Here is a 452,275-nt window from a genome sequence, read left to right on the forward strand (position 1 = left end):
GCGGGCGGCTGTGCCTGTTGCGGCCCGGCCGCAAGGGTCTCGGAATTCATTGCTGGAACATCGAAGGACGGGATTGAAGACCGAACAATGGTAGCACGCACGCCCCGGCCCGCCCGGGCCCGGAGCCTGCGCCCGGCCGGCCGCCGAGCGGGTCGCGGCGCCGATGCGCGGATGTGCCGCACGTAGCTGGTTGCTTGACCGCAGTTCCCGCAGTTTCGCAGTTCCTTTTGACTCGAGCTTTCCCAAGGAAACCCATCGTGAAGTCTTCCGGATCGGCGCGTACGGCGCGCCGCAATGCTGCCCTGTCCTCCTCCGACGCCCCGACGGACACCGTCGCCACCGCCGCGAACGGCCGTGCGAAAACGGCAACGAAACCGAAAGACCCGATACGTCAGACAAAACGCACGACGAAAGCCGCCGGCCCCGCTGCCCGCAAGGCCGGCGCGCCGAAGTCCGGCACGCGCACGCGCGAGGACAAGGACGGCCCGCTGTTCGAGGACATCCGCTTCCTCGGCCGCCTGCTCGGCGACGTCGTGCGCGAGCAGGAAGGCGACACCGTGTTCGACGTCGTCGAGACGATCCGCCAGACCGCGGTCAAGTTCCGCCGCGAGGACGACAGCGAAGCCGCGCAGACGCTCGAGAAGAAGCTGCGCAAGCTGACGCCGGAGCAGACGGTGAGCGTCGTGCGCGCGTTCAGCTATTTCTCGCATCTCGCGAACATCGCGGAAGACCGCCATCACAACCGCCGCCGCCGCATCCACGCGCTGGCCGGCTCCGCGCCGCAGCCCGGCACGGTCGCGTATGCGCTCGATCAGCTGAAGACGACCGGCAACGCGTCGAAGCGCCTGCTGCAGCGCTTCTTCGACGATGCGCTGATCGTGCCGGTGCTGACCGCGCACCCGACCGAGGTGCAGCGCAAGAGCATCCTCGACGCGCAGCACGACATCGCGCGCCTGCTCGCCGAGCGCGACCAGGAGCTGACCGCGCGCGAACGCCAGCACAACGAATCGATGCTGCGTGCGCGCGTGACCGCGCTGTGGCAGACGCGCATGCTGCGCGACGCGCGCCTGACGGTCGGCGACGAGATCGAGAACGCGCTGTCGTACTACCGCGCGACCTTCCTCGACGAGCTGCCCGCGCTGTACGGCGACATCGAGGCCGCGCTCGCCGAGCACGGCCTGTCCGCGCGCGTGCCCGCGTTCTTCCAGATGGGCAGCTGGATCGGCGGCGATCGCGACGGCAACCCGAACGTGACGGCGCCGACGCTCGACGAGGCGATCAACCGCCAGGCCGCGGTGATCCTCGAGCACTATCTGGAACAGGTGCACAAGCTCGGCGCCGAGCTGTCGGTGTCGAACCTGCTGGTCGGCGCGAGCGATGGCGTGAAGGCGCTCGCGGCCGCCTCGCCCGACCAGTCGCCGCACCGCGTCGACGAACCGTATCGCCGCGCGCTGATCGGCATCTACACGCGCCTTGCCGCGAGCGCACGCGTGCGCCTGGGCGAAGGCACGGTGCCCGTGCGCAGCGCGGGCCGCGGCGCGCCGCCCGTGCGCGCGATCCCGTATGAGGATTCCGAAGCGTTCGTCGCGGACCTGAAGGTGCTGACCGCGTCGCTCGACGAACACCACGGCACGTCGCTCGCCGCGCCGCGCCTCGCGCCGCTCGTGCGCGCGGCCGAAGTGTTCGGCTTCCATCTCGCGAGCATCGACCTGCGCCAGAGCTCCGACATCCATGAAGCGGTGGTCGCCGAGCTGTTCGCGCGCGCGGGCGTCGAGGCCGACTACGCGGCGCTCGCCGAGGAAGACAAACTCCGCGTGCTGCTCGCCGCGCTCGCCGATCCGCGCCCGCTGCGCTCGCCGTACTTCGAATACTCGGCGCTCGCGCAGAGCGAGCTCGGCGTGTTCGAGAAGGCGCGCGAGGTGCGCGCGCAATTCGGCGCGCGCGCGGTGCGCAACTACATCATTTCGCATACGGAAACCGTCAGCGACCTCGTCGAGGTGCTGCTGCTGCAGAAGGAGACGGGGCTGCTCGAAGGCGCGCTCGGCGTGCCCGGCGGCCATGCGAGGAACAGCCTGATGGTGATTCCGCTGTTCGAGACGATCCCCGACCTGCGCGACGCGTCGCGCATCATGCGCGAATACTTCGCACTGCCGGGCGTCGACGCGCTGATCGCGCACCAGGGCGCCGAGCAGGAAGTGATGCTCGGCTACTCGGACAGCAACAAGGACGGCGGCTTCCTCACGTCGAACTGGGAGCTGTATCGCGCGGAACTCGCGCTCGTCGACCTGTTCCGCGACCGCAAGATCACGCTGCGGCTGTTCCACGGCCGCGGCGGCACGGTCGGCCGCGGCGGCGGCCCGACCTACCAGGCGATCCTGTCGCAGCCGCCGGGCACCGTGAACGGCCAGATCCGCCTGACCGAACAGGGCGAGGTGATCGCGAGCAAGTTCGCGAACCCCGAGATCGGCCGGCGCAACCTCGAGACGGTCGTCGCCGCGACGCTCGAGGCGTCGCTGCTGCCGCAGTCGAACGCCCCTGCGCAACTGCCCGCGTTCGAGGCTGCGATGCAGACGCTGTCCGACTCGGCGATGGCCGCGTACCGCGCGCTCGTCTATGAAACGCCGGGCTTCACCGACTACTTCTTCTCGTCGACGCCGATCACCGAGATCGCCGAGCTGAACATCGGCAGCCGCCCGGCTTCGCGCAAGCTGCAGGATCCGAAGCAGCGCAAGATCGAGGATCTGCGCGCGATTCCGTGGGGCTTCTCGTGGGGCCAGTGCCGGCTGCTGCTGACGGGCTGGTACGGCTTCGGCAGCGCGGTGAGCGCGTATCTCGACGGCGCGCAGGATGAAGCCGAGCGCACGAAGCGCGTCGCGCTGCTGAAGAAGATGAACAAGACCTGGCCGTTCTTCTCGAACCTGATGTCGAACATGGACATGGTGCTGGCGAAGACCGACCTCGCGGTCGCGTCGCGCTACGCGCAGCTCGTCTCCGACCGCAAGCTGCGCAAGCACGTGTTCGAGCGGATCGTCGCGGAATGGGAACGCACGTCGAACGCGCTGGCGGAAATCACCGGGCAAGAAGGCCGCCTCGCGACCAACCCGCTGCTCGCGCGCTCGATCAAGAACCGCTTCCCGTATCTCGATCCGCTGAACCACCTGCAGGTCGAGCTGATCAAGCGCCACCGCGCGGGCGACACGAACGCGCGGCTGCGCCGCGGGATTCACCTGACGATCAACGGGATCGCGGCCGGCCTGCGCAACACGGGCTGATCCGCATGCGGCGCGGGCCCGTTCCGCGCCGGCCGATCGCAAAAGCCGCGCTACGCCACCGTACCCACGGTGCGTAGCGCGGCTTTTTTCATCGGAAGGCCGCACGGCACACCGGCGTGCCGCGCCGGCCGGCCCGGTCAATGCGCGTCGATCAGCAGCGCGTCGTGTTCGAACGAACCGTCGGGCCGCACCGCGTAATAGCCGCGCACCTCGTCGGGTGCGTGTGCCCACAGCGCGCGAATGCCGGCGACGCTGTCGGCCGGCGTGCGGATGCGCGCGACCCACGTGTCGAAATCGATCGGCAGCCGCCAGCGGCTATGCACGTGCGCGTCGAAACCGGCATCGCGGAACATCGCGAGCCATTCGTCCGCGCGGTAGTCGCGCACGTGCGACGCGTCGCGCAGCACTTCGGCGGCCTGCAGGTACGTGTCGAGCAGCGGATGGTCGTTGCCCGCAATGTCGATCATCAGCACGCGGCCGCCCGGTTTCAGCACGCGGCGCACCTCGGCGAGCGCCGCGCGCATGTCGTGCCAGTGGTGCGCGCTCATCCGGCTCACGACCCAGTCGAACGTCGCCGTGTCGAACGGCAGCCGTTCCGCCGGGCCCTGCTGCGTGCGGATGTTCGCGAGCCCGCGCTCGCGCGCGGCCGCATCGACGGTCGCGAGCATCGGTGCGGCGAGATCGTATGCGACCACGTCGCGCACGTGCGGCGCGACCGCGAAGCTCGCGTGGCCGGCACCGCAGCCGAGATCGAGCACGGCGGCATCGGGCGTCGCGCGCACCGCGTCGGCGAGCGTCTGCAGATCGGCGCCCGTCGCGTGGACCGTGCTGGTCAGATAGGCGGCGGCCGTCGTGCCGAATGCGTCGGCGACCTGGTCGTGGTGTTTCATCGTTCGCTCCTTTGTGCTGTCGACCGGAGTGGGCGCTTCGGCACTTGTGTCGGCTGGAGTAAGTGCTTCAGCACTTACTCCAGCCCCATGCTTCGCATCCGGCCCCTGCAACGCGTTTTGTGGGACGCCCGCTGCCTGCCAGCGCGCGAGCCGCTACAATAGGCTTGCGTTTGTACCAGTACAAGTTAAGCAGTTATTCTGGTATTCGATACACCTGTCTGATCGTTGCCGCATCCTCGCTTCCACTTCGCCGTTTCCGCATGAACCAGCCGTCCTCCGCCCCTGTCCCGCCGCTCGACGCCACGCCCGCCCGCGCGCTCGGCGAATTCATCCGCGCCCACCGCGAGCGGCTGTCGCCGCAGGCCGTCGGCCTGCCGCCCGGCCCGCGCCGCCGCACGCCGGGGCTGCGGCGCGAGGAAGTTGCGCAACTGTGCGGCGTCAGCCCGACCTGGTACACGTGGATCGAACAGGGTCGCCCGGTGTCGGCGTCGGCCGACGCGCTCGCACGAATCGCCGTCGCGCTGCAATTGTCGAAGGCCGAGCGCGCGTACCTGTTCGAACTGGCCGCGCAGCGCGATCCCGCCGAGCCCGACGTCGCGGGCGGCGACCTGCCGCCGACGCTCGCCGCGACCGTCGCGGCGATCGCGACACCCGCGTACGTGCTCGACCGGCAATGGAACGCGCTCGCGTGGAACGCGCCGGCCGCCTCGCTGTTTTCCGGCTGGCTCGACGGCGAGCACGACCGCAACCTGCTGCGCTTCACGTTCATGTCGCCGGCCGCGCGCACGCTGATCGTCGACTGGGAAACCCGCGCGCGGCGGCTCGCGGCCGAATTCCGCGCCGATTCGATCCGCCACCTGGCCGACGCGCCGACCCGCGCGCTGATCGACGCGCTGACTGCCGGCAGCGACGCGTTCGCGCAGTACTGGGCGTCGCAGGACGTGTTCGAGCGCGAAGGCGGCCTGCGCGAATTCGACCATCCGGCCGACGGCCGCCTCGTGTACCAGCAGATCACACTGAAGCCCGCGCACCGCGAGGACCTGAAGCTGGTCGTACTGGTGCGCGACTGAGCCGGCTCAAAAACTGATCGTCGCGGTGATCGTGTCGCTGTAGTTGCCCGGCGCGGGCGTCGCCTGCGCGGGCACGCGACCGTAGACGGTGAGCGCCTGCGCGAACCCGCTGCCGGTGCCGGTCGCCATCGAGGTGCCGCCGGTGCCGTCGCCCCATGGCGTCGTCAAGCCGCTGTCCTGGTAGAGCTGATAGCCTACCGAGCCGCCGCCGCCCGAGCGCTGCATCGTGCGGGCCGCGACGTTGCCGCTGCTGCCGCCGTTCAGCGCGATCTGGAACGCATCGCCGTTCGTGCATTGCGCGCTGATCGAGCCGCTCGCCGTCAGCGCCGACGCGAGCACGCCCGTTGCGGGAAACGCAACATTCGTCGCACTGATGAAGCAATTGTTCACGATGGTCGCGTTCGTCGAATACGCGAACGTGCCCGCCGACGCCTGCGACGTGCATGGCACCAGCTGGATGCCGAGCAGTGCGAAGTTGTAGCTGTACGACGCCTGGTTCCCGGCGAACGTCTGCGAGTAGAGCGTGCTGCTGTTGTTCACGCTCGGCACGGTCGGCTGGTTCGGCGCGATGCGGCCGTAAACGGTCAGGGTCGCGTTCGCGCTCGTGCCGATCCCCGGCTTCGCCAGCGTGACCGACATCGGCGTCGTGCCGCTGGCGACCGCGCCCCAGACCTGCGTATAGCCGTTGTCCTGATACAGGTCGTACTGCATCTGGTTGGCCCCGTTCGTCATCGCGCGCGGGCTCGTGGTGCCGAGATTCAGGCAGACCAGCACGGTCGTGTTGAGACTCAACGTATCCCACGTGCACGTCACGCCCACCGTGCTGGTCGTCGTGTACGCCGCCTGCGTGATCGGGCTGACCGAACCGAAGCTCGTCGTCTGCGCGCTCACCGTGCAGCTGTCCGCCTGCGCGGACAGCCACGGCCCGCACAGCAGCGCGGCCAGCAGCCAGCACGCCACCCGACGCAGATACCGGTACGCCCGCGCGACCCGCCGCTCCGCCATGGTTTCCCCCAATAGAAAAGCATTCGTTCCGGTCGCTGCCCGGCTGCCGCCCCAACCGTTGATCCAGATCAAACCGGCCGCCCGCACAATATTCAGACAATGCAAACTAGTCCGTATTTCTACCATTGCATGCAACCAAATGCGTAGAGTAATCTAGTCAGACGAATGTGCGGTTCGGTCGACACGGCGAATCACGCGGTTCGGGCACTGCAGGCCGGGGCGATACGCCCGGAACGGCTGGAGACCATCACAATGAACGCCATCACGCGTCACGCGCTGTCCACCGCCATCGCGGCGACCATCGCACTCACCCCGGCCTGGCGCCCTGCCGCCGCCGCCGTCTATTCCAACGGCACCGCCACCGCGCAATTCAACGTCACGCTGACCATCCAGGCGAACTGCTCGGTCAACGTGAACCCGCTCGCATTCGGCACCTCGGGCGTACTGACGTCCGCGATCAACCAGCAGACCACGCTCTCCATCACCTGCAGCAACACGACGCCGTACAACGTCGGGCTCGACGCGGGCGGCGTCTCCGGCTCGACGGTCAGCGCGCGGCTGATGGCCGGCACAACCAGCGGCAACACGGGCACGACGGTCGGTTTCCAGCTGTTCCAGGACAGCGGCCACACGACGATCTGGGGGAACACGCAGGGCACCGACACCGTCGGCGGCACCGGCAACGGCTCCGCCCAGACGCTCAACGTATACGGCCAGGTGCAGACGCAAGCCACCCCGAAACCGGACACCTACCAGGCCACCGTCACCGCGACCGTCTACTTCTGACCCGCCGTGGCGATCGGCCCCTGTTTTGTCGCCGCACTGTGCGCCGCGTCGGCTGCAACCGCGCCGGCCGCGACGCTGCAGATTTCGCCGGTAACGCTCGAGCTGTCGCCGTCGGTCACGGCGGCCGGCGTCACGCTCAGCAATTCGGGCGTGCAGCCGATCTACGGCCAGGTGCGCACGTTCCGCTGGACGCAGGAGAACGGCGAGGACGTGCTGACACCGACCGATTCGCTCGCCGCGTCGCCGCCGTTGCTGCAGATCAGCGCGAACGCCGAGCAGCTGATCCGCCTCGTGCGCACCACGCGCGCGAGCCCGGTCATGGAGGAAAGCTATCGCGTGCTGATCGACGAGCTGCCCGCGCCCGGCACACCGGCGCAGAACGGCATCACGATCCGCGTGCGCTACTCGGTGCCGGTGTTCGTCGAACCCGCCGCACCGCCCACCCCGCCGCAGCTTGACTGGCGCATCGAGGCCGATTCGCAGGGCCTGCGGCTGTCGGTCGCGAATCTCGGCGGCCGGCGCGCGCAGCTGTCCGCGGTGCAGCTCGTCGATGCGCACGGCAACGCGCATGAAGTCGCGCGCGGGCTGCTCGGCTACGCACTGGCCGGCAGCGTGCGGCACTGGCCGCTCAAGCTCGACGCGCGCCCGTCGCCGTTCGTGAAAGTCCGCGCGACGGTAAACACGCAACCCGTCGAGGCCCGGCTGACGCCGCGCTGAATCCGGCGCTGGCGCCCTCCCGCCCCGTTGCGCGTGCCGACGACGCGACATGCCCATCGAACGACGCCTGCCAGGCGCTACGCGTGGCTCGCCGCCCTCACGCTGGCGCTGCGCGCGGGCACCGCAGGCGCACAGCCGGCCCCCGAGCTGCCCCCTTCCGCGGCCCCGGAGCCCGGCGTGCTGTACCTCGACGTGTCGATCAACGGCGAGCCGACCCGCCGGATCGCGCGCTTCCGGCAGGCCGACGGCCACCTGTTCGCGGCGTCGGCCGACCTGAACGACCTCGGCATCGCCAGCGGCGACCGTGCGCAGCCGCTGTCGAACACGCCGGTCGCGCTCGACGCGCTCGCGGGCCTGCGCTACGACTACGATCCGGGCCGCCAGACGATCGACCTGCACGTGCCCGACGCGCTGCGCATTCCGCACACGTTCGACGCGCGCGGGCTCGCCGCCACGCCGCCGGCGACGTCCGGCCGGGGTATCGTGCTGAACTACGACGCATACGCGCAGACCGCCGCGCATGCGCCGCTCGCGGTGTGGACCGAGGCGCGCTACTTCGATCCGGCCGGCGTGTTCAGCAACACCGGCATCGGCTACTTCCGTCGCGACGGGCAGCGCTACATGCGCTACGACACGTCGTGGACGGTGTCCGACCCGCGCACGCTCACGACGACCCAATTCGGCGACACCATCTCGTCGTCGCTGTCGTGGACCCGCTCGCTGCGCATCGGCGGCGTGCAGTGGCGCAGCAACTTCGGCTTGCGCCCCGATCTCGTGACCTTCCCGGTGCCGGCGCTGTCGGGCAGCGCGGTCGTGCCGTCGGCGGTCGACCTGTACGTGAACAACGTGCGCCAGTTCAGCGGCAACGTGCCGGGCGGCCCGTTCGTGATCAACAGCGTGCCGGGCATCACCGGCGCCGGCAACGCAACGGTGATCACGCGCGACGCGCTCGGCCGCACGATCGCCACGTCGATCCCGCTCTACGTCGACACGCGCCTGCTCGCGCCCGGCCTCGCCAGCTATTCGGTGGAGGCGGGCTTCCTGCGCCGCGCATACGGCCAGGACGCGTTCGACTATGCGCGCACGCCGGCCGCGAGCGGATCGGTGCGCTACGGCGTCACCGAGCGGCTGACCGCCGAGGCACACGCCGAGGCGACGAGCGGCGTCTACAACGTCGGCGCGGGCGTGCTCGCGCGCATCGGCGGCGGGGCGTCGCGAACGCGTCGCTGGCCGTCGGCGCCGGGCGCTTCTCCGGCGCGCAGGCCGGCCTCGGCTACCAGTACGTGACGCCGCGCTTCTCGGTCGACGCGCAGACGCTGCGCGCGTTCGGCGGCTACGGCGACCTCGGCGCGCGCGAAGGCACGCCGGTCGCGACCGTCAGCGACCGCGTGACGGTGTCGTTCCCGTTCCTCCGTGCGCAGACGCTGTCGTTCAGCTATCTCGGCCTCAAATACCCGGGCGCGCCTGCATCGCGGATCGGCTCGGCGGCGTGGTCGGTCAACGTCGGGATGCTCGCGTCGATGACCGTCAGCGCATTCCAGGATTTCCGGCAGCACAACGCGCGCGGCTTCTTCGTCAGCCTGAGCGTCGGCCTCGGCGACAACACGTCGGTCGCGGCGAGCGTCGGCCGGCAGAACGGCGAGTCGACCCGCGCGGTCAGCGCGTCGCGCGCGCCCGACTACGACGGCGGCTTCGGCTGGAACGTGCAGGCCGGCGAGAACGGCCCGCTGCGCTACGGCCAGGGGCAGCTGCAATACCTGGGCCGCGCGGGCCAGGTCACGCTGCTCGGACAGTCGTTCGGCGGGCAGCACGACGCGTCGGTCGACGTGACCGGCGCGCTCGTGCTGATGAGCGGCCAGTTGCTGGCAGCGCGCCGCATCGACGACGGCTTCGCGCTCGTGTCGACCGATGCCGGGCGCGTGCCGGTGCTGCACCAGAACCGGCCGATCGGCGAGACCGACCGCACGGGCTACCTGCTGGTGCCCGACCTGAGCGCGTACCAGCACAATCGCGTCGCGATCGACGGCACGACGCTGCCGGCCGACGCGCGCCTCGCGGACACGACGCTCGACGTCGTGCCGCAGGCCCGCTCGGGCGTGCTCGCGCGCTTCCCGGTCACGCGCTACCGCGCGGCGTCGATCGCGCTGCGCACGCCGGACGGCGCGCCGCTGCCGCCCGGCCTCGACGTCGTGCACGTCGAAAGCGGCCAGCGCACGATCGTCGGCTACGACGGCCTCACGTTCGTCGACGGCCTCGTCGCGAACAACCGCCTGGAAATCTCCGGCGGCGGCCACGACTGCGTCGTCGTGTTCTCGTACCGGCGGCCGGACGACGGCACGCTGCCGCGGATCGGCCCGCTGACCTGCACGCCCCGCTAGCCCGCGCCGGCCGCCAGGCCCGCGAATGTTAGAATTGCGGGATTCCCTCGGCGGCGCACGCCGCCCAACTCCCCTTCGAAGAATCGCCATGACGTCCCAACTGCACAAAAAGGGCGAGGCCTGGTCGGCCCGCTTCTCGGAACCGATGTCGGAGCTGGTCAAGCGCTACACGTCGTCGGTGTTTTTCGACAAGCGCCTCGCGCTCGTCGACATCGCCGGCTCGCTCGCGCACGCGAACATGCTCGCCGCGCAGAAGATCATCAGCGCCGACGACCTGGCCGCGATCGAACGCGGGATGGCGCAGATCAAGGGCGAGATCGAGCGCGGCGAATTCGAATGGCAGCTCGACCTCGAGGACGTCCACCTGAACATCGAGGCGCGCCTGACCGCGCTGATCGGCGACGCCGGCAAGCGCCTGCACACGGGCCGCTCGCGCAACGACCAGGTCGCGACCGACATCCGCCTGTGGCTGCGCGGCGAGATCGACCGCATCGGCGGCCTGCTGAACGACCTGCGCGGCGCGCTGCTCGACCTCGCGGAACAGAACGCCGCCACGATCATGCCGGGCTTCACGCACCTGCAGGTCGCGCAACCCGTCACGTTCGGCCACCACCTGCTCGCGTACGTCGAGATGTTCTCGCGCGACGCGGAGCGCATGCGCGACTGCCGCACGCGCGTGAACCGCCTGCCGCTCGGCGCGGCCGCACTCGCGGGCACGAGCTACCCGATCGATCGCCACGCGGTCGCGAAGACGCTCGGCTTCGACGGCATCTGCGCGAACTCGCTCGACGCGGTGTCGGATCGCGACTTCGCGATCGAATTCACGGCCGCCTCCGCGCTCGTGATGACGCACGTGTCGCGCTTCTCCGAAGAACTCGTGCTGTGGATGAGCCCGCGCGTCGGCTTCATCGACATCGCCGACCGCTTCTGCACCGGCAGCTCGATCATGCCGCAGAAGAAGAACCCGGACGTGCCCGAGCTCGCGCGCGGCAAGACGGGCCGCGTGAACGGCCACCTGATGGCGCTGCTGACGTTGATGAAGGGCCAGCCGCTCGCGTACAACAAGGACAACCAGGAAGACAAGGAACCGCTGTTCGACACGGTCGACACCGTCGCCGACACGCTGCGGATCTTCGCCGAAATGGTCGCGGGCATCACCGTGAAGCCGGACGCGATGCGCGCTGCCGCGCTGCAGGGCTTCTCGACCGCCACCGACCTCGCCGACTACCTCGTGAAGCGCGGCCTGCCGTTCCGCGACGCGCACGAAGCCGTCGCGCACGCGGTGCGGATCTGCGACGACCGCGGCATCGATCTCGCCGACCTGACGCTCGACGAGATGAAGCAGGAACTGCCGAACGTCGCGCACCTGATCGGCGACGACGTGTTCGGCTACCTGACGCTCGAGGGTTCGGTCGCCAGCCGCAACCATCCGGGCGGCACCGCACCCGACCAGGTGCGTGCGGCGGTCAAGGCTGCCCGCGCCGCGCTCGGCCGGTAAGCCCGCTGTTCCGGACGGACGCCTTCGGCGTCCGTTTTTCATTCGGGCGGCCGTTGCGCCGCCCATTGCCTGCCCTGCTTCCCGGATGTCGCCGATGACCTTTTCCGCCGCACTCTTCGACATGGACGGCCTGCTCGTCGATTCCGAGCGGACCATCATGAACACGTGGATCGACGTGTCGAACGCACACGGTGTCGCGCTGACGGCCACCGACTACCTGCAGATCGTCGGCCGCTCGTTCGCCGAGGGCCAAGTCATCCTGGCGCGGCTGATCGGCAATCCCGATACGTTCGACGCCGTGCGCATCCGCGTACGCGAACAACTCGCGGCGCCCGAACCCCATCCGAAGTTCCCGTTGAAGCCCGGCGCGTTCGCGCTGCTCGACACGCTCGCACAGGCCGGCATCCCGTGCGCGGTCGCGTCGTCGTCCGCGTGCGACGTGATCCGCGCGCGGCTCGACGCGGTCGGCGTGCTGCCGTTCTTCCGCGCGATCGCGGGCGGCGACGAAGTCGCGCGCGGCAAGCCCGATCCGGCCGTCTACCGGCTCGCGGCCGAACGCCTCGGCGTGCCGGCACATACGTGCGTCGCGTTCGAGGACAGCGACTTCGGCGCGCAGTCGGCCGCCGGCGCGGGCGCGTCGGTCGTCACCGTGCCCGACCTGAAGGCGCCGACGCCCGAAATCGTCGCGCTGAGCCTGCACGTGCTCGCGTCGCTCGACGATGCGGTCGCACTCGTGCCGTCGTGGTTCGGCCGGTACGACACGCAGAAGCCGGCGTAGGACACGCGAGCGCGAAACACGGTGCGCTGCGCACCGCCAAATGCAAACGGGCACCCAAGGGTGCCCGTTTTGTTGTGCCGCCGAACGACCGGCGTCGCCACGGCGTCTACTTGTTGCCGGCCGTCTCCGACAGCCGCTTCATCGTCGCGATGCGCGCGCCGATCAGGTCGACGCGACCGTCCTCGCCGACGAGCGGCGCCGTCGCATCGCGGAACGCGACCCACGCGCGCTGCGCGCGCACCAGCGTCGCGGCCGAATGCGCAGGCATCTTGCGGCGCAGCTTCTGGTAATAGCGGTTCAGGTCGAACAGCGCGTGCTCGCACGCGGCATCCTGTTCGCACGGCCGCACGCGCCGCACGGCCGGATCGCGCGACGCGTTCGCCGCCGGCTTGCCGTTCGACGCGGCCGCGCCCTCGGCCACGCTCGTGCCGCTCGTAGCCGCGACCGGTACGGCAGCGGGCGGCGGCGCAAAACGATCGGCCGCGCCGCGCAGCGCCAGCGCGCGATCGCGCACGGGCTGCAGCTGCATGTCGGCGCTCGACATCGTGTACGCGGTGCCGCGCGTCGTGTCGTACACGGCCTTCAGCAGAAGGACTTCATCCTTGCGCCACGTAACCCAGCGGCGCTGGCTGTCCTGCCAGCCGCGCTTCGCGTCGGCCGGCGCATCCTTCAACAGGCGCTGGTACGCGCCGTCCATCACCGTCTGCCACTGCTGCTGCGCTTCGCCCATGCACTGGATCTGGCCGGCCGTCGACGACCGGTCGCGCCGCGCGAGGCATTGCCGCATCGCGACGTCGATCGGGTCAGCCGCCGCGACTTCCGCGTGCGCGACGCCCGACCCCGCCAGCCCCGCCGCCCCTGCCGCCCAGACGACGAGCGCGGCCACCGCCGCGCGCATCGCCCGGAATCGTCCGTGCGTCGCCATCAGTCGCGCACGCAGTCGACGTAGTACTCGACGCGGCCGTTCACCTCTTCCGCGACGAGGCCGTGGATGTCGGTGTGGAAGCCCGGGAAACGCTCGTTGAAGTCGCGCGCGAACCGCAGGTAGTTCACGATCGTCTTGTTGAAGCGCTCGCCCGGGATCAGCAGCGGAATGCCCGGCGGGTACGGCGTCAGCAGGATGCTCGTCACGCGGCCTTCGAGCTCGTCGAGCGGCACGCGGTCGATCTTGCGGTGCGCGAGCTTCGCGAACGCGTCCGACGGCTTCATCGCCGGTTCCATGTCCGACAGGTACATCTCGGTCGTCAGGCGTGCGATGTCGTTCGCGCGGTACACGTCGTGGATCTGCGTGCACAGGTCGCGCAGGCCGACGCGCTCGTAGCGCGGATGCTGCGCGACGAATTCCGGCAGCACGCGCCACAGCGGCTGATTGTTGTCGTAGTCGTCCTTGAACTGCTGCAGCTCGGTCACCATCGAGTTCCAGCGGCCCTTCGTGATGCCGATCGTGAACATGATGAAGAACGAGTACAGGCCGGTCTTCTCGACGATGATCCCGTGCTCGGCCAGGTACTTCGTGACGATCGCGGCCGGAATGCCCGTCTCGCCGAACTCGCCGTCGACGTCGAGCCCCGGCGTGATGATCGTCGCCTTGATCGGGTCGAGCATGTTGAAGCCTTCCGCGAGCGGGCCGAAGCCGTGCCAGTGGTCGTTCGGCTTCAGCATCCAGTCGTCGCGCGAACCGATGCCCTCTTCCGACAGGTTGTCCGGGCCCCACACGCTGAAGAACCAGTCGTCGCCGTATTCGGCGTCGACCTTGCGCATCGCGCGGCGGAAGTCGATCGCCTCGGCGATCGATTCCTCGACGAGCGCGGTGCCGCCCGGCGGCTCCATCATCGCGGCCGCGACGTCGCACGACGCGATGATCGCGTACTGCGGGCTCGTCGACGTATGCATCAGGTACGCCTCGTTGAAGCGGTGCTTGTCGAACGTGCGGTTCTCCGAATCCTGCACGACGATCTGCGACGCCTGCGAGATGCCGGCGAGCAGCTTGTGCGTCGAGTGCGTCGCGAATACCAGCGCGCCCGTGCGCGGGCGGCCGTCGCCGATCGCGTGCATGTCGCGGTAGAAATCGTGGAACGTCGCGTGCGGCAGCCACGCTTCATCGAAGTGCAGCGTGTCGAGCAGGTCGCCGAGCAGGTCCTTGATCATCTCGACGTTGTAGACGACACCGTCGTACGTGCTTTGCGTGATCGTCAGGATCCGCGGCTTCATGTCCGGGTTCTCGCGCAGCGCCTCGCGCGCGAACGGGTTCGCCTCGATCTTCTTGCGGATGTTCTCCGGCTTGAATTCGTCGCGCGGGATCGGCCCGATGATGCCGAAATGGTTGCGCGTCGGCGTCAGGAACACCGGAATCGCGCCCGTCATCGTGATCGCGTGCAGGATCGACTTGTGGCAGTTGCGGTCGACCAGCACGATGTCGCCCGGCGCCACCGTCGCGTGCCAGACGATCTTGTTCGACGTCGACGTGCCGTTGGTCACGAAGAACAGGTGATCGGCGCTGAAGATGCGCGCCGCATTGCGCTCGGACGCCGCGACCGGGCCTGTGTGATCGAGCAGCTGGCCGAGTTCGTCCACCGCGTTGCAGACGTCCGCGCGCAGCATGTTCTCGCCGAAGAACTGGTGGAACATCTGGCCGAGCGGGTTCTTCAGGAACGCGACGCCGCCCGAGTGGCCCGGGCAGTGCCACGAGTACGAGCCTTCGTCCGCGTACTTGACGAGTTCCTTGAAGAACGGCGGCGCGAGCGAGTCGAGATAGACCTTCGCCTCGCGGATGATGTGGCGCGCGACGAACTCCGGTGTGTCCTCGAACATGTGGATGAAGCCGTGCAGCTCGCGCAGGATGTCGTTCGGCAGATGCCGCGACGTGCGCGTCTCGCCGTACAGGAAGATCGGGATGTCCGCGTTGCGGCGGCGCACTTCGGTGACGAACGCGCGCAGCTCGATGATCGCGGTCGCGAGCTCGGGCAGCTCGCCGTCCGGGCCGGTTTCGCCGAGCATGAGTTCGTCGTCGTCGATCGACAGGATGAAGCACGACGCGCGGCTCGACTGCTGCGCGAACGACGTCAGATCGCCGTAGCTCGTGAGGCCGAGGACTTCGACGCCCTCTTTCTCGATCGCTTCGGCCAACGCCCGGATGCCGGAGCCCGAGATGTTCTCGGAGCGGAAATCTTCGTCGATGATGACGACGGGGAAACGAAACTTCATGGGCGATTCTCCAAAAAGAACGACCGCGGCGCGTCACGCGCAGCGGTCACCCGGAAACTGGTGAGACGATATGCAACCAGATCAGGTTTTCGGCAGCGTGACACCGCGCTGCCCCTGATACTTGCCGCCGCGATCGGCGTACGACACGTCGCACACTTCGTCGCTCTCGAAGAAGAGCACCTGCGCGACGCCTTCGTTCGCGTAGATCTTCGCGGGCAGCGGCGTGGTGTTCGAGAATTCCAGCGTGACGTAGCCTTCCCACTCGGGCTCGAACGGCGTCACGTTGACGATGATCCCGCAGCGCGCATAGGTCGACTTGCCGAGGCAGACCGTCAGCACGGTGCGCGGGATGCGGAAATATTCGACGGTGCGGGCCAGCGCGAACGAGTTCGGCGGGATGATGCACACGTCGCCCTTGAAATCGACAAACGAACCCTCGTCGAAGTTCTTCGGATCGACGATCGTCGAGTTGATGTTCGTGAAGATCTTGAATTCGTCTGCGCAGCGGATGTCGTAGCCGTAGCTCGACGTGCCGTAGCTGACGATCCGGCGGCCATCCTCGGACGCGCGAACCTGATCGGGCACGAACGGCTCGATCATCTTGTGCTCTTCGGCCATGCGCCGAATCCACTTGTCGGACTTGATGCTCATGTCAGCCTCCGCCGGGCCGTCCCAAGGAGGCTGACCGCCCCCTCGGGGGGCAGCGAACAAAGTGAGCGTGGGGGTCGTGTCATATCGGGGCGCCAGGAAACGCTGCGTGACGGAAAACGAAAGCCGCCGATACGAGGCGGCGGCGGGGAAAGGCGGACATTTTACGCGATCATCGGCCCGCGCACGCGGCAGCCGTCAGCGGATCACGCCGCAGGCGAGCGCAGGCCCCGCGCCATGCTGCGGAAACGCGGGATCGCTCGGCTCGCGGTGCACCAGCGCCGCGCGGCTCATCGCCGAGCGCACGCCATCGAGGGCCAGATCTGGAGCGACGATGAAGCCGGCTGCGACGCCGTTCGCATCCGCATGGATGTTGCCGAGATCGCCGGCGACGCGGGCGCCCGCGCGCAGGCGGTCGGCGGCCGGCGCGAACACCTGGCCGGCGCTCGAGCCGTCGCCTGCGTTGCAGTCGCCGCGCTCGTGCACCTGCAGCGCGTGATCGCTGTTCGGCGGCAGGCCGACCAGGTTGTAGGTGACCTGGACGCCGTCCGGACGCTCGACGAACGTCACCGCGCCGCGCGCCTGCGAGCCGACCGTCGGCTGCAGCTGTGCGTCGGCCCGTTTTTCGTGCGACGAGGAAAAGGAGGTGCAGCCGGCCAGCAGGCCCAGCGCGGCGACGGCCAGCAGCGCGTGCCGCGCGCGGCCGGCGCGCACCCCGTGATGTCGTTGTTTCATTCAATCCTCATGCCGGCTGACGGCCGTTTGACACGGCGGCCGTGCCGGGCGGGTAAAGGGACCCGGGAAAAGTCGCCATGATACCGCGCCTCGCGGCGCCGTAAACAGCGTGAGGCCCCGCCCCGCAAGGGTTTTACGTATTTTGAACAACGATGGTCGGGAACTTCGACGTCATGTCGCGCGCGCGCTCGGCAATCGCCAGCGCGACCCCGCGCGCGATGTCGCGGTAGCGCCGCGCCAGCGCACCGTCCGGATCGGCCGCGACCGTCGGCGTGCCGCTGTCGGCCCGCTCGCGGATCGCGATGTCGAGCGGCAGGCTGCCGAGCACGTTCACATCGTAGTCCTTCGCCATCCGCTCGGCCCCGCCGGCGCCAAAGATGTGCTCCTCATGGCCGCAGTTCGAGCAGATGTGGATGCTCATGTTCTCGACGATGCCGAGGATCGGAATCCCGACCTTCTCGAACATCTTCAGGCCCTTCTTCGCGTCGAGCAGCGCGATGTCCTGCGGCGTCGTGACGATCACCGCGCCCGTGACCGGCACGCGCTGCGCGAGCGTCAGCTGGATGTCGCCGGTGCCGGGCGGCATGTCGACGATCAGGTAGTCGAGCTCGCGCCAGTTGGTCTGGCGCAGCAACTGCTCGAGCGCGGAGGTCGCCATCGGGCCGCGCCACACCATCGGGTTGTCTTCCTCGATCAGGAAGCCGATCGAGTTCGCCTGCAGCCCGTGGCCGACGAGCGGGTTCATCGACTGGTTGTCGGGCGACTCGGGGCGCTGGCCGTGGATGCCGAGCATCGTCGGCAGCGACGGGCCATAGATGTCGGCATCGAGAATGCCGACCGATGCGCCTTCCGCGGCGAGCGCGAGCGCGAGGTTCACGGCCGTCGTGCTCTTGCCGACGCCGCCCTTGCCCGACGCCACCGCGACGATGTTCTTCACGTTCGGCAGCAGCTTCACGCCGCGCTGCACCGTGTGCGCGACGATCTCCTGCGACACGGCGACGCGCGCGTCGCGCACGCCCGGCACGGCCTGGAGCGCCGCCACGACGCGTGCGCGCACGTCGTCGTGCTGGCTGCGCGCGGGATAACCGAGCACCACGTCGAGCGCCACGACATCGCCGTCGATCGCGACGTTGCGCACGCCCTTGTTCGCCGCATACGGCCGGCCGGTATTGGGGTCGACGACAGCCGCCAGTGCGGCGTCGACTTGTGCCCGGTCAATGCTCATCGAAACTCCGTGAAAACGTTTTTCTCGCGCGCAAACGTCAAAAAATATCAAATTACGCTGCGAAAATCGGGAAAAGTGAAAGAATCTGTTGCATGCCATTGCGCGAACGCGCGACCCGGCGCACTCTTCGCGTGCGGCACGCTATGGGGCCAAATCGGCCACTAACCGCCTATATTGTAGAGGCTGACGCGTCGCGCTGTCCGAACAGCCATGTTGACGGACAGGGCATGCAACCGCCTCGGCGGCTGCCGCTAGCGCCAGGCCCGCCCTCCTTTTTCGGGCGGCCTGTGCGGGGAGCCGTAACTGTAGTTGTCGTTGTCGACTCGTTCAACCAAGAGAGGAATCCAAGATGAACATGAAAATCGCGACTCGCCTGTCCGTCTTCGCCCTGGCAGGTGCAGTGCTGGCCGGCTGCGCATCGCCGCAAGGCACCAACACGGCCGTCGGTACCGGCACGGGTGCGGCGCTGGGCGCAGGCATCGGCGCTCTGGCTGGCGGCGGCAAGGGCGCGGCGATCGGCGCGGGCGTCGGCGCGCTGGTCGGCGGCGTGACGGGTTACAACTGGCAGGCGATCAGGAACAAGCTCGCGCCGTCGGCAGCGAAGACGGGCACGCAGGTGACCGAGCAGCCGGACGGCTCGCTGAAGCTGAACGTACCGAGCTCGGTGACGTTCGCGACGAACCAGTACGCGATCACGCCGGCATTCACGCCGCTGCTGAACGACCTGGCGACGACGCTGAACCAGAACCCGCAAGTAACGGCATCGGTCGTCGGCTACACGGACAGCACGGGCTCGGCGCAGCTGAACCAGACGCTGTCGCAGAACCGCGCGCAAAGCGTCGTGAACGCGCTCGCGCAGCGCGGCGTCAACGCCGGCCGCCTGTCGGCGCAGGGCATGGGCCCGTCGAACCCGATCGCGGACAACGCGACCGAAGCCGGCCGCGCCCAGAACCGCCGCGTCGAAATCTACCTGCGCGCAGCGCAGGCGCAGTAAGCGCACGACGAGGAGAAGGCGCGGGCACGCCGCCCGCGCAGCCCCGCCGGACAAGGCGTCCGTCGGGGCTGGTAACAAATCGAAAAAATTTTCGAACTTCCGTCGCGGGCCGTGGTCAGTATTTACGGTACGCGGCTGGTAGTTGCCGGCGCGTCACCATTCTCCTCTTGTCGTTGTTGCTCCGGGGCCGTATCCGCCCCGGTTTTTTTTGCCCGCAGAATTCGTGCTGCAACGCAGCAGCACCGCCGGGCACGCCGTTTGCCCGACTCCGCCCGTTCCAGCGCCCGCCACGCGGCGCCGTGCCTCCCCGGCCCGCGCCCCTGCTAGAATCGCAGTTTCCCGTCGTATTTCCGCCGTTCCTCTACAGACCCTATGTCCGCAACCGACCTCACTTCCGTGCAGGCTGCGGCGCCGCAAGGCGCGCGCCAGATCCTCGTTACGTCCGCACTGCCCTACGCCAACGGGCAGATCCACATCGGCCACCTGGTCGAGTACATCCAGACCGACATCTGGGTGCGGACGCTGCGAATGCACGGTCACGAGGTCTACTACATCGGCGCCGACGACACGCACGGCACGCCGGTCATGCTGCGCGCGGAGAAGGAAGGCCTGAGCCCGAAGCAGCTGATCGACCGCGTCTGGACCGAGCACAAGCGCGACTTCGACAGCTTCGGCGTGTCGTTCGACAACTTCTACACGACCGATTCGGACGAGAACCGCGTGCTGAGCGAGCAGATCTACCTCGCGCTGCGGGAAGCCGGCCTGATCGCCGAGCGCGAGATCGAGCAGGCGTACGACCCCGTCAAGGAAATGTTCCTGCCGGACCGCTTCATCAAGGGCGAGTGCCCGAAGTGCCACGCGAAGGATCAGTACGGCGACAACTGCGAGGTGTGCGGCTCGACCTACCTGCCGACCGAACTGCTGAACCCGTATTCGGTCGTGTCGGGCGCGACGCCGGTGCGCAAGACGTCGAAGCACTACTTCTTCCGCCTGTCCGACCCGCGCTGCGAGACGTTCCTGCGCGAATGGGTGAGCGGCCTCGCGCAGCCCGAAGCGACCAACAAGATGCGCGAATGGCTCGGCGACGCCGGCGAGGCCAAGCTCGCCGACTGGGACATCTCGCGTGACGCGCCGTACTTCGGCTTCGAGATCCCGGGCGCGCCCGGCAAGTATTTCTACGTGTGGCTCGACGCGCCGGTCGGCTACTACGCGAGCTTCAAGAACCTGTGCGACCGCAACGGCATCGATTTCGACGCATGGATCCGCGCGGGCTCGAAGGCCGAGCAGTACCACTTCATCGGCAAGGACATCCTGTACTTCCACACGCTGTTCTGGCCCGCGATGCTCGAGTTCTCGGGCCACCGCACGCCGACCAACGTGTTCGCGCACGGCTTCCTGACGGTCGACGGCGCGAAGATGTCGAAGTCGCGCGGCACGTTCATCACCGCGCAGAGCTACATCGACACGGGCCTGAACCCGGAATGGCTGCGCTACTACTTCGCCGCGAAGCTGAACGCGACGATGGAAGACATCGACCTGAACCTCGACGACTTCCAGGCACGCGTGAACAGCGACCTCGTCGGCAAGTACGTGAACATCGCGAGCCGCGCGGCCGGCTTCCTGCTCAAGCGCTTCGACGGCCGCGTGCAGGACAGCGCGATGAACCATCCGCTCGTCGCGAAGCTGCGCGATGCGATTCCCGCGATCGCCGCGAACTACGAAGCACGCGAATACAGCCGCGCGCTGCGCCACACGATGGAGCTCGCGGACGACGTGAACGCGTACGTCGACGGCGCGAAGCCGTGGGAGCTCGCGAAGGATCCGGCCAACGCGGTCGCGCTGCACGAAACCTGCAGCGTGAGCCTCGAGGCGTTCCGCCTGCTGTCGCTCGCGCTGAAGCCGGTGATGCCGCGCGTCGCCGAATCCGTCGAGTCGTTCTTCGGAATCGCGCCGCTCACGTGGGCCGATGCCGCGAAGCCGCTGTCGTCGGAACAGCCGATCAAGGCGTACCAGCACCTGATGACCCGCGTCGATGCGAAGCAGATCGGCGCGCTGCTCGCCGCGAACCGCGATTCGCTGCAGGCCGACGCGGCCGCTGCAAGCGCGAACGCCGCGAAGGACTCGAAGGATGCGAAGAACGCCAAGGCGAACGCGAAGCCGGCCGTCGTAAACGGCGCCGACGACGCCCCCATCTCGATCGACGATTTCGCGAAGATCGACCTGCGCATCGCGAAGATCGTCGCGTGCCAGGCCGTCGAAGGCTCGGACAAGCTGCTGCAGCTCACGCTCGACATCGGCGAGGAAAAGACCCGCAACGTGTTCTCGGGCATCAAGTCCGCGTACCAGCCCGAGCAGCTCGTCGGCAAGCTGACGGTGATGGTCGCGAACCTCGCGCCGCGCAAGATGAAGTTCGGCCTGTCCGAAGGGATGGTGCTCGCGGCGTCGGCAACCGACGAGAAGGCCGAGCCGGGCCTCTACATCCTCGAGCCGCACAGCGGCGCGAAGCCCGGCATGCGCGTGAAGTAAGCCGCGCCGAGCGCGCCGTCGCTTGCACGAAAAAGGCCCCGCACGCATCGTGCGGGGCCTTTTTTACATGTGCGCGGTGCGACACGCGCCCGCCGTCACCGCTGCCCGAACCAGCGATCGAAGCGCCGCGTGTAGTTCAGGTCGACACCCTGGAACGTGCCGCCGTACGCGGACACCGACCAGAAGCGCGTCAGGTTGATCGTCGCCTTGAACGCGTTGCTGGCCGACTGCAGCCCCTGCTCGTAGCCGAGCACGAAGCGCTCGTTGATCGCCTTCGACACCTGCACGACTTGCGGATCGGTCAGGCCGACGTCGCTGCGGCCGATCGAGAATTCGTCGAGGCCGATGGTCTGCGCGACGCGCTTGCCGGTCGCGCTGCCGAGCAGCGCGAGCGCGGCCGTCATCGCGCCCTGCTGGCCGACGTTGTTGCCCTGGTCGGTGCCGTGCCCGAACAGCAGCCACGACAGCTTCTCGTTGTCGGTGACGTTCGGCTCCGACACGAGCTTGACCGTCGGCGACTGGATCGTGCCCGTCACCTGCACGCCGGCCTCGACCTCCTGGTTGCGCCGCATCGCGAGGATGTTGACGCCGGGGTTCGACACGGGCCCGTTGAACGTGAAGAAGCCGTTCTCGACCGCGAGCTTGCGGCCGAACGACGTGTACGTCGACCCTTCGGTCACGCGCACGTTGCCGACCGCGCGCAGCGGCACGCCCGGCGCGCTCATCACGGTGATCGTGCCGCGCAGCCCTAGATCCGCGCCGTGGCCCTTGAAGCGGAAGTTGTTGCCGAGGCCGATGTCGATGTTCGCGCGCGGCGCGAGCGACGGCGCCGGCTTGTCCGTGGCCGGCGGCGGCTTCGCGACCGCGGTGCCGGTCGGCGTCTCGCCGCGCACCGTGCCGTCCGGCCGCACGATCACGACGTCGTCGGACAGGTGCGGCGCCGATTCCTCGGGCAGGTCGAACAGCGCGCGGTCGACGACGAACTTGCCGTCGATCGACAGCGCGCCGCGCGGCCCGTCGTTCGCGACCGTCGCCTTGCCCGACAGCGACAGCTTGCGGTCCGGCGCCGCGAACAGTTCGAGCTTGTCCGCGACGATGCTCGCGGTCAGGTCGGGCGCCTCGCCGTCGAGGCGCACGCGGCCGAGCGCGCGCAGCGTGCCGTCGCCGCCGTGGAACTCGACCTGCTGGAATTCGACGAGGTTTTCCGAGAGCTTCACGCGCACGATGCCGTCCTTCAACTGCACGCCCTGGTCGACGAGCGTCGCGGACAGGTCGTCGCCCGTCAGCATCCCCGACAGGTTCGGCTTCACCGGCGTGCCGGCGACCGTCAGCTTCAGCGCCGCGCGCCCGCCGAGCAGGTAGCTCGGCCCGAACAGGTTGCCGGTCGCTTTCAGCGACGGGATGTCGGCGTCGATGCGGCCCGACAGCGGGCCGTCGTCGACGACCCCGAACATGCCGTCGCGCAGCGCGAACGGCACCGTGACGTTCGCATCGAGCGTGCCGATCCGGTTCGCCTTCGCGAGCGCCGTCACGTTGAGCCGGTTGCCGGGCGCGAAGCTCGCGCGCGCGGACAGGTCGGTCAGCCCGAGCGACGCGATGCCGCGCCCGCTCTCGATCGTCACGTCGCCGCCGCGGCGCTTCACCTGCACGTAGCCCGTCGCGTTCGCGCCGAGCGAGAAATCCCAGTCGGCATCGAGCACGACGTCGGTGCGCACCGGCGGCCGCTGGCCCGTCAGCTCCTGGCGGACCTCGAAGAAGCGTGCGACCGATGCGCCTCTCACCGAGCCCGCCGAGCGCATCTGGCCGTGATCGAACACGAACGACTTCAGGTCGATCGCCGCGCCTTCGAGCGTGAGCCGCGTCGCGCCGAGCGTCACGCGGCCGGCGCCGGCCGACACGGTGAGCGGCGCCTGCAGCGCGACGGCCGGCGTGCCGCGGTTCGCAAGGCGCGTGACGGTGCCGTCCCAGCGCATTCCGTCGCGGTTCTCGACCACGCCGCCATTCGCCGCGAGCGTCACGTCGATCACGCGGCCGCCGGTCGTCCCGACCGCCGATGCGTCGAGCGTGTGCTTCGCGCGCGTGCCGTTCAGATTCGCGCGCAGCGATTTCAGCTTCAGCGAGCCGAGCGCGATGTCGGTCGCATCGGCCGTGAACACGAGTGCGCCGTGCGCGCCGTCGCGGATGTCCGCGCGGCCCTGCGCGGCGCCGATCCGGTTCGATCCGACGACGACGCGCTCGGCCTTGTAAGTGGCCGTCACGTTCGGATGCGCGAAGCTGCCGGTCAGGTCGCCCTGCGCCTGCGCGAGCCCTTCCACGCCGAAGCCGAGCCGGTCGAGCTGCGGCGCGTCGACGACGAAGCGCAGCCGGTCGCCGGGCGCGCCGAAGCTGCCGCGCAAATCGACGTGGTTGCCCGCGATCGACAGGTTCGCATTGCTCGGCAGGATCCGCGAGCCGGCGAGCTGCACGACGCCGGCACCGGTCAGCGGCACGCCGTCGTACAGGCTGTCGCCGAGCTTGAAGGTCGCCTTCGTCGACACCTGCGGCGCAAACGCGCCCGACGCGGTCAGCGTGCCCGACACGCGCGTCTCGCCGCGCGTGGCCGGCGCCTTCGCCTTTGCCGTGGCGGCCGCCTTGCCGCCACCAGCCTTCGGCGCCCTCATCGCGGCGAGCAGCAGCGGATCGAACGCCGTCAGCGTCGCCTTCGCGTCGTAGCTCGAATGCGCGTCGTGGCGGAACACGCCCGTCAGGTCGATACGGCCCTTGGCCGCCGTCACGCGCGCGTCGGTCAGCACGGTCTGCTGCGGCGTCAGCGCGACCTTCGCGCGCGCGCCGAGCGCGAGCTTCGGGTCGGTCAGGTCGAAATCGACGGTCGTCACGTCGCCCGCGAGCGTCACGCCGACCGGGCCGCCCAGGCGCATCGGCCGCAACTCGGCGACGAATGCGTTCAGGTCGAGGTTCGCGACCTTCAGGTCGAAGCGGCCCTTGCCGCCCGTCAGCGTGCCGTTGCCCGTCACGCTGCCGTCGCGGATCAGTTTCAGCGCGAGATCGTCGATCCGCTGTGCGTGCGCGTCGAGATGCACGTTCGCGTGCGCATCGATCACCGGCAGCAGGTGGTCGCCGAGCGTACCGGGCTTCGCGTTGACGATCGACACGGGGCCCGTCACCGCGAAACCCTTCGCCGGCGCGGCGCCGGCCGGTGCGGTCACGGGCGCGAGTTCCGCGCGCACCGCGAGATCGGCGGCCGGCGCGCCGGGTGCGAGCGCCTGCGGGTTCACGTGATCGAACGCGAGCGACGCGCGCGTGAGCGGCACCGCACCGAACGGCGCGGCCTCGACGTGCGCGCGCCCGCTCAGCTTCATCCCGCTCGCGTCGACGTCGGCGACGAGCGCCTCGAGCGAACCGGACACGCGGGCCCGCGCGTCGACCGGCTCGTCGGATAGCTTGCCCGAGTAGGTAGCTTCGCCCGTCAGCGCGAACGGCTTCGCGCCGTCGAGCTTCGCGTGCGCGGTCAGCGCGCCGTACGGCGTATCGACGCCGCCGAGCACGAGTTCATGATGACGGCCGTCGCTGCGGCCGTTCAGCGCGAGATGGTCGAGCTGCGTCGTCGAACCGCCTTCGTGAATCGCGAGGTGATCGACGCGCAGATCGTCGATCCGCAACTGCAGCGGCAGGCTCAGATCCTGCGGCGTCGTGCTCGGCGTCGACGGCCCCGGCGCGATCCGCACGTCGATCGTGCCCGCGCGAAGATAGGCGATGGACAGCCGCCACGGCGCGCGGGTCAATTCCCAGCGGCCGTCGAGCCGGTCGATGCGGACCTCGGTGCCGGTGCCGTCGGGGCTGGTCCACGCGAAGCCTCGCAACCGCACGCCGGTCGCAAGCGAGCCGCCTTCGAGCGTGCCCGCGAGCCGTGCGTCGAGCACGCGCCCGGCCACCTGCCATGCGAGCCGCGTGCCGCGCTCGGTCGTCGCCGCGGCCAGCACGAGCCCGGCAGCCAGCACGACGAGCAGCACGGCCGTCGCGAGCGTCCACGCGACGACGCGCATCGCGCGGCCGCGGCGCGGCGCGCGCGGCGGTGCGTCGGGCGCGCCGTCGGGCGAGTCCGGATCGTGAGGCGGCGGCGTGTCGTTCGGGTCCTTCGTCATGCGGTTCGTCGTGGATGAAGCGGTACGTTCAGAAAGCGATGCCGAGCGTCAGGTACGGGCGCACGCTGTGGTTGCGCAACCCGTACGCGACGTCGACGTTGATCGGGCCGACGGGGCTGCGCCAGCGCGCGCCGATGCCGACGCCCGGATAAAACACCTTCTCGCCCCACGCATCGGTCGCGGTGCCGATGTCGAAGAACGTGGCGACGCCCCAGTCGCGGTTGAACCAGTGCTGGTATTCGGCGGTGCCCGTCATCAGGTACTTGGTCGGCAACACGGAGCCGGCGACGCTGTTGCCGATGCTCTGGTAACCGTAACCGCGCACCGAGTTCGAGCCACCCGCGCGGAACAGCAGCGACGCCGGCACGCCGGTCGAGCTGCCGCTCGTGAACACGCCGCCGAGCTCCGCGCGGAACACGAACAGGTCGCGCTTGCCGATCGGCAAATACTGCTGGCCGCGCGCGTAGCCGCGGATGAAAGTCTGGTCGGTCGCCACGCCCTTGATCGCGAAGCCGGCCTCCGCGTGGATCAGGTTGCCCGAGCGCGGAAACAGCGGATCGTCGACGTTGCGGCGCGTCCAGGCCCATTGCGGCACGAGCGCGCGGCTCGTGGTCGGCCCCGCGCCGTTCTGGTCGAGCCGGTCCTGGTAGAACATCAGCGAATACGCATAGTCGATGAACTGGCCCGTGCGCGTGCGCTGCACGCCGACCCGCGCGCTGTAGATGCGCGTGTCCGACACGTTGGTGTTCGTATACGACGCGAGCACGCTGTTGGTCCACCCTTTCTCGCCCGGCGGCATCGACAGCTGAACCTGCCCGTACTGCTGGATCTGGTCGAGCCGGCCCGACACGGTCAGCGGCCACGCGGCGCCGAACGTGTCGAGATACGTATAGGAGCCCTGCACGTGCGGCCCGGTATCGGTTGCGAAACCGACGCCGCCGCGGATGTTGTTGTACGGGAACTCGCTCACCTTCACGTGCACGGGCGTGCGCTCGGGCTTCGTCGTATCGTCGCCGACGTCGATCGCGACGCTCGCGTAGTACGGCGTGTTCTGCAACTGCCGCTGCAATTCGGTGATCCGCTGCGCGTCGTAGATCTCGCCTTCCGACAGCGGATTGACGTTCGTGACGATCTTCTCCGGATAGCGGCGCACGCCGTCGACATCGACCTTGCCGATCGTAAACGTCGGCCCGCTGTCGAACGTGACCGCGAGCGTCGCGCGCTGCGTGCGCGGATCGACGCGCGCCTCGGACGACGTGATCTTCGCGCCGAGATAGCGGCGCGACTGCAGTTGCTTGAGCGCCGCGCCCTTCGCGCCGTCCCAGTCGGACTGCGTGAACGGGTCGCCGGGCTTCAGCGAGAACGCGAAGCGGGTCGCGGCCTCCTGCTTCGGATCTTCGGTGTCGACGGGGCCCTTGAACGTCAGGTCGACCGTCGACACGACGGTCCGCGGCCCCGGATCGACCGCGATGCGCACGTCGCGCTTGCCGTCGCGCATACGCACGTCGGTGCGCACGACCGGCGAGAAATAACCGGCCGTCGCGGTCAGGTCGCGCACCTGCTGCGGCGTGGCGGTCACGAGGAAGTCGAACTGGTCGTCGCTGATGTCGTCGCGCTTCGCGAAGCGCGCAATATCGAGATGCGACTTGAGCAGCTTGCGGACCGAGCGCGGCGCGTCGATGTCGACGTCGTACTTCGCGTGGGCCGGCAACGCGAACAACGCGGCGACGCAACCCGCGAAGGCCGCCCGTGCGGCGCGGGCCGCGGCGCCGGCGCGATTGCGTGCCGCGCGCGGGCCCGGGTCATGCGCCATGTATGCTTGCTGGTTCGACTGCCCCGCCAAATATGACCTCGCCCTCGGTTGTCACGGTTTCGTGGAAACCCTGTATTTGACCACAGGGCAGCGGCCATGCCCGCACGCGCGAGGCTTTGACGCTTGCGCGCAACGACGCGCGCACGGGCCCGGGCCGCGTCGCCGCAGGTGCGGGCCCGCGGATTCGACGCGCGATTGGCGCCGGTCGTTCCCGCGATGCGGTAAAATCCCGCCAACGCGAATCCGGCGCATCGTGCGCCGCCCGAAACGGAAAATCCAGCCATGCCGTACCAGTCCGACGTCACGCAGTTCCTGAACCAGCTCAAGCAGCAGAAGCCGACGCTCGAGGAAGAGCAGCGCAAGGGCCGTTCGCTGCTGTGGGACAAGCAGCCGATCGACCTCGAAGAGCGCGCCGACCAGCAGGAATCGCGCGTGAAGCAAACGTCGTACGTCTACTACCAGAACTTCTGACGACGTGAGCGCCGCCGACGAGGCCAGCGCCGCCCGGCAGGACGACGCGATCGCCGCGCCCGCGGGCGCCGATTCGACGCCCGACACGGTCGACGGTGTCGCGGCGTTCGCTCGCCTGTACGGCGAGCCGCTCTTCAAGCTGCCGCAGGATCTCTACATCCCGCCCGACGCGCTCGAGATCTTCCTCGAGACGTTCGAAGGCCCGCTCGACCTGCTGCTGTACCTGATCCGCAAGCAGAACTTCAACGTGCTCGACATCCCGATGGCGCAGGTCACCGCGCAATATCTGGGTTATGTCGACCAGATCCGCACGTCGAACCTCGAGCTGGCCGCCGAATACCTGCTGATGGCCGCGATGCTGATCGAGATCAAGTCGCGGATGCTGCTGCCGGTCAAGAAGGCCGACACCGGCGACGAAGCGGAAGATCCGCGTGCCGAACTCGTGCGCCGCCTGCTCGAATACGAGCAGATGAAGCTCGCCGCGCAGCGCCTCGACCAATTGCCGCAGCTCGGCCGCGACTTCCTGCGCGCCGAGGTCTACATCGAGCAAAGCATCACGCCGCGCTTCCCCGACGTGAACTCCGACGACCTGCGCGCCGCGTGGGCCGACGTGCTCAAGCGCGCGAAGCTCGTCCAGCACCACAAGATCTCCCGCGAGGAGCTGTCGGTGCGCGAACACATGAGCCTGATCCTGCGCCGGCTGCAGAACGCGCGATTCATGGAATTCGCCGACCTGTTCGACACGTCGCGCGGCGTGCCGGTCGTCGTCGTGAACTTCATCGCGATGCTCGAACTCGCGCGCGAATCGCTCGTCGAGATCACGCAGCCCGAGCCTTTCGCGCCGATCTACGTGCGCCTCGCGTACCTGCCTGCTTAAGGCCCGCGCCCGCCCTTCCCGTTCTCCCGATTCACCCCGACGCTCGCCGCGTCGCCGCGGCGGGTGGCCGCAGCCCAAGCCGCGGCTCGTTTCCGGCACGCCCGATTAAAAAGTGAACGATCGTTCTCTTTTCGATGCGTTTGGCGGCCAAATCCTCTACAATCCGCCGACGCCCGATGCGCCGCCCGCGCGCCGGCGTTCTCCGCTTCGACCCCGACGCCGCTGCCGCGGCGCCAACGCGCGCATGCGCGAGGAACCCGCTACCCGATCATGAAAGTCATCAGCTCGATCCAGGAACTGCGCGACCAGCTGCGCGGACAGAACCGCACGGCGTTCGTGCCGACGATGGGCAACCTGCACGAAGGGCACCTGTCGTTGATGCGCCTCGCGCGCCAGCACGGCGACCCGGTCGTGGCGAGCATCTTCGTCAACCGCCTGCAGTTCGGCCCGAACGAGGATTTCGACAAATACCCGCGCACGCTGCAGGACGATATCGAGAAGCTGCAGAAGGAAAACGTCTACGTGCTGTTCGCGCCGACCGAGCGCGACATGTACCCGGAACCGCAGGAATACCGCGTGCTGCCGCCGGACGATCTCGGCGGGATCCTAGAAGGGGAATTCCGGCCCGGCTTCTTCACCGGCGTGTGCACGGTCGTGTCGAAGCTGATGGCCTGCGTGCAGCCGCGCGTCGCAGTGTTCGGCAAGAAGGACTACCAGCAGTTGATGATCGTGCGCCGCATGTGCCAGCAACTCGCGCTGCCGGTCGACATCATCGCGGCCGAAACCGTGCGCGACGAGGACGGCCTCGCGCTGTCGTCGCGCAACCGCTACCTGTCGGCCGACGAGCGCCGGGAAGCGCCCGAACTCGCGAAGACGCTGCAGCGCATGCGCGAAAGCGTGCTCGGCGGCGAGCGCGACCTCGGCAAGCTCGAGCAACACGCGCGCACGCACCTGGCCGAGCGCGGCTGGGCGCCCGACTACCTGTCGATCCGCCGCCGCGCGAACCTGATCGCGCCGAGCGCCGCCGAACTCGAAGCCGGCGAGCCGCTCGTCGTGCTCGCGGCCGCGAAGCTCGGCGCGACGCGCCTCATCGACAACCTGGAAATCTGACGGGCCGCCCGCCCGCGCCTCTCACGACGCATCACGGAGACACCATGCAGCGCCACATGCTCAAATCGAAGATCCACCGCGCGGCAGTCACGCACTGCGAGCTGCATTACGAAGGCTCGTGCGCGATCGACGAAGACCTGCTCGAAGCGTCGAACATCGTCGAAAACGAACGGATCGACATCTGGAACATCAACAACGGCGAGCGCTTCTCGACGTACGCGATCAAGGGCGAGCGCGGCAGCGGGATGATCTCGCTGAACGGCTCGGCCGCGCGCCGTGCGCAGCTCGGCGACCTCGTGATCATCGCGGCGTTCGCGATGGTCGACGAGGCCGAACTGCAGGCCGGCTGGAAGCCGAAGCTCGTGTTCATCGACGACGGCAACAAGATCAAGGGCCACCGCGATCACGTGCCGACGCAGAACTGGACGTAACCTGACTGACAGGCCGCCCGCGTGCCGTGGCGCGCGGGAGCGGCTGCGCCGCCTGCGGTCGAAGGGCCGGATCCCGTGCGACACGGAATCCGGCCCTTTCTCATTTCGGCCCGCGCCGGCCTCGTGGTCGCGCGATCGGATCAGGACGCCTTGGCGGCCTTCTCCGCCTTCGGCGCACTGCGCTCGGCCCATTCGACGATCGGCCGCCACTGTTCGAGATCCTTTTCGACCCGGCTCTTCGCGACGTCCCACAGCGTGAGGCCGTGCGCGGCGATCTGCACGTAGTTCTGCGTGTCGCGCACGTAGCCGAGCACCGGCAGGCCGAGCCCTTCGACGAAGCGGTGCAGCTGGTCCGACGAGCGCGTGCGCGCATCGACCCGCATCCCGACGATCCCGACCTCGACGCCGCCCTTGCGCACGGCCTTTTCGCCGGCGAGGCGCTCCAGAAACTGCTGGGTCGCGAGAATATCGAACATCGACGGCTGCAGCGGCACGATCACCTTGTCGGCCAGTTGCAGCGCGACGCCGAGCCGGTTGCCGTGCAGGCCGGCCGGCGTATCGATCACCGCGTATTCGAGGCCGCGCGGGGGCTTCGACGGTGCGTCCGGATCGAGATCCCACGACTCGATCGCCGGCAAGCCGGCCGGCCGGAGGTCGAGCCACGCATGCGCGGACTGCTGCCGGTCCAGGTCGGCGAGCGCGACCCACGCGCCCTGCGCCGCGAAATAGCCGGCAAGATTGGTGGACAACGTGCTCTTCCCCACGCCGCCCTTCGGATTCGCCACCACGATCACCGTCATGAATTCCCCCGAAAAAGCCACGCGGCGCCGGCCGCATGGCTGGCGCCGCTCGATTGCGGATACAGGGAGCGATGATATCGGCAAACGGGGGATCACCGGAACGGGTTGCGCCGAACCGCGCGCCCCTGATACTTCCTTACACGCGCTGAACCGCGGCCTCCCGGGCGCCGATCGCGAACGCGCCGCCGCCCAGCAGCGCCTGCACGGCAAGCGTGACGGCCCAGAACGCCGGATATTCCCAGCCGCCGTGCGGCGACGAGAAGCTCCAGCCGTTCGGCAGATGCGCGGCCGTCGCGCCGAGCATGAACGGCAGCAGCGCGAGCGCGGCGACCCGCACGCGGAAACCCGCGAGCAGCGCCAGGCCGCCCGCCAGTTCGACGAACGTCGTCAGGTATGCGAGCCAGCCCGGCAGGCCGATCGACGCAAAGAACTGCGCGGTGCCGGGCAGCGTGAAGACGAACACCTTCTGCGCGACGTGCGCGAGGTACAGCACGCCGAGCGCGACGCGCAGCAGCGTCGCGGCAAAATCGTTCAGGCGATTGGGGTTCATGGCGGATTCCTTCGTGAGTGGATCAGAATGGATCGCACTCTATTCGAATAGATTCAGCCGATAAACACGCCAATTCGCTTTAACCGATTCCCAACAGGAACGAATAAGGCCATAAAAAGGGGCATGATCGATCATGCCCCGATACCTGCGTCAGTACCCGCTTTTGCCTTGTGTGGCGTCGCCGGACCCGGACTGGCTGCCGCCCGGTGTGTACGAATCGCACGCGTGTGCAACCGCCGATGCGCCCAGCAGCGCCGCGAGCAGCACGCTCCACCACCATCGAACCTTCATCGTCGCACTCCTCCAGGCGGACCTCCGCCCTCCTTGTGTTGTACGCGATCCGGCGGAAAAAGCGAGGGCGGCCCGGCGCCGCTTCAGCGAAACTCGGCGTACAGCGCGTCGAGGTCGAGATGTTCGGCGAACGTATCGGCCAGCCGCTCCAGCGATGCTTCGCGCAGCGCCGGATAGTCGATGCGCTCCGCGCCGTCGAGCCCGGCCCACGCGAGCAGCGCCGCGCACGCGTCGGGCGCATCGAACAGCCCGTGCACGTAGGTCGCGAGGATCTGGTTGTCGGCCGAAACCGCGCCGTCCGGGCGCGCGCCGTCCTGCGCGGCGTCGGCTGCCAGCGCCAGCGCGGGCGCGGAGAGCGCGGGCCCGCGCGTGTCGCCCATGTGGATCTCGTAGCCGCGCACGGCGGCCCCGCCCGGCAGCGCGAGATGCCCGGTCACGTTCTTCAGCGTCTTGTCGGGCTGCAGCGTCGTGTCGAAATCGAGCAGCCCGAGCCCCGGCACGCTGCCGGGCGCGCCTTCGAGGCCGAGCGGATCGTCCAGCGTGCGGCCGAGCATCTGCATTCCGCCGCAGATGCCGATCACCTTGCCGCCGTAGCGCAGGTGACGACGGATCATCGCGTCCCAGCCCGCGTCGCGCAGCCATTCGAGATCGCGCTGCACGCTCTTCGAACCGGGCAGGATCAGCAGGTCGGCATCCGGCACCGGGCCGCTCTTCCAGTACGTGAACTCGACCTGCGGATGCGCGCGCAGCGGATCGAAATCGGTGTGGTTGCTGATGCGCGGCAGCGCGGGCACGACGACGCGCAGTACGCCGGCGTCGCCGCGTACGGCGGCGCTGCGCGCCTGCGCGGGCAGCATGTCCTCCGCATCGAGCAGCAGCCCGTGCAGGTACGGCAGCACGCCGAACACCGGCTTGCCGGTCTGCGCACGCAGCCAGTCGAGCCCCGGTTCGAGCAGCTTGACGTCGCCGCGGAAACGGTTGATCACGAAGCCGCGCACGCGCGCACGCTCGCTGTCCGACAGGCACGCGAGCGTGCCGACCAGGTGCGCGAACACGCCGCCGCGGTCGATGTCGGCGACGAGCACGACCGGGCAGTCGACCCGTTCGGCAAAGCCCATGTTCGCGATGTCGCCGTCGCGCAGGTTGATCTCGGCCGGGCTGCCGGCGCCCTCGACGATCACCGTGTCGTAACCGGCGCGCAAGCGCGCGTACGACTCGAGCACCGCGTCGAACGCGACCGGCTTGTAGTCGTGATATGCACGCGCGTCGAGGTTCAACCGCGCCTTGCCGTGAATGATCACCTGCGCGCCGCGATCGCTCGTCGGCTTCAGCAGCACGGGGTTGAAATCCGTATGCGGCGCGACGCCCGCGGCCAGCGCCTGCAGCGCCTGCGCGCGGCCGATCTCGCCGCCGTCGGCCGTCACCGCGCTGTTGAGCGCCATGTTCTGCGGCTTGAACGGCGCAACGCGCGCGCCGGCACGGCGCGCCAGGCGGCACAGGCCCGCGACGAGCGTGCTCTTGCCCGCGTCGGACGTCGTGCCCTGGATCATCAGCGTACCGCGCGGCCGCGGCTCGGGTGCATTCATCGTGTTAAAGGTCGTCGCGAAGCAAAGGCCGCATTATCGCCCGCGCCGGTACGCGTGCGCCGTTACAATCACGCGATGATTCCGCACGACCTCACCTTCGTCCTCGGCGGCGCGCGCTCGGGCAAGAGCGCGCATGCCGAGCGGCTCGCCGCCGACAGCGGCCGCCCCGTCACCTACATCGCGACCGCGACCGCCGCCGATGCCGAATTCGCGCAGCGCATCGCGCATCATCGCGCGCGCCGGCCGGCCGAATGGGGGTTCGCCGACGCGCCCGTCGACCTCGCCGGCACGCTCGCGCGGCTCGACGATCCGCACGCATGCCTGCTGGTCGACTGCCTGACGCTGTGGCTCACGAACCTGCTGTGCCCGGCCGACGGCGAACCGCTCGACGATGCGCAGTACGCGGCGCAGGTCGAGCGGCTCGAACATGCATTGCGCGGCGCGCGCGCGAAGGTGATCGTCGTCAGCAACGAGATCGGGCTCGGCGTCGTGCCGCTCGGGTCGGTCACGCGCCGCTACGTCGACGAACTCGGGCGCCTGAACCAGCGCGTCGCCGCGCTCGCGACGCGCGTGACGCTGCTCGTCGCCGGGCTGCCGCTCGACCTCAAGACGGGAGCGCCGTCATGCTGATGCTGTCGCTGCCCGTCGTCGCGATGCTCGCGGTCGCGGCCGCGATCGTCGACCGCGCGATCGGCGAACCCGCCGGCTGGCATCCGCTCGTCGCGTTCGGCCGGCTTGCCGCGCGCATCGAAGGCGCTCTGAATACGGGCCGACGCGGCCGCGTGGTCGGTGTCGCCGCGTGGGCCGCGGCCGTCGTGCCGCCGGTGGCCGTCGCCGCATGGCTCGTGGCCGTGCTGCCGTGGCCGCTCGCGGCCGCGCTGCACGTCACGCTGCTGTGGTTCGCGCTCGGAGCGAAAAGCCTCGCCGACCACGTCGCGCCGATCGCAGCGGCGCTGCTGCGGCGCGACCTCGACGCCGCGCGTAAGTTGACCGCGCGCATCGTGTCGCGCGACACGAGCGACGCCGACGAAGGCGCATTGTCGCGCGCGGCCGTCGAATCGGCGCTCGAGAACGGCAACGACGCGATCTTCGGCGCACTCTTCTGGTTCGTCGTCGCGGGCGGCCCCGGCGCGCTGCTGTTCCGGCTCGCGAACACGCTCGACGCGATGTGGGGCTACCGCACGCCGCGCTTCCTGACCTTCGGCTGGGCCGCCGCGCGCCTCGACGACGCGATGAACTGGATTCCCGCGCGCCTCACGGCCGCGAGCTACGCGCTGCTCGGCGACACGGCCGCCGCATGGCGCTGCTGGCGCACGCAGGCGCGCCACTGGGACAGCCCGAACGCGGGCCCGGTGATGGCCGCGGGCGCGGGCAGCCTGAACGTGCAGCTCGGCGGCCCGGCCGTCTATCACGGTGAAATCGAGGATCGTCCGACGCTCGGCACCGGTGCAACGGCGACCGCCGTCCACGTCGTCGCCGCGCTGTCGCTCGTCACACGCACGCTCGCACTGTGGCTCGCGCTGCTGGTCGCGAGCGGCGCTCTCGTCATGGCTACCCATCATGTCTGATACACGCATCGCGCACGGCGGCAACCTGCATGAAGCCGCACGCCGCCACGACATTCCGTACGACGCGTGGCTCGATCTGTCGACCGGCATCAATCCAGTCGGCTTTCCGGTGCCGCCCGTCCCGGCCGACGCGTGGCGCCGGCTGCCCGACGACGGCGACGGCCTCGCGGCCTGCGCCGCGCAGTACTACCGCGCGCCCGATCCCGCGCACGTGCTGCCGGTCGCCGGCAGCCAGGCCGCGATCCGCGCATTGCCTGCGTTGCTGCCAACCGGCGACGCCGGTGTCGCGTCGCTCGCGTACGGCGAATACGCGCCCGCGTTCGCGCGTCACGGCCATCGCGTCGTTCCGCTCGACATCGGCACGGATACGCTGCCGGCGACGCTGCGCCACGTCATCGTCGGGAATCCGAACAACCCGACCGCCGAATTCGTGCCGGCCGAACGCCTAATCGGCTGGCATGCGCAGTTGTCGGCGCGCGGCGGCACGCTGATCGTCGACGAGGCGTTCGCCGATACGGGCGCGACGCAATCGCTCGCGCCGCAGGTCGATCGCCCCGGGCTCGTCGTGCTGCGCTCGGTCGGCAAGTTCTTCGGTCTCGCCGGTATCCGCTCGGGCTTCGTGCTCGCATGCCCCGAACGGATCGTCGCGCTGCGCGACATGCTCGGCGCATGGACGGTCGGCGGCCCCGCGCGTCACGCAGTCGCCGTGGCGTTCGCGGATCGTGCATGGCAGGCCGCCGCCCGCGAACGGCTCGCGGCCGACGGCGAGCGGCTGGCCGCACTGCTGCGCGCGCACGGCTTCGCGGTTCGCGCGACACCGCTGTTCAGCTGGACCGACGACACGCGCGCCGCGGCGCTGCATGCGGCGCTCGCGGCACGCGGGATCTGGACGCGATACTTCGCGAAGCCGTCGAGCGTGCGCATCGGCCTGCCGGGCAACGAAGCGGAGTGGCAGCGCCTCGATGATGCGCTCGCGCACTGCGTGCCGACGCTGCAACAGGAATCCGCATGAGCCCACGCAGGTTCCGCCGGCTGACGCTGGTCGCGACACTGGCCGCGCTCGCTCATGCACCGCTCGTCCATGCCGATGTCACGACACGCGACGACGCCGGCAATACGGTTACGCTGCCCGCGCCCGCGCAGCGCGTGATCAGCCTCGCGCCGCACGCAACCGAGCTGGTCTACGCGGCCGGCGGCGGTAAGAAGCTCGTCGGCACCGTCACGTACAGCGACTATCCGCCCGCCGCGCGAGCGGTGCCGCTCGTCGGCGACAACAAGGCGCTCGACCTCGAACGAATCGCAGCGCTGAAGCCCGACCTGATCGTGGTCTGGCGGCACGGCAACGCCGAGCGGCAGACCGACGCGCTGCGCGCGCTGCATATCCCGCTGTTCTTCAGTGAACCGAAACATCTCGACGATGTGTCGTCGTCGCTGCGCCGGCTCGGCACGCTGCTCGGCACGCAGCCGGCAGCCGATGCGGCCGCGGCGTCCTTTGCGCACGACATCGCGACGCTGCGTGCACGCTACGCCGCGCGGCCGCCCGTCACGATGTTCTTCCAGGTCTGGGACCGCCCGCTGACGACGCTCAACGGCGAGCACCTGGTCAACGACGTGATCGCACTATGCGGCGGCCGCAACGTGTTCGCGTCGCTCAAGCCGCTCGCGCCGAGCGTCACCGACGAGGCCGTGCTCGCCGCGAATCCGGAAGCGATCGTGACGACGAGCGCCGGCGCGACGCGCTCGAACGAACCGCTGCCGAGCCTTGCACGCTGGCGCGCGTGGCCCGCGCTGACGGCCGTGGCGCGCAACAACCTGTTCGCGATCGACGGCGATCTGCTGACGCGGCCGTCGCCGCGGATCGCGCAGGGTGCGGCCGCGCTGTGCGAGGATCTCGATGCCGCGCGTGCGCGGCGGCCAGCGCGCTGATTTCCGCTGATTTCCGCTGACTTGTGCGTTTGCCGCGCACCTGTCCCGGACGCGTCCTGCGCTCGTGATGGTTCGACCGCGCGTCGTGTCGTTCACATGCAGACGCGAGCGAGCCTATTCATCCCAGTGCACGACTTCCCATGTTCGCGCCGCATCATCCGCACGCAGCCAGACGACACCGCCTGTCGGCACCGGCCGCGACAGCAGCGTATCGAGCGGCACACGCAACACATGCGATGCGAACGCGCGGATCACGCCCGCATGCGTGACCGCCCATTGCGGCCGATCGGCCTGCATCACCGCATCGGCCCGCCGTGCAACCCGCGCGGCGAACCGCGCGACGCTTTCGCCGCCATGCGCGCACGCATGCATCAGGTCGGCCGCCCACGCATCGAGCGCCGCACGGTCGATATCGTCCCAGCGCCGCATTTCCCACGCGCCGAAATCCATTTCCTGCCAGTCGGCATCGCGCTGCAGCGGCACATCGAATGCGTGCGCGAGCCGTTCGGCGATCGACGCGCATCGCGTCAGCGGGCTCGTCCAGAGCTGTTCGGGCGGCGGCGCGCCGAGAGCCGACAGATGCGCACGCACGGCATGCGCGCCGGCGTCGGCCGGCGCGGCGAGCGGCACGTCGCTGCGTCCGTAACACATGCCCGGCTCGACGGCGACGGCCGGATGACGGATCAGGACGACGTCCATCCGAGCACCACGAGATAGATCGCCAGTTCGCTCAGTTGCTGCGCGAAGCCGAGACAGTCGCCCGTATAACCGCCGATCCGTTTCACGAAGTAGCGGGCCGCCCACGCGCGCACGAGCACGAGCGCGGCGCTCGCGGCGACACCCATGCGCCAGTCCGGCCAGAACAGCCACGGCAACCCGAATACCGCCGCGACGCACGCCGCGCGTGCACCCATCCGTTGCGCGACCGGCTTCGCCTTGCCTTCGGGCCGCACATAGTCGAGCGACATCAGCAGGCTGACGGCCGCCGCGCGGCTCGCCGCATGCGCGGCGATCATCGTCCACGCGGCGCGCAGCGGCGGCATGGCCGCGAGCGCCTGCCATTTCAGGCCGAGCGCGATCACGAGCGCGACTGCGCCGAACGTGCCGATCCGCGAGTCGTGCATGATGCGCAGCACGTCGTCGCGCGTATAGCCGCCGCCGAACGCATCGCAGCTGTCGGCGAGGCCGTCCTCGTGGAAAGCGCCGGTCGCGAGCAGCGTCGCAGCCATCGACAGCCCGACCGCGATCGACGCGGGCAGCACGCGCAGCGCGGCGAGATAGACGAGCGCACCCCACGCGCCGACGCATGCGCCGACGAGCGGGAAATAGCGTGCGGCCTGATCGAGATCGCCGGCCGCGTAGCCGATCGCGCGCGGCACGGGCACGCGCGTGAAGTAGCCGAGCGCGACGAAGAAGTAGCGCAGTTCGGCACGCACGCCGGGCCCGCGATCAGGCGTCACGATCGTCGACGCCGGCAGACTCGAAGCTCGCCATCTCGCTGAGGAACGCGGCCGCCGCACGCACGAGCGGCAGCGCGAGCGCCGCGCCCGTGCCTTCGCCGAGCCGCAGGTCGAGCGCGAGCAGCGGCTTCGCGCCGAAATGCTCGAGCATGCGCCGGTGCCCGGCCTCGTGCGACGTATGCGAGAACACGCAGTAGTCGCGCACGCCGGGCGCGATGCGCTCGGCGACGAGCAGCGCGGCCGTCGCGATGAAGCCGTCGACGAGGATCGTCATCCGCTCGCTCGCGGCCGCGAGATACGCGCCCGTCATCATCGCGATCTCGAAGCCGCCGAACGTCGCGAGCACGTCGAGCGGCGCGATCGCGTGCGAGTGCTTGACGAGCGCGCGGCCGAGCACCGCGCGCTTGTGCGCGAGGCCCTGATCGTCGAGGCCCGTGCCGCGCCCGACGCACGCGTCGATCGGCACGTCGAGCAGGCGGCTCATCAGGCACGCGGCCGACGACGTGTTCGCGATCCCCATCTCGCCGAAGCCGATCACGTTCGTGCCGAGCGACGCGTGCAGGCGCACGCGCGCCGCGCCGGCCGCGAGCGCCGTCATCGCCTCGTCGCGCGTCATCGCCGGCTCCGCCGCGAAGTTGCGCGTGCCGCGCGCGACCGGCAGCGACACCAGCCGGTCGGACAGCGGCAGCGGCGACGCAACGCCCGCATCGACGATCTCGAGCGTGCTCTGCGCGACGCCCGAGAACGCGTTGATCGCCGCGCCGCCGGCCAGGAAGTTCGCAACCATCTGCGCGGTCACCGCTTGCGGGTAAGGACTCACGCCCTCGGCCGCGATCCCGTGATCGCCTGCGAACACGATCATCACGGGGCGCTGCACGGTCGGACGCTCGGTGCGCTGGATCAGGCCGATCTGCAGCGCGAGCGCTTCGAGCTGGCCGAGGCTGCCGGGCGGCTTGGTCTTGTGGTCGATCACATGCTGCAGGCGCTTGCGCAGCGCGTCGTCGAGCGGCGCGATCGCGGGCGGGAAGTGGGTCGGAGTCGTCATCGGGAAGCCGTGTCGTTGGCGCGGCCTGCGCCGCGCATCGGAAAGGAAAAGGTCATTGTCGCTCGGGCCACGCAGGCAGCAGCGCGTCGCGGCCATGCTCGCGGATCAGCACGAGCGGATAGCCGAACGCATCGCTCGCACGCTCGGGCGTCAGCACGTCGTGCACGGGGCCGGCCCATGCATGGCCGCGGCCGTCGAGCAACAGCGCATGCGTCGCGAAACGCCGCGCGAGATTCAGGTCGTGGCACGAGAACAGCACCGTGCGCGGGCCCGCGTCGAGCCATGCGGCCAGCGCGGTCAGGCAGTCGATCTGGTGATGCAGGTCGAGATGCGCGAGCGGCTCGTCGAGCAGCATCAGCGGCGCGTCCTGGCACAGCGTCGCGGCCAGCGCGACCCGCTGCCGCTCGCCGCCCGACAGCGACAGCACGTCGCGCGACGCCAGTGCGGTCAGGTCGAAGGTCGCGAGCGCATCGTGCGCGGCCGCGCGGTCGCCGTCGCGCTCCCAGCCCCAGCCGCCGAGATACGGAAAACGGTTGAGCAGCACCGTGTCGAACACGGTCGCGCTGAATGCATCGTGCAGTTGCTGCGGCATCAGCGCGCGGCGCTGCGCGAGCTGCGTGGGCGGCCATGCGGCGAGCGGCCGGCCGTCGATCTCGACCCGGCCGCCGGCCGGCGGGTGCAGCCCCGCGAGCGTCGCGAGCAGCGTCGTCTTGCCCGCGCCGTTCGGCCCCGCGACGCACCAGATTTCGCCGGGACGGAAGGCCTGCGTGAAGCCGTCGAGCAGCGTGCGCGCGCCGGCCCTCAGCGTCAGGTCCACGCACGTGCAGGCCATGTCGTTGCCGGAGGCGGCAGCGTGCTGTGCAGCGCCTGTCATCGCATCGGTCTCCTCAGCAACATCCACAGGAACACCGGCACACCGATCAACGCGGTCATCACGCCGACCGGCAGTTGCGCGGGCGCGATCGCGGTGCGCGCGAGCAGGTCCGCCGCCATCACGCCGCCGCCGCCCGCGAGCATCGCGGCCGGCAGCAGCATGCGCTGGTCGTTGCCGAACGCGAGCCGCAGCGCATGCGGCACGACGAGGCCGACGAAGCCGATCGTGCCGGCCGTCGTTACCGCAGCTGCCGCGGCCAGCGACGCGACGAGATAGATTCGCACGCGCAGGCGCGCGACGGGGACACCGAGCGCGAGCGCGGTCGCGTCGCCGCGCAGCAGCACGTTCAATTCCGGCGCGGCCGGCAGCGCGACACATGCGGCCAATAGCAGCGCGCCCCACGCGAACCACGGTGCGGTCACGCCGTTCAGGTCGCCCGTCAGCCAGAAGATGATCCCGCGCAACCGCGCATCGGGCGCGAGCGACAGCAGCAGCGTGACGAGCGCACCCCACCCTGCCGCGATCACGACACCGGTGAGCAGCAGCCGCGGCGACGCATCGCGCGAATCGCCGCGCCACAGCTCGCGGCGCGCGAGGCCGAGCACGAGCGCGACCGACACGAGCGCGCCGGCGAACGCCGACGCATCGACGAGCCACCACGCACCGCCCGCGATCATCGCGACGAGCGCGAACCCGGCCGCGCCGCCGGACACGCCGAGCACGTACGGTTCCGCGAGCGGGTTGCGCAGCAGCACCTGCAGCAGCGCACCGGCAAGCGCGAGCAGCGCACCGCACGCGAAACCCGCAAGCGCGCGCGGCAGGCGCAGCGTGCGGACGATGTCGGCGAACAGCGCGTCGCCGCCATGCGGCACGAGCGACGCGAGCGCCTGCCACGGCGACATCGGCACGCTGCCGATCGACAGCGATGCGACGAACAGCAACGCGGCCACGGCGGCCAGCGCGGCCCAGATCGCGGCGGCGCGCGCGGCGCTCATGCCGCGCACGGCCCTGCGCACGACGCGCAGCGCATCCGCTTACTGCTGCTGCCAGCCGAGCGAGACATAGGCGCCGCGCTTCGGCGTGTTGTAGGCATATGCAAGCTCGTAGTCCTTGTCGAGCAGGTTGTCGATGCGCGCGCTGACGTACCACGACTTCGTGATGTTGTAGCGCGCGGAAAGGTTGACGATCCCGTAGCCGCCGAGCCGCCCGCCGCCCGAATCGTTGCGCGCGCCGCTCACGAGCCATTCGCCGCCGACGCGCCACGCGCCGAATGCGCGGTTCACGGCCATCGACGCGAAACGCCGCGCGCGGCGGTCGAGATCCTGATTCTGCGTTTCGTCGACCGGGTTCTGCAACGTGGCGGCAACCCGTACGTCGGTCGCGCCGACATGCCCCTGCCACGACCCTTCGAGCCCCTGCACCTTCGCGCGGCCGACGTTCTGCGCAATATAGTAGAAACCGCTCCCGTCGGGCCGATAGTTGATCAGGTTCGCGTAGCGCGTCTGGAATGCGGTGAGCCGCATCACGCCCACCGCATCGGACGCATACTGCAGCGCGGCTTCGATCGAATGGCTACGCTCCGGCTGGATCGACGGATTGCCGGCCATCGGGTAATAGAGGTCGTTGAAGCTCGGCGCGCGGAACGCGTCCGAATAGCTCGCGGTCACCTTCCAGCGATCGGTCAGTTCGAGGCCGTAGCCGAGATAGTAGGAGTTGGCGCCGCCGAAGTCCGAGTACTGGTCGCGGCGCAGGTTCGCCTGGAACTGCTGGCGGCCGAAGCGCCCCGAATAACCGATCCAGCCGGAATTCACGTGACGCTGCGGCGCGGCATACGCATTCGACATGAACTGCTGGTCGAGCCGCTCGTAGCCGGCCTGGATCAGGTGATCCGGCGCGATGCGGAAATCGTTCTGCCACGTGTACTGGCGGTTGTCGGTATTGAAGTGATCGGTATAGACGCCGTTCAGCGCCGACTGGCTGCGATCGTTGCCGGTCGACACGCTCACGCGAGCGGTCCACCAGTCGGTCAGCTTGCCGTTCGCGAACGCACGCACCTGCTGCACGCGCGAATAGAGGTTGTTCAGGTCGGTCGGCACGCCCCACGCGTTGTCGTAGCTGTTGTTGCCGTTCGACTGGAAGTAGCTGACGCCCGCATCCCATCGATCGTTGAAGCGGTGGCGCAGCGCCGCGGTGATGCTCTCGTTCAGGTAGCCGTTCGCATTCGGGTTCGCGTTCGGCTTCTTCGCCGGGTCGAGCGCGGAAAAACCATTGTCCTTGTCGCGTGCGATCGACACGCTGAACGTCGTCTTCCCGTCGCCGTCGAGCCGGCCCGATACGCCCGCCTGCTGCGTCTGCGTGCCGTAGCTGCCGACGCCGACCGCGAAGTTGAAGCGCGGCGGATGATTGCCGCCGTCCTTCGTGAACACCTGCACGACGCCGCCGATCGCGCCCGAGCCATACAGCGACGACACATTGCCGTTCACGATCTCGACGCGCTCGATCTGGTCGAGCGGCAACTGGCTCAGTTGCGCGGCACCGAGACTCGCGGAATCGACCCGCACGCCGTCGATCAGCACGAGCGACTGCGTCGACTCCGCGCCGCGCAGGAACATCGTCGTGCTCGCGCCCGGGCCGCCGTTGCGCACGATCTGCGCGCCGGGCGCGAGCGCGAGCAGCGTCGGCAGGTCGGCGCCCGGATGCGCGGCGATATCCTGCGCGTCGAATACGGTGGTTTGCGGAATCGTGTCGGCCAGCGCCTGCGGCGCGCGCTGCGCGGTGACGACGACCGGTTCGAGCATGGTCGCAGCGGCAGGCCGGGCCGCGGGCACGGCGGACGTTGCCGCGGGTACGGCGGGTGCCGCGGCATCGGCATTCGCCGCGGTCTGCGCGGCGGCGGCAAGCGGCAATCCGCAGAGCGCGCCGAGCGCCGTGCGGACGATTGGGGTCAGCATGAAGATAAATCCCGTGAAGCACTGCGCACCCCGCCTCCCCGCAGGCCGCGCGTCACGAAGCCCGTACGGGCTCCCCGCCTCGGCCGGTATCCGGGCTGGCGGCGTACCGGCTCGCCTTCCCGCGCGATGACGCGCAGTGGCCCGCGCCCGCGTGCGAAACCTGCACGCGGAACGCGCCCGAGCCGGCCTGCGTCACCGGACGCGGCCGCTTACCGTTGCGGGGGCAGCGCAGGTTGGCGGCCTCCTGGCGGAGCCCGCTCCCTGCTTCCCGTTTAACCGCGCGTTCCACGCGCGAGCACCGAGGCGGCGCCAGTTTAGGAGCCGCTCGCGCGAGCGTCAAGGAAGCGTTCAGACACGCGCGGGACGCGCCTATTCGCGGCAAGAAGCGGGGGTGTTACGACTGGAAACGTTACAGATGTCGGATTGCGCGTTATTCCGCGCTAAAATGCTGGGTCTTTAGAGGACGCAGCAAATGCTCAACGAACTCGAAACCCTATCTCAAAATATTGGCCGTCTGATTTCGCTGAACAAGCGCTATCACTCGGAACGGCTCGCGCTCGAGGAGCAGGTCGCGCAATTGCGCGCGGAAGCGGACACGGTCCGCGCGGAACTCGCGCAGCTGCGCGATGAACGCAATGCGCTCGCGGCCGAGCGCGACACGCTGTCGGCAAAGATCGACGACGCACAGGTGAAACTGAACGCGATTCTCGAAAAGCTGCCGCGCTCGAAAAGCGCGGAGCAAGCCGACAACCAGCTCGACCTGCTGGATGCGCAGGCGCGTACGGATGGCGATGACGCGGCCAGCCACGGAGAACATGCATGAGCACCAAGCAGATCGAAGTCTCGATTCTCGGTCAGGCCTATCGTCTCGCCTGTTCGGCCGAGACCGAAGCGGCGCTGCTCGAGGCGGTCGCGCGTGTCGACGCCGAAATGTCGAAAATCCGCTCGAACAGCTCGGTACGCGGCACCGATCGGATCGCGGTGATGGCGGCACTGTCGCTCGCATCGGAATTGCTGCGGCTGCAAACGAGCGTGCGGCACGGTGAAGCATTTCCGGCGGAAGAAATCCGTCGTACAATGCACCAGATGAACGAACAGCTCGGCGCGGTGCTCGCACAGCACGAGACGCAGTAACGTTTCAATCGATGCGTCGATTCCCCTTGATCTCGGCGATCAACGGTGGTCAAATTGGCGCATCGAAACACAGTTCAGTCAGCTTCCCTGCCTGGTTCGCCAAGGTCATATATTCCTTGAACCAATGCCATGTGCACGGTTGCGGAAATTTGTAGCACGGGCGCGCGCGTCACTCTGTCTGATGTACCCGAAGTGCTGCTAACTGCGACCAATTCTGAACCTCAGGTTCAGGATGCCGGCCTAGCGGCCAAGGCGGGGGCCTATCCAACGGCATCGGGCGAGTCCCGGTGCCGTTTTCTTTTTCAGGGTCTGTTTGCACGCGGAACGCGCATGCAAACAGACCATCATGCCTTCAGCTGCGTCGATTACGATCCATGCAATACTGGCTGATGAAGTCCGAACCGGACGAAGCAAGCATCGACGATCTCGCCAACGCACCGCAGCGCTCGCTGCCGTGGACCGGCGTGCGTAACTACCAGGCGCGCAATTTCATGCGCGACACGATGAAGATCGGCGACGGTGTGCTGTTCTATCACTCGAGCTGCCCCGAGCCGGGCATCGCGGGCCTCGCCGAAGTATCGTCGACGCCCTACCCCGATCCCACGCAGTTCGATCCGAAAAGCCCCTATTACGACCCGAAGTCGACGCAGGAAGCGCCGCGCTGGCTGCTCGTCGACGTGCGCTATGTGAAAAAGTCGCCGCTCGTGCCGCTCGCCGCGCTGCGCGAACACGACGAACTCGCCGACATGCGCGTGCTCGCACGCGGCAACCGGCTGTCGATCACGCCGGTCACGCGCGCCGAATGGCGGTTCATCACCGAAAAGCTGATGAAGTAGGCGCGCGCAGCAGGAGCGCGCGCCAAACGTCAAATCTGGTCAGCACGCGCTGCCGCCACGGAACTCGCGGGTCTTTCGCGCAGCCTAAGCAACCGCTGTCGGTCAATCGGGCCGGCTGTTTTTTCGTTGCGCGGTACGCCCGCGTCGTGCACGCGTGATCCGCGTGCGCGCCCTCGCACAAGGAGTCCAACAATGACCAAGAAATCCGCACTCGCGCTGTCGCTCGCCCTCGCCGCCGCCGTTCCCGTCGCGCTGACGCTCGCGTCGCCCGCCGTGCACGCGCAGGCCGCGAACCCGCACTTCCCGGAACCGGCGGGCGTGCTGTCGCTTTCGTCGCAGGCCAGCGCCGACGTGCCGCAGGACATCATCCACATCACGCTGTTCTACGAACAGCAGGCCAAGGATCCGGGCAGCCTCACGTCCGCGCTGAACCAGCGTGCCGATGCCGCGCTGTCGCAGGCGAAGGGCGTATCGGGCGTCACCGCGCACACGGGCGCGTTCTCCGTGTATCCGAGCACCGATCGCGACGGGAAGATCTCCGCATGGCGCGGCCGCACCGAGGTCGCGCTCGAATCGCGCGATTTCGCCGCGGCGTCGAAGCTTGCAGGCCAGCTGTCGAACCTGATGCAGGTCGCGAACGTCGAGTTCTCGCTGTCGCCTGAAGCGCAGCGCACGGCCGAGCAGAAGCTCACGACCGAAGCGATCAAGTCGTTCCGCGCCCGCGCGGACGAAGCCGCGAAGGCGTTCGGCTACGGCAGCTATACGATCCGCGACGTCAACGTCGGCAGCGGCCGCAACGTGCAGCCGTACCCGCGCATGATGGCGATGGCCGCGGCGCCGATGGACAGCGCGAAGATGAGCGCGCCGATCGCGGTCGAAGGCGGCAAGGCCACCGTGTCGGTCACCGTCAACGGCTCGGTGCAGATGAAGTAACGCGCAACGCGCAGCTGTCAGAAACGAAAAACGCCGGCCCTCGGGCCGGCGTTTTTTTCATGCGAGTTGCCGATGCACGCGCCAGTTGCGCGCGCATCGATATCGCATCACGCAGCCGCATTCGCCGCGCGGCGACGATACGCCCAGACCATCAGCGCGATGCCCGCGAGGATCATCGGCAGCGACAGCCACTGCCCCATCGACAGGCCGAGCGCAAGCAGGCCGAGGAAGTCGTCGGGCTCGCGCGCGAACTCGACCGTGAAGCGCGCGAGACCGTAGCCGATCAGGAACAGCGCGGACACGGCGCCCATCGGCCGCGACTTGCGCGAGAAGAAGAACAGCGCGAAAAACAGCGCGATGCCTTCGAGCGCGATTTCATAGAGCTGCGAAGGATGGCGCGGCAGCATCTGGTACTGCATGAACACGTCGGCGAGATGCCACTTCTCGACGAGCGCCGGATGTGTCGGCAGCCAGGCCGCATCGTCGCGCATCGCGCCCGGGAACAGCATCGCCCACGGCGCCGTCGGGTCGGTCACGCGGCCCCACAGCTCGCCGTTGATGAAGTTGCCGAGCCGCCCGGCCGCGAGCCCCGTCGGCACCATCGGCGCGACGAAATCGGTGACCTGCAGCCAGTGGCGCTTGCGCTGCCACGCGAACAGCACCATCGCGAGCGTCACGCCGAGGAAGCCGCCGTGAAACGACATGCCGCCCTCCCACACCTTGAACACGTCGAGCGGATGCGAAAAGTAGAAATCGGCCTTGTAGAACAGCACGTAGCCGAGCCGGCCGCCGAGCACGGTGCCAAGCACGCCGTAGAACATCATGTCGTCGATGTCCTTCGCGGTCCAGCCTTGCGCCGCGACGTGCGGCAGCTTCAGGCGGACCCGGCCGACGACGATCGCCGCGATGAAGCCGACGAGATACATGAGGCCGTACCAGCGCACGGCCAGCGGCCCGAGATGGATCGCAACGGGGTCGAAATTCGGGTGAATGATCATGGGTTAGCGAAGAAGTTTTCGAATGCGGTACGGCCATCGCGAACGCGCAGCACCGCGCATTGGACGGCACCGGCGCTCCATCGTTCACGTCATGCCGCGAGGCCCTGCGCACGTACGACGTCGATGAAGCCGGCGAGCACGGGACTCACGTCGCCCGTGCGCCACACGAGGCCTGTCTCGACGACCGGTGCGTGACCGGCGAGCGGCCGGTAGACCACGCCGGTGCGCCGCAGGTTACGCATCGATTGCGGCACCAGTGCGACGCCCATGCCGGCCGACACGAGGCTGACGATCGTCTGCATCTGGATCGCCTCCTGGCCGATGCGCGGAGTTTCCCCCGCCGCGCCGTAGCAGCCCGTAATGATGTCATAAAAGCCGGGCGCCAAACGACGCGGAAAGATCACGAGCGGCAATGCGGCGACCTCGGCGAGATGCACGGGTTCGTCCTCTGGCGCGTCGGACGTTGCGGTCGGCATCGCGACCACCAGCGGCTCGCGCACGACGGGCAGGTAGGACAGCCCGGCCGCGTGACGCGGCGGCACGGGCGGAATGACGAGCCCCGCGTCGATGCGGCCGGCGACGAGTTCGTCGATCTGCACGTCGCTCGTCGCCTCCGCGAGCTGCAGGCGCACCTGCGGATAGCGCGCGCCGAACGCGCGCAGCAGCGACGGCAGCAGCCCGTAATCGGCGGTCGACACGAACGCGAGCGACAGCGAGCCGGCCTCGCCGCGCGCGAGCCGCCGCGCGAGCGGCGGCAGCGCATCGGCCGACGCAAGCAGCCGGCGCACGTCGGGCAACAGCGCCGCGCCGACCGCGGTCAACGCCACCGACCGCTTGGTGCGCACGAACAGCGCGACGCCGAGCGCATCCTCGAGCGCCCGGATCGCCTGCGACAGCGGCGGTTGCGTCATCGACAGGCGTTCGGCCGCGCGGCCGAAATGGCGCTCGTCGGCAACGGCCACGAAATAGCGCCACTGGCGCAGGTCGGGTGTCGGATCGGCCATACGTCACTCATTCGCAAAACGACTTAATAGGCGACAAATAATATATTGGACATCCCAATCCGGACACTCCATTCTTGTTTCATCCGAACCGGCGCGCCGCTCACGGGCGTCGCCCAGACAACGATGGAGTCCCCCATGCCATACAACCGTCGCTCGAAGCACATCACGCAAGGCGTGGCGCGTTCGCCGAATCGCTCGATGTATTACGCACTCGGCTACCAGAAGGACGACTTCGACAAGCCGATGGTCGGCATCGCGAACGGCCATTCGACGATCACGCCGTGCAATTCCGGCCTGCAGCGCCTGTCGGACGCGGCCGTCGCGGCCGTGAAGGCGTCCGGCGCGAACCCGCAGATCTTCGGCACACCGACGATTTCGGACGGCATGTCGATGGGCACCGAGGGCATGAAGTACTCGCTCGTGTCGCGCGAGGTGATCGCCGACTGCATCGAGACCTGCGTGCAGGGGCAATGGATGGACGGCGTGGTCGTCGTCGGCGGCTGCGACAAGAACATGCCGGGTGGCATGATCGCGCTCGCGCGCCTGAACGTGCCCGGCATCTACGTGTACGGCGGCACGATCCGCCCCGGCCACTGGAAGGGCCGCGACCTGACGATCGTGTCGTCGTTCGAGGCCGTCGGCGAATTCACCGCGGGCCGGATGTCGCAGGAGGATTTCGAAGGCGTCGAGCAGAACGCGTGCCCGACGTCGGGTTCGTGCGGCGGCATGTACACCGCGAACACGATGAGTTCGTCGTTCGAGGCGCTCGGGATGTCGCTGCTGTACTCGTCGACGATGGCGAACCCCGACCAGGAGAAAGTCGATTCGGCGGCCGAATCGGCGCGCGTGCTCGTCGAAGCCGTGAAGCGCGACCTGAAGCCGCGCGACATCATCACGAAGGCGTCGATCGAGAACGCGGTGTCGGTAATCATGGCGACCGGCGGCTCGACCAATGCGGTGCTGCACTATCTCGCGATCGCGCATGCGGCCGAGGTCGACTGGACGATCGACGACTTCGAGCGCATCCGCAAGCGCGTGCCCGTGATCTGCGACCTGAAGCCGTCGGGCCGGTACGTCGCGACCGACCTGCACCGAGCCGGCGGGATTCCGCAGGTGCTGAAGATCCTGCTCGATGCAGGGCTGCTGCACGGCGACTGCATGACGATCACCGGCCGCACGATCGCCGACGAACTGAAGGACGTGCCGAGCGTGCCGCGCGCGGACCAGGACGTGATCTTCCCGATCGACCGCGCGCTGTACAAGGAAGGCCACCTGGCGATCCTGAAGGGCAATCTCGCGGAAGACGGCGCGGTCGCGAAAATCACCGGCCTGAAGAACCCGGTGATCACGGGCCCGGCACGCGTGTTCGACGACGAGCAGAGCGCGATGGATGCGATCCTCGGCGACCGGATCCGCGCCGGCGACATACTCGTGCTGCGCTACCTTGGCCCGCAGGGCGGCCCAGGCATGCCGGAAATGCTCGCGCCGACGTCCGCGATCATCGGCAAGGGGCTCGGCGAATCGGTCGGCTTCATCACGGACGGCCGCTTCTCGGGCGGCACGTGGGGCATGGTGGTCGGCCACGTCGCGCCCGAGGCGTTCGTCGGCGGCACGATCGCGCTCGTGCAGGAAGGCGACTCGATCACGATCGACGCGCACCGGCTGCTGCTGGAGCTGAACGTCGACGAAACCGAACTCGCGCGCCGTCGCGCCACGTGGAAGCAGCCGGCGCCGCGCTACACGCGCGGCGTGCTCGCGAAATTCGCGGCCCTCGCCCGGCCGGCGAACCAGGGCGCCGTCACGGGTTGACGCGAAATCGCCACACCATGCGACCCCAATGGAAACGGCCGCCGGGGGAACGCGCAAAACGTGCGTTCCCTTTGCTTTTATAATGCGCGGACCATGAAGCCGGCCGTCCCCGCCGGTGGAGAACCGCATGAAACAGACGATATTGCGCGCGCTGCTCGTGACGCTGCTGACCGGCAGCGCAGCGGTGGCGCGCGCCGAACAGGCCGACGGGTTCGCGCTCGCGCAGCGCAAGAACTGCATGGCCTGCCACGCGGTCAGCAAACCGCTGATGGGCCCGTCGTTCCACGACATCGCCGGCAAGTATGCGGCGCGCGGCGACGCCGTCGATTACCTTGCCCAATCGATCGTGAAAGGCAGCGTCGGCGTATGGAGCAGCGTGCCGATGCCCGCCAATACGCAACTGACGAGCGGCGAAGCCCACGCACTCGCGCAATGGGTGCTGTCGCTGCATTGAACCGGATGCCCCGGACGGGGCACAACCGTTGTGCCGGGTGCCGCCGACAGGCGGGTTTGCCCGTCGCCGGCAGCTTCGCCGGCACTTACTGGAACCGCACCCTCTTTTCCGTAGCCGGAACGGCCGGGCGTTCAGCCCGTATGACCGGCGCGGCGGCGCGCGATCTCTTCGTCGACCGCGTCGCGGACCCAGTCCATGACCTCGGTTTCCAGCGTCAGCGCCACCTCGCGCGTGACCTGGCCGACCAGCCAGGCCGAATGCTCGTGCAGCGCGTCGCGACAGCGAGCCTCGATGGCCTCGCGCCCTGCTCCGGTCAGATAGCTCGTCAGCCGATTGCGCAGGCGCTCGGCGACATGTTGCGCATCTTCAGGCGTCAGCCCGACGGCTGCCTGCACATCCGGCTGCGGCGCCGCGGCCGGTACGAGCGCCTCCGGCATGACCGCTTCTGATTCGTGCCCGACCGCATCACGCGCCACCGCGGCGAACGCATGCTGCGACGCATCGTCGTCGGCCAGTGACGACTGGAGCGGCGCATTCATGGCCACTGCGTGCTCGGCGACCACGTGCTCCGCGGCGCCCGGTTCGGCCGGCGCATCGGTCTCGCCCATCGCCGCCGCGGCAGCCGTCGCGACGTCGCCCGGCAGTTCGACCGCCGGCACGTGCAGCGTCGGCACGGGTTCGATCACGACGAATTCGGGGTCGCCCTCGGCTTTCGTGGAATCGGCCGGCGCGATCACGTCGGTCAGCACCGGAATCGCCGCGCCGGCGTGCGGCTGCAGCGCGTCGGGCGCGGGCGAGCGCGCCGGCACCGGCTTGCCCGGCACCAGCACGTCGGTCAGCGTCGGGATCGAGGATGAATCGGCTTGTGTCACGGCAACACTCCGTCGACGGTTGCGGCTAGCTGCCCTGCTTGTAGTTGTTCAGCGCGTAGCCGCGATCGCGGTAGAAGCGATAGCGGTCGCGGCCCGCGGCCAGTTCGTCCGGCGCGTTGCCGACCACTTCGAGCAGGCGCTCGAAGCGGGCGAACTGCGCGGGCACGGTCGCGCCGAGGTTCAGCAGCACGTGATGATGCGGCGCCTTGTCGAGATCGGCGGCCAGCACGATCGGCGTGCCGGCCGCGTGCTCGCTGTCGACGCCGCAATGCGGAATGAAATCGAGCGGCGAGAACGTCCAGAGCCGCTCGTCGAGCGCGCGCAGGCGCGCGGGCTCGGCGAGCACGACAACCGGCTGCCCGGCCTGGTAGGCCTTGCGCAGCAGCCGGCACGCATACGCGAGCGAATCGCCGACGTTCGAGTGGAAATCGATCCGCGTCATTGCCCGCGTACCCGCATCGTCGTCAGCACCGCCATCACTGGCCGGCGCGGTCGATCAGGAACTGCGCGAGCAGCGGCACCGGGCGGCCCGTCGCACCCTTCGCGGCGCCACTCTTCCACGCGGTGCCCGCGATGTCGAGGTGGGCCCACGGGTAGTTCTCGGTGAAGCGCGACAGGAAGCACGCGGCCGTCACGCTGCCGGCCGGACGTCCGCCGATGTTCGCGAGATCCGCGAAGTTCGACTTCAGCTGATCCTGGTACTCGTCGTCGAGCGGCAGGCGCCATGCCGGGTCGCCCGCTTCGCGAGACGCGTCGAGCAGTTCGCCCGCGAGCGCGTCGTCCTTCGAGAACAGGCCGCTGTTGTGATGGCCGAGCGCAATGATGCACGCGCCCGTCAGCGTCGCGACGTCGATCACCGCGGCCGGCTTGAAGCGCTCCGCATACGTGAGCGCGTCGCACAGGATCAGGCGGCCTTCGGCGTCGGTGTTCAGCACCTCGATCGTCAGGCCCTTCATGCTCGTGACGATGTCGCCCGGCTTCGTCGCGTTGCCGCCCGGCATGTTCTCGCAGGTCGGCACGATCGCGACGACGTTGATCTTCAGGCCCATCTCGGCAACCGCGCGCATCGTGCCGAGCACGGAACCGGCACCGCACATGTCGTACTTCATCTCGTCCATGCCCTCGCCCGGCTTCAGCGAGATGCCGCCCGTGTCGAACGTGATGCCCTTGCCGACCAGCACGACCGGCGCGGCCTTCGCGGCGGCGCCCTGGTAGTGCAGCACGATGAACTGCGGCGGCTCGACCGACGCGCGCGCGACCGACAGGAACGAGCCCATCTTCAGCGCCTGGATCTGCTTGAGCCCGAGCACTTCGGCCTTCAGGCCCCAATCCTTCGCGAGCTTCTTCGCGGTGTTGCCGAGATAGGTCGGCGTGCAGACGTTGCCGGGCAGGTTGCCGAGGTCGCGAGTGAGATCCATCCCGTTCGCGAGCGCAACGGCCTGCTTGACCGCGACCTTCGCGGCCTTTTCATCCGACGGATCGACGCTGAACACGACGCGCTTGAGCGTGTGCGACGCCGGTTCCGGCTTGCTCTTCATCTGCGTGAAGCGGTAGGTCTCGTTGCGCAGCGCGAGAATCGCCGCGCGCACGCCCCAGTCGGAGCTGCGCTCGTCGACCGGCAGTTGCGCGAGCGTGAACGTGACCTGGACGACCTTGGTCGCCAGCAGCGCGCGCCAGGCGGCCGTGGCTGCATCGTTATAGGCTTTCTGATTGAAAGCATCCTGCTTGCCGAGACCGACGAGCAGCACGCGCGACGCGCCGATGCCCGACACTTCGTGCAGGAACAGCGTCTTGCCGCGCTTGCCGTCCATGTCGCCGGCCTTCACCACGCGCGAAATCAGTCCCTTGGTGGCCGTGTCGATGTCGAGCGCCGCGCCGGAAAGCGTCTGCGCCTCGAAGATGCCGAGCACGATGCAGTCGGACTTCCCGGTCAGGAACCCCTTGGCCTCGCCTTTGCTCCAATCACAGCCTTTTATGCTAAAGTCCATCGCGCTTGTCCTCGGATAAAATCTGGGCTAAGGATGAAAGCCGCAATTATCCGCTATTTTTCCCGTGGCGGCGCGAGCGCTCCACCACGCGTGCGCAGCCTCCCGCCCTCTTCTCATCAAGAATGATCTTCGAACGCTCCCTCCAGCGCGAGCTTGCGTATACGGCTGGCGCCGTGTTCATGGTGCTGCTCACGATCATGCTCACGACGATGATGATCCGCATCGTCGGTTACGCCGCGTCCGGTGAAATCGACCCGCGGGACGTGCTCGTGCTGATCGGCCTGACCGTGATCGGCTATCTCGCCGTGATGCTCGTCGTCACGCTGTTCGTGTCGATCCTGTTCGTGCTGACCCGGTGGTACCGGGATTCCGAAATGGTGGTGTGGCTCGCGTCGGGCGTGAGCCTCACGCGCCTCATCAAGCCGATCGGCGTGTTTGCCACGCCGCTCATCCTGCTGATCGCGTTCTTCGCGTTCGTCGGCTGGCCGTGGTCGAACCAGCAGAGCAAGATGATCAAGGCACGCTTCCAGCAGCGCGACGAGATCTCGCTGCTCGCGCCGGGCCAGTTCCGCGAGTCGGCGTCGAACCATCGCGTGTTCTTCATCGAGAAGATGACGCCCGACCAGAGCAAGGTGCAGAACGTGTTCGTGACGTCGACCGAGAACGGCAAGGTCAACGTCGTCGTGTCGCAGACGGGCCATACGGAAACCTCGAAGGACGGCGACCGTTTCGTCGTGCTGGAAGACGGCCGCCGCTATGACGGCACGCCGGGCCAGCCGAACTTCAAGATCATGGAGTTCGAGCGCTACGGCGTGAAGATCACCAGCAAGCCGGTCGTGAACGTGCAGACCACCAACAGCACGCCGACACCCGAGCTGCTGCGCAACCCGACGCGCGACAATCTCGCGGAGTTCGCGTGGCGCGCGGGGCTGCCGCTGATCGCGCTCAACCTGATGGTGCTCGGCATCCCGCTCGCGTACCAGAACCCGCGCCGCAGCCGCACGATCAACCTCGTGATGGCGGTGCTGATCTACCTCACCTACTCGAACCTGCTAAACGTCGTGCAGGCGCAGATCGAGCAGGGCAAGATGTCGTTCGGCGTCGGCCTCGTCGGCCTGCACGCGCTCGTCGCGGCGATCGTCGCCGTCATCTTCTGGTTGCGCGTGCGCAATCGTCCGCTGTTTACACGCGCGCTGTTCGGCCGCTCGGGAGCATGATCGATGCGGCTCTATGAAAAGTACTTCGCGCGACAGATCTACGTCACGTTCGTCTTCATCCTGTTCGCGTTCTCGGGTCTGTTCTTCTTCTTCGACCTGATCAGCGAACTGAACTCGGTCGGGCACGGCAACTACAAGTTCGGCTACGCGGTGATGCGCGTCGCGCTGCAGACGCCGTCGCGCTTCTACGAGATCATCCCGGTCGCCGCGCTGATCAGCGCGATCTACGTGTTCGCGCAAATGGCCGCGAATTCGGAATTCACGATCTTCCGCGTGTCGGGCCTCGCGACCAACCAGGCGCTGCGCTCGCTGCTGAAGATCGGCGTGCCGCTCGTGATCATCACCTACCTGATCGGCGAATTCGTCGGCCCGTACGCCGACCAGTTGTCCGAACGCGTGCGGCTGCAGGCGCTCGGCGCGTCGGTTTCGTCGAATTTCCAGTCGGGCGTGTGGGTGAAGGACACGCTCGCGGCCCGCGAAAACGGCGAACAGGTCACGCGCTTCGTCAACGTCGGCAGCCTGTCGCCCGATTCGACGATCAGCAACGTGCGCATCTACGAGTTCGACTCGAAATTCCAGCTGCAGAACGTGCGGATCGCGCAGACGGGCCGCTACGAGCCGCCCGGCCACTGGCTGCTGACGGGTGTCACCGAAACCGAGCTCACGCCGATCAAGCCGATCAGCGGCCAGCCGGCCGACGCGCTGAACCCCGTCTACCGGTCGCAGCAGGTGTCGCTGCCCGAATACCGGCTGCGTTCGGACCTGACGCCGCAGATCCTGTCGGTGCTGCTCGTGTCGCCGGAGCGCATGTCGATCATCAACCTGTTCCGCTACATCCAGCACTTGCGCGAAAACCAGCAGGACACGCAGCGCTACGACATCGCGCTGTGGCGCAAGCTGCTGTATCCGTTCGCGGTGTTCGTGATGCTCGTGCTGTCGCTGCCGTTCGCGTACCTGCACACGCGCGCCGGCGTGGTCGGCGTGAAGGTGTTCGGCGGCATCATGCTCGGCATGAGCTTCCAGCTGCTCAATACGCTGTTCTCGCACATCGGCACGCTGAACACGTGGCCCGCACCGCTCACCGCCGCGACGCCGGGCCTGATCTATCTCGCGCTCGGCCTGTTCGCGCTAAAGTGGGTCGACCGGCACTGAGCGCCGCATCACGACGGAGACTTCGACATGAGCTCGCACGGCATCGTCCTGTTCGGCCACGGCGCCCGCGATCCGCGCTGGGCCGAGCCGTTCGAGCGGCTCGCCGCGCGGCTGCGCGGCGCCGGCTCCCCTGCGTCGCACGTGTCGCTCGCGTTCCTCGAGCTGATGACGCCGTCGCTCGGTGAGGCCGTGGCCGCGCAAGTCGCCGCCGGCTGCACGCGCATCACCGTGGTACCCGTGTTCTTCGGCCAGGGCGGCCATATCCGCCGCGACCTGCCGCAGCTCGTCGATGCGTGCCGCGCCGCGCATCCGGGCGTCGAGATCCGCTGCGCGACGGCTGTCGGCGAAGACGACGGCGTGCTCGACGCGATCGCACGCTATTGCATCGACCGGATCGGCGACGACGCGTAAGCGCAACGGCGGCTCCAAATACAAAAGCGCTGGCTTCCGCCAGCGCTTTTTTGTTTCGGACTGCGGCCGGATTCCGCTCAGGCGGCAGTCCGCAACGAATCGCCCTCTTTCGCGTGCCGTGCGCGCTCGGCGAACGCATCGCCGATCATCAGCAGGCTCGGTTCCGCGGGATCGAGCCACGCCTGCGCGTCGCCAGCCGCCATCTGCGCGAGCGTCAGCGTCAGCGAGCGCTCGCGCGCGGTACTGCATGCCTCGACGATCGCCACGGGCGTCGCCGGCGCACGGCCGGCATCGATCAACTCCTGCGCGATGCCGGGGGCACTGTCGCGGCCCATGTAGTAGACGATCGAATCGGCGCGCGCGGCTTCGCGGATCTCGTCGCTGCCCGGCGCACGGCTGTGCGTCGCGAACGCGACGCTGCGCGACACGCCGCGCAGCGTCAGCGAACGCTTCAGCGTCGCCGCGCCGGCCAGCGCTGCGGTGATGCCCGGCACGACCTCGTAGTCGATGCCGGCCTCGTCGAGCGCGCGCATTTCCTCTTCGGCGCGACCGAACAGCATCGGGTCGCCGCCCTTCAGCCGCACGACGCACGCATGCTCGCGCGCCGCATCGACGATCTGCTTGTTGATGAAATGCTGCGCGGTCGAGCGCTGCCCGCAGCGCTTGCCGACCGCGATCCTGCGCGCGTTCGGCGCGTAGTCGAGCATCGCGGGCTCGACCAGCGCATCGTGCAGCACGACGTCGGCCTGCGCCAGCAGCCGCGCGCCGCGCACCGTGATGAGGTCCGCTGCGCCCGGCCCCGCTCCGATCAGATATACCTTGCCCATGTTTGTCGCTTCGCTTGTCCTGCGGACGGCGGCGTCCGGTCCGCGCCGCCGCATGGCGGCGCGGTTCGCCGGTTGTTACGCCGAGAACGCCCGGATCATGCCTGCGGCGACCGTGTGGTGCGTCGCCTCGTCGATCAGCACGAACGCGCCCGTGCCCGGATGCGCATCGTACGTGTCGCAGACGATCGGCTTCTGCAGCGTCAGCGCGACGCGGCCGATGTCGTTCATCTTCAGTTCGTGACGGTCGATCGCGTGCGACAGCGTATGCACGTCGAGCACCTGCTTGACCGCGCCGATCTTCGCGAACACCGTGCTCGTGGTCTGCTTCAGCAGGTACTTGCGCTGCTGCGACAGCGGCGCTTCGTCGAACCAGCACAGGTCGGCCTCGAGCTTCTTGGCCGGCTCGACCGGCTCGGCGGTCGTGACGAACATGTCGCCGCGCGACACGTCGACATCCTGTTCGAGACGAATCGTCACCGTCTGGCCCGCGAACGCCTGCGCGACGGACGCGGTGCCGCCGGGCACCGGCGCGACGATCTCGGCGACCGTCGCGGTGCGGTTCGACGGCAGCACGACGATCTCGTCGCCGACCTTCACCTCGCCCGACTCGATACGGCCCATGTAGCCGCGGAAATCGTCGGCCGAGCTGCCGTCCTGGCGCGCGACCCACTGCACCGGGAAGCGCAGTGCGTCATGCGCCTGCGTCTCCACCGGCAGCGCCTCGAGCACGTCGAGGAGCGGCTCGCCCGCATACCACGGCATGCGCTCGCTCGCGCCGACGATGTTGTCGCCCTTCAGCGCCGACACCGGCACGAAGCGCACATCGTCGAGGCCGAGCTGCTTCGCGAGCGCGACGTACGCGTCGCGGATCTCGTTGAAGCGCGCCTCGCTGTAGTCGACGAGGTCCATCTTGTTGATCGCGACGATCACGTGCTGCAGCGCGAGCAGCTTGACGATCGCGCTGTGGCGTTTCGTTTGCGGCAGCAGTTCGGCAACGCCGTTCTCGACCGTCACGCGCGTCGCGTCGATCAGGATGATCGCCGCGTGTGCGGTCGACGCGCCCGTCACCATGTTGCGCGTGTACTGCTCGTGACCCGGCGTATCGGCGATGATGAACTTGCGCTTCGCGGTCGCGAAGTAGCGGTACGCGACGTCGATCGTGATGCCCTGCTCGCGCTCGGCTTCCAGGCCGTCGGTCAGCAGCGCAAGGTCGAGCTCGTCGCCCACCGTGCGCTTGTTCTTCGCGCGCGACAGCGCGGACAGCTGGTCGGACAGCACGGCCTTGCTGTCGTACAGCAGGCGGCCGATCAGCGTGCTCTTGCCGTCGTCGACGCTGCCTGCGGTGATGAAGCGCAGCACGCCGAGGTCTTCGTGATTTTCGATGATGCTCATGATGTGAATGTCCTCGTGTGCTTCAGAAATAACCTTGCTTCTTGCGCTGTTCCATCGCGGCTTCGGAGGTCTGGTCGTCCATCCGCGTCGCGCCGCGCTCGGTGATCTCGGTCACCGCCGTCTCGGCGATGATCTTCTCGACGTCGTCCGCGTCGCTCTCGACCGGGCACGTGCAGCTGATGTCGCCGACCGTGCGGAAGCGCACCTGGGCGACTTCGCTCGTCTCGCCGTCGCGCATCGGCGTCAGCGGCGTGACGGGCACGAGCAGGCCGTTGCGGCGCACGATCTCGCGCTGGTGCGCGTAATAGATCGACGGCAGCTCGAGATTCTCGCGCGCGATGTACTGCCACACGTCGAGCTCGGTCCAGTTCGAGATCGGGAACACGCGCAGGTGCTCGCCTTTATGCAGCCGTGCGTTGAAGAGGCTCCACAGCTCCGGGCGCTGCGCCTTCGGATCCCACTGGCCGAATTCGTCGCGGAACGAGAAGATGCGCTCCTTCGCCCGCGCCTTCTCTTCGTCGCGGCGCGCGCCGCCGATCAGCGCGGTGTAGCCGTGCTGCTCGATCGTCTCGAGCAGCGTGACGGCCTGCGCGGCGTTGCGCGAATCGGTTTCGCGGCGCAGCACGACCGTACCGCGCTTGATCGAATCCTCGACGTGACCGACCACCAGCTCGGCGCCGAGCTCCTGCGCGCGGCGGTCGCGGAAATCGATCACTTCGTCGTAGTTGTGGCCCGTGTCGATGTGCACGAGCGGGAACGGCAGCGTCGTCTTGCGGTTCGCGCCGAGGCCGAACGCCTTCAGTGCCAGATGCAGCACGACGACCGAATCCTTGCCGCCCGAGAACAACAGCGCCGGCTTGCTGCATTCGGCGACCAGTTCGCGCAGGATGTGGATCGACTCGGCTTCGAGCCAGTCGAGGTGGCCCATGCGGCTGTCGCCGCCGGTGGCCGGGGCAAAGGCGGATTGCTCGAGCGTCGTGCTCATGGTTTCAGTCCTTCTCTTCTGGGTTCGTGTCGCCCGCTGTCGCAGGCGGCGCAATATTCAGTTTCTTGTCAGGCTTTCAGTGCGCGGTGCCTGCTTCGGCACTCGCGGGAATCGGCGTGATCGTGATGTGCAGCCCGCATTCCTTCGTGTCGCGCGATTCCCACCACCAGCGGCCCGCGCGGCTGTCCTCGCCGGGGCGGATCGCGCGCGTGCAGGGCTCGCAGCCGATGCTCGGGTAGCCGCGCGCATGCAGCGGGTTGACCGGCACGTCGAACGCGCCAAGGTACGCCCACACATCGGCTTCCGTCCAGTCGGCGAGCGGGTTGTACTTCGCGATCCCGCGCGCTTCGTCCTGTTCTTCCTCGTGCAGCTCCGCGCGCGTGACCGACTGCTCGCGGCGCTGGCCCGTGACCCACGCGCCGACATCGGCCAGCGCGCGGTTCAGCGGCTCGACCTTGCGGATGTGGCAGCACGACTTGCGCAGCTCGACACTCTCGTAGAACGCGTTCAGGCCGTGCTCGGCGACGTACTGGTCGACCGCGTCCTGCTGCGGATGGAACTGCTCGATCTCGTAGCCGTAGCGCTCGCGCACGCGGTCGATCATGCCGAGCGTCTCCGCATGCAGGCGGCCCGTGTTCAGCGAGAAGATGCCGATCGACACGCCCTTCGACAGGATCGCGTGCGTGAGCAGCATGTCTTCCGCGGCGAGGCTGCTCGCGAACTTCACCTTCTCGTGACGTGCGCCGATCTGCGCGAGCAGCGCGTCGAGGCGCTCGACCTTCGCGGCGAGTTCCGGCGTCAGCGCGGTAGCGGTACTCATGCGCCCACCTTGGCGTCGGCCGCGGCGGCGCGGCGGCGGAACAGCGGCGCCGGCTCGTCGAACGCGCCCTGATAGCGCTGCGTGAATTCCGTGAACGCATTCAGCGCGTCGTGGATGTCCCGGTCGGCGCGCACCGCGAATGCGTCGAAGCCGCAACGCGACATGTACAGCAACTGGTCGCGCAGCACGTCGCCGATCGCGCGCAGCTCGCCCGTCCAGCCGTAACGCTCGCGCAGCAGGCGCGCGATGCTGTAGCCGCGGCCGTCCGCGAAGCGCGGGAAGTCGACGGCAATCAGCGAAATCGCGCCGAAATCGGCCGCGAGATCGGCCGGCTCGCTGTCCGGCGCGAGCCACACGCCGAGTTCGTCCTTCGTCTTCGCGGCGACGAGCGCCGCGCGCTCGGCCTGCCACAACGCGAACGGCACCAGCACCTTGCCGGCCGGCAACGCGTCGACCGCGGGCAGCGCACCGTCTTCCGCCGCGCGCACGACCTGCCATGCATCGTCGATCACTGCGCGGTTCTTGATAATCGAAGCCATCTGCAAATTCCTTGTACCCGGTTGGTTACGCGTTCACTGCCTGGCGCGCCGCATACACGCGCTCCTTGAACGGCGCGATGCCGATGCGGTCGTACGTGTCGACGAAGCGCTCGCCGTCGATGCGTGCTTCGACGAACGTGTCGATCAGCTTCGCGATCACGCCCGGCACTTCTTCCGCCGAGAACGACGGCCCGATCACGCGGCCGAGGCGCGCGCCGTTGTGGCCCGTGCCCTGCTCGCCGCCGAGCGACACCTGGTACCACTCGGCGCCGTCCTTGTCGACGCCGAGGATGCCGATGTTGCCGACGTGGTGATGGCCGCACGAGTTCATGCAACCGGAAATGTTCAGCGACAGGTCGCCGAGGTCGTACACGTAGTCGAGATCGTCGAAACGCTGCTGGATCGCCAGCGCGATCGGGATCGACTTCGCGTTCGCGAGCGAGCAGAAATCGCCGCCCGGGCACGCGATGATGTCGGTCAGCAAGCCGATGTTCGGCGTCGCGAAACCGGCCGCCTTCGCCTTTTCCCACACCGCGAACAGGTCGCGCTTCTTCACGTTCGCGAGGATCAGGTTCTGCTCGTGCGACACGCGCAGTTCGCCGAACGAGTATGCGTCGGCCCAGTCGGCGACCAGCTCCATCTGCTGGTCGGTCGCGTCGCCCGGCGCCACGCGGTGATCCTTCAGCGACAGCGTGACGGCCGCGTAGCCGGACACCTTGTGCGGCGCGACGTTGCGCTCGACCCAGCGCGCGAACGCCTTGTTCTCGAGCAGGTGCTGTTCGAACGATGCGTCGGTGTCGGCCAGCTTCTCGTAGACGGGCGGCTTGAAATACTGCGACACGCGGTCGACTTCCGCCTGCGTGAGCGTCGACGGGCCGTCCTTCAGGTGCTGCCACTCTTCCTCGACCTGCTGCGCGAACTTCGCGGGCGACAGCGCCTTCACGAGAATCTTGATGCGCGCCTTGTACAGGTTGTCGCGGCGGCCGAAGCGGTTATACACGCGCAGCACGGCTTCGCAGTAGGTGAGCAGGTGCTGCCACGGCAGGTCTTCCTTGATCACCGCGCCGATGATCGGCGTACGGCCGAGGCCGCCGCCCGCGAGGATGCTCGCGACCACCTCGCCCTGCGCGTTCTTCTTCAGGTACACGCCGAGATCGTGGATCTGCACGGCCGCGCGGTCGTGCTTCGAACCCGACACCGCGATCTTGAACTTGCGCGGCAGCCACGCGAATTCGGGATGGAACGTCGACCACTGGCGCAGGATTTCCGACCACGGACGCGGATCGATCTCCTCGTCCTGCGCGACGCCCGCGAACTGGTCCGCCGTGATGTTGCGGATGCAGTTGCCCGAGGTCTGGATGCCGTGCATCTGCACCGACGCGAGCTTCGCGAGGATCTCGGGCGTGTCTTCGAGCTGGATCCAGTTGAACTGGATGTTCGAGCGGGTCGAGAAGTGGCCGTAGCCGCGATCGTGTTCGCGGGCGATGCGCGCCAGCATCCGGAGCTGGTCGCTGCGCAGGTTGCCGTATGGAATCGCGATGCGGTGCATGTATGCGTGGCGCTGCATGTACAGGCCGTTCTGCAGACGCAGCGGACGGAATTCGTCTTCGCTCAACTCGCCCGACAAGCGGCGGCGCACCTGATCGCGGTACTGCGCGACACGCTCGTCAACGATCGTCTGGTCGTATTGGTCGTACTGATACATTCGGGGACCCCAGGGGTTTTCGTGGTGACCGCGCGACGTCCTAGCCACGTCGCGCCCGAATCTCCGTTCCACCGTCACTGCCACCGGCCATCCGCTGCCCGGTGGATTGCTAATGACGAAAACAGATATCCATATTTGAAAAACTCCGGTGAATCGTAATAAACTCGCCTTATATTTCAAACGACTAAAAAATTCTGTTGATATGCGGAAGGGTTATAAATGAACCTGCACCAATTTCGCTTCGTGCGCGAGGCCGTCCGGCAGAATTTCAACCTCACCGAGGCCGCCAAGGCGCTCTACACGTCGCAGCCGGGGGTGTCGAAGGCGATCATCGAGCTCGAGGACGAGCTCGGCGTGGAGATCTTCACGCGGCACGGCAAGCGCGTGCGCTCGCTCACCGAGCCGGGCAGGATCATCCTCGCGTCGGTCGAGCGGATCCTGCAGGAGGTTGAAAGCCTAAAAAGGGTCGGGAAGGATTACGCCGCGCAGGACCAGGGCAACCTGACCATTGCGGCCACCCACACGCAGGCCCGCTACTCGCTGCCGGCCGCGATCGCCGAATTCAAGAAGCGCTTCCCGAAGGTGCACCTGTCGATCCTGCAGGGCAGCCCGACGCAGGTGGCCGAGATGGTGATCCACGACCAGGCCGATCTCGCGATCGCGACCGAGGCAATCTCCGACTACAAGGAACTCGTGTCGCTGCCCTGCTTCCAGTGGCACCACGCGGCCGTCGTGCCGGCCGATCACCCGCTGCTCGAACGCAAGCCGCCGTCGCTCGACGATCTCGCGCAATATCCGCTGATCACGTACGACGACGCGTTCGCCGGCCGCAAGAAGATCAACCAGGCGTTCGCGCTGCGCGGGCTGTCGCCGGACATCGTGCTCGAGGCGATCGACGCCGACGTGATCAAGACCTACGTCGAGCTCGGCCTCGGCGTCGGGATCATGGCCGACATCGCGTTCAACCCCGAGCGCGATCGCAACCTGCGCCTGATCCCGGTCGGCCACCTGTTCGGCAGCAACGTGACGCGCGTCGCGCTCAAGCAGGGTGCCTACCTGCGCAGCTATGTGTATACGCTCGTCGAACTGCTGTCGCCGACGCTGAACCGCAAGCTGATCGAGCAGGCGCTCAAGGGCGAATCCGAATCGTACGAACTGTAAGCGCCCTCGGACCTGTCGCTTCGCGCCAAGCCTCCCCAAAGGGGTCAAGAAAACCTGGGGCGGCCCGGCGTTTTCCTGAAATCGGCGTGTATAAATACAGGGGTGCATATCGCGCCCCTTTTTGCTGCCCGACGGAGATTCCCGCATGACGCTTTCCGCCCTGCTGCGCCGCGCCGCCGGCGCCGCCCTCATGCTGGCCTGCGCGGCCGCGCAGGCCGACCTGAAGGTCGGCGTCGACCTGTCGTCGACCGGCCCTGCCGCCGCGATCGGCATCACGAGCAAGAACGCGATCCTGATGTGGCCGAAGACGATCGCCGGGCAGCCGGTGCAGGTAACGGTGCTCGACGACGCGTCCGACCCGGGCACCGCGGTGCGCAACATCCGCAAGCTGGTCGACGAGGATCACGTCGACGTGGTGGTCGGGCCGAACATCACGCCGGCCGCACTCGCGGCGCTCGACGCGGTGGCCGCCGGGCAGACGCCGATGGTCACGCTGGTCGGCTCCGGCGCGATCGTCGAGCCGCAGGAAGGCGCGCGGACCTGGGCGTTCAAGATGGCGCAGAGCGACCGCGCGATGGCCGACGTGATGACACGCGCCATGTCGAACCGCGGCGTGAAGACGGTCGGCTTCATCGGCTTCGCGGACAGCTACGGCGACAGCTGGCTGAACGAGTTCACGCGCTTCGCCGACCTGCGCAAGATCCGCGTCGTCGCGACCGAGCGCTTCAACCGCACCGATGCGAGCGTCACGGGCCAGGCGCTGAAGCTGATCGCGGCGAAACCCGATGCGATCCTGATCGCGGGCTCGGGCACGCCGGCCGTGCTGCCGCAGCGCACGCTGATCGAGCGCGGCTACAAGGGCGCGATCTATCAGACCCACGGGATCGCGACGCCGGAATTCATCAAGCTCGGCGGCAAGGACGTCGACGGGACGCTGTTCCCGACCCAGCCGGTCGTCGTCGCGCGCACGCTGCCGGCCGACCATCCGGCGCGCAAGGCCGCGCTCGCGTTCGTCGACGCGTACGAGGCGAAGTACGGCGCAGGCACGGTCACGCAGTTCGCGGGCGACGCGGCTGGCGTCTACCCGCGCCTCGCCGACGCGGTCGGCCGCGCACTGAAGAGCGCGCAGCCCGGCACGCCGGCGTTCCGCGCGGCGCTGCGCCGCGAACTCGAACGCGCGCATGAGCTCATCGTGCCGAACGGGGTCGTCAACACCAGCGACAAGGATCATGTCGGGCTCGACCAGCGCGCGAGCGTGATGGGGATCATCAAACATGGCCAGTTCGTGTACCTGAGCCAGTAGTACTCGGCCGGTCGCCGGGCTGCTTGCCCGGTGCCCGGTTTTCCGCCATAATTCGCGTTTCGCCGCGCACAATCGCATGCGCGGCCAGGAACAAGCCCAGGTGGTGAAATTGGTAGACGCAGGGGACTCAAAATCCCCCGCCGCAAGGCGTGCCGGTTCGATTCCGGCCCTGGGCACCAGCATTTCGCAGCGTCATGCGCTGCACCTGTCGAAACCCGCGCAAGCTCACAGCTTCGCGGGTTTTTTGTTTTTCGCCGCGCGCAACCTGCACCGCAACGCGTGACCTCGCCCGGCAGTCCAAGCATCAGGGAATGCAGCACGGAGGCCGGCCATGTGCACGCGCGCCATTTCAAGCCCGATTTGCCGCGGCGTGCTCGCCGCGGTTCTGTCGCTCATGCTGGGCGGATGCGACGTGTTGAGCGCGCCGCCCGTGCCCGACTGGCCGGGACCGCATGCGCCCTATCCGTTCCCGGACAACATCCCTCATCGCACCGAATGACCCGACGGCCGCCCGGCCGCCTTTCGTCGCCGCGCAACCTCAGGCCATCAGCTCGCGGACGAAGTCGAGAAACACCCGCACCTTCGCGGAGACGAGGTTCGACGCGTGGTGATACGCATAAAGCGGGAACGTCTCGTCCGCCCATTCCGGCAGCAGCAGGACCAGCCGCCCGTCGGCGAGGATGTCCCGCGCGTAGAGTTCCAGCAGCTGCGCGACGCCCGCGCCGCCGAGGCAGGCGCCGAGCAGCGCGCCCGTGTCGTTGACCATCAGCCGGCCGCCCGCATCGAACGGCACCACCTCGTTGCCGCGATGGAAGACCCATTCGAACGGCCGCCCCGTTACCGGATCGCGGATCAGCACGCACCGGTGACCGTCGGCGAGATCCCGAGGGTGCCGCGGTTCGCCATGATGCGCGACGTACGCGGCCGACGCGCAGGTGAGCACGCGCGTCTCGAGCAGCAGCCGCGCGCGGTATGACGACGGCTCCGGAATGCCGAAGCGCACCGCCACGTCGAAGCCGTCGGCGACGAGATCGCCCATCCGGTCGCGCACGCTGATCTCGACGGACAGTTCAGGGAAGCGGTCGAGGAATTCCGCTATCCGCGGCGCCAGCACATAGTGGCCGAACGTACCGTCCACGTTGACCCGCAGCCGCCCCCTGACGCGCGCCCTGGAACGGCCGGCGTCGACCGCCGCCTCCTCGATGCCGGCCAGCAGCGGCGCGACCGCCTCGTAAAAGCGCCGCCCTTCGTCGGTCAGCGTGATCGCGCGCGCCGTCCGGTTGAAGATCCGGATGCCGACGCGTTCTTCCAGCCGCGCGACGGCGCGGCTCACGGCCGGTTGCGTCAGCCCCATCGCCTCGCCCGCGCGCGCGAAGGTGCCGGCCTCGATCACCGCCGAGAGCACACCGATACCGCTCAGGAGCCTGCTGTCGAATGCCATGAGACATACTTTTAGTCATTCTTGATCTGATCATTATTCATTATTTTTATTGATCGAGGAAGCCTACATTAGTCCTGTCGCCGGCTCGTACGGCACTCACGAACCAAGGAGCAGGACATGAGCACATCGGAAAAGGTCGCCCTCGTCACGGGTTCATCGCGCGGCATCGGCGCGGAAATCGCCCGCCGTCTCGCCCGGGACGGTTTCAGGGTCGTCGTGAACTATGCCGGCAGCGCCGGCCCCGCGCAGGAAGTGGTCGACGCGATCGTCGCCGACGGCGGCGAAGCCGTCGCGGTGCAGGCGGACGTCGCCGACCCGGCGGCGACCGCCGCGCTGTTCGACACGGCCGAGCGCGCGTTCGGCCGCGTCGACGTGGTCGTCAACAGCGCGGGCGTGATGAAGCTCGCCGCGATCGCCGACGTCGACGACGCAGACTTCGACCAGATCGTCGCGATCAACCTGAAGGGCGCGTTCAACGTCAGCCGCGAGGCGGCGAAGCGCCTGCGCGACGGCGGCCGCATCGTCAACCTGTCGTCGAGCGTGATCGGCATGCGCTTGCCGACCTATGGCGTGTACATCGCGACCAAGGCGGCCGTCGAGGGCCTGACGCAGGTTCTCGCCCAGGAGATGCGCGGCCGCGGTATCAGCGTGAACGCAGTCGCGCCGGGACCGGTCGCGACCGAGCTGTTCCTGCAGGGCAAGAGCCCCGAACTCGTCGACCGGATGGCGAAGATGAACCCGCTGGAGCGGCTCGGCCAGCCCGCGGACATCGCCGGCGTCGTCGCGTTCCTCGCCGGCCCCGACGGCGCGTGGGTCAACGGCCAGGTCCTGCGTGCCAACGGCGGCATGTGCTGACGCACCGCACGCCGCGCCCGCTCCGTCACACTTGCAGGAGATCGATCATGAAGGAAGTCATTCTCGTCACCGGTGCGTCCAGCGGCTTCGGCCTGCTGACCGCCCAGGCACTCGCCCGTGCCGGCCATACGGTCTACGCGTCGATGCGCGAAAGCGCCGGCCGCAACGCGCCGCGCGTCGCAACCATCGCCGCCTATGCGCGGGAACACGATGTCGACCTGCGCACCGTCGAACTCGACGTCGGCGACGACGCGTCCGTCGACGCCGCAATCGACCGCGTGATCGCCGACAACGGCCGCCTCGACATCGTCGTCCACAACGCCGGCCACATGGTGTTCGGCCCCGCCGAGGCGTTCACGCCCGAACAGCTGGCGCAGCTCTACGACATCAACGTCGTGTCGACCCAGCGCGTGAACCGGGCGGCGCTGCCGCACCTGCGCCGCCAGGGGCGCGGCCTGCTGGTGTGGGTGTCGTCCTCGTCGGCGCGCGGCGGCACGCCGCCGTTCCTCGCGCCCTACTTCGCCGCGAAGGCCGCGATGGATTCGCTCGCGGTGTCGTATGCGGCCGAGCTCGCCCGCTGGGGCATCGAAACGTCGATCGTCGTGCCGGGCGCGTTCACCCGGGGCACGAATCACTTCGTCCACGCGGGCAAGCCGGCCGATGCCGTCGTGCAGGCGGCCTACGACTGCGGGCCGTACGCGGGCGTCGCCGAGCAGGCGCTGCAGGGCCTCGCCGCGCTCGAACCCGCGGACGCCGATGCCGGTGCCGTCGCGACGGCGATCGCCGACCTCGTCGCCGCGCCGGCCGGCAAGCGCCCGTATCGCGTGTTCGTCGATCCGTCGCAGGACGGCGCAGAGGAAGTGTTCCGCGTCGGCGATCGCATCCGCCGCGAGATGTTCCGGAACATCGGCCTCGCCGACCTGCTCGCGCCCCGCGTCGGCGGTTGATTCCCTGCGCGTCGGGCCGGCCGACGCGCGTCAGTCGCGCTCGCAGAACCCGAGGATCGCGTCGGCGACTGCCGCCGGCGCCTCGCGCTGCGGAAAATGCCCCACGCCGTCCAGCACCTGCCGCGCGTAGCGCCCGGTGAAGAACCGTTCGCGCCCAGCCGAGCTGTCCGGATGATTGCAGGTATCCGCGCCGCCGTGCAGCACGAGCGTCGGCACCGACAGCACGGGTGCCGGATTCAGCCGCGCGTTGTCGTCGGCATAGGCCGGCGCGCCCGGCGCGAACCCCCAGCGATGCCGGTACGAATGCAGCACGACGTCGATCCAGTCGGGCCCGTCGAACGCGGCGGCGGCCGCATCGAAATCGCCGTCGCGATACCAGCCGGGCGGCGACCACGTGTCCCACATCACGCGAGCAAACGCACGGCGATCGTCGCGCAGCGCCTGCTCGCCGCGCGGCGTCGCCATGAACCAGTGATACCAGTAGTTGCGCGCCTGCTGCAGCGACAGCGGCTGACCGGGATCGTTGGTGCCGTACCCGACCGACAGCATCACCAGATGCGATGAGACGCCGTCGCACAGCCCGCACGCGTTCGCGACCGCGCGGGCGCCCCAGTCGTGCCCGACCAGCACGGGCCGCTCGACGCCGAGCACATCGACGAATTCGAGCAGGTCACGCCCGAGCGCCGCGAGCTCGCCGCTGCGCGGCACGGATGCGTCGCGAAAGCGCGTCGGCGCAAAGCCGCGCAGCGCGGGCGCGAGTACGCGGTAGCCGCGCGCGGCAAGCGCCACCGCCACGGGCTCCCACCCGACCGGGCTGTCCGGCCAGCCGTGCAGCAGCACGGCCACGCGCTCGCCGCGAGGGTTCCATTCGAGATAGGCGATATCGAGCGACGCGGTCGTCGCATGCGCATAGGCAGTCATCGTGTTCTCCGTCGGGTCAACTTGAGCAGACGATGGTAGGCCGGCCTTTCATCACGATTCACGGAGTATCATGATTCATTCATCGAATATCGCGTTGAATTGCCCCATGGAACCGCTGACCGATCCCGCGTCGACCTCGCTCGACATCGCGCTGCTGCGCACCTTCCTCGAAGTCGTCGACAGCCGCGGGTTCGCGCCGGCAGCAGAACGCCTCGCGCTGACGCCGTCGGCCGTCAGCGGCCATATCAAGCGGCTCGAGCAGGCGGCCGGCACCGTGCTGCTCGCGCGCACGACGCGCCGCATCGCGCTCACGCCGGCGGGCGACACGCTGTACGCATACGCGCGCAACATCGTCGACATGGAGCGCGAAGTGCGCGCGAGGCTACGCGGCGCGCCGGCGCACGGGCGGCTGCGCGTCGGTGCATCGGAGGATTTCGCGGGTGCGTGGCTGCCTCACGTGCTGCGCACGTTCCGCGACCGCCATCCGCGTACGGCGATCGAGCTGAAGGTCGGGATCACCGCGTCGCTGCTGCGCGAGCAGGCGCTCGGCCGGCTCGATGTCGTGTTCGGCAAGCAGTGCCGACAGGTCGACGCGTCGGGCGAACTGCTGTGGGAAGAACCGCTCGTATGGGCATTCGCGTCTGACCGCACGCTCGACGCCGGCGGCGAAGTGCCGCTCGCGCTGTTTCCGGAACCGTGCGTCTATCGTGAAGCCGTCGTATCGGCGCTCGCCGCCGCGCTGCGGCCGTTTCGCGTGCTGTTCGAGAGCAGCAGCATGGCCGGCTGCGTGTCGGCCGCGCTCGCGGGCTTCGCGGTCACCGCACTGGCGCGCAGCCAGCTGCGCGACGGGCTGCGCGCGTGCGGGCCGCAGGACGGCCTGCCCGCGCTGCCGGCCGCGCGTTTTTATGCGTTCGCGTCGAAGCCGGACGGCGCCGGCGCGGCACTGATCGAAGCGGTGCGGGAAGTCGGGCGCAACCGGCGGTTCACAGCGCCGGCCGACTGAAACACGCGCGACGGCGCACGACGCCAACCGGCCGCCCCGGTCAATCGCCTTCCGCGCCCTTCCCGGCCGCCGCCCCCGTCAACGCATCCGCCATCAGCTCCCCAAACCAATCCACGAACGCGTTGAGCCGGCGCGACCGGTGCCGCCGGTGCGGATACACGGCCGACACGTCCATCGGCTCGGCGCGGTGGCCGGGCATCACGTCGACGAGCGCGCCGCTGTCGAGCAGATGCTCGACGTCGAACCGCGGAATCTGGATCAGCCCCATCCCGGCGATGCAGCCGGCGATATAGGTTTCGGCGTTGTTGACGATCACGCGGCTCGGCAGCGTCAGCGTGTGCCGCTCGCCGTCCACGCAGTATTCCCAGCCGAGCTCGCGCCCCGTCGTCGGCGACGCATAGCCGATCGCCCAGTGCCCGTGCGCGAGCGCATCCGGATGCTCGGGCACGCCGCATTCGCGCAGATAGTCGGGGCTCGCGCAGTTGATCAGCGTGAACTGCCCGAGCGGCCGCACGACGAGGCTGCTGTCGGCAAGCCGCCCGACGCGGATCGCGCAGTCGACGCCCTCCTGTACGAGGTCGATCGAGCGGTCCGTCGAGCCGAGCGACAGTTGCAGCTTCGGGTAGCGGCGAAACAGCGACGGCAGCGCGGGCGCGACCACGCGGCGCGCGATCCGGCTAGGCACGTCGACGTTCAGCCGCCCGACCACGTCGCGGTCGCGGCGGCGGAACAGTCGGTCGAGTTCGTCGGCCTCGGCGAGCAGGCGCCGGCCGCGTTCGAGCAGCAGCGCGCCGTCGGCGGTCAGCTGCACCTGACGCGTCGTGCGGTGCAAGAGGCGCGTGCCGAGCCCCGCCTCGAGCTGCTGGACGGCCGCCGACACGGTCGCGCGCGGCACGTCGAGCGCATGCGCGGCCTTGATGAAGCTGCCCATCTCGGCAACCTGCAGGAAGATTCTGACCTGATCCAGCTTGTCCATTGGCGGGGAACATGGGTTCGGACGGCCGTCGCCGGCAGTCGTCGCGCATCGCGGCAGGGTCCGGCGGCACAGAGAAAACGGGCGCGCGGCCTCGCGGCTGCGCGCCCGTCCATTGTCCACGCAATCGGCACATTGCGGTGCACGGTGCGCCGCGCGCCGGAAGCGGCCGGCGCGGCCCGGTATGTGACCGGCTGTCTGGTTGGTTACTTGGTCGTATAGCCGCCGTTGATCAGGATCGTCTGGCCCGTGATCCACCAGCCGTCGGTCACCAGATGGCGGATGAACGGCACGACGTCCTCGATGTCGGTCAGGCCCGTCTTGCTGAACGGCGACAGCGCGGCCGCCGTCTTGTGATACGCGACCGCATCGGCGCCCTCGGCCGGATAGAAGAACGGCGTGTCCATCGGGCCGGGCCCGACGGCCGTCACCGAGATCCCGCGTGCGCCGTACTCCTTCGACGCCGCGCGCGTGAAGTGCTCGACCGGCGCCTTCGACCCTTCGTACGCCGCATAGAACGGCGTGAACGCGCCGAGCAGCGACGTCACGAGCGTGACGAGCTTGCCGTGATCCTCGAGGTGCCGCCCCGCTTCCTTGATGAAGAAGAACGCCGACTTGCTGTTGACCGCGAACATCTCGTCGTACTCGGCTTCGCTGATCTCGGTGAACGGCTTCTTCAGCACCTTGCCGACCGTATTGATCGCGATGTCGATCTTGCCGAAGCGCTGCTTCGCGTCGTCGAACAGCTTCTCGACCGCGGCGGCCGTCGTCAGGTCGGCCTGGAACGTCGCGGCTTCGGCGCCGGCCGCGCGCACCGCGGCGGCCGTCTCCTCGGCCTGCGCCTGCGACGCCGCACTGTTGTAGTGAATCGCCACCGCCTTCGCGCCGTGGCCCGCCAGGTCCCGCGCGATCAGGCCGCCGAGATTCTTTGCGCCGCCTGCGATCAGGACGACCTTGTCTGCGAGCGTGTGAGTAGCCACGGTTGACTCCTTTTTCCGTTGAACGAAGCTAGGAGTGTAGGCACGCGGGACGCGCAGGTCAGCCGGCCGCGGCTGGATGAATTATCCAGAAAATCGATCCAATCGGAACGTCGCAGTGTGCTCTGCCGCACCGACGGCGGCGCCGGAATCCGCTCGCGGCGGCGCGAGCGCCGGCCGGTTCAGCGTGCGTACAGCGCCGCGTCGATCTTGCCGAGCAGCCACTGCATGCCGGCCAGATGCTGCTGGTCGTGGCTGCACAGGTAATGGACGAGCCCACGCACGGTCAGCGACCCGTAGCCGTCGAACTCGCCGATACGCTCGAACTGTTCGGGCGTGAGGCGCGACACGAGGTCCAGCGTCTCGCGTCGCGCTTCGCGGATCGCCGCGAGCACGTCGGACGCATAGGCATCGTTGTAGCGGCGCTCGATCGCGAGCGCATCACCGTCGATCGACACGAGCAGCGGCCGATCTTCGTCGAGCATCCGCCGCAGCCGCACGTGATAACCGTCGATCTCGATGTCGCGCACATGGCAGAGCTGCCCGAGCGGCGAGAAGTGCTCGCTCGGGATCCCGGCCCAGTCGTCGGGCGTCCAGCGCGCGTAGCCGTCGGGCACGGCCGCGAAATGGGCTTCGAGCAGACGGGGGAAATCGGCGAGTGCATCGAGCGTCGTCGGATTCATGCGGGAAACTCCCTGTCGGATAAGAGCGGCGGCAACCCCGGCACGGGCCTGCCTCCGCTGTTGCGTCACTTCACGCCGAAGCCGTACGCACCTTGCGTGCGGTGCCCGTCGGTCGCGACGGCCACCCATTTCACCGTATAGGCGCCCGTGCCGATCGCCGTGAGCGGCACCGTCATCCGCTTGCGGTTCGACGCATCGATGCGCGCGCTGCCGTTCGACACCGTCTTGCCGTCGCCGTCGACGACGACGATCGAGCTGAACGCCGGCTCCAGCGGCTCGGTGAAATCGATCGTGACGGCGGCCGGTGCGGCGGCCAGCGCCGCGCCCGCCGCCGGATCGCTCTTCGCGAGATGCGCATGCGCGAACGCGGCCGACGAAACGGTCGCAGCAACGATGACGGCGGCAGCCTTGCGGCCGAACGGGAACGAATCGAAGTGCATGGTCCTTCCGTGAAAAATGAACGAGCGCGGCGCGGCGCGTTTCGGCAGCTTACCAGCGCAGCGTATTCATGCCGACCGCGCGCCGCTTGATAGAATGCGCGCGCTATGGATCTCGAAAGCATTCTCTACACCCAGGGCTTCGGCTCGCGCCGCCAGTGCCGCGGCCTGATCGAAGCGGGCCGCGTCGCCGTCGCGGGCGCCAGCGCGACCGACCCCGACGCCACGTTCGACACCGACGGCCTCGTGTTCTCGGTCGACGATACGGCCTGGCCGTTCCACGCGCGCGCGTATCTCGCGCTCAACAAGCCGGCCGGCTACGAGTGCTCGCGCGATCCGCAACATCATGCAAGCGTGTTCAGCCTGCTGCCCGCGCCGCTCGTCGCGCGCGGCGTGCAGTGCGTCGGCCGTCTCGACCAGGACACGACGGGCCTGCTGCTGCTGTCCGACGACGGCCAGTTCGTGCACGCGTACACGTCGCCGAAGCGCAAGGTGCCGAAGACTTACGTCGCGACCGTGCGCCACCCGCTCGACGATGCGCAGTTGCACGCGCTGCGCACCGGCGTGCAGCTCCACGGCGAGCCGAAGCCGATCGCGGCGATCGCCGCCGACGCGCGCGACACGCACGCGCTCGCGCTGACCGTCCTCGAAGGCAAGTATCACCAGGTGAAACGCATGGTCGCGGCGGCGAGCAACCGCGTCGAGTTGCTGCATCGCGAAAGCATCGGCGGCTTCGCACTGCCGGACGACCTCGAACCCGGCGCGTGGCGCTGGCTCGATGACGACGACCTTTCAGCGTTGCGCAATCCGGTCAAAACCCTGTAAGGGAAAATCCGCACGACCGTTCGGTGTCCGGCCGCGTCTCGGCCGTACGATCCCCCGCTATACTCGAATCACAAGCTGTACGAGCAGCGATGCAGGGGGAGACATCATGAACATCAACCATTCTTTCGAACTGTCGTACGTGATGATCGCGTTCGCGGTCGTCGGTGTCATCGTGATCGGCGGGCTGCTGGCCGCGATGCACATGAAGCACAAATATCATCCGAACCTGATCGGCGCGCTGATCGGTGCGCTGCTGTGCTTCCTGCTGATCGAGGCGTTACCGGCGCTGACCTGACGCGCTGCCCGGCGCGAGCGTTTGAAGGAAATCGTCTACGGTCGGATAACGCAACGTCACGCACAATTCGGCCTTGAGCCGTGCGTTGGACAGGCGCCGCGACTCGCGCATGAACGACAGCAGCGTCGGTTCGAGCTGACGCTCGGCGTCCGCGCGGCTGACGCGCGGCGGCAGCGGCAGGCCGAGCGCCTGCGCGACCCGGTCGAAATACTCCCCCATCCGCAGTTCGCTGTCGTCCGACGCGTGCACGGCGCGCGCCGGCCTGCCGCGCTCGGCCGCCCGGCGCAGGATCGCCGCGAGATCGTCCGCGTGGATATGGTTCGTGTAGACGTCGTCGGCCGGCTCGAGCGCCGGCGTGCCGCGCTCGAGCCGCGCGACCGGCAGACGGTTCGCCGCGTAGATGCCGGGAATGCGCACGATGCGCGCGGACAGCACGCCGCGCACCGTCGCCGCGCGCAGTTGCCGCTCGGCCGACACGCGCCGGAACGCGCGCGGATTCGCGGGACGCAGCGGGTGCGTTTCGTCGATGCGCGCGCCGCCGCAATCGCCGTATACGCCCGTCGTGCTCGCATAGACGAGCCTCGGCGCGCGAAGACCGTCGGGTACAATACGCGCTGCCCGAACGGGCGCGCCGGCCTGCCGGGCAGCGGCGCGCAGCGTTCGGAGCCGACCGACCGCAGGTGCCGGCGGTGCCGCCGGGCGTCGCGCGGGCACGGTCGTTGCGGCGATCAGCGCACGCGTGCGCCGGTCGTCGCGGCCGTCGGACTGCGGCGGCGCGAGATGCAGGATCGTGCGGGCAAGGCCCGCGAGGCGGCCGAGCGTCGCGCGGCGATCGAGGTCGCCGACGATCGGCGTCGCGCCCGCGGCACGCAGCTCGTCGCGGCGGGCCGGGTGGCTCGTCAGCGCGAAGATCCGCAGGTTGCGGCGCGTGTCGCGCCATTGCGCGACGCAGCGCATGCCGACGTCGCCGCAGCCGACGATCAGTGCGCGCGGCCGGCGCAGGATTCGTGTCGCGATCATGTTGGTTGCGAAATCAGTAGCCACCGCTGCGCGACGCGCAACGGGTTTGCATTGTAGCTGCCGTGCTCGACATGCACGGTCCCCACATTTTGTTCTAGTTTGGTTCTATGGCATTCAACGTCACTCTCAAGCAAAGCGGCCGGCAATTCCAGGTCGAGTCGGACGAAACCGTGCTGGCGGCGGCGCTGCGCCAGAACGTCCATCTGCCGTACGGCTGCAAGAACGGCGCGTGCGGCTCCTGCAAGGGCCAGATCGTGTCGGGCCAGATCGAACAGGGCCCGCATGCCGCGTCGGCACTGTCCAATGACGAGCGCACGCGCGGTCTCGCGCTGCTGTGCTGCTCGAAGGCGCAGTGCGATCTCGAGATCGACGTGCGCGAAATCGCCGGCGTCGACGGCGTGCAGGTCAAGAAGCTGCCGTGCCGGATCGCCGCGCTCGAGCGCAAGGCCGACGACGTGATGGTCGTGAAGCTGCAGTTGCCCGCCAACGAGCGCCTGCAATACCTCGCGGGCCAGTACGTCGAGTTCATCCTGAAGGACGGCTCGCGCCGCAGCTACTCGATGGCGAACGCGCCGCACGAGGAAGGCCCGATCGAGCTGCACATCCGCCACATGCCGGGCGGCAAGTTCACCGACCACGTGTTCGGCGCGATGAAGGAGCGCGACATCCTGCGCTTCGAAGGCCCGCTCGGCACGTTCTTCCTGCGCGAGGATTCCGACAAGCCGATCGTACTGCTTGCATCGGGCACGGGCTTCGCGCCGATCAAGGCGATCATCGAGCACGTGAAGCACCGGGGCATCACGCGCCCGATGACGCTCTACTGGGGCGCACGCCGCAAGAAGGACATCTATCTCGGCGAGCTCGCCGAGCAGTGGGCCAGCGAAATCCCGAACTTCAAGTACGTGCCGGTGCTCTCCGAGCCCGACGACGGCGACCAGTGGACGGGCCGCACGGGCTTCGTCCATCGCGCGGTGATCGAGGACCTGCCCGATCTGTCGGGTCATCAGGTGTACGCGTGCGGCGCGCCGGTGATGGTCGAATCCGCGCAGCGCGACTTCACGCAGCACCACGCGCTGCCGGCCGACGAGTTCTACGCGGACTCGTTCACGAGCGCCGCCGATCTCGCGCATCCGGTCTGAGTAAGGCACACCCGCGCTCCGCGTCGCGATGTCACATCCATGGCATCGCGGCGGTTTACAGTGGGGCGCGGGATGCCTTATGCTTGCGCACATGAACCGCTTCCTGTCCGCCCTTCGACGTCGCCGCTCGCCGCTCCGCCCGGATGCCGCAGGCTCGTCACGGACTCGCGCGTAACCCCCACACTGCTTCACCGGTTACGCACAAGCTGTTCGAACCCACCAGCCACGGCCTTCCGTGGCTTTTTTATTGCCCCGTTTCCCTTTCAACGTCCGCTGGAGTCTGCTGCCATGCCCTTGAACGATTACCCGATCGACTCGCTGATGTACATCACGAACCGCCCCGACATCGTGTTTACGCACGGCAAGGGTTCGTGGCTCTACGATCACACGGGCAAGCGCTATCTGGACTTCATCCAGGGCTGGGCCGTCAATAGCCTCGGCCACTGCAACGACGGTGTCGTCGAAGCGCTGAAGACGCAGGCCGAAAAGCTGCTGAACCCGTCGCCGGCGTTCTACAACGAGCCGATGGCGAAGCTTGCGGGCCTGCTCACGCAACACAGCGTGTTCGACAAGGTGTTCTTCACGAACAGCGGCGCCGAGGCGAACGAAGGTGCGATCAAGCTCGCGCGGAAGTGGGGCCGCAAGTTCCGCAACGGCGCGTACGAGATCATCACGTTCGATCACAGCTTCCACGGCCGCACGCTCGCGACGATGTCGGCCAGCGGCAAGCCGGGCTGGGACACGATCTACGCGCCGCAGGTGCCGGGCTTCCCGAAGGCCGAACTGAACAACATCAACTCGGTCGAGAAGCTGATCACCGACAAGACCGTCGCCGTGATGCTCGAACCGATCCAGGGCGAAGGCGGCGTGATCCCGGCAACGCGCGAGTTCATGCGCGAACTGCGCGCGCTGACGAAGCAGCACAACCTGCTGCTGATCGTCGACGAAGTGCAGAGCGGCTGCGGCCGTGCGGGTACGCTGTTCGCGTACGAGCTCGCCGACATCGAGCCGGATGTCATGACGCTCGGCAAGGGCATCGGCAGCGGCGTGCCGCTCGCTGCGCTGCTGTCGAAGGCCGACGTCGCGGTGTTCGAGGCCGGCGACCAGGGCGGCACGTACAACGGTAACCCGCTGATGACGGCGGCCGGCTATTCGGTGATCTCGCAGCTCGTCGCGCCCGGCTTCCTCGAAGGCGTGCGCGCACGCGGCGAATACCTGAAGCGCAAGCTGCTCGAGCTGTCGGAGGAGCGCGGCTTCGAGGGCGAACGCGGCGAAGGCCTGCTGCGCGCGCTGCTGCTCGGCAAGGACATCGGCCCGCAGATCGTCGAGAAGGCGCGCGACATGCAGCCCGACGGCCTGCTGCTGAACGCCGCGCGGCCGAACCTGCTGCGCTTCATGCCCGCGCTGAACGTGACGACCGACGAGATCGACCAGATGATGGCGATGCTGCGGTCGATCCTCGACACGCTCTAAGGAGACCGCCGCGATGGATGCCGCCGCCGATGCTGTCGCGATCCGCCCGTTCGAACGCGCCGACACCGATGCCGTGCTCGCGGTATGGCGCGACGCGTTCCCGCAATACGACGAAGCCGGCGCGCCGCCGCACCGCGATCCGCTGCGATCGATCGAGCTGAAGCTCGCGACGCAGCCCGAGCTGTTCTTCGTCGCGACCAGCGGCGCGCGCGTCGTCGGCACGTTGATGGCGGGTTTCGACGGACATCGCGGCTGGCTCTACTCGTTCGGCGTCGCGAACGACGCGCGGCGGCTCGGCGTCGGCCGTGCGCTGATCGCGCACGCGGAAAGCACGCTCGCCGCGCGCGGCTGCATGAAGATCAACCTGCAGGTGCTGCCCGGCAACGACGATGCGTGCCGCTTTTATGCGGCGCTCGGCTATCGCGTCGAGGAGCGCATCTCGTTCGGCAAGACGCTGCCGGCCGCGTGATGCCGCCGGCCGCGACAGCGGCCGGCCTCAGCGCGTGATCGGCCCCGCGTCCGGCAGCGGATTGCCGAGCGCATCGGTCGGCACGGCCTGCTGTTCGAACGCCGCGAAATACGCGGCCCACTGCGTATCGCTCACGCGCACGATCAGCGCGCCGTCCTGCCAGACGTCGTTGTGGTCGTTATGGTCGTCGCCTGCGCGATGCAGGTAGTTCGGGCCCGTCGAACCCTGGTTCATGTGCGTGTCGTGAATGCCGTTGCCTTCCGCATAGGTGCGGCCGAACACGACGACGTCGAGGCCCTGCGACTGCGCGGCGCTCACGAGCCGCAGCAGCGACGGGATCGGCTCCGGGTTCTCGGTGCCGTCCATCACCGCGCTCGCGCGCCACGCGCCCGTCTCGTTCAGGATGTCGCTGCGCAGGTAGTCGAGCGCGGGCAGCGCGGCCTGCCCCGTGAGGTCGGTGTAGCCTTCCGCCGCGGCCGCAAGCGTCTGCGTGACGGGATGGTGGAAATCGTAGACGAGCTTGTAGTTCAGCAAGTCGTCCGCATCGCTGGTGCCGACGTTGATCGCGACATCCCAGTCGCCGGCCGGCAGCGCCAGCGTCAGGTGGATGTGATACTGGATCTCGCTGCCGTGCGGCGAGCCCTTCAGCTTCGCCACCGATGTCACCTTCGCCTTCACGAAACCGTAGTCCAGACTCATGCACGTTCTCCGTGTGCCGATGGGCTGTCGATGCCACGCGGCCCGTGTGTCGGTTTGCGGGCGACCGGCTGCGGGCGACCGGCTGCGGGCGACCGGCGTCGCGTGGCCTGCCCTGTCGTTTCCCGTGTCGCGTGCGTGGTGCAACAGTCGAATGGAGTCGCCTCCGCACGCACAGTTCAGTTCAGTTCAGTTCAGTTCGACACGAATCGCACGACACGAAAAAAAGGCTGTCACGGCATCCCGTGACAGCCTTTCGAAAGCCCTTGCATGACGCACGCGGCATCTGCCGCCGCGCGTCACCGGGCCCGCTCATTCATCCACTTACTCGCCGAGATACGCTGCTCGCACCTTCGGATCGTCGAGCATCTGCTTCGCGTCGCCTTCCATCGTGACCATGCCCGAGTCCATCACGTAACCGCGGTCGGCCGCCTGCAGCGCAAGGCGCGCGTTCTGCTCGACGAGCAGCACCGTGATGCCCTCCTTCGAGATCTCGCGCACCACTTCGAAGATCTTCTCGACCATGATCGGCGACAGCCCCATCGACGGCTCGTCGAGCAGCAGCAGCTTCGGCTTGGACAGAATCGCGCGCGACATCGCCAGCATCTGCTGCTCGCCGCCCGACAGCGTGCCCGCGAGCTGCGAGGCACGCTCCTTCAGCCGCGGGAAGAAGCCGAACATCCGGTCGACGTCCTTCTTGATCTGCTCGGTGTCGTTGCGCAGGTAAGCGCCCATCTGCATGTTCTCGACGATCGACATCCGCGCGAAGATCCCGCGGCCTTCCGGCACCATCGCGAGGCCGCGCTTGAGCAGTTCGTGCGCCGGGATGCCCTTGATCGACTTGCCGTCGTACTCGATGTCGCCCGCCGAATACGGCTTCAGACCCGTGATCGCCTTCATCGTCGTGGTCTTGCCTGCGCCGTTCGCGCCGATCAGCGTCACGAGCTCGCCCTGACGGACTTCCATGTCAACGCCCTTGACGGCCTGAATGCCGCCGTAGTTGACCTGCAAGCCCTTGATTTTCAACATTGCCGCTGCCATCAGTGCACCCCTGCGCCGAGATATGCCTCAATCACCTTCGGATTCTTCTGCACGTCCTGCGGCAGACCCTCGGCGATCACCTTGCCGTAATCGAGCACCGTCATCCGGTTGCACAGCCCCATCACGAGCTTCACGTCGTGCTCGATCAGCAGAATCGTGCGGCCGTCCGAGCGGATCTTGTCGAGCAGGCGCGTGAGTTCGACCTTCTCGGTCGCGTTCATCCCGGCCGCCGGCTCGTCGAGCGCGAGCAGCTTCGGGTCGGTCGCAAGGGCCCGCGCGATCTCGAGACGGCGCTGGTGGCCGTACGACAGGTTGCGCGACGTGTAGTCGGCGTACTGCAGCACGCCCACGTATTCGAGCAGCTCGATCGCGCGTTCCTTGATCTCGCGCTCTTCCTGGCGTTCGGCCGGCGTCTGGAACACCGCGCCGAGCAGGCCGTGCTTGGTGCGCACGTGGCGGCCCACCATCACGTTCTCGAGGGCCGTCATCCCGCCGAACAGGCGGATGTTCTGGAACGTGCGCGCGATGCCCGCCTTCGCCACCTGGTGCACGGCCGTCGGCGTGTAGTTCTGGCCGTCCAGCTTGAAGTCGCCGGAGTCCGGCGTATAGAGGCCCGTGATCACGTTGAAGAACGTCGTCTTGCCTGCGCCGTTCGGGCCGATCAGGCCGTAGATCTCGCCTTCCTTGATCTGCAGGCCGACGTCGGACAGTGCCTGCAGGCCGCCGAAGCGTTTGTTCACGCCCTGCACGGACAGTCGGATTTGCTTGTCGCTCATGTGTGTATCCCCTTGTCCGTTCGTTACGCGCGCACCGGCTTCTTGCTGGCGCGCTTCGCCAGTTTCGCGATCTTGTCCTCATGCTTCGGCGCGGGCCACAGGCCTTCCGAGCGGTACAGCATGATGATCACCATCGCGAGGCCGTACAGCGCCTGACGGATCACTTCCGTATCGACGATGTCATGACCGAACAGCGCATGCTGCAGCGGGCTCATCGTCGAGCGCAGGAATTCCGGGAAGATCGCGAGCAGCACCGCGCCCAGGATCACGCCCGGGATATGGCCCATGCCGCCGAGCACCACGCAGGCGAGCACGACGATCGATTCCCAGAACGTGAACGATTCCGGCGACACGAAGCCCTGGAACGCGCCGAACATCGAGCCCGACAGGCCGCCGAACGACGCGCCCATCGCGAACGCGAGCAGCTTCACGTTACGGGTGTTGATGCCCATCGCCTTCGCCGCGATCTCGTCCTCGCGGATTGCCGCCCATGCGCGGCCGATACGCGAGTGCTGCAGGCGCGTACACACCCAGATCACCAGCAGCGAGCACAGCACGAACAGGTAGTAGTACATGTAGACCGACGGCAGCTGGAAGCCGAACAGCGAGTGCGTCTGCGACAGGTTGAAGCCGCCGACGTGCACCGGATCGATCCCCGTGATCCCCTTCGGGCCGTTGGTGATGTTCACCGGACGGTCGAGGTTGTTCATGAAGATCCGGACGATTTCACCGAAGCCGAGCGTCACGATCGCCAGATAGTCGCCGCGCAGGCGCAGCGTCGGCGCACCGAGCAGGATCCCGAAGGTGGCCGCCAGCGCCATCGCGATCGGCACGATGATCAGGAACGGGATGTGCAGCCCGCCGGGCGCGATGGCCGCGATCCACTCGAACTGCGAGGTCAGGTGCGGCGAGCTCAGCAGCGCCGCCGTGTACGCGCCCACCGCGTAGAACGCGATGTAGCCGAGGTCGAGCAGGCCGGCGAAGCCGACCACCACGTTCAGGCCGAGCGCGAGCATCACGTACAGCATCGCGAAGTCGAGCACGCGGACCCAGTAGTTGCCGCCGGCCGAGCCGATGATGATCGGTGCGGCGATCACGAATACAGCGGTCAGGATGCCGATGACGACGGTCTTGGCGGTGTTGCGCTCTTCGACGAGCGACGTCGAGGATTCGATCGGTTGAATGGATGTCATGTTGTTTGCTCCCTTCCGTTACGCGCGATCCGCGACCCGTTCGCCCAGCAGGCCCGACGGACGGAACACCAGCACGATGATCAGCACGATGAAGGCGAACACGTCCTGGTAGTTACTGCCGAATACGCCGCCCGTGAGGTTGCCGATGTAGCCGGCACCGAGCTGCTCGATCAGGCCGAGCAGCACGCCGCCGACCATCGCACCGCCGAGGTTGCCGATCCCGCCGAGCACCGCCGCCGTGAACGCCTTCATGCCGGGGATGAAGCCCATGTAGAAGTGCACGTTGCCGTATTCGGACGCGATCATCACGCCGGCCAGCGCGGCAAGCGCGGAGCCGATCATGAACGTCGCGGAAATCACGAAGTTCGGGTTCACGCCCATCAGGCTTGCCGTGTTCGGGCTTTCGGCGATCGCGCGCATCGCGCGGCCGAGCTTGGTCTTGTGCACGAGCAGCAGCAGGCCGCCCATCACGATGAACGCCACCGCGATGATCACGATTTCAGTCACCGAGATCACGGCGCCGGGCGTCGTGTCGGTCGCCTTGATCACGTTGATCGGATCGGTCGGCAGCAATTGCGGGAACGGCAGCGGGTTGCGCGACCAGATGATCATCGCGGCCGTCTGCAGCAGGATCGACACGCCGATCGCGGTGATCAGCGGCGCGAGACGCGGCGCGCGGCGCAGCGGCCGGTACGCGACACGCTCGATCGTGAAGCCCACGAATGCACAAACGACCGCGGCAATGCCCAGGCCGATCGTCAGCGTGGCGATGTTGCCGAGTCCGGGGAAGTGGTTCTGCAGCACGGTGATGGCCGACAACGCGACCATCGCGCCGATCATCAGCACGTCGCCGTGCGCGAAGTTGATGATGCCGAGAATGCCGTACACCATCGTGTAACCCAACGCGATGATGGCGTACACACTGCCGAGCACCAGCCCGTTGAGAACCTGCTGGACGAAAATATCCATTTAAAGCTCCTTGGCCCGTGCTGCCGGAGGACGTTGCGCCCCGCGGGTAAGCGAGGAATCGCGCCTTCTCGGCGACACTGCGGGTACTAGTCGATACCGGTAAGGGTGTGGATCGTCCCGGCGCGCGCCGCCCGGCCTGTACGGCCGGACCTGCCGCCGGAGCGGATACAAAAACGGCACCGCACTGTTCCGGTGCCGTCATGAGTCCCGTCGCTAAATCGTCACGACGTCGAGGACGGTGTTCGTAGCCTCCTTGAAGTCGTAGGGCAGCATGCCGGGACGGCCATCGTCCGGTTGCCCGGCATCCGTGCCTTTTACCGTCCGGTGCGAGGCAAGCCCCGCATCCAGGCGGATCGGATTCCGTGCCGCGTCGCCTGGCAAGGCATCGCGAAAGCCGCGCCCGACATGCGTCGGGGCTGCGTGGGAATCCATCGTACGAACCAAGCCGCGCACCACGACACCACCGCTCGCGGCGACACGCTGTTTCGTCGAATCGAAATGAAAGGGGGCCGGTGACATCCCCGCGCTGCCCGCATCGCCGGGCGCCATAGCCGGCATCCGTCGATCGGCGCGCACGGTCGTTGTCACACCGCGACCGGCGGCTTGTTGCAATGCAACCTGCATGCCCGCTGCCCGACCGTTCGCCAGGCCAAGCGCGTTGATTTCCTCGATCGCCAAACGTGCCCCGTTTTCCTTGTCCTTGCCCAATTGCTGCGCAATGCGGCACACCGATGGTGCCGCACGACCGGTTCCGGCGACGCGCACGCCGCTGGCCGGCGATGCCGCGAACACCGCAGCCTCCCTGCCCGCCCCGTCGTCGCTCTTTTTGCTGCAACCGGCACGCATTGCAACCGGTGCGGCGACGGACACGGCGTAAGCCAACTTCACATGCATTGAATGGTCTCCCGCGCCTTGCCAAAATCCGATTTCAAAGCCATTCAGGCTTGAAAACGGGCGCATTGTAACTCCATTTATAGGACGCCAATAATCCTGATTCGATGGGGTTTTCCTGCATTGCAACCAATTTTGAGAGACGGTTACGAACATCCGGAGCAACCGGGTTGCACCATGATCGCGAATAATGGTTGCGATCTCGATTTCGACGTACAAAAAAAAGCGCGCCGGGAGGCGCGCTTCGGTGTTCCGCGGGTGCGATGCGGCAATCAGGCAGCGGGCGGCAGGTTCAACCCGCGTGGCAGCGGAAACGACACGTTTTCCTCGATGCCGTCGAGCGCGCGAACGTTGCGCACGCCGAGTTCGCGCAGTCGCGCGATTACGGCCTGGGCGAGCACTTCGGGTGCCGACGCGCCGGCCGTCACGCCGATGCGGCGCTTGCCTGCGACCCATGCCGGATCGATCTGGTCGGGCGCATCGACCATGTACGCGTCCACACCGCGCTTCTCGGCCACTTCGCGAAGCCGGCTCGAGTTCGAGCTGTTCGGGCTGCCGACGACGATCACGACGTCGCACTGCGGCGCCATGAACTTCACCGCATCCTGGCGGTTCTGCGTCGCGTAGCAGATGTCCTGCTTCTTCGGCTCGCGGATCTTCGGATACTTCGCCTTCAGCGCGGCGATGATCTCGGCCGCGTCGTCGACGGACAGCGTCGTCTGCGTGACGAGCGCGATGCGCTCGGGATCGGCGAGCTCGAGCTTCTGCACGTCCTCGACGCTCTCGACGAGATGCATGCCGCGCTCGACCTGCCCCATCGTGCCTTCGACTTCCGGGTGGCCCTTGTGCCCGATCATCACGATATCGACGCCGTCCTGGCGCATTTTCGCCACCTCGACGTGCACCTTCGTGACCAGCGGGCAGGTTGCGTCGTAAATGCGCAACCCGCGCACGTCGGCCTCGTCGCGCACGGCCTTCGACACGCCGTGCGCGCTGAAGATCACGGTATTGCCGGCCGGCACTTCCTCGAGTTCCTCGACGAAGATCGCGCCTTTCTTCTTCAGATCCTCGACCACGTACTTGTTGTGGACGATTTCGTGACGGACATAGATCGGCGCACCGTGCATCGCGATCGCGCGCTCGACGATCTCGATCGCACGGTCGACGCCCGCGCAGAAGCCGCGCGGCTGGGCCAGCAGGATTTCGGCGTCGGCGGCGACGGTCTGCCCGGACAGCGTATCGGTGGTGCTCATGATTACAGGATTCCGATGATTTTCACTTCGAACGTGAGCGCCTGGCCCGCGAGCGGATGGTTGAAGTCGAACAGCGCCGAGGTTTCACCGACTTCCTTCAGCACCCCCGCATACCGGCCGCCGTCCGGCGCATTGAACTCGATCAGCTCGCCCGGCGTGAAATCGTCGCCGACCATCCCGTTCTCGCGCAGCGTCGACAGCGTCACGCGCTGGAGCATGTCGGGATTCCGGGGACCGAACCCCTGTTCGGGCGTTAGCTGAAAAGTCGAGTGGTCTCCAACCCTGAGCCCGAGCAGAATCTGTTCCAGCGACGGCGCCAGTTGTCCCGCGCCGAGCAGCAGCGTGGCCGGCTTGTCGGTGAAGGTGTTGACGATGTCGGCGCCGTCGGCCAGTGCGAGCCGGTAATGCAACGTGACGTGGGAACCGGGCTTCACTTCGGATAGATCGATGAGGCTCATGAATTACTCGTTCAGTCGGCGCCCGATACGGCCGAAAAGGCCCGGCGCAAAACCAATATTGTAAGTCACCTGAGCGCGCAAGGCGGAAAGTGCGACGACGTCGCGCAGACCGCCCGCCGCCAATGGAGTTTCGAGCATGCTGTCACCCTGTCTCGCCCTGCCGCCGGTCGAATGCCGCGACGGCGCCGATGCGCCGACCGATCCGCCCCGCCGCGTCCTCCCGATCCGCCGGCGCAAGCACCGCCCGGTGGACTGGCGGCCCGAGCGGCCGCGCGAGCGAATGCTGGAGCGCGGACCGGCCGCGCTGACCGACGACGAACTGATCGCGCTGCTGCTCGGTACCGGCAAGCCCGGGCACGACGTATTCGTCAGCGCCCGCGCATTGGTCAAGCAGTTCGGAACGTTGCGCGGGCTGCTCGAGGCGACGACCGACGATTTCGAAGCGCACCCGGGCATCGGCCCTGCGCGCTCCACGCGGCTGGCCGCGGTCACCGAGATCGCGCGGCGAATGCTGAAGGAGAAAGCATCCGAACGTACGCCGATCGATTCGCCCGGCGCGGTCGAGGATTATCTGCGGCTGAAGATCGGCTCGCACCCGCACGAAGTGTTCGTCGCGGTGTACCTCGACGCCCGCCACGGCCTGATCGAGACGGAGGAAATCACGCGCGGCTCGCTGACGCGCATGGCCGTCTACCCGCGCGAGATCGTGCGCCGCGCGATGACGCATAACGCCGCGGCGCTGATCGTCGCGCACAACCATCCGTCGGGCGCGGTGCAGCCGAGCGCGGAGGACCGCCGCCTGACCCGCGTGCTGCGCGACGCACTCGAACTCGTCGACGTGCGGCTGCTCGATCACGTCGTCGTCGGCACCAGCGACACTTTCTCGTTCGCACGTGCCGGTTGGCTGTAGACTGTGGCGCGGCGGCCCGCCTCGGGGCGCCACAACGGCGAAGCGAAATTAGGTTTGATTTTCCTGAACTTTTTCTGCTAGAATCGCCGTCTGTCTTTTTTCCAACCAGTTCTAGCCATCGAAGGGCCTTGTCTGCAAGGGCTACGGCGTTCTGAGAGTGCGGCCATGGATCACGTGGCGGTGCGATGAGAACCTTCATCGGCGATCGAACCCCGAATTTAGCGTATTAGGAGTGCTCTCATGGCACGCGTATGCCAAGTAACTGGGAAAGCGCCGATGAGCGGCAACAACGTTTCCCACGCCAACAACAAGACCAAGCGTCGCTTCCTGCCGAACCTGCAAAACCGCCGGTTCTGGGTAGAGAGCGAAAACCGCTGGGTGCGCCTGCGCGTTTCGAACGCCGGCCTGCGCCTGATCGACAAGAACGGCATCGATTCCGTGCTCGCTGACCTGCGCGCACGCGGCGAAGCCTAAGCCCAAGGAGCACAATCATGGCAAAAGGCGCACGCGACAAGATCAAGCTCGAGTCGACCGCTGGTACGGGTCACTTCTACACGACCACGAAGAACAAGCGCAACATGCCGGAAAAGATGGCGATCAAGAAGTTCGATCCCGTCGTCCGCAAGCATGTGGAATACAAAGAAACCAAGATCAAGTAATCTCCGGTTTCTGCCAGCCTGACGGCGACCGAAAAGCCCCGCGCATGCGGGGCTTTTTGTTTTGCGCGCACGCTCGGGCCCGACGCGGTATGCTCTCCCCTTTCCGCGGCCATGGCCGCCGGAACGCACAAGATCAAAAGCGTAACGATGGAGATGCAGCATGAAATTCGACGTGGCGATCGTCGGCAGCGGCCTGGCAGGGCTGTCGGTCGCACTCAATCTGGCCAGCACGCGACGTGTCGCGCTGATCGCGAAACGTTCGATGATGGAGGGCGCAAGCGATAACGCGCAGGGCGGCATCGCGGCGGTCCTCGATTCGGCGGACAGCATCGAGAACCACGTCGACGACACGCTGGTCGCCGGTGGCGGCCTGTGCGACGAAGGCGCGACGCGCTATATCGTCGAGCACGGCCGCGAAGCGATCGAATGGCTGATCTCGCAAGGCGTGCCGTTCACGAAGGACGACGCAGCCGAACTCGGCTTCCACCTGACGCGCGAAGGCGGCCACAGCCACCGCCGGATCATTCACGCGGCCGACGCGACCGGCCATGCGGTGCTTGCGACGCTGTCGGAGCGCGCGCGCCAGCATCCGAACATCACGTTCTTCGAAAATCACCATGCGATCGACCTGATCACGTCGGACCGGCTCGGCCTGCCCGGCCGCCGCTGTCACGGCCTGTATGCGCTCGACGTCGACAACGACCGCACGATCACGATCGAGGCACCGCACACGGTGCTCGCAACGGGCGGCGCCGGCAAGGTCTATCTGTACACGACGAACCCCGACACGGCGACCGGCGACGGCATCGCGATGGCATGGCGCGCGGGCTGCCGCGTGTCGAACATGGAATTCATCCAGTTCCACCCGACCTGCCTGTTCCATCCGTATGCGAAATCGTTCCTGATTTCGGAGGCCGTGCGCGGCGAAGGCGGCCTGCTGAAGCTGCCCGACGGCACGCGTTTCATGCCCGCGCACGATCCGCGCGCCGAGCTCGCGCCGCGCGACATCGTCGCGCGCGCGATCGACTTCGAGATCAAGAAGCGCGGGATCGACTGCGTGTATCTCGACATCAGCCACCAGCCGGAAGCGTTCCTGCGCGAGCACTTCCCGACGATCCATGCGCGCTGCCTCGAATTCGGCATCGACATCGCGAAACAGCCGATCCCCGTCGTGCCGGCCGCGCACTATACATGCGGCGGCGTCGTGACCGATCTCGCCGGGCGCACCGATCTCGCAGGCCTGTACGCGGTCGGCGAAACGTCGTACACGGGGCTGCACGGCGCGAACCGGCTCGCGAGCAACTCGCTGCTCGAATGTCTCGTGATCGGCCGCGCGGCGGCCGAAGCGATCGAGGCGGCCGGCTTCGATTCGGAAACGCCGGCCACGCTGCCCGCATGGGACGAAAGCCGCGTGTCGGATGCGGACGAGGAAGTCGTCGTCGCGCACAACTGGGACGAGCTGCGCCGCCTGATGTGGAACTACGTCGGCATCGTGCGCACCGACAAGCGCCTCGAACGCGCGAAGCACCGGCTGTCGCTGCTGCGCGACGAGATCCACGAGTACTACGCGAACTTCCGCGTGACGCGCGACCTGCTCGAACTGCGCAACCTCGTCGACGTGGCGACGCTGATCGTGAAGAGCGCGCAGTCGCGCCGCGAAAGCCGCGGGCTGCACTACAGCCGCGACTGGCCGCACACGCTGCCGAAGGCGCTGCCGAGCGTGCTCACGCCGCGCGCGCGTCGCTGAGCGGCGCCCTTCCCGGTTGCGGCCGCACAGGAAAAAAGCCGTTGGCGTTTGCATGCCAACGGCTTTTTTGTCTGATCGTATGACACTCGATCAGTCGACGATCCGCATCGAATAATCCGTCGCGCGCACGTCCTTCGTCAGCGCGCCGATCGAGATGCGATCGACGCCCGTCTCCGCGAACGCGCGCACCGTGTCGAAATTGACGCCGCCCGACACTTCGAGCACGGCCTTGCCGGCCGCCACGCGCACCGCTTCACGCATCATGTCGAGCGTGAAGTTGTCGAGCAGCACCGACTGCGCGCGATGCGCGAGCGCCGTGTCGAGCTGCGCGAGCGTCTCGACCTCGACCTGCACGGGCACGCCCGAATCGAGTGCGAACGCCGCGTCGAGCGCCTCGCCGACACCGCCCGCCGCTGCGATGTGGTTCTCCTTGATCAGGATGCCGTCATACAGCGCGAGACGCTGGTTCTCGCCGCCGCCGACGCGTACCGCGTACTTCTGCGCGAGCCGCAGGCCCGGCAGCGTCTTGCGCGTATCGAGGATCTTCGCGCGCGTGCCTTCGACGCGGTCGACGTAACGGCGCGTCGCGGTCGCGACACCCGACAGCAGTTGCAGGAAGTTCAGCCCGTTACGCTCGGCCGTCAACAGCGCGCGCGCCGGCCCTTCGAGTTCGCAGACGGTCGAATCGGGCGTCATCCGGTCGCCTTCGCGATAGCGCCATTGCACGGTGATCGCCGGATCGATCCGGCCGATCACGGCCTCGAACCACGGCACGCCGCACAGCACGGCTTCCTCGCGCACGATGATGCGCGCGCGACGACGCCCGCCGGCCGGCACGAGCCGCCCGGTCTGGTCACCGGTGCCGACGTCTTCCGCGATCGCATCGGCAACGTTGCGCGCGATCGCGTCGTCGAATGCCGCGCCGTATTGCTCGCGAACGATGTCGTAAAGCGGGGAGACTGCACCGGTCATGCCGCCCCCACGTTCGCAAACAGTTGCTGGTCGCGCTGCAGGTCGCCGCTCGCCTGCACGCGCTTCTTGTGCGCGGCCGCGAAATCGAGCATCCGGTCGATCGGCAGGCGCGCACGTTCGCCGATCGCCGGATCGACGAAGATCTCGTTGTGACCGCGTTCGAGCACGTCGGCGAGGTTCGCGAGGCCGTTCATCGCCATCCACGGGCAGTGCGCGCAGCTCTTGCAGGTCGCACTGTTGCCGGCCGTCGGCGCCGCGATGAAGGTCTTGCCGGGCGCCGCGAGCTGCATCTTGTGCAGGATGCCGAGATCGGTCGCGACGATGAAGCGCGTCGCGTCCAGCTTCACGGCCGCATCGATCAGCTGCGTGGTCGAGCCGACCACATCGGCCTGCGCAACGACGCTTTCCGGCGATTCCGGATGGACGAGCACCTTCGCGTCCGGATATTCGGCGCGCAGCAGGTCGAGCTCGATGCCCTTGAACTCGTCGTGGACGAGGCACGAGCCCTGCCACAGCAGCATGTCCGCGCCGGTTTTCTTCTGGATATAACTGCCGAGATGGCGATCGGGCGCCCAGATGATCTTCTCGCCGCGCGCGTGCAGGTCGGCCACGATCTCGAGGCCGATCGACGACGTGACCATCCAATCCGCGCGGGCCTTCACGGCCGCGCTGGTGTTCGCATAGACGACGACGGTGCGATCGGGATACGCATCGCAGAACGCCGAGAATTCATCGACCGGGCAGCCGAGATCGAGCGAACAGGTCGCATCGAGATCGGGCATCAGGATCCGCTTGTTCGGGCTCAGGATCTTCGCGGTTTCACCCATGAAGCGCACGCCGGCGACGACCAGCGTCTGCGCGTCGTGATCGCGGCCGAAGCGGGCCATTTCGAGCGAATCGGCAACGCAGCCGCCGGTTTCGTCGGCGAGTTCCTGCAGTTCGGCATCCACGTAGTAGTGCGCGACCAGCACGGCCTTTTCACGCACGAGCAGCGCCTTGATGCGCGCCTTCAGCGCAGCGCGTTCCTCGGGGGACGGTGCATCGGGCACCTTGGCCCATGCCTGCCCCACGCCGCACACGGTCCCTGCTGCGACGGGCCGGTCGTACTCGACGGGTTTGATCGTCGATTGCATCTCCATATCTCCTGTCGGTCCGAGTGAGCGCTTTAGCGCTTACTCGGACCCCATGCTTCGCGGTCGACCGGAGTTATCGCTTTAGCGCCTACCCCGATCCCATGCTTCGCGGTCAACCAGAATCAGCGCTTCAACACTACTCCGATCCCATCCTCTACGCTCGCCCCGGGGCACCATTGCGCCGCTGCCCCAAGCCTCATACAAATTCGGGCCGATCGCTTCCGTCAAAAAACGGTGGCCCAAATGAAAAAACCCCGCCAACGCGGGGTTTTTGACGTCCTGAGATTCTAATCGATTTCGAATCAGGCGTAGCGACGCAGGCGTGTCGCGAATTCCTGCAGCGCCTTGATGCCGCTTTGTTCCGCGCGATGGCACCAATCCTGCAATTGCGCGAGAAGCTGTTCGCGCGACGCGGTCGAACGATCCCAGATCGCGGCGAGATCCTGGCGCAACTGAAAGTACGTGTGCAGCTTCTGGCTGTTCGCGAAGATTTCCGGCAGCAGCTTCTTCTGCGGCTCGTCGAGGCCGTCGGCGTCCTTGTGGAACCACTTGCGCGCGCCGCGCATCAACTGGTACTTCTCGCTCGAACCGAGCTCCTTCAGGTGCGCGAGCTCCTGGCGGTACGCACGCTTCACGGCCTTGCCGTAGCGCGCCATCACTTCGTATCGGTTCGACAGCACGGCCTGCAGCGTTTCCTGGTCCAGCACCGTCTTCGGCTTGTTCAGGCGCGGCGTCGGCGCGACCTTCTTCACCTTCGCGAGACCGAACGCCGACATGATGCGGATGTACATCCAGCCGATGTCGAACTCGTACCACTTGTTCGACAGCTTCGCCGACGTCGCGAACGTGTGGTGGTTGTTGTGCAGTTCTTCGCCGCCGATCACGATGCCCCACGGGAACAGGTTCGTGCTCGCGTCGGCCGAGTTGAAGTTGCGGTAGCCCCAGAAGTGGCCGAAGCCGTTGACGACGCCTGCCGCCCAGAACGGAATCCAGACCATCTGCACGGCCCACACGGTCAGGCCGAGCACGCCGAACAGCGCGACGTCGATCACCATCATCAGGCTGATGCCGAGGATCGGGTACTTCGAGTAGAGATTGCGCTCGATCCAGTCGTTCGGCGTGCCGTGGCTGAACTTGCGCATCGTCTCTTCATTCTTCGCTTCCGCGCGATACAGCTCGGCGCCCTCGAGGAACACCTTCCAGATGCCGCGCGTCTGCGGGCTGTGCGGATCTTCCTCGGTCTCGCACTTCGCATGGTGCTTGCGGTGAATCGCGGCCCACTGGCCGGTCAGCATGCCGGTCGTCATCCACAGCCAGACGCGGAAGAAATGGCTCGCGATCGGATGCAGTTCCAGCGCGCGGTGCGCCTGGCAACGGTGCAGGTAGACCGTCACGCCGATGATCGTGACGTGCGTGACGGCGAGCGCGAACAGCGCGACCTGCCACCACGAAAAATGCAGGAGCCCGTGGGAAAGAAAATCGAGCAGGGAATTCAACAAGGCAGTTACCTGTGATGAGATGAGAGCGATGCCGGCTCGCGCAGGCGTCAGAAAAATGAAAGCATACCGCGAATAGACTTGGATTTTACTTCAACCGTTCCAAGTCTTTGTAAAAAATGAATATTTTCTTGCCCTGGCACAACTGGAACAGTCCACGGGCGGACTTGGAAAGGCCCGCGATCCGGTTCCGGCCGCGGGATCGATACGATCGACGACCGACGCACGCTATGCAGCCGACGCGCGCCCGTCCGCCGCACCGTTGCCGGCCGCCGGATCGCCAGCCGCCGGATCATGCCCCGCCACCGCGCCCGCGGCGGCAAAACCGTCCGGCAGCCCGACGACGCGCACTTCGCGCTGCGGAAACGGAATCGAAATCCCGTGCTCGTTGAACAGCCGCCAGATGTTGCGGTTCACGGCCGAGCGCACGCCCGACGTGCCTTTCGCCGAATCCTCGATCCAGAAACCGAGCTCCAGGTCGATCCCGTCCGCGCCGAAGCTCACCAGATAAGGGGTCGGCGCGGGCTCCGCCAGCACGCGCGGCACGTCCTTCGCGGCGTCGGCGAGCAGCACGAGCGCGTGCTCGACATCGCTCGTGTACGCGACCTGCACCGCGACCTTCGCATAACCGCGCGTCAGGTACGACGACTGGTTCTGCACGACGTCGGTGATCAGCTTCTCGTTCGGGATCAGCGTCTCGTTGCCGTCGAGGCCGCGCACGACCGTGTAGCGTGTGCGGATCTGCGTGACGACGCCCTGCAGCCCGCCGACGCTGATCGCGTCGCCGAGCCGCAGCGAGCGGTCGAGCAGGATGATGAAGCCCGACACGTAGTTGCTCGCGATCTTCTGCAGCCCGAAGCCGAGGCCGACACCGACCGCGCCGCCGAACACGCCGAGCACCGTCACGTCGATGCCGACCAGCGACAGCCCGATCAGGATCGCCGCGAACACGAGCAGCGCGCGGCCGACCCGCGACAGCACGACCTTCAGGTTCGCATCGAGCGTGCTCGCGCGCGTGAGGCGATCCTCGAGCACCGAGCCGAGCCACATCGCGACCATCAGCGTCACGCACACCCACAGCGCGCCGGAGATCAACGACAGCAGCGTGAGGTGCGCATTGGCGACGCGGAACTGCACGCTGTCGAGCCAGCCGAGCACGTCGTGCTGGATGCCGAGCACGGTCAGCACCATCGCGGCCCACACGACGGTCGACACGATCTTCTCGACGATCGACAGCCACGCATGCGTGTGGCCGTCGCGCGCGAACACGCGCCGCGCGAAGAAGAACAGCACGTAGATCAGCCCGATGCCGAACAACGGCACGAGCGCGAGCGACAGCAGCGCCGTCGACATGAACGGGTCGAACGCAAGCTGCGCGACGCCCACGAAGATGCCGCCGAACAACGGAAACAACGCGCGCTTCAGGCTATGCGCACCCGCGCCGGGCGCGCGTCCGGCCGTCCGCCGGCGCGCATCGATCCGGCCGTGCACGAAGCGTGCGGCCACCCACGCGAAACACAGCGCGCCGACGAGGATCGCCGCCTGCCAGATCATCACCGGCTGGTGAAAGTCGCGAATTACCGATGCCAGCCGGTGCGACAGCAGGCGGCTCTGCAGATTCTCCATCGTCCGTCCGTGCCGCCGTTACTGCGCGCGCCGCTCGAGCACCGCGGCGAAGAAGCCGTCGGTCGCGTGACGGTGCGGCCACAACGACAGGTAGTCGCCCGTCTCGAGTTCGATGCGCTGGTCGGCCAGCACCTTCTGCGCAGGCACCAGCACGAACTCGGGATGGTCGGCCAGGAACTGCTCGACGATGCGCTCGTTCTCGGCGTCGAGCACGCTGCAGGTCGCGTAGACGAGCCGGCCGCCCTTCTTCACGAGGCGCGCGGCGCTCGCGAGGATCGACGCCTGCTTCGGTGTCAATTCGTCGATCGACGTGCGCGACTGGCGCCACTTCAGGTCCGGATTGCGGCGCAGCGTGCCGAGGCCGCTGCACGGCGCGTCGACCAGTACGCGGTCGATCTTGCCGGCGAGCCGCTTGATCTTCGCGTCGTGCTCGCTGTCGATCAGCACGGGGTTCACGTTCGACAGCCCGCTGCGCGCGAGGCGCGGCTTCAGCTTCGCGAGGCGCTTTTCCGACACGTCGAACGCATAGAGGCGCCCGGTCGAGCGCATCATCGCGCCCAGCGCGAGCGTCTTGCCGCCCGCACCCGCGCAGAAATCGACGACCATCTCGCCGCGGCGCGGCGCGACCAGCGAGCACAGCAACTGGCTGCCTTCGTCCTGCACCTCGATCTCGCCTTCCTCGAACAGCTTCAGGCGCGTCAGCGCCGGCTTGCCGACCACGCGCACGCCGAACGGCGCGAACGGCGTCGCACCCGCATCGATGCCGTTTGCGCGCAGCGCGTCGATCACCTGGTCGCGGGTCGCCTTCTGCGCGTTGGCGCGCAGGTCGAGCGGCGCCGGGTAGTTCAGCGCGGCGGCGAGCTGCGCGAGCTCATCGGCGTCGAATCGGGCCGACAGCGCCTGGTGGATCCAGTCCGGCAGGTTCGTGCGCACGCGCACCGGCAGGCTCGCGGGATCGATCTTCGACACGTGCTCGAGCCATGCGGACTCGGTGTCGGACAAAAACGGCTTCAGCGCATTGCGGCCGGCCGTCTGCATCAGGCCGAGCAGCGTGAGGCGCCGCGCGGGCGTGCCCGTGCCGCTCTCGGCGAGATGCGAAAACTCCATCTTCCGGCGCAGCACCGCGAACACGGCCTCGGCGATCACGCCGCGCTCGGCATGCCCGAGCTTCGGGTGCGCGCGGAAGAACCGGCTCGTCGTCGCGTCGGCGGGGCCGGCGAACTTCAGCACCTCGGCCAGCAAAGTCTCGGTCTGGCCGATCAGGAATCCGTGCAGCTTCATACGCCCTCACTCGTTTCGGTATGCGGTTGATCCGCGAAAATCCAGCGCGCCTCTTCCGGCGCCACCACTGCCCGGCCGTTCTCGAGGCGCAAACGCCCGTCGACGAACCAGCGCACCGCGCGCGGATACAGCACATGCTCGACCGTCAGCACGCGCCGCGCGAGCGCGGCCGCGTCGTCGCCCGCGCGCACCGGCACCGCGCCCTGCGCGACGATCGCGCCGCTGTCGAGCTCGGGAATCACGAAGTGCACGCTCGCGCCGTGCAGCGCGACACCCGCGTCGAGCGCCTGCTGGTGCGTGTGAATGCCCTTGAAGCTCGGCAGCAGCGACGGGTGGATGTTCAGCAGCCGGCCTTCGTATCGTCTGACGAATGCCGGCGTGAGGATGCGCATGAAGCCCGCGAGGATCACGAGATCGGGGGCAAAGCGGTCGATCTCGGCGGCGAGCGCCGCGTCGAAGCTGTCGCGGCCGTCGAACGACCGATGGTCGACCACCGCGGTCGCCACTCCGTGCGACGCGGCAAAAGCCAGGCCGGCCGCATCGGGCCGGTTGGCGATCACGGCAGCAACCTCGGCCGGCCAGCGTTCCTGCGCGCACGCGCGAACGATGGCCTCCATGTTGCTGCCGCGACCGGAAATCAGGATCACGAGTTTTTTCATCCGCGAATTTTACCATTCGCCCCCGCGTTTCCCGCCTTCTCGGCCGCCGGCCCGCCCGAACGTTTATAATCTTCTGCTTTGCGGCATCCCACCGCCCATCCCCCGACGCTGCATCCGCTATCGTGAAAGTCTTCCGCGGCCTGCCCAACGCCGAGAGCCGCGCCCCGTGCGCGCTGACGATCGGCAACTTCGACGGTGTCCATCGCGGCCACCAGGCCCTGCTCGCGCGCGTGCGCGCGGCAGCGGACGCGCGCGGCCTGCCCGTGTGCGTGATGACTTTCGAGCCGCACCCGCGCGAATTCTTCAACCCGGCCGGCGCGCCGCCGCGCATCGCGATGCTGCGCGACAAGCTCGAGGCGCTGCGCGAGCACGGCGTCGACCGCGTGGTCGTCGAGCACTTCAACCACACGTTCGCGAGCCAGTCGCCGCAGGCGTTCGTCGAGCGCACGCTGGTGAACGGGCTGCACACGCGCTGGATGATGGTCGGCGACGATTTCTGCTACGGCGCGAAACGCGCGGGCACCTTCGACACGCTGAAGGCGGCCGGCGAGCAATACGGTTTCGAAGTCGAGCAGATGGGCACGGTGGCCGGCAGCGACGGCACGCGCATCTCGAGCTCGGGCGTGCGCGCCGCGCTCGCGGCCGGCGATCTCGACGCAGCCGCGCAGGCGCTCGGCCACGGTTATGCGATCAGCGGCCACGTCGCGCACGGGCTGAAGCTCGGCCGCGACCTCGGCTTCCCGACGCTGAACCTGCCGATCGCGCACAAGCGGCCGGCGCTCGCGGGCATCTTCGTCGTGCAGGTGCACGGCCTCGGCCCCGACCCGCTGCCGGGTGTCGCGAGCCTCGGCCTGCGCCCGACCGTCGACGATTCGGGCCGCGTGCTGCTCGAAGTCCACCTGCTCGACTGGCACGGCGATGCGTACGGCAAGCTCATCCGCGTCGAATTCCTGAAGAAGCTGCGCGACGAAGCGAAATTCGACGATCTCGAGGCGCTGTCGCGCGCGATCGCATTGGACGTCGCGAATGCGCGCGCGTATTTCATCGAGCGCGATCGTGCGCCGGGCAGCCGCGCAACGGGCTTCTCGACGTCGGCAACCGACCGAATTAGCTGATCCGGACGGCGGCGCCCCGCGCCGCACCCACGCGCCGCCCAGTCGCGCGCATACCCGATTCACGACGCACGAGCGTCCCCCGATTTGATAGCGATCCCATCATGAGCAACAAGAAAGCCGATTCGAAACCGCAGGCCAAGTATCCGGTCAACCTGCTCGACACGCCGTTCCCGATGCGCGGCGACCTGCCCAAGCGCGAGCCGCAATGGGTCAAGGAATGGGAAGAGCGCGGCATCTACGACAAGATCCGCGCGGCCAGCAAGGGCCGGCCGAAGTTCATCCTGCACGACGGCCCGCCGTATGCGAACGGCGACATCCACCTCGGCCACGCCGTCAACAAGATCCTGAAGGACATCGTCGTCAAGTCGCGCAACATGGCCGGCTTCGACGCGCCGTACGTGCCGGGCTGGGATTGCCACGGGATGCCGATCGAGATCCAGATCGAGAAGCAGTTCGGCAAGTCGCTGCCGGCGGCCGAAGTGATGAGCAAGGCGCGCGCGTACGCGACCGAGCAGATCGAGAAGCAGAAGGTCGGCTTCAAGCGCCTCGGCGTGCTCGGCGACTGGGCCAACCCGTACAAGACGATGAACTTCGTCAACGAGGCGGAAGAGATCCGCGCGCTCGGCAAGATCATCGAGAAGGGTTATGTGTATCGCGGGCTGAAGCCGGTGAACTGGTGCTTCGACTGCGGCTCGGCGCTCGCCGAAGCGGAAGTCGAGTACAAGGACCGCACCGATCCGACGATCGACGTGATGTTCGCGTTCGCGGAACCGGAAAAGACCGCACAGGCGTTCGGCCTGCCGGCACTGCCGCGCGCCGAAGGCGGCATCGTGATCTGGACCACCACGCCGTGGACGATTCCCGCGAACCAGGCGCTGAACCTCCATCCGGAAATCGTCTACGCGCTGGTCGACACCGAGCGCGGGCTGCTGATCATCGCGGAAGAGCGCGTCGCCGCGTGCATGGAAGAGTTCAAGCTGACGGGCCGCGTCGTCGCGACCACGCCGGGCGTGAAGCTCGCGAACCTGCGCTTCCACCACCCGCTCGCACCGGCCCACCCCGGCTACAAGCGCACCGCGCCCGTCTACCTCGGCGACTACGTGACGACCGACACGGGTACCGGCGTCGTGCACTCGTCGCCCGCGTACGGCATCGAGGACTTCATGTCCTGCAAGGCGCACGGGATGACCGATTCGGACTTCATCAACCCGGTGATGGGCGACGGCCGCTACATCGAATCGCTGCCGCTGTTCGGCGGCCTGTCGATCTGGGATGCGAACCCGAAGATCGTCGAAGCGCTGAACGCGGCCGGCTCGCTGCTGCGCAGCGAGAAGTACACGCACAGCTACATGCACTGCTGGCGCCACAAGACGCCGATCATCTATCGCGCGACGTCGCAATGGTTCGCCGGCATGGACGTCACGCCGCGTGCCGGCGGCAAGACGCTGCGCGAAACGGCGCTCGAAGGCGTCGACGCGACCGCGTTCTACCCGTCGTGGGGCAAGCAGCGCCTGTTCAGCATGATCGCGAACCGTCCCGACTGGACGCTGTCGCGCCAGCGCCAGTGGGGCGTGCCGATGGCGTTCTTCGTGCACAAGGAAACCGGCGATCTGCACCCGCGCACGCTCGAACTGCTCGAGGAAGTCGCGAAACGCGTCGAGCAGTCGGGCATCGAGGCGTGGCAGACGCTCGATCCGCGCGAGCTGATCGGCGACGACGCGAACCTGTACGAAAAGAACCGCGACACGCTCGACGTGTGGTTCGACTCGGGCACGACGCACTGGCACGTGCTGCGCGGCTCGCACAAGGATCAACTTCAGTTCCCGGCCGACCTGTACCTCGAGGGCTCGGACCAGCATCGCGGCTGGTTCCACTCGTCGCTGCTGACCGCGTCGATGATCGACGGCCGCGCACCGTACAAGGGCCTGCTCACGCACGGCTTCACGGTCGACGGCGAAGGCCGCAAGATGAGCAAGTCGCTCGGCAACGGCGTCGACCCGCATGAAGTCGCGAACCGCCTCGGCGCGGAAATCATCCGCCTGTGGATCGCGTCGACCGACTATTCGGGCGAGCTCGCGATCTCCGAGGAAATCCTGAAGCGCGTGACCGAAGGCTATCGCCGCATCCGCAACACGCTGCGCTTCCTGCTCGCGAACCTGTCGGACTTCGACTACGCGCAACACGCGGTGCCGGTCGGCGAATGGCTCGAGATCGACCGTTATGCGGTCGCGTTCTCGGCGCAACTGCAGACGGAACTGCTCGGCCACTACGAGAAGTACGAATTCCACCCGGTTGTCGCGAAGCTTCAGACGTACTGCTCGGAAGATCTCGGCGGCTTCTACCTCGACGTGCTGAAGGATCGCCTGTACACGAGCGCGGCCGATTCGCGCGCACGCCGCTCCGCGCAGACGGCGCTGTACCACCTGACGCACGGCCTGCTGCGTGTGCTCGCGCCGTTCCTGTCGTTCACGGCGGAAGAGGCATGGAAGGTGTTCCAGCCGGCCAGCGACACGATCTTCACGGAAACCTACTACGCGTATCCGGAAGTCGCCGGCTCGGCCGCGCTGATCGACAAGTGGGCGCTGCTGCGCGACGTGCGCAGCAACGTGACGAAGGCGCTCGAGGAAGCGCGCACCGCGAACCGCATCGGTTCGTCGCTGCAGGCCGAAGTGACCGTGCACGCGAGCGGCGCGCGCTACGACGCGCTCACGAGCCTCGGCGAAGACCTGAAGTTCGTGCTGATCACGTCGGCCGCGACGGTCGTCAAGGTCGACGACGAAGCGCAGGAAAGCGTCGACGTGGCCGCGTCGAAGTACCAGAAGTGCGAACGCTGCTGGCACTACCGCGAAGATGTCGGCGCGCACGCCGATCATCCGACGCTGTGCGGCCGCTGCTTCTCGAACCTCTTTGAAAACGGCGAAATCCGGAGCGCTGCTTAACTATGGCGAAAACCCTGTCGAAACCGGCCAGCGGCGCGCTTGCGCCCTGGCTCGGCATTTCGCTGATCGTGATCCTGTTCGATCAACTGTCGAAGATCGCGATCCTGAAAACGTTCGCGTACGGCGCGCAGCATGCGCTGACGTCGTTCTTCAACCTCGTGCTGGTGTACAACCGCGGCGCCGCGTTCGGCTTCCTGTCGACCGCGGGCGGCTGGCAGCGCTGGGCGTTCACAGCGCTCGGGATCGGTGCGACGCTCGTGATCTGCTTCCTGCTGAAACGCCACGGCCACCAGCGGCTGTTCAGCCTGTCGCTCGCGCTGATCCTCGGCGGCGCACTCGGCAACGTGATCGACCGGCTCGTCTACGGTCACGTGATCGACTTCCTCGATTTCCACCTCGGCGCCTGGCACTTCCCGGCGTTCAACCTCGCCGATTCCGCGATCACGGTCGGCGCGGTGCTGCTGATCTACGACGAACTGCGTCGCGTGCGCGGCTCGCGCTAAGCGCGCATACTCGGCGTCGACGGCCGGCCTCGCGCCGGCCGTCCCGTTTGACCCTTGGAGGCCTGAGTTGGCACACGCAGAACTCGCAGGAAAACACCTCGTTCTCGGCCTGACGGGCGGTATCGCCTGCTACAAGATCGCCGAGCTCACGCGGCTGCTCACCAAGGCCGGCGCGACCGTGCAGGTCGCGATGACCGAAGCCGCCACGCAGTTCATCACGCCCGTCACGATGCAGGCGCTGTCGGGCCGGCCCGTCTATACGAGCCAGTGGGACGCGCGCATCGACAACAACATGGCGCACATCGACCTGTCGCGCGAAGCCGACGCGATCGTGATCGCGCCCGCGTCGACGGATTTCCTCGCGAAGCTCGCGCACGGGTTCGCGGACGACCTGCTGTCGACGCTGTGCGTCGCGCGCGATTGTCCGCTGCTCGTCGTTCCCGCGATGAACCGCCAGATGTGGCAAAACCCGGCCACGCAGCGCAACGTCGCGCAACTGCGCGCGGACGGCGTGTCGGTGCTCGGCCCGGATTCGGGTGCGCAGGCGTGCGGCGAAGTCGGCGACGGCCGCATGCTCGAACCCGACGCGATCTATGAAGCGATCGTCGCGCACTTCGCGCCGAAGGTGCTCGCGCACCGGCGCGTGCTGATCACGGCCGGGCCGACGTTCGAACCGCTCGACCCCGTGCGCGGCCTCACGAACCGCTCGAGCGGCAAGATGGGCTTCGCGCTCGCGCGCGCCGCGCAGCAAGCCGGCGCCGACGTGCATCTCGTCGCGGGGCCGGTCGCGCTCGACACGCCGTGGGGCGTGACCCGCCAGGACGTGCAGACCGCGCAGCAGATGTACGACGCGGTGATGCAAGCGGTTGCCGATGCCGACATCTTCATCGCGGTGGCCGCGGTCGCCGACTGGCGCGTCGATCAGCCGGCCCAGCACAAGATGAAGAAGACGGCCGACCGCAAGATGCCGGCGCTCGCATTCGTCGAGAACCCCGACATCCTCGCGTCGGTCGCGGCGCTGCCCGATCCGCCGTTCTGCGTCGGGTTCGCGGCCGAAAGCGGCGACCTCGACGTGCACGGCGACGAGAAACGCAAGCGCAAGAACGTGCCGCTGCTGGTCGGCAACCTCGGCCCGCTGACGTTCGGCCGCGACGACAACGAAGTCGTGCTGTTCGAAGCCGCCGGCCTCACGCGCCTGCCGCGCGCGCCGAAGGACGAACTCGCGCATGCGCTCGTCGCGGAAATCGCGAAGCGCCTGCCCGACAACCGCCTGATCTGATCTCCCGCGCGGCGGCCCGCGCCGCCGCGCCCTTCCCGACCGATTCGACGACCGCATGAAACTCGACCTGAAAATTCTCGACGCGCGCATGCGCGACTACCTGCCCGCCTATGCGACCGCCGGCAGCGCGGGCCTCGACCTGCGCGCGTGCCTCGACGCGCCGGTCACGCTGCAGCCGGGCGAAACCACGCTCGTGCCGACCGGCCTCGCGATCCACCTCGCCGACCCAGGCTATGCGGCGCTGATCCTGCCGCGCTCGGGCCTCGGCCACAAGCACGGGATCGTGCTCGGCAACCTCGTCGGCCTGATCGACTCCGACTACCAGGGCCAGTTGATGGTCTCGACGTGGAATCGCGGCCAGACCGAGTTCGTGCTGAACCCGTTCGAACGGCTCGCGCAGCTCGTGATCGTGCCGGTCGTGCAGGCGCAGTTCAACATCGTCGACGATTTCGCGGAAAGCGATCGCGGCGCAGGCGGCTTCGGCAGCACCGGCCGTCACTGAACGACGCGACACACAAAAAAGGGCCGCGAGGCCCTTTTTTTCGTTCGCCGTCATTCGCCGGCCGGCTGCGCGATCCGCGCGGGTACCGGTTCGCGCCGCCGCGCCTGCGCGACGCCCGCATAGATCACCATCGCGACCAGCACGCCGAGCAGCACGGCCGACGAACCGACCGTACCGAGCGCGAGGCCGCCCTTCGCGACCGGCTTCGTCAGCAGGTCGCCGACCGTCGCGCCGAACGGGCGCGTGAGCACGAACGCGGCCCAGAACAGCAGCACGCCGGAAATCCGCGTGAAATAGTGCGCGAGCACGATCACTGCAAGCAGCCCGCCGATCAGCAGCGCGCCGCCGCCGAAACCGAGGCCCGAGCTGTCCGCGAGGAAATCGCCGAGCGCGGTGCCGAGCGTGTTCGAGAACAGGATCGCGATCCAGTACAGCAGTTCGACCTTGCGCGTGCGGATCAGGTCGACCGACAGCGATTCGCCGCTGAGCCGCCAGACTGCGAAGATCGCCAGCAGGATCGCGACGAGGATCGACGAGCCGGCCGCATAACCGAGGCCGAGCGTGCGGTCCATGAAGTCGGACATCGTCGTGCCGGCCGTGCTCGTCGCGACGATCACGGCCCAGTAGACCGCCGGGCGATAGCGCGTCGTCTTGAGCTGCGCGCCCAGCGTCACGAGGAAGAAGCCGAACAGCAGGACCGAGCTCACCGCGTAGCCGACGTTCAGCGTCATCGACAGCAAATCGCCGCCGGTTTCGCCGAGCGTCGTCGCGCAGATCTTCATGATCCAGAACGCAAGCGTGATTTCGGGAAGTTTGTTCATTCGAACCCCTTTTGCAGGAACGCGGCGGGCCGGCGCGTGCCGGCCCGCGTTGCAGACAGGATCGAATGTAGTCGCCGTCGGCTTAACGGAACCTTAGCGAATGTGAAGAACGGGATGGTCGGCGGGCGCGGTCGTCGTGACCGCGTCGGCGCCGTCAGCGTGCGTGCTGGTGCCGGTAGTGCAGCGCATACGCGAGCGTCAGCAGCACGACGAACACGACGCCGACCACCATCGTCATCCGGAATTCGCGCGTGAACGCGGTCGTGAACAGGATCGCCGCGACGAGCCCCGCGCCGAGCAGGCTGCCGAACGGGTGACCCCACATCCGGAACGCGAGCGCGGGGCCGCGATACCGCAAACGGAAGCGCAGATGCGTGACGAAGATCATCAGCCACGTGAACAGCGCGCCGAACATCGCGATCGCCATCATCACGGTGAACGCCGTGTCGGGCGCCAGCGCGACCAGCACGGCCGCCACCGCGACGCCGCTCGTCGAGATCCACAGCGCCGCACGCGGCACGCCGTTCGTGCCTAGCCGGCCGAATACCGCGGGCGCGAGCCGCGCACGCGACAGGCTGAACATCATCCGCGTCGTCACGTAGAGCTGGCTGTTCATCGCCGACAGCGCCGCGATCAGCAGCACGAAGTTGATCACGCCCGCCGCGTACGGTACGTGCGTCGCGGCCATCACCTTCACGAACGGGCTTTCGTCGGTGCCGGCCTGCGTCCACGGCACGATCGCGAGCATCAGAGACAGCGTCAGCAGGTAGAACAGCACGAGCCGGAACACCGTCGAGCGGAACGCGCGCGTGACCGCGTGCTGCGGATCGCGCGCTTCGCCGGCCGCGATCGCGACGGCCTCGATGCTCATGTAGCTGAAGATCGCGACGATCACGGCGACCCAGGTACCCCACGGCCCCTTCGGCATGAAGCCGTCGTGCGCGGTGTAGTTCGCGAACCCGATGCCCGATGCGGCCGGCGCCGACCACACGAAATACGCGCCGAGCACGATGAACACGACGATCGCCGCGATCTTCAGCAGCGAGAACGCATACTCGACCGAGCCGTACAGCGTGACGCTCGCGAGGTTCACGGCGATCAGCAGCGCGGAGAAGCCGATCACCCAGTACCAGCCGGGCACGGCCGGAAACCAGTACTTCATGAACACGGCGATCGCGCTGATTTCGGTGCCGATCGCGAACACGACCGCGAACCAGTACGCATAGCGCACCAGAAAGCCCGCGAGCGGGCCGACGTAGTGTTCGGCATACGCACCGAACGAGCCGGCCGTCGGATGCGCGACGGTCATTTCCGCGAGCGCGCCCATCAGCAGCAGCGCGATCAGCGCGCCGATCGCATACGAAACCAGCACGCTCGGGCCGGCGAGCCCGATCGCGAACCCGCTGCCGAGGAACAGCCCCGTGCCGATCGCGCCGCCGATCGCGATCATCGCCATTTGCCCCGACGTCAGCGCGTGGCGCAACCCTTGTTCGCGCGCGACGATGTTGTCGAACGATCGTTGTCGTTGTGTCACTGCGTTACCACTCCCCTGCACCACCATTGCGCCGCCGGCGCCGGATAAAACGAAACGGCGCGGAGAACTTCCCGCGCCGTTCGCATGAACAACGAATTATCGCTTACTCGACTTCGACCGTCTCTTCGTTCGGCTTGTGCGGCGGATTCGCCAGCTTGTCGAACGACAACTGCACCTTGTCGTTTTCGTCGACGTCGACGGTCACGTGGCCGCCGTTGACGAGCTTGCCGAACAGCAACTCGTCGGCCAGCGCGCGACGGATCGTGTCCTGGATCAGCCGCTGCATCGGCCGCGCGCCCATCAGCGGGTCGAAGCCGTGCTTCGCGAGATGCTTGCGCAACGCGTCGGTGAAGAGCGCGTCGACCTTCTTCTCGTGCAGCTGTTCCTCGAGCTGGATCAGGAACTTGTCGACCACGCGCATGATGATTTCCTCATCGAGCGAGCGGAAGCTGATGATCGAATCCAGGCGGTTGCGGAACTCCGGCGTGAACAGGCGCTTGATGTCGGTCATCTCGTCGCCCGTTTCGCGGCGCGTCGTGAAGCCGATCGTCGCCTTCTGCATCGATTCGGCGCCCGCGTTCGTCGTCATGATGATGATGACGTTGCGGAAATCCGCCTTGCGGCCGTTGTTGTCCGTCAGCGTGCCGTGGTCCATCACTTGCAGCAACACGTTGTAGATGTCCGGATGCGCCTTCTCGATTTCGTCGAGCAGCAGCACGCAATGCGGCTTCTTCGTGACGGCTTCGGTCAGCAGCCCGCCCTGGTCGAACCCGACATAGCCCGGCGGCGCGCCGATCAGGCGGCTCACCGCATGACGCTCCATATACTCCGACATGTCGAAGCGGATCAGCTCGATGCCGAGCGTGAACGCGAGCTGGCGCGCCACTTCGGTCTTGCCGACGCCCGTCGGGCCGGAGAACAGGAACGCGCCGATCGGCTTGTCCATCTTGCCGAGGCCCGCGCGCGCCATCTTGATCGATGCCGCCAGCGCGTCGATCGCCGGATCTGGCCGAACACGACGCTCTTCAGGTCGCGATCGAGCGTCTGCAGCTTGCTGCGATCGTCCTGCGACACGCTCTGCGGCGGCACGCGCGCGATCTTCGAGATGATTTCCTCGATCTCGCTCTTGCCGATCGTCTTCTTCTGCTTCGACTTCGGCAGGATGCGCTGCGCGGCGCCCGCTTCGTCGATCACGTCGATCGCCTTGTCCGGCAGGTGACGGTCGGTGATGAAGCGCGCCGACAGTTCGGCCGCGGCCGACAGCGCACCCGACGAATACTTGACGCCGTGATGCTCCTCGAAGCGCGACTTCAGCCCGCGCAGGATCGCGACCGTCTGCTCGACGGTCGGCTCGCTCACGTCGACCTTCTGGAAGCGCCGCGACAGCGCCGCATCCTTCTCGAAGATGCCGCGATACTCGGTGAACGTGGTCGCGCCGATGCACTTGAGCGTGCCCGACGACAGCGCCGGCTTCAGCAGGTTCGACGCATCGAGCGTGCCGCCCGACGCGGCGCCTGCGCCGATCAGCGTATGGATCTCGTCGATGAACAGGATCGCGTGCGGGCGCTCCTTCAGTTCCTTCAGCACCGTCTTCAGGCGCTGCTCGAAATCGCCGCGATACTTGGTGCCCGCGAGCAACGCGCCCATGTCGAGCGAATAGACCTGCGCATTCGCGAGGATGTCGGGCACTTCGCCGCGCGTGATGCGATAGGCGAGCCCTTCCGCGATCGCGGTCTTGCCGACGCCGGCCTCGCCGACGAGCAGCGGATTGTTCTTGCGGCGGCGGCACAGCACCTGCACGACGCGCTCGACCTCGGGCTCGCGCCCGATCAGCGGATCGATGCGGCCGTCCTTCGCCATCTGGTTCAGGTTCTGCGTGAACTGCGCGAGCGGCGTTTCCTTCTGCGCATTCGCGTCTTCGCTTTCCGCGTTCGCATCGGTCGACTTCGCGGCCTCGCCGCTGTTCGTCTTCGCGATGCCGTGCGAAATGAAGTTCACGACGTCGAGGCGCGTGACGCCCTGCTGCTGCAGGTAGTACACGGCGTGCGAATCCTTCTCGCCGAAGATCGCGACCAGCACGTTCGCGCCGGTCACTTCCTTCTTGCCGTTCGACGTCGACTGCACGTGCATGATCGCGCGCTGGATCACGCGCTGGAAACCGAGCGTCGGTTGCGTATCGACGTCGTCGGTGCCCGGGACGGTAGGCGTGTTGTCGTGGATGAAATTGCGCAGGTTCTGACGCAGGTCCTCGATGTTTGCCGCGCACGCGCGCAACACCTCGGCTGCCGTCGGATTATCCAGCAGGGCCAGCAGCAGATGCTCGACCGTAATGAACTCATGGCGCGCCTGGCGTGCTTCCATGAACGCCATGTGCAGGCTGACTTCCAATTCCTGGGCAATCATGCTTCCTCCATCACGCACTGCAGCGGATGCCCGGCCTGCCGCGCATGGGTAACGACTTGCTCAACCTTGGTCGACGCGATGTCCCGCGTATAGACCCCACATACCCCTCGCCCTTCGCGATGGACCTTCAGCATGATCTGCGTGGCCGTCTCGCGATCCTTCTTGAAATACTCCTGGACCACCATCACGACGAATTCCATCGGCGTGAAGTCGTCGTTCAGCAGCACCACCTTGTACATCGAAGGCGGCTTGAGCTTCTGCTGCTTGCGTTCCAGGACGGTACTGTCCTGCTTGTCCGGGATAATCGCCATACACCCATTCTAAACAACTCGGACAGGCCCGCAATCCTGCCATTACCCGACCGACCGGCCGGCGCCCTCCCCGGTATCCCGGAACACGCGATCTTCTTCGTGCCATACGAAAGCCGGCTGCGGTGCCGGCTTTCACGCGTGGCGCGGAACACGAACCGTCAGGGGGAACCGCACCGGAACGTCGTATCCGCATCCAGTATCCCACAAGCCGGGACGACTCGAACGCGTGTCACTCGAGCCTGGTATATGAGCCGATTATGCGGCTTTTCAAGTCTCCGCGCTTGGCCGCATGCTGCGAAGCAAAGCCGGAAAAACCCTGAAAATGGGTTCTTTACAACGGCCCTCCAACCGTCTAAAAATTCCACTTGACACTCCAATAAAGAGCGCCAACAATCAAGCTGGCACTTTTTTCATATCGCCGGTTGGTGAAATGAAAGAGGCCGAGGTGAGCTTGTGAGGGGGGAACGGCTGCATTTTCCGGTCGTTTAGCTTTTCGAGCGTGCTCGTGGTAAGTAGCAGCGACTGTGTGACAGGGGAAGTAGGTATGGCAACTGGTATCGTTAAGTGGTTCAACGACGCGAAGGGCTTCGGTTTCATCACTCCCGACGAGGGCGGTGAAGATCTGTTTGCGCACTTCTCGGCTATCACCATGAATGGCTTCAAGACGCTGAAGGAAGGCCAGAAGGTGAGCTTTGACGTCGTTCAAGGACCGAAGGGCAAGCAAGCGTCGAACATCCAGGCCGCATAAAGGCATCGGATATCGGACGAAGAAACCCGGCGCATTGCGCCGGGTTTCTTTTTTTCAGGCCGGCCAATCGATAATCGATTGGCCGGCCTTTTCGTTCAATCCCGGTAATTGAACATTCATTGTCTTGTCACGCATGCAGATCGAATACCGATCCGGCATGTGAAACACATTCACCGTTTCGTTACACGACCTTCAGCGTGCCCATCATGCCGAGATCCTCGTGTTCGAGAATGTGGCAATGAAACATGCGCTCGCCGGGAATGTCTTGCGTGACGAGAATCGTCACGGTTTCGCCGCTGCGCACATTCACGGTATCGCGCCATGCGCGGAACGGTTCGCTCGTGCGCGAGCCGCCCGGCGCGCGCTCGATCACCTGGAACTGCGTGCCGTGCAGGTGGAACGGGTGATCCATGTCGGTGGTATTGCGAATCTCCCACCGCTCGACGTCGCCGCGGCGGCTCGTCAGCGTCGCGCGGTGCGGCGCGTAGGTGTCGCCGTTGATCGTGAAGCGCATGCCCGCCGGGCGGCCGTGCGCCGCGCCCTTCATCATCGCGTCCATGTCCATTTCCTCGCCGAACGCGACCGTCTTGTGCGCAACCGGTTCGCCCAGCGGCGGCACCGCGCGCAGCACGGCGGGCAGCGCGCGCGCCGCGGCGGGCGCAAACGCGACATCGGCCAGCGCCAGCGCCGGATCGGGCGGCAGGCTGCCGTGGCCGTCGTCGTGCGACATCGCCATCTTGCGCCGGTCGTATTCGGCCGCCTGCAGCACCGCGCGCGACGCACGATCGCCGGCGCGCACCAGCAACTCCGCGCGCTCGCCCGGCGCAATCAGCAGCGACGTCACGCGGCGCGGCGCGTCGAACAGCCCGCCGTCGGTGCCCGCATGCTCGAACGCACGGCCGTCGTCGAACGCGACGCGCAGGTAGCGCGCGCTGCACGCATTCCATACCCGCCAGCGCTCGTCGCCGGCGACGTCGATCCGCGGCCGGCGTGCGCCGTTGACCAGCACGAACTGACCTTCACGGCCGTTCATCCAGTCCATCATGTCGTTCGGTGCAATCGTGCCGTCACGCGCAAGCTTCAGGTCCGACACGAACAGGTTGCGCTCGGGCCAGCCGGCGAGCGGATCGTCCGCGGCGCGCACGACGAACGGGCCGGCCAGCCCGCGAAACACCTGCTCGGCCGTCATCATGTGCGGATGCGGGTGGTACCAGTAGGTGCCGGCGCTACCCTTCGGCAACGTGAAGCGGTACACGCGCGACGCGCCGGGCGCGACCGGATCGGACGGATTGCCGTCCTGGTCGGGCGGCACGGGCAGCCCGTGCCAGTGGATCGTCGACGGCTGCGGCAGTTTGTTCACGAACTTGATCTCGACCGTATCGCCCTCGCGCACGTCGATCAGCGGGCCGACGACGGGGCCCTGCGTGCCCGCGCCGAACTGCCAGAAGGCGGTCGGCCGCGCACCGTGCAGCATCGGCCGCGCAACGGGCTGCGCCACCAGCGTGGCCCGGAACGTGCCGGGCTCGCGGCTTTCGTTCGCGAGCGTGCGCAACGCCGCGAGCGGCGCGCCGGCCGGCAGCGCGTCGGCGGCCGCGAGCGCGGCCGGCGCGGGCTTGCCGTGCTGCGCGTGACCCGACATCCCTGACATGCCGGGCATGTCGTCCATCGAATCCATGCCGGCCATGCCCTCATGACCGGCATGCTGCGCCCACGCGGTGCGCGCGAACAGCGACGCGGCCGCGACACCGATGGCGCGCGACAGGAAAGTTCTCCGTATCATCAATCGTTCCTCGTTATCCATGCTGCGTCGCGCGGCAGCCGCGACGCCCGCGCCGGCCGGCTCGAATGCCGATGCGCGACGCGAAACCTGATGCCCGCGTCATCATAACCGCGAGCCCCATCGAAACGCGCCGCCGCCGGTCGGGCGGCAATACGCCGCAGCGCGCGATGGTGCCGCACCGAATTCGATACGCATCGACCGGCATCATCGAGCAGCGCTGTACACCGGTTCACCGGCAACCGCCGCCGCCACTCATCCGCTCCGATTACGGACTCCCGGCCACCGCTTGGCGCCTGCCGTTCCTCACTGCTTTGGCGCTCGTCGCGTCATCCCCCGCGAAACCGTAAATATTTCACGATGCGGAACAAGTCTCTGCGTTGTAAAAATTCGTGGTGCAGGGCACAAATTTCCTGTTTCGCGATGCCAAAAAACGTTCCGCAATACAAAACGACAAAAATAACACACTGTTTTTAAAAGGAATTTTTTGTTTCGAGAAGCCGCTCTACACGCACCATCCGATCGGGTCGCGGACGTAGACTTTGTTCCATGCACTGACGCTTCGCCACGACGTTCGATACGGAACCCGGCGCAAGCAGCCAGTCGAGCCATAGCCGGCCGAGCCGGCAGGCGGCACAACAGAATCGCTTGTGATCAGAAAGGGAGAACGGAAATGAAGGGATTTCGCTTTGGTTCAGCGCTCGGGTCGTTCTACATCCTGCCGGGTAACGGCGGCTGGGAAGCGACGTTCGGCAACGCCCTGCTCGGCGCGTTCTCGTGCCCCGAAGTGGCAGCCGACCACATCTCCCGCGGCGACTGCCCGCAACTGTCCGACATGGACACGGCGACGCTCGAAGTGCCGCACGAAATCGCCGAGTGGGAAATCGTTCACGTCTGAATGGCTAGCCTGCAACGAAAAACGCCCCGGGCGGCCGGGGCGTTTTTCTTTTGCGTGGAGCGGCGGACGGTAAAACCCGCCGCTCCGACTCCCGCATTGGCCCGCGCGATTGCGCGGCCGGCGTCAGGCGACCGCGTCGACGATGCCGTTCAGCGTTGCGCTCGGGCGCATCGCCTGGCTCGTCAGGTCGACGTTCGGACGGTAGTAGCCGCCGATGGCCTGCGGCTTGCCCTGCGCAGCCGCCAGTTCTTCCAGGATGCGCGCTTCGCTGTCGGACAGCGCCTTCGCCACGCCTTCGAACTGTGCCTTCAGCGCGGCGTCCTCGGTCTGCTCGGCGAGCGCCTGCGCCCAGTACAGGCACAGATAGAAGTGGCTGCCGCGGTTGTCGAGGCCGCCGACCTTGCGCGCCGGCGACTTGTTCTCGTCCAGGAACTTGCCGGTCGCCTGGTCGAGCGTCTTCGCGAGCACGACCGCCTTCGGATTCTGGTACGCGTGGCCGAGGTGTTCGAGCGATGCAGCCAGCGCGAGGAATTCGCCGAGCGAATCCCAGCGCAGGAAGCCTTCCTCGACGAACTGCTGCACGTGCTTCGGCGCGGAACCGCCCGCACCCGTCTCGAACATCCCGCCACCGGCCATCAGCGGCACGATCGACAGCATCTTCGCGCTGGTGCCGAGCTCCATGATCGGGAACAGGTCGGTCAGGTAGTCGCGCAGCACGTTGCCGGTGACCGAGATCGTGTCCTTGCCCGCGCGGATGCGCTCGAGCGAGAAGCGGGTCGCGTCCTCCGGCGTCATGATGCGGATGTCGAGGCCGTTCGTGTCGTGATCCTTCAGGTAGCGTTCGACCTTCGCGATGATCTGCGCATCGTGCGCGCGCGCCGGATCGAGCCAGAACACGGCCGGTACGCCGGTTGCCCGCGCGCGGTTCACCGCGAGCTTGACCCAGTCCTGCACCGGCGCGTCCTTCGTCTGGCACATGCGCCAGATGTCGCCCGCCTCGACCGCGTGCTCGAGCAGCACGTTGCCGGCTTCATCGGTGACGCGCACGACGCCGTCCGACGGGATCTGGAACGTCTTGTCGTGCGAACCGTATTCTTCGGCCGCCTGCGCCATCAGGCCGACGTTCGGCACGCTGCCCATCGTGACCGGATCGAATGCGCCGTGCTGCTTGCAGTCCTCGATCACGGCCTGGTAGACGCCCGCGTAGCAGCGGTCCGGAATCACGGCCTTCGCATCGTACAGCTCGCCGTCCGGGCCCCACATGCAGCCCGACTCGCGGATCATCGCCGGCATCGACGCGTCGACGATCACGTCGCTCGGCACGTGCAGGTTCGTGATGCCCTTGTCCGAGTTGACCATCGCGAGGCGCGGGCGCACCGCGTATTCGGCCTTGATGTCGGCTTCGATCGCTTCGCGCGTGTCGGCCGGCAGGTCCTTCAGGCGCGCGTACAGATCGCCGATCCCGTTGTTCTGGTTGAAACCGATCTGCGCCAGCACGTCCGCGTGCTTCGCGAGCGCGTCGCGGTAGAACACCGACACGAAATGGCCGAACAGGATCGGATCGGAGACCTTCATCATGGTCGCCTTCAGGTGCACCGAGAACAGCACGCCCTGCGCCTTCGCATCGGCGATCTGCGCTTCGATGAAGCTGCGCAGCGCGTTGCTGCTCATCACCGATGCGTCGATGACTTCACCTGCCTTCACGGCGGTCTTTTCCTTCAGCACCTTCTTCGCGCCGTCGGTCGTCGTGAATTCGATCTTCACGCTGCCGGCATCGGCGATCAGCGCCGACTTCTCGCTGCCGTAGAAGTCGCCTTCGCTCATGTGCGCGACGTGCGCCTTCGACGTGGCCTGCCACGCACCCATCTTGTGCGGATGCTTGCGTGCGTAGTTCTTGACCGACAGCGGCGCGCGGCGGTCGGAGTTGCCTTCGCGCAGCACCGGGTTCACCGCGCTGCCCTTGATCTTGTCGTAGCGGGCCTTGACGGCCTTTTCCTCGTCGGTCGACGGGTCTTCCGGATAGGCAGGCAGCTTGTAGCCCTGCGCCTGCAGTTCGGCGATCGCGGCCTTGAGCTGCGGCACCGACGCGCTGATGTTCGGCAGCTTGATGATGTTCGCTTCCGGCTTCAGCGTGAGCTGGCCCAGCTCGGCCAGATCGTCGGAACCCTTCTGCTCCGGCGGCAGGATGTCTGCGAATGCCGCGATGATGCGGCCGGCGAGCGAGATGTCGCGCGTTTCGACGGCGACGCCGGACGAACGCGTGAAGGCCTTGACGATCGGCAGCAGCGAATAGGTCGCGAGCGCGGGCGCTTCGTCGGTGAGGGTGTAGATGATCTTGGGCGAAGTGGACATGGTCGATGCGTTGCTACGTGAATATTGGAACTGAAGAACGCCGGCGGTAACCGGCGGAGGGGCGACCGGATCGGTCGCGAATGGGGCCGCGCCGGCTCAGCCGGGCGGTGATATTGCGAGGGCCGTCATGTTCTACCTTGCAGGGCATCCGGGCCGCATCGCGGCGCCGCGGCCCGCATGCCGGACCGCCCTGCCAACAAACCTGCCATCCACGAAACGCCCCGGCGCCGGCAGTAGGCGCCGGGGCGGCCGGAAACGCTCCGGCCCACCCCGGAAGGGGACTTACATGTTCTCGATCAGCACTTCGCCGAAGCCCGAGCACGACACCTGCGTCGCGCCTTCCATCAGGCGCGCGAAGTCGTACGTGACGCGCTTCTGCAGGATCGACTTCTCCATCGACGCGATGATCGTGTCGGCCGCTTCCGTCCAGCCGAGATGGCGCAGCATCATTTCCGCCGACAGGATCTCGGAACCCGGGTTCACGTAATCCTTGCCCGCGTACTTCGGCGCGGTACCGTGCGTCGCCTCGAACATCGCGACCGAATCCGACAGGTTCGCGCCCGGCGCGATCCCGATGCCGCCGACCTGCGCGGCCAGCGCGTCGGAGATATAGTCGCCGTTCAGGTTCAGCGTCGCGATCACGTCGTATTCGGCCGGACGCAGCAGGATCTGCTGCAGGAACGCGTCGGCGATCGAATCCTTGATCACGATCTCGTTGCCCGTCTTCGGGTTCTTCACGCGCATCCACGGGCCGCCGTCGATCAGCTCGCCGCCGAATTCCTTCTGTGCGAGCGCATAGCCGGCGTCACGGAACAGGCCTTCCGTGAACTTCATGATGTTGCCCTTGTGCACCAGCGTGACCGACTTGCGATCGTTGTCGATCGCATACTGGATCGCCTTGCGCACGAGGCGCTCGGTGCCTTCGGTCGACACGGGCTTGACGCCGATCCCCGAGGTTTCAGGGAAGCGGATCTTCTTCACGCCCATCTCGTCCTGCAGGAACTTGATCACCTTCTTCGCCTGCTCGGAGCCCGCGGCCCATTCGATGCCCGCGTAGATGTCTTCCGAGTTCTCGCGGAAGATCACCATGTCGATCTTTTGCGGCTCGCGCACCGGCGACGGCACGCCCTTGAAATACTGGACCGGACGCAGGCACACGTACAGGTCGAGTTCCTGGCGCAGCGCGACGTTCAGCGAACGGATGCCGCCGCCGACCGGGGTCGTGAGCGGCCCCTTGATCGACACCACGTATTCCTTCAGCACCTGCAGCGTTTCGTCCGGGAGCCACACGTCCGGCCCGTACACCTTCGTCGCCTTCTCGCCCGCGAAAATCTCCATCCAGTGGATCTTGCGCTTGCCCTTGTAGGCATGCGCGACCGCCGCATCGACGACCTTGATCATGACCGGCGTGATATCGAAGCCCGTACCGTCGCCTTCGATATAGGGAATGATCGGCTGATCGGAAACGTTGAGCGAGAAGTCCTTGTTGACGGTGATCTTGTCACCGCCTTCCGGAACCTTGATGTGCTGATACGGCATGATCGACTCCAGTGACGTGGCTGAGCAGGTGATGCTGGTCGAAGCTGCGCGCGCGGCGGGGGCGCGGCATGGCCACCCCGTGACGGCAACAGCGAGCCGCTATTCTAGCGCCCCAACCGGGCACTTCGGCATGAAGCGCGGCACTGCGTATCAAGACCTCACTTATGTCTTATATAAGACAGAGGACTTGCCGTTCCGTATTATGCATTAAGATTCCGCCATTTGCCATAGACCGCCCTGCCCGCTTCCCGCGGCCCGCCGGGCGGGCGCCCCGCCATGAACCTGATCGCCCTCAACAAGCCGTTCGGCACGATTTGCCAGTTTTCCGCGCACGAGACGCGGCCGTCGCTCGGCGACTGGGTAAAAACGCCCGGTGTCTATGCGGCCGGCCGGCTCGACGCGGACAGCGAGGGTTTGCTGCTGCTCACCGACGACGGCGCACTGCAGGCGCGCATCGCGGAGCCGCGCCACAAGCTCGTCAAGCGCTACTGGGCGCAGGTCGAAGGTGCGCCCGGCCCCGCCGACCTGAAGGCGCTCGCGCGCGGCGTCGATCTTGGCGACTACGTGACGCGCCCGTGCCGCGCCGAATTCATCGAGCCGCCCGACACGCTGTGGCCGCGCAACCCGCCGATCCGCTACCGCGCCGCGATCCCGACCACGTGGATCGAGCTCGCGATCACCGAAGGCAAGAATCGACAGGTGCGCCGGATGACGGCGGCCGTCGGCTTCCCGACGTTGCGTCTGGTGCGCGTCGGCATCGGCGCGCTGGATATATTCGCGCTCGGCATTGCACCAGGCGAAACAATCGCACTGCCGCCGCGCGCGCCGTGGGACGGTTTCGCGCCCGCCGGATGACGGATTCGGGGCGCACGATTTTTTTCGTCGTCTTTTTCGTCAACCACCTGCAAAGATCGCGCGTTAAACCACGCAGATGCCACTCTGAGCTATCCGGTATCGGCAGCCGAACGTGTTTGCGTCACGAAAGCGACGTCTTTTTCGAATACGATTCGGCGCCCGCAGCGCAATGAGAAATTTCTCGAAGCGTCTGTCAACCGAAAGGTGGATGGCACCGTTAGACGTCATGACTCCTATGCCGGGTCATTTGGTTAATTAACTAAAGCTGAGGAACACAACATGAACAAACTGATCGCCGCTCTGGTCGCTGGTCTCTTCGCAACGGCTGCTTTCGCACAAGCTTCGGCTCCGGCCGCTCCGGCTGCTGCTGCTCCGGCAGAAGCTGCTTCGGCACCGGCTAAGAAGGCAACGCACAAGAAGCACCACGCAGCGAAGAAGCACCACGCTGCGAAGAAGGCAGCTAGCGAAGCCGAAGCCCCGGCAGCTGCTTCGAACTAAGCAAGCAAGTTGTAATAACGCAGTCAAGAACACGCAGTCTTGCCGTTCTTACGGCGTTGAAAGGCAGATCACCGCAAGGCGATCTGCCTTTTTCTTTTTGTGCCCGCCGGCGCGCATCGCGTACCATGCGGGTCTCGTTTTCCAGATAGGAGCCTTGCTGTGCAATTCTCCCTGCGCTCGTCGCTCGGCCGCCTTGCGCGCGCCGCCGTGTTTCCCGCCGCGCTCGCCGTCCTCGCGCTCGGCATGCAGGCCGCCAGCGCGCAGATGCCGCCCGGCGCCAAGCAGCCGAGCGAGTTCCCGCACGTGAAGCTGCGCGCCGGCATGTACGTGATCGACGCGGCCGTCGCCGCGAACGACGCCGACCGCGAACAGGGGCTGATGTACCGTTCGCAGCTCGCGCCGAACGAAGGCATGCTGTTCGTGTTCAACGAGAATGCCGTGCACTGCTTCTGGATGAAGAACACGCTGATCCCGCTGTCGATCGCGTTCATCCGCGCGGACGGCACGATCACCGACATCGACGAAATGAAGGCAGAGACGACCGACAACCACTGCCCGCGCAACAACGGCGTCTATGCGCTCGAAATGAGCAAGGGCTGGTTCGCCGCGAAGGGCATCAAGCCCGGCATGAAGCTCGAAGGCCTGCCGAAGGCCCAGTAACGGCGGTCCGCGGCCTCGCGCCGCGCCCCGACCGAAGCCGGCTGCCCGTTGCGCGCCGGCTTTTTTTTCGCCAGCCGGCGCCGCCGCCCGGCTTGACTCCGCCGGCGCCGGCCCCATCTGCAAAAGCCACGCGCAAGCGCTATGCTTTAAGTCTCGCTTGTTCCAAACCCGGGCCGGCCCAGCCTGCCCGCTTACGATCCGAACCACCAGGAGGTTCACGTGCCCCGCAAAACCCCCATCGAGCGCTATCGCAATATCGGGATCAGCGCTCACATCGATGCCGGCAAGACCACGACGACCGAGCGCATCCTGTTTTATACCGGCGTGAGCCACAAGATCGGCGAAGTGCACGACGGCGCGGCCACGATGGACTGGATGGAGCAGGAGCAGGAACGCGGCATCACGATCACGTCGGCGGCGACCACCGCCTTCTGGAAAGGCATGGCCGGCAACTATCCGGAACACCGGATCAACATCATCGATACCCCGGGCCACGTCGACTTCACGATCGAGGTCGAGCGCTCGATGCGCGTGCTCGACGGCGCGTGCATGGTCTACGACTCGGTCGGCGGCGTGCAGCCGCAGTCCGAAACCGTGTGGCGCCAGGCGAACAAGTACAAGGTGCCGCGCATCGCGTTCGTCAACAAGATGGACCGCGTCGGCGCCGATTTCTTCCGCGTGCAGCGGCAGATCGGCGAGCGCCTGAAGGGCGTCGCCGTGCCGATCCAGATTCCGGTCGGCGCGGAAGATCATTTCCAGGGCGTCGTCGATCTCGTGAAGATGAAGGCGATCGTCTGGGACGACGAAAGCCAGGGCGTGAAGTTCTCGTACGAGGAGATCCCTGCGAATCTCGTCGAGCTCGCGCACGAATGGCGCGAGAAGATGGTCGAGGCCGCGGCGGAAGCGAGCGAGGAACTGCTCGAGAAGTACCTGCACGACCACGAATCGCTGACCGAGGACGAGATCAAGGCCGCGCTGCGCAAGCGCACGATCGCGAACGAGATCGTGCCGATGCTGTGCGGCAGCGCGTTCAAGAACAAGGGCGTGCAGGCAATGCTCGACGCGGTGATCGACTACCTGCCGTCGCCGGTCGACGTGCCGGCGATCCTCGGCCACGACTTCGCCGATCCGGAAAAGCCGGCGGAACGTCATCCGAGCGACGACGAGCCGTTCTCGTCGCTCGCGTTCAAGATCATGACCGACCCGTTCGTCGGCCAGCTGATCTTCTTCCGCGTGTATTCGGGCGTCGTCGAATCCGGCGACACGGTGCTGAACGCGACGAAGGACAAGAAGGAACGGCTCGGCCGGATCCTGCAGATGCACGCGAACGAACGCAAGGAGATCAAGGAAGTGCGCGCGGGCGACATCGCGGCGGCCGTCGGTCTGAAGGAAGCGACGACGGGCGACACGCTGTGCGATCCGACCAAGCCGATCATCCTCGAGAAGATGGAATTCCCGGAGCCGGTGATCTCGCAGGCCGTCGAGCCGAAGACGAAGGCCGACCAGGAAAAGATGGGCCTCGCGCTGAACCGCCTCGCGCAGGAAGACCCGTCGTTCCGCGTGCAGACCGACGAGGAGTCCGGCCAGACGATCATTTCGGGGATGGGCGAGCTGCACCTCGAAATCCTGGTCGACCGGATGAAGCGCGAGTTCGGCGTCGAAGCGACGGTCGGCAAGCCGCAGGTCGCGTATCGCGAGACGGTGCGCACGACGGCGTCCGATGTCGAGGGCAAGTTCGTCAAGCAGTCGGGCGGCCGCGGCCAGTACGGCCATGCGGTGATCACGCTCGAGCCGAACCCGGGCAAGGGCTACGAGTTCCTCGACGAGATCAAGGGCGGCGTGATTCCACGCGAATTCATCCCGGCCGTCGACAAGGGCATCACCGAAACGCTGAAGAGCGGCGTGCTCGCGGGCTACCCGGTCGTCGACGTGAAGGTGCACCTGACGTTCGGCTCGTACCACGACGTCGACTCGAACGAAAACGCGTTCCGGATGGCCGGCTCGATGGCGTTCAAGGAAGCGATGCGCCGCGCGAAACCCGTGCTGCTCGAGCCGATGATGGCCGTCGAGGTCGAGACGCCCGAGGACTTCATGGGCAACGTGATGGGCGACCTGTCGAGCCGGCGCGGCATCGTGCAGGGGATGGAGGACATCGCGGGCGGCGGCGGCAAGCTCGTGCGCGCCGAAGTGCCGCTCGCGGAGATGTTCGGCTATTCGACGTCGCTGCGTTCGGCCACGCAGGGCCGCGCGACGTACTCGATGGAGTTCAAGCACTACGCGGAAACGCCGGCCAACGTATCGGAAGGCGTGATCAACGCGAAGACGAAGTAAGGCGCCGGGCGCTTGCGCCCTGCCGCATCATGCAAAGCCCGTCCGGTTCCGCCGGACGGGCTTTTTTTGTCCGATGCGCACCCGTTCGCGGCTTTTTGACCGGCCCGCCACGCGTTTTTTTCGCATGCCACAATGCCATGCGATTCGTCTGATGGAACCGTCCCGATGCCGCCGCCTACCCCTGCCCTGCGCCGTCTGCTGATGCTCTACGCCGGCCTGATCGCCGCCAACGTCGCCGTCTGGCTGTGGGCGCTCGCGGTGCTGCGCGACCATCCGCTGCTGCTCGGCACCGCGGCGATCGCGTACGGGCTCGGGCTGCGTCATGCGGTCGACGCCGATCACATCGCCGCGATCGACGTCGCGACGCGCAAGCTGATGCAGGACGGCCAGCGTCCGGTGAGCGTCGGGCTGTTCTTCTCGCTCGGCCATTCGACGATCGTGATCGCCGCGACGCTCGGCATCGCGCTGACCGCGTTCGCGCTGCGCGACCGGTTCGATGCGTTTCGCGAGATCGGCGGCACGATCGGCACGGCGGTGTCGGCCACCTTCCTGCTCGTGCTCGCGTGCGTGAACCTGATGATCCTGCGCGACGTGTGGCGGCGTTATCGCGGCGCGCCGGAGCACGCGCACGGCGCGCCGCACGTGCACCGCCCGGCCGGACTCGTGTCGCGGCTGCTGCGCCCGCTGTTCCGGTTCGTGTCGAAAAGCTGGCACATGTATCCGGTCGGCGTGTTGTTCGGGTTAGGTTTCGATACTGCAACCGAAATCGGCCTGCTCGCGATTGCCGCCGCACAGGCGAGCCAGGGCCTGCCGGTCTATACGGTCATGCTGTTTCCCGCCTTGTTCACCGCCGGCATGACGCTGATCGACTCGACCGACAACGTGCTGATGATTCATGCGTACGGCTGGGCGATGGACGATCCGCAGCGCAAGCTGCTCTACAACGCGAGCATCACGTTCGTGTCGGCGGCCGTCGCGCTTGCGATCGGCGGGATCGAGGCGGCCGGACTGCTCGCCGACAAGCTGTCGCTGACGGGCCCCGTGCGCGACGCGCTCGATGCGCTCGGCGAACGCTTCGGCTCGATCGGCTACGGCATCGTCGCGCTGTTCCTCGTCTGCTGGATCGCATCGATCCTGTTCCACCGCTGGCAGCGCGCGGCCGACGCGCCGGCGCGCTGAGCATCGTTCAGACGTTTCATTTCGGAAACAAAACCCCCGCAACGACGTTTCATGCGCCGTCGCACGCATGCGTGCGCCTTGCGCCACGGGCATAAGCGGCCGATGGCACGAATCTCGCAGATAGGGCCTCGCACGGCGGGCCCGCGTGCCGATCCGCGTTCGCGGCTGGCTTCAAGCGCCAGCCCGAAGGCAATCGGCAACCGAAAGGACAACGAATCATTGCTGGCCCCCTGCACCACACGTAGATAGCCGCGCGGCTACGAGGCTTCGCGCGCATTGGGAGGCCATAATGCTGAAGACAAAACAGCCGTTCCGCGCGGCGGGACGGTGCTATCGCGCGACCTTGATCGCCGCAGCCGCGTTTGCGTGCTGCTGCTCGTATGCAGTCGCGCAGAACGCGGTGCCTGACTCCGCGCCCGACGCGATCGCCAACGCCGACACCGTCATGATGCTGGTCGACGACGCTTCGTCGTGCGCAGCCAATCCGGCTGCGTGCGCGGCGCAGGTCTATGCCGGCGGTGGCATCGGCGGTCACGGCGCCGGCGCGAGCGGCAGTGGCGGTAACCCCGGCAGCGGCAGCGGGAGCGGTGGAAATAACGGAAACGGCGCTGTCGGACCAGCTGGTGTCGGCGGAGCGACAGGCGCAACGTCCGGCGGAGCGACAGGCGCAACGTCCGGCGGCGCGGGCGGCACGGGCGGCACGGGCCGCGGGGGCAATGCGTCCGGCACCGGCGGTTCGGGTGGCGGCACTTCAGGTGGCGGCACGTCGGGTGGCGGTACTTCGGGTGGCGGCACTTCGGGCGGCGGTACTTCGGGCGGCGGCACTTCGGGCGGCGGCACTTCGGGCGGCGGCACTTCGGGTGGCGGCACTTCGGGTGGCGGTACTTCGGGTGGCGGTACTTCGGGCGGCGGCACTTCGGGCGGCGGTACCTCCGGTAGCGGAGGCCATGGTGGCCATGGCGGCGGTGACGGAGGCGGCCAAGGCAATGGCGGTGGCCAAGGCAATGGCGGTGGCCACGGCAACGGTGGTGGCCATGGCGACGGTGGCGGCAACGGTGGCCACGGTAATGGCGGTGGCAACGGAGGCGGCGCGGGTAACGGCGGTGGTGCCGGCGGCAACGGCGGCCACGGCAATGGCGGTGGCAACGGAGGCGGCGCGGGTAACGGCGGTGGCGCCGGCGGCAACGGCGGCCACGGCAATGGCGGTGGCAACGGAGGCGGCGCGGGTAACGGCGGTGGCGCCGGCGGCAACGGCGGCCACGGCAATGGTGGTAACGGCAGTGGCGGCGCTGGTAACGGCGGCGGTAACGGCAGCGGCGCCGGCAACGGCGGCCACGGCAATGGCGGTGGTAACGGCAGTGGCGGCGCGGGTAACGGCGGCGGTAACGGCAGCGGCGCCGGCGGCAATGGCGGCCACGGCAATGGCGGTGGTAACGGCAGTGGCGGCACGGGTAACGGCGGCGGTAACGGCAGCGGCGCCGGCGGCAATGGCGGCCACGGCAATGGCGGTGGTAACGGCAGTGGCGGCACGGGTAACGGCAGTGGCGCCGGCGGCAACGGCGGCAACGGCGGCAACGGCGGCAACGGCGGCAACGGCGGCCATGGTAATGGCGGTGGCAATGGCAACGGCAACGGCAGTGGTGGCGCCGGCAATGGCGGTGCCAACGGTGTCGGCAACGGCGGCGGTCACGGCGGCGGCGGATCGTCCGGAGGCAACCACTGACCGGAAGCGTTGCCCGGCCGGGTGACGTCAGAGCATCTCGAGCGCGCGCTTGCTGCGCGGCGCACGGAAGTACGCGTCAAGCTGCGCGCGCTCGTCATCGCTCAACACGAAATCGAGCGCGGCACGGTTGTCGCGCACATGTTCGATCCGCGACGCCTTCGGAATCGCGAATACGCCCGGCTGCGCGAGCACCCATGCCAGCGCGACGCGCATCACCGACACGCCGCGCTGCCGCGCGATCTCGTCGAGCGGCGAGCGCTTCGGCAGCCGTCCGTGATCGACCGGGCTGTACGCCATCGCCGGCATCCGGTGTTCGGCAAGCCACGGCAGCAGGTCGAATTCCGCGCCGCGCCGCGCGATGTTGTAGAGGATCTGGTTGGTCGCGCACGCGTCGCCGCCCGCGTCGTCGACGAGCTCGGCCATGTCGGCGGTATCGAAATTGCTCACGCCCCAGTGACGGATCTTGCCCGCGCGTCGCAGCGCCTCGAAGCCCTCGACCGTCTCCTCGACCGGCACCGAGCCACGCCAGTGCAGCAGGTACAGGTCGAGGCGATCGGTACGCAGGCGCTTGAGGCTCGCATCGCACGCGGCGACGACGCCGCGCCGGCTCGCATGGTGCGGGTAGACCTTGCTGACGAGGAACACGTCGTCGCGCAGGCCGGCGAGCGCCTCGCCGACGAGCGCCTCGGTCGCGCCTTCGCCGTACATCTCGGCGGTGTCGACCAGCGTCATCCCGAGTTCGACGCCTTCGCGCAGCGCAGCGATCTCGTCCGCGCGGCGGGCCGGCCGCTCGCCCATTTCCCAGGTGCCCTGGCCGAGCTTCGGAATCGTCTCGCCATCCGGCAGGACGACCGTGGCGATCGTGTCTGTCATGCGCTCCTCGCTGCGGATTCGTGGCCGCGCACCGCGGCCGAAGCATGGAATACGACGCATCAGTGTAGTCAATCGGCGCGGCACCGGCCTATTGCAAGGCAAAAACCGGCTATAACGGCGCCGCATGATGACTTAGAATGGCCGCAACCTGATCGATACCCATTCCATGAAGTCACCCACGGACGACCGCTGGCAGGACCTGCGCCCCGACCCCGACAACGACACGCCGCTCTACCTGCAGCTCGCCCGCAAGCTCGGCGACGCGATCCACGAGAACCGCTGGACGGCCGGCGAGGCGCTGCCGTCCGAGCGCGTGCTGTCCGATGCGCTCGGCGTGTCGCGCATCACCGCACGCAAGGCGATCGCGCTGCTCGTCGAGCAGGGCCTGATCCGCCGCACGCAAGGCGCCGGCAACTTCATCCAGCCGCGCTACGAGGATCCGCTGTCGCGGCTGTCGAGCTTCAGCGAAATGCTCGAGCGCCGCGGCTTCAAGCCGAGTTCGCAATGGATCGCGCGCGAGATCCAGCCCGCGAACCGCGACGAGGTGATCCAGCTCGGACTGTCGCCGGCCGCGTCGGTTACGCGCCTGAAACGCCTGCGCCTCGCCGACGGCATCGTGATGGCCGTCGAGAACTCGACGTTCCCCGCGACGCTGATTCCCGATCCGCAGGCAATCGGCGGTTCGCTGTACAGCTATCTCGAAGCGCGCGGCACGCCGATCGTGCGCGCGCTGCAGCATTTCCGCGCGGTCAACGCGACCGACGAGATCGCCGAACAGATGGGCATCGCGCCACACGACGCGCTGCTGCTGATCACGCGGATCGGCTATACGTCGGACCAGCGCGCGATCGAGCTGACCGATACCTACTGCCGCAACGACTACTACGACTTCGTCGTCGAGCTGCGCAAGTAACGCAAGCCGCGCCGCCGGCGCTCACAGCCAGCTCGCATCGTCGGTGCCGAGCGGCACGGGCGGCCGCGCGAACGACGGCGGCGTCGCCGACAACCGCTCGGCCGGCCGCACGGCATCGATCGTGCCGAACGGCGATGCGATGCGATCGATCCGGTCGCGCACGTCGGCAGCCGCGAGATCGGGCGCCTGCAGGCCGTCCGGCACGGCGCCGAACGACTGCAGCCAGCGCCCCGTCTGCGCGAGCGACAGCCGCACGTGCCAGCTTCCCCCTTCGCGCGCCCGGCGCGCAAGCGCAATCATCGCGCCGAACGCCGCGAGATAACCCGTCGCATGATCGAGCGCCTGGCATGGCAGATGGCGCGGTTGGTTCGCGTGCGCGGCCTGCTGCTCCTGCCATGCGATCCCGCTCGCCGACTGCACGAGGCTGTCGAAGCCGCGCCGCTTCGCCCATGGCCCCGCGTGCCCGTATGCGGACACCGACACGCACACGATGCCCGGCCGCAACTCCGCCAGCGCCTGCGGTGCGAAACCGCGCGCCGCGAGCGCGCCGGGCCGGTACGACTGCAGGAACACATCCGCGCCGCGCGCGAGTGCGTGCAGCGCATCGACGCCAGCCGCATCGCGCAGGTCGATCCACGTCGAACGCTTGCCGCGCCCGTTGTCGATCACGAGCGGCGCGATGTTCGGCAGGTGCGGGCCATTGACGAGCAGCGTCTGCGCGCCGTGCGACGCCAGCGTGCGGCCCGCGACCGGCCCCGCGATGATGCGCGTGAGATCGAGCACGCGCACGCCGGCGAGCGGCTGGCCGGCTTCGCCGCGGCCGATCGGCTCGACCGGCGCGTCACCGATCCGCTCGATCTCGAACAGCGGCAGCGACGCAATCGCGCGCGCCTGCTCGTGCGCCGCCCATTCATCAGGTGTTCTGATCAATGCCGCGCACAGGCCGGCCTCGGCCAGCGCGGTATCGAGCGCCGCGCCATCCCACGTACGGATCGCCGCGGCGACGTCGGCCGGATGCGCATCGCAACCGAGCACGTCGAGGATCCCGCGCAGGTGATGCGGAAAATTCGCGTGCAACTGGATCCAGCGCCCGTCGCGCGTCTCGAAGAAGCCCGTCACCGGGTGACGCAACTCCGGCGGCGGGCCATCGTCCACGCGCAGGTAGCGTTCGCTGCGGAACGCGACGAGCGCGTCGCGCACCGACACGTCGACGGATTGCGCGACGCCCGTGCGAAGCAGGTGGCATTCGGCCGCCGCGAGCCCGGCGGCCGCGATCGTCGCCGCGGCGAGCGTGCCGACATGGAACGTCGACGGCAGCGTCGGGTCCCGGCCCGTCACGGTCGCGCGGGCCAGCGCGTCGCGGTCGCCGTGCGCGAGTTGCCACAGATGTGTCAATGCGAGTTCGGGTGTCATGGTGAAGTGAGCGCCTCAGCGTCGTGGAGGAGACGGAATCGAGTCTAGAATTCGCGACAGGCGCGATCAATCTTGATTGCGAGAATCAATACATAACGAATAGTTGTAGCGGGGCCGCGCTTCATGCGCCCCGACAGGAGCGACCGGCATGACATCCCTCAGCGCGCAGGAAGCCGCCGGCACCCTCGGTGTCAGCGTGAGCACGCTCTATGCGTATGTGAGCCGCGGCCTGCTGCGCTCGCTGCCCGACGGCGCGACCAAGCGCCGCCGCTACGACGCGGACGAGGTGCGCCTGCTCGCGCGCCGCCGCGCCGACGCGAAACGCGCGGGCGGCGTCGCGGAGCGGTCGCTCGACTGGGGCGTGCCGGTGCTCGAATCGCGGATCACGCAGATCGCCGACGGCCGCCTGCGCTACCGCGGCGCCGATGCCGTCGCGCTTGCCGACGAGGCGACGCTGGAACAGACGGCCGCCAGGCTCTGGGAGTGTTCGCCCGCGCGGCTTGCCGCAGCATCGCTCGCGTCGACCGGTTTCGACGCCCCGCAGTGGGACGACTGGGCGCGCCGCTGGGCGCATCTCGCGCCACTCGAACGCACGCTGGTGCTGCTGCCCGCCGCGGCCGCGGCGCTGCCGCGCCTGTGGGCGCAGGGGCGCGACGCGCAGCTCGACTCGGCCGCGCTGCTGCTGCGCGTCGCGACGGCCGCGCTCGCCGGCATCGCGCCGGGCGACGCGCCCGTGCACCGGCAGCTCGCTGCCGCATGGCACCTGCGACGGCGCGACGAAGCCGACCTGCTGCGCCGCGCGCTCGTGCTGTGCGCCGATCACGAACTGAATCCATCGACCTTTGCGGTGCGCTGCATCGCGTCGACCGGCACTCACCTGTTCGGCGCGATCGCGGGCGGGCTGGCTGCACTGTCCGGGCCGCGCCACGGCGGCGAGACGTTCCGCGCGGGCACGTTGCTCGACGAAGCGGCCCGCGCCGCCGACCTCGATCGCTATCTCGCGCTGCGGCTGGCGCATGACGAACGCGCGGACGGCGGCCGCACGGCACTGTCCGGTTTCGCGCACCCGCTCTATCCCGATGGCGATCCGCGCGCGCTGGCGCTGCTCGACGCACTGCACGCGGCGGTGCCCGACCGCCCGGCGCTGCACCTGGCGCGCGCGCTCGCCGCGCGCGTCGAAGCGGCAACGGGCCTGCGGCCGGCGATCGATTTCGCGCTCGCGGTGCTGGAGCGCACGCTCGCGCTGCCGGACGGCGCGGCATTCACGCTGTTCGCGGCCGGCCGCACGGCCGGCTGGATCGCGCATGCGCTCGAGCAATACGCGGACGGCAAGCTGATCCGGCCCCGGGCGCGCTACGTCGGCAGCGACGCGGCCGCGTGACGACGGCCGTCGCGCCACGCGACGAGCGGCCGCCACCACGCCTGCGCGGCGCGCACGGCCGGCACCGCGAGCGGGCCGAACGCGAACGTCGCGCCGTGCGGCCCCGCGCTGACCCATACGCGCATGCCTGACAGCAACGTCAGCGAATCGCCGGCAGCGAGCCAGTGGTCGTCGGGACGGCCCTCGACGGTCACCCAGACGTCGCCTTCGGCCACCTCGAGTACGGTGCGATCGACGATCCGCCACCGTCCTGCCGGCTCGTCACCGTCCATCACGTAGAGTCGCAGTTCGCGCATGGCAGCCTCCTGGTCGCACGGGTTCGATGCCTCCAGTATTTCGGACAGTGGCAGCACACGGACAGATACGGCTACAGACACTTTTGGCTGAACTGTACTGGTCAACCGACGGGGACGGGCATCCGCCGGCCGGACTTCGCGCTGCACCCTGCACCGAACCTGCACGGCACGGCGGCTTTCCCTACAATGTCGGCTGTCCCGCGCCACCGCCACGCCTTCATGTTCCAAAGCCCGCCCGCCGCCGCTCCCGGCGAAAAGAACCTCACCGTGATGCTCTGGCTCGTTGCGACGGGCTTCTTCATGCAGACGCTCGATGCGACGATCGTCAACACGGCGCTGCCGTCGATGGCCGCGAGCCTCGGCGAATCGCCGCTGCGGATGCAGTCGGTCGTGATCGCGTACTCGCTGACGATGGCGGTGATGATCCCCGTGTCGGGCTGGCTCGCCGATACGTTCGGCACGCGGCGCGTGTTCTTCAGCGCGATCCTGGTGTTCTCGCTCGGCTCGCTGCTGTGCGCGAACGCGCATACGCTGACGCAACTCGTCGCGTTCCGCGTCGTGCAGGGGGTCGGCGGCGCGATGCTGCTGCCGGTCGGGCGGCTCGCGGTGCTGCGCACCTTCCCGGCCGAACGCTACCTGTCCGCGCTGTCGTTCGTTGCGATTCCCGGCCTGATCGGCCCGCTGATCGGGCCGACGCTCGGCGGCTGGCTCGTGAAGATCGCGTCGTGGCACTGGATCTTCCTGATCAACGTGCCGGTCGGCGTCGCGGGCTGCATCGCGACCTTCTATTCGATGCCCGATTCGCGCAACCCGGCCGTCGGCCGCTTCGACCTGAAGGGCTATCTGCTGCTGACGATCGGCATGGTCGCGATCTCGCTGTCGCTCGACGGGCTCGCCGATCTCGGCATGCAGCACGCAGCCGTGCTCGTGCTGCTGATCCTGAGCCTCGCGTGCTTCGTCGCGTACGGGCTGTACGCGGTGCGCGCGCCGCAACCGATCTTCTCGCTCGAACTGTTCAGGATCCACACGTTCAGCGTCGGGCTGCTCGGCAACCTGTTCGCGCGGATCGGCAGCGGCGCGATGCCGTACCTGATCCCGCTGCTGCTGCAGGTGAGCCTCGGCTACTCGGCGTTCGAGGCCGGGCTGATGATGCTGCCGGTCGCGGCGGCCGGGATGTTCTCGAAGCGGATCATCACGCGGCTGATCACGCAGCACGGCTACCGCAAGGTGCTGCTTGCGAACACGATCATGGTCGGCGTGATGATGGCGAGCTTCGCGCTGATGCGCGACACGGTGCCCGTCTGGGTGAAGGTCGTGCATCTCGCGCTGTTCGGCGGCTTCAACTCGATGCAGTTCACCGCGATGAACACGCTGACGCTGAAGGATCTCGGCACGGGCGGCGCGAGCAGCGGCAACAGCCTGTTCTCGCTCGTGCAGATGCTGTCGATGAGCCTCGGCGTCACGGTCGCCGGCGCGTTGCTCGCAACGTTCACCGGCATGCTGCGCACCGTGACGCCGAGCAACACGCTGCCGGCGTTCCACGCGACGTTCATCTGCGTCGGGATCATCACCGCCGCGTCCGCTTGGATCTTCGCGCAGCTCGCGCCCGAAATTCGCAGCACCGCGCGCAAGACCGACCCGTCCGAGCGCGCATAACGCGCGCGTTTCGGGCACCGCACCGCCACCGCGCGCACCATCGCGGTGCAGCCCGCCCCTGCGATGCGCGCTGCGATATCCCGTCCACCGGCCGCGACGGGCCGCCGCATGAGGCACGATGTCGTGCACGCTTCTTGCTCGCCTATTCTCTAGGTAAACTGGCAGTCTTCCTTCGGCCGACATCATGAGCATGATCGAAATCGATCCCCCCGGCTTTCAGCCGCCCCGCCCCGTCGCCGGCGACGACGGGAACCGGCGCACCGTGCTGTACGGCGGCTACACCGTGTTCAGCGTGTTCCAGCCCGTTTTCTCGGTGTCGCACCGCCGCGCGATCGGCTATCACGCATCGCTGCGCGCGCACGACGAGGAAAGCCGTCAGGTGGCGTCGCACGAGGTGTTCACGCAGGCGGCACGGCGCGGCGACCTGCTCGAACTCGGCCGGCTCGCCGAATCGCTGCATCTCGGCAATTTCCACGCGTTCGACAGTCACGACGAATGGCTCTTCCTGAGCCTGCATCCGGCCGCGCTGATGGACACCGTCTACGGCGACGCGCTGCTCGCGAACCTGAAGGCGCTCGGGCTGCCGCCGCACCGCGTGGTGCTCGAGGTGCCCGAGCAGGCGGGCGGCGAGACGCCGCGCTATGCGGCGATCGTCGACGGGCTGCGCAAGGCCGGCTTCCTGATCGCGCTCGGCGGGTTCGGCGCGAAGCATTCGAACATCGACCGCGTGTGGCACCTGCATCCCGACATCGTCACGCTCGACCGCGGCATCCTCGCGCAGGCGAGCGAGCACTCGCACCTCGAACGCGTGCTGCCGGGGCTCGTGTCGCTGCTGCACGAATCCGGCCAGCTCGTGCTGATGGGCGGCCTGTCGACCGAGCGCGATGCGCTGATCGCACTCGAGTGCAACGTCGATTTCGTGCAGGGCCAGTATTTCGCGGGGCCGAGCGTCGACCCCGTGCAACCGCAGGCTGCGGCGGGCTGCATGGATACGCTGTCGGCCGCGCTGCGGCTGCGCGTCGCGCAACGCGAGCGCACGCAGGCGCAACGGCTCGCACCGTATGTCGCCGCGCTCGAGGAAGCGAGCCGGAAGCTCGCTGCGGGCGAATCGCTCACCGATGCGGCCGCCGCCGTGCTCGGGCTGCCCGAGACCGCGCGCTGCTTCCTGCTCGACGCATCGGGGCGCCAGATCGGCGACAACGTGCTCGCACGCGGCAGCGTGTCGCAGCGCGCCAAGCGCTTCCGGCCGCTGCTGCATTCCGAAGGTGCGAGCTGGGAGCGCCGCCCGTACTTCATCGACGCGATGCGCGCGCCGGGCCGCGTGCATCTGACGCCGCCCTACCTGTCGATCAACGAGGCGCACCTGTGCGTGACCGCATCGGTCGCCGCGCCCGCCGCGGCCGGCATGCAGGTGCTCTGCGTCGACATCAACTGGGAAGCGGCGCTCAACCGCGAGTGAACGCGACGGCGTGGCGCCTTCACGCGGCGGCGGCCGCCTTGCGCACGATCAGCCGATGCACGCGCTTGCCGGACGACGCGCTGACGACCTCGTGCTCGTCGATCACGTGCATGCCGGCGCCGAGCGCCGCATGCATCCGCGCGGAGTCGAGCGGCGTATAGAGGCGGCCGCGCTCGTCGCGCAGCGCACCGTTTCCGGCCACCCGCCAGCTCAGGTACAACGTGCCGCCCGGCATCAGGAGATCGGCCAGCCGCGCGGCGGCCGCCGCGTCCGCCTGTTCGAGGTGCATGACGACCGTCTCGCACAGCACGTTGCGAAACGCGCCCGATGGCACGCCGGCCAGCGCCGGCAGTGCGGCCAATTCAAAGATCAGGTCGGGGTGGCGCCGTCGCGCCTCGTCGAGCAGCGCGGCGCTCGCGTCGTAGCCGCGCGCGTCGAAGCCACGCGAAGCGAGCCAGGCGGTGTCGCGCCCTGCTCCGCAACCGACGTCGGCGGTCGGCCCCGGCGAGAAATGCTGTTCGAGCAGCGCGTACATGTCGTCGGGCGCGGCCTGGTCGAGCCAGTCCTGCGCATATTGCGCGGCATGGGCATCGTAGGCGTCGAGAGTCGGGCGATCCACCATGGCGATTGCTCCGCATAGGCGTCGTATGACGCATCCCGCATCTTAGCCGTTGCGCCCCGCCTGTGGCATCGCGCGCGGCCCACGCAACGCTGGCGCAAAGCCGGCCCTACGCGGCCCGCACTTCGGCCGCGCGCGGATCGCGTCAGACATGCGAGTGTGCGCCGCCGTGCACGGGCCCGGCCCGCCGCTCGACTTCGCGACGCACGTCGCCGCGCAGCCCCGCGAAGAACGCGACTTCGGCGACGACGAACAGCGGCCCGACCATCAGGCCGACCAGATCGTCGACGAATGCGGGCTTGCGCCCTTCGAACCAGTGCCCGACGAACTGCACGATCCAGCCGACGACGAACGCACCGATGCCGATGCCGAGCCATTGCGCGGTCGGCAGCAGCGCGAGCGCCTGCGCGGCCCACAGGCCGAGCGCGAACAGCGCGGTCATCACGATCCCGAACCGCAGGTCGAGACGCAGGTAGAACACCGCGAACGCGACGGCGAGCAGCAGCGCCGGCGACAGTGCTATGCCGGCCAGCATGCCGATTGCCGGCCGCGACAGCAGCACCTCGACCGCGAACACGATCATCGGAATGCCGACCAGATGCGTCGCGATGTTGCGCGCGTCGCGATGGTAGGCCGCATACTGGGAAAGATGGTCTTCGAGCGTCTTCATCGCGTCTCCTGGTCGGTCGTCGAGCGCTATGATGCGCGTCACGCCCGAGAACCTCTGTCAGCTACCCGACATCGCGTACCCATGCCCTCGTCGCTCGCCCCCTACCTGCCGCAGATCGAGGCGAACCCGTGGTTCGCCGCGCTGCCGCCCGCGTTGCGCGCGGACCTGCTCGACCGTGCGGCGCTGCGCCGCCTGCCGGCCGGCCAGCCGCTGTTCCGGCGCGGCGACCCGCCGTGCGGGCTGTACGCGGTACTGGCCGGTTCACTCACGATAGGTGCGGTCGATCCGCAGGGCAAGGAAGCGCTGCTGACGGTCGCCGAGCCCGTCACGTGGTTCGGCGAAATCGCGCTGTTCGACGGCCAGCCGCGCACGCACGACGCGATCGCGCTCGACGACGCGCTGCTGCTGCACGTGCCGCAGGCCGCGCTGCTCGCGCTGCTCGACGCGACGCCGCAATACTGGCGGCAGTTCGCGCTGCTGATGGCGCAGAAGCTGCGCCTGAGCTTCCTGACCGTCGAATCGATGAGCGTAATGCCGGCCGCGCAACGGCTCGCCGCGCGCCTGCTGATGATCGCCGAAGGCTACGGCGGCATCAGCGCCGGGCGCACGCGCGTGCGGCTGTCGCAGGAAACGCTCGCGTCGATGCTGTCGCTGACGCGGCAGACCACCAACCAGTTGCTGAAGGCGCTGCAGGCCGACGGCGTCGTGCGACTGCATGTCGGCGAGATCGAACTCGTCGACATCGACGCACTGCGCCGCGCGAGCGGGCTGGCCGGCGATACGCCCTGAACGTCGCGCAATGCCCGCCACGCGACACCCCGCCGTCGCCGCGTTGCGCTATCGTGTCGGCTCGCTCCGCCCATCGCGTGCCCCGTCTTGAACACATCGACCGTCCCCGTCCCTTCCCGTCATCCGTGGCCCGTGTTCGTCGCATTCCTGCGGCTCGGCCTTACGTCGTTCGGCGGCCCGGTCGCGCATCTTGGCTACTTCCGCGCCGAATTCGTCACGCGGCGCGGCTGGCTCACCGAGCGCACGTATGCGGATCTGGTCGGGCTGTGCCAGTTCCTGCCGGGGCCCGCGAGCAGCCAGGTCGGGATGGCGATCGGCCTCGCGCGCGCCGGCTATGCGGGAATGTTCGCCGCGTGGCTCGGCTTCACGCTGCCGTCGGCGCTGCTGATGATGCTGTTTGCGCTCGGCGTTCACGCGACGGGCGCGCCGATCGAAGCCGGCGCGCTGCACGGGCTGCGCATCGTGTCGGTCGCGGTGATCGCGCAAGCCGTCTGGGGCATGGCGCGCACGCTGTGCCCGGATGCGCGCCGCGTCACGCTGATGGCCGCGGCCGCGTGCGTCGCGCTGCTCGCGCCGGCCGCGTGGACGCAGATTGCGGTGATCGTCGCGGCCGGTGCGGCCGGTCTCGTCCTGCTGCCGCAGCCGGCGCGCGACGCCCACGAGCCGTTGCCGCTGCACGTATCGCACCGCGCGGGCGTGCTGTGGCTCGCGCTGTTCGCGGCGCTGCTCGTCGCGCTGCCGTTCGCGGCACGCGTGCTCCGCTCCGATACGCTTGCCGTCGTCGATGCGTTCTTCCGCACCGGCGCGCTCGTGTTCGGCGGCGGGCACGTGGTGCTGCCGCTGCTGCAGGCGGCCGTGGTCGCGCCCGGCTGGGTCGGCGATTCGGCGTTCCTCGCTGGCTACGGGCTCGCGCAGGCCGTGCCGGGGCCGCTGTTCACGTTTGCGGCATTCCTCGGCGCTTCGCTGCGCGATGCGCCGAACGGCTGGCTCGGCGGCACGATCGCGCTCGTCTCGATCTTCGCGCCGTCGTTCCTGCTCGTTGCCGGCACCGCGCCGTTCTGGGAGCGCCTGCGCCGCAGCACGCGCATGCAGGCCGCGCTCGCGGGCGTGAACGCGGCCGTCGTCGGGCTGCTGCTCGCCGCGCTCTATCACCCGGTCTGGACCGACACGATCGTGGCGCCGCGCGACCTGGCCGCCGCGCTCGTCGCGTTCGTTGCGCTGGTGTTCTGGCGCGTGCCACCGTGGGCCGTCGTGATCGCGAGCGCGGCGCTCGGTTGGGTGCTCGGCATGGTCGGCTGAGCCGGCAAGCGCGGCACGATCCTGCCGGACCAAAACAAAAAAAGCCCTCGTTACGAGGGCTTTTTCGTGGGTGCCGCGCGCCGCAGCGGCGCGCAGGCGCCGGACCTTACGCGAAGTTCTTCGCTGCGAAGTCCCAGTTCACGATGTTCCAGAACGCTTCGACGAACTTCGGACGTGCGTTGCGGTAGTCGATGTAGTACGCGTGTTCCCACACGTCGATCGTCAGCAGTGCCTTGTCGGCGGTCGTCAGCGGCGTGGCTGCGTTGCTCGTCGACACGATGTCGAGCGAACCGTCGGCCTTCTTCACCAGCCATGCCCAGCCCGAACCGAACGTGCCGACTGCAGCCTTCGTGAACGCTTCCTTGAATGCGTCGTACGAACCCCACTTCGCGTTGATCGCATCGCCCAGCGCGCCCGTCGGTGCGCCGCCGCCGTTCGGCGACAGGCTGTTCCAGAAGAACGTGTGGTTCCAGATTTGCGCGGCGTTGTTGAAGATGCCGCCCGACGACTTCTTCACGATCTCTTCCAGCGACAGGTTTTCGAATTCCGTGCCCGGGATCAGATTGTTCAGGTTCGTCACATAAGCCTGATGGTGCTTGCCGTAGTGGTACTGGATCGTCTCGAGCGAGATGGTCGGCGCGAGTGCGTCTTCAGCGTACGGGAGCGGCGGGAGCGTATGAGCCATGGCGATTCCTTCGTTGAGTATGTAGGGGGGCTTGTGTTGAATGCTGCCGAGCGTCCGATTGTAGGCGAGGACGAATAACCCCGCAAACTCACGGGCAATTTATCCGCGGTATGCGGAAAAGCGCTGTTTGCGCAACGTCCGGCAGGACCAACCGGCGATGCGCAGTATCCGTTCCCGCATGGGACGCGTCCGTTGCGGGACCTTCGTTTCGCTTGCGCCGGTTACGTCAGATCGTATCGGTCAACCTCGGCTGCACGTCGGCGAGCGACACGTCGGCCGAGCCTTCGGCGAGATGCACGGTCAGGCGCCGCTGCGGCTTCAGCGCGCTCGGCGCGCGCACCGCGCGGCCCGTCTGCGCATCGACGAGCGCCGCATAGCCGCGCTCGAGCGTGCGCTTCGGGCTCAGCACCTCGAGCCGCGCCGCACAGGCTGACACACGCGCCGTGTCGCGTTCGTGACGGCGCTGCAATGCGAGCGCGAGACGTTGCGACAGCCCCGCGAGCGCCTGGCGCGCCTGTGACGGATCGGGCCGCGCGCGCTGCCAGCGCAATTGCGCGAGCGCGAAGCGCGCGCGTGCGTCGCGCACCGGCCGCGACGCCGCCGACGCGAGCCGCGCCGCGAGCTGCTCGACGTGCGTGCGCTGCCGCTGCAGCCGCTCGGCCGGGCTCACGAGCCGGCGCGCGAGCCAGTCGAGTTGCTGCGCACGCTGTTCGAGCCGGCGTTCCATGCCGCGCGCGAGCGCACGCTGGCAGTCGCCGACCTCGCGCAGCAGCAGCGCGCGCTGCGGGCTCGCGAGTTCGGCCGCGCCGGTCGGCGTCGGCGCGCGCACGTCGGCCGCGAAGTCCGCGATCGTGAAATCGGTTTCGTGCCCGACGCCGCTGACGACCGGCAGCTCGCTCGCCGCGATCGCACGCGCCAGCGCCTCGTCGTTGAACGACCACAGATCCTCGATCGAGCCGCCGCCGCGGCAGACCAGCAGCACGTCGACCTCGCGCCGCGCATTCGCGGCCTCGACGGCCGCGACGAGCTTTTCGGCGGAACCGGCACCCTGCACGGGCGCCGGATAGACGATCACCGGAATGTGCGGCGCACGGCGTGCGAGCGTGGTCAGCACGTCGCGCAGCGCGGCGGCCTGCAGCGACGTGACGATGCCGATCGCGCGCGGGTGGGCCGGCAGCGGCCGCTTGCGCTCGGGCGCGAAGAGCCCTTCGCCTTCGAGCTGCGCCTTCAGCCGCAGGAACGCCTCGTACAGGCGCCCCTGCCCGGTGCGCCGCACGGCCTCGACGTTGAGCTGCACTTCGCCGCGCGGCTCGTACATCGTGACGACCGCGCGGACCTCGATCCGGTCGCCTTCGCGCGGCGTGAATTCCGCGTATTGGGCGCGGCCGCGGAACATCACGCAGCGCATCTGCGCCTGCTGGTCCTTGATCGAGAAATACCAGTGGCCGCTCGCGGCGCGCGTGAAATTCGATACTTCGCCCGAAATCCACAGCAGCGGAAACGAGCGCTCGAGCATCGTCGAAATCGCGCGATTGAGCGCCGAAACGGGAATCACTTCGTCGCCGCCGCGGGTCGCGCCGGGTGCAGCAAAAGGGGAGTCGGAAGGCATGGACGGTCGGATGAATGCTGGCGGCGACACGATAGTCCGACACACGCGCGGCGTCCAGCACCGAGCGCATGCGTCGCGGCGCTCGAAAGGTGTCCACATTCTGGCAATCGTCCGCCTAAAACGCTTGGAAACCGCGAAAAAAACCAGACAATTCCCGATAACACATTGATTTTTATATATTTTTAAACCTTTCGGAATGATTCTCATCCGATTCGATGCCCACCGGGCGGGCGTTTGAGGCCATCGACCGGGGAGTTCTTCACAGAGTTATCCACAGCCCGCCGCGATCCGGCCCCGCGGGCTGCGTCGGCCGGTCGCGCTTGCCGCGTCCGCATGCGGCGCGCTAGAGTGCCGCCTTCCGCAGACCCCGCGGCATGCGCCGCCCAACGGAGAATCCGCCTTGACGAATCCGTCCCACGCCGCGGCGCACGACGCGCCGCGCCCGGTCCGATGAGCACGCCCGGCGGCCCGCTCGCCCGGCTCGAAGCGCGCCTGACACGCGAATGGCAGCGGCGCGGCGCGCTCGCGTGGGCGCTCACGCCGTTCGCATGCGTGTTCGGCCTGTGCGCGGCGCTGCGGCGCACCGCTTACGCACAGGGCTGGAAGAAACCGGTCGACGTCGGCGTGCCCGTCGTCGTGGTCGGCAACGTGACCGTCGGCGGTACCGGCAAGACGCCGACCGTGATCGCGCTCGTCGACGCGTTGCGCGCGGCCGGCTTCACGCCCGGCGTCGTGTCGCGCGGCTACGGCGCGAACGTGAAAGCGCCGACCGCCGTCACGCCCGCGTCGCGCGCGAGCGTGGGCGGCGACGAGCCGCTGCTGATCGCGCGCCGCACCACCGCGCCCGTCTGGGTGTGCCCCGACCGCGTGGCGGCCGCGCAGGCGCTGCGCGCCGCGCATCCGGACGTCGACGTGATCGTCAGCGACGACGGCCTGCAGCACTACCGCCTCGCGCGCACGGTCGAGCTCGTCGTGTTCGACCACCGGCTCGGCGGCAACGGCTTCCTGCTGCCGGCCGGCCGCTGCGCGAGCCGCTGTCGCGGCACCGCGACGCCACGCTCGTCAACGACCCATACAGCGGCGCGCTGCCGCCGTGGCCCGACACCTACGCGCTCGCGCTCACGCCGGGCGCCGCATGGCACCTCGACCAGCCCGCAATGCGCCGCCCGCTGTCGCAGTTCGCGCACGAGCGCGTGCTCGCCGCAGCCGGCATCGGTGCGCCGGAACGCTTCTTCGCGACGCTGCGCGCGGCCGGTCTCGCGCCGGCGACGCGCGCGCTGCCCGACCACTACGCGTTCGCCGACAATCCGTTCGTCGACGACGCCGTCGATGCGATCCTGATCACCGAGAAGGATGCAGTAAAATTGGGCGCTTCCTGGCGCGACGCTCGACTCTGGGTCGTCCCTGTCGAAGCCGCGCTCGACCCTCGCCTCATTGCCCTCGTTGTGGAGAAACTCCGTGGACGCTCGCCTGCTTGAAATCCTTGTGTGCCCTATCTGCAAAGGCCCGCTCCACTATGACCGCGCCGCGCAGGAGCTGATCTGCAACGCGGACAAGCTCGCCTACCCGATCCGCGACGGCATCCCCGTGATGCTCGTCGACGAAGCGCGCCAGACCGTCGAAGGCACGCCGGTCGACCCGGCCGGCCGATAAACCGCCAGGCCGCTCGACCGGCGCAATCGCTTGAAGGCGACCCGGCCCCGGCCGGTCGCCGAACGCCGCCGGGAGACCGGCGCCGGACGCGCCACCCGCCCCGTCCCTCTCACCGTTCCCTCCGATGACTCACCCGCAACCCTTCATCGCCGTCATTCCCGCCCGGCTCGCGTCGACGCGCCTCCCGAACAAGCCGCTCGCCGATCTCGGCGGCAAGCCGATGGTCGTGCGCGTCGCCGAGCGCGCGCGCGAAGCGGGCGCGCAGCAGGTGCTCGTCGCATCCGACGCGCAAAGCGTGCTCGATGCGGCGCGCGATCACGGCTTCGAGGCGGTGCTGACGCGTGCCGACCATCCGTCCGGCACCGACCGGCTCGCGGAAGTCGCGGCGACGTTCGGGTGGAGCGACGACACCGTCGTCGTCAACGTGCAGGGCGACGAGCCGCTGATCGACCCGGTGCTCGTGCGCGACGTAGCGTCGCACCTGGCCGCGCATCCGGCCTGCGCGATCGCGACCGCGGCCCACCCGATCCACGATGCAGCCGACGTGTTCAACCCGAACGTCGTGAAGGTCGCGCTCGACGCGCAGAGCGTCGCGCTGTACTTCTCGCGCGCGCCGATTCCGTGGAGCCGCGACGCATACCAGCCGCACTGGCCGGACGTCGCGGCGATGCCGGCCCCTGGATTTCCGGTCTATCGGCACATCGGTCTCTATGCGTATCGCGCGCGTTTCCTGCGCACGTATCCGACGCTCGCGCAGGCACCGATCGAACAAGCCGAGCAGCTCGAACAGCTGCGCGCGCTGTGGCACGGCGAGCGCATCGCAGTGCTGATCACCGAGTCCGCACCCGAAGCCGGCATCGACACGCCGGCCGATCTCGCGCGCGTGCAGGCCCTTTTTCGGCCGGGTTCAAAATAACCCGTGGCATAATCAGGCGATTGTGCGAGCCGTCCGCGACCAGCGCGTCCTCGCTTGACCCCGCCCGCGGCCCTGCCGGCAGCCGCGCGTCGCCGAAGCCGACGCGCCGCATCAGACCGGTCCGCCGCGCGCCAGGCAAGCCCCGCGCACGCAGTCGCCGGCGCCTTTGCGTCTCGCCACACGAATCTACATACTGGAGATATCACCATGCGTTTGATCCTGTTGGGCGCGCCCGGCGCGGGAAAGGGCACCCAGGCAAACTTCATCAAGGAAAAATTCGGCATCCCGCAAATCTCGACGGGCGACATGCTGCGCGCGGCCGTGAAGGCCGGCACGCCGCTCGGCGTCGAGGCGAAGCGCTTCATGGATGAAGGCAAGCTCGTGACGGACGACCTGATCATCGGCCTCGTCAAGGAGCGCCTGAAGGAATCCGATTGCGCGAACGGCTATCTGTTCGACGGCTTCCCGCGCACGATCGCGCAGGCCGATGCGATGAAGGACGCCGGTGTCGCGATCGACTACGTGCTCGAGATCGACGTGCCGTTCTCGGAAATCATCGAGCGCATGAGCGGCCGCCGCACGCACCCGGCATCGGGCCGCACGTATCACGTCAAGTTCAACCCGCCGAAGGTCGAAGGCCACGACGACGTGACGGGCGAACCGCTGATCCAGCGCGACGACGACAAGGAAGAAACCGTCAAGAAACGTCTCGAAGTGTACGAAGCGCAGACCAAGCCGCTGATCAAGTACTACGGCGACTGGGCGCAGCGCGGCGAGGAAAACGGCCTGAAGGCGCCGCAGTATCGCAAGATCTCGGGCCTCGGCAGCGTCGAGGAAATCCGCGAGCGCGCGTTCGACGCACTGAAGTAAGCACCGCATCGCGCACCGCAAGCCGCCCTTTCCGGGCGGTTTTTTTTCGCCCGGCCGAGATTCGCACGACCGTGCCTGTCTCGCCGCCGCGCGATGGCGCCCCGTACAATCGGTCGGATACGTGCGCGCTGCCAACCGGCGCACGGTTTTTCAACCGATCGCTTGGCATCGGACAGTACAACCGCCTTGCATGGGACCTTCCCAAGCGCCAAAGCGCCAAGGGCGGTCGACCGCTTTGCATGGGACCTCCCCAAGCGCTAAAGCGCCAAGGGCGGTCGACCGCCTTGCATGGGACCTCCCTAAGCGCTAAAGCGCTAAGGGCGGTCGACCGCCTTGCATGGGACCTCCCTAAGCGCTAAAGCGCTAAGGGCGGTCGACAAAGGAGACAGTCATGGAGATTCGCGGCAACGTCTTTCTGATCACAGGCGGCGCGTCGGGCCTCGGCGCCGGAACGGCGCGGATGCTCGCGCAGGCCGGCGGCAAGGTCGTGCTCGCCGACCTGAACGAGGCGGCCGGCGTCGCGCTCGCGACCGAGCTGGGCGGCGAATTCGTGCGCTGCGACGTGTCGAGCGAAGCCGACGCGCAGGCAGCCGTCGACGCGGCGACGCACGCGGGCACACTGCGCGGCCTCGTCAACTGCGCGGGCATCGCGCCCGCCGCGAAGACCGTCGGCAAGGACGGCGCGCATCCGCTCGACGTGTTCGCGAAGACGATCAACGTGAACCTCGTCGGCACGTTCAACATGATCCGGCTCGCAGCGGCCGCGATGGCCGCAACCGCGCCGACCGCGGACGGCGAGCGCGGCGTGATCGTCAGTACCGCATCGGTCGCCGCATTCGACGGGCAGATCGGCCAGGCCGCGTACGCGGCCTCGAAGGCCGGCGTCGCCGGCATGACGCTGCCGATCGCGCGCGACCTGTCGCGCAGCGGCATCCGCGTGATGACGATCGCGCCCGGCCTGTTCGAGACGCCGATGCTGCTCGGCATGCCGCAGGACGTGCAGGACGCGCTCGGCGCGATGGTGCCGTTCCCGCCGCGGCTCGGCAAACCGGCCGAATACGCGATGCTGGTGCGCCAGATCGTCGAGAATCCGATGCTCAACGGCGAAGTGATCCGCCTCGACGGCGCGATCCGGATGCAGCCGAAGTAAGCGCGCATGCAAAACGCCCGCGATGCGGGCGTTCTTCATTCCGGGTTCCGGCCGTCGCGCGACCGGCTCAGTCCTCGTCGTCGCGCTGCATCCGCTGCCGCAATTCGGTCACCTGCGACTCGACGACGGTCGCATCGTCCGCCTCCGGCCGCTCGCCGAGATACTGCTCGAGATCCTCGAGCGCGGGGCGCAGGTAGTCGAGCCGCGCATACGCGAAACCGCGATCGCGCACCTCGTCGAGCTGCTCGGGCAACAGGATCACGAGCCGCTGCTGCACCGCGAGCAGCCGCTGCCAGCGTTCCGTCTGCAGATAGATCGTCTTCAGGTTGCGCAGCATCCGCGCGATGATCTCGCGGCTCGTCGCGGGCTGCAGCAGCGCGCGCAACGCGCTGTCGACCGCGCCGGCCGCGCGCGCGACATACGGCTCGAGCATCTCGACCATCTCGGCTTCGGACAGCGAATGGCCGTTGGTCGGATCGATGATCAGGTCGCCGTCCGGCAGCGTGACGCGCAGCAGGAAATGGCCGGGGAACGATACGCCGCGCGCCGGCACGCCGACCTGCTCGGCGAGCTCCAGATACAGCACCGACAGCGAGATCGGAATCCCGCGCCGCCGTTTCAGCACGGCGTTCAGGTGGCTGTTATCGGGGTCGTAGTAATCGTTGTGATTGCACGCGAAGCCGAGTTCGCGGAAGAAGAAGTCGTTCAGCGCGGCGACGCGGCCTTTCAGGTCCGCATCGTCGGCGAGCCGCCGGCGCAGCCGCGCCGCCAGCATGTCGAGTTCGGCCAGCGTGCCCTGCAGGTCGAGGTCGGGATACGCGTCCTGCGCCAGCGACAGCGCGGTCTCCGTGACGGGCAGGCTGTCGTCGTCCGCCACGAGCGTGCTGAAGTAGTCGAGGACGCGGGTCATAGCGGTCGTCACTTGGCGCGCCTTCTGAAGTAAGCGTATTTGAAGCCCATCACCCACAACATACCGAAATATAGTGCAGCGAACAGCACCAGGCACGCGGCCATCAACGCGATGCGATCGAGCGGCTGCGTGCGCATCCCGGTCCAGTCGAAGCTGATCGAGAACCAGTGCATCACACCCGCGAGCACGAGCGTCGCGCCGACCAGCTGCATGAAGAAGCGCGGCCAGCCCGACGACGGCTGGTAGATGCCGCGCTTGCGCAGCCCGAGGAACAGCAGCAGCGAGTTCAGGCACGCGCCGACGCCGATGCTCAGCGTGAGGCCCGCATGGCCGATCAGCGGCACGAACACGTAGTTCGAGATCTGCGTGACGATCAGCACGCCGATCGCGATCTTCACGGGCGTCTTGATGTCCTGCTTCGCATAGAAGCCCGGCGCGAGGATCTTGATCAGGATGATGCCGACGAGGCCGATCCCGTAGGTCGCGAGCGCACGCGCGACCATCGTGACGGTATGCGCGTCGAACTTGCCGTAGTTGAAGAGCGTCGCGGTGAGCGGCGTCGCGAAGAAGAACAGCGCGAGCGCGCTCGGCGCCGCGAGCAGGAACGTGACGCGCAGCCCCCAGTCGAGCAGCGCCGAATACTCGGTCGAATCGGCGTCGACGTGCGCCTTCGACAGGCTCGGCAGCAGGATCGTGCCAAGCGCGACGCCGAGCAGCGCCGTCGGGAATTCCATCAGACGATCGGCGTAGTTGATCCACGACACGGCGCCCTGCCCGAGCCGCGACGCGATGTTGGTGTTGATGATCAGCGACAGCTGCGCGACCGACACCGCGAACGTCGCGGGCACCATCTTCGCGAGCACGCGCTTCACGCCGGGGTGCCGCAGCGCGCGCAGCGGGTTGAGGCCGATCAGCGGCACCATGTCGATCTTCTTCAGGCCCGGCAGCTGCACGAGGAACTGCAGCACGCCGCCCACGATGACGGCCCACGCGAGCGCGAACACCGGCACCTTCAGGTGCGGCGCGACGAACACGGCCGCGGCGATGAATGCGACGTTGAGCAGCACCGGCGCGAACGCGGGCAGCGAGAAGCTCTTGTACGTGTTCAGCACGCCGGACGCGAGCGTCGTCAGCGAGATGAACACAATGTACGGGAACATGATCTGCGTCATCGTGACCGCGAGCGGGAACGCCTGGCCGTCGGTGTGCAGGCCGGACGCGACCGCGAACACGACCCACGACGCGCCGGCGATCCCGAGGACCGACAGCACGGCAAGCGCCCACGCAAGCACGGTCGACATCGCGTCGACGAGCGCCTTCGTCGCATCGTGCCCCTGCTGGTTCTTGAACTCGGCGAGGATCGGCACGAACGCCTGCGAGAACGCACCTTCCGCGGAAAGGCGGCGCAGCAGGTTCGGAATGCGGAAGGCGACGTAGAACGCGTCGGTGTATTGACTGGCGCCGAACGCACGGGCGATCAGCGTCTCGCGGGCCAGTCCGGTCACGCGCGACAGCAGCGTGAAGCCGCTGACCGTCAGCAGGGCTCGGAATAGATTCATGGGGCGCTTATTATACGGACGTTGCGTGACCCGGCCACCGCCCGATGCCGAAAAGCGCGCCCGCTGCCGGCGCCCCGCCCGGCGGGTGTCACATCGATCTTGCCACTCGCTTGATTTTGTTGCTATAATCGCCCGTTTCTAGGCCTGTACATGTACGGCAACTGCCGTTTCCATGTTCCGGCCTCGGTTAAAATCACCGTTTTTTTATGCGCCCCTGGGCAATCGTTCTCAGGGGACGGATCGAAAAGCAGCGCTTGGCCGTCAGGCTCCAAGCTCTGGAAACAGGACAGGATAAGGAACCGTCATGGCTAACTCCGCACAAGCACGCAAGCGCGCCCGCCAGGCCGCGAAGGCAAACTCGCACAACTCGGCGCTGCGCTCGAAATTCCGTACCGCGATCAAGTCGGTTCGCAAGGCTGTTGAAGCCGGCGACCAGGCAAAGGCTGCCGAGCTGTTCAAGGCTGCCGTGAAGACGATCGACACGATCGCCGACAAGAAGATCGTTCACAAGAACAAGGCCGCTCGCAGCAAGAGCCGCCTCGCCGCAGCCGTCAAGGGCCTGCAGGCAGCAGCGTAAATCCGGTGTGACCGGCAAGGGCGCCCGCTCACGCGGGCGTTCCTGTTTCCTGCGATCGCAAAAAAACCCGCCTAGGCGGGTTTTTTTGTTGCCTGTCGTACGGCGATCGCGCCGACCGACGACAGCCAGGGCGGGCGCACCAGGCGCCCTCGCCCTTCGGCATCACCGCATCACTTCTTCGCGCCGTAGTCCGGCAGCTCGCACGCCTCGGTGACGACGAGGTTGTTGTCCTTCGCGAAATTCAGCACGAAATCGAAAGCCATCGGCTCGATGTCTCGCAGCCGCGAATCGAGGATCACGCATTTCAGGTCGCCGAGCATCGTCGGACGCACGTACAGCGAATACTTGAGACGTGCATTCGGCCCGCTCGCCCCCGGCCCGAAGCAGGCCATCACACCGGCCAGACGTTCCGACCAGTCGCTCGGGCGAAACTTTTTCCCGTCTTTCGTAATGCCCTGGATAAAGAATTCGGTCGGAGGGGTTTCAGCCATGTGGTTACCCAAGTGACGGCCCGGCGATGCCCAGGCGACGGCGCCTGGATACGCGAACACAAAGCTGGAATGGACGGCGGCACAAGCATTCCGATATCCCGAAAACAGGACGCCAACGCGTGCTGCCGGTGTGCCGCACCGGATTTGTGCAGCGCACAGCTTGTGTCCGGCAGAGCGCGAAGAGGCTTGCCTGCCGGGCTGGAGAAAACTTTTGGATTATACCGCAGCGCGCCATCGCGCGTCGTCCCGACGCCCCCTTCCCGTACCGCCGGCCGCGCGCGGAGATCGCGCCCCGCTTCTCTTCGCGGCTCGTCAAAGCACAGAAAATCCTTTATGCTGCTTTGAGTTATCCACACCCGACGGCGGCGCCGTCCGGCCTCGCTGCCGGGTGAAACCCGCCGTATTTCGCTTCATGACCGCCAAAACCATTCGTCACTACCTGCAGTTCAAGGATTTCTCGCTGGAAGACTACGAGTACGTGCTCGAACGCACGGGTATCCTGAAGCGCAAGTTCAAGAACTACGAGACCTATCACCCGCTGCACGACCGCACGCTCGCGATGATCTTCGAGAAGAGCTCGACGCGCACGCGCCTGTCGTTCGAGGCCGGGATCTTCCAGCTCGGCGGCCACGCCGTCTTCATGAGCACGCGCGACACGCAGCTCGGCCGCGGCGAGCCCGTCGAGGATTCCGCGCAGGTCATCTCGCGGATGGTCGACATCATCATGATCCGCACGTTCGAGCAGGAGGTCATCCAGCGCTTCGCGGAAAACTCCCGCGTGCCGGTGATCAACGGCCTGACCAACGAATACCACCCGTGCCAGGTGCTCGCCGACATCTTCACGTACTACGAGCACCGCGGCCCGATCGCCGGCAAGACCGTCGCATGGGTCGGCGATGCGAACAACATGCTCTACACGTGGATCGAAGCCGCGCAGATCCTCGGCTTCAAGCTGCGCCTGTCGACGCCGCCCGGCTATGCGCTCGACATGAAGCTCGTGTCGCCCGACAGCGCACCGTTCTACGAGGTGTTCGACGATCCGAACGAAGCATGCAAGGGCGCCGATCTCGTGACGACCGACGTATGGACGAGCATGGGTTTCGAAGCCGAGAACGAAGCGCGGATGAAGGCGTTCGCCGACTGGTGCGTCGACGAGGAAATGATGGGGCACGCGAACCCGGACGCGCTGTTCATGCACTGCCTGCCCGCGCACCGCGGCGAGGAAGTGACGGCCGGCGTGATCGACGGCCCGCAGAGCGTCGTGTGGGACGAGGCGGAAAACCGCCTGCACGTGCAGAAGGCGCTGATGGAGTTCCTGCTGCTCGGCCGCCTCAAACACTGACGCGCCGGCGGAATCCGGCAGCAGACGCAAAAAGCGCCGATCGACGATCGGCGCTTTTTGTTTGGGTACGTGAAAACCGGCGCGGACCCGCGCTACAGGCAGACCGGCTCGGCCTCGAGCTCGACGCCGAATTGCTCGCGCACGTCGGCCTGGATCGCCCGTGCCAGCGCGAGCACGTCGGCGCCCGTCGCGCCGCCGCGATTGACGAGCACGAGCGCCTGGCGGTCGTGCACGGCCGCCGCGCCCAGCGCGCGCCCCTTCCAGCCACAGCGGTCGATCAGCCAGCCGGCCGCGAGCTTCACCTGCCCGTCCGGCTGCGGATACGACACGACATCGGGCGCGCGGGCGCGCAGCGCAGCGAACTGCGCGGCGTCGATCACCGGATTCTTGAAGAAACTGCCCGCGTTGCCGAGAACGAGCGGATCGGGCAGCTTCGCGCGGCGGATCGCGACGACCGCGTCGAACACGTCGCGCGGCGTCGCCGCATCGGGCGCGATGCCGCGCGCGTCGAGCTCGCGCGTGACGTCCGCGTAGCCGAGCCGCGGCGCCCATCGCCTGGGCAGCCGGAACGTCACCGACACGATCGCGAACCGGCCGCGCCCTTCCCGCTTGAAGAAGCTGTCGCGATAGCCGAACGCGCAGCGCGCGGCGTCGAAGCGCTCGCTGCGCCCCGTAGATAGCTCGACGGCGACCAGCGAATCGAAATACACCTTCATCTCGAGGCCGTACGCGCCGATGTTCTGGATCGGCGCGGCGCCGACCGTGCCCGGGATCAGCGCGAGATTCTCGAGGCCCGGCATCCCGTGCTCGAGCGTCCACGCGACGAAGTCGTGCCAGTTCTCGCCGCCGCCGGCCTCGACGTACCACGCGTCGTCGTCCTCGCGCACGACGCGGCGGCCCGCGATTTCGTCGAGCAGCACGACGCCGTCGAAATCGCGTGTGAACACGACATTGCTGCCGCCGCCGAGCACGAGCTGCGGCAGGTTCGCGACGCGCGGGTCGCGATGCAGCGCCTCGAACTGCGACGCGTGCGTGATGCGCGCGGCGAAGCGCGCGTTCGCGTCGATGCCGAACGTGTTGTGCGCGGCGAGCGGATGGTCGGGAAGCAGCGACAGGGCGGAATCGTCAGGAGGCATCGGCATTCGCGGTCACGTCGGCCCGGGCCGGCGGAAGGCCGGTCTTGGGCAAACGGAGGGGCATCGGTAAAATGGCAAACAGTCCGCAATTATAGCGAGTGCCCGCGCGCGAGCCGGGTGCCCGCATCTCAAGGGAGAATGCCATGCCATCGTTCGACGTCGTTTCCGAAGCGAACATGATCGAAGTGAAGAACGCCATCGAGCAGTCGAACAAGGAAATTTCGACGCGCTTCGACTTCAAGGGCTCCGACGCGCGCGTCGAGCAGAAGGAACGTGAGCTGACGCTGTTCGCCGACGACGATTTCAAGCTCGGCCAGGTCAAGGACGTGTTGATCGGCAAGCTGGCCAAGCGCAACGTCGACGTGCGCTTCCTCGACTACGGCAAGGTCGAGAAGATCGGCGGCGACAAGGTCAAGCAGATCGTCACCGTGAAGAAAGGCGTGACGGGCGATCTCGCGAAGAAGATCGTGCGGCTCGTGAAGGACAGCAAGATCAAGGTGCAGGCGAGCATCCAGGGCGACGCGGTGCGCGTGGCGGGCACGAAGCGCGACGACCTGCAGAGCGTGATCGCGATGCTGCGCAAGGACGTGACCGACACGCCGCTCGACTTCAACAACTTCCGCGACTGATCGCCGGCCGATCCGTCCCGTCATCCCGCCGGGCCCCGCACACGCGGCGCGCCCGGCGCGCGGCAAGCGCCGCGTCGTCAGGCTTTCCCGCCGTCCTGCGCGCCGCCGTCCGCGGCCGCCTTCTTCTTGTCGCCGATCCGGCTCTCCTGCCCCGCGAGCAGCTTCGAAATGTTGCCGCGGTGACGCCACACGAGCAGCACGCTCATCGCGAGCACGGCCCATGCGACCGGGTTGTGGCTCGTGCCGAACAGGAATACGTCGAACACCGGCGCGAACACCGCCGCCACCAGCGCCGCGAGCGACGAATAGCGGAAGAAGAATGCGACGATCAGCCAGGTCAGCGCGGTCGCGAGCCCGAGCACCGGGTGTACGGCGAGCAGCACGCCGGCCGCGGTCGCGACGCCCTTGCCGCCCTGGAAGCGGAAGAACACCGGATACAGGTGGCCGATGAACACGGCAATCGCGACCCATGCGACCGCGACGTCGGGCAGGCCGAAGCGCCGCGCGAGCCAGACGGCAATCCAGCCCTTGAATGCGTCGCCGACGAGCGTCAGGATCGCGGCTTTCTTGTTGCCGCTGCGCAGCACGTTGGTCGCGCCGGGATTCTTCGACCCGTATGAACGCGGGTCGGCCAGGCCCATCGCGGCGCTGACGACGACGGCGAACGACACCGAACCGATCAGGTAGGCAACGAGGGCGGCGAGCAGGATCTGCATGCGGAGGACTCTTCTTTCAACGTATCGGTAAAGGGACGGCTCGGTGCGCGGCAAGCCGAAACGGCGCCCATTCTACCGAACGAGCGCGGCCTGCCACGAAGGTGAAACCCTCAGTCGACGCTCGCGCACTGCACGGGCTGCGCGCCGAGCAGCGACGTGAGCACCGCCGGCGCGAGGCTGACGAGGTAGCCGCGACGGCCGCCGTTCAGGTAGATCGTCGGCAATTCGAGGATCGTCGCCTCGACGTAGACGGGCATCGTCTTGCGCGTACCGAACGGCGACGTGCCGCCGACGAGATAACCCGAATGGCGGTTCGCGACCTCGGGCTTGCACGGCTCGACGCGCTTCGCGCCGATCTGCCGCGCGAGGTTCTTCGTCGACACGGTGCGGTCGCCGTGCATCAACACGATCAGCGGCTTCGCGTGCTCGTCTTCCATCACGAGCGTCTTCACGACGCTGTGCTCGTCGACGCCGAGCTGGCGCGCCGATTCGCCGGTGCCGCCGTGTTCGACGTATTCGTACGGATGCTCGCCGAACGCGACGCCGTGGCGGCGCAACAGCTGGGTCGCAGGGGTTTCGGACACGTGTCTGGATTTACTCATGGCGGCATTCTAATGGCGAACGACCGGCGCGCGCGATGGCGCGCCCGCGCCGGCGGTATACTCGCGGCCCGTTTTCCGCCGGGCGGCCCGCGGCGTCGCCGTGGCGATTCCGCCCATCATCATTGCAGACATCGCGAAACGCTATTGCCCGTTTGGCCGATTGTGGCGCGTGCATCGTCATGGCACGATCGTTCGCAAACATCGTCACGCCGCCGCCCGCCCCTTTTCTGGAGACGCCATGCCCTCGCCCATCCGCTCTTCCGAGTCGCTCGACGTCGATGCGCTGCTCGCCGCGCTGCCTAACCGCATCGCCGACGTGCCCGCGCGCTGGGCCACGCGGGCGCCCGCGCATCCGGCGCTGATCGAGGACGCGCGCCGCCTGTCGTACGGCGACTTGTCGCAGGCCGTCGATGCGGCCGCCGCACGGCTCGCGAGCCTCGGCGTGCAAGGCGGCGACCGCGTGATGATCGTCGCGGAAAACTGCGTCGCGCAGATCGTGCTGCTGTTCGCGGTCGCCCGCGTCGATGCGTGGGCGCTCGTGTCGAACGCGCGGCTGTCTGCCGGCGAACTCGATGCGATCGCCGCGCACGCGCGTCCGAAGCTGATCGCGTTCGCGACGGACGCATCGCCCGACGCACGTGCCCACGCGGCGCGGCTCGGCGCGACACCCGCCGGCGCGCTGCCGATCGACATCGGCGCGTGGTCGTATCGCGTCGATGCGAGCGCGCCTGCCGAACCGGTGGCCGCCGACGGTGCCGCGCAATGCGCGGCGCTGATCTACACGACCGGCACGACCGGCACGCCGAAAGGCGTGATGCTGTCGCACCGCAACCTGCTGTTCATCGCGGCGACGTCGAGCACGCTGCGCCGCGTGTCGCCGGACGACGTCGTCTATACGGTGCTGCCCGTGTCGCACGTGTACGGGCTCGCGTCGGTCTGCCTCGGCAGCCTGTACGCAGGCGCGACGCTGCGGCTCGCACCGCGCTTTGCGCCGGAGGCCGTGCGCATCGCGCTCGCCGACGAAGGCGTCACGATCTTCCAGGGTGTGCCCGCAATGCACGCGAAGCTGCTCGAACACCTGCACACGCACGGCCACGCGTGGCACGCGCCGCGCCTGCGCTTCGCGTATTCGGGCGGCTCGCCGCTCGATGCGAACCTGAAGGCGCGCGTCGAGCGCGTGTACGGCGTGCCGCTGCACAACGGCTACGGGATGACTGAAAGCAGCCCGACCATCACGCAGACGCCGCTCGACGCGCCGCGCGCCGACAGCTCGGTCGGCGTGCCGATTCCGGGCGTCGACATGCGGATCGTCGCGCCGGACGGCACCAACGTGCCGCAAGGCGAAGTCGGCGAGATCCGCGTGCGCGGGCCGAACGTGATGCTCGGCTACTACCGCAACGCGGACGCCACGCGCGCGGCCGTGTCGCCGGACGGCTGGCTGAGCACCGGCGATCTCGCGCGGCAGGACGCGGACGGCGCGGTGACGATCGCGGGCCGCAGCAAGGAACTGATCATCCGGTCCGGCTTCAACGTGTATCCGGTCGAAGTCGAACAGGTGCTGAACGCGCATCCGGACGTCGTGCAGGCGGCCGTCATCGGCCGCGCGGTCGAAGGCAACGAGGAAGTGCTCGCATTCGTCGAGCTGGTGCCGGGCGCGGCGGCGGACGAACCGGCGTTGCATGCATGGTGCGCGGAGCGATTGGCGCCTTACAAACGCCCTGCCCACATCCGCGTGCTCGACGCGTTGCCGGCCGCATCGACCGGCAAGGTGCTGAAGCACAAGCTGCGCGACCTGGCCTGACGCCAGCCGGCCGGCAGGCGCACGCAGCGAAGAACGCGCCGTGCCGGAATCGCGCCCCCCGTGCGCTAGCCGCGCGGGTGGTGTTGCGCGTGCAGCGTCCTCAGCCGCTCGCGCGCGACGTGCGTATAGATCTGCGTGGTCGAGATGTCGCTGTGGCCGAGCAGCAACTGCACGACGCGCAGGTCGGCGCCGTGGTTCAGCAGGTGCGTCGCGAACGCATGCCGCAGCGTGTGCGGCGACAGGTGCGCGCGCACGTCGGCCTGCTGCGCGTGGCGCTTGATGATGTTCCAGAACTGCTGGCGCGTCATTCCGTCGCCGCGCGCGGTCACGAACAGCGCGTCGGCCGCGCGTGCGCCGAGCAGCGCCGGCCGCGCATTGCGCAGGTAGCGCTCGATCCAGCCGTGCGCGACTTCGCCGAACGGCACGAGCCGCTCCTTCGAACCCTTGCCCATCACGCGCACGACGCCCTCGTTGAGGCCGACCTCGACGGTCTTCAGCGTCACGAGCTCGCTCACGCGCAGCCCGCTCGCGTACATCAGCTCGAGCATCGTGCGATCGCGCAGGCCAAGCGGCGTGTCGATGTCGGGCGCACCGAGCAGCGCCTCGACCTGCGCCTCGGACAACGTCGACGGGAACCGGGCCGCCTGTTTCGCGGACGTGATCCGCAGCGTCGGGTCCGCGCTCGCGCGATGCTCGCGCACGGCCCAGCCGTAATAGCGACGGAACACCGACAACCGCCGGTTCGACGACGTCGCCTTGCCGTCGCTGCGCGCGGCAATGTAGCCCGTCACCATCGCCTCGTCGGCCGAATCGAGCGGCGCGTCGTGCGTCGCGGCCAGCCATCGGGAAAACAGCACCAGATCGCGCCGGTACGCGTCGAGCGTGTTGCGCGACAGCCCGTGCTCGAGCCACAGCGCATCGCAGAACACGTCGATCGACGCGCGGCTCGCAAGCAGCGCGGGCGATGCCGCAGCGGCATCGTCGTCGGCTTCGGGGGAAATCAGCGGTTCGCTCATCAGTACGGCACGCCTTCGTGCGCCAGCAGCCAGCGCTTCACTTTCTGGTAATAACCGTTGTCGTCGTGGTTCGCGAAGCCGCCGAGGCCGCCTGCCGCGACGACGCGATGGCACGGGATCACGAGCGGGAAGTAGTTCGCGCCGCACGCCTGGCCGACCGCGCGCGGCGCACTGCCGATCCGCTTCGCGACCTGCCCGTAGGTCAGCACCGTGCCGGGCGGGATATCGCTGATCACGTCCCACACGCGGTGCTGGAACGCGCTGCCGACGTCGGCGAGCGGCAGGTCGAAGCGCGCCGACGCACGCTCGAAATAACGTTCGATCTGCTTGACCGCGCGCTTCGCGAGCGGCGAATCCGGCTCGACCGACTTCACCGATTCGGGCAGATAGACGATCTCGCGCACCACCGCGGCGTCCGTGCGGATGCCGACCTTGCCGAACGGTGCGTCGATGACTGCATTGAACATTGCCCTCTCCTGAGCGATGGATGGCGCGGCACCGCCGCGCGCCGACGACACTTTACGCCGCCTTCACGCGGCGCGCAGCGCCCATTCGACATGCTCGCGCACGACCGGCGACGGATCGTCGGCCCGCGCGCGCAACGCGGCGACGATCGCGTCGCGCGCCTGCGGCGAAATCCGGTCGGCGCTCGCGCGCAGCGCATTGCCGAGCCCGACCGCGAGATTGCGCAGCCAGCTTTCGTAGCCGATGCGTCGGATCGCGCTGCCCTGCATCCGCGTATCGAACGCTTCCGCATCCCACCCGAACAGCTCGACGAGCGTCGCGCGGTCGAGGCCGTGCCGCACGTCGAAATCGGCCACCGGCGCGGCCTGCGCGAATTTGTTCCACGGGCACACGAGCTGGCAGTCGTCGCAGCCGTACACACGATTGCCGATCATCGGCCGCAGCGGCTCGGGAATGCTGCCTTTCAGCTCGATCGTCAGGTACGAGATGCAGCGGCGCGCATCGACGCGGTACGGCTCGACGATCGCGCCGGTCGGGCACGCGTCGATGCAGCGCGTGCAACTGCCGCAATGCGAGCCCGGGGTCTCGGGTGCGGTATCGGGCGACGTGTGCGCGTCGGTCGGCAGCGGAATATCGACGTAGATCTCGCCGAGGAAGAACAGCGAACCCGCATCGCGCTGCAGCAGCAGCGTGTGCTTGCCGCGCCAGCCGACGCCGGCCTTCTGCGCGAGCTCGACCTCGAGCACGGGCGCCGAGTCGGTGAACACGCGGTAGCCGAACGCGCCGATCTCGTGCTCGATGCGCTCCGCGAGCGTCTGCAGCCGGTTGCGCAGCACCTTGTGATAGTCGCGGCCGCGCGCATAGATCGACACGACGGCCGCTTGCGGATCGTCGAGCCGCGCCCGTTCGCGTGCGCGCCAGTCGTGCGGCGCGAGCGCACCGGGCACATCGCCGGGCGCGCCAGGGGCGAGCGTTTCGGCCGGCAGGTAGGCGAGTCGCACGGAAATCACGCGTCGCGTACCGGCCACAAGTTCGGCCGGCCGCGCGCGTTTCATCCCATGTTTCGCCATATAATCCATTTCGCCGTGGTATCCGGCTTCCAGCCAGGCGGCGAGGCCTGCTTCGGCATCCGAGAGATCGGTATCGCTGATGCCGATCGCCCCGAAACCCAATTCGCGCCCCCACGCCCTGATGCGCGCGGCGAGCGCAGTCAAGGCCGCATCGTCGAGCGCGCACGGCGCCGCGCCTTCGGCATGAGTCGAAGGCCTGTCGGATGCGGCGAGTTCCGGTAATCGGTTCATCGCACTATTTTACGAGAATGCCAGCCACGTCCCATACGCCTCATGCCGCCACGCTGCCCGCCCCGCTCGCGGAGCGCGTGATCGCGCTCGCCGACGAAGCGGCGACCGAGGCCTTCGGCACCCGCTTCGCGCATGCGCTCGACGCGGCGCGCCTCGATCTCGCCCGCGCGCATGCGTTCGACGGGCTGCAGATCCAGCTGGTCGGCGATCTCGGCGCGGGCAAGACGACCCTCGTGCGCGCGATCCTGCGCGGCCTCGGCCACCAGGGCCGCGTGCGCAGCCCGACCTATACGCTCGTCGAGCCGTACGCGCTCGAACGCAGCGATGGGGAACTTGAGGTCTATCACTTCGATCTGTATCGATTCAACGATCCGGCCGAATGGTCCGACGCAGGCTTTCGCGAATATTTCAATTCCAGCGCGATCTGCCTCGTCGAATGGCCGCAACAGGCGGGCGTGCTGCTCGGCGTGCCCGACCTGGTTTTCTCGCTCGACGTGGATGGCGACGGCCGCGCCCTCACCGTCCGGGCGTACAGCGCTTCAGGAAAGGCATGTCTCGAAAGATGTTGATCAAACCGTTCCGCTCGATCGAATCGGCGGCCACCGCGACGCATAACTGGCGGCGCCGCCAGATCCTGCGCGCGGGCGCGTCGACGCTGGTGCTCGGCCTCGTCGCGCCGCGGCTCGCGCACGCGTCATCGGTGCTCGGCGTGCGCGTATGGCCCGCGCGCGATTACACGCGCGTCACGATCGAATCCGACCAGCCGCTGCAGAATAGCCAACAACTGCTGCAGGGTCCCGACCGTCTCGTCGTCGACCTGAACGGCCTCGATCTCGACCAGGCGCTGCGCGACCTCGTGTCGAAGATCGCGCCGAACGATCCGCAGATCCAGTCGGTGCGCGTCGGCCAGTATCAGCCGCACGTCGTGCGGATGGTGTTCGACCTGAAAGGCTCGGTGAAGCCGCAGGTGTTCACGCTGCCGCCGGTCGGCACCTACAAGTACCGGCTCGTGTTCGACCTGTATCCGGCCGTCGCGCCCGATCCGCTGACCGACCTGATCGCGCAGACGGAACGCAAGGAACAGGCGCTCAACGACACGGCGCGCGCTCAGCAGATGCAGCCGCCGAGCGCGCTGAACGGGCCGGCCACGCCGCCCGTCGCGGGCAACGACAACAGCGACGCGTTCTTCCAGCGCTTCGCGCAGAACACGCCGGGCACACCGCACACGCCGCCGGCTGCCGGCACGCCCGCGACGCCCGCGAAGCCGGCCGTCAAGCCGCCGCCCGTCATCGCGCGCCGCGACGACAGCGACGACGACGGCGACACCTACAAGTTCACCGCACCGAAATCCGGCAAGGGCGGCACCGTGCGCCTGCTGACGGTCGCGATCGATCCGGGCCACGGCGGCGAGGATCCGGGCGCGATCGGCGGCGGCGGCACGTACGAGAAGCACATCGCGCTCGACATCGCGAAGAAGCTGCGCGCGAAGATCGACGGCGCGCCGAACATGCGCGCGATGATGACGCGCGACGCCGACTTCTTCGTGCCGCTGAACGTGCGCGTGCAGAAGGCGCGCCGCGTCGGCGCCGATCTCTTCGTGTCGATCCACGCGGACGCGTTCACGACGCCGTCCGCGCGCGGCTCGTCGGTGTTCGCGCTATCCGATCACGGCGCGTCGAGCGCCGCGGCGCGCTGGCTCGCGAACAAGGAGAATTCGTCGGACCTGATCGGCGGCATCAACATCAAGACGCAGGACGCGGCCGTGAGCCGCGCGCTGTTCGACATGTCGACGACCGCTCAGATCCGCGATTCGATGCGCTACGGCAACTACGTGCTGAAGGAAGTCGGCGGCATCAACAAGCTGCACAAGGGCTCGGTCGAGCAGGCCGGGTTCGCGGTGCTGAAGGCGCCCGACATTCCGTCGATCCTCGTCGAGACCGCGTTCATCAGCAACCCGGACGAAGAGCGCAGGCTCAACGACGACAGCTATCGCGACGAGATGGCCGACGCGATCTTCCGCGGCATCAAGCGTTATTTCGCCGCGAATCCGCCGCTCGCGAAGAACCGGATGGCCTGACGGCCGTACCCGGCCACCCCGCCCCGCCGCCGGCACGCAGCGCGTGCCGGCGCGTCACGACGCCGCGAAGCGGCGCATCAGTTTCCCGCCGAACACGTTCACCGCGAGCCCGCCCATCACGAGCGCCGCGCCGATCAGTTGCGCGCGCGTCAGGTGCTCGTCGAGCAGCAGCGCCGACGACGCGAGCCCGACGATCGGCACCAGCAGCGAAAATTGCGCGACCTGCGCGGCCGGGTAGCGCGACATCAGGCGGCTCCACAGCCCGTAGCCGAGCAGCGTCGCGACGAACGCGAGATAGACGACCGCGAAGATCGACGCACCGTCGAGCCCGGCGAGCGCGGTCGCGATCCGCTGCGGCCCTTCGAACCACAGCGACAGCAGGAAGAACGGCACGGGCGGCACGAGGCTCGCCCATACGACGAGCGACACGAGGTTCGCTTTCCCGACCTTCTTCGTGACGATGTTGCCGAACGCCCACATCGCGGCCGAGCAGATCGTCAGCAGGAAGCCCGCGAGCGTCATCGCGCGGCCGCCCTGCGCCGCGATCACGACGAGCCCGCCCGCGGCGATCGCGAGCCCGACCAGGTTCTGCACGCGCAGCCGCTCGCCGAGGAACAGCATCGCGAACACCAGCGTGAAGAACGCCTGCGACTGCAGCACGAGCGACGCGAGGCCGGCCGGCATGCCGACGTACATGCCGGTGAACAGGAACACGAACTGGCCGAGCTGGATCGTCGCGCCGTACAGCAGCAGCAGGCGCCACGGAATCTGCGGCCGGCGCACGAAGAACACCGCGGGCACGGCCGCGAGCGTGAAGCGCAGCGCACCGAGCAGCATCGGCGGCATGCCGTGCAGGCCGACCTTGATCACGACGAAGTTCACGCCCCACGCCAGGATCACGACCAGCGCGAGCAGCAAGTCCTTCGGGGCCATCATCGGCGTCTCCTCGATTGTCGAATCGTTGTGCAAAGTACCCCAACCCTGTCGCTTCGCGCCAGCCCCCGAGGGGGTCAGGAAAACTTGGGGCGGCCCGGCGTTTTCTTGAGAAGCGCGTCAGTCTACCGGGTTTCGCCGCCCGGCCCGATACCCGCGCGGCGCGCATGGAATCGTCGGCGGGCGGCTATTACAATGACCTGCATCCCCATCGCATCACCGGACCCGCCATGACCGACTCGATCAAAGCCCTGCTGAAGCCGCACGTGCGCGACATCGGCAATCTGCAGGTGCGCCGCACGCTGCCCGCGCTCGCCGCGCGCCTCGTCGGCCCGTTCATCTTCTTCGATCACATGGGGCCCGCCACGCTGCCGGCCGGCACCGGGCTCGACGTGCGCCCGCATCCGCATATCGGGCTCGCGACCGTCACCTACCTGTTCGACGGCGCGATCCTGCACCGCGACAGCCTCGGCTCGCGGCAGGAAATCGTGCCGGGCGACGTGAACTGGATGACGGCCGGCCGCGGGATCGTCCACTCCGAACGCACGCCCGATGCGCAGCGCGCAAACGGCCACACGGTGCACGGGATCCAGACCTGGGTCGCGCTGCCGCGCGCGCACGAAACCACCGAGCCGTCGTTCGAGCACCATGCGGCCGACACGCTGCCGAAGCGCGACGAAGACGGCGTGTCGCTGACGGTGATCGCCGGCGATGCGTTCGGGCTGCGCTCGCCGGTCACGACGTTCTCGCGCACGCTGTACGTCGCGGCCGAATTCGCGGCCGGCGGCCGCATCGAACTCGACGCGTCGCACGAGGAGCGCGCGGTCTACGTGGTCGACGGCGATCTCGCGATCGACGGCACGCCGGTTCCGGCCGAGCAGATGGCCGTGCTCGCGCCGGGCGCGGCGGTCGCGCTGACGAGCGCCGGCGGCGCGCGCGCGATGCTGCTCGGCGGCGACAGGATCGACGGCGAGCGCTTCATCGAATGGAATTTCGTCGCGAGCAGCCGCGACGCGATCGCGCGCGCGAAGGAAGCCTGGACGCGCCAGGAAATGGGCAAGGTGCCGGGCGAGACCGAGTGGATTCCGCTGCCCGAGTCGAAGCCGCGTTGAAAAACGGGCGCGCCGCCCCCATCCTGACGATATTCGAACGGAAGAGAACGACATGGACACCACGCTTGCCACATTCGAGAAAGACGTCATCGAGGCGTCGCTGGACACGCCCGTGCTGGTCGACTTCTGGGCGCCGTGGTGCGGCCCCTGCAAGACGCTCGGCCCGCTGCTCGAAAAACTCGAAGCCGATTACGACGGCCGCTGGAAGCTCGTGAAGGTCAACGTCGACGAGAACCAGGAACTCGCCGCGCACTTCCAGACGCGCAGCATCCCGCACGTGATCGCGTTCGCGGACGGGCGCCCGGTCGACCAGTTCGTCGGCGTGCTGCCCGAAGGCCAGTTGCGCGCGTTCCTCGACCGGCTGCTGCCGGCGCCCGAGGAAGCCGAACGCCGCGCCGCGCAGTACGCGATGGCAGAATCGCGCTACGACGACGCGCTCACGCACCTCGAAGCGGCGCTCGCGCTGAACCCCGGTTTCGACGACGCGCGCCTCGACCTGATCGAACTGCTGCTCGCGAACAACCAGGTCGAAGTCGCGCGCGCCGAGGCCGAGCGCCTGTCGCCGCAGATCGTGCAGGACGGCGATCCGCGCTACCAGGCGATCAAGACCCGTTTCGACGCGCTCGACGCAACGGCCGACCTGCCGCCGACCGACGCGCTCGAAGCGCGCATTGCGGCGAACCCCGGCGATCTCGACGCGCGCTTCGACCTCGCGCAGAGCCTGATCGCGCGGCGCGAGTATGAAGGCGCGCTGGAGCAGTTGCTGGAAATCGTGCTGCGCGACCGCGCGTACGGCGACGATCTCGGCCGCAAGACGATGATTTCGGTGTTCGAGCTGGCGGGCGACCGCCCCGATATCGTCGCCGGATGGCGGCGCAAGCTGAGCATGGCGCTCAACTGACGAACGACCGGCCGGGCCGCAATGGCCCGGCTAGGGCACCGTATCGCCGGCAGCGCGTGTCCCGCGCCGCAGCATGAAGCAACGCCCGCGCGTCGCCGATCAGCAGCTCAGCCGGCGGCCTGCGCCGCGATCGCGCGCAGCGCATGCGCGGCGGCCGCGAAGCCGAAGCTCGCGGTCACGCACACGCTCGAACCGAATCCCGCACAGTTGAGCCCCGCGACGTGCGCGGCCGTGGACGGCTCCGCGCCGTCCTCGATGTCGCATGCAGCCGCTTCCGGGTAGATCAGCGGCTCGTCCGAATACACGGCGCTGACCTTGAAGCGCGCCTTCGGCCCGCGCGGAAAGCCGTGCTGCTTGCGCAACTGCGCGCGCACCTTCGACAGCAATGGATCCTGGATCGTCAGCGCGAGATCGTCGATCCGGATGCGCGTCGGGTCGAGCTGCCCGCCCGCGCCGCCGACCGTGACGAGCGGCTGCCGCTTCGCGACGCACCACGCGATCAGCGCGACCTTCGTGCGCACGCTGTCGATCGCGTCGATCACGTAGTCGAAGCCGCCGCCGAGCAGCGCGTCGAAATTGTCGGGTTCCGCGAAATCCTCGATCCGGTTCACGCGACACGCGGGATCGATCAGCGCGATCCGCTCGGCCATCGCGTCGACCTTCGGCTTGCCGTAATTGCCGTCGAGCGCATGGATCTGCCGGTTCGTATTGCTTTCCGCGACGTTGTCGAGATCGATCAGCGTCAGCGTGCCGACCGCGCTGCGCGCGAGCGCCTCGGCCGTCCACGACCCGACGCCGCCGATCCCGATCACCGCGACGTGCGCACGCTCGAAAGCGGCGGCGACCGGCGCGCCATACAGCCGCGCGACGCCGCCGAAACGCCGTTCGCGATCCACGTCAAGCTGGATTGTCGGGGTCGGGGTAAGATCAGAAGAACTGGGCGGGGCAGTGTCGGCAGCGGACATGGCAGCAAGGAAAACGTAAGTCGAGCAGCCCTCTATTTTGCCTGAACTCCCCGCTCCCACGTCCCACTGTGCACGCACGATTCTTGCGCGTTCGCTATACTGGCCCCAGATTGAAGCGTTTGCATAACATGACGACTCTCGCCGATCTCCGCATCAACTATTCGCGTGCTTCGCTCGACGAAGCCGATGCCGCCCCCGACCCCTTCGTCCAGTTCGACCGCTGGTTCAAGGAGGCGCTCGCCGCCAAACTGCCCGAGCCGAACACGATGACGCTCGCGACCGTCGGCGCCGACGGACGGCCGTCGGCCCGGATCGTGCTCATCAAGGGCGTCGACGAACGCGGGTTCGTCTTTTTCACCAATTACGAAAGCCGCAAGGGGCACGACCTCGCCGCGCATCCGCAAGCGGCGCTGCTGTTCTACTGGATCGAGCTCGAGCGCCAGGTGCGCATCGAAGGCCGGATCGAGAAAACCAGCGCCGAAGAAAGCGACCGCTATTTCGCGTCGCGCCCGCTCGGCTCGCGCATCGGCGCATGGGCGTCCGACCAGAGCGCGGTGATCGATAGCCGCGCGACGCTCGAAGCGCGCGAGAAGGCCGTCAGCGAACGCTACGGCGACGCCCCGCCGCGCCCGCCGCACTGGGGCGGCTACCGCCTCGTGCCCGACGCGATCGAGTTCTGGCAGGGGCGCCCGTCGCGGCTGCACGACCGTCTGCTCTATACGCGCGACGCCGACACGTCGCCGGGCTGGACGATTTCGCGCCTGTCGCCGTAAGCGCGGCGCCGGCGCACGCCGGTCGTGTCTCGTATTGCATCCGGGCGCCCGCGCCGCAAGCGGCGGGCGCCGTCAAGATACTTGGCTGTATTCGATTCAACGAACAAACGGAGAATCCAAATGTTCTGGGAAAAGAAGCTGGCACAGTGGGCGGACGAAGTACGGGCGAAAGCGAACATACCGGCGCGCCTCGTGCTGTGGAACGGCGAGCAACTCGATTTCGGCACCTTCAGCGCGCCGCAGGTCACGCTGAAGGTGAACAGCGCGTCGGCGTTGCCGCTGTTGCTCGAACCAAGCCTCGACAATCTCGGCGAGGCGTACGTGAAGGGCAAGATCGACATCGAGGGCAAGCTGTCGGACATCATCAACATCGGCTACTCGCTCGCGCGCAACACGGTGACGAGCGCGAGCAAGCTCGCGCGCGTGAAGCGCTACTTCAATCACACGAAGAACACCGACAAGAAGGCGATCCAGTATCACTACGACGTCTCGAACGAGTTCTACAGGCTGTGGCTCGACGAGAACATGGTGTACTCGTGCGCGTACTTCGAGAACGGCGACGAGGATCTCGCGACCGCGCAGATCAAGAAGATCGACCACATCCTCACGAAAATCCAGTTGCAGCCGGGCCAGCGCCTGCTCGACATCGGCTGCGGCTGGGGCGCGCTCGTGCTGCGCGCCGCGCAGAAGTTCGGCGCGACGTGTCTCGGCGTGACGCTGTCGCAGAACCAGTTCGACCTCGCGACCGCGCGCGTGAAGGCCGCGGGACTGGAAGACAAGATCGAGATCCGCCTGCAGGACTACCGCGAAATCGACGGCCAGTTCGACCGCATCACGAGCGTCGGGATGTTCGAGCACGTCGGCCGCAAGAACCTGCCGCTGTACTTCTCGCGGGTGCGCGAACTGCTCGCCGACGACGGCATCGCGATGAACCACGGCATCACGTCGACCGACGCGGAAAGCGGCGAAACGGCGCTCGGCGGCGGCGAGTTCATCGACCGCTACGTGTTCCCGGACGGCGAGCTGCCGCACATCAGCCTCGCGCTCGAAGCGGCGCAGCGCGGCGGGCTGGAAGCGGTTGACGTCGAAAGCCTGCGGCGGCACTATGCGCGCACGCTCGACATCTGGACGGAAAACTTCGAGGCGAAGGCCGAGGAAGCGCGAAAACTCGTCGACGACGAAAAATTCCGCATCTGGCGCGTGTATCTCGCCGGCTGCGCGTACGCGTTCGAACACGACGACGTGTCGATCTTCCAGATCGTGTGCCGCAAGGCCGGACGCAGCGCGAAAACGCTGCCGTGGTCGCGGCGCTATATGTACGAACACGCGCTGCCGCGCTAGGCGGCGCTTCACGCTGGGCATGCATGGGTGACGGCAGGACGCGGCGCAAGGCGCCGCCGGAACGACAGCAGCGCGACGACACGGACGAGTCGCACGCCGACGGACAATTCGACCTGTTCGGCGTGCCGGCGGACGCTGCACGCGCGTCGCCTCCCGCAGACGACCCGCCCGCTGCAAACGCCAATGACCGCGTGACGTCGAACCCGCATGACGATGCGCTGCAGGCGCCGCCCGCCCGCGCACCCGCCCGCGCAGCCTCCCGCCGTTCCGACTCCGACGAACCGCCGCCCGCCTCCGGCCTGCTGTGGGACGAACCGTCGCCACCGGCCGCGCCGACGAAAAAAGGCCGGCGCCAGCGCGGCGTGCCGCCCGCGCCGATCGCAGCGGACGTCGCCGATGCAGCGGCCGGCCTGCCGCCTAACGTCCGGCTCGGCACGTCGTCGTGGTACTTCCCCGGCTGGAACGGCATCGTCTACGACGGCGATTTCGCGCAGACGAAGCTGTCGCGCGAAGGGCTCGAAGCATACGGCGCGCATCCGCTATTGAAGAGCGTGAGCCTCGACCGGTCGTTCTACGGCCCGCTGTCGGTGGCCGACTACCTGCGCTACGCGCAGCAGGTGCCCGACGATTTCCGTTTCGTCGTGAAGGCGCCGGCCGCCGTGACCGACGCGGTCGTGCGCGGCCGGCGCGGCGAGCCGTCGGGACCGAACCCGACCTTCCTCGACGCGCAACTCGCCACCCGGGAATTCGTGCAGCCTTGCGTCGAAGGGCTCGGCCGGAAGGCCGGCGTGCTCGTGTTCCAGTTCTCGCCGCTGCCCGATCATCTGCTCGCCGAACCGGCCGCGCTGATCGACCGGCTCGCCGCGTTCTTCGCGGCGCTGCCGCCGCTGCCGCCGGAAGCCGACGGCCCGCGCTACGCGATCGAGATCCGCGACGCGAGCCTGCTCACGCCGCGCTTCATCCGCGCGCTCGCCGCGCTCGGCGTGCGCTACTGCGTCGGCCTGCACGCGCGGATGCCCGACCCGCTGCGCCAGGCCGCCGCCCTCGCGCTGCTCGACGGCGACGCGCCGGGCCCGCTGATCGTGCGCTGGAGCCTGCACGGCGGCTTCAAGTACGAACAGGCGAAAGCGAAGTACGAGCCGTTCGACAAGCTCGTCGACGAGGATCCGGCCACGCGCTCGGCGCTCGCCGAACTGGCCGCGCGCTACGCGCTGGCCGGGCAGCCGGTGATCATCACGATCAACAACAAGGCGGAAGGCTCCGCGCCGCTGTCGTGCATCGCGCTCGCGCGCGAAATCGCCGCCGCGTGCGCGCAGTGGCGCAACGAGGCGGCTTGACGTCGGGTTCGCCGGTTTCCGCCGGTCGCGCGCTTACGCGCCGCGCAGCGACTTCAGCCGGTGCGAGAACTTCTGCCGGAATTTCGCGAGCTTCGGCCCGATCACGACCGAGCAGTAGCCCTGCCCCGGGTTACGCGCGTAATAGTTCTGGTGATAGTCCTCGGCCGGCCAGTAGTTGCCGTCGAGCGGCACGACCTGCGTGACGATCGGCTGCCCGAACACCTGCTCGCGCTCCAGCTCGCTGATCACGTCCAGCGCGGTGTCGCGCTGCGCATCGGAATGCGTGAACACGACCGACCGGTACTGCGTGCCGACGTCGTTGCCCTGCCGGTTCAACTGGGTCGGATCGTGCGTCGCGAAGAAGATCTCGAGAATCTCGCGATAGCCGATGCGCGCCGGATCGAACGTCACGTTGACGACTTCCGCGTGGCCCGTGTCGCCTTCGCAGATGTCGCGATAACCGGGATTGCGCGTATGGCCGCCCGCATAGCCCGACTGGACGGCCGTCACGCCGTCGACATCGAGAAACACGGCCTCCGTGCACCAGAAACACCCGCCTCCCAACGTCGCGGTTTCAAGCATTTCGTTCCCCATGAAATCAGACCCTCGTTGATGACAGCAGCCGGCACGCAGGTGCCGGCGCCACCGTTGCATCTCGCCGCTGCGCGTCCGTGGTACGGGACGCAGCGGCACTTCGGCAAGTATCTCACTCGCGCGCGAACCTGGCAGATCGCACAGGTGCCGCGCGCGACCGGCCACACGTTTCTCGACTACACTTAGGCACGCGTAACCGCGGCGCAAACCGTCCGGCCACGCAAAGCGTCCGATGCACGCCCGACCCTGATGCACCCATCATCTGCCGGAACATCGATATGCACGTCTTGACAGACATCGCCCGCGCCGCGGGCCCGGTCGCCGCCACGTCGCGAGCCGACGCTTCAACTTCACCTTCGCGATATCGTGCGCGCGTGTCACTCAGGGCGTCGCGATCCGGTTCATCGTCTTCACCCGCTTTCACGATCTGATGCACGGCGCCGCGCGTGTCGCCGACGCGTGCAGCCGCCTGCCGATCGCGCCCGCCGGCGAGATGCGCGCCGCGCGGCCACCTCGACCCGCACGCCCGCAGCGCACGGCCGTGCGTCAGTAGTCCGATACCACCGAGAGGGCATCACCATGAGCATGCGGCCTGACCCGACGTTTCACGCTTCGCCCGAGCTTGCGATGCAGGCGCCGGCGGAAGAGTTTGCCTATACGTTGTTGCTGAGCCCCGATTTTTCCAGACCCGACGCGCTCGCCGTGATCGACGTGAAGCCCGGCTCGCCGACCTACGGAAAGATCGTGCACACGGTGACGATGCCGAACACCGGCGACGAGTTTCACCACTTCGGCTGGAATGCGTGCTCGTCGGCGCTGTCGCCGCTGACCGGCCATGCGTTCCTCGAACGCCGCTTCCTGATCATCCCCGGCCTGCGCTCGTCGCGCATCTACGTGATCGACACGAAGCCGCATCCGACGCAGGCACGGATCCACAAGATCATCGAGCCCGAGGAGATCTTCGCGAAGACCGGTTATTCGCGGCCGCACACCGTTCACTGCGGCCCCGAGGGCATCTACGTGAGCACGCTCGGCGGCGCGGGCAAGGACGGCACCGACGGCGCGCCCGGCATCTTCATCATGGATTGCGAAACCTTCGACGTGCTCGGCCGCTGGGAGATCGATCGCGGCCCGCAGGACAAGCACTACGATTTCTGGTGGAACCTGCCGCGCGACTACATGGTGTCGAGCGAATGGGCGCTGCCGCCGCAATTCGAGAACGGCATCGTGCCCGAGGACCTGCTCGCGAACAAATACGGGCACCGGCTGCATTTCTGGGACCTGCGCGCGCGGCGCAACGTGCAGACGATCGATCTCGGCGCGCAGCACCAGATGGCGCTCGAAGTGCGGCCCGCGCACGACCCGGTGCGCGAATACGGATTCGTCGGCGTGGTGGTCGATACGACGAACCTCGAAGGCTCGATCTGGACCTGGTGGCGCGAGGACGGCAAGTTCCATGTGAAGAAGACCGCGACGATCCCGGCCGAGCCGGCCGCGGCCGACGAGTTGCCGCCGCTGCTGAAAGCGTTCGGCGCGGTGCCGCCGCTCGTGACCGACATCGACCTGTCGCTCGACGACCGCTTCCTCTACGTGTCGTGCTGGGGCACCGGCGAGATGCGCCAGTACGACGTGTCGGATCCGCATAACCCGGTGCTCGCGGGGTCGGTGCGGATCGGCGGCATCGTGCGCCGCGCGCCGCACACGAACGGCCGCGCGTTCGCGGGCGGCCCGCAGATGGTCGAGATCAGCCGCGACGGCCGGCGCGTGTACTGGACCAACTCGCTTTATTCGACATGGGACGACCAGTTCTATCCGGACGGCGTGCCGGCCGCGCAGGTGCTCGCGCATGCGGGGCCGGACGGCGGGCTGACGCTCGCCGACGATTACTGGGTCGAGTTCCCCGACGGCTATCGCGCGCACCAGATCCGGCTCGAAGGCGGCGACTGCTCGACCGACTCGTTCTGCTACCCGTCGGTCAAGCGTTGAACGCCGGACTTCACGCGCAGTTCGCGCTGTGGGCGGCCGTGCTCGCGAGCGGCATGTATCACGGGCTCAATCCCGCGATGGGCTGGCCGCTCGCGGTGTCGAACGCATTGATGACGCGCCGCGGCGGCGCGCTCGTCGCGGCGCTCGGCTATCTCGCGCTCGGCCATGCGCTCGCGGTATTCGCGGTGATGCTGCCGTTCGGGCTGCTCGCGGCGCTGCTCGCGTGGCAGTCGGCGATCCGGATCGGCGCGAGCGCGCTCGTGATCGGCTTCGGCGCCGTGCTGCTGATCCGGCGCCGGCATCCGCGTGCGCTCGCGCGAATCCCGCCGGCGCGGCTCGGCCTGTGGTCGTTCGCGGTCGCGATCGCGCACGGCGCGGGGCTGATGCTGGTGCCGATCTACCTCGGGCTTTGCGGTCTCGACATGGATGCCGGCCACCGCGCGGCGGCCACGCTCGTCGATGCGCATCTCGGGATGGCGCTCGTCGTCGCGGCCGTGCATGCGGCCGCGATGATCGCCGCCGGCGGCGGGCTCGCGTGGCTCGTGTACCGCTATCTCGGGCTGAAGTTCGTGTCGCGGAGCTGGTTCAATCTCGATGCGGTGTGGGCATCGAGCCTGATCGTGACGGGTGCGCTGTCGCTCGGGCTGGCGGCGACGCAATAGCGCGGGCGTCGATGGCGCGCGTGGCGGATCGGCAGGTGGACAGGCCGGCGGCACCGCACAAAAAACGCGACAGAACGGCCATGCCGACCGCGCGCCATCGTGAACCCGGCATCGCGTTGCAGTGTTCGTTACGTCACGCTATCCCCGCGATGTGCCGTCCGGCCGGGTCCGGCGGCCCCGATTCCGCTAAAATCGGGCCATGCGCACCACTTCCCAATCGACCGCCTTGTCGCCTTTCGTCCGCCGCGCCCGCGTCGCGCCGCGCCCGCCCGTTTCGTTCCGGATGGCCGCCCGATGAGCCGCGCCAACCCGCCGGATTTCGATGCGGCCGCCTTCCGCCAGGCGCTCGGCCAGTTCGCGACGGGCGTGACGGTGATCACGACGCGCGCACCGTCCGGGCAACTGATCGGCATCACCGCCAGCTCGTTCAACTCGGTATCGCTCGATCCGCCGCTCGTGCTGTGGAGCCTCGCGCACAAATCGGCGTCGACGCCCGTGTTTCGCGGCAACAGTCATTACGTGGTGAACGTGCTTGCGGCGTCGCAGCTCGACCTGTGCAAGCGCTTCTCGACCTACAAGGGCGACCGCTTCGAAGGAATCGCGCATGTGGCCGGCAACTCGGGGATGCCCGTGCTCGACGGCGCGCTCGCGTGGTTCGAATGCCATAACCGCAGCCGCTACGACGAAGGCGACCACGTGATCTTCGTCGGCGAAGTGGAACGCTGCGGCGTGCGCGCCGCTTCGGACGAGACGCCACCGCTCGTGTTCCACGGCGGCGGCTTCCACGGCCTTACACCGCTTTGATCGCGCCCGTGCGCGCCAGCCCGACCGGCGCGCCGGCTTCGTCCTTCAACGTCTGCAGCACGATGTTCGAACGGATGTCCATCACGCCGGGCGCCTTGTAGAGCCGGTTCAGCACGAAATCCGAATAGTGCTTGAGGTTGTGCGCGAGCACGCGCAGCAGATAGTGGCTCTCGCCCGTCACGACGAACGCGCCGACCACCTCGGGCCATTCGCGCAGCGCTTCCGCGAAGCGCTCGTGCCATTGATTCTCTTCGTTGCGCATCGATACCTGCACGAACGCCTCGAGCTCGAAGCCGAGCTTCTCGCGGCTCAGGCACGCGCGATAGTGCTCGATCACGCCCTGCTCCTCGAGCAGGCGCATGCGGCGCAGGCAGGCGGACGGCGAAAGCGAAATCCGCTCCGCCAGGTCGAGATTGCTGATTCTGCCCTCCTCCTGCAATACCGCCAGAATCCGGCAGTCGGTGGCATCGAGCGTGATCGCGTGCATTTTTGGTCCCCGTTTTCCCTCTCAGTCGAATTATCTGCCAATCCGGCGGATTGTCCATGTTTATTTCGCAAGCACTTTCTGCGAGCGTCCACCTATCATTCGAAGCATCGACTCACCGCTTCGTCATGCCATGGACACACTCTGGGACATCTCGCCGCCTGTCAGCCCCGCCACTCCCGTATGGCCGGGTGATACGCCGGTTTCCGTCGAACGCGTGTGGCGGATGGAGGCCGGCTCGCCGGTCAACGTCGCGCGCCTGACGCTGTCGCCGCATACGGGCGCGCACTGCGACGCGCCGCTGCACTACGACGCCGACGGCGCACCGATCGGCGCCGTGCCGCTCGACACCTATCTCGGCCCGTGCCGCGTGATCCATTGCATCGGCGCATCGCCCGTCGTGCAGCCGGCCGATATCGCGGCCGCGCTCGACGGCGTGCCGCCGCGCGTGCTGCTGCGCACCTGTGCGCAAGCGCCGGTCGCGCAATGGGACCCCGGCTTCTGCGCAGTCGCGCCCGAAGCGATCGACCTGCTCGCCGCGCATGGCGTGAAGCTGATCGGTATCGACACGCCGTCGCTCGACCCGCAGGAATCGAAGACGATGGACGCGCATCACCGCGTGCGTGCGCACCGGATGGCGATCCTCGAAGGCATCGTGCTCGACGACGTGCCGCCCGGCGACTACGAACTGATCGCACTGCCGCTGAAGTTCGCGACGCTCGATGCGAGCCCCGTGCGCGCGGTGCTGCGCGCGCTGCCCGCGCGTGCTTCCTGATTACCCCGACCTACGACCCCACATCATGATCAAGACCCGTGAAGACGCGCTCGCCCTCGACCGCGACGACCCGCTCGCCCCGCTGCGCGACCAGTTCGCGCTGCCCGACGGCGTGATCTACCTCGACGGCAACTCGCTCGGCGCGCAGCCGCGTGCGTCGGCCGCCCGCGCGCAGCAGGTGATTAGCGCCGAATGGGGCGAAGGGTTGATCCGCAGCTGGAACACGGCCGGCTGGTTCGCGCTGCCGCGCCGTCTCGGCGACAAGCTCGCGACGCTGATCGGCGGTGCATCCGGTGAAACGGTCGTGACCGACACGATCTCGATCAACCTGTTCAAGCTGCTGTCGGCGATGCTGCGCCACCAGGCCGAGCGCGCGCCCGAGCGCCGCGTGATCGTGTCGGAGCGTTCGAACTTCCCGACCGACCTGTATATCGCGCAGGGGCTGATCGAGCAGCTCGGCGACGGCTACGAGCTGCGCCTGATCGACGATCCGGCCGACCTGCCCGACGCGCTCGGCGCGGACACGGCCGTCGCGATGATCACGCACGTGAACTACCGCACCGGCTACATGCACGACATGCCGGCCGTCACGCAGCTCGTGCACGACGCGGGCGCGCTGATGCTGTGGGATCTCGCGCACTCGGCCGGCGCGGTGCCGGTCGACCTGAACGGCGCGCGCGCGGACGGCGCGGTCGGCTGCACGTACAAGTACCTGAACGGCGGCCCCGGTTCGCCCGCGTTCGTGTGGGTGCCGCAGCGCCATCACGCGCATTTCTCGCAGCCGCTGTCCGGCTGGTGGGGCCACCGCGCGCCGTTCGCGATGCAGCCGGGCTTCGCGCCCGATCCGGGCATCGCGCGCTTCCTGTGCGGCACGCAGCCGATCGTGTCGATGTCGATGGTCGAATGCGGGCTCGACGTGTTCCTGCAGACCGACATGCAGGCGATCCGCCGCAAGTCGCTCGCGCTGACCGACGCGTTCATCGCGCTCGTCGAAGCGCGCTGCGCGGGCCTGTCGCTGAAGCTCGTCACGCCACGCTCGCATCACCAGCGCGGTTCGCAGGCGAGCTTCGAGCATCCGCACGGCTACGAAGTGATGCAGGCGCTGATCGCGCGCGGCGTGATCGGCGACTACCGTGAGCCGTACGTGCTGCGCTTCGGCTTCACGCCGCTCTATGTGCGCTTCGTCGACGTGTGGGATGCCGTCGAGACGCTGCGCGACATCCTGGCCACCGACGCGTGGAAGGCGCCCGAGTTCGCCGAACGCGGCGCGGTGACCTGACCGGTCTTGCCCGGCGCGCGCCGCAGTGACGTGTGGAACGCGCGCCGCGCCCCCGTCATTCAATCCTGGAGAAAGTCGTGAATTCTGGTCATATGCAGCCACCCGGCGACGAAGCGCCGGCGGGCTGCCCGTTCTCGGGCGCACGCGCCGCGCAACCGGTACATTCGGCACATTCCGCGCAAGCGGCACACGAAGCGCCGCACGTGCCGGGCGATGCCGCCGGTGAAGCCGGCTGGCACAACGCGCAGCTCGATTTCTCGAAGTCGATGAGCTACGGCGACTACCTGTCGCTGAATTCGATCCTCGACGCGCAGCATCCGCTGTCGCCCGATCACAACGAGATGCTGTTCATCATCCAGCATCAGACGAGCGAGCTGTGGATGAAGCTCGCGCTGTTCGAGCTGCGCGGCGCGCTCGACGCGGTGCGCTCCGACGCGTTGCCGCCCGCATTCAAGATGCTCGCGCGCGTGTCGCGCATCCTCGAGCAGCTCGTGCAGGCGTGGAACGTGCTGTCGACGATGACGCCGTCCGAATATTCGGCGATGCGGCCGTATCTCGGGCAGTCGTCGGGCTTCCAGTCCTACCAGTATCGCCAGCTCGAATTCCTGCTCGGCAACAAGAACGTGCAGATGCTGCAGCCGCATGCGCACCGGCCCGACATCCTCGAACAGGTGCGCGCGACGCTCGACGCGCCGTCGTTCTACGACGAGGTCGTGCGCCTGCTCGCGCGGCGCGGGTTCCCGATCGCAGCGGAGCGGCTCGAGCGCGACTGGACGCAGCCGACGCGGCACGACGAGACGGTCGAAGCCGCGTGGCTCGAGGTGTACCGACACCCGCAGCAGCACTGGGAGCTGTACGAGATGGCCGAGGAACTGGTCGATCTCGAGGACGCGTTCCGCCAGTGGCGCTTCCGTCACGTGACGACCGTCGAGCGCATCATCGGCTTCAAGCAGGGCACGGGCGGCACCAGCGGCGCGCCGTATCTGCGCAAGATGCTCGACGTCGTGCTGTTCCCCGAGCTCTGGCACGTGCGCACCACGCTGTAACGCACACGATGCACGCGATGCGCCCGCACGTCACGACGACGTGCGGGCCAGCTCCTCCCCTTCGCGCGGCAGCGACTGCGCGCGCGACAGTCGCGGAATGTGCCGCCGCACCGCGAGCAGCGCGATGCACACGACGCCCATCGCCGCGGCCAGCATCGTCAGGTACGCACCCGCACCACCCGCCGTGATCACGATCGCGCCCGCGAACGCGCTGAGGATCGCGCCGAGCCGGCCGAACGCGAGCGCGCTCGCGGTGCCCGTCGCACGCACCGCCGTCGGGTAGATGTACGCACAGAGCGCATACATCGTCGACTGCACCGCGTTGACGAACAGCCCGTGCAGACCGAGCCCGACGATCAGCCAGTTCGTGTGGCGGCTCGCATCGACACCCATCAGCCACACCGCGCTCGCCGCGCCGCCGATGCTGCACAGCGCGAGCGGCCAGCGCGACCCGGCATGCGCGATCGCCCATGCGCACAGCAGCGCGCCGATCACGCCGCCGAGGTTGTACGCGGTAAGGCCCGCGCCCGCGACCGATACGCTGAGCCCGCTCGCGGCCAGCATCGTCGGCAGCCAGCTGAACGCCGCGTAGACAGCAAGCAGACACATGAAGAACGCGCACCACAGTGCGATCGTGTCGCGCGCCTGGCCGCTCGCGAACAGCGCGCCGAAGCCGCTGCGGCTGCCGGGTGCGCGTGCATCTTTCGTATCGGTGAACACGGTGCCCGGCGCCACCGGCCGCTGCATCCGCGCGAGCAGCGCGCCGAGTTCCGGCCAGCGCGCGGGGCGCCGCGCGAGATAACGCGGCGATTCGGGCAGCGCACGCACGAGCACGAAGCCGAGCACGAGCGGCAGCGCGCCGCCTGCAAAGAACAGCCCGCGCCAGCCGTAGCGCGGCAGCACCTCGTGCGCGAACAGGCCGGCCAGCATCCCGCCGAGCGGCACGCAGACGATCGTCGCGGTCACCATCATCGTGCGGCGCCGCGCTGGCGTGTATTCGGCCGTCATCGTCGTGGCCGTCGGCAGTGCGCCGCCGATCCCGAGCCCCGCGCAGAAGCGCAGCATCGCGATCGCCGCGACGTCGGGTGCGAAGCCGATCGCGCAGGTCGCGACGCCGAACAGGAACACGCTGCCGATCACGGCCTGTCGGCGGCCGAAGCGGTCCGCGACGATCCCCGCGCACGCGCTGCCGATGCCCATCCCGATCAGCCCGGCCGCGACGGCCGGCGCGAACGCGCCGCGCGTGATGCCCCATTCGCGGATCAGCACGGGAATCGCGAAACCGATCAACTGGCCGTCGAAGCCGTCGAGCACGATCGCGAGCGCGGCGAGCAGCACCACGCAGCGCTGCATCGTCGTGAACGGCCCGTCGTCGAGCGTCGTGCCGATATCGACCGACGGCGGCGGCAATCCGTCGCGCGTGCTCATGCGACCTCCCGTGCGCCGCGCGTCGGCGGCAACGCGCGCGAACGGCGCGCGGCAAGACAACGGCATTCGATGGCTTTCATGGCGTCTCCAGTTGCCCGGGCTGGCGCGTCGGCGCGTGCCCGGATCTCGTACTGCGCGGTCGGCCGGCGTCAACGCGTCGGCGCCGGCTCCGGTGTCTTGTCCAACCCGTCTCGATCCGGCGCCATCGTCTGCGTGCGACGCGCTCGTATCGTTGGGCGGCGCACGCAGCGCCGCCAGTCTGATGCTCAGTTCACCCGTGCGTCGATCAGCCGGACGAGCGCAAGCAGCGTCTCGGTATGCGGCACCGCGACGCCCGCTTCGCGCGCGGCCGCGACGACCTTGCCGCTGATCGCGTCGATTTCCGTGCGGCGGCCCGCGAGCACGTCCTGCAGCATCGACGGGCGATGGCCGCGATGCTCGGTGATTGCATGTTCGACGTTGCGTGCGACGCGTTCGCCGTCGACCGCGATCCCCTTCGCGCGGGCGACGGCGGCCGTCTCGGCCGCGATCGCGAGCGCGAGCCGCGGCCCGTCGTGATGGTTGCCGAGCTGGTCGACCGTGCAGCCGGTCACCGCGCACAGCGTGTTGAGCGCCGCGTTGAACGCGACCTTCTCCCAGATCGCGGCCCACACGTCGGCATCGAGCGTGCATGCGAGCCCCGCGCGCGACAGCGCATCGGCCACGGCGGTCGCGAACGGGTGTGCGTGGCCGTCGGCCGTCATCATGCGGATCGTGCCCGCGCCGTGCGAGCGAACGTGTGCGGGCCCCGCGAAATCGGCCGGCCACGTCGTCACGCCGACCAGGATGCGTTCGAGCGGCACGAACGCATTCAGCGTCTCGACGTTGCCGAGCCCGTTCTGCAATGTCAGCACGTGCGTGCGCGGCGTCAGCAGCGCGCGCACGCCGTCGAGCGCAGCGCGCGTATGCAGCGATTTCGTGAAAACGATCAGCAGGTCGAACGATGCATCGGGCGATGCGGCCGCGTCCGCATTCGCGGCTTCCGGCCGCACGGCCCGCAAAACGCGGATGCGGCGTTCGCCGCGATCGTCGTCGATGCGCAGCCCGTCGCGGCGGATCGCATCGAGATGTGCGTCGTTCACGTCGATCAGCGTGACGGCCTCGTCGCTTTCGGCCAGCAGCCCGCCGAACAGCGAGCCCATCGCGCCCGCGCCCAGAATTGCGATTCTCATCGTCGGTGGCCTCGTCAGAACGGATAGTGGCGCGGCGCGGTCTGCACGGTGATCCAGCGCAGATCCGTGAACGCCGCGATGCCGGCCTTGCCGCCAAAGTGGCCGAAGCCGCTGTCCTTCACGCCGCCGAACGGCATCTGCGCCTCGTCGTGCACGGTCGGGCCGTTCACATGACAGATGCCCGATTCGATGCGTGCCGCAACGCGCATCGCGCGCGCGACGTCGCGGCTGAACACGGCCGACGACAGCCCGAACGCGTTGTCGTTCGCGCAGCGGATCGCCGCCGCCTCGCCGTCGACGCGCACGATGCCCTTCACCGGGCCGAACGATTCCTCGGCATAGATGCGCATCGCCGGCGTCACGCGATCGAGCAGCGTCGCCGGGAACAGCGTGCTGTCGGCCTTGCCGCCGCACAGCAGTGTCGCGCCGTGCGCGAGCGCATCGTCGATCAGTGCGTTGCAGCGCTCGACGGCCTTCATGTCGATCAGCGAGCCGAGCACGACGGGGCCGTTGCGCGGATCGCCGAGCGGCAGCGACGCGGCCTTGTCGGCGAGCTTCGCGACGAACGCATCGGCGATCGACGCGTCGACGATGATCCGCTCGGTCGACATGCAGATCTGCCCGGAATTCGCGAACGCGCCGAACGCGGCCGCCGCGACCGCCGCGTCGAGATCGGCATCGTCGAGCACGACGAACGGCGCCTTGCCGCCAAGCTCCAGCACCGACGGCTTCAGGTGGCGCGCGCACGCTTCGGCGACGATCCTGCCGACGCGCGTCGAGCCGGTGAAATTCACGCGGCGCACGGCCGGATGCGCGATCAATGCGTCGACGACGGCGCCCGCATCGTCGGGCGCATTCGTCACGAAGTTGACGACGCCCGGCGGCAATCCAGCCTCCTGCAGCGCCTCGACGATCAGCCCGTGCGTGACGGGACACAGCTCCGAGCCCTTCAGCACGACCGTGTTGCCGCATGCGAGCGGCAGCGCGAGCGCGCGCGTCGCGAGGATCACCGGCGCGTTCCACGGCGCGATGCCGAGCACCACGCCGGCCGGCTGCCGCACGCCCATCGCGAGCGAGCCGGGCACGTCGGACGGAATCAGTTCGCCGCCGACCTGCGTGGTCAGCGACGCGGCCTCGACGAGCCCGCTCGCGGCAAGGTGCACGTTGAAGCCGGCCCACAGCGCGGATGCGCCCGTCTCCGCCGCCATCGCAGTGACGAACTGCTCATGCATCGCTTCGAGCGCGGCGGCCGCCTTCAGCAGCAGCGCGCGGCGCGCACCGGGGCCGAGCGCGGCCCATTCGGGAAAGGCGCGCGCGGCCGCGTCGGCCGCCGCACGCGCATCGTCGACGGTGCACGCGGGCGCCTCGGACGCGATTTCGCCGTCGAGCGGGTTGCGGCGCACGAAGGTCGCGCCGCTGGATGAATGGCGGCGTTCGCCGCCGATCAGCATCGATACGGTTTGCATGGAGTCTCCGGAAAGACGCGCGTTGCGCGTCAGGCAATCTCGACTTCGACGACGACCGGCGTCGCGGCCTGCAGCGCGTCGGTCAGCGTGTCGCGCAGGCGCGCTGCATCGGCGACGCGCACGCCGCGGCAGCCCATCCCTTCGGCGAGCGCGACGAAATCCAGGTCGGGCAGATCGGTGCCCTGCACGGGATCGCCGGGGCCGAAGCCGAACACCGGCGCGAAATCCTGCAGCGCCGCGTAGCGCCGGTTGTTCAGGATCACGAACGTGATCGGCAGCTTCAGCTGCGCGGCACTCCACAGTGCCTGAATCGAATACAGGCTCGACCCGTCGCCGATCAGCGCGATCACGCGCCGGCCCGGCTGCGCGAGCGCGACGCCGACGGCCGCCGGCATCCCGTAGCCGAGCCCGCCGCTGTCCATCGTGTAGAACGTGCCGCTGCGCGTGAACGGCAGGTGTTCCTGCATCACGGGCCGCGCGCTCGGCGCTTCCTCGACGACGATGTCCTGCGCGTCACGCACGTCGGCGAGCGTCTGCAGCGCGAACGCGGCCGACATGCGCTCGCCGGCGGCCGGTGCGTCGACGCGTGCGCGCGGCGGCCGCGGCGCGGGCATCGGCCGCTCGGGCGGCGCCGGTCGCGCCAGCAGGTCGCGCGCCGCGAGCCGCAGGTTGCCGACGACCGCATCGCCCTCCGGCGTCCACGCGGCGACGCCCGGATCGTCGACGAGCTGCACGAGTGCCGCACCCGGCGGCACGTGCGGGCCGAAGCCTTCGATGTGGTAGGTAAATGCAGGCGCGCCGAACGCGAACACGAGATCGTGCCCGTCGAGCCGCGCGACGATCTTCTCGCGGATCGCGGGCAGGAAGCCGGCGAACAGCGGATGGTCCTCGGGGAAGCTGCAGCGCCCCGACATCGGCGCGACGTACACGCGCGCACGGTGCCGCTCCGCGAGCCGCACGACGTCGTCCCACGCACCGGCGCGATCGACGGCCGCGCCGACCACGAACGCGGGGCGCCGCGCGGCGTCGAGCGCGTCGCCGAGCCGCGCGAGCGCATCGGGATCGGGCCGCACGACGCTGCTGACGTCGCGCCGCGGCAGCAGCTCGGCCGGCTGGTCCCAGTCGTCGACCGGGATCGACACGAACACGGGCCCGCGCGGCTCCTGCATCGCGATGCGGTACGCACGCGCGATCGCGGCCGGCACGTCCTGCGCGCGTGCGGGTTCGATGCTCCATTTCACGTACGGCTTCGGCAGCTCGGCGGCCTGTGTCGAACCGAGGAACGGATCGAACGGCAAGATCGCGCGCGCCTGCTGGCCCGCGGTGACGACCAGCGGCGTGCGGTTCCTGAACGCGGTAAAGAGATTGCCCATCGCATTGCCGACGCCCGCCGCCGAATGCAGGTTGACGACCGCCGCATTACCGGTGGCCTGCGCATGGCCGTCGGCCATCCCGACCACGACGGCCTCGTGCAGGCCGAGCACATAGCGGAAATCGGCGGGGAAGTCGCGGAACATCGGCAGCTCGGTCGAGCCGGGATTGCCGAACACACGGTCGATGCCGAACTGGCGAAGCAGGTCGATGACCGCATCGCGAACGGTGATCGATGCGGCGGATGGGGGCTGATGGCCGGACATGCTCGGGCGTCTCCTCGATGGCTTGGCGGTTTCCACAGTATCGAAGCGCAAGCCATTCTCGGATACTGTATTTTCTGCAAAAAGCCATTACGTTCCAACATGACTTTCGATCTCCGACAATTGCGCGCCTTCACGACGATCGTCGCGTGCGGCAGCCTCGGCCGCGCGGCCGACGCGCTGCATGTGACGCAGCCGGCACTGAGCCGGATCCTGAAGCGGCTCGAGGAACAGGTCGGCGCGCCGCTGTTCGAGCGCCATTCGAAGGGCGTGCAGCTCACCGCGTTCGGCGACGCGCTGCTGCCGCACGCGACGCTGCTGCAGCACGAGGCCGAGCACGCACGCGAGGAACTCGACGCGATGCGCGGATTCGCGAAGGGGACGATCAAGGTCGGCACGGTGGGCAGCATCGCGAGCCTCGTGCTGCCGGTCGCGGTCGGCCGCGTGCTCGACCGCTGGCCGAACCTGCGCGTCGAGATCCTCGAAGGCGTGTGGGACCGGCTCGCCGACGGATTGAACAAGCACGAGATCGATCTCGCGCTGTCCGCGCACGGGCCCGACACCGACGAGATCGTCGCGATTCCCGAGTGCCGCTGGGAAGATCGCAGCCATATCGTTGCGGCGCCGCACCATCCGCTGCGCGCGCTCGGCCGCGCGCCGACGCTCGCCGATACGCTGCACGCACGCTGGGCGATTCCGCCGCGCGGCACCGCACCGTTCGACCACATGCGCGCGACCTTCGACGCACACGGGCTCGCACTGCCCGACATCGCGGTCGAGACGCGCTCGGTCACGACGCTGAAGAGCCTCGTCGCGCATGCCGGTTTCCTGAGCTGGATGGCCGAGCCGATGTACGGCGCCGAGCAGGCGGCCGGCACGATCGACACGCTGCCGGTGCGCGAGGTCGTCGCGGTGCGCACGCTCACCGCGTTCCGACGCCGCCACGGGATCCTGCCGGGGCCGGCCGGCAAGCTGCTCGACGAACTCGTCGCGCTCACGCGCGAAGGGCGCTGACGCCCGTTCCCGGCTGGCCGCCTGTTCGCGCCCCTTCCCGCACGCCCGCACGCCCGCACGCCGCCGCAGCGCACCATCGAAATGCCGTCTCCCCGCCTTGACTTTCGCTCGCCCGAATACGATCATTCGCTCACAGGAAGAGCAAATGATCTAGTCGACAGGAAAGACTGGCACGAACAGGAGACACCGGATGAGCGAATCGCCCTCCGCCCGCGCGCCCGTGCTGCTGCACATCGGCGCAGGCTCGTTTCACCGCGCGCACCAGGCGTGGTATCTGCATCGCGTGAACGCGGCCGTGCCGGCCGACGAACGCTGGTCGCTGACCGTCGGCAACATCCGCGACGACATGCGCGCGACGATGGACGCGCTTGCCGCGCAGCACGGCGAATACACGCTCGAAACCGTCACGCCGCAAGGCGAGCGCGCGTACGAGACGATCCGCGCGATCACGCGCGTGCTGCCCTGGTCGATCGACCTCGCCGCGCTGATCGACGCCGGCGCCGATCCGGCCTGCCGGATCGTGTCGTTTACCGTCACCGAAGGCGGCTACTACCTCGACGAACACAACCGGCTCGACGTCGCGAACGCCGATCTCGCGGCCGACCTGCAGGGCGCGCGCACGACGCTGTACGGCGCGCTCGCGGCGCTGCTCGCCGAACGCATGCAGCGCGGTGCGGGCCCGCTCACGCTGCAAAGTTGCGACAACCTGCGCAACAACGGCGCGCGCTTTCGCGCCGGCATGCGCGAATTTCTCGAACGGCGCGGCGCAGCCGACCTGCTCGCGTGGTTCGACGCGAACGTCGCGACGCCGAGCGCGATGGTCGACCGCATCACGCCGCGCCCGACCGCCGACGTGCGCGAACGCGTGCTGGCGGCGACCGGCATCGACGACGCTTGCCCGGTGATGGGCGAATCGTTCATCCAGTGGGTGATCGAGGACCGCTTCGCGGCCGGCCGGCCGCGCTGGGAGCTGGCCGGCGCGGAGCTCGTCGACGACGTGCACCCGTACGAGGAAGCGAAGATCCGCATCCTCAACGCGACGCACAGCTGCATCGCGTGGGCCGGCACGCTCGCGGGCTACACGTATATCCACGAAGGCACGCACGACGCGGCGATCCGCCGCTTCGCGCACGACTACGTGACGCAGGACGTAATCCCTTGCCTGACCCCGAGCCCGCTCGATCTCGCGCGCTATCGCGACGTCGTGCTCGAACGCTTCGGCAACCCGTACGTGCTCGACACGAACCAGCGCGTCGCGGCCGACGGCTTCTCGAAGATCCCCGGCTTCATCGCGCCGACGCTCGTCGAATCGTTCGCGCGCGGCGCGGCGCCGGTCGCCACCGCCGTGCTGCCCGCGCTGTTCCTGCGCTTTCTCGAACGCTGGGCGCGCGGCACGCTGCCGTACGCGTACCAGGACGGCGTGATGGACGAAGCCGCTGCCCGCGCGATCGTCGGGGCCGGCCATCCGGAAGCCGACGATCCCGTCGTCGCGCTGTGCGCGAACCGCCCGCTGTGGGGCTCGCTCGCCGGCAATGCGGCGCTGTTCGAGGCGCTGCGCGCCGCGCTCGCCCGCGTCGACGCATGGCTCGCGCAGCGCTGACGCGCGACAGCCGGCGCCCGGCCGCGCGGCCGGGCAAACCCGCTTGGCACATGCCGTGCGGCACGGCTAAAGTAGCGGCTCCTCTCTGACGGAACGGATCGCTCATGTATCTCGGCATCGACCTCGGCACCTCGGAAGTGAAGGTGCTGCTGCTCGCCCCGGACGGTGCGGTCGTCGGCACCGCCGGCTCGCCGTTCACCGTGTCGCGGCCGCATCCGCGCTGGGCCGAACAGCATCCGGACGACTGGTGGCAAGGCACGCTCGCCGCGCTCGCGGCGCTGCGCGAACGGCATCCGCAAGCGTTCGCGCAGGTGCGCGGCATCGGCCTGTCGGGCCAGATGCACGGCGCCGTGCTGCTCGGCCGCGACGACCGCGTGCTGCGCCCCGCGATCCTGTGGAACGACATGCGCAGCGCCGACGAATGCGCGCTGCTCACCGAACGCGCGCCCGATCTCCACGCCCTCGCCGGCAATCTCGCGATGCCGGGTTTCACCGCGCCGAAACTGCTTTGGGTAGCGAAGCACGAACCCGACGTGTTCGCGGCGACCGCGTGCGTGCTGATGCCGAAGGACTACCTGCGGTTCCGGCTCACCGGCGCGAAGGTGTCCGATCCGTCGGACGCGGCCGGCACGCTGTGGCTCGATGTCGCGCGGCGCGACTGGTCCGACGCGCTGCTCGCCGCATGCGGGATGACGCGCGACCAGATGCCGCGCATCGTCGAAGGCAACGCGCCGTCCGGCACGCTGCGCGCCGATGTCGCGCGCGAGCTCGGGCTGTCGGAGGCCGTCGTGGTGGCCGGCGGCGGCGGCGACAACGCGACGAGCGCGCTCGGCATCGGCGCGATCCACGCGGGCGACGGCTTCGTGTCGCTCGGCACGTCGGGCGTGCTGAGCGTGGTCGGCGACCGCTTCATGCCGAATCCCGCGTCGGCCGTGCATGCGTTCTGCCATGCGATTCCCGATCGCTGGCAATTGATGAGCGTCGTGCTGTCGGCCGCGAGCTGCCTGCGCTGGGTCTGCAAGCTGACGGGCACCGACGAGCCCGCGCTGCTCGCCGAAGTCGAGGCGCTCGACGCCGACGCGCTTGCGACGGCGCCGCTGTTCCTGCCCTACCTGTCCGGCGAACGGACGCCGCACAACGATCCGTATGCGCAAGGCGTGTTCTTCGGGATGACGCATGCAACCGAACGCGCGCATCTCGGCTACGCGGTGCTCGAAGGCGTGACGCTCGGCCTCGCCGACGGCCTCGACGCGCTGCATGCGGCCGGCGTCGAAACCGACCAGCTGTCGCTGATCGGCGGTGGCGCGCGCAGCGCGTTCTGGGCGCAACTGATCGCCGATGCGCTGAACGTGCGCACGCGCCAGATCGGCGGCGGCGAAACGGGCGCGGCGCTCGGCGCGGCGCGGCTCGGCTGGCTGGCCGTCGGCGGCGATCCGCAGACGGTGCTGACCAAGCCGCCGGTGCGCGCCGAATTCGCGCCGGACGCGGCCCGCCATGCGTTGCTGCGCGAACGCCTCGACGCGTTCCGCGCGCTGTACCGCCACGTGCGGCCGCTGTACGAACCGTCGCGCACGCGGCTCGCGTAAGCGCCGCCGCGGCGTGCTTGCGGCCGTCGGCCGCGCGCACGACATGCGGTACAGTGGATGCCGTCGCGCGGTCCGCCGGCCGGTCCGCGGGCGGCCCCCCAGCTCCGAATCGAATCGCTATCGTGTCCAAGTCCTCAGAAAAACTCGATCTCGCCACGCGTGCCGCGTGGCTCTATTACGTCGCGGGCGACACGCAGAACGAAATCGCCGAAAAGCTGCAGGTGTCGCGCCCGGTCGCGCAGCGCCTCGTCGCGTTCGCGGTCGAGAAGAACCTGATCCGCGTGCGCGTCGACCACCAGCTCGCCGACTGCCTCGATCTCGGCGCGCAGTTGTCGAAACGCTACGGCCTTGCGATGTGCGAAGTCGTGCCCGTCGATGCCGATGCGCCCGAAGCGATCGACCGCAAGCTCGCGGTCGCCGGCGCGCAGGTGATGGAGCGCTACCTGGGCGAGACGCGGCCGATGGTGATCGCCGTCAGCAGCGGCCGGACGCTGAAGGCCGCGGTCGCGCAGATCGCGCAGATCGACCGCCCGCAGCATCGGCTCGTGTCGATGGTCGGCGCGATCGCGGCCGACGGCTCGTCGAACCGCTACGACGTCGCGCAGTACATCTCCGAGAAAACCGGCAGCAAGCACTTCCTGCTGCCCGCGCCGCTGTTCGCCGACAGCGCGGCCGAGCGCGCGCAGTGGTGCAACCACCGGCTGTACCGGATCGTCGAAGCACTGTCGGGCAAGGCCGACGTCGCGTTCGTCGGGATCGGCAACACCGGCCCGCACTGCCCGCTGTACGAAGACGGCTTCATCACCGAACAGGAGCGCGACGAGATGACCTCGCTCGGCGCGGTGGCGGAACTGCTCGGCATGCCGATCGACGCGCACGGCAAGATGATCGACGTGTCGACCAGCGCGCGCGTGACGAGCGTGTCGCTCGCCGCGCCGCCGAAACGCCCGACGATCGCGTTCGCGGGCGGCCCGAAGAAACGCGACGCGGTAATCGCCGCGCTGCGCGGCGGCTGGGTGTCGGGGCTCGTCACCGACGAGACGTGCGCGCGGGCGGCGCTCGACGCGAACGCAGACTGATGCCGCAGCCGGGCGCTCACGCGGCCCGCGGCGCCGGAAACGCATGCCGGCGCGCGCGCCACGCGCCGATCCACGCGGCCGCCAGCAACGCCACGAGCACCCACGGAATCGCGCCGGCGCCGGTTGCGCCGAGCAGCATCCCGCCCGCGATGCCGCCACCGGCGATCGCGAGATTCCACACCGTCACGAGCATCGACTGCGCGACGTCGGCCGACTCCCCCGCCGCGTTCGCGGCAGCCGTCTGGAACAGCGTCGGCGCGCCGCCGAACGCGAGCCCCACAGCGCGACGCCGGCATAGACGATCGCCATCCCCGAGCCGGCGCCGAGCATCGCCGCCGCGAGCGCGAACAGCGCGATACTGGCGAGCGTCAGGCGCCGTTGCGCGGCACCGATCCACGCGCCCGTCAGCGCGATGCCGACCAGCGACGCGATGCCGAACACCAGCAGCACCACATCGACCTGCGCCCCCATCCGCACGCCCGCGAGAAACGGCGCGACGTACGTGTACAGCATGTTGTGCGCAAGCACGTACGCGAACATCACGGTCAGCACCGGCCGCACGCCGGGCAGCGTCATCACGCCGAGCACCGGTTCGCGCGCGCCGGCCTGCTGCCCCGGGTAATCGGGCACGCGCCAGCGGATCCAGCCGATCAGCCCGAGCGCCGCGAGCGTGATCAACGCGAACGCGACGCGCCAGCCGAGCGACGCGCCCAGCGCGGTGCCGGCCGGAATGCCGATCGACATCGCGACCGGCGCGCCGAGCATCGCGACCGCGATCGCGCGGCCGCGCAGCGACGCGTCGACCATCCGGCTCGCATAACCGGCCAGCAGCGCCCACAGCAGCCCGGCCGACATGCCCGCGACGAAGCGCGCAGCGAGCGTGAGCGCGTAGTACGGCGATGCGGCGGTCAGCGCATTCGACACGACGAAGCCGGCCAGCGCCGCAAGCAGCAGGCGGCGCCGGCGCATCGCGCGAGTCGCGGCGACGAGCGGTATCGCCGCGACGATCGAGCCGAGCGCATACACGGTCACGAGCTGGCCGATCAGCGCGTCGGGCACGCGCAGGTCGGCGCTCATCAGCGGCAACAGGCCGGCCGGCAATGCCTCGGTGAGGATCGTGATGAAGGCGGCCGTCGCGAGCGCCAGCAGGTTCGCGACCGGCAGGCGCTCGCGCGCCTGCACCGGCCCGACGGAAACCTCGTCGTCGATCGACGTGCAGTCGCTCATGCCGCGCTCCCGATATCGACACCGTAGACCGCATCGCGCACGTCGGTCACGATCCGCCCGTGCATGCCCTCGTACAGCGTATTGGTCAGTGCGACGACCGTCAGCCCGGCCGTTCGGTCGACGAACCACGCATGCCCGTACGCGCCGCCCCAGCGCCACGTGCCGACCGACTCCGGCGACTGCGCGGCCACCGGATCGTGCAGCACCGAAAAGCCGAGCCCGAAGCCGAAACCGGGCGCATCCTGCAGTTCGTGCGCGCCCGGCTGGATGCGCGCCATCTCGTCGATCCATGCGCGCTCGAGCCAGCCGTCGCGGCCGGTGCGCAGCGCGTCGAGCAGCGACACGCAATCGCGCGCGGTGCCGACCATCCCCGCGCCGCCCGACGGCCACGCATCGCGATCGAACACGCGCGCCGGTTCGAAGCGGATGCCGATCGTGCCGTCGTACACAGGCACGAGATCGGTGTCCGCCATCCGGCGCGGCGCGCCCGTCGTGCTCACGTATGGCGTCGCGACGCGCGCGGCGTCGTGCGCGACGAACGCGGTGTCGGTCATCCCGAGCGGCGTCGTGACGAGCGCGGCTACCGCCTCGGCGAGCGGCCGGCCGTCGACCGCCTCGATCAGCGCGCCGACCACGTCGGTCGCGAGCGAATAGTCCCACGACGTGCCGGGCGCGAACCGCAGCGGCACGCCCGCGATGCGCCGCACGTTCTCCGCGAGCGAAATGCCCGCGCGGTCCATCCCGTCGGACACGCCGGCACGCGCATACGGGCCGTCGCCGTCGGCTTCGAGGAAGCGGTAGCCGAGGCCGGCCGTATGCGACAGCAGATGACGCAACGTGATCGCGGCGGGTGCGCCGTCGGGCAGCGCCGGGCGGAATTCGGGCAACCAGCGCGCGACGGGTTCGTCGAGCGCGATGCGCCCCGCCGCGACCAGCCGCATCGCGGCGGCCGTCACGACCGGCTTCGTGACCGATGCGAGCCGGAACAGCGCGTCTTCCCGCATCGGCGTACCGGCTTCGCGATCGGCGAGCCCGGCGGCGCGCGCATAGCGCAGCTCGCCGTCGCACGCGACCAGCACGACCGCGCCGACGATGCGCTCGTCGGCGAGCGCGCGATCGAGCGCGTCGTCGAGCCGGCGGCGCAGCGCGGCGTCCGGTTCGGCACGGGATGCGGTGACAGGCAGGGATGACATGGCGTGACCTCTCAACAGTGAACGAACGTTCATCGTAGGGAGCCGACGCAAGAAGAAAAACCGGGTTAGAGTTCCGGACAATCCGGACGCTGGTGTCCGCAATCAGGAACTTGCATGGAAAATCTCGGCGGTTTCGTCGTGTTCGTTCAGGTCGCGGAAACGCGCAGTTTCGTCGCGGCCGGCCGCGCGCTCGGCCTGTCGGCGTCGGCGATCGGCAAGCGCATCGCGCGGCTCGAGGCGCGCCTGAACGTACGGCTGTTTCACCGCAGCACGCGCAGCATCACGCTGACGGCCGAAGGCACGCGGTTTCTCGAACGGTGCCGGCGCGTGATCGCCGAGATCGAAGCTGCCGAGCAGGAACTGACGCACAGTGCCGAAGCGCCGCGCGGACGCCTGCGCGTGAGCCTGCCGACGATCGGCACGCTGCTGCTGCCGGTGCTCGCCGACTTCATGGCCGAGTACCCGGAGATCGAACTCGATATCGATTTCAGCGACCGGCTCGTCGACGTCGTCGAGGAAGGGTTCGACGCGGTGCTGCGCACCGGCCAGCCGTCGGATTCACGGCTGTCGTCGCGGCTGCTCCGCCATTTCCGCCAGCACCTCGTCGCGTCGCCCGACTACCTCGCCCGGCACGGCACGCCGCGCACACCGGCCGATCTCGCGCTGCACCGCTGCCTGCACTACCGCTTTCCGAGCAGCGGCAAGCTCGAAACCTGGCCGCTGCGCGTGCCGCGCTCGGGCACGCCGCCCGACGTGCCCGTCTCGATGGTCAGCAACAGCGCGGAAGCGCGCCTGTGCTTCACGCTGCGCGGGCTCGGCATCGCGTGCCTGCCCGAGTTCTTCGTGCGCGGCGCGCTCGACGACGGCACGCTGTGCGCGGTGCTCGACGAACACGTCTCCAGTTGCACGCCGATCTACGTGCTGTGGCCGTCGGGCCGCCATCCGACGCCGAAGCTGCGCGCGTTCGTCGACTTCATGGCCGCAAACCTGCGCTTCTGACCGATCCCGGCCGTCACGCGGCCTTCGCATGCATGCCGAGCCGGCGGAACGCCTGCCCGTGCTCGTCGAACAGATGGCAGTGCTCGGCCTGCGCGTGTACGTGCAGCGCCTCGCCGGTGCGATACGTATCGAGCGGCGGAATCCGCGCGATCAGCCCGTCCGGCGCGACCGCCGACTCCGCGTACAGATACGCGGCATCGCCGAGCGACTCGACGGCCATCGTCCGCGCGGCGACGCCCGTGGCCGCCGTGCCCACCAGCAGGTGCTCGGGCCGCACGCCGACCGTCACCGCGGCACCGCGCTGCAGCCCGGCCGCTTCGACCGCGACGTACTGAGTCTCGCCGCTGTCGAAACGCACGAGCACGCCGCCCGCGTCGACCGATTCGACCGTGCCTTTCAGGAAGTTCATCTTCGGCGAACCGATGAAGCCCGCGACGAACTGGTTCGCCGGCGCGTGATACAGCTCGTTCGGCGTGCCGACCTGCTGCACCGCGCCGCCCGACAGCACGACGATCTTGTCGGCGAGCGTCATCGCCTCGACCTGGTCGTGCGTCACGTAGATCATCGTCGTCTTCAGCTCGTCGTGCAGCCGCGCGAACTCCAGCCGCATCTTCACGCGCAGCGCGGCGTCGAGGTTCGACAGCGGCTCGTCGAACAGGAACACCTTCGGCTTGCGCGTGATCGCGCGGCCGATCGCGACGCGCTGCCGCTGGCCGCCCGACAGCTGCTTCGGCTTGCGGTCGAGCAGGTGATCGATGTGCAGGATCTTCGCGGCCTGCTTTACGGCCTGGTCGATCTCGGGCTTCTTCGCACCCGCGAGCTTGAGGCCGAACGCCATGTTGTCGTACAGCGTCATGTGCGGGTACAGCGCATACGACTGGAACACCATCGCGATGCCGCGCTTCGCGCTCGGCACGTCGTTGACCTTCGCGCCGTCGATCAGCAGGTCGCCGCTCGAAATATCCTCGAGGCCCGCGATCATCCGCATCAGCGTGGATTTGCCGCAGCCGCTCGGGCCGACGAACACGACGAATTCGCCGTCGGCGATGTCGAGGTTCACGTTGCGCAGCACTTCGGTTTCGTCGTAGCGCTTCGCGATATTGCGCAGGAGCACGCTTGCCATGATCTGTCTCCGTTCGTTCGTGATGCGCCGCATTCACGCATGCGGCGCGTAATCGTTGCTAGTTCGGCAGCACCGCGCCCGTCGCCTGCCAGCGCGCGACGTAGCCGGGCAGCTCGTGCATGTCGTCGAATACGTGACGCGCGCCGATCCCGCGCAGCGCGTCGATCTGCGCGGCCGACGCATGCCCGCCGCCGACGAAGCCGAGCACGGTCATGCCGGCCGCGGCCGCCGCGGTGATGCCGGTCGCGCTGTCCTCGACGACGAGGCACTGCGCGGGCGCGACGCCGAGCGTGCGCGCGGCTGCGAGATACACGTCCGGCGCCGGCTTCGGCCGCGCGACGGAATCCGCGCAGAACAGCCGTTCGCCGAAGAAGCGCGCGAGGCCCGTGCGCGCGAGCGCCGCTTCGACGTATGCACGGTAGCTGTTGCTCGCGCAGGCCGTCGTCAACTGAATCGCGCCGAGCGCCGCGTCGATGCCGTCGACCATCGGCGCATTGACGGCCGCCGCCTCGACCGCACGGCGGATCGCGTCGACGTCGCCGGCCGACAGCGTGCGTCCGACGGCGTCGCCCGCACCCGCCAGCACGCGCTCGATGCGCAGACCGAGCAGCGGCATCACGGCCGGACGCGCATCGACGCCCGGCCAGCGCATGTCGAGCTCGCGCACGATCACGTCGGCGGCGACGGCCTCGCTGTCGATCAGCACGCCGTCGCAATCGCAGATCAGCACGTTCGCACCTTGGCCGGCCGCGCTCACTTGACCGCTCCGAACGTGAGCCCGCGCACGAGCTGCTTCTGCGACAGCCAGCCGACGATCAGGATCGGCGCGACCGCGAGCAGCGACGCCGCGGACAGCTTCGCCCAGAACAGCCCCTCGGGGCTCGAGTACGACGCGATGAACACGGTCAGCGGCGCCGCGTTCGAGCTCGACAGGTTGATGCTCCAGAACGCCTCGTTCCACGACAGGATCACGAGCAGCAGCGCGGTCGAAGCAAGCCCCGGCAGCGCCATCGGCATCAGCAGGTAGACGATCTCCTGCCACGTCGACGCGCCGTCGATGCGCCCGGCTTCCAGGATGTCCTTCGGGATCTCGTTGAAGTAGGTAAAGGTCATCCACACCGCGATCGGCAGGTTGATCAGCGTGTAGACGATCACGAGGCCCGACACCGTGTCGAGCAGCCCAGCGTTCTTCCACAGCAGGTAGATCGGCACGAGCACGCCGACCGACGGCATCATCTTCGTCGACAGCATCCACAGCAGCACCTTCTGCGTGCGGCGGTTCGGGAAGAACGCCATCGCATACGCGGCCGGCACCGCGAACAGCAGCGAGATCACCGTGACGCCCGCCGAGATCAGCACCGAATTCCACGCGAACGAGAAGTAGTTGCTGCGCGCGAACACCTCGCGGAAGCTGTCGAGCGTCGGCATGAAGAACAGCGCCGATGCGTATGCCTGCTGCTCGGTCTTGAACGCGGTGATCGCCATCCAGAAGATCGGGAAGAACAGCAGCAGCGCGATCAGCCACGCGAGCGCGCCGGGCAGCGCGCGCCGCACGAGGTCGAACACGGCCGGCACGCGCCGGCCTTCGAAGGTCAGGTCGCTCATTTTTCGTATTCCCCCTTCAGGTTGCGCGCGAGCATCCGCACGAGGAAGAACGACACGACGTTCGCGACCACGACGGCGATGATGCCGCCCGCGGACGCGAGGCCGACGTCGAACTGCTGCAGGCCGAGCGCGTAGATCAGGTACGACAGGTTGGTCGTCGCGTCGCCGGGGCCGCCGCCGGTCGTCGTGTAGATCTCCGCGAAGATCGACAGCAGGAAGATCGTCTCCATCATCACGACCACGGCGATCGCGCGCTTCAGGTGCGGCAGCGTGATGTAGAAGAACATCGCGATCGGGCCCGCGCCGTCGATGCGCGCGGCTTCCTTCTGTTCCTGGTCGAGCGACTGGATCGCGGTGAACAGGATCAGGAACGCGAACGGCAGCCACTGCCATGCGACGATGATGATCACCGCGGTGAGCGGGTAATCGGCGAACCAGTCGATCGGCGTCATCCCGAACGCGCGCATCGCGTTCGCGACGAGCCCGTACACCGGGTGCAGGATCATGTTCTTCCAGATCAGCGCGGATACCGTCGGCATCACGAAGAACGGCGCGATCGCGAGCAGGCGTGCCACGCCCTGCCCGTAGAACTTGCGGTCGAACAGCACGGCCATCAGCACGCCGCCGATCACCGTGATCGCGAGCACCGCGCCGATCAGCACGAGCGTGTGCCAGATCGCGGGCAGGAACGACGGATCGGTCGCGAGGAAGCGGTAGTTGTCGAGCCCCGCGAAACCCTTCACGTCCGGGTTCAGCAGGTTGTAGCGCGAGAACGAATACCAGATCGTCATCGCGAGCGGAATCGACATCCACAGCAGCAGCACCGCGACGGACGGCGAGACGAGCCAGCTCGCGCCGCCGCGCGCGCGGCGCGGCGCGCCCGGCGGCAACGACGCGTCGCCGACCGACGGCGCGTGGCTCAGGGGAAGACGCAGGTGACGCATGATCGGGGTCCCTCCGGTTGATGCGCGGGCGCGAACGGCCTGCCCGCCTTTCGGCTTCGCCGGCCCGCACCGCGCGCGACGGCGCACGGCGCGGGCCACGCGACTGCTTGCGCGTTACTTCTTGTAGCCGGCCTGCCGTACCGCGCGGTCGGCGGCGGCCTGCCCGGCGGCGAGCGCCTGGTCGACCGTCATCTGCCCTGCAACCGCGCCCGCGATCGACTGGCCGACCACCGTGCCGAACGACTGGAATTCAGGAATCCCGACGTACTGCACGCCCGTGTACGGCACCTTCTTCAGCGACGGATCGTTCGGGTCGGCGGTCTCGATCGCCTTCAGCACGAAGTCCGAGAACGGCGCGGCGGCCTTGTACTCGGGGCGCTGATAGGTCGACGCGCGCGTGCCCGGCGGCACCGACGCCCAGCCCTCGTCCTTGCCGACCATCTCGATGTACTGCTTCGACGTCGCCCACGCGATGAACTTGCGCGCGGCGTCCTGCTGCTTCGACGTCTTCGGCACGGCCAGCGCCCACGCCCACAGCCAGTGCGAGCCCTTCGGCGTGGCGGCGACCGGCGCGGCCGCGAAGCCGATCTTGTCGGCGACCTGCGACTGCTGCTTGTTATAGAGCATCCCGGCCGCGACCGTCGCGTCGATCCACATCGCGCACTTGCCCGATGCGGTCAGCGTCAGGTTCTCGTTGAAGCCGTTCGAGCTCGCTCCCGGCGGGCCGTCCTTCTTCAGCAGGTTCACGTAGAACGTGATCGCCTTCTTCCATTCGGGCGACGTGAGCTGCGCGTTCCAGTTCTCGTCGAACCAGCGCCCGCCGAACGTGTTCACGACCGTCGACACGAACGCCATGTTCTCGCCCCAGCCGGCCTTGCCGCGCAGGCAGATCCCGTAGGTGCCCTTCGACTTGTCGGTGAGCTTGTCCGCGAATTCGGCGATCTGGTCGTAGGTCGGCTGGTCGGGCATCTTCAGCCCCTTCGCCGCGAACAGGTCCTTGCGGTAGAACGTCATCGAGCTTTCGACGTAGAACGGCAGCGCATACAGCTGGCCGTTGTACGACAGGCTGTCGCGCGCGGTCTTCACGATGTCGTTCAGGTCGTAGTCGGCGGGCAGGCCCGTGATCGGCGCGAGCCAGCCGCGCTTGCCCCACTGCGGCGTCTCGTAGGTGCCGATCGCCATCACGTCGAACTGGCCGCTGCCGGTCGTGATGTCGGTCGTCGCGCGCTGGCGCAGCACGTTTTCCTCGAGGATCACCCAGTTCAGCTTGATGTCGGGGTTCGCCTTCTCGAACGCCGGCGACAGCTTCTTCAGCTCGATCATGTCGGGGTTGTTCAGCGTCGCGATCGTCAGCGTGCCGGCGGACGCGGCGCAGGCGGCCGTCGCGAGCGCGGCTCCGGCGAAGCAGCGTGCGGCGGCGTCGAGCATCTTTCGTTGCATGGCATGTCTCCTGTGTTTGTTCGAAGTGTCGTCGGTCTTGCGTCGTTTCCTTCGCGGCCCGTCACGCCGGCCGCTGCATTCCGCACGCGCGCGCATAGTGCGCGATCACGTCGCGTATCCGGTGGCGCACCCACGCGCGCGGCTCCTTCGCGAGCCCGCCCGCGCGGCACGCCGCGTAGACATCCGGCAGCCACTGCGCGACGAGCGTCTCGGGCACCGGCTGCCGCGCGAGGTTGCCGAACAGCTGCTCGACCGCAGCCGCGACGGCCGGCTGCAGCCAGTAGTAGCGAATCCGGTCGCTGTAGCTGAACTGGCGCGCGAGCCGCTGCTCGGTTTCGTCGCCGCGGTAGTACGGCGCCCAGTGCTCGGGCTGCGCGCGCATCGCGGCATCGACCACGTCGCGCAGCCGCGAGCGCTGCGCGACGTCGTCGATCAGCGCATCCTCGATGAACGTCAATGCGAACAGCGCCTCGCGCAGCGCGAACGTCAGCGCGGGGCCGACCTTCAGCACCGCGAAGTGGTCGCGCACGAGCGCGGCGAGCGCGCCCTCGGTCTGGTAATCGGTCGAATGCGCCTCGAACACGAGGCGCGGTGTATGCAGGATACTCGCGCCGAGTGACGCTGCCTTGGCGCTGTCGTAGTCGAGCACGTGGCGATCGTCGAAGTCGACGCCCGGCTGCGCGACGATCGCGACGACGCGCGTCCACGCGTCGTCGAGCCCGGCCGCCGCGAACGCGCGGCGGTGCGCGTCGAGCGTCGCCGCGATGCTGTCGCTGCGCGTAACCGCGATCCGAGCGATCGCCGCGCCGTTCGCATCGCCCGGATTGCCGCTGACTTCGCCGCCCGGCGTCGGCACCTCGGTGCCGATCACGTAGACGGGCGCGACACCGGCGCGCGACGCCGCGTCTTCCGCCACGCGGCACAGCTCGGCCGCGCGGGCGGCGATCGTGCGGTCGTCGAGCCGCGCCGGATCGTCCGCGCACGCCATGCTCGCGTCGAGGTGGATCTTTTCGAAACCGGCTTCGACATACGCGGCGACCATCGCACTGGCCTCGCGCATCGCGTCGGCCGCGCGGCGGTGCCGCCACGGGTTCGGACCGAGATGGTCGCCGCCGAGCACGAGCGCCGACGGAGCGAGCCCGCAGCGCGCGGCGATCGCATCGACGTCGCGGCGGAAATCGGCGGGCGTCATGCCCGTATAGCCGCCGAGATGGTTCACCTGGTTGCAGGTCGCCTCGATCAACAGCGGCGAGCCGTCCGCGCGCGCGGCTTCGCACGCGGCCTCCAGCACCAGCCGGTGCGCGCTGCAGATCGAATAGATGCCGCGCTGCGCGTCCGCACGGTTCGCGTCGAAGATCATCCGCAGCACGGCATCCGCGTGCGCGGTGCGCGGGCGTTCGGCGATGGTCGTCAGGCCGGACATGCCACACCTCGTTCGGTCAGGAAACGGTCGATCTCGGCCGCGCTGCTGTTGCCTTCCATCGGGCCGCGCCGCGTGACCGCGATCGCGCCTGCCGCGTTCGCGCGGCGCAGCGCGACCTCGATCGGCACGCCCGCGACGAGGCTCGCGACCAGCGTGCCGCCGAAGCAGTCGCCGGCGCCGGTCGGGTCGATTTCATCGACCGGAAACGCCGGCGCTTCGGCACGGCTCGCGCGGTCGAACGCGACGCTGCCAGCGGCGCCGCGCTTCAGCACGACGCGCTCGAGCAGCGGATGCGTCGCGAGCAGTCCCGCGATCGCGCGCTCGGCCGGCTGCGGCCCGCAGAAGAACGGCAGGTCGGCCTCGCTCGGCAGGAACAGGTGGCAGGCGGCGAGCATCTCGTCGAGCGCCGCGCGCATCGGGCGGAAGCTCAGCATCTCGGGGCGCACGTTCGGATCGAACGACACCTTCGCGCCGGCGCGCGCGGCCTCGATCACGCCGCGCTGGACCGCCGCGATCGCCGATTCGCTCGTCAGCGACGAGCCCATCACGTGGAAGTAGCGGCAGCCGTCGAACATCGCCGTATCGACGTCGGATGCATCGACACACGCGGCCGCGCTGGTGGAAAGACTGAAGACGAAGCTGCGCGAACCGTCGTCGCGATACGCGACGAACGCGGTGCCGGTCGGGCGCGCGACGCGGCGGATGCGCGCGACATCGACGCCGTCGCGTTCGAGCCGCGCGACGATCGCGTCGCCGAACGCGTCGCGACCGACACAGCCCGCATACGCGACGCGCGCGCCGAGCCGTGCTGCCTGATCGGCAAAGATCGCGGGCGCGCCGCTCGGGAACGGTCCGGCGAACAGGCCCGGCGTATCGAAGCCCTGGCCGCGCTCGGCGGCAACGAATTCGGCGAGCAGCTCGCCGGCGACGACGATCTCGGCCATCAGGCGTGCCCTCCCGAGACCGGCGTGCAAAGGGCCGCAGCCTGTGGCAGCGGCCATCCAAGCGAGCATGAATGCCACTTCATCCGTTGCTCCGACAAACCATTATCGGCGGCGAGAAGGAACGGTATGCGCTTGACAGGCCGCTTCGTCCAGGGGGTAGGATCATTGGCATGATCCTTGTCTACCGCTACCGGGTGAAGTCGCTCAACGGGCTGCTTAACAAGCAGAGTCGTGCGGTGAACTACGTCTGGAACTTCTGCAATGACACACAGAAACACGCGCTCATGTGGAGCAAGAAGTGGCCAACAGGTTTCGACCTGAATGGACTGACGAGCGGCAGCAGCAAGGAGCTTGGCATTCACTCCGGCACGATCAACGCAACTTGCTTGCAGTCCGCACAATCCCGTAGCCAGCACCGACGCCCTTACCTGCGCTATCGCGGCAAGAGAACGCTCGGATGGGTACCGTTGAAAGGGCGCGACCTGAAGCGTGAAGGCGACGCGTTCCGTTTCGCCGGCAACACCTTCCGCGTGTTCAACAGTCGGCCGCTTCCCGAAGGCAAGATCAAGGATGGAACCAACTTCGCGCAGGATGCGCGGGGCAACTGGTTTCTCAACATCGTGATCGAAATGCCCGATGTTCAAGCGCGCCCGATTCGTTCCGGCGTCGGTATCGGTCTCGGCCTGAAAGACTTCGCCACACTTTCGACCGGCGAGAAACTGCCTAACGACCGGTTCGGCCGGCGCGCGGCCGAGAAGCTCGCGAAAGCGCAACGGGCGCGAAAGCACAAACGACATATCGCGAAGCTGCACGCCAAGGTTGCGAATGCCCGCGCCGATTCCCAGCACAAGCTCGCACTCGATCTGGTGCGGCGGTTCGATTACATCGCGGTCGGCAATGTCTCTGCCGTCAAACTCGCCAGAACCAGGATGGCGAAGAGCGTCTACGACGCATCCTGGTCGTCTTTCAGAAACATGCTCCGTTATAAAGCGATCGCGCACGGAGCCACGTTCGAAGAAGTGGACGAAAGCGGTTCTACCCAGTCCTGTTCGGCGTGCGGGTCGAAAGACAGCACGACGCGGCCGAAAGGTATCGCGGGACTGCGAGTAAGAGAGTGGGCCTGCAGTGACTGTGGTGTCGAGCATGATCGTGATACCAACGCTGCGCTGAACATTCTCCGATGCGGACGTGCATCGCCAAGTGTGGGAATCCACCGCCTTTAGGCGGCGGAGGACGTCAAGTCAGCTCATCCAGTTGCCGCCGTCGACGTTCAGCGTCTGGGCGGTGATGTAATCGGCGTCGGCCGACGCGAGGAACAGCGCGGCGCCCGTCAGGTCGCCCGGCACGCCCATGCGGCCGAGCGGCACGGCTTCGCCGACCAGCCGCTTCTTCTCGCCGAGCGGCCGGTTCTCGTAGCGCGCGAACAGCGCGTCGACCTGCTCCCACATCGGCGTGTCGACGACGCCCGGCGCGATCCCGTTCACGTTGATCCGGTGCGGCGCGAGCGCGAGCGCGGCCGACTGCGTATAGCTGATCACCGCCGCCTTGGTCGCGCAGTAGTGCGAAACGAGCGCCTCGCCGCGACGGCCGGCCTGCGACGACATGTTGACGATCTTGCCGCCGCGCCCCTGCTCGACCATCCGCTGCGCGACGGCCTGCATCAGGAAGAACAGCCCTTTCACGTTGACCGCGAACAGCCGGTCGAACACGTCCCACGATTCGTCGAGGATCGGGCGCATGTCGAACAGCGCCGCGTTGTTGAACAGGATGTCGACACCGCCGAAGCGCTCGACGGCGGTGGCGACGATCCGCTCGATGTCGTCGCGGCGCGTGACGTCCGCGGTGACGGCCACCGCGCGGCCGGGGTTCGCTTCGATGAGCCGCGCAAGCGAGCCGCCTGCCGGCTTCACGTCGACGAGCACGCAGCGCGCGCCTTCGTCCAGATAGCGTTGCGCGACCGCCTCGCCGATGCCGCTTGCGGCGCCCGTCAGGATCGCGACCTTGTCTTCCAGTCTCACTGGTTGTCTCCGGTTCGTTCTGCTGTACGACGGTCGCGAGGTGAGCGAACGCTCGCCGACCGATCAATTGCTCTGTTGTTGATCGAATGATCGGATACGCGATTCGCGCTGTCAAGGCAACGCGACGGCTTTCTATGACGCGCTGCGGCACAACGGCGCATCGCACCGGCCCGCAGCGCACGCCCGGCAAGGCGCGGCGCGCGCGGTGCGGTGCGGCCGGATCGGCGATGAAGGGGACGGAGCGTGGACGGAACGGGGAATTCGCGCTGCACGGCGCGGCGATACGTTATATCATCGCCGTACTCTGTTTCCCCTGCCTGCTTCACGCCATGGCTACCTCATCGCCCATTGACGCCCGGCTGTCCCGGGCCGACGCATTCGCCGCCGAGCACGGGCTCGCGTGGACGCCGCTGCGCCGCCAGGTCTACGAACGCGTGCTGGCCGCGCAGCGCCCGATCGGCGCGTACGACCTGCTCGCCGAGCTCGAACCGCAGCGCGGCCGCGTGCCGCCCACGACCGTCTATCGCGCGCTGGATTTCCTCGTCGAGCACGGTTTCATCCACCGGATCGAATCGAAGAACGCGTTCTTCGCGTGCTGCGAGATCGGCGTGCCGCACGAAGGCCAGTTCCTGATCTGCGATTCGTGCGGCGACACCGTCGAGATTCCCGGCGGCGACCTCGCGAAGCAGTTGTCCGCGAGCGAGCCCGCGCACGGTTTCGAAGTCCACCACCAGGTCGTCGAGCTGAGCGGCCTGTGCGGGCACTGCAAGCGCAAGCCCGCACAACGCTGACGCCGCATCGCGCGGCGCATGTGCCGCCTTTCCAACGAGGAGTTTCATGTCCATTGCCTTGAAGCGCGCGCCGCGGCGCGCCCTGTCGCCTGTCCGCTGGCTTTCCGCCGCTGCCGCCGCGCTGTCGCTCGCGGCGCCCGCGTTCGCGCAGGCCGCGACCGTCAACGTCGTCGCCGCCGAGAATTTCTACGGCGATGTCGCGGCGCAGATCGGCGGCCGCCACGTCGCGGTCACGAGCATCCTCAGCAATCCCGACCAGGATCCGCACCTGTTCGAAGCCAGCCCGAAGACCGCCCGCGCGCTCCAGCACGCGCAGGTCGTGATCTACAACGGCGCCGACTACGATCCGTGGATGGGCAAGCTGCTCGGCGCATCGAAGCAGGCGAAGCGCGCGACGATCGTCGTCGCCGATCTCGTCGGCAAGAAGGCCGGCGACAACCCGCACCTGTGGTACGACCCGGCGACGATGCCGGCCGCCGCGCGCGCGATCGCGGCCGAGTTCGGCCGCGCCGACCCGGCGAACAAGGCCGACTACGACGCGAACCTGCAGAAGTTCGTCGCGTCGCTGAAGCCCGTCGACGACAAGGTCGCCGCGCTGCGCGCGCAGTACAAGGGCGTGCCGGTGACGGCCACCGAGCCCGTGTTCGGCTACATGTCCGACGCGATCGGGCTCGACATGCGCAACCAGCGCTTCCAGCTCGCGACGATGAACGACACCGAGGCGAGCGCGCAGGACGTCGCGGCGTTCGAGAACGACCTGCGCAAGAAGCAGGTGCGCGTACTGATCTACAACAGCCAGGCCGAAGCGCCGATGACCAAGCGCATGCTGAAGATCGCGCGCGACGGCGGCGTGCCGGCCGTCAGCGTCACCGAGACGCAGCCTGCCGGCAAGACCTTCCAGCAATGGATGGCCGGCCAGCTCGATGCGCTCTCCAGCGCGCTTTCGGCCGGCAAGAAATAAGCGACTGCAACGACATGACCGCCACTCCCCACGCACTCGCAGTCGATCGCGTCACGCTCGAACTGGGCGGACGCACGATCCTGCGCGACGTCAGCTTCTCGATCGAACCCGGCGAATTCGTCGGCGTGCTCGGGCCGAACGGCGCGGGCAAGACGACGCTGATGCGCGCGGTGCTCGGCCTCGTGCCCGTCTCGGCCGGCACGCTGTCGGTCGGCGGCGTGCCGGTCGTGCGCGGCAACGCGTCGATCGGCTACATGCCGCAGATCAGGAGCGGCCTCGCGAACCGCCGGATGCGCGGCTACGACTTCGTCGCGATGGCCGCCGACGGCCATCGCTGGGGGCTGCCGCACACCAACGCGGCGACGCGCCGCGACGTCGACCGCGTGCTCGACCTCGTCGGCGGCCCGACGCTCGCGCGCCGGCCGCTGTCGGAGTTGTCGGGCGGCGAGCGGCAGCGCCTGCTGCTCGCGCAGTGCCTGCTCGGCAGCCCGAAGCTGCTGCTGCTCGACGAGCCGCTGATCAGCCTCGACCCGAACCACCAGCGCGGCGTGGTCGAACTCGTGCGCAACGTGCAGCGCGAGCTCGGCATCACCGTGCTGTTCTCCGCGCACGAACTGAATCCGCTGCTGAACGCGCTCGACCGCGTGCTGTATCTCGGCAATGGCGTCGCGGCGCTCGGCACCGTCGACGAGGTGATCACGAAGCCCGTGCTGTCGCGCCTCTACGGATCGCCGATCGACGTGATGCGCGTGAACGGCAAGATCTTCGTGATGTCGGGCGACGTCGAGATCGAGAAGCACGACCACGAACACGAGGACGACGACGGCCACTCGCACGGCGGCGGCCACGGCCATCACCACCACGGACACGCTCATCCCGGGCATTCGCACGATGTTTGAATACGACTTCATGATCAATGCCTTCGCGGCGTCGGGCATCGTCGCGGTGCTCGCGGGCATCGTCGGCTACTTCCTGGTGCTGCGCGGGCAGACCTTCGCCGGCCATGCGCTGTCGCACGTCGGCTTCACCGGCGCGACGGGCGCGGTGCTGCTCGGCATCTCGCCGATCTGGGGGATGGTCGGCTTCACGCTCGCGGCCGGGATCGGGATGGGCGCGCTCGGCGAACGGCTTGCGGGCCGCGACGTCGCGATCGGCGTGATCCTGTCGGGCGCGCTCGGCTTCGGCCTGCTGTTCCTGCATTTCTATACGTCGTTCGCGACGCAGGTGACCGCGCTGCTGTTCGGCAACGTGCTCGCGGTCAACCACGACACGCTCGCGGTACTGGCCGGCATCGGCGCGGTGAGCCTGATCGCGCTCGCGCTGATCGCGCGGCCGCTGCTGTTCGCGTCGCTGCAGCCCGAACTGGCCGAAGCCAAGGGCGTGTCGCTGCGCACGGTGTCGATGCTGTTCCTCGCGGTGTGCGCGCTCGCGGTGGCCGCCGCGACGCAGATCGTCGGCGTGCTGCTCGTGTTCACGCTGCTGGTCGGGCCGGCCGCGGCCGCGCAGAACGTGTCGACGCGGCTGTCGACGGGCGTGCTGCTCGCCGCGCTGTTCGCGCTGTTCGAGGCGTGGGCCGGCATCACGCTTGCATATCACACCGACTGGCCGACGAGCTTCTGGATCACCGCGCTGTCGGCGCTCGTGTACGGCGCGAGCCTGTTGCGACGCCACTGATCGCCGCCCGATGCCAATGAAAACGCCGGCGTGCCCGAGGGCAGCGCCGGCGTTTTTTATGCGCCTGCAATCGCGTGCGGCGATGCGTGCGTTACCTGACTCCGCTCATCGGGCGAGCACGCGCGCGTGATGCGCAATGTGATCGGCGATGAACGTCGAGATGAAGTAGTACCCGTGGTCGTAGCCCGGATGGCGGCGCAGCGTCAGCGGCTGGCCGGCCTTCGCGCACGCGGCTTCGAACACGTCGGGGTTCAGCTGGTTCGCGAGGAATTGATCGGCGAGGCCCTGGTCGACCAGGATGCCGTCCGCGAACTTCGGCGCATCGGCGCGCGCGACGAGCTCGCTCGCGTCGTGCGCGTTCCACGCGTCGCGATCGTCGCCGAGATAACCCGAGAATGCCTTCTCGCCCCACGGGCAGCGTGTCGGCGCGGCGATCGGCGCGAACGCCGACACCGACCGGTACAGGCCGGGATGACGCAGCGCGAGCGTCAGCGCGCCGTGCCCGCCCATCGAGTGGCCGAAGATCCCGAGCCGCGCGCCGTCGATCGGCAGCTCGGCCGCGACGAGCTCGCGCAGCTCGCCCGCCACGTACGACTCCATCCGGTAATGCGTGGACCACGGCGCCTCGGTCGCATCGACGTAGAAGCCCGCGCCGACGCCGAAGTCCCACGCATCGGTCTCGCCCGGCACGCCCGCGCCGCGCGGGCTCGTGTCGGGCATCACGAGCGCGATGCCATGCTGTGCCGCGTATTGCTGCGCGCCGGCCTTGATCGCGAACGTCTCGTCGGTGCAGGTCAGCCCCGCGAGGTAGAACAGCGCCGGCACGCGGCCGTGCGCGGCCTGCGGCGGCAGGTACACCGAGAACTTCATCGGCAGGCCGATCGCCGTCGAATCGTGGCGGTAGAAGCGCTGCTCGCCGCCGTGGCACGCATGCGAGGAAACGAGTTCGAGCATGACGGTGCGCTCCCGGTCAGTACAGCACGACCGAGCGGATCGACTCGCCCTGCTTCATCAGGTCGAAGCCTTCGTTGATCCGCTCGAGCGGCAGCGTGTGCGTGATCAGGTCGTCGATGTTGATCTTGCCTTCCATGTACCAGTCGACGATCTTCGGCACGTCGGTGCGGCCGCGCGCGCCGCCGAACGCCGAGCCCTTCCACTCGCGGCCCGTCACGAGCTGGAACGGACGCGTGCTGATTTCCTCGCCCGCCGCGGCCACGCCGATGATGAACGACTGGCCCCAGCCCTTGTGCGTGCACTCGAGCGCCTGGCGCATCAGCTTCACGTTGCCGACGCATTCGAACGAGTAGTCGGCGCCGCCGTCGGTCAGCTGCACGATGTGGTCGACGACGTTCTCGACTTCGTTCGGGTTGATGAAGTGCGTCATCCCGAACTTCTTCGCGAGCTCGACGCGCTTCGGGTTGATGTCGACGCCGATGATCTTGTCCGCGCCGACCATCTTCGCGCCCTGGATCACGTTCAGGCCGATCCCGCCGAGGCCGAACACGACGACGTTCGCACCGGCCTCGACCTTCGCCGAGTAGACGACCGCGCCGACGCCCGTCGTCACGCCGCAGCCGATGTAGCAGATCTTGTCGAACGGCGCGTCCTCGCGCACCTTCGCGACCGCGATCTCCGGCACGACGATGTAGTTCGAGAACGTCGACGTGCCCATGTAGTGGAACAGCGGCTTGCCGTCGAGCGAGAAGCGCGACGTCGCGTCGGGCATCAGGCCCTTGCCCTGCGTCGCGCGGATCTTCTGGCACAGGTTGGTCTTGCGCGACAGGCAGAACTTGCACTCGCGGCATTCCGGCGTGTAGAGCGGAATCACGTGGTCGCCCTTCCTGACGGTGCCGACGCCGGGGCCGACGTCGACCACCACGCCCGCGCCTTCATGGCCGAGGATCGCCGGGAAGATCCCTTCCGGATCGGCACCCGACAGCGTGTAGTAGTCGGTGTGGCAGATGCCCGTCGCCTTCACTTCGATCAGCACTTCGCCTGCGCGCGGCCCTTCGAGATCGACTTCCTCGATCGTCAGCGGTGCACCCGCCTTCCATGCAATCGCGGCTTTCGTTTTCATCGTGTCACTCCTGTCTGTCAATTAGGTTGCCCCGGGGCGGCGCTTCGGCGCTTACGCAGGTCCCATTCGCACCGGGCCCCGTTCAAAGCTGTCGAAACCATGCCGCGCGACCTCGCGCGCGACACGGCAAAAGCATCTCGTGCTCGCCATGATGGCCGCTCCCGCCGCACACCGCGAGCCGGAAACGGTCGCCGGCTTGCCACGATGCGTCATCGCTGACGCAAAAGAACAAGTGTTCGAGTTTAAACGCCCGTCGTGAACCATGCATCCGTGCGCGCATACAGATCGATGAAGCGGGCGTGGCGCGCGGCCAGCAGGCGGTCGTCGCGCGGCGCGGCGACCGGCGACGCGGCCGGCGCCAGCGCGCGCAACGCATCTTCGCGCCAGTGTCCGATCGCGACGCCCGCGAGCAGCGCGGCGCCGCGCGTCGCGGCGTTCGGGCAATCGATCGCGTGCAGCGACGCGCCGAGCGCGTCGGCGAGCAACTGGCGCCAGCGCGGATCGACCGAGCCGCCGCCCGCGAGACGCAGCGTCGTCACCGGGTCGCGACGATCGGCATCGCGGATCGCATCGAGCCCCGCGCGCAGCGCGAACGCGACGCCTTCGAACGCGGCGCGCATCATCGCGCCGCGCGTGTCGCCGAGCCCGAGGCCGAGCCAGCCGCCGCGCGCATCGGGGTTCATCCACGGCGAACGCTCCCCGGTCAGGTAGGGCAGGAAGCACAGCCGTTCCGACGCCGGTTGCGCGAACGCGTCGTCATACGCATCCGCCCATCCCGAATAACCGAGCCAGCCGCGCACGGCTTCGAGCGCGAGCCCGACGTTCTGTATCGCGGCCATCGTGTAATAACCGCCGCCGGCTGCCGCGCGATAGCGATGCAGCCCGCGCCGCGCGGGCGGCAGCGCATCCGCGAGCACGACGATCTGGCCGCCGCTGCCCGTCGTCAGCAGCGCGTCGCCGGCCGCGGCGAGCCCGCTGCCGAGCGCCGCGCATGCGGTGTCGGCCGCGCCCGTCGCCAGCGGCACGCCGGCCGGCAGGCCGAGCGCCGCGGCCGCCTGCGCACCGAGCACGCCGCAGCGCGCAGTCGACGCAAGGACCGGCGCGAACCGGTCGGCCGGCAGGCCGAGCGCTGCGATCAATGCCGTATCCCATGCACCGTCGGGCGTCGCGAGCGCGGTCGCGCACGCATCGCTCGGATCGGCCGCGACGTCGCCGCCGAGCGCGATGCGCAGCCAGTCCTTCGGCTGCACGGCCCAGCGCGCGGCGCGCAGCGCATCGGGCTCGTGCTCGGCCAGCCAGCGCAACAGCGGGCCTGCCATGCCCGGCGCAACGGGGTTCGGGGCGACGGGCAATCCGGCGGCGGGCGATCCGGCGACGGACCAATCGGACGCGTCCGCTTCGCGCACCGCGCGCGTGTCGGGCCACAGCAGCGCGGGCCGCACCGGCTGCCCGGCCGCGTCGATCAGCACGACGCCATGCATTTGCCCCGAGAAGCCGATCGCCGCGACCTGCGCGCGCTCGCCGGCAGGCAGGTGCGCGGCCGCGCGCACGAGCGCCTGCCACCACGCGTCGGGCGCGATCTCGGCCCAGCCGGGCCGCGGCGACGACAACGCATAAGGTTCGCTCGCGACCGCGCGCTCGACGCCATCGGCATCGAGCGTGACGAGTTTGACGGAGCCGGTGCCGAGGTCGATTCCGAGCAGGCGCATGACGTGACGGTGAATTCGAATGAACGGATGTCGATGATAACGGGATCGCGATACTCGCCCCGGCTTTTGCGGTCACCGCAGCGCAATGCGATGCACGGAAGCCGCAGTCGGCAGCCGGGTTTCGCCGGGCTGCACCTTGCGTGCAAAAGCGGCCGTTCGCGGGTTAACCCGGCGCGGTTTTCCGACACCCCTTTTTGCCACTATGCGGCCGCGCCGATACACACCATAAAGCGGCCGATATTTGACATGGGGGCCGGCGCTATTTTGAAGGGCTATAAAACCGGGGAACCTCACTCCTGCGGCAGTTTCCCGATGATCGACACCCTGTTTCATGCCGAAATGGCATATCGAACCAGCAAAGCACGGAATAGAACCCAGCGCTCTTGTTGCGTGGATTCATTCCGCATAACTTCGTATCACCCCGAAAACAAGATCATGGAGTGAGACAGATGCAATCGAACACGGTCCATCCGTGCGATGAGGTGCTGCCGACCGGCAAGCTGGTAACGCTTGGCCTGCAACACGTCCTCGTCATGTACGCCGGCGCCGTCGCCGTGCCGCTTATCGTCGGCGGCGCGCTCAAGCTGCCGAAAGACCAGATCGCGTTCCTGATCAGCGCCGATCTGTTTTCGTGCGGCATCGCCACGCTGATCCAGACGCTGGGCCTGTGGATCTTCGGGATCCGCCTGCCCGTCATCATGGGCTGCACGTTCGCGGCCGTCGGCCCGATGATCGCGATCGGCACGAACCCCGGCCTCGGCATTCTCGACATCTTCGGCTCGACCATCGCGGCCGGCATCATCGGCATCGTGCTGGCGCCGACGATCGGCAAGCTGTTGCGGTTCTTCCCGCCGGTGGTCGTCGGCACCGTGATTGCCGTGATCGGGCTGTCGCTGATGGAGGTCGGCATCAACTGGGCCGCCGGCGGCGTCGGCAACCCCGAATACGGCAGCCCGGTCTATCTCGGCCTGTCGCTGCTCGTGCTCACGCTGATCCTGCTGATCAACAAGTTCGGCCGCGGCTTCATCGCGAACATCTCGGTGCTGCTCGGCATCGTCGCCGGCTTCGTGATCGCGTTCATCCTCGGCCGCGTGAACACCGAAGGCGTGTCGCTCGCGCCGTGGGTCGGCTTCGTGATGCCGTTCCACTTCGGCTGGCCGCACTTCGACCCGCTGTCGATCGCGACGATGGTCACGGTGATGTTCGTCACGTTCATCGAATCGACCGGCATGTTCCTCGCGGTCGGCGACATGGTCGATCGTCCGGTCGACCAGGATCGCCTGGTGCGCGGCCTGCGCGTCGACGGCCTCGGCACGCTGATCGGCGGCATCTTCAACTCGTTCCCGCATACGTCGTTCTCGCAGAACGTCGGCCTGATCGGCGTGACGGGCGTGAAGAGCCGGTTCGTGTGCGCGACGGGCGGCGTGATCCTCGTGATGCTCGGCCTGTTCCCGAAGATGGCGCAGGTCGTCGCGTCGGTGCCGCCGTTCGTGCTCGGCGGCGCGGGCATCGTGATGTTCGGGATGGTGGCCGCGAACGGCATCAAGGTGCTGTCGAAGGTCGATTTCGTGAACAACAGCCACAACCTGTTCATCGTCGCCGTGAGCGTCGGCATGGGCCTCGTGCCGGTCGTGTCGCCGCACTTCTTCTCGAAGCTGCCGCCCGCGCTCGCACCGATCCTGCACAGCGGCATCCTGCTGGCATCGGCCACGGCCGTGATCCTGAACATCGTGTTCAACGGCGTGAAAGGCGAAAAGGATGCGCGCTGCGACATCCGCCGCGCCGGACACGACTTCGACGGGCGCCCCGCCGACGTGCACCACTGATCGCGCCGCGCCGGACGACGGCGCAACGCGGTAATGAAAAAACGCCACGGACTTTCGTCCGTGGCGTTGTCGTTTCCACATACCGCCGGTTCGACGGACAGGAGCGGTTGCCCGCTCCCGCGCTGCTTCGCGCTTACCCGTTGGTTGCCGCCGACGACGCAGGCGCCGGGGCGGCCGCCTTGTCGTAGTCGACCGGCTCATCCGGCGCGCGCGGCGTCTCGCCGGCCCGCTGGGTCCAGCCGCCGCCCAGTGCGCGGTACAGGTCGACCAGGTTCGTCCAGCGCGCCAGGCGCGCGCTGATGAGCGTCTGCTGCGCCGAGTACAGGTCCGTCTGCGCGGTCAGCACCGACAGGTAGCTGTCGACGCCGTTCTTGTAGCGCAGGTCCGACAGGTCGAAACGACGCTGCTGCGCGTGCTCGTTGCGCTCCAGCGCGGCGATCTGCTGGTCGTACGTGCCGCGTGCGGCCAGCCCGTCCGACACTTCGCGGAATGCCGACTGGATCGCCTTCTCGTAGTTCGCGATCTCGATGCGCTTCTGCACGTGCGCGAGATCGAGATTGGCGATGTTCGAACCGCCCTCGAAGATCGGCAGCGCAATACTCGGCGCAAACGACCACGCCGCCGTACCGGCCTTGAACAGGCCGCCGAGCGTCGGGCTCGCGGTGCCGAATGCCGCGGTCAGCGAGATCTTCGGGAAGAACGCCGCGCGTGCCGCACCGATGTTCGCGTTCGCGGCCAGCAGCGTCTGCTCGGCCTGCATCACGTCCGGACGGCGCGTCAGCAGGTCCGACGGCAACCCGGCCGGCACGTCCGTCAGCAGGTTCTGCGCGTCGAGCGGCATGCCCGGCGGCAGGTCGTCCGGCAGCGGCTCGCCGATCAGCAGCACCAGCGCGTTCAGCGCCTGCGCACGCGCACGCGCCTGCGCCTGCTGGTTCGCGAGCGCCGTCTCGACCACCGTCTGCGACTGACGCAGCTCGAGCTCGGAGCCCGTGCCGTTGTCGAACTGCAGCTTCGTCAGGTCGTACGACGCCTGAGCGGACTTCAGCGTGTTCTCCGTGACCTTCAGCAGATCGTCGGTCGACAGCAGCGTCAGGTACTGGTCAGCCACCTGCGACACCAGCGAGATTTCCGACGCCTGCCGCGCGTATGCGGTCGACAGGTACTGCGCGAGCGCCTGATCCTTCAGGCTCTGCACGCGGCCGAACAGGTCGAGCTCCCACGACGCGGAAAGCCCGACGTTGTAGGTGCGCGAGATCAGCGGCTGCCCCGTCGACGACACGCCGGCCGGGAACCGCTGGATGCTGCCCGTACCGGTGCCGTCGAGCGTCGGGAACAGGCCCGCGCGCGTGATCTGGTACTGCGCGCGCGCCGCCTCGATGTTCAGCACCGACACGCGCAGGTCGCGGTTGTTCTTCAGCGCGATCTCGATCAGCCGCTGCAGGCGCGGATCGACGAAGAATTCGCGCCAGCCGATGGCGGTCGCCGCCTGGCCGTTCGCGCTGCGCGCGCCGGCAGCGCCCGGCTGCGTCGCGTAGACGCCGCCGGCCGGGTACGCCTGCGCGACGGGTGCGTCGGGCCGCTTGTAATGCGGCGCCATCGTGCAGCCCGTGGCAAAGAGCGCGACCGCGATTGCAGTCAAAGCGTGTTTTTGCATCATCACTGTCCCTTGTTGCCTTCGTCGCCGTTGCCCGGCTTCTCTTCGTGCTTCGCGTGCTCCTGAGCCAGGCGCAATGCCTCGTCGGCATCTTCCCGTTCGCCGCTGAAGATCGCGCGGACCTTCACGAAGAACATCGGGATCAGGAAGATCGCGAGGAACGTCGCCGTGATCATCCCGCCGATCACGCCCGTGCCGATCGCGTGCTGGCTCCCCGAGCCCGCGCCGTTGCTGATCGCGAGCGGCATCACGCCGAGAATGAACGCCATCGACGTCATCAGGATCGGGCGCAGCCGCTGGCGCGCCGCTTCCAGTGCGGCCTCGACCGGCCCCATCTTCTCCGTCACCTGCAACTCGCGCGCGAACTCGACGATCAGGATCGCGTTCTTCGCCGACAAGCCCACGGTGGTCAACAGGCCGACCTGGAAGTACACATCGTTCTCGAGGCCGCGCATCGTCGCCGCGAGCAGTGCACCGATCACGCCGAGCGGCACCACCATGATCACCGAGAACGGGATCGACCAGCTTTCATACAGCGCCGCGAGACACAGGAACACGACGAGGATCGAAATCGCGTACAGGATCGGCGCCTGCGAACCGGACTGGATTTCCTGGAACGACAGGCCGGTCCACGAATAGCCGATACCGACCGGCAGCTTCTTCGCGAGCCCTTCCATCGCGGTCATCGCCTGACCGGTCGACTTGCCCGGTGCGGCCTGACCCTGGATTTCCATCGCCGAGATGCCGTTATAACGCTCGAGCTTCGGTGAACCGTACGTCCAGTGACCGGTCGCGAACGCGCTGAACGGCACCATCCCGCCCGACCCGTTGCGCACGTACCAGATGTTCATGTCCTCCGGCGTCATCCGGAACGGCGCATCGGCCTGCACGTAGACCTTCTTGATCCGGCCATCGGTGTCGAGGAAGTTGTTCACGTACTTCGACGCCCACGCGATCGAGAACGTCTGGTCGATCGCATCCGCCGTCACGCCGAGCGCATTCGCCTTCTCGCGGTCGATGTCGACCTTGTACTGCGGCGTGTCGTTCAGGCCGTTCGGGCGCACGCCCTGCAGCGTCGGATCCTTCGAGGCCATCCCGAGCAACTGGTTGCGCGCGGCCATCAGCGCATCGTGGCCGAGACCGGCATTGTCCGTCAGCTCGAAGTCGAAGCCGGCGGCCGTACCGAGTTCAGGAATCGACGGCGGGTTGAACGGGATCACGATCGCGTCCTTGTAGCCCGCATAGCGCCCGAACATCCGGCCGATCAGTGCCTGCACCTTCTGGTTCGCATGCTGACGCTGCGAGTAGTCCTTCAGGCGCACGAACACGAGACCGGAGTTCTGGCCGCGACCCGCGAAGCTGAAGCCGTTCACCGTGAACGCCGATTCGACGATTTCCTTCTCGTCCTTCAGCAGGTAGTCGGAAATGTTCGCCAGCGTCTTCGCGGTCGTTTCCTGCGTCGAACCCGACGGCGTCTGCACGATCACGAACATCAGGCCCTGGTCTTCATCGGGCAGGAACGACTTCGGCAAGCGCACGAACAGCAGGCCGACCCCGACGATCACGGCCAGGTAGATGATGAGCCAGCGGCCCGAGCGCTTGATCACGTGGTGCACGCCGACGTGGTACTTGTCGCGGCTGTTGTTGAACGTGCGGTTGAACCAGCCGAAGAAACCCTTCTTCTCTTCGTGATGCCCTTGCGGGATCGGCTTCAGGATCGTCGCGCACAGTGCCGGCGTCAGAATCAACGCGACGAGCACCGACAGCACCATCGCCGTCACGATCGTCAGCGAGAACTGACGATAGATCGCGCCGACCGAACCGCCGGAGAACGCGACCGGCACGAACACGGCCGACAGCACGAGCGCGATGCCGACGAGTGCGCCGGTGATCTGGCCCATCGCCTTGCGGGTTGCCTCCTTCGGTGACAGGCCCTCTTCCGCCATCACGCGCTCGACGTTCTCGACCACCACGATCGCATCGTCGACCAGCAGGCCGATCGCGAGCACGAGGCCGAACATCGACAGCGTGTTGATCGAGAAGCCCACCAGCGACATGACTGCGAACGTACCGAGCAGCACGACCGGCACCGCGATCGTCGGGATGATCGTCGCCCGCAGGTTCTGCAGGAACAGATACATCACGAGGAACACCAGCACGATACCTTCGAGCAGCGTCTTGACCACTTCCTCGATCGACAGCTTCACGAACGGCGTCGTGTCGTACGGATACTTCACGACGAGGCCGTGCGGGAAGAACGGTGCCAGCTCGTCGATCTTCGCGCGCACGGCCTTCGCGGTCGCGAGCGCGTTCGCGTTGGTCGCGAGCTGGATACCGAGTGCCGCGGTCGGCTGACCGTTGTACTTCGTGTCGAAGTTGTAGTTCTCGCCGCCGAGCTCAAGCTTCGCGACGTCCTTCAGGCGCACCTGCGAGCCGTCCTGGTTGACCTTCAGCAGGATGTTGCCGAACTGCTCGGGCGTCTGCAGCAGCGTCGATTCGGTGATCGTCGCCTGCAGCACGGTGCCCGGCTTCGCCGGCGTGCCGCCGATCTGGCCACCCGCGATCTGCACGTTCTGCGCGGTGATCGCCGAGCTCACGTCGACCGGCGTGAGGCCGTAGTTCGTCAGGCGGTTCGGGTCGAGCCAGATCCGCATCGCGTACTGCGAGCCGAACAGCGTGACGGTACCGACGCCGTTCAACCGGCTGATCGGATCCTTCACGTGCGACGCCACGAAGTTCGCGAGGTCGTACTTGTTCATGCTGCCGTCTTCGGAGTTGAAGGCGAGCACCAGCAGGAAGCTGCTGCTCGACTTCGTCACCGACAGGCCGAGCTGCTGCACGACCTGCGGCAGAACCGGCGTCGCGAGCGACAGCTTGTTCTGCACCTGGACCTGCGCGATGTCGGCGTTGGTGCCCGGCGCGAAGGTCAGCGTGATCGTCGCGTTGCCCGAGTCGTCACTCGTCGACGACATGTACAGGAAGTTGTCGAGACCGCTCATCTGCTGCTCGATCACCTGCGTCACCGTGTCTTCCACCGTCTTCGCGGAAGCGCCCGGGTAGTTCGCGGTGATCTGGATCGATGGCGGCGCGATCGTCGGATACTGCGAGATCGGCAGCGTGAAGATCGCCGCGACCCCGGCCAGCATCAGGATGATGGCGATCACCCACGCGAAGATCGGGCGATCGATAAAAAACTTTGCCATGAAACAGGCTCCCTGTTATTGCGCGCTCGAAGCAGCGGCAGCACTCGCCGGCGCGGCGCCCGATGCGGCGGCACCGGAAGCGGCGGCGGCGCCGGAACCGGCGCCAGCCGGTGCGGCGGTTGCGGCGGCGGCGCCCGATGCGGCATCGGCCGCCGGTGCGAGCTGCGCCGGTACCGACTTCACGGTCGCACCCGGGCGTACCTTCTCGCCGCCCTGCACGATCACGTGATCGCCCGCTTGCAGACCGCCTTCGACGATCCAGTTCTGGCCCTGCATGCCCGTCGTCTTCAGCGGACGCGGCTCGACCTTGTTGCCGGCGTTCACCACCATCGCGATCGCCTGGCCCTTCTGGTCATGCGTGACGCCGATCTGCGGCACCAGGAACGCGTTCTCGTTCACGCCCTGCTCGATCCGGGCGCGCACGAACATCCCCGGCAGCAGCACCTTGCCCGGGTTCGGGAAGACCGCACGGATCGTCACCGAGCCGGTGGCCTGGTCGACCGTCACGTCCGAGAACTGCAGCTTGCCCGGCTCCGCATAGGTCTTGCCGTCCTCGAGGATCAGCGACACCTTCGCCGCGCCCGGGCCGCTCGTCTTCAGGCGGCCGCTCTGCACGTCCTGGCGCAGCTTCAGGCCTTCGAGGCTCGACTGCGTGAGGTCGACATACACCGGGTCGAGCTGCTGCACCGTCGACATCAGCGTCGCCTGGCTCGCCTGCACGTACGCGCCCGGCGTCACTTGCGAAATGCCGACGCGGCCGGTGATCGGCGAGACCACGTCGGTGTAGCCGAGGTTGATCTGCGCGGTGTCGACCGCCGCCTTGCCGGACGCGACGTCCGCCGCGGCCTGCCCTTGCGTGGCCACCGCGTTGTCGTAGTCCTGCTTGCTGACCGCGTTCGCGGCCACCAGCACCTTGTAGCGCGCGACCAGCGCGTTCTGCGTGGCGAGGTTCGCCTGCGCCTTCGCGAGCGTCGCCTTCGCGCTGTTCAGCGCGGCGATATACGGCGCCGGATCGATCTTGTACAGACGCTGGCCGGCCTTGACGTCGGTGCCTTCGGTGAATTCACGGCGCAGCACGATGCCGTCGACCCGCGCGCGGACCTGCGCGACGAGGAACGCGCTGGTGCGGCCGGGCAGCTCGCTGAAGACCGGTACGGCTTGGGGCTGGACGGTGACGACGCCGACTTCCGGCGTTTGCGGCGGCGGTGCCGATTCTTTTTTTCCGCAGGCAGCCAGGAAAACCGCGGCTGCCGCGACAGTGATCAAGCGGTATGGAACCCGTTCGACGCGCATGGAGCGACCTCTGTGTGTAACCAATGGAATAAGTGCAGCACCCGGCGGGAGCGCAACACGGATGCGCCTCGCGGCGCAGATCGAACACCTGAATTACTGGACTGCTGGATACAGCACGTCGGCACAAAACCTCCATGCCGACGGGATGCCGCGAACTGCGGATGGTACTTGGGGCGGGAATCAGCAGAGTGGGATATTAACTGATTGCCACTTGGGTCATTCGATCGTAGGGTGGTATTGTATATACATTCACGAATGTATGTAAAAAGCCCGTTTGTATCGCGCCGACTGTCCAGTCTTACGAATTATTACCAGTCGCAAGCATAGCCAATCCGCATGACGGCAACGAGGGTTGCGGACCCTATATTCACCTACGATCGATCCAATCAGGCCTGCACATGGTCAGACGTACCAAGGAGGAGGCGCTCGAGACGCGCAATCGCATTCTCGATGCCGCCGAACACGTGTTCTTCGAGAAGGGCGTGTCGCACACGTCGCTCGCGGACATCGCCCAGCACGCCGGCGTCACGCGCGGCGCGATCTACTGGCATTTCGCGAACAAGAGCGAGCTGTTCGACGCGATGTTCGACCGCGTGTTCCTGCCGATCGACGAGCTGAAGCGGATGCCGCTCGATGCACCGGGCGGCAATCCGCTCGAGAAGATCCGCAAGATCCTGATCTGGTGCCTGCTCGGCGTGCAGCGCGACTCGCAGTTGCGGCGCGTGTTCAGCATCCTGTTCATGAAGTGCGAATACGTCGCGGACATGGAGCCGCTGCTGCAGCGCAACCGCGCGGGGATGAGCGAGGCGCTGCACACGATCGACGCCGATCTCGCGGGCGCCGTGCGGCTCAAGCTGCTGCCCGAGCGGCTCGATACGTGGCGCGCGACGCTGATGCTGCACACGCTCGTCAGCGGCTTCGTGCGCGACATGCTGATGCTGCCCGACGAGATCGACGCCGAACAGCATGCGGAAAAGCTCGTCGACGGCTGCTTCGACATGCTGCGCTACAGCCCGGCGATGCTGAAGGAAAAAGACTGACGGCACGGCGGCCGCCCGCGCGCCGTTTCATTTTCATCGATCGGCGAGCCGGGCCGCGCAACAGTCGCGGCAATGCGCTTGCCCGCCTCCGTCTCCCCGCCCGGCTCAGGCCGCCTTCGCGCGATGCGCGCGTGCCCGCCGGTTCGACGCGGCTACCGAATCGCGCTTCGGCATCGGCGCGCCGGCCAGCCCGGCGATCCACGCGTCGGTCGACATCACGGCCGCGAAATTCGACTGGAACACCACCGTGTACGCGCGGTGAATCTCTTCGGCGCTCGCCGCGCCCGCTTCGTTCTCGTACGGCAACGCACCCGTCGCATCCTCGAGATACTCGACGTTCAGTCCCGCGTGCGCCGCGTGATAGACCGTCGACGCATTGCAGTTGTGCGTCATGTAGCCGGCCACCGCGAGCGTGTCGATCCCGTGCGCGTCGAGCCATGCGGCAAGATCGGTCCCGGCGAACGAGCTCGCCTGCGCCTTCTCGATCAGGTGCGCGTACGGCCGGCCGGCGACGACTGCGTGCAGCGCGACACCGTCGGTGCCGGGCGCGAAGATCGGCGCGCCGGCCGGCGCGACGTGCTGGACGACGATCACCGGCACGCCGGCCGCATGCGCGGCGTCGATCGCGCGGCCGATGTTCGCGAGCGACACGTCGAGCGGCGGATACTCGATCGGCAGGTTGCCCGTCACGTATTCGTTCTGGACGTCGATCACGATCAGCGCGCGGCGGGAGGTGGTATGCGAGGCGGTGTTCGACATGAATGGCTCCTGGTCCTGACGCGCGGCCCCGCCCCGGAACGAGGCGGCCAGCGGCGCGATGCGATGCATTGTCGGACCGCATCGCCCGCGCGGACAGTGGCCCGATAGCCATTCTTCGATAAAATCGGGCCATCGCCATTCCGGAGCCCGTCATGACCGCCGTCGCGTCACCCACCTCGCCCGCCCCGACCGTCGTCGCCGTGATCGCATACGACGGCATCAGCCCGTTCCACCTGTCGGTGCCGTCCGTCGTGTTCGGCAAGGAGCGCGACGCGGTCGCATCGCCGGCGTTCGAGTTTCGCGTCTGCTCGGCCGAGCGCGGCCCGCTCGCGACGACGGGCGGCTTCACGATCACCGCGCCGTACGGGCTCGACGCACTCGACGACGCGGACATCGTCATCGTGCCGGCGTGGCGCGACCCGGACGAAGCGCCGCCCGACGAGCTGCTCGACGCGGTGCGCGCGGTCGCCGCACGCGGCGCGCAGCTCGTCGGGCTGTGCCTCGGCGCGTACGTGCTCGCCGCGGCCGGCCTGCTCGACGGCCGCCCGGCCACCACGCACTGGGCGTGGGCCGACGACTTCGCGCAACGCTTTCCGTGCGTGAAGCTCGATCCCGACGTGCTGTACGTGGACGACGGCAACCTGATGACGTCGGCCGGCACGGCCGCCGGGCTCGACTGCTGCCTGCACGTCGTGCGGCGGCGCTTCGGCTCGGATGCCGCGAACCGGATCGCGCGCCGCCTCGTGATCCCGCCGCACCGCCAGGGCGGGCAGGCCCAGTACGTGCCGCAGCCGGTCGCCGCGCACCCGCGCGATGCGCGGCTCGCGGGCCTGCTCGACTGGGTGCGCGCGCACCTCGACGCCGCGCACAGCGTCGATTCGCTCGCCGAACGCGTGCTGATGAGCCGGCGCACGTTCACGCGCCACTTCCGCCAGGCGACCGGCACGACCGTCACCGCGTGGCTGCAGGCCGAGCGGCTCGCGCGCGCGCAGCATCTGCTGGAAACCACCGGGCAATCGATCGACGCGATCGCGCAGGCGGCCGGCTACGGGTCGAGCGTGTCGCTGCGCCAGCATTTCGCGGGCGCGCTCGGCACGTCGCCGTCTGCGTATCGAAGGGAATTCCGCGGCGCCGGAGCCGGTGCCGATGCCGGTGCGGAGCAGTAATGCCCGCCGCGCGCGGAGGCGGGCGGGCCGTGAAGCGAAACCGGCGGGGTTCAGCGGCTCGGCCGCTCAGCCGCCGTTGATCCAGCGCGCCGCATAAAGCAGCAGCGCGACGAACACGATCATCGCCGCCCATGCCCAGACGGGCACCGTGCCCGCACCGCGATGATGAAGCACGCTGGCGGCACGCCCGGTCGGCGCGCCGCCAGCGTGCGGCGGCAGCGGACGCTTCGTCGCGGCCATCAGCGACGCCGGCCGCAGGAACACATGCTGGCGCCGCTGTGCGGCCGGGTTCGCGCGATTCGGCGCGAGGCCGTGCTTCGCCTGCACGACCGCGCAGAACTCGCGGAAGAAATCGTCGGTCCACTCGCGCAGCGCATTCTCGATCTGCCGCGCCGGCAACTCGACGAGCGGCCCGCTCGCCGTCGCCCAGACCACGTACTCGATGCTTGTGGCGTTCGCCTCGTCATCGGGCAGCAGCACCAGTTCGACCTGGCCGCGCAGCGCGCCGAGGCCGTCGGCCCGCGCCTTGAAATTGATCACGCGGCGCGGCCGCCCTTCCGCATCGCCCTGCTCGCCGGCCGCATGCGCACGCACGTCGTAGCGTGCGCGCAGCGGGCCGAGCGGCACCGTGATCGTCAGCGCGAACTCGCCGTGCGCGAGCTTCACGAACGATTCGCAATGGTCGAAGCTCGCCCGCAGCAATGCGGGATCCTCGAAGGCCTCCCGCACGACAGGCGGCGCGAGCGGGACGCGTAACGTGTCGTTCAGTTCCATGATGTCTCCCCGATGAACGCGCGCCGCATCAGGACGTCTCGACGAGACTGTCGATCCGTGCGACATCGAAGGCGACGTAGTGCGCAAGCGCGGCAGCGGCCGCCTTCGGTTCCTCGTAACTCCATGCGGCGTTCTCGATCACGCCGTCTTCCGTCTGCAAGTCGAAATGCACGGCTTCGCCCCTGAACGGGCAGGCGCTCGTCACGCCCGACTTCACGAGCCTGCGCATGTTGACGTCGCCGCGCGGCAGGTAATGGACGTCCGGCAGCCCCGCTTCCCGCACGGTCAGCACGCCGTGCGAATCGGCATACGTGATGCCGCGGTGGATCACGCGCACGCGATGGCGGTTGGGCACGATTTCAACGTGAGGGGCGGCGGCGTCTGACATCGTTTCTCCTTCGGGCGGCCCGGCAGGCAGGCCGGTGACAGGAAACGAAAAAAGCCACGGCACGAGTGCCGTGGCTTTCATTATGGGCGAAACTTCGTCCGATTGCGCAACCCGGGCGGGGGCCGCGTGCGGCGGGCTACTGCGCGCTCCACTGGAACGCGGCTTTCGCGCCGCCCTTCGCGCCGACCGTGACGGTACGGGATTCGTCGCTACCCTGGTACGACGCCTGCACCGTATAGCGCCCCGGCGGCACCTGCACGAGCATGTACGGCCCGCGCGTGTCGGTTTTCAGCACTTCGGCACCCTTGCCGTCGACGATCCGCACATGGACGTCGGCCAGGAATTCGCCGCCCTTGCCGGTGAAGCGCAGCGCCAGCGGCCACTTCGCCTCGTTGCGCTGGAACGCCGTCGATTCGTCCAGCCCGATGCCGCCGGACACGAAGGTGACGTCGCCCTGCTGGCGCGCGGCGGGCAAGCCGTCCGACTGCGCGTACGCGCCGGTCGCGCCGGCTGCGAGGCCGGCGGCCAACGCCGCGGCGACGGCAAATCGGGACACGTTGCGTAGATATTGCATGGCTCTCTCCTTTGGGTCGGAACACATACGGGGCGCCACGCCACGGGGTCGGACGACGGCGCCCGCCGCGGCCGGCCTGGCCGGCCGTCGGCCGTCGCCGGTCAGCTCAGGTCGACCGGCACGAAGATCTGTGCATTATCGCGCTGGATCAGCAGAGCAAGACTGTTGCCCGCGCCCTTCACCGCGTCGCGCAACTGCTCGGGGCTCGTGACCGGGCGGCCGTTGACCGCGAGGATCACGTCGCCGGGCTGGATGCCCGCGTTGGCGGCCGGCCCGCCGGCCTGCTGCACGATCAGCCCGTGCGACAGGTTGCTGGCGCTGCGCTCCTGCGGCGACAGCGGACGCACAGCGACGCCCAGGCGGCCCTGCTCGACCGGCCCGCCGTCGTTCGACGCGAGTTTCGCATCGGCCATCGCGCCGAGCGTCACGCTGATCGACTTCTTCGACTTGTCGCGCCAGATCTGCAGGTCGGCCTTCGTACCCGGCTTCAGGTTCGCGATCTGCGCGGGCAGCGACGTCGAATCGGCGACCGGCGAACCGTTGACCGACAGGATCACGTCGCCCGGCTGCAGGCCCGCCTTCGCGGCCGGGCCGTTCGAATCGACGGAGCTGACGAGCGCGCCGTCCGGCTTCTGCAGCCCGAACGAACTCGCGAGCGTCTGGTTCAGCCCCTGCACGGCGACGCCGAGGCGGCCGCGGCTCACGTGACCCGTCTTCACGAGTTCGTCCTTCACCTTGATCGCCTCGTTGATCGGGATCGCGAACGACAGGCCCTGGAAGCCGCCCGTCTGCGAGTAGATCATCGAGTTGATGCCGATCACCTCGCCCTGCAGGTTGAACAGCGGGCCGCCCGAGTTGCCGGGGTTCACCGGCACGTCGGTCTGGATGAACGGCGTGTAGTTCTCGTCCGGCAGCGCGCGCGACTTCGCGCTGATGATGCCCGACGTGACCGTGTTGTCGAAGCCGTACGGCGAACCGATCGCGACGACCCACTGGCCGACCTTGCTCTGCGCCGGATCGCCGATCTTCACGGTCGGCAGCCCGCTCGCGTCGATCTTCAGCACCGCGACGTCGGACTGCTTGTCCGAGCCGACGACCTTCGCCTTGTATTCGCGCTTGTCGGTCAGCCTGACCGTGACGACGTTCGCGCCGTCGATCACGTGCGCATTGGTGAGGATGTACCCGTCGGAGCTGATGACGAACCCGGAACCGAGGCTCGCGCTCGGCTGGTCGTCCGGCTGCGCGTCGCCGCCCATGCCCGGCACCTGGCCGTAGAAGTGCTTGAAGAACTGGTAGAACGGGTCGCTCGGATCGATCGGCAGCTGCGGCTGCGGCACGCGCCGCGCCACCTGCTTCACGACGTGCTTCGCGCTGATGTTCACGACCGCCGGGCCGTAGGTCTCGACGAGCCCGGAGAAATCGGGGATGCCGGTCTTCGCGGCCGCCTCGGCCGGCATCAGCGCGGCCGCCTGCGCGGGCGTGATGATCTGCGGATCGGCGCGGCGGGTGCCGGCAACGTAACCGGCCGACAGGGCGGCCGCCACGGCGACTGCGACGGCGCCGCGCGCAAGGAATCGGGTGTTCATCGTAGGACCTCCTCTTTGTTAGGACGCAGCGTAACGACCCTGACTTAAAGGAGGCTTAATCAGCCTTAAGCGGCGCTTAAGCGGGCCGGCAAGGCCCGTCCGACCGCGTTCTTCACACGGATTCGGACTGCGGCGGCGCCTCGGCCGGCATCTCGGCGTCGCGGAACACGACGCTGACGAGCAGGCCGCCTGCGGCCGCGTCGCCGAGCGACACCGTCGCGCCCTGCTGCGCCGCCACGCGCTTGACGATCGCGAGCCCGAGCCCGCTGCCCGACAAGTCGGCACGCGCCCGCGCGGAGCTGTCGCGGTAGAAGCGGTCGAACACCCGCTCGCGCTCGTCGGCCGGGATGCCGGGCCCGCTGTCGCCGATCTGCACGCATGCGCGGCCGGCCGCGTCGGAGGTCAGCGACACGTCGATGCGGCCGCCGTCCGGCGTGTACTTCACCGCGTTGTCGAGCAGGTTGCCGAACATCACGCGCAGCGCGCCGACATCCGCGACGACGCTCGCCGCGCGCGTCTCCTCGAAGCCGAGATCGATGTCGCGCCGCTGCGCGAGCGGCGCATGCGCGGCCACGCATTCGGCCAGCAGCGCCTGCAGGTCGACCGGCTCGCGCATCGTCGCACCGTCCGGCTCGGCGCGGGCAAGCGCGAGCAACTGCTCCGCGAGGCGCGTCGCGCGCGTGACGCCGTCCTGGAGATCCGCGACCGCCTCGCGGCGCGACGCGTCGTCCTTCGCGCGGGCGACGAGCTGCGCCTGGATCTGCACGGCCGCGAGCGGCGTGCGCAGTTCGTGCGCGGCGTCGGCCACGAACGCCTTCTGCGTGTCGAGCGCGGCCGACAGCCGCGCGAGCAGCCCGTTCAGCGCGCGCACGAGCGGCTGCACCTCGAGCGGCAGGCGCTCGTCGGGCAGCGGATCGAGCGCTTCCGGCCGGCGCGCCTCGACCGCGCGCGTCACGCGGCCGAGCGGCGCCAGCCCGCGCCCGACGATCACCCACACGGCCGCGCCGAGGAACGGCAGCAGCACGATCAGCGGCCACAGCGTGCGCAGCGCGACGTTCGCCGCGAGCCGGTTGCGCACCGACAGCGGCTGCGCGAGCTGCACGACGTTGTCGCCGACGATCGCGCCGTACACGCGCCATTCGCCGCGATCGGTGCGCTCGGTCGAGAAGCCGAGCTCCGCGCGCGGCGCGATCGGCGCGCGCGGATGCGAGAAGTACATCAGCACGCCGTTGCGGTTCCAGATCTGGATCACGATGCCTTCGTCGCCGTTGGTCCGCGAGCCGAACACCTGCGAGAACGGCTCGGACGGCAGCGCCGCGGCGATTTCCTGCAGCTGGTAGTCGAACAGCTCGTTCGCCTCGGCGAGCGCCTGCCGGTAGATCAGCCAGCCTGCGAGGCCGACGCCGGCGACGACGATCGCGAGCAGCCAGATCAGCAATTGATGACGAATCGACCTCACGCGTCAGCTTTCCTTGACGACCATGTAGCCGAGCCCGCGCACGTTGCGGATCAGGTCCGAGCCGAGCTTCTTGCGCAGTGCGTGGATGTAGACCTCGACCGTGTTGCTGCCGATCTCCTCGCCCCAGCCGTACATCTTTTCCTCGAGCTGGCTCTTCGACAGCACCGCGCCGGGCCGCGCGAGCAGCGCCTCGAGCAACGCGAACTCGCGCGCGGACAGTGCGACGGGCGCGCCGTCGAGCGTGACCTGGTGCGAAGCGGGATCGAGCGTCAGCGCGCCGTGGCGGATCAGCGACTCGCTGCGCCCGGCCTGGCGGCGGATCAGCGCGCGCATCCGCGCACCGAGTTCGTCGAGGTCGAACGGCTTGACGAGGTAATCGTCGGCGCCCGCGTCGAGCCCCTTCACGCGATCGGCGATGGCGTCGCGCGCGGTGACGATCAGCACGGGCAGCGACAACCCGCGTGCGCGCAGCGTGCGCAGCACGTCGGTGCCGTCGCGCTTCGGCAGGCCGAGGTCGAGCAGCAGCAGGTCGTACGTCTCGCCGCCGAGCGCCGTGAGCGCCGCGTCGCCGTCCTGCACCCAGTCGACCGCAAAGCCGTCCGAGCGCAGCGCCTTGCGCACGCCCTCGGCAATCATTCGGTCGTCTTCGACAAGCAGAATCCGCATCGGGACAGGCATCCATGGGTCGGGTGAAACACGCCGATCATTGTAGCGCCGCGAATCGCGTGCGCGGCATGCGCGCCGCAAAGTGATGCCTCAATGCGGCACGACACGCGATTTCGGCGGGCATTTGCCCACTTGTCTCTACAATGTGCGCTTGCGCGCGACGCACGCGCCGCCCGAGCCCCTGCTTACCCGTATTCGTCCATGCCGATTTCCGCCCTTTCCGCCCGGTTCGCCCCCCGCGCTCAAGCCTGCCTGCGCGCAGCCGCCGTCATCGCCACCTGCACCGCGCTGGCCTTCGCGCCGCCCGCGCAAGCCCGCAAGAAATTCCACAAGGAAGCGCGCAAGACCGCCGTCGTGTCGCCCGCCGCGCGTGCGGCCGGCCTGCCGGCATCCGTGCTCGTCGCGCTGCAGCGCGCGAAGGTGCCGGCGTCGGCGATGAGCGTAGTCGTCGAACGCGTCGGCGACCCGGAACCGCTGATCGCGTGGAATGCGAGCCGGCCGATGCTGCCGGCGTCGACGATGAAGCTCGTCACGACCTTCTCGGGCCTGTCGATCCTCGGCCCCGACTTCCGCTGGCGCACGACCGCCTATACGGACGGCACGGTCGACCCCGACGGCACGCTGCAGGGCAACCTGTACATCAAGGGCACCGGCGATCCGAAGCTCGTGCCCGAAGAACTGATCGACCTCGTCGACAAGATCCGCAAGGCCGGCATCAAGCGCGTGGCCGGCGGCCTCGTGCTCGACAAGAGCTATTTCGCGGCATCGACGCGCGACCTGCCGTCGTTCGACGACGACGTGAGCGCGCCGTACAACGTCGGCCCCGATCCGCTGCTGTACGCGTTCAAGGCCGTGTCGTTCACGGTCACGCCGGGCGACGACGGCAAGGTGGCCGTCGACGTGCTGCCGCCGCTCGCGGACCTGTCGATCGACAACCAGCTGGTCGAAGGCACGGGCTCGTGCAGCGCGGCCGCCGCGGCCGCGCGCCCGACGCTGACGGCCGGCGCCGGGATGATGACGGCGTCGTTCGCCGGCGACTATCCGCTGCGCTGCGGCGCGCGCACCACCAACCTCGCGATCCTCGATCACACGACGTTCTTCGCGCGCGGCTTCCTCGCGCTGTGGCGGCAGGACGGCGGCACGATCGCGGGGCCCGTGAGCGAAGGCAAGGTGCCGACCACCGCGCGGCCGGTCGCCGTGCATCACAGCCCGGTGCTCGGCAGCATCGTCTACGACATCAACAAGTTCAGCAACAACGTGATGGCGCGCAACCTGTTCCTGACGATCGGCGCGGTCAGCGGCAAGCCGCCCGCGACGCCCGAGCAGTCGAGCCGCGCGATCCAGGCGTTCCTGCAGAAGAACGGCATCGCGATGCCGGACCTCGCGCTCGAAAACGGCTCGGGGCTGTCGCGCGAAGAGCACGTGAGCGCGCTGTCGCTCGCCGCGCTGCTGCAGGCAGCGAACGCGAGCCCGGTCGCGCAGGCGTTCGTCGATTCGCTGCCGATCGCCGGCATCGACGGCACGATGAAGAACCGCCTCACCAACGCCGGCGTGCTCGGCAACGCGCACATCAAGACCGGCACGCTGCGCGACGTGCGCGCGATCGCCGGCTACGTCGCCGGCGCCGACGGCCAGAGCTACGTCGTCGTCAGCTTCATCAACAACGACCAGGCGGAAGGCGCGCGCGCCGCGCACGACACGCTGCTCGAATGGATCTACGCGGGCGCGCACTGACGGCTCGCGCGCCGCGACGCGGCGCATCCCCGCCCCTCGGTCGACGCACGACGGCCACGAGGCGGCACCGCGCATCGGGCAGCCTTGGCGGGCAGCCCGTGCGGCCCGCCGCCGCCTCGCATACGGAGTCCCGCCGTTCGCGGTTTGAAACGGCCACCGCCACCGATGCGCGACGCATCGCACGCCAGCCGTGCCCGTAAAACGGGGCCGCACCGCCCGGCCTCGCGCCGCGCGGTTTCCGTAGAAACCCTGTCCTCAGAGGGAACCCTCTACGCTGCCCCCTCGCCTAGCGCGTGGCGATTGCGTAGGCTGTTGGCCTGACCGATATCTACAACGGGCCACGCGCCCGGCCTCACGGCTTGCAGGGGAAAGGAGGAGACACGCCCATGCGATTCGACGTCGAATTGCTTCTGCTCGCGCTGGCGCCCGTCTTCCTGCTCTGCATCGCGTGGGAAGCCTGGCACCTCGCCCGCACACGTGCGCAGGACCATGTCTATGCGTGGCGCGACACGCTGTGCAATGCGGCGCTCGCGCTGATGCACCAGGGCGCGGACAAGATCGCGTGGCTCTTCGTGATCCCCGTCTATGCGTACTGCTACCGGCACTATCGCCTGTTCACGTGGCACGACGGCTGGCTGTCGTTCGCGGTGCTGTTCGTCGCGCAGGACTTCCTCTACTACGTGTTCCATCGCGCGAGCCATCGCGTGCGCTGGCTGTGGGCCGCGCACGTCGTGCACCACTCGTCCGAGCGGATGAATTTCTCGACCGCGTTCCGCCAGAGCCTGATGTACCCCGTCGCGGGCATGTGGGTGTTCTGGCTGCCGCTCGCGTTCGCCGGCTTTCCGCCGCAACAGGTCGTCGGCATCGTGCTGATCAACCTCGCGTTCCAGTTCTTCGTGCACACGCAGGCGATCGGCAAGCTCGGCTGGCTCGAGTACGTGTTCAACACGCCGTCGATCCACCGTGCGCACCATGCGCGCAACCCGCGCTACATCGACCGCAATTACGCAGGCGTCCTGGTGATCTGGGATCGACTGTTCGGCAGCTATGTCGAGGAAACGCCGGACGACCCGCCGCAGTATGGGATCGTCGAGCGGCTCGGCTCGAACAACCCGCTCGTCGCGACGTTTCACGAGTGGGTGTCGATGGCGGCCGACGCGTTGCGCGTCGACGGATGGCGCAACAAGCTGCGCGCGATTTTCGGCCCGCCCGAATGGGCGAGCGCTTATCATGCGCAGGTTGTCGAGGCCGCGAACCAGGACCCGCGCACCGTGCCGCTTGCGGCTGCGCGCGACCAATAACCGTTTCAGCCAACGGCCGCCGCGCAGCCCGGTTCCGAGCAGGCACGCGGCAGATGAGAAACACATCAGGCCATATCTACGAGGAGATCGAACGATGCAGTCACAACAACAATTCCCGTCGCATATCCGGCAACGCCTGCTGCGCACCGCGCAGGTCGCGATCGCGGGCGCCGCGCTCGCGCTGCTCGCCGCGTGCGGCGGCGGTGACGACAACAACAGCAGCAGCGCGTCGAACACGCCGCCTTCCGGCGTGAAGATGCAGATCGTGTCGTTCGGCGACAGCCTGTCCGACGCCGGCACCTATTCGCAGATCAAGCTCGGCTTCGGCGGCGGCCGCTTCACGACCAACCCCGGCCAGGTGTGGACGCAGAACGTCGCGCAGTACTACGGCGACACGCTGCAGCCCGCGAACCAGGGCGGCTTCGGCATTCCGCTGCAGGCCACCGGCGGCCTCGGCTACGCGCAGGGCGGCTCGCGCGTGACGCTGCAGCCGGGCATCGGCCATGCTGACGCGAGCGTGCCGAACGCCGACTTCGCGCAAGCGACCACGACGCCGATCGCCGACCAGGTCAAGCAGTACCTGACGCAGCACGGCAGCTTCAACGCAGGCCAGATCGTGCTGGTCAACGGCGGCGCGAACGACATCTTCTACCAGGCGCAGGTCGCGCAGGCGCAAGGCAACACGCCGGCCGCGCAACTCGCAGCAGCGCAGGCGATCGGCCTGGCCGCGCAGCAGCTCGGCGGGATCGTCCAGCAGATCGTCGCGGCAGGCGCAACGCACGTGTTCGTGTCGAACGTGCCGGACATCGGCGGCACGCCGCTCGCGCTGCAGGGCGGCACGCAGGCCGCGTTCACGCAACTGTCGGGGCTGTTCAACAAGACGCTCGCCGGCACGCTGGCCGCGCTGAAGGTCGACACGACGAAGGTCGCGCTGCTCGACACGTTCACGTGGCAGGACGGCATCGCGGCCAACTACCAGGCGAACGGCTTCAACGTGTCGAACACCGACACCGCGTGCAACCTGAAGGCGATGGTCCAGGCCGCGACGCAGTTCGGCGTCGCGAACGCGACCGCATTCGGCTCGTCGCTGTTCTGCTCGCCGCAGACCTACACGGTCCCGAACGCGGACCAGACCTACATGTTCGCCGACACGGTCCACCCGACGACGCGCCTGCACGCGCTGTTCGCGCAGTTCGTGGAAAAGCAGATCGCGGCTTCGGGCGTCGGCAAGTAAGCGGCATATAAACGGACCGCCGCCGGCCGGCACGCGCAACGCGCGGCCGGCGCGATCTCCCCAAAAAAAACGCCCGACCGGTTCGCCGGTCGGGCGTTTGTCATTCATGGGCCGAGGCTTGCGCCGGTCGTCAGTCGCGCGCTTCGAACGCGGCCGCGGCACGGCCGAGACGATCGTTGACGGCAATCCATTCGACGGTGTCGGGCAGCTTCTCGACGAGAATGCGCGCGACCTGCGCGCGGTCGAGCGCACGCAACATCCCGTACAGGTCGCGCGCGTAGGCCTGCGGATCTTCCGGCGCGGCGATGAAATGCACGCCGTCGGCCTGCGCCCAGCGCCCCGCGCGCGACGCGCGCGCGACGAGCGCGACGCGCTCGCCGTCGGTTTGCGCGGCCGCGAGCAGCGGCTCGAGCGCATCGAACGGCAGCAGCGCGAGCGGCGTGCGCGGCGCGTAATGGGCCTTCAGCGTGCCCGACGCGCGCGGCGCGGTCGCGTCGCTGCCGTCCGGCAGCCGCGGCGCGCGGCCGAGCACGTCGGCGATCTGCTGCGGCGTCACGTGGCCCGGGCGCAGCAGCGCCGGGAAGCCGCGCGACAGATCGAGGATCGTCGATTCGATGCCGACTTCGGACGCGCCGCCGTCGAGCACATGCACGGTGTCGCCGAATTCGTCGCGTACGTGCTGCGCGGTCGTCGGGCTCACATGGCCGAACCGGTTCGCGGACGGCGCGGCCACGCCGCCGTGGCCGCCGCGCCGCGCGCTGAACGCGGCCAGCAGCGCCTGCGCGACCGGATGCGACGGGCAGCGCAGCCCGACCGAATCCTGGCCGCCGCTCACGGCGTCCGGAATGCGCGCATGGCGCTTCAGGATCAGCGTCAGCGGGCCGGGCCAGAACGCATCGATCAGCTTCCGCGCATCGGCCGGCAGGTCGTCGGCCCAGTAACCCGGATCGCCGCCGGGCGGCAGGTGCACGATCACCGGATGGTTCGCCGGCCGCCCTTTCGCCGCATAGATGCGCGCGACGGCTTCGGGATTCGCCGCGTCGCCGCCGAGCCCGTAGACGGTTTCGGTCGGGAACGCGACGAGTTGCCCCGCGTCGAGCAGCGCGGCGGCCGCGTCGATCTGCGCGGGCGTCACGGAGTTCGGGAGATCGATGGACATCGGCTGGCGCCTCAGTCGAGCGGCACGCGCAGCAGCTGCGCGCACGCGGTAGCCGCGGCAACGGCTTCGTCGCGCGTCGGGGCCGTGAAGTTCACGTGCCCCATCTTGCGACCAACGCGCGCGTCTTCCTTGCCGTACAGGTGCAGGTGCGCAGCCGGCATCGCCGCGACCGTGTCCCACGGCGGCGTGACGGCATCGGCCGCGGCACCGTTCGGGAACCACACGTCGCCAAGGATGTTCAGCATCGCGGCCGGCGAATGCTGGCGCGGGTTGCCGAGCGGCATGCGCGTCATCGCGCGCACCTGCTGCTCGAACTGGCTCGTTGCACACGCATCGACCGTGTAGTGGCCGGAGTTGTGCGGGCGCGGCGCCATCTCGTTCGCGACGAACGAACCGTCTTCCAGCACGAAGAACTCGACGCACAGCACGCCGACGTAGCCGAGCGTATCGGCGATCCGCACGGCCGCCTGCTGCGCCTCTTCGACGCGCGCGGCATCGGCGGCCGGCGCGGGCACCACCGTCAGCGCGAGGATGCCGTTGTGGTGCGCGTTCTGCGCGAGCGGGAACGCGGCCGAGCGGCCGTCCGCGCCGCGCGCGATCAGCGCCGACACTTCGTATTTCAGCGGCAGGCGCTTCTCGAGCACGCACGGCACGCCGCCGAGCGCCGCATGGGCGTCGCGCGCTTCCTGCGCGGTACGCACGCGCACCTGGCCCTTGCCGTCGTAGCCGAGGCGTGCCGTCTTCAGGATGCCCGGCAGCACCGCGTCGAGCACGGCATCGTCGAGCGCGGCGAGCGCCGCCGACGATTCGATCACGACGTGCGGCGCGACCGGTACGCCAGACGCCTCGATGAAGCGCTTCTCCGCGATCCGGTCCTGCGCGACCGCGACGCAGCGGCCGGCCGGCGCGACAAAGGTCGTGCGCGCGAGGAAATCGAGGCTCGCGGCCGGCACGTTCTCGAACTCCGTCGACACCGCGTCGCACAGGTCGGCCAGCTCGGCGAGCGCGGCTTCGTCGTCGTAGGCCGCGCGCAGGTGGCGGTCGGCGACCGCGCCGGCGGGGCTCGTCGGATCGGGATCGAGCACGGCGACGCGATAGCCCATCGCCTGGGCGGCAAAGCAGAACATGCGGCCGAGCTGGCCACCGCCGACCATGCCCAGCCACGCGCCGGGCAGGATCGGGGAAACGGAATCAGGAGTTGCGGTCATGTCAGTGGTCGGTCGCGGCGGGCGCTGCCCGCCGCAGTGGGGAGAGTCAGGCAACCGCGACGCGCGGCCGCCGGCGCGCCGTCATTCCAGCGGCGGCAGCACCATCGCGTGCGCGGCTTCGTTCTGGCGCACGCGGAACGCGGCGAGCCGGTTCGCGTAGTCGACCGACGTGCCGGACAGGATCGACACCGCGAACAGCGCGGCATTCGCGGCGCCGGCCTCGCCGATCGCGAACGTCGCGACGGGCACGCCCTTCGGCATCTGCACGATCGAGTGCAGCGAATCGACACCCTTCAGATACTTGCTCGCGACCGGCACGCCGAGCACCGGCACCGTGGTTTTCGCGGCCAGCATGCCGGGCAGGTGCGCGGCGCCGCCGGCGCCCGCGATGATCGCGCGCAGCCCGCGCTCGCGCGCCTTCTCCGCATAGTCGAACATCTCGTCGGGCATCCGGTGCGCGGACACCACCTTCGCTTCGTACGGCACGCCGAATTCCTGCAGGATCGCTACCGCGTGCTTCATCACGTCCCAGTCGGAACTCGAACCCATCAGCACGCCGACGAGCGGCGCGCTGTGCGTGTGGGCAGTCTGGACTTCGCTCATTTCGTCATTTCCTTGCTGCTCAGGCGAGCGACTGGCCGGTGATGCGCTCGAGCGCTTCCTGGTACTTCGCGGCCGTTTTCTCGACGACGTCGGCCGGCAGCGCCGGCGCCGGCGCCGTCTTGCCCCACGGCTGCGCCTCGAGCCAGTCGCGCACGAACTGCTTGTCGAACGACGGCGGGTTCGTGCCGACCTGGTACTGGTCGGCCGGCCAGAAGCGCGACGAATCTGCCGTCAGCACTTCGTCCATCAGGTACAGCTTGCCGTGGTTGTCGAGGCCGAATTCGAACTTCGTATCGGCGATGATGATGCCGCGCGTCGCCGCGTAGTCGGCCGCTTCCTTGTACAGGCGGATCGAGATGTCGCGGATCGTCGCGGCCAGCTCGGTGCCGATGCGGCGCTCGGTTTCCTCGAACGTGATGTTCTCGTCGTGCTCGCCCATCTCGGCCTTCGCGGCCGGCGTGAAGATCGGCTCGGGCAGCTTCTGCGCGTTCTGCAGGCCTTCCGGCAGCTGCACGCCGCACACGGCGCCCGACGCCTGGTATTCCTTCCAGCCGCTGCCGGCCAGGTAGCCGCGCACGACCGCTTCGATCATGATCGGCTCGAGGCGCTTGACGACCACGCCGCGGCCCGTCACCTGCTCGACCTCGTCGGCCGCGACGACCGCTTCCGGCGCGTCGCCCGTCAGGTGGTTCGGCACGATGTGCGCGAGCTTGTCGAACCAGAAGTTCGCCATCTGGTTCAGCACGCGGCCCTTGTTCGGAATCGGCTCGCCCATCACCACGTCGAATGCCGACAGGCGGTCGGTCGTGACGATCAGGAGCTTGTCGTTGCCGACCGCGTAGTTATCGCGGACCTTGCCGCGACCGAGGAGCGGCAGCGAGCGGAGCGTGGATTCGTAAAGGGTAGACATCGTCTTTTCGCAGATAAGGAGCCAAACAAAAAGGGAAACGCCGTTCCCCGCGGCAGGCGGGAACGGCGGTCTTGCAATACGTCGGCGAACCGGCCGGGCGGTGCCCGGGCGGTTGCCGGCCGGCCCTCGTTCGGCCGGACGGAACGGCTGCCTGGGGCCGGATCACATCCGGCCTGGCTGCCCGCCCCTGCCTTGCGGAAGAATCGGGCGGGGCAATCGTACTACAGTCTCAGCGCACGACCTGCGCAAGCGCGCCGGACTTGTACTGCTCGGCGATCTTGTCGAGCGACACCGGCTTGATCTTCGCGGCCTGGCCTTCGCAGCCGAATGCGAGGTAGCGGTCGACGCAGACCTGCTTCGCCGCTTCGCGCGCGGGCTTCAGGTAGTCGCGCGGATCGAACTTGCCCGGGTTCTCGAACAGGTAGCGGCGGATCGCGCCGGTGATCGCGAGACGCAGGTCGGTGTCGATGTTGATCTTGCGCACGCCGTGCTTGATGCCTTCCTGGATTTCCTCGACCGGCACGCCGTAGGTTTCCTTCATGTCGCCGCCGAACTGGCGGATTTCTTCCAGCAGCTCTTGCGGCACCGACGACGAACCATGCATCACGAGGTGCGTGTTCGGGATGCGCGCGTGGATTTCCTTGATGCGCTGGATCGACAGGATGTCGCCCGTCGGCTTCTTCGAGAACTTGTAGGCGCCGTGCGACGTACCGATCGCGATCGCGAGCGCATCGCACTGCGTGAGCTTCACGAAATCGGCCGCCTGCTCCGGATCGGTCAGCAGCTGCTCGCGGGTCATCGTGCCTTCCGCGCCGTGGCCGTCTTCCTTGTCGCCCTTCATCGTCTCGAGCGAGCCGAGCACGCCGAGTTCGGCTTCGACCGTCACGCCGATCGAGTGCGCCATCTCGACGACCTTGCGCGACACGTCGACGTTGTACTCGTACGACGCGACCGTCTTGCCGTCGGCTTCGAGCGAACCGTCCATCATCACGCTCGTGAAGCCGCTGCGGATCGCGCCCATGCAGACCGCCGGCGACTGGCCGTGATCCTGGTGCATCACGACCGGGATGTGTGGATACGACTCGACCGCCGCTTCGATCAGGTGGCGCAGGAACGGCTCGCCCGCGTACTTACGCGCGCCGGCCGATGCCTGCATGATCACGGGCGCGCCGACCTGGTCCGCTGCCGCCATGATCGCCTGGACCTGCTCCAGGTTGTTCACGTTGAAGGCCGGCAGGCCGTAACCGTGCTCTGCCGCGTGATCCAGCAATTGACGCATTGATACGAGAGGCATTGTGGAACTCCTTGAATGAAAACCGGTGCGCCCTGACGCCGGCGCGGCACCCGCCCTCGTTCGAACCGGGGCGGCGCGGCGCGGCTGAGCGTCGAATAGCCGCATTTTATCGCGAAGCGCCTCCGATTCCGACCGCCCGTTGGCGCCCGCTCGCAATTTGTTACGTTCGCACGGCACAATGCGGGCAAAAAAGAGAAAAAAAGCCGCGCGGGGCTTCGGACCCCGCGCGGCTTTCGCGTGAAAAACGGTGCCGGATCGAATTCGATCGACCCGGGTCGCCGGCCAGGTGCCCGGCGAACGCTCGACTCAATAGTGCTCGCCGACGCGCACGATCTTCAGCGTGTTGGTGCCGCCCGCCTGCCCCATCGGTTCGCCGACGGTCAGCACGACCATGTCGCCGTGCTGCACGTAGCCCTGCTTGACGACGAGCTCGAGCGCCGCCTGCAGCGCCGAGTCGCGGTCGCTGTTGAAGTCGACGTGCAGCGGCGTCACGTTGCGGTACAGCGCCATCGTGCGCTCGCTGCCGACGCGCGGCGTCAGCGCGAAGATCGGCACGTGCGTGTAGTGACGCGACATCCACAGCGCGGTCGCGCCCGATTCGGTCAGCGCGATGATCGCCTTCGCGCCCAGGTGGTACGCGGTGAACAGCGCGCCCATCGCGATCGACTGATCGATCCGCGTGAACGTGCGGTCGAGGAAATCCTTGTCCAGCTCGACGTGTTCCGACTTTTCCGCCTCGACGCACACGGCCGCCATCGTCTCGATCGTGACGACCGGGTACTTGCCGGCGGCCGTCTCGGCCGACAGCATCACCGCGTCGGTACCGTCGAGCACCGCGTTCGCGACGTCCGACACTTCCGCGCGGGTCGGCACCGGCGCGTAGATCATCGATTCCATCATCTGCGTCGCGGTGATCACGAGCTTGTTCGACTCGCGCGCCATCCGGATCATCCGCTTCTGCAGCGCCGGCACGGCCGCGTTGCCCACTTCCACCGCGAGGTCGCCGCGCGCGACCATGATGCCGTCGGACGCGTCGAGAATGCTCTGCAGCGCCGGAATCGCTTCCGCGCGCTCGATCTTCGCAATCATCTTCGGCTTGATGCCGTACGGCGCGCCCGCGATGTTCGCGAGCTGGCGCGCCATTTCCATGTCGGTCGCGTTCTTCGGGAACGACACCGCCACCAGGTCCGCGCCGAGCGACATCGCGGTGCGGATGTCTTCCATGTCCTTCGCGGTCAGCGCGGGCGCCGACAGGCCGCCGCCCTGGCGGTTGATCCCCTTGTTGTTCGACAGCTCGCCGCCCACCTTGACGATCGTGTGGATCTCGTCGCCGAGCACGCGCTCGACGGTCAGCACGATCAGGCCGTCGTTCAGCAGCAGCAGGTCGCCCGGCTTCAGGTCGCGCGGCAGTTCCTTGTAGTCGAGGCCGACCCGCTCGTCGTTGCCGAGCTCGCAGGCCGCGTCGAGGATGAACGGCTGACCGGGCGCGAGCGTCGTCTTGCCGTTCTCAAACTTGCCGACGCGGATCTTCGGACCCTGGAGATCGGCCATGATCGCAATCTCGCGGCCGACCTTGCGGGCGGCCTCGCGCACCATCTCGGCGCGCTGGCGGTGATCGTCGGCCGTGCCGTGCGAAAAATTGAGCCGCACGACGTCGAGGCCCGCCTGCATCATCTGCAGCAGAATCTCCGGCGAACTGGAAGCCGGGCCGATCGTGGCGACTATCTTGGTGGCGCGCTGCATGAAACTCCTCATCTGGATCAAGGTGGATGCGCTGGGTGAAACGCTGCGAGAGCCGGACACGGCGGGCCCAGCGGCGGCCGTTCCGGAGGGCGTGCCGGTGCTTGCGCCCGGCATCGCTTTGTTCTGAATCTCGTGGTGCTGCATGGCCGCGTCGCCAGCGGCCGCCGGTGCGCGCGGGGTGGAGTTCGCCCGCGCGGGCGCGCGTTTGCGCTTGCCCGCGCCGGCCGGCTGCTCCGCTTTCGCGGAGCGCGCGGCCTTCGTCACCCCTGCGCGCGCCGCCACGCTCAGGCCGCCCGCGTTTCGAGCACTTCCACCGCCGGCAGCTTCTTCCCCTCGAGGAACTCGAGGAAGGCGCCGCCGCCCGTCGAGATGTAGCTGACCTGGTCGTGGATGCCGTACTTCGCGATGGCCGCGAGCGTGTCGCCGCCGCCCGCGATCGAGAACGCGGACGATTTGGCGATCGCTTCGGCGAGTGTCTTGGTGCCGTTGCCGAACTGGTCGAACTCGAACACGCCGACCGGGCCGTTCCACACGATCGTGCCTGCCTTCTCGAGCTGGCTCGCGAGCGCCTTGGCCGTATCGGGGCCGATGTCGAGGATCATGTCGTCCGCTTCGATGTCGGCGACCTGCTTCACCGTGGCCGCGGCCGTCGGCGAGAATTCCTTGGCCGTCACGACGTCGGTCGGGATCGGCACCGACGCGCCGCGCTCGCGCGCTTCGTCGATGATCGCCTTCGCCTCGTTGACGAGGTCGGCTTCCGCGAGCGACTTGCCGATCGGCAGACCGGCCGCGAGCATGAACGTGTTCGCGATGCCGCCGCCGACGATCAGTTGGTCGACCTTGCCGGCCAGCGACTTCAGGATCGTCAGCTTGGTCGACACCTTCGAGCCGGCGACGATCGCCACCAGCGGGCGCGCCGGGTTGCCGAGCGCCTTGCCGAGCGCGTCGAGTTCGGCGGCCAGCAGCGGGCCCGCGCACGCGACCGGCGCATACTTCGCGATCCCGTGCGTGGTCGCTTCCGCGCGGTGCGCGGTGCCGAACGCGTCGTTCACGTACACGTCGCAGAGCTTCGCCATCTTTTGCGCGAGCTCGTCCGAATTCTTCTTCTCGCCCTTGTTCACGCGGCAGTTCTCGAGCAGCACGACCTGGCCCGGTGCGACGTTCACGCCGTTCTCGACCCAGTTCGACACGAGCGGCACGTCGCGGCCGAGCAGCTCGGCGAGGCGCTTCGCGACCGGCGCGAGCGAATCTTCCGGCTTGAATTCGCCTTCGGTCGGACGGCCGAGGTGCGACGTGACCATCACGGCCGCGCCGGCGTCGAGCGCGGCCTGGATGGCCGGCACGGACGCGCGCACGCGCGTGTCTTCGGTGATGTTGCCGTGATCGTCCTGCGGGACGTTCAGGTCGGCGCGGATGAACACCCGCTTGCCGGCGAGCTGGCCGGCGGCGATCAGGTCGGTAAGACGCTTGACTTGGCTCATGTTGGACAGATTGAAGTAGTGGATGGGGAAAGGGGGTTCACGCTGGACGTGCGCGGGCTGCCGCGAAAGGGCGCCGGATGCGGCCGTGGCTGGCGGTTCGCATGACGCGCACGGGTAAAAAATCTCGAACGGGCATTCTAGCCGATCCACCCGGCAGACTGACCCGTGCGGCGGCGAATTCCGCCTATTTGGGATCGCGCGCGGCAACGGCTCCATTGCCGCAGCGCAGCAATCCACGCGCACGAGCGGCCGACGCCCCGCGGGCCGGAACGGCGGCCCATCAGAAAATCATGCGCAGCGCGGTGAATACGAGCATCCCGACGACGATCGTGCCGAGCATGCTGCGCCGCCACAAGAACCAGCCGAGGCCGGCGAGCGCCGCGTAGAACGGATGGTTGGACAGCGCGAACGACAGCCCGGCCGGCGTTTCGAGCACGTCGGGCAGCACGACGGCGACCAGCGCGGCCGCCGGTGCGTAGCGCAGCGCGCGCTGCGCGCGTTCGGGCAGCACGGTGCGCTCGCCGCCGATCAGGAACAGCGCGCGCGTGACGGCCGTGACGATCGTCATTCCGATGATGACGATCCATATCTCGGTCGCGCTCATTCGATCTCCTTCTCGTGCACGGTTTCGGTGCGGATGCGCCGCCAGTCGGCCCGTTCGACGAAGAAATCGGCCGTGCTGCCGGCCGCGAGCGCGGCGAGCACCGCGAGCGGCAGCGCGAGCCGGTACGGCAGGTCGAACGCGACCAGCGACACGATCCCCGCGACCGCGACGGCCGCGAGCGTCGAGCGGTTCGCGACCGCCGACACCATGATCGGGATCAGCGCGAGCGTGCCGGCCAGTTCCAGCCCCCAGCTCGCGGGAAAGAAGCTCGCGAGCAGGATGCCGGCGAGCGACGACACCTGCCACGACGCCCAGCTCGCGAGCGCCATCCCCCAGAAATACGCTTCCTTGCCCGGCACGTGGCCGTTTGCGAAGCCCTGTTTCTGGAACAGCAGGTAGATCACGTCGCCGTTGAAATAGCCGATCGCGAGGCGCCGCCACAGCGGCAGGTAGGAAAAATGGGGAGCAAGCCCGGCGCTGAAGATCACGAAGCGCGTGTTGACCATTGCGGCCGTGAGCAGCACGGTCCAGATCGGCAGCTTCGCGGCGAGGAGCGGCAGCACCGCGAGCTGCGACGAGCCTGCATAGACGAGCAGCGACATCGCGCTCGCCTGCCCGAGCGTCATCACCGACTTGCTCATCGCGATGCCGGTGACGAGCCCCCAGGACAGGATCGCCATCAGTGTCGGGGAATAGTCGCGCGCGCCCTGGATCAGCGCGAAACGGTCGGTGGCGGACAATCGAGCGAGCATGGGAAAGCGGGCCGCAGCGGGCGGTTCGTCGGGACGCCGGCGCCTCCTGCCGGCACGACCCGTCGTTATTGGAATCGGTACCGGGCGATTATAGCGCCGGCCCCGCGCCGACCGACCGGATCGTCGCCAAATGACGCTAAAATAAGCGTCTTTCCGGCTCAACGCTGCATACAACCGCATCCCAGGAGAATCCTATGTCAATGGCCGACCGCGACGGCAAGATCTGGATGGACGGCAAGCTGATCGACTGGCGCGACGCCAAGATCCACGTCCTGACCCATACGCTGCACTACGGCATGGGCGTCTTCGAGGGCGTGCGCGCGTACAAGACGGCCGACGGCAGCACCGCGATCTTCCGCCTGCGCGAGCACACGAAACGTCTGCTGAATTCGGCGAAGATCTTCCAGATGGACGTGCCGTTCGACCGGGAAACGCTCGAAGCCGCGCAACTCGAAGTCGTGCGCGAGAACAAGCTCGAATCGTGCTACCTGCGCCCGATCATCTGGGTCGGCTCGGAAAAGCTCGGCGTGTCGGCGAAGGGCAACACGATCCACGTCGCGATCGCCGCGTGGCCGTGGGGCGCGTACCTCGGCGAGGAAGGCCTCGCGAAGGGTATCCGCGTGAAGACGTCGTCGTTCACGCGCCACCACGTGAACGTGTCGATGGTGCGCGCGAAGGCGTCGGGCTGGTACGTGAACTCGATCCTGGCAAACCAGGAAGCGACGGCCGACGGCTACGACGAAGCGCTGCTGCTCGACGTCGACGGCTACGTGTCGGAAGGCTCCGGCGAGAACTTCTTCCTCGTGAACAACGGCAAGCTGTATACGCCCGACCTGTCGTCGTGCCTCGACGGCATCACGCGCGACACGGTCATCACGCTCGCGAAGGACGCCGGCATCGAGGTGATCGAGAAGCGCATCACGCGCGACGAGGTCTATACGGCCGACGAGGCGTTCTTCACCGGCACGGCCGCCGAAGTCACGCCGATCCGCGAGCTCGACAACCGCACGATCGGCAGCGGCGCGCGCGGCCCCGTCACGGAAAAGCTCCAGTCGGCGTTTTTCGATATCGTGTCGGGCAAGAACGCGAAGTACGCGCACTGGCTGACGAAGGTCTGAGCGCGCCGCGCCACCGACCGCCCCCACAAAAGAGTGATAAGAGAAAGTCTCATGAGTGAAATCAAGGAAATGCCGCTGGTCGAGCTGACGGCCAAGGATCTTCCCGCCTACTGCCCGAACCCGGCCATGGCGCGCTGGAGCGCGCACCCGCGCGTGTTCATCGACGTCTCGCACGGCGAGGCGCGCTGCCCGTACTGCGGCACGCGCTACAAGCTGCGCGACGGCGAGGTCGTCAAGGGCCACTGAGCCCGGGCGGCCGGGCCCGCGGGCCCGCCGCTCGCGAGGCGGCGCAGCCGGATGCCCGGCGCGCCGCCGTTCTCCATTCTGGCAACCCGAACGCGGCGCCCGCGCGCCGTGCTTCATTACGACATCGGAAGTCCACCTGATGCGTCGAGCGCTGGTTATCGCACCGAACTGGATCGGTGACGCATTGATGGCGCAGCCGCTTTTTGCGCTGCTGAAGAAGCTCCATCCCCGCATCGCGATTGATGCGGTCGCGCCCTCGTGGGTCGCGCCCGTGCTCGAGCGGATGCCCGAGATCCACGATGTCTACGCGACCGATCTCGCGCACGGCAAGCTGCAGCTGCTGCGCCGCTGGCAGCTCGCGAGCGACCTGCGCGACGTCGGCTACGACGCGGCGTACGTGCTGCCGAATTCGCTGAAGTCCGCGGTGATCCCGTGGCTCGCGAACATCCCGCTGCGGATCGGCTACACGGGCGAGCACCGCTACGGGCTGTTGAACGTGCGGCACGCGAATCCGACCAAGTCGGGCGAGCGGCCGCCGATGACGACCCACTACGCGGCGCTCGCGTACGCGCCGGGCGCGAAGCTGCCCGAATCGATGAAGACGCTGCCCGCGCCGCGCCTCGACGCCGACCTGAACGAGACGGCGCGGGTTTCCGCGCGTTTCAATCTCGATACACGCAAGCCGCTCGTCGTGTTCTGCCCGGGCGCCGAATACGGCCCGGCCAAGCGCTGGCCGCCCGAGCACTTCGCGTCGCTCGCGACGATCGTGCACCAGTCGTTCCCGTACACGCAGATCGTCGCGCTCGGCTCGCAGAAGGACGCCGCGGCCGCGCAGGCGATCGCCGACCATGCGCCGAACGTGCGCAACCTGTGCGGGCAGACGTCGCTGTCCGAGGCATGCGCGCTGATCGCGCGCGCGAACGCGGTCGTCACCAACGATTCGGGGCTGATGCACGTCGCCGCCGCGCTGCGCCGGCCGCTCGTCGCGCTGTACGGATCGACCGATCCGCGCCACACCCCTCCGCTGTCGGACCTGGCGAAGGTACAATGGCTGCATCTCGAATGCAGTCCCTGCTTCGAACGCGAGTGCCCGCTCGGCCACCTGAAGTGCCTGCGCGAACTCGGTCCCGAGCAGGTATTCGGCGATTTGCGCGGCATGCTCGTCGGGCAGCGCTGACCCTGGCCGGCAGCGTCGCACGACGCGCCGGGCAATCCGATTCACCGGTGTGCGGCGGCCCCATCCGGGCCGCCGTGCTGAATACGGCGCGCGACGCGCGCGAGAGACAACCCCGATGCCACGTTTTGCCCGCCTCTTCGAAGCCGCTGCCGATACGCTGAACGCCTACTACCAGGCCGTCGCCGATGCCAATCTCGACGCGCTGCTGGCGTTGTGGATCGACGAGGATTTCGCCAGCTGCGTGTGGGCGGACGGCGAGCATCTGCACGGCCTCGACCAGATCCGCAGCGGGCTCGCCAACCGGCTCGCGACGCGCCCGGTGACGATCGAACCGCTCGACATCCGCGTCTACGACAGCCTCGGCACGGTCGTCTACACGATCGCCGAAGCGCATCAGCAGGCCGACCTGACGGCCGAACCCGACATGGTTTTCGCCACGTACGTGATGATCCACGAACGCGGCGAGTGGCGCATCGCGCACATCCACGCGAGCCCGATTCCCGAACAAGCGGCCGGGCAGTTCGCCGCGAAGATCCGTCATGGGCAGGGCCCGCTGCACTGACGAAAAGACGAAGCAACGCATACGCGGGGCGATCATGAGTACGGCTTCTCCGCCCACCTCGCCGCTCGCCGGGGCTCCGGCCCCGGACGACGACACACTGCGCTATCGCGCACCACGCTGGCTGCCGAACAGCCATGCGCAAACCATCGTGCCCGCGCTGTTCGCGCGACGACCGGCCGTCGCCTACCGACGAGAGCGATGGGAAACCCCCGATCACGACTTCATCGATCTCGACTGGGTCGCCCATCTCGACAGTGCGGCGCCGCCGCCCGATGCGCCGCTGTTCGTGCTGTTCCACGGCCTCGAAGGCAGTTCCGGCTCGCACTACGCGCTCGAGATGATGGCCGCCGCACGCGCGAAGGGCTGGCACGCCGTCGTGCCGCACTTTCGCAGCTGCAGCGGCGAGATCAACCGCCAGCCGCGCTTCTACCATCTCGCCGATAGCGCCGAGGTCGACTGGATCCTGCGCCGGCTCGCCGCGCAGCATCGCGGGCCGCTGATCGCGGCCGGCGTGTCGCTCGGCGGCAACGTGCTGCTGCACTGGCTCGGCGAGCATCGCAGCGACACGTCGATCCTGCGGGCGGCCGCCGCGATCTCGACGCCGATCGACGTGCATGCGGGCGGCCGCGCGCTGTCGCAGGGGTTCGCGATGGTCTATACGCGCAGCTTCCTGAAGACGCTCAAGCGCAAGGCGCTCGCGAAGCTCGACCAGTACCCGGGGCTGTTCGACCGCGACGCGATGCTGCAGGCCGTGACGATGCGCGACTTCGACGAGGCCGTGACCGCGCCGCTGCACGGTTTCGCGAACGCCGACGACTACTGGACGAAGGCGACAACGCGGCCGCTGCTGCCCGCGATCGACGTGCCGACGCTGATCCTCAACGCCCGCAACGACCCGTTCCTGCCCGAATCGGCACTGCCGGGCCCGGCCGACGTATCGCCGGCCGTCGAGCTCGACCAGCCCGAGACCGGCGGGCACGCGGGATTCATGACCGGGCCGTTCCCCGGCCGCCTCGACTGGCTGTCGGCGCGGGTGTTCGGCTATTGCTCGAAATTCGTCGACCATGGATGACATCGTCAGGCAGGCGCTCGCAAAATGGCCGAACGTGCCGCACTGCACCGGCTGGCTGCTGCTCGACCGGCGCGGCGAATGGCGGCTGCGCGACGACGCGGCGCAGGCGGCCGGCGAGCTCGGCTCGCCGATCCGGCATGCGGCGCTGAACGCGTTCATCGGCCGCAACTACGAATGCGACGCGCGGGGCCGGTGGTTCTTCCAGAACGGGCCGCAGCGCGTGTACGTCGAGCTCGCCTATACGCCGTGGGTCGTGCGGCTCGCCGAGCGCGACGGACAGCTCACGCTCACCGACCAGACGGGCGCCGCGTTCGAACCGGACGAAGCATGGCTCGACGATGGGGGCGGCGTGCTGTTTCGCGATGCAGGCGCGCCGCCGCGCATCGCGGCGCTGCACGACCACGATCTCGGGCTGTTCGCCGATCACGCGGATTTCGACGCCGCGCCGCCCGTGCTGCGCTGGCGTGACGGCCGCGCGCTGCCGCTCGGCGCAATCGTCTGCGCGGACGTGCCCGCGCGGTTCGGCTACGTCGCGAGTCCGGCGCGACAGGCACGCGACGCGGCCGACAACGGCAACTGACCCGCACCCGCCCTTCCCGCGTTCGCCGCGCGCCGGCCGCTACCCGCGGCCGTTCTTCTCGTCGTCGCGCTCTTCCTTGTAGCGCGCCTCGAATTCCAGCAGCCGCGCGCCGATGATCGACTGCTCGTAGAACGACACGTCCTTCGCATCGCGCGCTTCCTTCAACTGGCGGATCGCCGACGGCCATGCGCCATCGAGTGCAAGTTTCTCCGCGAGCGCGCGGCGCCGCGCGAGCACGTCGCCCTTGCCGTCGCTCGCCTTCGCGAGGTAGTCCCACCAGTCCGGCTGCTCGGGATCGGCCTGCGCCTGCGCGCGTGCAAGCGCCTGCGCTTCGGCAAAGCGGCGGGCGGCGATCAGCGCCTGCAGGTGCGCGACGATCGCCGCGTGCGACGCCGGCCAGCGCCGCTGCGCGAGCGCCGCGAGCCGCACCGCGTCGTCGGTCCGGCCCGCACGGCGCGCGATGTCGGCGGCCAGCACGTCGAGGCTCGGCGAACTCGTTGCCGGGTCGTCCTCGCGCCGCTCACGCGCATCGAACGCGCCGCGCGCCGAAGCGAGCGCCTTGTCCGCCGCGTCGTACTGGCCGAGCAGCGTGTTCGCGAGCGCGATACCGTACCAGTTCGCCGCGACGTTCGGCGCCGTGCGATCGTCGATCTCGAGCTGCATCCGGTGCGCCTCGGCCGAGATGTCGGTCGGCGCGCGGTTCTGCAGGACGCGCAGCCGCGCGCGCACGAATCCGTACTCGGTCGACTGACGCGGCTGCCGGTACGGCGCGCGACGCGCGCGATCCTCCATGTCGGCGATCCGCTCGCCGGTCAGCGGGTGCGTGCGCGCATAGGCCGGCACGCCCGCATCGCCCATCGACGCGCGTTCGAGCCGCTCGAAGAAACCCGGCATCCCGTACGGGTCGTAGCCCGCGCCCGCGAGCAGCTGGAAGCCGACGCGATCGGCCTCGCGCTCGGCCGAACGCGAGAAGCGCAGCTGGTTGTCCACCGCATACGCCTGCCCGCCCATCGCGATCGCGCTGCCGAGATCGCCGCTTCTCGCGAGCACGCCGGCCAGCACGCCGAGCAGCATCGTCGCGAGCGCCGTGTAGCCACTCTTCTCGCTCGCGCCGATCATCCGCGCGATGTGCCGCTGCAGCACGTGGCCCATCTCGTGGCCGACCACCGACGCAAGCTCCGATTCCGTCTGCGTCGTGACCACGAGCCCGCTGTTGATCCCGATGAAGCCGCCCGGCATCGAGAACGCGTTGATCTGCGGATCGCGCACCGGGAACAGGTCGAAGTCCGGCGTGTAGCCGCCGATGTAGCGCGCGGCCGCCGCGGCTGCGAGGCGCGCCGCCATCGCGTTCAGGTAGTCGCGCACGAGCCAGTCGTCGAGATAATCGGGATCGCGCCGCACTTCGCGCATCACGCGCTCGCCGAGCCGGCGCTCGGCCCGCGGCGTCAGCGAACCGCCGGAGCCGTCGCCGAGGTCGGGCAGCTCGAGTGCGCGCAGCGGCGCGCGCAGGCTCGCGGCCGGCGCCGACGCGCCACCCGCGCCCGAAAACCGGCTCTCCGCACCGCCGTACGTGCCGAACACGCCGGTCGCGATGCCGGGCGGCACGGTGGAAATCGACGAGGAGCCGCCGGCCGCCGGCTCGAGCGGCGGCGCGGATGCGCTCTGCGCATGGCCGCTCGGCGGCAGCGCGAGCGCTGCCGACAGCGACACGGCAAGCAACTGTTTGACACGCATGGCAGGATGAAAACGACGCCGTCCCGCGCGCCGGGCGCGCATCGCGGCGTTTGGTCTGAATATTCGGGTCATTGTACCGGCGCATGCGCGACTGTCTCGTGCCGCGCATGCGTCATCTGCGCCCCCGGCGACGCGAATGCCGCTGCTATGATAAGCGCCCGTTGAGACGGAGCAAGACATGTCAGGACTCACCCATTTCGATGCCGCCGGCCATGCGCACATGGTCGACGTCGGCGGCAAGCAGGAAACCCGGCGCATCGCGATCGCGCGCGGCACGATCCGGATGCTGCCGGCCACGTTCGCGCTGATCCGCGACGGCAAGGCGAAAAAAGGCGACGTGCTCGGCGTCGCGCGCATCGCGGCCATCCAGGGCGCAAAGCGCACGGCCGACCTCATTCCGCTGTGCCACCCGCTCGCGCTGACGCGCGTGGCCGTCGACTTCGAGCTCGACGATGCGCTGCCCGGCGTCCACTGCGGCGTGCAGGTCGAGACGTTCGGCCGGACCGGCGTCGAGATGGAAGCGCTGACCGCCGTGCAGGTCGGGCTGCTGACCGTCTACGACATGTGCAAGGCAGTCGATCGCGGGATGGTGATCACCGATGTGAGCGTGCGGGAGAAGCGCGGCGGGAAGTCTGGGGACTGGAAGGCGGAAGACGCGGCGGGTTGAAGCCAGCGCACCGCCCGCCTGCAAATTCGAGATAAAACCGGTTTTCTCATACAATTACCGGACTCCGCACGGGAGAGCGTGCGAACCCACACAAAAAAGCGAGCACTGGTGATGAATTCGCAAGCGTCAAGAAGCGCCTTGCTGGCCGGACCGGTTCAGCACGAGCGGCTTGTCAAACTGGATACGCCGCTCGGCCCCGACGTCCTGCTGCCGCATCGCGTCAACGGACGATCGCGGCTCGGGCGCCATTTCGAGTTCACCGTCGATACCGTCTCGGTGTCCGACAGCCTCGAACTCAAGAAACTGATCGCGCAGCCGGTGACGCTGTGGATCCAGCAGGCCGACCGATCGTACGCGCCTCACCATGGTTACGTGCATGCCGCCCGCCGGCTCGGATCGGACAGCGGCGTCACGCACTATCAGATCGTGTTTGCGTCGTTCCTGCACTTCCTGAAGTTCCGCCGCGATCAGCGCATCTGGCAGGACCGGTCCGCGGACGACATCATCGCCGACGTGCTGAACCAGCATCCGCAGGCCAAGGGGCGCTTCACCTTCAGGCTCTACCAGCCGCTGCCGTCCCGCTCGTTCTGCATGCAATACGAAGACGACTGGAATTTCGTGCATCGCCTGATGGAATCGGAAGGCCTGTACGGCTTCTGGGAACAGGACAAGGACGGCAAAGCGCATCGGCTCGTCATCGTCGACCGCATCGACGCGTTGCCCGCGCTGTCGCCGCGAACCGTGCGCTTTCATCACGCAGGCACGGGCGACGAAGCCGACACGCTCGTCCAGTTCTCCGGTACGCGTACGCTGCGAAGCGTCGAGCGCACCACGCGCACGTTCGACTACAAGCAGCCGCCCACCGCGTCGAATCCGAAAGCGACCCATACGCCGACGATCGCGAACCAGGGCGACCTGCCGCAGCAGCTCGAAGTCTACGAATACACGGGCGCCTACACGTATCCCGAGCAGTCCCGCGGCGACCATCTGTCGAAGATCTGGATGGAGGAGCAGGAGTCGCACGCGAAGCGCTTTCACGGCGTCGGCGGCGTGCGGCGCATGGACGCGGGACGCACGTTCGAGTTCGCGGATCACCCCGAACACGACAAGGACGATGCCGGCCAGCGCGAATTCGCCGTGATCGAAACCGCATGGATCATCGTCAACAACCTGCCCGTCGGCGACGGGCAGGCCGCCTTCCCGCACAGCCTGCAGGCCGAGGTCGGCAGCATCGTGCAGGCCGGTGGCGCCGACTCGTCGCGCGTTCGCCATCCTGACGGCAGCGAGGGCTTTTTCCGGATCAGCATCGAAGCGCAGCGCACGACCGTGCCGTTCCGCAGCCCGCTCGAACACGCGAAACCGCCGATGCACCTGCAATCGGCGATCGTCGTCGCACCGCAAGGCGAGGAAGTCCATACCGACGAACTCAACCGGGTCAAGGTCCGCTTCCATTGGGACCGCCTCAACGACGGCGACGAGAAAGCATCGTGCTGGCTGCGTGCCGCGACGTCGGATTCGGGCAACGGCTACGGCGCCGTGCACCCGCACCGCAGCGGCGAGGAGGTGCTGGTCGATTTCCTCGGCGGCGACTGCGATCGCCCGATCATCGTCGGCAAGCTGTACAACGGCGCAACGAGCCCGCAGTGGCACACCAACGGGATCCTGTCCGGATACCGGTCCAAGGAATACGCGGGCGCCGGCTACAACCAGTTGGTGCTCGACGACGCGACCTCGCAGAACCGCGTGCACCTGTACAGCAGCCAGACCAACGCGCACCTGCATCTCGGCTACCTGATCGACCATTCGGGCAACAACCGCGGCAGCTATCTCGGCAGCGGCTTCGACCTGCGGTCCGACGCATACGGCGCCGTGCGCGCGAACCGCGGCCTGTACGTCACGACGCATCCGAAACGGCCGGCAAGCCAACCGCTCGACGTCGAGGAAACGCAACAGCAACTCGTTCGCGCGGAAGGCCTGATGGAGGCGATGTCGGATGTCAGCGCACAGCATCAGGGCGAGTCGCTCGACCCCGGCCACGCGGCGCTGAAGCAGTTCACCGACGCGACGCAGAACAGCGTGAGCGGCAGTGCATCGGGCGGCCGAACCGCCGGCGGCGGAACCGGCAGCGCCAATGCGTTCAAGGAGCCCGTGATGCTGTTCGGCAGCCCGGCCGGCATCGGGATGTCCACGCAGCAGTCCACGCAGCTTGCCGCGGACCGTCACATCAATCTCGTCAGCGGGCAAAGCACGCACGTCGCCGCCGGAAAGTCGCTGATCGCGAGCGTCCTCGACCGGATCAGCCTGTTCGCGCAGAACGCGGGGATGAAACTGTTCGCCGGCAAGGGCAAGGTCGAAGTCCAGGCGCACGCGGACAACATCGAGCTGACCGCGCAGAAGGCGCTGAAGCTGATGGCGGTCACCGAGTCGATCGAAGGCGCCGCGGCGAAGGAAATCCTGCTGACGTCCGGCGGCGCCTACATCCGCATCGCGAACGGCAACATCGAAGTGCATGCGCCCGGCAAGATCGACATCAAGGGTGCGCAGCATGCGTTCAGCGGCCCCACGCACCTGTCGCAAACCATGCCGACGCTGCCTAACTCGACCGGCAACTACGATCAGGCGTTCATCGCGCACTGGGCCGGCACCGACATTCCGGTCGCAAACACGCGGTACCAGATGTTCTCGAACGGCAAGCTGCTTTCGGAAGGCGTCACCAACGCGGCGGGAGAGACGGGGCTCACACAGAGCCACGTGCCGCATGACGTCGTCGTCAAGTTTCTAGGGAAATCGAATGGCTGACGGACAACAGGAAAAGGTGCTCGGCACCGGCTCGGGGATGCTGACGCCGACGGGGTACAAGGATCGGCCGAAGGTGGAGATCAATATCTGCGACAAGCATGTAACGCCGGCGCCGAAATGGATCGTCGGCACCTGTCCGTTCTACTATCGACCGCTTCACGGCGCCTATCTGGAAACGGTTGAAAAGGTCAGCATGTCGAGCATTTGGTCGACCATCAAGGGCTTCGCCCTCTCGTGGGATCCGTGGACCGACTCCGATGTAGCGCACCGCCTCCTGCATCGGCGCGAGCAACTGATCGAGCCCGGCAGTTCGGATTCCGACTGGTCGCGGCATGGAAACTTCATGATGCGTCATATCGGATGCGGACATAAACCGCCCGATTACTACATCAGCTACGGCTACTACTATTGCTCCGACTACGGCGCCAACCTCCTCCCGCGACTGTCCGCCCAGGGGAAAGCGTGGTTGAACAAGGCGCGCAAGCTGCTCCAGGCCAACATGGAAGACGGCCTGAACCAGAACATGATGGGCAATACGATCCAGATGGCCAGCCCGACACCGGGAAACGGCGGGGTCGATATGACCTGGCCGCAATTCGAACTGGAAATGAACAACGAAAAATTCAAGGAGTTCGCGTTCAAGACGCACCCGATGGCGTACCTCGACGGAGGATTGGCGGACCTGCCGGTCACGGATCTCGTCAAGATCGGGATGCGTCCGAACATCCAGGAATGGAGCGAAGGAAAGACGTGGGGGCAGGCTTTCGATTCGGGCATCCCCGTTCTCCGGAAAAAGGCCGAGGAATGGGATGTCGACGATCCGGTCGGCAAGGCGCTCGGAAGACTGCTGGTGAAGTGACATGCGAAAAGGCAAACGATGGCTTTTGATCGCGGGATGCGTTCTTGTTCTGCCGATCGCTATTTACGGATATACGGAAATGACTTCAGGGTGGGAAACGGTATCGACCGAATTCATGCGCAACGACAAGCCGTACGGCGCAGGCGCATTTCGCGTGCAACGCAACGACTTCATGTCGTTGAAGGTTGCGAGACCGGAACTCACGTTCAAGCCGGAAAGCGAGCAGAAGAACCCTGACGTCGCGGAGTTCGCCGAACCGTGGATGGACGACTCGAACGAGCGCCTGAACCGGTCCACCGTCAGTTTCCTGCGCGGCACCCTGGGCGGCAGCGTCGCGCGTCACTTCCAGCAACCGGGTCAGACCGCGTCATGGTGGTACTCGCCAGACTGGCGCGTCCTGTACGTCAGTACCGGCTGGATGGATTACAAGGCGCCTCGCCCCGACGACGGCGCGGTCCCTCAGACCACCAAGCTCTGGAAATCGAGCGATGGCGGCCAACACTGGTCCCAGCTCCAATGGCCGGCGGACCACAACATCAGCCGGTTGCTGTTCATCGATGCTCAACGTGGCTACGCGATCGGCTGGGGGCCACACGTCTGGCGAACGGCAGACGGTGGCCAATCGTGGCAGGAAATCAAGGAGCCTCCGGGCGCGATCGTCCAGGGGAAGTCCCACAGGACTTTCGACGGTACCAACCTCGGCCCGGACGGCGCATTGCGCGTCGCCTATCAGGCGGACGACACCGAGCATCCGCAACCGGCAGGCATCGTCAGTCGCCTCGACTGGGATCAGCAGGACTTCACCCAGGAAGCGGTGCTGCCCGGACAAGTCGTCGTCGGCCTCGAATCATCGCCGACGCCCTCTCGGGACTACACCCTGTATGCGCTGTCGCGCGCGAGTAGTGAATCCGGCGGCAGCCACGGTGCAGGTGTCATTTCAGCCTGGACCAGCGAGCACCCCGATCAGATCCGGCAGTTGCACACATTCGAAGACCGCTTGACGCTCAACGGGCTGAGCGCGGGGCGCAACGGCGTCGTGCTTGTCCACGCGACCGATCCAAACACCGCCAACGGCGGTGGCTCGCCCATCGACCTGACCATCAGCAGCACCGACGGCGGCAAGACGTGGCATCAGACCACCGACAAGGCTTCGCAGGGCGGCTACTTTGACCCGGAATCGAACACGCTCTACTCGGTGTTCGCCTACACGCTGAGGAAGCGGCAATTCTGATTGCCGCCCGACGTGCTTGGCGCGGGCTGCGTCCGCAGAACTCGACAAAGCCCGCGACATGCCCCGTCGCACGAGCAAACACAACGGCGTAGCGTAGTTCAGTGACCAGGCAAAACCGTCGCGCGCGAGGCCGGTCAAGCGCCAACCCGAATTCGTCCGTCGACTTCCGTCGGTCCCCATGCGAAATCGATCCAAATTGAAGCGACTGGCTGCCATCGCGCTCGGAAGCGCCGCGCTGGCTTTTCTGTACGAAAGCACGGGCCCTCGATGGGAAACCGTTTCGTCGGAGGTCACGTGGCCGGACCCGCCGGTGGGTGGTGGGGATTTCTACCTTGATGGCAGCGCGATCATGTCGCTCGGACAACATCGAGCTGACCGCGCAGAAGGCGCTGAAGCTGATGGCGGTCACCGAGTCGATCGAAGGCGCCGCGGCGAAGGAAATCCTGCTGACGTCCGGCGGCGCCTACATCCGCATCGCGAACGGCAACATCGAAGTGCACGCGCCCGGCAAGATCGACATCAAGGGTGCGCAGCATGCGTTCAGCGGCCCCACGCACCTGTCGCAAACCATGCCGACGCTGCCTAACTCGACCGGCAACTACGATCAGGCGTTCATCGCGCACTGGGCCGGCACCGACATTCCGGTCGCAAACACGCGGTACCAGATGTTCTCGAACGGCAAGCTGCTCTCGGAAGGCGTCACCAACGCGGCGGGAGAGACGGGGCTCACACAGAGCCACGTGCCGCATGACGTCGTCGTCAAGTTTCTAGGGAAATCGCATGGCTGACGGACAACAGGAAAAGGTGCTCGGCACCGGCTCGGGGATGCTGACGCCGACGGGGTACAAGGATCGGCCGAAGGTCGATATCAACATTTGCGACAAGCATGTAACGCCGGCTGCGGATTCCATCGTCGGCACCTGCCCGTTCTACTACCAGCCGCTGCACGGCGAGTACTGGCAAACGGTCGAGAAGGTCAGCAAGTCAAGTGCATGGGAGACCGTCAAGAAATTCGCCACCTCATGGGATCCGTGGAAAGACAAGGAAGTCGCCCGCCGCCTGCTGCATCGGCGAGAGAAGCTGATCGAAGTGCGCAGCAAGGATTCCGACTGGTCGCGCCACGGCAATTTCATGATGCGGCATATCGGGTGCGGCCACAAACCGCCCGACTACTATGTGAGTTACGGCTACTACTATTGCTCGGTTACGGCGCCAATCTCTATCCCACCCTCACGCCAAAAGGAAAGAAATGGCTTGAAAACGCCCGGTGGTGGCTTCAGAGATACATCGAGATCGGGCTGCAGCGGAACATGCAGGGAGACCTGATCGCATTCCAGAGTGCGAAGCCGGGCAACGGCGATCTCTCGATGCAGGTGGAACAATACGAGCTGGAAGTGGACCAGGGCGGGGAAACATTCAAGACCTTCGCCTTCGTCACGCACCCATTGGCTTATCTGGACGGCGGGCTGGCCGGCCTGCCGGTCGAGGATCTGGTGAAGATTGGCATGCGGCCCAACATGCAGGAATGGGGTGATGGGCGCACGCTCAAGCAGGCATGGGACGCCGGGATCCCCGTCGCCAAACAGAAGGCACGCGATTGGAGCTCCGATGCGGTCGACAAGGCACGCGAATGGGGCAACGACGCGGTCGACAAGGCGCGCGAGTGGGGCTCTGACACATCCGAAGAAGTCAGCCGCGCGCTGGATCGTTTGCTGAAAAAGTAACATGCAAAAACACAAGCGCTGGAAATGGATCGCCGGGGGCCTCGTTGCCCTGGCCATTGCAACATACGGGTACGTGAATATGACGACGGGCTGGGAGACGATTTCGACAAGCTTCATGCGGGACGACACGCCGTACGGCGGCGGCAACTTCCGCATCAAGGACAATGACGTCATGAGCGTCAAGCTCGCCAATCCCGAGGTGACGTTCAAGCCCACCGCCGAATCGAACGAACCGCAGCGGGCCGAGCCGACCGAGGCGTGGATGAACGACACCGGCGAATTGCTGAACCGCATGACGATAAGCTTCTTCCGGGGAACCGTCGACGGCGGGATGCAACGCCATTTCCAGCAGGTCGGCCAAAGCGCCGCTTGGTGGTACTCGCCGGACTGGTCGGTTCAGTTCATCAGCACGTCGTGGATGAACTACAAAGCCCCCGAGGCGCAAGGCGGCGATGCGCCGCAAACCACGAAACTGTGGAAGTCGACCAATGGCGGCCAGACATGGTCGCAGCTTCAATGGCCCGAAAGCCAGAACATCGGTCGCCTGCTCTTCCTCGACCCGCAGCGCGGCTACGCGACCGGCTGGGGCCCCGCGTATGGCGGACTTCGGACGGCGGAAACACGTGGCAGGCGATCGACGTGCCGGCGGGCGCGCATATCGCCGGCAAGACGCGCAAGAATTTCAACGCAATCAGTCTTGGTCCTGACGGCGTGCTGCGCATTGCGTACTACGTCGCTCAGACTGCCGACGCGCCGGCGCACAGCGTGATTGACCGGCTCGACTGGGAGCAGCACGCATTCGCGACGGATACCGTGCTGCCTGGCCAGGTCGTCACCGCGCTCGACACCACGCCGGGACCGGCATCACGCTATTCGCTGTACACGCTGTCGCGCCTCGACAAGCCGCAGAACGGCGAGGTTCGCGACAATGGCCGCCGCACGGGCGCCATTTCCACGTGGACGAGCGATCATCCCGAGTCGGTGCAGCAACTGCGCACGTTCGACGAAAAGCTCAGGCTCGACAGCCTGAGCGTCGGTCGCGACGGTCTTCTGCTCGTCTATGCAACCGACCCGAACACGGGGAGCGATGGCCGCGGCGGCGGCGCACCGATCGACCTGACGTTCAGCAGCACCGACGCCGGCAAGTCGTGGGATCAAACGACCGACAAGACCGCACAAGGCGGCTACTTCGACGCGCAGACCAACACGTTGTACTGGCTGCACGCATTCACGCTGAAGAAGCGGACCTTCTGACCACGCGCCGGGAGCCTCGGCAACCGGCCCTCGCTGCGGCAGCGCGATCATGGCGATCCGCAACCGCGGCGAGATATCGCGCTGCGCACGACAACGCACGCGCCGGCCGGCGGAGCGGCCCGGGTCGAATGCTTCGTTCATCGCGTCCGGCCGGATTGCTCGGGATTCATGCAATACCGCGCCGGGCCTCGATTCCGGTTCGGTATCCGGCCAGCCGCTTTCCGTCCTGAACGAAAAAAACGAAGAAAAACGTCGATGAAAAAAATGCTGACCCGCGCGACACTCGCGCTCTCCATCGTCTGCGCCGCACCGGCCGCCACCTTCGCCGCCGGCACCTGCCCCACCGCCGACACCACCGCGCGCGCGGCAATCGACGCGCAGCACCGCGTCCAGCAGGTCCGCAATCCGCAAGGCGACGGTGGCGGCAACGTCGATATCTCGCCGCCGCTGCGCGACGCGCTTCGCGCGTACAAGCAGGCGCTCGTCGGCGCGATCGACGCACGGCTCGCGTGCAGCGACGAACACGTCGAACCGGCTGCACTGAAACGGACGCTCGCGGCCGCGCTCGGCGTGCCGGCTCAATCGGCCCAGTCGGCCGCGCTGAAAAACGGCGAATCGGCGTTCGGCCGCAATCCGGACGTCGACGTCGAACGCGGCGGCACGTCCCGTCCGCTCCTCTTCGTGCGCGCCGGCTTCGACATCGCGTGCGGCGACGACAACCTGCTCACCGCGTACGCATGGGAAAACGGCGGCTGGCGGCGCGTGCTGCGCTGGCAGGCCGACGATTACAAGGACATCGGCGGCGCCTACGGCGGCGGCTTCTGGTTCTCGGCGCTGCCCGGCGGGCAGGTCGCGGTCGTGCACGGCACGCCGTGGTGCTCGTCGCGCTGGAGCCGGTTCGGCGCGGACGTGGTCGCACCGGCAAACGGCTCGACCGCGCAACGCACGCTGTTCCATACCGAACACGGCTACGTGATCGACGACGACGCGATCCGCTTCAAGATGCGCCCCGACGGCTTCGAGCTGCGCACGACGGTCGGCTCGCTCGACAGCGAAGTCATGACTCGGCCAGGCATCTTCCGCTACCGCGTCGACGGCGATACCGTGCAACGCGTGCAGCCCGCGGCGCTCAACGGCCGGGATTTCGTCGACGAATGGCTGAAGGTGGACGATGCGCTTGCGCGCGAATGGAGCGAGCCCGCCGCCGCAGCCGCCGCGCTGAAAACCCGGCAGGCGTTCAACGCGGCAAGCAAGGCGCCCGATACCGGCTTCGCATACGGCCCGGTGCGCGGCTGCTCGGACAGCAAGGACCGCTTTCAGGTCGAACTGGATCTGACAGGCAAGAGCGGGGAAACCGTCGCGCGACGCTATGCGCTGATTCGCCAGGAGCGCAACGGGTTCACGATGCTCGGGCTGCGCAATTCGGCCGAACCGGCCTGCCGCGGCGCGAACCTGATGCCGCAGCACTGAACATCGGGCACGCGCGGCGCAACGGCCGCGCGCAACGGTGCGGCCGGAGGATAGCGGCAAAACCGGACGGAAAGCTGCGCGCAGCGCGCGCCGTCCGACATCACTCGCCGCGTCGCGGCTCGAACACGAACGGCTGGGTCAGCAGGAACGGATTCGCGGTCGCGCCCGTCTGCGCGCAGGTCGCATGCGTCATCGCGTCGACGGCCGCACGATCGGCGGCCGCATTGCGGCTGCTCGTCGTCACGGTGACGTTCTGCGCTTCGCCTGACGTCGTCATCAGCGCGCGCACGAGCACGGTCGCCGGACGCGTGAGCGGCTTCGCGGTGTCCGGATAGACGGCACGCGGAATGTGGCAGGTCAGCTTGCTTTCCTGCGACGACGACAGCATCGCGCAGCCGGAAAACAGCATCGCGACGGCGGGCAGGATCAGGTAGGTCGAGCGAATGGCCATGGTCGAATATCGTTCTTCATCACTGTTCTGGACGAACGCCGCGCACCGGAAGACATCGCTCCCGCATCACGTGCATCGCACTGCGCCGCGGCCATCGGACCGGCGCGCCGTTACGGCCGCACGGCCGATCGATGCTCGGCCGCGATCCTGCCTGGCGGGGTGCCCGGATAGCCGGGGTGGCCCGCGCTCACGCCGGGCCCGTGCCACATGCGGACCGGCTCGCGAGCGCTTGCGCGCATTGTGCACGCGCCACGCGGCCAGCGGCGCCGATTTGACAATGGTTGACGCGAATCGACGCGCTTCGGCCGGAATCCGCGCCATTCGCGAGGTAATCGAATACCTGGCCGAATTCACGCGGTTCATGCAGGGCCGATCTGCCCGACCGCTGCCCATGTCGGGCGCCACGACGCGGCAAACGCCGGAATTCCCCGTTCCGGCGGCCGCTGCGCGTGTTAATCCGAGTCGTCGTCGTCCGAGTCGTCGGCCGCATCGGCCGGCACTTCCCCGTACTTCGCGACAACGGCCGCCTTGAACGTCTTCAGCGCCGGCTGCTGGTCGCACAGCTTGTACAGCAGGGCCAGTTGCTGCGGCCAGTCCTTCAGTTCCTTCGCAAACACATGCAGGCGCGCGACAGTATCGAGCGCGTCGGCCTCGCGGCCTGCCAGCGCCTGCAGCGCCGCATAGCGGCGCAGCACCGTCTCGCCCGGCAGCAGCGCAATCGCGCGCTCATGGGCGGCGAGCTTGGCCGGCAGGTCTTCCGGCGAAATAGTCAGCAGCGTCGCCGCGCCGTAATCGCCCCACGCGCCGAACAGCAGCGACGGCGCATCGCGATACTGCGCGGCCGGGTCGCTGCCGTAATACAGCACTTCCGCGCGCTGGTAGTCGCGCAGCACGGGCACCGCCGCCAGCACGCCGCCGAACGACAGCACCGCGAACATCCCGAACGCCGCGCGGCCCGGCAGGATGCGCAGGGGCTTCACGTCGAGCAGCCCGATCACGAACATCGCCGGCAGCAGGAAGAACATGTACTGCTGCGGATACTCGACGAGCGCATGCATCAGCAGGATGCCGATCAGCGCGAAGCCGAACACGCGCGTGCTCGATTGCGGCGCGCGCAGCGCACGCACGAACCACATCACGAGCGTGACGGCGAGCACGCCAAGGCCGGCGAGACCCGACTTCGCGAGCAGGTCGATGAAGATGTCGTGCGAGTTGTTCGCGATCTCGACGCCGCCGAGCGTGCGCACGAGCGCAAACTGGTGCGACGGGAATTCGCCCCAGCCGACACCGAGCAGCGGATGCTCGCGGAACATCGCGAGCCCGTACTTCCACAGTGCGAGGCGCGGCGCGATCTGCCCCGCATCGCGCATCCGGTCGGCCGCCGATTCCGCGAGATTCAGGTGATAGTGCACGTTGGCCCAGCGCACCGCGACATTCACCGCGATGAACGCACCCGCGAGCACGACCGGTATCAGCCACGCACGCGTATTGCCCGGCGCACGGCGCGATTCGAGCCACGCCATCCAGAAACCCGCGACGACCATCACCGCGACCTGCAGCCAGGGCCCGCGCGACACCGTCAGCGCGAGACCGACCGACAGCACGATCGACAGCACGAACCACGCCCATACCGCGAGCCGGCGCGTCTGCACGAGATACAGCGCGCCCGCGAGCGCGAACGCGATGTAAGTGGCCAGATGGTTCGCCTGCGCCATGTTGCCGTACGGGCGGCGATCGACCGCGATGTTGTACATCACGACGAACGGCGATACGGCCGACTCGAGGTGAAACAACTGCACGATCTGCGTTCCGACCGCGAACACGCCGCCGACGAGCAGCGCACCGGCCATCATCCGCGAGACGACTTCGGCCAACCCGTCGCGCGCGAGCGCGTAGCCGGCCTGCATCGCGACCAGCGCGGCGGCGAGATAGCCGAGCGCCAGCCAGTTCATCGACGGCACCTTGAGCGACATCAGCGCGACCTGCGCAGTCAGCACCGCGGCGAACCCGAGCGGCACGACGAACGCGGCCGGCGCGGCAAATGGCTCGGCCGCACGGTTCGTCCGTACGAGCAGGACGACCGACAGCCCCACCAGCAGATACAGCACCAGCGCGGAAAATTCGGAATAGAAGGTCGGAATCGGATACGTGTGATTCGTGATCGCGTACGGCACGATCAGGGCGACAGCCAGCGCAACGAGCGACAACGAACGGGAAAAAGTAGAAGGCATGAGCGAACCGGATGTCAGCAACCGGCGCACTATACAAAACTTTCCCCCCTCTGTGCGGGGCCGTCGCGCGGCCACCCGACTCGGCACGACCGTCCCGGCCGGCCGAAGCGACGGCCGGCGTGCCGCGCGCGCCGCCGCCCTCCTCCTCCGCAGGCGCTACGCGCGGCACTCCGCGGGCGCATATTTCGCAGGCAGCGTCGCGGCCGTGCCCGGCAGCGGCCCGGCCCCAGGCGCCGGCAGCGACGACGCATCCTTGCCGGCGGCGAAGCACTCCCACGCAATCGCACCGGCCTGCATCGCGCCCTTTTTGAGCGCCACGCGCGCGGTGGGCGCATCGGCCTTGTCGGGCGCGGACGGCACGAGTACCAGCGTATTCGTGCCGGCCGCGGCGACGCGGGTCGTGAACGCGACCGTGATCTGGCCGGTCTCGCCGTCGATGGCAACCGATTCGACGTTGCGGGTCCCGGCCGGCGGGCTGTAGCCGCCGTCGAGGCTCGCACCGCTCGCCGCGTTGTCGGCAACCGCAAGCCGCGCGGACGACGCGAGCGCGAGCCCCTCGCCGACGCGCGAACGCGCGAGGTAATCCTGGTACGCGGGAATCGCATAGGCGGCGACGACGCCGACGATCGCCAGCACGATCATCAACTCGATCAGCGTGAAGCCGGCCGGCCGCCAGCGCGGCGACGGCCGGTTCGCGCGCCGCAGATCGGCGGCAACGCGACGGAACAGTGAAACGGAAAAGGCTTCGAACATGGCAGGCTCCGGAAACGAAAAACGCCTGCCGGTAAAGGCAGGCGTCTCGATCGTAGCCAGCGGGCTGCGAACCCGGCAGTCGGCCGGACGGCCAACGTCAGTGCGCGCCTGGTGCGCCGCGGCGGCGCCTGAGCGCGTAACCGGCCGCCACGACGAGCAGTGCGCCGGCCATGCTTGCGCCGTAGATCGCGGGTGGCGTATCGAGCACCGGCCAGCGGTCGCCAACCGGGTCGTTCACGATCAGCCCGCCCGCGATCCAGCCGAGCAGCGCGGCGCCGAGCGTGACGATGACGGGGAAGCGGTCGAGCATTTTCAGCACCAGCGTGCTGCCCCACACGATGATCGGCACGCTGACGACGAGCCCGAAGATCACGAGCGCGATCCGGTGCGACGGGTCGGCCTGCTCGGCCGCGCCGGCGATCGCGATCACATTGTCGAGGCTCATCACCGCATCGGCGATGACGATCGTCTTCACGGCGTCCCACAGCCGGTCGGCCGGCTTGATGTGGTCGTGTGCATCGGCGGCCGGCGCCATCAGCTTGACGCCGATCCACAGCAGCAGCAGCCCGCCGCCGATCTTCAGGAACGGCACGTCGAGCAGCGCGACCGCGAACGTGATCAGCGCGACGCGCAGCAGGATCGCCCCTGCGGTGCCCCAGACGACGCCGCGCAGCCGCTGGTTCGCCGGCAGGTTGCGGCACGCGAGCGCGATCACGACCGCGTTGTCGCCGCCGAGCAGGATGTCGATGATGACGATCTGGAGAACGGCGCCCCAGTGCAGCGACGTCAGGAATTCGAGCATGGGGGGATGTGCAGAATATGGCCACCCGGCGGGCGGCCCGGTTCATCGCCGGCACATGCGCGATGCATGCCCGGTGCTTACGAATTCATTGCGCGAGCATAACAAAAAACGCCGGCAAAGCCGGCGTTTTCTGCAGGACGAACCCAGGCGGAAATATTACAGCGCTGCCTTCAGCAGGCGGCCCATTTCCGACGGGTTGCGCGTGACGGTGATGCCGCACGCTTCCATGATTTCCAGCTTCGCTTCGGCCGTATCCGCACCGCCCGAGATCAGCGCGCCGGCGTGGCCCATGCGCTTGCCCGGAGGCGCCGTGACACCCGCGATGAAGCCGACGACCGGCTTCTTCATGTTGGCCTTGATCCACTCGGCCGCATTGGCTTCGTCCGGACCGCCGATTTCGCCGATCATCACGACCGCGTCCGTATCCGGATCGTCGTTGAACATCTTCATCACGTCGATGTGCTTCAGACCGTTGATCGGGTCGCCGCCGATGCCGACTGCCGACGACTGGCCGAGGCCGAGTGCCGTCAGCTGCGCCACGGCTTCATACGTCAGCGTGCCCGAACGCGACACGACGCCGATGCGGCCCTTGCGGTGGATGTGACCCGGCATGATGCCGATCTTCAGTTCGTCCGGCGTGATCGTGCCCGGGCAGTTCGGTCCGAGCAGCAGCGTCTTGCGGCCTTCGCGGCGCATGCGGTCCTTCACTTCGATCATGTCGCGCACAGGGATGCCTTCCGTGATGCAGATCGCGAGATCCAGATCGGCTTCGACCGCTTCCCAGATCGCAGCGGCCAGCCTGCCGGCGGAACGTAGATGACCGACACGGTCGCGCCGGTTTCTTCCTTCGCTTCCTTGACGCTTGCGTAGATCGGAATGCCTTCGAAATCTTCGCCGGCCTTCTTCGGGTTCACGCCCGCGACGAATGCTTCGCGGCCGTTTGCATATTCACGGCAGGCGCGCGTATGGAACTGACCGGTTTTGCCGGTGATGCCCTGCGTGATGACCTTCGTGTCCTTGTTGATCAGAATCGACATGTATTTTGACCTCTGTTCGATTGGCGTCGCGTATCTGCCGCGCCGCCATGCGTATTCGATAGCGTTACTTGCCTTCGGCAGCCGTGACGACCTTCTGCGCGGCTTCTTCCATGCTGTCCGCCGAGATGATCGGCAGGCCCGAGTCGGCCAGCATCTTCTTGCCGAGGTCCTCGTTCGTGCCCTTCATGCGCACGACGAGCGGCACCTTCAGGTTCACGGCCTTCGAACCGGCGATCACGCCTTCCGCGATCACGTCGCAGCGCATGATGCCGCCGAAGATGTTCACGAGGATCGCCTTCAGGTCCGGGTTCTTCAGCATCAGCTTGAACGCTTCCGTGACCTTCTCGGTCGTCGCGCCACCGCCGACGTCCAGGAAGTTCGCCGGCTCGCCGCCGAACAGCTTGATGGTGTCCATCGTCGCCATTGCCAGGCCTGCGCCGTTCACGAGACAGCCGATGTTGCCGTCGAGGGAGATGTACGCGAGGTCGAACTTCGACGCTTCGATTTCAGCCGGATCTTCTTCGTCCAGATCGCGGTACGCGACGATTTCCGGGTGGCGGAACAGCGCGTTCGAGTCGAAGTTGAACTTCGCGTCGAGTGCGATGACCTTGCCGTCGCCGGAGACGTTCAGCGGGTTGATTTCAGCCAGCGACGCGTCGGTTTCCCAGAATGCCTTGTACAGGCCTTGCAGGATCGCACGCGCTTGCGGAATCGAAGCAGCCGGCACGCCGATCTTCGCGGCGAGGTCGTCGGCTTGAGCATCGAGCAGGCCCGTCGACGGCTCGACGATGACCTTGTGGATCAGTTCCGGGTGCTTTTCGGCAACTTCTTCGATGTCCATGCCGCCTTCGCTCGAACCCATCAGAACGATCTTTTGCGACACGCGATCGACGACGAGGCTGACATACAGTTCCTGCTTGATGTCGGCGCCTTCTTCGATCATCAGACGGTTGACCTTCTGGCCTTCCGGACCGGTCTGGTGCGTGACGAGCTGCATGCCGAGGATCTGGTTCGCGTATTCGCGCACCTGCTCGATCGACTTCGCCACCTTCACGCCGCCGCCCTTGCCGCGACCACCCGCGTGGATCTGAGCCTTGACGACCCACACCGGGCCGCCGAGTTCTTCCGCCACCTTGACGGCCTCGTCAACCGAGAACGCCGGCTTGCCGCGCGGTACCGCGACTCCGAATTTCCGCAGGATTTCCTTACCCTGGTACTCGTGAATCTTCATGCGTGATTCCCTTCAGTCTGAGAGTTGGATGAAAAGTCGCTTAAGACGCTTCTTCGAATGATTTCCGTTCATTCCTTCGTGCTGCCGTCAACGGGCACATCCGGCCGACTCGCGCCATACCAGCGCGGGTAGTACTGCCGCACGACCTCGCCGTCGAACCGCAGCGCACGGCAGCGGCCGAGCTGGAAAGGCGGTTCGTCGCGCACGCCGTCGTGATCCGGCCCTTCGCCACCCTCCTCGCGCACGTTCCACACGTCACCGGCGAACGCCTGGATCGCTGCCGTCGGCAGCACGGCGCACAGTTCGGTGAGATGGGAGCAGCCTGCGACACCGGACAGCAGTCGGTTCGCATCGCGGCGGAAGTGGCGGAAGAGATTGAGCCCGATGAGGGCCCGATAGGCGGGAGGGGCGGATTGACACTGACCGGGATAGGGCACCCATTCCGAAGACGCTTCGGCGTCGACGACATTGAGTTCACGATCGATAGTCACGCGCAGCCAGAGTTCGTGGATCGGCAGGCCCTGGGGCCGGATGCCCGACGCAAGCGCGACATCGCGCGGCTTGTGGTCGGTCAGGCAGGCTTCGATGTCCCACAAGCCGTCGCCGCGCTCGTAAGCTTCCGCTCGGATTGCGCGTCGATGTCGCAACTGACGGGGCACGGGCTCGGATAGCGGCATGCTGGAGGTTGAGGCCGAAGAGGAAAACCCACGGATTTTAGCATATTGGGTATTTGAGACAGTTTGACGCGACGGCGGGTATTCCCGCCTGTCCGGGAGCGGTTGCGTTGCAGCAAAATCGCGCGCCACGCGCGCGACCGGAGCGCTCAATCGTCGATCGGGAAATCGTCGCCGACCTTCAGCAACTTCACGATGGTCGCGCTCGAGAAGCCGCGCGCAGCGAGAAAGCGCGCCTGCTTCGCACGCTCGGCCGGCGTTTGCGGCAATGCACCGAACTTCTTGCGCCAGACCGCCTGCGCGCGGGCCCATTCGGTCTCGCGCAGCTGCGCGTTCACTTCCTCAACGAGCGTGTCGCCGACCGCATGGCGCTTCAACTCGCTGACGATGCGCGCGACCCCGACGCGCGACGCACGACGATGCACGAGGCTCTCGGCGAAACGCGCGTCGGACAGCCAGCCTTCCTTCTCCAGCGCATCGAGCACCGGTTCGACGGACTCGTCTTCGCCGACATACGGCGCGAGCTTGCGCGCGAGTTCCGTGCGGCTGTATTCGCGCCTGGACAGATAGCCGAGCGCGCGGCCCTTCAACGAACGTTGCGGCTTCGACGACTTGCGTTTGCCGGCATCCGGATCGTCGCCGGAAGCAGCGCTTGAAGCAGCGCCGGACGCACGGCGCGTGCGGCGCGGATGCTGGCTGCTGCGCGTATAGACATCTTCCCTGGCAGGTGCCGACGCATCGGATGCGCGATTGCCCGGGAAGCTGACGCCGGACACGCGACGGCGGGACCGGTCGTGCGCGTCGAACGATTCATCGTCATCGAACGGATCGTCCGGTGCGGCAATCTCAAACGAAACGAGGGCATCGTCAGATGCCCTCGTCGCGGTGCGGTTCGCGGCGTTGCTGCCAGCGACCCGCCGGTCGGCGCCCGAGGATCCGGCTCGCCGGCCGGAGCGACCCGCCGTTTCGGGCGCGTCGCTCTCCTCCGGCTCGCCAGCCTGACCTCGGCGCCCGACCATCACTCTTCTTCGTCCATCGCCTCGGCTTCGTTGTCTACGCCATCGGGCATTGCGACGACGCCGAGCGATTCGCGGATGCGGTTCTCGATCTCGCGGGCGATTTCCGGATTCTCGCGCAGGAACTCACGCGCGTTGTCCTTGCCCTGGCCGATCTTCTCGCCGTTGTAGCTGTACCAGGCGCCTGCCTTGTCGACGATCTTCGCCTGCACGCCGAGGTCGATGATCTCGCCCTGGCGCGAGATGCCCTCGCCGTACAGGATGTCGAAGATCGCTTCGCGGAACGGCGGCGATACCTTGTTCTTGACGACCTTCACGCGGGTTTCGTTGCCGATCACCTCGTCGTTCTTCTTGATCGAGCCGATCCGGCGGATGTCGAGACGCACCGACGCATAGAACTTCAGCGCGTTGCCGCCCGTCGTGGTTTCCGGGTTGCCGAACATCACGCCGATCTTCATACGAATCTGGTTGATGAAGATCACGAGGCAGTTCGTGCGCTTGATCGTGCCGGTCAGCTTGCGCAGCGCCTGCGACATCAGGCGGGCCTGCAGGCCCGGCAGCGAATCGCCCATCTCGCCTTCGATTTCGGCCTTCGGCACGAGCGCCGCGACCGAGTCGATGACGATCATGTCGATCGAGCCCGAGCGCACCAGCGCATCGGTGATTTCCAGCGCCTGCTCGCCGGTGTCCGGCTGCGAGATCAGCAGTTCCGGCACGTTCACGCCGAGCTTCGCCGCGTACTGGACGTCGAGCGCGTGCTCGGCGTCGATGAACGCGGCCGTGCCGCCGATCTTCTGCAGTTCGGCGATCACCTGCAGCGTGAGCGTGGTTTTACCGGACGATTCCGGACCGTAGATCTCGACCACCCGGCCGCGCGGCAGGCCGCCGACGCCGAGCGCGATGTCGAGCCCCAGCGAACCCGTGGAGACGACCTGGATATCCTCGGCCACCTCGCCGTCGCCCATCCGCATGATCGACCCTTTGCCGAACTGCTTTTCGATCTGCGCGAGTGCGGCCGCCAGCGCCTTGCTCTTCTCGGCGGTCATCCCGGAGCCCTTCTTGCTTTCTTCCATGAATCGTCCTTTGCTATGATGAGCAGCGTCTGTTAAAGGCGCGCCCGCTTTCAAGCGCCGCCCACGAATGCAGACACTGTATAAAAAAACAGTGTTTTATGCAAGCCCGCAATGCGGGCTGCGTTGTACACGAATAACTTCGGAGACAGCCGCGCCGGCGCGAACACCCTGCCGGCCATCGGTCAGCAACATGCGAATTCTCATCGCCGAAGACGACAGCATACTCGCGGACGGCCTCACCCGGTCACTCCGCCAATCGGGCTATGCGGTCGACCACGTGAAGAACGGCGTCGATGCCGATACGGCGCTGTCGATGCAGACATTCGACCTGCTGATCCTCGATCTCGGGCTGCCGAAAATGTCCGGGCTCGACGTGCTCAAGCGCCTGCGCGCCCGCAATTCCAACCTCCCCGTGCTGATCCTGACCGCCGCCGACAGCGTCGACGAGCGCGTGAAGGGCCTCGATCTCGGCGCGGACGATTACATGGCCAAGCCGTTCGCACTCAACGAACTCGAGGCACGCGTGCGCGCACTGACCCGGCGCGGCGCGGGCGGCGGCCCGACCGTCGTGCGGCACGGCTCGCTCGCATTCGACCAGGTCGGCCGCATCGCGTACGCGAACGATCACGTGCTCGATCTGTCCGCGCGCGAACTCGGCCTGCTCGAGGTGCTGCTGCAGCGGATCGGCCGGCTCGTATCGAAGGAGCAGCTCGTCGACCATCTGTGCGAATGGGGCGAGGAAGTCAGCAACAACGCGATCGAAGTCTACGTGCACCGGCTGCGCAAGAAGATCGAACCGAGCGGCGTCCGGATCTCGACCGTGCGCGGCCTCGGCTATTGCCTCGAAAAGGTCGCGCCCGCCGCGCCGGCCGACACCACAGCGCCCCAGCCCGCGACGGCCGGCACGCCGCTGCGCTGAAGCCGGGCGTCGCCGCGATGGCCACGCCGGCCCATTCCCGCCACCCGACCGGCGCGCCGTCGTCGGCCGCCGACGATGCGCGCGACGCGCGCTACGAGAACCCGTTCGCGCCGCCCGACGAAACCGATGCGCCCGAGGCGCCGCGCCCGCGCTCGCTGTTCGGCGAAATCCTCGACTGGATGCTCGCGCCGCTGCTGCTACTGTGGCCGATGAGCATCGCCGTCACCTATCTCGTCGCGAAGACGATCGCGAACGGCCCGTTCGACCGCGCGCTCGAGACCAACGCATACGTGCTCGCGCGCCAGATCCACCCGGTGAACGGCGTCGCCGAGCTGACGCTGCCGGAGCAGACGCGCGACTTCCTGCGCGCGGACAACGTCGACAGCGTCTACTTCCAGGTGCTCGGCGCGCGCGGCGAGCTGGTCGCGGGCGAAGCCGACATGCCGCTGCCGCGCGACGAGGACCGCCCGCCGCCGGGCGTCGTCGTGTTTCGCGACGACCTGCTGCGCGGCAACGACGTGCGCGTCGCATATACGACGGTCGCGCTGCCGCAGGCGAGCGGCACGCAGCCGGTGCTCGTGCAGGTCGGCGAGACGCTCGACAAGCGCAACGCGCTCGCGAACGACATCATCAAGGGCGTGATCCTGCCGCAGTTCGTGATCCTGCCGCTCGCGATCCTGCTCGTCTGGTTCGGGCTGTCGCGCGGGCTCGCGCCGCTCAATGCGCTGCAGGCGCACATCCGCGCGCGGCGGCCCGACGACCTGTCGCCCGTCGAGGCGCAGCGCGCACCGCCCGAGATCGAACCGCTCGTCACGTCGTTCAACGACCTGCTCGCGCGTCTCGAACAGAACATGGCGCTGCAAAAGCGCTTCATCGCCGACGCCGCGCACCAGATGAAGACGCCGCTCGCGGGCCTGCGCACGCAGGCCGAGTTCGCGCTGCGCCACCCCGTGCCGCCCGACGTGCAGCGCTCGCTCGAGCAGATCGCGACGAGCTCCGAGCAGGCCGCGCGGCTCGTCACGCAACTGCTTGCGCTCGCGCGCGCCGAGAACCGCGCGAGCGGGCTCACGTTCGAGCCGGTCGAGATCGCCGCGCTCGCACGGCGCGCGGTGCGCGACTGGGTGCAGGCCGCGCTCGCGAAGCGGATGGATCTCGGCTACGAAGGCCCGCCGGACGACGCGCCGCTCGACGTCGACGGCAACCCGGTGATGCTGCGCGAGATGCTCGGCAACCTGATCGACAACGCGATCCGCTACACGCCGGAAGGCGGCCGCATCACGGTGCGCGTGCGCGCCGATCGCGCGGCGCGGCTCGCGCATCTCGAAGTCGAGGACACGGGGCCCGGCATCCCGGCCGCCGAACGCGAGCGCGTCGTCGAGCGCTTCTACCGGATCCTCGGCCGCGAAGGCGACGGCAGCGGCCTCGGGCTCGCGATCGTGCGCGAGATCGCCACGCAGCACGGCGGCACGCTGACGCTCGACGATCACGTCTACCAGCAGGCGCCCCGCCTCGCCGGCACGCTCGTGCGCGTCAGCCTGCCGCTGGCGGAAACCGCTCCGGATTAACCCTGACGCGCACTGCAGCAATGCGACGCGATCGCGCCGAAACCGGCGGTTTGCCGGACGTTCGCACCATGATCGGCGCGCGAAGCATCCGGTTCGGCACGGGTTAACGCGCAGTCGTTTTGTGCGCGCGAGTCAGTGCGCCGTAAGTTTCCGTGCCAATAATCGTCGACAGGCCCGCCCACCCAAGGCGGCCGCATATCTATATCAAGGGACTTGGAGACGATTCATGGCAACGTTAGGCGGGCAAATTTCGCACGCGCCGATGACGGGCGAAGAGAAAAAGGTGATCTTCGCGTCGTCGCTCGGGACCGTGTTCGAGTGGTACGACTTTTATCTGGCCGGCTCACTCGCGGCCTACATCAGCAAGAGCTTCTTCTCCGGCGTCAATCCGACCGCCGCGTTCATCTTCACGCTGCTCGGCTTCGCGGCCGGCTTCGCGGTGCGGCCGTTCGGCGCGATCGTGTTCGGCCGGCTCGGCGACATGGTCGGACGCAAGCACACGTTCCTCGTGACGATCGTGATCATGGGCCTCTCGACGTTCGTGGTCGGCTTCCTGCCCGGCTACTCGTCGATCGGCATCGCCGCGCCGGTGATCTTCATCGCGATGCGGCTGCTGCAGGGCCTCGCGCTCGGCGGCGAGTACGGCGGTGCGGCGACCTACGTCGCCGAGCATGCGCCGTCGAACCGGCGCGGCTTCTACACCGCGTGGATCCAGACGACCGCGACGCTCGGCCTGTTCCTGTCGCTGCTCGTGATCCTCGGCGTGCGCACGTTCATCGGCGAGGAAGCGTTCGGCAACTGGGGCTGGCGCGTGCCGTTCGTCGCATCGATCGCGCTGCTCGCGGTGTCGGTGTGGATCCGGCTGCAGCTGAACGAATCGCCGGTGTTCCTGCGCATCAAGTCGGAAGGCAAGACGTCGAAGGCGCCGCTGACCGAAGCGTTCGGCCAGTGGAAGAACCTGAAGATCGTGATCCTCGCGCTCGTCGGCCTGACCGCCGGCCAGGCCGTCGTGTGGTACACGGGCCAGTTCTACGCGCTGTTCTTCCTCACGCAGACGCTGAAGGTCGACGGCGCGAGCGCGAACATCCTGATCGCGATCGCGCTCCTGATCGGCACGCCGTTCTTCCTGTTCTTCGGGTCGCTGTCGGACAAGATCGGCCGCAAGCCGATCATCCTCGCGGGCTGCCTGATCGCGGCGCTGACCTACTTCCCGCTGTTCAAGGCGCTCACGCACTACGCGAACCCGCAGCTCGAGATCGCCACGCAGAAGGCACCGATCACCGTCGTCGCCGATCCGGCCACCTGCTCGTTCCAGTTCAACCCGGTCGGCACGTCGAAGTTCACGAACTCGTGCGACATCGCGAAGAGCGCGCTCGCGAAGGCCGGCCTGAACTACGAGAACGTCGCGGCACCGGCCGGCACGATGGCCGAAATCAAGGTCGGCGATACGGTGATCCCGGCGTACGACGGCAAGGCGGCCGACGCGAAGGCGCAGGGCGCGGCGTTCGACAAGACGCTCGCATCGACGCTGAAGGGAGCCGGCTACCCGGCGAAGGCCGACCCGGCGCAGCTCAACTGGCCGATGACGATCGTGATCCTGACGATCCTCGTGATCTACGTGACGATGGTCTACGGGCCGATCGCCGCGATGCTGGTCGAGATGTTCCCGACGCGGATCCGCTATACGTCGATGTCGCTGCCCTACCACATCGGCAACGGCTGGTTCGGCGGCTTCCTGCCGGCAACCGCGTTCGCGATCGTCGCGGCGAAGGGCAACATCTACTCGGGGCTCTGGTATCCGATCATTATCGCGCTGGGCACGTTCGTGATCGGCCTGCTGTTCGTCAAGGAGACGAAGGACTCGAACATCTACGCGCAGGATTGATGTCGAAGCGCGGGCTGGCGGCGGTTGCCGGGTTTGCTCCGGTGACCGGCAACCGGCTCCGCGCCGACGCCGGCTCGGGCCGCCGGCAACTTTTTTCACCTAAGACGAAAAAAGGTGTTGACAGCCCGACGGTCGATCTCCATAATTCATTTCTTCGGCGAATTAGCTCAGTCGGTTAGAGCGACGGAATCATAATCCGCAGGTCCGGGGTTCGAGTCCCTGATTCGCCACCAAATGCAAAAGGGCCCAGCGCAAGCTGGGCCCTTTTTCTTTGCTTGGAAAAAACGCTCCGGTCGCGGTCGGCATCAACGTCATCGGCTTTGCAGCCACGACGATGCCGTAAGGCAAACCAACCGACAGCGCATTAACGATGCCGATGAAACCGGCGCAGCCGACGACCAGGCCGCACCGCTTCCATCACGCCGCCACCGATCCCCTCTCCAGCTTCGCCGCGTGCGCAAGCACCTTCCCGCGCCAGTTCTCCCCACCCTCCAGCGCCGGCGTCGACTCGAACACCTCCGCGATCCAGTCGGCGAACACACGCACCTTCTGCGACAAATGCCGGTTGTGCGGATAAACGATCGAAATCGGCTTCGGCTTCGGATTGCAGTCCGGCAGCACCTCGACCAGCGATCCGTCGAGCAGGTTCGGCAGCACCATGAACAGCGTCGGCTGGATCATCCCGAATCCTTCGAGCCCGCACGTCACGTAGGCATCCGAATCGTTGACCGTGACCTCCCCGCTCATCCGCACCTCGACCGGCTTGCCGTCGATCATGAACACCCACGGAATCGCACGCGCGCCGTGGCTCGAACGGAAATTCACCGCATGATGTTCGGCAAGATCGGCAATCTCGTGCGGCTCGCCGTGACGCGCGATGTAATCGGGCGACGCACAGGTCACGCGTTTCAGCATCCCGATGCGCCGCGCGACCATCGACGAATCCTCGAGCGGCCCGACCCGGATCATGCAGTCGATCCCCTCCTCGACCGGATCCACGTAGCGGTCGGAAAGCCCCAGCTCGAGCGTGATGTCCGGATAACGCTGCCGGAAAATCGACAGCGACGGCAGCACGATGCGCCGCCCGAGCGAACTCGGCATATGGACGCGCAGCACGCCGCTCGGCTTGCGGTTGCCGGTCTGGAAGCTCGCGTCGGCTTCCGCGATCTCCGCGATGATCTTCATGCAATGCTCGTAGTACGCGGCACCTTCCGGCGTCAGCGACAGCCGGCGCGTCGTCCGGTGCATCAGGCGCACGCCGAGCAGCGCCTCGAGATTCTGGATGATGGTCGTCACCGACGCGCGCGGCATCGCGAGCGTCTCGGCCGCGCGCGTAAAGCTGTTCGCGTCGACCACACGGGTAAAAACTTCCATTGCCTGGATGCGGTCCATGCTGCCCCCTTCGAATCGCCAACAGGACAGAATAGAGCGCGCGGCGGGCGCGACACAAGCCCCCGCCTATTGTTCTCCAACCCGGAATAGTCTTGGTGCTTCGCACTGGAAAATGATCGGTTTTCGTTCAGTTCCAGACGACAACCGCTCCGGCCCCGATCGCGCGCCGCGCGTTACCGCACGAACCGCTCCCGATACGCCTGCGGCGACACGCCCAGCACACGCACGAAGCTGCGCCGCAACGTCTCCTCCGAGCCGAATCCGCACCGCGCGGCGATCCGCTTGACGGGCCAGGTCGTTTCACCGAGCAGGCGCTGCGCGGCCTCGACGCGGATCTGCTCGACCGCGCGCGCGGGCGTGCGGCCGGTTCCCGCGCGATAGTGGCGCACGAAGCTGCGCTCGCTCATGCGCACGCGCTCGGCCAGCGCGGGCACCGACAGGTCGGCCGTCAGGTGCTCGGCCATCCACGCATGCAGTTCGCCGAACCGGTCGTCGGTGCGCTGCATCGACAGCATCGCGCTGAACTGCGCCTGTCCGCCCGGACGCTTCAGGAACACGACGAGTTCGCGTGCGGCGTCGAGCGCGGTCGCGCGGCCGAGATCCTCCTCGACCAGCGCGAGCGCGAGATCGATGCCGGCCGTCACGCCGGCCGACGTCCACAGCGCGCCTTCGCGGATGAAGATCGGATCGGCTTCGACGCGCACGTTCGGGTAGCGCGCCGCGAATTCGTCGCAGCGCGACCAGTGCGTGACCGCGCGCCGCCCTTCGAGCAGGCCGGCCTCGGCCAGCAGGAACGCGCCGGTGCAGACCGACGCAACGCGCCGCGCGCGCTCCGTCTGCTGCCGCACCCAGCGCACCAGCCGGACATCCTGCGATGCCGCGTGCACGCCCTTGCCGCCGGCGACGATCACCGTATCGGGACGGCGCGCGGCCGAGCGCAGCGACTCGGCCATCACGACGAGGCCCGACGACGTCTCGACGGGCCCGGCGTCCGCCGCGACGACACGCGGCGCATACGGCGCCGGCTGCCCGCGCTCCAGCGCGAGTTCGTTGACGGACGCGAACACCTGCAGCGGCCCCGACACATCGAGCAATTGCGCGCGGGGGAACGCGAGGATCAGGATCGAACGCGGGGCGGCAGGCATGGCGATTGGCTTAAAACGTGGGCGATATGGCAATTTCGCCAAACACTACGCGCCTAGAATCGATCTGTCCATCGTGTGCCGGCAACGGCGCGCTCCTCTTTCACCCGGAGTCTTCGCATGACCCTGCATATCGGCCTTCTCGTGTTTCCCGGCGTCCAGCAACTCGATCTCACCGGCCCGCACGACGTGCTCGCGTCGCTGCCCGACGCAGCCGTCCACCTGGTCTGGAAGTCGCGCGATGCCGTCGCGTCGAGCAGCGGCCTCGCGCTCGCGCCGACCTGCACGTTCGACGACTGCCCGCCGCTCGACGTGATCTGCGTCCCGGGCGGCATCGGGATCAACGACCTGCTGCTCGATGCCGAAACGATCGCGTTCGTGCAGCAGCGCGCGGCCACCGCGCGCTACGTGACGTCGGTCTGCACGGGCGCGCTGCTGCTCGGCGTGGCCGGCCTGCTGCGCGGGCGGCGTGCGACGACCCACTGGGCGTTCCACGCGCTGCTCGAACCGCTGGGTGCGGTGCCCGTGCGCGAGCGTGTCGTGCGCGACGGCAACCTGATCACGGGCGGCGGCGTGACGGCCGGCATCGACTTCGCGCTGACGATCGCCGCGGAACTGGCCGGCGATGAAGAGGCGCAGGCGATCCAGCTTCAGCTCGAATACGCGCCGGCGCCGCCGTTCGACGCCGGCTCGCCCGACACCGCGCCGGCATCGGTCGTGAAGCGCGTCACCGAGCGTTCGGCGGCCGGTTTCGCGAAACGCAAGCAGATAATCGAGCAGGCGCTGCGCGCGATGTCGCGTTGAATTCGGGTGCGGAGGAATTGACTGGAAGACGACGCGCACTCGCGCCGGAGAACACATCGATGAACATCATCCGCAGCGCGGCATTCACCGCGAACCGCCCGTGGGGCGCGCTCGACGTCGCGAACCTGAACGGCATCACGGTCCGGCTGCACTGGACCGACCAGCCGTATCGATGGCATGTAAACGACGGCGACGAAGTGTTCGCGGTGCTCGACGGTCGCGTCGAGATGCGCTACCGCGTAGCGGGCAACGAGCACGCAACGGTGCTCGAAACCGGCGACGTCTTCCACGCGACGGCCGGCACCGAGCACGTCGCGCATCCGCTCGGCGAAGCGCGCATCCTCGTGATCGAGACGGAAGGCAGCGTCTGAAGTCGGGCCGCCGTGCGCCGTGCCGCGCGGCGGGTTTTACCCCGAGATCGTCCCCGTGCCCTGCGACGGGATCAGTTTCGGCTGCGGCGTGCACACGCACTGGCACAGGTCGTGTTCGAGCGCGACGACCTTGCCCATCACGGTCATCGTCCGCTCGCCGCCGTCCGACACGATCACGCCCGTCGTCTTGCACGCGGCGCAGAACACGGGCGCGCCGAGATAGGCGAGTTCGCGTCCGTCGAACGACGAATTGGCGATCCCTTCGAGCACCACGCCGCCGTGGTCGGTCGTGTCGCCCTTCAGAATGAATTTGCGGCTCATGATATCGGTTCTTCCCTCGGAAACGCCGCGCCGCGCGGCAGCGAGGCCGCGCACGGGCAATCGGACACCGCCCGTCGATTGCGGGCGTCCCGCGAGGATATCACCGCCACGCGCCGCCGCACGCCGCCATCTGGTGCCGGGACGCCGCCGCGACGAAAACGACGCATCCGACTCGTATTGCACCGCACTGCGAATATGACGCCGCCTTTTTAGGACAATAAGCCAGATTTTTAGTACTTTTACAAAAAACAAAATCATCAACCAATATTTTTCAATCCCCAGGCAAAGCGATGGAATCGCAGGCCGCCTCGACCCAACCCTACATACTCCAACGCCATCCGCATCGGATTGATGCACGATTTCATAAAACTTTATCTCACATCAAAATCGCTCAAAGTCCAGCCGCCGACAGATAGAATTCAGTTAACAAATTAAGTTTTCCGAAAAAAATGGATGAATTTCTATCGATACGATTATTCGTCAAGGTGGCCGAACTACAGAGCTTCGCGCGTGCAGCCGCCGAACTGAACATCTCCAATTCATCGGCCACCCGCCTGGTCATGGACATCGAGGAGCGGCTCGGCGTACGCCTGCTGAATCGCACGACCCGCAGCCTGTCGCTGACCGACGCCGGCCACCTGTATCTGGCGCAGATGCGCCACGTCGTCGACGAAATCGACCGCGTCGAGGAAGCGATCGCGTCGACGCACCACGAGCCGGTCGGCTCGCTGAAAATCGTCGCGCCGGTCATGTTCGGCATGCATGTGCTCGGGCCCGCGATCGATTCCTTCAAGGCATGCCATCCGAACATCGTGCCGGAAGTCACGCTCGTCGACCGTCACGTCGATCTCGTCTCGGAGGGCTTCGATGTCGGCCTGCTGCTGTCGCAGCACATCAGCAACAGCACGCTGGTGAAACGCCTGCTCACGCGGCTGAAACTCGTCGTATGCGCATCTGCTCAGTATCTCGAACGACATGGCGCGCCGGCTCATCCGCATGACCTGGCCGCCCATGCGTGCCTGGCATTCCACTCCGACTTCGCGGGCGAATACCTGTCGTTCGATCACGGTCATGCGCATCTCACCGTGCACCCCAATAAATCCGCGTCGTCGAACAATCTCGGGCTGATCCGAAGCTGGGCGCTCGCGGGCGTGGGCGTCGCGGTGCTGCCGGACTTCCTGGTCGAAGCGGAACTCGGCGACGGCCGGCTGCTGGCGCTGCTGCCCGACTATCGGCTCGAGGAACTTCAGATGAACATCGCGTACCCGAGCCGCCGGCACTTTCCGCGCAAGGCGCGCCTGTTCGTCGATCACCTGGTCGAGCATTTCGTCGGTTGAATGAAGTCATCGCGCACTATTTCCCCCTTCCGGCGCTGCCCCAAATCGGGGCGGCGGCCGGGCGCTCCGCCCGGTTCAGGCACGTGCGTTGCGTCGGCGCATCTCGGTAGTGAACCGCCTTGGCAGCACGCGGTTGAGGACTACACTAATCCTTAATGGGGTGCGGCCGGAGCCCGCGCCTTCAGGGAGACGCCGCCATGAATCGGCCGCTGAATCGTATCCTGCCGCGCGTGACCGGTCTCGCATCGGTCTGGACGTGGGTCAAATGGTCTTTGCTGGCCGCGCTGCTGATCGCGCTCGCGATCGTTGCGCGACTCGTGCAGACCGAGATCGAAACGTCCCGGCTGCAGGCGCGCTACCTGTCCGAGCTCACCCGCGATGTCGGCTACACGGTCGAAACGGGCCCGAGCGATCACATCCGCTTCCCCGCGAACGGCCCCTACGACCAGCGCCTCGGCTACGCGATGATTCCGTCGTTCCAGGAGCGGCTGCTCGCGCGCGGCTTCGTCGTCGGCAAGCAGGCGCGCGATTCGCAACGGATGCTGTCGCTCGGCGAGCGCGGATTGTTCCTCCCTTACGAAGAAAAGGACCAGACGGGCCTGATGCTGTTCGATTCGACCGGCGCGCCGCTGTTCGCGACCGTGTTCCCGCAGCGCGTCTATGCCGACTTCGACACGGTGCCGCGCGTGGTCGTCGATTCGCTGCTGTTCATCGAGGATCGCTACCTGCTCGACGCGAACGAACCGAACCGCAACCCGGCGATCGACTGGGGGCGCTTCAGCCGCGCGCTCGCCGACCAGGCGCTGCACGTCGTCAACCGTCACCAGGCACGCCCGGGCGGCAGCACGCTCGCGACCCAGATCGAGAAGTTCCGCCATTCGCCCGAAGGCCGCACCGCGACGCCGCCCGAGAAGCTGCGGCAGATCGCGTCGGCGTCGATCCGCGCGTATCTGAACGGCCCTCAGACGATGCTCGCGCGCCGCACGATCGTCGTGCGCTACCTGAACTCGGTGCCGCTCGCCGCGCGGCCGCATATCGGCGAAATCACCGGCATCGGCGACGGTCTCGCCGCCTGGTACGGCCGCGACTTCAACGAAGTGAACCGGATCCTGTCCGCGCCGACGACCGGCGACAACGTCGACGAACAGGGCAAGACGTTCCGCGAGGTGCTGTCGCTGATCATCGCGCAGCGCGCGCCGTCGTACTTCCTCAACCGCGGCTATCCGGCGCTGCAGCGGCTGACCGACAGCTACCTGCGGCTGCTGTCGAACGGCGGCGTGATCTCGCCTGCATTGCGCGATGCCGCGCTGTCCGCGCAGATCGAACGCAGTGCGCCGCCTGCCGCCGCGCTGGTGCAGTCGTTCGTGTCGCGCAAGGCCGTGACGTCCGCGCGCGCGTCGCTGCTGTCGGCCCTCGGCATCAGCGACGTGTACCAGCTCGACCTGCTCGACCTGGAGGCGACCAGCACGCTCGACAACGGCGTGCAGCAGGCCGTCGCCGAGCGGCTCGCGAAGGCATCGACGCGCGACGGCGCGCAGGCCGCCGGCCTCTACGGCTACGAGATGCTCGCGCCGAAGGACGACCCGTCGCATCTCACGTACAGCTTCACGCTGTACGAACGCCGCAACGGCGCGAACATGCTGCGCGTGCAGACCGACAGCGTGAACGAGCCGTTCGACGTGAATCGCGGCGGCCGCATCAACCTCGGCTCGACCGCGAAACTGCGCACGCTGATCACGTACCTGCAGATCGTCTCCGACCTGCACGCGCGCTATGCGAACCTGTCGAACGCGCAGCTTGCGCGCGTGAAACCCGACCCGGTCGACGGGCTGTCGCGCTGGGCGCTCGACTATCTGTCGCATACGCGCGACCGCTCGCTGCAGGCGATGCTCGACGCGGCCGTCGAACGCAAGTACTCGGCAAGTCCCGACGTGTTCTACACGGGCGGCGGCGCGCAGGTGTTCTCGAACTTCGAGAAGTCGGACAACGGCCGCATCCTGACGCTGCACACCGCGTTCGAGCATTCGGTCAACCTCGTGTTCGTGCGGCTGATGCGCGACATCGTCCACTACGAGACGCTGCAGGCGGCCGGCCCGTCGTCGTCGTGGCTCGGCGATCCCGAACAGCGCCGGCATTACCTGCAGCAGTTCGTCGACGGCGAAAGCCAGGTCTACGTGAAGCGCTACTACACGCGCTATGCGGGCAAGGCACCCGATGATGCGCTGGCGCTGATGCTGAAGGACGTGCGCAAGTCGCCGCCGAAGATCGCGACGGTGCTGCGCAGCGTCGCGCCGAACGAATCGCTCGCGTGGTTCGATGCGCAGATGCGCGCGCAACTGAAGGGCACGCCGGCCGCGACGTTGTCCGACGACGATCTCGCCGCGCTCTACGCGAAATACGCGATCGACCGCTTCAACCTCAACGATCGCGGCTATATCGCGAGCGTGCACCCGCTCGCGCTGTGGACGCTCAACTACCTGCGCGCGCACCCGAGCGCGTCGCTCGGCGAGGTCCAGCGCGAGAGCCGCGATGCGCGTTTCTACACGTATTCGTGGCTGTACAAGACGCGCTACCACGCGACCCAGGACCGTCGCATCCGCCGCATGGTCGAGCTGCGCGCGTACGCGGAGATCACGAAGTCGTGGCGCGCGCTCGGCTACCCGTTCGCGGAAGTCACGCCGTCCTACGCGGCCGCGATCGGCGCATCGGGCGACCAGCCCGACGCGCTCGCGAAACTGATCGGCCTGATCGCGAACGGCGGCCAGAAAGCGCCGACCGAGACGATCACGCGGCTCGACTTCGCGAAGGGCACGCCGTACGAGACGCGCTTCGTGCGCGCGGCCGCGCAGCCGCAGCCGATGCTGTCGCCGGAAATCGTCAACGTGGCGCACACGCTGCTGCGCGACGTCGTGCTCAGCGGCACCGCGCGCCGCCTCGCGGGCGGCTTCACGCTGCCCGACGGCAAGACGCTCGAGGTATACGGCAAGACGGGGACCGGCGACCAGCGCTTCAACGTCTACGCGCGCGGCGCGCGGCTGATCGAGTCGCGCAAGGTGAACCGCAGCGGCACGTTCGTGTTCGTACTCGGCGACCGGTTCTTCGGGGTGCTGACGGCAACCGCGCACGAACCGTACGCGGCGCGCTACGACTTCACGAGCGCAATGGCCGTGCAGTTGCTGAAGTCGATGGCGCCGGCGCTCGCGCCGCTGATCGAACGTCCGGCCGCCACCGGCACGCACGCCGCGGACCCCGCGCCGCAGGCGGAAATGCCCGCGCCAAGCACCGCCGCGGGGCGGCCGTCCTGACCGCCGCGCGTATGTTCAATCGATGGCACGCCGCTCAGTGCGAGCGGCCGTCGTAGTGCGTGACGGGCAGCGTGTCGAGGTCGACATCCTCGAGGCAGCGCACGTTGATCGCGGCCATCGCAGTGCCGTTCGGATGAACGCCCTCGGCGAACGGATGCATGCCGCAGCGCTTGCAGAAGCGATGGCTGATCACGTGCTTGTTGAACAGGTAGGTCGCGAGATTCTCGTCGGGCGTGAGGAGCTTCATGTGGTCGCGCGGCACGAACCACATCAGCGCGCCCTTGCGCTGGCAGATCGAGCAGTTGCACGCCATCACGCCCTGCAGGTCGCCTTCCACTTCGAACTTCACGTCGCCACAGTGACAGCTTCCGCGATAAAGCATGGTCGTCTCCCGGTGCGGCCCGTGCGCGTCGGCGGCGCCCGGACGGGACACCGTTGGCCAGGCCGATTCAAGCGGGTACAGTAGCGCGCACATGCGCCGCGCGCAATGTCCGGCGGCGCCCGTCCTGACCCTCCCCAACCAAGGAAAACCATCATGCTCGAACTGCGCCCCGGCTGCGAATGCTGCGACAAGGACCTGCCGCCCGATTCGGCAGATGCGCGCATCTGCACGTTTGAGTGCACGTTCTGTGCGACCTGCGCCGACGACGCGCTGAAAGGCCGCTGCCCGAACTGCGGCGGCGACCTGGTCGTGCGCCCGCGGCGTCCGGCAAGCCTGCTCGCGAAGTATCCTGCGTCGACGGAGCGCATCCACAAGCCGGGCGGCTGCGCAAACGCCGCCTGAAGGCGCCGCCCCGCCCCGTCACGACATCTCGATCCGCGCGCGTGTCACCGCGAGCAGCGCCGCCATCGCGCGGCGCGCGCCGTCCTCGTCGCGCACGCGGATCGCGTCGCTGACGGCCGTGTGCTCGGCAAGCGATGCGTTGTACACGTCCGCGCGGCGCGCATTCAGACGCAGTTGTGCCTCGAGCGTGCGATCGATCAGCGCGCCGAGCGGCACCAGCAACTCGTTGCCGCCCGCCGCGAGCACGCTCAGGTGAAAGCGCAGGTCGGCGCGCACCCATTCGTCTACGTTGCGTGCATCGGCCATCGCGCGCGCCGCGTCGTCGATCGCGTCGAAGGCTTCCGGCGTATGCGCGCGCGCGGCGAGCGCGGCCGCGTACGGCTCGATCATCTCGCGCATCTCCTGCAGCTTCAGCGCGAACGCGAGCGGCGGCGCGACGCGCGCGTACCAGTCGAGCAGGTCGGCGTCGAGCAGGTTCCACGCATGGCGCGGCCGCACGCGCGTGCCGACCTTCGGCCGCGATTCGACCAGCCCCTTCGACGTCAGCGTGCGCAGCGCCTCGCGCATCACCGTGCGGCTCACGCCGTACAGCTCCATCAGGTCGGGCTCCCTCGGCAGCAGCGATTCGGGCGGATAGTCGCCGCGCAGGATCGCCGTCGCAAGCCGGAAAGCCGTCTGTCCATGCAGGTCGTGTTGAATGATCGTTCTCCGTTGGGCCGGCGTGCAGGCTGCCCACTATCTGCACAATAATGCTATTAATACTATTTTTTATCCGGCTACGCTAGGATAATCGCGAAAGCACGCGACCGTGCGCCGCGCCCGAGCGCCCGCGCCGGCCAACCATGGAGACTCGTATCGTGAAAATCACCCGCCTCGAAACTTTCGTCGTCCCGCCGCGCTGGCTGTTCCTCAAGATCGAAACCGACGAAGGCATCGTCGGCTGGGGCGAGCCGGTCGTCGAAGGCCGCGCGCACACGGTCGAGGCCGCGGTGCAGGAACTGGCCGACTACCTCGTCGGCCGCGACCCGCTGCTGATCGAGGATCACTGGCAGGTGATGTACCGCGCGGGCTTCTACCGCGGCGGCCCGATCATGATGAGCGCGATCGCGGGCGTCGACCAGGCGCTGTGGGACATCAAGGGCAAGCATCACGGCGTGCCGGTGCACGCGCTGCTGGGCGGCCAGGTGCGCGACCGCATCAAGGTGTATTCGTGGATCGGCGGCGACCGGCCGAGCGACGTCGCGAACAATGCGCGCGCAGTCGTCGAGCGCGGCTTCAAGGCCGTGAAGATGAACGGCTCCGAGGAGCTGCAGATCGTCGACACCTACGACAAGGTCGAGCAGGTGATCGCGAACGTCGCGGCCGTGCGCGACGCGGTCGGCCCGCACGTCGGGATCGGCGTCGACTTCCACGGCCGCGTGCACAAGCCGATGGCGAAGGTGCTCGCGAAGGAGCTCGACCCGTACAAGCTGATGTTCATCGAGGAACCCGTGCTGTCGGAGAACGCCGAGGCGCTGCGCGACATCGTCAACCAGACCAACACGCCGATCGCGCTCGGCGAACGGCTGTACTCGCGCTGGGACTTCAAGCACATCCTCGCGGGCGGCTACGTGGACATCATCCAGCCCGACGCGTCGCACGCGGGCGGCATCACCGAGTGCCGCAAGATCGCGACGCTCGCGGAAAGCTACGACGTCGCGCTCGCACTGCACTGCCCGCTCGGCCCGATCGCGCTCGCCGCGTGCCTGCAGCTCGATGCGGTCAGCTACAACGCGTTCATCCAGGAACAAAGCCTCGGCATCCACTACAACCAGGGCAACGACCTGCTCGACTACCTGCGCAACCCCGAGGTGTTCCGCTACGAGGACGGCTTCGTCGCGATCCCGCAGGGCCCGGGGCTCGGCATCGACGTCAACGAGGAAAAGGTGCGCGAGATGGCCAAGACGGGCCACCGCTGGCGCAACCCGGTGTGGCGCCACGCGGACGGCAGCGTCGCCGAGTGGTGAGCACGCTGCGTATCGCGCGATACGCATCGACTTCGAAGCGGCCACCCGACTGAATTGACCCCCAAGAGTTGGACATCACTCCAACCCTTGGGGGTTTTTTCATGACGAAGTATGACCCGTCGTTCAAGCAACAATTGGTCAAGGCATATCTGAGCGGCGAAGGCAGTTGCGAGTCGCTCGGCCGGAAGTACGGAGTTGGGTATTCAACACTGCGGCGTTGGGTGAGCGCTTTCCGGGTACATGGCAAAGCAGGGCTGCGCAAGAAGCACGAGACGTATAGCACTGACTTCAAGATGTCGGTGCTGCAACACATGTGGCGCCATGAGCTGTCATACCAGCGCACATGCGCGGTATTCGATTTGCGCGAAGCCAACTGCGTGAGTCGCTGGGAGCGCCAGTATCATGAGGGTGGTTTCGAAGCTCTCATGCCGCGCCGCAAAGGCCGGCCACCCAAGATGTCAAAGCCCAAACAGCCTGCCCAGCCTACTGCCGTGCCCGCAGACGAGCGCTCACGCGAAGACCTTCTTAAAGAGAATGAGTATCTGCGCGCGGAGGTGGCGTACCTAAAAGTTGGACGAACTGCTCCGAGCCAAGGAGCAAGCAAAGCCAAAGAAACCGCGCAAATCGTGAACGCCTTGCGTGAGCATCATTCGTTAAGCGTCTTGCTCAAGGTTTCAGGCCTGGCTCGTAGTACGTTCTATTACCAAGTGGCAGCGACCAAGGCGGGAGATCGTCACGCCGAGCTCAAGGCGAAGATCGCCGATGTCTTCGCCCAGCATAAGGGCGTTACGGCTATCGCCGGATCACGCTTGCATTGCGTCGAGCGGGCACTTGGGTCAACCGCAAGACGGTGCAGCGACTGATGTCAGTGCTGCGTCTGAAGTCGCTCGTTCGGCCCAAGAAATATCGGTCCTATCGGGAGAGCGTGGGCGCATAGCGCCGAATCTACTCAACCGCCAATTCGAAGCCAATAGGCCCAACGAGAAGTGGGTGACGGATGTGACCGAATTCAATGTCGGCGGCAAGAAGCTATATCTGTCGCCGGTTCTGGATTTGTACAACGGCGAGATCATTGCCTGGCAAATGAGCGAGCGCCCTGACTTCGCCATGATCAAAGCCATGCTGGACAAGGCATTCAAGCGGCTGGCACCTGATGAGGCACCGATGCTGCATTCGGATCAAGGCTGGGCTTATCAAATGCGAGAATACTGCGAACAGCTTGCTGAGCGAGGCATGCCGCAGAGCATGTCACGCAAGGGCAACTGCTTGGATAATGCCGCGATGGAAAGCTTCTTCGGCACACTCAAATCCGAGTGCTTCCGGTTGACACACTTCGCAGACGTCCAGCAATTGCGTCGCGCCATTGCCGACTACATCCGCTATTACAATCACGACCGCATCAAGCTCAAGCTAAAAGGGCTGAGTCCCGTGCAGTACAGAACTCAGCCCTTGGCGGCCTAATTTACCCGTCCAACTTTACGGGGTCAGCTCAGACAGGCGGCCGTTTTTACGTGAGCGGCGCGACGAGCTGCACGTGCCGGGCACGCGCCGGCGGCCTTGCGTCGCGCCGCGAGGAACCTGCCGTCAACCGAGCGCCGCGAACCCCGGCACGCTGAACGACAGCACGGCGGCCGCGACGAACACGCCGATCATCGTCATCCCTTCGAGATGCAGGATGTTGCGGAACGTGTGCGCATCCTCGGTCGACGCGGTGCGGCGCAGCCGCGGCAGCGCCGAGAAGCGATTCAGGCCGCCGAGCACGAGCGCGAGTGCGACGAGCAGCAGCTTCAGCAGCAACACGCGCCCCCACGTGCTGCCGTCGAGCGGCGCGAGCGAGCCGCCGAGCCCGCGCAGCGCATTGAGCACGCCCGTCCCGAGCAGGAATACGACCGCGATGATCGACGTACGCGACAGGTGCTGGCCGATGCGGATCAGCGCGCCGCGTGCGACCGACGAACCGAGCGCCGGCAGCACCGCGAGCCCGCCCGCGAGCACGAGGCCGCCCCACACGGCCGTCGCGAGCAGGTGCAGCGTCTGCACGCCGACCGCCGCGGACAGCGCGCCCGGATCGGCCGCATGGCCGAGCGATGCCTTGCCGGCCGCGACCACGATCACCGCGAGCCACAGCACCGCGTGCGCGCCCGGGCCCTCCGGCTTCGCCAGCGCGACGATCGCGAGCACCACCGCGCCGGCGAACGCGACGCTCCATGCGAAGCCCGCGTGCGTTTGCATCAGCACGACGGGAATCGCGGCGAACGCGCCGCCGAGCCCCGCGCCGCTCATCGTCGCGGCCTCGTAGACCAGCCAGCCGAGATCCGCGAGCACGAGCGCCAGCGCCGCCGCGACCAGCGAATGTTGTGCGCGCAACCACGCGGGATGCGAAGGCGAGATGACCGGCCGCGCGCCGTCCTTGCCGAGCCACGCCTTGAGCAGCGCCGAGCCGACCGCCATCGCGAACGCGGCGTCCATCAGCGCCGCGAGCGCGACCTGCCCGATCCACAAGCTGTCGAACTTCATTGCGCGCACCCTCCCGGAAACGGCCGGCCGGCGGCGCGGCGGCAACGGGACAGACAGCGGGAACGAGGCAACGGCACGGTATAAAACGTCATTGATGAATCCGGAAACGGGAGAAATGACTGGACCTGCGGCGGAGGCGGCGCCGCGCGACCCGCGAGTGTACGGTCTTCGATGGTGAAAGCGCACGCCGGTTCACTTCGCCGCCGCGCAATACGCGTCAAATTGTCGCAAGTCGTAAACAGACAGGAACCGCTGTCCTTTTGCCAAATAGCCGTCATTACCCATCGATGATAGAATGCCGCGTCGCAGCAGCCCGGCTGTCCTGCCGTCCATGCGCCGAGCCGATCGTAGCCCGGACAAGGTCCCCGACGAATAATCATGGAGTCTCGTGTGTCTTCAAGACGCCTCTTCCGTCCGCTGCTCGCCGTTCTGTTGATCGGCGGAGCGGGCCTTATGAGCGCTGCCCAAGCGCAGACCAAGCCCACGGAGCAAGCGCACGCCCAGCAGGCGCCGCTCAAGGCACCCGATACGATGGCCGAGCGCGTGCGCGGCTGTACCGCATGCCACGGCGTCCACGGCCAGGGCACGGACAACGACTACTTCCCGCGTCTTGCCGGCAAGCCGGCCGAGTACCTGTACAACCAGCTCGTCAACTTCCGTGACGGCCGGCGCAAGTACCCGCCGATGAACTATCTGCTGACGTACCTGAACGACGATTACCTGCGCGAAATCGCCGAGCACTTCTCGGCCGAGCGTCCGCCGTACCCGACGCCGGCAAAGCCGACGCTGCCGGCCGCGACGCTCGCACGCGGCAAGCAGCTCGTCACGCAGGGCGACCCGTCCCGCAAGCTGCCGGCCTGCGTGGCCTGCCACGGCGCAGGGCTGACCGGCATGCAGCCGGCGATCCCGGGCCTCGTCGGCCTGCACGCCGATTACCTGAGCGCACAGCTCGGCGCATGGCGCTCGGGCAACCGCCACGCGAAGGCACCGGATTGCATGCACGACATCGCAGCAAAGCTTTCCGACGAAGACGTGACGGCCGTGACCGCGTGGCTCGCCGCGCAACCGGCGCCCGCCAACCCCGTGCCGGCACCGGCGCGTTCGATGAAGACTCCGCTCGCCTGCGGCAGCGAACCGCAATAAGGCAAGGGAGACAGACACAATGAAACGCAAGTCCCTGTTTGCACTCTCGGCTGTCGCGATCGTCGCGGCTGCCGCCCTCGTGCCGGTCCTGTGGCCGGGCAACGACACGCTGCACGGCGCTGCCGCCGTCGCGGCCACGCCGGCCGACCAGGCCGCGCTGATCAAGAAGGGCGAATACCTCGCGCGCGTCGGCGACTGTATCGCGTGCCACACCGTGCGCGGCGGCAAGTCGTTCGCGGGCGGCCTGCCGATGGCGACGCCGTTCGGCACGATGTACACGCCGAACATCACGCCGGACGACAAGGATGGCATCGGCAAGTGGACGTCGGACGACTTCTACCGCGCGATGCACACGGGTCGCTCGAAGGACGGCAGCCTGCTCTACCCGGGCTTCCCGTTCGCGAGCTACACGAAGGTCACGCGCTCGGATTCGGACGCGATCTACGCGTACCTGCGTTCGGTCCCGCCGGTGTCGGTGCCGAGCCGTCCGCACGAACTGAAGTTCCCGTTCAACAACCGCAACCTGCTGATCGGCTGGCGCACGCTGTTCTTCAAGGAAGGCGAATACAAGCCGGATCCGACGAAGTCGGTCGAATGGAACCGCGGCGCCTACCTCGTCGAAGGCCTCGGCCACTGCTCGATGTGCCACACGTCGATCAACATGATGGGCGGCCCGGTGAGCTCGTCGGCGTTCGCAGGCGGCCTGATCCCGCTGCAGAACTGGTATGCGCCGTCGCTGACGAACGACAAGGAACTCGGCCTCGGCGACTGGCACGTGCAGGAGCTGTCCGACCTGCTGCAGGCCGGCGTGTCGCAGAAGGGCGCGGTGTTCGGCCCGATGGCGGACGTGGTCCACAACAGCCTGCAGTACATGACCGACGAAGATACGCGCGCGATGTCGACGTACCTGAAGTCGATCCCGCAGAAGGCTGAAGCGCCGAAGAACATGCAGTACGAGCCGTCGAAGCAGTTCGGCAATGCGCTGTTCGATCAGGGCAAGAAGATCTACGCCGACAACTGCGCGACCTGCCACGCCGAAACCGGCGCGGGCAAGCCGCCGGCATATCCGCCGCTCGCGGGCAACCACTCGATCATGATGGAATCGGCGGTCAACCCGATCCGCATGGTGCTGAATGGTGGCTATCCGCCGAGCACGTTCAAGAATCCGCGTCCGTACGGCATGCCGCCGTTCGCGCAGTCGCTGTCGAACCAGGAAGTCGCAGCCGTTGTAACGTATATCCGGATGTCGTGGGGCAACAACGGTACGCCGATCTCGCCGCAGCAGGTGAGCGACCTGCGTTCCGCGCCGCTTGACTAAATAACGCGTGACGCAAACGGGGCGCGGCTGCGGGAAACCGCAGCCGCGCCCCTTTGCTTTTTGCGACGCCAGTCCCCGCGCGGGCCGCGCGAGGTGTCGCCGATCATAAAACTCAAGAGTGGTATCTATGTCTTTCGAATCTCTCGGCCTGGCCGAACCGCTTGTCAAGGCGGTCAACGAGCTCGGCTACACGTCGCCGACTCCGATCCAGCAGCAGGCGATCCCCGCCGTGCTCGGCGGCGGCGACCTGCTTGCCGGCGCACAAACAGGCACCGGCAAGACCGCCGGCTTCACGCTGCCGATCCTGCAGCGCCTGCACACGTTCTACGCCGAACATCGCGGCGCGAAGCGCGCGGTGCGCGCGCTGATCCTCACGCCGACGCGCGAACTCGCCGCACAGGTCGAGGAAAGCGTCCGTGCCTACAGCAAGTACCTGAAGCTGCGCTCGACCGTGATGTTCGGCGGCGTCAGCATCAATCCGCAGATCGATGCACTCAAGCGCGGTGTCGACATCGTCGTCGCGACGCCGGGGCGCCTGCTCGACCACATGCAGCAGAAGACCATCGACCTGTCGGATCTCGACATCCTCGTGCTCGACGAAGCCGACCGGATGCTCGACATGGGCTTCATCCACGACATCAAGCGCGTGCTCGCGAAGCTGCCGCCGCAGCGCCAGAACCTGCTGTTCTCGGCGACCTTCTCCGACGAGATCAAGGCGCTCGCCGACAGCCTGCTCGACTCGCCCGCGCTGATCGAGGTCGCACGCCGCAACACGACCGCCGAGAGCATCGCGCAGAAGATCCACCCGGTCGACCGCGACCGCAAGCGCGAGCTGCTCACGCACCTGATCCGCGAACACAACTGGTTCCAGGTGCTCGTGTTCACGCGCACCAAGCACGGCGCGAACCGGCTCGCCGAACAGTTGACGAAGGACGGCATCAGCGCGATGGCGATCCACGGCAACAAGAGCCAGTCGGCCCGCACGCGCGCGCTTGCCGAATTCAAGAACAGCACGCTGCAGGTGCTCGTCGCGACCGATATCGCCGCGCGCGGGATCGACATCGACCAGTTGCCGCACGTCGTCAACTTCGACCTGCCGAACGTGCCCGAGGATTACGTGCACCGGATCGGCCGCACGGGCCGCGCGGGCGCGACCGGCGAAGCCGTGTCGCTCGTGTGCGTCGACGAGAAGCAGCTGCTGCGCGACATCGAGCGGCTGATCAAGCGCGAGATTCCGCAGGAAGTGATCGCGGGCTTCGAACCCGATCCGAATGCGAAGCCGGAGCCGATCCAGCAGCGCCGCGGGCAGCAGCAACCTCGCGGCGGTGGCGGCGGCGGCAACCGCCAGCCGCGCGCAGGCGGCTCAGGCCAGCCGGCCGCGAAGCGCGACGGCAACGCGCAACCGAAGGCATCGCAGCAGAAGGCCGCGAAGCCGCGCACGCAAGGCGGCGCCGGCGGCAGCGGCGCACGCCCGGCGGGCGGCGGCAACAGCGCGCGCCCCGCGAGCGGCAACGCCGCGCACCCGAACCGCAACCGTTCGTCGCGCAGCGGCCAGCGCGGTCACTGAAGCCGCGCGGCCGCGCGCCGCAGGTGCTCGAGCTGGCGTTGCCAGCGCGCGAGCACCGCGGCGCGCTCCCCTTCCAGCGTGAACGTGACGCCTGTCGCGAGACGCGCATAACCGACCCGCTGCGCATCGCCGTGCGCGATCGTCGCAGCGAATCCGGCCAGTCCCCCGAAGTCGCCTTCGAGCGGCTCGATCCTCAATTGCGCCTGAAAGAATGCGCCGTCCGCGACGAGCGTCAACGCGGCCGCGCGCCGTTGCGCGAGCGCGCGCGCCGCACGCGATTGCGGCCATAGCGCCAGCAGCAGCGTGCGCGCATCGTGCGCATAGATCTCGCCGACGCCGAGCAGCGTCGTGCGCAACTGGCCGTCGTCGGTCGCGACGATCAGCGATGCGGCGATATCGGCATGACGCTCGAGCGCGGTGCCGTCGAACAGCGATACGACAGCCGGCGGCCACGCGTCGAACGTCCATTGTTCGAGCGCGTGGCGATGGGTATCGGTCATGGTGGCGTGGCCCTGGTGCAGATCGGAGACGATGCGGCAAGCATACGCTCGACCGGCCGCGCAGCGGCGCTCAGCGCAGGAATACGTGCCGCGTGATCTTCGTGAGCGGATAGTGGACGCCCGGCTGGATCCTCGCGGGCAGGTCGAGCGGCTTGAGCAGCATCTTCACGCACATGTCGGCCGACAGGTTGCGCCGCACGAGCGTACTGATGCGCGCGGCGCGCTCGCGGTTGTACTGGCTGTCGCCGACGCGATCAGGATAACGAACCGCGAACACGTGGCGCAGCGCGATCTCGGAATCCTCGTTCTTGATTTCCATCACGCGGCGCGCCAGCGCGCCGAGCACCGCGAGCCGGCCATTGCCTTCGAGCTTGTTGTACTTCTTGAAGAATTTGAAGAAGTGCTTGTAGTGACGCACTTCGTCCGTGCGGATGTTGTCGGTGATTTCCTTCAGCACGGGTTCGTCCGAGCATTCGTTGATCGCACGATAGAGCGTGGCCGTGCCCGTCTCGACGACGCAGCGCGCGACCATCTCGAGCGCGCGGGTCTTCTCGAATGCCTCGACCTTGCAGGTCTTCGAATACTCGGCGAAGAAATTCGCGAACGCGGTATCCCAGTCGAACTCGGGCCACACGTGCGCGATGTACGCCTTCAGCGCGCGGCCGTGCTGCAATTCTTCGTGCTCCCATGCATTGTTGAGCCACTCGGATACTTCAGGATCGTCGTTGAAGAATTCGCTCAGATTGCTCGTGTAGAGATCCGAGCCGCTTTCGATGAACGACGACGCGCACAGCAGCAGCAGCAGATCCTCGTTCGCGGCGGCACGCTGACGATCGATCCGGGTCAGGTCGATGTCCTCGATTCGCCACGGCATGACATGCGTCGTTTTAGTGTCCATGGTGGTGCGCTCCCAGTCGTCGCGCGGGGGCCGGCCCATGCCTTCGGCACAGGCGCCGACCATCCCGCAGGCGGCGTATTACTTGCGTTTCTAGTGAATTTGGTCCGGCCGAACCATCCTGGCATCTTAGCCGGACTTTGACGTTCGTGCTCCAGAGCACTGACCATACCGGACAGGCGCAGTTCCACGGCGTCTGTTGCCGTTCGTTAGACGAGTCCTTCGAACTGCTTGCAGCCGTTCGGTAGTACGGCCGCATCAAACGAAACGGGCGGCCGTTCGGCCGCCCGTCGAGCGCATGAAATTGACGCGAACCGTCAGAAGCCGGCCGCCAGACCGTCGCGCCGGCTGTCGCTCGCGGCCACGTAGCCGCGCTCGCGATCGTCGCGATCGAGACGCCAGATGAACTGCCCCGAACCGAAATCCATGTAAGGATCGTCGATCGACTTGATCGTATGGCCGCGCGCCGCCAGCGCGTCGACCGTCGCGCGATTCATCGTCGCCTCGACGTCGAGCGTGAAGTCGCGGTTGACCTTCCAGCGCGGCGCATCGCATGCGGCCTGCGGCTGCTGCCCATGGCCCAGCATCCGCACGATGGTCTGCAGATGGCCTTGCGGCTGCATGTCGCCGCCCATCACGCCGAAGCTCATCACGGCCTCGGTGCGGCCGTCGACCTGCTCGGTCACGAACGCCGGGATGATCGTGTGGAACGGCCGCTTGCCGCCCGCGACGACGTTCGGCGAAGCCGGATCCATCGAGAAGCCGTACCCGCGATTCTGCAGCGCAATGCCGGTGCCCGGCACCACGAGCCCCGAGCCGAAGCCCATGTAGTTCGACTGGATGAAGCTCACCATCATCCCGCGCTCGTCGGCCGCCGACAGGTAGATCGTGCCGCCTGAATGCGGCCGGCCGGCGCCGAAGTGCGTCGCCCGCGCGGGATCGATCTGCTTCGCGCGTTCGGCGAGATACGCATCGTCGAGCATCTGCTCGGGTGTGACTTCCATCGCGCGCGGATCGGCGACGTAACGATAGACGTCCGCGAATGCGAGCTTCATCGCCTCGATCTGCAGGTGCTGCGAATCGACCGAATCGAGCGGCCAATCGGTCAGGCCCGCATGCTCGGCGATCCCGAGCGCGATCAGCGCGGCGATGCCCTGCCCGTTCGGCGGGATCTCGTGAATCGTGTGACGGCCGAAGCGCTTGCCGATCGGCTCGACCCATTCCGGCCGGTATGCGCGCAGGTCGGCTTCGGTCAGCGCGCCGCCGCCTTCGCGGGCGAACGCGGCGATGCGCTCGGCGAGCGCGCCTTCGTAGAATGCACGGGCGCCGTCCTTCGCGAGCGTGCGCAGCGTCTGCGCATGGCCCGGCAGGCACACGCGCTCGCCGACGAGCGGCGCACGACCGCGCGGCATGAAGGTCTCCGCGAAGCCCGGCAGGCCCTGCAGCGCGGGCACCGCCGCCGCCCACTTGTGCGCGACGATCGGCGGCACCGCATAACCGCGCTCCGCGATCTCGATCGCCGGCTCGAGCAGGTCCGCGAACGGCAGCGAGCCGAACTTCGCGTGCAGCGCCTCCCAGCCCGCGATCACGCCCGGCACGGTGACGGCATCCCAGCCGCGCATCGGCTTGTTCGCGATGCCGTACGCATCCTCGCCGTGGCGCTTGCGGAAATAGTCGACGTTCCACGCGGCCGGTGCGACGCCCGATGCGTTGAGCCCGGACAGCCGCTCGCCGTCCCATACGAGCGCGAACGCGTCGCCGCCGAGCCCACAGGACACGGGCTCGACGACGGTAATCGCGGCCGCGGCGGCCAGCGCCGCGTCGACCGCGTTGCCGCCTTTCCACAGCATCCGCAGCCCGGCCTGCGCGGCGAGCGGATGCGACGTCGACACGACGTTGCGCGCGAATACCGGGATGCGGGTCGTCGGATACGGGTTGTGCCAGTTGAAGCCAGTCATCGGTGCCACCTCGTCGAAAGCTGAATGAACGCGCCGAACGCGTGCCCGCATGCGCGGGCAGTCCGCCATTGCAGCGCGATCAGCGCAATCGCACAAATTCATTTGTCACATGAATCCATGCAATTTCCACATGAATTTCACGCGACCGGGCCGGCCAGGCCGGCCGAACGGCGTTGCCGCCCTTACAATACCCGCTCCGTCTCACGACACGACCATCGAGCCATGACCCGAGATCCCCGCCTCACCCTCAACGCGCGCCAGCAGGAACTGCTCGAATGGGTGCAGCGCGACGGCTTCGTGACCGTCGACGATCTCGCCGCGCACTTCGCGGTGACGCCGCAGACGATCCGCCGCGACGTGAACTGGCTCGCCGACCTGAACCTGCTGCGCCGCTACCACGGCGGCGCGAGCCTGCCGACCAGCTCGGAGAACGTGTCGTACACGGCGCGCCAGCGGATGTTCCACGACGAGAAGCGGCGCATCGCGGCGCTCGCGGCATCACACATCCCCGACCAGGCGTCGCTGTTCATCAACCTCGGCACGACGACCGAGGAAGTCGCGCGCGCGCTGAACCGCCACCACGGGCTGCACGTGATCACGAACAACCTGAACGTCGCGTCGATGATGAGCGGCTACCCCGACTGCGAGGTGCTGATCACGGGCGGCATCGTGCGGCCGTGGGACAAGGGCATCGTCGGCGAACTCGCGATCGACTTCATCCGCCAGTTCAAGGTCGACTACGCGATCATCGGCACGTCGGCGATCGAGGCCGACGGCACGCTGCGCGACTTCGACACGCGCGAGGTGCGCGTCGCCGAGGCGATCATGCAGCATGCGCGCACGGTCTACCTCGTGACCGACCATTCGAAGGTCGGCCGCCCGGCTTTGGTGCGCCAGGGCCACCTGAGCCAGGTGCACGCGCTTTTTACCGACAAGCCGCTGCCGCCCGAGATGGCCGATACCGTGGCCGCCGCCGGCACCCAGGTGTACGTCGCGGAATGACGCTTGCGCAGGCGCCGGCGATGCTGCACCGCACCCGAAACTTCAAGTGAAATCAAGAAGTTGGCGCCGCGAGCGGACCGCTTGCGGCGCATTCTCCTGTCAAACGGAAAATTAACGGGGCACGATTTGTCGTTGCCCGCGCGCTCGACTAGACTCCAGTTCCCCGGCTCGTTCGCCCGATCCGCCTGTGCCAGGGCGTGAGCGAACTTCAGGGCCGGCGAATACAGCTTTCCCCCCAAGCCATACCCCGCGGGGTATCGTGCGTCGGCGTTTGCGCCGGCCGCGCGGGCAGACCGGTTGCCATGGAGAGAACGATGCTGAGTCCGCATGAATTCGCCACGCTATTGCTTGTAAAGGACGCGCCTGATCAGCGCGACATGGATCGGGATGAACTGGACACACTGCTCGAACAGCAGCTCGTCCGCCTGGAAGGACTCGGCTCGGGGCGCAAATACTGCGTGACCGAGACCGGCGACGCTGCGCTGCGATCGATCAAGTACCGCTATTCGTGAAACCCCGCTGTTCCTGACCTGACCGTGCGGCCGAATTTTCGGCCGCACGGTCGTTTCCGCTTCCCCGCCGGTTCGCCTCACCCGGCCGCAGCCGGCTTCAGCCGCCGCGCAGCGTCGGATCGACCGCCGCCCGCCAGCTGATGGCCTGCGCGCGCGCACCGTTGAAATACGCGATCCAGCCGGCGCGCGCCGCCGCGTCGGGCGCCGCATAGTGCGTCGAAAGTTCGTTTACGAACGCACAATAGTTCGCTTCGGTCAGCCCGCGATACCGTTTCGCCACGTACGCGTCGTACAGCGTCGAGTAGACCGGCTGCGCGTCCGCGCCCCAGTCGCGCGCGGTGCCGCCGCACGACGTCTGCAGGTCGGCGAACGACGGCGCCCGCCAGTTGCCGGCAAGCGGCGGCGTGCCGGTGCTGCACCCCGCCAGAAGGACGGCGCACACGCCGGCCCACATCCCAATACGCATGATTCACCTCGCGAAACGGTCGATTGCGCCAGTATCGTCCGGGATCGCGCCGCGCGCTACTGGCCCCGCTTTTCCGAACTTTACTTTTTCGATTTCGTTCGTTAAATTTCGAATTCGAACATTTCGTGTTCGCCCATTTCCATCAGACGATAAGGACAGCAGGTGACCCAACCGAATCGCTACGATCTGCTCGTCGTCGGCGGCGGCATCAACGGCGCGGGGATCGCGCGCGATGCGGCCGGCCGCGGCCTGTCGGTCATGCTCTGCGAGCAGGACGATCTCGCGTCGCACACGTCGTCGTCCAGCACGAAGCTGATTCACGGCGGCCTGCGCTATCTCGAGTACAACGAGTTCGGGCTCGTGCGCAAGGCGCTGCAGGAGCGCGAGACGCTGCTGCGCGCGGCGCCGCACATCATGTGGCCGCTGCGCTTCGTGATGCCGCACATGCCGAACCTGCGTCCGGCCTGGCTGATCCGCATCGGCCTGTTCCTCTACGATCACCTCGCGAAACGCGAACTGCTGCCCGGCTCGCGCGGCATCGACATGCGCCGCCATTCGGCCGGCGCACCGCTGATCGACTCGATCAAGCGCGGTTTCGTGTATTCGGACGGCTGGGTCGACGACGCACGCCTCGTCGTGCTGAACGCGATGGATGCGAAGGAGCGCGGCGCCGAGATCCTGACGCGCACGAAGCTGGTATCCGCCGAACGCCGCGGCGACGAATGGGAAGCGCGGCTGCAGCACGCCGACGGTTCGATCCGCGTCGTGCATGCTCGCGCGATCGCGAACGCGGCCGGCCCGTGGGTCGGCGACGTGCTGCACGGCGCGCTCGGCCGCGGCGCGCAGCACAGCGTGCGGCTCGTGAAGGGCAGCCACATCATCACGCGCCGCCTGTTCGATCACGATCACGCGTACATCTTCCAGAACCCGGACAAGCGGATCATCTTCGCGATTCCGTACGAACACGACTTCACGCTGATCGGCACGACCGACGTCGAGTACACGAACGATCCCGCGAAGGTCGCGATCGATCGCGACGAGACGCAGTACCTGTGCGATTCGATCAACCGCTACTTCAAGCGCAAGATATCGCCGGCCGACGTGCACTGGACCTATTCGGGCGTACGCCCGCTGCTGGAAGACGAGAACGCGGCGAATGCATCGGCCGTCACGCGCGACTACCGCCTCGAGCTGGACGACGGCGCGGGCGCGCCGCTGCTGTCGGTGTTCGGCGGCAAGATCACGACGTTCCGCAAGCTCGCGGAAGAAGCCGGCGACATGCTGTGCCGCGCGCTCGGCCGCGACGCGAAAACCTGGACGGCCGGCGTCGTGCTGCCGGGCGGCGACATCGCGAACGCGAAGTTCGACGTGTTCGCCGACACGTTCGCGAAACGTCATCCGTGGCTGCCGGCCGCACTCGCCCGTCGTTATGCGCGCGCCTACGGCACGCGTGCGGAACGCGTGGTCGACGACGCGAAGTCGCTCGCCGATCTCGGCACCGAAATCGCGCCGGGCATCTATGACGCCGAACTGCGCTACCTGCGCGACGCCGAATGGGCGACCTGCGCGCAGGACGTGCTGTGGCGCCGCTCGAAGCTCGGCCTGCACGTCGCGCCGGGCACGCTCGACGCCGTGACGGCCGCGGTCGACGCGTGGTTCGCCGCCGCGCATGCGCCGCACGCGTGATCCGAAAGCAGTTGCAGTTGTCTGACCGAAGTTGACTCACCGACGCGCCGCCCACCATGCGGCGCGCATCACAACTAAGCCAATCCACGGATGGAGATGAGAGACATGCAGGACCAGTACATCCTCGCGCTTGACCAGGGCACCACGAGTTCCCGCGCGATGCTGTTCGATCGCCAGGGCAATATCGTGTCGATCGCCCAGAAGGAATTCGAACAGATCTACCCGCAACCCGGCTGGGTCGAGCACGACCCTCAGGAAATCTGGTCGACGCAAGCCGGCGTCGCCGCGGAAGCCGTCACGCGCACGGGCCTGAACGGCACGTCGATCGCGGCGATCGGCATCACCAACCAGCGCGAGACGACGATCGTCTGGGATCGCGAGACTGGCCAGCCCGTCTACAACGCGATCGTCTGGCAGGATCGCCGCACGGCCGATTTCTGCGACTCGCTGAAGCAGCAGGGTCTCGAAGCGAAGGTGCGCGCGAAGACCGGCCTGCCGATCGACTCGTACTTCTCCGCGACGAAGATCCGCTGGATCCTCGACAACGTGCCGGGCGCGCGCGACAAGGCACGCCAGGGCAAGCTCGCATTCGGCACCGTCGACAGCTGGCTCGTGTGGAACTTCACGAAGCACGAACTGCACGTGACCGACGTGACGAACGCGTCGCGCACGATGCTGTTCAACATCCATACGCGCGAGTGGGACAGCGAGCTGCTCGAACTGCTCGACATCCCGCGCAGCATGCTGCCGGAAGTGAAGGCGTCGTCGGAAATCTACGGCCATACGAAAACCACCGTATTCGCGTCGAAGATCCCGCTCGCGGGCATCGCCGGCGACCAGCACGCGGCGCTGTTCGGCCAGATGTGCACGACGTCGGGCATGGTGAAGAACACCTACGGCACCGGCTGCTTCCTGATGATGAACACCGGCGACAAGCCGATCGAGTCGAAGAACAACCTCGTCACGACGATCGCATGGCAGATCGGCGACGACGTGCAGTACGCGCTCGAAGGCAGCATCTTCATCGCGGGCGCGGTCGTGCAGTGGCTGCGCGACGGCGTCGGCATCATCAAGACGGCCGCTGAAATCGAAGCGCTCGCCGCGAGCGTGCCGCACACCGACGGCGTCTATCTCGTGCCCGCGTTCGCCGGCCTCGGCGCGCCGCACTGGAACGCGCGGGCGCGCGGCTCGGTGTTCGGCGTCACGCGCGGCACGACGGCCGCGCACCTCGCGCGTGCGGCGCTCGATTCGATCGCGTACCAGTCGCTCGACGTGCTCGCCGCGATGGAAGCCGATTCGGGCATCAGCATCGGCGAGCTGCGCGTCGACGGCGGCGCGAGCGCGAACGACCTGCTGATGCAGTTCCAGGCCGACCTGCTCGGCGTCGACGCGGTGCGTCCTCAGATCACCGAAACGACCGCGCTCGGCGCGGCCTATCTCGCGGGCCTCGCGATCGGCTACTGGAAGAACCTCGACGAAGTGCGCGACCAGTGGCAACTCGATCGCCGCTTCTCGCCGTCGATGCCGAAGGAGCAGGTCGAACGCTGCATGGCCGGCTGGCAGCGTGCGGTGCGCGCCGCGAAGGCGTGGGCCGACGACACCCAGTAATCGTCAGCCATCCGTACGAAATACAACAACACCGGCGGACCGCGCAGCGCGCGAGTCCGCCGCGACATACGAGAGACAAGCATGTCACCTTATATTGCAGAATTCATCGGCACCGCGATCCTCGTGCTGCTCGGCAACGGCGCGGTCGCGAACGTGCTGCTTGCGAAGACCAAGGGCAAGGGCGCGGACCTGATCGTGATCGTGTGGGGCTGGGCGATGGCCGTATTCGTCGCCGTCTACGTGACCGCGTCGTTCAGCGGCGCGCACCTGAACCCGATCGTGACGATCAGCCTCGCGCTCGCGGGCAAGTTCGCGTGGTCGAAAGTCGGCGGCTACATCGTCGCGCAGATGCTCGGCGGGATGGCGGGCGCACTGCTCGTGTGGCTCGCATATCGCCAGCACTTCGCGAAGGAAGCCGATGCGGACCTGAAGCTCGCGGTGTTCTGCACGGCGCCCGCGATCCGCAGCGTCCGGCACAACGTGCTGACCGAGGCGATCTGCACGTTCGTGCTGATCCTCGGCGTGCTGTATCTCGCATCGCCGCAGGTCGGCCTCGGCGCGCTCGACGCGCTGCCCGTCGGCCTGCTCGTACTCGGCATCGGCATCTCCCTCGGCGGCCCGACCGGCTATGCGATGAGCCCCGCGCGCGACCTCGCGCCGCGCCTGATGCATGCGCTGCTGCCGATTCCCGGCAAGCGCGACAGCGACTGGCGCTATGCGTGGATTCCGGTGGTCGGCCCGCTGATCGGCGGCTCGCTCGCAGCCGTGCTCTATCTGCAACTGCACGTGCCGCACTGACGTAGCCCGTCGCATCGACGAAGCAACACAGCCCGCGTGCCGGAAGGCCGCGGGCTGTTTTTCATCGGGCGTTGCGCCTACCGCCTACGCGCCGTCTGTCGGCAACAGCGACTTCAGCTTCACGTTCGCATCGGCGACCATCGCGGGCGCCACCGCGGCGCCGCGTTCGACCAGCGTCCTCGCCAGCTTCATCTCCTTGACGAATCCGGACGCGCGGCCGAAGCCGCTCGCCGCGACGAGCCGTCCGCCCGCGTCGAAATGAAAGTGGATTTCCGCATCGTCGCCGAGCACGCGCGCAACCGACCGTTCACCGAGCGCCGGCTCCCCGGCCACCTGCAATTGCGCGTCGTACTGATCCGACCAGAACCACGGCATCTCTCGATACGGTTCGTCGGCGCCGAGCATGTTGCGCGCGGCGGCGCGCGCCTGGGTCTCGGCACCGTGCCATGTCTCCTGCCGGACCGGTCGCCCCGACAACGTACTCGGAAACACCGCGACGTCGCCGGCCGCATGGATGCCGCGCGCCGACGTCTCGAGCCGAGCGTTCACGACGATGCCGCGATCGACCGCGAGGCCCGCGTCGCGCGCCAGCTCGTCGGCCGGTTCGATGCCGATGCCGGCCACGACCGTATCGGCGATCAGCGTGTCGCCGTCGTCGAGCGCGACGGCCAGCGCGCCGCCCGAGGTCCGCTCGATCGCAACGGGTTTCCGGTTCACGCGGATCGCCACGCCCTGCTCCTCGTGAAGCGCGTGCACGCGCGCCGCGATCGTCTCCGGCACCGCGAGCCCGAGCAGGCGCGGTGCGGCGTCGAGCACGGTCACGCGGCAGCCGCGCCGCCGCGCCGACGCCGCGACTTCGAGACCGATGAAGCCGCCGCCGATCAGCACGATCCGCGCGTCGGGCACGAGCCGCGCGCCGAGTGCCGCCGCGTCGTCGAGCGTGCGCAATGCAAACACGCCGTCGAGCGCCGCGCCCGGAATCGCGAGGCGGCGCGCGCGAGCGCCGGTCGCGAGCAGCAGCGCGTCGTAGCCGAACACCCGGCCGCCGGACACGCACACTTCGCGTGCGTGCGGATCGATGCGCTCGACCGTCGCGACGACCGGCTCGATGCCGTCGGCCGCCCATGCGTCCGGATCGCGCAACCGGCACTGCGCCGCGCTGCGCTCGCCCGTCAGCACGCCCTTCGACAACGGCGGCCGCTCGTACGGCAGGTGCGACTCCGCGCCGATCAGCACGATGCGCCCGTGCCAGCCGGACTCGCGCAGCACCTGCGCCGCGCGGCCGCCCGCATGGCCCGCACCGACGATCGCCATCACACGGTGGTTCGTCATCGCATCACACCTCGATCAGGACGCGGCCGCCCTCGATCTTCGCGCGGTACGTGCGCAGCTTCTCGCATGCGGGCGCGGACAGCGGCCGGCCGTCGCGCACGTCGAAGCGGCCGTTGTGCTTCGGGCATTCGATCACATGGCCCATCACGAGCCCGTCCGCGAGATGCACGCGCTCGTGCGTGCACAGGCCGTCGCTCGCATAGACCTGGCCGTCGATCCGGTAGATCGCGTACGTGCGGCCTGCGTGATCGAAGCGCGCGACGTCTTCATCGTCGATGTCGTCGAGCGCGCCGGTGTCGATCCATTGCGTCATGATGCGTGTCTCCTTGCTTGGGTTGTTCGATGTCGATCACGCGCGCGCCGTGTCCGGCACCGGCCGCACGACGTAATGGGACGGGTCGCGCGTCTGCCGGACCAGCGCCGGCACGATCTCCGCATACGCGGCGAGCGTGCTGCGGTACGGCGGCGGCATGTCGGCCTTCACGGCCTCGTGCAGCTTCGGCAGCGCGTGGAACGGCACCATCGGGAACATGTGGTGCTCGACGTGGTAGTTCATGTTCCAGTACAGGAAGCGGAACACCGGATTCATCATCACGGTGCGGCAATTGCGCCGATGATCGAGCACGTTCTCGGGCATGCCCGCGTGCTGCGTGAGGCCGAAGTACAGGTATAGCCACGCGCCGTAGAGGCTCGGCAAGCCGATGTAGAGCAGCGGCAGGAGCGTGTGCCGGTACAGCGAAGCACCGACCACGAGCGCATAGACCGCCAGATGGATACGCGACTCGCGCACGACCTTCGGCCATTCCGATTCGGGCACGTAGGTGCGCTCCTCGTCGTCGAGCCGGCCGGTGAACGCGGCCGCAATCATCTTGCGCAGTTCGCCGGCCACATGCTTCAGCGCGACGACGTTCAGCGCGAGCGCGAGCCAGTCGGTCGGCTTCGGCGCGGCGATTTCCGGATCGCGTCCGACGACCAGCGTGTCGGTGTGATGGCGCGCATGGCTCCAGCGCCATGCCGTCGCGCGGCGGAACACCTGGAACGACGCGACCTGGTACAGCGCGTCGTTCATCCAGCGCGTGCGAAACGCGGTGCCGTGCCCGCATTCGTGCCAGCGCGAATCGGCCGGGCTGCAGTAGAGCGTGCCGTACACGAAGAACGCGGGGATCGCCCACGCCGAATGCGCGCGCCAGGCCAGCCACGCGAGCACGCCGCTGGCCGCGATCGCCGCGTACCAGATCAGCGTGTCGCGGATCGCACGCGCGTCGCCGCGCTGCATCAACTGCTTCATCAGCGGCCGCGGCACCGCGCACCGGTACCACTCGGCGTTGACGAGCCCCGCCGCGTGCGCGCGCTCGCCTGCGCCGCCGATCATTCTGTATTCCTGACGGCGCGCCGCCGTGCGATCGCGCGCCTGGTCGTCGGTATGGGCCACTCGTGTCTCCTGGTTTGCTTGTGTGCGGGAAGCGCGGCAAGCGCTTCCCCCATGGAACCAAAATTAGGCGACTGGCCGCCCCCGCTCAATCGAAACGTTGACGAAATTTCGCCATCGTTTTAGCGTTCCTGACAGCGCCACGCACCCGATGATGGCGACCACGACGATGGAGACGACCATGGCAGGTGAATCCGGGCCGCGCTGGCGCAAGCGCACCGCGCGCTTCGACGAGATCGCGGCGCTCGCCGGCGTCAGCACGACCACCGTCGACCGCGTGCTGAACGAGCGCGGCAGCGTGTCGGCGCAGGCGCGCGAGCGCGTGGTCGCAGCGGCGCGGCAGCTCGGCGTGCCGCGGCAGCTGCCCGACACGCGGCACGGGCTGATCCACGTCGACGTGCTGCTGCCGGACACCGACGCGCCGTTCTTCCGGCGGCTGCAGCAGGCGCTGCAGCGCTCGCTGCAGATGCTCGACCGGCGCGTGGTCGTGCACCGGACGATCCTGCCCGCCGCGGACGACGAACGCGCCGCCGCGCTGATCGAACGGCCCGCATACCGGCGCGCGGCGCTGATCGTCACGGCACGCGACACCGCCCGCGTGCGCGATGCGCTGGCCGGCGCGATCGCGCGCGGCGAAACCGTCGTCACGATGGTCACCGACATCGGCGGCATCGATCGCGTGCACTACGCGGGCATCGACAACTACCGCGCCGGGCGCACGGCCGGCTACTACGTCGGCCGTCTGGCGGCACGCCCGGGCCGCGTGCTGCTGCTCGGCGGCCGCATGGGCTACCGCGCGCACGCCGACCGGATGGCCGGCTGCCGCGACCAGCTCGCCGACGCGTTCGCCGCGCTGCGCTGCGACGGCGAGCCGGTCGAGACGCTCGACCAGGACGACCGCTGCTACCGCGCGGTGACGAAGGCACTGCAGGCACACGACGACGTGGTCGCGATCTACAACAGCGGCGCCGGCTCGGCCGGCATCGAAGCGGCGCTGCGCAAGGCCGGCGCGACCGGCCGCGTGGTCTGGATCGGGCACGAGATGCTCGACGAGCACCGCACCTTCATCGACGCCGGTGCGATGGACCTCGCGATCGACCAGGATCCGGACGGACAGGTGATTTCCGCGCTGCAGCACGTACTGCATGCGTGCGGGATCGTCGAACAGCCGCCGCCCGGCGACCCGGTCGAATTCCGCGTGTTCTGTGCGGCGAACGTGAGGACGAGCGCCTACCTGCAGCCCTGAATGTCGCCGCGCATCGCGGCGCATGCGCGCGGCGAAAAAAATCGACCGGCGCATTGGCGATTTTTCGTCAACGTTTGTCATGCAGCCCGCGCCGCGCATCCGTACATTGGACAGCCATCCCCAGCACAACAACGGACAGGAGACGATGGCTGAATCGATCCTCATCGGCGTAAACCTCGACGGCGTGCTCGAACACGACGGCCTGCCGTTGCCCACGCCTGCCGAACGCTTCCGTATGATCGCCGGCGCCGGCGTGTTCGACTACGTCGAAAAGAACCCGTCGCGCGGCGAAGATCTGTCGCCGTATTTCGCGCTGGTCGAACGCCACGCGCTGCCGATTCGCGTGATCGGCGGCATCTGGTGCGCCGGCCGCGACGAAACGCATGTCGCCGAAATCGTCGATGCCGGCGCGCGGTTCGGCAGCACGGTGCTCAACTGCCAGCTGTACGCGCATCACGCGGACGGCCATCCGCTGTCGGACCGCGAAGTCGCCGATTTCTACCTGCGCACGTATGAACGCGGCGAGCCGGTCGGCTGCCTGCCGAGCCTCGAAGTGCACGTCGACATGTGGAGCGAGGATTTCACGCGCGTCGCGCGGGTCGCGCAGCATGTCGAGCAGGCCGGTGCGCCGTTCCGGATCACGCTCGATCATTCGCACCTGCTGTTCAAGATCGGCAATCGCGCCGAACTCGATGCGTCGGGCATTCGCGAACGGGTCGACAGCGGCAGTCTCGTGCTCGACCCCGCATCGCCGGCCGCCATCTACGCCGACTGGATCGCGCGCGGCTGGGTCCGGCATGCGCATGCGCGCAGCGTGATTCCGAACAACCCGGAGAACCGCTGGATGCGCCGCGCGGACGGCCGGCCCGGCCGCGGCATCCAGTATCCGTTCGTCGCGCCGGCACCGGGCGCCTGGCACGGCGAATGGCACGCGGCGGCGCTCGACACGTGGAAGGCCGCGCTGCGCCAGTTGCTGCAATCGCAGGCTCACGCTCGGTCGGCGCGGCTCGAGCAGATCAGTTGCGAGTTCATCCCGTTTCCCGACTACGGCGGCGGCGCACGCTATTCGATCTTCGACAACAACGTCGCATGCGCGCACTGGCTGCGCGATACATGGCACGCACTCGCCGCGCCGCCGACGGATGCGCCGGCCGACACCACCGCGCGCGACCTCACCTGATTCAGCCCCCGCCCCTACTCGACACACAAGGACAGAACGATGACGCAAGCATTCCACTTTTCGCTGAACCGGATGAGCGCGCCGCGCCTGCCGCTCGACCGCTATGTCGCACTGTGCCGGCGCCTCGGCATCGACACGATCGAAATCCGCAACGATCTCGACGGCGTCGAGATCGCCGACGGCACGCCGGCCGCCGCCGTGCGCGCGACGGCCGAAGCCGGCGGCGTGACGATCCTGACGATCAACGCGCTGCAGCGCTTCGAGCAATGGAGCGCCGAGCGCGCGGACGAAGCGACCGCGCTGGCCGACTACGCGGCGCAGTGCGGCGCGCGTGCGCTGGTGCTGTGCCCGACCAACAGCCGCGGCGACACGCGCGGCGCGGACGTGCGCCATGCGGATCTCGTGAAGGCGCTGAAGGCGCTCAAGCCGATCCTCGAAGCGCGCGGCCTGCTCGGCTTCATCGAGCCGCTCGGCTTCGACGAGTGCGCGCTGCGCCGCAAGTCCGACGCGGTGAAAGGCATTTACGACGCGGCCGGCGAACAGGTCTTCCGGCTCGTGCACGACACGTTCCACCATCACCTGTCGGGCGAGGACATCTTCTTCCCGAACCTGACGGGCCTCGTGCACATCTCTGGCGTCGACGAAGCCGACCTGCCGGTCGACCGGATGCGCGACGGCCATCGCGTGCTGGTCGGCGGCGCCGACCGGCTCGGCAACATCCGGCAGTTGCGCGAACTGCTCGCGCGCGGCTACCGCGGCGCGTTCTCGTTCGAGCCGTTCGCGAACGAAATCGCGGAAGCCGACGACATCGAAGACCGGCTGCGGGCAAGCATCGACTATGTGCGGCGCGAACTGGCGGATTGCTGAGCGTCGCCGCGGTGCGCGGCCGGCGTGACGACCCGTACACGTGACGACGCGTGCGGCCATGCACTCGATGTGCGCGCCAGGCACGGGCCCGACAGGAAGAAGACAACGGACTTAAAGAAAGAGGAGAACAGAATGATCGAATTCGCTTTGTTCGGCGCAGGAAGAATCGGCAAGATCCATGCGGCGAATCTCGCGCGCCATCCGGGCGCGAAACTGAAATACGTGATCGACCGTCACGCGCCGTCGGCCGAAGCGCTCGCACACGCACACGGCGCGCAGGTCGCCGACATCGAACGCGCACTCGGCGATGCGGCCGTGCAGGCGGTCGTGATCGCGTCGAGCACCGACACGCATGCGGACCTGATCGTCGCGGCGGCGAACGCGGGCAAGGCCGTGTTCTGCGAGAAGCCGGTCGACCTGACCGTCGAGCGCTCGCGCGCATGCGCGGACGTCGTGCGGCGCACCGGCGTGACCTGCATGATCGGCTTCCAGCGCCGTTTCGACCCGACCTTCGCCGCGCTGAAGGCGCGCGTCGAACGCGGCGAGATCGGCACGCCGGAGATGCTGGTCGTCACGAGCCGCGACCCGGGCGCGCCGCCCGTCGACTACATCCGCAGCTCGGGCGGCATCTTCAAGGACATGCTGATCCACGATTTCGACGTGTTCCGCTGGATCCTCGGCGACGAGGCGCAGACGCTGCACGCGACCGGCAGTTGCCTGACCGACCCGGCCGTGCTCGATGCCGGCGACATCGATTCGACCGCCGTGACGATCCGCACGCGGCGCGGGCTGCTGTGCCAGATCAACACGTCGCGGCGCGCGGCCTACGGCTACGACCAGCGCTTCGAGCTGCTCGGCAGCAACGGGATGCTGCAGGCCGGCAACGTGCGGCCGACCGAGGTGAGCGCGTGGCTGGCCGGCGGCATCGCGACGGACGTGCCGGAGCCGTTCTTCCTCGAGCGCTACCGGCATGCGTACGCGGCCGAGATCGCGCACTTCGTCGACGCGCTGCGCGACGGCACGCCGGTCAGGACGACGATCGACGACGGGCTCGCCGCGCTCGAGCTGGCCGAGGCCGCGATGACGTCGTGGAAAACGGGGCGCGTGATCGAGATGTGACGCGAACGATGGCGGCCCGTGCAAGCGGACCGCCGCCGTCGCACGATCGGCAGCACACCTGTACGAAATGCTGCGACGGCACGGCCGCATCGGGCAGATTTGCCGAAACGTCGCGCGGCATGCGCGTGAAAGCACGTATCATGGCGAATCGATCGGCGTCGCCGATATCCCGCTTGTTCACCATCATGCTCGATCACCTCATCTGCGACTGCGACGGCGTGCTCGTCGACAGCGAAGTCATCGCCGACCGCGTGCTGCTCGACACGCTGACCGCCACCTTCCCGCATATCGATTTCGAAGCCGCCGCGAAGTCGGCGTTCGGCCAGCAGACGTCGCGTTTCCTCGCGGGGCTCGAATCCCGCTTCGGCGTCGAGATGCCGGCCGACTTCATCGAGACCATCGAGCACAACATCGAGATCGCGCTGGCGCAATCGCTCGCGCCGATCACCGGCGTGCGCGACGCGCTGCTGAAGGTCAGCCTGCCGGCCGCCGTCGTGTCGAACAGCCGGCTCGTGCGCGTGCGCAACTCGCTGAAGCGCGCGTCGCTCACCGAGATCTTCGGCGAACGCGTGTTCAGTTCCGAGCAGGTGTCGCGGCCGAAACCCTACCCCGACGTCTACCTGCATGCGGCGCAGACGCTCGGCGTGGCGCCGGCGCGCTGCATCGTCGTCGAGGACAGCGTATCGGGATTGAATGCCGCGCGCGCGGCGGGGATGAAGACGATCGCGTTCGTCGGCGCAAGCCACATCCCCGACAACTACGCGGACGCGCTGCGCGCGATGGGCATCACGCGGATCATGCGCAAGATGGACGAACTACCGGCGCTCGTCGAAGCCGGCATGCGCGGCGAATTCGGCGACGTGCAGTCGTGAACGTGTCGCGACGGCAGCGCTGGACGATATGCCGTCGCGAACGGAACGCGCCGTTCAGCGCAGCAGGTGCAGCGGAATTCTGCAGGGGCGCTAGCCGACCAGCCAATTGCCGCGCTTGATCAGCCAGGACATGTTGTCAGTGCGATGCCCGGCGTGAAGCCGGGCCCGCTGTACTGGCGGCCCGCCTTCACGCCGGGCCGTCGGCGCTTAACGCAGCCACTCTCGCGGGATCATCGGCGGGGTACAGCCGTGCGGGAACTTGTAGATGAGATAGCGCCCACGTGAGCCGCCAACCGCTGCTCCCGGCAAAACGGGACGCGCCGTCATAATCTCGTGGGCCGCAAACCCCGCATCGACGGTGCCCTCCGGCAATTGAATCGCGTTCTGGCCGCCTGCCCCGCCACCGACGCATGCGCGTTCCGTCATGTTGATTGTTCGCATGATTTCCCTACCTCTGTTGGTTCGTGATCGACACCCGTGCGTGACCGCCGCGGGCTCCTTGTGCAAGCACGACACCACGAACCGGACTATCGGTTCGCCATGCCGACGAGCCCGGTCGAGTATAGGTAGCGCTCCGGAAGCCGAATATCGCCGAATCGCCAAATTTCGGGACTACGCGTGCAGCCCTCTACGCGTCGCTCAAGCAGCCCTCGCGCGCAGCGGCCAGCGCCTCGCGGAATTCGACGAGTTCCGCGATCGTCAGCATCGGCAGCCCGTGCTGTCGCGCGAAACGCTCGACGTCGTCGCCGCGCGTCATCGTGCCGTCCGGATTCATCAGCTCGCACAGCACGCCAGCCGGCTTCAGGCCCGCAAGGATCGACAGGTCGACCGTGCCTTCGGTGTGACCGCGGCGCGCGAGCACGCCGCCCGGTTGCGCACGCAGCGGAAACACGTGGCCGGGACGCACGATGTCGTGCGGCTTCGCTCCGTCGGCGATCGCCGCGCGGATCGTCGTCACGCGGTCGGCCGCCGATACGCCCGTATGCACGCCTTCGCGTGCCTCGATCGAGACGGTGAACGCGGTGCCGTTGCGGCTCTCGTTGGTCTGCACCATCGGCGGCAGTTCGAGCGCGCGCACCGTGTCGTCGGTCAGGCACAGGCACACGATGCCGCTGCACTCGCGAATCAGCAGCGCCATCGTCTCGGGCGTGATGCGCTCGGCGGCGACGATCAGGTCGGCCTCGTTCTCGCGGTCGTGGTCGTCCTGCAGCACGACCGCGCGGCCCGCGCGCATCGCTTCGAGCGCAGCGGCGATGCGCGGCGGCACCGGTTCGGAATCCAGCAACGGGAGATCGGCAAAGGCGTCGGCGGGTGCCGACGAAACGGACATCAAGGACATGTGAAACGCTCCTCGCAAATACGATTTGGGCGAAAAACGTTTCAGGGCATTGCAAACAGACAGAACGACAACCCGCTTCGCACGCATCGCGAAGCGGCCCTGGCGGACATGACTATCTGCACATCTTCTCTCATCCGGACTGTGACCGTCGGCTCTGGCATTCGACCAGATCTGCTGACCCCGCGCGGTGGCGCGGGCGCTCGCGGGCTCGCCGGCTTACGCCAGCCTACCGCCGGTGGGGAATTTCGCCCCGCCCTGAAGACGCACTGATTGCCGGATGGGGGCTGCCCATCGTCGGCGGGCCAAGCATACAACAGCCGCGCGCATGGCGCAGCCAACAGCACCTAAAACCTTACTGACGACTCCGTCTAACGGCATCGTCCAGACGGCCGACGGCCGCGCTGCGGTCCCGCCCGATATGGGGACGGCAACCGCTCCGTGCGACCCGCACGATCAACCGGCCGCGTGCGCCGCGTCGGGCACGAGCCAGCGCGGCGGCACCTCGGGGCTCACCGTCACGCGAAACGCGCGCGCTTCGCTGTCGCCCGGGTTGCGCAGGCTGTACGGCTGGTCGGCATCGAACACGATCGCGTCGCCGGTCGCGAGCAACTGGCGGCGGTCATGCACGCTGACTTCAAGCGTGCCCTCGCTGACGACGAGGTTGACCGTCGTGCCGGGCGCTCGGCGCGTGCCGGGCTCCGTATGCAGCGGCGCGATCCGCAGCTCGTGGAATTCGGCCGCGGCCGGTTCGCCTTCCGGGTACAGTGCGCGCGCCGAGAAACGGCCGTTCGAGCTGACGACGCGCGACGCGCGCTCGGCCGCCAGGTGTTCGAAGCCGTTCACCGCATGGCGGCGCAGGAACGCGGCGACCGACACCTTCAGCGCCGCGGCAATCTTGCAGAGCACCTTGATCGACGGCACGCTGCGCGCCGACTCGATCTGCGCGAGCATCGCGCGCGACACGCCGGACAGCCGCGCGAGCGCATCGAGCGACAGTTGCCGCTCGGCGCGCAAGCGCGCGAGATTCACGCCGACGACCTGTTCGAGGACATCGAGCGACGCGGATGCCCGCACGTCGGCGGCGTTGCCGGACTCGAAGGAAGACACGTCGCGCACCAGCGCCAGGGATGAAGACATAGCATTGCCTCCGGGCCGCCGCGCGGCCCTGCGTATGGGGTAAGCCGGGATCGGAATCGGGTTGCGCCTGCAACGGCGCGTATCGAGACGCTATCACCCGGCCTTGCGCGGGCAAACGAAGTTATCTTCACACCGTTATCAGCATCGCGGAGGAATGCGTTTCTCGCGAACCTTTTCCTGCCGCTATGGCGTCGCCGTCACGCCACCATCGCGCCGCTCATTGTGCCGCCGGCGCCGCGCCGCGCGCCGGACCGCGCGCATCGAGCCGCATCGCGAGCCACGTGACGACGAGCGCCGCGAACGTCACCGCGACGGCAACCCACGGCAACGCATCGAGCGCGAAGCCGTGTTCCAGCGCGAGGCCGCCGAGCCACGCGCCGCCCGCATTGCCGACGTTGAACGCGCCGATATTGAGCGTCGACGCGAGATTCGGCGCGCTCGCGGCCTTCTCGACCACGCGCGCCTGCAGCGGCGGCACCGTCGCGAACGCGGCGATCCCCCACACGAATACGGTGACGGCGGCCGCGACCGGCAGGTGGCTCGTTTTGGCGAACGCGGCCATCACGGCCATCAGCGCGACGAGGATCGCGACCAGCGACGGCATCAGCGCGCGGTCGGCGAGCTTGCCGCCGATCGTATTGCCGATCGTCAGCCCCGCGCCGAACAGCACGAGGATCAGCGCGACCGAGCGCGGCGAGTAGCCCGACACCGTCTCGAGAATCGGCGCGATATACGTGAACACGACGAACACGCCGCCGAAGCCGAGCACGGTCATCAGCAGTGCGAGCCACACCTGCGGCTCCTTCAGCACGCGCACCTCGTGGCCGAGGCCGACCGGCCCGCTGTCGTGGCGGTTCGGCACGAGCGCGGCCACGCCGCCGAGCGCCAGCACGCCGAGCGCGGCGACGATCCAGAACGACGCGCGCCAGCCGAGCAGCTGGCCGACGAACGTGCCGAACGGCACGCCGAGCACGTTCGACAGCGTGAGCCCCGTGAACATCAGCGCGATCGCGCTCGCCCGCTTGTCGGCCGGCACGAGCGACGCGGCGACCACCGCGCCGATCCCGAAGAACGACCCGTGCGCGAACGACGTAACCACGCGCGCGACCATCAGCATCGCGTAGCCGGACGCGGTGGCGCACAGCACGTTGCCGACGATGAAGATCGCCATCAGCAACTGCAGCGCAGCCTTGCGCGGCATGCGGCTCGTCAGCACCGCGAGGAGCGGCGCGCCGACCGCGACGCCGAGCGCGTAACCCGTGACGAGCAGGCCGGCCGACGGCAGCGAAACGGCGAGATCGTGCGCGACTTCGGGCAGCAGGCCCATGATGATGAATTCGGTGGTGCCGATGGCGAAGGCGCTGATCGCGAGCGCCAGTAACGGGATGGGCATGACGTTCTCCGGAGGGCGGCGGAAGCGGCGCCCGGTCGGTGCCGCACCGCACAAGAAGCGGGATGTGCGCGCATTGTCCCGAAGATGCCTATATTTGATAATTGGCGTGGCATTTGAACCATTTTCAAAAAACTCTGGAAAATCGAATGGATCGACTGGGCGATATCCGGCTATTCGTCGAGGCGGCGGAACTGGGCAGCCTGTCCGCTGCCGGCCGCAAGCTGAACCTCACGCCGGCCGCCGCGAGCGCGCGCCTCGCGAAACTCGAGGCGAAGACCGCGACACGGCTGTTCGAACGTTCGACGCGGCAATTGCGGCTCACCGACGAAGGCCGGCTGTACCTGAACTGCTGCCGCCAGGCGCTGCAGGCGCTCGACGACGCGGACGCGATGCTGCAGGAAGGCCGCAACGTCGTCGGCGGCAAGGTGCGGCTGTCGTCGACGTCCGATTTCGGCCGCAACCAGTTGCTCGACTGGCTCGACGAATTCACGACGCGCCATCCCGACGTCACGTTCGCGCTGACGGCGTCCGATTCGTCGTCGAACCTGTGGCAGGACGAAATCGACCTCGCGATCCGCTTCGCCGCGCCGCCCGACGGTGCGCTGATCGCCCGCCGGCTCGCGACGAACCGGCGCGTGCTGTGCGCGGCGCCGTCGTTCGTCGAGCGCCACGGCGTGCCGGCCGACCCGCACGATCTGGCCCGCTTTCCGTGCAACGTGATCACGATCGCGTCCGGGCCGATGAACATCTGGCACTTCACGCGCGGCGACGAGGTGCAGATCCACAGGGTGCCGGTCGCGACCGCATTCGAGACCAACGACGGCGGCCTCACGCGCGAATGGACGCTGCGCGGCCATGGCATTGCGCTGAAATCGCTGTGGGACATCGCCGACGACGTCCGCGCGGGCCGGCTGCGCGTGCTGCTGCCCGACTGGCGGCACCAGGACGCGCCGCTGCACGCGATCTATCACAGCAAGCGCTACATGGCGCCGCGCGTGCGCGTGCTGCTCGACTTTCTCGCCGAACGCTTCGCGCGCGAGGAAGCCGCGCTCGACGACCTGCTGAACGCGTGCCGCTGACGGCCGATGCATGGCCGCTCAAGGGTCGGAACCTGACGATCGACGTCGCGCGGCCGCAACCCGCCGGCCGTCCGGCGCAGCGCGAAAAGCTATAATGGAAAGCTTTCCCGACGGCCTTTCATGCTTGACGCGCGCAACCTGCGTGCAGCGTACGGCCGTCCCGATTCACCCTTGACGACGCCCCCAGGTCAACCACTGCGAACGGCGAATCCCCATGACCAAGAAAGTTTACGTAAAGACCTTCGGCTGCCAGATGAACGAGTACGACTCGGACAAGATGGTGGACGTGCTCAATGCGGCCGAAGGCCTCGAAAAGACCGACAACCCCGAAGACGCGGACGTCATCCTGTTCAACACGTGCTCGGTGCGTGAAAAGGCGCAGGAGAAGGTGTTCTCCGATCTCGGCCGCGTGCGCGAGCTGAAGGAAGCGAAGCCCGGCCTGCTGATCGGCGTCGGCGGCTGCGTCGCGAGCCAGGAAGGCGCGTCGATCGTGTCGCGCGCACCGTACGTCGACCTCGTGTTCGGCCCGCAGACGCTGCACCGCCTGCCGCAGATGATCAACGCGCGCCGCGCGAGCGGCCGCGCGCAGGTCGACATCACGTTCCCCGAAATCGAAAAGTTCGACCACCTGCCGCCCGCGCGCGTCGAGGGGCCGAGCGCGTTCGTGTCGATCATGGAAGGCTGCTCGAAGTACTGCAGCTACTGTGTGGTGCCGTACACGCGCGGCGACGAAGTGTCGCGCCCGCTCGACGACGTGCTGACCGAAGTGGCCGGCCTCGCCGACCAGGGCGTGCGCGAAGTCACGCTGCTCGGCCAGAACGTGAACGCGTATCGCGGCGCGCTGACGGCCGGCGCATCCGAGATCGCCGATTTCGCGACGCTGATCGAATACGTCGCCGACATCCCCGGCATCGAGCGGATCCGCTACACGACGTCGCACCCGAAGGAATTCACGCAGCGGCTGATCGACACCTACGCGAAGGTGCCGAAGCTCGTGAGCCACCTGCACCTGCCCGTGCAGCACGGTTCCGACCGCATCCTGATGGCGATGAAGCGCGGCTACACGGTGCTCGAATACAAGTCGGTGATCCGCAAGCTGCGCGCGATCCGCCCCGACCTGTCGTTGTCGACCGACATGATCGTCGGCTTCCCCGGCGAGACCGAGGAGGATTTCGACAAGATGATGGCGCTCGTGCACGACATGAGCTACGACACGAGCTTCTCGTTCATCTACAGCCCACGCCCCGGCACGCCGGCCGCGAACCTGCACGACGACACGCCGCGCGAAGTGAAGCTCAAACGCCTGCAACATCTGCAGGCGACCATCGAGGAGAACGTCGCGCGCATCAGCCAGTCGATGGTCGGGAAGGTCGAGCGGATCCTCGTCGAGGGCCCGTCGCGCAAGGACCCGAACGAACTCGCGGGCCGCACCGAGAACAACCGGGTCGTGAATTTCCCGGCGCCGCTCGCGTCGCACCCGCGCCTGATCGGCCAGATGATCGACGTGAAGATCAACCATGCGTACCCGCATTCGCTGCGCGGCGAGCTCGTGCTCGTCAGCGACGACGCGAGCGCGGCCACCCACTGACCGACGCATCACCGGAGCCCGACGCCACTTTGAAGCCCGCCCACCCCCTGGAATTCATCGCGCCGCGCGACGACAACGCGCGCCTCGCCAATCTCTGCGGCCCGCTCGACGAAAACCTGCGGCAGATCGAACAGGCGCTCGACGTGACGCTCGCGCGGCGCGGCCACCGGATCACGATCCGCGGGCGCGGCGCCAAGCTCGCGCTCGCGGCGCTCGACAACTTCTACAACCGCGCGCGCGATCCGCTGTCGGTCGACGACATCCAGCTCGCGCTGGTCGAAGTGCGCCACACCGCCGGCAACGGCCGCGAGAACACGCTCGACGTGCGCTTTCGCGGCGACCCCGACCATCCGTTCGACGAGCCTGTCGTGCAGCTCGACGACGAGGCGCTCGAAGAGCAGGGGCCGAAGCTCTACACGCGGCGCGCCGACCTGCGCGGCCGCACGCCCGCGCAGCGCGAATACCTGAAGCAGATCCTGTCGCACGACGTCACGCTCGGCATCGGGCCGGCCGGCACCGGCAAGACCTACCTCGCGGTCGCGTGCGCGGTCGACGCGCTCGAGCGCGACCAGGTCAAGCGGATCGTGCTGACGCGCCCGGCCGTCGAGGCCGGCGAGCGGCTCGGCTTCCTGCCTGGCGATCTCGCGCAGAAGGTCGACCCGTACCTGCGTCCGCTGTACGACGCGCTGTACGACCTGCTCGGCTTCGACAAGACCGCGAAGATGTTCGAGCGCCAGATGATCGAGATCGCGCCGCTCGCGTACATGCGCGGCCGCACGCTGAACCACGCGTTCATCATCCTCGACGAGGCGCAGAACACCACGCCCGAGCAGATGAAGATGTTCCTCACGCGGATCGGCTTCGGCTCGAAGGCGGTCGTGACCGGCGACACGAGCCAGGTCGACCTGCCGCGCGGCCACAAGAGCGGCCTCGTCGAGGCGCAGCAGGTGCTGAGCGGCGTGCGCGGCATCGCGCTCACGCGTTTCACGAGCGCGGACGTCGTGCGCCATCCGCTCGTCGCGCGCATCGTCGAGGCGTACGACGAGTTCCACGCGCAGCACCAGGATAGCTGACCGGCCGGCAGCGCCCGCGCGCTGCCCCGGCCTGCCGGCCCGGCCCGCCAGACGGCGCGCCGGGCCTTTTTTCGCCCGCGCGAATTCGGGCGCGATCGGCCGTTTGGTGTATCCTCAACGCGTTCCAATCGCCGCACGTGTCATGAAATCCTCCCGTTCTCGCAAGTCCGGGCGCGCCCAGTCCGCCGCGCCCGAATCCCCCCGTCTTTCGCTGTTCGATGCGAAGGGCAAGGCCCGGACCGTCAACGCACAGGGGCTGCGAATCGACTTCCCGGACGGCCGCAGCCTGATGTTCGACCTGTCGGGCAGCTCGGGGGATGCGGCCGTCGCGATCGTCGCGCAGCACAACGATCCGGCGATGCGCGCGAAGCTGGCGCTGCAGCCCGAGCACTACGACAGCGTGACGCTGCACGTGGGCGCCGAACTCGCACCGCGCGAAGACGAAATCGAAGACGCGCTGCACGAGCCGGAACTCGACCTGTCCGTGCAATACGGCGACGAAATCACGAGCGCGGTGCGCAAGACGCTGCCCAAGCGCAAGCTGATCGCCGAATGGATCGAGCCGGCGCTGTTCGCCGGCGCGCAGCTCACCGTGCGCTTCGTCGGCGAAAACGAAGGCCGCACGCTGAACGCCGGCTACCGCCACAAGGACTACCCGACCAACGTGCTGACCTTCGCGTACGACGCGGCGCCCGACGGCACCGTGATCGGCGACCTCGTGCTGTGCTGCCCGGTCGTCGAGCAGGAAGCGCACGACCAGGGCAAGCCGCTCACGGCCCACTACGCGCACCTGCTGGTGCACGGCGCGCTGCACGCGCAGGGCTACGACCACGAGACGAGCGACGAGGACGCGGCCGAAATGGAAGCGCTCGAAGTCGACATCCTCGCGAAGCTGGGCTTCCCGAACCCGTACCAGTAAGCCGGCCGCACGATGCGCAACGCCGCGATGCTCCCGCCCGCCTACCCGCCGTCGATCGGCGACGGGCGGCTGCTGACGGAAGACGAGCTCGCGGCGTCGCTCGCGCACACGATGCGCGACTGGGACGGCCGGCAGGACCTCTGGCTGTTCGGCTATGGCTCGCTGATCTGGAACCCGGGGTTGCCGACCGTCGCCGCCGTGCGCGGCAAGGTGCACGGCTACCATCGCGGGCTCTACCTGTGGTCGCGCGTGAACCGCGGCACGCCCGAACGTCCGGGCCTCGTGCTGGCGCTCGATCGCGGCGGCTCGTGCTCGGGCATCGCGTTCCGGCTCTCGGGCCCGACCGCGCAGCCGCACCTCGAGACGCTGTGGAAGCGCGAGATGCCGATGGGTTCGTACCGGCCCGCGTGGCTGCCGTGCTCGCTCGAGAACGGCGAACGCGTGAACGCGCTCGCGTTCGTGATGCGCCGCGACGCGCCGACCTATACGGGCAAGCTGTCCGACTCCGTCGTGAAGGAGGTGTTCGGCTGCGCGGCCGGCCGCTACGGCACGACGCTCGACTACGTGAGCCGCACGGTCGACGCGCTGCGCGCGAGCGGCATCCCCGATCGCGCGCTGGAAGGGCTGCTCGCGCGATGCCGGTGACGCAACGCGACGCCCGGCTTGCCGCTGCGCGAAACCGCGCTCCCTGCGCATTCGAACGAGGTTCCTGCCGATGAAACCGTCACGCTGGTCCCGCTGCAAGGTCGCCGCGCTGATCGTCGCCGCGAGCGTCGCGCTGTCCGGCTGCGGAATACTCGGCTGCGGCGGCGCCGCGACCAACGGCGCGGCCGCCGGCGGCTGCTCGACCGGCATGCGGTTCTGAGCGCCCCCGGACCTGTCGCTTCTCGCCAGGCCCCCCGAGAGGGTCAAGAAAACCTGGGGCGGCCCGGCGTTTTCTTGAGAGCCGCGCGCCGGGAGCGATCGCGTGCGGCAGAATGCCGCCCCGGTACCGACCGGCCGGCCGGTCGCCTTTCCACGCCGCCCCCGTCCTGCCCACACCCGATTTTTGCCGCGGCTGCGCCGCCGCCCTTTTCTGGGATAGGATGGACACGAGGACGATGCCGCGCCCGGCGCGGCCGTCCGCGAGCAGGCCCGCGCGGGCTGCGCACCCTGGCCGCACGGCCGGGGTGACACGGTCGCGTCGTGCCCTTGGTGTATCCTTGCCTACTCCGTGACAGCGCGCCCCGGCACGACCCGGGCGCACCACCATGAACGATTCGTATCCCAGTCGTAAGCCAACCGACAAACCGCAAGAAAAGCGCTCGCTCCTCGAGCGCCTGACCGACTTCATCTCGCCCGAGCCCGAATCCCGCGGCGAGCTGCTGGAAATCCTCCAGGACGCCCACGAACGCAACCTGATCGACGCCGATTCGCTGTCGATGATCGAAGGCGTGTTCCAGGTATCCGACCTGTGCGCGCGCGACATCATGGTGCCGCGTGCGCAGATGGACGCGATCAACATCGCCGACAAACCCGAAGATTTCATCCCGTTCGTCCTCGAAAAGGCGCACTCGCGCTACCCCGTGTTCGAGGAGAACCGCGACAACGTGATCGGCGTGCTGCTCGCGAAGGATCTGCTGCGCTTCTACGCCGAAGAAGAGTTCGACGTGCGCGGGATGCTGCGCCCGGCCGTGTTCATTCCCGAATCGAAGCGCCTGAACGTGCTGCTGCACGACTTCCGCGTGAACCGCAACCACCTCGCGATCGTCGTCGACGAATACGGCGGCGTCGCGGGCCTGATCACGATCGAGGACGTGCTCGAGCAGATCGTCGGCGACATCGAGGACGAATACGACTTCGACGAGGAAGCCGGCAACATCATCGCAGGGCCGGACGGCCGCTACCGCGTGCGCGCGCTAACCGAGATCGAACAGTTCAACGAGGCGTTCGGCACCGATTTCCCCGACGACGAAGTCGATACGATCGGCGGCCTGATCACCCATCATTTCGGACGCGTGCCGCACCGCGGCGAGAAGCTGCAGCTCGGCAACCTCGTATTCGAGATCCAGCGCGGCGATGCGCGCCAGGTTCATGTGCTGCTGGTGCGCCGCAACCCGCTCGCCAGCCGTCGCGCCGAAACCTCGCACGAGGACTGACCGTCCCGCGCCAGCCGCGTCTCCTTCAACCGCTCGCCCACTTCCGCTTCACATGGACGATCCGATCCCGTCCCGCCCGGCTGGCGGCCTTCTCGCGCCGGCACCCGGCCGCGCGCTGCCACGCTGGCACTACCCGGCCGCGCTGCTCGCCGGCGCGGCCAATACGCTCAGCTTCGCACCGACGCCGCACGGCGGCTGGCTGCAGCTCGCCGTATTCGTCTGGTTTTTCGCGCAACTGACGCGCACGTCGAGCTGGCGCGGCGCCGCGCTCACGGGCGGCGCGTTCGGCTTCGGCAACTTCATCAGCGGCATCTGGTGGCTCTACATCAGCATGCACGTATACGGCGAGATGGCCGCGCCGCTCGCGGGCGGCGCGCTCGTGCTGTTCGCGCTGTACCTGTCGCTGTACCCGGCGTTCTCGGCCGGGCTGTGGTCGTTCTGCGCGGGCCATGCGTGGCATCGCCGCGCGCCCGACCCGCGGCCGTTCTCGCCGACCTGGCACGGCGCGTTCGCGTTCGCGAGCGCGTGGGCCTTCGGCGAATGGCTGCGCGGCACGCTGCTCACCGGTTTTCCGTGGCTCGCGAGCGGCTACCCGCAGGTCGACGGCCCGTTCGCGGGCTTCGCGCCGATCGTCGGCGTGTACGGGATCGCGTGGGTGCTCGCACTGTTCGCCGCGCTGGTCGTGCAGGCGCTCGCCGTCGCGCGCCCGTCGCCCTTGCGTGAAGGCAGCACCGGCGGCAACGCGCGCGTGCGTATCGCCGCGCCGGCCGGCGTCGCCGTCGCGCTCGTCGCGGCCGGCCTCGGGCTGTCGCAGGTCACGTGGACCGTGCCCGCGAACGCGCCGCTCACCGTGCGGCTGCTGCAGGGCAACGTGAAGCAGGACATCAAGTTCGAGCAGGAAGGCATCGACGCGGCGATCAAGATGTACCAGCAGATGATCGTCGAGAAGCCGGCCGACCTGATCGTCACGCCCGAGACCGCGATCGCGGTGATGATCCAGGAACTGCCCGAGCCGTTCGCCGTCGCGATCCGCAAGTTCAGCGACACGACCGGTTCGGCCGTGCTGTTCGGCGCGGTCGGCGCGTCGGTGACCGAGGAAGGCCGCTACGTCGACTATACGAACAGCCTGTACGGCGTAACGCCGAACTCGCGCGACATCTATCACTACGACAAGCACCACCTCGTGCCCTTCGGCGAATTCATTCCGTGGGGCTTCCGGTGGTTCGTCGACCTGATGAAGATGCCGCTCGGCGATTTCGCACGCGGCGCGCCGGTGCAGAAACCGTTCCTCGTGCACAACCAGCCCGTGATGGCCGACATCTGCTACGAGGATCTGTTCGGCGAGGAAATCGCCGCAACGATCCGCGACAATCCGCAGCCGCCCGGCGTGCTCGTCAACGTGACGAACCTCGCATGGTTCGGCGACACGATCGCGCTCGACCAGCACCTGCAGATCGCGCGGATGCGCTCGCTCGAAACGGGCCGGCCGATGCTGCGCTCGACCAATACCGGGATGACGGCCGCGATCGACGCGCACGGGCGCGTGCTCGGCCAGTTGAAGCCGTTCACGATCGGCTCGCTCGACGTGCGGATCGAAGGCACGAGCGGCTTCACGCCGTACGTGACGAGCGGCAACAACATCGTGCTCGCGGTGTCGTTCGTGCTGCTTGCGTTCGGCTTCACGTTCGGGCCGGGGCTGCGCCGGCGCAACGGCGCGAAGCCCGACGACGACCGGCGCGCATGACGCGGCCCGTGACCGCAATGCGGTCGGCCGCTCAGGCCTGCCGGGCCGATCGGTCCGATTGAGCCGGCTGCGCGGCCAGGCTCCGCAAATCACCTGCCACCTCCTCCATCACCGGTTCCCACGCGCCGAACGTCCGCTGCCGATACAGCGTCGCGGTCGGATACCACGGGCTGTCCTTGCGTTTGAGCAGCCACGGCCAGTGCGGATTCACGTCGAGCAGCACCCAGGTGCGCGCACCGAGCGCGCCGGACAGGTGCGCAACCGACGTGCACACGGTGATCACGAGATCCAGCGCGCCGATGAACGCGGCCGTATCGTCGAAGCTCTTCAGTTCCGCCGTGAAGTCCTCGATCGCGAAGCCGGCTGCACGCGCCGCCGCGACATCCGCATCCGCGCCCGGCTGCAGCGAATAAAACGCGACCCCGTCGATCCCGCGGAACGCATCGGCATAACGCTCGAGCCCGACGCGCCGGAATGGATTGCGCTGGTGGCCCGCACTGCCCGTCCACACGAGCCCGACCTTCAGCCGGCGGTCGCCCGCGAGCCGCGCGCGCCACGCATCGCGCGCATCCGGATCGGCCCGCAAGTACGGCACCGACGACGCCAGCGTCGACGCTTCCATGCCGAGCATCAGCGGCAGGCCGATCAGCGGCACTTCGTAATCGAATGCAGGCAGCGCGTCGACGCCGCCGCCCGCGCCGAACGCGTCCGCCTGCGCGCCCAGGCTGCGCTGCATCAGCGTGCCCACCTGCGGGAACGTGTTCCACGCGAGCCGGCCGCCCTCGCGATGCACGCGCTCGGCGAGCGGCGTGACGAAGCGGCAGAACTGCAGCACGTCGCCGAGCCCCTGCTCGCCCCATACGAGCAGCGTCTTGCCCGCGAGCGGCTCGCCCTGCCAGCGCGGGCCCGGCAGCGCCGGCCGGCGGCCGCGCAGTTCGCCGGCGCCGTCCCAGCGCGCCTCGTGGCCGCGCCAGCCGGCCGCGTGATTGCCGCGCACGAGCTGGATGATCGCGAGATTGAAACGGAACGACGCGTCGTCGGGCGCCAGCTCGCACGCGCGCGCTGCGTAGCGCTCGGCGTCGTCCCAGCGCTGCGCCTCCTTCATCGCCATCGCGACGTTGTTCATCGCGAGCGCGTTGTCGGGCGCGAGGTCGGCGAGCCGCGCGGCGCACGCGAGCGCGCCGTCGAGGTCGTGCGTCGCGAGCCGCGCGACGACGAGGTTGATCCACGCCTGCACGTCGCGCGGATCGGCGTTCACGGCCGCGTCGAGCAGCGCGATTTCCTCCGTGCGGTCGCCGCCCGACAGCCGCAGCGCGATCGCGAGGTTGTTGCGCAGCGACGGCCAGCCGGCATCGGCCGCCAGCGCCGCACGGTACGGCGCGACCGCGTCCGCGTGACGGCCGGCCATCTGCAGCGTATAGCCGTGATTGAAGTGCGCGGCCGCGCCCGGCCGCACGCGCGCCGCGCATTCGGCGAGCGCGAGCGCGTCGGCCGTGCGCTGCCGCGCGACGAGCGTCGATGTGAGCTGCGCGAGCGCATCGGCGTCGACCGCATGCAGATGGGCGGCTGCGGCGAGCCACAGATCGTGCGCGGCGCGCTCGCCGCGCGCCTGCGCATCGGCGGCGTGCCGGAGCAGCGCAAGGAACGGCGGAAGCAGCGGAATGAGGATGTCGGTCGGGTCGTCCATGCGATCGGAGCCTGCAAGCGGTGGCGCGGCACGCGTCGCGCGAGCCGCAATACGCGCATCTTAACGCCCGCGCGAAGCGTCGCGGCACGCGTGTCGCGACGGGCCGTATGCGCCTGCGCGGAGCGCACGGGGTCACGCTGGCGAGGCCGCAGGAAGCGGGCCGGCAGCGGCCTCGCCAGCGTTCCGGCCGCATCCGGTCGCCGATCCGGTAAAATTACACGTTTCAGCACACTAACAAGCCGCGCCGCCGCGCGAGCCGACCCTCGGGGCCCTGCCCGGAGCGCGGCCCGCAACGGAGCGCCAGCGCCTCGAAGGCTCTTCATGCTTACGTTTCAGCAAATCATCCTGACGCTGCAGTCCTACTGGGACAAGCAGGGTTGCGCCCTGCTCCAGCCCATCGACATGGAAGTCGGCGCGGGCACGTCGCACGTCCACACGTTCCTGCGTGCGGTCGGCCCCGAGCCGTGGCGCGCCGCATACGTGCAGCCGTCGCGCCGCCCGAAGGACGGCCGCTACGGCGAGAACCCGAACCGCCTGCAGCACTACTACCAGTACCAGGTCGTGCTCAAGCCGGCGCCGGAGAACATCCTCGACCTGTACCTCGGCTCGCTCGAAGCGCTCGGCTTCGACCTGAAGCAGAACGACGTGCGCTTCGTCGAGGACGACTGGGAAAACCCGACGCTCGGCGCGTGGGGCCTCGGTTGGGAAGTGTGGCTGAACGGGATGGAAGTCACGCAGTTCACGTATTTCCAGCAGGTCGGCGGCCTCGACTGCAAACCCGTGCTCGGCGAGATCACGTACGGCCTCGAACGCCTCGCGATGTACCTGCAGAAGGTCGAGAACGTGTACGACCTCGTGTGGACCGAGTGGGAAGAGCACGGCCCGAACGGCCCCGAGCTGCGCCGCCTGTCGTATGGCGACGTCTACCACCAGAACGAGGTCGAGCAGTCGACCTACAACTTCGAGCACGCGAACGTCGACCTGCTGTTCACGTTCTTCAACAGCTACGAAGCGGAAGCGAAGCGGATGATCGACGCGCAGCTCGCGCTGCCCGCGTACGAACTCGTGCTGAAGGCCGGCCACACGTTCAACCTGCTCGATGCGCGCGGTGCGATCTCGGTGACCGAGCGCGCGGCGTACATCGGCCGCATCCGCGCGCTGTCGCGTCTCGTCGCGCAGGCTTATTACGACTCGCGCGAGAAGCTCGGCTTCCCGATGCTCGGCAACCCGCCGGGCGTGCCGGGCCTCACCACCGACGCCCAGGACGCCGCGCAGCCGGCATGGGCGCCGCCGCTCAAGGTCGAACGCAAGATCGACCAAGACTGACGAGACGAGATTTCCTCCAAACATGACGCACAATCATCCCGCTCCCCTGCTCGTCGAACTGCTGACCGAAGAGCTGCCGCCGAAGGCCCTCGCGCGCCTCGGCGACGCATTCGCCGAAGGTCTCGCGCAACGCCTCGCGGCGCGCGACCTCGTCGAAGGCGAACTCGTGTTCGAACGCTACGCCACGCCGCGCCGCCTCGCCGTCGTCGTGCAGAACGTGCGCGCCGTCGCACCTGAAAAACAGGTCCGCGAAAAGGTCCTGCCCGTGTCGGTCGCGCTCGACGCCGAAGGCAAGCCGACGGCCCCGCTCGCGAAGAAGCTCGCGGCGCTCGGCCACCCGAACCTGTCGATCGCCGATCTCGAGCGCGCGCAGGACGGCAAGGCCGAAGCGTTCTTCATCAACTATTCGGCAGCCGGCGCGACGCTCGCCGACGGCCTGCAGGCCGCGCTCGACGAAACGCTCGCGAAGCTGCCGATCCCGAAGGTGATGACGTATCAACGCCCGGACGGCTCCGACGTGCAGTTCGTGCGCCCCGTGCATCGCCTGACGGTGCTGCACGACGATCGCATCGTGCCCGTCACCGCGTTCGGCATCGACGCCGGCGACACCACGCTCGGCCACCGCTTCCTGTCCGACGGCCTCGTCGCGATCCAGCATGCGCGCGCCTACGCCGACACGCTGCGCGACAAGGGCCGCGTGATCGCGCACTTCGCCGATCGCCGCGAAACGATCCGCACGCAACTGAACGAGCACGCGAGCGGCGACACGGTCGTGATGCCCGAATCGCTGCTCGACGAAGTGACGTCGCTGGTCGAATGGCCGGTCGTCTACCCGTGCCGCTTCGAGGACGAATTCCTGCAGGTGCCGCAGGAATGCCTGATCCTCACGATGCAGACGAACCAGAAGTATTTCGCGCTGACCGATATCGGCGGCAAGCTGCGCTCGCGCTTCCTGATCGTGTCGAACATCGAGACGAAGACGCCGGACGAGATCGTCGAAGGCAACGAGCGCGTCGTGCGCCCGCGCCTCGCCGATGCGAAGTTCTTCTTCGAGCAGGACAAGAAGAAGCCGCTCGCCGACCGCGTGCCGCTGCTCGCGAACGTCGTCTATCACAACAAGCTCGGCTCGGCGCTCGCGCGCGTCGAGCGCCTCGAGGCGCTGGCCGGCGAGATCGCACCCTCGATCGGCGCCGACGCCGTGCACGCGAAGCGCGCCGCACGCCTCGCGAAGGCCGACCTGCTGACCGACATGGTCGGCGAATTCCCGGAACTGCAGGGCACGATGGGCACGTACTACGCGCGCCACGACGGCGAAGCCGACGACGTCGCGCTCGCGTGCGCCGAGCACTACCAGCCGCGCTTCTCCGGCGACGCGCTGCCGACCACGCCCGTATCGACCGCCGTCGCGCTCGCCGACAAGCTCGAGACGATCGTCGGCATCTGGGGCATCGGCCTCGCGCCGACCGGCGAGAAGGATCCGTTCGCGCTGCGCCGCCATGCGCTCGGCGTGCTGCGCCTGCTGCTCGAGAAGCAGTTGCCGCTCGATCTCGTGTCGCTGCTGCGCACGGCCCACGCGCGCTTCGAAGGCGTGCCGGGCGTCGCCGAATCGACCGATGCGATCTTCGCGTTCTTCATGGATCGCCTGCGCGGCCTGCTGCGCGAGCGCGGCTATTCGGCCGGCGAAGTCGACGCCGTGCTGAGCCTGAACCCGACGCGCGTCGACGATCTCGTCGCACGCCTCGACGCGGTGCGCGAATTCACGCTTCTCGTGGAAGCCGAAGCGCTCGCGGCCGCGAACAAGCGGATCTCGAACATCCTGAAGAAGTCGGAAGGCGGCGTGAACGGCGCGGTACAGCCGGCGCTGCTCGTCGAAGCCGCCGAGAAGGCGCTGCACGAACAGCTCGCGGCCGTGACGCCGCACGTGCAGTCGCAGCTCGAGGCGCGTGCGTACACGGGCGCGCTGTCGGCGCTCGCCGCGTTGCGCGCACCGGTCGACACGTTCTTCAACGACGTGATGGTCAACGCGGAAGATCCCGCGCTGCGAGCGAACCGTCTCGCGCTGCTGTCGGCACTGCACCAGCAGATGAACTGCGTCGCCGACATCTCGAAGCTCGCCGCATAAGGGCCGCACGATGCCGACCAGCCCCACCCGAAAGCTCGTCGTCCTCGACCGGGACGGCGTGATCAACGTCGATTCGGATGCGTTCATCAAGACGCCCGACGAATGGATCGCGCTGCCCGGCAGCCTCGAGGCGATCGCCCGGCTCAACCACGCGGGCTATCGCGTGGTCGTCGCGACCAACCAGTCCGGCATCGGTCGCGGGCTGTTCGACATGGCCGCGCTCAACGAGATGCACCTGAAGATGCATCGCGCGGCGGCCGCGGTCGGCGCGCGCATCGACGCGGTGTTCTTCTGCCCGCATACGGCCGAGGATCACTGCGACTGCCGCAAGCCGAAGCCCGGCATGATGCAGATGATCGCCGAGCGCTTCGAGATCGATCCCGGTCACACGCCGGCCGTCGGCGATTCGCTGCGCGACCTGCAGGCCGGTGTCGCGGTCGGCTTCCAGCCGCACCTCGTGCTGACCGGCAAGGGCAAGAAAACGCTCGCCGCCGGCAATCTGCCGCCCGGCACGAAGGTCCACGACGACCTGCGCGCATTTGCGCTCGATTTCCTTTCACACGAACACGAGTGATGCGGCTGCCGCGCGCATCCTCCCCAACGCCAGACTCACGCCGATGCGCTTCGTCCGCTCCCTGCTGCTGCTGATCTACTTCATCCTGTACACGGTGCCGTATGCCACCGCGTGCTTCATCGCGTTCCCGTTCATGCGCCCCGACGCGCGCTACTGGATGGCGGCCGGCTGGTGCAAGTCGACGCTGTGGGTCGTGCGCTGGCTGAACGGCATCCGCTACCGGATCGAAGGGATGGACAACCTGCCCGACGGCCCGGCCGTGCTGCTGTCGAAGCACCAGTCCGCGTGGGAGACGCTCGCGTTTCCGGCGCTGATGCCGAAGCCGCTCTGCTACGTGTTCAAGCGCGAGCTGCTGTACGTGCCGTTCTTCGGCTGGGCGCTCGGGATGCTGCACATGGTCAACATCAACCGCAAGGAAGGCAAGAACGCGTTCAACTCGGTGATCCGCCAGGGCAAGAAGCGCCTGTCGGAAGGCGCATGGATGATCATGTTCCCCGAGGGCACGCGCACGCCGGTCGGCAAGCAGGGCAAGTACAAGACGGGCGGCGCGCGCTTCGCGATCGAAACCGGCACGCCCGTCGTGCCGATCGCGCACAATGCAGGACGGGTGTGGCCGCGCAACTCGTTCATGAAATTCCCGGGCGTCGTCACCGTGTCGATCGGCAAGCCGATCGATTCGACCGGCCTCACGCCCGATGCATTGAACTCGCAGGTCGAAGCATGGATCGAAGCGGAAATGCGCCGTATCGATCCCGATGCGTATCGTCAAGCGGGCAATGCCGGCACGCGCGATGCCGCGCGAGTCTGAATCCCGCGGGTTGCAGCCGTTGCGTACGTCAAAAAGAAGCGAACTGATGAAACAGCGTCCGCGGCCACGGCCAGCCGTCGTGGCTCTCGATCATCGCCAGATGGATCTGCCGCTCTTCGACGGGCCGGCCGCCGCACCGTCGGCGCCCGCTACGCCGCCGGCGCCGCCTGAAGCGGCGCCCGCCGCACCGCTCGATCCGGGCCCGGCCCCCGACCGCTCGCGCGTGCGCACGTTCGCACTCGACAGCCGCGTGCTCGAATACCGCCTGAAGCGCTCGGCGCGCCGCACGATCGGCTTCACGATCGACGGCAGCGGGTTGTCGATCACCGCGCCGCGCTGGGTCACGCTCGCCGACATCGAAGCCGCGATCTCCGAGAAACAACGCTGGATCTTCGCGAAGCTCGCGGAGTGGAAAACGCGCACCGAGCAGCGCGCGCTGCCGCAGATCGACTGGCGCGACGGCGCGCAGCTTCCGTATCTCGGCAAGACGGTGACGATCGCGCTCGGCGCGGGCGCCGTCGGGTTCGACGCCGATGCGCTGCGGCTGTCGTTGCCGCTGCCCGCGCAGGCCGACATGCAGCAGATCAAGGATCGCGTGCAGGGCTGGCTGCAGGGCGAGGCGAAGCGGATCTTCGGCGAACGCCTCGCGGTCTATGCGGAAAAGCTGGGCGTCACGTATTCGATGTACGCGCTGTCGTCGGCCGCGACGCGCTGGGGCAGCTGCTCGAGCGACGGCAAGATCCGCCTGAACTGGCGGCTGATCCATTTCCCTATGTCGATCGTCGACTACGTGGTCGCGCACGAACTGTCGCACCTGCGCGAGATGAACCACAGCCCCGCCTTCTGGCAGACCGTCGAATCGATCTTCCCCGAGTTCCGCGAAGCGCGGCACACGCTCAAGCATCACCCGCCCGAGCTGCTGCCGTCGCTGTAACGCGCGCAGTCTTTCCTCGCGCGCAAATGCAAACGGGCGCTGCGGGTCACCCCGCACCGCCCGTTCGTTCGACCGGCCGCCACATGCATCGCGCGCCGCGGCCTGCTCATCCCGCGCTCAGTGCGCCTTCTTCTGGTTGACGTCCTCCACCGCCAAACGGCAGTGGATTCCCACTACTGGCGATGCACGCCCGCATCGGAGAATGTTCAGCGCAGCGTTGGTATCACGATCATGCTCGACGCCACAGTCACCGCAGGTCCACTCTCTTACTCGCAGTCCCGCGATACCTTTCGGCCGCGTCGTGCTGTCTCTCGACCCTCACGCCGAACAGGACTGGGTAGAACCGCTTTCGTCCACTTCCTCGAACGTGACTCCGTGCGCCATCGCTTTGTGACGAAGCTTGTTTCGGAAGGACGACCAGGATGCGTCGTAGATGCTCTTCGCCATCCTGGTTCTGGCGAGTTTGGTGGCCGACACATTGCCGACCGCGATGTAGTCGAAGCGTCGCACCAGATCGAGTGCGAGCTTGTGCTGGAAATCGGCGCGGGCATTCGCCACTTTCGCGTGCAGCTTCGCGATATGTCGTTTGTGCTTTCGCGCGCGTTGGGCTCTCGCCAGCTTTTCGGCCGCGCGCTGGCCGAACCGGTCGTTAGGCAGCTTCTCGCCGGTCGAAAGTGTGGCGAAGTCTTTCAGACCGAGATCGAGGCCGACGCCGGAACGGATCGGGCGCGCCTGAACATCGGGCATCTCGATCACGATGTTGAGAAACCAGTTGCCGCGCGCATCCTGCGCAAAATTGGTTCCGTCCTTGATCTTGCCTTCAGGGAGCGGCCGGCTGCTGAACACGCGGAAAGTATGGCCGGCAAAGCGAAACGCGTCGCCTTCACGTTTCATGTCGCGGCCTTTCAACGGCACCCAGCCAAGCGATTTCCTGCCGCGATAGCGCAGGTAAGGGCGCCGGTGCTGGCTGCGCGACTTCGCGTACTGCTCGCACGTTGCGTTGACCGTTCCCGAGTGAATGCCGAGTTCCTTGCTGCTGCCGGTCGTGAGCACATTCAGGTCGAAGCCGGTCGGCCACCTCTTGCTCCACTTGAGCGCGTGCTTCTGCGTGTCGTTGCAGAAATTCCAGACGTAGTTCACCGCACGGCTCTGTTTGTTGAGCAGTCCGTTGAGCGACTTCACGCGGTAGCGGTAGACAAGAATCATGCCGGTCATCCTAACCTGCGGAAGAAACTGCCGGTCAAGGGACAAGTTGGGGCGAAAAGCAGGTCAACTCCATATCCTCTACAATTGCGGGTTCTCAATGCGTCTTTCGACGCGCCATCAAAGGACTACTCATGCGAATCCTGCACACTATGCTTCGCGTAGGCGATTTGGACGCGTCCATCCGCTTCTACACCGAGGTCCTCGGCATGCGTCTGCTCCGAAAGCACGACTACCCTGATGGAAAGTTCACGCTGGCATTTGTCGGTTACGAAGACGAGTCCGAAGCCGCAGCTATCGAATTGACCTACAACTGGGGCACCGACAAGTACGACTTGGGAACGGGGTACGGTCATATCGCGCTGGAAGTGGAAGACGCGTATGCCGCCTGTGAAGAAGTAAAAAAGCGCGGTGGCGTCGTGGCGCGCGAAGCCGGCCCTATGAAGCACGGTACAACCGTGATCGCCTTTGTCGCGGACCCCGATGGCTACAAAATTGAACTGATCCAGAAAAAAGGTCGAGTCGACTAAACCTCACAAAGCGTGAAGCCTCCAACTCTCATCGCACAGAGGACCATAGGCGGCGCTTACATTGCCCTTCGAATGTTCGTCCACCGTGAGCCCGCTCCGAGGCTGCGAGGTCCAAGTTTAGATTCTCGTTCCCGACTCCAAGACCATCTCGCGCCTCTCTAAACTCTCGTGCGAAACCGCCGATTCGAGCGCGCCGAACGCGCCGCCCACCCGATCTCGCTGCTGCTGCCCTATCGAATCAGCGAGGCTCGCCGATGACCACGCTTGCCGCCACGCCCATGCGCCGCGCGCTCGACATGCGCGCGGTGGGCCTGATGCTGTTGCTGTGCGCGATCTGGGGCTTCCAGCAGGTCGCGATCAAGAGCACAAATGCCGCCATCGCGCCGATGTTCCAGGCCGGGCTGCGCTCGGTGATTGCCGCGCTGCTGCTGTGGGGCTGGGCCCGCGCGCGCGGCACGCCGCTGTTCCACGCGGACGGCACGTTCGGCGCCGGCCTCGCGGCCGGTGCGCTGTTCGCCGGCGAATTCGTCTGCGTATTCTTCGGGCTGACGCTGACGAGCGCGTCGCACATGGCGATCTTCCTGTACACGGCGCCCTGCTTCACCGCGCTCGGCCTGCACCTGTTCGCGCCGGGCGAACGGCTGCAGCGCGCGCAGTGGGCCGGCGTCGGCCTCGCGTTCGCCGGTATCGCACTCGCGTTCGCGGACGGCTTCCTGACGCCGCGCGCGCCCGGCGCATCGGTGCTGGCGGGGCTGGCCGGCGACGCGCTCGGCATACTCGGCGGCGCGATGTGGGCCGCGACGACGGTCGTCGTGCGTTCGACGGCGCTCGCGCACGCAAGTGCGAGCAAGACGCTGTTCTACCAGCTCGCGGTGTCGGCGGTCGTACTGGTCGCGCTGGCCGCGCTGTTCGGCCAGATGTCGTTCGCGCATGTGACGCCGGTCGCGGTGGCAAGCCTCGCGTACCAGTCGGTGATCGTCGCGTTCGTCAGCTACCTGTCGTGGTTCTGGTTGCTGACGCGCTACAGCGCGTCGCGGCTGTCCGTATTCACGTTCCTGTCGCCGCTGTTCGGCGTCGCGTTCGGCGTGCTGCTGCTCGGCGAATCGGTCGGCTGGCGCTTCATGTCCGCGGCCGCGCTCGTGCTGACCGGCATCGCGCTCGTCAACACGCCGCCGCGCAGGCGGGCGTGACGGCAGGCGGCAGCCGCACATGCGAAGAAAGGCACGAGCGCAATAAAAAAGCTGCCCCGCGGGGCAGCCTCATCGCGACATCCGGTGGTCCGGCCCGCGCCATGCGCGTTACCCGGCCTTGCGCACCGCCGCGAGCGTCTGCGCGACGCCGACGTATTCGGCCACGCTCACGTCCTCCGCACGGCGCGCGAGATCGAAGCCGAGCGCATCGAAATCGATCGTCTCGCGATAGTCGCCGAGCGTATTGCGCAGCATCTTGCGGCGCTGCGAGAACGCGGCGGTGACGATTTCGCCGAGCAGCACCGGATCGACGTCCGGCAGTTCGTGCGGCTCGTACGGAATCATCCGGACGATCGCCGAATCGACCTTCGGCGGCGGCTGGAACGATTCGGGCGGCACGTCGAGCATCTTTTCCATCACGTAGCGGTACTGCAGCATCACCGACAGCCGCGAAAACGCCTTCGTGCCCGGCTCTGCGACCATCCGCTCGACGACTTCGTTCTGCAGCATGAAATGCTGGTCGATGACCACGTCGGCGAACGTCATCAGGTGAAACAGCAGCGGGCTGGAAATGTTGTACGGCAGATTGCCGACGATCCGCAGCGACGGCTTGTCGCCGGGCGCCGCGAGCGAACCGAAGTCGAACGCGAGCGCGTCGCCCGCGTGCAGTTCGAGCAGCGCGCCGAAGCGCTGCTGCAGGCGCCCGATCAGGTCGCGGTCGAGCTCGACCGCGTGCAGCGGCGCCTCGGGCGTCGCGAGACGCTCGATCAGCGGCCCGGTCAGCGCGCCGAGCCCGGGGCCGATCTCGACCATGCGCTGGCCGCGCGCGGGGCCGATCGTCGACACGATCGAATCGATCACGCCGTGATCGACGAGGAAGTTCTGCCCGAAGCGCTTGCGCGCGAAGTGGCCTTGGTGCTGTCTGCTGTTCGACATCGACTCAGTAAAACGAAAAATACGACGAATGGGGTGAGGTCGGGCCGCGTCAGGCCGCGCGGCGATGGCGCGCCATCGTGACGGCCGTATCGAGCGCGGCGACCATGCTGCCCGGATCCGCGCGGCCCGTGCCGGCCAGATCGAGCGCGGTGCCGTGATCGACCGACGTGCGGATGATCGGCAGCCCGAGCGTCACGTTGATGCCCTCGCCGAACGTCGCGTACTTCAGCACGGGCAACCCCTGGTCATGGAACATCGCGAGCACGCAATCGGCATCGGCCAGATGGCGCGGCTGGAACAGCGTGTCGGCCGGATACGGGCCGCGCGCATCGATACCCTGCGCGTTCGCGCGGGCCAGCGCCGGCGAGATCACGTCGATCTCTTCGCGGCCGAGATAACCGTTCTCGCCCGCGTGCGGGTTCAGGCCCGTCACGAGGATGCGCGGCGCGGCGAGACCGAAGTCGCGCCGCAGGTCGCGATCGATGATCGCGAGCGTCTCGACGAGCCCGTCGATCGTCAGCGCGGCCGACACGTCCTTCAGCGGCAGGTGCGTGGTCGCGAGCGCGACGCGCAGCGGCCTGGCACCGGTGCCCGCCAGCATCATCACGACACGCGGCGTATGCGTGCGCTCGGCCAGGTATTCGGTATGGCCGGTGAACGGCACGCCCGCATCGTTGATCGTGCTCTTCTGCAGCGGCGCGGTAACGATCGCGTCGTACCGGCCCGCCAGCGCGCCGTCGATCGCCGTGTCGAGCAGGTCGAGCACGTACCGGCCGTTCGCCGCATCCAGCTTGCCCGCCTGCACGGGAGCGGCGAGCGCGTGATGCGCGACCGACACCTGCCCGCCGGCGAGCGTTGCAGGGCTCGCGCCGACCGCCGCCGCGCGCGCGTCGAGCAGCGCCGCATCGCCGAGCACGGTGAAATGCGCGTCGGGCCAGCGCTGCGCGGCATCTCGCAGCGCCTGCACGGTCAGCTCAGGGCCGACGCCCGCGGGTTCGCCGGTCGTGATCGCGATCTGCAGCGCGGGCGTGGTCATCGGAGGCTCGTTCAGTTCGCCGGGCCGGCGCCGCCGATCTTGAACTGCACGTACGACGAGTCGCGCAGCTCGCGCAGCCAGTCGGCATATGCCTGCTCGGCCTTGCGCTGGCCGATCGCCTGACGCGCGATGTCCATCTGCTGCTGCACCGAGCCTTCCGCCTCGCGGCGGTTCAGCACCTGGATCAGGTGGTAGCCGTACTCGGTACGAATCGGCTGGCTGATCTGGCCGTCCTGCAGGTTGTTCATCGCACGCTCGAATTCCGGCACGGTTTCACCCGGGCTGATCCAGCCGAGATCGCCGCCCTGCGACGCCGAACCGTCCTGCGAGTAGGTACGCGCGAACTTCGCGAAATCGCCGCCGGCCTCGACCTGGTTGCGGATGTCGGCCAGTTGCTGGCGCGCCTGCCCTTCCGACTTGCCTTCGCCCACGCGCAGCAGGATGTGGCGCACGTGCGTCTGGACGATCTTCGGCGCCGCGGCGGAAGCGCCCTGGCTCTGGCGGCGGTCGACGAGACGCACGATCTCGAAGCCGTCCGGCACGCGGATCAGCGTCGGGTTGACCTGGCCCGGGCGCAGCTTCGATGCGGCATCGACGACTTCGGCCGGCAGCGCGCTCGGCGCCTTGAAGCCGAGGTCGCCGCCCTTCTTCGCGTCGTTTGCTTCGGAGTTGTTCTTCGCGAGCCGCTCGAAATCGGCGCCCGACTTCGCTTGCTGCAGCAGCGCGTCGGCCTTCTTCTGCGCGGCTTCGATGTCGGCCTGCGGCGCGTTGGTCGGCGCCTTGATGAAGATGTGCTGGAAGCGCAGGTCCTGCTGCTGTGCCGCGTTCGGCCCGCGCTGGCTCGCGATGTAGTTCGCGACCTCGGCGTCCGACACGGTGATCTTGCCGTCGACCTCGCGCTCGCGCAGCTTCGACAGCATCAGCTCGGTACGCGCATCGCTCGTGAAGATGCTCCAGGGCACGCCTTGCGACTCCAGACGCGCGCGGTACTGCTCGAGCGTCATCCCGTTCGCTTGCGCGAGACGCTGCAGCGTCGACTGCACGGTCGCGTCGTCGATGCGGATCCCGTCGTCCTTGGCCTTCTGCACCTGGATCCGCTCGAGCACCATCTGGTTCAGCACCTGCGCACGCAACTGGTCGGCCGGCGGCACCGGCGCGTTCTGCTGCTGCAGCCGGCGCGCGATCAGGCCGACGCGCTGGTCGAGTTCGCGACCCGTGATCACGTCGTTGTTGACGACCGCGACGACTTCGTCGGCGAGCTGCGCACCTCGCGAACCGAGCGCCTGCGCCGCGGCCGGCGCGGCGGCGAGCAGCGCGGCGGACGCGGCGAGGCTGGACACGACTGCCGCGAAACGAAGGGATTTCTTCATTGCCACTGATACTCCATTGAAATCGTGCTGACCGGTGCAGACAAGCCGGCGTTACTCGTAGTTGCTGAAGCGGGACATCGGCGGCGGCGGCGGCGGCAGCGGCGTGTAGCCCGGCACCCCGGCGCGGAATGCGGACACGAGGCCGTTGTCGACGGTCGACAAGCCCTTGAGCGTCAATTGCATCATGAAGCGCGTCGACGAGTTCTGCTGTCCCGACGAATTGATGCCGTTCGCGGCCCGCTGCACCCCGACCCCGAGCGCCCAGCAATCCGCGTCGTATTGTAAGCCGAGCAGACCGTCGACCACGCGATCGCCGGCGAGATCGTAGTTGAAGCGGCCGATCGCATACAGGCGGCGCGTGAGCGGCCACTGCGCGGACACCAGGAACTGGTTGATCGGCTGGTTGTCGAGCGTGGTGTTCGAGCGCGTATAGCGGTAGCCGACGTTGATCACGCGGCGCTCGCCCGGGCTGTAGCCGAAACCGATGCTCGACTTCACGAGCTGGTTGTTGTTCTGGTTGTACTGGAACGCCGTTTCCGACATGAAGCCCGAACCGAGCTTCAGCGCGGCGCCGACGATCAGGTCCGAGTGGCGCGCCAGCACGGCGCTCTGCCCGGGGTTCAGCGTGACGCGCTGATCGGCGAAGTAGTACTGCTGCGCGATCACGAAGCGCGCACGCTCGTCGCCGGTGCGCGGATCGATGAAGCGCGACGTGAGGCCGGCCGTGATCCGGTTCGCATCGGCGATCCGGTCGTTGCCGACGAACGTGTTCGGCTGGTAGATCTCCGCGAGGCCGAAGTCCGATTCCGCGGTGTCGAACAGCGGCGCGTTCGACTGGTCGCGATACGGCGTGTACACGTAGTACAGGCGCGGCTCGAGGGTCTGGATGAAGTCCTGCCCGAACAGGCGCACCGAGCGGTCGAAGATCAGGCCCGAGTCGAAGGTCACGGTCGGGATCGACTCGGTGAAGCGCTTCGGGTTGTTCGGCGTGCCCGACGACAGGTGGCTCAGGTCGTACGACGCGAAGTGGTACTGAACCTTCGGCACGACGAAGTAGCCGGGGCCGTACACGCCGTATGCGATGTACGGGTTGAAGACGATCCGGTCGCCTTCGGTCGCATCGGCCGTCGTGATGCGGAACCGCGAATAATCGGCTTCCGCGCCGAAGTCGAAGCCGCCGACGTTGTACTTCGTGTACTTCACGTTCAACTGCGGCTCGCGGCTGTACGGCGCGATCGACGGCGGCAGCGTCTGCCAGTGCTGGTAACGCGCAAGCACCGACCACGGGCCGTTGTTGTACGTGAGGCCGGCTTCCTGCTGGTACAGCGTCTGCGTCCCGTTGATGAACTGGTTCGTCGAACCGAGATCTTCGGGATAGGTGTTGTCCGAGACCTTGTTGTAGTAGACGTAGCCGCCGAAGCCGCCGCCGAAGTTCTGCTGGTGCTGCCAGTAGATCGCGTAGCGGTTGCGGTGCGCGAGCCGGTCATCCGGCAGGTAATTGGCCGTAAACGTGCCCGAATACGACGGCGACAGGTAGCGGAACGTCGCTTCGGCCATCACGCCGCGCCGCGAGATGATGCGCGGCGTAAGCGTCAGGTCGCGGTTCGGCGCGATGTTGAAGTAGTACGGCAGCGACAGCTCGAAGCCGTTGTTCGAGTTCATCGAGAACGTCGGCGGCAGCAGGCCGCTGCGCCGCTCGCCCGACAGCGGGAACGTCAGCCACGGGCTCGCGAAGATCGGCACGCCCTGGAAGAACAGCACGCCGTTGCGCGCGGTGCCTTCGTCGGCGCCCGTATCGAAGTCGAAGCGGCTGCCCTTGATGTACCACGCGGGGTTCGTCGAGCACTGGCACGCCGTGTACGTGCCGTTGACGAACACCGAGCGCTCGTTGTCGACCATGTCGACGCGCTCCGCGCTGCCCGACCCGCCCGTCACGTTGAAGTGGTACTTCGGCGCCGTCATGAAGCCCTGGTTCGCCTCGATCTTCAGATGCGCCTCGGGGCCCGCAAACGACGTGCCGCCGTTGACTATCCTGACCTGGCCGTACGCATCGGCCATGTCGGTATCCTGATCGTAGTGGATCGCGTCGGCCTTCACGACGGCTTCGCCGCGCCGCAGTTCGGCCGAACCCTTCGCGGCCAGATCCTGCTCGGCCGTGCCGCTCGTGTGGTCGGCGATCACGAAGGCGGCCGGCTTCGCGCCGTCCTTCAGCGGATGATCCTCGAGCTGGGGTGCGAGACGCAGATCCCACGGCGAGTCGAGCGGCTGCGGCTGCGCAGCCGCGCCCGACAGCTGCGCGTACGACACGGCCGGCACGAGGCCCGGCACGGCCAGGAGCGCGAGCGCGAGCCGCCGTTTGCGCGGCGCCCCGTCACCGGGGAAAACATTCGGGAATAGCGGTTTGGGCGGCATCTATCGTTTGGCGAATCGCCCCTTGTCAACCGCGCCTTCACGGCACACTCGCGCACGGCGGGCCGCGCCGTCGAACCGCGACTGCGGCTGAGCGCAAACCGGGGAGGCGATCGGGCGGACGGCGCGACAGGCAGCGGACCTGTACGGCGGAAGCTGACGCGGGGCGCGTCAAAAAAGTCGTGGGGTATTATATGGCAAGACGTTCCCCCCTCCCCCGAGTTTCATGACGCCGCCATCCGCCGCATCCCAGCCCGACGCCCGCCTCGACGCACTCACCGCGTGGCTGCGCCCGCTCGCCGGGCGCTACGCCCTTGACCTGTCGACCCTCGCGCCTGCGTCGTCCGACGCCAGTTTCCGCCGTTATTTCCGTGTCGCGTCGGCCACGAGCGCCGGCGGCACGCTGATTGCCGTCGACGCGCCGCCGCCCGAGAAGTGCCGCGAGTTCGTCCAGGTCGCGCAATTGCTCGCCGCGGCCGGCGATCACGTGCCGGACATCCTGGCCCACGATTTCGACGCGGGCTTCATGCTCGTGACGGACCTCGGCCGCACGTCGTACATCTCGGTGCTCGATCCGGCCGACCCGGCCGCCGCGCGGCCGCTGATGCGCGACGCGCTCGACGCGCTGATCCGCTTCCAGCTCACGTCGAAGCCCGACGTGCTGCCGCCGTTCGACGAAGCGTTCCTGCGCCGCGAAATGGAGCTGCTGCCCGAATGGTTCGTCGGCCGCCACCTCGGCAAGCCCGTCACCGACGCGATGCGCGGCACGCTCGACCGCACCTTCGCACTGCTGGTCGCCAGCGCGCACGCGCAGCCGCAGGGTTTCATGCTGCGCGACTTCATGCCGCGCAACCTGATGGTCTGCGAGCCGAATCCGGGCGTGCTCGACTTCCAGGACGCCGTCTACGGGCCGCTGACGTACGACGTCGTGTCGTTGCTGCGCGACGCGTTCGTCAGCTGGGACGAGGAGTTCGAGCTCGACTGCTTCGCGTACTACTGGGAAAAGGCGAAAAAGGCCGGCCTGCCGGTCGATCCGGATTTCGGCGAGTTCTACCGCCAGCTCGAATGGATGGGGCTGCAGCGCCATATCAAGATCCTCGGCCTGTTCGCGCGCATCAATTACCGCGACGGCAAGCCGCACTACCTGAACGACCTGCCGCGCTTCCTCGCGTATGCGCGCAAGGTCGCGCTGCGCTATCGCCCGCTCGTGCCGTTCGCGAAGCTGCTCGACGAACTCGAGGGCAACGCGCCGGCCGACGTGGGCTATACGTTCTGACTGTCCTGACACCCGGCCGAACATGAGTGACACCCTGACCACGGCGATGATCTTCGCCGCCGGGCGCGGCGAACGGATGCGCCCGCTGACCGACACCCGCCCGAAGCCGCTGCTCGAAGCGGGCGGCAAGCCGCTGATCGTCTGGCAGATCGAAGCGCTCGCACGCGCGGGCATCGAGACGATCGTGATCAACCATGCATGGCTCGGCGAACGGATCGAGGCCTCGCTCGGCGACGGTTCGCGCTGGGGAGTGCGGCTCGCGTATTCGGCCGAGGGCGAAGCGCTGGAAACCGCCGGCGGCATCGCGCAGGCATTGCCGCTGCTGGAACCCGACGGGCGGCCGACAGTGTTCGTCGCGGTGGCCGGCGACGTGTTCGCCGAGTTCGATTACGGGAAGCTCGCCGCCCCCGCCGCGCGCATGTCGGCACTCGACGCGCCCGCGATGCATCTCGTGATGGTGCCGAATCCGCCGTTCCATCCGTCCGGCGACTTCGTGCTCGGTGGCGACGGGCGCCTGTCGCTCGACGGCGGCGAGCGCGTCACGTTCGGCAGCATCGGCCTGTACGACACGCGGATGTTCCGCGATCTCGCGCCCGGCACGCGACGCGCACTGACGCCGTACTTCCGCGCGACGATCGAAGCCGGCCGCGCGAGCGGCGAACTGTACGAAGGCGTCTGGGAGAACGTCGGCACGCCCGCGCAGCTCGGCGAACTCGACGCGCGGCTGCGCGCCGCGGGCTGACCGGACGACGGACTACCTACGCGGCGCCGCGTCGTGCCGCTACGCTGCCCGCGCGCACTTCCGGCAGACCGCCCCGGGTTCCCGCTGCGCGCCACCGCGCGCAGCATCGCCGCTCACGCGGCCTCGGCCTCTTCCCCGCCCGCCGCCGCGCGCTGCTGCTGCAGCGCCCACATCTGCGCATACAGCCCGTCCGCACGCACGAGTTCGTCGTGCGTGCCGCGTTCCACGATCCGTCCGTGATCCATCACGAGGATCTGCTGCGCGTGCACGACCGTCGACAGCCGATGCGCGATCACGAGCGTCGTGCGATGCCGCGCGATCTGGTCGAGCTCGTGCTGGATCGCGCGTTCCGAACGCGAATCGAGCGCCGACGTCGCTTCGTCGAACAGCAGGATCGGCGGATTCTTCAGCAGCGTGCGCGCGATCGCGACGCGCTGCTTCTCGCCGCCCGACAGCTTCAGCCCGCGCTCGCCGACCGGCGTGTCATAGCCCTTCGGCAAGCTTTCGATGAAATCGTGGATATGCGCGGCACGCGCGGCCGCGACCACCTCGTCGCGGGTCGCGGTCGGCCGGCCGTACGCGATGTTGTAGTAGATCGAGTCGTTGAACAGCACGGTGTCCTGCGGCACGATCCCGATCGATGCGCGCAGCGAATCCTGCGTGACGTCGCGAATGTCCTGGCCGTCGATCCGGATCGCGCCGCCCGCCTGCCGGTCGAGATCGTAGAAGCGGAACAGCAGGCGCGACAGCGTCGACTTCCCGGAACCGCTGTGACCGACCACCGCGGTCGTCGTGCCCGCGTCGATCGTGAACGTCACGTCGTGCAGGATCGACCGCGCCGGCTCGTATGCGAAGTTCACATGCTCGAAGCGCACCTGCGCGCCGGCCACCGCGAGCGGCCGTGCATCGGGTAAATCCGCGACTTCCTTCGCGGCCGACAGCAGCCCGAACATCCGGTCCATGTCGGTGAGGCTCTGCTTCAGCTCGCGATAGACGACGCCGAGAAAGTTCAGCGGAATATAGAGCTGCAGCATGAACGTGTTGATCAGCACGAGATCGCCGAGCGTCAGCTTGCCCGCGAGCACGCCCTGCGTCGCGCGCCACAGGATGAACACGAGCCCCGTGCCGATGATCGCCTGCTGGCCGAAGTTCAGCACCGACAGCGAGTTCTGCGAGCGGATCGCCGCCTTGCGGTAGCGCTTCAGGTTCTCGTCGTAGCGCTGCGCTTCCCACTCCTCGTTGCCGAAGTACTTCACCGTCTCGTAGTTGATCAGCGAATCGATCGCCCGCGCGTTCGCGCGCGAATCGAGTTCGTTCATCGTGCGGCGGAAGTGCGTGCGCCAGTTGGTGACCTTCACCGTGAACACGATGTACGTGACCAGCGCAGCGAACGTCACGTACGCGTAATAGGCCTCGTACTTGACCACGAAGAAGCCGAGCACGAGCCCGACCTCGACGAGCGTCGGCAGGATGCTGTACAGCGAATACGAAATCAGCTGCTGGATGCCGCGCGTGCCGCGCTCGATGTCGCGCGACATGCCGCCCGTCTGGCGCTCCAGGTGAAACCGCAGCGACAGCCCGTGCAGGTGCCTGAATACCTGCAGCGCGAGCTGGCGCACCGCGCTCTCGGTGACCTTCGAGAACAGGATCTCGCGCAGCTCGGTAAACAGCGACGTCGACAGCCGCACGAACGCATACGCGACGACCAGCAGCCCGACGCCGCCCGCGAGCACGATGCCGGCCGACTGCTCGGCGCGACCGAGCGCGGTGATCTGCTGCACGTAGGACAGGTGGTCGACGATGCGCTTCATCACGACCGGCACGCCGAGGTTCGCGACCTTCGCGCCGATCAGGCAGGCGAGCGCGAGCGCGACGCGCCATTTGTAGGTGCTCAGGTACGGCAGCAGCGACCGGATGGTCTGCCAGTCGTTGCGGGGCCCAGTCGAAGCCGGCGCGGGCTCGCCGGAAGCAGGAAATCGGCGCATGGGGGAAGGATCGGCGGCGGCGCCGGACGCGTGCATCGGCGGCCGGCTCGCCCGCTTTCTCGTACAATTTGCGAACGTTGTATTGTCGCAGAAGCCGCTTCGCGCCGCTGCCGGCGGTCTTGCCGGCCAGCCTGCGCGCGGCGGCGAATTTATTACAGGATGAAAGCCCCCGCCATGACCGATTCGACCCTCGAACTTCCGCAAAAGCAGCCCGCGCTGCGCGTCGTCCCGCAACCGCACGACGCGAACGTCCACGGCGACGTGTTCGGCGGCTGGATCATGTCGCAGGTCGACATTGCCGGTTCGATCCCCGCGAGCCAGCGCGCAAATGGACGCGTCGCGACGGTCGCGGTCAACTCGTTCGTGTTCAAGCAGCCGGTGTTCGTCGGCGATCTTCTGAGCTTCTACGCGACCATCATGCGCACCGGCAACACGTCGATCACGGTCGACGTCGAGGTGTATGCACAGCGCATGCGCCTGATGGGCGAAATCGTGAAGGTCACCGAAGCGACGCTCACGTACGTCGCGACCGGCCCGGACCGCAAGCCGCGGCAACTGCCGCCGCTCTGACGCTCCGACGGACAAGCGCCGCGCTGCGGCGCGGCACGCGGCCCGTCAGTGCGTGGCCGTCAGCCCGAACTCCCGCATCGCGGGCAGGAAATCGTGATTCAGCTTCGGCTTGCGCGACAGCTTCACCAGCACGTAGCGCTGGAACGGCGCAAGCCGCTGCCACTGCGCGAGCGCGGGTGCCGACAACCCGGCCAGCGCGCTCTGCTGCACGAGCGACTCCGGCACCGTGTCGGTGGCGCGCCAGCTCGGCTGCTCGTCCGGCTGGAACCACGACGGTTCCAGATCGGCGTGCGTGCGCAGCATCTCGAACAGCGCATGATCGAAGTTGGGCTCGATCGCGGTGTCGTCGTCGGCCGGAAAGCGCGCGAGCAGCTTGCGGTCCTCGAGCGGTAGCAACTGCCACTGCTCGAGCGAAATCCGCAAACCGAAGCGGTCGAGGTTGAAACGCACGATCATCGGGATGTACGTGAAATTTTCCGACGAATCGTGTTCGAAGTTGAATAGCAACGGAGCGTCGCTGAGTCCCATGGTCGTTACCTGACGTGACGGTTGCCGGCGCGGCCGGCCTGCCTGGGGTATTTTAGAACCTCTGCGCGCGGACGGCGGACACGATTGATGGTCCGCCGGCCGTGCCTCGAATCAACGGGAGTGCTCGTGAATCCGACCGAATCCGACGAACCGCACGCCGAACCGCGCGGCGCGATCGAGCTGTCCGTGCGCCGCACGCGCGGCGGCGCCGTCGAAACCGCGCACGACTACGTCGGCCAGGAATGGCCCGTCGCACTCGTCTTCAACGGCATCTCGCACGCGGTGATGATGTGCACGCCGTGCGACCTCGAAGCGTTCGCGGTCGGCTTCGCAATCTCGGAAGGGATCGTCGCGCGCGGCAGCGACATCAAGGACATCGAGGTGATCCTGCACGCCGACGCGCCGCTGCCGCATGCGGAAGTCCATCTGGAAGTCGTCCAGCAGGCATTCGCCGCGCTGAAGGACCGGCGCCGCGCGCTCGCGGGGCGCACCGGCTGCGGCGTATGCGGAATCGAAAGCATCGACCTGCTCGACCTCGCGCCCGAACGCGTGCCCGACACGGGCTTTCTCGCGCGCCTCGCGCCCGACGCGCTGGCGCGCGCGGCACATGCGCTGCCGGCCCACCAGGCGCTCACGCAGCTCACGGGCGGCCTGCATGCGGCCGCATGGTGCGACGCAACAGGCGCGATCCGGATCGCGTTCGAGGACGTTGGCCGCCACAACGCGCTGGACAAGCTGATCGGCTCGCTCGTGCTGTCGCGCGCCGACGCGACCGACGGCTTCGTGTTCCTGTCGAGCCGCGCGAGCTACGAGCTCGTGCGCAAGGCCGCACGGGTCGGCATCCCGATGGTCGCAACCATCTCCGCGCCGTCGTCGCTCGCGATCGAGATCGCAAAGGCGGCCGGTTTGCGGCTCGTCAGCTTCTGCCGCGAAACCGGCCACGTGGATTACGGCACCGCGTGAGCGCTCGCGGCGGGCACCTTGCCCGCCGGTTCGGGAACCGCGCCCCCCAGTTCGTCCGCGGCGGCCGGCGGGAGCGCGTCGCATGCCGCGTCGCTCGTCCGGTTTCCGAGGTAGTCCGTCCAGAGCTTGCGGTCGGTGTCATAGAGCTTGCAGCGGCGCGCCGTGTCGAAATACCAGCGCCAGCTGAAGCGCTGCACGACGATCCGCCCGGGCAGCATGTCTTCCAGTTTTGACTGCGCGGGCTTGAGCCGGTACAGCGGCACGCTCATGTCCACGTGATGCGCCGTGTGCTCCATGATGTGGTGCAGCAGGCCGCCGATACCGAACGGGAACGTCAGGTGCAGCGTGGTCGACACGAACGGCGCGGCATTCGACCATTCCGCGCGGTTCGCGTGCCACGCGATGCGCGGATCGGTGTGATGGACATACACGACGAAGCCGATCATCGAGCACCAGAACAGGAACGGCACGAGCACAGCGGTTGCGAGCAGCAGCGCGATGGGCTGCCCTGTCGCGATCGCCACCCAGACGACGGCGGCGATCCACACGGCCGCGAAGCCCGTCACCAGCAGGCAGTCGCGCCGGAATACGGGCCGCGACGCACCGACATAGGTCCTGGTCGGGAAATACATCCGCAGCCACCAGATCTCGACGAGATAATAAAGCCCCGGCGCCCAGCCGCTTCGGTAGACGCGATCCAGCAAGCGGCGCACCGGCGACAGCGCGGCGTATTCCGCCGGCGTATGCGGCGCCCACACGAAGTCAAAGCCCTTCAGGTTCGTATAACCGTGGTGCACGACGTTGTGCCCGACTTCCCACAGGCTGTATGGCGTCAGCGACGGCAGGAATGCGATGCGGCCGAGCCAGCGGTTCAGCCGGCGATCGGGCGTCAGGCTCTGGTGACACGCGTCGTGCCCGATGATGAAGAGCCGCCCGGTGATGAAGCCGGCGGCCATCCCGCAGACGATCTTGCCGATGATCGACGGAATCAGCAGCGCGCCGGCGAACGCCGCGAACAGCAGCAGGTAGTCGAGCACGAGCAGCGCGATCGGGCGCACGATCTCGCGCGTGGCGAACGGCACGAGCCACGCGCGGATGACCTTGCGATGCGGGATCGGCTCGTCGGCACGAACCGGGGTCTGGGAATCGTTGTTGATCATGATGCGCAAAGGCGCGCGAACCGCACGCCCGAAAGGAACAAAGCCGTGCGGCGGGCACGGCGCGGAAGGGCGGGCCAAACCACGGCCCGGGCCGGTTAACGCGACATCATGTTCATGCTGACGTTGTGCATCACCCACAGCGTCCCGAAGATCAGGATCAGCGCGGTGAGCACCGTGTAGCTGAACGCCATCACGTTCCAGCGCTGGCTGGACGACGTGTTCATGTGCAGGAAGCACACGAGGTGCACGAGAATCTGCACGAACGCGAGCACCGCGAGCGCGATGAGCGCGGCCTTCGGCGCCAGCACGCCGCCCGTCACGAGGCCGAACGACGCGGCCGTCAGCAGCACCGACAGCACGAAACCGACGACGTAACCGCCGGCCGTGCCGTGCGCTTCATCGTGGTGGATGAGTTCCGAATGAGCCATTTAGATCACGCCCGCGAGATAGACGAAGGAGAACACGCAGATCCAGACGATGTCGAGGAAGTGCCAGAAGAGGCTCAGGCAGGTGAGGCGCCGGAAGTCGCGTTCCGTCATGCCGGGGCCACGCGCGATCTGCACGACGAGCACGACCATCCACAACAGGCCCACCGCCACGTGCAATCCGTGCGTGCCGACCAGCGCGAAGAACGCCGACAGGAACGCGCTGCGCTGCGGGCCCGCGCCTTCCGCGATCAGGTGCGAGAACTCGCGCAGTTCCATCGCGAGAAACGCAGCGCCGAGCACGAACGTCACCGCAAGCCAGACGAACACGGTGCCGCGCCGGCGGCGCTGCGCGCCGAGCATCGCGAAGCCGTACGTGATGCTGGACAGCAGCAGCGCGGCGGTCTCGAGTGCGACGCCCGGGATATCGAACAGGTCCTTCGCGGTCGGCCCGCCCGCAAACTGGTGGCCGAGCACCGCGAACGTCGCAAACAGCGACGCGAAGATCACGCAGTCGGTCATCAGGTACAGCCAGAAGCCGAACACCGAATGCGACGGCGGATGGTGGTGCGCCGCCGGTTGATGGCCGGCGCCCGCGAGAGATTGATACGACATCAGTTCGCCTCCAGTTCGGCTTGCGGCGCCGGTGTGCCGATCCGCACGCCCGCGCGTTGTTCCTCGATCGTGCGGACGGTATCCGCCGGAATGTAATAGCCGTCGTTGTCCTGTGCGCTGTACAGCACCACCGTCGCGACGATGCCGACGAGCGCGGCGATCGCGAGCCACCAGATGTGCCAGACGAGTGCGAAGCCGAGCGTCAGGCTGAAGAGGCCGACGAAGAAGCCCGCACTCGTGTTCGACGGCATGTGGATGTCCTGGTACCTGACGTTCTTGCCGAGGCCGAGCCCGAGGCCCTTCGCCTTGCGATACGCGAGCTCGTCGAGTTCATGAACGTTCGGGATCACCGCGAAGTTGTAGACGGCGGGCGGCGAATTCGTCGCCCATTCGAGCGTGCGGCCGTTCCACGGATCGCCCGTCGCATCGCGATACTGCGGCTGGTTGCGATTGCGCCAGCCGACCCACACCGATGCGACCTGGCACAGCACGCCGAGCGCGATCAGCGCGACGCCGAACGCGGCGGCGACCAGCCACGGATGCCAGGCCGGGTTGTCGTAGTGGTTGAGCCGCCGCGTCATGCCCATGAAGCCGAGCACGTACAGCGGCACGAACGACGCGTAGAAGCCGAGGAACCAGCACCAGAACGCGCGCTTGCCGAACTTCTCGTCGAGCCGGAAACCGAACACCTTCGGGAACCAGTAATGCACGCCCGCGAAGTAGCCGAACACGACGCCGCCGATGATCGCGTTGTGGAAGTGCGCGATCAGGAACAGGCTGTTGTGCAGCACGAAGTCCGCGCCGGGAATCGCCATCATCACGCCGGTCATGCCGCCGAGCGTGAACGTGACCATGAAACCGATCGTCCACAGCACGGGCGCCGTGAATTCGATGCGTCCGCGGTACATCGTAAACAGCCAGTTGAAGATCTTCACGCCGGTCGGAATCGCGATGACCATCGTCATGATGCCGAAAAACGCGTTGACGTCCGCACCGGAACCCATCGTGAAGAAGTGGTGCAGCCACACGAGGAACGCGAGCACCATGATCACGCACGATGCATAGACCATCGTCCTGTAGCCGAACAACGGCTTCTTCGCGAACGTGGCGATGACTTCCGAATAGATGCCGAACGCGGGCAGCACGAGGATGTACACCTCCGGATGCCCCCATGCCCAGATCAGGTTCAGGTACAGCATCGCGTTGCCGCCGGCATCGTTCGTGAAGAAGTGCATGTCGAGGTAGCGGTCGAGGCCCAGCAGCGCGAGCGCGACCGTCAGGATCGGGAACGTGGCCATGATCAGCACGTTCGAGCACAGCGCGGTCCACGTGAACACCGGCATCTTCATCAACGTCATGCCCGGCGCGCGCATCTTGATGATCGTCACGAAAAAGTTGATCGCCGTGATCAGCGTGCCGACGCCCGAGATCTGCAGCGCCCACAGGTAGTAGTCGACGCCGACACCCGGGCTGAACTGCAGCTCCGACAGCGGCGGATACGCGAGCCAGCCCGTCTGCGCGAATTCGCCGATCACGAGCGAGATGTTCATCAGGATCGCGGCCATCGCCGTCATCCAGAAGCTCAGCGAGTTCAGGAACGGGAACGCGACGTCGCGCGCGCCGATCTGCAGCGGCACGATCAGGTTGAAGAACGCGACCAGCAGCGCCATCGCCATGAAGAAGATCATGATCACGCCGTGCGCGGTGAAGACCTGGTCGTAATGATGCGGCGGCAGGTAGCCGGGGCCGTTGTACGCGAGCGCGAGCTGCACGCGCATCATCACGGCGTCCGCGAAGCCGCGCAGCAGCATCAGCACCGCGACGACCAGGTACATCACGCCGATCTTCTTGTGATCGACGGACGTCAGCCATTCGCTCCACAGCCATTTCCATCGGCCGGTGACCGTCAGCGCGGCGACGATGCCCAGCACGACGAGCCCCATGAAGGCGCTCGCCCCCATGATGATGGGCTGGTCGAACGGGATCGCCGATAGTGTGAGTTTGCCGAACATGCGTTACCCCTTCGTCGTGCAGGCGGCGTCCTTCGGGTCGAGGGCGTGGCCGTTGTTGTATTTCGCGATGATGTTGTGAAACAGCTTCGGATCCACCGACGAGAAGTAGCGCACGGGCGCCTTCTCGCTCGGCTGCGCGACCGCGCCGTAGGCGGTCATGTCGAGCCGGTCGGACGACGCCTTCACCTTCCTCACCCACGCGTCGAACTGCTCGCGCGGCTCGGCGAGCGTGCGGAACTTCATGTCGGAGAAGCCGCGGCCGCTATAGTTGGCGGACACGCCCGCGTAGCTGCCCGCCTCGTCGGCGATCAGGTGCAGGCGCGTCTGCATGCCGGCCATCGCATAGACCTGGCTGCCGAGCTGCGGGATGAAGAACGAGTTCATCACCGAGTCCGACGTGATGCGGAAATTCACCGGCGTGCCGACCGGAATCGCGAGCTGGTTGACCGACGCGATGCCGAGCTCCGGATAGATGAACAGCCATTTCCAGTCGAGCGCGACAACCTCGACATCGATCGGCTTCACCGACGATTCGAGCGGCTTGTACGGGTCGAGCTCGTGCGTCGTCCGCCACGTGAGGATGCCGAGGAACAGGATGATCAGCGTCGGCACCGTCCAGATCACGACTTCGATCGCGGTCGAGTGCGACCAGTTCGGCGCGTAGGTTGCGTTGCGGTTCGACGCGCGGTAGCGCCACGCGAAGTAAAGCGTCAGCAGGATCACCGGCACGACGACGATCAGCATCGCCCACGTCGCCGTCGCGATCAGCGATTTCTCGGCGACGCCCACCGCGCCCTTCGGATCGAGCACGTGAAGGTCGCTGCAGCCGGCGAGTGCCGCCAGCAGCCCGATGGCGGGCGCCGCACGCGCTCCGCCGGTGATTCGTCCGATCATTGTTCGTTCGCCTGATTGTCGTTGAGAAGAGCCGGCCGTATGCCGTCATCGCGCGACGCATCCGGCCGCGGCGACCTGTGCGCGAACTGTACGGAAAATTGCCGCAGTGCAACTTGACGGCGGACAAGCTTTGCCGAGGTGAGCCGGAACCGCCCCGAGCGGGGCGAATCGGGACGCCGGCACCCGCGCACGATTGCCGGCGATGGCCTATGGCGCAACGGATCGGGGGCCGGCGCTCAAGCCCCGCGGATGGCGGGCGGCAATGGCGAAACGGGAAACATGACGGCGCCGCACCGCGACACGAGAGACGCCGGCCGCGGCATCACGCCACGCCATCGTCGACACCGACGCGCGTTGTGAGTGCAGTACGGCAGCAGAACGGCGCAGGGGAACGCGGAACGCCGCGCGAACGCGCAGCGGCGCAGGTTCGAGCCGACGCGTCGATTGACGCATCGGCCGTGGAGACCGAACGCAAGCCGCGCGGTCGGCGGCTCGCGCGGGCTAGCGTGGCCGCCTCGGACGGTGAAGGAATCCGGGGCGGCAACGCACGGGTGCCCGGTGTCAGTCGAACTGACGGAAATCCGGCTTGCGCTTCTCGAAGAACGCGGTCATCGCCTCGCGCGCTTCCGGCGCGCGCAGCATCGCGGAGAAGTGGCCCGCCTCTTCGGCCATCCGCGCGGCGGTCGCCACGCCGCCCGTATCCTTCAGCAGCGCCTTCGTCACGCGCAGCGACGACGCCGGCAGCGCCGCGAGCTTCGCCGCCTGCTTCGCCGCGAACGCGTCGAGTTCGGCGGCCGGCAGCACGCGGTTGACGATGCCGATCCGGTGCGCTTCCAGCGCATCGAACGCCTCGCCGAGCAGCAGCTTCTCGGCGGCGACCTGATGGCCGGCCAGGCGCGGCAGCAGCGTGCTCGACGCGGCTTCCGGGCACAGCCCGAGCTGCGCGAACGGCAGCGAGAACGTCGCGGTGTCGGCCGCATAGACGAGATCGCAGTGCAGCAGCATCGTCACGCCGACGCCGACCGCGATGCCCGGCACCGCGGCGACGATCGGCTTCGGTGCACCGCTGATCCGCGCGAGAAACTGGAACACCGGCGCGTTCTCGTCCTTCGGCGGCGCCTTCAGGAAATCCTCGAGATCGTTCCCCGAGCTGAAATTGCCGTCGCCGCCGCGCAGCAGGATCACGCGGACCGCCTTGTCTTCCTGTGCTTCGGCGAGTGCGTCGGCCATCGTCTGGTACATCGCCGCCGTCAGCGCGTTCTTCTTCGCCGGGCGCGCGATCGTGATCGTCATCACGCCGTCGGCGCGTTCCACTTGAATTTCGGCCACAACCGTCTCCTTTGACTTTCCTCTATCGGAATGAAAAAACGGTGCGCGAGCTCGTGGCCCGCGCACCGCCGTCGCTTTTCGTCGCGTCCCGCTTACAGGCGTTCGATGATGCCCGCGGCGCCCATGCCGGTGCCGACGCACATCGTGACCATCCCGTACTTCAGGTTGCGGCGGCGCAGGCCGTGCACGACGGTCGCCGCGCGGATCGCGCCGGTCGCGCCGAGCGGGTGGCCGAGCGCGATCGCGCCGCCCAACGGGTTGACCTTCGACGGGTCGAGGCCGAGATCGCGGATCACCGCCAGCGATTGCGCGGCGAACGCCTCGTTCAGCTCGATCCAGTCGAGATCGTCCTGCTTCAGGCCCGCGGCCTTCAGCGCGGCCGGAATCGCTTCCTTCGGACCGATGCCCATGATTTCCGGCGGCACGCCGCGCACCGCGAAGCTCACGAAGCGCGCGAGCGGCGTCAGGTTGAACTCCTTGAGCACCTTCTCCGACACGACGAGCAGCGCACCGGCGCCGTCCGACGTCTGCGAGCTGTTGCCGGCCGTGACCGAGCCCTTGTTCGCGAACACCGTGCGCAGCTTCGCGAGGCCTTCGAGCGACGTGTCCGCGCGCGGACCTTCGTCGAGCGCGATCTCGCGCGTCTTCACGTCGACTTCGCCGGTCGCGAGGTTCGGGAAACGCTCGGTGAGCGTGTATGCGGCGATCTCGTCGTTGAACTCGCCGGCCTGCTGCGCGGCGAGCGCCTTGCGGTGCGACTCGACCGAGAACGCGTCCTGGTCTTCGCGGCTCACCTTCCATTGGTCGGCGACACGCTCGGCCGTCAGGCCCATCCCGTACGCGATGCCAAAGTCTTCGTTGCGATCGAAGATGTGCGGCGACATCGACGGCTTGTTGCCCATCATCGGCACCATGCTCATCGATTCGCAGCCGCCCGCGAACAGCGCGTCCGACTCGCCGACGCGGATGCGGTCGGCCGCCATCGCGAGCGCCGTGATGCCCGACGCGCAGAAGCGGTTGACCGTCACGCCGCCGACCGTCTGCGGCAGGCCCGCGAGCAGCGCGCCCATCCGCGCGACGTTCAGGCCCTGCTCGGCTTCCGGAATCGCGCAGCCGATGATCGCGTCCTCGATCAGCTTCGTGTCGAAGCCGGGCACCTGCGCGACCGCCGACCTGATCGCGTGGACCAGCAGCTCGTCCGGGCGCGTGTTCTTGAATACACCGCGCGGGGCCTTGCCGATCGGCGTGCGGCTGGCGGCGACGATGTATGCGTCTTGCAATTGTTTGCTCATTTCAGACTCCTTGTCCGCTCTGTCCGCTCGCTCAGTTACGCACCGGCTTGCCGGTCTGCAACATGCCCATGATCCGTTCCTGCGTCTTCTGCGTGCCGAGCAGCTCGACGAACGCACGGCGCTCGAGCGCGAGCAGCCACTGCTCGTCGACGAGGCTGCCGGCTTCGACGTCGCCGCCGCACACGGCTTCGGCGATGCGGCTCGCGATCAGGTAGTCGTGCTCGCTGATGAAGCGGCCGTCACGCATGTTGACGAGCGATGCCTTGATCGTCGCGATCGCCGAGCGGCCCGCGACCGGCACGTCCTTCGCCCGCAGCGGTGCGCGGTAGCCGCTTGCGGCCAGCGCGCGTGCTTCCTTCTTCGCGGTGTCGAGCAGTTCGAACACGTTGAAGATGACCGTGTCGGACGGCTTCAGGTAGCCCATCGCACGCGCATCGTGCGCGGACGCCGATACCTTCGCCATCGCCGCGTTCTCGAACGACTTCGTGACGAACTTCAGGATGTCGGTGGTCGCGTTCGCGGCCGTGGCGGCATCCGCCGCGCGCAGCGCGGCTTCCTTCAGGCCGCCGCCCGCCGGCACGAGGCCGACACCCACTTCGACGAGACCGATGTAGCTCTCGACGTGCACGACGCGCTTCGCGCTGTGCAGCATCAGCTCGCACCCGCCGCCGAGCGCGATGCCCGACACGGCTGCAACGACCGGCACGTTCGCGTACTTCACGCGCAGCATGCCTTCCTGGAACTTCTTCACGAACGGCTCGATGCCCTTCGCGCCGCCCATCATGAACGCGGGCATCGCCTCTTCGAGGTTCGCACCGGCCGAGAACGGGCCGCCCGGCGTGCCGAGCTTCAGCGACGTCGGCTGCCAGATCACCACGCCCTTGTAGTCCTTCTCCGCGAGTTCGATCGCCTGCACGAGGCCGTCGATCACGCTCGGTCCGATCGTGTTCATCTTCGACTTGAACGACACGATCACGACGTCGTCCTCGCCCGCACGGTCGTCGACCCAGGCGCGCACCGCGTCGGTTTCGAACAGCGTCTTGCCGTACGTCTTCGGATCGGCACCGGTTTCGCCGAGCAGCGGCGCACGGAACACCTGCTTGCCGTAGACCGCGAGGTCCGAGCGCGGCACGAAGCGCTGCGCCGCCGGCGCCCACGAGCCTTCGACCGTGTGCACGCCGCCCTGCTCGGCGACCGGGCCGTCGAGCACCCACGACGGCAGCGGCACGTTCGCGAGCGCCTTGCCGGCCGCGATGTCTTCCTGCACCCACTCGGCGACCTGCTTCCAGCCGGCAGCCTGCCAGCCTTCGAACGGGCCTTCGTTCCAGCCGAAGCCCCAGCGGATCGCGAGGTCGACGTCGCGCGCGTTGTCGGCGATCGACTCGAGATGCACGCCGATGTAGTGGAACACGTCGCGGAAGATCGACCACAGGAACTGCGCGTGCGGATGGTCCGTCTCGCGCAGCAGCTTCAGGCGCTCGGCCGGCGGACGCTTCAGGATGCGGCCGACGGTTTCGTCAGCCTTCGCGCCCGAATCGACGTAGGTGCCCGTCTTCGCGTCGAGCACCTTGATCGCCTTGCCTTCCTTCTTGTAGAAGCCGCCGCCCGTCTTCTGGCCGAGCGCGCCCTGCTTCACCAGTTCGGCGAGCACGGCAGGCGTCTGGTAGACCGGGAAGAACGGATCGTCGGCGAGGTTGTCCTGCATCGTCTTGATCACGTGCGCCATCGTGTCGAGGCCGACCACGTCCGCGGTGCGGAACGTCGCCGACTTCGCGCGGCCGAGGCGGCTGCCCGTCAGGTCGTCGACTTCGTCGAAGCGCAGGCCGAACTTCGCGGCCTCGGTGATCACCGCGAGGATCGAGAAGATGCCGACGCGGTTCGCGATGAAGTTCGGCGTGTCCTTCGCGCGCACGACGCCCTTGCCGACGATGCTCGTCAGGAACGTCTCGAGCTGGTCGAGGATCTCCGGGCGCGTATGCGCGGTCGGGATCAGCTCGACGAGGTGCATGTAGCGCGGCGGGTTGAAGAAGTGCACGCCGCAGAAGCGCGCCTTCAGCTCGTCCGAGAAACCTTCGGACAACTTCGTGATCGACAGGCCCGACGTGTTGGTCGCGAAGATCGCGTTCGGCGCGATGTGCGGCGCGACCTTCTTGTACAGGTCGTGCTTCCAGTCCATCCGCTCGGCGATCGCCTCGATCACGACGTCGCATTCGGCCAGCTTCGCGATGTCGTCTTCGTAGTTCGCCGCCTCGAGGTACTTCGCGTCGTCCTTCACGCCGAACGGCGCGGGCGACAGCTTCTTCAGGTTCTCGATCGCCTTCAGCGCGATCGCGTTTTTCGGGCCTTCCTTGGCCGGCAGGTCGAACAGCAGCACCGGCACGCGCGCGTTGATGAGGTGCGCGGCGATCTGCGCGCCCATCACGCCGGCGCCCAGCACGGCGACCTTGCGAATCAGGAAATTGCTCACGGGATGTCTCCGGATAGTGTCGTGCAGCGCGGAATGTGAGGGCTGCACGGAGAAGTGAGTACCAGGAACCGTTGCGTTCGGGCGGTACGCATCGCGCACCGCCCGGACTCGCGTCAGAACAGCGATTCGTCGACTTCCATCAGCGTCTTCGAGCCGGCGCGCGCGGCGCGGATCGTCGATGCCGTCTCGGGCAGCAGGCGCGCGAAGTAGAAGCGGGCAGTCGCGAGCTTCGATTTGTAGAACGGATCGCCCGACGCTTCGTTGTCGAGTGCGATGCGCGCCATCCGCGCCCAGAAGTACGAGAACACCAGGTGGCCGACGGTGCGCAGGTACGGCACGGCGGCAGCGCCGACTTCGTCGGGGTTCTGCATCGCCTTCATGCCGATTTCCATCGTCAGCTTCTGCACCTTGTCGCCGATGTCGGCGAGCGGGTTGATGAACTCGGCCATTTCCGGCTTCACGCCTTCGGCTTCCGCGAATTCCGTGACGAGCTTGCCGAACTTCTTCAGCTTCGCGCCCATGTCGCCGAGCACCTTGCGGCCCAGCAGGTCGAGCGACTGGATCGAGTTCGTGCCTTCGTAGATCATGTTGATCCGCGCGTCGCGCACGTATTGCTCCATGCCCCACTCGGAGATGAAGCCGTGGCCGCCGTAGATCTGCATCGCGTGGTTCGTGCACTCGAACGCGTTGTCGGTCAGGAACGCCTTGATGATCGGCGTGAGCAGCGCGACGAGGTCGGCCGCTTCCTTGCGCACCGCTTCATCGGCGTGCGACAGCTCCTTGTCGATCTGCAGCGCGGACCAGTACGTGAACGCGCGCGCGCCTTCCGCATACGCCTTCTGCGTGAGCAGCATGCGGCGCACGTCCGGGTGCACGATGATCGGGTCGGCCGGCTTGTCCGGTGCCTTCGGGCCCGTCAGCGAGCGCATCTGCAGGCGCTCCTTCGCATACGCGAGCGAGTTCTGGTACGCGACTTCCGTGAGGCCGAGGCCCTGCGCGCCGACGCCGAGGCGGGCCGCGTTCATCATCACGAACATCGCGTTCAAGCCCTTGTTCGGCTCGCCGACCATCCAGCCCTTCGCGTTGTCGAGGTTCATTACGCAGGTCGAGTTGCCGTGGATGCCCATCTTGTGCTCGATCGAGCCGCACTTGATACCGTTGCGCTCGCCCGGCTCGCCCGCTGCATCGGGAATGAACTTCGGCACGATGAACAGCGAGATCCCCTTCGTGCCCTGCGGCGCATCCGGCAAGCGCGCGAGCACGAGATGGACGATGTTCTCCGCCATGTCGTGTTCGCCGCTCGAGATGAAGATCTTCGTGCCGCTGATCGAGTAGGAGCCGTCGCCGTTCGGTTCGGCCTTGGTGCGCAGGATGCCGAGGTCGGTGCCGCAGTGCGGCTCGGTCAGGCACATCGTGCCGGTCCATTCGCCCGTCACGAGCTTCGGCAGGTAGGCCTTCTGCAGTTCCGGTGCGCCGTGTGCGTGCAGGCATTCGTACGCGCCGTGCGACAGGCCCGGATACATCGTCCATGCCTGGTTCGCCGAGTTCATCATCTCGTAGAGCGCGTTGTTCACGAACGCAGGCAGGCCCTGGCCGCCGTAGTCCGGATCGCAGCCGAGCGCCGGCCAGCCGGCCTCGACGTATTGCCGGTAGGCTTCCTTGAAGCCGGTCGGGGTCTTCACGACGCCGTCGCCTTCATACGTGCAGCCTTCGCGGTCGCCGACCTGGTTCAGCGGGAACAGCACCTCGGAGCAGAACTTGCCCGCCTCCTCGAGGACCTGGTTGATCGTGTCGGCGTCGAGGTCCGCATGCTTGGGCATTTGCTTGACTTCGGCTTCGACGTTCAGAAGCTCGTGCAACACGAATTGCATGTCGCGCAGCGGCGCGGCGTACTGTCCCATGACTCTCTCCAAAGGTGGGCAAAACGGCTCGAGCTCCTGGCGGGCGGATCACGCGCCGCTAACGGCTCTCGCTCTGATACGAAACAATCGTCTTTTCCAGCGCGGCCCACGTGAGGCGCACGGCATCCGGCGAATGCAGGAAACGTGCGTCGTGATGCAGGCCGAGCGTGAAGCTGTACAACTCGAAGAGCATCAGGTCCGGATCGGTATCCGTGCGCAGATGCCCCTCTTCCATCGCCTGCGAAATGGCGCGCAGCAACGCGGCACGCCAGGCGGTCACGCTCGCGATCAACTGCTCGCGCACGGGGCTGTCCGGCCGGTCGTCGTACTCCACTGCGCCGCTGATGTAGATGCATCCAGTCGTCACCTCCTGAATGCGCTTCTCGATCCAGCGCGCCAGCATCGCCCGCAGACGCGGCAGACCGCGCGCTTCGCGCAGGCTCGGAAAGAACACCTCGTTTTCGAAACGATGGTGATACTCGCGGACGACCTCGACCTGCAGGTCCTCGCGCGATCCGAAGTGCGCGAACACGCCACTCTTGCTCATCTGCATGCGCTCGGCCAGCAGGCCGATCGTCAGCCCCTCCAGCCCGTCACGGCTGGCGAGGTCCAAAGCAGCTTCAAGTATCGCGGCACGCGTCTGTTCGCCTTTTCGCATAGCTATTTCTGTAACCGTTCGGGGGTTCGAATAAAATCGAACGGCCGTACTATTATTGAGTGCGGCCGCTCGCGAAACAAGGAAATTATTAGAAACCGGTGTCTAACCGAGCCGCTATTTTGCGCGATTCCGGCGGGACCGGAGCGGCTTTTCCGCACGAACGTGCGGATAGATTTTTTGAAGCGAACGCTTAGTCCGCGTCAGTCGTAACTGCCGACCGTCAGCGCCTTCATCACGACGCGATACACCGTATAGGCGAGCCAGTTCAGCATACGCTCGATGCGCGGGCGCGCGGCGAATCGCGCGGCGTCGATCTCCCGGCCGTCGGCGAACGCGGCCGCGATCGCGTCGCGCAGTTCGTTCGTGACCGAATCGTAGCGCACCAGCACGACGTTCGCCTCATTGTTCAGCATCAGGCTCAGCGCGTCCAGATTCGACGATCCGACCGTCGCCCAGTTGTCGTCGATCACGGCCACCTTGCCGTGCAGCATCGTCTTGTCGTATTCGGCAACGCGCACGCCCGCGCGCAGCAGCGTGTGATAGAGGAACGGCACGGCCGTATCGAGCGCCGCGAACTCCTTGCGGCCGATCAGGACCCGCACGTCGACGCCGCGTCGCGCGGCGCCCGTCAGCGCACGGCGCAGCTTGCGGCCGGGCATGAAATACGGATTCGCGACCAGGATCCGCTGGCGCGCCTGGCCGATCGCCGCGAGATAGGCCTTCTCGATCGCGCGGCGGTTCACGACGTTGTCGCGCGCGACGAACGCGACGCTCGGCTCCGTCACGACCCGCAGCGCGCCGGCCTTGATCCACCGGTGGCTGCGTATCCAGCGCCGGAACATGTCGGGGAACGCTTCGCCGCCATGCAGCCCGGCCGCGTACTGTGCGTACGGCTTGTGACCGAACAGGATCCGGTGCCACTGCAGCTCGAACGCGGCGCGCACGTCGGATACTGCCGGCCCCGCCATCTCGACCGCGAAATCCCAGCGCGGAAACGGCAGCGTCGTGCCGTTTTGCGCGTAGTCGTCGATGATGTTGATGCCGCCGCAGAAAGCGGCCGCGTGATCGATCACCGCGAGCTTGCGGTGCGTGCGCGAGAAGCCGAAGCGGCCGAACAGGAAACGGTTGTAGATGCAGTGCTCGACGCCGGCCTCTGCCCACGTGTCGAACAGCGGCAGGCGCGCGGTGCCGACGCCGTCGGTGATCACGCGCACGCGCACGCCGCGCTGCGCCGCGCGGATCAGCGCATCCGATACCGGCCGGCCGGCCGCATCGTCGCAGAAGATATAGGTTTCGAGCATCACCTGCTCGCGCGCGGCATCGATCCGCTCGATCAGTGCCCGGAAGAATTCGCCGCCGCCCTCGCACAACCGCACCGTGTTGCCCCCCGTGAACGCGAGCCGCGACGCCGAGCCGCGTTCCTGCAGGAACATCTGCCGCAATTGCGCGAAGCGCTTGCGAGCCTCCGCAGTCATGCGGACGAGCCGTGCGGCGTGCGCGCGAGCGCGACGCGCACGGGCAATTGCAGGATCGCCTCGGCGTTCGACGGCGAGAAGCAGCGCGCGGCCGCCTCGCGGAACGGCAGCCACGCGTGATCCACATGCTCGCGCGGCGACAGCGTCACGTCGACGCGATGCGGCACGCACAGGCCGAACCAGTGCTCGGTGTTGCGCGTGACGCCCGGTGCGTAGCGGTGCAGGTATTGCGGATAGATCGTGTATTCGATCCGGTGGCGCCAGTCGACCAGCGCGGTGGCCGGCACGTCCGGCGTGCCGACCGAGATGCCGGTTTCCTCGGCCACTTCGCGCGCGGCGGTGACCGCGAGCGGCTCGTCGAGCGCGTCCTTCGATCCGGTCACCGATTGCCAGAAATCGGGCTGGTCGGCACGCTTGATCACCAGCACATCGAGGTCGGGTGTGTAGATCACGACGAGAACGGATTCGGGTATTTTCGGCGGCTTCGTCATCGTTGTTTCATGCGGCACGGGGCCGCGCGCCGGGCATGTGCTCCGAACGTGCGGCAAGTGCTGCGACTGTACCGCAAAAAATGAAAAAGGCGCATCGCGGCGCCTTTTTCAGTTGCGTCGTGTGCGCGTCACCGCACACACGACCGGGTGCGAAGGAGTGTTAAGCCTTCGGCTGTTCCGGCTGACGCAGACGGATGTGCAGTTCGCGCAGCTGACGCTCGTCGACCGGGCTCGGTGCCTGCGTGAGCAGATCCTGCGCACGCTGCGTCTTCGGGAACGCGATCACGTCGCGGATCGAGTCGGCGCCGGCCATCATCGTGACGATGCGGTCGAGGCCGAAGGCGATACCGCCGTGCGGCGGCGCGCCGTACTGCAGCGCGTCGAGCAGGAAGCCGAACTTAAGTTGTGCCTCTTCCGCACCGATCTTCAGCGCGCGGAACACCTTGCTCTGCACTTCCTCGCGGTGGATACGCACCGAGCCGCCGCCGATTTCCCAGCCATTCAGCACCATGTCGTATGCCTTCGCGAGGCAGCGGCCCGGATCGGTCTCGAGGTACTCGAGGTGCTCGTCCTTCGGGCTCGTGAACGGGTGGTGCGCAGCGACGTAGCGCGCATCTTCGTCGTCGTATTCGAACATCGGGAAATCGACGACCCACAGCGGCTTCCAGCCGGCCTGGACGAGGCCGTTCGCCTTGCCGAATTCGGAATGGCCGATCTTCAGGCGCAGCGCGCCGAGGCTGTCGTTGACGACCTTCGCGCGATCTGCCGCGAAGAAGATGATGTCGCCGTCTTCAGCGCCGGTGCGCTCGAGGATCGCCGCGATCGACGCGTCGTGCAGGTTCTTGACGATCGGGCTCTGCAGGCCGTCGCGGCCCTTCGCCTTCTCGTTGACCTTGATCCATGCGAGGCCCTTCGCGCCGTAGATGCGCACGAATTCCGTGTAGCCGTCGATGTCGCCGCGCGACAGCTCGCCGCCCTTCGGCACGCGCAGCGCCGCGACACGGCCGTCCTTCGCGTTGGCCGGCGTGCTGAACACCTTGAAGTCGACGTCCTTCATCGCGTCGGTCAGCTCGGTGAATTCGAGCTGCACGCGCAGGTCCGGCTTGTCCGAACCGAAACGCGCCATCGCTTCCGAGTACGGCATCACCGGGAACGTCGCGTCGAGCTCGACGTCGATCGTCGTCTTGAAGATGTGACGGATCATGTCCTCGAACAGGTCACGGATTTCCTGCTCGCCGAGGAACGACGTCTCGCAGTCGATCTGCGTGAATTCCGGCTGACGGTCGGCACGGAGGTCTTCGTCGCGGAAGCACTTGGTGATCTGGTAGTAACGGTCGAAGTTCGCGACCATCAGCAGCTGCTTGAACAGCTGCGGCGACTGCGGCAGCGCGAAGAACTGGCCCGCGTTCACGCGCGACGGCACGAGGTAGTCGCGCGCACCTTCCGGCGTGCTCTTCGTCAGCATCGGCGTTTCGATGTCGATGAAGCCCTGCTCGTCGAGGTACTTGCGCGCCTCGATCGCGACGCGGTAGCGCAGGCGCAGGTTGTGCTGCATCTGCGGACGGCGCAGGTCGAGCACGCGGTGCGTGAGACGCGTCGTTTCCGACAGGTTGTCGTCGTCGAGCTGGAACGGCGGCGTGACCGACGCGTTCAGCACGTTCAGTTCGTGGCACAGCACTTCGATCTTGCCGCTCTTCAGGCCGGCGTTGACCGTGCCGTCCGGACGGTTGCGCACGAGGCCCTTGATCTGCACGCAGAACTCGTTGCGCACGCCTTCGGCGGTCGCGAACATCTCCGCGCGATCCGGGTCGCACACCACCTGCACGAGGCCTTCACGATCGCGCAGGTCGATGAAGATCACACCGCCGTGATCGCGGCGGCGCTGCACCCAGCCGCACAGCGACACGGTTTGGCCCAGCAGGTGTTCGGTCACGAGACCGCAGTATTCAGTACGCATCGACATGATGTTTGCTTTCGTTCGGTTTGATCAACGGGTGCCGCAACGCGCGGCCCGGGCGATGATTCTTTACTTACAGCGGCGGCTCGACGGGGCGGCGGGCGGGCGCCGGAGCCGGCGCCGGGGGCGCCACGACGCCCATCGAGACGATGTACTTCAGCGCGGCATCGACCGACATGTCGAGTTCGATGACTTCGCTCTTCGGCAGCATCAGGAAGAAGCCCGACGTCGGGTTCGGCGTCGTCGGGATATACACGCTCACGTACTCTTCCGTCAGATGATTGAGCACGTCGCCGCCGGGCGTGCCGGTCAGAAACGCGATCGTATACGAGCCGCGGCGCGGGTATTCGATCAGCAGCGCCTTGCGGAACGCGTTGCCGCTGCTCGACAGCAGCGTGTCCGACACCTGCTTGACGCTCGTGTAGATCGGCCCGACCACCGGGATGTGGCGCACGACCGCGTTCCACCAGGTGACGAGCTTCTGGCCGATGAAATTCCGCGTGGCCAGCCCGACGATGAAGATGAACGCGAGCGTCAGCACCGCGCCGATCCCCGGCAGGTGGAAGCCGAGCAGCCGCTCGGGCTGCCACGATTCGGGCAGCAGGAGCAGCGTCTGGTCCATCGTGCCGATGATGAGACCGAGCACCCACAGCGTGATCGCGAGCGGGACGAGAACCAGCAGGCCGGTCAGAAACACCGATTTCAGGGTCGTCTTTTTCATCATCTGCCGTCAATGAACCGCGCCGTCGGCGCGGGGTGGTCGCGGCCCGGCCGGGCCGCGACGGTCAACTGCTGGCGGCGGCGGGCGCTGCGGCCGGGGTCGGCGCGGCGCTCGTCGTCGTGCTTTCGGAACTGCTCGATGCAGCCGGCGCGTCCGCTGCGGGCGTGGCCGCCGCAGCGGCTGCCGGCGCCGCGTCGCCCGACGCCGTCGCCGGTGCGCTGGCGCCGCCCGAGCCGCCGCGGAAATCGGTGACATACCAACCCGAACCCTTCAGTTGGAAGCCCGCGGCAGTGACCTGCTTGCGAAACGCATCCTTCCCGCATTGCGGGCACTGCGACAGCGGCGCGTCGCTCATCTTCTGGAGCACGTCCTTCGCGAAACCACACGCTTCGCATCGATAGGCGTAGATCGGCATGATATTTTTCCCGCGGAAACTGGAAACGGCTTGCAAAACCTTGAATTATAGCCGAAACCTCGGCGCGCTCCGGCAACGGCCGTGACGCCCGCGCATCAGCGGCGGCGCCACGTGAGCCAGCGCTCGTGCCCTTCGAACACCGGCAGCGAATCGGTCACGGGCAAATCCTCGATCAGTTCGAAGTGCGGCGCGAGCAGCGCGTCGAGTTCGGCACGCTCGATCCCGAACGGCGGCCCTTTCGGTTTCGCCGTCAGGAAGAAATAGCCGGCCAGCAATCCGCCTGCCGGCAGCAGCTCGGCCATCCGTGCCGCATAGTCGGCGCGCAGGCTCGGCGGCAGCGCGCACAGGAACGCACGCTCGTACACCCACTGCACGTCGAACGGCGGCCGGTACGCGAAGAAATCGGCCTGCTCGACGACGTCCGCATGCGCGCCGAGCCGCGCCTTCGCGGCAGCCACCGCCTGCGCGGCGAAATCGATCGCGCGCACGGGCCAGCCGGCCTGCGCGAGCCACCCGGCCTCCTGCGCACTGCCGCAGCCGGGAATCAGCACCGCGCACGGCTCGAGCCGGTGCGCGAACACGCGAAAGCCGTCCGGCACGCCGCCGAATTCCCACGGCGTCACGCCGCGCTCGAAACGCTCGTCCCAGAACGATGCGTTGCCGGGGTCGCGCATCGCGAAATCGGCGGCCGCCGGTGCGGCCGGTTGCTTCGGATCGGACATCGCGCTGCTCCTTTCGGTCATGCGCCGTACGCGAGCGCCAGCAGCACGCGCGCGACGAGCGCCCCGACGCCGACGGCGAGGCCGAAGATCAGCAGCGCCTGCAGCAGCCGGTTCGTACGCTTCTGCTCGACGAGGACCTGACGCATCAGGTCCTCGCTCGCGGCACGCGGCGCGTCATGGCGCGCCGCCATCGCGTGATGGATCAGGCGCGGCAGTTGCGGCAGCGTCTTGCTCCACTGCGGCGCCTCGACCTTGAAACGCTCGTACCAGCCGCGCAGGCCGATCTGCTCGGTCATCCAGCGCTCGAGGTAAGGCTTCGCGGTCTTCCACAGGTCGAGTTCGGGGTCGAGCGAGCGGCCGAGCCCTTCGACGTTCAGCATGGTCTTCTGCAGCAGCACGAGCTGCGGCTGGATCTCGACGTTGAAGCGGCGCGACGTCGAGAACAGGCGCATCAGCACCTGGCCGAGCGAGATGTCCTTCAGCGCACGGTCGAAATACGGCTCGCACACCGCGCGGATCGCGCTTTCGAGCTCCTCGACGCGCGTCTCGGGCGGCACCCAGCCCGATTCGAGGTGGAGCGTCGCGACGCGGTGATAGTCGCGCTTGAAGAACGCGAGGAAGTTCTGCGCGAGGTAGTTCTTGTCGAAATCGGACAGCGCGCCGACGATCCCGAAATCGAGCGCGATGTAGCGGCCGAACGTGTTCGGGTCGAGGCTCACCTGGATGTTGCCGGGGTGCATGTCCGCATGGAAGAAGCCGTCGCGGAACACCTGCGTGAAGAAGATCTCGACGCCTTCGCGCGCAAGCTTCTTGATGTCGACGCCGGCCGAGCGCAGCGTCTCGACCTGGCTGATCGGCACGCCGGTCATGCGCTCCATCACGAGCACCTGCGACGTCGAAAAATCCCAGAACATCTCGGGCACGAGCAGCAGGTCGAGGCCCGCGAAATTGCGGCGCAGCTGGCTGCCGTTCGCGGCCTCGCGCATCAGGTCGAGCTCGTCGTGCAGGTACTTGTCGAATTCGGCGACGACCTCGCGCGGCTTCAGGCGCCGGCCGTCGGCCCACATGCGCTCGGTCCAGATCGCGATGTCGCGCATCAGCGCGAGATCCGAATCGATCACGGACAGCATGTTCGGGCGCAGCACCTTCACGGCGACGGCCTTGCCCGCGTGCACGCCCTGCTTGAGCTTCGCGAAATGCACCTGCGCGATCGACGCGCTCGCGATCGGCTCGCGCTCGAATTCGTCGAACAGCTCGTCGACCGGCGCACCGAGCGACTTCTCGATGATCGCGATCGCGACCGCCGAATCGAACGGCGGCACCTGGTCCTGCAGCTTCGCGAGTTCGTTCGCGAAATCGACCGACAGCAGGTCGCGGCGCGTCGACAGCACCTGGCCGAACTTCACGAAGATCGGGCCGAGGCTTTCGAGCGCGTGACGCAGCCGCACGGCGGGCGGATCGGAATAGCGGCGGCCGATCGTCGTGATCCGCAGCAGCAGCTTCACGCGCCGGTCGTCGATCCGGGACAGCATCACTTCGTCGAGGCCAAAGCGGATGACGGTGTAGACAATCTTGATGAAACGGAAAATGCGCATGCCCTGCGGCCCTCAGTGCGCGCCGCGCGGGCCTGAACCCGTGCGCGCGCCGATTTTTTGTTCGAGTCGCTCGACCCGCTTTTCGACCCGCGCGAGCGCATCGCGTGCGCGCGCCAGTTCGGCGTCGAAGCCGCCGAGCGCCGTGCGCCGGACGACTTGCGGATTCTCGTCGAGCCAGTACTCGGCGACGGAATCAAGCACGTTGCGGCCGGTACGTCGCGCGCGTGCGCCGGCATCGCGCACGACCGTCGCGATCCGGTGTGCCGCCGCGTCGCCGACCAGCTTCGCGAGATCTTCTTCCGGTTCCCAGCGCAGGTGCTCGGCAAGCTTCGCGATCTGCGTCGCGAACTCCGCATCGCCGTCGATCTTCACGTGCTTCATCACGGCCGCCTGGCCGCCCTGCAGGAACGCGGCGAGCGTGTCGCCCGCGAGTGCGATCGACACGTCGACCTGTTGCGCATCGTGCGCGTCGACAGCCGACAGATAGCCGTCGGGCTGCACCAGCAGCGTGAGCGTGACGGGGGGCACGTCGATCCGGGCAGTCTTGCCCGCATACGGAATCAGGCGGTCGCGCGCCCACGATTCGCGCGCGAGCAGGTGATTGACAGCAGCAGCAAAAGGCTTGGCGGCAAAGGTCATCGGGCTGGGAAAGAAAAAACCCGCGCAGGCCGGGCGCCCACGCGGGTTTCTATTGTAACGTCGGATCGTCGGCAGACCGTGCCCGACCGTACAGCCGGGCGGCAAGCGGTCGCAGTGCAGCGGCGCTCGCCCGGGCATCCGGCGGCGCGGGCCGCCGGTCACGCTCAGTGCGTGTTGAGTTGCTGGATGCCCGCGAGCAGCCAGCCCTGACTGCCCGACTTCGACAGGTTCCACACTTCGTCGAACGGCGCGGCCGACGCATTCGCCGATTCGCGGATCAGGCCGTGGAAGCGCACGCTCGCCGACTGCTCGATGCCGCGATCCTCGATCGCGACCAGTTCCGCGTCGAGCTGCACGACGTCGGTCTGGTTCGACTCGTTGCCGCGCGAATCGAGGTCGATCTTGATCTCGGCGAACATTTCGGGCGTCGTGAACTCGCGGATGTCGGCCAGGTTGCCCTGGTCCCACGCAGCCTGCAGGCGCACGAAATAGACCTTCGCGCTGCGCAGGAACGCTTCGGTGTCGAAGCCGGCCGGCACCTGGAGCGGTGCGGCCGAGGCCATCGCACCCGCCGCCGCGCCGGCAGCCGCGGCACCGCCGCCGAACACGCCCTGCGCTTCGTTCGCGTAGCTGCTGCCGCTGCCCGCCTGATTGCTGCCGGTGTTGCCCTGCTGGAACGACGGGCTTTGCGAGTAGCCGCCCGACGACGATGCCGAACCGCCGACCGAATACGCCGGCTCCTGCGAGCGACGGCGATTCATGAACTTGCGCACCAGCCAGATGCCGATCATCGCGAGCAGCGCGATCACGATGATGTTCGACATCATGCCGGCAAACGCTTCGCCGAGACCGAAGTGCGACAGCAGCGCCGCGATGCCGAGACCGGCCGCGAGGCCGGCGATCGGCCCGAGCCAGCGCGAGCGGTTGGGCTGCGCGGCCGGCGCGGGCGCGGCCGGGTTGGCACGTTGCGCCTGCGACGGCGCGGCCTGCTGCATCGGCTGCTGCGCGGGCGGCGTGGCCTGGCGCTGCGTGACGGTGGAATTCTGGCGGCCGATGCTGCGCCCGCCACCCATGCGCCGGGCTTCGGCGTCGAGCGACGCGAACGTGCCGGCCGTGAGCAGGCCGACCATCAGCAGCGTGCCGACCCGTCGAGCCCACGGCTTCGACGGCTTGCTACGGTTGAACAACGAACGCGATTCGGACATCACTTTCTCCAGATGTAAGACAAATGTATGGGAAGAACCCCTTAGTACTTGGTTCCCATATGTAAAGCTACCACGCCACCTGACAAATTGTAATATTTGACGGCATCGAGGCCCGCTTGTTCCATCATCGTCTTCAGCGTGTCCTGATCGGGGTGCATCCGGATAGATTCAGCAAGATACCGGTAACTTTCAGCATCTTTCGCGAACTTGTCGCCAAGCCACGGTAATACTTTGAAAGAATACAGATCGTACGCTTTTTTCAGCGGATCCCAGACTTTCGAGAATTCCAGCACCATCACGCGGCCCCCGGGCTTCGTCACGCGGCGCATTTCCGCCAGCGCGGCGTCCTTGTGCGTCATGTTGCGCAGCCCGAACGCGACCGTGACGACATCGAAGTAGTTGTCCGGAAAGGGAGTTTTCTCCGCGTCGCACAGCAGCGACGGCGTCACGATGCCCTTGTCGAGCAGCCGGTCGCGGCCGACGCGCAGCATCGATTCGTTGATGTCCGTGTGCCAGACTTCGCCCGTCGGCCCGGCCGCCTTCGCGAACGACTTGGTCAGGTCGCCGGTGCCGGCCGCGATATCGAGCACCTTGAAGCCGGGGCGCACGTTCGCCTGCGCGATCGTGAACGCCTTCCACGCGCGGTGCATGCCCGCCGACATCAGGTCGTTCATCAGATCGTAGTTGCTCGCGACCGAATGGAACACACCCGCCACTTTCTTCGCTTTTTCGTTTTCCTCGACGCTTTCGAAGCCGAAGTGGGTTTTGCTCATCGCGTTGATCCTCAGTAAATGGCAAGACGGCGCCGAGCGGGCGCCGTCGATTTCAGTGGCAGTGGCCGTGCGGCGCCGCGGCCGCCTGCATCGGGGCGTCGCGATCGGCGCCCGCCGCCTTCAGTTTGTCGAAATAGTCGCGCCACAGCGCGTCCTGCTGCGTCGCCAGTTCGTACAGCAGGTCCCATGAGTAGATGCCGGTCGAATGGCCGTCGGAGAACGTCGGCTGCAGCGCATAGTTGCCGACGCCTTCGAGCGCGGTGATCGTCACCTCGCGCTTGCCCGTCTGCAGCGTCTCCTGGCCGGGCCCGTGGCCGCGCACCTCGGCCGACGGCGAATAGACGCGCATCAGCTCGAACGGAATCCGGTAGCTGTCGCCGTTCGGGTACTGCAATTCGAGCACGCGCGACACCGCGTGCACGACGACGCCGGACGGAATCGGCGTCGTGGAAGTCAAACCGCTCATGGCTGCCTCGAATCGGTCGTTCGTTGAATTTCCTCGCGCACCGCATTGTGCAGCAGCGAGGCCTGCGCGGCGCGCGTGCGCAGCAGCGCCTCGGACACGCCGCGCTGGCGCGGCGCCCACACGGGCTGCGGGAAATGGGCGTCGTTCGAGAAGCGCGGGATCACGTGCCAGTGCACATGCGGCACCATGTTGCCGAGGCTCGCGAGATTCACCTTGTTCGGCTGCATCACGCGGCGCACGGCCCGCTCGACCGCGTAGACCACGCGCATCAGATGTGCCCGCTCGGGCTCGCCGAGATCGGAAAACTCAGCCACGTGCGCACCCCAGATCACCCGGCAGAAGCCCGGGTAGTCGTGCTCGCCCGTTGCCAGCACGACGCGCAGCGCGTCGTCCCGCCAGAGCAGCTCGCCGCCGTCTTCACGGCAAAACACGCATTCCATCGTCGCTCCCATGTGGGCGGGCGCCCGCGCATCGGCGCCGGCGCCCGCTCTCATCCCAAGCCCGGTCGGGCGGTCGTCATGCCCGCATTAGACCAGCACGCGCTCGATCCCGCCATGGTTCGCCCGTGCGACATAATCGGCCATCCAGTTCTCGCCGAGCACCTGGCGCGCGATCTCGACCACGATGTAGTCGGCCTCGATGTTCGCATCCTCGTTGTAGCGCGACAGGCCCTGCAGGCACGACGGGCAGCTCGTCAGGATCTTCACGTCCGGGCCGTTCGCGGCCGCTGCGGCCGGCGCCGGCGCATCGCCGGCGACGACCGGGATGCTGCGCAGCTTCGCCGCGCCCTTGCGGATTTCCTCTTCCTTGCGGAAGCGGACCTGCGTCGACACGTCCGGGCGCGTGACCGCGAGCGTGCCCGATTCGCCGCAGCAACGGTCGTTCTTCTCGATCTTGTAGCCGTCCTTCTCCGCGCCCATCAGCTCGTTGACGAGCTTGACCGGGTCCATCGTCTTGATCGGCGTGTGGCACGGGTCGTGATACATGTAGCGCGTGCCCGTCACGCCGTCGAGCTTCATCCCCTTCTCGAGCAGGAACTCGTGGATGTCGATGATCCGGCAGCCGGGGAAGATCTTGTCGAATTCATAGCCGGCGAGCTGGTCGTAACACGTGCCGCACGACACGACCACTGTCTTGATGTCGAGGTAGTTCAGCGTGTTCGCGACGCGGTGGAACAGCACGCGGTTGTCGGTGACGATCTTCTCGGCCTTGTCGTACTGCCCCGCGCCGCGCTGCGGATAACCGCAGCACAGGTAGCCCGGCGGCAGCACCGTCTGCACGCCGGCTTCCCACAGCATCGCCTGCGTCGCCAGGCCGACCTGCGAGAACAGGCGCTCGGAGCCGCAGCCCGGGAAGTAGAACACCGCTTCCGAATCGACGGTCGTCGCTTTCGGGTTGCGGATGATCGGCACGATCTTGTTGTCCTCGATGTCGAGCAGCGCGCGCGCCGTCTTCTTCGGCAGGTTGCCCGGCATCTTCTTGTTGACGAAGTGGATCACCTGCTGGACGACGGGCGGCTTGCCGACGGTCGCCGGCGGGTGCTGCGTCTGCTTCTTCACGACGTTCTTCAGCATGTCGTTCGCGAAGCGCTGCACCTTGTAGCCGACGCCCATCATCACGCTGCGCGCGGCGTTGATCGTCTGCGGATTGGTCGCGTTCAGGAAGAACATGCCCGCCGCGCTGCCCGGGTTGAACTTCTTCTTGCCCATCTTGCGCAACAGGTTGCGCATGTTCATCGTGACGTCGCCGAAGTCGATCTTCACCGGGCACGGCGTCGCGCACTTGTGGCACACCGTGCAATGGTCGGCCACGTCGTTGAACTCGTCCCAGTGCTTGATCGACACGCCGCGGCGCGTCTGTTCCTCGTACAGGAACGCCTCGATCAGCAGCGACGTCGCAAGGATCTTGTTGCGCGGGCTGTACAGCAGGTTCGCGCGCGGCACGTGGGTCGCGCACACCGGCTTGCACTTGCCGCAGCGCAGGCAGTCCTTCACCGAATCGGCGATCGCGCCGATGTCGGACTGCTGCATGATCAGCGACTCGTAGCCCATCAGCCCGAAGCTCGGCGTATACGCGTTGCGAAGATCGGCGCCTTCGAGCAGCTTGCCCTTGTTGAAGCGGCCGTTCGGGTCGACGCGCTGCTTGTACGCGCGGAATTCGGCGATCTCGTCGTCGGTCAGGAACTCGAGCTTCGTGATGCCGATCCCGTGCTCGCCGGAGATCACGCCGTCGAGCGAGCGCGCGAGCTTCATGATGCGTGCAACCGACGCGTGCGCGTCCTGCAGCATCTCGTAGTTGTCGGAGTTGACCGGGATGTTCGTATGGACGTTGCCGTCGCCCGCGTGCATGTGCAGCGCGACGAATACGCGGCCGCGCAGCACCTGCTTGTGGATCGCCTGCGCCTCGTCGAGGATCTGCTTGAACGCGCCGCCGTTGAAGATCGCGCGCAGCTCCGCGCGGATCTCCTGCTTCCACGAGATGCGGACCGTGCGGTCCTGCGTGATGTGGAACACGGTCGCGCCCGGCTGCTCGTCCGCGCGATCCGCGAACTTCTCGGCCAGCGCCTCGTAGCCGAGCTGCACGAGGTAGTGCTGCGCCTCGCGCAACGGCTGGTCGAGCCGGTCGCGCACGAATTCCCAGCGGGCACGCACGCGCTTGAGCAGCTCCAGAGCCTGCTGGACGCGGTCTTCGAGCAGCTCGGCGCTCGGGATCTCGTTCGCGTCGTCGGTCTTGCCGAGCGGCAGGTTGCCGCCGCGGAAGAACGCTTCGAGCGCGTCGACGAGCTGCAGCTTGTTCTTCAGCGACAGCTCGATGTTGATCCGCTCGATGCCGTCGGTGTACTCGCCCATCCGGTTCAGCGGGATGACGACGTCCTCGTTGATCTTGAACGCGTTCGTGTGCTTCGCAATCGCGGCCGTGCGGCTGCGGTCGAGCCAGAAGCGCTTGCGCGCCTCCGCGCTGACCGCGACGAAACCCTCGCCGCTCTTGCCGTTCGCCATCCGGATCACTTCGGACGTCGCGTGCGCGACCGCATCCGCATCGTCGCCGACGATGTCGCCGATCAGCACCATCTTCGGGAACGAATTGCGCTTGCTCTTGGTCGCGTAGCCGACCGCGCGCAGGTAGCGCTCGTCGAGGTGCTCGAGGCCCGCGAGGATCGCGCCGCCCTGCTTCGACGTCTCGAACAGGTAGTCCTTGATTTCGACGATGCTCGGGATCGCCTCGCGCGCCTGGCCGAAGAATTCGAGGCAGACGGTGCGCGTATGCGCGGGCATCTTGTGCAGCACCCAGCGCGCGGACGTGATGAGCCCGTCGCAGCCTTCCTTCTGCACGCCCGGCAGGCCGGCGAGGAACTTGTCGGTCACGTCCTTGCCGAGCCCTTCCTTGCGGAACCGGCGGCCTTCGATCTCGAGCATCTCGGTGCGCAGCAGCTTCTCGCCCGGCGCGTACGCGCCGTCGAACCACTTCAGCTCGAAACGCGCGACCGCGATGTCGTGGATCTTGCCCTGGTTGTGCTCGTGGCGCGTGACTTCGAGCCAGTTGCCGTCCGGGTCGACCATCCGCCACCAGGCCAGGTTGTCGAGCGCGGTGCCCCACAGCACGGCCTTCTTGCCGCCCGCGTTCATCGCGACGTTGCCGCCGATGCACGATGCGTCGAGCGAGGTCGGATCGACCGCGAACACGTAGCCGGCCGCCTCGGCCGCTTCGGTCACGCGGCGCGTGACGACGCCCGCGCCGGAGAAGATCGTCGGCACCTTGTGCGCGACGCCCGGCAGCTCGGTCAACTCGACCGCACCGAGCTGTTCGAGCTTCTCGGTGTTGATCACCGCGGAGAACGGCGTGAGCGGCACCGCGCCGCCCGTGTAGCCGGTGCCGCCGCCGCGCGGAATCACCGTCAGGCCGAGCTCGAAGCAGGCCTTGATCAGGCCCGCGATCTCGGCTTCGGTATCGGGCGTCAGCACGACGAACGGGTATTCGACGCGCCAGTCGGTCGCGTCGGTGACGTGCGACACGCGCGACAGCCCGTCGAAGCGGATGTTGTCCTTCTGCGTGCAGCGGCCGAGCGCCTTGGTCGCGCGGCGGCGCAGGTCGGCCATTTTCTCGAATTCGTCGGCGAACTCGTTGACCGCACGCTGCGCGGCGGCTTCGAGCATCTCGACGCGCAACGCGCGCTCGCGGCCCGCGTCGTCGCGGTGCGCGGTGAGATCCGCGCTGCGGCGCTTGCCGATCTCGGTCAGGCGGTGGTTCAGCGCCTCGATCAGCAGCGCGCGGCGCTTCGGGTTGTCGAGCAGGTCGTCCTGCAGGTACGGATTGCGCCGCACGACCCAGATATCGCCGAGCACTTCATACAGCATCCGTGCCGAGCGACCCGTACGGCGTTCGGCGCGCAGCTCGTCGAGCACCGACCACGCCTCTTCGCCGAGCAGGCGGATCACGATCTCGCGATCCGAGAAGGACGTGTAGTTGTAGGGGATCTCGCGCAACCGCGGCGCGGGGTCGGCGGCGACGGCGGCGGCCGCGCCATTCGGATCGAAAACTTGTGGTGCGTTCATGTTCGGACGACTCGGAGGGCCGATACCCCGTGCACGGGCGTCGGCAAGCGCGTGGGCGCAATCTTGGGGAAATCTGTTCTGTTACCAGGCGCGCGGCTGTCCTTCATGGGGCCGGAGCGGGCGTTGATTCGCCCCTCCTGGCCGGCGACAGGGCCTGGCGGCACTCGGAACCATCAGCACGATCGCGCGCGGCGCGCATGCCGTTCCGCCGCGGGGCTGGCTGCGCGCGGCGTCGGCTTCAACGGGGCGATCCGAGGGTGCCTCTGCATCTTCCGATCCTTGATTCAAAACGGAATTCTAACCCATGATCGGGCCATGCGTGACACGCCGGACAGGTCGTGGGGCTATCCCCGCCAGCCGCGCCAGGCCTGGTTCGGCGCGGATTCGTGCGATCATTCACCGCCCGTCCGGTCGGTAACCGCGCGGTTAAACCGGTAAAAACGGGACGCCCGGCGTCGCGAATGCGCCGCCCGCGCGGCCCCGCGACCGCTCGCCCGGCATGCCGCTTGCGTGCGGGCGGACCCTTGGCGCTATCATTGATGCTTTACCGTCTGCTTCCGCACTGCACGCGAGCGCCCATGGCATCCCACGATTACCTGAAGAAAATCCTCACCGCGCGCGTCTACGACGTCGCGATCGAGACGGAACTCGAACCCGCCCGCAACCTGTCGGCCCGGCTGCGCAATGCCGTCTACCTGAAGCGCGAGGACAACCAGCCGGTGTTCTCGTTCAAGCTGCGCGGCGCGTACAACAAGATGGCGCACATTCCGGCCGACGCGCTCGCGCGCGGCGTGATTACCGCGTCGGCCGGCAACCACGCGCAGGGCGTCGCGTTCTCGGCGGCCCGGATGGGCGTCAAGGCGGTGATCGTCGTACCCGTCACGACGCCGCAGGTGAAAGTGGACGCGGTGCGCGCGCACGGCGGCCCGGGCGTCGAGGTGATCCAGGCCGGCGAGTCGTACAGCGACGCGTACGCGCATGCGGTCAAGGTGCAGGAAGAGCGCGGCCTCACGTTCGTCCACCCGTTCGACGATCCTTACGTGATCGCCGGCCAGGGCACCATCGCGATGGAGATCCTGCGCCAGCACCAGGGCCCGATCCACGCGATCTTCGTGCCGATCGGCGGCGGCGGCCTCGCGTCCGGCGTTGCCGCATACGTGAAGGCCGTGCGCCCGGAGATCAAGGTGATCGGCGTGCAGGCCAAGGATTCGTGCGCGATGGCGCAGTCGCTGAAGGCCGGTGAGCGCGTCGAGCTGACCGAGGTCGGCCTGTTCGCGGACGGCACCGCTGTGAAGCTCGTCGGCGAGGAAACCTTCCGGCTGTGCCGCGAATACCTGGACGGCGTCGTGACCGTCGACACCGACGCACTGTGCGCGGCGATCAAGGACGTGTTCCAGGATACCCGCAGCGTGCTCGAGCCGTCCGGCGCGCTCGCGGTCGCGGGCGCGAAGCTGTACGCGGAACGCGAGGGGATCGAGAACCAGGCGCTCGTCGCGGTCACGTCCGGCGCGAACATGAACTTCGACCGGATGCGCTTCGTCGCCGAGCGCGCGGAGGTCGGCGAGGCGCGCGAAGCCGTGTTCGCGGTCACGATCCCCGAGGAGCGCGGCAGCTTCAAGCGCTTTTGCTCGCTCGTCGGCGACCGCAACGTCACCGAGTTCAACTACCGGATCGCCGATGCGCAGTCCGCGCACATCTTCGTCGGCGTGCAGATCCGCCGGCGCGGCGAATCGGCGGAGATTGCCGCGAACTTCGAGTCGCACGGCTTCAAGAGCGTCGACCTGACGCACGACGAGCTGTCGAAGGAACATATCCGCTACATGGTCGGCGGCCGCTCGCCGCTCGCGCTCGACGAGCGCCTGTTCCGCTTCGAATTCCCGGAGCGGCCGGGCGCGCTGATGAAGTTCCTGTCGTCGATGGCGCCGGACTGGAACATCAGCCTGTTCCACTACCGCAACCAGGGCGCGGACTACAGCTCGATTCTCGTCGGGCTGCAGGTGCCGCAGGCCGATCGCGCCGAGTTCGAGGGCTTCCTCGCGGCACTCGGCTATCCGTATGTCGAAGAGAGCGCCAACCCGGCTTACCGCCTCTTCCTGTCGTAAAGGCGTCACGCAATGAATCCCGAACACTCCCCGCTCGGCAAGGCCACCGTCTACGCAGCGCAGTACGATGCGTCGCTGCTGTTCCCGATCCCGCGCGCGGGCGCGCGCGAGCAGCTCGGCATCGCGTCGGCGCTGCCGTTCTTCGGCACCGACATCTGGAACGCGTACGAGCTGTCGTGGCTCAACCCGCGCGGCAAGCCGCAGGTCGCGGTCGCGACCTTCTACGTGCCGGCCGAATCGCCGAACATCGTCGAATCGAAGTCGTTCAAGCTGTATCTCGGCTCGTTCGCGCAGTCGAAGTTCGACTCGATCGACGCGGTGCGCGACACGCTGAAGCGCGACGTGTCGGCCGCATGCGGCGCGAGCGTCGCCGTGCAGCTCGTGTCGGCGCACGATTTCGGCAAGCTGGAAATGGACGAGCTCGACGGGCTGTCGCTCGACCGGCTCGACCTCGACACCGACGTGTACGAACCCGATCCGTCGCTGCTGTCGGCCGCCGAGAACGAAGCGCCGGTCGAGGAGACGCTCGTGTCGGACCTGCTGCGCTCGAACTGCCCGGTCACCGGCCAGCCCGACTGGGGCAGCGTGCAGATCCACTACGTCGGGCCGCAGATCGATCATGCGGGCCTGCTGCGCTACATCATCTCGTTCCGCAATCACACGGGCTTTCACGAGCAGTGCGTCGAGCGGATCTTCCTCGACATCCTGCATGCGTGCAAACCGGTGAAGCTCGCGGTGTATGCGCGTTACACACGCCGCGGCGGGCTCGACATCAACCCGTTCCGCACGAACTACAACCAGCCGATGCCGGACAACGCGCGGACTGCGCGGCAGTGACGGCGGCCGGCGAGCGGCAGACGCGAGCCCCAAACAGAACAGCCCGTTCGGCTCGCGCCGGACGGGCTGTTCTCCTGTGCGCGGGGAAGCGCAGCCGCGTTACTTCGCCGGCGCCTTGTACGCGATGCAGTCGACCTCGACCTTGCAGTCGATGACCATGCTCGACTGCACGCATGCGCGCGCCGGCGGATGCTCGCCGAAGTACGACACGAACACCTTGTTGAACGACGCGAAATCGCGCGCATCGTCGAGCCACACGCCGCAGCGCACGACGTGCTCGAGGCCGTAGCCGGCTTCCTTCAGGATCGCGATCACGTTCTCGATCGTCTGCTTCGACTGCGTGACGATCCCGCCTTCGACGACCTCGCCGTTCACCATCGGCGTCTGGCCCGACACGTACAGCCAGCCGTCAGCCTCGACCGCACGTGCGAACGGCATCACCTGGCCGCCGGTACCCTTCGCTTCGCCTACGCCATATCGCTTCATCGTTTCACTCCTTGTTTTGTCGACCCGGGCAGGCGCTTCAGCACCGCCCCGGATCCCGTGCAACGCTCGGTTGCGGATGCGCGCGCCGGCAGCGGCACACGCGAAGATCGGAACAATCGCCGCGTCCGGACTCAGAATGCAGCTTCGGCGCTCGCCGGCACGCGCTCGCCGCGCGCGACGAAACCGCCGGCGCGCTCGCCGGTCGGCTGGCCGTTCTCGTAGGTCAGCACGCCGTTCACCCACACGGCATCGATCCCGTGCGCGGGCTGCTGCGGCTTCTCGAACGTCGCGGCGTCGAGCACGCGCGCCGGATCGAACAGCACGAGGTCCGCGTGATAGCCGACATGCACCTCGCCGCGCCGCGCGATCCCGTAGCGGCGCGCGGACAGCGACGTCATCTTGCGGATCGCCTCCTCGAGCGGCAGCAGGTTCGTGTCGCGCACGTAATGGCCGAGCACGCGCGGGAACGCGCCCCACAGCCGCGGGTGCGGCAGCGGATCGTTCGGCAGGCCGTCCGAGCCGACCATCGTCGCGGGGTGCGACAGGATCCGCCGCACGTCGTCCTCGGACATGTTGTGGTACACGGCGCCCGCCGGGCGGATGCGCTGCGCGGCTTCCTGCTCGGTCACGCCCCAGTCGGCCGCGATCGCCTTCAGCAGCTTGCCCGCGATTTCCGGGTGCGGCTCCGACCACGTGATCGTGATGTCGATGTCGCCCGTCACCTGCTTCAGGTCGAGCGTCGACGAGCTGCGGCTGTACGGATAGCAGTCGCAGCCGACCGGCTGGTAGCGGCGCGCGCCTTCGAGCGACGCGAGCACTTCGGTGCTGCGCCCCCAGTTCGACGGGCCCGCGCATTTCAGGTGCGAGATCACGACCGGCACCTGCGCATGGCGGCCGACGCGATACGCCTCGTCCATCGCGTCGAGGATCGCATCGAACTCGGTGCGCATGTGCGTCGTGTACAGCGCGCCCGCATTCGCGAGCGGCTCGGCGAGCGCCATCACTTCCTCGGTCGGCGCCGCGAACGCGGAGCCGTACGCGAGGCCCGACGACAAGCCGAGCGCGCCGTTCGCGAGCGCCTCCTCGAGCTGCGTGCGCATCGCGGCGATCTCGCCGCCGGTCGCCGCGCGGTCGAGACGGTCCATCTGGTTGTTGCGCAGCGCCGTGTGGCCGACGAGCGCCGCGACGTTCACGGCCGGACGCGCGTCGTTCACGGCCGCGACGTAGTCGGCGAAGGTCGGGTATTGGAACGCGCCGCGCTCGCCGAGCAGGTTCATCGGGTCGGGCGGATCGCCCGAGAGCGTCACCGGCGACGCGCTGATCCCGCAGTTGCCGACGATCACGGTCGTCACGCCCTGCGAGATCTTCGGCAGCATCTGCGGCGCACGGATCACGTGCGTGTCGTCGTGCGTGTGCACGTCGACGAAGCCCGGCGCGAGCGCGCGGCCGTTCGCATCGACGACGGTCTCGGCGAGCCAGTTCGACAGGTTGCCGATCGCCGCGATCACGCCGTTGCGGATCGCGACGTCGCGCGTGACGGGCGGCGCGCCGGTGCCGTCGTACAACTGCGCGCCGACGATCAGCGTATCGGCGGCTTCGGGATGCGAATGCATGGTCAGTCTCCTACCGGTTGACGGTCTCCGCCGCCGCGATGCGCATCGAGCGCATGCTTGATGCGGCGCAGCGATTCTCGGCCCGCATCGCCGAGCCGCAGCGCGACTCCGGTGACGAGCACGTCGATCGCCATCATCATCGCGTAGCGCGACGTCGACGGCTTGTAAATGAAATCGGTTTCGAACGCGACGACCGGGATCAGGTGGTCGGCGAGCTTCGCGAGCGGCGAAGCCGGCGCGGTGATCGCGATCAGCTTCGCACCGTAGCGCTTCGCGAGCCGGCAGCTCTCGAGCAGCTCGGGCACGCGCCCGCTCACCGACAGCGCGACGACGACCGCGTCGCGCGACAGCGTCGCGGACACCATCCGCTGCAGCAGGCCGTCCTGGTAGCTCGCGACCGGCCGGCCGAAGCGCACGAGCCGGAAGCGCAACTCGTCGGCGAGCATGGTCGAGCCGCCGCCCTGCCCGTACACGTAGATCATCTTCGCGCCGGCGAGCAGATCGGCCGCCGCGTCGAACGACGTGTTGCGCAGCAACTGGTGGTTGTGTGCGAGCGCCACGCGGATCTCGTCGTAGACGACCGACGCGGGGCTCGCGTCGGCGGTCGGCGCATCGTCGGACGGCACCAGAAAACGCTGGCCGACGGCCGCCGCCTGCGCGACGAGCACCTTCAGTTCGCGCACGTCGCGGCAGCCGACGGCCTTCGCGAAACGCGTGACCGTCGCGACGCTGACCTCCGCGTCGCGCGCGAGCGCGCCGATACTCGCATGCGCGGCGCGCGCGAGATCGGCGAGGATGAACGTGGCGACCTTGCGCTCGGCATCGCGCAGCTCGGGCGCGCATTCGGCGATCCTCGCGACGATGTCGAGGACCGGCGGGGCGGCCGAAGCCGGATGGGGCTCGGCCGCGAGCGAAGCGGACGGGGTGGCGGGCGTATTCATCTGCGGAAAAGGGTTCGAAGCCTGATGTTACTAAATAACATCACCGCGCCGATGCTACTTTCTGTACCATCGGCATGTCAACTTCAGTGCAATGCATAGTGATGATGGAGCGGGATGACATGAAAGTTACAAACTATCAGGAAGCGACGATCGATCCTTTCGGCAAGGGCCTCGGCAACCTGCCGAGCGCCAGCGTGCCGCTCGGCGACGCGGGCCGCCTCGAGTGGAACCTGCTCGCGGAAGACGTCAGCCTGCCGGCTGCCGTGCTTTACGAGGACCGCATCGAACACAACCTGAACTGGATGCAGGCGTTCGTCCAGCAGTATGGCGTCAAGTTCGCGCCGCACGGCAAGACGACGATGGCGCCGCAACTGTTCCGCCGCCAGCTCGATGCCGGCGCGTGGGGCATCACGCTCGCGACCGCGCACCAGACGCAGGCCGCGTATCACGGCGGCGTGCGGCGCGTGCTGCTCGCGAACCAGCTCGTCGGCCGCCAGAACATGACGATCATCGCCGGGCTGCTGTCCGATCCCGACTTCGAATTCTTCTGTCTCGTCGATTCCGCCGAGAGCGTCGACCAGCTCGGCCGCTTCTTCGGCGACGCGAAAAAAACGCTGAACGTGCTGCTCGAGCTCGGAGTGCCGGGCGGCCGCGCGGGCGTGCGCGACGCCGCGCAGCGCGAGGCCGTGCTCGCCGCGCTCGCGCGCTATCCGGACACGCTGAAGCTGGCCGGCATCGAACTCTACGAAGGCGTGCTGAAGGAGGAAGGCGAGATCCGCGCGTTCCTGCAGGACGCGGTCGCGCTCACGCGCGAGCTGGCCGACGCCGGCCGCTTCGCGCGCACGCCGGCGATCCTGTCCGGCGCCGGTTCGGCGTGGTACGACGTGGTCGCGGAAGAATTCGCGAAGGCGTCCGACGCGGGCTTCGCGGAAGTCGTGCTGCGCCCGGGCTGCTATCTGACGCACGACGTCGGCATCTACAAGAAGGCGCAGACCGACGTGTTCGCGCGCAACCCGATCGCACGCAAGATGGGCGAAGGGCTGCTGCCCGCACTGCAGCTGTGGGCGTACGTGCAGTCGGTGCCGGAGCAGAATCGCGCGATCGTCGCGCTCGGCAAGCGCGACGCGGCGTTCGACGCGGGCCTGCCCGAGCCGGCGCGCCACTTCCGCCCGGGCCGCGACACCGCGCCGCGCGACGTCGCCGCCACCGAAGGCTGGGCCGTGACCGGGATGATGGATCAGCACGCATACCTGCAGATCCCGCCGGGCGCCGACGTGAAGGTCGGCGACATGGTCGCGTTCGACATCTCGCACCCGTGCCTGACGTTCGACAAGTGGCGCCAGGTGCTCGTGCTCGATCCGCAGTTCCGCGTGACGGAAGTGGTCGAAACCTTCTTCTGACGTACATTGCGCGCGCCGCCCCGCCGCTCGCGCGGGGCGGCCGTCACGCGCGCTTCAATCTGCCGGAGTACACTGCGCTTTCGTCCTCGGGGCCCCTCGCGGCCGTTGCGTCGGTCTGCCGCACGCGTCGCGAACGGGCCCTCAACGCTGCTTCACTGGAGAAAGCCATGGCCGCGAAGAAGATCCTGTTCCTGACCGGCGATTTCGCCGAAGACTACGAAACGATGGTGCCGTTCCAGGCGCTGCAGGCCGTCGGCCATCACGTCGACGCAGTCTGCCCGGGCAAGCGCGCGGGCGACAAGATCAAGACCGCGATCCACGATTTCGAGGGCGACCAGACCTACACCGAGAAGCCCGGCCACCAGTTCACGCTGAACGCGGCGTTCGACGACGTCGACGCATCGCGCTACGACGCGCTCGCAATCGCGGGCGGCCGTGCGCCCGAATATCTGCGACTCGACCCGAAGGTGATTTCGCTCGTGCGCGAGTTCGCCGCGGCCGGCAAGCCGATCGCCGCGATCTGCCACGCCGCGCAACTGCTCGCGGCCGCCGACGTAATCCGCGGCAAGCGCATCTCGGCCTACCCGGCCTGCGCGCCCGAGGTGAAGCTCGCGGGCGGCGAATATGCGGACATCCCGGTCGATGCGGCCGTGACCGACGCGCCGTTCGTCACCGCGCCCGCGTGGCCCGCGCATCCGGCATGGCTCGCGCAGTTCCTCGCGCTGCTGGGCACGCGCATCGAGCTGTGAACCTGAAGTGAATTGAGATGAATTGAAGCGCTGGCCGGTGGCAAGATTTCGTGCCCGCCTGCCGGTCGCGATCGTTCGCGGGCGCGGCGTACGCGCCTGCCCGCGCCGCGCTTCAGCGCGCGACCGGCGTCGAACCGACGTCCGCGATCCGCGATTCCAGCATCGCCAGCGCGCCCGACAGCGCATTCAGCACGTCGTCCGGCAACTGCGCCACCGTCTGTTCGAGAAACGCCTTGCGGCGCGGCAGGCACGCGTCGAACGCGGCGCGGCCGTCGTCCGTCAGCGTCACGTTGGTCACGCGGTTGTCGCGTGCGTCGGATTCGCGCTCGATCCAGCCGAGCGCGTCGAGCGACTTCAACTGGCGCGTGAGCGCGCCCGGATCGATGCGCAGCACTTCGACGAGCTTCTTCTGCGACGAATGTCCGCCCATCGTGTGCAACGCGACCATGATGCGCCAGCGCGGCATCGGCTGCCCGACGTGCGCTTCGAACGCGGTCATGAACGCGCGATACGTGCGTCCGAATTGCTGCAAGATCGCGACGCGGTCCTGTTCTTCCATGCGCTGATTTCGTTTCCGGTGAATCGTTGAATCGTTAATCGGCCGCGACGTGCGGCTCGATCTTGCGCCGCAGCGCGATCGGCGGCACGCGGCGGCACTGCCACACCGACACCACGGCGACGACGGCCGCCATCGCGACGCCCAGGTGAATCGCGCCGACGAGCGATTCGCGGGCCGCTTCCAGCAGCAGCGCGCCATTATGCCCGGCGCGCGTCAGCTCCGCGACCAGACCGCCCTGCGCCGCCCGGTCGATCAGGATCTGCGGATCGGCGAGCTGCGCATGCCACTGCGTCGCATGGTCGGCCGCGAGTGCATTGCGCACGCCGCCCGAATACATCTGGTTGACGAGCGTGCCCGTCAGCGCGGTGCCGATCATCCCGCCGACCATCCGCAGCGACTGCAGCAGCGCCGTCGCGATGCCGAGATGCTCGCGGCCGGCCGCCTGCTGCGCGAACACGGTGAGGTTCGGCAGCACGAAGCCGAGCCCGATGCCGCCCGCGACCATCAGCGCCATCAGCATCCAGGTCGGCGTCGTGTGGGTCGACACGACGATGCCCGCGCATGCGATCGCGAACAGCACGAAGCCGACGTGCAGCATCGCGTTCGGATTGCGGATGCGCGTGACGACGCGGCCGTTCATGATGCTGCCGATCGTGATGAACACGACGAGCGGCGTGATCACGAGCCCGGCCTCCTTCGGCGACATCCCGAAGCCGCCCTGGAACAGCAGCGGCGCGTAGAACAGCAGCGAGAACATCGAGAAGCCGGCGAGGATCGCGAGCACGAACAGCGCCGACAGCGCGCGGTTGCCGAACATGTCGAACGGCAGAATCGGCTGCGCGCAGCGCTTCTCCCAGTGCCACAGGCCGATGCCGGCCGCGACCGCGACGACGAGCAGCAGCGACGCCCAGCTCGCGACGCCGTACTTCGGCAGCCATTCGACGAACAGTTGCAGCGCGCCGAGCGACAGCGCGATCAGCAGCGCGCCCGGCCAGTCGAGCCGCATCTTGCGATCGTGCTCGACGTGGCGCAGGTGCGGCAGGTAGCGCCATACGAACAGCAGCGACAGCAGGCCGACCGGCAGGTTCACGTAGAACACCGAGCGCCAGCCGAACGACTGGGTCAGCACGCCGCCGAGCGACGGGCCGACCGCGTTCGCGATGCCGAAGGCCGAGCTCATCAGCACCTGCCAGCGCAGCCGCACGACCGAATCGGGGAACAGGTCGGGAATGCACGCGAACGCAGTGCCGACCAGCATCCCGCCGCCGATCCCCTGCAGGCCGCGCGCGAGCACGAGGGTCAGCATGTCGTTGGCCATCCCGCACAGCACGGACGCGACGGTGAACACGACGATCGACACGATCACGAACGGCTTGCGGCCGTAGTAGTCGCCGAGGCGGCCGAAGATCGGCACGGTAATCACGGAGCTGAGCAGGTACGAAGTCGCGACCCACGCGTACAGGTCGAAGCCCCTCAACTCGGCGACGATGGTCGGCAGCGCGGTGCCGACCACGGTCTGGTCGAGCGCGACGAGCATGGTGACGAACGAGATCCCGATCATCGCCAGCAGCGATTCGCGGAACGGCAGGACTTGCCCGCTCGAATGGTGGGCGGCAGTATGGACGGCCATTTTTTGTTGATGCAACTTTTGACGAGTCAAACGATCTCAAAATTCTATCATGTCGGAGTAATCTAGGCCGGCGGCGGTCAAACCGCTCCCCGGCCGCCAAGGAGAAAGATGGAACCGATTTCAATCACGCCCGCGACGACGCTGTCTCCGGAGGACCGGGACGCGCTGCGGCGCGCGAAGCAGGTGCTGGAAAGCCCGTCGCTGACGATGAAGCTGACGGGCGTGCTCGGCGCGCCGGTCGAGAAGATGATCGCGCGGCTGCCTGATTTCGCGACCGGCAAGATCAACGATGCGACGCAGCTCGCGCTGCGCAAGTGCCTGAACATCGCGCTGCGCACGCTCGGCAAGCCGCAGACGCCGGACGCCGAGCCCGAGAAACCCAGCAACCTGCTGCACAAGCTCGCGGTCGCGACGACCGGCGCGGCGGGCGGTGCGTTCGGCTTTCTCGCGCTGCCGGTCGAGCTGCCGGTGACGACCACGCTGATCTTCCGCTCGGTATGCGACATCGCGCGCAGCGAGGGCGAGGATCTCGCGTCGGTGGACACACAGTTGCAATGCCTGGCCGTGCTCGGCATGGGCGGCAACCCGGACAAGCAGGAAGAGGACGCCGATCTCGGCTATTTCGTGCTGCGCGGCGCGCTCGCGCAGGCGATCTCGAAGGCGTCGTCCGACATCACGACGAAAGGCATCGCCGCGCACAGCTCGGCGGCGGTGTTCAAGCTGGTACAGACGGTGGCATCGCGGTTCTCGGTGCAGGTGACCGAGCAGATGGCCGCGAAGTCGATCCCGGCGATCGGCGCCGTGCTCGGCGCGACCGTCAACACGCTGTTCATCGACCACTTCCAGCAGATGGCGCACGGCCACTTCACCGTGCGCCGGCTCGAGCGCAAGTACGGCCCGGCGGCCGTCCAGGCCGCCTATCAGGCGATCGACGCCTCGCCGACGCGCTGAACCGCGCGTTCGACCGCGACGCGGCGCAGGAACGCGGCCGCGCGGTCGAGCGCATCGCGCGCTTCCGGCACCATCGGCGCGTAAAGCTGCCACACGTGCGGCATGTCCGGCCACACCTCGATCTCGACCGGCACGCCGGCCGCCTTCGCCTTCTCCGCGACACGGCGCGAATCGTCCAGCAGCACCTCGGTGCTGCCGACCTGGATATACAGCGGCGGCAGGCCCGCGAAATCCGCATAGAGCGGCGATGCGTACGGATTCGTCGCCGGTTCGTCGCCGAGGTACAGCTTCGCGGCCTTCGGCAGCGCGGCGCCGGCGAACATCGGATCGGCGCCGTCGTTGGTGCGCATCGTATCGCCCGTGCCGGCCAGGTCGGTCCACGGCGAGAACAGGATCGCGCCGGCCGGCAACGGCTCGCCGCGGTCGCGCAGCGCGACGAGCGTCGCGAGCGCGAGGCCGCCGCCGGCCGAATCGCCGCCGAGCACGATCGACTCGGGCGGCGTGCCGAGCGCCAGCAGTTGCCGGTACGCGGCCAGCGCATCGTCGAGCGCGGCCGGGAAGCGGTTTTCGGGCGCGAGCCGGTAGTCGAGCGAGAACGAGCGCACGCCCGCGCGCTTCGTCAGGCCGAACACGAGCGGCCGGTGAGTCTTCGTCGAACAGAAGTAATAGCCGCCGCCGTGGAAGTACAGCAGCGTGCGGCCGGGCGCGCGAGCCACGCCCGCGTCGGTGCGTTCGAGCCATTCGCCGCGCAGCGGCGCGTCGCTCGCGCCGTAGCACTGGCGCAGCCGGTAGCCCGACGGCGCGCGGCGCGGCACGACCATCCGCAGGTCGGTAAAGCGCCGTGCGCGGGCGGGATCGAGCACCTCGCGCGTGGTCTCGGGACGGAACTGCCAGCGCAGCAGCCAGCAGGCGAACTTGCTTTGCCAACTCATCGGACGCACTCCGTAATCACAGTGTGACGATGGTACGTGCGATCGTTCCCGCGCCGCTCGAACGGAGCCTCTATATCAAACGCCGGCGCTCAGTTCGCCGGCATCAGCTGGCCGCGGATCTCGCCGGACGGATGCTCCTTCGTATGGACGTTGAAATACCACTTGCCGCCCATCAGGTCGATGACCTGCGCGTCGGTCAGCACCTTCGAGCCCTTGATCGGGCTCGCGAGCTCGTCCTTCGGAATCGGCACCTGCACGCCGGCGTTCTGGCCGACCGGCGCGGGCCCGTGGAAGTGTGCAGCCGTCGCCGGGCCGGTGAGGTGTTCGTAAGTCACCATCCATTGCAGCGTGCGGCTGGCCGTGTCGTAAGTGGCGTCGACGGCGCCCGAACCCTTGGTCGCCGTCGGCGGCACTTCGCTCGACGGCTGGAGACTGGCGGACAGGCGCACCGTTTCGGCAGCGGCGCTGCCGGCGGCCAGCACGCCCGCGAGTAACGCGACCTGGAGCAAACGCAGCTTGAGCATGGACTCTCCTTGCACGACGTTGTACGCCGCCCGAACGGGAGCGCTACACATGATGGTAGTCGATCGCCGCCGATCCGGGAGCCCTCCGAACGGCCATGCCGCGAATCGCCGCAGCCCATCGGCGCGCCGCGCACGGCAGGCCCTCTCGCGCGACGCATCGTGTCAGTTTGCGTCAACCTGGAAGAGACCTTTGCAGCCTGACGCCTGAATCCGCGCCCAGCCTTTCGCTACACTTCGTCTCACAGTTGCTTGTTTCCTTCGTCCGAAGGAGTCTGCGAGTATTCACGCGGCCACCCGGCCGCGTTTTTTTTTGCGTATGTGGCCGGATCCGGTTCGCGCCGTCTCGAGCATGACGAAGCGAGTCCGCCACCGCTCGCGGCACAACAGCACTTCGCTGTCACGCGCGATAGCCGGGATCGATGCGATCGACGATGCGCTGCAGCGCGTCGAACGCGTCCTGCCCCGCGCCATGCTTCGGGTCGAAATTCAGCGAATCCCGCACGCACGCTTCGAGCACCGGCGGCGCGATCGGCAGCGCGCCGCCGATCGCGTGCGTGGCAACCTGCACCTCGCACGCACGGTTGAGCAGCCACATCAGCGAGAACGTCTGCGCGAGCGTCGCGCCGATCGTCACCGGTCCGTGGTTGCGCAGCAGCAGCACGGGCCGCCCGCCCGCGCTCTCGACGATGCGCCGCCCCTCCTCCAGATGCACGGTGATGCCCTCGAAGTCGTGATACGCGATCTTCCCGTACAACTGCGCCGAATAGAAGTTCGAGAACGACAGCCCGTCGCGCGAACAGCACACGGCCATCGCGGGCGTCGTGTGCACGTGCATCACGCAGTGCGCGTCGGGCAGCGCCGCATGGATCGCGCTGTGGAACGTGAAGCCGGCCGGATTGATCGGCCAGTCGGAATGGCCGATCACATTGCCGTCGATGTCGATCTTCACGAGGTTCGACGCGCACACCTCGCGGTAATGGAGCCCGAACGGGTTGATCAGGAAATGCCCGTCCTCGCCCGGCACACGCAGCGAGATATGGTTGTAGATCAGCTCGGTCCAGCCGAGATGATCGAAGATGCGGTAGGCCGCCGCGAGCTGCACGCGCGCCTGCCATTCGGCTTCGGAGAAGCGGGCGGGACGCGTGAACGGCTGGTTCGTGACACGTTGCATGGGGGGAACTCCGGTTGCAGGTGTGAGCGGTGCGCGTGGCACGGGCCGTCCGGCGGCATCGTCACGCTGCAACGATCGTTGCGCACACAACCATATCACCTTTCCCCGCGCACCGGTAACGCGGGTTTAGCCGGGGCGCTTCCGTCCTCTTGGGGCCCGTTCACGCCAATGACAGGCCTGCGCTGGCCCTAAAGCTGGTCGTCGACCGGCAGCAGCGTGAAGATGCCGGTCATCAGGTTTCGCAGCAGCCCCGCGTGCGGATCGACGTGATAGGTGGTCGGCCGGCCGTCGTCCGCGCCCGTCCACTCGAGTTCGGGCGCGCCGCCGCCCGCCGGCGTCGCGAGGCTCACGCGATAGCTTTCGTCCGGCTGCGCCACGCGCGCGAAGATGGTCGCGACCTGCTGCGCGAGCACCGGACTGTGGATCACGAGTGCGAGCTCGGTATTCAGGTGCGCGGAACGCGGATCGAGGTTCATCGAGCCGATCACGAGGATCTTCCGGTCGATCACGTACGCCTTCGCGTGCAGGCTCGCGCGCGAGCGCGACCCGAACAGGCGCGGGCGCTGCCGGCCGGGCTGCGCCTTGAACTCGTACAGCTCGACGCCGTGCCGCAGCAGCGGCACGCGGTACGGCCCGTAGCCGGCCTGCACGGCCACCGCGTCGGTCGCGGCGAGCGAATTCGTCAGGATCGCGACGCGCACGCCGCGCGCGGTCGTGTCGCCGAGAATCCTCACGCCCGCGTCGTGCGGCACGAAATACGGCGAGAACGCGAGGAATTCCTGCTGCGCGCCGCGCGTCAGCTCGACGAGGCGCCGCATCGGCGGGCTCACGTACGCGTCGTCCGGCTGCGCGATCTTGTCGGGCGCGTCGGCCTTGAACTCGGCCGGCGCCCACACGAGCGCGAGCTCGTTGCGCGCGATCTGCTGCGCGAGCGGTGTCGCGTTCAGCGGCTTCGCGTTGTACGGATCGGCGTTCTGGCGCCAGTGGTTGCGCAGCTCGTCGCGCATCGCGTCGAGATCCTTCGGATCGAACGACTGATGATTCAGCACGCGCAGCGGATAGCTGCTCGCGCTCGCCCAGTAGGTGTCGAAGCTCGCCGAGATGTCGTTCGTCACGGGGCCGGCGGCGAGCACGTCGAGATCGCGGAACTGCAGCGTCGGGCTCGCGCTGAAGTATTCGTCGCCGAGATTGCGGCCGCCGACGATCGCGATCCGGTTGTCCGCGATCATCGCCTTGTTGTGCATCCGGCGCGTGAAGCTGTCGATACTCGTGAAGAAATTGGTCGTGCGCTCGACCATGCCCTGCGACGCGCCGAACGGGTTGAACACGCGGATCTCGATGTTCGAGTGCGTGTTCAGCGCGGCCATGATGCGGTCGATGTCGCGGAAGTTCAGGTCGTCGACCAGCATCCGCACACGCACGCCGCGATCGGCCGTGTACAGCGCCGCGGCAAGCAGCAGCTTGCCGGTCGTGTCCTCGGTCGCGATGTAGTACTGCATGTCGAGCGTCTTCGTCGCGGCGCGCGCGAGCGCGATGCGCATCTGCAGCGCCTCGGCGCCGTCCGCCAGCAGCCGGAAACCCGACTGGCCCGGATGCGCGGCCTCGGGCGCGGCCAGCGCGTCGCGCAGCGGCGTCGCGGCATCGGACGGCAATGCATGGGAAACCGGGCGATCGAGCGTGGTGGCGGGCGGATGCGTCGCGCACGCGGCGACGAGCGACAGCAGCACGCAGACGGCCAGCGCACGGGCCGGGCCGCATGCGGCGCGCCACGACAGCGCGGCCGGCGCGCGCCGGATGAAAGACGTGAGCACGGAAGCTTCCTCGACTGGCGGAACAACGGTCCGCATTCGCCGCGGCGCGCGGCTGGCGGGCGGTTCAGCCGATTCTAGTGGGCGCCCGATGAACCGGTCAATCGCGCGGGTGGCGCAGGCGGCGCCCCGTTGCGGCAGCGGGCGGCGTGGGCGGCGGGCGAACGCCCGCGTATCTGGCGTCGAGGTCCGATCGCCCCGGATTCGCCCGCCGGGCGGCCCGCGCACCGAAACGGTCCGACCAATCTCATGCGCCGTCGCCGCTGCGCTCGAAATGGCTGCGCACGTAATCGATATGCGTCTGCATCGCGGTGCGCGCCTCTTCGGGCCGATGCGCGCAAATCGCGTCGCATACGACGCGGTGCTGCAGCAACAGCAGCTCGGACGCCTGCTCGTCGTCCGTCGTCATGCCCGCCACGTTGATCGAGATGTGCTCGCGCAGCATCCCGATCACGCTCGTATGCAGGTGCAGGAACATCGTGTTGTGCGATGCGCGTGCGATCGCCTCGTGCAGCTGCGCGTCGGTCGCGGCTTCGACGACCGCGTCGTCGTTCGCATGCGCGGTCTCGAGTTCGCGCAGCAGCGTGCGGATCCTGCGCCGGTCGTTCGCATCGGCCCGCAGCGCGGCGAAATACGCGGTCGCGCCTTCGAGCACGCGGCGGAATTCGAGGATGTCGTCGCGCAGCGCCGGATGATCGGCAACCAGCTGGCCCCACGGCGACGCGATGCCCGCGCGCAACTGGTCGGTCACGTAGACGCCCGCGCCGCGCCGGCTCTGCAGCAGCCCGCGCGCGACGAGCCGCTGGGTCGCCTCGCGCACCGTGTTGCGCGCGACGCCGTACTGCTGCGCGAGCACGCGCTCGGCCGGCAGGCGCGCGCCGGCCGGCCAGGTGCCGTCGAGCAGCGCCGTCTCGATCTTGCGCATCACCACTTCGGTCCGGCCCCGTGCCGTCATCGCTGCCATCGTCGCGTCTCCCCTCGGAATGCCCGTCGCGCCGATTGGCCCAACCAATTTGAGCTGCGGCGCCGTCGCGGGAATTATGCAGCGAAAACGTCGTCCCGCATCCGCATGCCGGGCCGTCGCCACTGGAGCGAGACATGAACGAAAGGCAGTACCCCGCCGCCGCCCCCGCGCACGTCTATCTGTTCGCGACCTGCCTGGTCGACCTGTTCGTCCCCGAAGCGGGACTCGACGCGGTCCGCCTGCTGGAGCGCGAAGGCCTGACCGTCCACTATCCGCGCGGCCAGAGCTGCTGCGGGCAGCCGGCCTACAGCAGCGGCAATCCCGACGAAGCGCGCCGCGTCGCGGCCGCGCAGCTCGACCTGTTCGCCGAACCGTGGCCGGTGATCGTGCCGTCGGGCTCGTGCGCGGGCATGATCCGGCACCATTGGCCGGCGCTGTTCGCCGACGATCCCGTCCACGGCCCGAAGGTGCGGGCAATCGCGGAGCGGACCTACGAACTCGCAGAATTCCTCGTCCATGTGCTCGACGTGCAACTCGACGCGGCCGCGGCAAGCGCCGGGCCCGACGAGCGCGTCGTGCTGCACACGTCGTGCGCGGCGCGCCGCGAGATGGGCACGCGCGTGCACGGCGTCGCGCTCGTCGACGCGCTGCCGGGCGTGACGCGGATCGAACACGAACGCGAATCCGAATGCTGCGGCTTCGGCGGCACGTTCTCGCTGAAGCATCCCGACATCTCCGGCGCGATGGTGCGCGACAAGGTCGCGTCGGCCTGCGCGACCGGCTGCGACCGGCTCGTGTCCGCGGACTGCGGCTGCCTGCTGAACATCGGCCACGCTGCGACCAAGGCCGGCGCGCGGCTGCCCGTCGAGCATCTCGCGAGCTTCCTGTGGCGGCGCACGTCCGGCGCCGCATCGCTGCGCGGAGACAAGCAATGAGCGCGCGCGCCGCGATTCTCGCGCGCCTGCGCGGCGCCGCCCCGGGCGTCGCCGCGACGGCCGCCCCCGCGCTCGATGCGCGCATCGATACGCATTACGACACGCGCCGCGCGCCAGCCGCGCGCGATCCGCACACGCTCGCTCAGGCGCTGCAGGCCGCGCTCGCCGCCTCGCACGCGGAAGCCTGGTGCGCGACCGACGACGAATGGCCCGCGCAGCTTGCCGCGCGTCTCGCCGACGCCGGCGTGCGTCGCCTGCTGCTCGACCCGGCCCGCGCCGAATCGGCGGCGCTCGCCCGCGCGCTGCCCGATGAGATCGCGCCCGTGCCGTTCGACCGGCCGATCGACGCATGGAAGACCGAACTGTTCGACACGATCGACGCGGGCTTCACCGTCGCCCGCTCGGGCATTGCCGCAACCGGCACCGTCGTGCTCGCCCCCGATGCCGGCACGCCGCGCACGGTGTCGCTGGTGCCGCCGCTGCATGTCGCGCTCGTTCACGCGAACACGCTGCATGCGGACCTGCACGCAGCCGTGCACGCGGAGCGCTGGCACGCCGGCATGCCGACCAACCTCGTGCTGGTGTCGGGGCCGTCGAAGACGTCCGACATCCAGCAGACGCTCGCTTATGGCGCGCATGGCCCGCGCCGCCTGTGGGTCGTGATCGTCACCGATCCGGCTGCCGATGCCGCGACCGCCCGGCCGGCCGCCACCGCTTGCGAGGACCAACCGCGATGAGCGACCACACGCTGCAATTCGTCGCCCCCGGCGACTTCAAGGCCCGCGCGCGCGCCGCGCTCGACGATCCCGCGCTGCGCCGGAGTTTTCGCGGTGCGATGGACTTCCTGCAGGGCAAGCGCACGACGCAATTCCCCGACGACACCGAGCTGCAGCAGTTGCGCGATCTCGGCGAAGCCGTGCGCCGGCACGCGCTCGCGCAGTTGCCGGCGCTGCTCGAACGGCTGGAGGCGAAGCTCGTCGAAGCCGGCGTGCACGTGCACTGGGCCGAGACGGCCGCCGACGCGAACGCGATCGTGCTCGGCATCGCGCAGGCGAAGAAGGCGCGCCGCGTAATCAAGGGCAAATCGATGGCGAGCGAGGAAATCGAGCTGAACCATTACCTCGCGGATCACGGCGTCGACTGCATCGAGTCCGACATGGGCGAGTTCATCGTGCAGCTCGCGGGCGAGAAGCCATCGCATATCGTGATGCCGGCGATCCACAAGACGCGCGGCGACATCGCCGAACTGTTCGAGAAACACATCCCCGGCACGCGCTACACGGAAGACGTCGACGAGCTGATCCAGACCGGCCGGCGCGCGCTGCGCCGCGCGTTCGCCGACGCGGACATCGGCCTGTCGGGCGTGAACTTCGCGGCGGCCGACACGGGCACGCTGTGGCTCGTCGAGAACGAAGGCAACGGCCGCCTGTCGACGACGGTGCCCGACACGCACATCGCGATCATGGGGATCGAGAAGGTCGTCGAGAAGCTCGAGCACATCGTGCCGCTGTCGAGCCTGCTCACGCGCTCGGCTACCGGCCAGGCGATCACGACCTACTTCAACCTGATCTCGGGCCCGCGCCGCGACGGCGAACGCGACGGCCCGCGCGAACTGCATCTCGTGCTGCTCGACAACGGCCGCACGCAGGCCTATGCGGACGAACAGCTGCGCGCGACGCTGCAGTGCATCCGCTGCGGCGCATGCATGAACCACTGCCCCGTCTATACGCGCATCGGCGGCCACGCGTACGGGACGACCTACCCGGGGCCGATCGGCAAGATCATCTCGCCGCACCTGCTCGGCCTCGACGCGACGGCCGACCTGCCGACCGCGTCGACGCTGTGCGGCGCATGCGGCGAGGTATGTCCGGTCCGGATCCCGATCCCGGAACTGCTCGTGCGGCTGCGCACCGAGGCGAACCGCAAGCCCGACGAACCCGTCGCGCATCCGCTGCGCGGCCAGGGCGCGAACTACAACCGCGCGGAAGACCTCGTGTGGCGCTTCTGGTCGGGCGCATTCGCGCATCCGCGCGCGTATCGCGCGTTCCGCTGGACCGCGACGCGCCTGCGCGCGCTGACGCCCGCGAAACAGATGGGCTGGACGCAGCACCGCACGCCGCTCGAACCGGCACCGCGCAGCCTGTCCGACCTGCTGCGCGCACGCGGCCAGCCCGAATAAGACACCGCTTTCCCGACCGTACCCATAGAGATACAGACACAGATGGAGGAGACAACCATGCAGGTTTGGCATCAGATCTACACCCCGCTCGGCAGCCTCGGGCTGTCGGCGTTCGTCGCCGCGATCCCGATCATCTTCTTTTTCGTCGCGCTGGCCGCGCTGCGGATGAAGGGCCACGTCGCGGCCGCGATCACGCTGCTGCTGTCGCTCGGCGTCGCGATCCTCGCGTACGGGATGCCCGTGCCGCAGGCGCTCGCGGCGGCCGGCTTCGGCTTCGCGTACGGCCTGTGGCCGATCGCGTGGATCATCGTCGCGGCCGTGTTCCTGTACAAGATCGTCGTGAAGACCGGCCAGTTCGACGTCATCCGCGCATCCGTGCTGTCGATCACCGACGACCAGCGCCTGCAGATGCTGCTGATCGGCTTCTCGTTCGGCGCGTTCCTGGAAGGCGCGGCCGGCTTCGGCGCGCCCGTCGCGATCACGGCCGCGCTGCTCGTCGGCCTCGGCTTCAAGCCGCTGCACGCGGCCGGGCTGTGCCTGATCGCGAACACCGCGCCGGTCGCGTTCGGCGCGATGGGCATCCCGATCATCGTCGCCGGACAGGTGACGGGCATCGACCCGTTCCACATCGGCGCGATGGCCGGCCGCCAGTTGCCGCTGCTGTCGCTCGCGGTGCCGTTCTGGCTCGTGTTCATGATGGACGGACTGCGCGGCGTGCGGCAGACCTGGCCGGCCGCGCTCGTCGCGGGCGGCAGCTTCGCGGTCACGCAATACTTCACGTCGAACCACATCGGGCCCGAGCTGCCGGACATCACGTCGTCGCTCGTCAGCCTCGTCGCGCTCGCGGCGTTCCTGAAGGTATGGCAGCCGCGCACCGCGCAGCAGCCGGCCGGCGGCATCGTCGCGACCGGCGGCGGCGCTGCGCTGGCCGGTTTCGGCGCGGGCGGCAACGGCTTCGGCACGGGCACGAGCCGGCAGGCGTCGCCGTACACGCTCGCGCAAACCGTGCGCGCGTGGTCGCCGTTCCTGATCCTGACGGCCGTCGTCACCGTGTGGAGCATCGCGCCGTTCAAGGCGCTGTTCGCCGCGCACGGCGCGCTCGCGTCGACCGTGCTGAAGTTCCATGTGGCGGGGCTCGACCAGCTCGTCGTGAAGACCGCGCCGATCGCCGCGACGCCGAAGGCGCTCGACGCCGTGCTGAAGATCGATCTGGTGTCGGCGGTGGGCAGCGCGATCCTCGTGACCGCGCTGATCTCGATGGCGCTGTTGCGGATGAAGCCGCGCGACGCACTCGTCACGTTCGGCGAGACGCTGAAGGAGCTGACGCGCCCGATCCTGTCGATCGGCCTCGTGCTCGCGTTCGCGTTCGTCGCGAACTACTCGGGGATGTCGTCGACGCTCGCGCTGATGCTGGCCGCGACCGGCGCCGCGTTCCCGTTCTTCTCGCCGTTCCTCGGCTGGCTCGGCGTGTTCCTGACCGGCTCGGACACGTCGTCGAACGCCCTGTTCTGCTCGCTGCAGCAGACCACGGCCCATCAGCTCGGCGTGCCCGAGACGCTCGCGGTGGCCGCGAACACGACGGGCGGCGTGACCGCGAAGATGATCTCGCCGCAGTCGATCGCGGTCGCATGCGCGGCGACGGGCCTCGTCGGCAACGAGTCGGCGCTGTTCCGCTTCACGGTGCGGCACAGCCTGCTGTTCGCGGTGATCGTCGGCTTGATCACGCTGGTGCAGGCGTACGTGCTGCCGGGGATGGTGCCGTAAGCGGCACGCGCCCCCGCAAAAACAAAACCCCACGCCCGGAAGAGCGTGGGGTTTTCTTTCTGCCTGCCGATCGCCGGCGTCGGCCGGCGAGCGGCTGCGCGATCAGCTGCCCTTCGCGATGCGATCCTCGATGTGCTGCGCACGGCTCGTCGACGACGGGTGCGAGCTCATCATCGAGCTCTGGCCGCCATCGAGCTTCGCCAGCTTCTGGAATGCGGTGACGAGGCCCTTCTGGCTCATGCCCTTCTGCTTCATCAGGTCGAACGAGTAGTCGTCCGCCGCGCTTTCCTGCGTCTGCGAGAACTGCGCGTTGATGAACTTCTCGGTGATGTCGCCGAGCTGCGAGCTCGTCAGCGCTGCCACGCCCGGCGATGCCGCACCGGCCGCGCTGCGCGCCGCGCTCACCGCGTACGCCGTCTGCATCGCCTTCTTCGAGTGACCCAGTGCAACGTGGCCCATTTCATGGCCGATCACGCCGCGCAGTTCGTCGTCGTTCATCATGTCCATCAGGCCGCTGTACACGCGCACGCAGCCGTTGCCCATCGCCCACGCGTTGACGTCCTTGGTCACGTACACCTTGTAGTTGACCTTCTGGCCGTTCAGCGTCATGTCGCCGAAGCCCTTCATCACCTTCGTCAGGCGCTTCGAATACGCGCTGTTCGCCGGCGCGATCTTCGATTCGGCGTCGCTGGACTTGCACGAGTCGTTCGACAGCGCGGCGATGTCCGAATCCGACAGCGTCGCTGCCTTGAACAGGTTCGTCCCCGCCGACGTCAGGCTGTTCGCGTCGAGGCTCTGTACCCCGCCACACGCGCTCAACAGAAACGCCACGCCACACGCTGCCACCGCTTTCTTGAGTTGCATCCCGGATCCCTCGATAGTTGTATTTGGGAGCGGCGATTTTGCATAATCCGGCAGAAAATTACCAGATGTTTACATCCGATGACACCTTAATTACTCACAGGATTGATGCGAAGCGGCGATTTTCGGCGAAATTGACAATCAAAACCGAAGCAATCGCCGCGAGCGAGCGACGATCGAGAGGAAAACGGGCGCGCCGCTCAGGCCGCCTGGTCGCGGCGGCGCGTCAGCCGCCGCGCGACCAGCATCGGCAGCCGCACCGCGAAGCCGGCGAAAAGCCGCAGGTGCATCCATACAAGCAGCGCGTTGTCGCGGCCGTAGTGGAAATGCGACACGCCGCCCTCGTGCCGGCCGAAGTAGCGCACCGGCGCGTCGATGCGGATCGGACGCACGCCGGCCCAGCACAGCCGCACGGCCGCTTCGGGATCGAAGTCGAAGCCGCGCATCCACGGCTGGCGCCGCATGATCGCGGCGAGCGGCGCGACCGGATACACGCGAAAGCCGTACAGCGAATCGCCGATCCCGGCCCACAGCGTCTCGAGGTCGGCCCAGGCGTTCGACAGCCGGCGCCCCTGCACGCGCAGCTGCGGCGCGCTCGCGTCGAACTTCGGCACACCGAGCACCATCGCATCGGGCGCGGCCTGCGACGCGGCCATGAAAGCGGGAATCAGGTCGGCCGGATGCTGGCCGTCGGAATCCATCGTCAGCACGTGCGTGAAGCCGCTCGCGGCAGCCGCGTCGAGCCCCGCGAGCACTGCCGCGCCCTTGCCGCGGTTCTCCGGCAGCACGATCACGCGCAACCCGGGATCGTGCTCGGCCATCGCCTGCAGCCGCTCGGCGCTGCCGTCGGTGCTGCCGTCGACGACGACCCACACCGGATTCCACTGCGCGCGGGCATTGCGCACGGTCGTGTCGACCTTGGCGCCGGGGTTGTAGCTCGGAATCAGGACGAGGTGGGTGGACGAGGCGTGCAGCTTGGACATGGGAACGGCCGATTGCGAAGACAGGGATCCTGACAAAAGTTTATGACTTGCCGGCGACTGGCGGCAGGCTTCGTCGACGCCGCCCGTATGCGGTGCCGGTTGCCGGATCGTGAGGTTCTCCCGCTTCATGACAGCCGCTCCACTGCGTGCCCCGCGCTCGCCTCGATCTCGACCAGCAGGTCGTCGCGGCATACATCCGCATGGACGAAGAGCGGCCGCACGCCGGGGCCGGCCGCATCGCGCAGCACCCGATCGATTTCGGCAAGCGCCGCGGCATCGCCGGCATCGCGCACGTAGACGCGATAGCTCAGGTCGGCAAGCGAGAACGGACCATGCCCCTGCCGCGCGGCCTGCTCGAGCACGGCCGCAAGGTTCGCGACCGTCTCGCGCGTTTGCGCGACGACGTCGCCGGCATGAACGGTGCGATGCCCGACGATGCTCGCGGTGCCGGATACGAACAGCACCGGCGCGGTGCCGCCATTCGCCCAGGCGGCTGCACGCGCGAACGTCGGCGCACGCGGGCCGTATTGCGCCGGATAGTGATACGCACTGACCTGGCGCGGGTTCTCGACCGGATCCGCGGGCGTGCGGCTCGCGATGAAATGGATCGCGAGCGGCGCGGCCGGCGATGCGTCGCCCGCGACCGGCACGACCGAACCGAGCGCGCACGCGGCCGGCACGCCGCCCGTCAGTGCGCGGCGGCACGCGTCGAAGGCGTGCTGACGGCCGATATTGAACTGACGATAGCGCTCGATCCCGAACTGCACGGCATTGATCGCCGGCACGGTATTCCAGATGCGCAGCGGATGCGGCATGCCGAGCGTATCGAGCACGTCGAACAGCGTGCGGTATGCATCGTGCGTCGCGCGTTCGAGCGGCGTGCCGCCGTCGCGCTGCACGTCGTGCGTTTCGTGCGTTTCGTGCACGACGATGCTGCCGAACACGAGCCCCGCCGCTTCGCTGTAGCGGTAGTGCAGCGCACCGCGCCGTTCGCTGCGCAGGTCGCGCGCATCGCATTGCCAGATTTCGCAGACGGCATCGCCCGGTGCGACGCCGGCGCCGAGCAGCGCCATCTGCACCGGTGCAACCGGCAGGTCGGGCACGGCATCGGCCAGCATTCGTGCCGCCGCATCGACGTGCGATTCTGCGTTCGATTCGTCCTGCAATCCGGCCGCGCCGATGCACACCGCGCCCAACGCGCCGGGAAACACGCGGTCGATTCCATCGCCACGCATGCGCGCATCGTGCAGCAACGCGGCGAGCCGCGCATGACTCATCTGGACGAGCCGCAGTGCGCGGTCGCCGCCGTTTGCGAGCGGCGCGCCCGATCGCGATGCGTCCGGCCCGCCTGCCGCCTGCCCGCGCGCGACCGGCGCGGTGGCTGACGACAGGGAACACGGGCGCCGTTCGGCGTCGACTGGATGCACGGACACTTCGATTTCCTCACTATGCGGCGCAGGTCGCGCGACAACGCGGCCGGCATCGCGTTGCGCGACGTCAGGCCGACGCCGCGCGTTTCGTCATGCGAGCCCGCCGTTGACGGACATCACCTGCCCCGTCACATAGGCGGCGGCGTCGGACACCAGATACGCGACCATCGCCGCGACTTCGTCGGGCCGGCCCGCGCGCTGCGCGGGCACGAGCTGCTTGATCCGTTCGGCGGGAAACGCCTGTTCGGCCATCGGCGATTCGATGATGCCGGGCGCGACCGCGTTCACGGTAATGCCGCGCGACGCAAGCTCCAGCGACAGCGATTTCGTCGCGCCGATCAGCCCTGCCTTCGCGGCCGCGTAATTGACCTGCCCGCGATTGCCGGTCACGCCGGCCACCGATGCGATGTTGACGATCCGCCCGCGTCGCGTGCGAATCATCGGCAGCAGCAGCGGCTGCGTGACGTTGAAAAAGCCGTTGAGCGTCACGTCGATCACGCTGTGCCACTGCCGACGCGACATGCCGGCCATCGGCGCGTCGTCGTGAATTCCGGCGTTGTTGACGAGGATCTGCACCGGCGCTTCGTCGGCGAGCGGCGCCAGCGCGGCGAGCGTCGCGTCGGCGTCGGTCACGTCGAACGCGATCGCGCGCGCGGTGCCGCCGGCCGCGACGATCTGCTGCGCGACCGCCTCCGCCTGCGCGAGATGGCGGTTCGCATGGACCCACACTTCATGGCCGGCCTGCGCGAGCGCCATGCAGATCGCCTGCCCGAGTGCGCCGCTGCCGCCCGTCACGAGCGAGCGCATCGAATTGCTCCGTTCATCGCGTTTCACCTCGATCGACGCGGCGGCGCATCGTCTGCCGATCGCCGCCGCATACCGTCATCACCTGCGCGTCGCGCCCGTGCGCTGCGCCGTCACTTCGTACGATGCGCGGCGACGTACGCGGCCAGCGCGCCGAGCGTCGCAAAGATCTTCTGGTTGTCCGGATTGTCCGAGCGCAGTTCGAAGCCGTATTTCTTCGAGATCAGCAGCGCGATTTCCAGGATGTCGATGGAGTCGAGCCCGAAACCTTCGCCGTACAGCGGGGTTTCGACCGTCACTGTTTCGAGCGGGACGTCTTCGAGATTCAGTTCGCCGATGATCAGCGTGGCGAGCTCTTGTTCCAGTGCGTTCATCATGCGTGCGAGCAGGCGGCCAATGGCAGCGGGAGGCGCCCGGAAACGGCAACCGTCGTGCACGCCCGGCGCGTGCAAATCTCCGTCCCTCCGGCGTCTGCCGGCGTCCCCGCCTGCGTTATTTGGGGATCGTTTGTAAAAGTTACGCGGATTCTAGACGATGGGTATCGGGCCGTATACGGGGAATGGTTACAGACTGGCGAGCCGGCGCCGCGGCCCGTTTCGTGACACGAATGCACGAGACGCTTGAGCCGCTTTGGATGGAAATGGACCGACCCCGCGAAACCGTTCGTCCGGTGCCATACAATCGGTTACAAAACCCGCACACGCCCGCCCCGAACACGCCGTGCCACGGCCCTAAAATGGGCGCACTCGACTACCGGCCCCGACCCGCGTTCCGGCCGCCATTCATATGATGTTTGACGGCCCGACCACTGCGTTCAGCCACGATCCGCCCGATGTCTCCAGTCATGCCGCGTCCGTCCTTCCGCTCCGTTCCGGTTCGCCCGTCCGTCTGCCGCCGCCTGGCGGCCGCCGGTGACGCCAGCCCACGCCCGCACGGAGGCCGCCGATGAGCAGGCTGCTGTCCATCGCGCGCGGCGTCGCGGGGGTCGGCGCCGTGGCGGCCTACCAGGCCGGCGCGCACTACGCTGCCGCGACACCCGGCGCGCACGGCTTCGGCCTCGCGATGGCGCTCGTGCCGCCGCTGCTGCTCGCGCTCGGCGCGGCGCTGCGCTCGCCGCGACGTGCATGGTTCGTGCCGGCGTGGCTGCTGGCCGCCGCCGCACTGTGGGCCGCGCGCGCGCCGCTCGCGCAGCACTTCGAATGGGGCCTATATCTGGAACACGCGAGCTTCAACGTCGCGATGGCGCTGCTGTTCGGCCGCACGCTCGCGGCAGGCGAGGTGCCGCTGTGCACGCGCTTCGCGACGATGGTCCACGGCCACGGCGCGGTCACGCCGGCCATTGCGCGCTATACGCGGCAGATCACGCTCGCGTGGACGCTGTTCTTCGTCGCGATCGCCGCCGTGTCGACGCTGCTGTTCGCGACCGCGCCGATCGTCACGTGGTCGACGTTCGCGAACTACCTGTCGCTGCCGCTCGTCGCCGTGATGTTCGCCGCCGAGCATGCCTGCCGGCGCTTCGCGCTGCCGCACGAGCCGCGGCCGCGAATGATCGAAGCCGTGCGCGCGTATCGCGCGACAACCCACGCGTCGCAGGCGTCACGATGAATTCACGGCCGGCGCGGCGCCGCAATGCGGCCGCGCCGGCCTTCGCTCCCGTTTTTACCGATTTATGCCGACTCACCCGCTGGTATTCCATTCGTCGCCGGACCAGACGATCGCCTGGCGCGACGGTGCGCCCGTCACCGTGCGCGCGTTCGTCGCCGACGTCGCGCGCGTGGCCGCCGCGCTGCCCGCCGGCGGCCACGTGTTCAACGTGTGCCGCGACCGCTACCGTTTCGCGGTCAGCCTGTGCGCGGCGCTCGTCTCCGGCAGGGTCAGCCTGCTGCCGTCGACGCACACGCCGGAAATGGTCCGCCAGCTCGCGTCGTTCGCGCCCGATGCGTTCTGCCTGCACGACGCGCCCGACTGCGCGATCGACCTGCCGCGCTTCGCGTATCCCGACGCCGCCCCCGGCGACCTCGCCGACGATGCGCCGTTCGCCGTGCCGCAGATCGATGCGGCGCGGATCATGGCGTACGTGTTCACGTCCGGTTCGACCGGCGCGCCGGTGCCGCACCGCAAGACCTGGGGCTTCCTGGTCGGTTGCGTGCGCGCGGCGGCCGACCGCCTCGGGCTGCTCGACGGTCGCGCGGCCACGCTGATCGGCACGGTGCCCGCGCAGCACATGTACGGCTTCGAATCGACGGTGCTGCTCGCGCTGATCGGCGGCCTCGCGTTCAGCAATCGCCAGCCGTTCTACCCGGTCGACATTCGCGACGAACTCGATGCGATCCCGCAGCCGCGCGTGCTCGTCACGTCGCCGATCCACCTACGCGCGCTGCTGTCGGCCGGCCATGCACTACCGCGCGCGGCGCTCGTGCTGTCGGCCACCGCGCCGCTGTCGGAAAAGCTCGCATGCGAAGCCGAGGCCGCGCTCGACGCACCGCTCGTCGAGATCTACGGCAGCACCGAGACCGGCCAGATCGCGACCCGCCGCACGTCGCAGGGCGCAGCGTGGCAGCTGTTCCCGGGCATCCGGCTCGACGCGCGCGACGAGCCCGCAAGCGACCACACGGGCGACGACGGCGGGCCGACCGTCTGGGTGTCGGGCGGACACGTCGAGGCGCCCGTGCCGATGGGCGATGCGCTCGAACTGCTCGGCGACGGCCGCTTCCTGCTGCACGGCCGCAAGGCCGATCTCGTCAACATCGCCGGCAAGCGCACGTCGCTCGCGTACCTGAACCATCAACTCAACGCGATTCCGGATGTAGTCGACGGCGTGTTCTTCATGCCCGACGAAACCGCGGCCGCGCACGCCGACACCGGCCTCGAACCGGTCACGCGCCTCGTCGCGCTCGTCGTCGCGCCGACGCTCGCTGCCGCCGATCTGCAGCGCGCGCTACGCGAGCGGATCGATCCCGCGTTCATGCCGCGCCCGCTCATGTTCGTCGATGCGCTGCCGCGCAACGAAACGGGCAAGCTGCCGCGCGACGTGCTGGCCGCGCTCGTTGCACGACACCCGCGCGCCGCGACCGCACCGCTGCCCGCACGCGACGCGGCCGACGCACCCGCGCTCGCGTTCACGATTCCCGCCGACCATCCGGCGCTGCCCGGCCACTTCCCCGGCCATCCGGTCGTGCCGGGCGTCGTGCTGCTCGATCACGCGATCCACGCGATCGGCGCGGCGCTGAACCGCCCGATGCACGCTTGGCGGCTCGGCTCCGCGAAATTCCTGAGCCCGGTCGCGCCCGGCGAGCCGCTCGATCTCGCGTTCGACGCCTCGGCCAGCGGCGCGATCCGCTTCACGCTGCGCGCCGGGTCGCGCGATGTCGCGACCGGCGTGCTGTCCGTGCCGCCGGCCGTGCAGGACGGTGCCCAGCCATGAAGCGCACCGCGTGGGCCGAACGCCAGGAGCGCAGCAACGCGGGATTGCTGCGCGCGATGACGTGGATCTCGCTGCGCTTCGGCCGGCAGCGTGCGCGCATCGTGCTGCATCTGATTGCGACGTATTTCGTGCTGTTCTCGCCGGTGGCATGCGCCGCGTCGCGCGACTACCTGCGTCGCGTGCTCGGCCGCCCCGCACGCTGGCGCGACGTGTACCGGCACGTGTTCACGTTCGCGGCGACGATCCACGACCGCATCTATCTGATGAACGGGCGCTTCGACCTGTTCGACATCCGGCTGCACGGCGAAACGCTCGTCGACGATGCGCTCGCGGGCGGACGCGGCGCGTTCCTGATGGGTGCGCACCTCGGCAGCTTCGAGGTCGTGCGCGCGATCGGCCGCACGCACCCGGACCTGCGCGTCGTCGTCACGATGTACGAGAACAATGCGCGCAAGATCAACGCGACGCTCGCCGCGGTGAATCCGGCCGCGACGCCGGAAGTGATTCCGCTCGGGCAGGTCGACTCGATGCTAAAGGTGCGCGAGCGCCTCGACGCGAACTGCATGGTCGGCATGCTCGCCGACCGCACGCTGCGCGACGACGCGGCCGCGTCGCTGCGGCGGCTGCCGCTGCTCGGCGCGCCGGCCGCGTTCCCGCTCGGGCCGCTCTACATGGCCGCGATGCTGCGACGCCCGGTGATCTTCATGACGGGCCTCTATCGCGACGGCAATCGCTACGACGTGCACTTCGAGACGCTCGCCGATTTCTCCGACGTGCGGCGCGACGCACGCGCGGCGGCCGTCGACGCGGCACTCGCGCGCTACGTCGCGCTGCTCGACAAGTACTGCCGAGCAGCGCCGTACAACTGGTTCAACTATTTCGATTTCTGGCAAGTCGGCGACGCCGCGGCCGCGCGCCGCGACGCTGCGCGCGCCGCTGCCGACCTGCCCGCCACGAGGGATTCCGACGCATGACCGCCGTTCGCCGCTTCCTGCTCCCGTTCCCGCTCGCGCTCGCGCTCGCGCTGCACCGCGGCGCCCGCTTGCTCGCCGCAACCGCCGCCGCGATCGCACTGGCCGTGCCCGCGGCGCAGGCAGCCGACGCGGCGTCGGCCTGGAACCTCGACCGGCTGATGTCGACGCTCGCGCAGCACAAGTCGGGGCGTGCGACGTTCACCGAAACGAAGTACCTGTCGATCGCCACGCAGCCGGTCGAATCGTCCGGCGAACTCGTGTTCGTCGCGCCCGATCATCTGGAAAAGCACACGCTGAGCCCGAAGCCCGAGCACCTCGTCGTCGACGGCGACATGCTCACCGTCGAGCGCAACAACCGCAAGTACACGCTCGCGCTCGCGCGCTATCCGGAACTCGGCGCATTCATCGACAGCATCCGCGCGACGCTCGCCGGCAACCGCTTCGCGCTCGAGCAGGTGTACAAGGTCGCGCTCGCCGGGCGCGGCGACGACTGGACGCTGACGCTCACGCCGCTCGACTCGCGGATGCTGAAGGTGGTCAGCACGATCACGCTCGACGGCACGCGCGACGTGTTGCGCGGCGTCGCGATCCGGCAGGCCGACGGCGATCATTCGGTGATGCGCCTGCAACCCGTTCCGGCGAATCCGAACTGATGGACGAACACACGCGCCCTTCATCGTCACCCGTCACGCGCCGCCTGCACGCGTTGCGGCAGCGCGCGGTGCTCGTGTGGCTGCTCGCGCTCGTCGCGTGCGGCGTCGCGATCGGCCGCGCGCACTTCACGGCCGACCTGTCCGCGTTCCTGCCAAACTCGCCGAGCGCCGGGCAGCGCGTGCTCGTCGACCAGTTGCGCGACGGCATCGTGTCGCGGCTGATCCTCGTCGCGATCGACGGCGGCGATGCAAGTACGCGCGCCTCAGTGTCGCGGCGCATCGCCGGCACGCTGCGCACCGATCCGCAGTTCGCGGCGGTTAACAACGGCGAAGCCGCGAACGACGCGCGCGACCGGCAGTTCGTCTTCGATCACCGCTACCTGCTGAGCCCGGCGGTCACGCCGCAGCGCTTCAGCGCCGACGGCCTGCATCAGGCGCTCGGCGACAGCCTCGACCTGCTGAGCTCGTCGGCCGGCCTCATGGCCAAGGCGATGCTGCCGCGCGACCCGACCGGCGAGGTCGCCGCGCTCGTCGACCAGCTCGACAGCGCGGCGCAGCCGGCGAACCGCGACGGCGTGTGGGCGTCGCACGACGGTACGCGCGCGGTGCTCGTCGTGCAGACCGCCGCGGCCGGCTCCGACACCGACGCGCAGGCGCGCGCGATCGACACGGTGCGCCGCGCATTCGCCGCCGCGACGCAGGCCGTGCCGAACGCGGCCGCGACCACGCTCGCGATGACGGGCCCCGGCGTGTTCTCGGTCGACATGCGCGACACGATCCGGCACGACGTCGAGCGGCTGTCGACGGCGAGCGTCGTGCTGATCGTCGCGCTGCTGCTGACGCTGTACCGCTCGCCGCGCACGCTCGCGCTCGGGTTGCTGCCGGTGCTGACGGGCGTCGCGGCCGGGATCGCGGCGGTCAGCGTCGCGTTCGGCACGGTCCACGGGCTGACGCTCGGCTTCGGCACGACGCTGATCGGCGAAGCCGTCGACTATTCGATCTACCTGTTCGTGCAATCGGCGCAGGCCGGCATGCGCGGCACCGCTCGCCCGGCCGATGCGACGCGCGCATGGCTCGCCGCGTACTGGCCGACGATCCGGCTCGGCGTGCTGACGTCCGTGTGCGGTTTCGCGTCGATGCTGTTCTCCGGATTCCCGGGCCTCGTGCAGCTCGGGCTGTATTCGATCGCCGGGCTGACGGCCGCCGCGCTCGTCACGCGCTTCGTGCTGCCGCACCTGCGCGGCGAGCATGTCGCGATCCGCGACGTGTCGCGCGTCGGCGCCGTGCTCGCGCGCGCGGCCGACGCCGCGCCGCGGCTGCGCTGGCCGCTCGCCGCACTGGTGGTCGCCGCGTGCGCGACGCTCGTGCTGCATCGCGACGGCCTGTGGAGCCGCGAGCTCGCCTCGCTCAGCCCCGTGCCGGCGCGCGCGCAGGCGCTCGACGCGCGGCTGCGCGCCGATGTCGGCGCGCCCGACGTACGCTACCTCGTCGTGATTTCCGCGCCGACCGAGCAGGCCGCGCTCGAAGGCGCCGAAAAGGTCGCCGCGCAACTGCAGCCGCTCGTCGACCAGCGCGCGCTCGCGGGTTTCGAAAGCCCCGCGCGCTACCTGCCGAGCGACGCCGCGCAGCGCGCGCGCCAGGCGAGCCTGCCCGATGCGGACGTGCTCGCCGCGCGAATGCGCGACGCCGTCGCGAACCAGCCGATCGCTGTAAAACCCGACCTGTTCGCGCCGTTCATCGCCGATGTCGAAGCCGCCCGCCACGCGCCGCTGCTGACGCGCGCGGCGTTGCGCGGCACGTCGATGGCGCTCGCGGTCGATGCGCTGCTGACCGAACGCGACGGCCGCTGGAGCGCGATGCTGCCGCTGCGCGCGCCGGACGCCGCACGCGCGGCGCAAGGGTTCGACGCAACGCCGATACGCATGACCGTCGCGCAAGCGGGCGTGCCCGATGCGCTGTTCGTCGACATGAAGGCCGAAGCCGATCGCCTGTACGTGAGCTACGTGCACGAGGACATCCGGCTGTCGCTCGCGGGTTTCGCGGCGATCGCCGTGCTGCTGCTGATCGCGCTGCGCTCGCCGCGCCGTGCCGTGCGCGCGCTCGCGCCGCTCGTCGCGGCCGTGCTGGTCGTGACGGCCGGCTTCGCGCTCGCCGGCGTGCAGCTGACGATCCTGCACCTCGTCGGCATGCTCCTGATCGTCGCGGTCGGCTCGAACTACGCGCTGTTCTTCTGCAAGCGCGACGACGCGCAGCCCGTCACGCCGTACACGCTCGTGTCGCTGCTGATCGCGAACCTCGCGACGGTCGCCGGCTTCGGGCTGCTGGCGCTGTCGCGCGTGCCGCTGCTCGAAACCTTCGGGCTGACCGTCGGCCCCGGCGCGATGCTCGCGCTCGCGTTCGCGGCGATACTCGCGCCACGCGCCGCGGCAGCCGGCGATCGTCGTCAACGGAGCCAGGCATGAACGCACCATCGTCCGTTCCGCCTCGACAGCCCGGCCAATCCGGCGTGCGCCGCTGGAAGCCGACGCCGCTGATCGCGGGCACGGTCGCGCTGCACGCGGGCGCGGCCGCCACCGTCGTCACGCAACCGGCCGCATGGCCGTGGGCCGTCGGCGGCGTGGTCGCGTCGCATCTCGCGCTGACCGCCGCCGGCCTGTGGCCGCGCAGCACGCTGCTCGGCCCGAACTGGACGCGCCTGCCGGCCGGCGCCGGCCGCCGGATCGCGCTGACGATCGACGACGGCCCGGACCCGGACGTTACGCCGCGCGTGCTCGACCTGCTCGATCGTTACGACGCGCGCGCGACGTTCTTCTGCATCGGCGATCTCGCGCGCCGTCATCCGCGCTGGATCGAAGCGATCGTCGCGCGCGGTCACGCGATCGAGAACCACAGCCAGCGGCACCGGCACTCGTTCTCGCTGTCGGGGCCCGCCGCGCTGCGGCGCGAGATCGCGGCCGCGCAGCAGACGCTGACCGAGATCGCCGGCACGCGTCCGCTGTTCTTCCGCGCGCCGGCCGGCCTGCGCAATCCGTTTCTCGAACCGGTGCTGTGCGAACTCGGCCTGCAGCTTGCGAGCTGGACGCGGCGCGGCTTCGACACGCGTGCGCACGACGCCGCGACCGTCACGCGCCGCCTGCTGCACGGCCTCGCACCGCGCGACATCCTGCTGGTACACGACGGTCACGCAGCACGCGACGCGCGCGGCGAACCGGTCGTGCTCGACGTACTGCAAGCGGTGCTGCGCGCAGCCGCCGATGCGCAACTGCACTGGACCACGCTGCGCGCGGCGCTCGCGCCCGAACCGCCCGGCCAGCCGGGCGTTCCGGCACCCCCGTTTGATAAAATCTGAACTTGAACGGCGCGCCTGCCAGCCCTGCTGCGGCACCCGTTCCGGCCACCGGATGCGACCCTCGTGAAACCTCTCCTGCTCTCGCACTTCACCGCCACCAGCTGCATCGGCCGCGGCCTCGATGCGACCCTCGACGCGCTGCGCAATGCCCGCGGCGGGCTCGCGCCGTGCGACTTCGAGCGTGCGGATCTCGACACGTGGATCGGCGCGGTGGACGGCGTCGACGAGCAACCCGTGCGCGCGGACCTCGCCGACTTCGAGTGCCGCAACAACCGCCTCGCGCAGCTCGCTCTCACGCAGGACGGCTTCGACGCCCGCGTCGCGGCGGCCGTCGCGCGCCACGGCGCGGCGCGCGTCGGCGTGTTCATCGGCACGAGCACGGCCGGCATCCTCGAGACCGAACGCGCGTACCAGCATCGAGATCCGGCGAGCGGCGCGCTGCCCACCGACTTCCACTATGCGAACACGCACAACCCGTATTCGGTGGCTGCGTTCGTGCGCACGTATTTCGCGCTGCGCGGGCCGGCGATGGCGATCTCGTCCGCGTGCTCGTCCGGCGCGAAGGTATTCGGCTCCGCGCGCCGCATGATCGAGGCCGGGTTGATCGACGCGGCCGTCGTCGGCGGCGTCGATTCGCTGTGCCTGACGACGCTGTACGGCTTCAACTCGCTCGAACTGCTGTCGCGCCTACCGTGCCGGCCGTTCGACGTTGCGCGCGACGGCATCTCGATCGGCGAGGCCGCGGCATTCGCGCTCGTCGAACGCGTGCCCGAACCGCCCGGCGCGCTCGACGGCAACGCGGTCCTGCTGCTCGGCATCGGCGAATCGAGCGACGCGCACCACATGTCGTCGCCGCATCCGGACGGGCTCGGCGCGCGAGTCGCGATCGAGCAGGCGCTCGCGTCCGCGGGCCTCGACGCGAACGACATCGATTACGTGAACCTGCACGGCACCGCAACGCCGAGCAACGACGCGGCCGAAAGCCGCGCGGTCGGCGCGCTGCTCGCGCGCACGCCGTGCAGCTCGACGAAGGGCGCGACCGGCCACACGCTCGGCGCGGCCGGCGCGCTCGAAGCGGTCGTCGCCGCGCTCGCGCTGCGCGAGCAGTTCGTGCCGGCCGGCGTCAACACGACGCAGCCCGACCCGGCGCTCGCCGCCGACTACGTGCTCGCGAGCCGCGATACGCGCGTGCGCACCGTGCTCTCCAATTCGTTCGGCTTCGGCGGCACGAATTGCAGCCTGATCCTCGGCCGCGCCGGCCACGTACGCCGTTGAGGCCCGACATGACGCTCATCGCCTTCATCGAAAGCATCGGTCTCGTCGGGCCGGGCTTGAACGACTGGCCGCACGCGGCCGACGTGCTCGCGGGCCGCGCGGCCTATGCGAGCGCACGCACCGTGCTGCCGCCGCCGGCCGGCCTGCCGTCGGCCGAGCGGCGCCGCACGGGCCCCGTCGTGCGCGTCGCGCTCGCGGTCGGCCATGAAGCGGTCGCCGCGAGCGGACGCGATGCGGCCACGCTCGCGACCGTGTTCAGCGCGTCCGGCGGCGACGGCCAGAACTGCCACGCGATCTGCGAAACCCTCGCCGGCGACGATCGCCAGCTGTCGCCGACGCGCTTCCACAACTCCGTGCACAACGCGCCGGCCGGCTACTGGAGCATCGCGACCCGCGCGATGGCGACGTCGAACGTGCTGTGCGCGCACGACGGCAGCTTTGCCGCGGGCCTGCTCGAGAGCCTGTGCCAGGTCGCGGTCGATCGCATACCGACCCTGCTGATCGCGTACGACACCGACTATCCGGAACCGCTGCGCACGGTGCGGCCGATCGACGACGCATTCGGCGTCGCGCTCGTATTCGCGCCGGAAGCGAGCGCGCGCACGCTCGCCCGCATCGACGTGCAGCTCACCGACGCGCCCGCCACGACGCTCGCGAATGCCGAGCTCGACGCACTGCGCGCCGGCAATCCGGCCGCACGCGTGCTGCCGCTGCTCGATGCGCTGGCTGCACGGCGTTCGACGCGCGTCGTGCTCGACTACCTGGCCGATACGCGCGTGCAGGTCGACATCGCGATGCCGGACGCCTTCGCGGAGCGCACGTGATGGCCACGACGATCGCGTTGATGCCGCCGCTCGACCACGCGTGGATCGCCGCGCACATTCCGCACGGCGGCACGATGTGCGTGCTCGATACGGTCGATGCGTGGGACGCCGAACGCATCCGCTGCACCGCGACGAGTCACTGCGATCCGCACAACCCGCTGCGCTCGCACGGCCGGCTCGCGTCGGTCTGCGGCATCGAATACGCGGCGCAGGCGATGGCCGTGCACGGCGCGCTGCTCGGTATGCAAGAAGAACGTCCGCGCGCCGGCTATCTGGCGAGCGTGCGCAATGTCGACGCGTTCGTCGATCGGCTCGACACGTTCGACCTGCCGCTCACCGTCGACGCGGAACGCATGAGCGGCGACGGCCGCTCGGTGCTGTACGGCTTCGCGCTGCGCTGCGGCGATCGCGTGCTGCTGACCGGCCGCGCCGCGGTGATGCTCGACGCATCGGCGGCCGGCACGTTTGCCCCGCCGCCCGCCGGCAATTCGAATCCTCGATGAAGAGACTTACACAAGGAAACCAGGTCGTGAAAGTTCGTCAGTTCATTGGCACCGCACTCGTTCTGGCGCTGCTCAGCCCGATCGCGCATGCGGACATGTCGGAAGTGAAGCAGGACATCAAGCGCGATTCGAAGGAAGCCGCGCACAAGACGGGCGAAGCTGCACGCAGCTTCGGCCACGCAACCGCGAGCGCCGCGAAGGCGGTCGGGCACGGAGTCGCACACGCGTCGCGCGAAGGCTGGGATGCCACCAAGCGCACGACGAAGCGGATCTTCCACAAGAACGACTCGGGCGAGTCGGGTGGGAAGAGCGAAAAGAGCAATTGAGCACGCGCATCGCGCGCATCATCGACTGCATGCGCGCGATGCGTGACCGTTCGTCAGTCGCGACGCCGCGTTACCGCGCGCCGCGCATGCGGCGTGCCGGCCTCGCCGGCCTGCGAGCGAAGCACTTGCCGTACGCGACGAACCAGCAATCGCGATGATCGAAGTTCCGCAGCAGCCGCGCGCGGCGCCGCTCGAGCCAGTAGAGCGAGATCGCCATCGTCAGCGCGACGGCCAGTGCCGAGCCGCCGATCGCGAGTCCCATCCAGGTTTCACCCATGCCTTCTCCGGAATGCGAGGCCGAAGCGGCGCGCCTGCCGCCGCTCCGGCACTGGATATAGCGGAACGCGGCCCGAAACGCGTGCGAACGCGGTCCGGGCCGTCGCGCGTCACTGCATGTGCTGGCCGCCGTTGATCGCGATGTTGGAGCCCGTCACGAAACCGGCCTCCTCCGAGCACAGGTAAGCGACCAGCGCCGCGACTTCCTCGGGCTTGCCGAGCCGGCCCGCCGGAATCTGCGGGAGGATCTTCGTGTCGAGGATGTCCTGCGGGATCGACGTGACCATCTTCGTCGCGAGGTAGCCCGGCGACACCGTGTTCACCGTCACGCCCTTGCGCGCGACCTCGAGCGCGAGCGATTTGGTGAAACCGTGCATGCCGGCCTTCGCGGCCGCGTAGTTGGTCTGGCCGACCGAACCCTTCGAGCCGTTCACGGACGAGATGTTGACGATGCGACCCCAGCCGCGCTCGACCATGCTTTCGCAGACGGGCTTCGTCATGTTGAACACGGAATCGAGGTTCGTTCGGATCACGGCATCCCAGTTCACCTTGTCGAGCTTGCGCAGCGTCATGTCGCGCGTGATGCCCGCGTTGTTCACGAGAATGTCGACCGGGCCGACGTCCCGCACGATCGTCTCGATGCATTGCCGGCACGAATCGTAATCGGCCACGTCCACCGGGTACGCAAGGAACTCGCGGCCGGCCGCGTGCATCTCGGTCAGCCAGCGGTCGGCGCCGGTGTTGTTCGGCGAATACGTGACGACTACCCGGTGGCCAGCGTCGTTCAACCTGATGCTGACCGCTTCGCCGAGACCGCCCATTCCACCTGTCACAATTGCAATTCGCTTAGTCATCCTATAAATTACCGACAAAAAAGTAATCGATGAATGCGGGGCGACGGCATCGCACATGCTGCCGCCCCACCGCTTCGATGCGCAGCCGCCCGCGTCGCGGGCACGGCACGCACCGGAACATCGCGCTTGTTGTTGGCTGCTTGTCGTGCGCGACAACCGCTTCGCCCGCAGGCGGCGCCGGCCGGCGCCGCCTGCGGGTCGTGTTTTCAGCCCCGGCTCAGACGCGCTCGACCGCGAGCGCGACGCCCATCCCGCCGCCGATGCACAGCGACGCCAGCCCGCGCTTCGCATCGCGCTTGGCCATCTCGTGCAGCAGCGTCACCAGGATCCGGCAGCCCGACGCGCCGATCGGGTGGCCGATCGCGATCGCCCCGCCGTTCACGTTCACCTTCGACGTGTCCCAGCCCATCTGCTTGTGCACCGCCAGCGCCTGCGCCGCGAACGCCTCGTTGATCTCCATCAGGTCCAGGTCGCCCGGCGTCCAGCCCGCGCGCTCCAGGCACCGGCGCGACGCCGGCACCGGGCCCATCCCCATCACGCTCGGATCCACGCCCGCGTTCGCATACGCCTTGATCCGCGCCAGCGGCGTCAGGCCCAGCGCCGCCGCCTTCTGCGCCGACATCACCAGCACCGCCGCCGCGCCGTCGTTCAGGCCCGACGCGTTCGCCGCCGTCACCGAACCGTCCTTCGAGAACGCCGGCTTCAGCCCCGCCAGCGATTCCGCCGTCACGCCGTGACGCACGAACTCGTCGGTCGCGAACTGCAGCGGCTCCCCCCTGCGTTGCGGAATCGACACCGGCACGATCTCGTCGTCGAAGCGCCCGGCCTTCTGCGCGGCTTCAGCCTTGTTCTGCGACAGCGCCGCGAACGCGTCCTGCTCTTCGCGCGTAATGCCGTATTCCTTCGCGACGTTCTCCGCCGTGATGCCCATGTGGTACTGGTTGTACACGTCCCACAGCCCATCGACGATCATCGTGTCGACCAGCTTCGCGTCGCCCATCCGGAACCCGTCGCGCGAGCCCGGCAGCACGTGCGGCGATGCGCTCATGTTCTCCTGACCGCCCGCGATCACGATCTCCGCGTCGCCCGCGACGATCGCGTTCGCCGCCAGCATCACGGCCTTCAGGCCCGAGCCGCACACCTTGTTGATCGTCATCCCGGGCACCGCCGCCGGCAGCCCGGCCTTGATCAGCGACTGCCGCGCCGGGTTCTGCCCCGAGCCGGCCGTCAACACCTGGCCCATGATCACTTCGCTGACCTGCTCGGGCTTGACGCCCGCACGCTCCAGCACCGCGCGGATCACCGTCGCGCCCAGCTCAGGCGCCGCAATCTTCGCAAGCGAGCCGCCGAATTTGCCGACCGCGGTCCGCGCGGCCGATACGATCACTACGTCCGTCATGTTCAGTTCCTGCTTCGAAATCAAGTTCGTCGTTCTGACGCCGGCACGAGCCGGCTGCAATTGGCGATGGCGCACGTCGGGCCATTCGGCGCGACAAAGGTCGCACGCCGACACGCCACGAGCAGCGCGGAACGCGCCGGCGGCACACCGGCACGGCCCGCACATGCACCGGCACCTTGCGGCAAACCGGAGGGCCGCCGTGCACCGCGCGGTGCACGGCGCCATCCGGCGCCGATCAATCGTGTCGCGCCTGCGCGCGACACGCGCTCACGTCCGCGATTGCATCGTTACGCGGCCGATTCGCGCGCAGCCGCTGCGTCCTTGCGTGCGGCGGCAGCCGTCTGCTTGCCGCCACGCGTGGCCGTTTCGCTGACCGCATCGAAGCTGCTCTGTGCGGCTTCGATCGCCTGCCCCGTCGCTGCGCGCACGGAGTCGGCCGCTGCCGTCGCCGCGGACAGCGCCGAATTCAGTGCGGCCACCACCGGTGCCGAGCCGGCCGGCGCATGCTTCGACAGTTCGCCGATCACGTCCTTCAGGCGCTTGTCGTTCTGTTCGTATTGCGCCTGCGCGACCTTCGCCCATTCGGATTGCGTCGACACCGCGATGTCGAACAGATGGCGGCCGTACGACACGACCTTGCCGGCCGCTTCCTGCGGTACGGCCGCCTGCTGCGCGAAACCCGCGGCCGGATTGCTGCTGTTGAAGGCGTTCTTCAGCTTGTCTTCGTATTCCTCGAGCGCCGTCCGGGCCGCTTGCAGGTTCAGTTCGACGACAGCCTCGAAACCCTTGATCGCCGGACGGGCGATCGCGAACCACGCAGCGATACCGGATTGATAATCGGCAGCGAATTTTTCGGGGGCAAATACGGACATCGGGCACGCTCCTGTTGGCAATGCGAGAGACGACGTAAAGAAAAATAGAAGCCAGATCAAAAGCCGGCTTACTTATTGACAACCCGCCACTCATTTGAGTACGGGAAGTTGGAGGATGTCATTCTAGATCGATTAATTGTCAATAAAATGGCATTAATGCTAGGTGTAAACCCTTATTTCATTTCGAGCGGCCGCCCAAGCCTGCGATGCGCCGACATCGCAGAGAAAAAAATACCGCGGCACTCTGTCCCGCATTTTCTTTTTACCTTTTTACAGCATAGCGCATCGTGACCTTGCTCAACATTTACCAATTCACTATTCCGTTTATTAGAAAACCGGCGATCATTGAAAATGGAGCAGGCACTTATGTAATCGATTTTTCCGGATTTATTATGAAATCGTTTCCGGGATTATTAATGACAAAATCAACGATCGGATGAATTGCGGGTCGCAATGGAAAAAACTGGCGCGGCCGTATGAAACGGCCGCGGCCGGCGCCGGCGTGCGGAAAATCAGCCGGCCAGTTCTCGATGCAGTGCGCGGAATTCCTGCGCGAGCTTGTGCCCGGGTTCGAGATGGATCACCGGCTTGGACTGCTGATGCGATTCGCGGATCTTCACCGACGCCGACAGCCTCGACGCGAGCACCGGCAGTCCTTCGTCGACGAGTTCGTCGACCAGCCGTTGCGGCAGGCTCGCGCGCGGCTGGAACTGGTTGATGACGATTCCTTCCACCTCGAGCGCCGCATTGTGGTCCTGCTGGATTTCCTTCACGTTCTCGAGCAGCGTGTACAGCGCGCGGCGCGAGAAGTCGTCGCAATCGAACGGGATCAGGCAGCGCTCGACCGCGATCAGCGCCGAGCGCGTATAGAAATTCAACGCGGGCGGCGTGTCGATGTACACGGCGTCGTAGGTGTCGAGCTCGTTCAGCGCATCGCGCAGCTTGTAGATCTTGTAGCGCGATTCGAGCTTGCCGTGCAGCGTGTCGAGGTCCGGATGCGCGGGCATCACGTCGAGCCCTTCGAACGGGGTCGGATGAATGAACGACGCGACGTCGACCGGACGGAAGTTGAAGGTCAGCGCGGTTTCGAAGAAGCCGGCGACACCCGGTTGCGCATCGGCCGCGGCGTCGCCGAGCAGGTAGCGCGTGGAGTTCGCCTGCGCATCGAGGTCGATGACGAGCGTGCGCAGCCCTTCGCTCGCGCTGATCGCCGCCAGGTTGCAGACGATCGTCGATTTGCCCACGCCGCCCTTCTGGTTGAATACGACCCGCCGCATGGTGTCTCCTCGATCGAAACGTCGAAAGGATCAGCTTAGCCGGTCAATAATGGCGGCAGCGTGACGCAGATCGAATTGCGCGCGATTGTGGGCGGCACGCATCAGATGCGCGGCAGCGCCCCCGACACATATCGGTTGCCGGGCACGCTCCACCGCCACGGGAAATCCTTGCCGACGCGAATGCCGATGCGCGGCCCGCCCGCCAGATCCGTGGGCGGCGCGATGCCGTCGTCCACGACCGCAAACCCTTCGCGCGCGCCAACCAGATCGACGCCATCCTGGGCGCCATCGATCCCCATCGCCTGGGTCAGCCGCGCCGGCCCACGGCACAGATCGCGATCGCGGGTCAGCGGCGGCCGTGCCGCGCGCATCCGTTCGAGCCCCTGCAGCGGTTCCAGCGCACGGATCAGCACGCCCGTTCCCGTACCGTCCGGGCCGCACACGCAATTGCAGCACCAGTGCATGCCGTATGTGAAATAAACATACAGGTGCCCGGGCGGCCCGAACATCGTCGCATTGCGCGGCGTCTTGCCGCGATAGGTGTGCGCCGCCGGGTCGATCGCGCCGGCATAGGCCTCCACTTCGACGATGCGGCCGGCCCGGCCGTCGGCTGCCGCGAGAATCTTGTTGAGCAGTTGCGGTGCGACGTCGGTGGCCGCGCGATCGAAGAACGCACGCGGCAACACGGTGCCCGGCCACGGGGATGCTGTCTTACCGCGTCGCATCCGGCTGCCCCTCCGGTTGACGACCGGACGCGGTCCTCGCCTGCCGATAAAGCTGACGATATGCGTCGACCAGATCGTCGAGGCCGAACGCGAGATTTCTCCCGCTGGGATTGGGCAGCACCCAGACGTTCGCGCGCTGCATGCGCGCCGGCTGCAATCCCCATGCGATTTCGCGTTGCCCCGAAAGCGCCGAGTACGCCGCCCTGCCGAGAAACGCGACAAAGCGCGGCCCATAACGCGCGACCTTCTGCTCGAACTCCGCGGCCACGGCGATGAATTCAGCGCGCGAAAGCTGATCGGCACTCGCGGTCGGCCGCTTCACCACCGCCGTCACGCCGCAGCCATACCTGAGTATTGCGCGATCGTCCTGCGGAGGAATTTCCGTTGGCGTAAAACCCGCGAGATGAATCACGCGCCAGAAGCGGTTGCTTCTCCCCGCGAAGTGATGCCCGGTCGCGGCGGCGGTCATGCCGGGGTTGATCCCGCAGAACAGCACGTCGAGATGCGCAGCAATGAGGTCGGGGAGTGCGTCAGCCACGGTTCGTCTGGAGTGCGACGTACAAGAACGTAAACGAAGAAAGGCCCGAATACCCGGGCCAAGCGGCTGGCTTGACTCGGACATTCGGGCCCATCGTGATGCGGGATGCCGACTTGCCGATTAGAACGGAATATCGTCGTCCATCTCGTCGAAGCCGCCACCGGCCGGTGCGCTCGGACGGCTCTGCGCGCCGCCGCCAGCACCGCCGCGCGCCGCGCCGCCGGCGCGACCACCGCCGCCACCGGCGCGTTCCGTCTGCTCGCCGCGGCCGCCGCCGCCACCACCGTAGCCGCCGCCGTAACCGCCTTCGTCACCGCCGCCACCGCCGCCGCCCGCACCGCCGCGGCCGCCGAGCATCTGCATCTGGTCGGCGACGATTTCGGTCGAGTAACGATCCTGACCGTCCTGGCCTTGCCACTTGCGCGTGCGGATGCGGCCCTCGATATAGACCGACGAACCCTTCTTCAGGTATTCGCTGACGATTTCCGCCAGACGGCCGAAGAACGCGACGCGATGCCACTCGGTCATTTCCTTGAAATCGCCGCTTGCCTTGTCCTTGTAGCGGTCGGTCGTCGCGAGACGGATGTTCGCAACCGCATCGCCGCTCGGCAGGTAACGGACTTCAGGATCGGCGCCGAGATTGCCGACGAGGATGACCTTGTTGACGGATGCCATGTGTTTCTCCAGTAAATTCGATGCCGGGCCGCCCGCGCATACGTCGGAGCGGCCCGCCGGGCAAGCCCGCGAACGCCGCCGGTGCCTGCCCGAAAATTAGGTTCAGGCCTTGCGCGGCGGCGCTTTCATGCTGGCCGCGATTATAAGCCACGCGGCAACGAGCCCAGAACACGCGTAGAACACGGTGTTCGCGCCGCCGTGCTTCAGCAGCCAGCCGCCCGCGATGCCGCCGAGCGCGAGCCCGATCGACTGCGTGGTGTTGTAGACGCCCGTGGCCGCGCCCTTGCGCGAACCCGGCGCGAGCTTCGACACGAGCGAAGGCTGCGACGCTTCCAGGATGTTGAACCCGAGGAAGTAGACGAACAGGATCGCCGCCACAATCAGAATGGTATGCGGCGCGCTGCCCAGCAGCAATTGGCCGATCAGGATAGCCAGAATGCCGCCGAGCAGCACCGGCTTCATCTTGCCCCGTTTCTCCGCGACGATGATCGCCGGGACCATCATCACGAACGCGAGCCCCATCACCGGCAGGTAGACCTTCCAGTGCGCGGCGACCGGCAGCCCGCCGTCGACGAGCAGGCGCGGCACGACGAGGAACAGCGCCGTCTGCGTCGCATGCAGCACCAGCACGCCGAAGTTCAGGCGCAGCAGCTCGACGTTGTGCAGCACCTCGGCGAACGGCGCGGGCACGTGCACGGGCTTCGCCGCATCGGGCACGATCCACACCACGACGCCGATCGCGAGGATCGACAGTACGCCGACGATCGTGAACAGCCCGCTCATCCCGACCCAGTGGAACACGATCGGCGCGCCGACGATCGCGACCGCGAACGACACGCCGATCGAGCCGCCGACCATCGCCATCGCCTTGGTACGGTTCTGCTCGGAAGTCAGGTCGGCGATGAACGCGAGCACCGCGGACGATACGGCGCCCATCCCCTGGATCACGCGGCCGACGATGATCCACGTGATGTCGTGCGCGAACGCGGCAACGAAGCTGCCGAGCGCGAAGATCACGAGGCCCGCGGCGATCACCGGCTTGCGGCCGAACTTGTCGGACGCCCAGCCGTAGAAAATGTAGAACAGCGACTGCGTGACGCCGTAGGCCCCGAGCGCGATGCCGACGAGCAGCACGTTGTCGCCGCCCGGGATGGTTTTCGCGTAGACCGAGAACACCGGCATGATCATGAACAGGCCGAGCATGCGCAGCGCGAAGATCGCCGCGAGCGACGTGGTCGCGCGCAGTTCGGGCGCAGTCATGCGGGAAGACGTGGCGGACGGATTGGACATCGGGAATGAATTTCGAATGATCGGAATGTCCGCCCTGCAGCGGGCGGCGGAAGATCAGGACCGGCGGCCCGGAAGGCCTGACGGGCGACGCGTCGGGGCAGGATGCTGGCGGCCTGCAGGCCGCCGGAACCGCGCGGCGCGACCGCTTTCCCCGGCGCAGGCGCCGCCTTGCTGCCACCTGCTGTAAAGGCTGGGGACCCCGAACGACGGTCTCGAAAAGCCGTTATAGTAGCAGGTTTGGTTCCCTCCATTTTCGCCAGGTTCATGGAACAGATCCGTATCCGTGGGGCACGTACCCACAACCTGAAAAACGTCAATCTCGACCTGCCGCGCCACAAGCTGATCGTGATTACCGGGTTGTCAGGGTCGGGCAAGTCGTCGCTTGCGTTCGACACCCTTTATGCCGAGGGCCAGCGCCGCTACGTCGAAAGCCTTTCCGCGTATGCCCGCCAGTTCCTGCAGTTGATGGAGAAACCGGACGTCGACCTGATCGAGGGCCTGTCGCCCGCGATCTCGATCGAGCAGAAGGCGACGTCCCACAACCCGCGTTCGACCGTCGGCACGGTCACGGAAATCCACGACTACCTGCGACTTTTGTACGCACGCGTCGGCACGCCGTACTGCCCCGATCACGACATCCCGCTCGAGGCGCAGAGCGTGTCGCAGATGGTCGACGCCGCGCTCGCGCTGCCCGAGGAAACCAAGCTGATGATCCTCGCGCCCGTCGTCGCGAACCGCAAGGGCGAGCACGTCGAGCTGTTCGAGGAGATGCAGGCGCAGGGTTTCGTGCGCTTTCGCGTGCGCTCGGGCGGCGGCACCGCGAACGAAGGCGTCGCGAAGATCTACGAGGTCGAGTCGCTGCCGAAGCTCAAGAAGAACGACAAGCACACGATCGACGTTGTCGTCGATCGCCTGAAGGTGCGCCCGGACATGAAGCAGCGCCTCGCCGAATCGTTCGAGACGGCGCTGCGCCTCGCCGACGGCCGCGCGATCGCGCTCGAGATGGATACCGACCACGAGCACCTGTTCAGCTCGAAGTTCGCGTGCCCGATCTGCTCGTACTCGCTGCAGGAGCTCGAGCCGCGCCTGTTCTCGTTCAACAACCCGATGGGCGCGTGCCCGGAATGCGACGGCCTCGGCCAGATCACGTTCTTCGACCCGAAGCGGGTCGTCGCGCACCCGTCGCTGTCGCTCGCCGCGGGCGCCGTGAAGGGCTGGGACCGCCGCAACCAGTTCTACTTCCAGATGCTGCAGAGCCTCGCGGCGTTCTACGAGTTCGACATCGACGCCGCGTTCGAGGATCTGCCGGAAAAGATCAGGAAAGTGCTGCTGTTCGGCTCGGGCAAGCAGACGATCCCGTTCTCGTACATCAACGAGCGCGGCCGCACGACGATCCGCGAGCACGTGTTCGAAGGGATCATCCCGAACCTCGAGCGCCGCTACCGCGAAACCGATTCGGTCGCGGTGCGCGAGGAACTGTCGAAGTACCAGAACAACCAGCCGTGCCCGTCGTGCGAAGGCACGCGCCTGCGTCGCGAGGCGCGCCACGTGCGGATCGGCACGGGCGACTACGCGCGCGGCATCTATGAAATCAGCGGCTGGCCGCTGCGCGATGCGCTCGGCTATTTCGACGGGCTGACGCTCGAAGGCGCGAAGCGCGAGATCGCCGACAAGGTGATCAAGGAAATCGTCGCGCGCCTGACGTTCCTGAACAACGTCGGCCTCGACTACCTGTCGCTCGAACGCAGCGCCGAAACGCTGTCGGGCGGCGAGGCGCAGCGGATCCGGCTCGCGTCGCAGATCGGCTCGGGCCTCACGGGCGTGATGTACGTGCTCGACGAACCGTCGATCGGCCTGCACCAGCGCGACAACGACCGCCTGATCGGGACGCTCAAGCACCTGCGCGACCTCGGCAACTCGGTGATCGTCGTCGAGCACGACGAGGACATGATCCGCACGGCCGACTACGTCGTCGACATGGGCCCCGGCGCGGGCGAGCACGGCGGCGTGGTGGTGGCCGAAGGCACGCCGAAGCAGGTGCAGTCCAACCCGCAGTCGCTGACGGGCCAGTACCTGCTCGGCAAGCGCACGATCGAGTATCCGGACGAGCGGATCGCACCCGACGCCGAGCGGATGCTGCGCATCGTCGACGCGCACGGCAACAACCTGAAGCACGTCGATCTCGAGCTGCCGGTCGGCCTGCTGACCTGCATCACCGGCGTGTCGGGCTCCGGCAAGTCGACGCTGATCAACGACACGCTGTATCACGCGGTCGCGCGCCACCTGTACGGCTCGTCGGCCGAGCCGGCGCCGCACGAGGCGATCGAGGGCCTCGAGCACTTCGACAAGGTGATCAACGTCGACCAGTCGCCGATCGGCCGCACGCCGCGCTCGAACCCGGCCACGTATACGGGCCTGTTCACGCCGATCCGCGAGCTGTTCTCGGGCGTGCCGACCTCGAAGGAGTGCGGCTACGATCCGGGCCGCTTCTCGTTCAACGTGAAGGGCGGCCGCTGCGAATCGTGCCAGGGCGACGGCGTGCTGAAGGTCGAGATGCACTTCCTGCCGGACGTCTACGTGCCGTGCGACGTGTGCCACGGCAAGCGCTACAACCGCGAAACACTCGAAGTGCAGTACAAGGGCAAGAACATCAGCGAAGTGCTCGACATGACGGTCGAGCATGCGTACGAGTTCTTCAGCGCGGTGCCGGTCATCGCGCGCAAGCTGAAGACGCTGCTCGACGTCGGCCTCGGCTACATCCGCCTCGGCCAGTCGGCCACGACGCTGTCGGGCGGCGAGGCGCAGCGCGTGAAGCTGTCGCTGGAGCTGTCGAAGCGCGACACGGGCCGCACGCTGTACATCCTCGACGAGCCGACCACCGGCCTGCACTTCCACGACATCGCGCTGCTGCTCGAGGTGATCCACCGGCTGCGCGACCAGGGCAACACGGTCGTGATCATCGAGCACAACCTCGACGTGATCAAGACGGCCGACTGGGTGATCGACCTCGGCCCCGAAGGCGGCGCCGGCGGCGGCCAGATCATCGCGCAGGGCACGCCCGAGCAGGTCGCGAAGACGAAGGCGAGCTTCACCGGCAAGTACCTCGCGCCGCTGCTCAAGCGTTCGACCCGCAAGGTCGCGGCCGGCTGACGCGCTTTCGGCCCTCCCGGCCCTTCCCGCGCGCGGCCGCCCGGCCGCGCGCGTCCTTCCGCAGCGAGCAGCCCCCCCTCGTTTTCCCTTCTGCGTTTACACCACGCGCCAAACGGCCCGTTTGCGGACCATAATGGCAGCTATACTTTACGGTCGTAAGGTTCGCCTTCCGCACCAATCCGGTGCGGCGCCGGGTGAGCCCGGCTCTGCCGTGCGCTGCGCGGCATGACACACGAACGACAGGAATCCACGATGGAGAAGCAACAAGAGTCGCGCGATGCGCAGAGCCGCGAGCCGCACCTGCGCAGCGTGCGACTGACGAGCGACTTCAGCCTGCCGAGGCTGTCGGCACTCGAGATCGGCAGCTATCTCTTCGCGATCGTCACGATGTGGCTCGTCCTCGAGCTCAAGCTGCTCGGCGGACTGCTGGCCGGCCTGCTCGTCTACCAGCTGATCCACACGATCGCACCCGTGATCGAACGCCACACGACGAGCATGCGCGCGCGCTGGGTCGCCGTCGTGCTGCTGGCGATCGCGATCGTCGGCGGGCTCACGGGCCTGACGATCGGCATCATCGAGCATTTCGAGCACACGGTGCCGAACCTGCAGAGCCTGCTCGGCCAGTTGATGCAGATCGTCGAGCAAACCCGCGCGCGCACGCCGGCGTGGATCGCGAACCTGCTGCCGGTCGACGTCGAGCAGATGAAGACCAAGGCGGCCTTGCTGATGCACTCGCACATGGACCAGCTCCAGCAGAGCGGCAAGAGCGTCGCGCGCGGCTTCGGCCATGTGCTGTTCGGGATGATCATCGGCGCGATGATCGCGATCGGCGTCGAGCATGGCAAGGTGCGCCGGCCGCTGTCGACCGCGCTCGTCACGCGCGTATCGCGCTTCTCCGACGCATTCCGCCGGATCGTGTTCGCGCAGATCAAGATCTCGGCGATCAACGCGACGTTCACGGGCATCTACCTGCTCGTCGCACTGCCGATCTTCCACGAGCGGCTGCCGCTGTCGAAGACGCTCGTGCTCGTCACGTTCATCGTCGGCCTGCTGCCGGTGATCGGCAACCTGATCTCGAACACGCTGATCGTCGCCGTGTCGCTGTCGGTCAGCATGGGCACCGCGATCGCGTCGCTCGTGTTCCTCGTCGTCATCCACAAGCTCGAATATTTCCTGAACGCGAAGATCATCGGCGGCCAGATCGAGTCGCGCGCGTGGGAGCTGCTGCTCGCGATGCTGATCATGGAGGCCGCGTTCGGGCTGCCGGGCGTGATCGCCGCGCCGATCTTCTATGCGTACCTGAAACGCGAGCTGTACCTGCTGCGGCTGATCTGAAACCCGCGTCTCAGGCGACAAAAAAACGCCGCGCCCCGTAAAGGAGGCGCGGCGTTTTTGTTTCAGGCGGCCGGCGATCCGGCGACCGGCGATCCGGGGGCCGGCCAACCGGCGGCCGGCCGATTCAGATCAGCGAAACACGACCGTCTTCGTCCCGTTCAGCACGATCCGGTGCTCGACGTGCCACTTCACCGCGCGCGCGAGCGTCACGCACTCGACGTCGCGGCCGATCGCGGTCAACTGGTCGGGCGTCATGCTGTGGTCGACGCGCTCGACTTCCTGCTCGATGATCGGGCCTTCGTCGAGATCGGTCGTCACGTAGTGCGCGGTCGCGCCGATCAGCTTCACGCCGCGGTCGAACGCCTGGTAGTACGGCTTCGCGCCCTTGAAGCTCGGCAGGAACGAGTGGTGGATGTTGATCGCGCGCCCGGCGAGCTGCTGGCACATGTTCGGCGACAGGATCTGCATGTAGCGCGCGAGCACGACGAGATCGGCCTGGTGCTCGTCGATCACTTCCAGCACGCGCGCTTCCTGCGCGGCCTTCGCGGCATCGGACGAACCGCCGATCAGCGGGAAGTGATGGAACGGGATGTTATAGCTCGCGGCGAGCTGGTAGAACTCCTTGTGGTTCGACACGATCGCCGGGATCTCGATCGGCAGCTGGCCGGTGCGATAGCGGAACAGCAGGTCGTTCAGGCAGTGGCCGATCTTCGACACCATGATCACGACGCGCGGCTTCACGGCCGCATCGTGCAGTTCCCAGCGCATCGAGAACTGCTCGGCGAGCGGCGCGAATTCCTTGCGAAGTGTGTCGAGCGCCGACGCGGCATCCGTGCCGTTGCCGTCCTGCTCGAAGTGCACGCGCATGAAGAATTCGCTGGTGCGGCTGTCGCCGAACTGCGCCGAATCGAGGATGTTGTTGCTGCGCTCGAACAGGAAGCCCGAGACCGCGTGGACAATGCCGTGCCGGTCGGGGCACGACAGTTTCAAGATAAAGCTGTGATCGGTCGGCATGACCGCTACTCCCTTTGTTTCCGTATTCGTCAAATTGCCCGTTCGCGTCGCCGGGCTGCGCGTCGCGGCGCGCGTCACGCGGCCGGTGCGAACAGCGCGTCGATGCCTGCCGCCTCTTGCGCCGTCAGCCAGCGATGGCGCAGCAGCGTATCGAGCGTCGCGAGGCTCGCGTCCATCGTCGCGCGGCCCTCGCGCAGCCAGCCGATCACCTCGGGCACGCCGGCCAGCAGATGCTCGGCCACTTCGCCGTCCTGGTTGCGCGGCGCGAAGTCGTGCGGCAGCGGCAGGTCGTACACGAAGATCAGTTCGGACTGCGTGCCTTCCGGCAGCGAGCACAGCACCTGCACCGCGCGGCCCGCGATCGCACGCGCCGCGAGTTCGGCCGGAATGCCGGCTTCTTCCCAGCATTCTTTCGCAAGCGTCTCGTGAACGCCCAGGCCCCAGCCGATGCCGCCCGCGACGACGTTGTCGAGCATGCCGGGATCGGTTGCCTTGGTCGCGCTGCGGCGGCCGAGCCACATCTGCGGCACGGCCGCGGCGGGCGTAGCCGCATATTCTACGATGCCGTTCAGATGCACCGCATAAGTCTGCGTGCCGAAGAACCTCGACGCGGCGCGCTCGATATACGCGAGCGGCGCATCGTCGAAGCGGTTGCGGATCGCGTAGATCTCGTCGCGCCAGCCGGGAATCGCGCCTTCGGCCGCGAGCGCGCCGATCGCGCTCGCCAGCGCCATGCTGCGCGCGTCGACCGAGTCGTAGCGCGCCGACAGGACGACGCGCTCGCCGGTCAGCTCGAACACGTCGGGCCAGCGCGCAAGCTTCGCGACATCCTGGCGGCGCACCCAGCCGACCGCCTGGCCGGCGATCTCGAAACGCAGGTGCGCGGCCGGATCGAAGCGGCGCGCGGCCGCGATGCACGGAAACGTCATCGCCGTCAGTCCTTCAGCGCGACGCGGATGCCGATCGCGATGAACGTCGCGCCGGCGATCCGGTCGAGCCACACGCCGGCCTTCGGGCGGCGCTTCAGCCATGCGCCGATCATCCCGGCGCCGACGCCGAACAGCGAGAAGATCGCGGCCGTCTGCAGCATGAACAGCGCGCCGAGCTCGAACATCTGCAGCGTCACGCTCTGCGCGCCGTGCGAATCGACGAACTGCGGCAGGAACACGACGAAGAACAGCGTGACCTTCGGGTTCATCAGGTTGCCGATCACGCTCTGCCGGAAGATCGTGCCGAGCGGCTGCGGCGGGCGCGCGTGCGCATTCGCGAGGCCCTGGCTGCGCAGCGCCTTGATGCCGATCCACACGAGGTACGCGGCGCCCGCGAGCTTCAGGATCTCGAACGCGACCGGCGACGAACGCAGCACGGCCGCGACGCCGAGCGCCGCGAGCGTCGTGTGGAACAGGATCCCGGCCGTGAAGCCGAGCGCGGCGACGAAGCCGGCCGCGCGGCCCTGCGAGATGCCGCGCGCGAGCACCTGCAGGTTGTCGGGACCCGGCGCGAACGTGATCGCGATCGACGTGGCGAGAAACAGCATGAAGTTGGGCATCGTGACCTCGCGGTTTAACGTGAGTAAGCCGGGCCGGCGTTCAGTGGCCGGCGAATTCGGTGACGGTATAGACGGGCAGTCCCGCGTTGCGCAGCAGCGTCGAGCCGCCGAGATCGGGCAGGTCGATGATCGCCGCGCCTTCGACGACCACCGCGCCGAGCCGCTGCAGCAGGTTGCGCCCCGCCATCATCGTGCCGCCGGTCGCGATCAGGTCGTCCATGATGATCACGCGGTCGCCGGGGCGGCACGCATCCTCGTGAATCTCGACCGTCGCGCTGCCGTATTCGAGGTCGTACGATTCCGAGCGCGTCTTGTACGGCAGCTTGCCGACCTTGCGGATCGGCACGAAGCCGACGCTCAGCTCGTACGCGACGATCGGCGCGATGATGAAGCCGCGCGCGTCGAGGCCCGCGACGTAGTCGAGCTTCGCATCGACATAGCGCTCGACGAACAGGTCGACGAGGATGCGCAGCGCCTTCGGGCTCTGCAGCAGCGTCGTGATGTCGCGGAACATCACGCCCGGCTGCGGCCAGTCGGGCACCGTGCGGATCTGGCTGTGGATGAAGGCGACCGGATCGAGCGGCGCGCCCGACGACGAATGCGGCATGAAACTCTCCGAAAAAAACGGTGCGCGAAGATCGGGCACCGTTTCGAATAAATACGGGTCAGGTTATTGACCGCGACTCACGCGGCCGCGGCCGGCGGGTCGCGCCGATGGCGCGACAGCCGCTCCTCCGCGAGCGCGAGCGCCTCGGGCAGCCCGCGCAGCACGACGATGTCGCTCGCGCGCAGTTTGGTCTGCGGATCGGGTTCGACGCCGCGGATGCCGTGCCGGCGGATCGCCGTGACTTCCAGCCCGAGCGCATACAGCCCGAGTTCCTCCAGCGAGCGCCCGACCGCGTCCGCGCGCGCATCGACCGGCACCGATTGTAGCCGCACCTGCTCGTGGTCGTCGTCGTCCGCGTCGTCCGCGCCGCGGAAATAGCCGCGCAGCAGGCTGTAGCGCTCGTCGCGCATTTCCTCGACGCGCCGCACGACCTTGCGCATCGGCACGCCGACCAGCACCAGCGTATGCGACGCGAGCATCAGGCTGCCCTCGACGATCTCCGGAATCACCTCGGTCGCGCCGGCCGCGAGCAGCTTCTCGAGATCGGCATCGTCGACGGTGCGCACGATCGCGGGCAGCGTCGGCGCGAGCTCGTGCACGTGATGCAGCACGCGCAGTGCGGACGGCGTATTCGCATAGGTGATCGCGACCGCCGCCGCGCGGTGGATACCGGCCGCGAGCAGCGACTCGCGGCGCGCCGCGTCGCCGAACACGACCGATTCGCCGGCCGTCGCGGCCGCGCTCACGCGGTCCGGGTCGAGGTCGAGCGCGACATACGGAATGCCTTCCTGCTCGAGCATGCGCGCCAGGTTCTGGCCCGCGCGGCCGTAGCCGCAGATGATCACGTGGCCGCGCTGCTTCAGGCTTTGCGTCGCGATCCGCGTCATCTGCAGCGACTGCTGCATCCATTCGGTCGACGACAGCCGCATCACGATCCGGTCGGCGTTCTGGATCAGGAACGGCGCGGCGAGCATCGACAGCAGCATCGACGCGAGGATCGCCTGCAGCAGCGTCGAATCGACCAGATGCCGGTCGAGGATCAGGTTCAGCAGCACGAAGCCGAATTCGCCGGCCTGCGCGAGGCCGATGCCCGTGCGCATCGCGACCCCCGGCGTCGCGCCGAACAGCCGGGCGAGCCCGGCGATCATCGTCCCCTTGAACAGGATCTGCCCGACGAAGAAGCCGAGCACGAGCAACGGATGCTCCCAGATCACGCGCGGATCGAGCAGCATCCCGGTCGTCACGAAGAACAGGCCGAGCAGCACGTCGCGGAACGGCTTGATGTCCTCCTCCACCTGATGGCGGAACGGCGTCTCGGAGATCAGCATCCCCGCGATGAACGCGCCGAGCGCGAGCGACAGGCCGAACTTGTCGGTGATGAACGCGGCGCCGAGCGTGACGAGCAGCAGGTTCAGCACGAACAGTTCCTGCGAGCGGCGCCGCGCGACGACGTTGAGCCAGCGCGTCATGAAGCGCTGGCCGATGACCAGCAGCAGCGTGAGCGCGATCACGATCTTGACCGCCGCGACGCCGAGCGTCAGCGCGAGATCCTTCGACGATTCGGCGCCGAACGCGGCGATCACGATCAGCAGCGGCACGACCGCGAGATCCTGGAACAGCAGCACGCCGAAGATGTTGCGGCCGTGCTCGGTCTCGATCTCGAGACGTTCGGCAAGCATCTTCGACACGATCGCCGTCGACGACATCGCGAGCGCGCCGCCGAGTGCGACGGCGCCCTGCCACGTGATGTGCACCCAGCGCTCGAACAGCGCGCCGAGCAGCAGCGCGAGCAAAAGCGTCGCGACGACCTGCAGCAGCCCGAGACCGAACACGAGCCGCTGCATCGACCTCAGTTTCGCGAGCGAGAATTCGAGGCCGATCGAGAACATCAGGAATACCACGCCGAATTCCGCGAGATGCTCGGCGCGCTCGAGATCCGCCGCGATCCCGAGCGCATGCGGGCCGACCAGGATGCCGACGGTCAGGTAGCCGAGCATCGGCGGGAGGTTCAGCGAACGGAATACGACGACGCCCACCACCGAAGCCAGCAGCAGCATGAGCGTCATTTCGAGCGGGGAAATCACGGGCGAAGCGTCCTCGTTCGTCGGGGCCACCGCGAAGCGGGCGCGATGGCGTAGCGTGGGATAGGCGACATCGGACGAGTCCGAGAGCCCGGCGCGGCGAACAAACGCCTTTGCTATACTCCGCGCATGATAGCGAAAATCAATGATGATCGGGCGCTCGCGCTCGCCCGCGACGTGCTCGACATCGAGGCGGACGCCGTGCGCGCGCTGCGCGACCAGCTCGACGGCGGCTTCGTCCAGGCCGTCGCGCTGCTGCTCGGCTGCCGCGGCCGCGTGGTGGTGTCCGGCATCGGCAAATCGGGGCACATTGCCCGCAAGATCGCGGCCACGCTGGCCAGCACCGGCACGCCGGCCTTCTTCGTCCATCCTGCCGAGGCCAGCCACGGCGACCTCGGGATGGTCACCTCCGACGACGTCTTCATCGGCATCTCCTATTCCGGCGAATCGGAAGAACTCGTCGCGATCCTGCCGCTCGTCAAGCGGATCGGCGCGAAGCTGATCGCGATCACGGGCCGCGCGGAGTCGAGCCTCGGCACGCTCGCCGACGTGAACCTGAACGCCGCGGTCTCGAAGGAAGCGTGCCCGCTGAACCTCGCGCCCACCGCGAGCACGACCGCCGCGCTCGCGCTCGGCGACGCGCTCGCCGTCGCGGTGCTCGACGCACGCGGCTTCGGTTCGGAAGATTTCGCACGCTCGCACCCGGGCGGCGCGCTCGGCCGGCGCCTGCTCACCTACGTGCGCGACGTGATGCGCTCGGGCGACGACGTCCCGTCGGTCGAGCTCGACGCGACGCTGTCGGACGCGCTGTTCCAGATCACCGCGAAGCGCCTGGGCATGACGGCCGTGGTCGACGCCGACGGCAAGGTCGCGGGCATCTTCACGGACGGCGACCTGCGCCGCGTGCTCGCGCGCGACGGCGACTTCCGCACGCTGCCGATCACCGACGTGATGACGCGCAACCCGCGCACGATCGGGCCGGATCACCTGGCGGTCGAGGCCGTGGAACTGATGGAGCGCCACCGGATCAACCAGATGCTGGTGGTCGATGCCGACGGCGCGCTGATCGGCGCGCTGAACATGCACGACCTGTTTTCGAAGAAGGTGATCTGATGAGCGCAGCGCTGACTGCGGCCGAACGCGCGAGCCGCGTGAAGCTGATGATTTTCGACGTCGACGGCGTGCTGACCGACGGCGGCCTGCTGTTTACCGCGGCCGGCGACGCGATGAAGTCGTTCAACTCGCTCGACGGCCACGGCGTGAAGCTGCTCGGCGAAGCCGGCATCGCGACCGCGATCATCACGGGCCGCCGCTCGGAGATCGTCGCGGCGCGCGCGAAGGAAATGAAGATCGCGCACCTGTTCCAGGGCGCCGAGAACAAGCTCTCGGTGTTCGCCGACCTGATCGCATCGCTCGGCCTCACCGCCGACGCGTGCGGCTACATGGGCGACGACTGGCCCGACCTGCCGGTGATGCTGCGCTGCGGCTTCGCGGCCGCGCCCGCGAACGCGCACCCCGACGTGATCGCCCGTGCGCACTGGGTGGCCGAGGCCCGCGGCGGCCACGGCGCCGTGCGCGAAGTCTGCGACGCGATCCTGCGCGCGCAGCGACGCTATGACGCGCTGCTCGCAGCAGCCTGCGGAGCCTGACGGATGAATACGCATTTCCGCTGGACCCAGTTGCTGCCGCTCGCCGCGGTCGCCGCGCTCGCGGGCATCACGTGGTGGTTACTGCAGGCGACGCTGCCGCCGCCCGGCGAGGGCACCGCGCAGCCGAAGCGCCATACGCCCGACTATTTCGCGGACAACTTCTCGGTCACCGAGCTCGACCAGTCCGGCACGACCCAGTACCGGCTGACGGCCGCGAAGCTGGTCCATTACGAAGACACCGAAAACAGCGACCTGACCGATCCGGCCATGCGCGCATTCCAGCCCGGCAAGCCGGTCGTGACGACCACCGCGAAGCGCGGCACCGTCAACGGCGACGTGTCGATCGTCGATTTGTACGACGACGCGCGCATCCTGCGCGCGGCCGGCGGCGGCGATCCGCAAATGCAGGCCGATTCCCAGCATTTCCGGATCTTCGTCAATGACGATGTGATCCAGACCGAAAAGCCGGTTAAACTTCAGCGCGGCCTGTCGCTCGTCAACGCGACCGACGGCATGAAGTACAACAACGTCACCCGGGTCATCGAGCTTTACGGCAACGTGCGCGGCACGATCGCCGCGGCGGACACGTCCGGCGGCTCGAAAGGTCAACCCAAGTGACGCTTCCCTCACGTGACTGCATGAACGAACCGTTCCCTCGACAGATTTCCGGCGGCGCTGCGCGCGCCGTCCGCGCCGCGCTCGCCGCGACGCTCGTGGCGCTCCCGTTGATCGGGCTGGCGCCGCTCGCCCATGCCGAGAAGGCCGACCAGAACAAACCGATCAACGTCGAGGCCGACAACCTGACCTATGACGACCTGAAGCAGGTCACGGTCGCGACCGGCAACGTCGTGATCACGAAGGGCACGATCATCATCAAGGGCGATCGCGTCGAAGTGCGCCAGGATCCGGAAGGCTATCAGTACGCGACGTCGTTCGGCAGCGGCAAGAAGCACGCGACGTTCCGCCAGAAGCGCGAAGGCCTCGACGAATACATCGACGGCGACGCCGAGCGCATCGACTACGACGGCAAGCAGGACCTGACCACGCTGACGACCGCCGCAACCGTGCGCCGCCTGCAGGGCACGTCGACCATCGCCGACACCGTGCACGGCAGCGTGATCACGTACGACGGCCAGCGCGACTTCTACACCGCGAAGGGCGGCAAGGACATCGCCGCGCCCGGCAACCCGAACGGCCGCGTGCGCGCGATGCTGTCGCCGAAGAACGGCGGCCCCGCGCCGCTGACCGGCGCGCCGGCGAAGCTGTCGCCGTCGACCACGATCCAGGGAGCGCCGGGCCAATGAACGCGCTACCGAACCGCCAGCCGGCCGGCACCACGAGCTCGCTCGTCGTCCGCAACCTGAAGAAGCGCTACGGCTCGCGCACGGTCGTCAAGGACGTGTCGCTCGACGTGAAGAGCGGCGAAGTCGTCGGCCTGCTCGGCCCGAACGGCGCCGGCAAGACCACGTCGTTCTACATGATCGTCGGCCTCGTGCCGCTCGACGCGGGCGAGATCTCGCTGAACGGCAGCTCGATCAGCCTGCTGCCGATCCACAAGCGCGCGTCGCTCGGCCTGTCGTACCTGCCGCAGGAAGCGTCCGTGTTCCGCAAGCTGACCGTCGAGGAAAACATCCGCGCGGTGCTCGAGCTGCAATACGGCGAAGACGGCAAGCGGCTGTCGAAGGACGCGATCTCGTCGCGCAGCGAAGCGCTGCTCGACGAGCTGCAGATCGGCCACCTGCGCGAGAACCCGGCGCTGTCGCTGTCGGGCGGCGAACGACGCCGGGTCGAAATCGCGCGCGCGCTCGCGACCAACCCGAACTTCATCCTGCTCGACGAACCGTTCGCCGGCGTCGACCCGATCGCGGTGCTCGAGATCCAGAAGATCGTCAAGTTCCTGAAGCAGCGCAACATCGGCGTGCTGATTACCGATCACAACGTCCGCGAAACGCTCGGCATCTGCGATCACGCCTATATCATCAGCGACGGCTCGGTACTCGCCGCCGGCGCGCCGAGCGACATCATCGAAAACGAAAGCGTGCGCCGCGTGTATCTCGGCGAACACTTCCGCATGTAACTTCCTCCTCGTGGCTGGCTGCACCCCGCCCGGCATCGCCGCGCGGGGCCGCGCCCCGCTTCGCGGCCATGCCCGCGGCCGGGCGGCGCGCCGCGCGTAATCGCGGATGGCTCAACGCGCCTGGGTCGTGGCAAACTGCCGGTATGACTCCCTCCTTGCCATGAAAGCCAGCCTCCAACTCCGCCTGTCGCAACATCTGGCGCTGACGCCCCAGCTACAGCAGTCGATCCGGCTCCTGCAGTTGTCGACGCTCGAATTGCAGCAGGAAGTCGCGATGGCCGTCGCGCAGAACCCGCTGCTCGAGAACGACGACGAATGGATCGTGAGCCCGCTGCGCGTCGCGGCGGACGGATCGCTGATCGCGCAGACACCTTCCAGCCAGAATACCGAGCCGGCCCCGGCAAACAGCAGCAGCAGCACGTCAGGCGATCGCGCGGAGCGCGACGAGCCGGCCGGCGCGGACGAATACGACGGTTACGCGTCCGGCGACGGCAACGACGGCCCGCAATGGAATCTCGACGAATTCGGCCGCTCGAGCGGCGCGTCCGACGACGACGACCTCCCGCCGCTGCAGGTGCAGGAAGCCGCGACGTCGCTGCGCGACCACCTGTCCGCGCAGTTGCGCGTCACGCAGGCCAGCCCGCGCGATCGTGCGCTCGTGATGTTCCTGATCGAATCGCTCGACGACGACGGCTACCTGACCGCCACGCTCGACGAAGTGCTCGCCGACCTGCCGCCCGAGCTGGAGATCGACTGCGACGAACTGAACGCGGCGCTCGCGCTGCTGCACAGCTTCGACCCGGCCGGGGTCGGCGCCCGCTCGGCCTCCGAATGCCTGAAGCTGCAGCTGCTGCGCCTCGATCCGTCCCCGACGCGCACGCTCGCGCTCGAGATCGTGTCGCAGCATCTGGAGCTGCTCGCCGCACGCGACTTCACGCGATTGCGCAAGCACCTGAAGGCGAGCGACGACGCGCTGCGCGACGCGCACGCGCTGATCCGCTCGCTCGAGCCGTTCCCCGGCGCCGCGTACGGCAAGGCCGAGGCCGACTACGTCGTGCCCGACATCATCGTGAAGAAGGCCGGCCAGGGATGGCTCGCGGAGCTCAATCCGGAGGTCGTGCCGCGCCTGCGGATCAACAACCTCTACGCGAACATCCTGCGCAACAGCCGCGGCGATCCGTCGACCGGTTCGCTGAAACAGCAGCTTCAGGAAGCACGCTGGCTGATCAAGAACATCCAGCAGCGTTTCGACACGATCCTGCGTGTCGCGCAGGCTATTGTCGAGCGTCAAAAGAATTTCTTTGCACATGGCGAAATTGCCATGCGCCCCTTGGTTTTGCGGGAAATAGCTGATACGCTGGGCCTACACGAGTCGACTGTCAGCCGTGTGACAACCGGGAAGTACATGCTGACCCCGTTCGGGACGCTTGAATTTAAGTACTTCTTCGGATCTCACGTTTCGACCGACACCGGTGGCGCCGCCTCGTCGACCGCCATCCGAGCCCTCATCAAGCAACTGATAGGAGCTGAAGACCCAAAATCGCCACTTTCGGACAGCCGCATTGCCGAGCTGCTGGCAGAACAGGGTTTCGTGGTCGCGCGCCGCACGGTTGCCAAATATCGCGAAGCCCTCAAGATCCCGGCAGTGAATCTGCGCAAGTCTCTTTAGGCCTGCTGCCTGCCCGGCGGCAGGCGTGTTCCGGCCACCGCGCACACGGGGAACAGGCCGGGCGACCTGTCCGCAATACACCGCCTCCGTGCGGTACGGGCAAGTCGACCGGAGCGCCGCCTCGATGCGGCCGGGTGGTCACTCGCTTGGAGAAGCACTATGAACCTGAAGATCAGTGGACATCATCTCGAAGTCACGCCTGCAATTCGCGAATACGTGATCACCAAGCTGGACAGGGTGCTACGGCATAGCGATCAGGTGATCGATGGCACTGTGATCCTCTCGGTCGACAACCACAAGGAAAAGGACAAGCAGCAGCGCGCGGAAATCAATCTGCACCTGAAGGGCAAGGACATCTTCGTCGAAAGCGCGAACGGCAACCTGTACGCCGCGATCGATCTGCTGATCGACAAGCTGGATCGCCAGGTCGTCAAGCACATGGAGCGCCTGCAAACGCACGCGCACGACCCGATCAAGCTTCAACCGTCGATCGACCAGATCGAACTGCCGCCGCAATAACCGTCACCGCAACACGCACGCCGCCCGGTTCGCCGGGCGTTTTTTTTGCGACTCCGCGCCCGTGGTGCGACCGGTCCGTCCATGCTGCGCCACGCACGCGGCTGTGCTCTATAATGTCCCGGTTATCGCCGGGGGGCGTTGGGTGCGGTAGCTGCGTTGCAGGTTGCCGATACCAGATGCCTTGATATCGCCGAACATGGAAAATCAGTCTGCCGCCGCAAGGAGACCCCAGGCCGCCCAATCGCCTGCCAACATGAATCGCCTAGCCAAAATCCTGCCCATAGAGAACGTCGTCATCGACCTCTCGGTCACCAGCAAGAAACGCGTGTTCGAACAAGCCGGGCTGATGTTCGAGAATCAGAACGGCATCGCCCGCAGCACCGTCACGGACAACCTGTTCGCGCGCGAGCGCCTCGGCTCGACCGGGCTCGGCGAAGGCGTCGCGATTCCGCACGGGCGCATCAAGGGTCTCAAGCACCCGCTCGCCGCGTTCGTCCGGCTCGCCGATGCGATCCCGTTCGAAGCGCCCGACGGCCAGCCGGTCGGCCTCCTGATTTTCCTGCTCGTCCCCGAGCAAGCCACCCAGCAGCACCTCGAAATCCTGTCGGAAATCGCGCAACTGCTGTCCGATCGCGACGCGCGCGAGCGTCTGCACAACGAAACGGATATCGCCGAGTTGCATCGCCTGCTCACTCAGTGGCAACCTTGAGTTGATCCGGGCGGAATATTTTCCCTCACGAGGCGGCACGCGCCGCCGTCCAGGGCCGCCCGGCGCCGGCCCGGCATGGCGACGACCGTCGCCGCGCGCATGCACCGGCTCATTGGAGTGACGAGAGTCATGGATACGTCCAGCATCAACGCCCAGAGCATCTTCGACGACAACGCGGCCACGCTGAAACTGAGCTGGCTCACGGGGCATGAAGGCTGGGAGCGCGGCTTTTCGGCCGACACGGTCGGCAACGCGACGTCGAGCGCCGACCTCGTCGGCCACCTGAACCTGATCCACCCGAACCGGATCCAGGTGCTCGGCGAAGCCGAAATCGACTACTACCAGCGCCAGACCGACGAAGACCGCTCGCGCCACATGGCCGAGCTGATCGCGCTCGAACCGCCGTTCCTCGTCGTCGCCGGCGGCGCCGCGGCGCCGCCCGAACTCGTGCTGCGCTGCACGCGCTCGTCGACCCCGCTGTTCACGACGCCGATGTCGGCCGCCGCGGTGATCGACAGCCTGCGGCTCTACATGTCCCGCATCCTCGCGCCGCGCGCGACGCTGCACGGCGTATTCCTCGACATCCTCGGGATGGGCGTGCTGCTGACCGGCGATTCGGGCCTCGGCAAAAGCGAGCTCGGCCTCGAACTGATCAGCCGCGGCCACGGTCTCGTCGCCGACGACGCGGTCGACTTCGTCCGCCTTGGCCCCGATTTCGTCGAAGGGCGCTGCCCGCCGCTGCTGCAAAACCTGCTCGAAGTGCGCGGCCTCGGCCTGCTCGACATCAAGACGATCTTCGGCGAAACCGCCGTGCGGCGGAAAATGAAGCTGAAGCTGATCGTCCAGCTCGTGCGGCGCCCCGACGGCGAATTCCAGCGCCTGCCGCTCGAAAGCCAGACCGTCGACGTGCTCGGTTTGCCGATCAGCAAGGTCACGATCCAGGTTGCGGCCGGCCGCAACCTTGCGGTGCTCGTCGAGGCCGCCGTCCGGAACACGATCCTGCAGTTGCGCGGAATCGACACGTTGCGCGATTTCATGGATCGGCAACGACTCGCGATGCAAGATCCCGACAGTCAGTTCCCCGGCAAACTGGTGTAACCCGCACGCGCCGGCTGCGCAACGCCGACGCGTCGAGCCGGTGCTATGATGAAACGTCAGGATTCTCTGCTTCCCATGCGCATCGTCCTTATCACCGGCATCTCCGGCTCAGGCAAATCCGTCGCGCTGAACGCGCTCGAAGACGCAGGCTATTACTGCGTCGACAACCTGCCGCCGCATGTGCTCCCCGAACTCGCCCGCTACCTCGCCCAGGACGGCCAGCGCCGGCTCGCGGTCGCGATCGACGCGCGCTCGAGCGCATCGCTCGACGAAATGCCCGGCCTGATCCGCGAGCTGTCGCGCGATCACGACGTGCGCGTGCTGTTCCTCAACGCAAGCACCCAGGCGCTGATCCAGCGCTTCTCCGAAACGCGCCGCCGCCATCCGTTGTCCGGCTCGCTGTCGCACGATGCGGACGTCGGCCTGCTGTCGTCGCTCGAGGAAGCGATCGAGCGCGAACGCGACCTCGTCGCGCCGCTCGCCGAGTTCGGCCACCAGATCGATACGAGCACGCTGCGCGCGAACGTGCTGCGCACGTGGGTCAAGCGCTTCATCGAGCAGAAGAACAACGACCTGATGGTGATGTTCGAGTCGTTCGGCTTCAAGCGCGGCGTACCGCTCGACGCCGACCTGATGTTCGACGTGCGCGCGCTGCCGAATCCGTACTACGACCACGAGTTGCGCCCGCTCACCGGGCTCGACCAGCCGGTCATCGCCTTTCTCGACGCACTGCCGATCGTCCACCAGATGATCGACGACATCCATGCGTTCCTGTTGAAATGGCTGCCGCACTTCCGCGATGACAACCGCAGCTACCTGACCGTCGCCATCGGCTGCACCGGCGGCCAGCATCGCTCGGTGTTCATCGCGGAAACGCTCGCCGCGCGCCTCGCGCACGAGGCGAACGTGATCGTGCGGCATCGTGACGCGCCAGTGGATGTCGACGCGTCGTCGCGGCTCGTCTCCGAGGTCGACCGACCCTAGCGACACCCGCCCCTTCGTCAGCGCGCCATGTCCTCCCTATCGACCACCCTGATCGACCTGCCGCTGTTTCCGCTGCACACGGTGCTGTTTCCGGGAGGCCTGCTCCCGCTCAAGGTGTTCGAGGCACGCTACCTCGACATGTCCCGCGCGTGCCTGCGCGACAACGCACCGTTCGGCGTGTGCCTGCTGAAGAGCGGGCCCGAAGTCGCACAGGACGGCGCCGTGTCGGTGCCCGAAACCATCGGCTGCATGGCGCGCATCACCGAGTGCGATACCGGCGAATTCGGGATGCTGTATCTGCAGGCGGTCGGCACGCAGCGTTTCGAACTGCTGTCGTATCGCGTCGAAGGCAACGGTCTGCTGGTCGGCATCGCGGAGCCGCTGCCCGACGACATCCCGCTCGAAGGCGAGCAGGCGCTCGCGCAGTTCGGCTCGTGCGCCGAGGTGCTGGAGCGCATCATCGACGCGCTGAAGAAATCCGAGCCGGGCAAGCTGCCGTTCGGCGAACCGTTCCGTCTCGACGATCCGAGCTGGGTGTCGAACCGCCTCGCGGAACTGCTGCCGCTCGACCTGCGCGCGCGGCAAAAGCTGATGGAATTTCCGGACGTCGGCGCACGCATCGACGCGGTGCATCACGTGCTCGACCGGCACGGCTGGCTGTAGGCGCCTCCGGACGGGGCTTCCTTCGGTGCGGAAAACCCGGGGCGGCCCGGCGTTTTCTTTTCTCGAGCGCGCGGCCCGCGCCGCGCCCTTTCCCCTTCGTTACAGCAGCGGCCCGCTCAGTGCATCGAGCAGCTTGCGCACGGGCGCCGGCACGCCGTACGCATCGAGCCGGCTCAGCGGCACCCACGCGGTTTCCGCGTCCCGTGCCTGCGACGGCAGGCCGCCGCCGTCCGCCATGTCGCTCAGCCGCGGCTCGATCTCGAGCCGGAAATGCGTGAACGTATGCGTGAACGGCGCAAGCGGCACCGGGCCGCCGCCGCCGAAGCCCTGCGCAAGTTCCGCGAGCGCCGCGTCGCCGTCGGCTTGCGGCAGGCACCACAAGCCGCCCCAGATGCCGGCCGGCGGCCGCCGCTCGAGCAGCACGGCGTCGCCGTCGCGCAGCACGAGCATCCAGGTCTTGCGTGTCGGCACGGCCTTCTTCGGCCGCGCGGCCGGCAGTTCGCGCTGCCGGCCCGTCGATTGCGCGACGCAGTCGCCCGCGAACGGGCAACGCGCGCAATCGGGCTTGCCGCGCACGCACAGCGTCGCGCCGAGATCCATCAGCCCCTGCGTATAGGCGCTCACGTCCGCCGCATTCGCGGCGTCGGGCAACAACGATTCGGCGAGCGCCCACATGTCGTTCTCGACGCGCTTCTCGCCCGGAAAACCCTCGACGCCGAACACCCGCGCGAGCACGCGCTTCACGTTGCCGTCGAGGATCGTCGCGCGCGCGCCGTACGCAAACGACGCAATCGCCGCGGCCGTCGAGCGGCCGATGCCCGGCAGTTCGGCCAGCGCGTCGGGCGTCGCCGGAAACGCGCCGCCGTGCTCGGCGACGACGACCTGCGCGCAGCGGTGCAGGTTGCGCGCGCGCGAGTAGTAGCCGAGCCCCGCCCACAGCGCCATCACGTCGTCGACCGGCGCGGCCGCGAGCGCGGCGACGTCGGGGCAGCGTTCGAGAAAGCGCGCGTAATACGGGATGACGGTCGACACCTGGGTCTGCTGCAGCATGATTTCCGACAACCAGATCCGGTACGGATCGCGGGTGTTCTGCCACGGCAGGTCGTGGCGGCCGTGCTCGCGCTGCCACGCGATCAGGCGCGTGGCGAACGTGCGGTGCAGCGGCGTGACGGGGAACGGAGCGGGGGCGATGCGGGGCGGCTTCAAGTTATCTAATCGCGGAAAGAGGTTTCAACGCTGGCAGGTCGCACAGAAATAGGTCGACCGCTGGCCCTGCACGATCTGGCGGATCGGCGTGCCGCATACGCGGCAAGGCTGGCCGGCACGGTCGTAGACGAAGCAGTCGAGCTGGAAATAGCCGCTTTCGCCGTTGCTGCCGACAAAATCGCGCAGCGTGCTGCCGCCGCGCTCGATCGCATCGGCGAGCGTCGCGCGCACCGCGTCGGCCAGCCGCTCGTAGCGCGGCAGCGACACCTTGCCGGCGGCCGTCGTGGGCCGGATGCCGGCGCGAAACAGGCTCTCCGACGCATAGATGTTGCCGACGCCGACGACCATGTCGCCCGCGAGCAGCGCCTGCTTCACCGACACCGTGCGGCCGCGCGTGCGCGCATGCAGCAGCGCACCGGTAAACGCCGGCGAGAACGGCTCGACGCCGAGGCTCGCGAGAAGCGGATGCGCATGCACGTCGCCCGCTTCGCGCGGGTGCCACAGCACGGCGCCGAAGCGGCGCGGATCGCGGAACCGCAGTACGAATTCGTCGAAGATCCAGTCGATGTGATCGTGCTTCGCGGCGACCGGCACGCCGGCCGCGGGCAGCACGCGCAGCGTGCCCGTCATGCCGAGATGGACGATGAACCAGCCCGCGTCGACCTCGAACAGCAGGTATTTGCCGCGGCGCTCGACGGCGAGCACCTCGCGCGCGCGCAATTGCTCGGCGAGCCCCGCCGGCACGGGCCAGCGCAGCATCGCGGTACGGACGTCGACACGCTCGACGCGGCGGCCCGCGACAAAGGGCTCGATGCCCCGGCGCGTGACTTCGACTTCTGGCAACTCTGGCATGTTATACGGGTCTGAGGCTAGGGTCTGTTTGCATATGGAACGCGCATGCGTTGCCACGAGAACGGCCGCTCGCGAGGCGCGCGACGCCGCGAATACTGGACGTATTCGCAAGGAGCGCAACGCGGCGAGCGGCCGTTCTCGTGGCAACCCCAAATTAAAAAATTCATGTCACGGGAATGCCCGAAATCGCCCGCATAGCGGCGTCGCTCGTCGCTTGTTTGGCTCGCCAAACGGCGCTCCTCGCTTCTTGCTATGCGGGCGATTTCGGGCATTCGCATGTGCGTTCCATATGCAAACGGACCCTATCACGATCGTGCGTGTATTGTAGCGAGCGCGTTACAATCGGTTGAAACATCGAACGGATTTCCATGACTCTGCCCTCGAAGCTGCTTCAGAAGCGCCCCGCCGCCGCGCGCGGCGCGCGCGCCTTCCCGGTCCGTCGTGCACTCGGCGCCGCGCTGTTTGCCGCCTGGACCCTCACCGCCTTCCCGGCTCACGCGCAGGATCCGGCATCGGACGACGCGGAGCCGCAGGGCGCGTTCGAGCATGTCATGCCGGATGAGCAGAAGAATCTCCCCGGTGTCCCGCTGACGAGCCAGATCGTCTACCAGGTGCTCGCCGCCGAGGTCGCGCTCCAGCGCAACCAGCCGGCGCCGGCGTACCAGACCTACCTCGCGCTCGCCCGCGACACGCGCGATCCGCGCATGGCGCAGCGTGCGACCGAGATCGCGCTCGGTGCACAGAGCCCGGCCGACGCGCTGTCCGCCGCGAACCTGTGGCGCCAGTACGCACCGGATTCGAACCGGGCATCGCAGGTCGACGCCGCGCTGCTGGTGCTCGCCGGCAAGCCGGCCGACGCGCAGCCGATGCTCGCGCGCGAGCTGGCCCGCGCAACCGGCGAGACGCGCGGGCCCGCGATCCTCGCGCTGCAGGCGCTGCTCGTGCGCGGCTCCGATCGCGTCGGCGGCCTCGCGGTGCTGAAGGACATGCTGAAAAACGACATGAACCGGCCCGAGGCGCAGCTCGCGATCGCGCGGCAGCAGCTCGCGGTCGACGACAAGGACGGCGCCGCGCAATCGCTGAAGCGAGCGCTGCAGCTCCGTCCCGACTACCTGCCGGCGGCGCTGATGCTGTCGCAGATGGGGCCGGCGGAACGCGCGGCGGGCATCGCGTCGTTCGAGAAATATGTTCAGCAGAATCCGAAGTCGCGCGACGCGCGGCTCGCGCTGTCGCAGCTCTATCTCGCCGACGATCGCCTCGACGACGCGCAGAAGCAGTTCGAGACGATGCGCAAGCTCGACTCGAAGGATCCGACGCCGCTGATGGCGCTCGCGCTGATCAAGATTCAGCAGAAGAAACTCGACGAAGCGACCGCCTACCTGAAGCAGTACGTGCAGCTCGGCGACAAGCAGCAGAACCTCGACGTCGGCCAGGGCTACATCTACCTCGCGCAGATCGCGATCGACCAGAACAACGATGCACAGGCGTCGCAATGGCTCGACAAGGTCGACCAGACGAGCCAGCACTATCTCCCCGCGCAGATCACGCGCGCGCAACTGCTGCAGAAACAGGGCAAGACCGACGAGGCGCGCAAGGTGCTCGACGACCTGCCGATCACGGATCCGCGCGACGCGGCCGTGGTCGCGCGCACCGACGCGTCGATCCTGTTCACCGCGAAGCGCTATCCGGAAGCCGAGGCACGGCTCGGGCAGGCGGTCCAGGACTTCCCGGACGATCCCGACCTGCGCTACGACTACGCGATGGCGGCCGAAAAGACCGGCCACTACACGACGATGGAACAGCAGCTGCGCGAGCTGATCCGCACGCAGCCCGACAACCCGCAGGCGTACAACGCGCTCGGCTATTCGCTTGCCGACCGCAACCAGCGCCTGCCCGAAGCCAGCAAGCTGATCGACAAGGCGATGACGCTCGCGCCGAACGATGCCTACATCATGGACAGCCTCGGCTGGGTGAAGTACCGGATGGGCGACACGGCCGGCGCTACGAAGGTCCTGCGGCACGCGTACGAACTGCAGCCGAACGCCGAAATCGGTGCTCACCTCGGCGAAGTGCTGTGGAAGAGCGGCGCACAGGACGACGCGCGTTCCGCGTGGCGTGCCGCGCAGAAGCTCGAGCCCGACAACGAAACGCTCGTGCAGACGCTGAAGCGCCTGCAGATCAACGGCCTCTGATGCAGATGTTCCCGATGCTTTCCCTGTCCTCCCGCGCGCAGCGCACGCTGGCCGCGGCCGGCGCCGCGCTCGCGCTCGCCGGCTGCGCGAGCACGCCGCCGTCGGCAAGCGCGCCGACGGGCACGGTGCTGCAGACCGCCGCGACGCACGCTTACCATGGCCGCTTCGCGGTGCAGTACGACGACCGTCTCGGCAGGCAGCAGAACGTGTACGGCAACTTCGACTGGCAGGAGCACGGCAACGACGTGTCGCTCGAGCTGCGCAGCCCGCTCGGCCAGACGCTCGCGGTCGTGAAATCGACGCCGCAGGCGGCGTCGCTCGAGTTGCCTAACCGACCGACGCAATATGCGACGGACGTCGGCGACCTGATGCAGCGAACGCTCGGCTTCGCACTGCCGCTCGCGGGCCTGCGCTACTGGCTGCTGCCGACGCCCGCGCCCGCGACGCCCGCGGAGACGGTACGCGATCCGGCCGACGACACGCACGTCAAGCAGATCCGCCAGGACGGCTGGACGATCGACTACCTTGCCTACGCGGACGCCCCGGCCACGGGCGTCAAACGCGTCAACCTCGTGCGCGCGACGCCGCCGCTCGACATCAAGCTCGTGCTCGATCAGTGAGCACGTGCGCCTAGCCTCGACATACGCATGACCGATTCGACCCGCTCGCTGCGCAACTGCCTTGCGCCCGCGAAACTCAACCTGTTCCTGCACATCACCGGCCGCCGCCCGAACGGCTATCACGATCTGCAGAGCGTGTTCCAGCTGCTGAACTGGGGGGACACGCTGCACTTCACGCTGCGCGACGACGGCCGCGTCGCGCGTGTCACCGACGTGCCCGGCGTGCCCGAGGAAAGCGATCTCGTCGTGCGCGCGGCCAACCTGCTGAAGGCGCACACTGGCACCGCACTCGGCGTCGACATCGAGATCGACAAGTGCCTGCCGATGGGCGCCGGCCTCGGCGGCGGCAGCTCCGACGCGGCAACGACGCTGCTCGCGCTGAACCGCCTGTGGCAACTCGACCTGCCGCGCACGGAGCTTCAGTCGCTCGCGGTGAAACTCGGCGCAGACGTCCCGTTTTTTATTTTTGGAAAAAATGCGTTCGCAGAGGGTATCGGAGAAGAATTAGCTGAGGTAGAATTACCGACTCGCTGGTTCTTGGTTGTGACGCCACGCGTTCATGTCCCGACCGCTGAAATATTTTCAGATGAGTTGTTGACAAGAGATTCGAAGCCCGTCACAATTGCTGACTTTCTTGCACAGCAAAACAGCGATGCGGGATGGCCAGACAGCTTCGGCCGGAACGATATGCAGCAAGTTGTGACAAGTAAGTACGCGGAAGTTGCGCAGGTGGTCAAATGGTTGTATGATGTGACCCCCGCGAGGATGACCGGCTCCGGAGCAAGCGTGTTTGCAGCGTTTCGCAGCAAACACGAGGCAGAAGCGGCGAAAGCCAAGCTGCCCGCCAGTTGGAACGGCGCAGTTGCCGAGAGCCTGAACGAGCATCCGCTCTTCGCTTTCGCGTCATGAAGTTTTACTTTGCCGGATGGCCTACACGAGTCCGGTGAAGTTATCAGTTAAGTGTAGGGGAGTCGCCAAGTTGGTCAAGGCACCGGATTTTGATTCCGGCATGCGAGGGTTCGAGTCCTTCCTCCCCTGCCAAAAATTTTCCCGCATTTCCCGCCTAAGCCTGAAGCAGGTGCACGATGAGCAGCCATGACGGCCTGATGGTTTTTACTGGCAACGCGAATCCCGCGCTCGCCCAGGAAGTCGTCAACATTCTTGGAATTCCCCTCGGCAAAGCAATGGTCAGCCGTTTCTCCGACGGCGAGATCCAGGTCGAGATCCAGGAAAACGTGCGTGGCAAGGACGTCTTCGTCCTGCAATCCACGTGCGCGCCGGCGAACGACAACCTGATGGAACTGATGATCATGGTCGACGCGCTCAAGCGCGCATCGGCCGGCCGGATCACTGCAGCCATCCCCTACTTCGGCTACGCCCGTCAGGATCGCCGCCCGCGTTCGGCGCGCGTCGCGATCTCGGCGAAGGTCGTCGCGAACATGCTGGAAATCGCCGGCGTCGAGCGGATCATCACGATGGATCTGCACGCCGACCAGATTCAAGGCTTCTTCGACATCCCGGTCGACAACATCTACGCAACGCCGATCCTGCTGGGCGACCTGCGCAAGCAGAACTACTCGGATCTGCTCGTCGTGTCGCCGGACGTCGGCGGCGTGGTGCGTGCCCGGGCACTCGCGAAGCAGCTCAACTGCGATCTCGCGATCATCGACAAGCGTCGTCCGAAGGCGAACGTCGCCGAAGTGATGAACATCATCGGTGAAGTCGAAGGCCGCACCTGCGTGATCATGGACGACATGGTCGATACGGCCGGCACGCTCTGCAAGGCCGCGCAAGTGCTGAAGGACCGCGGTGCGAAGCAGGTGTTCGCGTACGCGACGCACCCCGTGCTGTCGGGCGGCGCCGCCGACCGCATCGCCGCATCGGCACTCGACGAGCTGGTCGTCACCGATACGATCCCGCTGTCGGCCGAATCGCTGGCGTGCTCGAAGATCCGCTCGCTGACGAGCGCGAGCCTGCTGGCCGAGACGTTCTCGCGGATCCGCCGCGGCGATTCGGTGATGTCGCTGTTCGCGGAATCCTGATCGCGAGTCGACACAAGAAAGCATGCGCAGAAAGCGAAGCGGCAACGCTTCGCTTTTTGCACAATCGGACGGGATAGACGAAACCCCGCCGTTTCATCGGGGGCCGCCGTTTGACGGCCCCGTTTTACTGCCTGGTCGCGGGCAGCCATTGGAGAATCACATGAAAGTCGTCGCTTTCGAGCGCCAACAGCAAGGTACGGGTGCGAGCCGCCGCCTGCGCAACGCCGGTAAGACCACGGGCATCGTTTACGGTGGCGAAGCAGCCCCGCAAAAGATCGAACTCGATCACAACGCCCTGTGGCACGCCCTGAAGAAGGAAGCCTTCCACTCGTCGATCCTCGACCTCGAAGTGGCCGGCCAGTCGCAGCAGGTTCTGCTGCGCGACGTGCAATACCACCCGTTCAAGCAACTGGTGCTGCACGTGGACTTCCAGCGCGTTGACGCGAAGAAGAAGCTGCACACGAAGGTGCCGCTGCACTTCCTGAACGCCGAAGTCAGCCCGGCCGTGAAGCTGTCGAGCGCGGTCGTGTCGCACGTCGCGACGGAAATCGAAATCGAGTGCCTGCCGGCTGCGCTGCCGGAGTTCCTCGAAGTCGACCTGTCGAAGATCGAAGCCGGTCAGTCGCTGCACGCGAAGGACATCGCGCTGCCGAAGGGCGTCGCGCTGGTCGCGCACATCGATGCGGAAAACCCGGTTGTCGCATCGGCGACGGTCCCGGCTGGTGCCGTGTCGGACGCAGCAGGCGAAGGCGAAACGCCGGCTGCCTAAGCGGCTGCCTCCGCGCCCGATCGATCCGTTTCACGAAACGGTCGACGCAACCCGCCGCGGCTTGCCCGGCGGGTTTTTCTTTTTCTGCGCCCAGGCGGCAGCCGCCGCCTTCGAAACGTCATGATCAAACTGATCGTCGGCCTCGGCAATCCCGGGGCGGAATACACCGCGACGCGCCACAACGCCGGCTTCTGGCTGATCGACCAGCTCGCCCGCGAGGCAGGCACGACGCTGCGCGACGAGCGCCGCTTCCACGGCTTCTACGCGAAAGCACGCCTGCACGGCGAGGAAGTGCACCTGCTCGAGCCGCAGACCTACATGAACCGCTCCGGCCAGTCGGTCGTCGCGCTCGCGCAATTCTTCAAGATCCTGCCCGACCAGATTCTCGTCGCGCACGACGAGCTCGACCTGCCGCCCGGCACCGTGAAGCTGAAGCTCGGCGGCGGCAGCGGCGGCCACAACGGCCTCAAGGACATCTCCGCACACCTGTCGACGCAGCATTACTGGCGGCTGCGGATCGGCATCGGCCATCCGCGCGACCTGATTCCGGAAAGCGCGCGCGCCGGCGCGAAGCCCGACGTCGCGAACTTCGTGCTGAAGCCGCCGCGCCGCGAGGAACAGGACGTGATCGACGCGTCGATCGAACGCGCGCTCGCCGTGATGCCGATGGTCGTCAAGGGCGAACTCGACCGCGCGACGATGCAGCTGCATCGCAACTGACCGCGCATCGCACCGGCCCGGTGCATCGGGCCGTCCGGCGTCGCCGGGCGGCACCGCCCTCCCCACCTTGACGCGCACATGCGGTAATCTCGTCGTTTTGCCCGACAGGAGCCAAGCGGTGAGCCGTTACTGGAGCGACGTCGTTCAGCAACTCGTGCCTTACGTGCCGGGCGAGCAGCCCGCGCTCGCGCACCCCGTCAAGCTGAACACCAACGAGAATCCCTATCCGCCGTCGCCGCGCGTCGTCGCGGCGATCGCACGCGAACTCGGCGAGACCGGCGACACGCTGCGCCGCTATCCGGATCCGGTCGCGCGCGCGCTGCGCGAGACGGTCGCGGCCCATCACCGCATCAAGCCCGACCAGGTGTTCGTCGGCAACGGCTCCGACGAGGTGCTCGCGCACACGTTCCAGGCGCTGCTGAAGCACGACCGGCCGCTGCGGTTTCCCGACATCACGTACAGCTTCTATCCGACCTACGCTCGCCTGTACGGCGTACAGACCACGGTCGTGCCGCTCGCGGACGACTTCTCGATCCGCGTCGACGACTATCTCGACGACGCCGGCGGCGTACTGTTTCCGAACCCGAATGCGCCGACCGGGCGCGCGCTGCCGCTCGCGGACGTCGAGCGGATCGCGGCCGCGAATCCGTCGTCGGTCGTCGTGATCGACGAGGCCTATGTCGATTTCGGCGCGCAGTCCGCGATTACGCTGATCGACCGCCATCCGAACCTGCTGGTCGTGCACACGACGTCGAAGGCGCGCTCGCTCGCGGGCATGCGCGTCGGCTTCGCGTTCGGCGATGCGGCACTGATCGACGCGCTGAACCGCGTGAAGGACAGCTTCAACTCCTATCCGCTCGACCGGCTCGCTCAGGTCGCCGCGCAGGCCGCGTACGAGGACACCGACTATTTCGACGCGACCTGCCGGCGCGTGATCGACAGCCGGACGCGGCTCACGCACGCGCTCGACGCGCTCGGCTTCGACGTCGTGCCGTCGGCCGCGAATTTCGTGTTCGCGCGCCATCCCGCGCACGATGCGGGCGCGATCGCGGCAAAGCTGAAGGAACGGGAAATTTTCGTGCGGCACTTCCGGCTGCCGCGGATCGACCAGCATCTGCGCATCACCGTCGGCACCGACGCCGAATGCGATGCGCTCGTCGCGGCGCTGCGCGAGCTGCTTGCCTAACGAAGAACCGGCGCCGGACGGCGCCGCTCGGGACGCGTGACGCGTGCGCCGATAAACCAAAGCGCGCGCGTCACCGCAGGGTCACGACGCGTCGTCGCCCTTCCCGGCGATCAACGCGTGATACTTCTCCATCAATTGCGCGTGCGATTCGTCATGCTGCGGATCGCGCGGAATGCATTCGACCGGACACACCTGCTGGCACTGCGGTTCGTCGAAATGGCCGACGCACTCGGTGCACTTGTTCGGGTCGATCACGTAGATATCCGGGCCCATCGAAATCGCGCCGTTCGGGCACTCGGGCTCGCACACGTCGCAATTGATGCACTCGTCGGTAATCATCAAAGCCATACTGATCTCACTTCTTCAGGCCGGCGGCCGGCTTCGCAACGAAACCGGCCGGCGCCGCGTCACGCGGCAGGGCCTCCCATCGCGGCGACTTTCTCGGTCAGCCATTTCTCGACGGACGGGAACACGAACTTGCTGACATCGCCGCCCAACTGCGCGATTTCGCGCACGATCGTTCCCGAGATGAACTGGTACTGATCGGACGGCGTCATGAACATCGTCTCGACGTCGGGCAGCAGGTAGCGGTTCATCCCCGCCATCTGGAACTCATATTCGAAATCGGACACGGCGCGCAGGCCGCGCACGATCACGCGTGCGTTGTTGGTGCGGACAAAGTCCTTCAGGAGACCGGTGAAACTCATCACCTTCACGTTCGGATAATGGCCGAGCACCTCGTTCGCAATCGTCAGACGTTCTTCGAGCGAGAAGAACGGCTTTTTCGCGCGACTGTCGGCGACACCGACCACCAGCGTATCAAAAATGCTCGACGCACGCCGCACGAGGTCTTCGTGCCCGCGCGTCAGCGGATCGAACGTACCGGGATACACGGCGACTACCATGTCGCTCCTCCTGTCATCACGCAAACGGGATGGCAGCGGTGCGATGCGCACGCCACTGCCGAGATGAGCATGCGTCGCCTTTGCGGCGCGCCGCCTCGTATGGAACGCGCATTATTCATCATTTTCGCGCCGCAGCAAATGATAGTGAACCGCACCGGCCTTGCCGTGCTTCACGACCTGCCAGCCCGCGAGCGCGTCGTGTGCGGCCGGATCGAGTTCAGCCCCCGTCTCGACGTAAAGCGCACCGTCCGCCGCGACGAGCGGCGCCGACAGCGCGATCGCGCGCTCCAGCGCGGCCGGATCGCCGAACGGCGGATCGAGAAACACGACGTCGAACGCGCCCGGCGTGAGCCCGGCCGCGAGCCGCAACGCATCGGCTTCGGCGACTTCGACCGTGCGGGCGCCGAGCTTGTCCTTGATCGCACGCAGTTGCTGCGCGGCGCGCGGATGGCGTTCGACCATCACGACGCTCGCCGCGCCGCGCGACGCGGCCTCGAAGCCGAGCGCGCCGGTGCCCGCGAACAGGTCGAGGCAGCGCCGGCCTTCGAGATCCTGGCCGAGCCAGTTGAACAGCGTCTCGCGCACGCGATCGGGCGTCGGCCGCAGGCCGTCGAGATCGAGCACCGCGAGCGGAGTGCGTTTCCAGTCGCCGCCGATGATGCGGATCGTGTGCGGCTTGCCGCGGCCAGGAGGGGCCGCCGGGCGGCCGGGAGAGGAACGGGACATACGGAATATAGGCAACGGAGGGACCGGGCGCGCGCCAGGGCGCACCGCCAAACAGGCGCACGTTACCACAGCGGCGACGCGCACTGACGCGAGCGCCACGCCGCACTGATAAAATGCACGGTTTCGGCCGCCGTGCGCCGCGCCCGCGCGAACGCAGAACGGCCCGTCCGGCGCCCCGCTTCTGGCGGCGGCCCCCCTCTTCCCGACGTCAGACCATGTTCAGCTTCTTCAAACGATTCAAGAAAACGCAGGAGCCCGATCCCGCGGAATCGCAATCGGCCGACGCGCAGCAAACGGACGAGCCGTCCGATGCGCCCGTGCTCGAGGCTCCGCCCGCGGCCGACGTGCCGCAGGCGCCCGTGCAACCGGCCGCGCCGGCCGTCGTGATGACGGTCACGCCGACCAACGACGGCCGCGACGAAGTCGTCGAGACGGTCGAGATCGTCCCGCCGCCGCTGCAGGACGCATCCGCGAAGAAATCGTGGCTTGCGCGCCTGAAAACGGGGCTCGCGAAAACGGGCAACAGCATCACCGGCGTATTCGTCAACACGAAGATCGACGAGGATCTGTACGAGGAACTCGAAACCGCGCTGCTGATGTCCGACGCGGGCGTCGACGCGACCGAGTACCTGCTCGACGCGCTGCGCGAAAAGGTACGCACCGGCCGCCTGACCGACCCGCAGCAGGTGAAGGGTGCGCTGCACGACCTGCTCGTCGAGCTGCTGAAGCCGCTCGAGAAATCGCTGATGCTCGGCCGCGCGCAGCCGCTCGTGATGATGATCACCGGCGTGAACGGCGCGGGCAAGACCACCAGCATCGGCAAGCTCGCGAAGCATCTGCAGAGCTTCGACCAGTCGGTGCTGCTGGCCGCGGGCGACACGTTCCGTGCGGCCGCGCGCGAACAGCTGGCGGTCTGGGGCGAGCGCAACAACGTGACGGTCGTGCAGCAGGAAAGCGGCGATCCGGCCGCGGTGATCTTCGACGCGGTCAGCGCCGCGCGCGCACGCAAGATCGACGTGATGATGGCCGACACGGCCGGCCGCCTGCCGACGCAGCTCCACCTGATGGAAGAGCTGAAGAAGGTGAAGCGCGTGATCTCGAAGGCGCACGACGGCTCGCCGCACGAAGTGCTGCTGGTGATCGACGCGAACACCGGCCAGAACGCGCTCACGCAGGTGAAGGCATTCGACGACGCGCTCGGCCTCACGGGCCTCATCGTCACGAAGCTCGACGGCACCGCGAAGGGCGGGATTCTCGCCGCGATCGCGCGGCAGCGCCCGGTGCCCGTCTACTTCATCGGCGTCGGCGAGAAGGTCGAGGACCTGCAGCCGTTCAGCGCCGTGGAATTCGCGGACGCGCTGCTCGGCTGAACGCCGCCGGCCCGCATCGCCCAGGGCGCCTTCGGGCGCCCTTTTTCATGCGCGCCCGCGGCGCGCCGCGCTCATTCGGCGTCGGGTTGCGCGCCGGGCTCGGCGGCCTTGAACGCGTCGAGCGTCGATGCATGGTCGACGATCCGTTGAATCGTCGGATAACGCGTCGTGTCGATCGAGAAGCGGTTCGCGTTGAACACCTGCGGCACGAGGCACAGGTCGGCGAGCGTCGGCGTGTCGCCGAAGCACAGCTTGCCGGTGCGCGGATCGTTCGCGAGGCGCGTCTCGAGCGTTTCGAAGCCCGCCTCGATCCAGTGCCGGTACCACGCGTTCTTCGCCTCTTCGGGTACCTGCAGCGTGTGCTTCAGGTACTTCAGCACGCGCAGGTTGTCGAGCGGATGGATTTCGCACGCGATCTGCAGCGCGACCGCGCGCACGTACGCGCGGTCGACCGGCTGCTTCGGCAGCAGCGCGGGCTCGGGATGGGTTTCTTCGAGATATTCGATGATCGCGAGCGACTGCTGCAGCGTCGCGTCGCCGTCGATCAGCGTCGGCACGACCGCATCCGGATTCAGTGCACGGTACTCGTCCTTCAGTTGCTCGCCGCCGTTGCGCAGCATGTGCACGGGGACATAGTCGAACGGCAGCTGCTTCAGGTTCAGGGCGATCCGCACGCGGTACGACGCAGAACTGCGGAAATAGCTGTAGAGCTTCATGGGATGTCTCTCGTAGTCGTATTCGGCCGGCAACGGCACAGGCGCGGCGCAGCCGGCGCGCCCGCCGCCGGTACCCGGAGTGTAGCGCGACGCGATGCGCGGCCGCGCTTGCGCCGGCCGCACCCGTGCGATACTCGGGGCATTCCTTACGCTCACCGCGCGGCCCGATGCCGGCCGCCCGCCCCACGTCCCGATGACCGCTTCCCACGATCCTGCCGCCGTTCCGTTCCGTTGCGCCCGCTTCATCAAGGAGATCGGCCGCGGCCCGCACGGCGCGCGCGCACTGTCCGCCGAGGACACGTTCGAGCTCTATCGCGCGATGCTCGACGCGCGTGTGTCGGACGTCGAACTCGGCGCGATCCTGATCGCCTATCGGCTGAAGGGCGAAACGTCCGACGAGCTGGCCGCGATGCTCGCCGCCGCGCAGGCGTCGTTCGAGCCCGTGCACGTGCAGGACGCCGCGTTCCGCCCCGTGTCGATCCCGAGCTACAACGGCGCGCGCAAGCAGCCGAACCTCGTGCCGCTGCTCGCGCTGCTGCTCGCGCGCGAAGGCGTGCCGGTGCTCGTGCACGGCGTCGAGCGCGACCCGGGCCGCGTGACGAGCGCGGAGATCTTCTCGGCGCTGTCGCTCGCGCCGTCGACGTCGCACGATGCGATCGAGGACATGCTCGCCGAGCGCCGCGTCGCGTTCGCGCCGATCGAAGCGCTGGCGCCGCGCATCGCGCACCTGCTGTCGATGCGCAGCGTGCTCGGCGTGCGCAACTCGACGCACACGCTCGTGAAGATCCTGCAGCCGTTCGCGCCGGCCGGCCTGCGGCTCGTCAACTACACGCATCCGCCGTACCGCGACAGCCTCGCGCAATTGTTCCGCGACCATCCGGACGCCGCGCTCGGCGGCGCGCTGCTCGCGCGCGGCACCGAGGGCGAGGCCGTCGCCGATACGCGGCGCCAGGTGCAGGTCGACTGGCTGCACGACGGTGTATGCGACACGCTGATCGAGGCCGAACGTTCGTCGACCGATACGCCGCCCGTCGCGCTGCCCGAATCGCGCGATGCGGCGACGACGGCCGCGTGGACGGACGCCGTGTTGCGCGGCGAGGTGCCGGTGCCCGACACGGTCGCGCGGCAAGTCGCGACGATCGTGCAGATCGCCCGCACCACGCGCTGACGGCGCGGCAACGACCCGCCCCGCGCCCCCGACGATTTGACACGCGCCCGCATCCTGGCATAGAGTTGCCGTCATGCGTTCCTTTCCGAACACCCTCCGAATTACCTCCGGCCGCCTAGCGCGGCCGCTATCGCTACGACTAGCCTAAGGCTGTCGTAGCGCCGTGTGCTGTCCGCACGGTCCCTCCCAGCAGTTCCTCGCCGTACCCCTCTCGCAGTTTTTACAACCCGAAGTCGTCAGCATTCGTCCGTCTATCCGTCGGTCGATTCGCGAAGATCATCCGCATCCGCAGCGCATTTCGCGCGCCGCGGTGCGAGGCAGCGCCAACCGTCGCCCCTGCCGCCCGTCTTCGCTCGCGACTTGAGACCCGAGGTCCAGAAGATGAAGCGCAATCCGCAAGACAAGTACCGTCCGTTCGAGCCCGTCCGCATCAATGGCCGCCGCTGGCCGACCCGCACCATCGAGCGCGCGCCCGTCTGGATGAGCACCGACCTGCGCGACGGCAACCAGTCGCTGATCGAGCCGATGAGCATCGAGCAGAAGCTCGAGTTCTTCGAGATGCTGGTCGCGATCGGTTTCAAGGAGATCGAAGTCGGTTTTCCGTCGGCGTCGCAAACCGACTTCGATTTCGTCCGCAAGCTGATCGACGACCAGCGGATTCCCGACGACGTGACGATCGAGGTGCTCGTGCAGTCGCGCGAAGACCTGATCGCCCGCACGTTCGACGCGCTCGAAGGCGTGCCGCGCGCGATCGTGCACCTGTACAACGCGGTCTGCCCGTCGTTCCGCCGCATCGTGTTCGGGATGTCGAAGAACGACGTGAAGGCACTCGCGGTCGACGGCACGCGCATCATCAAGGAGCACGCCGCCGCGCGCCCCGACACGCACTGGACCTTCCAGTACTCGCCGGAAACCTTCAGCATGACCGAGCTGACGTTCGCGCGCGAGATCTGCGATGCGGTCGCGCAAACCTGGCGGCCGACCCGCGACCACAAGATGATCGTCAACCTGCCGGCCACCGTCGAGGCCGCGAGCCCGAACGTGTTCGCCGACCAGATCGAATGGATGGACCGCAACCTCGCGTATCGCGACAGCATCGTGCTGTCCGTGCATCCGCACAACGATCGCGGCACCGCGGTCGCGGCGGCCGAGCTCGCGCTGCTCGCGGGCGCCGACCGCATCGAAGGCTGCCTGTTCGGCAACGGCGAGCGCACCGGCAACGTCGATCTCGTCACGCTCGCACTGAACCTCTACACGCAGGGCGTCGACCCGGGCCTCGACTTCTCCGACATCGACGCGGTGCGCCGCGTCGTCGAACGCTGCAACCAGATTCCCGTGCATCCGCGCCATCCGTATGCGGGCGACCTCGTGTTCACCGCATTCTCGGGCTCGCACCAGGACGCGATCCGCAAGGGTTTCGCGCAGCAGCGCCCCGATGCGGTCTGGGAAGTGCCGTACCTGCCGATCGACCCGGCCGACCTCGGCCGCAGCTACGATGCGGTGATCCGCGTGAACAGCCAGTCCGGCAAGGGCGGCGCGACGTTCCTGCTCGAACGCGGGATGGGCTTCACGCCGACGCGCCGCGTGCAGATCGAATTCAGCCATGCGGTGCAGACGCTCGCCGACGCGTCCGGCGAGGAAGTGACGGGCGACGCGATCTGCGCGCTGTTCGCCCGCGAATTCTTCGAGACCGACGGGCCGGCCGCGCGCCATGGCAGCGGTGCGCGCTGGCAGAACCGCGAGATCGCGGCAGCGCCGGCAGCGGCCGACGCGACGCCCGAAGACGCCGTGCGACATTTGGCCGCGGCATTCGCGGCGGCAGCCGGCACCGCGATCGACATCGCGTCGTGCGAACACGCACGCACGACTGACGGCCGGATCGTGGTATCGGTCGGCTGCCGGGTCGGCGATGTGCCGCTGCGGCACGGCGTCGGCCTGCACGCGGATGCGGCAAGCGCCGCGCTCGACGCAATCGTCAGCGCAATCAACCGTTCGGCATGGCATTGCACGGACCGCCGCGCGGCGGCCTGACGCTCAGGGTTCGACAGTCAGCGAGCAGGGCGTGACCGCCCGTGCGCCGCGCGATCCGCGCCGCACGGGCCAGCAAAAAGCGGCCCATAAGGCCGCTTCGGTGGGGACATGAAAAGGAGCGCCACGCGCGCTCATGTCTCGGTCGCGCACCGCGTCGCCTGCCATGCGAGCAGGCACCAGCGGCCCTGCTCCTCGGTGTGGACTGACGTATAGGCAATCGGGAACACCAGGCCGCCGTTGTTCGTTTCCATCTCGATCAACGCGCGCCCGGTGACGACGCAGGTTTCGCCGCCGACGGGCAGCACGTCCTGCGACTGGATTTCGATCTGACGATAGCGGCGGCGGCCGGCGACGATGGCGTCGATAAACTGCTGCTTGGTTTCACGCTTGCCGTTGGTGTGCACGAAGAACACCTTGTCCGACAGCAGCGCGTCGAGCGCCTCGCCGTCCCCGTCCACCATCGCCCGGAACCGATCGCGCTCGAGCGCGCGGATCGCATCGACCACCTTCGCCATCGCCTGACTCCTCGGCAACGCGCACGCCGTGCGCGGGCATGCGGATCAGAAGTTGTACTGCACGTAGAACTGGTGGAAATTTATACCAGGATTCGGCTCTTTGATACCCGCGTTAGACACATGTTGAAAACGGTAACCGACCTGATACTGTTGCCGTTCTCCGAACTGTGCGCCGATGCCGACGACATCCACGAACTGGAACGACGTCGCAAGCGAAAGATTGTTGGAGATCGTCGGGGAAGTCAGGAACCGGATGCCGGCTCCGGCCTCGACGAACGGACGCACCTGGCCCGCGCTCTTGACGAAGCGGAACATCGGCTGCGCGCCGAATTCGCCGATGCTGCCGTGGACGTTGCCGCCCGTGTGCCAGTAGCCGACGTGGCCTTCCATTACGAAAGCGAAGTGCCAGCCGCCGATTTCCCACCAGTTCCAGCCCGGATCCCACACCACACCGAGATCGGCCTTGTCGATCCCGTGACGATCCGAAAACCCGCCGCCCGCCTGGATACCCCATCGATCCGCGAACGCCGCACCCGATCCGCCCAGAAGTGACGCCGCCAGCATCGCATGCAGCGCAAGCCGGCTGCGGGGCCGGCGATTCTTCTTATTGTTCATCTGACACTCCAACTTTGTGGGTTGAATGGAGCCTGCCGCGACGGCCTGGCTCGAGCGAACTGAATGGTATGGTAAAGGACTTTTCGGATCGGCATCACGAAGCGAAATGGCTTCCTTCCAAAACGACAAAAATCGAAATCGTCTACTGATTCCCATCAGAAACAATGGTTTACGGAACTTCGCCCCGCCGCCGTGGTCGCAGATTAGACTATCGACTCGACTATCTCGATAGAAAAATCGGGAACTCAGATGCCCACGTCCGCTCTAAGGAATTAGCACTCGGTTTCCGGGAGTGCTAAGATTGGCCCCGGAATCTCATCCGAGACCCAGGGTTTGTCCCTGATTCCAAAGGAGTTTTTAGTGAGCAACGCCCTGACCCTTCCGAATACCCTGAGCCCGACGCCGGCCAAGGCCGAATCGGCAGGCTCGCTGGCGCTCGCAGCTCAATCGATGTTGCCGGGCCAGCTTGGCAACATCGACGCGTATATCCAGGCCGTCAATCGCATTCCTCTGCTGACGGCCGAAGAGGAACGCCAGTACGCAACCGAATTCCGCGAAAACAACAACCTCGACTCGGCGCGCCGCCTCGTGCTGTCGCACCTGCGTCTCGTCGTGTCGATCGCGCGTAACTATCTCGGCTACGGCCTGCCGCACGGCGACCTGATCCAGGAAGGCAACATCGGCCTGATGAAGGCCGTGAAGCGCTTCGATCCGGCCCAGAACGTGCGCCTCGTGTCGTACGCGATCCACTGGATCAAGGCCGAGATCCACGAGTACATCCTGCGCAACTGGCGCATGGTGAAGGTCGCGACGACGAAGGCGCAGCGCAAGCTGTTCTTCAACCTGCGCAGCCACAAGAAGAGCATGCAGGCGATGACGCCCGAGGAAATCGACGGCCTCGCGCAGGAGCTCAACGTCAAGCGCGAAGAAGTGGCCGAGATGGAAACGCGCCTGTCGGGCGGCGACATCGCGCTCGAAGGGCAGGTGGAAGACGGCGAGGAGTCGTACGCGCCGATCGCCTATCTGGCCGACTCGCACAACGAGCCGACCGCCGTGCTCGCCGCGCGTCAGCGCGACACGCTGCAGACGGACGGCATCGCGCAGGCGCTCGACGCGCTCGACGCGCGCAGCCGCCGCATCATCGAGGCGCGCTGGCTGCACGTCGACGACGACGGCTCGGGCGGCTCGACGCTGCACGATCTCGCCGCCGAGTTCGGCGTGTCCGCGGAACGCATCCGCCAGATCGAAGCGAGCGCAATGAAAAAGATGCGCACCGCCCTCGCCGAATACGCATAAATCCGGCGACTCAGAGCGCTGCATCGAAAACCGCTGCCTGACCGGCAGCGGTTTTTTTTCGTCTGCTTTTTCCGCTGCTTTTCCGCTTTTCCCGCTGCGTTTCATCCGCTTTACCGCCCGTTTCTTCGCCGATTAATTGACCCGATTCATCAGGTAATAGGCCGTTTTCGGCCCCCTTCCGCATAAGCTTGATCTGCCTCAAGTTTCAGCCCGTAGTTAGCGACGGTCTGCCGCAGCGCAGCACTCGGCATCGGAAAGCCGTCATCTTAAAATTGGCATGTCAGGCGCAAAAGGATTAAAACAGCTTCACGGCCGTCATAAATCCGACGTAAAGTCGCCCCCAATCCGTCCTAAATCGATTCAGGATAATCACCTTGATCTCGATCAATAAAGAGCCTGCGCCGCCTCCCCAGCGGCCGGCCGGCACGATCGGCTGGCGCGCGCGCATCGCCGCGTGGGCTCGCGGACCGACCCTCGCCCGCGACATCACCCTGGTGCTGATCGTCAAGCTGATCCTCCTGATGTCGCTCAAATACGCATTCTTCAATCATCCGCAGGCCGAGCACATGTCGCTTCCGCCTGCCGCCGTCGCCGAGAAGCTGCTCTCGGTACCGGCACCTGCACCCACCGAGGGAGACCACCATGATAAGTAGTGAAGTCGTCGATCTATCACGCCTGCAGTTCGGCATCACGGCGCTCTACCACTTCCTGTTCGTGCCGCTGACGCTCGGCCTGTCCTGGCTGCTCGTCATCATGGAAGCCGTCTACGTGATGACCGGCAAACAGGTCTACAAGGACATGACCCAGTTCTGGGGCAAGCTGTTCGGCATCAACTTCGCGATGGGCGTGACGACCGGCATCACGCTCGAATTCCAGTTCGGCACGAACTGGTCGTACTACTCGCACTATGTCGGCGACATCTTCGGCGTGCCGCTCGCGGTCGAAGGCCTGATGGCGTTCTTCCTCGAATCGACGTTCGTCGGCCTGTTCTTCTTCGGCTGGAACCGCCTGTCGAAGGTCAAGCACCTGATGGTCACGTTCCTCGTCGCGCTCGGCTCGAACCTGTCCGCACTGTGGATCCTCGTCGCGAACGGCTGGATGAACAACCCGGTCGGCGCCGAGTTCAACTACCAGACGATGCGCATGGAGATGACGAACCTGTTCGACGTGCTGTTCAACCCGGTCGCGCAGGTGAAGTTCGTGCACACGGTGTCGGCCGGCTACGTGTCGGCCGCGATGTTCGTGCTCGGCGTGTCGTCGTGGTACCTGCTGAAGAAGCGCGACATCGACTTCGCGCTGCGCTCGTTCGCGGTCGCGGCCGGCTTCGGCCTCGCGGCGACGCTCTGCGTGATCGTGCTCGGCGACGAATCGGGCTATACGACCGGCGAAGTGCAGAAGATGAAGCTTGCCGCGATCGAATCCGAATGGGAAACGCAGCCGGCGCCCGCATCGTTCACGCTGATCGGCATTCCGAACCAGGAAGAACAGCGCACCGACTACGCGATCAAGATCCCGTATGCGCTCGGCCTGATCGCGACGCGCTCGATCGACGAACCGGTGATCGGCCTGCGCGATCTCGCGAAGCACAGCGAGGAGCACATCCAGAGCGGGATGATCGCGTACGGCGCGCTGCAGAAGATCAAGCAGGGCGACACGAGCGCCGCGACGCGCGAACTGTTCGACCAGCACAAGCAGTATCTCGGCTACGGTCTGATGCTCAAGCAGTTCACGCCGAACGTGACCGACGCGACACCGGAGCAGATCAAGGCCGCCGCGAAGAAGACGATCCCGCCGGTCGCGCCCGTGTTCTTCTCGTTCCGGATCATGGTGTTCCTCGGCTTCCTGTTCGTCGCGACGTTCGTTGCCGCGTTCTGGTTCTGCGCGCGCCGCGAACTGCTGCAGGACAACCGCCGCTGGTTCCTGCGCTATGCGTTGTGGGCGATCCCGCTGCCGTGGATCGCGATCGAATTCGGCTGGATCGTCGCCGAGCTCGGCCGCCAGCCGTGGACGATCGCGGGCGTGCTGCCGACGCACCTGTCCGCGTCGAGCCTGACGCCGACCGACCTGTACCTGAGTCTCGCGGGCTTCATCCTGTTCTACACCGCGCTGTTCGTCATCGAGATCAAGCTGATGTTCAAGTACGCGCGCCTCGGCCCGTCGTCGCTGCATACCGGCCGCTATCACCACGAACTCGCGGCCGCCAGCGAGCGCGCCCCGGCCTGAGCACGCACCCGAAACGGAACAAGGAATCGCTATGGACTATGCAACTCTCAAGCTGATCTGGTGGCTGCTCGTCGGCGTGCTGCTGATCGGCTTCGCCGTCACCGACGGCTTCGACATGGGCGCGACCGCGCTGCTGCCGTTCCTCGGCAAGACCGACGAGGAGCGCCGCATCATCGTCAACACGGTCGGCGCGACGTGGGAAGGCAACCAGGTGTGGCTGATCACGGCCGGCGGCGCGATGTTCGCGGCCTGGCCGCTCGTCTATGCCGCGTCGTTCTCCGGCTTCTACTTCGCGATGCTGCTCGTGCTGTTCGCGCTGTTCTTCCGGCCGGTGGGCTTCGACTACCGCAGCAAGCGGCCGGACCCGCGCTGGCGCGCGGGCTGGGACTGGGGCCTGTTCGCCGGCGGCTTCGTGCCGGCGCTCGTGTTCGGCGTCGCGTTCGGCAACCTGCTGCAGGGCGTGCCGTTCAAGTTCGACAGCGACCTGCGCGTGACCTACTACGGCAGCTTCTGGGCGCTGCTGAACCCGTTCGCGCTGCTGTGCGGGCTCGTCAGCCTCACGATGCTCGTCGCGCACGGCGCCGCGTTCATCAAGATGAAGACCGACGGCGTGATCGCGCGCCGCGCATCGATCGCGCTGCGTGTGGCGTCGTTCCTCGCGGTCGTGCTGTTCGTGCTGGCCGGCGTGCTGATCGCGTCGTATATCGGCGGCTTCCACATCACGAACGCCGCGCCGACCGACACGGTCGCGAACCCGCTGCTCAAGGACGTCGCCGCCGGCTCGGGCCTGTGGCTCGCGAACTACAGCGAGTTTCCGTGGATGATCGCGGCGCCGGTCGTCGGGATCGCGGGCGGCCTGCTGGCGCTGCTGCTCGCCGGCTCGAAGCAGGAGAAGACGGCGTTCTTCTGCACGGGCCTGATGATCGTCGGCGTGATCCTGACCGCGGGCTTCTCGATGTTCCCGTTCATCATGCCGTCGTCGCTCGACCCGCGCAGCAGCCTGACCGTGTGGGATTCGACGTCGAGCCACAAGACGCTGCAGGTGATGCTGTTCGCGGTGATCGTGTTCCTGCCGATCGTCCTGGTCTACACGGGCTGGGTGTATCGCGTGATGCGCGGCAAGGTCACGCACCAGACGCTCGAAGAGAACAATCACTCGATGTATTGAACCTGGCCGGGGCGCACAGGCGCCCCCGTCCACCGTTTCGCAAGGAGTCGGATCATGTGGTATTTCAGCTGGATTCTCGGTATCGGCGTCGCGCTGTCGTTCGGCATCGTCAACGCGATGTGGCTCGAAGCGCGGCAGAAGACGCAGGAAGCGCCCGCGCGCGTGCGCCGCGACTGACGCGTGACGCGTGCGGCGGATCGCGCCGCCGCCGTCCGGAACGAACCTCGCTTCGCGCGAGGTTTTTTTTCGTCCCGGCCGTCTGGACAGGCCTCGCGCACCGATGCCAATTTAGCGCCAGATTGATACCACTTGAATACCAATAAAAGGTTTCATAAGATCTTTGGACACGGCCGCCGACAGGCCGAATCCTTCTGGGTGGGGGAGACATGCGAATCCCGTGTATGGTGCGCACCTGCGCGCCGTGTTGCCGGGCGGCGGCTGATTGCCGTGCGGCGGCACCTGTTGTCGCCATCGTGCGCGGCCGGACGAACGCAGCCGACTGCGGCCGCTTCGCCATTGCGGCCGTTGCCGCGCGCCGCCGATGAACGCGCGTACGCCGCCCCGCCGGTCCGATCGGCACGCCTGCCCGCCTCCCGTTCCGTAACGCACGCCCCCGCGTGCCGAAAGCGTGCGGTGCGGCCGCATCGCCCCGCGCGCTGGTATCTCCCGCAGCTCCACTGAAAGACCCGATCGCAGCGACGTCGCTCCATGACGCCGCCACGCCCCCTTTTTATCAGGAGTTCGAATGAAGCGCACCTTGTCATCCCTCTTTGCCGGCGCGCTGATCGCAGCGCTGTCGCCGGCCGCGATCGGCGCCCACCCGGCGTCGACCGCGTCCGGCGCATCCGCAGGCATCGCGCAGCCCACCGCGCAAGCGGCCAGTCTCGCAGCACTGCTGTCGAACGGCCTCGCGTTGCGCGTCGCCGTCGACAACAACCACGCGGCCACGGCCGGCGTGCCGTGCGCCGATCTCGGCGCCGACGGCGCGGCCTGCGCGACGGGCCGCCTGATCCTGCAGAACCGCGGCCACCAGACGATCGCCGACGGCGGCTGGAAGCTCTATCTGCACAGCATCCGCCGCCTGCTGCGGATCGACCGTCCGGGCTTCGCGCTGCGGCGGCTCACGGGCGACCTGTACGAGCTGACGCCGCAGCCGGGCTCGGTGCGGCTTGCGCCGGGCGAGCGCATCGAGCTGCCGTTCGTCGCCGAATACTGGCTGCTGCGCTACAGCGACGTGATTCCGCGCCCGTACGTCGTCGTCGACGGCGCGCCGCCCGCCGTGCTGCGCTACAACGACACCGACGACGAGCTGCGCTACGTCGAATCGCTGCCGGCCGACGCGCAGAACAACTCGACCGGCAATGCGCCGCCGGTGGCCGCACGGCCCGACGCGAGCCGTGCGCTGCCGAGCGTGAAGCGGCAACAGCGCTTGCCCGGCACGCTCGACCTGCGCGGCGTCGAGTTCGCGTTGCCGAACCTGCCGGACGCGCAGGTCGCGGCGCTGCGCGAGCGGGCGACGACGCTCGGCCTCGACGGCGCACGCGTGCCCGTGTGGGGTGCCGTCGCGCCGCGCCGGCTGCCGGCCGACATCGCGACGCCGGGCGGCTACCGGCTCGCGATCGGGCCGCGCGGCGTGTTCATCGAAGCCTACGATCGCGCGGGCCTCTACTACGGCGTGCAGACGCTCTTCTCGCTCGCGCCGGCCGGCGGCGGCCCGATCCCGGCGATGCTCGTCGAGGATGCGCCGCGCTTCACGCATCGCGGCATGCACGTCGACCTCGCGCGCAACTTCAAGCACCCGGTGACGCTGCGCCGCCTGATCGACCAGATGAGCGCGTACAAGCTCAACCGCCTGCACCTGCATCTGTCCGACGACGAAGGCTGGCGCATCGAGATTCCCGGCCTGCCCGAGCTGACCGAGATCGGCTCGCGCCGCTGCCACGACCCGAGCGAGACGCGCTGCCTGCTGCCGCAACTCGGCTCCGGCCCCGACAACCGCTCGGGCGGCGGCTACCTGACGCGCGACGACTACGTGGCGCTCGTGCGCTACGCGGCCGCGCGTTTCGTCGAGATCATCCCGGAGATCGACATGCCCGCGCATGCGCGCGCAGCCGTCGTGACGATGGAAGCGCGCTACCGCCGGCTGCATGCGGCCGGCCGCGAGCAGGAAGCGAACGCGTACCGGCTGCTCGATCCGCAGGACACGTCGAACCTGCTGACGGTGCAGTTCTACGACCGGCGCAGCGACCTGAACCCGTGCGTGCCGGGCGCGCTCAATTTCGCGTCGAAGGTGATCCGCGAGATCGCGGCGATGCATGCGGACGCGCAGGCGCCGCTGCACATCTGGCACTACGGCGGCGACGAAGCGAAGAACATCCTGCTCGGCGCGGGCTTCCAGCCGCTGAACGGCACCGACCCGAACAAGGGCCGCATCGATCTCGCCGCGCAGGACAAGCCGTGGGCGCGTTCGCCCGCGTGCACGGCGCTGCTCCAGCGCGGCGAGATCAAGTCGATCGACGAGCTGCCGACGCGTTTCGCGCAACAGGTGAGCGCGGCGGTCAACGCGAACGGGATCGACACGATGGCCGCGTGGCAGGACGGCATCAAGCATGCGAACGGGCCGCAGGACTTCGGCACGCGCCACGTGATGGTGTCGCTGTGGGACACGATCTTCTGGGGCGCATCGGACAGCGCGCGCGACCTGAGCGGCAAGGGCTACCTGACGGTGCTGGCGCTGCCCGACTACCTGTACTTCGACTTCCCGTACACGCTCAACCCGCGCGAGCGCGGCTACTACTGGGGCTCGCACGCGACGGACGAGTACAAGGTGTTCTCGCTCGCGCCGGAGAACCTGCCGCAGAACGCCGAAGTGATGGGCGACCGTGGCGGCAACGCATTCGAGGCAACGGGCACGGGCCCCGCGCCGCGCATCGAAGGCATGCAGGGGCAAGCATGGGGCGAGGTGATGCGCAACGACACCTTCCTCGAATACATGGCCTATCCGCGGCTGCTCGCGCTCGCCGAGCGCGCGTGGCACCGGGCCGACTGGGAGCTGCCGTACGCGGCCGGCGTGCGCTACAAGCGCGGCGATACGCATCACGTCGACACGGCCGCGCTGCAGCGCGACTGGGCCGGTTTCGCGACGCTGCTCACGCAACGCGAATTGCCGAAGCTCGACCGAGCGGGCATCGGCTACCGGAAGCCGACCTTCACGCTGACGAACCCGTGAGCGGCTGGATGACTGCACGATCGAGCAGTTGAGCAATGCGCGATGCGGACGAACGCATCGCGCAATCGCCCCACCAAAGAAAAACGGCTTGCGACGCATCGCAAGCCGTTTTCGTTTCTGCCGACCGGCCCGAACCCGCAGCGCGGGTCCTGCCGGCCTTATTGCGTCATGCCGGTTGCACTGCCGCCCCGCCTGCCGCCGGCGGCAGGCGTGCGCCGAGCTGTTCGGCATAGCGTGCCGCCGCGTTGCCGCAGACGATGTGGAACGTGTCGAGCGACACCCATGCGACGTCGAGCGCGCCGAGACGATCGCGATCGACCGCCGACGGATCGCGCACGACGACACGCAGGCGCGTGGTCGCGACCGCGTCGAGCGACGCGACGTTGGTCGCCCCGCCGAACACCGCGAGCCAGCGTGCCGGCTCCGGATCGAGCGGGCCGGCGGCCGCGCCCGTGACGGGCTGCGCCGCGGCGGCCGTCGCCGTCGACGCTGCGCCGGTCGCACCGCTGCCGATCGCGGTACGCATCTCGTCGGCAATGAGGTCGGCCTCGGGCCCGATGATCACCTGCACGCTGTTGCCGCCGCGCTTGAGCACACCGCGCGCGCCGATCGACTTCAGTTCCGGCTCCGATACCTTCTCCGGATCGACGACGGTCAGGCGCAGGCGCGTCGTGCATGCGTCGACGACCGTCAGGTTGCCCGCGCCGCCGAGCGCGGCGATGTAGCGCTGCGCGCGCGGTGCAACCGCAGCCGATGCGGCGCCCGCAGCCGGCGCGACGAAGCCGCCCGATGCGTACGATTCCGCCGCCGCATCGGCCGATGCCGGCTCGCGGCCCGGCGTCGCCATGTTGAACTTGCGGATGAAGAAGCGGAACAGCCCGTAGTACGCGGCGCCGTATGCGATGCCGAGCGGAATCGCGATCCAGCCCTTCGTCGACAGCCCGTAGTTCAGCACGTAGTCGATCGCACCGGCCGAGAACGTGAAGCCGAGCTTCACGCCGAGGATCTGGCAGATCGCGAGCGACAGCCCCGTCAGCACCGCGTGGATCACGTACAGCACCGGCGCGAGGAACATGAAGCTGAACTCGATCGGCTCGGTCACGCCGGTCAGGAACGACGTCAGCGCCATCGAGAACAGCAGGCCGCCGACCATCGCGCGGCGCTCCTTCGGCGCTTCGTGCAGCATGGCCAGACACGCAGCCGGCAGGCCGAACATCATGATCGGGAAGAAGCCGGCCATGAAGGTGCCCGCGGTCGGGTCGCCCGCGAAGAAGCGGTGCAGGTCGCCGTGCACGATCTCGCCGCCGGCGGGCGGCGTGAAGTTGCCGAACACGAACCACGCGAGCGAGTTGATGATGTGGTGCAGGCCCGTGACGAGCAGCAGGCGGTTCAGGAAGCCGAACACGAACGCACCGATCGCGCCCGCCGTCGTCAGCCACTGGCCGGCCGCGTCGATCGCATGCTGGACCGGCTGCCACACGTAGCCGAACACGATGCCGAGTATCACGCAGACCAGCCCCGTGATGATCGGCACGAACCGTTTGCCGCCGAAGAACGCGAGGTAGTCCGGCAGCTTGATGTCCTTGAAGCGGTTGTACAGCAAGCCCGCAACGACACCCGCGATGATCCCGGACAGCACGCCCATGTTCAGCTTGGGATCGATGTCCTTCATAATCGCGGTTTCGATCAGGTAGCCGATCGCGCCCGCGAGCGCAGCAACACCGTTGTTGTCTTTCGCGAAGCCGACCGCCACGCCGATCGCGAACAGCAGCGGCAGGTTGTCGAAGATCGCGCCGCCGGCGTCGGCGATCATCTTGATGTTGAACACGTCCGGCTGGCCGAGCCGCAGCAGGATGCCGGCAACCGGCAATACCGCGATCGGCAGCATCAGCGCCCGGCCCAAGCCCTGTATTTTCAGAAACGGATTCCCGTTCATTCAGTCCTCCAATCCTTGTCTCGTCGTTAAGCGTCGTTGACCTAATTGCTCTCGTAGTGAAACGGGTCGCGAGCCTGCCTTCGACGTTCAGTCGAGCGGCCAGACCTCGCGGCTTGCTGCCCTTACCGCCTGTGCCGAATCGAGCGCGAGCAGATCCTGCGCGCGCTGACGGCACAACTGGTAATCGAGACGGCGCACACGCGCCTTGATGCCCGGCACCGCTACCGGGTCGACCGACAGCTCGGTCACGCCGAGGCCGACCAGAATCGGCACCGCGAGCGGATCGCCGCCGAGCGCGCCGCACACGCCGACCCACTTGCCGTGCTTCGCGGCGCCGCGCACCGCGATGTCGATCAGGCGCAGCACGGCCGGATGCAGGCCGTCGGATTGCGCGGCCAGGTCGGCCTGGCAGCGATCCATCGCAAGCGTGTACTGCGTCAGGTCGTTGGTGCCGATCGACAGGAAATCCGCGTGTTGCGCGAGCTGGTCGGCCAGCAGCGCGGCCGACGGCACCTCGATCATCACGCCGACCTCGATCGGCTCGGTGCGGCCCTGCGCTCGGGCGAACTCGTCGATGCGCTTTCTGAGCCGCACGATCTCGCCCGCGTCGGTGACCATCGGCAGCAGGATGCGCACCGCGCCGAACGGCTTCACCGCGAGCAGGCCCTGCAACTGGTCGTCGAGCAGATCGGGGCGCACCTGCGCGAGGCGGATGCCGCGCAGGCCGAGCGCCGGGTTCGGTTCGGGCGGCAGCGTCAGGTAGTCGACTTCCTTGTCGGCGCCGACGTCGAGCGTGCGGATGATCGCCGTGCGGCCCTGCAGCGCGTCGACGATCGACTGGTAGCTCTGCTGGTGTTCGACGACCGTCGGCGCGGCCTGGCGATGGATGAACATCAGCTCGGTGCGCAGCAGGCCGACCGCGTCCGCGCCGTTGTCGACCGCGGTGTTCGCGTCGTCGAGCGTCGCGATGTTCGCGGCCACCTCGATCGCGCGGCCGTCGGCCGTCGCGGCGGCAACGCCTGCCAGCTGCCGGTTCGCCTCGCGCACGCCTTCCAGGCGCTGGCGCTCGTGCCGCGCGCGTTCGACGTCG

General features: G+C 67.8%; 413 protein-coding genes, 3 tRNA genes, 1 other RNA gene, 9 pseudogenes and 2 riboswitches (2 of these 428 cut by a window edge). Of the genes and pseudogenes, 213 read left to right on the top strand and 213 right to left on the bottom strand.

All coding sequences use genetic code 11. From position 1 onward, the window contains the following. On the bottom strand, positions 1 to 50 hold the start of the coding sequence (gene hemC, locus MRS60_RS12940) for a hydroxymethylbilane synthase (protein ID WP_034178741.1). Its footprint begins 952 nt before the window's first position; the window shows 50 of its 1,002 coding nt (coding positions 1-50); it begins with the start codon at positions 48 to 50; its stop codon lies beyond the left edge, outside the window. Positions 51 to 257: 207 nt separating this feature from the next. Between hemC and ppc the strand changes: the two genes are divergently transcribed. After that, positions 258 to 3,272, top strand: coding sequence for a phosphoenolpyruvate carboxylase (gene ppc / locus MRS60_RS12945; RefSeq protein ID WP_034178742.1), 3,015 nt, complete (start codon positions 258 to 260; stop codon positions 3,270 to 3,272). 137 nt (positions 3,273 to 3,409) lie between these two features. Here ppc and MRS60_RS12950 read toward each other — a convergent pair whose 3' ends face one another. After that, positions 3,410 to 4,162: a class I SAM-dependent methyltransferase gene (locus MRS60_RS12950; protein WP_105392938.1), complete on the bottom strand. Its 753-nt coding sequence runs from the start codon at positions 4,160 to 4,162 to the stop codon at positions 3,410 to 3,412. Between the two features lie 260 nt (positions 4,163 to 4,422). Between MRS60_RS12950 and MRS60_RS12955 the strand changes: the two genes are divergently transcribed. Beyond that, positions 4,423 to 5,232 (top strand): helix-turn-helix transcriptional regulator, encoded by an 810-nt coding sequence (locus tag MRS60_RS12955; RefSeq protein WP_105392939.1) that lies wholly within the window; start codon positions 4,423 to 4,425, stop codon positions 5,230 to 5,232. A gap of 6 nt (positions 5,233 to 5,238) precedes the next feature. Here the strand turns inward: MRS60_RS12955 and MRS60_RS12960 are convergent, their stop codons facing one another. Further along, on the bottom strand, positions 5,239 to 6,237 hold the full coding sequence (locus tag MRS60_RS12960; RefSeq protein WP_243564800.1) for a Csu type fimbrial protein: 999 nt from the start codon (positions 6,235 to 6,237) through the stop codon (positions 5,239 to 5,241). 252 nt (positions 6,238 to 6,489) lie between these two features. Here MRS60_RS12960 and MRS60_RS12965 point away from each other — a divergent pair, with 252 nt between their 5' ends. The 5 genes and pseudogenes from MRS60_RS12965 (at position 6,490) to MRS60_RS12985 (ending at position 12,394) form a co-directional block, all read left to right on the top strand. Further along, the gene (locus MRS60_RS12965) at positions 6,490 to 7,023 is read left to right on the top strand and encodes a Csu type fimbrial protein (RefSeq protein WP_243564801.1); all 534 of its coding nucleotides are present in this window, start codon (positions 6,490 to 6,492) and stop codon (positions 7,021 to 7,023) included. Positions 7,024 to 7,029: 6 nt separating this feature from the next. Further along, positions 7,030 to 7,740, top strand: a complete 711-nt coding sequence (locus tag MRS60_RS12970) for a fimbrial biogenesis chaperone (protein WP_105392942.1) — start codon at positions 7,030 to 7,032, stop codon at positions 7,738 to 7,740. Positions 7,741 to 7,842: 102 nt separating this feature from the next. Next, positions 7,843 to 10,118: pseudogene (locus tag MRS60_RS12975) on the top strand (fimbria/pilus outer membrane usher protein). An 88-nt stretch (positions 10,119 to 10,206) separates the two neighbouring features. Next, entirely contained in the window at positions 10,207 to 11,616 is a 1,410-nt protein-coding gene (argH, locus tag MRS60_RS12980; protein ID WP_034178748.1) for an argininosuccinate lyase, read from the top strand. A 94-nt stretch (positions 11,617 to 11,710) separates the two neighbouring features. Beyond that, positions 11,711 to 12,394: an HAD family hydrolase gene (locus tag MRS60_RS12985; protein WP_034179403.1), complete on the top strand. Its 684-nt coding sequence runs from the start codon at positions 11,711 to 11,713 to the stop codon at positions 12,392 to 12,394. Between the two features lie 106 nt (positions 12,395 to 12,500). Here the strand turns inward: MRS60_RS12985 and MRS60_RS12990 are convergent, their stop codons facing one another. The 5 genes from MRS60_RS12990 to apbC all read right to left on the bottom strand — a co-directional run bounded on the left by MRS60_RS12990 (position 12,501) and on the right by apbC (position 18,206). Continuing rightward, positions 12,501 to 13,319, bottom strand: coding sequence for a lysozyme inhibitor LprI family protein (locus MRS60_RS12990; protein WP_034178749.1), 819 nt, complete (start codon positions 13,317 to 13,319; stop codon positions 12,501 to 12,503). Next, entirely contained in the window at positions 13,319 to 15,598 is a 2,280-nt protein-coding gene (locus MRS60_RS12995) for an arginine/lysine/ornithine decarboxylase (RefSeq protein ID WP_034178750.1), read from the bottom strand. Before MRS60_RS12995 ends, MRS60_RS12990 begins: the two co-directional genes overlap by 1 nt. Before the next feature lie 81 nt (positions 15,599 to 15,679). Then, the gene (gene dcd / locus MRS60_RS13000; RefSeq protein ID WP_006398615.1) at positions 15,680 to 16,249 is read right to left on the bottom strand and encodes a dCTP deaminase; all 570 of its coding nucleotides are present in this window, start codon (positions 16,247 to 16,249) and stop codon (positions 15,680 to 15,682) included. Between the two features lie 195 nt (positions 16,250 to 16,444). Next, positions 16,445 to 16,981, bottom strand: coding sequence for a superoxide dismutase [Cu-Zn] (sodC, locus tag MRS60_RS13005; protein WP_034178751.1), 537 nt, complete (start codon positions 16,979 to 16,981; stop codon positions 16,445 to 16,447). A gap of 133 nt (positions 16,982 to 17,114) precedes the next feature. Beyond that, positions 17,115 to 18,206: an iron-sulfur cluster carrier protein ApbC gene (gene apbC / locus MRS60_RS13010; RefSeq protein WP_131948578.1), complete on the bottom strand. Its 1,092-nt coding sequence runs from the start codon at positions 18,204 to 18,206 to the stop codon at positions 17,115 to 17,117. A gap of 349 nt (positions 18,207 to 18,555) precedes the next feature. Between apbC and MRS60_RS13015 the strand changes: the two genes are divergently transcribed. Continuing rightward, positions 18,556 to 19,200: an OmpA family protein gene (locus MRS60_RS13015; protein ID WP_034178753.1), complete on the top strand. Its 645-nt coding sequence runs from the start codon at positions 18,556 to 18,558 to the stop codon at positions 19,198 to 19,200. A 372-nt stretch (positions 19,201 to 19,572) separates the two neighbouring features. Further along, a complete protein-coding gene (gene metG / locus MRS60_RS13020) occupies positions 19,573 to 21,726 on the top strand; it encodes a methionine--tRNA ligase (protein ID WP_243564802.1) in 2,154 nt (717 codons plus the stop codon). Between the two features lie 95 nt (positions 21,727 to 21,821). On the opposite strand, the gene MRS60_RS13025 is transcribed toward metG, so the two are convergent. Next, positions 21,822 to 25,868, bottom strand: coding sequence for a translocation/assembly module TamB domain-containing protein (locus MRS60_RS13025; protein WP_243564803.1), 4,047 nt, complete (start codon positions 25,866 to 25,868; stop codon positions 21,822 to 21,824). A 28-nt stretch (positions 25,869 to 25,896) separates the two neighbouring features. Next, the gene (locus MRS60_RS13030) at positions 25,897 to 27,711 is read right to left on the bottom strand and encodes an autotransporter assembly complex protein TamA (RefSeq protein WP_243564804.1); all 1,815 of its coding nucleotides are present in this window, start codon (positions 27,709 to 27,711) and stop codon (positions 25,897 to 25,899) included. Positions 27,712 to 27,963: 252 nt separating this feature from the next. On the opposite strand from MRS60_RS13030, the gene MRS60_RS13035 reads away from it, so the two are divergent. From MRS60_RS13035 to panD, 4 genes are all read left to right on the top strand, one after another. After that, the gene (locus tag MRS60_RS13035; protein WP_034178757.1) at positions 27,964 to 28,152 is read left to right on the top strand and encodes a DUF3460 family protein; all 189 of its coding nucleotides are present in this window, start codon (positions 27,964 to 27,966) and stop codon (positions 28,150 to 28,152) included. Positions 28,153 to 28,156: 4 nt separating this feature from the next. Next, a complete protein-coding gene (locus MRS60_RS13040) occupies positions 28,157 to 29,029 on the top strand; it encodes a segregation and condensation protein A (RefSeq protein WP_034178758.1) in 873 nt (290 codons plus the stop codon). A gap of 270 nt (positions 29,030 to 29,299) precedes the next feature. Beyond that, positions 29,300 to 30,139, top strand: a complete 840-nt coding sequence (panC, locus tag MRS60_RS13045; protein WP_243564805.1) for a pantoate--beta-alanine ligase — start codon at positions 29,300 to 29,302, stop codon at positions 30,137 to 30,139. A gap of 44 nt (positions 30,140 to 30,183) precedes the next feature. After that, positions 30,184 to 30,570, top strand: coding sequence for an aspartate 1-decarboxylase (gene panD, locus MRS60_RS13050; RefSeq protein WP_031398432.1), 387 nt, complete (start codon positions 30,184 to 30,186; stop codon positions 30,568 to 30,570). Between the two features lie 140 nt (positions 30,571 to 30,710). On the opposite strand, the gene MRS60_RS13055 is transcribed toward panD, so the two are convergent. The 4 genes from MRS60_RS13055 to MRS60_RS13070 form a co-directional block, all read right to left on the bottom strand. Next, entirely contained in the window at positions 30,711 to 31,370 is a 660-nt protein-coding gene (locus MRS60_RS13055; protein WP_034178760.1) for a ParA family protein, read from the bottom strand. Positions 31,371 to 31,506: 136 nt separating this feature from the next. Further along, positions 31,507 to 31,920, bottom strand: a complete 414-nt coding sequence (locus tag MRS60_RS13060; RefSeq protein WP_105393092.1) for a DoxX family protein — start codon at positions 31,918 to 31,920, stop codon at positions 31,507 to 31,509. A gap of 150 nt (positions 31,921 to 32,070) precedes the next feature. Then, a complete protein-coding gene (locus MRS60_RS13065; RefSeq protein ID WP_165948134.1) occupies positions 32,071 to 32,211 on the bottom strand; it encodes a hypothetical protein in 141 nt (46 codons plus the stop codon). 83 nt (positions 32,212 to 32,294) lie between these two features. Then, complete coding sequence (locus MRS60_RS13070) at positions 32,295 to 33,797, bottom strand: cobyric acid synthase (RefSeq protein ID WP_034178762.1); 1,503 nt, start codon at positions 33,795 to 33,797, stop codon at positions 32,295 to 32,297. Between the two features lie 75 nt (positions 33,798 to 33,872). Between MRS60_RS13070 and cobU the strand changes: the two genes are divergently transcribed. From cobU to MRS60_RS13090, 4 genes are read left to right on the top strand one after another with little or no spacing between them, the layout of a single operon-like run. Continuing rightward, positions 33,873 to 34,427 carry a bifunctional adenosylcobinamide kinase/adenosylcobinamide-phosphate guanylyltransferase gene (gene cobU, locus MRS60_RS13075; protein WP_243564806.1) on the top strand — a complete coding sequence of 185 codons (555 nt, stop codon included), beginning with the start codon at positions 33,873 to 33,875 and terminating at the stop codon, positions 34,425 to 34,427. Continuing rightward, positions 34,421 to 35,365: an adenosylcobinamide-phosphate synthase CbiB gene (gene cbiB, locus MRS60_RS13080; protein ID WP_175749814.1), complete on the top strand. Its 945-nt coding sequence runs from the start codon at positions 34,421 to 34,423 to the stop codon at positions 35,363 to 35,365. Before cobU ends, cbiB begins: the two co-directional genes overlap by 7 nt. After that, positions 35,358 to 36,377, top strand: a complete 1,020-nt coding sequence (gene cobD, locus MRS60_RS13085) for a threonine-phosphate decarboxylase CobD (RefSeq protein ID WP_243564807.1) — start codon at positions 35,358 to 35,360, stop codon at positions 36,375 to 36,377. Before cbiB ends, cobD begins: the two co-directional genes overlap by 8 nt. After that, positions 36,374 to 37,291 (top strand): cobalamin-binding protein, encoded by a 918-nt coding sequence (locus MRS60_RS13090; protein ID WP_243564808.1) that lies wholly within the window; start codon positions 36,374 to 36,376, stop codon positions 37,289 to 37,291. Before cobD ends, MRS60_RS13090 begins: the two co-directional genes overlap by 4 nt. 114 nt (positions 37,292 to 37,405) lie before the next feature. Here the strand turns inward: MRS60_RS13090 and cobC are convergent, their stop codons facing one another. The 6 genes from cobC to MRS60_RS13120 are packed head-to-tail and all read right to left on the bottom strand — an operon-like array spanning position 37,406 to position 43,621. After that, entirely contained in the window at positions 37,406 to 37,990 is a 585-nt protein-coding gene (gene cobC / locus MRS60_RS13095; protein WP_175749817.1) for an alpha-ribazole phosphatase, read from the bottom strand. Beyond that, positions 37,975 to 38,751, bottom strand: a complete 777-nt coding sequence (locus MRS60_RS13100) for an adenosylcobinamide-GDP ribazoletransferase (RefSeq protein ID WP_217590041.1) — start codon at positions 38,749 to 38,751, stop codon at positions 37,975 to 37,977. The genes cobC and MRS60_RS13100 overlap by 16 nt, the downstream gene beginning before the upstream one ends. Continuing rightward, complete coding sequence (cobT, locus tag MRS60_RS13105) at positions 38,741 to 39,796, bottom strand: nicotinate-nucleotide--dimethylbenzimidazole phosphoribosyltransferase (protein WP_105393088.1); 1,056 nt, start codon at positions 39,794 to 39,796, stop codon at positions 38,741 to 38,743. The genes MRS60_RS13100 and cobT overlap by 11 nt, the downstream gene beginning before the upstream one ends. A 52-nt stretch (positions 39,797 to 39,848) precedes the next feature. Then, positions 39,849 to 40,670 (bottom strand): ABC transporter ATP-binding protein, encoded by an 822-nt coding sequence (locus MRS60_RS13110; protein ID WP_243564809.1) that lies wholly within the window; start codon positions 40,668 to 40,670, stop codon positions 39,849 to 39,851. Then, the gene (locus MRS60_RS13115; protein WP_243564810.1) at positions 40,667 to 41,665 is read right to left on the bottom strand and encodes a FecCD family ABC transporter permease; all 999 of its coding nucleotides are present in this window, start codon (positions 41,663 to 41,665) and stop codon (positions 40,667 to 40,669) included. Before MRS60_RS13115 ends, MRS60_RS13110 begins: the two co-directional genes overlap by 4 nt. 39 nt (positions 41,666 to 41,704) lie before the next feature. Next, a complete protein-coding gene (locus tag MRS60_RS13120; RefSeq protein ID WP_243564811.1) occupies positions 41,705 to 43,621 on the bottom strand; it encodes a TonB-dependent receptor domain-containing protein in 1,917 nt (638 codons plus the stop codon). 64 nt (positions 43,622 to 43,685) lie between these two features. After that, a riboswitch (cobalamin riboswitch) is annotated at positions 43,686 to 43,939 on the bottom strand. Positions 43,940 to 44,093: 154 nt separating this feature from the next. Between MRS60_RS13120 and MRS60_RS13125 the strand changes: the two genes are divergently transcribed. From MRS60_RS13125 to MRS60_RS13145, 5 genes are all read left to right on the top strand, one after another. Further along, positions 44,094 to 44,444: an ATPase gene (locus MRS60_RS13125; protein WP_006478092.1), complete on the top strand. Its 351-nt coding sequence runs from the start codon at positions 44,094 to 44,096 to the stop codon at positions 44,442 to 44,444. Continuing rightward, positions 44,441 to 44,755, top strand: a complete 315-nt coding sequence (locus tag MRS60_RS13130; RefSeq protein WP_011352906.1) for a cell division protein ZapA — start codon at positions 44,441 to 44,443, stop codon at positions 44,753 to 44,755. Before MRS60_RS13125 ends, MRS60_RS13130 begins: the two co-directional genes overlap by 4 nt. Before the next feature lie 81 nt (positions 44,756 to 44,836). Continuing rightward, positions 44,837 to 45,018: non-coding RNA, 6S RNA (ssrS, locus tag MRS60_RS13135), on the top strand. A gap of 111 nt (positions 45,019 to 45,129) precedes the next feature. Continuing rightward, a complete protein-coding gene (locus tag MRS60_RS13140) occupies positions 45,130 to 45,591 on the top strand; it encodes an EVE domain-containing protein (RefSeq protein WP_034178770.1) in 462 nt (153 codons plus the stop codon). A gap of 192 nt (positions 45,592 to 45,783) precedes the next feature. Then, complete coding sequence (locus MRS60_RS13145; protein ID WP_243564812.1) at positions 45,784 to 46,524, top strand: SIMPL domain-containing protein; 741 nt, start codon at positions 45,784 to 45,786, stop codon at positions 46,522 to 46,524. A gap of 107 nt (positions 46,525 to 46,631) precedes the next feature. Here the strand turns inward: MRS60_RS13145 and lgt are convergent, their stop codons facing one another. Together lgt and MRS60_RS13155 are read right to left on the bottom strand one after the other, a co-directional pair. Beyond that, the gene (lgt, locus tag MRS60_RS13150) at positions 46,632 to 47,522 is read right to left on the bottom strand and encodes a prolipoprotein diacylglyceryl transferase (RefSeq protein ID WP_034178772.1); all 891 of its coding nucleotides are present in this window, start codon (positions 47,520 to 47,522) and stop codon (positions 46,632 to 46,634) included. Positions 47,523 to 47,611: 89 nt separating this feature from the next. After that, the gene (locus MRS60_RS13155) at positions 47,612 to 48,526 is read right to left on the bottom strand and encodes a LysR substrate-binding domain-containing protein (RefSeq protein WP_243564813.1); all 915 of its coding nucleotides are present in this window, start codon (positions 48,524 to 48,526) and stop codon (positions 47,612 to 47,614) included. A gap of 135 nt (positions 48,527 to 48,661) precedes the next feature. Here MRS60_RS13155 and ilvD point away from each other — a divergent pair, with 135 nt between their 5' ends. Together ilvD and MRS60_RS13165 are read left to right on the top strand one after the other, a co-directional pair. Beyond that, the gene (ilvD, locus tag MRS60_RS13160; RefSeq protein ID WP_243564814.1) at positions 48,662 to 50,335 is read left to right on the top strand and encodes a dihydroxy-acid dehydratase; all 1,674 of its coding nucleotides are present in this window, start codon (positions 48,662 to 48,664) and stop codon (positions 50,333 to 50,335) included. A gap of 127 nt (positions 50,336 to 50,462) precedes the next feature. Further along, positions 50,463 to 50,789, top strand: coding sequence for a c-type cytochrome (locus MRS60_RS13165; RefSeq protein WP_243564815.1), 327 nt, complete (start codon positions 50,463 to 50,465; stop codon positions 50,787 to 50,789). A 131-nt stretch (positions 50,790 to 50,920) separates the two neighbouring features. Here MRS60_RS13165 and MRS60_RS13170 read toward each other — a convergent pair whose 3' ends face one another. Genes MRS60_RS13170 through MRS60_RS13180 form a run of 3 tightly spaced genes read right to left on the bottom strand, consistent with a single transcriptional unit; the run spans position 50,921 to position 53,649 of the window. After that, positions 50,921 to 51,661, bottom strand: a complete 741-nt coding sequence (locus MRS60_RS13170) for a DUF2486 family protein (protein WP_034178776.1) — start codon at positions 51,659 to 51,661, stop codon at positions 50,921 to 50,923. A gap of 25 nt (positions 51,662 to 51,686) precedes the next feature. Beyond that, positions 51,687 to 52,103, bottom strand: coding sequence for a DNA polymerase III subunit chi (locus tag MRS60_RS13175; RefSeq protein WP_034178777.1), 417 nt, complete (start codon positions 52,101 to 52,103; stop codon positions 51,687 to 51,689). A gap of 34 nt (positions 52,104 to 52,137) precedes the next feature. Then, positions 52,138 to 53,649 carry a leucyl aminopeptidase gene (locus tag MRS60_RS13180; RefSeq protein ID WP_034178778.1) on the bottom strand — a complete coding sequence of 504 codons (1,512 nt, stop codon included), beginning with the start codon at positions 53,647 to 53,649 and terminating at the stop codon, positions 52,138 to 52,140. A gap of 122 nt (positions 53,650 to 53,771) precedes the next feature. On the opposite strand from MRS60_RS13180, the gene lptF reads away from it, so the two are divergent. The 3 genes from lptF to MRS60_RS13195 are packed head-to-tail and all read left to right on the top strand — an operon-like array spanning position 53,772 to position 56,429. Next, entirely contained in the window at positions 53,772 to 54,866 is a 1,095-nt protein-coding gene (gene lptF / locus MRS60_RS13185; RefSeq protein ID WP_034178779.1) for an LPS export ABC transporter permease LptF, read from the top strand. 3 nt (positions 54,867 to 54,869) lie between these two features. Continuing rightward, positions 54,870 to 56,018: an LPS export ABC transporter permease LptG gene (gene lptG, locus MRS60_RS13190; protein ID WP_034178780.1), complete on the top strand. Its 1,149-nt coding sequence runs from the start codon at positions 54,870 to 54,872 to the stop codon at positions 56,016 to 56,018. 27 nt (positions 56,019 to 56,045) lie between these two features. Continuing rightward, positions 56,046 to 56,429, top strand: a complete 384-nt coding sequence (locus MRS60_RS13195) for a sirohydrochlorin chelatase (protein ID WP_034178781.1) — start codon at positions 56,046 to 56,048, stop codon at positions 56,427 to 56,429. 77 nt (positions 56,430 to 56,506) lie between these two features. Here the strand turns inward: MRS60_RS13195 and cobA are convergent, their stop codons facing one another. From cobA to MRS60_RS13225, 6 genes are all read right to left on the bottom strand, one after another. Continuing rightward, positions 56,507 to 57,256, bottom strand: coding sequence for a uroporphyrinogen-III C-methyltransferase (cobA, locus tag MRS60_RS13200; RefSeq protein WP_034178782.1), 750 nt, complete (start codon positions 57,254 to 57,256; stop codon positions 56,507 to 56,509). A 75-nt stretch (positions 57,257 to 57,331) separates the two neighbouring features. After that, positions 57,332 to 58,648 (bottom strand): sulfate adenylyltransferase subunit 1, encoded by a 1,317-nt coding sequence (locus MRS60_RS13205; protein ID WP_243564816.1) that lies wholly within the window; start codon positions 58,646 to 58,648, stop codon positions 57,332 to 57,334. A 22-nt stretch (positions 58,649 to 58,670) separates the two neighbouring features. Beyond that, entirely contained in the window at positions 58,671 to 59,633 is a 963-nt protein-coding gene (gene cysD / locus MRS60_RS13210; RefSeq protein WP_034178784.1) for a sulfate adenylyltransferase subunit CysD, read from the bottom strand. A 76-nt stretch (positions 59,634 to 59,709) separates the two neighbouring features. After that, complete coding sequence (locus tag MRS60_RS13215) at positions 59,710 to 60,453, bottom strand: phosphoadenylyl-sulfate reductase (RefSeq protein WP_105393079.1); 744 nt, start codon at positions 60,451 to 60,453, stop codon at positions 59,710 to 59,712. Beyond that, positions 60,450 to 60,992 carry a DUF934 domain-containing protein gene (locus tag MRS60_RS13220; RefSeq protein WP_034178786.1) on the bottom strand — a complete coding sequence of 181 codons (543 nt, stop codon included), beginning with the start codon at positions 60,990 to 60,992 and terminating at the stop codon, positions 60,450 to 60,452. Before MRS60_RS13220 ends, MRS60_RS13215 begins: the two co-directional genes overlap by 4 nt. 25 nt (positions 60,993 to 61,017) lie before the next feature. After that, complete coding sequence (locus MRS60_RS13225; RefSeq protein ID WP_034178787.1) at positions 61,018 to 62,697, bottom strand: nitrite/sulfite reductase; 1,680 nt, start codon at positions 62,695 to 62,697, stop codon at positions 61,018 to 61,020. Positions 62,698 to 62,916: 219 nt separating this feature from the next. On the opposite strand from MRS60_RS13225, the gene MRS60_RS13230 reads away from it, so the two are divergent. From MRS60_RS13230 to MRS60_RS13245, 4 genes are all read left to right on the top strand, one after another. Next, positions 62,917 to 63,858, top strand: coding sequence for a CysB family HTH-type transcriptional regulator (locus MRS60_RS13230; RefSeq protein WP_034178788.1), 942 nt, complete (start codon positions 62,917 to 62,919; stop codon positions 63,856 to 63,858). A gap of 145 nt (positions 63,859 to 64,003) precedes the next feature. Beyond that, positions 64,004 to 65,161 carry an ABC transporter substrate-binding protein gene (locus MRS60_RS13235; protein WP_131948601.1) on the top strand — a complete coding sequence of 386 codons (1,158 nt, stop codon included), beginning with the start codon at positions 64,004 to 64,006 and terminating at the stop codon, positions 65,159 to 65,161. 94 nt (positions 65,162 to 65,255) lie between these two features. Beyond that, positions 65,256 to 65,340 (top strand) — tRNA-Leu (locus MRS60_RS13240). A gap of 152 nt (positions 65,341 to 65,492) precedes the next feature. Beyond that, on the top strand, positions 65,493 to 65,660 hold the full coding sequence (locus MRS60_RS13245; RefSeq protein ID WP_165948135.1) for a hypothetical protein: 168 nt from the start codon (positions 65,493 to 65,495) through the stop codon (positions 65,658 to 65,660). Positions 65,661 to 65,699: 39 nt separating this feature from the next. On the opposite strand, the gene MRS60_RS13250 is transcribed toward MRS60_RS13245, so the two are convergent. Beyond that, positions 65,700 to 66,602: a LysR family transcriptional regulator gene (locus tag MRS60_RS13250; protein WP_243564817.1), complete on the bottom strand. Its 903-nt coding sequence runs from the start codon at positions 66,600 to 66,602 to the stop codon at positions 65,700 to 65,702. A 117-nt stretch (positions 66,603 to 66,719) separates the two neighbouring features. Here MRS60_RS13250 and MRS60_RS13255 point away from each other — a divergent pair, with 117 nt between their 5' ends. Both MRS60_RS13255 and MRS60_RS13260 read left to right on the top strand, forming a co-directional pair. After that, positions 66,720 to 67,457, top strand: coding sequence for an SDR family oxidoreductase (locus MRS60_RS13255; RefSeq protein WP_034178791.1), 738 nt, complete (start codon positions 66,720 to 66,722; stop codon positions 67,455 to 67,457). Between the two features lie 47 nt (positions 67,458 to 67,504). Continuing rightward, positions 67,505 to 68,404: an SDR family oxidoreductase gene (locus tag MRS60_RS13260; RefSeq protein ID WP_243564818.1), complete on the top strand. Its 900-nt coding sequence runs from the start codon at positions 67,505 to 67,507 to the stop codon at positions 68,402 to 68,404. Between the two features lie 30 nt (positions 68,405 to 68,434). On the opposite strand, the gene MRS60_RS13265 is transcribed toward MRS60_RS13260, so the two are convergent. Beyond that, positions 68,435 to 69,325: an alpha/beta fold hydrolase gene (locus MRS60_RS13265; protein WP_243564819.1), complete on the bottom strand. Its 891-nt coding sequence runs from the start codon at positions 69,323 to 69,325 to the stop codon at positions 68,435 to 68,437. A 106-nt stretch (positions 69,326 to 69,431) separates the two neighbouring features. Here MRS60_RS13265 and MRS60_RS13270 point away from each other — a divergent pair, with 106 nt between their 5' ends. Continuing rightward, positions 69,432 to 70,328 (top strand): LysR family transcriptional regulator, encoded by an 897-nt coding sequence (locus MRS60_RS13270; protein WP_034178794.1) that lies wholly within the window; start codon positions 69,432 to 69,434, stop codon positions 70,326 to 70,328. A 40-nt stretch (positions 70,329 to 70,368) separates the two neighbouring features. Here the strand turns inward: MRS60_RS13270 and MRS60_RS13275 are convergent, their stop codons facing one another. From MRS60_RS13275 to copC, 4 genes are all read right to left on the bottom strand, one after another. After that, complete coding sequence (locus tag MRS60_RS13275) at positions 70,369 to 71,304, bottom strand: LysR family transcriptional regulator (protein ID WP_034178795.1); 936 nt, start codon at positions 71,302 to 71,304, stop codon at positions 70,369 to 70,371. 203 nt (positions 71,305 to 71,507) lie between these two features. Beyond that, entirely contained in the window at positions 71,508 to 72,281 is a 774-nt protein-coding gene (locus MRS60_RS13280; protein WP_006478064.1) for an SDR family oxidoreductase, read from the bottom strand. A gap of 179 nt (positions 72,282 to 72,460) precedes the next feature. Beyond that, entirely contained in the window at positions 72,461 to 72,961 is a 501-nt protein-coding gene (locus tag MRS60_RS13285) for a DinB family protein (protein WP_034178796.1), read from the bottom strand. Positions 72,962 to 73,026: 65 nt separating this feature from the next. Continuing rightward, positions 73,027 to 73,401 (bottom strand): copper homeostasis periplasmic binding protein CopC, encoded by a 375-nt coding sequence (copC, locus tag MRS60_RS13290; protein ID WP_034178797.1) that lies wholly within the window; start codon positions 73,399 to 73,401, stop codon positions 73,027 to 73,029. A 105-nt stretch (positions 73,402 to 73,506) separates the two neighbouring features. Here copC and MRS60_RS13295 point away from each other — a divergent pair, with 105 nt between their 5' ends. Both MRS60_RS13295 and MRS60_RS13300 read left to right on the top strand, forming a co-directional pair. Next, a complete protein-coding gene (locus MRS60_RS13295) occupies positions 73,507 to 74,223 on the top strand; it encodes a pseudouridine synthase (protein ID WP_243564820.1) in 717 nt (238 codons plus the stop codon). A gap of 106 nt (positions 74,224 to 74,329) precedes the next feature. Beyond that, a complete protein-coding gene (locus MRS60_RS13300; protein ID WP_034178799.1) occupies positions 74,330 to 74,518 on the top strand; it encodes a hypothetical protein in 189 nt (62 codons plus the stop codon). Here MRS60_RS13300 and MRS60_RS13305 read toward each other — a convergent pair. Then, positions 74,501 to 75,538, bottom strand: coding sequence for an NAD-dependent epimerase/dehydratase family protein (locus MRS60_RS13305; RefSeq protein WP_034178800.1), 1,038 nt, complete (start codon positions 75,536 to 75,538; stop codon positions 74,501 to 74,503). The genes MRS60_RS13300 and MRS60_RS13305 overlap by 18 nt on opposite strands. A 107-nt stretch (positions 75,539 to 75,645) precedes the next feature. Between MRS60_RS13305 and MRS60_RS13310 the strand changes: the two genes are divergently transcribed. From MRS60_RS13310 to MRS60_RS13320, 3 genes are all read left to right on the top strand, one after another. Continuing rightward, positions 75,646 to 76,677 (top strand): CDP-6-deoxy-delta-3,4-glucoseen reductase, encoded by a 1,032-nt coding sequence (locus tag MRS60_RS13310; protein WP_034178801.1) that lies wholly within the window; start codon positions 75,646 to 75,648, stop codon positions 76,675 to 76,677. A gap of 288 nt (positions 76,678 to 76,965) precedes the next feature. Continuing rightward, positions 76,966 to 78,150 carry an acetylornithine transaminase gene (locus tag MRS60_RS13315; protein WP_034178802.1) on the top strand — a complete coding sequence of 395 codons (1,185 nt, stop codon included), beginning with the start codon at positions 76,966 to 76,968 and terminating at the stop codon, positions 78,148 to 78,150. Between the two features lie 13 nt (positions 78,151 to 78,163). Further along, positions 78,164 to 78,619: a GNAT family acetyltransferase gene (locus MRS60_RS13320; RefSeq protein ID WP_217590030.1), complete on the top strand. Its 456-nt coding sequence runs from the start codon at positions 78,164 to 78,166 to the stop codon at positions 78,617 to 78,619. 27 nt (positions 78,620 to 78,646) lie between these two features. On the opposite strand, the gene MRS60_RS13325 is transcribed toward MRS60_RS13320, so the two are convergent. From MRS60_RS13325 to MRS60_RS34950, 9 genes are all read right to left on the bottom strand, one after another. Beyond that, positions 78,647 to 79,318, bottom strand: a complete 672-nt coding sequence (locus tag MRS60_RS13325) for a DUF2278 family protein (RefSeq protein WP_034178804.1) — start codon at positions 79,316 to 79,318, stop codon at positions 78,647 to 78,649. A 321-nt stretch (positions 79,319 to 79,639) separates the two neighbouring features. Next, positions 79,640 to 80,356, bottom strand: a complete 717-nt coding sequence (locus tag MRS60_RS13330) for an ABC transporter ATP-binding protein (protein WP_034178805.1) — start codon at positions 80,354 to 80,356, stop codon at positions 79,640 to 79,642. Beyond that, positions 80,356 to 81,132, bottom strand: coding sequence for an ABC transporter ATP-binding protein (locus MRS60_RS13335; RefSeq protein WP_034178806.1), 777 nt, complete (start codon positions 81,130 to 81,132; stop codon positions 80,356 to 80,358). Before MRS60_RS13335 ends, MRS60_RS13330 begins: the two co-directional genes overlap by 1 nt. Positions 81,133 to 81,155: 23 nt before the next feature. Then, positions 81,156 to 82,325, bottom strand: coding sequence for an ABC transporter permease subunit (locus MRS60_RS13340; RefSeq protein ID WP_034178807.1), 1,170 nt, complete (start codon positions 82,323 to 82,325; stop codon positions 81,156 to 81,158). Between the two features lie 18 nt (positions 82,326 to 82,343). Further along, positions 82,344 to 83,294: a branched-chain amino acid ABC transporter permease gene (locus MRS60_RS13345; RefSeq protein WP_034178808.1), complete on the bottom strand. Its 951-nt coding sequence runs from the start codon at positions 83,292 to 83,294 to the stop codon at positions 82,344 to 82,346. A gap of 213 nt (positions 83,295 to 83,507) precedes the next feature. After that, complete coding sequence (locus tag MRS60_RS13350) at positions 83,508 to 84,254, bottom strand: amino acid-binding protein (protein WP_243564821.1); 747 nt, start codon at positions 84,252 to 84,254, stop codon at positions 83,508 to 83,510. Positions 84,255 to 84,457: 203 nt separating this feature from the next. Beyond that, entirely contained in the window at positions 84,458 to 85,438 is a 981-nt protein-coding gene (gene ispH / locus MRS60_RS13355; RefSeq protein ID WP_034178810.1) for a 4-hydroxy-3-methylbut-2-enyl diphosphate reductase, read from the bottom strand. A gap of 2 nt (positions 85,439 to 85,440) precedes the next feature. After that, positions 85,441 to 85,896, bottom strand: a complete 456-nt coding sequence (locus MRS60_RS13360) for an FKBP-type peptidyl-prolyl cis-trans isomerase (protein WP_034178811.1) — start codon at positions 85,894 to 85,896, stop codon at positions 85,441 to 85,443. 3 nt (positions 85,897 to 85,899) lie between these two features. Then, a complete protein-coding gene (locus MRS60_RS34950; RefSeq protein ID WP_258170484.1) occupies positions 85,900 to 86,034 on the bottom strand; it encodes a hypothetical protein in 135 nt (44 codons plus the stop codon). On the opposite strand from MRS60_RS34950, the gene radC reads away from it, so the two are divergent. The 4 genes from radC to nadB all read left to right on the top strand — a co-directional run bounded on the left by radC (position 86,033) and on the right by nadB (position 89,212). Beyond that, positions 86,033 to 86,806, top strand: coding sequence for a RadC family protein (radC, locus tag MRS60_RS13365; protein ID WP_034178812.1), 774 nt, complete (start codon positions 86,033 to 86,035; stop codon positions 86,804 to 86,806). The two genes, MRS60_RS34950 and radC, sit on opposite strands and share 2 nt — an antisense overlap. Before the next feature lie 240 nt (positions 86,807 to 87,046). Next, positions 87,047 to 87,280 (top strand): 50S ribosomal protein L28, encoded by a 234-nt coding sequence (gene rpmB / locus MRS60_RS13370; RefSeq protein ID WP_004186391.1) that lies wholly within the window; start codon positions 87,047 to 87,049, stop codon positions 87,278 to 87,280. A 17-nt stretch (positions 87,281 to 87,297) separates the two neighbouring features. Continuing rightward, positions 87,298 to 87,465: a 50S ribosomal protein L33 gene (gene rpmG / locus MRS60_RS13375; RefSeq protein ID WP_006478046.1), complete on the top strand. Its 168-nt coding sequence runs from the start codon at positions 87,298 to 87,300 to the stop codon at positions 87,463 to 87,465. 160 nt (positions 87,466 to 87,625) lie between these two features. After that, complete coding sequence (gene nadB / locus MRS60_RS13380; RefSeq protein WP_034178813.1) at positions 87,626 to 89,212, top strand: L-aspartate oxidase; 1,587 nt, start codon at positions 87,626 to 87,628, stop codon at positions 89,210 to 89,212. A gap of 90 nt (positions 89,213 to 89,302) precedes the next feature. Here nadB and nadC read toward each other — a convergent pair whose 3' ends face one another. The 6 genes from nadC to purN all read right to left on the bottom strand — a co-directional run bounded on the left by nadC (position 89,303) and on the right by purN (position 96,379). Further along, positions 89,303 to 90,184: a carboxylating nicotinate-nucleotide diphosphorylase gene (gene nadC, locus MRS60_RS13385; RefSeq protein WP_034178814.1), complete on the bottom strand. Its 882-nt coding sequence runs from the start codon at positions 90,182 to 90,184 to the stop codon at positions 89,303 to 89,305. After that, positions 90,181 to 91,317 (bottom strand): quinolinate synthase NadA, encoded by a 1,137-nt coding sequence (gene nadA / locus MRS60_RS13390; protein ID WP_243564822.1) that lies wholly within the window; start codon positions 91,315 to 91,317, stop codon positions 90,181 to 90,183. The genes nadC and nadA overlap by 4 nt, the downstream gene beginning before the upstream one ends. 302 nt (positions 91,318 to 91,619) lie before the next feature. After that, positions 91,620 to 92,816, bottom strand: a complete 1,197-nt coding sequence (locus MRS60_RS13395; protein WP_034178815.1) for a DesA family fatty acid desaturase — start codon at positions 92,814 to 92,816, stop codon at positions 91,620 to 91,622. A gap of 225 nt (positions 92,817 to 93,041) precedes the next feature. Next, positions 93,042 to 94,439, bottom strand: coding sequence for a mechanosensitive ion channel family protein (locus MRS60_RS13400; protein WP_243564823.1), 1,398 nt, complete (start codon positions 94,437 to 94,439; stop codon positions 93,042 to 93,044). 18 nt (positions 94,440 to 94,457) lie between these two features. Next, a complete protein-coding gene (locus MRS60_RS13405; protein WP_034178817.1) occupies positions 94,458 to 95,720 on the bottom strand; it encodes an RsmB/NOP family class I SAM-dependent RNA methyltransferase in 1,263 nt (420 codons plus the stop codon). Next, positions 95,717 to 96,379, bottom strand: a complete 663-nt coding sequence (purN, locus tag MRS60_RS13410) for a phosphoribosylglycinamide formyltransferase (RefSeq protein ID WP_034178818.1) — start codon at positions 96,377 to 96,379, stop codon at positions 95,717 to 95,719. Before purN ends, MRS60_RS13405 begins: the two co-directional genes overlap by 4 nt. 122 nt (positions 96,380 to 96,501) lie before the next feature. Between purN and MRS60_RS13415 the strand changes: the two genes are divergently transcribed. From MRS60_RS13415 to dut, 5 genes are all read left to right on the top strand, one after another. Beyond that, positions 96,502 to 97,494 (top strand): bifunctional riboflavin kinase/FAD synthetase, encoded by a 993-nt coding sequence (locus MRS60_RS13415; protein ID WP_034178819.1) that lies wholly within the window; start codon positions 96,502 to 96,504, stop codon positions 97,492 to 97,494. Between the two features lie 101 nt (positions 97,495 to 97,595). Continuing rightward, positions 97,596 to 100,433, top strand: coding sequence for an isoleucine--tRNA ligase (ileS, locus tag MRS60_RS13420; RefSeq protein WP_243564824.1), 2,838 nt, complete (start codon positions 97,596 to 97,598; stop codon positions 100,431 to 100,433). A 2-nt stretch (positions 100,434 to 100,435) separates the two neighbouring features. Continuing rightward, positions 100,436 to 100,936, top strand: a complete 501-nt coding sequence (gene lspA / locus MRS60_RS13425; RefSeq protein ID WP_034178821.1) for a signal peptidase II — start codon at positions 100,436 to 100,438, stop codon at positions 100,934 to 100,936. A 67-nt stretch (positions 100,937 to 101,003) separates the two neighbouring features. Further along, positions 101,004 to 102,215: a bifunctional phosphopantothenoylcysteine decarboxylase/phosphopantothenate--cysteine ligase CoaBC gene (gene coaBC / locus MRS60_RS13430; protein WP_243564825.1), complete on the top strand. Its 1,212-nt coding sequence runs from the start codon at positions 101,004 to 101,006 to the stop codon at positions 102,213 to 102,215. A gap of 55 nt (positions 102,216 to 102,270) precedes the next feature. Continuing rightward, the gene (gene dut / locus MRS60_RS13435) at positions 102,271 to 102,717 is read left to right on the top strand and encodes a dUTP diphosphatase (protein ID WP_131948614.1); all 447 of its coding nucleotides are present in this window, start codon (positions 102,271 to 102,273) and stop codon (positions 102,715 to 102,717) included. Positions 102,718 to 102,767: 50 nt separating this feature from the next. On the opposite strand, the gene MRS60_RS13440 is transcribed toward dut, so the two are convergent. The 4 genes and pseudogenes from MRS60_RS13440 to clpS all read right to left on the bottom strand — a co-directional run bounded on the left by MRS60_RS13440 (position 102,768) and on the right by clpS (position 107,786). Further along, a complete protein-coding gene (locus MRS60_RS13440; protein WP_034178824.1) occupies positions 102,768 to 103,538 on the bottom strand; it encodes a COG4705 family protein in 771 nt (256 codons plus the stop codon). Positions 103,539 to 103,692: 154 nt separating this feature from the next. Further along, positions 103,693 to 105,072: an amino acid permease gene (locus MRS60_RS13445; RefSeq protein ID WP_243564826.1), complete on the bottom strand. Its 1,380-nt coding sequence runs from the start codon at positions 105,070 to 105,072 to the stop codon at positions 103,693 to 103,695. Between the two features lie 103 nt (positions 105,073 to 105,175). After that, positions 105,176 to 107,475 (bottom strand): annotated as a pseudogene (clpA, locus tag MRS60_RS13450) (ATP-dependent Clp protease ATP-binding subunit ClpA). Continuing rightward, positions 107,472 to 107,786, bottom strand: coding sequence for an ATP-dependent Clp protease adapter ClpS (gene clpS, locus MRS60_RS13455; RefSeq protein WP_006398529.1), 315 nt, complete (start codon positions 107,784 to 107,786; stop codon positions 107,472 to 107,474). Before clpS ends, clpA begins: the two are co-directional and overlap by 4 nt. 544 nt (positions 107,787 to 108,330) lie before the next feature. On the opposite strand from clpS, the gene MRS60_RS13460 reads away from it, so the two are divergent. Next, positions 108,331 to 108,534 carry a cold-shock protein gene (locus tag MRS60_RS13460; RefSeq protein ID WP_006478030.1) on the top strand — a complete coding sequence of 68 codons (204 nt, stop codon included), beginning with the start codon at positions 108,331 to 108,333 and terminating at the stop codon, positions 108,532 to 108,534. A 181-nt stretch (positions 108,535 to 108,715) separates the two neighbouring features. On the opposite strand, the gene MRS60_RS13465 is transcribed toward MRS60_RS13460, so the two are convergent. Continuing rightward, positions 108,716 to 110,314, bottom strand: a complete 1,599-nt coding sequence (locus tag MRS60_RS13465; RefSeq protein ID WP_243564827.1) for a multicopper oxidase family protein — start codon at positions 110,312 to 110,314, stop codon at positions 108,716 to 108,718. Positions 110,315 to 110,385: 71 nt separating this feature from the next. Between MRS60_RS13465 and MRS60_RS13470 the strand changes: the two genes are divergently transcribed. Further along, positions 110,386 to 110,661 (top strand): hypothetical protein, encoded by a 276-nt coding sequence (locus tag MRS60_RS13470; RefSeq protein WP_243564828.1) that lies wholly within the window; start codon positions 110,386 to 110,388, stop codon positions 110,659 to 110,661. A 323-nt stretch (positions 110,662 to 110,984) separates the two neighbouring features. Continuing rightward, a complete protein-coding gene (locus MRS60_RS13475; protein ID WP_034178827.1) occupies positions 110,985 to 111,209 on the top strand; it encodes a hypothetical protein in 225 nt (74 codons plus the stop codon). 123 nt (positions 111,210 to 111,332) lie between these two features. On the opposite strand, the gene MRS60_RS13480 is transcribed toward MRS60_RS13475, so the two are convergent. Then, complete coding sequence (locus MRS60_RS13480; RefSeq protein WP_243564829.1) at positions 111,333 to 113,561, bottom strand: NADP-dependent isocitrate dehydrogenase; 2,229 nt, start codon at positions 113,559 to 113,561, stop codon at positions 111,333 to 111,335. Positions 113,562 to 113,843: 282 nt separating this feature from the next. After that, the gene (gene icd, locus MRS60_RS13485) at positions 113,844 to 115,100 is read right to left on the bottom strand and encodes an NADP-dependent isocitrate dehydrogenase (protein ID WP_034178829.1); all 1,257 of its coding nucleotides are present in this window, start codon (positions 115,098 to 115,100) and stop codon (positions 113,844 to 113,846) included. On the opposite strand from icd, the gene MRS60_RS13490 reads away from it, so the two are divergent. The 7 genes from MRS60_RS13490 to MRS60_RS13520 all read left to right on the top strand — a co-directional run bounded on the left by MRS60_RS13490 (position 115,099) and on the right by MRS60_RS13520 (position 122,346). Next, positions 115,099 to 115,311, top strand: coding sequence for a hypothetical protein (locus MRS60_RS13490; RefSeq protein WP_034178830.1), 213 nt, complete (start codon positions 115,099 to 115,101; stop codon positions 115,309 to 115,311). The two genes, icd and MRS60_RS13490, sit on opposite strands and share 2 nt — an antisense overlap. A 65-nt stretch (positions 115,312 to 115,376) precedes the next feature. Beyond that, positions 115,377 to 115,955 (top strand): pseudouridine synthase, encoded by a 579-nt coding sequence (locus MRS60_RS13495; RefSeq protein ID WP_089446272.1) that lies wholly within the window; start codon positions 115,377 to 115,379, stop codon positions 115,953 to 115,955. A 279-nt stretch (positions 115,956 to 116,234) separates the two neighbouring features. Beyond that, positions 116,235 to 116,453 (top strand): hypothetical protein, encoded by a 219-nt coding sequence (locus MRS60_RS13500; protein ID WP_072444916.1) that lies wholly within the window; start codon positions 116,235 to 116,237, stop codon positions 116,451 to 116,453. A gap of 159 nt (positions 116,454 to 116,612) precedes the next feature. Next, positions 116,613 to 117,113, top strand: coding sequence for a DUF192 domain-containing protein (locus tag MRS60_RS13505; protein ID WP_034178832.1), 501 nt, complete (start codon positions 116,613 to 116,615; stop codon positions 117,111 to 117,113). A gap of 219 nt (positions 117,114 to 117,332) precedes the next feature. After that, the gene (gene fusA, locus MRS60_RS13510) at positions 117,333 to 119,444 is read left to right on the top strand and encodes an elongation factor G (protein ID WP_034178833.1); all 2,112 of its coding nucleotides are present in this window, start codon (positions 117,333 to 117,335) and stop codon (positions 119,442 to 119,444) included. A gap of 165 nt (positions 119,445 to 119,609) precedes the next feature. After that, positions 119,610 to 120,623, top strand: coding sequence for a HoxN/HupN/NixA family nickel/cobalt transporter (locus tag MRS60_RS13515; RefSeq protein ID WP_243564830.1), 1,014 nt, complete (start codon positions 119,610 to 119,612; stop codon positions 120,621 to 120,623). A gap of 289 nt (positions 120,624 to 120,912) precedes the next feature. Next, positions 120,913 to 122,346: a hypothetical protein gene (locus MRS60_RS13520; protein WP_243564831.1), complete on the top strand. Its 1,434-nt coding sequence runs from the start codon at positions 120,913 to 120,915 to the stop codon at positions 122,344 to 122,346. A gap of 27 nt (positions 122,347 to 122,373) precedes the next feature. Here the strand turns inward: MRS60_RS13520 and MRS60_RS13525 are convergent, their stop codons facing one another. Beyond that, a complete protein-coding gene (locus MRS60_RS13525; protein ID WP_243564832.1) occupies positions 122,374 to 123,219 on the bottom strand; it encodes an aldo/keto reductase in 846 nt (281 codons plus the stop codon). Positions 123,220 to 123,385: 166 nt separating this feature from the next. Here MRS60_RS13525 and MRS60_RS13530 point away from each other — a divergent pair, with 166 nt between their 5' ends. Then, positions 123,386 to 124,132 carry a GntR family transcriptional regulator gene (locus tag MRS60_RS13530; RefSeq protein ID WP_105390077.1) on the top strand — a complete coding sequence of 249 codons (747 nt, stop codon included), beginning with the start codon at positions 123,386 to 123,388 and terminating at the stop codon, positions 124,130 to 124,132. Positions 124,133 to 124,153: 21 nt separating this feature from the next. Here MRS60_RS13530 and MRS60_RS13535 read toward each other — a convergent pair whose 3' ends face one another. Then, positions 124,154 to 125,545: a CoA transferase gene (locus tag MRS60_RS13535; protein WP_243564833.1), complete on the bottom strand. Its 1,392-nt coding sequence runs from the start codon at positions 125,543 to 125,545 to the stop codon at positions 124,154 to 124,156. A gap of 148 nt (positions 125,546 to 125,693) precedes the next feature. Here MRS60_RS13535 and MRS60_RS13540 point away from each other — a divergent pair, with 148 nt between their 5' ends. After that, on the top strand, positions 125,694 to 126,926 hold the full coding sequence (locus MRS60_RS13540) for a citrate/2-methylcitrate synthase (RefSeq protein WP_243564834.1): 1,233 nt from the start codon (positions 125,694 to 125,696) through the stop codon (positions 126,924 to 126,926). Here the strand turns inward: MRS60_RS13540 and MRS60_RS13545 are convergent. Beyond that, on the bottom strand, positions 126,899 to 127,222 hold the full coding sequence (locus tag MRS60_RS13545; RefSeq protein ID WP_034178839.1) for a DUF2917 domain-containing protein: 324 nt from the start codon (positions 127,220 to 127,222) through the stop codon (positions 126,899 to 126,901). The two genes, MRS60_RS13540 and MRS60_RS13545, sit on opposite strands and share 28 nt — an antisense overlap. 219 nt (positions 127,223 to 127,441) lie before the next feature. Between MRS60_RS13545 and mdtD the strand changes: the two genes are divergently transcribed. After that, a complete protein-coding gene (gene mdtD, locus MRS60_RS13550; protein WP_034179410.1) occupies positions 127,442 to 128,878 on the top strand; it encodes a multidrug transporter subunit MdtD in 1,437 nt (478 codons plus the stop codon). Positions 128,879 to 129,062: 184 nt separating this feature from the next. After that, positions 129,063 to 130,337 carry an EAL domain-containing protein gene (locus tag MRS60_RS13555; protein WP_034178840.1) on the top strand — a complete coding sequence of 425 codons (1,275 nt, stop codon included), beginning with the start codon at positions 129,063 to 129,065 and terminating at the stop codon, positions 130,335 to 130,337. Positions 130,338 to 130,356: 19 nt separating this feature from the next. On the opposite strand, the gene MRS60_RS13560 is transcribed toward MRS60_RS13555, so the two are convergent. Then, entirely contained in the window at positions 130,357 to 130,959 is a 603-nt protein-coding gene (locus MRS60_RS13560; protein ID WP_243564835.1) for a class I SAM-dependent methyltransferase, read from the bottom strand. Positions 130,960 to 131,101: 142 nt separating this feature from the next. Then, on the bottom strand, positions 131,102 to 131,626 hold the full coding sequence (locus MRS60_RS13565) for a DUF962 domain-containing protein (RefSeq protein WP_034178842.1): 525 nt from the start codon (positions 131,624 to 131,626) through the stop codon (positions 131,102 to 131,104). 81 nt (positions 131,627 to 131,707) lie between these two features. Here MRS60_RS13565 and MRS60_RS13570 point away from each other — a divergent pair, with 81 nt between their 5' ends. Both MRS60_RS13570 and chrA read left to right on the top strand, forming a co-directional pair. Next, the gene (locus tag MRS60_RS13570; protein ID WP_034178843.1) at positions 131,708 to 132,415 is read left to right on the top strand and encodes a Crp/Fnr family transcriptional regulator; all 708 of its coding nucleotides are present in this window, start codon (positions 131,708 to 131,710) and stop codon (positions 132,413 to 132,415) included. Positions 132,416 to 132,502: 87 nt separating this feature from the next. Next, on the top strand, positions 132,503 to 133,714 hold the full coding sequence (gene chrA / locus MRS60_RS13575; protein WP_131945860.1) for a chromate efflux transporter: 1,212 nt from the start codon (positions 132,503 to 132,505) through the stop codon (positions 133,712 to 133,714). 106 nt (positions 133,715 to 133,820) lie between these two features. Here the strand turns inward: chrA and sodB are convergent, their stop codons facing one another. Together sodB and xseA are read right to left on the bottom strand one after the other, a co-directional pair. Further along, complete coding sequence (gene sodB / locus MRS60_RS13580; RefSeq protein ID WP_011352986.1) at positions 133,821 to 134,399, bottom strand: superoxide dismutase [Fe]; 579 nt, start codon at positions 134,397 to 134,399, stop codon at positions 133,821 to 133,823. Between the two features lie 226 nt (positions 134,400 to 134,625). Continuing rightward, complete coding sequence (xseA, locus tag MRS60_RS13585; RefSeq protein ID WP_243564836.1) at positions 134,626 to 136,008, bottom strand: exodeoxyribonuclease VII large subunit; 1,383 nt, start codon at positions 136,006 to 136,008, stop codon at positions 134,626 to 134,628. A gap of 450 nt (positions 136,009 to 136,458) precedes the next feature. Between xseA and lpxK the strand changes: the two are divergent. The 5 genes and pseudogenes from lpxK to MRS60_RS13610 all read left to right on the top strand — a co-directional run bounded on the left by lpxK (position 136,459) and on the right by MRS60_RS13610 (position 140,597). Continuing rightward, positions 136,459 to 137,486: pseudogene (gene lpxK / locus MRS60_RS13590) on the top strand (tetraacyldisaccharide 4'-kinase). Then, positions 137,467 to 137,661, top strand: coding sequence for a Trm112 family protein (locus MRS60_RS13595; protein WP_010090898.1), 195 nt, complete (start codon positions 137,467 to 137,469; stop codon positions 137,659 to 137,661). Before lpxK ends, MRS60_RS13595 begins: the two are co-directional and overlap by 20 nt. A gap of 124 nt (positions 137,662 to 137,785) precedes the next feature. Further along, positions 137,786 to 138,577, top strand: coding sequence for a 3-deoxy-manno-octulosonate cytidylyltransferase (gene kdsB / locus MRS60_RS13600; RefSeq protein WP_243564837.1), 792 nt, complete (start codon positions 137,786 to 137,788; stop codon positions 138,575 to 138,577). A 207-nt stretch (positions 138,578 to 138,784) separates the two neighbouring features. Further along, the gene (gene adk / locus MRS60_RS13605) at positions 138,785 to 139,447 is read left to right on the top strand and encodes an adenylate kinase (RefSeq protein ID WP_175748896.1); all 663 of its coding nucleotides are present in this window, start codon (positions 138,785 to 138,787) and stop codon (positions 139,445 to 139,447) included. Positions 139,448 to 139,838: 391 nt separating this feature from the next. Beyond that, entirely contained in the window at positions 139,839 to 140,597 is a 759-nt protein-coding gene (locus tag MRS60_RS13610) for an SDR family NAD(P)-dependent oxidoreductase (protein ID WP_034178849.1), read from the top strand. A gap of 67 nt (positions 140,598 to 140,664) precedes the next feature. On the opposite strand, the gene MRS60_RS13615 is transcribed toward MRS60_RS13610, so the two are convergent. Next, entirely contained in the window at positions 140,665 to 141,507 is an 843-nt protein-coding gene (locus MRS60_RS13615; protein WP_034178850.1) for a SirB1 family protein, read from the bottom strand. Between the two features lie 8 nt (positions 141,508 to 141,515). Continuing rightward, complete coding sequence (gene murJ, locus MRS60_RS13620) at positions 141,516 to 143,066, bottom strand: murein biosynthesis integral membrane protein MurJ (RefSeq protein ID WP_034178851.1); 1,551 nt, start codon at positions 143,064 to 143,066, stop codon at positions 141,516 to 141,518. Positions 143,067 to 143,370: 304 nt separating this feature from the next. Between murJ and rpsT the strand changes: the two genes are divergently transcribed. Next, positions 143,371 to 143,643, top strand: a complete 273-nt coding sequence (gene rpsT / locus MRS60_RS13625; protein ID WP_006482211.1) for a 30S ribosomal protein S20 — start codon at positions 143,371 to 143,373, stop codon at positions 143,641 to 143,643. 170 nt (positions 143,644 to 143,813) lie between these two features. Here rpsT and MRS60_RS13630 read toward each other — a convergent pair whose 3' ends face one another. Continuing rightward, complete coding sequence (locus MRS60_RS13630) at positions 143,814 to 144,134, bottom strand: DUF3579 domain-containing protein (protein WP_034178852.1); 321 nt, start codon at positions 144,132 to 144,134, stop codon at positions 143,814 to 143,816. A gap of 412 nt (positions 144,135 to 144,546) precedes the next feature. On the opposite strand from MRS60_RS13630, the gene argF reads away from it, so the two are divergent. Beyond that, positions 144,547 to 145,476, top strand: a complete 930-nt coding sequence (gene argF, locus MRS60_RS13635) for an ornithine carbamoyltransferase (protein ID WP_034178853.1) — start codon at positions 144,547 to 144,549, stop codon at positions 145,474 to 145,476. A gap of 92 nt (positions 145,477 to 145,568) precedes the next feature. On the opposite strand, the gene murB is transcribed toward argF, so the two are convergent. Next, a complete protein-coding gene (gene murB, locus MRS60_RS13640) occupies positions 145,569 to 146,618 on the bottom strand; it encodes a UDP-N-acetylmuramate dehydrogenase (RefSeq protein WP_175748900.1) in 1,050 nt (349 codons plus the stop codon). A 137-nt stretch (positions 146,619 to 146,755) separates the two neighbouring features. Between murB and MRS60_RS13645 the strand changes: the two genes are divergently transcribed. Then, positions 146,756 to 147,241, top strand: coding sequence for a YajQ family cyclic di-GMP-binding protein (locus tag MRS60_RS13645; protein ID WP_011885818.1), 486 nt, complete (start codon positions 146,756 to 146,758; stop codon positions 147,239 to 147,241). 77 nt (positions 147,242 to 147,318) lie between these two features. Here the strand turns inward: MRS60_RS13645 and plsY are convergent, their stop codons facing one another. Both plsY and ybaK read right to left on the bottom strand, forming a co-directional pair. Beyond that, complete coding sequence (gene plsY, locus MRS60_RS13650) at positions 147,319 to 147,957, bottom strand: glycerol-3-phosphate 1-O-acyltransferase PlsY (RefSeq protein WP_034178855.1); 639 nt, start codon at positions 147,955 to 147,957, stop codon at positions 147,319 to 147,321. A gap of 110 nt (positions 147,958 to 148,067) precedes the next feature. Beyond that, positions 148,068 to 148,559 (bottom strand): Cys-tRNA(Pro) deacylase, encoded by a 492-nt coding sequence (gene ybaK, locus MRS60_RS13655; RefSeq protein ID WP_012329097.1) that lies wholly within the window; start codon positions 148,557 to 148,559, stop codon positions 148,068 to 148,070. Positions 148,560 to 148,797: 238 nt separating this feature from the next. Here ybaK and MRS60_RS13660 point away from each other — a divergent pair, with 238 nt between their 5' ends. Then, a complete protein-coding gene (locus tag MRS60_RS13660) occupies positions 148,798 to 150,360 on the top strand; it encodes a class I adenylate-forming enzyme family protein (RefSeq protein ID WP_243564838.1) in 1,563 nt (520 codons plus the stop codon). 65 nt (positions 150,361 to 150,425) lie between these two features. On the opposite strand, the gene xerD is transcribed toward MRS60_RS13660, so the two are convergent. From xerD to queG, 3 genes are all read right to left on the bottom strand, one after another. Then, the gene (gene xerD, locus MRS60_RS13665) at positions 150,426 to 151,376 is read right to left on the bottom strand and encodes a site-specific tyrosine recombinase XerD (RefSeq protein ID WP_034178857.1); all 951 of its coding nucleotides are present in this window, start codon (positions 151,374 to 151,376) and stop codon (positions 150,426 to 150,428) included. Then, positions 151,376 to 151,843, bottom strand: coding sequence for a methylated-DNA--[protein]-cysteine S-methyltransferase (locus tag MRS60_RS13670; protein WP_175748903.1), 468 nt, complete (start codon positions 151,841 to 151,843; stop codon positions 151,376 to 151,378). The genes xerD and MRS60_RS13670 overlap by 1 nt, the downstream gene beginning before the upstream one ends. Before the next feature lie 63 nt (positions 151,844 to 151,906). Then, a complete protein-coding gene (queG, locus tag MRS60_RS13675) occupies positions 151,907 to 153,142 on the bottom strand; it encodes a tRNA epoxyqueuosine(34) reductase QueG (protein WP_243564839.1) in 1,236 nt (411 codons plus the stop codon). 17 nt (positions 153,143 to 153,159) lie between these two features. Between queG and tsaE the strand changes: the two genes are divergently transcribed. Next, positions 153,160 to 153,711: a tRNA (adenosine(37)-N6)-threonylcarbamoyltransferase complex ATPase subunit type 1 TsaE gene (tsaE, locus tag MRS60_RS13680; protein ID WP_034178860.1), complete on the top strand. Its 552-nt coding sequence runs from the start codon at positions 153,160 to 153,162 to the stop codon at positions 153,709 to 153,711. After that, positions 153,693 to 155,219, top strand: coding sequence for an N-acetylmuramoyl-L-alanine amidase (locus tag MRS60_RS13685; RefSeq protein ID WP_105390063.1), 1,527 nt, complete (start codon positions 153,693 to 153,695; stop codon positions 155,217 to 155,219). Before tsaE ends, MRS60_RS13685 begins: the two co-directional genes overlap by 19 nt. Before the next feature lie 54 nt (positions 155,220 to 155,273). On the opposite strand, the gene MRS60_RS13690 is transcribed toward MRS60_RS13685, so the two are convergent. Then, complete coding sequence (locus MRS60_RS13690; protein ID WP_175749070.1) at positions 155,274 to 156,152, bottom strand: EamA family transporter; 879 nt, start codon at positions 156,150 to 156,152, stop codon at positions 155,274 to 155,276. A 230-nt stretch (positions 156,153 to 156,382) separates the two neighbouring features. Between MRS60_RS13690 and MRS60_RS13695 the strand changes: the two genes are divergently transcribed. Both MRS60_RS13695 and trxA read left to right on the top strand, forming a co-directional pair. Further along, positions 156,383 to 157,264, top strand: coding sequence for a pirin family protein (locus tag MRS60_RS13695; RefSeq protein ID WP_034179411.1), 882 nt, complete (start codon positions 156,383 to 156,385; stop codon positions 157,262 to 157,264). A gap of 52 nt (positions 157,265 to 157,316) precedes the next feature. Further along, positions 157,317 to 158,165: a thioredoxin gene (trxA, locus tag MRS60_RS13700; RefSeq protein ID WP_034178863.1), complete on the top strand. Its 849-nt coding sequence runs from the start codon at positions 157,317 to 157,319 to the stop codon at positions 158,163 to 158,165. 107 nt (positions 158,166 to 158,272) lie between these two features. On the opposite strand, the gene tcdA is transcribed toward trxA, so the two are convergent. After that, positions 158,273 to 159,130: a tRNA cyclic N6-threonylcarbamoyladenosine(37) synthase TcdA gene (gene tcdA, locus MRS60_RS13705; protein WP_243564840.1), complete on the bottom strand. Its 858-nt coding sequence runs from the start codon at positions 159,128 to 159,130 to the stop codon at positions 158,273 to 158,275. Between the two features lie 128 nt (positions 159,131 to 159,258). On the opposite strand from tcdA, the gene pdxH reads away from it, so the two are divergent. The 3 genes from pdxH to MRS60_RS13720 all read left to right on the top strand — a co-directional run bounded on the left by pdxH (position 159,259) and on the right by MRS60_RS13720 (position 162,581). Next, entirely contained in the window at positions 159,259 to 159,903 is a 645-nt protein-coding gene (pdxH, locus tag MRS60_RS13710) for a pyridoxamine 5'-phosphate oxidase (protein WP_034178865.1), read from the top strand. Positions 159,904 to 160,023: 120 nt separating this feature from the next. Further along, complete coding sequence (locus MRS60_RS13715; protein ID WP_034178866.1) at positions 160,024 to 161,244, top strand: SAM-dependent methyltransferase; 1,221 nt, start codon at positions 160,024 to 160,026, stop codon at positions 161,242 to 161,244. 23 nt (positions 161,245 to 161,267) lie between these two features. Next, positions 161,268 to 162,581 (top strand): DUF72 domain-containing protein, encoded by a 1,314-nt coding sequence (locus tag MRS60_RS13720; protein ID WP_243564841.1) that lies wholly within the window; start codon positions 161,268 to 161,270, stop codon positions 162,579 to 162,581. Between the two features lie 33 nt (positions 162,582 to 162,614). Here the strand turns inward: MRS60_RS13720 and msrA are convergent, their stop codons facing one another. Beyond that, a complete protein-coding gene (msrA, locus tag MRS60_RS13725) occupies positions 162,615 to 163,175 on the bottom strand; it encodes a peptide-methionine (S)-S-oxide reductase MsrA (protein WP_034178868.1) in 561 nt (186 codons plus the stop codon). Between the two features lie 18 nt (positions 163,176 to 163,193). Here msrA and MRS60_RS13730 point away from each other — a divergent pair, with 18 nt between their 5' ends. The 4 genes from MRS60_RS13730 to MRS60_RS13745 all read left to right on the top strand — a co-directional run bounded on the left by MRS60_RS13730 (position 163,194) and on the right by MRS60_RS13745 (position 166,627). Further along, complete coding sequence (locus tag MRS60_RS13730; RefSeq protein WP_165948103.1) at positions 163,194 to 163,361, top strand: hypothetical protein; 168 nt, start codon at positions 163,194 to 163,196, stop codon at positions 163,359 to 163,361. 393 nt (positions 163,362 to 163,754) lie between these two features. Then, positions 163,755 to 165,161, top strand: a complete 1,407-nt coding sequence (locus tag MRS60_RS13735; RefSeq protein ID WP_105390059.1) for a selenium-binding protein SBP56-related protein — start codon at positions 163,755 to 163,757, stop codon at positions 165,159 to 165,161. Then, positions 165,158 to 165,823 carry a hypothetical protein gene (locus tag MRS60_RS13740; RefSeq protein ID WP_243564842.1) on the top strand — a complete coding sequence of 222 codons (666 nt, stop codon included), beginning with the start codon at positions 165,158 to 165,160 and terminating at the stop codon, positions 165,821 to 165,823. The genes MRS60_RS13735 and MRS60_RS13740 overlap by 4 nt, the downstream gene beginning before the upstream one ends. A 294-nt stretch (positions 165,824 to 166,117) precedes the next feature. Beyond that, the gene (locus MRS60_RS13745) at positions 166,118 to 166,627 is read left to right on the top strand and encodes a flavin reductase family protein (RefSeq protein ID WP_034178871.1); all 510 of its coding nucleotides are present in this window, start codon (positions 166,118 to 166,120) and stop codon (positions 166,625 to 166,627) included. On the opposite strand, the gene MRS60_RS13750 is transcribed toward MRS60_RS13745, so the two are convergent. Further along, positions 166,614 to 167,114: an Lrp/AsnC family transcriptional regulator gene (locus MRS60_RS13750; protein WP_006477992.1), complete on the bottom strand. Its 501-nt coding sequence runs from the start codon at positions 167,112 to 167,114 to the stop codon at positions 166,614 to 166,616. The genes MRS60_RS13745 and MRS60_RS13750 overlap by 14 nt on opposite strands. A gap of 130 nt (positions 167,115 to 167,244) precedes the next feature. On the opposite strand from MRS60_RS13750, the gene kynB reads away from it, so the two are divergent. The 3 genes from kynB to kynA all read left to right on the top strand — a co-directional run bounded on the left by kynB (position 167,245) and on the right by kynA (position 170,211). Next, complete coding sequence (gene kynB / locus MRS60_RS13755) at positions 167,245 to 167,886, top strand: arylformamidase (RefSeq protein WP_034178872.1); 642 nt, start codon at positions 167,245 to 167,247, stop codon at positions 167,884 to 167,886. Positions 167,887 to 167,911: 25 nt separating this feature from the next. After that, positions 167,912 to 169,165, top strand: coding sequence for a kynureninase (kynU, locus tag MRS60_RS13760; RefSeq protein WP_432207823.1), 1,254 nt, complete (start codon positions 167,912 to 167,914; stop codon positions 169,163 to 169,165). Between the two features lie 92 nt (positions 169,166 to 169,257). Further along, positions 169,258 to 170,211: a tryptophan 2,3-dioxygenase gene (gene kynA, locus MRS60_RS13765; protein WP_243565623.1), complete on the top strand. Its 954-nt coding sequence runs from the start codon at positions 169,258 to 169,260 to the stop codon at positions 170,209 to 170,211. A gap of 30 nt (positions 170,212 to 170,241) precedes the next feature. Here the strand turns inward: kynA and MRS60_RS13770 are convergent, their stop codons facing one another. The 4 genes from MRS60_RS13770 to mdlC form a co-directional block, all read right to left on the bottom strand. Beyond that, positions 170,242 to 171,639, bottom strand: coding sequence for an MFS transporter (locus MRS60_RS13770; protein ID WP_243564843.1), 1,398 nt, complete (start codon positions 171,637 to 171,639; stop codon positions 170,242 to 170,244). A 266-nt stretch (positions 171,640 to 171,905) separates the two neighbouring features. Next, entirely contained in the window at positions 171,906 to 172,850 is a 945-nt protein-coding gene (locus tag MRS60_RS13775; RefSeq protein ID WP_243564844.1) for a ketopantoate reductase family protein, read from the bottom strand. Positions 172,851 to 172,864: 14 nt separating this feature from the next. Next, positions 172,865 to 174,316 carry an aldehyde dehydrogenase gene (locus tag MRS60_RS13780; RefSeq protein ID WP_243564845.1) on the bottom strand — a complete coding sequence of 484 codons (1,452 nt, stop codon included), beginning with the start codon at positions 174,314 to 174,316 and terminating at the stop codon, positions 172,865 to 172,867. Positions 174,317 to 174,345: 29 nt separating this feature from the next. Then, positions 174,346 to 175,953 carry a benzoylformate decarboxylase gene (gene mdlC / locus MRS60_RS13785; RefSeq protein ID WP_243564846.1) on the bottom strand — a complete coding sequence of 536 codons (1,608 nt, stop codon included), beginning with the start codon at positions 175,951 to 175,953 and terminating at the stop codon, positions 174,346 to 174,348. Between the two features lie 99 nt (positions 175,954 to 176,052). Between mdlC and MRS60_RS13790 the strand changes: the two genes are divergently transcribed. The 4 genes from MRS60_RS13790 to MRS60_RS13805 all read left to right on the top strand — a co-directional run bounded on the left by MRS60_RS13790 (position 176,053) and on the right by MRS60_RS13805 (position 181,229). Further along, positions 176,053 to 176,964, top strand: a complete 912-nt coding sequence (locus MRS60_RS13790; protein WP_243564847.1) for a LysR family transcriptional regulator — start codon at positions 176,053 to 176,055, stop codon at positions 176,962 to 176,964. Between the two features lie 190 nt (positions 176,965 to 177,154). Then, positions 177,155 to 178,564 carry a D-arabinitol 4-dehydrogenase gene (gene dalD, locus MRS60_RS13795; protein WP_243564848.1) on the top strand — a complete coding sequence of 470 codons (1,410 nt, stop codon included), beginning with the start codon at positions 177,155 to 177,157 and terminating at the stop codon, positions 178,562 to 178,564. A 104-nt stretch (positions 178,565 to 178,668) separates the two neighbouring features. Then, positions 178,669 to 180,150 (top strand): xylulokinase, encoded by a 1,482-nt coding sequence (gene xylB, locus MRS60_RS13800; RefSeq protein ID WP_243564849.1) that lies wholly within the window; start codon positions 178,669 to 178,671, stop codon positions 180,148 to 180,150. 122 nt (positions 180,151 to 180,272) lie between these two features. Next, positions 180,273 to 181,229 (top strand): sugar-binding transcriptional regulator, encoded by a 957-nt coding sequence (locus MRS60_RS13805; RefSeq protein WP_034178881.1) that lies wholly within the window; start codon positions 180,273 to 180,275, stop codon positions 181,227 to 181,229. Between the two features lie 16 nt (positions 181,230 to 181,245). Here the strand turns inward: MRS60_RS13805 and MRS60_RS13810 are convergent. Together MRS60_RS13810 and MRS60_RS13815 are read right to left on the bottom strand one after the other, a co-directional pair. Next, positions 181,246 to 182,456: pseudogene (locus tag MRS60_RS13810) on the bottom strand (MFS transporter). Next, a complete protein-coding gene (locus MRS60_RS13815; RefSeq protein WP_243564850.1) occupies positions 182,453 to 183,649 on the bottom strand; it encodes a serine hydrolase domain-containing protein in 1,197 nt (398 codons plus the stop codon). The pseudogene MRS60_RS13810 and the gene MRS60_RS13815 overlap by 4 nt, the downstream one beginning before the upstream one ends. A gap of 114 nt (positions 183,650 to 183,763) precedes the next feature. On the opposite strand from MRS60_RS13815, the gene MRS60_RS13820 reads away from it, so the two are divergent. Continuing rightward, complete coding sequence (locus tag MRS60_RS13820) at positions 183,764 to 184,648, top strand: LysR family transcriptional regulator (protein ID WP_243564851.1); 885 nt, start codon at positions 183,764 to 183,766, stop codon at positions 184,646 to 184,648. A gap of 13 nt (positions 184,649 to 184,661) precedes the next feature. Here the strand turns inward: MRS60_RS13820 and MRS60_RS13825 are convergent, their stop codons facing one another. The 7 genes from MRS60_RS13825 to MRS60_RS13855 form a co-directional block, all read right to left on the bottom strand. Then, positions 184,662 to 185,771, bottom strand: a complete 1,110-nt coding sequence (locus MRS60_RS13825; RefSeq protein WP_243564852.1) for an ABC transporter ATP-binding protein — start codon at positions 185,769 to 185,771, stop codon at positions 184,662 to 184,664. Between the two features lie 58 nt (positions 185,772 to 185,829). Then, positions 185,830 to 186,528, bottom strand: coding sequence for an HAD family hydrolase (locus MRS60_RS13830; protein ID WP_034178885.1), 699 nt, complete (start codon positions 186,526 to 186,528; stop codon positions 185,830 to 185,832). Then, positions 186,525 to 187,376, bottom strand: coding sequence for a carbohydrate ABC transporter permease (locus MRS60_RS13835; RefSeq protein WP_034178886.1), 852 nt, complete (start codon positions 187,374 to 187,376; stop codon positions 186,525 to 186,527). Before MRS60_RS13835 ends, MRS60_RS13830 begins: the two co-directional genes overlap by 4 nt. After that, on the bottom strand, positions 187,373 to 188,320 hold the full coding sequence (locus MRS60_RS13840; protein WP_105390047.1) for a carbohydrate ABC transporter permease: 948 nt from the start codon (positions 188,318 to 188,320) through the stop codon (positions 187,373 to 187,375). The genes MRS60_RS13835 and MRS60_RS13840 overlap by 4 nt, the downstream gene beginning before the upstream one ends. 114 nt (positions 188,321 to 188,434) lie before the next feature. Continuing rightward, positions 188,435 to 189,760 carry an ABC transporter substrate-binding protein gene (locus tag MRS60_RS13845; RefSeq protein ID WP_034178888.1) on the bottom strand — a complete coding sequence of 442 codons (1,326 nt, stop codon included), beginning with the start codon at positions 189,758 to 189,760 and terminating at the stop codon, positions 188,435 to 188,437. A gap of 61 nt (positions 189,761 to 189,821) precedes the next feature. Continuing rightward, positions 189,822 to 191,183, bottom strand: coding sequence for a D-tagatose-bisphosphate aldolase, class II, non-catalytic subunit (locus tag MRS60_RS13850; protein WP_243564853.1), 1,362 nt, complete (start codon positions 191,181 to 191,183; stop codon positions 189,822 to 189,824). Next, on the bottom strand, positions 191,171 to 192,127 hold the full coding sequence (locus MRS60_RS13855; protein WP_243564854.1) for a sugar kinase: 957 nt from the start codon (positions 192,125 to 192,127) through the stop codon (positions 191,171 to 191,173). Before MRS60_RS13855 ends, MRS60_RS13850 begins: the two co-directional genes overlap by 13 nt. Before the next feature lie 170 nt (positions 192,128 to 192,297). Between MRS60_RS13855 and MRS60_RS13860 the strand changes: the two genes are divergently transcribed. Further along, positions 192,298 to 193,350: an RNA-guided endonuclease InsQ/TnpB family protein gene (locus MRS60_RS13860; RefSeq protein WP_243564855.1), complete on the top strand. Its 1,053-nt coding sequence runs from the start codon at positions 192,298 to 192,300 to the stop codon at positions 193,348 to 193,350. An 18-nt stretch (positions 193,351 to 193,368) separates the two neighbouring features. Here MRS60_RS13860 and MRS60_RS13865 read toward each other — a convergent pair whose 3' ends face one another. Then, the gene (locus MRS60_RS13865) at positions 193,369 to 194,145 is read right to left on the bottom strand and encodes an L-iditol 2-dehydrogenase (protein WP_034178892.1); all 777 of its coding nucleotides are present in this window, start codon (positions 194,143 to 194,145) and stop codon (positions 193,369 to 193,371) included. A gap of 329 nt (positions 194,146 to 194,474) precedes the next feature. On the opposite strand from MRS60_RS13865, the gene MRS60_RS13870 reads away from it, so the two are divergent. The 4 genes from MRS60_RS13870 to MRS60_RS13885 are packed head-to-tail and all read left to right on the top strand — an operon-like array spanning position 194,475 to position 197,571. Beyond that, on the top strand, positions 194,475 to 194,936 hold the full coding sequence (locus tag MRS60_RS13870; protein WP_006483754.1) for a Fur family transcriptional regulator: 462 nt from the start codon (positions 194,475 to 194,477) through the stop codon (positions 194,934 to 194,936). Positions 194,937 to 194,982: 46 nt separating this feature from the next. Continuing rightward, on the top strand, positions 194,983 to 195,897 hold the full coding sequence (locus MRS60_RS13875) for a metal ABC transporter solute-binding protein (protein WP_243564856.1): 915 nt from the start codon (positions 194,983 to 194,985) through the stop codon (positions 195,895 to 195,897). Positions 195,898 to 195,911: 14 nt separating this feature from the next. After that, on the top strand, positions 195,912 to 196,796 hold the full coding sequence (locus MRS60_RS13880) for an ABC transporter ATP-binding protein (RefSeq protein WP_034178894.1): 885 nt from the start codon (positions 195,912 to 195,914) through the stop codon (positions 196,794 to 196,796). Further along, positions 196,789 to 197,571 (top strand): metal ABC transporter permease, encoded by a 783-nt coding sequence (locus MRS60_RS13885; RefSeq protein ID WP_034178895.1) that lies wholly within the window; start codon positions 196,789 to 196,791, stop codon positions 197,569 to 197,571. The genes MRS60_RS13880 and MRS60_RS13885 overlap by 8 nt, the downstream gene beginning before the upstream one ends. 105 nt (positions 197,572 to 197,676) lie before the next feature. Here the strand turns inward: MRS60_RS13885 and fghA are convergent, their stop codons facing one another. The 3 genes from fghA to MRS60_RS13900 all read right to left on the bottom strand — a co-directional run bounded on the left by fghA (position 197,677) and on the right by MRS60_RS13900 (position 201,357). Beyond that, entirely contained in the window at positions 197,677 to 198,525 is an 849-nt protein-coding gene (fghA, locus tag MRS60_RS13890; RefSeq protein WP_243564857.1) for an S-formylglutathione hydrolase, read from the bottom strand. Between the two features lie 16 nt (positions 198,526 to 198,541). Then, positions 198,542 to 199,648, bottom strand: coding sequence for an S-(hydroxymethyl)glutathione dehydrogenase/class III alcohol dehydrogenase (locus MRS60_RS13895; protein WP_034178897.1), 1,107 nt, complete (start codon positions 199,646 to 199,648; stop codon positions 198,542 to 198,544). A gap of 242 nt (positions 199,649 to 199,890) precedes the next feature. Continuing rightward, a complete protein-coding gene (locus tag MRS60_RS13900; protein ID WP_243564858.1) occupies positions 199,891 to 201,357 on the bottom strand; it encodes a xylulokinase in 1,467 nt (488 codons plus the stop codon). A 449-nt stretch (positions 201,358 to 201,806) separates the two neighbouring features. Here MRS60_RS13900 and MRS60_RS13905 point away from each other — a divergent pair, with 449 nt between their 5' ends. Next, on the top strand, positions 201,807 to 203,183 hold the full coding sequence (locus tag MRS60_RS13905; RefSeq protein WP_034178899.1) for a nucleobase:cation symporter-2 family protein: 1,377 nt from the start codon (positions 201,807 to 201,809) through the stop codon (positions 203,181 to 203,183). A 133-nt stretch (positions 203,184 to 203,316) separates the two neighbouring features. Here MRS60_RS13905 and MRS60_RS13910 read toward each other — a convergent pair whose 3' ends face one another. The 3 genes from MRS60_RS13910 to MRS60_RS13920 are packed head-to-tail and all read right to left on the bottom strand — an operon-like array spanning position 203,317 to position 209,333. Further along, positions 203,317 to 204,840 carry an efflux transporter outer membrane subunit gene (locus tag MRS60_RS13910; RefSeq protein ID WP_105390040.1) on the bottom strand — a complete coding sequence of 508 codons (1,524 nt, stop codon included), beginning with the start codon at positions 204,838 to 204,840 and terminating at the stop codon, positions 203,317 to 203,319. After that, the gene (locus MRS60_RS13915; RefSeq protein WP_105390039.1) at positions 204,840 to 208,040 is read right to left on the bottom strand and encodes an efflux RND transporter permease subunit; all 3,201 of its coding nucleotides are present in this window, start codon (positions 208,038 to 208,040) and stop codon (positions 204,840 to 204,842) included. Before MRS60_RS13915 ends, MRS60_RS13910 begins: the two co-directional genes overlap by 1 nt. Positions 208,041 to 208,055: 15 nt before the next feature. Further along, the gene (locus MRS60_RS13920; RefSeq protein WP_243564859.1) at positions 208,056 to 209,333 is read right to left on the bottom strand and encodes an efflux RND transporter periplasmic adaptor subunit; all 1,278 of its coding nucleotides are present in this window, start codon (positions 209,331 to 209,333) and stop codon (positions 208,056 to 208,058) included. Between the two features lie 398 nt (positions 209,334 to 209,731). On the opposite strand from MRS60_RS13920, the gene MRS60_RS13925 reads away from it, so the two are divergent. Next, a complete protein-coding gene (locus MRS60_RS13925; RefSeq protein WP_105390038.1) occupies positions 209,732 to 210,373 on the top strand; it encodes a TetR family transcriptional regulator in 642 nt (213 codons plus the stop codon). A gap of 105 nt (positions 210,374 to 210,478) precedes the next feature. Here MRS60_RS13925 and MRS60_RS13930 read toward each other — a convergent pair whose 3' ends face one another. Further along, positions 210,479 to 211,132 carry a cysteine hydrolase family protein gene (locus MRS60_RS13930; RefSeq protein WP_034179414.1) on the bottom strand — a complete coding sequence of 218 codons (654 nt, stop codon included), beginning with the start codon at positions 211,130 to 211,132 and terminating at the stop codon, positions 210,479 to 210,481. A gap of 152 nt (positions 211,133 to 211,284) precedes the next feature. Here MRS60_RS13930 and MRS60_RS13935 point away from each other — a divergent pair, with 152 nt between their 5' ends. Continuing rightward, positions 211,285 to 212,298, top strand: a complete 1,014-nt coding sequence (locus tag MRS60_RS13935) for a helix-turn-helix domain-containing protein (RefSeq protein WP_243564860.1) — start codon at positions 211,285 to 211,287, stop codon at positions 212,296 to 212,298. Between the two features lie 66 nt (positions 212,299 to 212,364). Here the strand turns inward: MRS60_RS13935 and MRS60_RS13940 are convergent, their stop codons facing one another. From MRS60_RS13940 to MRS60_RS13965, 6 genes are all read right to left on the bottom strand, one after another. Further along, positions 212,365 to 213,072, bottom strand: coding sequence for a CoxG family protein (locus MRS60_RS13940; protein ID WP_175748924.1), 708 nt, complete (start codon positions 213,070 to 213,072; stop codon positions 212,365 to 212,367). Between the two features lie 28 nt (positions 213,073 to 213,100). Continuing rightward, positions 213,101 to 213,460 (bottom strand): DUF427 domain-containing protein, encoded by a 360-nt coding sequence (locus tag MRS60_RS13945; RefSeq protein ID WP_034179415.1) that lies wholly within the window; start codon positions 213,458 to 213,460, stop codon positions 213,101 to 213,103. A 136-nt stretch (positions 213,461 to 213,596) separates the two neighbouring features. Further along, a complete protein-coding gene (locus MRS60_RS13950) occupies positions 213,597 to 214,034 on the bottom strand; it encodes a carboxypeptidase-like regulatory domain-containing protein (RefSeq protein ID WP_034178906.1) in 438 nt (145 codons plus the stop codon). Between the two features lie 101 nt (positions 214,035 to 214,135). Then, on the bottom strand, positions 214,136 to 215,620 hold the full coding sequence (locus MRS60_RS13955) for a DegQ family serine endoprotease (protein ID WP_034178907.1): 1,485 nt from the start codon (positions 215,618 to 215,620) through the stop codon (positions 214,136 to 214,138). Positions 215,621 to 215,732: 112 nt separating this feature from the next. Then, positions 215,733 to 217,079: an ATP-binding protein gene (locus MRS60_RS13960; RefSeq protein WP_034178908.1), complete on the bottom strand. Its 1,347-nt coding sequence runs from the start codon at positions 217,077 to 217,079 to the stop codon at positions 215,733 to 215,735. A gap of 3 nt (positions 217,080 to 217,082) precedes the next feature. Then, positions 217,083 to 217,745, bottom strand: coding sequence for a response regulator (locus MRS60_RS13965; protein WP_034178909.1), 663 nt, complete (start codon positions 217,743 to 217,745; stop codon positions 217,083 to 217,085). 201 nt (positions 217,746 to 217,946) lie between these two features. Between MRS60_RS13965 and dacB the strand changes: the two genes are divergently transcribed. From dacB to MRS60_RS13980, 3 genes are all read left to right on the top strand, one after another. Beyond that, positions 217,947 to 219,479 carry a D-alanyl-D-alanine carboxypeptidase/D-alanyl-D-alanine endopeptidase gene (gene dacB / locus MRS60_RS13970; protein ID WP_217589990.1) on the top strand — a complete coding sequence of 511 codons (1,533 nt, stop codon included), beginning with the start codon at positions 217,947 to 217,949 and terminating at the stop codon, positions 219,477 to 219,479. 386 nt (positions 219,480 to 219,865) lie between these two features. After that, entirely contained in the window at positions 219,866 to 220,780 is a 915-nt protein-coding gene (locus MRS60_RS13975; RefSeq protein WP_034178911.1) for a sterol desaturase family protein, read from the top strand. A 94-nt stretch (positions 220,781 to 220,874) separates the two neighbouring features. Beyond that, complete coding sequence (locus MRS60_RS13980; protein WP_243564861.1) at positions 220,875 to 222,014, top strand: SGNH/GDSL hydrolase family protein; 1,140 nt, start codon at positions 220,875 to 220,877, stop codon at positions 222,012 to 222,014. 130 nt (positions 222,015 to 222,144) lie between these two features. On the opposite strand, the gene MRS60_RS13985 is transcribed toward MRS60_RS13980, so the two are convergent. From MRS60_RS13985 to pyk, 6 genes are all read right to left on the bottom strand, one after another. After that, on the bottom strand, positions 222,145 to 223,173 hold the full coding sequence (locus MRS60_RS13985; RefSeq protein WP_105390035.1) for an L-threonylcarbamoyladenylate synthase: 1,029 nt from the start codon (positions 223,171 to 223,173) through the stop codon (positions 222,145 to 222,147). Between the two features lie 11 nt (positions 223,174 to 223,184). Beyond that, complete coding sequence (locus MRS60_RS13990) at positions 223,185 to 224,381, bottom strand: 5-(carboxyamino)imidazole ribonucleotide synthase (RefSeq protein ID WP_034178914.1); 1,197 nt, start codon at positions 224,379 to 224,381, stop codon at positions 223,185 to 223,187. A gap of 81 nt (positions 224,382 to 224,462) precedes the next feature. Next, complete coding sequence (purE, locus tag MRS60_RS13995; RefSeq protein ID WP_006413303.1) at positions 224,463 to 224,984, bottom strand: 5-(carboxyamino)imidazole ribonucleotide mutase; 522 nt, start codon at positions 224,982 to 224,984, stop codon at positions 224,463 to 224,465. A 19-nt stretch (positions 224,985 to 225,003) separates the two neighbouring features. Then, the gene (locus MRS60_RS14000) at positions 225,004 to 225,894 is read right to left on the bottom strand and encodes a phosphoribosylaminoimidazolesuccinocarboxamide synthase (protein WP_034178915.1); all 891 of its coding nucleotides are present in this window, start codon (positions 225,892 to 225,894) and stop codon (positions 225,004 to 225,006) included. 229 nt (positions 225,895 to 226,123) lie between these two features. Next, entirely contained in the window at positions 226,124 to 227,188 is a 1,065-nt protein-coding gene (gene fba / locus MRS60_RS14005) for a class II fructose-bisphosphate aldolase (RefSeq protein ID WP_034178916.1), read from the bottom strand. 306 nt (positions 227,189 to 227,494) lie between these two features. Next, positions 227,495 to 228,931, bottom strand: a complete 1,437-nt coding sequence (gene pyk / locus MRS60_RS14010; RefSeq protein WP_034178917.1) for a pyruvate kinase — start codon at positions 228,929 to 228,931, stop codon at positions 227,495 to 227,497. On the opposite strand from pyk, the gene MRS60_RS34955 reads away from it, so the two are divergent. Beyond that, on the top strand, positions 228,930 to 229,058 hold the full coding sequence (locus MRS60_RS34955) for a hypothetical protein (RefSeq protein ID WP_258170483.1): 129 nt from the start codon (positions 228,930 to 228,932) through the stop codon (positions 229,056 to 229,058). The genes pyk and MRS60_RS34955 overlap by 2 nt on opposite strands. A gap of 157 nt (positions 229,059 to 229,215) precedes the next feature. On the opposite strand, the gene MRS60_RS14015 is transcribed toward MRS60_RS34955, so the two are convergent. From MRS60_RS14015 to MRS60_RS14025, 3 genes are all read right to left on the bottom strand, one after another. Beyond that, a complete protein-coding gene (locus tag MRS60_RS14015; RefSeq protein ID WP_072442751.1) occupies positions 229,216 to 230,412 on the bottom strand; it encodes a phosphoglycerate kinase in 1,197 nt (398 codons plus the stop codon). A 280-nt stretch (positions 230,413 to 230,692) separates the two neighbouring features. After that, the gene (locus MRS60_RS14020; protein ID WP_034178919.1) at positions 230,693 to 231,016 is read right to left on the bottom strand and encodes an AzlD domain-containing protein; all 324 of its coding nucleotides are present in this window, start codon (positions 231,014 to 231,016) and stop codon (positions 230,693 to 230,695) included. Next, positions 231,013 to 231,768 carry an AzlC family ABC transporter permease gene (locus MRS60_RS14025; RefSeq protein WP_034178920.1) on the bottom strand — a complete coding sequence of 252 codons (756 nt, stop codon included), beginning with the start codon at positions 231,766 to 231,768 and terminating at the stop codon, positions 231,013 to 231,015. Before MRS60_RS14025 ends, MRS60_RS14020 begins: the two co-directional genes overlap by 4 nt. A gap of 194 nt (positions 231,769 to 231,962) precedes the next feature. Here MRS60_RS14025 and MRS60_RS14030 point away from each other — a divergent pair, with 194 nt between their 5' ends. The 6 genes from MRS60_RS14030 (at position 231,963) to MRS60_RS14055 (ending at position 236,523) form a co-directional block, all read left to right on the top strand. Next, positions 231,963 to 232,886 carry a branched-chain amino acid transaminase gene (locus MRS60_RS14030; RefSeq protein ID WP_047898927.1) on the top strand — a complete coding sequence of 308 codons (924 nt, stop codon included), beginning with the start codon at positions 231,963 to 231,965 and terminating at the stop codon, positions 232,884 to 232,886. Between the two features lie 51 nt (positions 232,887 to 232,937). Beyond that, a complete protein-coding gene (locus tag MRS60_RS14035; RefSeq protein WP_006749970.1) occupies positions 232,938 to 233,132 on the top strand; it encodes a zinc-finger domain-containing protein in 195 nt (64 codons plus the stop codon). Positions 233,133 to 233,271: 139 nt separating this feature from the next. Beyond that, positions 233,272 to 234,309, top strand: coding sequence for a lipopolysaccharide heptosyltransferase II (gene waaF, locus MRS60_RS14040; RefSeq protein ID WP_027785312.1), 1,038 nt, complete (start codon positions 233,272 to 233,274; stop codon positions 234,307 to 234,309). Between the two features lie 115 nt (positions 234,310 to 234,424). Continuing rightward, the gene (locus MRS60_RS14045; protein WP_034178922.1) at positions 234,425 to 234,871 is read left to right on the top strand and encodes a nuclear transport factor 2 family protein; all 447 of its coding nucleotides are present in this window, start codon (positions 234,425 to 234,427) and stop codon (positions 234,869 to 234,871) included. A 34-nt stretch (positions 234,872 to 234,905) separates the two neighbouring features. Further along, positions 234,906 to 235,943 carry a hydrolase gene (locus MRS60_RS14050; protein ID WP_243564862.1) on the top strand — a complete coding sequence of 346 codons (1,038 nt, stop codon included), beginning with the start codon at positions 234,906 to 234,908 and terminating at the stop codon, positions 235,941 to 235,943. Then, the gene (locus MRS60_RS14055) at positions 235,936 to 236,523 is read left to right on the top strand and encodes a DUF2946 family protein (protein ID WP_175748927.1); all 588 of its coding nucleotides are present in this window, start codon (positions 235,936 to 235,938) and stop codon (positions 236,521 to 236,523) included. Before MRS60_RS14050 ends, MRS60_RS14055 begins: the two co-directional genes overlap by 8 nt. Positions 236,524 to 236,562: 39 nt before the next feature. Here the strand turns inward: MRS60_RS14055 and MRS60_RS14060 are convergent, their stop codons facing one another. Then, a complete protein-coding gene (locus MRS60_RS14060) occupies positions 236,563 to 238,257 on the bottom strand; it encodes a M48 family metalloprotease (protein ID WP_243564863.1) in 1,695 nt (564 codons plus the stop codon). Positions 238,258 to 238,435: 178 nt separating this feature from the next. On the opposite strand from MRS60_RS14060, the gene moaC reads away from it, so the two are divergent. The 10 genes and pseudogenes from moaC to MRS60_RS14110 all read left to right on the top strand — a co-directional run bounded on the left by moaC (position 238,436) and on the right by MRS60_RS14110 (position 248,261). Next, complete coding sequence (gene moaC / locus MRS60_RS14065) at positions 238,436 to 238,924, top strand: cyclic pyranopterin monophosphate synthase MoaC (protein WP_034178925.1); 489 nt, start codon at positions 238,436 to 238,438, stop codon at positions 238,922 to 238,924. A gap of 111 nt (positions 238,925 to 239,035) precedes the next feature. Next, positions 239,036 to 241,723, top strand: coding sequence for a type VI secretion system Vgr family protein (locus MRS60_RS14070; RefSeq protein WP_243564864.1), 2,688 nt, complete (start codon positions 239,036 to 239,038; stop codon positions 241,721 to 241,723). Then, positions 241,716 to 242,582 (top strand): hypothetical protein, encoded by an 867-nt coding sequence (locus tag MRS60_RS14075; RefSeq protein ID WP_105390029.1) that lies wholly within the window; start codon positions 241,716 to 241,718, stop codon positions 242,580 to 242,582. The genes MRS60_RS14070 and MRS60_RS14075 overlap by 8 nt, the downstream gene beginning before the upstream one ends. Before the next feature lie 79 nt (positions 242,583 to 242,661). Then, positions 242,662 to 243,813, top strand: a complete 1,152-nt coding sequence (locus MRS60_RS14080) for a WD40/YVTN/BNR-like repeat-containing protein (RefSeq protein WP_243565624.1) — start codon at positions 242,662 to 242,664, stop codon at positions 243,811 to 243,813. A 356-nt stretch (positions 243,814 to 244,169) separates the two neighbouring features. After that, a pseudogene (locus tag MRS60_RS14085) lies at positions 244,170 to 244,601 on the top strand (DUF2345 domain-containing protein); the annotation flags it as partial. Further along, positions 244,594 to 245,139, top strand: a complete 546-nt coding sequence (locus MRS60_RS14090) for a hypothetical protein (protein WP_243564865.1) — start codon at positions 244,594 to 244,596, stop codon at positions 245,137 to 245,139. The pseudogene MRS60_RS14085 and the gene MRS60_RS14090, both read left to right, overlap by 8 nt. Next, positions 245,124 to 245,537 carry a hypothetical protein gene (locus MRS60_RS14095; RefSeq protein ID WP_243564866.1) on the top strand — a complete coding sequence of 138 codons (414 nt, stop codon included), beginning with the start codon at positions 245,124 to 245,126 and terminating at the stop codon, positions 245,535 to 245,537. The genes MRS60_RS14090 and MRS60_RS14095 overlap by 16 nt, the downstream gene beginning before the upstream one ends. Before the next feature lie 79 nt (positions 245,538 to 245,616). After that, positions 245,617 to 246,791: pseudogene (locus tag MRS60_RS14100) on the top strand (WD40/YVTN/BNR-like repeat-containing protein). 49 nt (positions 246,792 to 246,840) lie between these two features. Then, entirely contained in the window at positions 246,841 to 247,050 is a 210-nt protein-coding gene (locus tag MRS60_RS14105) for a hypothetical protein (RefSeq protein WP_217589984.1), read from the top strand. Beyond that, positions 247,047 to 248,261 carry a hypothetical protein gene (locus tag MRS60_RS14110; RefSeq protein ID WP_243564867.1) on the top strand — a complete coding sequence of 405 codons (1,215 nt, stop codon included), beginning with the start codon at positions 247,047 to 247,049 and terminating at the stop codon, positions 248,259 to 248,261. The genes MRS60_RS14105 and MRS60_RS14110 overlap by 4 nt, the downstream gene beginning before the upstream one ends. Before the next feature lie 100 nt (positions 248,262 to 248,361). Here MRS60_RS14110 and MRS60_RS14115 read toward each other — a convergent pair whose 3' ends face one another. From MRS60_RS14115 to recA, 9 genes and pseudogenes are all read right to left on the bottom strand, one after another. After that, positions 248,362 to 248,712 (bottom strand): TonB family protein, encoded by a 351-nt coding sequence (locus tag MRS60_RS14115; protein WP_034178929.1) that lies wholly within the window; start codon positions 248,710 to 248,712, stop codon positions 248,362 to 248,364. 452 nt (positions 248,713 to 249,164) lie between these two features. After that, entirely contained in the window at positions 249,165 to 250,943 is a 1,779-nt protein-coding gene (locus MRS60_RS14120) for a PglL family O-oligosaccharyltransferase (RefSeq protein WP_243564868.1), read from the bottom strand. A gap of 156 nt (positions 250,944 to 251,099) precedes the next feature. Next, on the bottom strand, positions 251,100 to 251,696 hold the full coding sequence (locus tag MRS60_RS14125; protein WP_034178931.1) for a pilin: 597 nt from the start codon (positions 251,694 to 251,696) through the stop codon (positions 251,100 to 251,102). Between the two features lie 97 nt (positions 251,697 to 251,793). Further along, entirely contained in the window at positions 251,794 to 252,498 is a 705-nt protein-coding gene (locus MRS60_RS14130; RefSeq protein ID WP_105390024.1) for a TerC family protein, read from the bottom strand. Between the two features lie 156 nt (positions 252,499 to 252,654). Beyond that, a pseudogene (gene sucD, locus MRS60_RS14135) lies at positions 252,655 to 253,535 on the bottom strand (succinate--CoA ligase subunit alpha). Positions 253,536 to 253,599: 64 nt separating this feature from the next. Continuing rightward, a complete protein-coding gene (gene sucC, locus MRS60_RS14140) occupies positions 253,600 to 254,766 on the bottom strand; it encodes an ADP-forming succinate--CoA ligase subunit beta (RefSeq protein WP_034178934.1) in 1,167 nt (388 codons plus the stop codon). Positions 254,767 to 254,834: 68 nt separating this feature from the next. Continuing rightward, positions 254,835 to 255,443 carry a DUF2889 domain-containing protein gene (locus tag MRS60_RS14145; RefSeq protein ID WP_034178935.1) on the bottom strand — a complete coding sequence of 203 codons (609 nt, stop codon included), beginning with the start codon at positions 255,441 to 255,443 and terminating at the stop codon, positions 254,835 to 254,837. A gap of 146 nt (positions 255,444 to 255,589) precedes the next feature. Further along, entirely contained in the window at positions 255,590 to 256,459 is an 870-nt protein-coding gene (gene recX, locus MRS60_RS14150) for a recombination regulator RecX (protein WP_243564870.1), read from the bottom strand. Continuing rightward, the gene (gene recA / locus MRS60_RS14155; RefSeq protein WP_034178937.1) at positions 256,459 to 257,529 is read right to left on the bottom strand and encodes a recombinase RecA; all 1,071 of its coding nucleotides are present in this window, start codon (positions 257,527 to 257,529) and stop codon (positions 256,459 to 256,461) included. The genes recX and recA overlap by 1 nt, the downstream gene beginning before the upstream one ends. Before the next feature lie 190 nt (positions 257,530 to 257,719). Here recA and MRS60_RS14160 point away from each other — a divergent pair, with 190 nt between their 5' ends. From MRS60_RS14160 to MRS60_RS14175, 4 genes are all read left to right on the top strand, one after another. Next, on the top strand, positions 257,720 to 258,448 hold the full coding sequence (locus tag MRS60_RS14160) for a response regulator transcription factor (RefSeq protein ID WP_034178938.1): 729 nt from the start codon (positions 257,720 to 257,722) through the stop codon (positions 258,446 to 258,448). Between the two features lie 17 nt (positions 258,449 to 258,465). Further along, positions 258,466 to 260,013, top strand: a complete 1,548-nt coding sequence (locus MRS60_RS14165) for a sensor histidine kinase (protein ID WP_034178939.1) — start codon at positions 258,466 to 258,468, stop codon at positions 260,011 to 260,013. 226 nt (positions 260,014 to 260,239) lie between these two features. Further along, the gene (locus MRS60_RS14170) at positions 260,240 to 261,898 is read left to right on the top strand and encodes an MFS transporter (protein WP_034178940.1); all 1,659 of its coding nucleotides are present in this window, start codon (positions 260,240 to 260,242) and stop codon (positions 261,896 to 261,898) included. A gap of 156 nt (positions 261,899 to 262,054) precedes the next feature. After that, positions 262,055 to 262,131 (top strand) — tRNA-Met (locus MRS60_RS14175). Between the two features lie 184 nt (positions 262,132 to 262,315). On the opposite strand, the gene MRS60_RS14180 is transcribed toward MRS60_RS14175, so the two are convergent. Continuing rightward, the gene (locus tag MRS60_RS14180) at positions 262,316 to 263,290 is read right to left on the bottom strand and encodes a LysR family transcriptional regulator (protein WP_243564871.1); all 975 of its coding nucleotides are present in this window, start codon (positions 263,288 to 263,290) and stop codon (positions 262,316 to 262,318) included. A gap of 173 nt (positions 263,291 to 263,463) precedes the next feature. After that, complete coding sequence (locus tag MRS60_RS14185; protein ID WP_243564872.1) at positions 263,464 to 264,435, bottom strand: GlxA family transcriptional regulator; 972 nt, start codon at positions 264,433 to 264,435, stop codon at positions 263,464 to 263,466. A gap of 117 nt (positions 264,436 to 264,552) precedes the next feature. Here MRS60_RS14185 and MRS60_RS14190 point away from each other — a divergent pair, with 117 nt between their 5' ends. Continuing rightward, a complete protein-coding gene (locus MRS60_RS14190; RefSeq protein WP_034178943.1) occupies positions 264,553 to 265,236 on the top strand; it encodes a DJ-1/PfpI family protein in 684 nt (227 codons plus the stop codon). 59 nt (positions 265,237 to 265,295) lie between these two features. After that, on the top strand, positions 265,296 to 265,607 hold the full coding sequence (locus MRS60_RS14195) for a cupin domain-containing protein (RefSeq protein ID WP_034178944.1): 312 nt from the start codon (positions 265,296 to 265,298) through the stop codon (positions 265,605 to 265,607). Between the two features lie 36 nt (positions 265,608 to 265,643). Here MRS60_RS14195 and MRS60_RS14200 read toward each other — a convergent pair whose 3' ends face one another. Continuing rightward, a complete protein-coding gene (locus MRS60_RS14200) occupies positions 265,644 to 265,928 on the bottom strand; it encodes a PAAR domain-containing protein (protein WP_034179418.1) in 285 nt (94 codons plus the stop codon). A 449-nt stretch (positions 265,929 to 266,377) separates the two neighbouring features. On the opposite strand from MRS60_RS14200, the gene MRS60_RS14205 reads away from it, so the two are divergent. After that, positions 266,378 to 267,265: a LysR family transcriptional regulator gene (locus tag MRS60_RS14205; protein ID WP_034178945.1), complete on the top strand. Its 888-nt coding sequence runs from the start codon at positions 266,378 to 266,380 to the stop codon at positions 267,263 to 267,265. A 197-nt stretch (positions 267,266 to 267,462) separates the two neighbouring features. After that, positions 267,463 to 270,570, top strand: a complete 3,108-nt coding sequence (locus MRS60_RS14210; RefSeq protein WP_243564873.1) for a transglycosylase domain-containing protein — start codon at positions 267,463 to 267,465, stop codon at positions 270,568 to 270,570. A gap of 34 nt (positions 270,571 to 270,604) precedes the next feature. Here MRS60_RS14210 and MRS60_RS14215 read toward each other — a convergent pair whose 3' ends face one another. Further along, positions 270,605 to 270,952, bottom strand: a complete 348-nt coding sequence (locus MRS60_RS14215; RefSeq protein ID WP_034179419.1) for a GFA family protein — start codon at positions 270,950 to 270,952, stop codon at positions 270,605 to 270,607. Between the two features lie 153 nt (positions 270,953 to 271,105). Here MRS60_RS14215 and MRS60_RS14220 point away from each other — a divergent pair, with 153 nt between their 5' ends. Beyond that, positions 271,106 to 271,354 (top strand): DUF1272 domain-containing protein, encoded by a 249-nt coding sequence (locus tag MRS60_RS14220; RefSeq protein WP_243564874.1) that lies wholly within the window; start codon positions 271,106 to 271,108, stop codon positions 271,352 to 271,354. 18 nt (positions 271,355 to 271,372) lie between these two features. On the opposite strand, the gene MRS60_RS14225 is transcribed toward MRS60_RS14220, so the two are convergent. Then, positions 271,373 to 272,056: a FadR/GntR family transcriptional regulator gene (locus MRS60_RS14225; RefSeq protein WP_034178948.1), complete on the bottom strand. Its 684-nt coding sequence runs from the start codon at positions 272,054 to 272,056 to the stop codon at positions 271,373 to 271,375. Between the two features lie 155 nt (positions 272,057 to 272,211). On the opposite strand from MRS60_RS14225, the gene dgoD reads away from it, so the two are divergent. Both dgoD and MRS60_RS14235 read left to right on the top strand, forming a co-directional pair. Further along, positions 272,212 to 273,360 (top strand): galactonate dehydratase, encoded by a 1,149-nt coding sequence (dgoD, locus tag MRS60_RS14230; protein WP_021160175.1) that lies wholly within the window; start codon positions 272,212 to 272,214, stop codon positions 273,358 to 273,360. Between the two features lie 101 nt (positions 273,361 to 273,461). Beyond that, positions 273,462 to 274,821, top strand: a pseudogene (locus MRS60_RS14235) (IS3 family transposase). A gap of 123 nt (positions 274,822 to 274,944) precedes the next feature. Here MRS60_RS14235 and MRS60_RS14240 read toward each other — a convergent pair. Next, positions 274,945 to 275,877, bottom strand: a complete 933-nt coding sequence (locus tag MRS60_RS14240) for a CopD family protein (RefSeq protein WP_034178949.1) — start codon at positions 275,875 to 275,877, stop codon at positions 274,945 to 274,947. 378 nt (positions 275,878 to 276,255) lie between these two features. Between MRS60_RS14240 and MRS60_RS14245 the strand changes: the two genes are divergently transcribed. From MRS60_RS14245 to MRS60_RS14255, 3 genes are all read left to right on the top strand, one after another. Further along, entirely contained in the window at positions 276,256 to 277,020 is a 765-nt protein-coding gene (locus MRS60_RS14245) for a c-type cytochrome (RefSeq protein ID WP_072443436.1), read from the top strand. A 19-nt stretch (positions 277,021 to 277,039) separates the two neighbouring features. Further along, positions 277,040 to 278,338 carry a c-type cytochrome gene (locus MRS60_RS14250; RefSeq protein WP_034178951.1) on the top strand — a complete coding sequence of 433 codons (1,299 nt, stop codon included), beginning with the start codon at positions 277,040 to 277,042 and terminating at the stop codon, positions 278,336 to 278,338. Between the two features lie 127 nt (positions 278,339 to 278,465). After that, entirely contained in the window at positions 278,466 to 279,905 is a 1,440-nt protein-coding gene (locus MRS60_RS14255; RefSeq protein WP_243564875.1) for a DEAD/DEAH box helicase, read from the top strand. Here the strand turns inward: MRS60_RS14255 and MRS60_RS14260 are convergent. From MRS60_RS14260 to MRS60_RS14270, 3 genes are all read right to left on the bottom strand, one after another. Further along, positions 279,899 to 280,405, bottom strand: a complete 507-nt coding sequence (locus MRS60_RS14260; protein ID WP_034178953.1) for a hypothetical protein — start codon at positions 280,403 to 280,405, stop codon at positions 279,899 to 279,901. The two genes, MRS60_RS14255 and MRS60_RS14260, sit on opposite strands and share 7 nt — an antisense overlap. Before the next feature lie 70 nt (positions 280,406 to 280,475). Beyond that, positions 280,476 to 281,303, bottom strand: a complete 828-nt coding sequence (locus MRS60_RS14265; protein WP_105391424.1) for a ferritin-like domain-containing protein — start codon at positions 281,301 to 281,303, stop codon at positions 280,476 to 280,478. A 314-nt stretch (positions 281,304 to 281,617) separates the two neighbouring features. Continuing rightward, entirely contained in the window at positions 281,618 to 283,258 is a 1,641-nt protein-coding gene (locus MRS60_RS14270; protein WP_243564876.1) for a gamma-glutamyltransferase family protein, read from the bottom strand. A 222-nt stretch (positions 283,259 to 283,480) separates the two neighbouring features. Here MRS60_RS14270 and MRS60_RS14275 point away from each other — a divergent pair, with 222 nt between their 5' ends. Together MRS60_RS14275 and MRS60_RS14280 are read left to right on the top strand one after the other, a co-directional pair. Next, positions 283,481 to 284,260: a DeoR/GlpR family DNA-binding transcription regulator gene (locus MRS60_RS14275; protein WP_006493999.1), complete on the top strand. Its 780-nt coding sequence runs from the start codon at positions 283,481 to 283,483 to the stop codon at positions 284,258 to 284,260. 314 nt (positions 284,261 to 284,574) lie between these two features. Further along, positions 284,575 to 284,772: a hypothetical protein gene (locus MRS60_RS14280; protein ID WP_034179421.1), complete on the top strand. Its 198-nt coding sequence runs from the start codon at positions 284,575 to 284,577 to the stop codon at positions 284,770 to 284,772. Positions 284,773 to 284,869: 97 nt separating this feature from the next. Here the strand turns inward: MRS60_RS14280 and MRS60_RS14285 are convergent, their stop codons facing one another. After that, entirely contained in the window at positions 284,870 to 285,238 is a 369-nt protein-coding gene (locus tag MRS60_RS14285) for a hypothetical protein (protein WP_243564877.1), read from the bottom strand. A gap of 162 nt (positions 285,239 to 285,400) precedes the next feature. On the opposite strand from MRS60_RS14285, the gene glpD reads away from it, so the two are divergent. The 3 genes from glpD to MRS60_RS14300 all read left to right on the top strand — a co-directional run bounded on the left by glpD (position 285,401) and on the right by MRS60_RS14300 (position 289,330). Next, positions 285,401 to 286,924 carry a glycerol-3-phosphate dehydrogenase gene (glpD, locus tag MRS60_RS14290; RefSeq protein ID WP_243564878.1) on the top strand — a complete coding sequence of 508 codons (1,524 nt, stop codon included), beginning with the start codon at positions 285,401 to 285,403 and terminating at the stop codon, positions 286,922 to 286,924. Between the two features lie 105 nt (positions 286,925 to 287,029). Further along, the gene (glpK, locus tag MRS60_RS14295; protein ID WP_111016167.1) at positions 287,030 to 288,532 is read left to right on the top strand and encodes a glycerol kinase GlpK; all 1,503 of its coding nucleotides are present in this window, start codon (positions 287,030 to 287,032) and stop codon (positions 288,530 to 288,532) included. Positions 288,533 to 288,613: 81 nt separating this feature from the next. After that, positions 288,614 to 289,330 (top strand): MIP/aquaporin family protein, encoded by a 717-nt coding sequence (locus tag MRS60_RS14300; protein ID WP_105391421.1) that lies wholly within the window; start codon positions 288,614 to 288,616, stop codon positions 289,328 to 289,330. 84 nt (positions 289,331 to 289,414) lie between these two features. On the opposite strand, the gene MRS60_RS14305 is transcribed toward MRS60_RS14300, so the two are convergent. From MRS60_RS14305 to MRS60_RS14315, 3 genes are read right to left on the bottom strand one after another with little or no spacing between them, the layout of a single operon-like run. Further along, positions 289,415 to 290,662: an NAD(P)/FAD-dependent oxidoreductase gene (locus MRS60_RS14305; RefSeq protein WP_243564879.1), complete on the bottom strand. Its 1,248-nt coding sequence runs from the start codon at positions 290,660 to 290,662 to the stop codon at positions 289,415 to 289,417. Between the two features lie 4 nt (positions 290,663 to 290,666). Next, positions 290,667 to 290,975: a non-heme iron oxygenase ferredoxin subunit gene (locus MRS60_RS14310; protein WP_034178961.1), complete on the bottom strand. Its 309-nt coding sequence runs from the start codon at positions 290,973 to 290,975 to the stop codon at positions 290,667 to 290,669. Between the two features lie 36 nt (positions 290,976 to 291,011). Then, complete coding sequence (locus MRS60_RS14315; RefSeq protein WP_034178962.1) at positions 291,012 to 292,094, bottom strand: fatty acid desaturase family protein; 1,083 nt, start codon at positions 292,092 to 292,094, stop codon at positions 291,012 to 291,014. Between the two features lie 178 nt (positions 292,095 to 292,272). Between MRS60_RS14315 and MRS60_RS14320 the strand changes: the two genes are divergently transcribed. The 5 genes from MRS60_RS14320 (at position 292,273) to MRS60_RS14340 (ending at position 297,375) form a co-directional block, all read left to right on the top strand. Further along, positions 292,273 to 293,337, top strand: coding sequence for a LacI family DNA-binding transcriptional regulator (locus MRS60_RS14320; protein ID WP_131946985.1), 1,065 nt, complete (start codon positions 292,273 to 292,275; stop codon positions 293,335 to 293,337). 145 nt (positions 293,338 to 293,482) lie between these two features. Next, positions 293,483 to 294,517 (top strand): xylose isomerase, encoded by a 1,035-nt coding sequence (locus tag MRS60_RS14325; protein ID WP_243564880.1) that lies wholly within the window; start codon positions 293,483 to 293,485, stop codon positions 294,515 to 294,517. A gap of 39 nt (positions 294,518 to 294,556) precedes the next feature. Then, positions 294,557 to 295,384, top strand: a complete 828-nt coding sequence (locus tag MRS60_RS14330) for a TIM barrel protein (RefSeq protein ID WP_243564881.1) — start codon at positions 294,557 to 294,559, stop codon at positions 295,382 to 295,384. Positions 295,385 to 295,516: 132 nt separating this feature from the next. Further along, positions 295,517 to 296,503 (top strand): inositol 2-dehydrogenase, encoded by a 987-nt coding sequence (gene iolG / locus MRS60_RS14335; RefSeq protein ID WP_243564882.1) that lies wholly within the window; start codon positions 295,517 to 295,519, stop codon positions 296,501 to 296,503. A gap of 185 nt (positions 296,504 to 296,688) precedes the next feature. Further along, the gene (locus tag MRS60_RS14340; protein ID WP_217591231.1) at positions 296,689 to 297,375 is read left to right on the top strand and encodes an HAD family hydrolase; all 687 of its coding nucleotides are present in this window, start codon (positions 296,689 to 296,691) and stop codon (positions 297,373 to 297,375) included. A 628-nt stretch (positions 297,376 to 298,003) separates the two neighbouring features. On the opposite strand, the gene ribB is transcribed toward MRS60_RS14340, so the two are convergent. From ribB to MRS60_RS14355, 3 genes are all read right to left on the bottom strand, one after another. Beyond that, positions 298,004 to 298,714, bottom strand: a complete 711-nt coding sequence (gene ribB, locus MRS60_RS14345) for a 3,4-dihydroxy-2-butanone-4-phosphate synthase (RefSeq protein WP_034178966.1) — start codon at positions 298,712 to 298,714, stop codon at positions 298,004 to 298,006. A 118-nt stretch (positions 298,715 to 298,832) separates the two neighbouring features. Next, positions 298,833 to 298,981: riboswitch (FMN riboswitch) on the bottom strand. 186 nt (positions 298,982 to 299,167) lie between these two features. After that, a complete protein-coding gene (locus MRS60_RS14350) occupies positions 299,168 to 299,851 on the bottom strand; it encodes a helix-turn-helix domain-containing protein (RefSeq protein WP_034178967.1) in 684 nt (227 codons plus the stop codon). Between the two features lie 217 nt (positions 299,852 to 300,068). Next, positions 300,069 to 301,244 carry an MFS transporter gene (locus MRS60_RS14355; RefSeq protein WP_243564883.1) on the bottom strand — a complete coding sequence of 392 codons (1,176 nt, stop codon included), beginning with the start codon at positions 301,242 to 301,244 and terminating at the stop codon, positions 300,069 to 300,071. Between the two features lie 146 nt (positions 301,245 to 301,390). On the opposite strand from MRS60_RS14355, the gene MRS60_RS14360 reads away from it, so the two are divergent. From MRS60_RS14360 to lnt, 8 genes are all read left to right on the top strand, one after another. Further along, entirely contained in the window at positions 301,391 to 302,323 is a 933-nt protein-coding gene (locus MRS60_RS14360; protein ID WP_105391415.1) for a LysR family transcriptional regulator, read from the top strand. Positions 302,324 to 302,537: 214 nt separating this feature from the next. After that, positions 302,538 to 303,911, top strand: a complete 1,374-nt coding sequence (miaB, locus tag MRS60_RS14365) for a tRNA (N6-isopentenyl adenosine(37)-C2)-methylthiotransferase MiaB (protein ID WP_243564884.1) — start codon at positions 302,538 to 302,540, stop codon at positions 303,909 to 303,911. Between the two features lie 29 nt (positions 303,912 to 303,940). After that, positions 303,941 to 304,984, top strand: a complete 1,044-nt coding sequence (locus tag MRS60_RS14370; protein ID WP_105391414.1) for a PhoH family protein — start codon at positions 303,941 to 303,943, stop codon at positions 304,982 to 304,984. 142 nt (positions 304,985 to 305,126) lie between these two features. After that, complete coding sequence (gene ybeY / locus MRS60_RS14375; RefSeq protein WP_243564885.1) at positions 305,127 to 305,903, top strand: rRNA maturation RNase YbeY; 777 nt, start codon at positions 305,127 to 305,129, stop codon at positions 305,901 to 305,903. A 12-nt stretch (positions 305,904 to 305,915) separates the two neighbouring features. Beyond that, positions 305,916 to 306,548, top strand: a complete 633-nt coding sequence (locus MRS60_RS14380) for a gamma-glutamylcyclotransferase (RefSeq protein WP_034178973.1) — start codon at positions 305,916 to 305,918, stop codon at positions 306,546 to 306,548. 70 nt (positions 306,549 to 306,618) lie between these two features. Continuing rightward, entirely contained in the window at positions 306,619 to 306,768 is a 150-nt protein-coding gene (locus MRS60_RS14385; protein WP_165948079.1) for a hypothetical protein, read from the top strand. 385 nt (positions 306,769 to 307,153) lie between these two features. Further along, the gene (locus MRS60_RS14390) at positions 307,154 to 308,041 is read left to right on the top strand and encodes an HlyC/CorC family transporter (RefSeq protein ID WP_034178974.1); all 888 of its coding nucleotides are present in this window, start codon (positions 307,154 to 307,156) and stop codon (positions 308,039 to 308,041) included. A gap of 52 nt (positions 308,042 to 308,093) precedes the next feature. After that, a complete protein-coding gene (lnt, locus tag MRS60_RS14395; protein WP_034178975.1) occupies positions 308,094 to 309,785 on the top strand; it encodes an apolipoprotein N-acyltransferase in 1,692 nt (563 codons plus the stop codon). Between the two features lie 31 nt (positions 309,786 to 309,816). On the opposite strand, the gene MRS60_RS14400 is transcribed toward lnt, so the two are convergent. Further along, positions 309,817 to 311,472, bottom strand: coding sequence for a hypothetical protein (locus tag MRS60_RS14400; protein ID WP_243564886.1), 1,656 nt, complete (start codon positions 311,470 to 311,472; stop codon positions 309,817 to 309,819). A 321-nt stretch (positions 311,473 to 311,793) separates the two neighbouring features. On the opposite strand from MRS60_RS14400, the gene glyQ reads away from it, so the two are divergent. From glyQ to MRS60_RS14425, 5 genes are read left to right on the top strand one after another with little or no spacing between them, the layout of a single operon-like run. Continuing rightward, a complete protein-coding gene (gene glyQ, locus MRS60_RS14405) occupies positions 311,794 to 312,798 on the top strand; it encodes a glycine--tRNA ligase subunit alpha (RefSeq protein ID WP_243564887.1) in 1,005 nt (334 codons plus the stop codon). A gap of 22 nt (positions 312,799 to 312,820) precedes the next feature. Beyond that, entirely contained in the window at positions 312,821 to 314,920 is a 2,100-nt protein-coding gene (glyS, locus tag MRS60_RS14410) for a glycine--tRNA ligase subunit beta (protein ID WP_243564888.1), read from the top strand. Positions 314,921 to 314,930: 10 nt separating this feature from the next. Then, the gene (gene gmhB, locus MRS60_RS14415; protein WP_034178978.1) at positions 314,931 to 315,494 is read left to right on the top strand and encodes a D-glycero-beta-D-manno-heptose 1,7-bisphosphate 7-phosphatase; all 564 of its coding nucleotides are present in this window, start codon (positions 314,931 to 314,933) and stop codon (positions 315,492 to 315,494) included. A gap of 43 nt (positions 315,495 to 315,537) precedes the next feature. Continuing rightward, entirely contained in the window at positions 315,538 to 316,302 is a 765-nt protein-coding gene (locus MRS60_RS14420; protein ID WP_034178979.1) for a lysophospholipid acyltransferase family protein, read from the top strand. Positions 316,303 to 316,348: 46 nt separating this feature from the next. Next, a complete protein-coding gene (locus MRS60_RS14425) occupies positions 316,349 to 317,236 on the top strand; it encodes a M48 family metallopeptidase (RefSeq protein WP_034179426.1) in 888 nt (295 codons plus the stop codon). A gap of 117 nt (positions 317,237 to 317,353) precedes the next feature. Here the strand turns inward: MRS60_RS14425 and MRS60_RS14430 are convergent. Continuing rightward, a pseudogene (locus MRS60_RS14430) lies at positions 317,354 to 318,442 on the bottom strand (RNA-guided endonuclease InsQ/TnpB family protein). 131 nt (positions 318,443 to 318,573) lie between these two features. On the opposite strand from MRS60_RS14430, the gene gloA reads away from it, so the two are divergent. Beyond that, on the top strand, positions 318,574 to 318,969 hold the full coding sequence (gloA, locus tag MRS60_RS14435) for a lactoylglutathione lyase (RefSeq protein ID WP_034178980.1): 396 nt from the start codon (positions 318,574 to 318,576) through the stop codon (positions 318,967 to 318,969). Between the two features lie 254 nt (positions 318,970 to 319,223). Continuing rightward, complete coding sequence (locus MRS60_RS14440) at positions 319,224 to 320,159, top strand: DMT family transporter (protein ID WP_034178981.1); 936 nt, start codon at positions 319,224 to 319,226, stop codon at positions 320,157 to 320,159. A 108-nt stretch (positions 320,160 to 320,267) separates the two neighbouring features. Here MRS60_RS14440 and rsmA read toward each other — a convergent pair whose 3' ends face one another. Genes rsmA through MRS60_RS14460 form a run of 4 tightly spaced genes read right to left on the bottom strand, consistent with a single transcriptional unit; the run spans position 320,268 to position 325,913 of the window. After that, complete coding sequence (gene rsmA / locus MRS60_RS14445) at positions 320,268 to 321,095, bottom strand: 16S rRNA (adenine(1518)-N(6)/adenine(1519)-N(6))-dimethyltransferase RsmA (protein WP_243564889.1); 828 nt, start codon at positions 321,093 to 321,095, stop codon at positions 320,268 to 320,270. Positions 321,096 to 321,144: 49 nt separating this feature from the next. Further along, positions 321,145 to 322,131: a 4-hydroxythreonine-4-phosphate dehydrogenase PdxA gene (pdxA, locus tag MRS60_RS14450; protein ID WP_243564890.1), complete on the bottom strand. Its 987-nt coding sequence runs from the start codon at positions 322,129 to 322,131 to the stop codon at positions 321,145 to 321,147. A gap of 11 nt (positions 322,132 to 322,142) precedes the next feature. Further along, a complete protein-coding gene (locus MRS60_RS14455; RefSeq protein WP_105391409.1) occupies positions 322,143 to 323,501 on the bottom strand; it encodes a peptidylprolyl isomerase in 1,359 nt (452 codons plus the stop codon). A gap of 51 nt (positions 323,502 to 323,552) precedes the next feature. Next, positions 323,553 to 325,913 carry an LPS-assembly protein LptD gene (locus MRS60_RS14460; RefSeq protein ID WP_243564891.1) on the bottom strand — a complete coding sequence of 787 codons (2,361 nt, stop codon included), beginning with the start codon at positions 325,911 to 325,913 and terminating at the stop codon, positions 323,553 to 323,555. A gap of 223 nt (positions 325,914 to 326,136) precedes the next feature. On the opposite strand from MRS60_RS14460, the gene MRS60_RS14465 reads away from it, so the two are divergent. Together MRS60_RS14465 and murU are read left to right on the top strand one after the other, a co-directional pair. Further along, positions 326,137 to 327,186, top strand: a complete 1,050-nt coding sequence (locus MRS60_RS14465; RefSeq protein WP_105391408.1) for an aminoglycoside phosphotransferase family protein — start codon at positions 326,137 to 326,139, stop codon at positions 327,184 to 327,186. A gap of 22 nt (positions 327,187 to 327,208) precedes the next feature. Further along, complete coding sequence (murU, locus tag MRS60_RS14470) at positions 327,209 to 327,928, top strand: N-acetylmuramate alpha-1-phosphate uridylyltransferase MurU (protein ID WP_243564892.1); 720 nt, start codon at positions 327,209 to 327,211, stop codon at positions 327,926 to 327,928. Positions 327,929 to 328,041: 113 nt separating this feature from the next. On the opposite strand, the gene MRS60_RS14475 is transcribed toward murU, so the two are convergent. Beyond that, on the bottom strand, positions 328,042 to 329,913 hold the full coding sequence (locus MRS60_RS14475; protein ID WP_105391406.1) for an ABCB family ABC transporter ATP-binding protein/permease: 1,872 nt from the start codon (positions 329,911 to 329,913) through the stop codon (positions 328,042 to 328,044). A 174-nt stretch (positions 329,914 to 330,087) separates the two neighbouring features. On the opposite strand from MRS60_RS14475, the gene MRS60_RS14480 reads away from it, so the two are divergent. Then, on the top strand, positions 330,088 to 330,483 hold the full coding sequence (locus MRS60_RS14480; RefSeq protein ID WP_027789162.1) for an acyl-CoA thioesterase: 396 nt from the start codon (positions 330,088 to 330,090) through the stop codon (positions 330,481 to 330,483). Between the two features lie 45 nt (positions 330,484 to 330,528). On the opposite strand, the gene MRS60_RS14485 is transcribed toward MRS60_RS14480, so the two are convergent. Then, positions 330,529 to 331,011 carry a nitrate reductase associated protein gene (locus MRS60_RS14485; RefSeq protein ID WP_034178989.1) on the bottom strand — a complete coding sequence of 161 codons (483 nt, stop codon included), beginning with the start codon at positions 331,009 to 331,011 and terminating at the stop codon, positions 330,529 to 330,531. Between the two features lie 120 nt (positions 331,012 to 331,131). On the opposite strand from MRS60_RS14485, the gene fdhD reads away from it, so the two are divergent. After that, positions 331,132 to 331,974: a formate dehydrogenase accessory sulfurtransferase FdhD gene (fdhD, locus tag MRS60_RS14490; protein WP_407970863.1), complete on the top strand. Its 843-nt coding sequence runs from the start codon at positions 331,132 to 331,134 to the stop codon at positions 331,972 to 331,974. On the opposite strand, the gene MRS60_RS14495 is transcribed toward fdhD, so the two are convergent. The 23 genes from MRS60_RS14495 to MRS60_RS14605 form a co-directional block, all read right to left on the bottom strand. Further along, positions 331,959 to 333,134: a fatty acid desaturase gene (locus MRS60_RS14495; protein ID WP_243564894.1), complete on the bottom strand. Its 1,176-nt coding sequence runs from the start codon at positions 333,132 to 333,134 to the stop codon at positions 331,959 to 331,961. The genes fdhD and MRS60_RS14495 overlap by 16 nt on opposite strands. A gap of 95 nt (positions 333,135 to 333,229) precedes the next feature. Then, entirely contained in the window at positions 333,230 to 333,562 is a 333-nt protein-coding gene (gene cyoD, locus MRS60_RS14500) for a cytochrome o ubiquinol oxidase subunit IV (RefSeq protein ID WP_131947144.1), read from the bottom strand. After that, positions 333,563 to 334,174, bottom strand: coding sequence for a cytochrome o ubiquinol oxidase subunit III (cyoC, locus tag MRS60_RS14505; protein ID WP_034178993.1), 612 nt, complete (start codon positions 334,172 to 334,174; stop codon positions 333,563 to 333,565). Beyond that, positions 334,174 to 336,186, bottom strand: coding sequence for a cytochrome o ubiquinol oxidase subunit I (cyoB, locus tag MRS60_RS14510; RefSeq protein WP_243564895.1), 2,013 nt, complete (start codon positions 336,184 to 336,186; stop codon positions 334,174 to 334,176). The genes cyoC and cyoB overlap by 1 nt, the downstream gene beginning before the upstream one ends. Positions 336,187 to 336,189: 3 nt before the next feature. Then, positions 336,190 to 337,080 (bottom strand): ubiquinol oxidase subunit II, encoded by an 891-nt coding sequence (cyoA, locus tag MRS60_RS14515; protein WP_034178995.1) that lies wholly within the window; start codon positions 337,078 to 337,080, stop codon positions 336,190 to 336,192. Between the two features lie 561 nt (positions 337,081 to 337,641). Further along, positions 337,642 to 338,409, bottom strand: coding sequence for an enoyl-CoA hydratase (locus MRS60_RS14520; RefSeq protein ID WP_243564896.1), 768 nt, complete (start codon positions 338,407 to 338,409; stop codon positions 337,642 to 337,644). A 92-nt stretch (positions 338,410 to 338,501) separates the two neighbouring features. Further along, positions 338,502 to 339,701, bottom strand: a complete 1,200-nt coding sequence (locus MRS60_RS14525; RefSeq protein WP_175919125.1) for an acetyl-CoA C-acyltransferase — start codon at positions 339,699 to 339,701, stop codon at positions 338,502 to 338,504. Between the two features lie 31 nt (positions 339,702 to 339,732). Continuing rightward, positions 339,733 to 342,168 carry a 3-hydroxyacyl-CoA dehydrogenase/enoyl-CoA hydratase family protein gene (locus MRS60_RS14530; protein WP_243564897.1) on the bottom strand — a complete coding sequence of 812 codons (2,436 nt, stop codon included), beginning with the start codon at positions 342,166 to 342,168 and terminating at the stop codon, positions 339,733 to 339,735. Between the two features lie 113 nt (positions 342,169 to 342,281). Then, entirely contained in the window at positions 342,282 to 344,069 is a 1,788-nt protein-coding gene (locus MRS60_RS14535) for an acyl-CoA dehydrogenase C-terminal domain-containing protein (RefSeq protein ID WP_105391401.1), read from the bottom strand. 58 nt (positions 344,070 to 344,127) lie between these two features. Then, positions 344,128 to 344,727 carry a TetR/AcrR family transcriptional regulator gene (locus tag MRS60_RS14540; protein WP_034179000.1) on the bottom strand — a complete coding sequence of 200 codons (600 nt, stop codon included), beginning with the start codon at positions 344,725 to 344,727 and terminating at the stop codon, positions 344,128 to 344,130. A gap of 200 nt (positions 344,728 to 344,927) precedes the next feature. Further along, on the bottom strand, positions 344,928 to 346,202 hold the full coding sequence (clsB, locus tag MRS60_RS14545; protein WP_243564898.1) for a cardiolipin synthase ClsB: 1,275 nt from the start codon (positions 346,200 to 346,202) through the stop codon (positions 344,928 to 344,930). Continuing rightward, positions 346,199 to 346,693: a dihydroneopterin triphosphate diphosphatase gene (gene nudB / locus MRS60_RS14550; RefSeq protein WP_243564899.1), complete on the bottom strand. Its 495-nt coding sequence runs from the start codon at positions 346,691 to 346,693 to the stop codon at positions 346,199 to 346,201. Before nudB ends, clsB begins: the two co-directional genes overlap by 4 nt. 160 nt (positions 346,694 to 346,853) lie before the next feature. After that, positions 346,854 to 348,656 carry an aspartate--tRNA ligase gene (gene aspS, locus MRS60_RS14555; protein WP_034179002.1) on the bottom strand — a complete coding sequence of 601 codons (1,803 nt, stop codon included), beginning with the start codon at positions 348,654 to 348,656 and terminating at the stop codon, positions 346,854 to 346,856. Between the two features lie 67 nt (positions 348,657 to 348,723). Next, a complete protein-coding gene (locus MRS60_RS14560; protein WP_034179003.1) occupies positions 348,724 to 349,374 on the bottom strand; it encodes a DUF502 domain-containing protein in 651 nt (216 codons plus the stop codon). A gap of 61 nt (positions 349,375 to 349,435) precedes the next feature. After that, on the bottom strand, positions 349,436 to 349,786 hold the full coding sequence (locus MRS60_RS14565; protein ID WP_243564900.1) for an FmdB family zinc ribbon protein: 351 nt from the start codon (positions 349,784 to 349,786) through the stop codon (positions 349,436 to 349,438). Between the two features lie 95 nt (positions 349,787 to 349,881). Continuing rightward, on the bottom strand, positions 349,882 to 350,508 hold the full coding sequence (locus MRS60_RS14570) for a TPMT family class I SAM-dependent methyltransferase (protein WP_243564901.1): 627 nt from the start codon (positions 350,506 to 350,508) through the stop codon (positions 349,882 to 349,884). A gap of 17 nt (positions 350,509 to 350,525) precedes the next feature. Beyond that, the gene (gene ubiB / locus MRS60_RS14575; protein ID WP_034179005.1) at positions 350,526 to 352,103 is read right to left on the bottom strand and encodes a ubiquinone biosynthesis regulatory protein kinase UbiB; all 1,578 of its coding nucleotides are present in this window, start codon (positions 352,101 to 352,103) and stop codon (positions 350,526 to 350,528) included. 12 nt (positions 352,104 to 352,115) lie between these two features. Then, on the bottom strand, positions 352,116 to 352,742 hold the full coding sequence (locus MRS60_RS14580) for a ubiquinone biosynthesis accessory factor UbiJ (protein ID WP_034179006.1): 627 nt from the start codon (positions 352,740 to 352,742) through the stop codon (positions 352,116 to 352,118). 164 nt (positions 352,743 to 352,906) lie between these two features. Then, entirely contained in the window at positions 352,907 to 353,947 is a 1,041-nt protein-coding gene (locus tag MRS60_RS14585; RefSeq protein WP_034179007.1) for a Tim44 domain-containing protein, read from the bottom strand. Between the two features lie 41 nt (positions 353,948 to 353,988). Then, positions 353,989 to 354,720 carry a bifunctional demethylmenaquinone methyltransferase/2-methoxy-6-polyprenyl-1,4-benzoquinol methylase UbiE gene (gene ubiE, locus MRS60_RS14590; RefSeq protein WP_072443509.1) on the bottom strand — a complete coding sequence of 244 codons (732 nt, stop codon included), beginning with the start codon at positions 354,718 to 354,720 and terminating at the stop codon, positions 353,989 to 353,991. 52 nt (positions 354,721 to 354,772) lie between these two features. Next, positions 354,773 to 355,186: a gamma-butyrobetaine hydroxylase-like domain-containing protein gene (locus tag MRS60_RS14595; RefSeq protein ID WP_034179009.1), complete on the bottom strand. Its 414-nt coding sequence runs from the start codon at positions 355,184 to 355,186 to the stop codon at positions 354,773 to 354,775. Then, complete coding sequence (locus MRS60_RS14600) at positions 355,183 to 355,626, bottom strand: HIT family protein (protein ID WP_034179010.1); 444 nt, start codon at positions 355,624 to 355,626, stop codon at positions 355,183 to 355,185. Before MRS60_RS14600 ends, MRS60_RS14595 begins: the two co-directional genes overlap by 4 nt. 87 nt (positions 355,627 to 355,713) lie before the next feature. Next, entirely contained in the window at positions 355,714 to 359,739 is a 4,026-nt protein-coding gene (locus MRS60_RS14605; RefSeq protein ID WP_034179011.1) for a DUF3683 domain-containing protein, read from the bottom strand. A 578-nt stretch (positions 359,740 to 360,317) separates the two neighbouring features. Here MRS60_RS14605 and ilvA point away from each other — a divergent pair. Then, complete coding sequence (gene ilvA / locus MRS60_RS14610) at positions 360,318 to 361,841, top strand: threonine ammonia-lyase, biosynthetic (protein ID WP_243564902.1); 1,524 nt, start codon at positions 360,318 to 360,320, stop codon at positions 361,839 to 361,841. Positions 361,842 to 361,853: 12 nt separating this feature from the next. Next, positions 361,854 to 362,678: an NADPH-dependent 7-cyano-7-deazaguanine reductase QueF gene (gene queF, locus MRS60_RS14615; RefSeq protein ID WP_034179013.1), complete on the top strand. Its 825-nt coding sequence runs from the start codon at positions 361,854 to 361,856 to the stop codon at positions 362,676 to 362,678. Positions 362,679 to 362,777: 99 nt separating this feature from the next. Here the strand turns inward: queF and MRS60_RS14620 are convergent, their stop codons facing one another. From MRS60_RS14620 to MRS60_RS14630, 3 genes are all read right to left on the bottom strand, one after another. Beyond that, on the bottom strand, positions 362,778 to 363,164 hold the full coding sequence (locus tag MRS60_RS14620; RefSeq protein ID WP_006751946.1) for a RidA family protein: 387 nt from the start codon (positions 363,162 to 363,164) through the stop codon (positions 362,778 to 362,780). 131 nt (positions 363,165 to 363,295) lie between these two features. Beyond that, complete coding sequence (locus tag MRS60_RS14625) at positions 363,296 to 364,777, bottom strand: N-acyl-D-amino-acid deacylase family protein (RefSeq protein WP_243564903.1); 1,482 nt, start codon at positions 364,775 to 364,777, stop codon at positions 363,296 to 363,298. A 2-nt stretch (positions 364,778 to 364,779) separates the two neighbouring features. Then, positions 364,780 to 365,718, bottom strand: a complete 939-nt coding sequence (locus tag MRS60_RS14630) for a MurR/RpiR family transcriptional regulator (RefSeq protein ID WP_243564904.1) — start codon at positions 365,716 to 365,718, stop codon at positions 364,780 to 364,782. A 119-nt stretch (positions 365,719 to 365,837) separates the two neighbouring features. Here MRS60_RS14630 and MRS60_RS14635 point away from each other — a divergent pair, with 119 nt between their 5' ends. Beyond that, entirely contained in the window at positions 365,838 to 367,118 is a 1,281-nt protein-coding gene (locus tag MRS60_RS14635) for an amino acid deaminase (RefSeq protein WP_175750286.1), read from the top strand. Positions 367,119 to 367,285: 167 nt separating this feature from the next. Continuing rightward, entirely contained in the window at positions 367,286 to 367,867 is a 582-nt protein-coding gene (locus MRS60_RS14640) for a DJ-1/PfpI family protein (protein ID WP_034179017.1), read from the top strand. Positions 367,868 to 367,979: 112 nt separating this feature from the next. Here MRS60_RS14640 and MRS60_RS14645 read toward each other — a convergent pair whose 3' ends face one another. Beyond that, the gene (locus MRS60_RS14645) at positions 367,980 to 368,426 is read right to left on the bottom strand and encodes a MarR family winged helix-turn-helix transcriptional regulator (RefSeq protein ID WP_034179018.1); all 447 of its coding nucleotides are present in this window, start codon (positions 368,424 to 368,426) and stop codon (positions 367,980 to 367,982) included. Between the two features lie 34 nt (positions 368,427 to 368,460). Then, positions 368,461 to 370,056, bottom strand: a complete 1,596-nt coding sequence (locus MRS60_RS14650) for an MDR family MFS transporter (RefSeq protein ID WP_034179019.1) — start codon at positions 370,054 to 370,056, stop codon at positions 368,461 to 368,463. A gap of 108 nt (positions 370,057 to 370,164) precedes the next feature. Here MRS60_RS14650 and MRS60_RS14655 point away from each other — a divergent pair, with 108 nt between their 5' ends. Continuing rightward, positions 370,165 to 371,007: an EcsC family protein gene (locus tag MRS60_RS14655; protein WP_034179020.1), complete on the top strand. Its 843-nt coding sequence runs from the start codon at positions 370,165 to 370,167 to the stop codon at positions 371,005 to 371,007. Here the strand turns inward: MRS60_RS14655 and MRS60_RS14660 are convergent. From MRS60_RS14660 to MRS60_RS14680, 5 genes are all read right to left on the bottom strand, one after another. Continuing rightward, positions 370,977 to 371,939, bottom strand: coding sequence for an alpha/beta hydrolase (locus MRS60_RS14660; RefSeq protein WP_034179021.1), 963 nt, complete (start codon positions 371,937 to 371,939; stop codon positions 370,977 to 370,979). The genes MRS60_RS14655 and MRS60_RS14660 overlap by 31 nt on opposite strands. A gap of 89 nt (positions 371,940 to 372,028) precedes the next feature. After that, a complete protein-coding gene (locus tag MRS60_RS14665) occupies positions 372,029 to 372,463 on the bottom strand; it encodes a CHRD domain-containing protein (protein ID WP_034179022.1) in 435 nt (144 codons plus the stop codon). A gap of 397 nt (positions 372,464 to 372,860) precedes the next feature. Beyond that, positions 372,861 to 373,634: a class II aldolase/adducin family protein gene (locus MRS60_RS14670; RefSeq protein WP_175750287.1), complete on the bottom strand. Its 774-nt coding sequence runs from the start codon at positions 373,632 to 373,634 to the stop codon at positions 372,861 to 372,863. 188 nt (positions 373,635 to 373,822) lie between these two features. Further along, positions 373,823 to 375,445, bottom strand: a complete 1,623-nt coding sequence (locus MRS60_RS14675; protein WP_243564905.1) for a phospholipase D family protein — start codon at positions 375,443 to 375,445, stop codon at positions 373,823 to 373,825. A 244-nt stretch (positions 375,446 to 375,689) separates the two neighbouring features. Further along, positions 375,690 to 376,406, bottom strand: coding sequence for a FadR/GntR family transcriptional regulator (locus tag MRS60_RS14680; RefSeq protein ID WP_105391387.1), 717 nt, complete (start codon positions 376,404 to 376,406; stop codon positions 375,690 to 375,692). A 134-nt stretch (positions 376,407 to 376,540) separates the two neighbouring features. Here MRS60_RS14680 and MRS60_RS14685 point away from each other — a divergent pair, with 134 nt between their 5' ends. Genes MRS60_RS14685 through MRS60_RS14700 form a run of 4 tightly spaced genes read left to right on the top strand, consistent with a single transcriptional unit; the run spans position 376,541 to position 381,284 of the window. Beyond that, positions 376,541 to 377,341, top strand: coding sequence for a (Fe-S)-binding protein (locus tag MRS60_RS14685; protein WP_217591017.1), 801 nt, complete (start codon positions 376,541 to 376,543; stop codon positions 377,339 to 377,341). After that, on the top strand, positions 377,338 to 378,078 hold the full coding sequence (locus MRS60_RS14690; RefSeq protein ID WP_243564906.1) for a LutC/YkgG family protein: 741 nt from the start codon (positions 377,338 to 377,340) through the stop codon (positions 378,076 to 378,078). The genes MRS60_RS14685 and MRS60_RS14690 overlap by 4 nt, the downstream gene beginning before the upstream one ends. Beyond that, entirely contained in the window at positions 378,075 to 379,520 is a 1,446-nt protein-coding gene (locus tag MRS60_RS14695) for a LutB/LldF family L-lactate oxidation iron-sulfur protein (RefSeq protein ID WP_034179028.1), read from the top strand. Before MRS60_RS14690 ends, MRS60_RS14695 begins: the two co-directional genes overlap by 4 nt. A 57-nt stretch (positions 379,521 to 379,577) precedes the next feature. Continuing rightward, complete coding sequence (locus MRS60_RS14700; RefSeq protein ID WP_243564907.1) at positions 379,578 to 381,284, top strand: lactate permease LctP family transporter; 1,707 nt, start codon at positions 379,578 to 379,580, stop codon at positions 381,282 to 381,284. A gap of 102 nt (positions 381,285 to 381,386) precedes the next feature. Here the strand turns inward: MRS60_RS14700 and MRS60_RS14705 are convergent, their stop codons facing one another. The 5 genes from MRS60_RS14705 to MRS60_RS14725 all read right to left on the bottom strand — a co-directional run bounded on the left by MRS60_RS14705 (position 381,387) and on the right by MRS60_RS14725 (position 385,736). Further along, positions 381,387 to 382,148, bottom strand: coding sequence for a M48 family metalloprotease (locus tag MRS60_RS14705; RefSeq protein WP_034179029.1), 762 nt, complete (start codon positions 382,146 to 382,148; stop codon positions 381,387 to 381,389). 197 nt (positions 382,149 to 382,345) lie between these two features. After that, positions 382,346 to 383,128, bottom strand: coding sequence for a glycosyltransferase family 2 protein (locus MRS60_RS14710; RefSeq protein ID WP_034179030.1), 783 nt, complete (start codon positions 383,126 to 383,128; stop codon positions 382,346 to 382,348). Between the two features lie 125 nt (positions 383,129 to 383,253). Then, positions 383,254 to 384,561, bottom strand: a complete 1,308-nt coding sequence (locus MRS60_RS14715) for an endoribonuclease L-PSP (RefSeq protein ID WP_243564908.1) — start codon at positions 384,559 to 384,561, stop codon at positions 383,254 to 383,256. A gap of 87 nt (positions 384,562 to 384,648) precedes the next feature. Then, on the bottom strand, positions 384,649 to 385,365 hold the full coding sequence (fabG, locus tag MRS60_RS14720) for a 3-oxoacyl-ACP reductase FabG (RefSeq protein ID WP_034179432.1): 717 nt from the start codon (positions 385,363 to 385,365) through the stop codon (positions 384,649 to 384,651). Positions 385,366 to 385,475: 110 nt separating this feature from the next. Continuing rightward, entirely contained in the window at positions 385,476 to 385,736 is a 261-nt protein-coding gene (locus tag MRS60_RS14725; protein ID WP_034179433.1) for a phosphopantetheine-binding protein, read from the bottom strand. Positions 385,737 to 386,307: 571 nt separating this feature from the next. Here MRS60_RS14725 and MRS60_RS14730 point away from each other — a divergent pair. The 10 genes from MRS60_RS14730 to MRS60_RS14775 all read left to right on the top strand — a co-directional run bounded on the left by MRS60_RS14730 (position 386,308) and on the right by MRS60_RS14775 (position 396,690). Then, the gene (locus tag MRS60_RS14730) at positions 386,308 to 386,967 is read left to right on the top strand and encodes a hypothetical protein (protein ID WP_243564909.1); all 660 of its coding nucleotides are present in this window, start codon (positions 386,308 to 386,310) and stop codon (positions 386,965 to 386,967) included. A 64-nt stretch (positions 386,968 to 387,031) separates the two neighbouring features. Continuing rightward, positions 387,032 to 388,786 (top strand): acyl-CoA synthetase family protein, encoded by a 1,755-nt coding sequence (locus MRS60_RS14735; RefSeq protein ID WP_243564910.1) that lies wholly within the window; start codon positions 387,032 to 387,034, stop codon positions 388,784 to 388,786. Beyond that, a complete protein-coding gene (locus MRS60_RS14740; protein ID WP_105391379.1) occupies positions 388,783 to 389,760 on the top strand; it encodes an acyl-CoA synthetase in 978 nt (325 codons plus the stop codon). The genes MRS60_RS14735 and MRS60_RS14740 overlap by 4 nt, the downstream gene beginning before the upstream one ends. Then, entirely contained in the window at positions 389,757 to 390,413 is a 657-nt protein-coding gene (locus MRS60_RS14745; RefSeq protein WP_243564911.1) for an outer membrane lipoprotein carrier protein LolA, read from the top strand. The genes MRS60_RS14740 and MRS60_RS14745 overlap by 4 nt, the downstream gene beginning before the upstream one ends. Next, a complete protein-coding gene (locus MRS60_RS14750; protein ID WP_243564912.1) occupies positions 390,413 to 392,875 on the top strand; it encodes an MMPL family transporter in 2,463 nt (820 codons plus the stop codon). Before MRS60_RS14745 ends, MRS60_RS14750 begins: the two co-directional genes overlap by 1 nt. Then, positions 392,872 to 393,762 (top strand): polysaccharide deacetylase family protein, encoded by an 891-nt coding sequence (locus tag MRS60_RS14755; protein WP_131945678.1) that lies wholly within the window; start codon positions 392,872 to 392,874, stop codon positions 393,760 to 393,762. The genes MRS60_RS14750 and MRS60_RS14755 overlap by 4 nt, the downstream gene beginning before the upstream one ends. A gap of 63 nt (positions 393,763 to 393,825) precedes the next feature. Further along, entirely contained in the window at positions 393,826 to 395,037 is a 1,212-nt protein-coding gene (locus MRS60_RS14760; protein WP_243564913.1) for a beta-ketoacyl-[acyl-carrier-protein] synthase family protein, read from the top strand. 8 nt (positions 395,038 to 395,045) lie between these two features. Continuing rightward, positions 395,046 to 395,861, top strand: coding sequence for a beta-ketoacyl synthase chain length factor (locus tag MRS60_RS14765; protein ID WP_243564914.1), 816 nt, complete (start codon positions 395,046 to 395,048; stop codon positions 395,859 to 395,861). Further along, positions 395,861 to 396,364, top strand: a complete 504-nt coding sequence (locus MRS60_RS14770; protein ID WP_175750297.1) for a hotdog family protein — start codon at positions 395,861 to 395,863, stop codon at positions 396,362 to 396,364. Before MRS60_RS14765 ends, MRS60_RS14770 begins: the two co-directional genes overlap by 1 nt. Further along, positions 396,361 to 396,690 carry a hypothetical protein gene (locus MRS60_RS14775; protein ID WP_034179040.1) on the top strand — a complete coding sequence of 110 codons (330 nt, stop codon included), beginning with the start codon at positions 396,361 to 396,363 and terminating at the stop codon, positions 396,688 to 396,690. Before MRS60_RS14770 ends, MRS60_RS14775 begins: the two co-directional genes overlap by 4 nt. A gap of 70 nt (positions 396,691 to 396,760) precedes the next feature. Here MRS60_RS14775 and MRS60_RS14780 read toward each other — a convergent pair whose 3' ends face one another. From MRS60_RS14780 to phaP, 4 genes are all read right to left on the bottom strand, one after another. Further along, on the bottom strand, positions 396,761 to 396,967 hold the full coding sequence (locus MRS60_RS14780) for a hypothetical protein (RefSeq protein WP_034179041.1): 207 nt from the start codon (positions 396,965 to 396,967) through the stop codon (positions 396,761 to 396,763). Between the two features lie 109 nt (positions 396,968 to 397,076). Then, positions 397,077 to 397,820: an acetoacetyl-CoA reductase gene (phbB, locus tag MRS60_RS14785; protein ID WP_105391372.1), complete on the bottom strand. Its 744-nt coding sequence runs from the start codon at positions 397,818 to 397,820 to the stop codon at positions 397,077 to 397,079. Positions 397,821 to 398,037: 217 nt separating this feature from the next. Further along, the gene (locus MRS60_RS14790) at positions 398,038 to 399,219 is read right to left on the bottom strand and encodes an acetyl-CoA C-acetyltransferase (RefSeq protein WP_243564915.1); all 1,182 of its coding nucleotides are present in this window, start codon (positions 399,217 to 399,219) and stop codon (positions 398,038 to 398,040) included. 287 nt (positions 399,220 to 399,506) lie between these two features. Continuing rightward, a complete protein-coding gene (gene phaP / locus MRS60_RS14795; RefSeq protein ID WP_034179043.1) occupies positions 399,507 to 400,091 on the bottom strand; it encodes a TIGR01841 family phasin in 585 nt (194 codons plus the stop codon). A gap of 287 nt (positions 400,092 to 400,378) precedes the next feature. On the opposite strand from phaP, the gene MRS60_RS14800 reads away from it, so the two are divergent. Beyond that, positions 400,379 to 400,531 (top strand): hypothetical protein, encoded by a 153-nt coding sequence (locus MRS60_RS14800; RefSeq protein WP_243564916.1) that lies wholly within the window; start codon positions 400,379 to 400,381, stop codon positions 400,529 to 400,531. A gap of 72 nt (positions 400,532 to 400,603) precedes the next feature. On the opposite strand, the gene MRS60_RS14805 is transcribed toward MRS60_RS14800, so the two are convergent. The 5 genes from MRS60_RS14805 to MRS60_RS14825 form a co-directional block, all read right to left on the bottom strand. Next, positions 400,604 to 401,368 carry a ParA family protein gene (locus MRS60_RS14805; RefSeq protein WP_034179044.1) on the bottom strand — a complete coding sequence of 255 codons (765 nt, stop codon included), beginning with the start codon at positions 401,366 to 401,368 and terminating at the stop codon, positions 400,604 to 400,606. Between the two features lie 101 nt (positions 401,369 to 401,469). Continuing rightward, complete coding sequence (locus tag MRS60_RS14810; protein ID WP_243564917.1) at positions 401,470 to 402,093, bottom strand: DNA-3-methyladenine glycosylase; 624 nt, start codon at positions 402,091 to 402,093, stop codon at positions 401,470 to 401,472. Further along, positions 402,080 to 402,631 (bottom strand): G/U mismatch-specific DNA glycosylase, encoded by a 552-nt coding sequence (gene mug / locus MRS60_RS14815; RefSeq protein ID WP_243565625.1) that lies wholly within the window; start codon positions 402,629 to 402,631, stop codon positions 402,080 to 402,082. The genes MRS60_RS14810 and mug overlap by 14 nt, the downstream gene beginning before the upstream one ends. A gap of 120 nt (positions 402,632 to 402,751) precedes the next feature. Further along, entirely contained in the window at positions 402,752 to 403,306 is a 555-nt protein-coding gene (locus tag MRS60_RS14820) for a single-stranded DNA-binding protein (protein WP_034179047.1), read from the bottom strand. 102 nt (positions 403,307 to 403,408) lie between these two features. Beyond that, positions 403,409 to 404,596 carry an MFS transporter gene (locus MRS60_RS14825; RefSeq protein ID WP_034179048.1) on the bottom strand — a complete coding sequence of 396 codons (1,188 nt, stop codon included), beginning with the start codon at positions 404,594 to 404,596 and terminating at the stop codon, positions 403,409 to 403,411. A gap of 264 nt (positions 404,597 to 404,860) precedes the next feature. Here MRS60_RS14825 and uvrA point away from each other — a divergent pair, with 264 nt between their 5' ends. Together uvrA and MRS60_RS14835 are read left to right on the top strand one after the other, a co-directional pair. Continuing rightward, the gene (gene uvrA / locus MRS60_RS14830; RefSeq protein ID WP_243564918.1) at positions 404,861 to 407,746 is read left to right on the top strand and encodes an excinuclease ABC subunit UvrA; all 2,886 of its coding nucleotides are present in this window, start codon (positions 404,861 to 404,863) and stop codon (positions 407,744 to 407,746) included. 252 nt (positions 407,747 to 407,998) lie between these two features. Continuing rightward, positions 407,999 to 409,081 carry an AI-2E family transporter gene (locus MRS60_RS14835; protein ID WP_034179050.1) on the top strand — a complete coding sequence of 361 codons (1,083 nt, stop codon included), beginning with the start codon at positions 407,999 to 408,001 and terminating at the stop codon, positions 409,079 to 409,081. A 129-nt stretch (positions 409,082 to 409,210) separates the two neighbouring features. Here the strand turns inward: MRS60_RS14835 and purU are convergent, their stop codons facing one another. The 5 genes from purU to MRS60_RS14860 all read right to left on the bottom strand — a co-directional run bounded on the left by purU (position 409,211) and on the right by MRS60_RS14860 (position 414,335). Continuing rightward, positions 409,211 to 410,095 carry a formyltetrahydrofolate deformylase gene (purU, locus tag MRS60_RS14840; RefSeq protein ID WP_034179051.1) on the bottom strand — a complete coding sequence of 295 codons (885 nt, stop codon included), beginning with the start codon at positions 410,093 to 410,095 and terminating at the stop codon, positions 409,211 to 409,213. A gap of 74 nt (positions 410,096 to 410,169) precedes the next feature. Continuing rightward, positions 410,170 to 411,024 (bottom strand): NUDIX hydrolase, encoded by an 855-nt coding sequence (locus tag MRS60_RS14845; RefSeq protein WP_034179052.1) that lies wholly within the window; start codon positions 411,022 to 411,024, stop codon positions 410,170 to 410,172. Positions 411,025 to 411,029: 5 nt separating this feature from the next. Further along, the gene (locus MRS60_RS14850; protein ID WP_034179053.1) at positions 411,030 to 411,644 is read right to left on the bottom strand and encodes a LysE family translocator; all 615 of its coding nucleotides are present in this window, start codon (positions 411,642 to 411,644) and stop codon (positions 411,030 to 411,032) included. A gap of 40 nt (positions 411,645 to 411,684) precedes the next feature. Further along, positions 411,685 to 412,251 (bottom strand): adenine phosphoribosyltransferase, encoded by a 567-nt coding sequence (locus tag MRS60_RS14855; RefSeq protein ID WP_034179054.1) that lies wholly within the window; start codon positions 412,249 to 412,251, stop codon positions 411,685 to 411,687. Positions 412,252 to 412,328: 77 nt separating this feature from the next. Next, on the bottom strand, positions 412,329 to 414,335 hold the full coding sequence (locus tag MRS60_RS14860) for a monovalent cation:proton antiporter family protein (protein ID WP_034179436.1): 2,007 nt from the start codon (positions 414,333 to 414,335) through the stop codon (positions 412,329 to 412,331). 126 nt (positions 414,336 to 414,461) lie between these two features. On the opposite strand from MRS60_RS14860, the gene kdsD reads away from it, so the two are divergent. From kdsD to MRS60_RS14915, 11 genes are all read left to right on the top strand, one after another. Further along, positions 414,462 to 415,445: an arabinose 5-phosphate isomerase KdsD gene (gene kdsD / locus MRS60_RS14865; protein ID WP_105393307.1), complete on the top strand. Its 984-nt coding sequence runs from the start codon at positions 414,462 to 414,464 to the stop codon at positions 415,443 to 415,445. Next, complete coding sequence (locus MRS60_RS14870; RefSeq protein WP_034179056.1) at positions 415,445 to 415,981, top strand: KdsC family phosphatase; 537 nt, start codon at positions 415,445 to 415,447, stop codon at positions 415,979 to 415,981. The genes kdsD and MRS60_RS14870 overlap by 1 nt, the downstream gene beginning before the upstream one ends. A 3-nt stretch (positions 415,982 to 415,984) precedes the next feature. Then, complete coding sequence (gene lptC / locus MRS60_RS14875) at positions 415,985 to 416,599, top strand: LPS export ABC transporter periplasmic protein LptC (RefSeq protein ID WP_034179057.1); 615 nt, start codon at positions 415,985 to 415,987, stop codon at positions 416,597 to 416,599. Between the two features lie 20 nt (positions 416,600 to 416,619). Continuing rightward, positions 416,620 to 417,285, top strand: a complete 666-nt coding sequence (gene lptA, locus MRS60_RS14880; protein ID WP_034179058.1) for a lipopolysaccharide transport periplasmic protein LptA — start codon at positions 416,620 to 416,622, stop codon at positions 417,283 to 417,285. After that, positions 417,282 to 418,058 carry an LPS export ABC transporter ATP-binding protein gene (lptB, locus tag MRS60_RS14885; RefSeq protein ID WP_034179059.1) on the top strand — a complete coding sequence of 259 codons (777 nt, stop codon included), beginning with the start codon at positions 417,282 to 417,284 and terminating at the stop codon, positions 418,056 to 418,058. Before lptA ends, lptB begins: the two co-directional genes overlap by 4 nt. A 160-nt stretch (positions 418,059 to 418,218) precedes the next feature. Continuing rightward, the gene (locus MRS60_RS14890; RefSeq protein WP_217590808.1) at positions 418,219 to 419,727 is read left to right on the top strand and encodes an RNA polymerase factor sigma-54; all 1,509 of its coding nucleotides are present in this window, start codon (positions 418,219 to 418,221) and stop codon (positions 419,725 to 419,727) included. 159 nt (positions 419,728 to 419,886) lie between these two features. After that, positions 419,887 to 420,246, top strand: a complete 360-nt coding sequence (gene hpf / locus MRS60_RS14895; protein WP_006477786.1) for a ribosome hibernation-promoting factor, HPF/YfiA family — start codon at positions 419,887 to 419,889, stop codon at positions 420,244 to 420,246. Between the two features lie 196 nt (positions 420,247 to 420,442). Further along, positions 420,443 to 420,955, top strand: coding sequence for a PTS sugar transporter subunit IIA (locus MRS60_RS14900; protein ID WP_034195643.1), 513 nt, complete (start codon positions 420,443 to 420,445; stop codon positions 420,953 to 420,955). A 129-nt stretch (positions 420,956 to 421,084) separates the two neighbouring features. Then, positions 421,085 to 422,053: an HPr(Ser) kinase/phosphatase gene (gene hprK / locus MRS60_RS14905; RefSeq protein ID WP_006483133.1), complete on the top strand. Its 969-nt coding sequence runs from the start codon at positions 421,085 to 421,087 to the stop codon at positions 422,051 to 422,053. Positions 422,054 to 422,128: 75 nt separating this feature from the next. Then, on the top strand, positions 422,129 to 423,037 hold the full coding sequence (rapZ, locus tag MRS60_RS14910) for an RNase adapter RapZ (protein ID WP_034179062.1): 909 nt from the start codon (positions 422,129 to 422,131) through the stop codon (positions 423,035 to 423,037). Between the two features lie 27 nt (positions 423,038 to 423,064). Next, on the top strand, positions 423,065 to 423,700 hold the full coding sequence (locus MRS60_RS14915) for an LON peptidase substrate-binding domain-containing protein (protein ID WP_034179063.1): 636 nt from the start codon (positions 423,065 to 423,067) through the stop codon (positions 423,698 to 423,700). 99 nt (positions 423,701 to 423,799) lie between these two features. Here the strand turns inward: MRS60_RS14915 and mutY are convergent, their stop codons facing one another. Together mutY and mutM are read right to left on the bottom strand one after the other, a co-directional pair. Beyond that, on the bottom strand, positions 423,800 to 424,906 hold the full coding sequence (mutY, locus tag MRS60_RS14920; RefSeq protein WP_105393309.1) for an A/G-specific adenine glycosylase: 1,107 nt from the start codon (positions 424,904 to 424,906) through the stop codon (positions 423,800 to 423,802). Positions 424,907 to 424,930: 24 nt separating this feature from the next. After that, positions 424,931 to 425,758 (bottom strand): bifunctional DNA-formamidopyrimidine glycosylase/DNA-(apurinic or apyrimidinic site) lyase, encoded by an 828-nt coding sequence (gene mutM / locus MRS60_RS14925; RefSeq protein WP_034179065.1) that lies wholly within the window; start codon positions 425,756 to 425,758, stop codon positions 424,931 to 424,933. A 368-nt stretch (positions 425,759 to 426,126) separates the two neighbouring features. On the opposite strand from mutM, the gene MRS60_RS14930 reads away from it, so the two are divergent. The 8 genes from MRS60_RS14930 (at position 426,127) to hisC (ending at position 433,287) form a co-directional block, all read left to right on the top strand. After that, positions 426,127 to 427,950, top strand: coding sequence for a tetratricopeptide repeat protein (locus tag MRS60_RS14930; protein WP_034179066.1), 1,824 nt, complete (start codon positions 426,127 to 426,129; stop codon positions 427,948 to 427,950). Then, positions 427,950 to 428,570 (top strand): lipoprotein insertase outer membrane protein LolB, encoded by a 621-nt coding sequence (lolB, locus tag MRS60_RS14935; RefSeq protein WP_175750331.1) that lies wholly within the window; start codon positions 427,950 to 427,952, stop codon positions 428,568 to 428,570. Before MRS60_RS14930 ends, lolB begins: the two co-directional genes overlap by 1 nt. A gap of 27 nt (positions 428,571 to 428,597) precedes the next feature. Continuing rightward, on the top strand, positions 428,598 to 429,479 hold the full coding sequence (ispE, locus tag MRS60_RS14940; RefSeq protein WP_175750332.1) for a 4-(cytidine 5'-diphospho)-2-C-methyl-D-erythritol kinase: 882 nt from the start codon (positions 428,598 to 428,600) through the stop codon (positions 429,477 to 429,479). 55 nt (positions 429,480 to 429,534) lie between these two features. After that, a tRNA-Gln gene (locus tag MRS60_RS14945) sits at positions 429,535 to 429,611 on the top strand. 44 nt (positions 429,612 to 429,655) lie between these two features. Then, on the top strand, positions 429,656 to 430,612 hold the full coding sequence (locus MRS60_RS14950; protein ID WP_034179069.1) for a ribose-phosphate pyrophosphokinase: 957 nt from the start codon (positions 429,656 to 429,658) through the stop codon (positions 430,610 to 430,612). Between the two features lie 160 nt (positions 430,613 to 430,772). Further along, positions 430,773 to 431,381 (top strand): 50S ribosomal protein L25/general stress protein Ctc, encoded by a 609-nt coding sequence (locus MRS60_RS14955; protein ID WP_034179070.1) that lies wholly within the window; start codon positions 430,773 to 430,775, stop codon positions 431,379 to 431,381. A 120-nt stretch (positions 431,382 to 431,501) separates the two neighbouring features. After that, the gene (gene pth / locus MRS60_RS14960) at positions 431,502 to 432,101 is read left to right on the top strand and encodes an aminoacyl-tRNA hydrolase (RefSeq protein WP_034179071.1); all 600 of its coding nucleotides are present in this window, start codon (positions 431,502 to 431,504) and stop codon (positions 432,099 to 432,101) included. Positions 432,102 to 432,219: 118 nt separating this feature from the next. Then, positions 432,220 to 433,287 (top strand): histidinol-phosphate transaminase, encoded by a 1,068-nt coding sequence (hisC, locus tag MRS60_RS14965; RefSeq protein ID WP_243564919.1) that lies wholly within the window; start codon positions 432,220 to 432,222, stop codon positions 433,285 to 433,287. A gap of 81 nt (positions 433,288 to 433,368) precedes the next feature. On the opposite strand, the gene MRS60_RS14970 is transcribed toward hisC, so the two are convergent. The 3 genes from MRS60_RS14970 to rsmD form a co-directional block, all read right to left on the bottom strand. After that, positions 433,369 to 433,635, bottom strand: a complete 267-nt coding sequence (locus MRS60_RS14970) for a YfhL family 4Fe-4S dicluster ferredoxin (RefSeq protein ID WP_034179073.1) — start codon at positions 433,633 to 433,635, stop codon at positions 433,369 to 433,371. A 59-nt stretch (positions 433,636 to 433,694) separates the two neighbouring features. Beyond that, complete coding sequence (gene coaD, locus MRS60_RS14975; protein ID WP_031403077.1) at positions 433,695 to 434,192, bottom strand: pantetheine-phosphate adenylyltransferase; 498 nt, start codon at positions 434,190 to 434,192, stop codon at positions 433,695 to 433,697. Between the two features lie 111 nt (positions 434,193 to 434,303). Further along, positions 434,304 to 434,918, bottom strand: a complete 615-nt coding sequence (gene rsmD / locus MRS60_RS14980) for a 16S rRNA (guanine(966)-N(2))-methyltransferase RsmD (RefSeq protein ID WP_034179074.1) — start codon at positions 434,916 to 434,918, stop codon at positions 434,304 to 434,306. Positions 434,919 to 435,133: 215 nt separating this feature from the next. On the opposite strand from rsmD, the gene ftsY reads away from it, so the two are divergent. Next, a complete protein-coding gene (gene ftsY, locus MRS60_RS14985) occupies positions 435,134 to 436,288 on the top strand; it encodes a signal recognition particle-docking protein FtsY (RefSeq protein ID WP_105393312.1) in 1,155 nt (384 codons plus the stop codon). A gap of 71 nt (positions 436,289 to 436,359) precedes the next feature. Here ftsY and maiA read toward each other — a convergent pair whose 3' ends face one another. Beyond that, positions 436,360 to 437,004, bottom strand: a complete 645-nt coding sequence (gene maiA / locus MRS60_RS14990; protein ID WP_034179437.1) for a maleylacetoacetate isomerase — start codon at positions 437,002 to 437,004, stop codon at positions 436,360 to 436,362. A 193-nt stretch (positions 437,005 to 437,197) separates the two neighbouring features. Between maiA and ybiB the strand changes: the two genes are divergently transcribed. Both ybiB and leuA read left to right on the top strand, forming a co-directional pair. Beyond that, positions 437,198 to 438,172, top strand: coding sequence for a DNA-binding protein YbiB (gene ybiB / locus MRS60_RS14995; RefSeq protein WP_243564920.1), 975 nt, complete (start codon positions 437,198 to 437,200; stop codon positions 438,170 to 438,172). Positions 438,173 to 438,553: 381 nt separating this feature from the next. After that, positions 438,554 to 440,203 (top strand): 2-isopropylmalate synthase, encoded by a 1,650-nt coding sequence (gene leuA / locus MRS60_RS15000; protein ID WP_243564921.1) that lies wholly within the window; start codon positions 438,554 to 438,556, stop codon positions 440,201 to 440,203. Positions 440,204 to 440,334: 131 nt separating this feature from the next. Here the strand turns inward: leuA and MRS60_RS15005 are convergent, their stop codons facing one another. After that, complete coding sequence (locus MRS60_RS15005) at positions 440,335 to 440,718, bottom strand: nuclear transport factor 2 family protein (protein WP_034179077.1); 384 nt, start codon at positions 440,716 to 440,718, stop codon at positions 440,335 to 440,337. 45 nt (positions 440,719 to 440,763) lie between these two features. After that, complete coding sequence (locus tag MRS60_RS15010) at positions 440,764 to 441,333, bottom strand: acyloxyacyl hydrolase (protein WP_243564922.1); 570 nt, start codon at positions 441,331 to 441,333, stop codon at positions 440,764 to 440,766. 360 nt (positions 441,334 to 441,693) lie between these two features. On the opposite strand from MRS60_RS15010, the gene rpoH reads away from it, so the two are divergent. Further along, entirely contained in the window at positions 441,694 to 442,629 is a 936-nt protein-coding gene (rpoH, locus tag MRS60_RS15015) for an RNA polymerase sigma factor RpoH (protein ID WP_034179079.1), read from the top strand. Positions 442,630 to 442,639: 10 nt separating this feature from the next. Here the strand turns inward: rpoH and MRS60_RS15020 are convergent, their stop codons facing one another. Further along, positions 442,640 to 442,831, bottom strand: coding sequence for a hypothetical protein (locus tag MRS60_RS15020; RefSeq protein WP_243564923.1), 192 nt, complete (start codon positions 442,829 to 442,831; stop codon positions 442,640 to 442,642). 172 nt (positions 442,832 to 443,003) lie between these two features. On the opposite strand from MRS60_RS15020, the gene cydP reads away from it, so the two are divergent. From cydP to MRS60_RS15045, 5 genes are all read left to right on the top strand, one after another. Next, entirely contained in the window at positions 443,004 to 443,282 is a 279-nt protein-coding gene (gene cydP / locus MRS60_RS15025; protein WP_034179080.1) for a cytochrome oxidase putative small subunit CydP, read from the top strand. Beyond that, complete coding sequence (locus tag MRS60_RS15030; protein WP_034179081.1) at positions 443,272 to 444,852, top strand: cytochrome ubiquinol oxidase subunit I; 1,581 nt, start codon at positions 443,272 to 443,274, stop codon at positions 444,850 to 444,852. Before cydP ends, MRS60_RS15030 begins: the two co-directional genes overlap by 11 nt. Before the next feature lie 31 nt (positions 444,853 to 444,883). Then, on the top strand, positions 444,884 to 446,020 hold the full coding sequence (gene cydB / locus MRS60_RS15035; protein WP_034179082.1) for a cytochrome d ubiquinol oxidase subunit II: 1,137 nt from the start codon (positions 444,884 to 444,886) through the stop codon (positions 446,018 to 446,020). Between the two features lie 54 nt (positions 446,021 to 446,074). Continuing rightward, a complete protein-coding gene (cydX, locus tag MRS60_RS15040) occupies positions 446,075 to 446,197 on the top strand; it encodes a cytochrome bd-I oxidase subunit CydX (protein ID WP_034179083.1) in 123 nt (40 codons plus the stop codon). Positions 446,198 to 446,765: 568 nt separating this feature from the next. Continuing rightward, positions 446,766 to 449,249, top strand: coding sequence for a family 20 glycosylhydrolase (locus tag MRS60_RS15045; RefSeq protein ID WP_243564924.1), 2,484 nt, complete (start codon positions 446,766 to 446,768; stop codon positions 449,247 to 449,249). Between the two features lie 166 nt (positions 449,250 to 449,415). Here MRS60_RS15045 and nagE read toward each other — a convergent pair whose 3' ends face one another. Next, positions 449,416 to 451,185, bottom strand: a complete 1,770-nt coding sequence (nagE, locus tag MRS60_RS15050; protein ID WP_175750338.1) for an N-acetylglucosamine-specific PTS transporter subunit IIBC — start codon at positions 451,183 to 451,185, stop codon at positions 449,416 to 449,418. A gap of 87 nt (positions 451,186 to 451,272) precedes the next feature. Further along, positions 451,273 to 452,275, bottom strand: the 3' end of a protein-coding gene (gene ptsP, locus MRS60_RS15055) for a phosphoenolpyruvate--protein phosphotransferase (RefSeq protein ID WP_243564925.1). It continues 1,580 nt past the right edge of the window; 1,003 of the gene's 2,583 nt are visible here — the last part of the coding sequence; its start codon lies beyond the right edge, outside the window — the gene reads right to left on this strand; it ends in the stop codon at positions 451,273 to 451,275.

This window comes from Burkholderia pyrrocinia, assembly GCF_022809715.1.
In the GTDB taxonomy this organism is placed as follows: Bacteria; Pseudomonadota; Gammaproteobacteria; order Burkholderiales; family Burkholderiaceae; genus Burkholderia; species Burkholderia pyrrocinia_C.

Bases quoted from the DNA above. Each gene is read 5' to 3' on its own strand.
- MRS60_RS12950 (WP_105392938.1), bottom strand. From the start codon at position 4,162: ATGAAACACCACGACCAGGTCGCCGACGCATTCGGCACGACGGCCGCC.
- MRS60_RS12955 (WP_105392939.1), top strand. From the start codon at position 4,423: ATGAACCAGCCGTCCTCCGCCCCTGTCCCGCCGCTCGACGCCACGCCC.
- MRS60_RS12960 (WP_243564800.1), bottom strand. From the start codon at position 6,237: ATGGCGGAGCGGCGGGTCGCGCGGGCGTACCGGTATCTGCGTCGGGTG.
- MRS60_RS12965 (WP_243564801.1), top strand. From the start codon at position 6,490: ATGAACGCCATCACGCGTCACGCGCTGTCCACCGCCATCGCGGCGACC.
- argH (WP_034178748.1), top strand. From the start codon at position 10,207: ATGACGTCCCAACTGCACAAAAAGGGCGAGGCCTGGTCGGCCCGCTTC.
- MRS60_RS12985 (WP_034179403.1), top strand. From the start codon at position 11,711: ATGACCTTTTCCGCCGCACTCTTCGACATGGACGGCCTGCTCGTCGAT.
- MRS60_RS12990 (WP_034178749.1), bottom strand. From the start codon at position 13,319: ATGGCGACGCACGGACGATTCCGGGCGATGCGCGCGGCGGTGGCCGCG.
- MRS60_RS12995 (WP_034178750.1), bottom strand. From the start codon at position 15,598: ATGAAGTTTCGTTTCCCCGTCGTCATCATCGACGAAGATTTCCGCTCC.
- dcd (WP_006398615.1), bottom strand. From the start codon at position 16,249: ATGAGCATCAAGTCCGACAAGTGGATTCGGCGCATGGCCGAAGAGCAC.
- sodC (WP_034178751.1), bottom strand. From the start codon at position 16,981: ATGAAACAACGACATCACGGGGTGCGCGCCGGCCGCGCGCGGCACGCG.
- apbC (WP_131948578.1), bottom strand. From the start codon at position 18,206: ATGAGCATTGACCGGGCACAAGTCGACGCCGCACTGGCGGCTGTCGTC.
- MRS60_RS13015 (WP_034178753.1), top strand. From the start codon at position 18,556: ATGAACATGAAAATCGCGACTCGCCTGTCCGTCTTCGCCCTGGCAGGT.
- metG (WP_243564802.1), top strand. From the start codon at position 19,573: ATGTCCGCAACCGACCTCACTTCCGTGCAGGCTGCGGCGCCGCAAGGC.
- MRS60_RS13025 (WP_243564803.1), bottom strand. From the start codon at position 25,868: ATGACGAAGGACCCGAACGACACGCCGCCGCCTCACGATCCGGACTCG.
- MRS60_RS13035 (WP_034178757.1), top strand. From the start codon at position 27,964: ATGCCGTACCAGTCCGACGTCACGCAGTTCCTGAACCAGCTCAAGCAG.
- panC (WP_243564805.1), top strand. From the start codon at position 29,300: ATGAAAGTCATCAGCTCGATCCAGGAACTGCGCGACCAGCTGCGCGGA.
- panD (WP_031398432.1), top strand. From the start codon at position 30,184: ATGCAGCGCCACATGCTCAAATCGAAGATCCACCGCGCGGCAGTCACG.
- MRS60_RS13055 (WP_034178760.1), bottom strand. From the start codon at position 31,370: ATGACGGTGATCGTGGTGGCGAATCCGAAGGGCGGCGTGGGGAAGAGC.
- MRS60_RS13060 (WP_105393092.1), bottom strand. From the start codon at position 31,920: ATGAACCCCAATCGCCTGAACGATTTTGCCGCGACGCTGCTGCGCGTC.
- MRS60_RS13065 (WP_165948134.1), bottom strand. From the start codon at position 32,211: ATGAAGGTTCGATGGTGGTGGAGCGTGCTGCTCGCGGCGCTGCTGGGC.
- MRS60_RS13070 (WP_034178762.1), bottom strand. From the start codon at position 33,797: ATGAATGCACCCGAGCCGCGGCCGCGCGGTACGCTGATGATCCAGGGC.
- cobU (WP_243564806.1), top strand. From the start codon at position 33,873: ATGATTCCGCACGACCTCACCTTCGTCCTCGGCGGCGCGCGCTCGGGC.
- cbiB (WP_175749814.1), top strand. From the start codon at position 34,421: ATGCTGATGCTGTCGCTGCCCGTCGTCGCGATGCTCGCGGTCGCGGCC.
- cobD (WP_243564807.1), top strand. From the start codon at position 35,358: ATGTCTGATACACGCATCGCGCACGGCGGCAACCTGCATGAAGCCGCA.
- MRS60_RS13090 (WP_243564808.1), top strand. From the start codon at position 36,374: ATGAGCCCACGCAGGTTCCGCCGGCTGACGCTGGTCGCGACACTGGCC.
- cobC (WP_175749817.1), bottom strand. From the start codon at position 37,990: ATGGACGTCGTCCTGATCCGTCATCCGGCCGTCGCCGTCGAGCCGGGC.
- cobT (WP_105393088.1), bottom strand. From the start codon at position 39,796: ATGACGACTCCGACCCACTTCCCGCCCGCGATCGCGCCGCTCGACGAC.
- MRS60_RS13110 (WP_243564809.1), bottom strand. From the start codon at position 40,670: ATGACAGGCGCTGCACAGCACGCTGCCGCCTCCGGCAACGACATGGCC.
- MRS60_RS13115 (WP_243564810.1), bottom strand. From the start codon at position 41,665: ATGAGCGCCGCGCGCGCCGCCGCGATCTGGGCCGCGCTGGCCGCCGTG.
- MRS60_RS13120 (WP_243564811.1), bottom strand. From the start codon at position 43,621: ATGCTGACCCCAATCGTCCGCACGGCGCTCGGCGCGCTCTGCGGATTG.
- MRS60_RS13125 (WP_006478092.1), top strand. From the start codon at position 44,094: ATGCTCAACGAACTCGAAACCCTATCTCAAAATATTGGCCGTCTGATT.
- MRS60_RS13130 (WP_011352906.1), top strand. From the start codon at position 44,441: ATGAGCACCAAGCAGATCGAAGTCTCGATTCTCGGTCAGGCCTATCGT.
- MRS60_RS13140 (WP_034178770.1), top strand. From the start codon at position 45,130: ATGCAATACTGGCTGATGAAGTCCGAACCGGACGAAGCAAGCATCGAC.
- MRS60_RS13145 (WP_243564812.1), top strand. From the start codon at position 45,784: ATGACCAAGAAATCCGCACTCGCGCTGTCGCTCGCCCTCGCCGCCGCC.
- lgt (WP_034178772.1), bottom strand. From the start codon at position 47,522: ATGATCATTCACCCGAATTTCGACCCCGTTGCGATCCATCTCGGGCCG.
- MRS60_RS13155 (WP_243564813.1), bottom strand. From the start codon at position 48,526: ATGGCCGATCCGACACCCGACCTGCGCCAGTGGCGCTATTTCGTGGCC.
- ilvD (WP_243564814.1), top strand. From the start codon at position 48,662: ATGCCATACAACCGTCGCTCGAAGCACATCACGCAAGGCGTGGCGCGT.
- MRS60_RS13165 (WP_243564815.1), top strand. From the start codon at position 50,463: ATGAAACAGACGATATTGCGCGCGCTGCTCGTGACGCTGCTGACCGGC.
- MRS60_RS13175 (WP_034178777.1), bottom strand. From the start codon at position 52,103: ATGACGCGGATCGATTTCCACTCGAACGTCGGCGATTCGCTCGCGTAT.
- MRS60_RS13180 (WP_034178778.1), bottom strand. From the start codon at position 53,649: ATGGACTTTAGCATAAAAGGCTGTGATTGGAGCAAAGGCGAGGCCAAG.
- lptF (WP_034178779.1), top strand. From the start codon at position 53,772: ATGATCTTCGAACGCTCCCTCCAGCGCGAGCTTGCGTATACGGCTGGC.
- lptG (WP_034178780.1), top strand. From the start codon at position 54,870: ATGCGGCTCTATGAAAAGTACTTCGCGCGACAGATCTACGTCACGTTC.
- MRS60_RS13195 (WP_034178781.1), top strand. From the start codon at position 56,046: ATGAGCTCGCACGGCATCGTCCTGTTCGGCCACGGCGCCCGCGATCCG.
- cobA (WP_034178782.1), bottom strand. From the start codon at position 57,256: ATGGGCAAGGTATATCTGATCGGAGCGGGGCCGGGCGCAGCGGACCTC.
- MRS60_RS13205 (WP_243564816.1), bottom strand. From the start codon at position 58,648: ATGAGCATCATCGAAAATCACGAAGACCTCGGCGTGCTGCGCTTCATC.
- cysD (WP_034178784.1), bottom strand. From the start codon at position 59,633: ATGAGCACGACGCTCGAGCAATCCGCCTTTGCCCCGGCCACCGGCGGC.
- MRS60_RS13215 (WP_105393079.1), bottom strand. From the start codon at position 60,453: ATGAGTACCGCTACCGCGCTGACGCCGGAACTCGCCGCGAAGGTCGAG.
- MRS60_RS13220 (WP_034178786.1), bottom strand. From the start codon at position 60,992: ATGGCTTCGATTATCAAGAACCGCGCAGTGATCGACGATGCATGGCAG.
- MRS60_RS13225 (WP_034178787.1), bottom strand. From the start codon at position 62,697: ATGTATCAGTACGACCAATACGACCAGACGATCGTTGACGAGCGTGTC.
- MRS60_RS13230 (WP_034178788.1), top strand. From the start codon at position 62,917: ATGAACCTGCACCAATTTCGCTTCGTGCGCGAGGCCGTCCGGCAGAAT.
- MRS60_RS13235 (WP_131948601.1), top strand. From the start codon at position 64,004: ATGACGCTTTCCGCCCTGCTGCGCCGCGCCGCCGGCGCCGCCCTCATG.
- MRS60_RS13245 (WP_165948135.1), top strand. From the start codon at position 65,493: ATGTGCACGCGCGCCATTTCAAGCCCGATTTGCCGCGGCGTGCTCGCC.
- MRS60_RS13250 (WP_243564817.1), bottom strand. From the start codon at position 66,602: ATGGCATTCGACAGCAGGCTCCTGAGCGGTATCGGTGTGCTCTCGGCG.
- MRS60_RS13255 (WP_034178791.1), top strand. From the start codon at position 66,720: ATGAGCACATCGGAAAAGGTCGCCCTCGTCACGGGTTCATCGCGCGGC.
- MRS60_RS13260 (WP_243564818.1), top strand. From the start codon at position 67,505: ATGAAGGAAGTCATTCTCGTCACCGGTGCGTCCAGCGGCTTCGGCCTG.
- MRS60_RS13265 (WP_243564819.1), bottom strand. From the start codon at position 69,325: ATGACTGCCTATGCGCATGCGACGACCGCGTCGCTCGATATCGCCTAT.
- MRS60_RS13270 (WP_034178794.1), top strand. From the start codon at position 69,432: ATGGAACCGCTGACCGATCCCGCGTCGACCTCGCTCGACATCGCGCTG.
- MRS60_RS13275 (WP_034178795.1), bottom strand. From the start codon at position 71,304: ATGGACAAGCTGGATCAGGTCAGAATCTTCCTGCAGGTTGCCGAGATG.
- MRS60_RS13285 (WP_034178796.1), bottom strand. From the start codon at position 72,961: ATGAATCCGACGACGCTCGATGCACTCGCCGATTTCCCCCGTCTGCTC.
- copC (WP_034178797.1), bottom strand. From the start codon at position 73,401: ATGCACTTCGATTCGTTCCCGTTCGGCCGCAAGGCTGCCGCCGTCATC.
- MRS60_RS13295 (WP_243564820.1), top strand. From the start codon at position 73,507: ATGGATCTCGAAAGCATTCTCTACACCCAGGGCTTCGGCTCGCGCCGC.
- MRS60_RS13300 (WP_034178799.1), top strand. From the start codon at position 74,330: ATGAACATCAACCATTCTTTCGAACTGTCGTACGTGATGATCGCGTTC.
- MRS60_RS13305 (WP_034178800.1), bottom strand. From the start codon at position 75,538: ATGATCGCGACACGAATCCTGCGCCGGCCGCGCGCACTGATCGTCGGC.
- MRS60_RS13310 (WP_034178801.1), top strand. From the start codon at position 75,646: ATGGCATTCAACGTCACTCTCAAGCAAAGCGGCCGGCAATTCCAGGTC.
- MRS60_RS13315 (WP_034178802.1), top strand. From the start codon at position 76,966: ATGCCCTTGAACGATTACCCGATCGACTCGCTGATGTACATCACGAAC.
- MRS60_RS13320 (WP_217590030.1), top strand. From the start codon at position 78,164: ATGGATGCCGCCGCCGATGCTGTCGCGATCCGCCCGTTCGAACGCGCC.
- MRS60_RS13325 (WP_034178804.1), bottom strand. From the start codon at position 79,318: ATGAGTCTGGACTACGGTTTCGTGAAGGCGAAGGTGACATCGGTGGCG.
- MRS60_RS13330 (WP_034178805.1), bottom strand. From the start codon at position 80,356: ATGGCAGCGGCAATGTTGAAAATCAAGGGCTTGCAGGTCAACTACGGC.
- MRS60_RS13335 (WP_034178806.1), bottom strand. From the start codon at position 81,132: ATGAGCGACAAGCAAATCCGACTGTCCGTGCAGGGCGTGAACAAACGC.
- MRS60_RS13340 (WP_034178807.1), bottom strand. From the start codon at position 82,325: ATGACATCCATTCAACCGATCGAATCCTCGACGTCGCTCGTCGAAGAG.
- MRS60_RS13345 (WP_034178808.1), bottom strand. From the start codon at position 83,294: ATGGATATTTTCGTCCAGCAGGTTCTCAACGGGCTGGTGCTCGGCAGT.
- MRS60_RS13350 (WP_243564821.1), bottom strand. From the start codon at position 84,254: ATGCGCCCGTTTTCAAGCCTGAATGGCTTTGAAATCGGATTTTGGCAA.
- ispH (WP_034178810.1), bottom strand. From the start codon at position 85,438: ATGAGCACCACCGATACGCTGTCCGGGCAGACCGTCGCCGCCGACGCC.
- MRS60_RS13360 (WP_034178811.1), bottom strand. From the start codon at position 85,896: ATGAGCCTCATCGATCTATCCGAAGTGAAGCCCGGTTCCCACGTCACG.
- radC (WP_034178812.1), top strand. From the start codon at position 86,033: ATGCTGTCACCCTGTCTCGCCCTGCCGCCGGTCGAATGCCGCGACGGC.
- MRS60_RS34950 (WP_258170484.1), bottom strand. From the start codon at position 86,034: ATGCTCGAAACTCCATTGGCGGCGGGCGGTCTGCGCGACGTCGTCGCA.
- rpmB (WP_004186391.1), top strand. From the start codon at position 87,047: ATGGCACGCGTATGCCAAGTAACTGGGAAAGCGCCGATGAGCGGCAAC.
- rpmG (WP_006478046.1), top strand. From the start codon at position 87,298: ATGGCAAAAGGCGCACGCGACAAGATCAAGCTCGAGTCGACCGCTGGT.
- nadB (WP_034178813.1), top strand. From the start codon at position 87,626: ATGAAATTCGACGTGGCGATCGTCGGCAGCGGCCTGGCAGGGCTGTCG.
- nadC (WP_034178814.1), bottom strand. From the start codon at position 90,184: ATGACCGGTGCAGTCTCCCCGCTTTACGACATCGTTCGCGAGCAATAC.
- nadA (WP_243564822.1), bottom strand. From the start codon at position 91,317: ATGCAATCGACGATCAAACCCGTCGAGTACGACCGGCCCGTCGCAGCA.
- MRS60_RS13400 (WP_243564823.1), bottom strand. From the start codon at position 94,439: ATGGAGAATCTGCAGAGCCGCCTGCTGTCGCACCGGCTGGCATCGGTA.
- MRS60_RS13405 (WP_034178817.1), bottom strand. From the start codon at position 95,720: ATGAAGCTGCACGGATTCCTGATCGGCCAGACCGAGACTTTGCTGGCC.
- purN (WP_034178818.1), bottom strand. From the start codon at position 96,379: ATGAAAAAACTCGTGATCCTGATTTCCGGTCGCGGCAGCAACATGGAG.
- ileS (WP_243564824.1), top strand. From the start codon at position 97,596: ATGAGCAACAAGAAAGCCGATTCGAAACCGCAGGCCAAGTATCCGGTC.
- lspA (WP_034178821.1), top strand. From the start codon at position 100,436: ATGGCGAAAACCCTGTCGAAACCGGCCAGCGGCGCGCTTGCGCCCTGG.
- dut (WP_131948614.1), top strand. From the start codon at position 102,271: ATGAAACTCGACCTGAAAATTCTCGACGCGCGCATGCGCGACTACCTG.
- MRS60_RS13440 (WP_034178824.1), bottom strand. From the start codon at position 103,538: ATGAACAAACTTCCCGAAATCACGCTTGCGTTCTGGATCATGAAGATC.
- clpS (WP_006398529.1), bottom strand. From the start codon at position 107,786: ATGGCGATTATCCCGGACAAGCAGGACAGTACCGTCCTGGAACGCAAG.
- MRS60_RS13460 (WP_006478030.1), top strand. From the start codon at position 108,331: ATGGCAACTGGTATCGTTAAGTGGTTCAACGACGCGAAGGGCTTCGGT.
- MRS60_RS13465 (WP_243564827.1), bottom strand. From the start codon at position 110,314: ATGATACGGAGAACTTTCCTGTCGCGCGCCATCGGTGTCGCGGCCGCG.
- MRS60_RS13470 (WP_243564828.1), top strand. From the start codon at position 110,386: ATGCGCGACGCGAAACCTGATGCCCGCGTCATCATAACCGCGAGCCCC.
- MRS60_RS13475 (WP_034178827.1), top strand. From the start codon at position 110,985: ATGAAGGGATTTCGCTTTGGTTCAGCGCTCGGGTCGTTCTACATCCTG.
- MRS60_RS13480 (WP_243564829.1), bottom strand. From the start codon at position 113,561: ATGTCCACTTCGCCCAAGATCATCTACACCCTCACCGACGAAGCGCCC.
- MRS60_RS13490 (WP_034178830.1), top strand. From the start codon at position 115,099: ATGATCGACTCCAGTGACGTGGCTGAGCAGGTGATGCTGGTCGAAGCT.
- icd (WP_034178829.1), bottom strand. From the start codon at position 115,100: ATGCCGTATCAGCACATCAAGGTTCCGGAAGGCGGTGACAAGATCACC.
- MRS60_RS13495 (WP_089446272.1), top strand. From the start codon at position 115,377: ATGAACCTGATCGCCCTCAACAAGCCGTTCGGCACGATTTGCCAGTTT.
- MRS60_RS13500 (WP_072444916.1), top strand. From the start codon at position 116,235: ATGAACAAACTGATCGCCGCTCTGGTCGCTGGTCTCTTCGCAACGGCT.
- MRS60_RS13515 (WP_243564830.1), top strand. From the start codon at position 119,610: ATGCCGCCGCCTACCCCTGCCCTGCGCCGTCTGCTGATGCTCTACGCC.
- MRS60_RS13520 (WP_243564831.1), top strand. From the start codon at position 120,913: ATGCTGAAGACAAAACAGCCGTTCCGCGCGGCGGGACGGTGCTATCGC.
- MRS60_RS13525 (WP_243564832.1), bottom strand. From the start codon at position 123,219: ATGACAGACACGATCGCCACGGTCGTCCTGCCGGATGGCGAGACGATT.
- MRS60_RS13530 (WP_105390077.1), top strand. From the start codon at position 123,386: ATGAAGTCACCCACGGACGACCGCTGGCAGGACCTGCGCCCCGACCCC.
- MRS60_RS13535 (WP_243564833.1), bottom strand. From the start codon at position 125,545: ATGACACCCGAACTCGCATTGACACATCTGTGGCAACTCGCGCACGGC.
- MRS60_RS13540 (WP_243564834.1), top strand. From the start codon at position 125,694: ATGACATCCCTCAGCGCGCAGGAAGCCGCCGGCACCCTCGGTGTCAGC.
- MRS60_RS13545 (WP_034178839.1), bottom strand. From the start codon at position 127,222: ATGCGCGAACTGCGACTCTACGTGATGGACGGTGACGAGCCGGCAGGA.
- mdtD (WP_034179410.1), top strand. From the start codon at position 127,442: ATGTTCCAAAGCCCGCCCGCCGCCGCTCCCGGCGAAAAGAACCTCACC.
- MRS60_RS13555 (WP_034178840.1), top strand. From the start codon at position 129,063: ATGAGCATGATCGAAATCGATCCCCCCGGCTTTCAGCCGCCCCGCCCC.
- MRS60_RS13560 (WP_243564835.1), bottom strand. From the start codon at position 130,959: ATGGTGGATCGCCCGACTCTCGACGCCTACGATGCCCATGCCGCGCAA.
- MRS60_RS13565 (WP_034178842.1), bottom strand. From the start codon at position 131,626: ATGAAGACGCTCGAAGACCATCTTTCCCAGTATGCGGCCTACCATCGC.
- MRS60_RS13570 (WP_034178843.1), top strand. From the start codon at position 131,708: ATGCCCTCGTCGCTCGCCCCCTACCTGCCGCAGATCGAGGCGAACCCG.
- sodB (WP_011352986.1), bottom strand. From the start codon at position 134,399: ATGGCTCATACGCTCCCGCCGCTCCCGTACGCTGAAGACGCACTCGCG.
- xseA (WP_243564836.1), bottom strand. From the start codon at position 136,008: ATGCCTTCCGACTCCCCTTTTGCTGCACCCGGCGCGACCCGCGGCGGC.
- kdsB (WP_243564837.1), top strand. From the start codon at position 137,786: ATGACTCACCCGCAACCCTTCATCGCCGTCATTCCCGCCCGGCTCGCG.
- adk (WP_175748896.1), top strand. From the start codon at position 138,785: ATGCGTTTGATCCTGTTGGGCGCGCCCGGCGCGGGAAAGGGCACCCAG.
- MRS60_RS13610 (WP_034178849.1), top strand. From the start codon at position 139,839: ATGGAGATTCGCGGCAACGTCTTTCTGATCACAGGCGGCGCGTCGGGC.
- MRS60_RS13615 (WP_034178850.1), bottom strand. From the start codon at position 141,507: ATGACCCGCGTCCTCGACTACTTCAGCACGCTCGTGGCGGACGACGAC.
- murJ (WP_034178851.1), bottom strand. From the start codon at position 143,066: ATGAATCTATTCCGAGCCCTGCTGACGGTCAGCGGCTTCACGCTGCTG.
- rpsT (WP_006482211.1), top strand. From the start codon at position 143,371: ATGGCTAACTCCGCACAAGCACGCAAGCGCGCCCGCCAGGCCGCGAAG.
- MRS60_RS13630 (WP_034178852.1), bottom strand. From the start codon at position 144,134: ATGGCTGAAACCCCTCCGACCGAATTCTTTATCCAGGGCATTACGAAA.
- argF (WP_034178853.1), top strand. From the start codon at position 144,547: ATGACCGCCAAAACCATTCGTCACTACCTGCAGTTCAAGGATTTCTCG.
- murB (WP_175748900.1), bottom strand. From the start codon at position 146,618: ATGCCGATGCCTCCTGACGATTCCGCCCTGTCGCTGCTTCCCGACCAT.
- MRS60_RS13645 (WP_011885818.1), top strand. From the start codon at position 146,756: ATGCCATCGTTCGACGTCGTTTCCGAAGCGAACATGATCGAAGTGAAG.
- plsY (WP_034178855.1), bottom strand. From the start codon at position 147,957: ATGCAGATCCTGCTCGCCGCCCTCGTTGCCTACCTGATCGGTTCGGTG.
- ybaK (WP_012329097.1), bottom strand. From the start codon at position 148,559: ATGAGTAAATCCAGACACGTGTCCGAAACCCCTGCGACCCAGCTGTTG.
- MRS60_RS13660 (WP_243564838.1), top strand. From the start codon at position 148,798: ATGCCCTCGCCCATCCGCTCTTCCGAGTCGCTCGACGTCGATGCGCTG.
- xerD (WP_034178857.1), bottom strand. From the start codon at position 151,376: ATGAGCGAACCGCTGATTTCCCCCGAAGCCGACGACGATGCCGCTGCG.
- MRS60_RS13670 (WP_175748903.1), bottom strand. From the start codon at position 151,843: ATGTTCAATGCAGTCATCGACGCACCGTTCGGCAAGGTCGGCATCCGC.
- queG (WP_243564839.1), bottom strand. From the start codon at position 153,142: ATGAACCGATTACCGGAACTCGCCGCATCCGACAGGCCTTCGACTCAT.
- tsaE (WP_034178860.1), top strand. From the start codon at position 153,160: ATGCCAGCCACGTCCCATACGCCTCATGCCGCCACGCTGCCCGCCCCG.
- MRS60_RS13685 (WP_105390063.1), top strand. From the start codon at position 153,693: ATGTCTCGAAAGATGTTGATCAAACCGTTCCGCTCGATCGAATCGGCG.
- MRS60_RS13690 (WP_175749070.1), bottom strand. From the start codon at position 156,152: ATGGCCCCGAAGGACTTGCTGCTCGCGCTGGTCGTGATCCTGGCGTGG.
- MRS60_RS13695 (WP_034179411.1), top strand. From the start codon at position 156,383: ATGACCGACTCGATCAAAGCCCTGCTGAAGCCGCACGTGCGCGACATC.
- trxA (WP_034178863.1), top strand. From the start codon at position 157,317: ATGGACACCACGCTTGCCACATTCGAGAAAGACGTCATCGAGGCGTCG.
- tcdA (WP_243564840.1), bottom strand. From the start codon at position 159,130: ATGTCCGCTGCCGACACTGCCCCGCCCAGTTCTTCTGATCTTACCCCG.
- pdxH (WP_034178865.1), top strand. From the start codon at position 159,259: ATGACGACTCTCGCCGATCTCCGCATCAACTATTCGCGTGCTTCGCTC.
- MRS60_RS13715 (WP_034178866.1), top strand. From the start codon at position 160,024: ATGTTCTGGGAAAAGAAGCTGGCACAGTGGGCGGACGAAGTACGGGCG.
- MRS60_RS13720 (WP_243564841.1), top strand. From the start codon at position 161,268: ATGGGTGACGGCAGGACGCGGCGCAAGGCGCCGCCGGAACGACAGCAG.
- msrA (WP_034178868.1), bottom strand. From the start codon at position 163,175: ATGGGGAACGAAATGCTTGAAACCGCGACGTTGGGAGGCGGGTGTTTC.
- MRS60_RS13730 (WP_165948103.1), top strand. From the start codon at position 163,194: ATGACAGCAGCCGGCACGCAGGTGCCGGCGCCACCGTTGCATCTCGCC.
- MRS60_RS13735 (WP_105390059.1), top strand. From the start codon at position 163,755: ATGAGCATGCGGCCTGACCCGACGTTTCACGCTTCGCCCGAGCTTGCG.
- MRS60_RS13745 (WP_034178871.1), top strand. From the start codon at position 166,118: ATGAGCCGCGCCAACCCGCCGGATTTCGATGCGGCCGCCTTCCGCCAG.
- MRS60_RS13750 (WP_006477992.1), bottom strand. From the start codon at position 167,114: ATGCACGCGATCACGCTCGATGCCACCGACTGCCGGATTCTGGCGGTA.
- kynB (WP_034178872.1), top strand. From the start codon at position 167,245: ATGGACACACTCTGGGACATCTCGCCGCCTGTCAGCCCCGCCACTCCC.
- kynU (WP_432207823.1), top strand. From the start codon at position 167,912: ATGATCAAGACCCGTGAAGACGCGCTCGCCCTCGACCGCGACGACCCG.
- kynA (WP_243565623.1), top strand. From the start codon at position 169,258: ATGCAGCCACCCGGCGACGAAGCGCCGGCGGGCTGCCCGTTCTCGGGC.
- MRS60_RS13770 (WP_243564843.1), bottom strand. From the start codon at position 171,639: ATGAGCACGCGCGACGGATTGCCGCCGCCGTCGGTCGATATCGGCACG.
- MRS60_RS13775 (WP_243564844.1), bottom strand. From the start codon at position 172,850: ATGAGAATCGCAATTCTGGGCGCGGGCGCGATGGGCTCGCTGTTCGGC.
- MRS60_RS13780 (WP_243564845.1), bottom strand. From the start codon at position 174,316: ATGCAAACCGTATCGATGCTGATCGGCGGCGAACGCCGCCATTCATCC.
- mdlC (WP_243564846.1), bottom strand. From the start codon at position 175,953: ATGTCCGGCCATCAGCCCCCATCCGCCGCATCGATCACCGTTCGCGAT.
- MRS60_RS13790 (WP_243564847.1), top strand. From the start codon at position 176,053: ATGACTTTCGATCTCCGACAATTGCGCGCCTTCACGACGATCGTCGCG.
- dalD (WP_243564848.1), top strand. From the start codon at position 177,155: ATGAGCGAATCGCCCTCCGCCCGCGCGCCCGTGCTGCTGCACATCGGC.
- xylB (WP_243564849.1), top strand. From the start codon at position 178,669: ATGTATCTCGGCATCGACCTCGGCACCTCGGAAGTGAAGGTGCTGCTG.
- MRS60_RS13815 (WP_243564850.1), bottom strand. From the start codon at position 183,649: ATGTCATCCCTGCCTGTCACCGCATCCCGTGCCGAACCGGACGCCGCG.
- MRS60_RS13820 (WP_243564851.1), top strand. From the start codon at position 183,764: ATGGAAAATCTCGGCGGTTTCGTCGTGTTCGTTCAGGTCGCGGAAACG.
- MRS60_RS13825 (WP_243564852.1), bottom strand. From the start codon at position 185,771: ATGGCAAGCGTGCTCCTGCGCAATATCGCGAAGCGCTACGACGAAACC.
- MRS60_RS13835 (WP_034178886.1), bottom strand. From the start codon at position 187,376: ATGAGCGACCTGACCTTCGAAGGCCGGCGCGTGCCGGCCGTGTTCGAC.
- MRS60_RS13840 (WP_105390047.1), bottom strand. From the start codon at position 188,320: ATGCGTCACCTGCGTCTTCCCCTGAGCCACGCGCCGTCGGTCGGCGAC.
- MRS60_RS13845 (WP_034178888.1), bottom strand. From the start codon at position 189,760: ATGCAACGAAAGATGCTCGACGCCGCCGCACGCTGCTTCGCCGGAGCC.
- MRS60_RS13850 (WP_243564853.1), bottom strand. From the start codon at position 191,183: ATGTCCGGCCTGACGACCATCGCCGAACGCCCGCGCACCGCGCACGCG.
- MRS60_RS13855 (WP_243564854.1), bottom strand. From the start codon at position 192,127: ATGGCCGAGATCGTCGTCGCCGGCGAGCTGCTCGCCGAATTCGTTGCC.
- MRS60_RS13860 (WP_243564855.1), top strand. From the start codon at position 192,298: ATGATCCTTGTCTACCGCTACCGGGTGAAGTCGCTCAACGGGCTGCTT.
- MRS60_RS13870 (WP_006483754.1), top strand. From the start codon at position 194,475: ATGGCTACCTCATCGCCCATTGACGCCCGGCTGTCCCGGGCCGACGCA.
- MRS60_RS13875 (WP_243564856.1), top strand. From the start codon at position 194,983: ATGTCCATTGCCTTGAAGCGCGCGCCGCGGCGCGCCCTGTCGCCTGTC.
- MRS60_RS13880 (WP_034178894.1), top strand. From the start codon at position 195,912: ATGACCGCCACTCCCCACGCACTCGCAGTCGATCGCGTCACGCTCGAA.
- MRS60_RS13885 (WP_034178895.1), top strand. From the start codon at position 196,789: ATGTTTGAATACGACTTCATGATCAATGCCTTCGCGGCGTCGGGCATC.
- fghA (WP_243564857.1), bottom strand. From the start codon at position 198,525: ATGCTCGAACTCGTTTCCTCGCATGCGTGCCACGGCGGCGAGCAGCGC.
- MRS60_RS13895 (WP_034178897.1), bottom strand. From the start codon at position 199,648: ATGAAAACGAAAGCCGCGATTGCATGGAAGGCGGGTGCACCGCTGACG.
- MRS60_RS13900 (WP_243564858.1), bottom strand. From the start codon at position 201,357: ATGCGCCTGCTCGGAATCGACCTCGGCACCGGCTCCGTCAAACTCGTC.
- MRS60_RS13905 (WP_034178899.1), top strand. From the start codon at position 201,807: ATGCAATCGAACACGGTCCATCCGTGCGATGAGGTGCTGCCGACCGGC.
- MRS60_RS13910 (WP_105390040.1), bottom strand. From the start codon at position 204,840: ATGATGCAAAAACACGCTTTGACTGCAATCGCGGTCGCGCTCTTTGCC.
- MRS60_RS13915 (WP_105390039.1), bottom strand. From the start codon at position 208,040: ATGGCAAAGTTTTTTATCGATCGCCCGATCTTCGCGTGGGTGATCGCC.
- MRS60_RS13920 (WP_243564859.1), bottom strand. From the start codon at position 209,333: ATGCGCGTCGAACGGGTTCCATACCGCTTGATCACTGTCGCGGCAGCC.
- MRS60_RS13925 (WP_105390038.1), top strand. From the start codon at position 209,732: ATGGTCAGACGTACCAAGGAGGAGGCGCTCGAGACGCGCAATCGCATT.
- MRS60_RS13930 (WP_034179414.1), bottom strand. From the start codon at position 211,132: ATGTCGAACACCGCCTCGCATACCACCTCCCGCCGCGCGCTGATCGTG.
- MRS60_RS13935 (WP_243564860.1), top strand. From the start codon at position 211,285: ATGACCGCCGTCGCGTCACCCACCTCGCCCGCCCCGACCGTCGTCGCC.
- MRS60_RS13940 (WP_175748924.1), bottom strand. From the start codon at position 213,072: ATGGAACTGAACGACACGTTACGCGTCCCGCTCGCGCCGCCTGTCGTG.
- MRS60_RS13945 (WP_034179415.1), bottom strand. From the start codon at position 213,460: ATGTCAGACGCCGCCGCCCCTCACGTTGAAATCGTGCCCAACCGCCAT.
- MRS60_RS13950 (WP_034178906.1), bottom strand. From the start codon at position 214,034: ATGCAATATCTACGCAACGTGTCCCGATTTGCCGTCGCCGCGGCGTTG.
- MRS60_RS13955 (WP_034178907.1), bottom strand. From the start codon at position 215,620: ATGAACACCCGATTCCTTGCGCGCGGCGCCGTCGCAGTCGCCGTGGCG.
- MRS60_RS13965 (WP_034178909.1), bottom strand. From the start codon at position 217,745: ATGCGGATTCTGCTTGTCGAAGACGACCGAATGATTGCCGAGGGCGTG.
- dacB (WP_217589990.1), top strand. From the start codon at position 217,947: ATGCCGATTTCCGCCCTTTCCGCCCGGTTCGCCCCCCGCGCTCAAGCC.
- MRS60_RS13975 (WP_034178911.1), top strand. From the start codon at position 219,866: ATGCGATTCGACGTCGAATTGCTTCTGCTCGCGCTGGCGCCCGTCTTC.
- MRS60_RS13980 (WP_243564861.1), top strand. From the start codon at position 220,875: ATGCAGTCACAACAACAATTCCCGTCGCATATCCGGCAACGCCTGCTG.
- MRS60_RS13985 (WP_105390035.1), bottom strand. From the start codon at position 223,173: ATGTCCATCGATCTCCCGAACTCCGTGACGCCCGCGCAGATCGACGCG.
- MRS60_RS13990 (WP_034178914.1), bottom strand. From the start codon at position 224,381: ATGACCGCAACTCCTGATTCCGTTTCCCCGATCCTGCCCGGCGCGTGG.
- purE (WP_006413303.1), bottom strand. From the start codon at position 224,984: ATGAGCGAAGTCCAGACTGCCCACACGCACAGCGCGCCGCTCGTCGGC.
- MRS60_RS14000 (WP_034178915.1), bottom strand. From the start codon at position 225,894: ATGTCTACCCTTTACGAATCCACGCTCCGCTCGCTGCCGCTCCTCGGT.
- fba (WP_034178916.1), bottom strand. From the start codon at position 227,188: ATGCCTCTCGTATCAATGCGTCAATTGCTGGATCACGCGGCAGAGCAC.
- MRS60_RS34955 (WP_258170483.1), top strand. From the start codon at position 228,930: ATGAAACTCCTCATCTGGATCAAGGTGGATGCGCTGGGTGAAACGCTG.
- pyk (WP_034178917.1), bottom strand. From the start codon at position 228,931: ATGCAGCGCGCCACCAAGATAGTCGCCACGATCGGCCCGGCTTCCAGT.
- MRS60_RS14015 (WP_072442751.1), bottom strand. From the start codon at position 230,412: ATGAGCCAAGTCAAGCGTCTTACCGACCTGATCGCCGCCGGCCAGCTC.
- MRS60_RS14020 (WP_034178919.1), bottom strand. From the start codon at position 231,016: ATGAGCGCGACCGAGATATGGATCGTCATCATCGGAATGACGATCGTC.
- MRS60_RS14025 (WP_034178920.1), bottom strand. From the start codon at position 231,768: ATGCTCGCTCGATTGTCCGCCACCGACCGTTTCGCGCTGATCCAGGGC.
- MRS60_RS14030 (WP_047898927.1), top strand. From the start codon at position 231,963: ATGTCAATGGCCGACCGCGACGGCAAGATCTGGATGGACGGCAAGCTG.
- MRS60_RS14035 (WP_006749970.1), top strand. From the start codon at position 232,938: ATGAGTGAAATCAAGGAAATGCCGCTGGTCGAGCTGACGGCCAAGGAT.
- waaF (WP_027785312.1), top strand. From the start codon at position 233,272: ATGCGTCGAGCGCTGGTTATCGCACCGAACTGGATCGGTGACGCATTG.
- MRS60_RS14045 (WP_034178922.1), top strand. From the start codon at position 234,425: ATGCCACGTTTTGCCCGCCTCTTCGAAGCCGCTGCCGATACGCTGAAC.
- MRS60_RS14050 (WP_243564862.1), top strand. From the start codon at position 234,906: ATGAGTACGGCTTCTCCGCCCACCTCGCCGCTCGCCGGGGCTCCGGCC.
- MRS60_RS14055 (WP_175748927.1), top strand. From the start codon at position 235,936: ATGGATGACATCGTCAGGCAGGCGCTCGCAAAATGGCCGAACGTGCCG.
- MRS60_RS14060 (WP_243564863.1), bottom strand. From the start codon at position 238,257: ATGCGTGTCAAACAGTTGCTTGCCGTGTCGCTGTCGGCAGCGCTCGCG.
- moaC (WP_034178925.1), top strand. From the start codon at position 238,436: ATGTCAGGACTCACCCATTTCGATGCCGCCGGCCATGCGCACATGGTC.
- MRS60_RS14070 (WP_243564864.1), top strand. From the start codon at position 239,036: ATGAATTCGCAAGCGTCAAGAAGCGCCTTGCTGGCCGGACCGGTTCAG.
- MRS60_RS14075 (WP_105390029.1), top strand. From the start codon at position 241,716: ATGGCTGACGGACAACAGGAAAAGGTGCTCGGCACCGGCTCGGGGATG.
- MRS60_RS14080 (WP_243565624.1), top strand. From the start codon at position 242,662: ATGACTTCAGGGTGGGAAACGGTATCGACCGAATTCATGCGCAACGAC.
- MRS60_RS14090 (WP_243564865.1), top strand. From the start codon at position 244,594: ATGGCTGACGGACAACAGGAAAAGGTGCTCGGCACCGGCTCGGGGATG.
- MRS60_RS14095 (WP_243564866.1), top strand. From the start codon at position 245,124: ATGCAGGGAGACCTGATCGCATTCCAGAGTGCGAAGCCGGGCAACGGC.
- MRS60_RS14105 (WP_217589984.1), top strand. From the start codon at position 246,841: ATGGCGATCCGCAACCGCGGCGAGATATCGCGCTGCGCACGACAACGC.
- MRS60_RS14110 (WP_243564867.1), top strand. From the start codon at position 247,047: ATGAAAAAAATGCTGACCCGCGCGACACTCGCGCTCTCCATCGTCTGC.
- MRS60_RS14115 (WP_034178929.1), bottom strand. From the start codon at position 248,712: ATGGCCATTCGCTCGACCTACCTGATCCTGCCCGCCGTCGCGATGCTG.
- MRS60_RS14120 (WP_243564868.1), bottom strand. From the start codon at position 250,943: ATGCCTTCTACTTTTTCCCGTTCGTTGTCGCTCGTTGCGCTGGCTGTC.
- MRS60_RS14125 (WP_034178931.1), bottom strand. From the start codon at position 251,696: ATGTTCGAAGCCTTTTCCGTTTCACTGTTCCGTCGCGTTGCCGCCGAT.
- MRS60_RS14130 (WP_105390024.1), bottom strand. From the start codon at position 252,498: ATGCTCGAATTCCTGACGTCGCTGCACTGGGGCGCCGTTCTCCAGATC.
- sucC (WP_034178934.1), bottom strand. From the start codon at position 254,766: ATGAAGATTCACGAGTACCAGGGTAAGGAAATCCTGCGGAAATTCGGA.
- MRS60_RS14145 (WP_034178935.1), bottom strand. From the start codon at position 255,443: ATGCCGCTATCCGAGCCCGTGCCCCGTCAGTTGCGACATCGACGCGCA.
- recX (WP_243564870.1), bottom strand. From the start codon at position 256,459: ATGGTCGGGCGCCGAGGTCAGGCTGGCGAGCCGGAGGAGAGCGACGCG.
- recA (WP_034178937.1), bottom strand. From the start codon at position 257,529: ATGGAAGAAAGCAAGAAGGGCTCCGGGATGACCGCCGAGAAGAGCAAG.
- MRS60_RS14160 (WP_034178938.1), top strand. From the start codon at position 257,720: ATGCGAATTCTCATCGCCGAAGACGACAGCATACTCGCGGACGGCCTC.
- MRS60_RS14165 (WP_034178939.1), top strand. From the start codon at position 258,466: ATGGCCACGCCGGCCCATTCCCGCCACCCGACCGGCGCGCCGTCGTCG.
- MRS60_RS14170 (WP_034178940.1), top strand. From the start codon at position 260,240: ATGGCAACGTTAGGCGGGCAAATTTCGCACGCGCCGATGACGGGCGAA.
- MRS60_RS14180 (WP_243564871.1), bottom strand. From the start codon at position 263,290: ATGGACCGCATCCAGGCAATGGAAGTTTTTACCCGTGTGGTCGACGCG.
- MRS60_RS14185 (WP_243564872.1), bottom strand. From the start codon at position 264,435: ATGCCTGCCGCCCCGCGTTCGATCCTGATCCTCGCGTTCCCCCGCGCG.
- MRS60_RS14190 (WP_034178943.1), top strand. From the start codon at position 264,553: ATGACCCTGCATATCGGCCTTCTCGTGTTTCCCGGCGTCCAGCAACTC.
- MRS60_RS14195 (WP_034178944.1), top strand. From the start codon at position 265,296: ATGAACATCATCCGCAGCGCGGCATTCACCGCGAACCGCCCGTGGGGC.
- MRS60_RS14200 (WP_034179418.1), bottom strand. From the start codon at position 265,928: ATGAGCCGCAAATTCATTCTGAAGGGCGACACGACCGACCACGGCGGC.
- MRS60_RS14205 (WP_034178945.1), top strand. From the start codon at position 266,378: ATGGATGAATTTCTATCGATACGATTATTCGTCAAGGTGGCCGAACTA.
- MRS60_RS14210 (WP_243564873.1), top strand. From the start codon at position 267,463: ATGAATCGGCCGCTGAATCGTATCCTGCCGCGCGTGACCGGTCTCGCA.
- MRS60_RS14215 (WP_034179419.1), bottom strand. From the start codon at position 270,952: ATGCTTTATCGCGGAAGCTGTCACTGTGGCGACGTGAAGTTCGAAGTG.
- MRS60_RS14220 (WP_243564874.1), top strand. From the start codon at position 271,106: ATGCTCGAACTGCGCCCCGGCTGCGAATGCTGCGACAAGGACCTGCCG.
- MRS60_RS14240 (WP_034178949.1), bottom strand. From the start codon at position 275,877: ATGAAGTTCGACAGCTTGTGGATCGGGCAGGTCGCGCTCGCGGCGCTG.
- MRS60_RS14245 (WP_072443436.1), top strand. From the start codon at position 276,256: ATGGAGTCTCGTGTGTCTTCAAGACGCCTCTTCCGTCCGCTGCTCGCC.
- MRS60_RS14250 (WP_034178951.1), top strand. From the start codon at position 277,040: ATGAAACGCAAGTCCCTGTTTGCACTCTCGGCTGTCGCGATCGTCGCG.
- MRS60_RS14255 (WP_243564875.1), top strand. From the start codon at position 278,466: ATGTCTTTCGAATCTCTCGGCCTGGCCGAACCGCTTGTCAAGGCGGTC.
- MRS60_RS14260 (WP_034178953.1), bottom strand. From the start codon at position 280,405: ATGACCGATACCCATCGCCACGCGCTCGAACAATGGACGTTCGACGCG.
- MRS60_RS14265 (WP_105391424.1), bottom strand. From the start codon at position 281,303: ATGGACACTAAAACGACGCATGTCATGCCGTGGCGAATCGAGGACATC.
- MRS60_RS14270 (WP_243564876.1), bottom strand. From the start codon at position 283,258: ATGACTGGCTTCAACTGGCACAACCCGTATCCGACGACCCGCATCCCG.
- MRS60_RS14275 (WP_006493999.1), top strand. From the start codon at position 283,481: ATGACCCGAGATCCCCGCCTCACCCTCAACGCGCGCCAGCAGGAACTG.
- MRS60_RS14280 (WP_034179421.1), top strand. From the start codon at position 284,575: ATGCTGAGTCCGCATGAATTCGCCACGCTATTGCTTGTAAAGGACGCG.
- MRS60_RS14285 (WP_243564877.1), bottom strand. From the start codon at position 285,238: ATGCGTATTGGGATGTGGGCCGGCGTGTGCGCCGTCCTTCTGGCGGGG.
- glpK (WP_111016167.1), top strand. From the start codon at position 287,030: ATGCAGGACCAGTACATCCTCGCGCTTGACCAGGGCACCACGAGTTCC.
- MRS60_RS14300 (WP_105391421.1), top strand. From the start codon at position 288,614: ATGTCACCTTATATTGCAGAATTCATCGGCACCGCGATCCTCGTGCTG.
- MRS60_RS14305 (WP_243564879.1), bottom strand. From the start codon at position 290,662: ATGACGAACCACCGTGTGATGGCGATCGTCGGTGCGGGCCATGCGGGC.
- MRS60_RS14310 (WP_034178961.1), bottom strand. From the start codon at position 290,975: ATGACGCAATGGATCGACACCGGCGCGCTCGACGACATCGACGATGAA.
- MRS60_RS14320 (WP_131946985.1), top strand. From the start codon at position 292,273: ATGGCAGGTGAATCCGGGCCGCGCTGGCGCAAGCGCACCGCGCGCTTC.
- MRS60_RS14325 (WP_243564880.1), top strand. From the start codon at position 293,483: ATGGCTGAATCGATCCTCATCGGCGTAAACCTCGACGGCGTGCTCGAA.
- MRS60_RS14330 (WP_243564881.1), top strand. From the start codon at position 294,557: ATGACGCAAGCATTCCACTTTTCGCTGAACCGGATGAGCGCGCCGCGC.
- iolG (WP_243564882.1), top strand. From the start codon at position 295,517: ATGATCGAATTCGCTTTGTTCGGCGCAGGAAGAATCGGCAAGATCCAT.
- MRS60_RS14340 (WP_217591231.1), top strand. From the start codon at position 296,689: ATGCTCGATCACCTCATCTGCGACTGCGACGGCGTGCTCGTCGACAGC.
- ribB (WP_034178966.1), bottom strand. From the start codon at position 298,714: ATGTCCTTGATGTCCGTTTCGTCGGCACCCGCCGACGCCTTTGCCGAT.
- MRS60_RS14350 (WP_034178967.1), bottom strand. From the start codon at position 299,851: ATGTCTTCATCCCTGGCGCTGGTGCGCGACGTGTCTTCCTTCGAGTCC.
- MRS60_RS14355 (WP_243564883.1), bottom strand. From the start codon at position 301,244: ATGCCCATCCCGTTACTGGCGCTCGCGATCAGCGCCTTCGCCATCGGC.
- MRS60_RS14360 (WP_105391415.1), top strand. From the start codon at position 301,391: ATGGATCGACTGGGCGATATCCGGCTATTCGTCGAGGCGGCGGAACTG.
- miaB (WP_243564884.1), top strand. From the start codon at position 302,538: ATGACCAAGAAAGTTTACGTAAAGACCTTCGGCTGCCAGATGAACGAG.
- ybeY (WP_243564885.1), top strand. From the start codon at position 305,127: ATGAAATCCTCCCGTTCTCGCAAGTCCGGGCGCGCCCAGTCCGCCGCG.
- MRS60_RS14380 (WP_034178973.1), top strand. From the start codon at position 305,916: ATGCGCAACGCCGCGATGCTCCCGCCCGCCTACCCGCCGTCGATCGGC.
- MRS60_RS14385 (WP_165948079.1), top strand. From the start codon at position 306,619: ATGAAACCGTCACGCTGGTCCCGCTGCAAGGTCGCCGCGCTGATCGTC.
- MRS60_RS14390 (WP_034178974.1), top strand. From the start codon at position 307,154: ATGAACGATTCGTATCCCAGTCGTAAGCCAACCGACAAACCGCAAGAA.
- lnt (WP_034178975.1), top strand. From the start codon at position 308,094: ATGGACGATCCGATCCCGTCCCGCCCGGCTGGCGGCCTTCTCGCGCCG.
- MRS60_RS14400 (WP_243564886.1), bottom strand. From the start codon at position 311,472: ATGGACGACCCGACCGACATCCTCATTCCGCTGCTTCCGCCGTTCCTT.
- glyQ (WP_243564887.1), top strand. From the start codon at position 311,794: ATGCTTACGTTTCAGCAAATCATCCTGACGCTGCAGTCCTACTGGGAC.
- glyS (WP_243564888.1), top strand. From the start codon at position 312,821: ATGACGCACAATCATCCCGCTCCCCTGCTCGTCGAACTGCTGACCGAA.
- gmhB (WP_034178978.1), top strand. From the start codon at position 314,931: ATGCCGACCAGCCCCACCCGAAAGCTCGTCGTCCTCGACCGGGACGGC.
- MRS60_RS14420 (WP_034178979.1), top strand. From the start codon at position 315,538: ATGCGCTTCGTCCGCTCCCTGCTGCTGCTGATCTACTTCATCCTGTAC.
- MRS60_RS14425 (WP_034179426.1), top strand. From the start codon at position 316,349: ATGAAACAGCGTCCGCGGCCACGGCCAGCCGTCGTGGCTCTCGATCAT.
- gloA (WP_034178980.1), top strand. From the start codon at position 318,574: ATGCGAATCCTGCACACTATGCTTCGCGTAGGCGATTTGGACGCGTCC.
- MRS60_RS14440 (WP_034178981.1), top strand. From the start codon at position 319,224: ATGACCACGCTTGCCGCCACGCCCATGCGCCGCGCGCTCGACATGCGC.
- rsmA (WP_243564889.1), bottom strand. From the start codon at position 321,095: ATGTCGAACAGCAGACAGCACCAAGGCCACTTCGCGCGCAAGCGCTTC.
- pdxA (WP_243564890.1), bottom strand. From the start codon at position 322,131: ATGACCACGCCCGCGCTGCAGATCGCGATCACGACCGGCGAACCCGCG.
- MRS60_RS14455 (WP_105391409.1), bottom strand. From the start codon at position 323,501: ATGAAGAAATCCCTTCGTTTCGCGGCAGTCGTGTCCAGCCTCGCCGCG.
- MRS60_RS14460 (WP_243564891.1), bottom strand. From the start codon at position 325,913: ATGCCGCCCAAACCGCTATTCCCGAATGTTTTCCCCGGTGACGGGGCG.
- MRS60_RS14465 (WP_105391408.1), top strand. From the start codon at position 326,137: ATGACGCCGCCATCCGCCGCATCCCAGCCCGACGCCCGCCTCGACGCA.
- murU (WP_243564892.1), top strand. From the start codon at position 327,209: ATGAGTGACACCCTGACCACGGCGATGATCTTCGCCGCCGGGCGCGGC.
- MRS60_RS14475 (WP_105391406.1), bottom strand. From the start codon at position 329,913: ATGCGCCGATTTCCTGCTTCCGGCGAGCCCGCGCCGGCTTCGACTGGG.
- MRS60_RS14480 (WP_027789162.1), top strand. From the start codon at position 330,088: ATGACCGATTCGACCCTCGAACTTCCGCAAAAGCAGCCCGCGCTGCGC.
- MRS60_RS14485 (WP_034178989.1), bottom strand. From the start codon at position 331,011: ATGGGACTCAGCGACGCTCCGTTGCTATTCAACTTCGAACACGATTCG.
- MRS60_RS14495 (WP_243564894.1), bottom strand. From the start codon at position 333,134: ATGATCAACAACGATTCCCAGACCCCGGTTCGTGCCGACGAGCCGATC.
- cyoD (WP_131947144.1), bottom strand. From the start codon at position 333,562: ATGGCTCATTCGGAACTCATCCACCACGATGAAGCGCACGGCACGGCC.
- cyoC (WP_034178993.1), bottom strand. From the start codon at position 334,174: ATGTCGTATCAATCTCTCGCGGGCGCCGGCCATCAACCGGCGGCGCAC.
- cyoB (WP_243564895.1), bottom strand. From the start codon at position 336,186: ATGTTCGGCAAACTCACACTATCGGCGATCCCGTTCGACCAGCCCATC.
- cyoA (WP_034178995.1), bottom strand. From the start codon at position 337,080: ATGATCGGACGAATCACCGGCGGAGCGCGTGCGGCGCCCGCCATCGGG.
- MRS60_RS14525 (WP_175919125.1), bottom strand. From the start codon at position 339,701: ATGAGCAAACAATTGCAAGACGCATACATCGTCGCCGCCAGCCGCACG.
- MRS60_RS14535 (WP_105391401.1), bottom strand. From the start codon at position 344,069: ATGGGACAGTACGCCGCGCCGCTGCGCGACATGCAATTCGTGTTGCAC.
- MRS60_RS14540 (WP_034179000.1), bottom strand. From the start codon at position 344,727: ATGCGAAAAGGCGAACAGACGCGTGCCGCGATACTTGAAGCTGCTTTG.
- clsB (WP_243564898.1), bottom strand. From the start codon at position 346,202: ATGACTGCGGAGGCTCGCAAGCGCTTCGCGCAATTGCGGCAGATGTTC.
- nudB (WP_243564899.1), bottom strand. From the start codon at position 346,693: ATGACGAAGCCGCCGAAAATACCCGAATCCGTTCTCGTCGTGATCTAC.
- aspS (WP_034179002.1), bottom strand. From the start codon at position 348,656: ATGTCGATGCGTACTGAATACTGCGGTCTCGTGACCGAACACCTGCTG.
- MRS60_RS14560 (WP_034179003.1), bottom strand. From the start codon at position 349,374: ATGATGAAAAAGACGACCCTGAAATCGGTGTTTCTGACCGGCCTGCTG.
- MRS60_RS14565 (WP_243564900.1), bottom strand. From the start codon at position 349,786: ATGCCGATCTACGCCTATCGATGCGAAGCGTGTGGTTTCGCGAAGGAC.
- MRS60_RS14570 (WP_243564901.1), bottom strand. From the start codon at position 350,508: ATGTCCGATCCGAAGCAACCGGCCGCACCGGCGGCCGCCGATTTCGCG.
- ubiB (WP_034179005.1), bottom strand. From the start codon at position 352,103: ATGCGCATTTTCCGTTTCATCAAGATTGTCTACACCGTCATCCGCTTT.
- MRS60_RS14580 (WP_034179006.1), bottom strand. From the start codon at position 352,742: ATGACCTTTGCCGCCAAGCCTTTTGCTGCTGCTGTCAATCACCTGCTC.
- MRS60_RS14585 (WP_034179007.1), bottom strand. From the start codon at position 353,947: ATGTCCGAATCGCGTTCGTTGTTCAACCGTAGCAAGCCGTCGAAGCCG.
- ubiE (WP_072443509.1), bottom strand. From the start codon at position 354,720: ATGAGCAAAACCCACTTCGGCTTCGAAAGCGTCGAGGAAAACGAAAAA.
- MRS60_RS14595 (WP_034179009.1), bottom strand. From the start codon at position 355,186: ATGAGCGGTTTGACTTCCACGACGCCGATTCCGTCCGGCGTCGTCGTG.
- MRS60_RS14600 (WP_034179010.1), bottom strand. From the start codon at position 355,626: ATGGAATGCGTGTTTTGCCGTGAAGACGGCGGCGAGCTGCTCTGGCGG.
- MRS60_RS14605 (WP_034179011.1), bottom strand. From the start codon at position 359,739: ATGAACGCACCACAAGTTTTCGATCCGAATGGCGCGGCCGCCGCCGTC.
- ilvA (WP_243564902.1), top strand. From the start codon at position 360,318: ATGGCATCCCACGATTACCTGAAGAAAATCCTCACCGCGCGCGTCTAC.
- queF (WP_034179013.1), top strand. From the start codon at position 361,854: ATGAATCCCGAACACTCCCCGCTCGGCAAGGCCACCGTCTACGCAGCG.
- MRS60_RS14620 (WP_006751946.1), bottom strand. From the start codon at position 363,164: ATGAAGCGATATGGCGTAGGCGAAGCGAAGGGTACCGGCGGCCAGGTG.
- MRS60_RS14625 (WP_243564903.1), bottom strand. From the start codon at position 364,777: ATGCATTCGCATCCCGAAGCCGCCGATACGCTGATCGTCGGCGCGCAG.
- MRS60_RS14630 (WP_243564904.1), bottom strand. From the start codon at position 365,718: ATGAATACGCCCGCCACCCCGTCCGCTTCGCTCGCGGCCGAGCCCCAT.
- MRS60_RS14635 (WP_175750286.1), top strand. From the start codon at position 365,838: ATGAAAGTTACAAACTATCAGGAAGCGACGATCGATCCTTTCGGCAAG.
- MRS60_RS14640 (WP_034179017.1), top strand. From the start codon at position 367,286: ATGGCCGCGAAGAAGATCCTGTTCCTGACCGGCGATTTCGCCGAAGAC.
- MRS60_RS14645 (WP_034179018.1), bottom strand. From the start codon at position 368,426: ATGGAAGAACAGGACCGCGTCGCGATCTTGCAGCAATTCGGACGCACG.
- MRS60_RS14650 (WP_034179019.1), bottom strand. From the start codon at position 370,056: ATGGCCGTCCATACTGCCGCCCACCATTCGAGCGGGCAAGTCCTGCCG.
- MRS60_RS14655 (WP_034179020.1), top strand. From the start codon at position 370,165: ATGGAACCGATTTCAATCACGCCCGCGACGACGCTGTCTCCGGAGGAC.
- MRS60_RS14660 (WP_034179021.1), bottom strand. From the start codon at position 371,939: ATGAGTTGGCAAAGCAAGTTCGCCTGCTGGCTGCTGCGCTGGCAGTTC.
- MRS60_RS14665 (WP_034179022.1), bottom strand. From the start codon at position 372,463: ATGCTCAAGCTGCGTTTGCTCCAGGTCGCGTTACTCGCGGGCGTGCTG.
- MRS60_RS14670 (WP_175750287.1), bottom strand. From the start codon at position 373,634: ATGCAACGTGTCACGAACCAGCCGTTCACGCGTCCCGCCCGCTTCTCC.
- MRS60_RS14680 (WP_105391387.1), bottom strand. From the start codon at position 376,406: ATGGCAGCGATGACGGCACGGGGCCGGACCGAAGTGGTGATGCGCAAG.
- MRS60_RS14685 (WP_217591017.1), top strand. From the start codon at position 376,541: ATGAACGAAAGGCAGTACCCCGCCGCCGCCCCCGCGCACGTCTATCTG.
- MRS60_RS14690 (WP_243564906.1), top strand. From the start codon at position 377,338: ATGAGCGCGCGCGCCGCGATTCTCGCGCGCCTGCGCGGCGCCGCCCCG.
- MRS60_RS14695 (WP_034179028.1), top strand. From the start codon at position 378,075: ATGAGCGACCACACGCTGCAATTCGTCGCCCCCGGCGACTTCAAGGCC.
- MRS60_RS14700 (WP_243564907.1), top strand. From the start codon at position 379,578: ATGCAGGTTTGGCATCAGATCTACACCCCGCTCGGCAGCCTCGGGCTG.
- MRS60_RS14705 (WP_034179029.1), bottom strand. From the start codon at position 382,148: ATGCAACTCAAGAAAGCGGTGGCAGCGTGTGGCGTGGCGTTTCTGTTG.
- MRS60_RS14710 (WP_034179030.1), bottom strand. From the start codon at position 383,128: ATGTCCAAGCTGCACGCCTCGTCCACCCACCTCGTCCTGATTCCGAGC.
- fabG (WP_034179432.1), bottom strand. From the start codon at position 385,365: ATGCGCTCGCTCGTGACGGGCGGCAGCGGCGCACTCGGGCAGGCGATC.
- MRS60_RS14725 (WP_034179433.1), bottom strand. From the start codon at position 385,736: ATGAACGCACTGGAACAAGAGCTCGCCACGCTGATCATCGGCGAACTG.
- MRS60_RS14730 (WP_243564909.1), top strand. From the start codon at position 386,308: ATGAGCAGGCTGCTGTCCATCGCGCGCGGCGTCGCGGGGGTCGGCGCC.
- MRS60_RS14735 (WP_243564910.1), top strand. From the start codon at position 387,032: ATGCCGACTCACCCGCTGGTATTCCATTCGTCGCCGGACCAGACGATC.
- MRS60_RS14740 (WP_105391379.1), top strand. From the start codon at position 388,783: ATGAAGCGCACCGCGTGGGCCGAACGCCAGGAGCGCAGCAACGCGGGA.
- MRS60_RS14745 (WP_243564911.1), top strand. From the start codon at position 389,757: ATGACCGCCGTTCGCCGCTTCCTGCTCCCGTTCCCGCTCGCGCTCGCG.
- MRS60_RS14750 (WP_243564912.1), top strand. From the start codon at position 390,413: ATGGACGAACACACGCGCCCTTCATCGTCACCCGTCACGCGCCGCCTG.
- MRS60_RS14755 (WP_131945678.1), top strand. From the start codon at position 392,872: ATGAACGCACCATCGTCCGTTCCGCCTCGACAGCCCGGCCAATCCGGC.
- MRS60_RS14765 (WP_243564914.1), top strand. From the start codon at position 395,046: ATGACGCTCATCGCCTTCATCGAAAGCATCGGTCTCGTCGGGCCGGGC.
- MRS60_RS14770 (WP_175750297.1), top strand. From the start codon at position 395,861: ATGGCCACGACGATCGCGTTGATGCCGCCGCTCGACCACGCGTGGATC.
- MRS60_RS14775 (WP_034179040.1), top strand. From the start codon at position 396,361: ATGAAGAGACTTACACAAGGAAACCAGGTCGTGAAAGTTCGTCAGTTC.
- MRS60_RS14780 (WP_034179041.1), bottom strand. From the start codon at position 396,967: ATGGGTGAAACCTGGATGGGACTCGCGATCGGCGGCTCGGCACTGGCC.
- phbB (WP_105391372.1), bottom strand. From the start codon at position 397,820: ATGACTAAGCGAATTGCAATTGTGACAGGTGGAATGGGCGGTCTCGGC.
- MRS60_RS14790 (WP_243564915.1), bottom strand. From the start codon at position 399,219: ATGACGGACGTAGTGATCGTATCGGCCGCGCGGACCGCGGTCGGCAAA.
- phaP (WP_034179043.1), bottom strand. From the start codon at position 400,091: ATGTCCGTATTTGCCCCCGAAAAATTCGCTGCCGATTATCAATCCGGT.
- MRS60_RS14805 (WP_034179044.1), bottom strand. From the start codon at position 401,368: ATGCGGCGGGTCGTATTCAACCAGAAGGGCGGCGTGGGCAAATCGACG.
- MRS60_RS14810 (WP_243564917.1), bottom strand. From the start codon at position 402,093: ATGCGACGCGGTAAGACAGCATCCCCGTGGCCGGGCACCGTGTTGCCG.
- MRS60_RS14820 (WP_034179047.1), bottom strand. From the start codon at position 403,306: ATGGCATCCGTCAACAAGGTCATCCTCGTCGGCAATCTCGGCGCCGAT.
- MRS60_RS14825 (WP_034179048.1), bottom strand. From the start codon at position 404,596: ATGTCCAATCCGTCCGCCACGTCTTCCCGCATGACTGCGCCCGAACTG.
- uvrA (WP_243564918.1), top strand. From the start codon at position 404,861: ATGGAACAGATCCGTATCCGTGGGGCACGTACCCACAACCTGAAAAAC.
- MRS60_RS14835 (WP_034179050.1), top strand. From the start codon at position 407,999: ATGGAGAAGCAACAAGAGTCGCGCGATGCGCAGAGCCGCGAGCCGCAC.
- purU (WP_034179051.1), bottom strand. From the start codon at position 410,095: ATGCCGACCGATCACAGCTTTATCTTGAAACTGTCGTGCCCCGACCGG.
- MRS60_RS14845 (WP_034179052.1), bottom strand. From the start codon at position 411,024: ATGACGTTTCCGTGCATCGCGGCCGCGCGCCGCTTCGATCCGGCCGCG.
- MRS60_RS14850 (WP_034179053.1), bottom strand. From the start codon at position 411,644: ATGCCCAACTTCATGCTGTTTCTCGCCACGTCGATCGCGATCACGTTC.
- MRS60_RS14855 (WP_034179054.1), bottom strand. From the start codon at position 412,251: ATGCCGCATTCGTCGTCGGGCGCGCCGCTCGATCCGGTCGCCTTCATC.
- kdsD (WP_105393307.1), top strand. From the start codon at position 414,462: ATGATAGCGAAAATCAATGATGATCGGGCGCTCGCGCTCGCCCGCGAC.
- MRS60_RS14870 (WP_034179056.1), top strand. From the start codon at position 415,445: ATGAGCGCAGCGCTGACTGCGGCCGAACGCGCGAGCCGCGTGAAGCTG.
- lptC (WP_034179057.1), top strand. From the start codon at position 415,985: ATGAATACGCATTTCCGCTGGACCCAGTTGCTGCCGCTCGCCGCGGTC.
- lptA (WP_034179058.1), top strand. From the start codon at position 416,620: ATGAACGAACCGTTCCCTCGACAGATTTCCGGCGGCGCTGCGCGCGCC.
- lptB (WP_034179059.1), top strand. From the start codon at position 417,282: ATGAACGCGCTACCGAACCGCCAGCCGGCCGGCACCACGAGCTCGCTC.
- MRS60_RS14890 (WP_217590808.1), top strand. From the start codon at position 418,219: ATGAAAGCCAGCCTCCAACTCCGCCTGTCGCAACATCTGGCGCTGACG.
- hpf (WP_006477786.1), top strand. From the start codon at position 419,887: ATGAACCTGAAGATCAGTGGACATCATCTCGAAGTCACGCCTGCAATT.
- MRS60_RS14900 (WP_034195643.1), top strand. From the start codon at position 420,443: ATGGAAAATCAGTCTGCCGCCGCAAGGAGACCCCAGGCCGCCCAATCG.
- hprK (WP_006483133.1), top strand. From the start codon at position 421,085: ATGGATACGTCCAGCATCAACGCCCAGAGCATCTTCGACGACAACGCG.
- rapZ (WP_034179062.1), top strand. From the start codon at position 422,129: ATGCGCATCGTCCTTATCACCGGCATCTCCGGCTCAGGCAAATCCGTC.
- MRS60_RS14915 (WP_034179063.1), top strand. From the start codon at position 423,065: ATGTCCTCCCTATCGACCACCCTGATCGACCTGCCGCTGTTTCCGCTG.
- mutM (WP_034179065.1), bottom strand. From the start codon at position 425,758: ATGCCAGAGTTGCCAGAAGTCGAAGTCACGCGCCGGGGCATCGAGCCC.
- MRS60_RS14930 (WP_034179066.1), top strand. From the start codon at position 426,127: ATGACTCTGCCCTCGAAGCTGCTTCAGAAGCGCCCCGCCGCCGCGCGC.
- lolB (WP_175750331.1), top strand. From the start codon at position 427,950: ATGCAGATGTTCCCGATGCTTTCCCTGTCCTCCCGCGCGCAGCGCACG.
- ispE (WP_175750332.1), top strand. From the start codon at position 428,598: ATGACCGATTCGACCCGCTCGCTGCGCAACTGCCTTGCGCCCGCGAAA.
- MRS60_RS14950 (WP_034179069.1), top strand. From the start codon at position 429,656: ATGAGCAGCCATGACGGCCTGATGGTTTTTACTGGCAACGCGAATCCC.
- MRS60_RS14955 (WP_034179070.1), top strand. From the start codon at position 430,773: ATGAAAGTCGTCGCTTTCGAGCGCCAACAGCAAGGTACGGGTGCGAGC.
- pth (WP_034179071.1), top strand. From the start codon at position 431,502: ATGATCAAACTGATCGTCGGCCTCGGCAATCCCGGGGCGGAATACACC.
- MRS60_RS14970 (WP_034179073.1), bottom strand. From the start codon at position 433,635: ATGGCTTTGATGATTACCGACGAGTGCATCAATTGCGACGTGTGCGAG.
- coaD (WP_031403077.1), bottom strand. From the start codon at position 434,192: ATGGTAGTCGCCGTGTATCCCGGTACGTTCGATCCGCTGACGCGCGGG.
- rsmD (WP_034179074.1), bottom strand. From the start codon at position 434,918: ATGTCCCGTTCCTCTCCCGGCCGCCCGGCGGCCCCTCCTGGCCGCGGC.
- ftsY (WP_105393312.1), top strand. From the start codon at position 435,134: ATGTTCAGCTTCTTCAAACGATTCAAGAAAACGCAGGAGCCCGATCCC.
- maiA (WP_034179437.1), bottom strand. From the start codon at position 437,004: ATGAAGCTCTACAGCTATTTCCGCAGTTCTGCGTCGTACCGCGTGCGG.
- ybiB (WP_243564920.1), top strand. From the start codon at position 437,198: ATGACCGCTTCCCACGATCCTGCCGCCGTTCCGTTCCGTTGCGCCCGC.
- leuA (WP_243564921.1), top strand. From the start codon at position 438,554: ATGAAGCGCAATCCGCAAGACAAGTACCGTCCGTTCGAGCCCGTCCGC.
- MRS60_RS15005 (WP_034179077.1), bottom strand. From the start codon at position 440,718: ATGGCGAAGGTGGTCGATGCGATCCGCGCGCTCGAGCGCGATCGGTTC.
- MRS60_RS15010 (WP_243564922.1), bottom strand. From the start codon at position 441,333: ATGAACAATAAGAAGAATCGCCGGCCCCGCAGCCGGCTTGCGCTGCAT.
- MRS60_RS15030 (WP_034179081.1), top strand. From the start codon at position 443,272: ATGATAAGTAGTGAAGTCGTCGATCTATCACGCCTGCAGTTCGGCATC.
- cydB (WP_034179082.1), top strand. From the start codon at position 444,884: ATGGACTATGCAACTCTCAAGCTGATCTGGTGGCTGCTCGTCGGCGTG.
- cydX (WP_034179083.1), top strand. From the start codon at position 446,075: ATGTGGTATTTCAGCTGGATTCTCGGTATCGGCGTCGCGCTGTCGTTC.
- MRS60_RS15045 (WP_243564924.1), top strand. From the start codon at position 446,766: ATGAAGCGCACCTTGTCATCCCTCTTTGCCGGCGCGCTGATCGCAGCG.
- nagE (WP_175750338.1), bottom strand. From the start codon at position 451,185: ATGAACGGGAATCCGTTTCTGAAAATACAGGGCTTGGGCCGGGCGCTG.